Source organism: Streptomyces sp. NPDC053076 (assembly GCF_044546845.1).
In the GTDB taxonomy this organism is placed as follows: domain Bacteria; phylum Actinomycetota; class Actinomycetes; order Streptomycetales; family Streptomycetaceae; genus Streptomyces.
This window is the reverse complement of sequence record NZ_JBITZL010000001.1, coordinates 553,840-1,015,212: the sequence shown is the minus strand read 5'-3', so window position 1 is coordinate 1,015,212 and position 461,373 is coordinate 553,840. Positions and strand designations below refer to the sequence as shown.

Genomic DNA, 461,373 nt, shown 5'->3' with positions numbered 1-461,373 from the left:
CGGCAGGAGGCATGGGTGTCCTTGCTGTCCTCGGGAGGTCTGACGTCGGTCAGCCCTTGACCGCGCCCTCGCCGACCCCGCGGAAGAAGTACCGCTGGAGGCAGGCGAAGAGGGCGATGAGCGGGGCCACGGCGATCACGGTGCCCGCGGCGACGAGGCGTTCGTCGTTGGCGAAGGTGCCGTGCAGATAGTTGAGGCCGATGGTCAGGGTGAACTTGGACGGGTCGCTGAGCACGATCAGCGGCCACAGGAAGTCGTCCCAGGCCCCCATGAAGGCGAAGATCGCCACGACGGCGAGGGTGCCCTTGACCGAGGGCAGCGCGACGCGCAGGAAACGCTGCCAGGCGTCGGCGCCGTCGACGTAGGCCGCCTCCTCGATCTCGTAGGGCAGGTTGCGGAAGGCGTTGCGCATCAGCAGGACGTTCATCGCGCCGACCGCGCCGGGCAGGACCACACCGATCAGCGTGTTGTTCAGGCCGAGTTCGCGCATGGTGGTGAACTGGGCGATGACGATGCCCTCGACGGGGACGAGCATCGCGAGCACGAAGACGAGCGTGGTCACGTACCGGCCGCGGTAGCGCAGCCGGGCCAGGGCGTATCCGGCGAGGGCCGAGCCGACGCAGTTCGTCACGACGTTGGCGGTGGCGACCTTCAGGGAGTTCAGCGCGTAGTCCCAGACCGGGATGGTGTCGGCGACCCGTGTGTAGTTGTGCAGGGTGGGGTGGCCGGGCAGGAACCTGGGCGGTGAACCGTAGATGTCCTCGGTGGGTCCCTTGAGGGAGGTGGACAGCTGCCACAGGAACGGGCCGACGGTCAGGGCGAGGACGGCGAGCAGCAGCAGGTAGCGCCAGGCCAGTTCGCCGGCCCGGATGCGGCGGCCGTGCTCGTCGGTGACGCGCGGCTCCGGGACGACGGTGTCCGGCCGCTGGGGCCGTACCTTCTCCAGGAGGCTCACGCTTCCTCCTTCCGGTCGGCGCGCAGGACGAGCAGCATCAGGGCGACGGTGACGACGAAGACGACGACGGAGAGGGCGGAGGCGTAGCCGACCCGGCCGGTGAGGCCGGTGCCGGTGCGCTGAACGAGCATGACGAGGGTGGTGTCCTCGCCGGCCGGGCCGCCGGCCGGGCCCGCCATCAGGTACACCTCGGAGAACACCTTGAAGGCGGCGACCGAGGAGAGCGCGGTGACCAGGACCATCGTGGACCGTACGGCGGGCACGGTGACGCAGAGGAAGCGGCGCACCGGTCCGGCGCCGTCCACGGCCGCGGCCTCGTGCAGCTCGCGCGGGACGTTCGCGAGGGCGGCCAGGTAGATGATCATGTAGTAGCCGAGGCCCTTCCAGACCGTGACCGCCATGGCGCTCAGCAGGAGCAGCCACTGGTCGCTGAGGAATCCGATCCGGCCGATCCCCACGGCCTCCAGCAGCGAGTTGACCAGGCCGCGCTCGTCCAGCAGCCACACCCAGATCAGTCCGACGACGACGATCGAGGCGACGACCGGGGTGTAGAAGGCGGAGCGGAAGAAGGTGATCCCGGGGATGTTCTTGCGCACCAGCAGGGCGAGCAGCAGCGGCAGCACGACCAGCGCCGGGACGACGCCCAGGATGTACAGGGTGCTGTTGCGCAGGCCGGTCCAGAACATGTCGTCGTGGAGCAGCTCGCGGAAGTTGGCGAGTCCCACGAAGTGGCCGGGGACGAGGGTGCGGCGGTCGGTGAAGGAGTTCACCACGGTGGAGACGAAGGGGTAGAGCACGAAGGCGGCGGTGATCAGCAGTCCGGGCGCGGCGAACAGCCATGGGCTGGAAGGGAGTTGGCGCTTGATGCGCAGGGGCGCGGCCATGGGGGGTCAGCCCTGCTGGAGCAGCCGGTCGGCGGCCTTGACAGCGTTGTCGAGGGCTTCCTCGGGGCTCTCCTTGCCCTGGAGCGCCTTGGCGACCTCGTTGCGCAGCGCGGTCTTCATCTGGTCGCTGAACAGCACGGGTGTGTAGTTGACGGCGTTCTTCAGCGACTTGGCCGCGGCGATCCGCACCCGGGTCTCGTCGGTGCCGTCCTCCTTGGTGAAGTACGGGTCGTCGAGGGAGCCGGCGGTGCTCGGGAAGATGGCGACCTTCTTGGCGAAGGACATCTGGTTCCGCGCGTCGGTGACGAAGTGGGCGAAGGCGACGGCGGCCGGGGTGTGCTTCGTACGGGAGTTGACCATCACGCCCATCACGTACATGTTGACGTGCCCGGTGCTGGTGATCTGGTCGGTGATGCCGATGTTCTTGTACAGGCTCGGCGCGTTCTTCTTGAAGTTGCCCAGGTCCAGGGCGCTCCCGGGGTTCATGGCGACGGCACCGGTGAGGAACTTCTTCCCCGCTGACTCCCCGGTGGCGGTCAGCGCCTGCGGATCGAGGGCCTTGGCGTCGTACAACCGCTTGTACTCGGTGAGGAGTTCGACTCCCTTGGCGTCGTTGAAGGTGAAGCCGGTTCCCTGCTCGTTCATGAGCGGGACGCCGTAGCGGCCGAAGTCCTCGATGGTGGGCACGTTGGCGAGGGTGGCGACCTTGCCGTCGCTCTTCTGCGCCATCCGCAGGGCGTCGGCGAAGAGTTCGTCGTACGTCTTCGGCGGCTGGTCGGGGTCGAGTCCGGCCTTCTCGAACAGGGCCTTGTTGTAGAAGAGCGGGCCGGTGTTCAGATACCAGGGAAAGGCGTAGGTGCCGCTCATGCCCGGCACCTGGTGTCCGGCCCAGGCGCCCCGCAGGTACTCGGACTTGTACGTGGCGGCGGCCTTGTCGAGATCGAGGGCGAGGCCGGCCTCGGCGAGCGGGGCGACCAGGTCCGGGGAGACGTTGACGACGTCGGGCAGGGTGCCGCCGGCGGCGTCCGCGCCGAGCTTGTCGGCGTAGCCCTCGGCGGGCTGGTCGACCCACTTCACGTGCGTCCCGGGGTATTTCGTCTCGAAGTCGGTGATCAGTCCCTCGAAGTACGGCTTGAAATTGGCGCGCAGGTTCCACGTCTGGAAGGTGATGTCGCCCTCGATCTTTCCGGAGGCGTCGGTGGTACCGCCGTCGTCACCGCCCGAGCCGCAGGCGCTCAGCGGCAGGACGAGGGCGACAGCGGCGGCGGCGAGGGCTCTGCGGGACATGGGCACGGACACGGCTCCCTTGCTGTGTCGGGCGTCGGTGGCGCCAGAGACCTTGCCCGGGGCCTTCCGGGAAAGTCAATGCGTTCGTCCGAGCTAAAGAAACAGAATTTTCATCAGTGCAGGTGAGGGGGTTATGGCAGGGGAGTTGCCGTCTTTCACTAATGCGCTTTAGGGTCTTGACACTCAAGCGCATTAGCGAGCAGCCTCCCGGAAGGGGGAGAAGCGTGCCGACCAGACGGTCCCCCGCGCGCCGGCCCACGATGAAGGACATCGCCCGGCGAGCCGGAGTCTCCGAGAGCGCCGTGTCGTTCGCGCTCAACGACCGCCCCGGAGTCTCCGAGGCCACCCGTGCCCGGGTGCGCCGGGTCGCCGATCAGCTGGGCTGGCGGCCCAGCACGGCGGCCCGCGCCCTGTCCGGGGAGGGTGCGGCCACGGTCGGCTTCGTGCTGGCCCGCCCCGCGCACACACTGGGCGTGGACTCCTTCTTCCTCCAGCTCGTCTCCGGCATCCAGGAGGTGCTCGCCGAGCGGCACCTGGGCCTGCTCTTCCAGGTGGCGCGGGACGTGGCCGACGAGTGCGTGGTGTACCGGCGCTGGTGGGCCGAGCACCGGGTCGACGGCGTGCTGGTCGTCGACCCGCGCGCGGAGGACCCGCGTCCGGCACTGCTGGACGAACTCGGGCTGCCCGCCGTGGTGATCGGCGGGGCACCGGACGAGCGGCACCCCGGGCTGTCCACCGTCTGGGCGGACGACGCGGGCGCGATGGCCTCGGTCGTGGACGAACTGACCGCTCGCGGTCACCGCCGGATCGTCCACATCGCCGGCCTGCCCGACCTCGCGCACACCCAGCGCCGTATCCGGGCCCTGAGGGCCGAGGCCGAGCGGCGGGGCCTGGCCGAGGTCCGCTCGGTGACCACCGACTACTCGGACGCCGAGGGTGCCGCGGTCACCCGCCGCGTCCTGAGCGCCGCCGCTGCGCCGACCGCGCTGATCTACGACAACGACGTGATGGCGGTGGCCGGGGTCGCGGCGGCGGCAGAGCTGGGCCGCCGCGTGCCGCAGGACGTCTCCGTCGTCTCCTGGGAGGACTCGGCCCTGTGCCGCCTGGTCAAGCCCTGGCTGTCCGCGCTGTCCCGGGACAGCGCGGAGTTCGGCCGTACGGCGGCACGGGAGTTGACGACCCTGCTGGACGGCGGCTCGGCCCGAGCGGTACGCGTACCGACACCGCGCCTGACGGTGCGGGGCAGCACGGCCACCGCCGCCGCGCGAGATGACCGACCGTCCGTCTGAAGCCTGTCACCGGAAGCGGACCGGGCAACGGCAGCGCGGCGCGGAACACGGCGGCCGGGCCCGGGCCCACGTCGAGCGCACCGCCCCGACGATCCGCAAGCGGAACGCGACGCGACGCGCACACCGCGCCGACGGTCCGGGACCGGAAGCCGACGCGTCGAGCGGACGACCGGCGCGTCGGGGCGGGCACGGCTCTCGACGTACCCGGGCCGGCCGTGCACAGTTCTCTCTGCGCGCCTGATTCATACCGGCCAGTAGCCGGTGAGCCGGCGGGCGCGGAGCCGATGACTACCCGAGGAGCGCCCGTGAGCAGCTGGGCCGGCCGGAGTGCCGCCGAGATCGCCGCCGCCGTCCGCGAGAAGCGGGTCACGCCCCGGGAGGTGGTGGCCGAGCACCTCGCCCGGATCGAGCGGTTCGACGGCCGGATCGGGGCGTTCAGGAAGGTCCGGGCGGAGGCGGCGCTCGCCGAGGCCGACGAGGTGGGCTCCCGTGCCGGTCTGACCGGACTGCCGCTCGCGGGCGTACCGGTGGCGGTCAAGGACAACCTGGCGGTACGCGGCGAGTCGTGCCGCCACGGCTCCGCCGCCACCCCGGACGCCCCGGCCGCCGAGGACCATGTGACGGTGGCCCGCCTGCGCGCGGCCGGTGCGGTGGTCGTGGGCCTGACGAACGTGCCGGAGCTGTGCGTCTTCGCCACCACGGAGGGCCCGTACGGCACCCCCCGCAATCCGTGGGACCCGTCCCGCACGGCCGGCGGCTCCTCCGGTGGCAGCGCGGCGGCGGTGGCCGCGGGGCTGGTGCCGCTGGCGCTCGGCAACGACGGAATGGGCTCGCTGCGCATCCCGGCCGCGAACTGCGGACTGGTCACGCTGAAGCCGGGGCACGCGGTGGTGCCGGCGGGGATCGGCAATGGCGACTGGTTCGGCATGTCGGAGAACGGGCCGCTGGCCACGACGGTCGAGGACGCGCGCCTGATGCTGGCGGTCCTCGCCGACGCGGAGTTCGTGCGCCGGGCAGAGCGCCGCCCCCGGAAGATCGCCGTCGCTCTGCGCAGCCCGCTCGCCGGGGTGAGCGTGAGCAGGCCGTATACGACCGCGGTACGGCAGGCGGCCGGGGCACTGGCCCGGTCCGGGCACCAGGTGCGGCGGGCGGAGCCCCCGTACCCGCTCTCCCTCGGCGTGACCGCGCTCCAGCACTGGACGGCCGGGACGGCGAGGGACGCCGAGGGCCTGGACCGGGCGCGGCTGGCCCGCCGGACCCGGGTGCACGCGGCGCTGGGCCGCCGCTTCGAGGGCACGGTCCGCACCGGCGCCGCCCGGGACCGGCTGCGCGCCCGGCTGACGCCGTTCTTCACCGAGTACGACGTGCTGCTCACCCCGGCCCTGGCCCGCCGCTCCCCACAGGCCGGCCCATGGCACGAACGCGGCTGGCTGCGCAACGTCCTCGCCAATTCCGCCTATTCGCCCTTCACTCCGCCGTGGAACCTGACCGGCTGGCCGGCGATGTCCGTTCCGGCCGGCACGCTGCCCTCGGGCGCCCCCTGCGCCGTACAGCTCGTCGGCCGGCCGGGCACGGAGTCCGATCTGCTGGACCTGGCGGCGGAGCTGGAGGAGTCGATCCCCTGGCGGCGGACGGCTCCCTCGGCCACCTGGCGGTGAGGTGCGGGGTCAGTCCAGCGCCCGGTACATGATGTGCAGCCCGACCCTGCCGTGCCGGGGGTGCTCGAACACCTCCGGGACCGTGCCCACGACCGTGAAGCCGAGGGAGGTCCAGAGGCCGACGGCGGGGTTCGTCTCCACCACGGCGTTGAAGACCATCGCGCGGTAGCCGTGCGCCCTGGCCTCGGCCAGGATGTGTTCGGCGAGGGCGCGGCCGATGCCGCGTCCGGCGCGGTCGGGGTCCACCATGAAGCCGGCGTTGGCCACGCCGGCGGCGGGCCCGCCGTAGTTGGGGGTGAGGTAGGCCGAGCCGACCACGTTTCCGCTCTCGTCCTCGGCGACGTAGACCCGCTTGGCCGGGTTCAGCCACAGTTCGCGGGCCGCGTCCTCGGTGGTGTCGGGGTCCCACGCGTACGTCTCGGCGGCGGCGACGATCCGGTGCCAGAAAGGCCAGATCCGCGGCCAGTCCTCGGCCGCGGCTTCTCTGATCAGCATGGGCGTGAGTCTGCCACGCCCATGCGAGCGGCGATCGTGATCGGGTCCGGCCCGGGGGGTCAGTCCACGCTCGGCAGGATATGCGGCTCGGCCAGGTCGTCCTCGTAGCCGGCGAGGCGGATCGGGGCGGACCGGGCCCACACGTCGAGGCTGCCGAGTTCTCCGGGCCGCCGGCCCACGCGCTCCGTGTGTTCCGCGGAACGTTGTTCGCGCTTCGTCTTCTCCGGTGTCACCGCGCACTCCTTATGTGTCGGGTCACCCTCGGGGCGTACCGAACAGTCTGCGCTTCGGCGCTGGACGCCCGCTCGGGTCTGGATGGAAAGCCAGTTCGGACGCGGTGGCGCCGGTACCTCAGTCAGAGCAGGCCGTTGTCAACCGGCTCGCCCCAGGACGGACGGTGGGTGTGGGTGGGACCCCGTACTGTTGTCCGTCCGCTCCAGATTAACCAAATGAGCGGGCATCCGCTCGATAGGGAATGCAAACAACCTGTAAGCCCTGCGTTTCCAGCAGCTCCTCAATACCCCCCAATATGGGGCTTTTTGGAACAAGGCGCTCACGTGACGGACGCGCAGAATCACCCACTCGGCCTACCAGGGCGAACATTCTTTCGAGTCGATCGGCGGCCGTCCGCCGGACCCGGCGCCATTCAAGTGCCGTTGGCCGGGCGGCAAGCTCGCCATGGTCTGCTGACGCGGCAACGGCTGTCTCGCGGAAGGACTGACGCATGGAGCTGCGCAGCGTCGAGGAGCTGATGGATCTGCTGTGCACCGGCCGGCACCAGCACGCGCTGCGGACCGCGGCGCTGCTGCGCCGAAGCCGCCCCGCCGACAAGGAACTCCAGGTGGCGGCCCTGGTGCAGGGCATCGGGCCGGTGCTCTGCACGGGCGACGAGGCGGCCCGGGCGCGGACCGCGGCCGAGGCGGTGCGCTCCCTGCTGGGGGAACGGGTGTTCCGGCTGGTGCGCGGCGAGCCGGACCCCGCCGACGACGACGCACCGCTACTGCGCCAGGCCGCCGAGGAGGGCCGTGCGGCCGGCTTCGACGCGGGCGTGCTGGAGGACTGGCGCACGGTGCTGGAGCTGGTGGCGGCCCGCCACGCGCGGCTCGGGGCGATCGACTGAGGGCCGACCGCCGCCGTACCGGGGTGTCACCACTTGCCGGGCGCGTAGTCCTTCAGGAAGACGCCGTACAGGTCCTCGCCCGCCTCGCCGCGCACGATCGGGTCGTAGACGCGGGCGGCGCCGTCGACCAGGTCCAGAGGGGCGTGGAAACCGGCCTCCGCCAGGCGCAGCTTGTCGTAGTGGGGCCGCTCGTCGGTGATCCAGCCGGTGTCGACCGAGGTCATGAGAATGCCGTCGGCCTGGAACATCTCCTCGCCGCTGGTCCGGGTCACCATGTTCATCGCGGCCTTGGCGGCATTGGTGTTCGGGTGGCCCGCGCCCTTGTAGCCGCGGCTGAAGACGCCCTCCATGGCCGAGACGTTCACGATGTACGCCCGTCCGCTCGCCGCCTTCCGGGCGGCATCGGCCATGGCCGGGCGGAGCCTGCTGATCAGGATGAACGGCGCCGTGTAGTTGCACAGCTGGGTCTCCAGCAGCTCCACCGGCGAGATCTGCTCGATGGTCTGCACCCAGGTGTTGGTGTCGACGACGTCCGGCAGCAGGCCGCCCGCGTCGATGGCGGTGCCGTCGAGGTGCCGGGCGACGCTGGCGTTGCCCGCCACCAGCGCGAGGTCGGCGACCTGCTGCGCGTCGAGGTCACTGGTTCCGACGGGCAGCGCGGCCGGCCCGCCGAGATCACCGACCGCGCCTGAGTTGAAGGCGCCGATGACGTGGTGGGCGGGCAGCTCCCCGGCGGGCAGCGGGGCGCTCTCACCCTCGACGAGGGCGGCGTAGGCGGAGGGCAGACGGCGTACGGTCTGCGTGGCGTTGTTGATCAGGATGTCCAGCGGGCCCGCCTCGACGACCTGGTCGGCCAGCGCGACGACCTGGGCCGGGTCGCGCAGGTCGATGCCGACGACCTCCAGACGGTGCATCCAGTCCGCCGAGTCCTCCATCGCCTTGAAGCGGCGGATGGCGTCCTTGGGGAACCGCGTCGTGATGGTCGTGTGGGCGCCGTCGCGCAGCAGGCGCAGCGCGATGTACATGCCGATCTTGGCCCGGCCGCCGGTGAGCAGGGCGCGCTTGCCGGTGAGGTCGGCTCGGGCGTCGCGCTTGACGCGGTTCTCGGCGGCGCACTTCTGGCAGAGCTGGTGGTAGAAGTAGTCGACCTCGACGTAGCGCTGCTTGCAGACGTAGCAGGAGCGCGGGCGCTGGAGTATGCCGGCGATCCGGCCCGTGTCGACCTTGGAAGAGGGCAGGATGCCCTCGGTCTCGTCATCGATGCGCTCGGCGGAGCCGGTCGCGGTGGCCTCCGTGACGGAACGGTCGTGCGCGGTCTTGGCGGCCCGGCGCTCCTGGCGGCGGCGCTGCTTGACCGTGCGGTAGATGTGCGAGGTGGCCCGGCGCACCGCGATCGCGTCGGGGTGGTCGACCTCGATCCGGTCCAGTTCCTCCAGCACGCTCAGGCAGACGGCCAGCCGCTCGGGGTCGATGCCCGGCCCGTAGACCATTTCGTCCATGGACGCCGAGCCGTCCTCTGTCACCGTCATCGCGCTGCCGCTTCCCTGATCACCCGCGCAGCGCTCCGACTCGCGCCCGCCTTCGAAAAGCGGATTTTACGGAGCGCGGGGCCCGGGGACCAAACCGCTGCCCCGGGCCCCGCGCCCGCGAGGTGCCCGGCGGCCCCTCAGTGATCGCACACCGACCGCAACGTCTCCACCTCCGCCGAGACCGCGTACGCGAGCCGGTCCAGGTCCGGCACGGCCTGCGCGTCGGCCACGAGCCCGTAGTGCACACGCCCGCGATAGGTCGAGATCGCGACCGCCAGCGCCTGGCCGGGCGCGAGCGGGGCCAGCGGATACACCTCGGTCAGCTCGTGCCCGCCGAGCCGGAGTCCGATGCCGGGCAGCGGCACGCTGGTGACCAGGATGTCGAACCACAGCCGGGCCGCCTGGCCGACCAGCGGTCCGCCGAGCCGGTGGCCGAGGGCCGGGACGTGGTCGGCGAGCAGCGCCACCGCGCCGGCGCCCCGGTTGGGGCCCGCGTCCTTGTTGCGGACCATCGCGGTGCGCACGGCGTGCAGACGGTCGAGCGGGTCGCTCTCGTGCACCGGGAGCCGCATCAGATAGCCGGAGAGCCGGTTGCCCTGCGACTGGGCGGCGCCCGGACGGCGCCGGGAGACGGGGATCAGGGCGCGCGGCGCCACGCCCTTGCTGCCGTCGCCGCGCTCGTCCAGCCAGCGGCGCAGGGCACCGGCGACGACGGCGATGAGGACGTCGTTCACGGTGCCGCCGGCGCTCTTGCGCACCCGGTGCACGTCGTCGATGTCGATGACGACCCCGGCGGTGCGGCGGGTGCCGCTGGGCGCCGAGGTGAGCGCGGCGCACGGGCGCATGCCGAGGGTGGAGCGGGCCAGCGAGGCGCCGATGTCCAGGGCCCGGCCCGCGTCGGACAGGGCGCCCCTGACCAGCCCGGGGACCAGTGCGGGCAGTCGGCGCACGTCGGACAGCAGGCCGCGCGGTGGCTCGATGGCGCGGGGAGCGCGCTCGGGCAGGTCGATGGGGTCCAGGACCCCGGCGGCGAGCTTCAGCGCACGCAGCCCGTCGGCGAGGGCGTGGTGGAACTTGAAGAGCACCGCGAAGGAGACCCCGTCCTCGCCGGGCAGCACGTGCGCCTCCCACGGCGGCCGGCCGCGCTCCAGCGGGCGCCCCATCAGCCGGCCGGCGACGGCGTGGAAGTCGTCGGTCGGGGCGTGCAGCCGGACGTGGTTCAGGGGGTCGAAGTCCGGGTCGCTCTCCCGGGCGGCGCCGCCGAAGGCGAGCGGCTGCCAGAGGTCACGGATGCGCATGCGCAGGCCGGGTACGGCGGCGGCGCGGGCGGCGAGCAGGTCGGCGGCATGGGCCCCGGCGGTGGGCGAGTGCGCGGCGAAGACACCGAGCGCGCCGAGGTGCATGGGGTGCCGGTCGGACTCCATGTTCCAGAAGGCCAGGTCGAGGGGGGCGAGCAGGTCGGTAGTCAAGGATTTGCCTCACGCGTCGGCGACGGGTGCATCAGCAGTCAATCCCCGGCAGACGATTACGGTCAAGTACGATCAGGCTACGCACAGTTAATGTCGGGTTAAGTCCCGCCGCCGCTGAAAGCGGCGGGACGCAGCAGACAGCTAAGGTCATCTCAGAACGGGCGGCGCCGCTTCGGGTGACGTACCCCACTCCGACGGGCGCGGGCCGACCGTGAAGGCGAGGGAACGCAGCGAGCGCAGCGCACCGGTCGTCAGATAGGTCCGGCCATGCGGTGTCCCGTCCGCGCGCACGGTCTGGACGTAGCGGTCGGCGGCCGAGGTGCCGGGCGCGGTCACCGTCAGCCGGCCGCTCGGCCAGTAGCGGCGGTCCAGGGTCAGGTCGGCCCGGTCGAAGACCGGGGTGGTCAGGCCCCAGGTGTCGTACCCGGGCTGGACGGGGAAGAGCCCGATCGACGACAGGACGTTCCAGGCGGACATGGTGCCCAGGTCGTCGTTGCCGGTCATGCCGGTGGGCCCGTCGGTGAACAGGGTCAGGGCCGCGTGCACCACGTCCGTGGTCTTCCAGGGCTGGCCGGTGGAGAGGTAGGTGTAGGGCGCGATGAGGTCCGGCTCGTTCATCGGGTTGTACCGGGCAGCGTTGTAGTAGGCGTACGGGTCGCCGTGCACCCACACCTCGCGGGCGGTCCGCTCCGGGTCGGCGAGCAGCCGGTCGTAGGCGAAGAAGGTATCCAGCCGCTCGTTGGCCGCGCGCCGGCCGCCGATCAGCCCGACGACGCCCGGTACGTCCTGCGGGACGAGCCACTGGTACTGCCAGGCCGTGCCCTCGTGGAAGCCGGTGCCGCGGGCCGGGTCGGGCGAGCCGGTGAAGGCGCCGGAGGCGTCGCGGGCGCGGAAGAAGCCGGTGGCGGGGTCGAACACGTTGCGGTAGTTACGCGAGCGGGCGGCATAGCGGGCCGCGTCCTCGTGGTGCCCGAGGCCGCGGGCCATCTGGGCGAGCATCGCGTCGGCGAGCGCGTACTCCAGCGTGACGGAGGCGCCGTAGTGGTAGTCGGTGTCGCCCATCTTGGCGTACGGCCGGCCCTTCACGTAGGGCGCGAACCCGTCGGCGATGTACTCGGCGTTGGCCTCCCGGCCGACGCCCGGGTACGCGGCCGGCGGCACGCCGTCGGCGTTCTTGCGCAGCGCCCGGTAGGCCCGCTCCTCGAAGCCGGCCAGCAGCCCCATGCGATAAGCGGTGGTCAGGAACGGGGTGACCGGGTCGCCGCTCATGATGTTCGTCTCGACCGGCCCGTAGCCCCACTTGGGCAGCCACCCGCCGTCCTCGTCGACGGCTACCACCGACCGGGCCATGTCCCGGGCCTCGCGCGGCGCGAGCAGGGCGAGCAGCTGGGCCTGGGTGCGGTAGGTGTCCCACAGGGACCAGTTCTGGTAGTAGGTGAAGCCCTGGGCGCGGTGGGTGCGGCGGTCCCAGCCGAAGTAGCGGCCGTCGGCGTCGCTGCCGACGTTGGGCGCGAGGTACGACCGGTACAGCGAGGAGTAGAAGGTCCGGCGGAGCGCGGATGTGCCGCCCCGCACCCGGATCCCGGCGAGCCGGCGCTCCCACTCCTCGCGGGCCCGGTCGCGTACGGCGTCGAAGGACCGGCCGCCCTCGGCGCGCAGGTTGGTCGCGGCGCCGCGCGCGTCCACGTACGACAGCGCGGTGGTCGCCTCGACCGTGCGGTCCCCGGTGGTGGTGTCGAAGCGGAGGTAGGCGCCGCCGGGCCCGCTGCGGGCGCCGGGGGTGACCGTCCGGCCGTCCCAGGTGCCGTGGGCGGTGAAGGGCCGGCTGAAGCGCGTGATCGTGTAGACGGTGTAGGGGCCGGTGTCCCGGCAGAAGCCGTGGCCGGTGATCTCGGTGCGCACGGTGCGGTCGTCGAGGATCTCCACCGTGCTGCTCACCGCCTTGTGCAGCGACTGGGCCGCGTTCAGCAGGACGTTGGCCTTCTCGGTGGCCGGGAAGGTGTAGCGCTGCACTCCGGTGCGGGCGGTCGCGGTCAGTTCGGCGCGGACGCCGGAGGCGAGACCGACGCGGTAGTAGCCGGGGCTCGCCTCCTCGTCGTCGTGCGAGAAGGCCGCCGCGTACTGGGCGTAGTCCGTCTGGGTGACGTCGCCGGTGGTGGGCAGCATCGGCAGGTCGCCGCCGATGCGGCAGCCGACGCCCGAGAGATGGACCAGGGAGAAGCCGCGGATACGGTTCTGCGTGTAGTCGTAGCCGGTGCTGTGCCCGGTGTCCGGGGAAAGCTGCACCATGCCGAAGGGCACGGCCGCGCCGGGAAAGGTGTTGCCCTCGTTCTGGCTCCCGATGAACGGGTCGACCAGGCCGGTGAGGTGGCCGTCGGCCCGCTCGGCGGCCCGTACGGCGGGGGCGGTGAGCAGCGCCGACGCTGTCATCACCCCGGCCAGACACAGCCGCGTGCGCCGGGTCCCTCTCATGTCGGATGACCTCCGCAGGTTGGACATCGTTGCCTGCATCCTGAAGGCCGGACGCCATGAACCCGGGCATTCCGAGACATCGGCGCGTAACGCGTCGCGCCACGGGACCGCCGCCGCGGGCCCGTCGGGACACCCACGGCGCCTGAGTCGTCGCGCCGCGGACCGCCGACGGACGGCCCGTCAGGACACCCACGGCGCGTGACGCGTCGCGCCGCGGACCACTGACGGACGGCCCGTCAGGAGACCCGCCGGCCCTTCCCCAGCGCGATGACGCCGCCCTTGGAGACGGTGTACAGCTCGGCGTCCCGCTCCGGGTTGACGCCGATCGTGGCGCCCGGCGGGACCTCCACGTTCTTGTCCAGGACCGCGCCGCGGACCACCGCTCCGCGGCCGATGCGGACGTTGTCGTGCAGGACCGAGCCCTGGACGACCGCGCCGGGGTCGACGCGGACACCCGGGGAGAGCACCGACCGGCTGACCTGGCCGCGGATCAGGCAGCCCGCGCTGACGATGGACTCGCTCGCGATGCCGCCCGCGTTGAAGCGGGCCGGGGAGAGCTGGCCCGAGTGGGTGTAGATCGGCCACTGCCGGTTGTAGAGGTTGAACGCCGGGCGCTCGGCGATCAGGTCCATGTGCGCCTCGTAGTAGGCGTCCAGGGTGCCCACGTCCCGCCAGTAGCCCTGATCGCGGCTGGTCTCACCGGGCACGTGGTTGTCGCTGAAGTCGTACAGCTGGGCCTCGCCGCGCGCGGTCAGCTGGGGCAGGATCGAGCCGCCCATGTCGTGCGCGGACTGTCCGTCCTCGGCGTCCCGGTGCAGCGCCTCGACGAGGGCCTTCGTGGTGAAGACGTAGTTGCCCATCGAGGCGAACACGCACTCGGGGTCGTCCGGCAGACCCGGCGGGTGCGCGGGTTTCTCCAGGAAGCGCTGGACGGTGCGGCCGTCCGAACCCGGCGTGATCACCCCGAAGGACGAGGACTCCGCGCGCGGCACCCGGATGCCGGCCACGGTCACCCCCGCACCGCCCTCGATGTGCTGCGCGAGCATCTGCCGGGGATCCATGCGGTAGACGTGATCGGCGCCGAACACGGCCACGTACTCGGGCTGTTCGTCGTACACGAGGTTCAGGGACTGCAGGATCGCGTCGGCGCTGCCCAGGTACCAGCGCGGTCCGAGGCGCTGTTGCGCGGGCACCGGGGTGACGTAGTTGCCGAGCAGGCTGGACATCCGCCAGGTGGTGGTGATGTGCCGGTCCAGCGAGTGCGACTTGTACTGGGTCAGCACACAGATGCGCAGCACGTCGGCGTTGACGAGATTGGAGAGGACGAAGTCGACGAGCCGGTACGTCCCGCCGAAGGTGACCGCGGGTTTGGCGCGGTCCGCGGTGAGCGGCATCAGGCGCTTGCCCTCCCCGCCCGCCAGCACGATCCCGAGCACCGAAGGCCCTCCACGACGCATGGCCGCTCCCCTCACCCTGGTTCCCCCATGGATGCCCCGAGCGGGCCGGACTAAGCCTGCTTGAGGATCTCCTGGTACAGCACCGCCGTACGGCGGGCCACCGCGTCCCAGCCGAACTCCCCCACCGCGCGGGCCCGTCCGGCCTCCCCCATCCGCCTGGCCGCCTCCGGGTCGGCGAGGACGGTGTCCAGGGCACGGGCGAGACCCGCCTCGAAACCGTCGTCCGCATCGACCAGGAGGCCCGTACGGCCGTCCGCCACGACCTCGGGGATCCCGCCCACCCGGGAGGCCACCACGGGCGTTCCGCAGGCCATCGCCTCCAGGTTGACGATGCCGAGCGGCTCGTACACCGAGGGGCAGACGAACACGGCTGCCCGGGTGAGGAGTTGGACCACCTCGGGGCGCGGGAGCATCTGGGGGATCCAGAACACGCCCGCCCGGACCCGGCGCAGCTCCTCGAACAGTTCCTGGAACTCCCGGTCGATCTCCGGGGTGTCGGGCGCGCCCGCGCAGAGCACGACCTGAGCGCCGGGATCGATGTCCCGTACCGCGCGCAGCAGGTGGGGCACGCCCTTCTGCCGGGTGATCCGGCCGACGAACAGGACGTACGGACGCGTGGGGTCGATGCCGTGCCGGGTGAGGGCGTCGGTGCCGTGGACGGGGCGGTAGAGCCGGGTGTCGATGCCGTTGTGGACGACGTGGACGCGGGCCGGGTCCAGCGCCGGGTAGCAGGCGAGGACGTCCTCCCGCATGGCGCCCGAGACGGCGATCACCGCGTCGGCGGCCTCGATCGCGGTGCGCTCGGCCCAGCTCGACAGGGCGTAACCGCCGCCGAGCTGCTCGGCCTTCCAGGGGCGCAGCGGCTCCAGCGAGTGGGCGGTCACCACGTGCGGCACGCCGTACAGCAGCTTGGCGACGTGGCCGGCGAGATTGGCGTACCAGGTGTGGGAGTGGACGAGTTCACGGCCTTCGAGGGCGGCGGCGACGGCGAGGTCCACGGAGAAGGTGCGCAGCGCGTCGTTGGAGCCGTCCAGTGCGGACCAGGGGCGGTGGCGCACGACGCCGACCCCGCGCCCCTCGCCCCAGCAGTGCACCTCCAGGTCCACCAGGGAGGTCAGTTCGCGGGCGAGGAACTCCACATGGACGCCCGCGCCGCCGTACACGTCCGGGGGGTACTCCCGGGTCAGCAGTCCCACTCGCACCCGTCAACCCCTTGGTCTCGGCGGCAGGTTCCCCTCATGGTCACCCAGATGCGGCGCCCGGGGAAGAGCGCGGTGGGCGGCTGAGGCAGCAGTCGCCGCAGAGCCCGCCGCCGGGCACCCGGTAGTACAGGCAGCAGCTGCGGCGGCGGAAATCCGTGCCGGTGCGCACGCCGGTGGCGCTCAGCAGCGGGTGGGCGAAGAGTTCACCGGTGAGCGTGCGGGCGCGGGCGGCTACGTCGGTACGGCCGTGGGCGCGGGCCCAGCGGCTCAGTTCCCGGGCGGTCGCGGCGAGCGCGGAACCCGCGTTGCCCCACAGCAGGCCCGCCGCGACACCGTAACGGGCCCGCAGGGTCGCCGCCAGGGGCTCCAGATGGCCGTGCAGCACGGTGCCGGCGAGGGTGGCCGCGTCCCCGGGCAGCGGGCGCAGCTCCGTGAGCCACAGGTCGTCGGGGGCGGCGGCGAGGGCGTCCCAGCGCAGCAGGCGCGGGTCCAGGTCGGGCAGCCGGCCGTACAGGGCGGCACAGCCCAGGGCCGCCGACCACAGCCGTGCGGCGAGCCCCTGCTGGGCGACGGAGGCGGCGACCCGCGCCTCGGCGGTCCGCAGCCGGTCCCCCACGGTGGCGACCCGCAGCGTCACCGGGTCCCGGTGGCCATCGGATGTCACCCCGTCGTACACCTCCGCGAGCGTAGGCAGCCGCCGCGGACCGGCACCGCCGGGGGCCGCGGCCGGGCCGGACGCCGTGCGCAGGACGAAGAAGCCGCCGAGTGGGCGCAGTGCGGAGAGGCCGGGGTCGAGATCCATGACAGCACTGGTACCAGGCGCGCGGCCCGGGCGATGCGGCGGGTGTCCACCCGCAGTCACCCGTCCAGGGGATGATCGGCCGGCCGGTGTACTCCATCGGCAGTAGGACGCATTGCGTGCTCAGGTACGACGACGGAACGGCCTCCGACGGGCAGAGTGTTGACCATGGAAGCCGACCGTACGCCGCGCCGGGCCCAGGACGCCCGCCGCACGCAGAGGAGACACCGATGAGCGCCCTGGCGTTGTCCGTGCTCCTGTCGGTCGTCTCCGCCCTCGCCTACGCGGGCGGAGCGATCGCGCAGGAGCAGGTCGCGGTGTCCTCCCCCGACAGCGCGTATCTGCCGCTGCGCCGGCCGGGCTGGTGGGGCGCGCTGTCGCTCAACGGGCTCGGCGGCGTGCTGCACGTCGTGGCACTGGCCTGCGGGCCGCTCAGTCTGGTCCAGCCGCTCGGCGCGCTGACCATCGTCTTCGCGCTGCCCATGGCGGCGTTGTGCGTCGGCCGCCGGGCCGGCGCGACCGCCTGGCGCGGCGCACTCATGGCCACGGCGGGCCTCGCCGGTCTGCTGTCCCTGGTCGGCTCCTCCTCCGGGCACTCCCTCGCCCCGGCGCAGCGGGTGGCGGTGGCACTGGTCACCGGCGGGGCGGTGGTGGCGCTGATGCTCGCGGGGCTGGCCGTGCACCGGCATCCGGCGGTGCGCAGCGTGCTGCTGGCCACCGCCTCCGGCATCGCGTTCGGCATGTCGTCGGTGTTCACCAAGACGGTGGCCGTGGACTGGTCCCACGGTCTCGGTCTGGGCGAGCTGCCCTCCCTCGCGGTGATCGGCCTGTTCACGATCGCCGGCGTCCTGCTGTCGCAGGCCTCCTACCGCGGCGGCGGTCTCGCCGCCCCGCTCGCCACGGCGACGGTGGTCAATCCCATGCTGGCCGCCGCGGTCGGCATCCTGATGTTCGGCGAGACGTTCCGCTACGGCACCACCGGAACCGTGCTCGCCCTCGGGTGCGGCGTCGTGGCGGCGGGCGGACTGATCATGCTGACGACGGAGCGGCTGGAGCGCACGACGGCACCGGCCGCCGCCACACCGGCCTCGGCGGCTGCCACCCCCGCCTCGGCGGCTGTCTCGGCGGAGGTGGCGCCCGGCGTCGCGTCGGCGACCGTTCCGGCGCAGGCCGCCGCGGAGCACGCCGCTCCGGGCGGGGCTGTTCCGGCCGGGGCTGTTCTCGCCGGGGCAGTTCCCGCCGGGGCAGTTCCCGCCGGGGCTGTTCCGGCCGGGGCAGTTCCGGCCGGGGCAGTTCCGGCGGTCGGCGAGGCGTCTTCGGCCGCTTCCGCGCCGGCGGTCCTGTCGTCGGCCGTCAGTTCCTCGGCGCACGATGCGACGGCCACCACGGCCGCGTCGGCGCGTGCCGCCACCGAGCCGCGCCTCGCTGTGCCGCGCCAGCGTGGTGCCGGACCCGGCGAGGCGGAGCTGGGGCTCGTCGGACCCGGCGAGGCGGAGCCGGCCGGGTTCGTCGGGACCGGCGCCGGGTCGTACGAGCCGGCCCCGCACGGGGTGCTCGTGCCGGACCCTGCCGGGAACGGAGCGGACGCCGACACCGACACCGACACCGGCGCACGGTCGGCCGACCGTGCGCTCCCCGCGTCGTACGCGCTGCTGTCCGCGAGCATTTTCGCGCCGCTGCCGGTCCTCGACCGGCAGCGTACCCGCGTCAGATCCTGACGCCGCCGGCCCGGAGATAGGCGAGCGGGTCGATGTCCGAGCCGAAGCCGGGCCCCGTTCGCACCTCGAAGTGCAGATGCGGGCCCGTGACGTTTCCGGTGGAGCCGGAGCGGCCGATGCGCTGACCCGCCGTGACGCTCTGGCCGTTGCGCACGGAGATGGCGGACAGGTGGGCGTACTGGGTGTAGCGGCCGTCGGAGTGCCGGAGCACCACCTGGTAGCCGTACGATCCGCCCCAGCCCGCGGCCACCACCCGCCCGGCCGCCACCGACTGCACGGAGGTGCCGGTCCGCACGAGGAAGTCGACGCCGGTGTGGTAGCCCTTCGACCAGTGCGAGCCCGCCACGTGGTAGCCGGTGCCGATGGAGGCGGTCACCGGGGCGACGATCGTGTGCCGGGTCGGGGCCGGGGTGTGGTGCGGTGTGTGGTGCGGTGTGTGGTGCTCCGAAGGCGCCTTCTTCTTCGGGGACTTGGGGGGCGCGGCCGGGGTGTGGGTGCCGCTCATGCCGAGCCGCTGCCCCGGGACGATCAGATCGGGATCGGCGCCGATCGTGGCACGGTTGCCCGCGTACAGGGCGCGCCAGCCGCCCGGCACATGGTGTTCACCGGCGATGCCGGAGAGGGTGTCCCCGTGCACCACGGTGTACATCTCGGCCCGGCCGGCGCGGGACTGCGGCGTGGTCTGCGGCTGCACGTCCTTGACGGAAGTGGGCTTCCGGGTACCGGATTTCGCGGTGCCGGTGTGCGTCGGACGGGTGGCCGCGGAGTCGGTGTGCACGTCGGGGCCACCCCCGCCCCGGGTCAGTCCGGCCCGCACCGAGCACACGGGCCAGGCGCCCGGTCCCTGCCCGTCCAGGACCTTCTCGGCGACGGCGATCTGCTCGGCCCGGCCGGCCAGATCGGCGCGCGGCGCATAGCGGGAGCCGCCGTACGCCTCCCAGGTGGACTGGGTGAACTGCAGTCCGCCGTAGAAGCCGTTGCCGGTGTTGATGCTCCAGTTGCCGCTGGACTCGCAGGCGGCGACCTTGTTCCAGGTGGCCACGTCGGCGGCGTTCGCGGTGCCGGCGGCGACCAGCGGTATCGCGAGACCGGCGCCGCTCGCCGTGACGGTGAGTGAGGCGCGGTTGATCCTGTTCGGCTGGTACCGGCGGTGCCGGCCGCGTACGGCCATGTCCGAAATCCCCTCGGCATGCGTCAGGAGCGGCAAAAGTAAGCGCCACGAACAGGCCATGACAAGACAGCAACCGGCCTCTCGCTCCCGTCAAGTGGCCGTAAACGGCCCCTGCTTGAGCCGAGCGGCCGACGGCTGAGGCAGAAGGCGGCCGCGCTGCGTACACATGCGTGGCGGGTCGGATGTGCGCTCGCCGTAGCGGCACGTCAGGATGGGCAAGGACCCGTACTGACGGAGCCGTAGTCTCGAGGCAACCAGGGAGCAGGCGGTATGAGCACTTCAGCGCAGATCGGTGTCACGGGCCTCGCGGTCATGGGCCGCAATCTCGCCCGGAACTTCGCCCGCAACGGCTACACGGTCGCCGTGCACAACCGTACGGTCTCGCGGACGAAAGCCCTGGTGGAGGAGTTCGGGCAGGAGGGCGACTTCATCGCGGCCGAGACCGCCGAGGAGTTCGTGGCGGCGCTGGAGCGCCCGCGCCGCCTGGTCATCATGGTCAAGGCGGGCGAACCGACCGACGCGGTGATCCAGGAGTTCGCCCCGCTGCTGGAGCCCGGCGACATGATCATCGACGGTGGCAACGCGCACTTCGCGGACACCCGGCGCCGGGAGCGGGAGCTGCGCGAGCGGGGCGTCCACTTCGTCGGCACGGGCATCTCCGGCGGCGAGGAGGGCGCGCTGCACGGCCCGAGCATCATGCCCGGTGGTTCGAAGGAGTCGTACGAGTCGCTGGGCCCGATGCTGGAGAAGATCTCCGCGAAGGCGGCGGACGGCGCCCCCTGCGTCACGCACTGCGGTCCCGACGGCGCCGGGCACTTCGTGAAGATGGTCCACAACGGCATCGAGTACGCCGACATGCAGCTGATCGGCGAGGCGTACCAGCTGCTGCGCGACGTCGCCGGGTACACGCCGGCGCAGATCGCGGACATCTTCCGCACCTGGAACACCGGCCGGCTGGACTCCTACCTTATCGAGATCACCGCCGAGGTGCTGTCCCACGTGGACGCGGCCACCGGCAAGCCGTTCGTGGACGTGGTGGTGGACCAGGCCGAGCAGAAGGGCACCGGCCGCTGGACCGTCCAGATCGCGCTGGACCTGGGCGTCCCGGTGTCCGGCATCGCCGAGGCGGTCTTCGCCCGCTCCCTGTCCGGTCACGCGGCACTGCGCGAGGCGTCGCACGGGCTCGCCGGGCCGAAGCCGTCGCCGCTGAGCGAGTCGGAGGCGGCGGCCTTCGCGGACCGGGTGGAGCAGGCGCTGTACGCGTCCAAGATCGTGTCGTACACGCAGGGCTTCCACGAGCTCGCGGCGGGCAGCGAGGAGTACGGCTGGGACATCGACCTGGGGGCCGTCTCCGCGATCTGGCGCGGGGGCTGCATCATCCGGGCGGCCTTCCTCGACCGCATCCGCGCGGCGTACGACGCCCGGGCCGACCTGCCGAGCCTGTTGTCGGACGAGACGTTCGCGCGGGAGATCGCCGCCGCGCAGGACGACTGGCGGGAGGTCCTGGTGGCGGCGGTACGGCAGGGGGTGCCGACGCCCGGATTCGCGGCGGCGCTGGCGTACTACGACGCGCTGCGGGCGGAGCGGTTGCCGGCGGCGCTCACACAGGGGCAGCGGGACTTCTTCGGGGCGCACACGTACCGGCGGGTGGACCGGGACGGTTCGTTCCACACGCTGTGGGGTGGAGACCGCAGCGAGGTCTCGGCGTAGGGGCTTGGTGCAGAGGGGAGGTGCGGGAGCGTCGTGGCTGAGCGCGCCGTCCCCCGCGCCCCTTGCGGGGCGCCGGGGCCGGCCGGCGGTCACCGCGGAACCCTGATGCCGATCGCCCACCGATGCGACCGGTGCGGGTGTGCACGCGCGCGGGCGGGGCGTGGCTTGTCGCGCCGTCCCGACGCCCCTCTGAAGGGCGGGCGCTTCGCGTCCTGATCTTCAGCTGAGGGGTGGACCCGGCTCCGGATTCGGTACGGGTTCCGGGCCCGGGGGGATCGGGGACGGTGACGGTTCCGGTGGGCCCGGCGCCGGTGGGGCCGGAGGCGGGGTCGGATCGGGGCCCGGTGCGGGCGGGGTCGGCTGCGGGGCCGGCTCCGGAGAGGGGACCGGGCTGGGATAGGGGTCCGGCGGGGTCGGGCCCGGACCGGGCTGCGGGCCGGGCGGGACGGGGTCGGGGTACGGGTTCGTCATGATGTCCTCCGGGCTGTCACGGGGCGTCGCCTCTGGACTACTCCCCCGCCTACCCGACGGCCGCACGGCCACTCACCCGACGGCATCACCGAACGCATCCGGGCGGGTGCCCGGCCGCACACCCGCAGCCGACTCCTCAGCGCCGGGCCGGGCCGGGACACGCACGCTCCTGGTCCTGATGCCGGTCCGCCGGTCAGGCCCCTACGGCCTGCGGGCTGCGCTGCTGGTCCGAGCCGGGCACCGGCTCGGACGGGTCGGCGCCGAGGGACACAATCCTGTTGTCGGCGTCGACGTGCACGACCCGGGGCCGCAGCTCGCGCGCCTCCGCGTCGGCGACCTGGGCGTAGCTGATGATGATCACCAGATCGCCGGGATGGACGAGGTGGGCGGCCGCCCCGTTGATCCCCACGACTCCGGAGCCGCGTTCACCTTCGATGACGTACGTCTCCAGACGTGCGCCGTTCGTGATGTCGACGATGTGGACCAGCTCACCGGGCAGCAGGTCGGCGGCGTCGAGGAGGTCGGCGTCGATGGTCACCGAGCCCACATAGTGCAGGTCGGCCTGGGTGACCGTGGCGCGATGGATCTTGGACTTGAACATGGTACGCAACATCGGGGCACTCCCACAAGTAGGCTCCCTGCCTGCGTTTTTGCAGGTCAAGGGCTGTTTCGACACCCTACAACGAGTCGCATGTCCGGGCAGCTTTCCCTGGGTTTTTCAGGACTCATGCTGACCACTTGCTGACTTTTCTGACACACCGTCAGGTGACTGGACGAGGGTTGCGCGCGCTCCCCTGCCCCCCACCGCGACGACGGCACAAGCCTACGCAGCACCCTCTCAGGGGCATCCGTGATGACCGTCACTCGGGCGGCCTGGGGGGGAGTCAGAGGCGGCGGTGCTCGACCGGGACCCGGACCACGCGCCGCCCTAGGTCAGCCGGCCCGAGCGCCTCCATACCGCCTCGCGGTGCAGGCGGCCAAGGTCCGTCAAAGAGTTGGGTTAGGCGATCGCACGGCACCGCGGTCTATACAGACGTCCTACACAAACGTCTTGTACATGCGTATAGACGTCGGCTACGGTGAACTCATGAACACCGACAACGCCAAGCGTTCCGCGCTCACCATCGACGGCCGCACCCTGTCCTACGTGGACTTCGGCGGTCCCGGCCGCCCGCTGCTCGCCCTGCACGGGCACATGTCCGAGGGCATGTCGTACGCCGATCTCGCCGCCCGCCTCGCCCCGGACTGGCGGGTCATCGCGCCCGACCAACGCGGCCACGGCGACTCCGGCCGGGCGGCCGACTACAGTCGGGAGGGCTACCTCGCCGATCTGGAAGCCCTCATGGACCACCTGGGACTGGACCGCGCGGCCCTCCTCGGCCACTCGCTCGGCGCGATCAACGCCTACCAGTTCGCCGCCCGCCATCCCGAGCGCGTGACCGCGCTGGTCAACGGCGAGGGCTGTGCCGAGCTCGGCCTGGACGGCAGCAACCCGCTGGCGTTCGTGCTGAACCTTCCGGAGGGCACCCGCCCCAGCCGGCAGGCGTTCGTGGCGCAACTGGGCCCGTTCGCCCCCGTCCTCGAATCCGCCGTTCGCGAGCGGCCGGACGGAACGTGGGGCCTGCACTTCCACCCCAAGGACATCTACGAATCCGAGGACCAGGTCCACGGCGACCACTGGGCAGACTGGACCAGCTCCACCTGCCCGGCACTGCTGATACGCGGCGCCGAAGGCGGTGTGCTGTCGGCGGAGCAGGCAGCGCAGATGGCCGCTCGGCGGCCCGGCACCCGTCTCGTCGAACTGAGGACGGACCACTTCCTGTACGCCAACGACCCGGTCGGCTTCGCGGACGCGGTCCGGGACTTCCTGGCCTCGGCATAGCCATGGCCCGCGGCCTTTCCGGCCCCCGCCGATGGATCACGATGCGGCCTTCTTGAGGCGCCTCCAGCAGATGAGGCCGCAGGCCAGTGAGATGAAAGTGTCGTGGAGTTCAAGGCGCCTCTCCCAGCGCACAGCAAGGCGTTTGAACTGGTGAAGCAGGGCGCTCCCCGACGTAGCGCAGCTTGCCCAGGCCCTTGATGTTCGGGGCACCCTTGCGGGAGATCACCGGCAGGATCCGGCGATGTCGTAGCGCACCTCGTACCGCCTTCGAGTCGTAGGCCTTGTCGCCCAGGATGGCCTCAAGGCGTTTACGCGGATGGCCCCGGCCGGCCACCGACGGAATGCCGTCGACCAGGGCGAGGGTCCGGGTGACGTCGTTGACGTTCGCGTCGGTCGATCAGCGCCCACAAGTCGTCGTCCACGATCCACGGGCGAGTCGTCACACCCTGTCAAACCTTCGGATCGTCAACAGTCACGTCCGACCAGGGCACTTCAATCAAAATCCTGTTACGAGCTCAAAGGTCAGTCGAGAGTGAACCGCTCGATCAGGCTGCTTCCCACAGCCCGGCGTCCAGGATGCGGGCTGCCTTGGTGACGCTCCCCGGCAGTTGTCGCCGCCGGCGCAGGAGGCTCTCCGGTTGCGGGCGGTGACCGCGTTGGTGGCGGGCCGGACTCGCGAGGATGTCGCGGCGGTGTTCCAGGTGCCACTCAAGGCGGTGGGCAACTTGGTGGGCGAAGTGGCTGGTAGGCGGGCGCGAGGCGACGGTACGAAACTCGAATTCGGGACGGGTACCACGGCAGGCTGGCGGGTTGGCGAACGCGGTCGCGGTCCGCACCGCACCGCACCAACGCCGTGTAGAAGTCCTCGACGGGAACATGCGACACGACCTTGAGACGGTCGATCCGGCGACACGGGCCTCGGACTTCATGTGCGCGACGAGCAGCCGTCCAACACCCCGTCCTTCCGCCCGCCACACCTCTCACAGAAGCGGTTACACCGACTGCCGTACCGAGTTCACCCGATTGCACTGGGTGAACTGGCTCGGTGCCACGGACACGTGAAGCTGATAGCGGTACAGGCTGACGGAAGGCGAGAACAGAATGAGTGCGGTCCATGGCATACGACGCTACAGACGGCGTCTCCACGGTGCGGCAGCTGGATTCGCCGTCGCCGTCCTGTGCGCGGTTCCGGCGGCACCGGCTTCAGCGGATGGCGGGGCAGGCGACGTCAAGCCCACCATCGTGCTGGTACACGGTGCCTTCGCCGACGGGTCCAGCTGGAACGGGGTGATCACGCGCCTGCAGCAGGCGGGGTATCCGGTCATCGCTCCGGCGAACCCGCTGCGTGGACTGGCCAGCGACGCCGAGTACATCCACAGCGTGCTGAAGAGCGTGCACGGACCCATCGTGCTCGTCGGTCACTCCTACGGCGGCGCCGTGATCAGCGAAGCTGCTGTCGGTGACGCCCAGGTCAAGGCGTTGGTCTACGTCGCCGCCTTCGCCCCCGCGGAGGGGGAGAGTTCTCTGGAGCTGTCCAACAAGTTCTCTGGGAGCACTCTCGGCCCCACCCTCAGGAACGTGCCCTTCTCCCTTACCGGCGGGGGCACCGGCACCGACCAGTACATCAAGGCCGACAAGTTCCACGACCAGTTCGCCGCCGACGTGCCCAGGTCAGTCACCGACCTGATGGCCGCCACCCAGCGTCCCGTGGCCGCCTCGGCTTTGCAAGAGAAGGCCACCAAGGCCGCCTGGAAGACAATCCCCTCCTGGACTCTGATCACGACCCAGGACCGCAATATCCCGCCGACCTCGCAACGCTTTATGGCCCAGCGCGCCCATGCGCACACCGTCGAGGTCAAAGCGTCTCACGCCGTCGCGGTGTCCCAGCCGGGCGCGGTCACCCGCCTGATCGAGAAGGCATCCCAGACCGCTGGCACCACGACGACCGCGACCGATCCTTCCGGCACGACCCTCGCGAACACCGGCTCTGGGCGGCAGACCACGCACGCCATCACCCTCGGCAGCGTAGCCGCTGTGTCGGTGGCCGCAGGTTCGGTCTTCGTCCTTCTCGGTCGCCGGTGGCGACCGGAAGCGAACAGCGGTCGCTGAGGCTTGCCCCGCAACCGCAGTGCAGACATGCAGCTCGCCGCATCCGCCACCTCGAGAGCGGCATTTTTCGTCGGTTCCTCAGAGATCCTCCACTCTCACCGACCGAGACGATCGGCTGCAGTGGGGTGACGTGCTTGACGACGCCTCGCTCGCATGTCCGGGCTCTGAAAGGGGGCTCACACCGGACCTTCGCCGGTTGACTGCGGCCGCCGGGTACCAAGCACCATCTAATGGTGAGCTACGGGGCTGGTGAGATCCGAAGCACCACCGGGTTCGGAGCCCTTTGATGAGGCGGGGTCACCAGCCCCGCGTCAACAGCAGCGGTACGTATGCGATCGAGTCGAGGATGTTCGTGGTCTGAGCACCTCGCGAGGACACGCACTGGCGGGGAACCTCGGGCTGGTGCCTGTTCGGGCAGGTCTGGAATGCCGCGCTACGAGATGGTCACTGGTCGGCGGCCACCTCAGCGAGGAGCCGCCGCCGCTGCGCACACTGCGTTCGGACGCCTCAGTGGAGCTGGAGAGGTTCGTCAGCCCTCTTCGGACCCCGCACAGCGGTCGGCCGGTGGCGAGGTCTGGGACGCCCTCAAAGAGATCAACGACCATCATTCCGGTGAGCCGCAGCCCAGCTGGAGTTGCCCTGATACCCGGTCCGCTTGTGTTGCACACCTGAAGCCTGTGCTGCCGACGGCTGGACTCGCCGTCGGTTCAGGCGCGTGAAACCTCCCTATGATTGGTCAGCCTGTGCTCGGGCGATGAGCAGGGCGACGTCGTCCTCCCCGCCGGGCGGCCGCAGGATCTCCAGGATGCGGTTGCAGGTGTCATCCAGGTCGTGCCCACGGGTCGCGGTCAGGGTGTCGAGAAGGGTGTCCAGGCGGGCGTCGATGGGTTCGCTGCGGGTTTCGACCAGGCCGTCGGTGTAGAGGACCAGTTCGTCGCCGGGGCGGAAGGGGATGGTGGTGGCCTCGAAGGGGACCCCGCCCACGCCCAGCGGTGCGCCGGTGGGCAGGTCCAGCAGGTGCGCCGCGTGGCCGGCTGGCATGAGAGCGGGGGGCAGGTGGCCGGCGAGGCAGATCTGGCACGTGCCCTGGTGAGGGTCGTAGACGCAGTAGATGCAGGTGGTGATGGTCTGCTCGACGCCCTCGGTCAGGTGATCGAGGTGACGAAGGGCCTCTGCGGGGGCTAGGCCGAGTTCAGCGAAGGCGCGGGCGGTACTGCGGAGTTGGCCCATGGTGGCGGCGGCGTTGATGCCACTGCCCATGACGTCCCCGACGACCAGGGCGGTTTTGTCCCCCTGCAGAGGTATGGCGTCATACCAGTCACCGCCGATCTCGCTCGTGACCCCGGCGGGCTGGTAGCGGCAGGCAACGTCTAGGCCCGGCAAGTGCGATGGAGGCTCAGGGAGCAGGCTGCGCTGGAGGGTGAGGGCCGCGTGGCGCTGGGCCTGGTATCCGCGGGCGTTGTCGATGCAGACCGCGGCTCGGGCGGCCAACTCCGAGGCGAAGGCGGCGTCGTCGTCATCGAAAGGCGCGGAGTTCCGGGTGCGTTTGAGGTCGAGGGCGCCGAGGACTTCGCCCCGGGCCACGAGTGGTACGGCCAGGTAGGAGTGCACGCCGGCCGCCGCAAGGAGGGAGGCTGCCTCACCATGGCGGGCGATGTGATCCAGATCCCGACGAGTGGTGCGGGGCACCAGGACCGGTTGGCGGGTGCGTACGCATCGGGAGATGAGGCGGTCGTCGTCGTAGACAGCGAGTTCCCCGGGTGGATCGGCCGCACGGACCGCCTCGGTGCGATGGGCCGCGCGGACGGCAAGGGCACGGAACCGGGCAGGGCCCGTCTGTGGCGCCGTGCGGCCCTGAAGGGCGCTGTCGAGTACGTCCACGGCGGCCACGTCAGCCAGGAGGGGTACGACGAGGTCGGCGAGCTCGCGCGCTGTGGTCTCCAGGTCGAGGGTGCTACCCACGCAGGCAGAGGCTCTGGCGATCAGTGCCAGTCGTTGCCGGGCTTGTGCGGCCTCGATGGCGGCTCGGTGACGCTCGGTGACGTCGATGACGGAGTACGCCAGGCCCAGCACCCGTCCACTTGAATCCTCCAGCCGGTAGTACGAGACGGACCAGGCATGCTCATGGTCCGGGTCGGAGGGCGGACGGCAGACGATGTGCCGGTCCACGACCGACTCGCCCGTCTCCAGGACACGGCGCAGACGGGCCTCGGGATTCGTGTCCAGGTAGCTCAGGGCCTCGCCGACCGGCCGGCCGAGACGCTCGGCGGCGGACTGGCCGGTGATGCGTTCGAGAGCAGGGTTCACGGCCAGGTACCGCAGGTCCGGATCAAGAATGGCCAGCCCGACCGGGGACTGGGACACCAGCCGCATGGCCAGGGCGGCATCTCGCTCGACCCGCTCCACAGCGGCCTGATCCGCGGCAAGGCCCAGGGCGTAGACGTCACCGAGGTCGTCCAGCAGCCGCATGTTGCGGAACTCCACCAGACGGGTGCTGCCGTCCTTGTGCCGGATCGGGAAGGCCCCTGCCCAGTCGGTGCCGGATTCCATGACGTCGGCGAGCAGCTTGATCACCGCGTCCCGGTGCTCCTCGTGGACCGTCAACCCAGCCGCGTGCTGGCCCAACGCCTCCGCCGCGGTGTAGCCGAACAGTTCCTCGGCCTTCCGGCTCCAGAAGACCACCTGGCCCTGCGCATTCAGCACCACCGCGGCGACGCTGAGCAGATCGAGCAGGCCACTGGGTGGCGCAGCAGGACCCGTCAGTGACCGGCCGTCGTCCGCTCGGGAGGAGTCCGTCGTGCCCATGTCTCGTTTCCCTTCCCGCTCGGCGCCTTGGCTTGTGCCGTACCGGCGGGCGTTCTGCCTTCATCCATGGTCGGCCCAGACCGAGGAAGAACACACCCCGACTGAATGCGAGCCTGCTCGGGATCGGCGCCCAGCCCTTCACAGCAGCTGGCGCCATAGCCAGACCGTGCTACGCGATGAAGGCATGTCGCGGGCGAACAGCCTGGGTGATCGGGTGGATCCATGGGGCCTGCAAAGGGATAATTCAAGCGATAACCGTTCCGGTTTCGCTATGGCGCAGGGGCCGGTCCGCGAGGGGGCGGTTCTGCCAGCGGGGCACGGCATCCCAGTAATTCCGGCACGCAAGCCCTGCCTCCCGTCAGGACAACGTCAGCTGGATGAACTCCGATATCGATGCCCGCGACAACGCCTTCGACAGTAGGCGACGAGCAGCTGGACAGACCATGGACGGCACCGAGGCCAGCACGTCGCTCTCCCTTCGAGGCCACGGCCACCGGAGGGCCGAGTGGACCACGCCCGTGATCAGTCTGCGAGACGCCGCACTGGCCTACGGCGACCGTGCGCTGCGGAGCGGTCTGGACTTGGCGGTGCGCCCGGAGAGTTCCTCGCGGTTCTGGGCCCGAACGGATCCGGCAAAACCAGCTGCTGCGCGTGATCCTGGGCCGACAGCAGCTCACCGCGGGGTCCGTCACAGTCCTCGGCCGGGCGCCGCGGCACGGCACGGCACGGCACGGCACGGCACGGCAGCAGAAACATCGGCTACATCCCCCAGCCGGAGTCCCTTCCCGTCCACACCATGCTCCGCGCCCGCGACCTGGTACAGCTCGGGATCGACGGGCATCGCTGGGGGCCGTCGCTCACTCCGCGGGCGATCCGCCGCTGTGTCGATGAGGCCCTGGCCTCGGTCGGAGCGACGCACTTCGCGGACCTACCGATGGGCACGCTCTCCGGCGGTGAGCAACAGCGCATCCGCGTCGCTCAGGCGCTCGCCACGGACCCACGGATCCTGCTCTGCGACGAGCCGCTTCTCTCCTTGGATCTGCCGTACGGATCTGCAGTACCGGCGCACGGTCGTCGAGCTGGTGGACCGACGCCGTCGCACCGACGGCACGGCCGTCATCTTCGTGACACACGAGATCAATTCCGTGCTGGGGCCGGTGGACCGGGTTCTGTATCTGGCACCGGGCGGATTCCTGATCGGGGCACCGGACGAGGTGATGACCACGCCCGCCCTCTCCCGGCTGTAAGGGACGCAGATCGACGTCGTCCGCGTCTGGGGCCGCACATGATCGCGGAGGCCAGGACCTCGTCGGCCGAGGAGGCACCGCCGCCTTCCGCTGTCGGCGTCGAGGCACACGATCACGGACACGAGCACTGATCATGCCGAGGTGGTCGTACGGTCTGTGGCGACGGGCCGCGCTTCGTCTGACCGTTCCTTGGGTACGGGCACGTGCGGGCAGCGCCGGGCTGGTCGATGAGCGGCTGATGGGCATCCACGGATTCAGGGCACTGGGGATCTTCCCCCGCACCGGAAGCGTGGTCATCTGGACGGCACCCGATCTGATGGACGTCGACCGCCTGGATGGTGCCGCTGCAGCCCAAACCGGAGGGCAGCCCCGACAGGCTTCGCTGCGGCCTCAGGCCGCGTCCCACAGGCCGGCGTCCAGGATGCGGGCCGCCTTGGTGATGCTCCCCGGCATCAGATGCCGGTAGGTGGCGATACGTCTCCTCGATCGACTTGTGGCCCATCCATTCAGCCACGTCGGTGATCGGTATCCCGTTCCCGAGCGCGTTCGAGGCGAAGTAGTGCCGGAAGCCGTACATGCCGACACCGTCCTCTGCAGGCAGGTCCTTGAAGAGCTTCTGCACACGACGGCGTTCCATCGGCTCCGTGTAGTAGCCGCTCGGACCGCGCAGCAGATTCCGCGACCGAGACAAGGAATAATGTGCAGCACGTTGATGGAGCTGTCCACGTGCCATCCCGTCGAGTACTCCGTCATCTTGCGCTGACGAGGACGCCACTGCTTCGCGTATTCCACGATCGTCTGCTGACCGAGTTCGCGGCGAACCTCAGCGACTGGCGAAGGTCTTGCCGGGTTCGCCCCAGCCACCGCGGTGGCGCCGGACGGGCACGGCCATCGCAATCGCCTCCTTCTTCCTTCTCGTGATCTCATCGTCCGCCATTCGTCATGCGAGCCATGCGGACTCCTTGTGACGTATGCGTGGGGAGACGTCCGAGTGGCCCGCGACAGCGGACGTGCCCGTGGTGCCGGGTACGGCCGAGTGCCCCAGGTGCCGGTGCACGAAGTGGATGGCCATCGCGCCCTCACCGGCCGCGGAGGCCACCCGCTTCACCGAGCCGCTGCGGACGTCCCCTACCGCGAAGACCCCGGGCAGGCTGGTCTCCAGGGTCATGCACGAGCGCCCGCGGCCGTGCCACACCTCGGGGTGGGCGCAGGCTTCCTGGGCCTCCGGCCCGGTGAGGACGAAGCCGCGGGAGTCGAGGGCGACGATGCCGGCGAGCCACTCGGTGTGGGGGGCGGCGCCGGTGAAGACGAACAGGCTTCGTACCGCGAGTCGGCGGTGCCCGCCCGTGCGGTTGTCGACCACGTCGAGCTCCTCCAGCACTTCCTGGCCGATGACCTCGGTGACCTCGGTGTGCAGCATGACCTCCACCCGCGGATGGCGCTCGACCTGGTCGACCAGGTAGCGGGACATGTTGGCCTCAAGGCCGGCTCCTCGGACCAACAGGTGCACCTTCGGCGCGTACCCGGCGAGGAACAGCACTGCCTGCCCCGCCGAGTTGCCTCCGCCGACGACGGCGACCGGGTCGGTGCACGCTCGTTCCCTCCAGGCGTTCGATGCCGGGCACCTGGAGCCGGCGGTAGCGGGCACCCATGGCCAGGACGACGGCGCGGGCGGCGATCTCGGTGCCGTCGGCGAACGCCACCACGTAGTGGTCCTCGTCCTTGGGATGGAGACCGGCCGCCTCCAGCGGAAGGCTGATCCTGGCGCCGAACTTGTCGGCCTGGAGCACTGCGCGTTCGGTGAGTTCGGCGCCGGAGATGCCGGAGGGGAAGCCGAGCAGATTCTCAATGCGGGACGACGTGCCGGCCTGGCCACCCGTGGCCATCGCCTCCACCACCGTGGTGCTCAGGCCCTCGGAGGCGGCGTACACCGCGGCAGCGAGGCCGGCGGGTCCGGAGCCTACGATGAGGACGTCGCCGTGACGGTTTCCGGCAGGCAGTGACGGCAGGCCGATGAGCCGGGCCAGTTCCGCGTTGCTGGGGTTGCGCAACAGGGTGGTGTCCCGCCAGATGACGAGTGGTGTCTCCGCCGGGCCGACGCCGAAGCGGCGCAACAGCTCCTCCGCCTCCTCGTCGGTCTCCAGGTCGATCCAGCGGTGCGGCAGCCGGTTGCGGACGGCGAACTCGCGCAGCCGTCTGGTGTCGGGCGAGTAGCGCGAGCCGATGATGCGGAAGCCGGCGCCCTGTCCAACGAGCAGCGCGCGACGGCACAGACAGGCGCGCAGCACGACGTCCCCGATGGCGGAGTCCTGGGACACCAGGTGGCGCAACTGGTCCAAGGAGACGACGAGGGCCTCGCCCGGCTCCCTGGCGACAGCGGTGTAGAAGGCCACTTGTTCGTGCAGCAGGCCGAGTTCGCCGATGAAGCGACCGGGACCGTGCACGCGCAGCACGTGCTCCTCCGGAGTGCCGTAGTCCTCGACGACGGCGACGGTACCGCTGAGGACGACGAAGAACGTCTCGCAGCGCTCCCCCTCCCGGATCAGCACGTCGTTCGGAGCCATGTTCCGGCGTTGCCCGTGCTTCGCAAGACGTGCTGTCTGGTCCTCCGTAAGGCGCGGATACGCGCCGTGGATGTCCGGGGTCTCCCAGAGGGCGGCCTCGTCCGTTTTCTCCGGCACCGGTTCCTCGCCCGGCAGCGACTGGTCGCCGGACATCAGACGAACGCCTCGTGGACGTAGCACCAGCGCCATTCCTCGCCGGGCTGGAAGGACTGCACGATCGGATGGACGACGGCAGCCGCGTGCTTGCGCGCGTGCTTGTTCGGCGAGGAGTCGCAGCAGCCGACGTGCCCGCAGGTCAGGCAGAGCCTCAGGTGGACCCACGGGGAGCCGAGCAACAGACACTCCTGACACCCTTCTGGGGTCAGCGGCTGGACCGGCCGGACAAGCGCGAGGTGGGGGTCTGCGTGCAGGGTCATCCGGATCACCCTTTCCGGGCGGTGATCGACTGTTCCACCCACTGGCGCAGAGCGGGGGCGGGCGCCGCCCCTGCCTGCCGGGCGACCGTCTCGCCCTGGTGGAGGATCAGCAGGGTCGGTACGGCCTGAACCTCGAAACGTTGCGACAGCCGCGGGTTCTTGTCGACGTCGACCTTGACGAGTTTGATTCGGCCGGCGAGATCGGTGGCGACCTTCTCCAGTGCGGGGCTGACCATGCGGCACGGGCCGCACCAGGTGGCCCACAGGTCGACCACGACGGGGACGTCGGCCCGCTCGGCGACCTCGGAGAAGTCGGCGTCGCCCGCGTCCACCATCCACGGTAGGGGCTGCTTGCAGTGGCCGCACTTGGGGCGGCCCTCCGCGGCCACGGGCACCCGGTTGGTGCGCCCGCAGTTCGGACAATTGACGGTTGTCGCCTGCGTCGTGCTCATGCCGCCCGCGCTCCCTTCACGTCCGCGGGCTGGTCGTAGGTGACCACCAGCTCTCCATGTTCGGCGTCGACGCGGACCGTCGCGCCGTCCTGGACGTCGCCGCGCAGCAGGGCGCGTCCGACCAGTGTCTCGACCTCGTGGGAGATGTAGCGGCGCAGTGGCCGGGCCCCGTACACCGGGTCGTAGCCCTGGTGGGCGATCACTTCTCGGGCAGTGTCGGTGAGTTCGACGGTGATGCGGCGTTCGGCGAGCCGCTGGCGCAGTTCGTCGAACTGCAGCTCCACGATCCGCTCGATCTGCCGCTCGCCGAGCGGTTTGAACAGCACGATGTCGTCGACGCGGTTGAGAAACTCCGGGCGGAAGTGCCCGCGCAGCTCGCCCATCACCAGGGCCCGGGCGTCGGGCTTGATCTCACCTTCGGCGGTGGCGCCGTCGAGGAGGTGCTCGGAGCCGATGTTGGACGTCATGATGATCACGGTGTTGCGGAAGTCGACGGTGCGGCCCTGCGCATCGGTGATGCGGCCGTCGTCGAGGATCTGCAGCAGGGTGTTGAAGACATCGGTGTGCGCCTTCTCGATCTCGTCGAACAGCACGACCGAGTACGGCTTGCGGCGTACGGCCTCGGTGAGCTGGCCGCCTTCCTCGTAGCCGATGTATCCGGGCGGTGCGCCCATGAGCCGGCTGACGGTGTGCCGTTCCTGGTACTCACTCATGTCGAGGCGGACCATGTTCTCCTCGGAGTCGAACAGGGCCCGGGCGAGGGTCTTGGCCAGCTCGGTCTTCCCGACGCCGGTGGGGCCGAGGAAGATGAACGAGCCGATGGGGCGGCGAGGGTCGCGGATGCCCGAACGGGCGCGGATGATGGCGTCGGCGACGAGCTTGACGGCCTCGTCCTGGCCGATGACGCGCTCGCGCAGGATCTCGTCGAGGCGCAGCAGTTTCTCGCGCTCGCCCTCCTGGAGGCGGGCAACGGGGACGCCGGTCCAGGCGGCGACGATCTCGGCGATCTCCTCCTCGGTGACGACCTCGCGCAGCAGCCGGTTCTGCCCCTGTTTGGCGGCCAGTTGTTCCTCCTCGGCCTTCAGCCGGCGCTCCAGGTCCTGGAGGCGGCCGTAGCGGAGTTCGGCGGCGCGGCTGAGGTCGTAGGCGCGTTCGGCCTCCTCTGCCTCGTGACGGACCTGCTCCAGTTCCTGGCGCAGTTCCCGCACGCGGCGAATCGCCTGCCGTTCGGCCTCCCACTGGGCGCGTTTGGCGTCGGCCTCGCCGCGCAGGTCGGCCAACTCCCTGCGCAGCTCCTCCAGGCGGGCTCTGCTGGCGGGGTCGGTCTCCTTGGACAGGGCCGCCTCCTCGATCTCCAGGCGGGTGACGCGGCGGGTGATCTCGTCCAGTTCGGCGGGCATCGAGTCGATCTCCGTGCGCAGCCGGGCGCACGCCTCGTCGACGAGGTCGATGGCCTTGTCGGGCAGGAACCGGTCGGTGATGTAGCGGTGGCTGAGGGTGACCGCGGAGACCAGCGCGGTGTCCTGGATCTTCACACCGTGGAAGACCTCCAGGCGTTCACGCAGTCCGCGCAGGATGGAGATGGTGTCCTCCACGCTCGGCTCGTCGACCAGGACCTGCTGGAAGCGGCGTTCCAGGGCGGCGTCCTTCTCGATGTGCTTGCGGTACTCGTCGAGGGTGGTGGCGCCGATCATGTGCAGTTCGCCGCGGGCGAGCATCGGCTTGAGCATGTTGCCCGCGTCCATGGCCCCTTCGGCGGCGCCTGCTCCTACGACGGTGTGGAGTTCGTCGACGAAGAGCAGGATGCGCCCCTGGGCGGCCTTCACCTCGGACAGCACGGCCTTGAGGCGTTCCTCGAACTCGCCGCGGTACTTCGCGCCGGCGACCAGGGAGCCCATGTCGAGAGCGAACACCGTCTTGTCGCGCAGACCCTCGGGGACATCGCCGCGGACGATGCGCTGGGCCAGGCCCTCGACGATGGCGGTCTTGCCGACGCCGGGGTCGCCGATGAGGACGGGGTTGTTCTTGGTCTTGCGGCTGAGGATCTGGGTGACGCGGCGGATCTCCGCGTCACGGCCGATGACGGGGTCCAGCCGCCCGGACCGAGCCTCCAGGACCAGGTCGCGGCCGTACTTCTCCAGCGCCTCGTAGGCCACTTCGGGGTTGGCGGAGGTGACGCGCTGGTTGCCGCGGACCTGGGTGAGCGCGCTCAGGAACGAGTCCCTGGTGATGCCGGCCTGTTTGAGCAGTCGCCCGGCGGCGGTCGAAGAGCTCTCCTCGGCCAGGGCGAGCAGGAGGTGCTCCACGGACACGTACTCGTCCTTCAGGCGTTTGGCCTCCCGCTCGGCGGCGTCCAGCAGGCGGGACAGGCGCTGGGTGACGAAGACCTGGCCGGGTGCCGCGCCGGGGCCGGTGACCTTCGGGCGTCGGGAGAGTTCCTCGCGCACGGCCGCGCGCAGTTCCTTCGGATCGGTGCCGGCCTGTTGCAGCAGCCGCGGGATCAGACCGTCCTCCTGATCGAGAAGTGCGAGCAGCAGGTGTTCCCCGTCGACCTCGGTGTGTCCCATGCCGACGGCCGCGGTCTGGGCCTCCTGGAGGGCTTCCTGCGACCTCTGGGTGAGACGGTTCATGTCCATGGGGGTGTTTCACTCCTCGTGCCGCGGCCGCGCAGGGCGGCTTCGAGCAGGCTGATGCGGTCGAGCAGGTCGAGCACCAGGCCGATGGATGCGTAGTTGAGGCAGAGTCCGGTGCGGAGCCGCTGGATGCGGGCAAGGACTGCCGGAGCCGTGGGGTCGAACACCAGCCGCCCTGCGCCGTCGCGTTCGGCATCCACCAGGCCGAGGGCGACGAACCGGCGGATCAGATCGGGGTGGAGGCCCGAGCGACGGGCCACGGCGTCGAGGGAGAGCCTGGGGGCGGGCACGAGCGCGTACCGGACAGTCGTCGAGGCGGTGAGGTCGGCGCCCGTCCGCACCGGACGGGCGCCGACGCCGGCCCGGCCGATGCCTGCCGCTCCCGCGGGTCGGTCGTTCATCGCGTCCTCCTGGGGTCGAACGAGGAGGTGGCGGCCAGCTCCTCGAACAGTTCGCGCTCCCGGTCGCCGAGGACGGGAGGCACCATGATGCGGAGTTCGGCGTACAGGTCGCCGTTCGCGCCCCGCGGGTTCGGCATGCCCTCGCCCCGCAGCCGCAGCCGCCGGCCGCTGGACGAGCCCGCGGGCACCGTGACCTTGGCCGTGCCGCCACCGGGCGTGGGCACCGGCACGGTCGCGCCCAGGGCCGCCTCCCACGGGGCGACCGGGACCTGGACGTGCACGTCACGGCCGTCCAGCCGGAACCGAGGGTCGGGCCGGACACGCACCCGCAGGTACAGGTCGCCCGCGGCGGCGTCACCACTGCCCCGGCCGCCCTCACCCGCCAGCCGGATGCGCTGCCCGTCGGTGACGCCCGGCGGCACGTCGACCTCGTACCGCCGCGGCTGCCCGGTGGGACCGGCGAGCGTGACGGTACGGCGGCCGCCTCGGTACGCCTCCTCGACAGCGAGCGGCAGTTCGGCCTCCTGGTCCGCCCCGGGGACACCGCCTCGGGCGGCGCCGGCTCCGAACATGGAGCCGAGCAGGTCCTCGATGTCGATGCCCTCCGCGCCGAAGTCGTCGCCGAAGCCGGTGGCGTACCGGACACGAGGACCGCCCCCGCCCGCGGTCCTCCGACTGCGGAAGCCGCCGCCCGCTCCCGCCGCGACCCGTTCGTCGAAGTCTTCGGGGATCTTGCGGAAGTCCTCGCCGAAGCGGTCGTAGCGGTCCCGGGTCTTGGGATCGGACAGGACGCTGTGTGCCTCGTTGAGGTCCTTGAAACGCTCCTCCGCCCCGGGGTCCTTGTTGACGTCGGGGTGGTACCTGCGGGCGAGTTTGCGGTACGCCTGCTGGATCTCGTCCTGGCTCGCGGTCCGCGACACGCCCAGCACCTCGTAGTAGTCCCGTGCCATGACCGGTCACTCCCGCTTCGCGACGGTCACCGCGGCCGGCCTGAGCTGCCTCTCGCCGTCCCCGTAGCCGGGGCGCAGCACCTCAACGACCGTGCCCGGCGGGGCGTCGGCGTCATGGACGACGCCGACCACCTCGTGCCGGGCCGGGTCGAAGGCGACGCCGGTCTCCGCGTGGCGCGGGTAGCCGAGCAGTTCCAGGACGTTCACCGCCTGGTCGCGTACGGCGCGGACGCCCTCCACGATCGCGCCCGGATCGGCGCCGGCATGGGTCAGGGCGAGTTCGAGGTTGTCGAGGACGGGCAGGAAGGCGGCCGCCGTGCGGGACCGCTCGACCGCCCGTTCCCGCTCCAGTTCCCTGGCGTGACGCTTGCGAAGGTTGTCGAGGTCGGCGAGTGCGCGCCGCCAGCGGTCCTCCAGTTCCTGGATCGCGGTCGTGTACTCGTCCTCGGCACGCGCGGGGCCGGCGGCGTCGGGTCCCGGTTCGCCGTTGGCCGTTCCGGACCGGGGCGGGCCCGGTTGGGGCAGATCCCCGCGCGGAGGGCGTCCGGCGCCTTCCGGGACCGGTGCAACCGGATCCGACGCTGCCCGGTCGGGTTCCTGGGAGTGGGTGGGCATGGCGCGCCTCAGCCCTTGTCGAACTCGGCGTCGATGACATCGTCGTCACCGCCACCATCGCCGGCGGGACCACCGGTGGCGGCATCCTGGTGGGGACCGCCCGTGGCAGCGGCGCCCTGATGGGCCGCCAGCCCGGCGAGCACCTGCTGGAGTTCGGAGGTCAGGGGCCGCACACGCTCCACGCCCGCCTCTTCCTTGACCGTCGCCCGGGCGTCGGACACGAGCATCTCGGCACGTGCCTTCTCGTGCGCCGGCGCTGCGTCGCCCAGTTCGGCGAGGCGCTTCTCGACCTGGTACGCGATGGCGTCGAGTTCGTTTCGGGCGTCGACGGCCTCGCGGAGTGCCTGGTCCTGGCCCTGGTTGCGCTCGGCCTCCTGGACCATGCGTTCGACCTCACTGCGGTCCAGGTTGGAGCTCTCGCTGATGGTGATGCCCTGCTCCTTGCCGGTGTCCCGGTCGCGGGCCTTGACGTTGAGGATGCCGTTGGCGTCGATGTCGAAGGTGACCTCGATCTGTGGTTCGCCCCGCGGCGCCGGCCGGATGTCGGTGAGCTGGAACCGGCCCAGCACCCGGTTGTCGGCGGCCCGCTCGCGCTCGCCCTGGAGGACCACCACATCGACGGCCGGCTGGTTGTCCTCGGCGGTGGAGAAGGTCTCGCTGCGGCGCACCGGGATGGTGGTGTTCCGCTCGACGATCTTCGTCATCACTCCGCCGCGCGTCTCCACGCCCAGCGACAAGGGTGTGACGTCGAGCAGCAGGACGTCCTTGACCTCGCCCTTGAGCACCCCGGCCTGGATCGCGGCGCCCAGGGCCACGACCTCGTCGGGGTTGACGCTCATGTTGGGTTCCTTGCCGCCGGTCAGTCGGCGGACCAGGGACTGGACCGCCGGGATACGCGTGGAACCGCCCACGAGGATGACCTCGTCGATGTCGCTCTCGCCGACCTTGGCGTCGGCCATCGCCTGCTGGACCGGTCCCAGGCAGCGCTCCACCAGGTCGCCGGTGATCTGCTCGAACGTGGACCGCATGACCGAGTCGGTGAGGTGCTTGGGGCCCGAGGCGTCGGCGGTGATGAACGGCAGGCTGACCTGCGTCTGCGTCACCGAACTGAGCTCGGTCTTGGCCTTCTCCGCCGCCTCGAACAGTCGTTGCAGCGCCTGCGGATCCTTGCGCAGGTCGATGCCGTTCTCCTTCTGGAAGTCGTCCGCCAGGTAGTCCACCAGACGCCGGTCGAAGTCGTCGCCGCCCAGGTGGCTGTCACCGGCGGTGGAACGCACCTCCACCACGCCGTCGCCGACGTCGAGGATGCTCACGTCGAAGGTGCCGCCGCCCAGGTCGAAGACGAGGACGGTCTCGTGCTCCTTCTTGTCCATGCCGTACGCGAGGGCGGCCGCCGTCGGCTCGTTGATGATCCGCAGCACCTCCAGTCCCGCGATCCGTCCGGCGTCCTTGGTGGCGGTGCGCTGAGCGTCGTTGAAGTAGGCGGGCACCGTGATGACCGCCTCCGTGACCCGCTCCCCGAGCTGCTTGGAGGCGTCGTCGGCGAGTTTGCGCAGCACCTGTGCGCTGATCTCCTCAGGCGCGTACAGCTTGTCGCGCACCTTGAAGCGGGCCGCCCCGCCGTCGCCTTCGACGACGTCGTACGCGACCGCCCTGGCCTCGTCGGAGATTTCGTCGAAGTGCCGGCCGATGAACCGCTTGGCCGAGTAGATGGTGCCCTTGGGGTTGAGGATCGCCTGGCGCCGGGCCAGCTGGCCCACCAGACGTTCCCCGGTGTCGGTGAAGGCCACCACGGACGGTGTCGTGCGGTTGCCCTCGCTGTTGGGCACGACGGACGGCTCGCCGCCCTCCCATACGGCGATCACCGAGTTGGTGGTGCCCAGGTCGATGCCCACTGCCTTGGCCATGAGGAACTCCTCCCGGTGCAGCGCCTGCGTCGACTCTCCGGATCACGTTCGCTCAGGTGGAGGTGGGACTCCGCCGGTTTCCCACCAGTGCGCACGGAGGGTCTCGAGCACTCCCCAGGGTGACGAACCGGGTGGCTCCACGCCTGCGCCTGCCGAGTCAGGAGTGCACGGGTCCCCTCGCCCCGCGAGGACGAGAGAAAGACCCGCACGTCTCGGGTAGGCCGGCCCGGAGCGGGTAGGCGAAAGCCGCTTCCCTCCGAAAGACGAAGTGATCGCATGGTCGGCAGCCGGGCGTACAGCCCGTACCACCGCTACTCCGACAGGAAGGGCAGCCTTCCGCGGGGCAGCGCCAGGCGGCACCCCTGGGCCGCGCGCAGAGGGCCCCGCCTGCCCGCCCGCAGCCGAGCCGACCGTGCCCTCCACGAAGTGGTCGCGCTCTCCCGCGCCCTGTTCGACACCCCGGACGAAGGCGAGATCCTGCGGCTGGCCATGGACCACATAGCCGCCGCGGGGCCGTACCGCGCCGAGGCCGGATATCTCAAGGTGGGCGGCGACCTGGTCCCCAGCCCGATGAACGGGCAGATGCATGCCTCGGCCGTGGGCCGGAGGGTGCGGGAGCTGGCCGGGCAGGACGGCCCTGTGACCGTGCCCGGCAGGCCCTGGGGCCGGGCCCTGGGGCTACGCGGACTTGAGGGACTCCACGGCTACCTCGTGGTGACGTCCCGCTCCCGGCCCACCGAAGCCCAGCGATCCCTGCTCGCCACGCTCGTCCGGCACACCGCTGCTGCACTGTCAGTCGCCTTCGCACACCGCCTCCAACGCGAGGACGCACTGGAGCTGCACCGGCTGAGGGACGACCGCACAGCCCTCCAGCGGCAGCTGATCCGCGTCATGGCTGAGGTGGGGTACCAGCGGGCCATCCACGCGCTCATGGCCGACGTCGCTGCCTCGGCCGGCAGCGAGGAAGCCATCACCCGCGCACTGCACAGGTTCACTGGACTGCCCGCACTGATCGAGGACCGCTTCGGTCGGCTGAGGTCCTGGACCGGCCCCAGCCGCCCCGACCCCTATCCCGAACCGGACCCCGTGCGCCAGGACGAAATGCTGCACGTCGTCGCCCGGGAGGTCGGGCCGGTGCGGATAAAGGACCGGCTGATCACCCTGGTCCGCCCACACGGCGAGATCCTGGGCGTGCTGGCCCTGGTCGATGTCCGGGGCGAGGCGGACGAGCACACCGTTTTCGCGATGGAACACGCCGCCGCGTCGCTCGCCCTGGAGCTGGCGCACCTGCGCAATCTGGCGGAAGTGGAGCTCAGGCTGCACCGCGAGCTGGTCGACGACCTCCTGGCAGGAACGGAAGAGGCGAGTGCCTACGCCCGCTCCGAGGCGGTCGGACACGACCTGCACCGCAGCCACTACATCGTCGTGGTGCAGTGGTCGAACCGGACTGCGGACGATTCCTTCGCGCAGACCGTGGGCCGGGCGGCCTCTGCCGTGGGCATGCGCTCGCTGCTGACCCGACGTTCCGACCACGTGGTCCTGGTCGCTGACGACAGGCCGCACGCCCGCGCGTTGCACGAGGCGCTCGCCCGGGAGACCGGGACACGGTCCGGGACGATCGGGGTGAGCGCCCTTTGCGACTCCCTGGGCGACATCCCTCACCGCTACCAGGAGGCGCTGCGCGCCCTGGAAGTGCGCCGCCACTCCCGCGAGCGCTACGGCACGACGTTCTTCGACGAGCTCGGCCTCTACCGCATCCTGGGACCTGGCAACGATTACCGGGAACTGGAGACGTTCGTCCACGAGTGGCTCGGACAGCTGATCGACTACGACTCCCGGCACCACACGGCCATGGTGGAGACCCTGTCCCGGTACTTCGACTGCGGCGGCAACTACGACGAGACCGCGGAATCCCTCGCGATCCACCGCAGCACGCTGCGCTACCGGCTCCAGCGCATTCGCGACATCAGCGGCAACGACCTCGCGAACGTCGAGGACCGGCTGAACCTCCAGGTGGCGACCCGGGTGTGGAAGATCGTGCTGGGCGGACCCGGCTGATGCCTAGCGGTGTCAGTAGCAGTTGCGCAGGCTGCCCCACTACAGCGCTGCGGGGGGTGGGTGGCCCTTCCTCTTGTCGGCACCAGCCTCGAAAGGGCCGAGTAGGTGTCCCACGCCGCCTGTGGACCGCAGCAGCGCCAGCATCAGCGGATGCTCCGGCAGATGTCGCGGCCTGCGCGAGGCGAACGCAGCGGCAGGACACCACCGACGGGTGACGTCCTGGCCGCGGTCCGGGCGTCACAGGGCGATGACGTGGAGGTCGACCAGGTGCTGTACAACCTCTCCCGGCGCGGCATCGAGTGGGATCTGCTCCCCTGGTGCCGCGAGGCCGGGGTGAGGGTCATGGCCTACTCCCCGATCGAGCAGGGGCGGCTGCTGAAGGGCGACGCTTTGGGTGCCGTGGCCCGGGCCCTCGGAGCCACGCCGGCCCAGGTGGCACTCGCCTGGGTGCTGGAACAGGGGGTGGCCGCGATCCCGCGTTCCGGATCACCCGACCACGTTCGGGAGAACCGCGGCGCGCTGGACCTCCACCTTCCCACCGAGGCGCTCGACGCCCTCGACGAGGCGTTCCCGCCGCCCAACGGGCCCACGCCCCTGGAGATGCTCTGAAGAGGTTGCCAGGGTGGCGCCCCCGCGCGACGCCTCTCCAGCAGCGGGCGACAGCCGTTGCGGTGATTGACGCGTTCGTCGCTGACCCGCCCGTTTCGGCATTGCAGAGGGCCTCGGCCTCCGCGGACATGAGCGCGTGGCGCCCTGTGCGCCCCGGGTCCCGGGCGCACCAGGTCCGCACGCTCACGTCCGCAGGGCACCGCCAACCGTCCTTGAGCTTCGGAACCCGAGAGACCGTGCCATACCTTGCCCGCTCATGCGGATAGCGGTTCGCCCAGCTTCGCGCAGAGCGTTTGTCCGGTCGGCAATTCTCGTACGAGGCGTTGCAACGCCGTGCAGCCTCCTGCGGATGGACGGCCGTACGGCTGGCCGAGGGATGCCTGCGCACTTCATGCTGCTCTGCCAGGGGAAGAGGGGGCGCCCTTTTTCGGCCTGGAGTGCGGAGGCGCTCAGCAGGGAGGCTCTGCGAATCTCGACCGGGGAACAGCCGATAGCGGCGCGGGCGGGAGCGAACGGCGCCGTCCGTTCCCGGTGAGGAGGCGGGAGGCATGACCGTGATGGGTGTGTCGAAATTCGAGAGGTTCTTCCGCGCCGCCGCAAGCCTCGGCGTGGACAGGAACGACCTGAAGCGGTACGGCGATTTCGTCGACGCCAAGCTCTACGACCTCCTGGTCGTCGGCCAGGCGTCGGCCAAGGCAGGCGGCAGGGACACCGTCGAACCGCGGGGGATCTACCGATCACCAAGGGCCTCCAGGAGAGCATCCATCGGTTCCGGCGGCTCGACGAGGAGGTCGAACTGAAGCCGATCCTGGACCAGCTCGCCGCACACCCTCCCCTCGACAGGACACCCACCCAGGAGGCCGAAGAGCGCTACCCCGAGACCATCGGCGGTCTGAGCGTCGCTCTCGCCGAGACGTTCAAAATCATGTATCCGGATGTCAAGAACCCGCAGACCAGTCACTGGGAGGGCGTTACAGCGGTGTTCGACCGGCTGCTGTAGCAGTCGCGCCCCGGTGCATGGCGCCGACTCGTCTCAGGCCGGGAAGGTCGGGCCGCCCCGGATCTCGCACGAACTCGTACTCAACAAGGCAGCGGACGGATACACGGGCACCAGTATTTCGGCGCCCGCGACGACGGCTGGACGAAGGTCGTCCTCACTCGAACGGCAGCTTTTACCGACCGCGCGCAGCCATGCGCTCGGGGCACCTTCGGGCCTTGCAGTCCGGTCCGGAAAAAGGAATGCGGACAGGCCCCGCCGGGTGACCGCTCGCGTCCTAAGGAACCAGCGACTCGTGAAGGGAGCCGTACCATGACACAGGAACTCCGGGGGATGCGGGTGGGGATTCTGGCCACCGACGGCGTCGAGCGCGTGGAACTCGATCAGCCGCGCGGTGCGCTGCAGGGCGCAGGGGCGAAGACCGAGATCGTCTCGCTCCACCACGGCGAGATCCAGGCCCGCCAGTTCGACCTCAACGCGGCCGGAACTTTCCCCGTAGACCGCCTGGTCGCCGACGCCTCCGTCGACGACTACCACGCCCTGCTCCTGCCCGGCGGCACCATGAACCCTGACCAGCTACGCATGGACCGCGACGCGGTGCAGTTCGTCAAGGACTTCATGGCCAGCGGGAAACCGGTCGCATCGATCTGCCATGGCCCGTGGACCCTGGCGGAAGCCGACGCCGTGCGCGGCCGCCGCCTGACGTCCTGGCCCAGCATCCGCACCGACCTTCGCAACGCCGGCGCGGAGGTGGTCGCCGACCAGGAGGTGGTCGTCGACGGGCAGCTGGTCACCAGCCGCGGCCCGGCCGACCTGCCCGCTTTCTGCGCCGCCGTCGTGGAGCAGTTCGCGCGGGCGCATCACCCCATGCCCGGCTGACCCGGCGGCCTGGTCGCAGGCCGTGCGCGGTGGAGGTGGGCCCGCTCTTCACCCCACGGGCCGGTCAGCCCGGGCGGTCGCCTCCGTGCGGATGCCGTCCGCGCAGCCGTCGAATGCCGGCACGCCCAAGTGAAGATCAAGATGCGCCACGTAGCCGAACGCATCGTGGAACGGGCCCCGACGGAACACCTCGAGGGCAATATCCGCCACAAGCTGGAACGCAGCATGGCGACGCGCGCGACCCCGCGCCCCGAAGCCGGCTGACCGGTACTCAGCCCCTCACGCTGTCATCAGGAGCGCGCGAGCCGGGCCGCGAGATAGGGCGCGGTGGCGCTGCGGCGGCCCCTCGCCACCTTGGCCGGCGGGCCCGCCGCGACCACCCGCCCGCCCGCGTCGCCGCCGCCCGGGCCGAGGTCGACGACCCAGTCGGCGGTGGCGATCGTGTCCAGGTCGTGCTCGACGAGGACGACCGTGTTGCCGGCGTCGACGAGCCGGTGCAGCTGTCGCAGCAGCAGCGCGATGTCGGAGGGGTGCAGCCCCGCCGTCGGCTCGTCGAGCAGGTAGAGCGCGTGCCCGCGCCGGGCTCGCTGCAGTTCGGTGGCCAGTTTGATGCGCTGCGCCTCACCGCCGCTGAGTTCCGTCGCGGGCTGGCCCAGCCGCAGGTACCCGAGCCCCACCTCGCGCAACGTCTCCAGACTGCGGGAGGCGGCCGGGACGGAGGACAGGAACCTGGCGGCGGCGTCGACGGACAGCGCCAGTACTTCCGCGATGTTCTTGCCGCGGTAGGTGACTTCCAGCGTTTCGGCGTTGTACCGGGCGCCTTCGCAGGTCGGGCACGGCGCGTAGGTGCCGGGCAGGAACAGCAGTTCCACTGCGACGAATCCTTCGCCCTGGCAGGTCTCGCACCGCCCTTCGGGCACGTTGAAGGAGAACCGGCCGGCCGAGTAGCCGCGCGTCCTGGCCTCGTCCGTCGCCGCGTACAGCTTGCGCACCGCGTCGAACATCCCGGTGTACGTGGCCAGGTTGGACCGGGGAGTCCGGCCGATGGGCCGTTGGTCGACCCGGACCAGCCGGTCGAACGACTCGACCCCCGACGCGTCCTGGACGTCGACTTCCAGCTGTGCCTCGTCGGGCTCCTCGGGTACGAGTCCGAGGTGGCCGCGGACGACCTCGGCGAGCACCTGCGTCACCAGCGTCGACTTTCCGGAACCGGACACGCCCGTCACCGCCGTCAGTACGCAGAGCGGTATGTCGACGGACACGTCGTGCAGATTGTGGCGGGAGACGCCGCTCAGGTGCAGCCAGCCGTGCGGTGTGCGCGGGCGGTGATCGAGCGGCTGGGCGCGCCCGAACAGGTACTGGCTCGTGGCCGACTCCCCGACCCGCTCAAGACCGGCGACCGGGCCGCTGTACAGCACGCGTCCGCCGCCCTCGCCCGCACCGGGGCCGATGTCGACCACCCAGTCCGCCCGCCGTACGACGTCCATGTCGTGCTCCACGACGAACAGTGAGTTGCCCGCCGTCTTGAGGCGGTCCAGCACGTCCAGCAGCGGTTCCGCGTCAGCCGGGTGCAGGCCCGCGGAGGGTTCGTCGAGGACGTAGACGACGCCGAACAGCCCCGAGCGCAGCTGGGTGGCGACCCGCAGGCGCTGCGCCTCGCCGGGCGACAGGGTCGTCGAGCGGCGCCCGAGGCTGAGATATCCGAGGCCCAGGTCGAGCAGTACGTCGACCCGCGCCACCAGATCGCCGCAGATCCGGACCGCGACCTCGGTCGTCTCCCCGGATCGTGCGGTCGACGTGGTGGCGTCGGCCTCGGACCGCCCCGCGACGGGCCGCAGCAGCGCCACGACCCCGGTGAGCGGCATCGCGTTGATCTCGGCGATGGAACGTCCGGCGAAGGTCACGGCGAGCGCCTCGGGCCGCAGTCCGCTGCCGTGACACTGGGGGCAGGGCACACTCCTGACGAACCGGAGCGCCCGTTCGCGCATCTTCTCGCTCTTGGAGTCGGCGAGGACGTGCATGACGTGCTTGCGGGCGCTCCAGAACTTGCCCTGGTAGCCGTAATCGATGCGGTCCTCCTCCGGCTCGATGTACACGGAGGGCTGCTCGTCCGTGTACAGCAGCCAGTCCCGGTCCTTCTTCCTGAGCCTGCGCCACGGTCGGTCGATGTCGATCCCCAGGCCGCTCACGACACTGCGCAGGTTGGCGCCCTGCCAAGCGCCCGGCCAGGCGGCGATCGCCCCCTCGCGGATGCTCAGCGAGGGGTCCGGGACGAGCAGGTCCTCGGCGACGTCGTGCACGACACCCAGCCCGTGGCACTCCGGGCAGGCGCCGGCCGCGGTGTTGGGTGAGAACGACTCGGCTTCCAGCCGTGCGGCCCGGGGCGGATAGGTGCCGGCGCGGGAGTACAGCATGCGCAGCAGATTGGACAGCGTGGTGATGGTGCCGACCGTCGAGCGCGCGCTGGGCGACCCGCGTCGCTGCTGCAGGGCCACGGCCGGTGGCAGTCCGGTGATTTCCTGCACGTGCGGTGCGCCGACCTGTTGCAACAGTCTTCGGGCGTACGGTGCCACGGACTCGAAGTAGCGCCGCTGGGCCTCCGCGTAGAGCGTGCCGAACGCGAGCGAGGACTTGCCCGAACCGGAGACGCCGGTGAAGGCGACCATCGCGTCCCGCGGAACGTCGACATCGATGTTCCGCAGGTTGTTCTCACTGGCGCCCCGGACATGCACGAAGGGGTCGGTCGCGTCCTTGTCCACCGTTCCTGACTACCTGATCGCGCCGGGAACCGCGCGACAGGCGCCGTAACCCGGCCCCGCTCACACGAGCGTCCGGAGAATCCCGGCTTCGGCGACAACGGCCCCGGCGCCGCCCCTGCCGGCAGGGGCCAGCGTGTCACGCGGCGTCGGCGTTACCCCGGGGGCATCCTGTGGGCACATGCGATCCCGGGGGCAGCCGACGAGAAGGAGTCATGCGGGTGTCGTCTCAGGGCGTTACGGTCGTGGCTCTCCTGGCGGATCCGGACACGCCGACGGAGATCGCACAGCGCATGGCCCGGATACTTGCCGATCGGCTCGCCGACACGTCGGGCCAGGGCCGACGGTTCGACGTCGAGGTGGTGAGCGAGCCCTTCACCGCGGGGACCGAGGACCCGCCCACCTTGATGCACCGGATCATGGAACGCGGAAGTGCGGAGAATTGGGACATCGTCGTGGCCCTCACCGACCTTCCGCTGCACTCACATGGGCGCAAGCTCGTGGTGGATCTGAGTCACGAACACGGCTTGGCGCTGCTGTCTCTTCCCACGCTGGGGGGCTTCCGGCTGCAGACCAGGGCCCGGCAGGCCGTGGAAGAAGCCGTGCTCAGCTTGGCGGGCCCGCAGGCCACTGGGGCTGAGGGGCCTCCGGGGAGTCAGCCGCTGCGGGGGCCCTTCGCCGGTCGTCTCACGCCTATCCGTCCGGGCCAGGTCGGTGAGGAGGAGATCGCCGATCTGCGGTACATCGTCAGCGGGCCGCGCGGTTACCTGAGGGTGCTCCTCGGTATGGTCCGCGCCAACCGGCCGTGGCGCTTGGTGCCGGGCTTGTCGAAAGCCCTGGCGGCCGCACTCGCCACGGGAGCGGTCGCCACTGTGAACTCCACCATCTGGAGCCTGGCGGCGTCCCTGAGCACCCCGCGCCTCGTGATCGCCATGGTCGGGTCCGTCGCGCTCATGATCGGCTGGCTGATCGTGGACGCGAACCTGTGGCATCGAACGGATGAGGCATCGCCGGAGGCGAGGAAGAGAGCGGCTCTCTACAACGCCTCGACGGTCGTGACCGTGGGTATCGGGGTGCTCGTCTGCTACGTGGGTCTGATGGTCATCAACTTGGTGTGGGCGCTGTTCATCCTCAACGACCGGGTGTTCGCTTCCATGACACGAACCCCGCTGCACGGTACGGAGTACTGGACGTTGTCATGGTTCGTCGCTTCGGTCGCCACGGTGGGCGGCGCGCTCGGATCGGGCTTGGAGAGCGACGAGGCGATCCGGGCAGCCGCCTACTCCAAGCGCGAACAGGAACGTCGCAGCGCGCTGCAGGGCGACCGCGGTGACTAACTGGTGACCTCGGGGAAGTTGCGCCGTCGGTAGGTGGTCGTCCGGGTCCCGGGACTGCGCTGATCGGACGGTGCGTGGCTGTTTCGCCTCGGGGCCGACGGGGACCCGGACGGCACGTCGCCGGAGCGCCGAAGCTCCGCCTGGCAGGCCGGCGGCGGCACCACCGTTCCACCCGATCCGGGTGAACGGCCCGCAGAGGCGTGCCCGAGCCACGGACCCCGTCTTGGCGATTTTCGGGAGTCAGGCTCTCTGTGCCGTCTCCATCACCGTCGTGCCGCGGTCATGCCGGGACACTGAGGGAAGTCATCATGAAAGCAGCGGTATATGAAGGACCGCGAACGGTCACGGTGAAGGGCGTACCGGACGCGAAGATCGAGCACCCCTGCGACATCATCGTCAAGATCACCACCACCAACATCTGCGGTTCGGACCTGCACATGTACGAGGGCCGTACCTCGTTCGAGTCGGGCCGCACCCTGGGACACGAGAACATGGGCCAGGTGGTGGAGGTCGGCTCGGCCGTCCGCAAGGTCCAGGTGGGCGAGTACGTGGTCCTGCCCTTCAACATCGCCTGCGGCTTCTGCAAGCAGTGCGAGCAGGGTCTGACCAACTACTGCCTGACCATGCAGCCGGAACCGGCCCTCGCGGGGGCTGCCTACGGATTCGCCGACATGGGCCCCTACCAGGGTGGCCAGGCGGAGCTGCTGCGCGTGCCCTACGGCGACTTCAACGCGCTGCGTCTGGGTGAGGACGCCGCCGAGCGGCAGACCGACTACGTGATGCTCGCCGACATCTTCCCGACCGGCTATCACGCCACCGAGATGGCCCACGTCAAGCCGGGCGACCAGACCATCGTCTTCGGTGCCGGTCCCGTCGGGCTGATGGCGACCTACTCCGCCCTCCTCAAGGGTGCCGGCCGGGTCTGGACGGCCGACCACCAGCCCGACCGGCTGCGCAAGGCGGAGGAGATCGGGGCCATCCCGATCAACACGGCCGAGCAGAACCCGGCGGAGGTCGTCAAGGAGGCCACCCTCGGTCTGGGCGCCGACAACGGCTGCGAATGCGTCGGCTACCAGGCACACGACCCCCAGGGACACGAGGACGCCAGCCTCACGCTCAACGGCCTGATCGACTCGGTCAGGTTCACCGGCCACATCGGCGTGGTGGGCGTGTTCCTGCCCCAGGATCCCGGCGGCGCGGAGGCTCAGGGTGAGCTGGAGGCCCAGGGCAAGGTTCCGATCGACTTCGGGATGATGTGGTTCAAGGGCCAGCACATGGGGACCGGGCAGGCGCCGGTGAAGAAGTACAACCGGGCGCTGCGGGACCTGATCGTCGGCGGGAAGGCGAAGCCGAGCTTCGTGGTCTCCCACGAGCTCAGCCTGGACGAGGCCCCCACCGCCTACGAGCACTTCGACGCCCGTGACGAGGGCTGGACCAAGGTCGTCCTGAACCCCGACGGACACGGCAACGGCCACAAGCGGTAAGAGAGCCGGGTCGCCGTCCGCCTGTGTCCCCCTGGACCGGTCCGGGAGACGGATGGCCATCTGCTCGTTCCCCGGCCGGAGCTGGGCGCAATCGCCTGCGCTCCGGCCGGACCTGAACCAACAACGATTGCCCGGCCCGGAGGACGGACAGCGGACGCTCAGCAGTGTCGGCAGTGGCAGCACTCCAGCCGCTGCGGCCGCCGGCGTTCGCGGACCGCGTGGGAGGTCTCCTTGCCCTACGGCTGCCGCACCTCAACCAGGCCGACGCGACCCGGCAGGGCGTTCCGGCCAGGCGGACACCCGTGACGTGGCTGCGGGCCTTCGGGGAGGTCGTGCGATCCGGGCTCACGATCGAGGAGACGCGGCTGGAGCCCCTGCTGGCGCTGCGCACGGCCGCTGGGGTGGCGATCGTCATCGGGCCGACGCTGTGGCTTATCTCCCCTGCGTATGCCGCGTCCGCCGCCCTCGGCGCCTACTCCGCGGGTGGGGCCACCTTCCAGCGCAGTTGGCGTCCGCGCAAGGTGGTCGCGCTCGGCGCGGGCGCGGGTCTGGCGCTCAGCACCTTCGTGGGCTACCTGGCGGCGGGGCGACTCGTGACGTTCCTCCCGCTGCTGGCCGTATGGGCCCTTGCCGCGGGAATGGCGTGGGCCGTCGGATCGACCGCTGGGATCGTCGCGGCGACGACGGTCGGCAGCATGCTGGTGACCATCACCCTGCCCACGAGCGTCGGGCGAGCCCTGGAGCACGCCGGGGTCATCGCGCTCGGAGGCGTGGCGCAGGCCGTGCTGATCTTGCTGTTCCCGATCCGCCGTTGGGGGGCGCATCGTGACGCGCTCGCCGACGCCCTGGCCGCCGTGGCGGACTACGCCCGCCGACTGCGGGACGACCCGACCGCCCCGTTCGACCCGGAACCCTTGATGACGGCCCGGGACGCGGCCGCCGTGACGCCGTCACAGGCCCGCACCCGTCCCCCCGTCCTCCACGGCCCCCGGGGCCTCGCCGAGCGCATCCGGCCGGTCGTCATGGCGCTCGCCGACCCGGACGTCGGCGCCCCGGCGGAGGGACCCGGGCGGGACCGCGCGCGGGAGCTGCTCGACGCGGCCGCCGACGTCCTGGACGCGGCCGCCCGTTCGATCCGCCTCGGCACTCCCGCCGGCGTGCCGCCCGGGAGCGCGGACGTCCTGCGCGTCGACGAGGAGCACGAGGTGCTGGAGGGGCCCGCCCGGCAGGCCGCCGAGCGGCTCGTGGAACTGCTCGGCGAGGCGTTGGAGATCGCCGGGAGCGGCTGCGCGCGCGGGAGGACGCCCATCCCGCCCGGCCCCGCCGACGCCCAGTTCCTGGTGCGCCCGACCATGCTCCGGCTGGTCCCGGTCGTCGTCCGGGCGGTGCGCCGTGAGTTCCGCCGGGACTCGCCCGTGTTCCGGCACGCCGTGCGCCTGGCGGCGGTGGCCACGCTCGGCTATCTGATCGCCGCGCGGCTCCCCCTGGGCCACGGCTACTGGGCGCCCATCGCCTCGGTGATGGTGATGCGGCCGGACTTCCACCGGACGTACGCGCGTGTGGTGGCCCGTCTCGCCGGGACCCTGGCGGGTGTCGGGCTCGCCACCGGGATGGTGCGGGCCCTGGGCCCGGACGCCCATGTGTTCGGCGCGCTGGCGGTGGTCTCGGCGGGTCTGTCGTACACGCTGATCCGTACCGGCTACGCCTACTCCCAGTGCTTCACCGCCGCGTACGTCGTCTTCCTGCTCGGCATGGGAGGCCAGGCATGGGAGCAGACGGTCCCGGAGCGGGTGGTGCTCACCCTGCTCGGCGGGGGCCTGGCGATGCTGGCCTACCTGGTGTTCCCCGCGTGGGAGACGCCCCGGCTGCCGGGCCGGCTCGCGGACTGGCTCGCCGCCAACGGCCGCTACGCTGCCGCGGTGCTCCGCAGCTACGCCGAACCGTCCCGGGAGCATCGCGCCGCCATGCGCCGGGCCCTGCTGGCGAGCAGGGAGGCGCGTGCCGCCTGGCAGGATGCCTACGACCAGGCGAGGCAGGAACCGGTCCGCCCCAGGGGTCTGACGTCGCGCGAGGCGCAGGAGGCGCAGGAGGCCCTCAAGCGGTTCGGCCGGGCGGCGATGCTCATGGAGAGCGATGTCCCGCGGGCCGACAGCCGTTTCGTCCCCGAGGCGGAGCGGTTCGCCGAGGCCCTGGAGGCGGACACCGCGCAGGCGGCAGTCGCCGTGCGCGAGCACAGGGATCCGGACTGGGGGCACGTGGAGGAGGCGCTCCGCGCCTGGGAGGGCGCCGCCGGGGACCGGAGCCCGGTGGTGCGGCGCGGGGCGGAACTGCAGAAGCGGGCCTTGGAGGACCTCGCGACGGCCGTGAGCCGCACACCCCTGGAACGGGACGTCGGCTCTGCTCGCGAGGACCAGCGGGTGCGGGCGACCCTGGCTGCGGAAGGTGACGGATCAGGACCCGCGCACCGAGATGGGTGACGGCGCCGGCGACAGAGAGCGCGGCGCCTCCTGGAACGGGAAATAGTCAAAGGGACGGGCTCAGAACTGCTGGCCCTGGCGGGTCAGATCCTTGTGATGGCGACACCGGCGTACGTGTGGCGGCGCTCGGCGCGGCCGGTACCCGGTAGATGTCGTCCGCCACGACATTTTTGGCGTTCACCGCGCGGGCTTCCCCGTTTCGCAGGCCGCAGCCCACCATCATGACGATCTCAAGCGCGAGGATGTGATCCGCGACAGTCAGCGCCTTCTTCACATAGTCGAGGGACGGGATGACCACCTTCTCCCGAACGTACTCCGGTTCCTGGACCCCCTTCACAGGATCATCCGCCATGGCCCCCTTGCCATAGGCATCCCGCAGGATGGCCTTGCGGACACGGAATATGTTCACCTGGTCTACGCGCCCGACCCCGTCCGTCTGCAACTCATCCAGGAAGCGCTCCACCACGATCGGCGTGACGGAGTCCAGCTTTCGCGATCCGAGACGCGGGACGATGTGCACGTTGATGGAACTGTCCACGTGCCAGCCCGTGGAGTACTCCGTCATCCTGCGCTGCCGGGGCCGCCACTGCTTCGCGTATTCCGCGACCGTCTGCTGACCGAGTTCCCGGCGGGCCTCGGCAACGGACGGCGCCGTCTTCTTCTCCGCGTAGATCTGCGTCAGGCGCTCGATCGCGTCGTCCTGCGTTTCGTAGCCAGCCTCTTCACGCTGCTTGCCGAGAGCGTCCCGGAACCGAATCGTGTACGGGTGCGGGCAACGAGTCGGCCTGGAACAACCGCACTCCTTGAAGAACGACCCCATCCCACGGGCGAGCTGTCGAGCCACGCATCAAGCCTTCCGAGCAGGGCGATGGGCGGCGCAGGACGCCCCTGCCGCGGGTGCAGTTCAGCCGATGGCGAACCGCCCTCGCGCACCGTTAAGGAGAGCCGTTGAAGGCGACCGAGGAAGTGCTCCAGGACCTGCCCCGGCCCTCGAACGTTTCCGTCCACTCCGACGACGCGCTCGTCGGGAAGGTGAAGGCCGCAAGGTGAAGGCCGCCATGGCGCGGCTGCGCCGGGTGCGGGATCGGATCGACCGGGAGTACGCCAAGCCGCTGACTGTCGAACGGCTATTCGATCAGTGTCTTGATCCTGGCCAGGGTCCAGGTCTGATCCGGCCAGCCGTGCGTGTGACCGATCCTTTAGCCAGCTCCTGCTCCAGAACAGGGGATGGACGCGTGTGACCTCAGGCATTCTCGTCATGAATCCGCGCACCCAGATCCTCCGCCCACTCCAGCGCCCACGCCTTGAGTTCTTCGATCTGCTGGGAGGTGAGCCCGTACGCGGTGTAGTCCTCATCCTCGTACCAGTCCGCGCCGACGAGCCGGTCCCGGAGGTCTTCGAGGCTGAACTCGTCGTGGGCGCGACGGCGGCCCAGGGATTCGAGGTCGGCGGTGGAGCGGTGGCGGGAGGCAGCCTGGACGTCGATGAGGTCGCGGACGGTGCCGCGGTCGGCGAGGGCACGGACCTTGGTGCCGATCACGTCGTCGAGGGAAAGAACGGGGCCGTAGGGGGTCTGGGCGGGCGGAGCCCAGAACGCCTCCTTGAGGACGTCCACCTCGCACTCCTCGCCGGTGTCCGGATCGGTGACGAGGAACCGGCCGCTGAGCGGATCGGTCTGGACGTGCGTGGTCCGCCATCCGCGCGCGCTGAGACCTGCTGTGAGTGAGGCGACGATCTCCTGCATCGGAGCGGGGTTCTCAGTGGCGACGTCGAGGTCGCGGCTGACGCGTTCGACCAGGCCGTGGGCCTACACGGCGTATCCGCCGGTGAGGACCAGAGGGTAGGGGGAGCCGAGATCGAGGATGTCGGCGAGGAGACGCTCGTGGAGCGGAGTGAGCTTCACGCGGCGGTCGTGTCGGCCGGAGCGGTGCGGAGCAGCTCGGGGAAAGCGTCCTCCCATACCTCGCGGATGTAGGGACTGATCAAACGCCGCAGCACAGGCCACTGCTCGATGAGCAGCCGATGGTGAAGAAGGGCCACCAGGTCCTCACTCAGTCCTTCGGCCAGGACGGTCCGGTAGAGCGTCATGCGGGACTTCGGCCGCTCCAGGCTGTAGCTCGTCCGCCCGGACCAGACGATGTGGAGCGGCAGGTCCACATTGCCCTCGACGGGGCCGACCAGCTCCTGCAAGCGCTCGGGCAGTCGGCTGCGGTACCGGTGCCGCAGCACCTCGGCGCGGGGTGCGGTGATCGTCGTGTCCATGCATCCAGTATCGCCACTGGGAGGCGGCGGCATGACGGATACGGGGCGCCCTGGCGTACGTACGGGTCGGGCGCCGCCCGCCATTCCCTCGGACATCTCATTCAGTGGGCGCTTAGCGCATCATGGCCTATGCGTAGCCCCCATGTGACGCGGCAACCGGCTGCCCTGCCGACCGGGGACCGGCCCCGCTCGCGGGCGCGGGTGATCATGACGCAGCAGGTCACGCGGAGGCCGCCGCGGTGCGGCTTCGCTCTCGATGTCGCAAACAGCGACAGTGCCGAAGCCGAAGCCCATGGCGCCGGGGCAGTGGACGAGAAGGACACCGGGGCGGGCGAGGTCGCGGTAGCGGCCAGAGGGGGCAATCGGCATCCATAAGGCACGCCGCTTCGGTCCCGAACGCAGCCCACTCGCTCAGTGCCCCATGCCGCGAACGAGCTGTCGAGTCACGCAGCGAACCTCCCGAGCGGGAGCCAGGACACCTGTGTCCAGGTCCCCCGTCATGGCAGCCATCAGGTCAGCAAGCTGGGACGCTCCCGCGCCCGATCCTGACCGTTTGCTGACCCGAGCGGCACCATCATGCCTCTGACCTGCGGAAACACCCAAACGCTAGATCTGGGACTTGAACATGGTACGAAACATGGAGAAACTCCCGATTTGTCTGCTCCCTGCCTGCTTCTGCAGGTCAAGGGCGGTGCCCGGAGGCTACGTCGTTTCTCATGTCTGGTCAGCTGTCGCCGGGTGTCTAAGGACTCACACTGACCCGTTGCTGACCTTTCTGACGCTAGCGCTCGCCGAAGGGGGAAGCTGCTGTATGCCGCGCTTCTGATGCAGGGCGGGACGGCTCCCGTACACATGACTGACAAGAATCTGTCACACGGGGACCGGAATGCGGGTCCGGTGGGCGCCCGTTCTGACTGGCATGACTGTCGGCGTAGCACTCAACGCGTACAACACGCACAACCAGGTCGATGCCACCGTGCAGTTGGCTCAGGAGGCCGCAGCCGCCGGTTTGCGCTCGGCCTGGTTCGGCCAGACCTTCGGCGCGGACTCACCCCAGCTCGCCGCGATCGTCGGGCGTGCGGTACCCGGACTGCAGGTGGGGACCTCCGCGATCCCGGTCTTCGGCCGGCACCCGCTGCTCGTCTCCAGCCAGGCCCAGACCGCGCAGGCCGCGACGCACGGCCGCTACCACCTCGGTCTGGCCCTGGGCACCAGACTTCTGACGGAGACCGGCTTCGGCCTGCCCTTCGAGCGCCCCATCGCCCGTCTGCGTGAATTCCTCACCGTACTGCGGCAGTTGATACAGACCGGCACGGCCGACTTCCACGGTGAGCTGATGACCGCGACCACCCCCGTCCCGGCACGGGTACCGGGCGCCGAGAACGGCGTCCCCGTGCTGGTCGCCGCGATGGGGCCGCAGGCGCTGCGGGTCAGCGGTGAGCTGGCGGACGGCATCCTGCCGTACCTGGCGGGACCGCGCGCCCTGGCGGAACACATCGTCCCCGCCGTGACCGCCGCGGCCGAGGCCGCCGGCCGCCCCGCGCCCAGGATCGTGGCCCTGGTGCCCGGCGTGGTCACGGACGACGTGGATGCGGTGCGGGCGAAGGCCACCGAGAACCTCGCGTTCTACGAACAGATCCCGTCCTACGCGCGGGTCATCGAACTCTCCGGCGGCCGGCGGGCCGCCGACGTGGCCGTGATCGGCGACGAGAAGGCGGTCGAATCCGAGGTCCGCCGATACCGCGACGCCGGCGCCACCGAGGTCGTGTTCTCGGGCACCGAGATCGCGGGAGAGGCGGATCGCCGTCGCACCTGGGCGCTCCTCGGCGAACTGGCCGGATGAGTGCACCCATCGGGCGCCGGCCCGGCAGACGCCCTGCAACCCTGTGCGAGGCCGGGCCTCGCGTGACAAAGGAGAACTCATGACCACTGAGGTCACCACGACGGACCTCCAGGCTTTCACCGAGAACTGGCTGGACTGGTACCGCGCCCAGGAGGCCAGGCTCGCCGACCCGCACGGGTTCCTGGCCATCACCGGCCTGCACTGGCTCGACGACCGGCCGCAGCGTTTCCCCGACGCGCCCGGTGCGTGGCACAGCGGTCGTGACGGGGTCGTCGTCATCCTCGACGATGGAGAGGAACTGGTCGTCGACGGAAACTCGGTGCGGGGTGAACACCGCTTCGGTGTGCTTGCCGAGCGCAGTGGCGTCGACGCGGTCTGGGGAGACGCCGTCATCGAGGTCGCCAAGCGCGGCGGCCATGACATCGTGCGCCCCCGGCACCCGGACGCGCCGCTGCGCACCGCCTTCACCGGGACACCCGCCTACGCCCCCGACCCGCGCTGGGCCGTGACGGGCCGGTACGTCCCCTTCGAGAAGCCACGGCCGACCACCGTGGGCGCGGCCGTCGAGGGCCTTGAGCATGTGTACGACGCTCCGGGCACGATCGAGTTCGAGCTGCACGGGCGCCGGTTGTCCCTGACCGCGTTCCCCGGACAGGGTGCCGGCCGGCTGATGGTGCTGTTCACCGACGCGACCTCCGGGGTCACCACCTACGCCGCCAACCGGGTCCTGGCCGTCGAGCCGCCCGCCGCCGACGGCACGGTCGTCCTGGACTTCAACCGCGCCGCAAACCTGCCGTGCGCCTACACGGACCTGGCCACCTGCCCGCTGCCACCGGCCGAGAACCGGCTGCCGGTGGCGATCGAGGCGGGTCTGAGGATCCCCCGCGAGCGCGGCGGGTCCTGAACCGGGATGCCGGCCGAGATGACGGCGGCCGGCAGCCCGTGCCGGCCCACCTCAGTCCTGAGGAGCGTCTGCGGCGGATGATCCGGATGCCGGTGTGCGGCCGCGCCTCGGAGGACAGTTCAGCGGACCGCGGGTGCCTGTCCGCCGGCACCGGCCTGCGAAGTGGGAGCTGAAGGCTCCGGTGGGGGTCCCGTACGGCCGACGCCCCGTCGACAGGGCGGCCGTCGCTCACTGCCGCCGACCTGACGGATGCGGGCAAGATCTCATGTTCGTGTCCGTCGCTCGTTCAGGTCCATGCCGTTGACGGTTTTGCGGTGGCGGGTAGAGCACCTGATGTTGGCCCGTCTGGTCCGGGCCCGATCAGGAAGGCGTCGCGATGCTCGACTCCGAGGTGGAGTTCTACACCCAGCCGAACTACACGGGGACTGCTCACACCTATTCGTTAGGCACTGATGAGAACCTGTTTCCCGATGCGCTGACCGACAAGTTCGCCTCCGTGCGGATCGGGAACAGGGCGAAGGTCTTCTTCTGGAACTATGAAGGGGAATCCGGCGAGCGTTCGGAGCTGACGGCCGACAGCCCGGACATCACCGACATCGGCAGGCCGACCCGTTTCCTGGTCGCGGACTCCGCCACTGTCGGGATCCTGATCGGTTTTGCCGATGCCACCGGCGCCGCACCCGGGCGCCACAGCCTCAAGGCCGATTCCTTCCTGGTCGGCAGCGTCACCATCCCCTCCACACCCAGCGGATCACACCTCAGCCTCATCGGAAAGATGGACCCGTCCGGGCAGCCGGTGACCACCGCGCTGTTCGTCCGGGATGAGTCCACCGGAGCTTACGTGGCAGTCGGCTCGGTCCACTTCGTCCTGAACGACAGGTGGATCGAAGTCTCCGACTCCAACCTGCCCGACAACCTCACGTGCCAGCGCTGGGCCGACAGCGTCACCAACGTCTTCATCTTTACCCTTACCAGCACCGAGTAGCACCGGCTCGTACGGGGCTGCGGTGCCGGGCTACTGGAGCTGCTCGCCGGCATCAAGTCCACGGACTATCGAAGGCGGCCACCGGCGCCTCCCTGGGCCTGGTGCGCCTGTCGGTCGGCATCGAGAACCTCGCCGATCTCAAGGCCGACCTGGAGGCGGGGTTCCGCGTGGCGAAGGGCGCGTCCTGAACACCTTACTGACGCCCTCCGCGGTCCCCCTCCCGCCGGCCTCCGGAGCCTGGCGGGAGGGGGATCCGCCCGGGCATCGCCAGTGGTACGAGCGTGACGAGCCGCTCGCCTTGGAGGCGAGCGGCGAACTGCCGGGTGTGCGGCTCGCGTTCGAGACATGGGGGCGGCTCACACCCGACCGGTCCAACGCGGTGCTCGTGCTGCACGCGCTGACCGGCGACAGCCACGCCGCCGGTGCCGCCGAGCCCGGCCACCCGACTCCCGGCTGGTGGGACGGGCTCATCGGCGCAGGGCTCGCGCTCGACACGGACCGCTGGTACGTCGTGGCTCCGAACGTGCTGGGTGGTTGTCAGGGCAGCACCGGACCGTCGTCCGCACGCCGGACGGACGCCGCTGGGGTGGTCGCTTCCCCTTCCTGACGCAACGCGACCAGGTGGCGGTTGAGGCCGGCCTGGCCGACGCCCTGGGCATCGGCAGCCGGGCACTGGTCGTCGGCGGATCGATGGGCGGAATGCGGGCGCTGGAATGGGCCGTGTCGCATCCGGAACGGACGTGGGCGGCCTGGTACTTGACGACCCTGGCCGACACGATCGAGGACGCCCTCCGGCCCTGGGCCGACCGGCCGCTGGCGCTCTTCGGACACAGCATGGGCGCCTGCGTCGCCTACGAGCTGGCCCTGCGTCTGGAGGCCCGCGGTATCGTCCCCGAACACCTCCTGGTCTCCGCACACTCGGCCCCGCAGCGGGCCGAACGCACCGCACTGCACCGTGCCGACGACGAGATCCTGATCAACCGCGTCCGGCACCTCGGAGACCTGCACTCGGGGGCCTACGACATCCCGGAACTGCGTGACCTGTTGCTGCCCGCACTCCGCGCGGACTACCGGCTCATCGAGCGCTACCATCCCCCGCATCCGACTCCGGTCAAGACACCGATCACCGCGTACGCCGGCCAGGACGACCGGAGTTGCGTGCTCGAACAGGCCCTCGCCTGGTCCGATACCGCGGTCTGCTCCGGTGCGCCTCCGCCCGAATGAATGAAAGGCGTCGGCCTCCCCGGGCGTATCGGCCGAGGGCCGACTACGGTGATTTTGGTGGGGGTGAAATTCCGGCCCGGCGCCACCGGCCAGGCGGCAGTGGCACGTGCGGCGGCAGCCGTAACGTGCAGTCGAGAGAGGCTTCGCGCATGCCCCTGTAGCGCCTCCCTTCCTCGTTGGCCTGATCGCGGCCCCTCTGGTCAAGAAGGTGGCGAAACCGCTGGTGCGGGGCATCATCAAGACGTCGGTCGGTCTGACCCTCGAAGTCAGGCGCGCGGCCATCGAGGCGGGCGACGAGATCCAGGACCTCACCCGTGAAGTGGCTGCCGAGAAGCTGGCGAGTTCGGCTCGCACGCGTCGGGCGAAAGCCGACGGCGAGGCGACGACGCACGGGGTCACGGCCGGCTGAGAACTGGTGGTTCTCGAAAAGCCGGGTAAGCCGTACTCGAATCGGTTCCTCAGATCACGTGCTCCGGTCCCGCGCCCGGGTCAGCTGCTTCAGTTCGATGATGGTCGCGACGGCGCGCAGCCAGGCGGCCGCGGTGTCGTCGACGGCGATCCCGCCCACGAGTTCGGCGCCGGCCCGCAGCCACTCCCGTACGAGGACGGCCGCCTCCCGGCGGGGCAGGGGCTCGGGCAGTTCCACGGCGCGGGCGAGTCCGCCGGCGCGCACGGTGTCGGCGAGGAAGGCGACCGAGCGCGGCTCGGTGCCGAGGCGGTCGAGGATGACGGCCGCGGCCGCGGCGCCGTCGCCGAACAGGGCGGTGCGCCGGGTGCCGGGCTCGGCGGCGAGGCCGTAACGCAGCAGGACGGTGATGTCGAGCCGGGCCAGCTCGTCGTCCGTGCGGTCCGGCGGGTACGGGGCGTCGTCGTTCATGGCGGGGCCTCGGGTGTCTCGTCTCATCTGACTGGTCCGCCGCGGCTCAGTCGACGGTGACGGTGTAGGTGATGCGCTCGGGGGCCTGGGAAGGGGTGGCCGCCCCCGTGGTCGGGGTGGCGGAGGGTCCGGTCGTCTCGGGGGGCAGGGTGGAGGTGTTGCCCTGGCAGGTGGTGAAAGTGCAGTGCAGCAGCGTGAACCGGGTGGTCCCCTTGCCCTTGGCCTCGAAGGTGAAGGTGAGCCGGCCGCCGGCACCGTCCACCGGCTCGCCGCCGGAGTCCGACGCGTAGTCCTGGCCGCGGCTGACCAGCACCGAGCTGTCGGGCTCGGGGCCGACCAGGTACCAGTACTCGCGGGTGGAGGCGTTCTGGTCGACGGTGAGCGCGAACCGCTCGCCCGGCTCGGCAGTGATGCTGGTGTCCTTCACCGGGTGGCTCGTCGGGCGGCTCGCGGTGCCGGCGGGGTGGCTCGCGGTGCTCGTGGAGCCGCCGGCCGGTTCGTCGGTGCCCGAGCCGCAGCCCGTGGCGAGAGCGAGGAGCGCGGCCGCCGCGATCGCGGCACCGCCCCTGCTACCGCGGAAGATAGACGCTGTACGCGTTGGAGAGATCATTGTTGGAAGCCTTGCCCATGTGGCCGTTGATGAAGTCGTCCTCGCTGACCCAGGTGGTCGAGCCCCAGGGGTTGTACACCTGAAGCTTGTCACCCTCCTGGGCGATGATGGTCATCGCGTGAGCGCCCTTGCCCGAGACGTCGACCGGCACCGGCCGCCCCTGCGCCACCGACTTCTCGACTTCGGTGAGGACCGCCCTGCGGTCGGCGGCGCTGTTCAGGTCCTGGCGCTCGTAGTCACTGCCGGTGGCGCTGCCGACGGCGGTGTCGTTGATCCGTTCCTGCCCCTCGGGCCCCATGCCGCCCCAGTTCTTGCCGCCGTCGCCTTCGGTGTGCAGCCGGTGCTGTTCGGCCACCAGGCGCTGCTTGAAGGCGTCGGGGTCGTCCTGCTGCCCGTCGGGGCCGCCGGTGAGGCCGAGCGCGTACAGGGGGTCGACCATCGCGCGGGACGTGACGGTGGAGGAGGCCACGCAGGTGCCCTCGGAGCCGTCGCCGCCCTGGATCCACAGCTGGCCGTCGAAGGTGGCGTAGTCCTTGTTGTTGTTCGAGCCGTCCGGCGCCAGGCCCTCGTCGTTCATGCTGTCTTCGGCGGTGACCACCGGAGTGAGGTGCCGGCGCAGCCAGTCGGGGTCCTTGCCGTGGATCTTGCCCTGGAACTGGCCGATCTCGGCGACGCTGTGGCCGGCGGCCAGGGCCTTCATCAGATAGGCCCGCTCCTGCGGGGTGTCCGACGTGGCCAGCATCCGCTCCATGGCCATCTCGTCGTCGAGGCTCAGCAGGTCCATCCGCGCCGACGCGCGCGCCAGGTCGTCGGCCTTGAGGATCTCGTTCAGCTCGGTGTCGGCGCCCGCGACGCCGGTGTCGGCGAGCATCAGCTTGTCGACGGCGGTGAGTTCGCTGGTCTCCATCTTCCCGGCCCGTGCCTCGGCGGCCCACTTGTTCAGGTCCCGGGCCGCGACGCGGGTGGCCTCCTGCGCGTCGGAGACGGCGGCGTGCATCAGGTCGACCGCGTAGGAGCCGAAGTGGGCGGCGTTCTTGCGGTCCCACTCCTCCTCGTCGTTCTCGTGCAGGTCGTCGAAGAAACCGTCCCTGCCGCCGAGCGTCTTCTTCTGCTCCAGCAGCTGTCCGCGGCCCTGCTCGTCCTTGCGCTGCGCGGCGGCGATCGCGTCGGCCAGCGTCAGCAGCACCGTCGCGCAGCCCTGGAACGCCTCGCTCATCTGGGTCACGGACCGCCCGGCGGCGTTCACCACGTCCGAGGCGAGGACACTCGTGTCGCCGACCCATACCTCCGGAAGGCCCTTGCGGCCCACCCGGTCGACCTGGTCGAAGACACTGCCGACGTGGTCGACCTGGCCGCGGTAGAGCCTTGCCAGGCCCTCCAGCACGCCCTGGTCGCCGCCGGGTGCGGGCACCGAGAGGGCGTCGTCGATCAGGTCGAGGAGCTCGTTCTTGCTGCCGGCACCGAGCATCTTCTTGGACAGCCCGGCGAGCATCGAGAGGCGGACGGAAGGGGAGTCGAGAGGAGAGGAGAAGAACGACACCGGCCCGTTCCTCAGTAGCTCGACAGGGCCGAGGTGCGCCCGCCCTGCGTCGATGTGTCGGTGAGGCCGCTCGTGCCGCCGGCGGGGACGCTGTCCGCGTGCCGCTTCACCAGGCCGTCGGTGCCGTGGTAGGTCTTCTTGGCCAACTGCACCTTGCCGCCGAGCTCGTGCAACGCCGACGCCAGTGTCTTGGCCTCCGCCTCCCATGCCTTGACGAACGCGTTCAGCGCCGACGCGGCGTCTTCGCCGCCGGCGTCGCCGTACGAGTAACTCGTGCGGGACTTGACGGCCGAGCTGACGGTGTCCATGTCCGTGCCGGCGTCGTCGAGTTGCTGGGCCTGGCCGGTCATACCTGCCTTGACCTGGTAGCCATCCGAGCCCACCGTGCCTCCCCCGTATGCGTTTTGATCGTGACCGCGGGCAGGCTAACACGCACTGTCGTACGAACGATCACCCGTCGTCCGCCCCCGCACACCTCCCCCACATCACCCGCCCCACGGCACGCCTGGGCGCTCATCCCGGCCGAGGCGCAGCGCACGGCCTTCGGACCGGAGGAGGTCCGTCGTCCGGGTGGCGGCGGCCCTCCGGACCGGGCGAGGCCCGTCGTCCGGGTGGCGGCGGGCCTCAGGCCCTCCGGGGCGCTCAGCGGCCGTGGTCGGCCGGCACCGTCAGCGGATGGTGGCCGAAGGGTCCCAGCGGTCATGGGACGAGTTCGGACAGACAGGACGGGAGTTGGGTGCGGCGGCGGATGCCGAGTTTCCGGTAGGCGCGGGTGAGGTGTTGTTCGACGGTGCTGACCGTGATGAACAGTTTCCGGGCGATCTGCTCGTTCGTGGAGCCTCGGGCGGCCAGTTCCACCACTCGCCACTCCGCCGAGCTGAGTTGGGGGGCGGGCAGATCGGCCGCGCCGAGGTGCTCCGCCCCCGCCCTCTCCCTGGCCGCCGCTGCCGGCGGTTCCGGCACGGGTGCCGCGCCGCATCGGTCCGCCAGTGCCCTCGCCTTGTGGGTATGGCGGCGGGCCTGCCCGGAGTCGCCCAGTGACTCGTAGGCGTGCCCCAGGTCGGCGAGCGTGTGCGCCAGGTTCAGTGAGTCGCCGCAGCGGTCGAGGGTGTTCGCCGCCTTCAGCAGTACCGGCGGACGCTCCTCCAGGCGGAGGGTGGATGCCAGGGCGCGGTAGGTCAGGCCGCGGGTGCGCGGGTGACCCGAGGGGAGCAGTGACATGTGTTCCGTCAGGAGTTCCCTCGCCTGCGTCACGAGACCCTTGTGGAGATAGGCGCGGGCGGCGTTGACGCGCCAGGCCACCACGGACGGGCAGTCGGCCGCCCAGAGCTTCATGAGGTGTCCGGCCGCCAGGAAGTCCTGGAGAGCGGCGTCGTAGCGGCCGCGCGCGAGATGGAAGTGGCCCCGGGCGTCGAGGTAGATCACGCCGCCCAGGGTTCCGAAGGCGGCGCTGGGCACGGGCAGGTCGAGGTAACTTTCAGCCTCTCCCAGGTTCCCCATCGCCGTGGTGGTGAGGATGAGGAGCGAAAGCGGGACGACGATGGCCGCTCCCCAGCTCTCGCGCGGCATCAGCGCGAGCGCGGCGTTCGCCTGCCGCCTGGCGCTCCGCAGATCGCCGAGGCGGTAGTGGATCTCAGCGCGCGCCGAGGTGAACAGGGCGTTCCAGACGAGCCCGCACGTCTCCCCCAGGGAGGCCAGGAGGGCGTCGCACCACACCGCTGCCTTGTCGAGATGGTCGGTATAGATCAGGACCATGAGTGCGGCGAGCGATGACGCCGGGCTCGCCGCTCCGGCCAGGGCCTCCCGGAGGACGCGTTCCGCGGCGGGGACGGCACCCTCCTCGCCACCGCCCCGGAGGACCGCGCCGAGTGCCCCCGCGGCCCGGTGCTCGGGAGTGCCGGCGCCGTCGTCCAGCGGGGGCCCGTCCTCGAATCCCGAGGTGGGTGCGATTCCCGGGTAGGTGAGCGGCAGCCACAGGCGCAGCTGCTCGGCGTACCGGACGGCGTCCTCGCCGTCCTGCGCGCGCGAACCGTGGCGCAGGCGCGCCATCATGTGCGTCACCTGCTCCACCTGGCCGTTCCAGAGCAGGCTTCGCACCACGGGGACCAGCTGGCGGACGGAGAGCTCGCCACGCTCGGCGGCCGCGACCAGGTCGGGCAGGTAGCTCTTCACCGCGGCCGGGTTGTGCCGCCATACGACGTCGGCGAGTTTCGCGGCGATGTCGATCCTTTCCCGCCCCTGCGGGCACTCACGGTGCGCTCTTTCGAGGTAGCTGATGGCCCTGTCATGGTCTCCGCCGCCGAGAGCCTGGTCCGCGGCTTCGCACAGCACCTGCTGCGCCCAGGGGATCGCTTCGTCGATGCGCATCAGGTGTTCGGCCGTCACGAGGGCGGGGGCGCCCTCTTGGTGCAGCAGACGGGCAGCGCGGGACCGCATGGCGTGGCGCTCTTTCTGCGGGATGCTGCCGAGCACGGCCTCACGCACGCTCGGCTGCCCGAGCAGGTCGGGCTCCAGCAGTCCGCCGACACCGGGGGACGTGACGACCCGCCCGACGGATTCCGGGTCCATGCCGCACAGGCGCGCGACGGCGGCGGCCGACCGGAACTCCCCCAGTGTGGCCATCGCCTGCGCGATCTCGAGCACGACGGGCTCGGCCCGGTACAGGCAGCTCAGGACGGCGCGGCCGAAGGCCGGACCGGCCACGGGCCGCCGCTGTGCGGCCGACTCCAGCATCCTGCCGATGCAGTCCTCGGCCAGAGCATGCACGAGCAGCGGCCGGCCGCCGCAGAGTTGCCTGCTCTCGGACGCCATCCGGCCGGCCGTTTCCAGCTTGAAATACTCCTCGAGTACCGTCGCGACTCCCGTCTCCGAGAGCGGCTCGAGGTCCAGCTGGGTGCAGTCCGGCATCCGGAGGATCTCTGCCTGGAGGATGCGCCGCACGCTGTCCCGGCCCATGTCCGGGCAGTAGGTCAGGACGATCGACATCGGCGCGTGGCCCATCCGGCGCATGAGGGCGAGGAGGTACTGGAGCGACTCGACGTCCATGAAGTGCGCATCGTCGATGCATACGATCAGCGGCGGGCTGTTGGTCAGGTGCTGGAAGGCCCCTTGCAGCAGACCGAGAATCGGCGGGGAGATCTCGCTGTGCGCTCCCGCCTCGACACCGCTCTCCGCCAGCGCGCCGTCCTGGAGGCCCGCGCTGTGCAGGAAGAGCCGGTTCCCCCGGAGGAGCTGGTCTAAGATCCCCAGCGGCTGGTAGCGCTCGAACCTCGACGCGGTGGCCTTGATGACCGTGGCGCCCGCTGCCGTGGCGTCGCGTGCGAAGGAGTCCAGCAGGGCGGTCTTCCCGCTCGCGAGGGGGCCGCCGATGGCGACCATACGACATCGGCCTCGCGAACATTCGCTGTAGACCTGGGCCAGCGTCTTTTCTTCCACATCCCGTTCGACCAGCTTTTCCATCACTTCTCACCATCTCGCGACACAGGGACAGGACTGAATCAGCACCCGACGAATGCAGGCGATCGTGTGTGAGAGTTCAGGACTAGTCCCGCGATCCGGGGGCCGATGCGGGGTAGGGGTCGCTCAGCACCGGCACCACCTTGTACCTGCGGTCGATCGCGATGAGGAGCGGCCCGGTCATGGCGGTCGTGATCAAGGCCATGAGGACGAGGATCGTGAACAGCCGCTCGTCGATGATGCCCGCGCTCAACCCCACGTTGAGCGCGATGAGTTCGGTCAGACCCCGGGTGTTCACCAGCGCGCCGATCATGGCCGACTGCCGGGTGTCGAGACCGCCGAGCCGCGCCATCGCGTAACCCGCGAGGATCTTCCCGCCGGTGCCGAACAGGAGGATCACGGCGAGCAGGGCCACGTCGGCACCGTTCATCGCACCGATGTTGATCGTCAGCCCGGTGACGACGAAGAACAAGGGCAGCAGCAGCCCGCCGGCCTGTTCCATCGAGCGCAGCACGTCCGCGTCCGGTGCGCCCTCCGGTTTGGGCATGACGAGGCCGGCGACGAAGGCTCCGAAGATCGGGTGCAGACCGAGGGAAGCGGTGGCCCATGCTCCCGCCGCCGCGAGCACGAACGCGACCGGAACTTCGCTGGACAACACGGTGCCCGGGCGCTGGACCCACCAGTTCAGCACGGGCCGTACCACCAGGAGCATCAGAGCGACGAAGCCGGTGAGCAGCAGTACCGTCTCCAGCCAGGGCCTGCTCATGGGCGCATCGGTACCGATGAGGGCGGCCGCGAGGATGAGCCAGGCGGACACGTCCATGAGCCCGGCGGACGCCGTGGCGATGTTGCCCACCGGGGACCCGGCGAGTCCGCGTTCCCGGACGATGGCCGCGAGCACCGGCAGTGCCGTGATCGACGTCGCCACGCCGAAGAAGAGCACGAAGGAACGGCCGTCGGTGTGCCCGCCGTCGAAAGTGGCCAGGTGCTGCACCACCAGGGCGATGCCCGAGCCCAGCACCAGCGGGATGAGGATCGCGCCGGCGGAGATCAGTGAGACCGCCCTGCGGCGGCTGCGGACGGACCTGAGGTCGATCTCGTAGCCCACGCCGAACATGAAGATCACGACGGCGATCTGGGCGATGACGGAGATGAAGGGTACGGCCTCGTGCTTGAAGAGGTGATCCGTCGGATCGCCCGGGAGCCTGCCGAGCAGGCTCGGTCCGAGAATGATGCCCGCGGCGATCTGACCGACCACGGTCGGCTGCCCGAATCGGCGCGCAAGGGCGCCGAGCAGAATTGACGCCCCTAACACAAGGGCGATATCGCCGACAACGTCGGCCGTCACCACTTCCACGTTCATTACCATCCCCCAATTGGTCGATGAAACCGGCAGTGTTCAGAGCCAATGCGCGTCTCTGGCGATCCGCAGCGCGTCGATGCGATTGCGGGCACCGAGTTTCGACACCAGGGATGAGAGATAGTTGCGCACGGTCCCCTCGGACAGGTGCAGTCGTGTCGCGATCTCGACGATCGTGTCTCCGTAGGAGAGGCGTTCGAGCACCGAGAGCTGGCGCGCGGTCAGCGGGCAGCCGGCGTTGGCCAGGGCCGCGACCGTGAGGTCCGCGTCGAAGACGCGTTCGCCCTGATACACCCGGTGCAGGGCCTCGAAGAACCAGCTGGGCGACACGCTTCGCTGCAGCATGCCGTCGACCCCGCCCGAGAACGCCTGGCGGATGATCGATCGGGTGAAGCTCTCGGCCAGGACCAGACTCCGGCACTCCGGCAGGCTCGAGATCTTCTCGGCGACGCTGATCGCACTGCCGTCCGCGCCGTCGAAGCTGATTATCGCGATGTCGGGCCGATGAATTTCGGCGAACTCCAGCGCATCGGTGTCGCCGCCGACGGCCCCGACCACCCGGATCTCCTCACGCTTTTCGATCAATGCGGCGAGCGCGTTTCGGGACAGCAATAAATCGTCGGATACCATCACTCGGATGCCCATCGATTTCCCCCTGGAATGAGAAACAGCTCGCTGGTAGAGGAGAACACTTCCGCCCGGATGTCGCGTCGGTGGTTCAGTCAGGGATCGGCGCGTCCAGCACGGTGTCGGCCCCCTCGGCACTGCCCGGGTCGCGCCTGTCGCCGCCCACCGCCGTGAGGACCGCCTCGGCCGTCCGCGCCCCGGAGGGCAGGCGGGCGATCCACCACGGCGCCGTGGTCGCCAAAGCGGCGGCGGCGGTGGACTTCCGGCCATGGGCGAACATCGCAAACACCGGAGGCCGGCCCGCGGCCGCGCCGGACGTGCCCGGCCGGCGGCCCGCAACCGACGGAGGCCGTCCCAGGCCCGGCTGACGTGTGCACTCGGGAACCGGCGATTCGAGCGATCTGCCGGCACCGGCGCGGTGAAACCCCAGTGCCTTGGTGAACCGCGAGGTGCGGAAGTGGATCGACCGGCGGTGCGTCCGTTCCATTCGTACGGCTGGCAGAAACCCGCTGGAAGTCGGTCCGACCGCTTGCTGAAACGGCCTGGCCATGTGATAGCGGCTTAGCCTTGCCATACGCCGTAGGTCGGCGCTCGACAAGTCCACTGTGCTCAACCTCCCCCGTTTTGAGGCCGACAGCGGTCGAAGATAGTCAGTCAAGATGTTTCGGGTCAAGAGGTTTAGGCCAAAGGTTGTCTCAGCTGGGGCGTCCGCTGAAATGCCGGAATTCAGCCGGATTGGAGAACCGCACAGCTGGAATTACCGCGTCCGATTAGCGCACGCTTCTTGACTCACCGGCCGGTCGCCTCGGTGAGATCATCAGCATAAATGGATCATCGGCGGCGGATGGAATTCAGACCTGCCGCCCACCGGCGGCGAACGGAGTGCGGGACGTCGCTCGTCTCCGACTCGGCTCGCTCTTTGCATAGTCGAACCAGGTGAACTCGACCCCCCAGCGCGCCTCTCCCCGGGGGTCCGGACCGGACCTTGCACATGCGGAGGGACGCGGCAAGGTGGTCGGCGGAGCGGGGGCGCATCGACGGAGATCCGGAAATTCCCGCGCGCCGGGGCGACGGTATCAAAAGCGGACGCCGGCAGTCCTTTATGCGGAACCCCTTTTTCCGTGAAGATCGTCGCGACCGACGGTGCGCCCAAGGCGCAGCCATCGTCCTTGCGGCCGGGTGAACGTCAGGTGAAAGCAGTGCAGCTCACCTTCGGGCCGCCTGGCGGGCCGACACGGGGTCAGCCCGCAACTCTCTGACATTTGTCGCCGAATGTCAGCGAGTTGCGGGCTGAGCCGGTGCCCTGCGGCCGCCACAGAAGGCGAGACAACGAGCGCGGCGCATGCGGATCTTGAAGGTGGGAAAACTCCGATCCCCGCATGCGCCGCGCTTGCCTCGTATCCGGTATACACTCGCGCTCTGTTGCTACTTCAATTACCGGTTACGGGCCCGGTTCCGGCGTTTCCCGGCTCGCCGGCGGCCGGCTTGATCACAACAGAGCGGGCCGGGCACGTAATCGTGCCCAGCCCATTTCAAGCAGCGAATCAGCAAATAGCACGCTGGATCACGGCCGCGTGGTCGCCGCCTGGCCGTCGAACGGCTCAGCGGCTTTCTCCTTGGCCGCCGCCATCGTCGGCAGCGCGAGAGCGGCCAGCGCGGCGAGGAGCATGATCCCCCCGTTCACGAGGAACGCGACACGGTAGCCCTGGACGAGCGCGTCGAGGCGGCCCCTGTCGTGGCCGGCGTGAGAGGTCACGCTGGACGCGACGTTCACGAGCACGGCGAGACCGACGGCTCCGCCGATCTGACGGGACGTGTTGAGCAGCCCGGAGGCAGCTCCGGCGTTCTTGGGCTCCACACCGGCGGTGCCGCTGATGGTGACGGCGAGCAGCATGATGCTGACGCCGAACCCGCCGACCAGGTTGGGCAGGAGGATGTGCGTCACGTAGGCGGAGTGGGTGGGGATGGTGGCGACCCAGGCGATCCCCACGGCGGCGATGAGGCCGCCGGCCACCAGCATGGGCCGGGGTCCCACCACGGGGACGAGCTGACGGGAGGTGATGCCGCCGACGATGAAGATGACGGTGACGGGCAGCATGGCCATGCCGGTGCGCAACGCGCTGTAGCCCAGAACCTGCTGGCAGTACAGCGAGAGGAAGAAGAGCAGGGCGGTCAGTGTCACGCCCAGGCAGAACATGAGCAGGTTCGCGATCCGCAGCGTCCGGGGCCGGAGCAGTTCGAGCGGGATGAGTGGGCGGGAGCCCCTGGCTTCGGCCACCAGGAAGGCGGCGATGAGGACCGCGGCCGCGATCAGCGGCACCACGGTCTGCGGTGACCCCCAGCCCTCGTTGGATGCCTCCGAGAGCCCGTAGGTGAGCGCCCCGACCCCGAGGGTGACGCAGAGGGCACCGGGCAGGTCGAGCCGGGTACGCTCCGCGCCGGCGGAAGGAAGCAGGAACAGCGCGCCTGCGACGAACAGCGCGAGGCCGGGGGGAACGTTGACGAAGAGGACCCAGCGCCAGCTCAGTTCGGCGGTGAGGACCCCGCCGAGGACCACACCGGCCAGGCCCGCGATCCCGCCCATCATGCTCCACAGCGCCAGGGCCCGCTCGCGTTCGCGTTCGTCGGTGTGGCTGGCGGTGATGAGACTCAGACTGGCGGGGGTCAACGCCGAGGCGCCGGCGCCCTGGGCGATCCGGGCCACGATCAGCACGACGGAGTCGGACGCCAGGCCGCCGATCAGGCTGGCGACGGTGAACACGACCGCGCCGAACAGGAACACCCGTTTGTGTCCGAAGAGATCACCGACCCTGGCCGCCAGGAGCAGGAAGCCTCCTAAGGTGATCAAGTAGCCGCTGACCACCCACTGTTGCTGATCGGTCGACATGTCCAGCCCGGCTTGCATGTCCGGAAGAGCCACGGTGACGATGGTGGCGTCCAGCACGACCATGAACAGGGCGAGACAGGACATGGCCACGACGACGCCGAGTGGCAGATTCGGCCGAAGAACAGGGGGAGCTGACGCGACTCGGGTCTCGGACATGGAGTCTCCTCAGTGACTGACCACGAGTGAAGCAGGTTCATGTGAACAGCGTTCACGTGAACGCTGTTCACGTTACGATGTCGCCCGGAGGATGTCAATCAAGGGAGACGCAATGCCACTGCGCAAAGCCGACGTTGTCGAGGAAGCGCTGCGCTTCCTCGACGCGGAGGGCCTCGACCAGCTCACGATGCGCAAGCTCGGCGCAGCACTCAACGTGCAAGGTGGCGCTCTCTACCGGCACTTCCCCAACAAAGAGGCCCTGCTCGACGCCGTGGCCGACAAGATCGTCGAGGGCATCGGGGACCCCCTGCCCGACGTCACCTGGCCCGAGAAGATCCAGATCCTGGGCAACCGGCTCCGCGCCGCCCTGCTCAGCCATCGCGACGGCGCTCGCGTGGTGGCCGGCACGTTCGCGCCCGGAGCCAACACCATCATCGGCTCGGACATGGCCGTCCAGGTGCTCTGCGGGGCCGGCCTGCCACCGGCCCAGGCGGGCTGGATGAGCTTCGCCCTCTTCTACTACGTGCTCGGCCACACCATCGAGGAGCAGGCCCAGTTGCGGTTGCCGCCCGACCACGACTGGCGGATCCGCACCCAGCGGCTCAACGTCAAGGTGTCACCGCAGTACGCGGCGGCACTCGACTCACTGGCGGGCACGGACCCGGCGGTACGGTTCGACTACGGGCTGAACGTCTTCGTCGACGGGCTCTGCCGGCTCCAGGCGACCCTGCCGTCGCCGGAGGAAGCGGTGCGCCAGACCACTCCCTAGGAGTGCTCGGCGGCTCCCCTGGCCGTCGGTGGGGGCCGGCCGGGCGAGAGGCGGGAGGCCGGGCGAGAGGCGGGAGGCCGGGCGAGAGGCGGGAGGCCGGGCGAGAGGCGGGAGGCCGGCTGAGGTCCGGCCGGCCCTCTCCTCGACGTCCGCGCACGGCACACCTAGACGCTCCGTACGCCACCGGCCGGTTCATCGCATTCCGAGCGCAGCAGCGTGTCCAGTTCCCGGATGACCCGCTGGGCGCACTCGGCCGCCGCCGGCACGATGCTCTGCATCAGGAAGTAGCCGTGGACCAGCCCCTCCCCCGGTACATGACGTACGGCGACTCCCGCGGCGCGCATCCTCGCGGCCAGTTCCACGCCCTCGTCATGGAGCGGGTCGTACTCCGCGGTGGCGATGACCGTCGGAGGCAGGCCCCGGAAGTCCGCCTTCAGCAGGTCGACTGCGGGGTCGGAGCGCCGTAGCGGATCGGGGACGTACTGCTCGTAGTTCCAGGCCATGTCCTCGACGCTCAGGAGGTAGTCCTTGCCGCGCTCACTGACCGAGGCGATGACCAGACTCGGGTCCACCGGGGGGTAGATCAGCAGTTGCGCGGCGAAGCGGACGTCGCGCGCCTGGAGGACGACGCCCAGGGACAGATGGGCACCGGCACTGTCACCCGCGATCACGTGCGTCCGGCCGGGGAAGGACCGGGCCGTCCACCGGGCCGCGGCGACGGCGTCGCGCAGGGGCGTGGGATAGGGGAACTCCGGCGCCCGCCGGTAGTCGACCGAGACCACGACCGCGCCCAGCGACGCCGCCATGGCCCGGCAGACCCAGTCGTGGCTGTCGAGGTCTCCCAGCGCCCATCCACCACCGTGCAGAAAGGTGATGACCCGCCGCCCGGCCGACTCCGGGGTGTAGACCCTGACCCCGAGCGCCGCCCCGTCCGGACCGTCGATGAGCCGGTCGGTCGAGGTCACGGCCGGGCCGGAACCGTCCTGGTCCTCACGCCGGCGTACCGCGTTCACCCGATACCGCTCGCGGGCCTGCTGGATCGTCAACTCGCGGTCCGGGACCGGGGGGCCGTCGATGCTCTGCCAGGCGATCAGGTGCCGGAGTAGACGGTCCAAAGGCATCGCGATTCTCCCACGTACTCGGCCGACGGGACGGAAAACACGTTTCGCGAATCTATTTTGCGATCACGACAACGGGAAGAGCGCAGCGCCCGGGGCGTGCGGAATTCACGGCAGCCGGTGTGATTCTCATGTCGCGCCGGTACCGCGCCCGCCGATATCGTGGCCAGTCGTTTGAAAATCGAAAAAGGTGCGCATCATGGAAGACTCGACCCGCTCGCCGTCCGCGGGCCAGGAGCCCCGCGATCCGTCCGACCTCCTCGGTCTCGTACGTTCGGCGTGGCAGGAAATCCTCAACTTCGAACCGGACAGCGATGACCTCGGATTTTTCGACTGCGGAGGCGATTCGCATCTGCTGTTCGTTCTCGTCGAGCGCCTCTCGAAGATCGGCGGGCTGAAACTCAAGACGATCGACGTCATCGATGCCGACACCGTCCGCGGTCAGGCGGATCTGCTCGCCCGGATGAAGCGCGCGCAGCTCGAGGAGTCCCTCGATGGCCCCTGAGGATCTCCCGGGGCCGCCCGACGTGGCCGTCGTCGGCTTCGCCGAAGAGGGCGACCCGGAGACGGAGACTCTCGCCGAGGAGCGGATACGCCTCCTGGAGTCGTGGGCGGATCGGCTGACCGGGGTGCCGGAGGTCCTCGAGATTCCGTCCGACACGCCACGCCCCCACCGCCACGACACGTCCGTCGAACGGCTTCCCGTCGCACTCTCCGGTGAGACGACGACGGCCGTGCGGGAGCGGTCCCGGGCCTTGGGCGTGACTCCGACCGCCTTCCTCCTCGCCGCGTTCGGCCTGACCCTGGGGCGGCTGACCGGAGCCGACACGCTGCTGGTGGGCGTCCCCTCGCCCCTCGGCGATCTCCTCCCGGTCCGCATCGACATCGACGACGGCCGCACACCGGGCGCGTTCGTCCACGCCGTCCACGAGTCGCTGGCCTGGAGCCTGAACGCGGACGGCGTTCCGTTCCCACGGATCCTGGAACGGCTGGGCGTCGAGCGGTCCGGCCCGACGCATCCGCTGGTCCGAACGTCCTTCGGCACTCAGGGCCCGTCCGTCCCGGGGACGGCCGGGACCGGCACCGCGCGCGTCCCGGTCAAGGAGGTGGAGGGCGGCGGATCACGCTTCGACCTCAGCGTCCGGTTCGGCCAGGACGAGCCGTCCTACGCCGGCCACGCCGAGTACGCGACGAGCCTGTGGAGCGAGGACGAGGCGCGCAGCTTCGTCCTCGGCTACGTGGCCGCGGTGGAGCAGCTCGCCGAAGCGGTGGCCGATGACCACGTCAGGCTGGCGGACGTCCGGTGCATCTCCCCCGCCGGGTCGAAGATCCTCGCAAGGATCAACGAGACGGACGGTGTCTTCCCCGCCTCCTCCCTGGACGAGCTCTTCCGCGCCGAGGCGGTCCGCCGCCCCGCGGCGGTGGCCGTACGCGACGCGGAGGCGGCGCTGACCTACCGCGAACTCGCCGATGCCGCGGCCGAGCAGGCACGGCGCCTGCGTGCCGCCGGCGTCCGGCACGGCGATGCCGTGCTGATCGGGATCCAGCGGTCGGTGGCGGAGGCGGTGGCCGTCCTGGGCACGCTCTGGGCGGGCGGTACGTACGTCGGCGTCGATCTCGCCCAGCCTGCCGCGCACACCGCGAGGATCGTGGCCAAGGCGGCGCCGACCGCCGCCATCGTCGCCGACGACGACGCCGAGAGCATGGCCCGGCACGGGCTGCCCGTGGTCGGCCCCTGGCAGCCGGACCGGGTCCCCGGCGGGGAATACGTGCCACCCGCCCCGCCCGATCCCGATCGGCTGGCCTACATCGCCTTCACGTCGGGCTCGACCGGCGAGCCGAAGGGGGTGGCGATCCCGCATCGCGGAGTCATCCGGCTGGTCCACGGCCCCGACCACCTCATGCCCGGTCCGGGTGACCGCGTGCTCCGCCTGTCGTCACTGGCCTTCGACGCCTCGACGTTCGAGCTCTGGGGCGCGCTGCTGTCCGGGGCGACGCTCGAGGTGTGCCCGCCGGGGCTGCTGTCGCCGGGCGAGCTCGGCGCGTTCATCGCGGAGCGCGAGGTGACCGTGGCCTGGCTGACGGCCGGTCTCTTCCGGCTCGTCCAGGAGTTCGCGCCGGCCTCGCTGGGTACGCTGCGCCAGCTGTTGAGCGGTGGGGACGTGGTCCCCCACGAACACGTCGCACGGGTCCTCGCGGACAACCCGGGCCTGACCGTCACCAACGGCTACGGCCCGACCGAGAACACGACCTTCACGACGTTCTATTCGGTCCGGGAGCCGGGAGACGTCGACGGCCCGCTGCCGATCGGCGGCCCCCTTCCCGGGACCCGGGTGTACATCCTGGACCGGCGGGCGAGACTGCTGCCGCCCGGGGCGGTCGGCGAGCTGTACACGGGGGGCGAAGGGCTCGCGGTGGGCTACGTGGGCGACAAGGAGGAGACCGACCGCTGCTTCGGTTTCCTCTCCCCCGACGTCCCGGAGCGCATCTACCGTACGGGCGACCTGGTCCGTATCGACGCGGCCGGCCGCATCCGCTTCCTCGGGCGGGCCGACCACCAGGTCAAGGTCCGCGGCTACCGCATCGAGCTCACCGCGATCAGCGACGCGCTGAACGGCCTTGCGGAGGTCGAGGATTCCCTCGTGACCGTCACCGACGGCGCCACCTCCGACAAGCGGCTGCTCGCCGCCGTCCGGCTCGCCCTGGGGACGGCCGCCACACCGGTCGACCTCAGAGACCGCCTGGCCGAACGGTTCCCGTCGTTCATGGTGCCGTCGCTGTGGGCGGTCGTCGACCGGATGCCCGTCACGGCGAACGGGAAGGTCGACCGGCGTGCGCTCACCGCTGCGGCCGCACCCGCCCACGCGTTCGCCAAGAAGGGCGAGCCCCGCCGAGCGAGGTGACCGCACCCGCCGGCCCGGCCGGCGGACCGGCGGACCGGCACGCCGTGGTCACGGTCTTGACGCTCCGCTGCCACGACAGCGGAACCGACGACGTCAACACCGAGACCACGGCGATCGCGCGGTACATGTACGGGCAGGCCGCGCCAGAGCGTGCACGCCGTGGGCGTGCACGCCGTGGGCGCGGCTTGACCCTCCTACGCCACCGCATCCTCCCCGGACGGCGTCACCCTGCGCTCCCACCGATGTGCGACAGGGCCGTGGGCTGGGCGGTCCTGGCGGGACTTGCCGTGCGTGTCAGGTCGTTGAGCAGGTCATCCAGGACCTCCTGGAAGTGGTGCCGGATGTAGAAGTGGTCGCCCGGGTAGCGGTGCAGCGTGAAGGCTTCCGGGCCGGCTGTCCACTTCTGCCATCCCGCCATGTCCTTGGGGTCGGCGATGGCGTCGTCGTCGCCGGCGAAGGCGGCGACGGCGCACCGCAGCGGGACGGGCGGCTGGATCCCGAGCCCCGTGTACAGACGGGCGTCGGCGCGGATCAGGGAGATGAAGGAGTCGACGGTGGCCTGGTCCTGTTCGATCTGTCCGGGCAGAGCCTCACCGCCGAGCATCAGATAGGCGGTGACGGGATCGGTGAGCAGCGTCTCCGCGGTGCTGGTCCAGTACGTGTGGTCCGGCGCCGAGATCCCCGAGGGGCACAGCAGTGCGGGGCCACGGTTGGCGCGTTCCAGGGCCCGGCAGACCTCGAAGGCGTAGCGGCCGCCGCCCGAGTGCCCGAACAGTGCCGTCGGGCGGCGCTCGCAGATCCCCGCGATCGCGTTCGCGGTCTGCCTGACCAGGCGGGGCAGGTCGGTGATGGGCAGCTCGGCGGTGCGGGCCTCGCGTCCTGGTGGCTGGACGGCGAGGATCTCGACGCCGCTGACGCCGGCCCAGGGCGCGTAGAAGTTGGGACCGCCGCCGGGGTGTGGCAGGCCGATCACACATACTGGCGCGTCCGGGTCGGATGCGATGGGGACGATCCAGTCGTTCACGAGTGCTGCTCCTTGGCGTGGCTGACCCCCGCGGCGGCCATGGCGCGGTTGGCCAGATCGCGTATGCCTTGGCTGGCGAGGATTTCCAGGGTGGGGATGTCGAGGTCGAGTTGGCGTCGCAGGGTGACGCCGAGCTCCGTCGCCAGAATCGAGTCGAGTCCGAGGCGGTTCAGCGGTACCGAGGGTGAGAGGCGTTCTGGATCGGTCCGCAGGATGGCCGCGATGACCTCGGTGAGCGCCTGGGTGGCCAGTTTCTCCGCGTCGGCTGCCTCGCTCGCCTGCAGCTGCTCGCGCAGGCTCACGCCGGACCGGTCCTGCTGCCCGGATGCCGAGGTGATGAGATGGGAGAACCGTGCGGCGGCGCCGGCCGGGAACATGAGGCCGGCTCGCTCCCAGTCGACGCGTGCGATCACCGCGCTGTGCGGCGCGTCCGCGATCAGGAGCCGGCCCAGGGAGTCGAGGGCTTCGGCCGTGGAGATCGGCACCAGCCCGAGCCCGGTCATGGATTCGGAGAGGTTGTCGCGGACGACGACGCCGGTGCCGGCGATGGCTCCCCAGCCGACGGCGAGTGCTGCCTGGCCTCGGTCGCGGCGCTGGCGGGCCAGGGTCTCCAGGCCCAGGTTGGCTGCGGCATAGGACGCCTGGAGCCGGTTGCCGAGCAGGGCGGAGATGGAGGAGTAGAGGACGAAGTGGTCGAGGTCGCAGTCGCTGGTCAGCTCGTCGAGGAGGCGGGCGCCGGCGACCTTCGGGGCGAGCACGCCTTCATAGCGGTCGCGGGTCAGCTCCTCGACGGGCCCGTCGTCGTAGCGGGCCGCGCAGTGGAACACTCCGCGCAGTCCGCCCGGCGCGCAGGTCCGGGCGTGCTCGACGACCCGGGTCATGGCAGCCCTGTCGGTGACGTCGGCGGCCATGAAGGTGATGCCGGCGCGGTCCGGCCCCTGAGCGGGCTTGCGGCGTCCGGTGACGATGACCTGCCCGGCGCCGTGGTCGACGAGCCAGGATGCGGTGGCGGCGCCGAAGCCGGCGGTTCCGCCGGTGACGAGGTACACGCCCTCGGAGTCGAATGTCACGCGCTGGGCGGCGATGCCGGTGGTGTCGATGACGAGCTTGCCGATGTGCTCGGACCGCTTGAGCCGGTTGAACGCGTCATCGAAGCGGGCCGCTGGGTAGACGGTATGGGGCAGCGGTTCGATACGTCCCTGTCCGGCCAGCCGGGCGATGTCGTTCAGGACCTCCCCGGCCCGCTCGGGACGCCGGTCGATGAGCTGGGCCAGGTCGACGGCGAAGTAGGACAGGGTGTTCAGGAAGGGGCGCAGCCGCAGTCCGGCATCGCCGTACAGGTCCCGCTTGCCGAGCTCGACGAAGCGTCCGTCGGGGGCGAGCAGTTCCAGGCAGGCCACGGCGGCCGTTCCGGTCAGGGAGTTGAGGACGATGTCCACGCCCCGTCCGCCGGTGATTTCCCGGACCTGGTCGGGGAAGTCCCCGGAGCGTGAGTCGAGCGCGTGCTCGGCGCCGCGGTCCAGGAGGAGTTGGCGCTTCTCGGGTGTGCTGGCGAGGGCGATGACGCGCACGCCGGCCAGGCGTGCCAGGTTCAGGGCGGCCAGGCCGACGCCGCCGGCGCCGCCGGGCAGGAGCAGGGTCTCGCCGGCGGACATGCCGGCAAGCACGTTGAGGCTGTAGTGGGCAGTCGCGTAGACCAGCGGCATGGTGGCGGCGTGCTCGAAGTCCATGCCCTCGGGAATGGGGACGGTGACCGCCGCCTCGGCCATGACGTGGCTGGCCAGAGAGCCGCAGCCGACGGCCATGACGGCCTGGCCGACGCTCAGGCCGGTGACGCCGGGGCCGGTCTTGGCGACCACGCCGGCGCATTCCTGGCCGATCAGCGGACCGGCGTTGACGCCTGCGCGCCAGTCGGCCTGCATGGGCTCGATGGGCATCAGGCCGGTGGCCAGCATGACGTCCTTGTAGTTCAGGGCGGCCGCCTTGACCTCGATGACGACCTGGCCCGGGCCGGGTTCGGGCATCGGGATCGCGGCGGGTCCGAACTGCGGTGTCAGCGCGATCGTGCGCACCTGCAGGGCCGTCGCCTGGTTCACGGGCCGGGTGCGCGGCGGGGTGGCCTCGCCTGTGGACGCCGGCACGGGGGCGACGCGCGGCACGCGCACCTCGTCCGGGAGGACGGCGAACTCGTCCTCCTGGCCGGTGTCGGCGGTGAGGACCGCGGCGACGCGGTCGCTCAGCGCCGGGCTGAAGGAGGGTTCGACGGCGATCCGGCGGATGGTGATGCCGGGTACCTCGTTGGTGATGGTCCGTGCCGTGCCCCATGCCGAGGCCGCCGCCATGCTGCCGGCGCCGTCCGTTCCGGGGTGTGCCATGACGCCGCAGGGGCCGGTGATCAGCCAGAGCGCCAGCCGTGCGTCGGGGGTGTCGGTGAGGCGCTGCTGCCAGGCGAGCGACAGGTCGCGGAGGATCTGCCCGGCGTCCGTCGCGGCCGCGACGGGGTCGTCGCCGTCGTCGGCGAGCACCAGTGCCACCGCGGTCGCGGAGTCGGCGGCGTCCGGCTGGACCGCGTCCGTCCAGCGGGCGGTGTCGCCGGGGGCGACGGCCGTGGGGGCCGCGGCGTCGAGGGTGTCGGCGAGCTGCTGCGCGAACGGCAGGCCACCGTGGTCCGCCAGGACCGTCCAGGCCGTCGGGGCGCCGGCGCTGTCCGTGGCGAGCCGCGTGCCCGGCTCGTCCGTGAAGGCGGCCGCTTCCGAGGTGGCCGCCCATATGCCCAGCGGGGGCTGCGGACGGCCCTCGATCAGGCGGAGCCGCATGTCCTTGATGGTGATGGCGACGGTGCCGTCCGGGTCGGCCAGCGTCACGTCCCACACGGCTTCCCGTCCGGTTTCGGAGTGGGCGACGACGTGCACGACGCCTCGCGTGGGCGGCCGTGACCAAGCGGTGAGCGCACCGAACTCGACGGGCATGAACAGCATCGAGCCGTCGCGCAGGGAGGAGTTCAGCGGGCCGCCGGCGTGGAGCGCGACGTCGAGGAGTACGGGGTGGGCGATGTAACGGCTGGTGGGTCCGGTCATCTCGGCCGCGGGTGCGGCGGGCATGGTGTACTCGGCGAGAAGCTCGCCGGTCCCGCCCACCTCGCTGCGGAACCACGCTCCGGTCACGGCGCGGAAGCCGGGGCCGTAGACGGTGCCCGCCCGGTCGCTTATCGCGTAGAACTCCTCGTGGTTCAGGGTCATCGCGTCGTCGAGGCGGCCGCGGATGGCCGCGACGTCGAGCGCCTGGGGGCTGGATCCCGTGACGGCGCGCAGTCGGCCGCGGGCGTGCTGCTGCCACGGCTGGGCCGGGCCTCCGAGCCGGTCCCGCCGCGAGGAGATCGTGATCATGTCACCCGACACGGCGGTGCTGAGGTGTACCTGCGCGGGGTCGCCGGGGGCGGGCATGGTGAGGCCGGACGTCACCGCCAGGTCGGTCACCTGGATCGCGTGGTCGCGGATCGCGGCGGGTCCCGCGGTGAGGGCCATTTCGGCGAAAGCCGCGCCGGGCATGACGATCGATCCGGCCACCTGGTGCTCGCTCAGCCAGGGCACCCGCGCTACTTCGACCGTTCCTTCCCACTGCGGTTCCGCGACGCTCACGCGCTCGCCGAGCAGCGGGTGCACGAGCTTGCCGTCGCCGGGGCCGTGCCCCCACCAGGACGGTTCGCCGACCCACAGCCGTTCCCGCTGCCACGGGTAGGCGGGCAGGTCCGCGACGCGGCCGGGTGCGGCGAACCACGTCTCCATGTCGACGGCGCCGCCGGCCGCGAGTACCGCCGCGGCATAGGCGTCCAGGTCCGGCTTCTGATCGCGCCGGATCGTCTCGGTCGCGATGAAGGAGGGGCTGTCCGGCGCCTGGGAGATCCGGCGCAGGTAGGTGGCGAGTACGGGGTGCGGGCCGATCTCGACGAGCACGCCGGCCCCGGCGGTGGTCATCGCCTCGACGGCCTCGGCCATCTTGACCGGCTCCCGGATGTTGCGCCACCAATAGTCCGCGTCCATCGTCCGGCCGTCCGGCACGGCTGCGCCGGTCACCGTGGAGAACATGGGCAGCTTCGGGTCATCGGTCGCGAGGTCGGCGAGTTCCTCGAGGATCTGGGCCCGGATCGGGTCCATCTTGGCGCTGTGGAAGGCGTAGTCGAGCGGCAGCATGCGGAAGAACACGCCGCGGTCGGCGAGTATCTTGCCGATGTCCTCCAGCGCCTCGCGGTCACCGGAGAGTGTGACGTCGGTGGGCGAGTTGATGGCGCTGACCTCTACCTCGGCCCCGCTCGACGCGATCAGCTCGACCGCTTCCGCGAGGCTGACGGCGGCGGCGGCCATCATCCCGGTGCCGGCGGTGCGGCCCTGGGCGGCGCTGCGGATCGCCACCACCCGGCAGGCCGCCTCCATGCCGAGGATGCCTGCGGCGTAGGCGGCGGCGATCTCCCCGACGCTGTGCCCGGTGACCGTCGACGGGGTGACACCCCGCTCACGCAAGCTGGCCAGCAGCCCCACCTGGACGGCGAACAGCAGCGGTTGGGCGATCTCCGTGCGCGCCAGGTCGTACTGGCCCTCAGCGAGCGCGTCAGCCACCGACCAGCCGAGCAGCGGGGACAGGTACGTGTCCGCTTCCTGCACGGCGGCGGTGAAGGCGGCATCGGCCCCGGCACCTTCGCCCATCAGTGCCGATCCCATGCCGGCCCACTGGGAGCCGTTGCCGGCGAAAACGAACCCGATGGGAGTCCCTGCCGCCGCGGCCGCCTCGCAGCGGGCCGCGGCTTCGGGCAGCGTCCCGGCGGAGATGCTGTACAGGTCCTGGGCGGCGGCGGCCGCGTCATCGGCGATCACCACCGCGGTGTGCTCGTGGCGCTGTCGCCGGCGCACCGAGGTGAACGCGGCGTCGTAGAAACCGTCCGGGGTGTCCTCCAGGTACTCGGCCATCGCCCATGCGGCCTCGCCGAGCGCTTCCGGGGATCGCGCGGAGACCAGCACCGGCAGCCGCCGGCCGGCCGTCGGCGGCCGGGTGCCGGTGTGGTCCGTGGCCGGCTCGGTGAGGACGACGTGCGCGTTCGCGCCGCCGATGCCGAAGGAGTTGATCCCCACCGCCGCACGGCCCGGGCCCCGGTCGATCGGGATCTCCTGGTCCGTGGGGAGGAGTCCGAGCCCGTCGAAGTCGATGGCGGGGTTGTGCGGCCGGCCGTGCAGGGACCGGGGGATCCGGCCGCTACGCAGGACGACCAGGGTCTTGAGCAGTCCGGCCATTCCGGAGGCGCACTCGAGGTGGCCGACGTTGGTCTTCACCGACCCGATCGGGAGCGGGCGGTCCGCGGCCCGGTGCACGCCGAGCGCGGCGCCGAGCGCGGTGCATTCCACCGGGTCTCCGACCGGGGTGCCGGTCCCGTGGCATTCCAGGTAGACGAGCTCTTCGGGGCTGATGCCGGATTCCGTGTACACCTGCTCCAGGAGCGCCTGCTGGGTGATCGGGGACGGCTGGCTCATCACGTTCACCGACCGGCCGTCGGTGTTGGTGCCCGAGCCGGCGATGACCGCCAGGACCCGGTCCCCGTCCGCGAGCGCGTCGTCGAGCCGCTTGAGCAGGACGACGCCCCCGCCCTCGCCTCGTACGAACCCGTCGGCGAGTTCCGAGAACGCGTGGCAGCGTCCGGTCGGCGACAGTACGGATGCCTCGGCGAATCCGAGATAGTCGACGGGGTTCAGCAGCAGGCCGACACCGGCGGCTATCGCCGTCCGTACCTGTCCGCTCGTCACCGCCCGGGCCGCCTGGTGCAGGGCGACCAGCGCCGACGAGCACGCCGTGTCGATCGAGTACGACGGTCCCCGCCAGTCCAGGAGGAAGGACAGCCGGTTGGATGCGTTGCAGGTGAGGGTGCCTTGCAGCGAATGGGCGTCGACCGCCTCGGGGCGCGCGGATATCAGCTCCCAGTACCCGCGCGTGGAGGTCCCGACGTACACGCCGCCGTCCTGCCCCTTCACCGCTGCCGGGTCGATGCCGGCGTGGTCGAACGCCTCGACCGTCATTTCCAGCAACAGCCGCTGCTGCGGGTCCATCTGGGCCGCCTCGCGGCGCGAGATCCCGAAGAATTCCGGGTCGAAACCGGTGATGTCCTGGAGGAAACCCCCGGCGCTGGTGTAGCTCAGGCCCGGCCGGGGCTCGCCCGGGGCACACCACAGCGCCGGATCGAACCGGTCCGGCGGCACTTCCGTCACCAGGTCACGGCCGGCGAACAGGGCCGCCCCCAGCTGGTCCAGGCTGTTGATCCCGCCCGGTAGCCGACAGCCCACTCCCACGATTGCCGCGCAGTTCCCAAGATCGCCCACGAGTCTCTCCTCCCAGAACCCTGATACACGCTCACTCTGAATGAGCATCGATCCGCACGATTTCGTATGTCGCGTCAACACGCATGCAAGAGCCGGCCGTCGAGCGAACCGACAAGGAAATCGGGCACTTTCACGTACGGTTGTTGAATTTGTTCACCGCTGGATCGCAACGGCGAACGACATGTCTTCCTCGGAGCGGATCCACACCGGTACCGTCGCACCGCGGTAGGACGCGATCAACGCATCGTCCGAGCGACTGAGCTCGATCTTCCAGAACAGGAAATGGTCCTGTGTACCGATGCCGTACAGCGCCTTGAAAGCTGCCTCCTTGGCTGAGAAGAGTTCCCGTGGCGTGCATTCTCCGGCGGGTGGGAGCAGCGTGCGCCGCTCCCGTCCGCTCAGGACGAACCTGGCGACGCGAGGACTGATGGCCGCGCTTTCGATGTCGACGCCGACCGCCGCGGCACCGGGAACCACCACCGCGACGGCCAAGCGGTCGGTGTGGGAGATCGATCCGGCGAAGCCCGGCGGGAAGCACGGCCGGCCGTCGGGGTCACGGGGCACGGTCCGGTCGGCCGCGCCGGCCGCGGCCAGCGCCGCTGCGGCCGCCCGACGGCCGGCCGTGAACTGCTGACGGGGCCCGTACGGCCGCCGCACCGGACACCACGCGGTCCGCATTCCGGTGGCGGCGCGGGCGGGAACCGCCGACTGGACAACCATGTCGGGGCCTTCAACTACGCAGTGCCACGACGTGGTCGGCCAGCGACTCGATGGAGCGCAGCACCTCCGGCTGGACGTCGTCGTCCCATTCGAAGTCGAACGCGTCCTCCATCGCCACCAGCAGAGCGACCAGAGCGTTGGAGGACATCCCCGCCTGCCGAAGCGACTCGGTGTCCGACACCGTGCTCACGAACCGGTCACCACCGTGCTGCTCCCGCAGCAGTTCACGAATGCTCCGCCGCACCTCGAGTGCTTCGTCAGGCACGTGATTCCACTTCTTCGATGAACTTGCGGACGATCGACTGGAAACCCTCGGGATCGTCGATGAAGGGGATGTGGCCGGCCTTCGGAATGATCTCGCAGCTGCCGTCGGGGAAAAGGGCGGCCAGTTCCTTGGCGCCGGTCGGGCTGAGCAGGAAGTCGTCGTCGCCGACGACGACTAGCGTCGGCGCCTCGATCCGGGCCAGCATCTCGGGGTTGCTCTTGTCCTGCATGGCGCGCTTCAGACCGTTGGTCATCTCCTCGACGGTGGCGAGCGCGCTGAAGCTCTCACGGAAGCCCAGGAAGCCGGGCGCACCGATCGCTTCGTTCATCTCCGCGCTGAACACCTCGGGATACAGGTGCTCGTACAGGCCCTCGAGGCCGTGGCTCTCCAGCGTCCGCAGCCACGCCCGCTGGATCTGCCGTTGCCGCCGCATGCCGCGCGGGCCGAAGGCCGGGCCGGTCAGCACCAGACCCTTGACGCGCTCGGGGTACCGCAGCGCCACGTCCCTGGCGAACACGGTGGAGGTCGACAGGCCGACCAGATAGGTCGACTCGATCTCCAGGGCGTCGAGCAGGGCGATCAGGTCGGCCGCGTGCTCCTCCCAGGTCGGCTCCTCGGCGACCTTCGAGGAGTGGCCATGATTGCAGAGGTCGAAGCTCAGAACGCGGTAATGCTGGTCGAGTTCCTCGGTGTACACCCGCCACGCCGGGACGGGCAGGAAGAAGGTGTTGAGCACCGTGACGGCAGTGCCTTCACCACGGGACTCGTAGTAGAGCTCGACGCCCTCTCGGGTGCGAATGCGCGGAGCGTCCTCGTGATACGTCATATCCAGCCGGGACAGCTCTTCATAGCTTGCCATGAGATTCCTCCACATCCTCTGAGCCAACAGCGCCGGCGCCCGGCAGAACATGAGCGAATCCGGCGACGACATCAGCCGCCGGGACTTCGCCGGAAATGGCGCCGCAGGACAGTCCGCAGTACATCGCCATTTCCTCGATACGGCCGCTGGTCGTGACGGTCGGTACCGCGGCGCTGAACCGCGGAACCACGAACGGCTTCCCCTCGACCACCGTGCGGCCGATGAAGTTCTTGGGCTGGTCCGGGTTGCGGGTGACGTCCGTCGCGAGGACGCGGTGCCGCCTGCCCGGCCAACCGATCTCGTACACCCCGGTGATCACCGTGTCGGCCTCGCCTGACGTGCAGACCGCGGTCTTGAAGTGCGGGTGGGCCATCGACTCGCGGGCGACCACGAAGGCGGTCCCGAGGAGTACGCCGTCGGCGCCCGCGGCGATCGCGCGCGCCGCCTCGGCCGGCGAGCCGATGCCGCCCGCCGCGACGAGACAGGCGGTGGGCAGCAGAGCACGCAGCTCGGCGACCAGGTCGTCCCGGTGCGAGGTACCGAGGAGATGGCCGCCCGCCTCGATGCCCTGCGCCACCACGATCGCGCCCCGCTCGGCGGCGCGTACACCGTCCTGGACGGTCCCGATCTGGACGACGAGCTGCCGTCCCGCGCCGGTGATCCGGTCGAGCACGGCGTCGTCGGCCATGCCGAACAGGGAGAGGTACACGTGCGGTGGTGTCTCGTCGAGCACCTGCGCGAGCTGCCGGTCGAGTTCGTCCGGTCCGACGACCTCCGGGATCAGGTTCACGCCGACGGGGCGGTCGGTTCCCGCGATCAGCCGCTTGAGCATGGCCGACAGCGCGTCTCCCGCCAGCTTGTAGCCGCCGGCGCAACCCGCCGCGCCGGCCTCGGACACCGCGCATGCCAGGTCCGGGCCCGCGACGCCGCCCATTCCCGACTGGAGCAGGCTCACCCGGATCCCGAGCACCTCCGCCAACGTGGCGCGCATCAGCTCAGGTTCTCCAGCGCGGACACCGCGGTGGCGGTGTCGCCGAAGCGCTGGGTCAGGGTGTGCACCCACCGCTCCAGGCCGAAGGCCAGGCAGCTGGTGTGCGCCGTGTCGTCGCCGGCCTGGATGGAGCACCGCTCGCCGAAGAAGTTGCGGTGGTAGTTGACGGAGCCGATCGCCAGGCCGTTGACGACGAACTCCTCCTTCACCGGGAACAGCCGCTGCATCTTGGCCTTGCTGCTGTTCTTGTCGAAGAAGGGATCGGTCGCGACCTCGACCTGGACGTCCAGCCCCAGCTCGGCGCAGAGCGTCAGCACGGTGTCCTTGGCGCTGAGGAGATGCTGCTTGGCCCCCTCCTCCGGTCCGATGAAGACGATCTCCCGCATGGAGAAGCCCAGCAGGCGCTGCAGGCCGTCGTAGTGGTTCTCGTTGCGGAAGCAGGTGGCGACCGTGGTCCGCATGACCCCGGTGTCGGGCAGCGTCGTACCGGCCAGGTCGAGGTAGATGGCGTAGCAGGCAGCCGACGGCAGCGCGAAGGCGGTCGGTTCCATGATCTCGGGCGGAACGCGGTCCAGCGGTCGCTCCGCCTCGGTCAGCAGCTTGCCCAGGCGGTGCGGGTCGAGCCTGGTCGCGGCCAGACCCAGGTGCGGGAAGTTGTCGAAGTAGTCGAAGGTGTCCAGGTCCTGACAGCGGATCAGGAACGGGAACCGGAACTCCGGGGCCTGCCAGCCTTCGGCGAAGCGCCGAAACACCGAGTCGAGCGCCCGCAGCAGACGCAGCTGGCCGCCGTCGAGAACGCTCAGGCCGTTGTCGGTTGCTGTGGTCATCATGCTGCCTTCTGCTTGAAGAATCGCGCTTCGATCGCGTTGAGGGTGCGGAAGTCGTCCAGATCGACGTCTTCGGGGTCGATCGGCTCGCCGGTCAACTCCTCCAGCAGGAAGATGAACTCGACGAAGGCCAGCGAGTTGATGGCCCGGCTGTCGATCAGATCCAGCTCGTCGGGCAGCTGGCCGAGACGGGGGTTGCGCCCCAGGATGAAATCCCGGACCTCCTGAATGGGCTCGGTCATTTGACGATCTCCCTGCCGACGCCGGCCTTGGACAGAAACTTCCTCGTCCGCTTCAGCACCTGATCGTGTGCCTCCACCCGGGCGGGATGTGTCAGCGCGCGCCGCCGCAGCGCCAGCGCGTCCGGGATGCCCGCGTCGCGGTAGGCGGCCGGGTTGTAGAGGGTGGCGATGCTGTACTGCAGGTAGTCCTCGAGATACTCGGCGAGCACGGGCACCTCGTCCGGGTCGCGCTTGGCCACCTGCTCCAGGAGGTTGGTGAAGACCATCCGGCCGAACGCGACGTGCCGGCTCTCGTCCTGGTGGTGCACCCGGTTGATCTCGCGGGCGATGTGCGGCAGCGACTGGTCGGTCGCCATGTGGGCGTTGTAGTAGTCGACGATCTCCTCGAAGATCAGGATGCGCGCGAACACGACCAGTTCGCGGGCCACCGGCGAGAGGTGCGTCACCGAGTCGGCCTTCAGCGTCGGCTGCGCCGGATACAGCTTGCCGCCGTAGCGCAGACAGAACTGCGCGAAGAACCACATGTGCTCGTTTTCCTCACCGATGAAGTGGTGCAGGAACTCCGAGACGTCTGCGTAGGTCCGCTCGTGGATGCGCATCACCACATCGCTCAGCAGCTCACGTATGCCGTGGATGTTGAGGCTGAAGAAGTTGATCGCCTCGTACTTGGTCAGCGCGAGCTGCTGTTCGCGGGTCAGCTCGTCCCACATCTCCGTGCCGCCCAGCGTGGTGAGACTCTCGCTCATCCACGGCTTGTCGGCCTCGATGGAGTCGGGCCAGTCGAAAATCGTGTACGGGTTGTAGTACCCGGACTCGGCCATCTGCTCCAGCCGGTCCAGGTCCAGCACGACCGGCTCGATTTCGCGTACAGCCATGTGCAGTCGTCTCCTCAACGCACCGATCGGATGTCCGCGCGCACGTGGACCGGCGTCCGTGAGCCGCACTCGTGGTGGGCCAGGGCGGCGTTGCCGGAAGCGGTGGACGGAATGACTTTGTTGTAGATCGATCCAAGGCACAGTTCCTGGAAGTCGCCGGTGCCGGCCGAGAGCCGCGCGGCCAGTTGGGCCTTGGCGATGTCGATGGTCTTGACCGTGCCGTCGTCGTCCTCGACCTCGACGCAGGCGTGCGGCAGGTCGAGGGCGCCGCCGAGGACGCCGCAGAACCAGCCACGCTTCGCCTCGGCCCGGTACCCCGCGTTCCGGAAGCGCTCGGCCAGCAGCAGGCTGGCCGCGATGCAGCTCGTCGCGCCCAGCTCGTGCACCAGCGCGTAGTCGGCCTGCATGGGCACGGGGATCATCTGCCAGCGATAGCCGGCGGCCAGGTACTCGCCGGTCAGCTGCCGCAGCACCGGGGAGAGCACCGGAGTGCGCGCACCGGTCGTGGTGACCGTGGCCGCGTACGTGGCCGACCCCGAGCCCGGTGCCGGCGCCGTCACGTCGGTGACGCTTCCGCCGAACCGGACGATGTCCGGTTCCTCCAGCCGCCACGGAGCCTCCCCCGCGCAGTCGGCGCACTCCAGCTGGACCCGGAAGTCCCAGGTCTTCGTGCGCAGCAGGTCGTCCACCGGCCGGCTCGCGAACCGGAAGAGCATGCGGAACGCGAGTTCCGGCTGCGTCTTCGAGGTGTTCGAGTACATGCCGAGGTTGTAGAGATCGTTCGAGTCGAAGTGACGAACGCCGGATCGGTCCTCGTAGGGCAGTCCGGCAGCGACGAGCCGATCGATCTCCGCGGACCCGCAACGCAGCATCTCCTGCGCCACCGATTCCGGCTGATTCTTGTTGGAATATTGGGCGGGAATGAATTCGATGGAGTGCGCCACCCTTTCCCAGGGCGTATCCACCGCTACAGGTTGGCCCGACACAGTCCATCTCCCGAGGCAGGATCAAAATGACGATCGTCAGCGAACTCTGTCGACGCTATCAGCGGGATGGCTCACCAGGGCAGATTAATGCCACACATTTCCCCGTGCATTCTTCACCGAAGCCGTGGACATGCCTGATCACCCCGCCGGGCCGGGCCGCCGCGGGGAATCGATCCGTGGAATTTCAGCTCACCGATCGCCGGACGATCGTGCAGGAGAAGGTGAATCCGCCGCCGCCCTGGATGAGCATGCCGACCTCACCGGGTTCGAGCGCCGCCGCCATCTCCGCCAGGTCGGCCAGGTACTCGCCCGGGCCCAGGCAGCCGGTGCTGGTCTCCAGGTACTCCGGCCGCCTTTCCAGGAGCAGATCGACCCCCGGCTTGAACACCTTGTCGCGCGTGTGCCGGGTGAGCCGCGGAATCGTGACCAGGCGGACGTCCTTCGGCGCGACGCCGGCCCTGGCCAGGCTTCGCTGCGTGGCGGCGTACAGCTTCTCGATGCCGCTCCTGCCGAGTTGCGCCGCCTGGGCCGTGGCCTGGAAGACCTTGTTGGGGCGGTTGATGTCGATCGGGGTGCTGTGCCAGAGCGGGGCGGGAGCGAACGCGTCGTCTCCGCGCATCTGGGTCTCGAACGCCGGGTCCGCCGCCATCTCGAGCGCCAGCAGGTCGAGCAGGTCGTTGCCGTCGCCGCGCCGGCCGAGCACGACCGCGGCGCCCGAGTCCCCGTACACGGCCTCGTCATTGCTCGCCCACCGGTCGAAGCCGGGCCCGCAGAACCGGTCCGCGGCCGTGACGAGAGCCGCGCCGGCGTCGGGCGTGGCGGTCATCCACATGGCCGCGAGGTGGAGAGCCAGGGCGGCGCCGTTGCAGGTCTGCTGCACGTTGATCGGCAGACTGGCGACGGCTCCGGACTCCTGCGCGATGTAGTGCGCCGGCGACCAGATGTCGAATCCCTGGTGGTACAGGTGCGTGTGCAGGAGGCAGCCGATGGCGCCCGGCGCCACACCGCTCGCCTCGAGCGCGTCCCGCGCGGCCAGCACGGCCATTTCCGGTGCCGCCAGCTCGTGCGCGACGGTCAGTTCCGGCACGCCGATGCGCTCGGCGTCCTCCGGGCTGAGCGCACCGGTGGGCGGAATCTCCTTGTCCGGCGGGAACCAGGCCGCCGCCGCCTTGATGCTCAGCCCATTGCCTTGTTCCGCCATCGGCTTCTCGGTTCCTTCTCACTTGAACGTCCGGGTGAAGACACGGCTGCGACCTCGGCCGCCGGACCACCGACGGAAATAGCCGGAAGGAATATCTGCAATGCACCACCAGGAGTGCGTGCACAGCGGGCCCGACCGGCACATCGCGTCACGATCCTTGTGGTACCCGACGCCCGATGCCCCATCAACCCCTATCGCACCCTTAGTCGATGCGATTAGGGGTCCGCATAGGGGTGGAGGCGGGGTGTGAGGGGGCTGACCCGCACAGTAAGGTCGACCGGGAAATAAACTGGAGCAGATATTGCCTTTCCCGAGCGAACGAATTGCTTGATAATTACAGGGAGCCGTGCGGCCAATGGCTGATGAAGAAAAGCTGCGTCAGTACCTGAAGAAGGCCACCGGTGAACTGCGGCGCACTGCCCAAAGGCTGCACGAGGCGGAACTCAGAGATGCCGAGCCCATCGCGATCGTCGGTATGGGCTGCCGGTTTCCGCCCGACCTGCGCTCCCCGGCGGATCTGTGGCGGTTCGTCGCGGGCGAGGGCGACGGCATCTCGCCGTTTCCCGACGACCGGGGATGGGGGGCCGTCCGTGTGCCCGGCGGCACCGGTGCGACGCCCGGACCAGCGGCGGGCCAGGGAGGCTTCGTAGCCGGAGCCGACCGCTTCGACGCCGAGTTCTTCGGGATCGGCGAACACGAGGCGCTGGCGATGGATCCCCAGCAGCGGCTGCTCCTGGAGACCGCCTGGGAAGCGGTCGAACACGCCGGCCTGGATCCGGCCGGCCTGCGCGGGACCCGGACGGGCGTCTACGCCGGTGTCTCCTACTGTCACTACGGCGCAGGACCCCGGACGCCGCGTCCGGCGGCCGTCGAGGACCAGTTGATCGTCGGCGGCGCCCCGAGCACGGCGTCGGGCCGAGTCTCCTATGCCATGGGCCTGCACGGACCTGCCATCAGCATCGACACGGCCTGCTCGTCCTCGCTGGTGGCCATCCACCTGGCATGTCAGGGACTGCGGCGCGGCGACTGCGAGTTCGCGCTGGCCGGCGGCGTCACGATCATGGCCACGCCGGACGTCGTCATCGAGTTCGGCCGCCGTGGCGCTCTCGCCGGGGACGGCAGGTGCAAGCCCTTCGCGGCCGCCGCGGACGGTATGGGGTTCGGCGAGGGTGCCGGGCTGCTGGTGCTGGAACGCCTGTCCGTGGCCCTGCGCAACGGCCACGAGGTGCTCGCGGTGATCCGCGGGTCGGCGGTCAACCAGGACGGCGCGACGAACGGGCTGACCTCGCCGAGCCGCACGGCGCAGGAGGCGGTCATCCGGCAGGCGCTGGCGAACGCCGGGCTCACCCCCGACCAGGTGGACGCGGTGGAAGGGCACGGGACCGGCACGCCGCTGGGTGACTCGATCGAGGCCGAGGCCGTCATCGCCACCTACGGCGAGACCAGGGCGGCCGACCGGCCCCTGCGGCTGGGCTCGGTCAAATCGAACATCGGCCATACCCAGACGGCGTCCGGGGTGGCGAGCGTGATCAAGATGGTCATGTCCATCCGCTCGGGGACCCATGCCCGCACGCTGCACATCGACCAGCCGTCCACCTATGTCGACTGGTCCGGCGGGACGGTCGTACTGACCACCGAGTCGGTTCCGTGGCCGGCCGACGGCCGGCCGCGGCGGGCCGGTGTGTCCTCCTTCGGCATCAGCGGCACCAACGCGCATCTGATCCTCGAGGAGCATGCCCCGGCGGACGGCGGATCCGCCCCTGCGGCGGGCGGCGCCGACGGTGCCGCCACGCCCTGGGTGCTGTCGGCGAAGACCGAGCCGGCGCTGCGGGCCATGGCCGCGGAGCTCGGCGATCTCCTCACCGCTCAGCCGGCCCCCACCGCGGGGGTCGGACTCACACTCGCCCGCACCCGGGCGGGGTTCAAGCACCGCGCGGTCAGCGTGGGTGCCACCGCCGGTGAGCACCTCGCCGCGCTCGCGGCTCTGGCCCGGGGCGCGGACGCACCCGGTCTGACCACCGGTGTGGTCACCGCCGCCGTAACGGCCGTGCTGTTCACCGGTAGCGAGCCGGGAGCCGGTGACTCGGCCCGGAGGCTGGCGGAACGCTTCCCCGCCTTCGCCGAGGCGTACGACGATGTCCGCACGCGGCTGGAGGCCCGTCTCGACCGGCCGCTGCCGGCGTACCGGCACGCCGCCGTGTTCGCCCTTCAGGTGGCGCTGTACCGCTTGTTCCGTTCGTGCGGAGTGATGCCCGACCTTGTCGCGGGCTCAGGCATCGGCGAGATCACCGCGGCGCATGCCGCCGGCGTCCTGTCTCTGGGCGATGCCGCGGCGCTCGCGGCCGCCACGGCGCGGGCGTTCGACACCGAGGGGCCGTACGACACCGAGGGGGCATGCGACACCGAGGGGCCGTACGACACCGAGGGGGCGTGCGACGCGGAGGGCCGTGGGGCCGCGGAGGGGCTGCGGGCCGCCGCCGAGCGGATCGACTACGCCGCACCGCGTATCACGCTGGTCTCCCCCGGCGAACCCGGCCACCCGGACCACTGGGCGGCGGGCGAGTTCCTGCGGACCGGCGCGCGGGAGATCCTTTCCGGTGTGCGGGCGCGGGGGGCCACCGTCTGCCTGGAGCTGGATCCGGGAGCCGTCGTCACCGAGGACGCGGTGCTGGCACGCCTCGCGACGGCGTACACCGCAGGAACGGCGGTGTCGTGGGAGGCCGTCCTCACCGGGACCGGCGCCGCCCAGGTCCGCCTGCCCGGCTACCCCTTCCAGCGCAAGCGGTACTGGCTCGACGCGCCGGTCAGCCGGGGCCGAGACGGGAACGAGGTCGTCCGGCAGCCCGTGCACCCGCTGCTCGGGGGCCTGATCGACCTCGCCGACTCCGCCGAACGGCGGTTCACCCGGACCCTGACGGCGCGGGAGCCCTGGTACGTCGACCAGTACCGGTTGCGCGGCACGCCCGCCCTGCCGCCCGGCGCCGTCGCCGAATGGGCACTGGCGGCTGCGCGCCACGGAGCCCACGACGGCGGCGGTGCCCGCACGATCGAGGATCTCACCTTCGGTGAGCCGGCCACTGTGCCCGGCACGTGTCCGCCGGCCCTTCAGGCCGCGGCCGAAACCCACGGCGCGGTCCGCCGGATCAGGGGGTTCAGCGCGGATCCCGAGGACGCCGGCCGCGGCTGGACCCTCCGGTTCACCGCCTCGGCCACTGAGGAGATCCCGTCGGTCCCCTCTCCCACGGACCTGGAGCGGCTGCGCTCCCGGATGACCGAGCAGGATCCCGAAGCGCTGTTCGCACGGCTCGGCGACGCCGGCATCGCCTGCGGCCCGGCCTTCCGGCAGGTGATCCGCGGCTGGTGGCGGGCCGACGACGAGGCGCTGGCCGTCCTCGAGACCGACGTGGCCGCGGCCGACGCCGACGCGTACGTCCTGCACCCCGTGGTGCTCGAGACCTGCTTGCTGACCGCCCTGCCGCTCGTCGGCGGCGCCGGTCTGTGGCTGCCGTCGGGCCTGTCCCGTCTCACCCGCCACCGCGACCTGCCCCGGCGGCTGTGGTGCCATGTCCGGCGTACCCCGGGCGGAGCGGTCGACCTGGAGCTGTCCTCCGCCACCGGCGAACCGCTCGTCACCATCGTGGGACTCACCCACGCCGCGTCCGGCCTGGCCGAGCGGGCGGCGGCCCCCGTGGAGCCGGACGTCGCCGTGCCGTGGGACGCCGACGAGCTGACGCGACTCGCCGTCGAGGAACCGCAGGCGGCACGGCGAGCGCTCACGGACGTCCTGTTCGCCCGGGTGACCGCCCTGGCCGAGGGGCTCGCGGAAGACCGGGAGGGCCTGCGCACACGGTTCGCCGGCAGCCGGCTGGGGGATCTCGGCCTGGACTCGCTGCGCGCGATGCGGCTCAGGGAGCAGTTCCGCACCGGGCTTCTCGTGGACGTCCCGCCCCAGCGTCTTCTCGGCGACACCACCGTGGCGGACATCGTCGACCTGGTCTGCGGGTCCCTCGCCGCCCGGAGCCTCGTCGTGACCGGCGACGAGGAGCCGGAGGCCACCGGACTGATCGAAGAACTCATCCTGTAACCCGCCAGGAAGGCAGGCACGATGACCACGGATCTCTTCGCCGAGTTGTACCGTCGCGGGGTCAGAATGCGGCTGGTCGACGGCCGGCTCCACGTGACGGCCCCGCCCGATGTGCTGACCTCCGAACTGCGCGAGGAGATGAGGCTCCGCCGGGACGAGCTCATCGAGATCATTTCCCGCTCCGAGCGCGCGGACGAGCCGGCGAGCCTGGCGCCACGGCCGGAGGAGCGGCATGACCCGTTCCCGCTGACGGACATCCAGCAGGCGTACTGGGTGGGCCGGACACCGGTGGTGGAGCTCGGCGGGAACTCGACCCACTGTTACCTCGAGTTCGATGCCGCGGATCTCGACGTGCCGAGGCTGAGCCGGAGCCTGGACAAGGTCGTCCAGCGCCACGACATGCTCCGGGCGATCATCCAGCCCGACGGCAGTCAGCGTGTCCTGCCCGAGGTTCCGTCGTACGACATCCAGGTCACGGACCTGTCCGGCCTCGGCCCCGAGGCGCAGGAGGCCGGGATCGCGCGGATCCGGGAAGAGCTGGCCCACCAGGTCCTGCCCGCCGACCGCTGGCCGCTGTTCGAGGTCCGCACGACCCGGCTGGACGACCGACGCTGGCGCCTGCACCTCAGCCTGGACATGCTGGTCATGGACGGGTTCAGCTTCGGGATATTCCAGCGCGACTGGTTCCGCTTCTACAGCCGGCCGGACTCCCCGCCCGAGCCCATCGAGGTCACCTTCCGCGATTATGTGCTCGCCGAGCAACGGCAGCAGGGCGAGCGGCGGTTCGAAGCCGACAAGCGGTACTGGCTGGACCGGCTCGACCAACTGCCGCCCGCTCCCGAACTGCCCCTGGCCGTCCAGCCCGGGCAGCTCTCTCGCCCGAAGTTCGCCCGGCACCATGCCCGGCTGTCCCGCGACCGGTGGTCCGCCATCAAGGACACCGCCCGCCGCCGGGGTCTGACTCCGTCCGCCGTACTCATCGGCGCCTACGCCGATGTGCTGCGGCGCTGGTCGAAACGGCCCGAACTCACGCTCAACCTGACGCTGTTCAACCGGCCGCCGCTCCACCCGCAGATCGGCGAGGTGATCGGCGACTTCACCTCCTTGGTCCTCCTGGAGACCCGGCCCGAGCCGGAGGACTCCTTCGCCGCACGGGTGAAGCGCCTGCACCACCAGCTCATGGACGATCTCGGGCACTCCAGCTACTCGGGGGTCCGCGTCCTGCGGGAGCGCGCCCGGCGCCTGGGCGGCCGGCTGGGGGCCGCGATGCCGGTGGTGTTCACGAGCATGATCGGCTTCGACTCCGCGTCCAACCCCACCCAGACGGCCCAGGTGTTCGGCGATGTCGTGTACGGCGTCAGTCAGACGCCCCAGGTCTGGCTGGACTACCAGGTGCTCGAGGACCGGGGCGAGCTGCTGGTCAACTGGGACTTCGTCGACGGCCTCTTCCCCGCCGGCATGATGGAGGAGATGTTCCTCGCCCACCGCGCCTGCCTGGAACGCCTCGGCGAGGGTGAGGCCGCGTGGGACGAGCGGGAACTCGTCACGCTGCCGCGGACGCAGGCCGACGAGCGCGGCCGGGCCAACGCGACCGAAACCCCCATCCCCGAGCGGACGCTCTGCGAACTGGTGGAGGACCAGGCCGGACGGACCCCGGACGCGATCGCCGTGATCTCGGCCGACGGTGAGCACACCTACCGCGAACTCGTCGAGGACGCCCACCGGCTGGCCCACGTCCTGCAGTCGATCGACGCGACCCGGGACACTCTGATCGGCATCGTCGCCGAGAAGGGGTACGAGCAGGTGGCGGCGGCCCTCGGCGTCACCCGGTCCGGAGCCGCGTACCTGCCGGTCCAGGCGCGCTGGCCGGCCGCCCGGCGCGAGCAGCTCCTCCGGCAGGGCCGGGTCGGCGTGGTGGTCACCACACCGCAGCTGCGTGACGAGCTGACCTGGCCCGACGGCATCCGGCTGGTGACCCTCGCCGACGCCGAGGTGCGGTCCGCGCCGCCCACCCCGCCGCCCACCGGTCCCTCCCCCGAGGACCTGGCGTACGTGATCTTCACTTCCGGGTCGACCGGCACGCCGAAGGGCGTCATGATCGACCATCGGGCCGCGGCCAACACCGTCCAGGACCTCAACGAGCGCTACCGTGTCACCCCGGACGACCGGGTGCTCGCGCTGTCCGCCCTCAGCTTCGACCTCTCGGTGTACGACATCTTCGGCCTCCTGGCGGCGGGCGGCGGTGTCGTCGTACCGGAGCCGAGCAGGTCGCAGGAGCCACGGCACTGGAGCGAACTGGTGGACCGGCACCGGGTGACGATATGGAACACCGTGCCGGCTCTCATGCAGGCGTGGATCGACGCGCACGATCCGGCCGCCGCGCCGCCCGGACGCGGGCTGCGGCTGGTCATGATGAGCGGTGACTGGATCCCCGTGGCGTTGCCGGACCGGATCCGTGCGTCCTACCCCGCGGCCGAGGTGATGAGCCTGGGCGGCGCCACCGAGGCGTCCATCTGGTCGATCCACTACCCGATCGGCGAGGTGCCCCCGGAGTGGTCACGGATCCCCTACGGCAAGGCGCTCGCCAACCAGACCATGCACGTGTACGACCAGTGGCTCGAGCCGAGCCCGGTCTGGGCGACGGGTGAGATCTACATCGGCGGGAGCGGCGTGGCCCGGGGCTACTGGGCCGATCCCGAGCGGACGGCGGAGCGGTTCGTCGTGCACCCCCGGACCAAGGCCCGCCTCTACCGGACCGGTGACCTCGGCCGCTATCTGCCCGGCGGGGACATCGAGTTCCTGGGACGGGAGGATTCACAGGTCAAGCTCAACGGCTACCGCATCGAGCTCGGTGAGATCGCGGCGGTGCTGCGGCGGCACCCGAGCGTCCGTGAGGCGCTGGTCAGCGTGGACACCAATCCCCGTACGGGCCGCCGCCAGTTGGTCGCCTACCTGGTGCCCACGGAAGGAGAGGCCACCGCGGGGCGGACGCATCCCGACGCCGGCGCGCTGCGCACCGCGCTCGAAGAGGCCCTTCCCGAGTACATGGTGCCGCGCCACTACCTCGTCATCCCGAAGGTGCCGCTGAGCGGGAACGGGAAGGTCGACGTGTCGGCGCTGCCCGCCCCGAGGGACCAGCAGGCCCCCGGCACGACGTCCGCCCCGAGGGACGATCTGGAGCGGACGCTGCTGCGGTTCTGGCAGGAAGTGCTGGAGCGCGACGACTTCGGGACGGAGGAGAACTTCTTCGAGCTCGGCGGGGACTCCCTGCACGCGATCGGCGTCCTGGAACGGATGAGCAAGGAGTTCGGTTCGTCGGAGAGGCAGGACGACGGTCTGCGCAAACTCTTCGAGAACCCCACGGTCGCCCGGCTGGCCGCCGTCATGCGGGCCGAGGGCCGGGGACGCTGACCCGTGCGCCCTCTTCCGGCGGGGGCCCGGACCGACCGAGGCGCGACGGGCGAGCCGCGGCCCCCGGTTCCGGTCGGGGGCGCGTCACGGAGGAGGGCCGTCCGGGCACCGGTGCGGCCGTCGCCGTCCACGCCGGGCGTGCCGGAAGGCCCTCGTCCCCTCAGGCCGACAAGGCGTCACCGGGCGAGCGTGTGCGGCGCGGCCTCCTCGTGATCGCTCGTCGTCTCCTCGCGGCTCAGGGCACTCGGCCACCACATCCGGCGACCGATGTCGTACGTCAGGGCGGTGACGAGGACAGAGCGCACCACGAAGGTGTCCAGGAGTACGCCGAACGCGACCGCGAAGCCGATTTCCGCCGCGAAGACCAGTGGCAGCGTCGCGAGCGCGGCGAACGTTCCGGCGAGCACGATGCCCGCGGAGGTGATCACGCCGCCGGTGGCGTTCAGGCCGCGCAGCGCTCCGCGCCGGGTGCCGTGCGTCCTGGCTTCCTCGTGCACCCGCGTCATCAAGAAGATGTTGTAGTCGACTCCCAGGGCGATGAGGAAGACGAAGATCCACAAGGGGATCGCCGGGTCGGCTCCGGCGAATCCGAAGACGTGGCGGAAGGTCAGGGCGCTCACACCGAGTGCCGCCGCGAACGACAGCACGACGGTGCCGAGCAGGACGAGCGGCGCGACGACGGCACGTAGCAGCACGCCGATGATGAGGCCCACGACGACCAGGACGAGCGGGACCAGCAGGGTCCGGTCGTGTTCGGCGGCCCTCCGGTAGTCGAGGTTGACCGCGTTGCCGCCGCCGACCTTGGCCTCCGCGCCCGGGACGGCGTGCACGGCGTCGCGCAGCCGGTCGACGGTCGCGAACGCCGCCTTGCTGTTCGAGGTGGCCGTCAGTGTGCCTTCCAGGTAGACGTGACCGTTCTTCACCACCGGCGGGGTGACGTCCGCGATCCCCGCGGTGGCGGCCACGGCGGACCGTAGTGGTTCGGCCGCGCCGGCGGAGCCGATGATCTGGACGGGATCGCCGCCGCCCGCCGGGAAGTGCAGGGCCATCGCCCGCTCACCGGTGACGGCTTCGGGCGTGCTGGTGAAGGAGTCCTTCAGCTGCATGTTGTCCGCCGTGAACCCGATCAGGCCGAGCGCCAGCACACCGAGCGCGAGCGAGGTACCGATCCAGGTGGCGCGCGGCCGGCGGGACACCACACGTCCGATCCGTTTCCACGGGCCGCGCTGCGCGGGTTCCGGGGAGCCGAACGTGGGCCGGACCGGCCAGAACACCCACCGCCCGAGGATGACGAGAAGAGCCGGGAACAGGGTGACCATCGCGGCCAGGGCGCTCGCGACGCCGATGGCCAGCGCAGGCCCCACGCTCTTGGTCGAGTTGAGCTCGGCCACGAGGAAACACAGCAGGCTCAGGATGAGCGTCACGCCGCTGGCGAGGATGGCCGTACCGGCGTGCCGCAGGGCCGCCGCCATCGCCTCGTGCCGGTCCTCGTGTCGGCGCAGTTCTTCGCGGTAGCGGGCGATGAGCAGCAGGGCGTAGTCGGTGCCCGCGCCGAAGACCAGCACGGTGAGGATGAACTGGGTGTCCCCCTTGGCCGTCAGGCTCCCGTACCGGGCGAAGAGGTAGATCGTCGCCTGGGCGACGACCAGCGCCACGCCCACGCAGATCAGCGGGGCGATCCACAGCACCGGGCTGCGGTAGGTGAACAGCAGGATGACGATGACGATCGCGACCGTGAGCAGGAGCAGCGCCTTGTCGGCACCCGAGAACGCGTCGGCCTGGTCCGCGGCGTAACCCGCGGGCCCGGTGATGTGCGTGGTGAGGCCGGGATGGGAGCGCAGGATCGACCGCATCTGCTTGACGGCGGCCTCGATCTCGCTCGCGCCCGTCTCCCCGGTGCCCGCGGACGTGATGGGGACGACGAGTTCGATCGCCCGGCGGTCCTTCGCGGCCACCGGGCCGACGATGGGCGTGGTGACGTGTGCCAGCCGGGCGAAACGCCGGGCGTCAGCCGTGACCAGGGCCCGGTCGTCGGCGGTCACGGCGCCGTCGCCGCGCTCATAGACGACGACCGCCGAGCTGACGTCCGGCGTGAATTTCTTCGCCAGTTCGATGGCCTGTGTCGACTCGGCGTTCTTCGGCAGGAACGTGCCCACGTCGTTCTGCACGACGCTGTCGAACTTGCCGCTGAAGACGCCGGCTACCGCCAGCAGACCGATCCAGAACACGAGGACGGCCCATGTGGATCTCCGGCCGGACGGGATGGCTGATGCTCGCATGGAAACTCCGCTGAAGGGTTCGGACAAGGCGGGTGCCGACTGCCTGGGGGAGATGGACGTTCACGTGCCGCAGCGCGCCGACCCGTACCGCAGGGCCCGGCGTGGATCCCTCCATCCGCTGAGCAGCGGGGCCTGATTTCGGAGTGTGGCCACGATGCGAGGCCGGGATCCGGTTCGGCGCGTACCCGGGGCCCGCTTCGGTGCGAGCCCGGGGCCCGGTTCGCTGCGAGGCGCAGGAGCGATCCGCACGGAAGCGCGCATCTGCCGCTCTCTTCCGTCGCGCGCCTCACCCCCATCCCGCGGCGAGGGGTTCGACGAGCAAGCCGCCCGGTGAGGCGAACAGCGCGAGCCGCAGGCGTCGCGAGCCGACGGTGGCCGGGATCGGCGCGGCACGGGCCACCGCGCCGAGCGCCAGCGCCCTTTCGTAGTCGGCCTCGATCGCGGTGCTCACCACACCGATCGAGGGAAACCCGCTGTCGTTCATCCGGTGCTCCGCGAGAGGTGCCTCGTCCCTCGTGAGAATGAGCGGGCAGCTGGTCCGTCGCAGCGCCGACGGCACGGTGCCCCACGCGGCCTCGGCGGTGACCGAGTCCCAGTGGACCTCGGCGAGGCTCTCCCAGAAGGCCGCCTCCACGGCCACGTCGCGAACCCGGCACACGATCGCGCGCAGGCCCCCGGCTCCTCCCCCGGCGTCGAACCATGTCTCGGTGCCGTGCGGACTCAGCGCCAGGCACTGGGGCGCAAGCGCCGCACCGGACTTCGCGATGGCGTCCGCGACGGCCGGCCTGCTGACGGGATCGCCCACCCCCGCTGGGGGCGCGCAGCCGAACACACCCGTGAACGCCCCCTCGCCGCCCGCCCGCTCGGCATGGTGCACGATCTCCAACTGGATCCCTTCCCGCGCGGAGTAGAGCGCGAGCGGCAGAGGCGCCTTGTGGGGGGTGACTCGCTCGAAGTCGGCGGGGAGGTCCACCTCACCGGTGAAGTCGTGCCGGAATCCGACCCGGCCCGCGAACCTCGCGCCCTCCTCGAGCGAGATCTCCATGGTCAGATGCGAAATGCCCTCGATCATGTGTTGCGACTTCCCTTCATGACCATGTCTTTGCTCCGGCCGGGCGGTGGGTGGATCGCCGGTCAGCCCTGCTTGCTGTAGAGGCGGAGTGTGATCGGGCCGCACACCAGGGCGATGACGGCGGTCGCGATGAGCGACCAGGCGACCGCGCCACCGGCGCCTGCGGTGTCGTTCATCAGGTCCCGGGCCGCGGTCGCGACATGACTGAGCGGGTTGACGTCGACGAATGCCTGGAGCCAGCCGGGCATGGTGCTCGGCTGGACGAAGATGTTGCTGGCGAACGACAGCGGCATCAGCACGGCGTTGGCGATGCTGATGACGACGGCCGGGTCCCGGACGGCCAGGGCGACCGCGGCCCACACCAGGGACAGCGAGAGCCCGAAGGCGACGACCAGGGCGACCGCGGCGAGCACGCCCAGCGCACCGCCGTCGGGCCGGTAGCCCATGCTCATGCCGAGGACCACCACGATGGCGGAGGCGAACAGGTAGCGGGCGATGTCGCTGAGCAGGCCGCCGAGCACGAAGGCGCCGCGCCAGACCGGCAGGCCGCGGAAGCGGTCGAAAGCTCCGCTGCGCACGTCCTGGGCGAGACGGCCGCCGCCGTACATGGTGACGATGGCAATGCTCATGCTGAGCACGCCGGGCAGGAGGACCTTGAGGTATTCGCTCGTCGAACCGCTGATGGCACCGCCGAACAGGTAGGTGAACAGCACGGTGAACAGGATCGGGATGGCCGACGAGTCGACGAGCTGCTTGGGGTCGTGCTTGAGCTTGAGCATGGCGCGCCTGCCGAAGGTGGCCGAGGCGGTGAGTGCCCCGGTACGGCGGCGTTCGCGTCCCGCGGCGAGCAGTGCGTCGATCGGGTCCTCCGCGGCAGCGGGGCGCGTGGAGACGACAGGGGTACTCATGCGGTCAGTTCCTCCTGGTCGGTGGTGGCGGGACCGGCCCGATGGCCGGTCAGGGCGAGGAACGCCTCGTCCAGACTGGGCTGGCCCAGGGAGAGATCGGCGATGCCCACCCCGGCCTCGGCGAGCTGGGTCATGGCGCGCCCGACCAGTCGGCCCGTGTCCGTCGCTCCGGGCCGGGTGGCGAGCAGCATGGTCAGGGCGAGCGGGTCCGCGGCGGGCTGGATCGTGCCCTCCACGACGCCGGTCAGGATCTGCAGCGCTTGCGGACGCTGCTCGCCGTCGAGGAGCCGGACATGCAGGGTGCCGGAGCCGACTCGGGACTTGAGCTGGGCGCTGGTGCCTTCGGCCACGATCCGGCCGTTGTCGATGACCGCGATCTGCTCGGCGAGCTGGTCGGCCTCCTCGAGGTACTGGGTGGTGAGCAGCACCGTGGTACCGGCCGCGGCGACCCGGCGGACCAGGTCCCACACCTGGTTACGGCTGCGCGGGTCGAGACCGGTGGTCGGCTCGTCGAGGAAGAGCAGGTCGGGCGTCACGATCAGGCTGGCGCCGATGTCGAGCCGGCGGCGCATACCGCCCGAGTAGCCGCCCACCGGGCGGCCGGCCGCACCGGTCAGGTCGAACGCGGCGAGCAGGTCGTCGGCGCGCTGTTTGGCGGCGGTCCGGGACAGGCCCTGGAGCCGGCCGAGGACCGTCAGGTTCTCGTATCCCGTCAGGTCTTCGTCGAGAGAGGCGAACTGGCCGGTCAGCGCCACCCGGGCCCGGATCGCGTCCGCCTCGGTCAGCACGTCGTGACCGAGGACTCGGGCCGTGCCGCCGGTGGGCCGGGTCAGCGTGGCCAGGATGCGGATCGTGGTGGTCTTGCCCGCGCCGTTGGGGCCGAGGAACCCGAAGACCTGACCGCGCCGGATCGTCAGATCGATCCCGTCCAGCGCCCGTTTCTCCCCGAATGCCTTGACCAGACCGCACGCCTCGATCGCCGGATGGTCTTCACCCACGCTCATTTTTGACATGCTGTAAGAATTGGCTACCTCTTACAACTTGTCAAGGTTCCGGGCAGAGCCTAGGATTCCTGGCATGATCGACTCGCCCGAAGCCGCTCCGCCGCCGCGCCGCCGCCGGGCCGACGCCCGGCGCAGCATCGACGCAATCCTCAACGCGGCCCGAGTCGTGCTCGGTGAACGCCCCGACGCGAGCATGGAGGACATCGCCGCCACGGCCGGCGTCACTCGCCAGACCGTCTACGCGCACTTCCCCTCACGCGACGCCCTGGTCGTCGCCCTCATCGAGGCCGCGGCCGCGGAATACATCGCCGCGCTCGACGCCGCCGGCCTCGACACCGCCCCGCCCGCCGACGCGCTGGCCCGGTTCCTCGACGCCGGCTGGCAGTTCCTGCGCCGCCACCCCCTCCTGCTCAACCCCACGGCGCCCGGGGCTCCGCGACCCAACAGCAACGCTCTCTCCGACGTCGTGCCCCCGCGGCTCGAACGGCTCATCCGGCGGGGCCAGCGCACGGGCGACTTCGGTGCGTCCCTCCCCGCCGCCTGGCTCGCCGACGCCGTCATCGGACTCCAGCAGATCGCCGCGGCACAGGTCGCGGCCGGGCGGGTCACCACCCAGGAGGCAGAGGCGCTGTGCCTGGAAAGCACACTGCGCCTTTGCGGCGGACAGGCCCGTCGCTAGGGCCTGTCCGCCACGCGTCGTCTCCCCCGCGACGCCGTGCACGCACTCTCGCCGCACCGGCCTCGGAACCGGGTACGCCCTGTGCGAGGGCGTGAGGCCGAGTACGTCCTGTGCGAGGGCGTGAGGCCGAGTACGTCCCGTGCGAGGGCCTGGGGCGGTGCTCTCCCACCCTCCGGCCGGGGCACAGGGACGCGTCCGGCGGCCTGGGCGGCCCCTCGGGCGACGGCACGTACGGCCGGTCGGGCCCCGGTACCACGACCGGCAAGGTCCGCCCCGTGCCGGAGCGGCGAACGGGGGCAGACCTTGCCGGGAGGCGGTACCGGTCACAGGGCGTCGGGCAGTTCTCCGTCGATGAGCGCGAAGAGCTCGTCGTCAGTGGCGGAATCGAGGGCGGCCTCCACCGCGTCGGGGGACGCCGCCCCGCTCTCCGGGTGCGCGTCGTCCCATCGGCTCAGCAGGGTCCGCAGGCGCCTGGTGATCCTGCCCCGCAGGTCCTCCTCGGGCCGGCTGTTCAGGAGGGCCTTCTCCAGGCTCTCGATCTCGTCGAGCACCGGAGCGGATCGTGGCACCGCCTCGGAGGTGAGCCTGGTACGCAGGTAGCCGGCCAGTTCGGCCGGAGTGGGGTGGTCGAAGACCAGCGTCGCCGGGAAACGGCAACCGGTCGCGCCGGTCAGCCTGTTGCGGACGTCGACGGCGGTGAGGGAGTCGAACCCGAGATCACGGAACGGAGTGTCCGGGTCCAGTGCCTCCGCGTCGCCCGCGCCCAGCGCGACGGCGGCGTGCGACCGCACGAGGTTGAGCAGGAACTCCTTCTGCTCGGCCTCGCTCAGCGCGGCCAGCTGCCTCGTCAGGCCGTCGGCAGGATCGGCCGCCGCGACCCGGGGCTGGACCGGCGCGTTGATCAGTCCACGCCAGAGCGCCGGAAGCGAACCCTCACGGGCGAGGGACCGCAGCCGGCCCGCGCGGATGACGGACGCCAGCAGAACGGGTTCGGCGGACCCGCGCGCGGCGTCGAAGAGCGCCAGCGCCGTCTCCGTGGGCAGCGGGGTGAAGTACCCGGTGATCCGGGCCCGGTGGGAGCTGGTGATGCCGGCGGTCAACCCGCTGGTCTCCGCCCACAGGCCCCACGCTATCGACGTCGCCGGCAGACCCCTGGCCCTGCGGTGGCCGGCGAGCGCGTCGAGGACCACGTTCGCGGCCGCGTAGTTGCCCTGCCCCGGAGCGCCGGTCAGCCCGGCGCCGGAGGAGAACATCACGAACTCGGCGAGGTCGGCCTCCGCGGTGAGTTCGTGCAGGTGCAGTGCCGCGTCGGCCTTGGGCCGCATGACCGTGTCGATCTTGTCCGGGGTGAGCGAGGGCAGGATCCCGTCGTCGAGGACTCCGGCGGCGTGCACCACCGAGGTCAGCGGGTGATCGGCCGGCACCGCGGCCAGCACCCGGGCGAGGTCCGCTCGGTCGGCGACGTCACAGGCGACCATCTCCACCCGGGCGCCCAGCGCGGCCAGTTCGGCGTGGATCGTCCGCGCACCGGGTGCCTCGGGACCACGGCGGCTGACCAGCACGAGGTGCCTGGCTCCCCGCTCGGCGAGATGACGCGCGACCAGGCCGCCCAGCGTCCCGGTGCCGCCGGTGACGAGCACCGTCCCCTCGGGGTCCGGCGCCGGCGGAACGGTCAGCACGATCTTGCCGACGTGCCGGGCCTGGCTCATGTAGCGGAACGCCGGTATCGCGTGGCGGACGTCCCAGGCGGTCACCCGCGGCAACTCCAGCGCACCCGCGCGGAACAGGCCCATGATCTCGGACAGCATGTCCTTGATGCGGTCCCGTCCGGCCTCGTCCAGTTCGAACGCCCGGTAGCTGATCCCGGGGTGGCTGCCGGAGACGTCGTCGCCGTCGCGGACGTCGGTCTTCCCCATCTCGACGAAGCGTCCGCCGGGCCGCAGCAGCCGCAGTGAGGCGTCGACGAACTCCCCGGCCAGCGAGTTCAGCACGACGTCGACGCCCTGCCCGCCGGTCGCTTCGGCGAACTCCCGCTCGAAGTCGAGCGTGCGGCTCGACGCGATGTGCGCGTCGTCCAGCCCGGCGGCCTTCAGAACCGGCCACTTGCCCTGGCTCGCGGTCGCGAACACCCGGGCGCCGCGGTGCCTGGCCAGCTGGATCGCCGCGGATCCGACCCCGCCGGCCCCCGCGTGCACGAGCACGGACTCGCCGGGCCGCAGCCCGGCCAGGTCGGTAAGCGCGTAGTGCGCGGTGAGGAAGGCCACCGGCACCGAAGCGGCCTGCTCGTACGACCACTGCGCGGGGATCTTGGCGAGCAGCCGGTGATCGGTCACCGCGACCGGGCCGAACGCACCGGTCAGCAGACCCAGTACGCGGTCCCCGGGCGCCAGGTCGGTGACGTCGCTGCCGACGGCGGTCACCGTTCCGGCGCCCTCGCCGCCGAGGTCCGCCTCATCCGGGATCAGCCCCAGCGCGACGACCACGTCATGGAAGTTGAGCCCGGCCGCGCGCACGGCCACCCGTACCTCGCGCGGCCCGAGCGGGCCGGCCGGCGGCGGGCACTCCGCGAGCGTCAGTTCCTCCAGGGTCCGTGTGCCGCCGCATTCCAGGCGCCAGGCGGCCGCGCGGGAAGGCGGCGTCAGGCTCTCCCCGCCATCGGCCCGGGCCAGTCGCGGCACCAGCAACTCGCCGGAGCGGACGGCGAGCTGGGGTTCGCCGCAGGCCGCTGCCGCCGCCCAGAGGTCCCCCGACCCGGCGTCGTCCGGGCCGGTGCCGTCGTCGACCAGGACGAAGCGGCCCGGGTGTTCGGTCTGCGCGGTGCGCAGCAGCCCCCACACGGCGGCCGAGGCCAGGTCCGCGATGTCGTCCCCGGCGTGCGCCGCGACCGCGCCCTGTGTCCTGACCACCAGGCGGGCGGCGCCGAGGTCGTCGTCCGCCAGCCACGCCTGCACCACGCCCAGCGCCTCCGCGGTGACCGCCCGGACGCGAGCCGCCAGGTCCGCGGCGCCGGCGCCGGGAGACGGCTCGGCAGGCCCGGGGCCGCACCAGACCACGAGGTCGGGCGCGGGAGTCCCCCCGGTGATCGCCGCGCGGAGCCCGGCCAGGTCGCGGTACGTGCCGATGACCGCGCCGGACCGGCCGAGCCGCTCCCCGACCGCCGTCCCGTCCGCGCCCAGGACCGCCCAGCGCGGCCGGTCCGCACCCGGCCCGGACGCGGGCCGGGGGGCGGGTACCCAGTCGAGCCGGAACAGCGCGTCACGCAGCGCGCCGGTGTTCGTCGCGCGCAGTTGCCGGGCCGACACCGGCCGTACGACGATGGCGCCCACCGAGACGACGGGGCGCCCGTCGAGGTCGGCGGCGGTCAGCGCCACCCGGTCCGGGCCGATACGGCGCACCTTGACCCGCAGGTCTGCCGCGCCCGAGGTGACGAGGGCCACCTCGCTGAACACGAACGGCAGCCAGAGTCCCGTACCCGCCGGCGAGCCCTCCTGCGCCATGAGGACGCCGGCCGCCTGTGCCGCCGCGTCCAGCAGGGCGGGGTGCACTCCGTACCGCGCGGCTTCGCCGCGCTGCGCGGAGGCCAGGCCGACCTCGGCGAACACCTCGTCCCCGAGGCGCCAGGCCCGGCGGATCCCGCGGAAGGCCGATCCGTAGGCGTATCCGCGCTCCGCGTATCCCTCGTAGAGGCGGTCCGTGGGCAGCGGCTCCGCGCCGGCCGGCGGCCAGATCACGAGGTCACCGAAGTCCTCCGCGAGGGGCGAGCCGGTCAGCTCGCCGACGGCGTTCGAGGTCCATTCACCGTCGACGGACGTGTCCTCGGGCCGCGAGTACACGGTCACCTGGCGCTTGCCCGAGTCGTCCGGGGCCCCGGCGACCACCTGGACCTGGACCGCCCCCGCCGACGGGACCGCCATGGGCGCTTCCAGCGTCAGTTCCTCGACGCCGGAGCAGCCCGTCTCGGTCGCGGCGCGCAGCGCCAGCTCCACGAACGCCGTGCCGGGCAGCAGCACCTGGTCGTCGACCGCGTGATCGGCCAGCCATCCGTGGGTCTGCGGCGACAGCCGGCCGGACAGCACCACGGCGTCGCTGCCGGCGACATCTATCGCGGCGCCGAGCAGGGGATGCTCACCGGCGCGCAGTCCTGCCTTCCCGAGGGCGTCCCCGGACGGCGTGGAGGGGTCCTGCCAGTAGCGCTGCCGCTGGAACGCGTACGGCGGGAGGCCGACGGTGGCGTTGCCGCGGTGGCCGAGCACGCCCTCCCAGGCGACCGGCACGCCGCCGACGTACGCCTGCGCGACGGAGCCGAGGAAGTCGTCCGGGCCGCCGCGGTCGCGGTGCAGCGTGCCGAGGACGACACCCGCGGCGTCCGCGGCGGCGATCGTCTCCTCCAGCCCCAAGGTCAGCACCGGGTGCGGGCTCGCCTCCACGAACAGCTCGTACCCGCGCTCGATCAGGGTCCGGGTGACCTCGTCGAAACGCACCGGCTGCCGGAGGTTGCGGTACCAGTAGTCCGCGTCGAGCCCGGTGGTGTCCAACTGCCCACCGGTGACCGCGGAGTAGAAGGGGATCCGCGAGGGGCCCGGGGTGATGCCGCTCAGCTGCGCGAGCACGTCGTCCCGGATCCGCTCGACGTGCGGCGAGTGCGAGGCGTAGTCGACCGGGAGCCGCCGTATCCGGATCCCGGAGCCCCGGTGTTCGGCCACCAGCTCGGCTATCGCGGCGCTGTCGCCCGACACCACCACCGACCCGGGCCCGTTGACGACGCCGATCGCCAGCCGGCCGGCCCACCGGGACAACCGCGCCTCGGCCTCCTCCCGGCTCAGACCCAGCGACGCCATCGCCCCCTGCCCGGACAGCGCCACCAGGGCGCGGCTCCGCAGCGCCACGACCCGTGCCGCGTCCTCCAGGGACAGCGCGCCGGCCACGCAGGCGGCGGCGATCTCCCCCTGGGAGTGTCCGACGACGGCCGCGGGCACGATGCCCGCGTGCTCCCACAGGGCGGCCAGCGACACCATGACCGCGAACAGCACCGGCTGGACGACGTCCACCCGCTCCAGTTCCGGGGCGCCGGGCGCGCCGCGCAGCACGTCGCGCACCGACCAGCCGGTGAACGGGGCCAGCGCCCGATCGCACGCGGTGAGCCGGTCGCGGAACACCGGGGCCGCCTCCAGCAGCCCGAGCGCCATCCCCGGCCACTGGGACCCCTGCCCGGGGAACACCAGCACCGCCTCGCCGGACCGGCCGCGTGCCGTTCCCCGCACCAGCCCCGGCGCGGGCTGTCCCTCGGCCAGGGCGTGCAGCCCGGCGAGCAGTTCGGTCCGGGTGGTGCCGAGCACCACGGCCCGGTGGGACAGTGCCGCGCGCCGGGCCAGTGAGCCCGCGGTGTCGCGCGCGTCCAGATCCGGGTGGGCCTCGGCGAACTCCGCCAGCCGGGCGGCCTGCCCGCGCAGGCCCCGCTCACCCCGCCCCGACAGCACCCACGGCACCACCGGCAGGCCCTCCCCCGCCGGCGGGACGTCCCCCGCCGGGGACGGCCGTGCGGCCGGGGACGCGCCGTCGGGGGCGGGCGGCTGTTCGAGGATGAGGTGGGCGTTGGTGCCGCTGACCCCGAACGAGGACACTCCGGCGCGCCGCGGATGCCCGCCGTCGGGCCACGGCACCGCCTTCACCGCCAGCTCGACCTCGCCCGCCGACCAGTCCACATGACGGCTCGGCTCATCGACGTGCAGCGTCGCGGGCACCACCCCATGACGCATCGCCAGCACCATCTTCATCACACCGGCCGCGCCCGCGGTCGCCTGTGTGTGGCCGATGTTGGACTTCACCGACCCCAGCAGCAGCGGCTTGTCGGCGGGCCGGTCCTGCCCGTACGTCGCCAGCAGCGCCTGCGCCTCGATCGGGTCGCCCAGCGTCGTGCCCGTGCCGTGCGCCTCCACCACGTCCACATCGCGCAGGGCCAGACCCGCGTTCGCCACCGCCTGACGGATCACCCGTTCCTGCGACGGGCCGTTCGGCGCCGTCAGTCCGCTCGACGCACCGTCCTGGTTCACCGCCGAGCCCCGGATGACCGCCAGCACCTCGTGCCCTCGGCGCCGGGCCTGCGACAGCGGTTCGACCAGCAGCAGGCCGACGCCCTCGGCGAACCCGAATCCGTCGGCGGCATCGGCGAACGCCTTGCACCGCCCGTCCGCCGACAACGCGCGCTGCCGGCTGAACTCGACGATCACCCGCGGGCTCGACATCACGGTCACCCCGCCGGCCACCGCCATCGAGCACTCGCCCGCCCGCAGCGCCTGGCACGCCAGGTGCAGCGACACCAGGGACGACGAACAGGCCGTGTCGACGGTCACCGCCGGGCCCTCCAGCCCGAACACGTACGACACCCGCCCCGACAGGATGCTCGGGGTGGTCCCGGCCACCGCGTACCCCTCCACGCCGTGCGGGTAGTCCGTGGGGCCGGCACCGACGAACACCCCGGTCCGGCTGCCCTTCAGGCTCTGCGGATCCACTCCGGCGGCCTCGAACAGCTCCCAGCAGGTCTCCAGCAGCAACCGCTGCCGCGGATCCATGGCCAGCGCCTCGCGCGGGGAGATCCCGAAGAACTCCGCGTCGAATGCCGCCACCTCGTCCAGGAACCCGCCCTCGCGGACGTACGACGTCCCCAGGTGATCCGGATCCGGGTCGTACAGGCCGCCCAGGTCCCAGCCCCGGTCCGCCGGGAACGCGGACACCGCGTCCCGGCCCTCGGCCAGCAGCCGCCACAGCCCTTCCGGCGAGGTCACACCGCCCGGCAGGCGGCAGGCCATGCCCACGATCGCCACCGGCTCGCGGAGCGTCGCCTCGAGCTCGTCGTTGCGCGCCCGCAGCCGCCGGGTCTCCTTGACCGATTCCCGCAGCGCGCTGGTGATCTGTTCGATTGATGCACTCATCGGGACTTCACTCTCCGGAGTTCCGCTCGTGGTCTTCGGCACCGTGCGCGGCGCGGATCAGTTCGTCCACGTCCATGTCGTCGACCGTGCTGGTCTCGTCGTCGGCGCGCTGCCGGTGGCCGTCGTCGCCGCCGTCCGCCGCGCTCGGGGCGTCACTCACCGGAGTGAGCCGCTCATCGAGCCGGCGTGCGAGTTCCGTGGGCGTCGGGCAGTCGAAGATGACGGTCGCGGGCAGCCGCAGACCGGTGGTCGTGGCCAGCCGGTTGCGCAGTTCGACGGCGGTCAGCGAGTCGAATCCCATCTCGAGGAACCCGCGGTCGACGTCCACCGCGGTCACCGAGCCATGGCCCAGCACCGCGGCGGCCTGCTTCCTGACCAGCAGCGCGAGCGCCTGACGCCGCTCGGCCGCCGACATCCCGGCGTACTGACCGGCTTCGCCCGCGGCGGCGCCGCCGCCCGCGGTGCGGTCCGGCCGGCCGCGGCGCGGCACCAGCAGGCGCATGACGGGAGGGAGCGTCCCCTGGGTGTCCTGGGCACGCAGCGCTTCGCGGTCGATGTGCGCCGCCACGACCAGCGGCTGCCCGCCCTGGGCGGCTTGGTCGAACAGGGTGAGGCCGTCGGCGGCGGACATGGCCTGCGCGCCGGACCTGGAGAGCCGATCGCGGTCCAGGGCGTTCATCTGGCCCGTCAGTGCGCTGTCGGGTGCCCACAGACCCCAGGCGATCGACGTGGCGGCCTGTCCGCGCGAGCGCCTGACCGCGGCGAGCGTGTCGAGGAACACGTTGGCCGCGCCGTAGTTGGCCTGACCGGGATTGCCGAGCAAGCCGGCGGCGGACGAGTACATGACGAACATGCCGAGGTCGCAGCCGGTGGTGAGCTGGTCCAGGTGCACGGCGGCATCGACCTTGGGACGCAGCACGGGCGCCAGACGCTCGCCGGTGAGGGAGGTGAACACCGTGTCGTCCAGCACGCCCGCCGTGTGGACCACCGCGGTGAGCGGGTGCTGCGCCGGAATCCCGGCCAGCAGGTCCGCCAGGGCCTCGCGGTCGGCGATGTCGCAGGCGGCCAGCCGCACGTCGGCGCCCGACCCGGCCAGCTCGGCGCGTAGTTCCTCGGCGCCCCGCGCGTCGGCGCCCTGACGGCTCGCCAGCACGATGTGGCGCATCCCCCAGGGGCCGACCAGGTGCTTCGCCACCAGGGCGCCCAGCGTTCCGGTGCCGCCGGTGATCAGTACCGTGCCTTCGGGGTCGGGAGCGGGCGGGATGGTCAGTACCAGCTTGCCGACGTGCTTGGCCTGGGCCATGTGACGGAACGCCTCGGGTGCGTCACGAACGTCCCAGGTGCGGACGGGCAGTGGCCGCACGGCGCCGTCCCGCAGCAGCCGGACGACATCGGTCAGCATGGTCCGGACCGACTCCGGGCTCAGGTCGGGCACCAGGTCCACCGGCCGGTACACCACACCCGGCCATGCGTGGGCGACCTGCTGCGGGTCGCGGCGGTCGGTCTTTCCCAGCTCGATGAAATGACCGCCCTTGGGCAGCAGGCGCAGCGAGGCGTCGACGAGGTCACCGGTCAGCGAGTTGACGACCACGTCGACCCCGGCACCGCCGGTGGCGGCGAGCACCCGGTCGGCGAACGCGGAGTCCCGCGACGAGGAGATGTGGGCGTCGTCCAGGCCCATGAGCCGCAGCGTGTCGTGCTTGGCCGGGCCGGCCGTGGCGAACACCTCGGCGCCGAGGTGGCGGGCGATCTGGACCGCCGCCGTGCCGACTCCGCCGGCCGCCGCGTGGATGAGGACCCGCTGCCCGGGGCGCAGGCCCGCCGCGTCGTTCAGGGCGAAGTAGGCGGTCAGGAAGGCGGAGGGGACCGCGGCCGCCTGCTCGAACGACCAGTCCTCGGGGATCGGGACCAGCCAGCGGTGGTCGGTGACCGTCTCGGTGCCGAACGCGCGCGGCATCAGCCCCAGGACCCTGTCCCCGGGCCTCAGCCCGGTCACGCCGGAACCGACCGCCTGGACCACGCCGGCACCTTCACCGCCGATGAACAGGCCGTCGTCCGGGGGCAGTCCCAGAGCGACCAGGAGATCGTGGAAGCTGATCCCGGCCGCACGGACCCGTACCCGTACCTGTTCGGCCGCCAGGGGCTCGCCGGTCTCCGGACACGCCGCCACCGTCATGGCGTCCAGGACGCCGGCCGGGTCCGGTTCGAGCCGCCACCTGCCGCCGGGCGGCGGGGTCAGCCTGCCCTGCGGCGAACCCGTCGCCGCCAGCCTGGGGACGAGCAGCGCGCCCCGCCGGATCGCGATCTGCGGCTCGTCGCCGGCCAGCGCATGCGCGAGCGCGGCCGTGCTGTCGTGCTCGTCCAGGTCGACGAGGACGATCCGGCCCGGGTTCTCGGCCTGCGCCGAGCGGACCAGCCCCCACACCGGCGCCGCGGCGAGGTCGTGCACGTCGTCGGGCTCACCGACCGGGAGCGCCCGGCGGGTGACCACGACCAGCCGCGTGTCGACCGTCCGGTCGTCGGCCAGCCAGGACTGGACGTCGTGCAGCACCGTGCTGGTCAGGTCGAAGACCGAACCGGGCAGGCCGGCGCCGTCCCCCGTCGCGCAGGGGAGCACCGCGATGCCGGGGGACGGCGTGCCGTCGGCCAGCGCGCTGAGCAGGGCGGCCACATCGGGATGGGAGTGGAACGGGATCCCCGACGCCGGCAGCGAGTCGGCCAGGCCGAAGGTGTCCCGTCCGATCACGGCCCAGTCGCCGCCGACACGGGTCTTGGGCGTCGGCAGCGGGACCCAGTCCAGCTGGAACAGGGAACGGTCGGCCGGGCTCGCGGCCATGGAGAGCTGCTCGACCGGAACCGGCCGGGTCACCAGGCGTTCGATCGCCAGAACCGGGGCGCCGGTCTCGTCCGCCGCGGTCAGTGCCACCGCGCCCGGACCGGCCGGCGAGATGCGCACGCGCAGGGTGCGCGAACCGGGCGCGAACAGCGACACGCCCGCCAGGCTGAACGGCAGCCGCACGGTCCTGCCCTGGCCGTCGCCCTGTTCGGCGGACGGGGCGAGCACCATCGCGTGCAGCGCCGCGTCGAGCAGCGCGGGGTGCATGCCGTACCGGTCCGCCTCGTCCTGCACCTGGGCGGGCGGCGACACCTCGGCGTAGACGTCCTCGCCGCGCCGCCACGCGCGGGCCAGGCCCTGGAACGACGGCCCGTAGGTGTAGCCGGCCTCCGCTCCCGCCGCGTAGAAGGCGTCCGGGTCCATCGGCACCGGCTCGGCGCCGGGCGGCGGCCAGGCGGTCAGGGAGGCCGGGGCGGTGTCACCGGCGGGCGCCAGGACCGCCGACGCGTGCCGCGTCCAGTCACCGCCCTGGCTGTTCTCCCCGTCCGGCCGGGAGTAGACGGCCAGTGGCCGGTGCCCGGAACCGTCGGGCGGGCCCACCACCAGTTGCAGGCTCACCGGATCATCGCCGGACAGCAGCAACGGTGCTTCGAGGGTCAGTTCCTCGACCTGTGGGCAGCCTGCCTCGGTACCGGCTCGCAGGGCCAGCTCGGCGAATCCCGTCCCCGGCAGCAGCGCGACTCCGTTGACCGCGTGATCGGCCAGCCACGGCCGGGTGCCGGCCGACAGCCGCCCGGTGAGCACCAGTCCGCCGCTGTCCGCCAGTTCCACCGCGGCACCGAGCAGCGGGTGGTCCGGCGTCGTCACGCCGAGGGCTGCCGGGTCCACGGCGGCGCTCTCGTCGTCCATCCAGAACCGCTGCTGGTCGAAGGCGTAGGTAGGCAGCGGGACCCGCCTGCCGCCGGGGATCAGCGTGGCCCAGTCCAGGTCCGCGCCGTTCACCCATGCCTCGGCCAGCGAGGCGGCGAACCGGCCCATGCCGCCTTCGTCACGGCGCAGGGAGCCCACCGTGACCGGCTCGGCGGCGTCGTCCGCCGAGGTGGCCGTGTCCAGCACCGCGCCGGTCAGCACCGGGTGCGGGCTCGCCTCCACGAACATGGTGAAGCCGTTGTCCAGCAGCTTCCGGGTGGCGTGCGCGAACAGCACCGGTTCGCGCAGGTTGCGGTACCAGTACTCCGCGTCCAGTTCGGTGGTGTCGGCCGGCTCTCCGGTCACCGCGGAGTAGAACGGTATCCGCGCGCGCCGGGGGGTGATTCCGTCCAGCTTCGTCAGGAGGTCGTCGCGCATCGGCTCGACCTGCGGCGAGTGTGAGGCGTAGCTGACCTCGATCCGCCGGATCCGGATCCCGCGCCGTTCGCACTCGGCGGTCAGCTCGTCCAGTGCGTCGGTGTCACCGGCCACGACGACCTGCGAGGGGCTGTTGACGGTCGCGATCGACACCCGCCCCTGCCATGGGGCCAGGAGCGTCGCCGCCTGCTGCTCGTCGGCGTGCAGCGACGCCATTCCCGCGGAGCCGGTCAGCCGGGCCAGTGCCGCCGCCCGCACCGCCACCACCTTGGCGGCGTCCTCCAGTGACAGGGCGCCGGCCACGTAGGCGGCGGCGATCTCGCCCTGGGAGTGCCCGACCACCGCCGCGGGGCTCACGCCGTGGTGCTGCCACAGGCGGGCCAGCGAGACCATCACCGCGAACAGGGCGGGCTGCACCACGTCGACCCGTTCCAGGCCGGGCGCGCCGTCCGCCCGGCGGAGCACCTCGGTCAGCGACCAGTCGGTGTACGGAGCCAGCGCCTGCTCGCACTCGCGGATGCAGTCGGCGAACTCCGGTGAGGTGTCGAGCAGTTCGGCGGCCATCCCGGACCACTGGCTGCCCTGTCCGGGGAAGACGAAGACGACCCGTGGCTTGCGCCGTGCGGTGCCGCACACCAGCGCGGGGTCCGGCTCGCCGGCGGCCAGCAGGGTGAGCCGGCGAAGGTGGTCGTCCCGGCCGGCTCCGAGCACCACGGCGCGGTGCGGCAGCGCCGCCCGGGTGGCGGCCAGGCTCCAGCCGATGTCGCGCGGCCGCAGGCCGGTCCCGTCCGCGAGCAGCAGGCGCAGCCTGTCGGCCTGCTGCCGCAGCGAAGCCGGGGACGCCGCCGAGACGGGCCAGGGGACCGGCGGGGCCGCCGGACCGGGCTCGGTGTCGTCTTCCCGCTCCGGCGGCTGAGCCGGCCGTTCCTCGAGGACGAGGTGGACGTTGGTGCCGCTGACGCCGAACGCGGAGACCCCCGCGCGCCGCGGATGCCCGCCGTCGGGCCACGGCACCGCCTTCACCGCCAACTCGACCTCACCGGCCGACCAGTCCACGTTCCGGCTCGGCTCATCGACGTGCAACGTCGCGGGCACCACCCCATGGCGCATCGCCAGCACCATCTTCATCACGCCGACCGCGCCCGCCGCCGCCTGCGTATGGCCGATGTTCGACTTCACCGACCCCAGCAGGACCGGCCTGCCGTCGGGCCGGTCCTGCCCGTACGTCGCCAGCAACGCCTGGGCCTCGATCGGGTCCCCGAGCGTCGTCCCCGTCCCGTGCGCCTCCACCGCGTCCACGTCACGCAGCGACAGGCCGGCGTTCGCCACCGCCTGGCGGATCACCCGTTGCTGGGACGGCCCGTTCGGTGCCGTCAGCCCGTTCGACGCACCGTCCTGGTTCACCGCCGAGCCCCGGATCACCGCGAGCACCTCATGGCCGTGGCGCCGGGCCTGCGACAGCGGTTCGACCAGCAGCAGGCCGAGTCCTTCGGCGAACCCGGTTCCGTCCGCGGCGTCGGCGAACGCCTTGCACCGCCCGTCCGTCGACAGCGCGCGCTGCCGGCTGAACTCGACGAACACCTTCGGGCTCGATATCACCGAGATCCCGCCGGCCACCGCCATCGAGCACTCACCCGCCCGCAGCGCCTGGCACGCCATGTGCAGCGCCACCAGGGACGAGGAGCACGCCGTGTCGATCGTTATCGCCGGGCCCTCCAGCCCGAAGAAGTACGACACGCGCCCCGATATCACGGCCGGTGTGCTGCCGGTCACCGCGTATCCCTCGGCGCTGCGCGGCGCCAGCGGCGCCCCGGTCGCGTAGTCCGTCGGACCGGCGCCGACGAACACCCCGGTCCGGCTGCCCTTCAGGCTCAGCGGATCCAGTCCGGCGTTCTCGAACAGCTCCCAGGAGGTCTCCAGCAGCAGCCGCTGCCGGGGATCCATGGTCACCGCCTCGCGCGGGGAGATCCCGAAGAACTCCGCGTCGAACTCCGCCACCCGGTCCAGGAACCCGCTCTCGCGGACGTACGACGTCCCCAGGTGATCCGGGTCGGGATCGAACAGCCCGGCCAGGTCCCAGCCCCGGTCCGTCGGGAACCCGGAGACCGCGTCCCGGCCCTCGGCCAGCAGCTGCCAGAACTCCTCCGGCGAGGTCACACCCCCGGGCAGCCGACACGACATGCCCACGATCGCCATCGGCTCGTCGACGGCCGCGGTGTTCTCCGAGACCACGGCCGGTGCGGCCGATTCACCGGGGGTGAGCTCGAGCAGGTAGCCGGCGACGGCCGCGGCGGTGGGGTAGTCGAACGCGAGGGAAGCCGGCAGGCGCAGCCCCGTGGCCGCGTTCAGCCGGGTCCGGAACTCGACCGCTGTGACGGAGTCCGACCCCATCTCGCTGAAGGGCCTGTCCGGGTCCACGTCGTCCGCACGGCCGTACCCCAGCACGGCCGCGGCCTCGGTCCGGACCAGGTCCAGCACCGCCCACTCGCGCTCGGACTCGGCCGTCCGCGCCAGCAGCCGGACGAGAGCGCTCTCCCCCGCCTCCTGCTCGCCCTGCCCCGCCGCCCCGCCCGCGACGCCCTGGGCGTCCGGCAGTTCGTCGAGGAGCGGCCGGGGGCGGGCCGCCGTGTAGAGCGGGGCGAACCGCTCCCATTCCACATCGGCGACGGCCACGGACGTCTCGTCCCGGTCGAGCACGTGCCGCAGCGCCCGCAGCGCCTGCCCGGGATCCAGGAGCGGCAGGCCCTGCCGTTCCGACTGGCTGGTGAACATGTCCCGCACCGCCGGGTCGTCGGCGTCTTCTCCGAAGGCGTTCCAGAAGCTCCAGGCGACGGTGGTGCCCGCCTGGCCCCTGGCGCGGCGCTGGACGGCCAGTGCGTCCAGATACGCGTCGGCGGTCGCGAACACGCCGTTGTCGGCCGCACCCCAGACGCCCGCCACGGAGGAGAACAGGACGAAGGCGTCCACCGAGTCCTCGCTCAGCAGTTCGTCCAGGACTCGCGCACCCGTCACCTTGGCGCGCAGCGTGTCGGCGAGCCGCGCGGGTGTCGTCCCGGACAGCGGGCCGGGCTCGGGGACGACCGCCGCGTGCAGGACGGTGCGGACCGGCCGCCCCGCCGTCCGGGCCTCGCGCAGCAGGCTCTCCATCGCGGCGCGGTCGGCCACGTCGCAGGCCACCGTCGTCACCGAGGTGCCGGATCGCACGAGGTCCGCCTCGAGTTCGGCCACGCCCGGTGCGTTCCGGCCCCGCCGGCCGGCGAGGATGACGTGTTCCGCACCGCAGGCCGCCAGCCACCGGGCCAGACGCCGGCCGAGCCGGCCGGTACCCCCGGTGATCAGCACGCTGCCGCCCGGCTGCCAGGTCCGTGCCGCGGGCCGGTCGGCCACCGGGTCACGCACCAGCCGTCGCACGTGCACACCGCTGTCCCGTACGGCCACCTGGTCTTCCGCGCCCAGACCACCGCCCAGCACCGCGCACAGCCGCGCGAGCGTCTCCTCGCCGGGTGCGGCGGGCAGGTCGATCAGGCCGCCCCAGCGTTGCGGGGACTCCAGGCCGGCCACCCGCCCCATGCCCCAGACCTGGGCCTGCGTGGGCGAGTGCAGGTCACCGCCGTCCACGCAGACCGCGCCGCTGGTCACCAGCCACATCGGGATGTCCGCCTGCACGTCGCCCAGCGCCTGGACGAGGGCCAGGGTGGCGGACGTGCCCGCGGGGACGTCCGGGAACTCCCGGTGCGGGCGTTCGTCCATCGCCAGCAGCGACAGCACACCCGCCGCGGCCGCGGCGGCCTCGTCACGGAGCAGGCCGGCGATGTGCTCCCGGCCGTCGCGCGCCGGGTCGAGGGTGAGCTGTCGCACGTCCACGCCCCGTGCGGAGAGGGCCGCGCACACGGCCTGCGCGCACTCCCGTCCCGGGCCGGTGCCGGGAGCCAGGACCAGCCACTGTCCGCTCAGCGGCGGCTCCGCGGGATCGGCGGCGGCCCGCCAGTCGACGCGGTAGCGCCAGGCGTCGAGTTCGTGACCGGCGAGGTCGGGGATCGCGGCCGGTTCCGTGTCGTGCCCGGCGAAGACCGGCGGCCAGTCCACGTCGGCGCCCTGTGTGTACGCCTCGGCGAGGGAGGTCAGGAAGCGTCCGGTGCCGCCGTCGTTCCTGCGCAGCGTGCCCAGTGCCCGCGCGCCGCTCCCCGCGTGCTCGACCGTCTCCTCGATCGCCGGTGTGAGCACCGGGTGCGGGCTGGCCTCGATGAACAGGTTGTGGCCGTCCGCGAGCAGCGCCTGGACCGCCTCTTCGAAACGCACGCGCTCGCGGAGGCTGTGGTACCAGTACTCCGCGCCGAGTTCGGTGGTGTCCAGCAGGCCACCGGTGGCCGAGGAGTAGAACGGCACCTGCCCCGGACGGGGCGTGATCCCCTTGAGGACGTGCCCGAGCCGCTCGCGGATCTGCTCCACGTGCGGCGAGTGCGAGGCGTAGTCCACATCGACGCGCCGGAACCGGACGCCGTCGCGTTCGCAGACGTCCGCCAGTTCCTCCAGGGCGCCGACCTCGCCGGCCACCACGACGCTGCTCGGACCGTTGACCGCGGCGATCGACAGACGGCCCGCGAAACGGCCCAGCAGGGTGGTGACGGCCTCCGCGCCGAGGGCGACCGAGGCCATGCCGCCCTGGCCGGACAGCTGCGCCAGTTCGGCGCTGCGCAGCGCCACGACACGGGCCGCGTCCCGCAGCGACAGGGCGCCGGCGATGTACGCGGCGGCGATCTCGCCCTGCGAGTGACCGGCCACGGCCGCGGGCGTGACCCCGTAGGAGCGCCAGAGTCCGGCCAGCGAGACCATCACCGCGAAGAGCGTGGGCTGGACGACGTCGACCCGGTCGAGCGACGCCGCGCCGGGCTCGCCACCGATCACCGCGCCGAGCGACCAGTCGGTGAATTCGGCCAGCGCCTCCCCGCACGCGCGCATCTGCTCGGCGAAGGCCGGCTCGGCCGCCATGAGTTCCGCGGCCATCCCCGGCCACTGAGCGCCCTGGCCCGGGAACACCAGGGCGGTCCTCGGATCGTCGCCTACCGTGCCCTGGATCAGGTTCGCCGCGGTCCGGCCCTGGGCGAGCGCGGTCAGCCCGTCGCCGAAGCCCCCGGCATCGCCGGCCAGGACGACGGCACGGTGGGCGGCCGAGCGCGGCAGTGCGGCGAGGGAGGATCCCACTCCGAGGGGGCTGAGGTCCTGGCTGCGTGCCGTGAAGTCCCGTACCGCGGCGGCACGTGCCCGCAGGCCGGTGGCGCTGGCGGCGGACATCGTCCACGGGATCGTCGGCCGGTCGCCGGGGAGGCCGACGGCCTCGCGGTACCAGTAGCGGCGGCGCTGCCACGGATAGCCGGGCAGGCTGACCGGTCGGCGCGACGCCTTGGCCGGAGCGGGGGCGGCGCCGGTCACGAAGAGTTCCGCCGCGGTGCCGGCGAGCCGGTCCACCGGGTCGCCGGCAGCCGTCGTCACCCCGAACCGGCCGGCCAGCTCCTCGGGCAGGTCCTGCGGCAGGACGTCGACGAGCGCGTGCACGCCTCCGGCCGCGATGTCCTCGGCAAGGCCCTCCGGCCGGTCGGCGGGCACGCCGCGGCGGGCACGGCGCATCAGGTCGTCCGGGGTCATGGCGGGGCCTTCGCCGTCCGCCGACATCTCGGGTGTGCGGGCGGGCCGGAGTCCGACGCCGGCCGCCTGTCCGGCGGCGAGGCGCAGCGCGTCGTCCAGGTCCAGCCGTCCCGCCGCCCAGGCGGCACCCAACTGGCCCGCGCCCGCACCGATCACGGTCTGCGGCGCCAGCCCGACGGTGGCCCACATCCTGGCCGCCGCGACCTGGTGACACAGCAGGTAGGCCGCCGGCTGGTCGGTCGACGGCTCGGCGAACGGGTCGACGGTCGTCCCGGTCAGCGCGGTGAGGCGTTCGGCGCTGGAGCGCAGCGCCCCGGCGTACTCGGGCAGTTCGGCCAGCCGGTCGCGCAGGGCGGCCGACGGGGGTTCGGCTCCGAACCAGAACCCGACGGTGCGGTCCGCCCCCTCGGACACCTGTCCCTGCCGGGCGGCGGGCGTGCTGTCGCCTCGTGCCGCCGTCTCCAGGGCCGCGGCGAGGGCGGCGGCGTCCTGGCCGGTGACGGCGAGCCGGTGGCCCAGCCAGGTGCGGCGGTAGGCGGCGGTGAAGACGATGTCGTCCAGGTCTGCCGGAGTCCGGCGCAGGCGGCCCGCGAGGCGTGCCGCCGCCTGGCGCAGCGCCGGCTCGGCCGCCGCGGTGACCATCAGGACGTAGGGTGCCCGGCGCGGCGGAACCGCCGCCGGCTCCGGGGCCCGCGGTGGCTGTTCGACGACGACGTGCGCGTTGCTGCCGCTGAATCCGAACGAGCTCACGCCGGCCCGTCGCGGGTGGTCGCGGAGCGGCCACCGCCGGCGGTCGGTCACCACCGAGACCGGCAGCCTGTCCCAGTCGATGCGTGTCGAGGGCCGGTTCAGCGGGTGCGGGGGAAGCTCCCCGTGGTGGAGCGCGAGGACCACCTTGAGCAGCCCGGTGACGCCGGCCGCTGCCTCCAGATGTCCGATGCTGGCCTTGGCGGCGCCGATCAGCAGGGCCTCATCCGGCGCGCGGCCGGTTCCCAGGGCCTCGGCGAGGGCGCGGACCTCGATCGGGTCGCCGAGGGGCGTACCGGTGCCGTGGGCCTCGACGTAGTCGATGTCGCGCGGTGCCCAGCCCGCGGCCTCGACCGCCCGCTTGATCACGGCGACCTGCGCGGACGCGCTGGGAACGGTCATGCCGCCGCTGGCGCCGTCCTGGTTGACCGCGGTGCCGCGGATCACCGCGTAGACGCGGTCACCGTCCCGCTTCGCCGCGCCGAGCGGCTTGAGGATGAGCGCGGCCGCCCCTTCGCCGCGGCCGTAGCCGTCGGCCGCGTCGTCGAAGGTCTTGCACCGGCCGTCGGCGGCCAGGGCGCCGGCCCCCGCCATGGAGACCGACACCGTGGGGGCGACGATCACGTTCGCCCCGCCCACGACGGCGATCTCGCAGTCCCCCTGACGCAGGCCCTGACAGGCCAGGTGGACGGCGGTGAGGGAGGAGGAGCATGCGGTGTCGACGGCGATGCTGGGGCCGCTCAGCCCGAGGAAGTACGACAGACGTCCGACGGCCGCGGCGAACGTCGTGCCGGTCCCGTAGAAGTGGTCGACGTCGGCCATGTCGCGGGTGAGCAGCTGCTGGTAGTCGGCGGTGTTGAGGCCGAAATAGACACCCGCGGCCCGGCCGTCCAGCGTGGGCGCGGGCTGCCCGGCGTCCTCCAGTGCCTCCCAGGCGACCTCGAGAAGCAGGCGGTGCTGCGGATCGAGTGACTTCGCCTCGCGCGGCGAGACACGGAAGAACTCCGCGTCGAAGCCCTCCACCTCGTCGAGGAAGCCGCCGCGCAGCGGGACGCCCGGGCCGGTCTCCGCCCAGATCGGGTCTGTCCGGCGGCCGGCCGGCATGTCGCGGACGGCGTGACGGCCCTCGGCCAGCAGTGCCCAGAACTCCTCGGGGGAGTTCGCGCCGGGCAGCCGGCACGCCATGCCGATCACCGCGACGGCGTCGTCCGGCGTCCCGTCGTCGTCCGTCGCGCCGCCGGACGGGAGGGCCGGGGAGGTCGCCGGGTTCTGGCCGGGTGCCTGCGGGGCGGCGTCCGCCAGGAACTCGCTCAGGGCCTCGACGGTCGGCTTCTCGAAGACGATCGTGGTGGGCAGCTCCAGGCCGAACTCGGCGGCCAGGCGGTCCCGCAGCTCGACGGCGGTGAGCGAGTCCAGGCCCTGGTCGAACAGGCCGCGCCGCCGCGCCAACGGCTGGTCGGCCGAGAGGCCGAGCACCGCCGCGACATGTTCCTCGACGCGCCGCGACGAATCGCCGTCCACCTGCGGCTTCCCGGCAGGCGCGGGCGCGGGGGCCGATACCGCCTCCACGCGGGCCTCGGCGCTCGGTACGGCCGCCGTACCGCTGATGCCGGGGACGGCGTCGTCCACCGGGTGCGCGACCATCTCGCTGATCACCCGGCCGTCGCCGTCGAGCAGGCTCAGGCGTACCTGCGCCGGTGCCACGCCCGCCGACCCGCGCCCCTGCTCACCGGGCTCGACCCCCGGCAGCCAGTACCGGTCGCCGCCCCAGGAGGGCACCGGCAGCGTCCGGTACCGGCCCGGAGTCCCGGTGATCTTCGTCCAGTCCACGTCGACGCCGCCGACATGGAGCTGCGCGACCGTCTTGTGCAGGGCGAGCAGCCCGGATTCGCCGCGGCGCAGCGTGGCCACCGCCGGCCCCCGGCGCCGGCGGTGGCGGACGGCGTCCGCGAGCTGCCGGATCAGCGTGGGGTGCGGGCCGATCTCGACGAACGCCCGGTCGCCCTCGGCGAGCAGCCCGTCGATCGCGGGCCACAGGAGCACGGGGTCGGTGAGATTGCGTTCCCAGTAGCCGGCGTCGAAGCACACGTCCGGATCGTCCGGCAGCACGCTGGAGATCATCCGCAGCGAGGGCGTGGCGGCGGTGAGACCGGCCAGGGCCTCCCGCAGCCGCGGGCCGCACTCGGCCACCACCGGGCTGTGGAACGCGTAGCCGCCGGGCAGCCGCTTGCACCGCAGACCACGCGCCTCGGCCGCCGCGGCGGCCGAGCCGACAGCGTCGGCGGGGCCGCTGAGCACGACCGCGTCCGGCCCGTTGACCGCGGCGACCACCACCGGCAGGCCGGTGTCGGCCAGCAGCGCCAGGACCGTCTCCCGGTCCGCGCGGACCGCCAGCATGGCGCCCCGGCCCGCCGTCTCCTGCAGGATGCCGCCCCGCCGGACGGCCAGCCGCACGGCGTCGGCCCGGGAGATCACGCCCGCCGTGTGTGCGGCGGCGATCTCCCCGACGCTGTGTCCGACCACGGCCTGGGGCCGGACGCCGCAGGCGGCCAGCCAGCTCGTCACCGCCATCTGCACGGCGAGCAGGGCCGGTTGGGCGATGTCGGTCCGGTCGAGCCTGCTGTCCTGCTCGCCGCGCCGCAGCTCGTCGATCAGCGACCAGCGCGCGTCCCGCCGGATCAGCGCGTCGCACTCGTCGAGGGCGTCGCGGACCACGGGCGAGGCGTCGTACAGGTCCACCGCCATGCCCGCCCACTGCGCGCCCTGACCCGAGTACACGAACACCGGCTCGGGGATGCCCTCGGGGTCCACGGCGCCGACGTAGGCGCCGTCGGGTGCCTCCTCGATGTCGCCCAGCGCCGCCGCCAGTTCCTCCGGTCCCGCCGCGACGGCGGCGAACCGGTGCCGCTCGTGGGTCCGCCGGGTGGCGGCGGAGGCGATGAGGTCGCCGAGTCCGTCGGCTTCCGCGGTCACCCGCTCCCCCATCCGGGCCACCTGGTCGGCCAGGCCGGTCCGGTGGTGGGCCGAGGCGAGCAGCACGTAGGGGCCGGCCGGACGACCGGCCGCCGGCTCGGCTCCGGCGGGCTCGACGCCTTCCGCGATCACATGGACGTTCGTGCCGCTGAGCCCGGAGGAGCTCACCCCGACGCGGACCGGCCGGTCCGTCTCCGCGAGGCCGACCGTGCTGAGCGGCACCGCCAGCGTGCCGCGGTCCCAGGGGACCGCCGAGGTCAGCCGGCCGGGATCGGGCTGGGCGGGCACCTCCCGCGCGTTGATGACCCAGAGGCCCTTGAGCAGACCGGCGACTCCGGCCGCGCCGTCGGTGTGCCCGAACACCGCCTTGTTGGAGCCCACGTAGAGCGGCGGACGGCCCGGGTCCCGGTCCCTGCCGTAGACCTCGTTCAGCGCCATGAGCTCGACCTGGTCACCGAGCGGGGTCCCGGTGCCGTGGGCCTCCACGTAGTCGAGGTCCGACGGGCCGATCCCCGCGGTGCCGAGGGCGGTGCGCAGCAGTTCGGCCTGGGCGGCGCCGTTGGGTGCCGTGATGCCGAGGCTGCGGCCGTCGTGGTTGGCCACCGACGCGCGGAGGACCGCGTAGATCCGGTCCTGGTCGGCGAGGGCGTCGGGCAGCCGCTTCAGCACGAGGACGCCGCAGCCGTCACCGCGGAGGATGCCGTCGGCGTCGGCCGCGAACGGACGGCACCGCCCGGTCGGCGAGATCGCGCCGATCCTGCTCATGAAGACGCTCAGTTCGGGCGTGATCATCAGGCTGACGCCACCGGCCAGGGCCATGTCGGTCTCACCGGACCGCAGGCTCTGACTCGCCAGGTGCACCGCGAGCAGGGAGGAGGAGCAGGTGGTGGTGAGCGCGGCCATGGGCCCGTGCAGGTCGAAGGTGTAGGCCAGCCGTCCCGCCGCGAAGCTGAACTCGTTCCCGCTGGCATAGTGCGGCCCGATGCCCTGGATGCCGAGCGTCTTGGTGTGCAGCGTGGCGTAGTCGTGGGCGAACATCCCGAAGAACGCCCCGGTGCGTGTGCCGCGCCAGGCGTCCGCGGGCCGCCCGGAGTCGCTCATCGCCTCCCAGGCCACCTCCAGCATCAGCCGTTGCTGGGGATCCATCGCGCTCGCCTCGCGTGGCGAGATCCCGAAGTAGGAGGCGTCGAACCGGTCGATCTCCTCCAGGAAGCCTCCGACATGGCTGGCCGTGCCGGAACCGGAGCCGCCCGGGTCGGTGTCCGCGCGGTCCCAGCGGGTCGCGGGCACGTCCCGGAAGACGGTGGTCGCGGACCGGAGCGCCGCACCGAAGGAGTCGAGATCACGGGCGCCGCCGGGGAACCGGCAGCCGATGCCGACGACGGCGATCGGCGTGGCGTACGGGCTCGTCAGCGGTCGTTCTGCCATTGAAGATATTCCTTGCTCTACAATGATCTTCCGCAATTTCGGCATCGGGATCCCGTGGGATACCGGAGGGGGCGACCGATGGGTGAGCCGCACCTCGCGGGCTCCGGACACGTCGCCGTCTGGGTGGCGGTGGGCGCGGCGGCGCCCGGAGGCGAGCCGCTCAGCCTGGAACAGCGCGCCCGCCGCTATCGCCGGGCGCGGGCCACCGCACGTATGGTCGGCCGGCACCTGGTCGCGGAGCACACGTCATGTCCGCCGGACCGGCAGGTCTGGGAGCGCGACAGCCGGGGGCGCCCGCTGCTCGTCGACCCCGGCGGCCTCCATGTGAGCCTCAGTCACGCCGAGGCCGTGGTGGCGGCCGCCCTGTCGTGGGACGCTCCGGTCGGCGTCGACGTCGAGCGGCTGCGGCCGCCGGCCGACCGCGGCGCGCTGGCCCGGGCGGCCCTGTCCGAAGCCGAACAGCGGGCCGTGGACGAACTGCCGGAACCGCTCAGGGACGCGCAGCTGCTCCGCTTCTGGACCCGTAAGGAAGCCGTGGCGAAGGCCCTGGGCACCGGACTCGCCACGAACCTGCGCGGCATCGTCACGACGGCCCACGGCGCTGTGGTGTCCCTTCCGCGAGAGTGCGGTGACGTCTCCGCCTGGTCGCTGACCGATCTCGCCGTCCGGGACGACGTGATCGCCTGCGTCACGGTCCGCGCGCCGGGCGTCCGGGTGCTGACCCGGACGCTCGCACTCCCCTCGGACGAGGGCTGAACCGGCCCGAGGGGCCACGTCGGTCACGACCGGACGCCTTCTGTCACGTCCGCGGCGCTAGAAGGACGGAGCCATGACCGGGGCACGGAGCGTGCCCAGGTACGGGTGCCACAGGTGGGACGGGTCTTCCTCGACGGCCGTCACGGTCTCCCGCATGACGCGCAGCACCTCCGGCTCCTCGTCGTCGTAGAGGTCGCCCTGCAGCAGCCGGATGATGTCCAGCCGGTAGCGCGGGTCCGCCACGAACGTGGTGAACAGGATGTTCAGCCGGTAGTAGACCGAGATGAACTCGTACCAGTTGCGGGTACCGTTGCGGATCGCCTTCTCGTACGTGGTGAACCGGTCCCGGGAGAAGTCGTCGGCCTCGGCGGCCGCGACGATGTCCCGGCAGGCCAGCCGCGCGCTGTTGAGCGCGACGCTCACGCCGCTGGAGAAGATCGGGTCGACGAAGCGCGCGGCGTCACCGAGCAGCACGTACCGGTCGCCGCAGATCTGCCGCATGGCGTAGCTGTAGTCGCCCTCGACCTTGAAGTCGGTCACCTGCTCCGTCTTCTTGAGCGCCTCGTACAGGTCCGGCCGGCTCTCCACGAAGCTCCAGAAGAACTTCTCGCGGTCCATGTTGGCCTCGGCGAACCGGTGCTTCTGCGTCACCACCCCGACGCTGGTGACGGTGTCGGTGATGGGGATCTGCCAGACCCAGGTGTCGCTGATCGGCAGGAAGTGCACATAGATGTAGTCGACCTTCTCGGGGCTGTTGGCGACCGCGGTCCGGTCGAGCCCGTCGAACCAGGCGTGGATGGCGTACTGGTTGAAGACGGGGTCCGCCTCCTTCAGCCCGAGCTGCCGGCCCAGCATGGTCTGGCGGCCGGAGGCGTCGACGATCATCTTCGCGGTGATGTCCACCTCGCTGGAGCCCACCCGGCAGGTCAGGGTGACCTGGTCCGGGTCGTCGAAGTCGACGCGCAGCGCCCGTATCCCCTGGAACACCTTGGCGCCCAGGCTCTCGGCGTGCTTGAGCAGGATGAGGTCGAACTTGCTGCGGTCGACATGGAAGGTGTAGTTACGGTCGACCCCCGGCTGGTCGCGCTCGCTGAACAGGATGTCGGCCGCGCCGAGTTCGTGGGTGAGCTTGCCGGCCACGGCGGAGGTGACGTTGAGCGACTGGGACGACGTCCAGGCCGCGCCGTACTTGCGCGGGAAGCCGGCGGCCTCGATCTTGTCCATCACCCCGGTCTCCAGCAGCACCCGCGTGGTGGCCGGGACCAGCGACTCCCCGACGTGCGGCCGGGGGAAGTTGTCACCCTCGAACACGGCGACCTTCATACCGGCCTTGGCGAGGTAGGCGGCGGCGCTGGAACCGGCCGGGCCTCCACCGACGATCACGACGTCATAGTCGACACTCATACTTCTCAGGCACCTTCCGCAGGGACGGCCATGAGGCCGGTAACGAGCTTGCTGATGGAAGCGATGTCGCGGAAATTCGCGGCGTTGATCGACGCCAGCGGCACATCGACCCGCAGGTCCTCCCGCAGGAAGTTCAGCAGGAGCGCGCTGTTCATCGAGTTGAGGACCTCCCACTCGAGCAGCGGGGTCGACTCGGTGAGCTCGCCTTTCGGGTCACCGTCGAGAAAGCTCTCGGCTATGAAGGTCGTGATCCGCGGTGTGACCTCGTCGATGGTCATCCGTCGCCCCTTTCCGTCGGGAGGTGGTTGTCACGGCTGCGGTGCATGAACTGCTCCTTCGGCCCCGGCGCGCGCCTGCAGAGCCGGCCGGTCGATCTTGCCGTTGCCGTTCCTGGGCAGCGGGGAGAGGAGCCGTACCTCGTCCGCCACCAGGTAGCGCGGCAGGCGCTGGGTGAGGTACTGCCGCAGGGCCAGGACCCCGAGATCGCGGCCCGACCGCGGGGCCACGAACGCCACCAGACGGGTGTCGACCCCTTCGCCCACCGCCACCGCGGCGGCCTCCGCCACGTCGGCGTGGTTCTCGAGCACGGACTCGACCTCGCCGAGCTCGACCCGGTGCCCGCGGATCTTCACCATGTGGTCGCGGCGCCCGAGGTAGTCGAACGAGCCGTCGGGAAGGACCCGGACCAGGTCGCCGGTCCGGTACGGACCGCTCTGCGGCGGATGACCCCAGTAACCGGACATCACCGTGGGGCCGTCGACGACGAGCTCACCTTCCTCGCCCGCCACCGCGACCGCGCCGTCGTCCCGCACCGCCCAGACCCGGTCGCCGCCGGCCGCGACCCCGATCGGCACCGGCCGGTCGCGGTCCAGGTCCGCCTTCGTGACCTCGTGGAACGTGCACACGTTGGTCTCGGTCGGGCCGTAGAGGTTCATCATCCGCGCGCCGGTCCAGCCGGCCAGGTCGCGGAGTTGGGCGATGGGGAACGGCTCGCCCGCGAACAGCACCGTGTGCAGCGCCTGGGGCGCCGGACGGTCGAGGAGCCCGCCGTGCCGCATCATCACCGCCAGGGCGGACGGCACCGAGTACCAGACGCTGATCCGCTCCCGGTGGAGGAACTCGACGAGCTGCATCGGCGCGAAGGACAGCTCCGGGGGAATGAGGTGCACCGACGCGCCCGCCCGGAACGCCACGTACAGGTCGAGCACCGACAGGTCGAAGGCGAAGGGCGCGTGGTTGGCGAACCGGTCGTCCTCCCCCGGCGCCAGCAGGTCGTGCGCCCAGTCGACGAACGCCCGCGCGTTCTCATGGGTCAGGCAGACGCCCTTGGGCGTGCCGGTCGACCCCGACGTGTAGAGGATGTACGCCAGGTCGCCGGGGGCCGTGGCGGCGTTGACGGCCGGTGCGTGATCGTAGGGTCCGTCGAGCTCCTCGTAGCCGACTTCCTCGGCCAGCTCGGCAAAGATCCGTGGAATCCGGGCGTGGTTCGTCACGACGACGCGCGCCGCGCAGTCCCGGGCGATGGCCGCGACCCGGGCCACCGGGCTGCTGCCGTCGACGGGCACGTAGGCGGCGCCGAGCCGGAGGACCGCCTGCATCGCCGCCACCGTCGCCGGGCTCTTGCCGGCCCAGAGCACGACCCGGTCGCCGTGCCGGACGCCCTGGCGGACGAGCCTGGCCGCGATCGCGTCGGCGGCGACATCGAGCTCGCCGTAGGTGAGGGAACCGGACGGCCCGCTCACGGCCGGTGCGTCGGGCCGGCGTGCGGCGGCCTCGATGACGAGCTGGTGGAGCGTCACAGTCCCGCCTCCCTCGCGATGAGTTCCAGTTGGATCTCGGTCGTCCCGGAGAAGATGGTGGTGGGCAGGCAGTCGCGCAGCTGCTCCTCGATCCCGGCGCCGGCCAGGTAGCCGGCCGCACCGAACAGCTGCATGGCGTCGAGGCTGTTGGCGATCGCGGCCTCGGACACGGCGGTCTTCGCCATCGCGATCGCGCTGACGTCCGTGCGGCCCTGGTCGAGCTGCCAGCAGGCGCGGTACAGCAGCAGCCGCGCGCTCTCCAGCCGCTGCCGCATCCGGGCGATCCGGTGCGAGACGGCCTGAAACCCGGCGATCTTCCGCCCGAACTGGCGCCGGTCGGTGGTCCGGCCCACGCACTCGGCCAGCTGCCGCTCCATCAGCCCCAGGTACCCGGCGAACAGGCAGCCGCGTTCCCACGCCATGGAGTGCTGGAAGACGGCCCCGCCGCTGCCCTCGGCGCCGAGCCGGTACCGCGCCGGTACGACGCAGTCCTCGAAGCGCACCCGCGCCGCCAGGCAGCCGTTCAGTCCCATCTTCGGCAGCGGTGGACCGACGACGATGCCGTCGAGTTCCCGCGGCACGGCGAACGCCGAGATGCCCAGGAATCCGGCGGAGGGATCGGTGACCGCGTAGGTGACGAACACGTCCGCGATCGGTGCGTTGCTGACGAAGGACTTCTCCCCCTCGAGCACGTACTCCTCGCCCGAGCGCGTGGCGGTGGTCCGGATCCGTCCGACGTCCGAGCCGGCCTCGTCCTCGGTCATGGCGTTGCCGGCGACGACATCGCCCGCCGCCATGCCGGCCAGCAGCTCCCGGGCCTCGTCCGTCCCGAACTCCCAGACGGGTACGGCACACGACAGCAGGTGCGCCGCGACCCCGAAGACCAGGCCCATATCGGAGCAGGAGCGACCGAACGCCTCAAGGCCCAGCGCCGTGTCCAGTGCCCCCAGACCGGCCCCGCCGTGCTCCTCGGGGAGGCACAGTCCCGTCAGGCCGATGCTCGCCGCGTCCTTCCACGCCAGCCGCACCAGCTCCGGGTCGGTGCACGTCTCATGCTCGGCGAACCGCTCGGCGACAGCCGCGCTTATGCCGGCGTAGCGTTCACGTTGCAGCGGTGACAGCTCGAAGTCCATCAGTCGTTTTCCGGAGTGTATTCGACCGGTGCCAATTCAATCCCACCTCGAAGGCAGTTACTCGGAAAGTAACGGTGCTGCGACATTTGACTATTCTGGTTCGAACACTCGGCAACGGTAGGTTCCGGGCGGGCGGACCCCAACCCTTAGCGCACCCTTATGCGAAGAGGACGCGGCTAGGGGTACGGTAGGGGTGCCAGTCGGCGCACAATCGACGTACTCTTCGCACGAGAGGCCGTGCGGAAATGCCGGGAGGAATATGGATGCGCCGGCTCCGGTCTTTCGTGACGGCGCGCCGGTCCATCCGGCCGGCCATGTCGGCCGGTGCGGTCCGGGCAGCGCGGGACGACGGCCCACACGACAGCGCGGGCCGGGGCGACGCGAGTCGAGCGACGGTGTTGCGGCCGGCGGCGGTGTCCCTGCCCGCGTCGCCCGGCCCCGGCAGCGGGACTTCACCCCCGGGACGGGAGACGCCCCGCGTCCTGCCGTGCCCCGGAAAGCACGGACGAGATCACGTCGAGCACTCCGGCCCGACAGTCCTCCAGGTAGAAGTGGCCGCCCGGGAAGATCCGCAGATCGAACCGGCCGAGGGTGTGCTGCGACCAGGCCGCCACGTCGGCGACGGGGGCAGCCGGGTCGGTGTCGCCGACCATCGCGGTGACATCGCACGGCAGCGGTGGTGCGGAGTCGAAGCGGTAGGTCTCGATGGCCGTGTAGTCGGCGCGGATCGTCGGCAGGACGAGTGTGAGCAGCTCCTCGTCCGCCAGGACGCGCGGGTCCGTACCGCCCAGCGCGCACATGTGCGCGACGAGCGCGGCCGTGCTCGCCCGGTGCAGCTGCTCGTGTCCGGGACGGGAGGGAGCCCGCCGGCCGGAGACGAACAGATGCGCCGGCGCGACCCCCTCCTCCCGTGCGATCCGGCTCGCCACCTCGAAGGCGAGGATCGCTCCCATGCTGTGGCCGAAGAACGCGAACGGCTCCGCCAGCCGTGGCCGTATCGCCGCATGGATCCGGTCGGCCAGCTCGGGGACGGTGCGGACGCAGGGCTCGCCGGCCCGGTCCTGGCGGCCCGGGTACTGCACGGCCAGCACATCGATGTCCTCCGGCAGCGACCTCGACCACGAGTAGAAGTAACTGGCGGCGCCGCCCGCGTGGGGGAAACAGAACAGGCGTGTACCTCCCGGCGCCTGGCGGTAGACACGGAACCAACTGTCGCTGTCGGTATTTCCCACTGCCATCACCTTTCCGAGCGCAGCACACATATCCGATCCTGAGGCGCGTCCGACCCTATCCCCCGCCCCGGTGCGGCGAACCCCTAACAGGCCCCTATTGTCGGCGCTTGCGCATTGCCCGGCATTGACACCGTCCCTACGGTCGATTTCGACGGCGCGGCAGCGGATACGGTAGGCGGGACGGGCGAATGCTCAGCATGGACGAAATCACCGAACTGCTGACCCGACAGTGGCATTTCCCCGACCTGGCGGACGAGGCCGCCCTGACCCGGTTGTGGAGACTGGCCGCGACGCGGGGCTGGTTCGGCTGCGACAGTCTCACCGCCGCCGTCGCGCTGGTCCGGGCCACCGGGGCGGCCGCCTGTCCGCTGCCCGTCATGGACGGCTTCGTCGCCGCCGGTCTGCTGGCGAAGGCCCCGGAGATCGTGGCCGGCATCACGGCCGGAGACATCCGGATCCTGGTGGCGCCGGCGGACCCGGCGGCCGAGACGGTGCAGTTCACGGAAGGCGGGACGGCCGCCTCACACGTCCTGGTGCTGCCGCCCGCGGGCGGCAGCGCGTCGGTACGGCCCGTGGAGTTCGCCGTCCCCCAGCCCGGGCTGGCGTCACCCCCCTGGGCCCGGCTCCACCTGGGCGGACCGGAGGCCGTCGTCGACGTCGGCCCGGAGCGGGCCGGCCAGGCGCTGTCCCTGCTCAGACTGGGCCTGACGGTACGGGCGATGGCGGCCGCGCGGCGGACTCACGAACAGTCCATCGCCCATGCGAAGGTCCGCCGGCAGTTCGGCCGGACGATCGGCGGGTTCGGCGCGGTCCAGCAGCGCACCGCGGCCCGCGAGATCGAACTCGTCGCGGGCGAACTCCTCATCGAGGACGCCGTCCGCAGACACTCCGGCGCCGCACCGGACCGGTTCCTCGCCACGGAGCTGGCGGTGTCCCACGCGGCAGCCGTGGCACCGCGCATCCAGGTCAGCGCCCATCACACCCTGGGTGCCGGCGGGTACTTCGAGGGACACGACGCCCCGTGGCTCTTCCGCCGGGTCCATGCCGACATCGCGCTGCTGCCGTCCTGTCCGCCACCGTGCGGAACGGTGGCGGACATCCTGATCGGGACCGCAGCCGGCCTGCCCGCCGCCGACCCCACCGCTCGGGCGGCGGCCGTACGCGCGCAGGCCCGCTCCTTCTGCGCCGAACACCGCACCCGTGCCAGGGTGTTCGCCAAGGGCGACGACCCTGCCGTGGTGGCGGCGATGTCCGCGCGGGGCTGGTTCGGCATGGCCTGGCCCACCGCCGACGGCGGCCGCGACGCGACCCTCGTCGAGCAGCTCGCACTCCAGGACGAGACCGCCTATCACCAGCTGCCGGTCGCCAACGCGGTGGCCGCCGTCTCGGTGGTCGGCGCTCCCATCGTCAAGTACGGGACGGCCGAGCAGAAGGAGAGGTACCTGCCCCGGATCCGGGACGGACGGCTGACCTTCTGTCTGGGCTACAGCGAGCCGGAAGCGGGCTCCGATCTGGCGTCGCTGACCACGACCGCGATCCGTGACGGCGACGACTGGGTGATCAACGGGACGAAGTCCTGGATCAGCAACGCCCATACGGCGGAGTACATCTGGCTCGCCGTGCGCACGGACGTGGACGCGAAGCTGCCGCTGGCCGGGATCAGCATGTTCATGGTTCCCATGACGGCCGCGGGGATCAGGACAACGGCGCAGCACGCGCTGTCCGGGCAGGTCTGCTGCACGGTGAGCTTCGACGACGTCCGGGTGAGCGACTCCGCGCGCATCGGCCCGGTCAACCGCGGCTGGCAGGTCATCACGGACACGCTCACCGGCGAGCGGCTGATGCTGGCCTGCGAACTGGCCGGGATGTCCCGTCGGCAGTTCGACGAGCTGCTGGCAGCCGTCCGTGCCGATCCGGACGGTACGGCCGGCCCGTCCGGGTCGGCCGGGCGAGCCAGGCTGAGCGGCATGGCCGTGCAGGTCCAGGCGGTGAGCCTGCTGCTCACCGAGGCGGCCTCGAAAGCGCAGTCCGGTGCCGCGCACACCGCTCGCCTCACCTCGTCGATGGCCGGTGTGCTGGCCGCCGAGGCGGCGGAGCAGCTCAGCCGCGACGCCTTGGAGATCCTCGGTCCCCCGGCGGCCCTCGGCACCCCGGACGCTCCCGGCGCGGGCATCTTCGAGCAGGGCCTGCGCCTGTCCGTCCTCGCCTTCCTCGGCGGCGGAACCAACGACGTGCAACGCGGATTGATCGCCCGCGGCCTCGGCCTGAGCTGACCGGTCCGTTCAACCGTGCTCTCGCGGGAGGCACGGGACAGTAAGGCGAGCGGTAAGCGGCTCTGCCAGCTGCAATGCCCCCGCCGCCCGAGCCGGTATGCCGCGCGTAGAACGCTCGCTCGTTCGATTCCGGTGGGGAATTCCCCTACCCTCGTCGCGGCACCCCGGCGTACGGCGGCTAGCGGCCGCGCGGGCCGAGGTGGCGGTCCGGGTTCACGACCGTGGACAGGCCGTTGAGCAGGAGGCGGGTGCCGCCGAGCAGGTGAGCGACGTCATCGGTGCCGTCCCCCGTGGGCACGAGCCAGGTGTACTGCTCGGTCCAGGTCAGACGGGAGCCGGTGGCCTCGTCGGACAGTTCGACGGTGACCAGGGAGATCCAGCGGCGGCTGCCGTCGACCTCGGCCTCGTAGACGTAGACGATCCGGGTGTCCGGCACGATGTCCAGGAACCGGGAGCGGTAGGCGAGGCGCTCCTCGGTGTCCCCCGAGACGAAGACGTTGCGGGCGGTCTCGCCGCCGCCGGTCCGGAAGTCCAGTTCGTGCTCGGCGGTGGCGGAACCGCCGGGGAGGCGGAACCAGCGGCTGCGCAGGGACGGGTCGGCGAAGCCGCGGAAGACCTCGGCCCGCGTCACCGTGAAGTCCCTGTCGAGGGAGAACGAGCCGTGCCGGGCGGGAGATGCCGGGCCGGCGGTCGTGGCACTTCCCGGCTCCGCCTGCGAAGGGTGACCTGCGTCCATTGCCTCAACCTAACACGGGCGCGAAGGCCGCCGGCCGGACGAGCGTCCGCCAAGTCCCCTACCCTGCAATCGACTTGAGGTCGGATCCGGTGCCCCCTCCGGGCCGGTTCAGCGGGTCCGGCCCACCGCGCGGCCGGTCAGCAGATCCCGCACCTCCCGGGCGTTGCGCCGGCTCACGGCGAGGACCCGGTCGCCGATCCGGACGGTCAGGTTGCCGCCGTCCACCCGGAGTTCCTCGATCCGGCCGAGGGCGACGAGACGACTGCGGTGGATGCGGACGAAGCCGCGCGAGCGCCACTGCTCCTCCAGGGCGGACAGCGGTATCCGCACCAGATGACTGCCCTGGCCGGTGTGCAGCCGCGCGTAGTCGCCCTGGGCCTCGACATAGGTGATGTCGGCGAGGGGCACGAACCGGGTCACCCCGCCCAGCTCCACGGGCACCTGGTCGCCGACGGCCGGAGCGGCGGGCGTGAACGCGGCCGGGCGGGGCCCCTGTCCGGCCCGTACCAGCTCGGCGACCCGGCGTACCGCCTCGGCGAAGCGCTCCTTGCGGAGCGGCTTGAGCAGGTAGTCCACGGCCTTGAGATCGAAGGCGCGCACGGCGAAGTCCTCGTAGGCGGTGACGAAGACGATCAGCGGCGGTGCGGCGAACCCACCCAGCAGCCGGGCCAGTTCGAGTCCGCTCAGGCCGGGCATGTCGATGTCGAGGAAGACGACGTCGAAACCCTCCGTGCCGTCCGGGCTCTCCGCCACGGCCCGGCTGAGCCGGCGCAGCGCCTCGGTGGCCTCCAGGGCGGCCACGGCCGTGCCGACCCGCGGATCCTCCCCCAGCAGGTAGAGCAGTTCGTCCAGTGCGGGTTTCTCGTCGTCCACGGCCAGGACGCGCAAGGGCACGTCGGTCACCCTCATGTCCGGCAGCCCCCCTCGTCCTCGACCGTGCCCCCATGGTGGTCCCGCCGGTCATCGCCGTCGAGATCACGGACGCCGGTGTGTCCCGGCCGTGACCAGGTCGTGCTCCCCGGGTTGCCCTTCTCTACTTGAGACCGCTGAGCATGACCCCGCGGACGTAGTATTTCTGGAGCAGCAGGAAGAGGGTCAGGACCGGCAGGACACTCAGGACGAGGCCGGCCATGACGATGGGCATCGTGCGGGTCGGGTCCACGTAGTCCTGCAGGAGCTGGATGCCGACGGGCAGGGTCATCACGTCCGGGTCGGCGGTCGAGACGAGCAGCGCCCAGATGTACTCGTTCCAGGCGTCGACGAAGGTCAGCAGTCCGAGCGTCACCAGCACCGGCTTGGTCTGGGGGACGACGATCCGCCACCACACGGCGAACTCGCCGGCACCGTCGATGCGCGCGGCCTCCAGGACCTCGTCCGGGATGGAGAGCATGAACTGACGGGTCAGGAAGATCCCGAAGCCGTTGACGAGGAACGGCATGGCGAGCGCCACGATACTGACGGTCAGGCCCGCGCCGCCGCGCCCGAGCAGGTCGTTGCCGCCGGCCAGCGGCCAGTGCACCAGGATCAGGAAGTGCGGGACGAAGAAGAGGAACGGGGGGAACATCATCGTCGACAGGACGAGACGGAAGACGAAGTCCCGTCCGGGGAAGCGGAGTTTGGCGAGCGCGTAACCGGCGAGCGACGACGTGAGCAGCACCGAACCGGTGATCAGGGCGGTGGCGACGACGCTGTTGCGGAAGAGTACGGGCAGGTCGAGCTGGTCGATCGCCGCCCGGTAGTTGGACAGGTCGAACGCCTCGGGCAGGAACCGGTAGGGCAGCGTCCCGGCCTCGCCCGGCCCCTTGAAGGAGGTCATCACCATGTCGAGGAACGGCACCACGGTGAGCACCGCGCCGGTGACGACCAGCAGGTACGACAGCCATGGGAAGCGGCGGCGGTTCATGCGTCCTCCCCTTTGCGCCGGAAGACCCACAGTTGGGCCAGGGTGACCGCGAGGACGACCAGGAACAGCACGAAGGCGGCGGCGCTCGCGGTGCCCCAGTCGCCGTAGGCGAATGCCTGCCGGTACATCTCCAGGGCGGCCACGTCGGTCGCGTCGCCGGGGCCGCCCTTGGTCATCACGATGATCAGCGCGAACGACTGCAGGCCGGTGAGGAACTGCGTGACGCACACGAACAGCAGGGACGGCCGCAGCAGTGGCAGGGTGATCCTCCAGAAGACGGTGCCGGGCCCGGCACCGTCGAGCGCGGCGGCCTCGTAGTACGACTCGGGTACGGACTTCAGCCCGGCGGTCAGGATGAGGATCGCCGAGCCGACCGAGGCCCATGCCTGGACGACCACGACCGCGGGCAGCGCGGTGTCCGGGTCCTGGAGGAACGCCACCGAGCCGAGCCCGAGGGCGTTGAGGACGCCGTTGACCAGGCCGCCCGGTTCGTACATGTACTTCCACACGTTGCCGACGGCGACGACGGTCGTGACGATCGGCAGGAAGTACAGGGTGCGCCACAGTCCCTGGAACCGCAGCTTGTCGATGCAGGTGGCGACGAGCACGGAGCCGGCCAGCGCGAGGGCCACGGTGCCCAGGGCGAACAGCAGCGTGTTGGTGAGGATCGGCACCAGGAACGTCGACCCGTTTGCGAACAGGCCGGCGAAGTTGTCCAGGCCGACCGGGTCGATGTCGCCCAGGTCGAAACCGGTCCAGCGGGACATCGACAGCAGCAGCGCGAAGCCGAGCGGCAGGATCAGGAAGACGGCGAAGAACAGCAGCGTCGGTGCCAGGAAGAGGTAGGCGACGAGGGTCTGGCGGCGCCGGGCCCGGCCGCGGCCGCCGACGCCGGGAGCGGCGGTCCGCGGGCTGTGCGCGGCCGGCTCGGACACCTCCGGCGCCAGGGTGTTCACCATGAACGCGCCACCTCCTGGTCCACCTGGCGGCGGGTGGTGCGCAGGGCCTCGTCGACCGACTGCTGGCCGGTCCACAACGCCTCGATGTTCTTCCGCAGCAGCGACTTGGCCTGCTGCGCGCCCGGCACGTTCGGCTCCGGCACCGCGTACGCCAGCGCGTCCAGGAACGGGCGCAGGTTCGGATCGCGGCCCGTGCCGAGAAGTGTCCGCATGTCGTCGGCGCGGCCGGTCAGGGAGCCGACCGACACCTGCAGGGAGCTCATCCGGGTCGCCGTCACACCCTTCCCGGCGCCCCGCACGCCCGCCTTCCCGGTGTTGAGCCAGCGCAGGAACTCCCATGCCTCGTCCGGGTACTCGCTGGCCGCGTTGACCCCCAGCATGAAGCCGGTGCAGAGCGTGGCACGCGCGTCACCGGCCGCGCGGACCGGCACGGGCGCGACGCCCACCTCGCGGTAGTCCTTGCCCATCGTGGACTTCAGGCTCCCGGTCCACCACCCGGCGCCGATCACCATGGCCACCTGTCCGGACGGGAACGCCTTGTAGACGTTGACGCCGGGGGTGCTCGCGCCCCTGGCGACGAGGCGGTGCTCCAGGTCGAACACGGCCCGGCCGGCCGGCGAGTCGATGAGGGTGCTGCTGCCGTCCGCGGCGACGAACCGCCCGCCGGCGGCGTTGAGCAGGGCGAGCGTCTGGCCGACGGTGGTGGAGTCGTCGTAGGTCGACAGCCCGAACCCCTGGACCAGTGTGTTGCCGTACCGGTCGCGCCTGGCGGTGCGGTAGGCCGTCTCCTCCAGCTCCCGCCAGGTGCGCGGAGGGCCGCCGATGCCGGCCTCGCGCAGCAGCCGCTTGTTGTAGTAGAGGGCGTAGGTCTGCACCTCGGTCGGGTAGCCGTAGACCTTGCCGCCCACCGAGGCGGCGTCGACCACGGCCGCGCCGTAGCCGCGTCCGATCTCCTCGGCGTGCTCGGGCGGGGCGGGCCGCAGGACCCCGGCCCGGACGAGCTGGCCGTTCCACAGGCAGTAGGGGTGCAGGATGTCGGCGCTCTGGCCGGCGGCCTGCCGGACCATGAACGTGGTCAGCAGGTCCGTGAACTCGACGGCCTTCGTCCGCACCTTGATCCGGTCGTGGGTGGCGTTCCACTCGTCGACCGGCCCCTGGAGGGCCGCCTTGAGCTCCCCGCTGGCGTAGTGCGAGAGCAGGGTGAGGACGATCGGATCCCCGGGCCGCCCGGTGCCCCGGTGCGGTGCGGCGCATCCGGAGGCGAGCAGCGCCGTGGGGAGCGCCAGCGCGAAGCGACGGCGGCTCAGGCCCCGGGTGGCCGGGGGTGGCTGACGGCCGCTGGTGCGGCGGGCCGGCGTCATCCGGCGGCCTGTCGGCGCATCACCCGGAACCTCCGGGTCGTGCTGAACCCGGCCTTGCGGTACAGGTGTCCCGCCGGGGACTGCTCGCCGGTCCACAGGAACCACGCGGAGTGCGCGCGGCGCGCCCGCATCCGTTCCAGGACCAGGTGGAGGAGGACTTCCCCGAGTCCGGTGCCGCGTGTCTCCTCCCGTACTCCGATCGGGCCGAACCGCTCGTCCACGGATTCGAACGCGCCGTGCATCGCCCAGCCGACCATGCGGCCCGACGGGTCCCGGGCGGCGACGATCCGGTCGAGCGGCGTTCCCGCGGCCAGACTGTCCCGGATCGTGCACGCCCAGTCCGGGCCGAAGTGGTTCCCGGCGAGTGCGAGGAGATCCACCAGGTCGTCGTCGGCAGGGGTGGAGAACCGGTAGCCCTGCGCCGTCAGTCCGTCCAGCCGGCCCGTGACGTCCGCCGGGAGGCGATAGCCGACCAGGCCGCGGTCCATCGCCGCCGCCTCGTACAGGGTGCGGAAGCCCAAAGACTCCAGCAGGCCGGCCGCCTCCGGGTACGCCTCGGCGTCCAGGCCGGGAAAGACGTAGTGGGGGGTGTACGAGGAGAAGTCCACCCGGGTGCGGCCGTGGCGGTGCAGCCAGTCGAGGGCGTCGGTCAGCAGCCGGCGGCCGAGACCGCGCCCGCGGGCGGCTGGGTCGACGAAGAAGAACGGGATCCAGCCCTGCTCCGGCTCCAGGTCGGTGCCGGTCATCGGCCTCAGACGGCGCACGGCGTAGGCGGCGCCGATGACACGGTCGCCGTCGACGGCGACCCGGAGCCCCTCCGGATCGAAGTTGGCGTCGAGCAGCACCAGGGAGCGGAAGCGGTCGGGGGTGATGGGGTCGGCCGGCGCACTGCGGCGCCACGCCTCCACCAGCCGCGGTCCGTCGCCCGCGCGGAAGCCCCGCGTCTCGGCCCGGGTTGTCGTCGTGCGATCGGTCATCGACGGGGTTGTCCTTCCAGACGCGGGGCGCGGACGGCGTCAGCCGGGGCGGGTGGTCTCAGGGGTAGAGCAGCAGGTCGTGGCCGGCCCACCGGCCGGGCGGCGCCGGCAAAGCACACAGCGGCAGCGGGTCGTCGCCCGCGTCGACGGCGCGCCGCAACCGGTCGGACCCCCACAGCAGGTCGATGAAGTGACGGTGCCCGGTGTCCTCCGCACCGCCGCCGGCGGTGCGCCAGGCGAAGTCGTCCGGGTAGAGCCGTCGCAGCACGGCGAGCATCGCGACGGCGGTGCGCACGGGCGCGAACGCCGCGCGGTCGGTGACGTGGAGCTGCACCCCGCGCAGCGGCCGTCCTGCGTGTTTGTGGAAGGCGGGGACGAACCACAGGTCGCGGAAGTGCACCCCGGGCAGGCCGAGTTCGCCGAGCGAGGCCGCGAACCGGGCGTCGATGTAGGGAGCCCCGACGATCTCGAAGGGCTGCGTGGTGCCGCGGCCCTCCGAGAGGTTCGTGCCCTCGAACAGGCAGGTGCCGGGGTAGACGGCGGCCGTGGCGGGCGTCGGGATGTTGGGCGAGGGGGCGATCCATGGCAGGGCGGTGGCCTCCGCGTCCATGGCGCGCCGCCAGCCGACGGCCTCGATCACCGTCAGGTCGGCCGCGCCGCCCGCCGCTCGGGGCACGGCCGAGGCGTTGAGGTGCAGGGCGAGTTCGCCGCAGGTGAGGCCGTGCCGGACGGGTACGGCGGCGCGCCCGACGAAGCTGGCCCACGCCTCCTCGAGCAGCGGGCCCTCGCTGACGAGTCCGCCCAGCGGATTCGGCCGGTCGGTGACCACGAAACGTACGCCTGTGCGGGCTGCCGAGACCATCAGGTCGAACATGGTCCACACGTAGGTGTAGAACCGGGCGCCGATGTCCTGCAGGTCGTACACCAGCGCGTCGACGCCGCTGTCCAGCAGCAGTTTGTCGAGGCGTTCGCCGCTGTGCCGGTAGGTGTCGTGGACCGGCAGGCCGGTGGCGGGATCCGTGCGCGCGGCCTCGCTCTCGCCGGCCTGGCCGGTCCCGCGCAGCCCGTGCTCGGGACCGAACAGGGCGGTCAGCCGCGCGCCGGACTCCAGCAGCGCGGGCGCGGCCGGGCGCAGGTCGGGCAGGACGCCGGTGTGGTTGGTCACCAGTCCGAGCCGGCCGGGCCCGGCGCGTCCGGGCGACGCGTGCAGTCGCGTGATCCCGGGCGTCACCGCGACGCGGTCGTCCGTGCTCATCCTGTGGCCCCGTCTGCCGGTGACATCTCCAAGCGGTGGACGACATTTATGCGTATGTCTGGGAATTTTGCAATGATTCGCCACCTGTTCGCGTCACGCCGAACGCGTATACGACGTCAGGATCCAGCCGTGGAGCAGGCCGCTGAGGGTGGAGCCGTGGCATCCTGCGCCTGCACCTGTTCCACGTGCTGCAGACTCTCTCGCCGCACACCGCCGACCTGGACGTCGGCGTCCCCGCCCGCGGACTGCACGGCGAGGCGCAGGGACTCCCGCAGGCGTTCCTCCGCGGGCCGGTATCCGTCGTACTCCCAGCCGGGTCCGGCCACCGTCATCCCTCGGACAGCAGGCCGGTGAGGATCCGGTCCGGGGTGAGGGGGAGTTCGCGGAAACGGATGCCGGTGGCGTGGTGGACGGCGTTGCCGAGCGCGGCGGCGGTGCCGACGATGCCGATCTCCCCGATGCCCTTGCTGCCCATGGGGTTGAGGTGGCTGTCGTCCTCGTCGATCCAGTCGGCCTCGATGTCCGGGACGTCGGCGTGGACGGGCACGTGGTAGGAGGCCAGGTCGGCCTCGGGGAAGTCGCCGAACGCGGGGTCCAGGGTGCTGTGCTCGGTGAGGGCCATGCCGAGGCCCATGACCATGGCACCGGTGAACTGGGAGCGTGCGGTGCGGGCGTTGAGGATCCGTCCGGCGGCGAAGACACCGAGCAGCCGGCGGACCCGGATCTCGCCGGTGACCGTGTCGACGGCGACCTCGGCGAAGTGGGCGCCGAACGCGTGCCGCGCGTAGGGGCTGTCGGCGTCGGCCTTGCCGGTGGTGTCCGCGCGGACCGTCGGCCCCTCCTCGGGGTGGGCGGCGAGCCGGGCGCACGCCTCGTGCACGGCCCAGCCCCAGGACGCGGTGCCGGAGGAGCCCCCGGCCAGCGGGGCCGGCGGCAGGTCGCTGTGGCCGACCTCGGTGCGCACCCGGTCCAGGGGCACACCGAGGGCGTCCGCGGCGATCTGGGCGAGGACGGTACGGGCTCCGGTGCCGATGTCGGCCGCGTTGACCCGGACGACGTAGCTGCCGTCGGGGCGGGCCTCGGCGGTGGCGGTGGACGGGGCGACCTGTACGGGGTAGGTGGCGGCGGCCACGCCGGTGCCGATGAGCAGCGGGCCCTCGCGGCGCACGCCGTGGCGCGGGTCGCGGCCGGCCCAGCCGAAGCGGCGCGCGCCCTCGCGCAGGCACTCCACGACGTGCCGGCTGCTGAACGGTTTGCCGCTGACCGGCTCGCGCCGCGGTTCGTTGCGGACGCGCAGCTCCACCGGGTCGATGCCGAGCGCGTCGGCGAGTTCGTCCACGGCGGATTCCAGGGCGTACATGCCGGGTGCCTCGCCGGGTGCGCGCATCCAGGACGGGCTGGGCACGTCCAGCGGCACCACCCGGTGGGAGCTGAGCAGGTTCGGGGTGGCGTACATGACCCGGGAGACCGCGCCGGCGAACTCCACGAACTCCTGCACGTGGGAGGTCTGGGTGGTGACCTCGTGCAGCAGGGCGGTCAGCCGGCCGTCCCGCTGTGCGCCGAGCCGCAGCCGCTGCACGGTGGGGGCGCGGTGACCCACCACGGTGGGCAGGTACCGGCGGGGGTAGGCCAGGGTGACGGGCCGGCCCGTGTGCCGGGCGGCGAGCGCGGCGAGGACGACGTCGGGGCGCGGGGTGCCCTTGGAGCCGAAGCCGCCGCCGACGTGCTCGGCGACGACGGTGACCCGCTCCTCGGGCAGCCGGAACAGCTGGGCGAGCACGGACCGCACGGTCGTGCCGCCCTGGCTGGAGGTGTACACGGTGAGCCGGTCCCCTTCCCAGTGGGCCGTGCTCGTGTGCGGCTCCATGGGGTGGTTGTGCAGCGGCGGCACCCGGTAGGTGACGTCGAGACGGACCTCGGCCGTGGCGAAGACGGCCCCCGGGTCGCCGTACTCGGCCCGGCCCGGCTGGCCGTTCGCCTCCTCCGGCTCGTAGGCGTCCGAGTGGCCCTCGCTGAGGCGGGTGTCGTGGGCCTGCGCGTCGTAGCTGACCCGGACGGCCCGGGCGGCGGCGCGGGCGGTCTCCGGGGTCTCGGCGACGGCCAGGGCGACGCACCAGCCGCGGTGCGGCACAGCCGGGCTCCGGAGCACGGCGAGCATGCCGTCCTCGGGTTCGGCGAGGCCGGCGGCGGCTCCGGGGGTGAGGACGGCGAGGACGCCGGGCATCGCGAGCGCGGCCGAGGTGTCGACGCCGGTGACCCGGCCGCGCGCGACCGTGGCGGGCACCGGCCAGGCGTGGACGCGGCCGGGCAGGGCGTACTCGCCGGCGTAGCGGGCGACGCCGGTGACTTTCTGGCGGCCCTCCCGGCGCTCGGCGGGGGCGCCCAGGGCGGTTCCGGTCGTGCCGGTCATGGGGTCCTCCAGAGAGGGCTCAGGCCACTGCGGGGGCCGGGGCGAGGCGGTTCAGGACGTCCAGGGCGAGATTGCGGGCGAGGGGCACCTTGTAGGCGTTGTGCCGCAGCGGCTCGGCGTGCGCGAGTTCGAGCGCGACGGCCCCTTCGAAGGCGGCGGGGGTGGCGGGGGCGCCCAGCAGGGCCAGCTCGGTGTGCCGGGCCCGCCAGGGGCGGTGGGCGAGCCCGCCGAAGGCGACGCCCACCTGGTCGACGACCCCGTCCGCGACCCGCAGGACGACGGCGACGGAGGCGAGGGCGAAGGCGTACGAGGCCCGGTCCCGGGCCTTGCGGTAGGCGGAGGGGACGCCGGCCGTGGCGGCGGGGAGCAGCACGCCGGTGATCAGTTCGCCGGGGCGGATCCAGGTGTCCCGCTCGGGGTGCTCGCCGGGCAGCCGGTAGAAGTCGGCCACCGGAAGGCGCCGGGTGCCGTCGCTGCCGTACAACTCGACCTGGGCGTCCAGCGCGGCCAGGGCGACGGCCATGTCGGACGGGTGGGTGGCGATGCAGTGCGGGGAGTGGCCGAGGACGGCGTGGTCGCGGTGGACGCCGTCGCGGGCGGCGCAGCCACTGCCGGGCTCTCGTTTGTTGCAGGGTTTGTCCAGGTCCTGGAAGTAGGGGCAGCGAGTGCGCTGGAGCAGGTTGCCGCCGGTGGTGGCGGCGTTGCGCAGCTGGGCGGAGGCGCCCGCGAGGAGCGCCTGGGACAGGGCCGGGTAGCGGTCGCGGACGCGCGGGTCGGCGGCGAGGTCGCTGTTGCGGACGGTGGCGCCGACGCGCAGGGCACCGCCCGGCAGCTCCTGGATGGTGTCCAGTGGCAGCCGGCCGATGTCGATGAGGACGCCGGGCCGCTCCACGCCGAGTTTCAGCAGGTCGACCAGGTTGGTGCCGCCGGCGAGATAGCGGGCGCCGGGGTGGGCGGCGTACGCCTCGGCGGCCTCCTGGACGCTGTCGGGCCTGAGGTATCCGAAGCCGTTCACGCGATCACGTCCTCGATCGCCTCGACGATGCGGGGGTAGGCGCCGCAGCGGCACAGGTTGCCGCTCATCCGCTCGCGGATCTCGGTCCGGTCCAGCGGGGCGGGCCGGCCGGAGGGGGCCGCCGGGTCGGTGACGTGGGAGGGGTGGCCGGCCGCGGCCTCGGCGAGCATCCCCACGGCGGAGCAGAGCTGGCCGGGGGTGCAGTAGCCGCACTGGAAGGCGTCGCGGTCCAGGAAGGCCCGCTGGAGCGGGTGCGGCTCCTCGCCGTCGCCGCCCAGGCCCTCGACGGTGGTGACGTCGCTGCCGTCGAGGGCGACCGCGAGCAGCAGACAGCTGTTCAGGCGGCGCCCGTCGACCAGTACGGTGCAGGCACCGCACTGGCCGTGGTCGCAGCCCTTCTTGGACCCGGTGAGGTCCAGGTCCTCACGGAGCAGGTCGAGCAGGACGCGCCGGTGGTCGACGCGCAGGGTGTGGGGTTTGCCGTTGACCCGGAGGGTGACCTCGGAGTGGTGGCCGGGCTGGTGTGCGCTGGTCATGGCGGGGGATGACCTTCCGGACGGACGGTGCTGCCGTCCATTCCGCGTATCCAGGTCACCCCCTGCTCACACGTCCGCGGGCCCTCGCGGTCGGATCAGGGGTAGTTCTTCAGGTCGGCGACGTTGCTGCCGGCGTTGGACGGGCCTGCGGTGTTGTTGACGACGTGACTGATGGTGCCGGTGCCGCCGAGGGAGACGGTCACCATGCTGGTGAAGCGCACGTTCGCGTTGTTCGGCGCCTCGATGGCGCGGGCGGCCGTCACGCTCGGGTTGACGTTGAAGTAGCAGTAGCTGCCCAGACCGTACGCCTGGTGGCTGGTGACGGAGTCGGCGACCTTGTAGGCCGCGTAGCCCTGGGTGGAGCCGTTCATCCAGGCGGCCTGGTTCGGCGGGTCGTACGGCATCTCGTTCTGGAAGAAGTAGGTGCGGCCACCGTTGCCGTTCCAGACCGTCTGGTACTTCTGGAAGTGCTCGACGAACAGCCCGTACATGGTCACGTCGTCGCCGTTGACGACCAGGCCGGTGTCGGCGGTGTTGCTGGTCCAGCCGACGCCGCTGCCGTGGTCGGCGCGCCAGATCCACATGTGGTCGCCGATCACGTTGTCGCTGTTGACGACGAGGCTGGTGGCCGCCTTGCCGACGCCGGCGCCGCCGACGCGGAAGTACACGTCGTGCAGGGAGGTCGGGTCGGCCGCGTGGGAGGCGGCGGAGCCGGCCGGCCCGACCTCGACGAGGGTCTTCGAGCTGGTGGTGCCGGCGTCGAAGAGCAGGCCCGCGATCTTGACGCCGTCGACGTCGGCGACGGACATCGCGGTGATGCCGTTGTCCGGGACGAAGGTGGCGAGGCCGAGACCGAGCACGACCGTGTCCGGGCGGGTCACTTTCAGTGTCTGGTCGAGGTGGTAGACGCCGGGTGTGACCAGCAGGTTCTGTCCGGCGGCGAGCGCGGAGTTGATCTGTGCGGCGGTGGCGCCCGGCTTGACGACGTAGAACTGGCTCAGCGGCAGCGAGGAACCGGCCGGGCTGCCGTTCGCCCACGAGGTGCCGGTGGAGCCGGCGCGCGTGGACGGCACGAACACCTGGTACTTGCCGGAGCCGTCGACGTACAGGAACGGCTTCTCCCGGGTGACCGGGCTCTGCGCGACCGTGGTGTACGGAGGGTTGGGGAAGCCGGTCCCGGGGACACCCTGGCTGCCCACGAAGACCATGTTCCAGTTCGAGCCGGTCCAGCTGCCCAGCTGGGAGTTGCGGGTCAGCCACTGCTGCTGGCTGCCGGAGTTGACCTGCCCGTCGATCTTGCTGTCGGCGAGATAGCCGCCGGAGGACCAGCCGCCGTCGTCGAGGGCGAGGTTGCCGCGCAGATGCATCCGGCGGTACGCCGCCGCCTGCGAGACCGCCCAGCGGTCGCCGCCGTTCGCCGGGGTGACCGACAGGTTCTCGGCGCCGCGCCAGAAGTTCTGGGTGGCGTTGCCCTGGAACCAGTCGGCCTCGGCGTGCACCGCGCCGTTGACGTTGACGGCGTCCGGGGTGAGGCCGAGACCGAGGACCTGGGTGTAGAAGCCGACGTTGACGTCGGCGTTGTAGGTGCCGGGCTTGAACAGCACGGCGTAGCGCTGCGCGCCGAACTGGTTGGTCTCCTGCTGCTTGAAGATCGAGTCCAGCCTGCCCTGAATGGTGGCGGAGGACATCGAGGGGTCGAACAGGACGACGTTCGGGCCGAGGTCGGGGTTGTCGGAGTTCTGGGACACGGGGGTCACCTGGAAGCGCTGGGCGGCGGTGCCGTTGCAGGTGTACTGCGCGAACTGCACACTGTCGGCGGTCGAGGCACCGGGGTCGTCCAGGCATTTGCCGCTGTTGCGGTTGACGAAGTGGTAGACGCCGCCGCCGTCGTCCACGGGCAGCCACTGCTGGTTGGCGCCGCCGCCGTAGCTCCACAGGTGGACCGGCGCGTTGTCGGCGGTGGAGAGGTCGGCGACGTCCACGACCTGGTCGGTGCTGTTGCCGTTGCCGATCCGCACGTAGCCGTCGCTGGTGGCGGCGAGGCTCCACTGCTGGGCCGTGGTGCCGTTGCACGCGTACTGCTGCACCACGGTGCCGTTGGCGGTGCCGGCCGCCCGGGCGTCCAGGCACTTGCCGCTCGCGGCGTTGACGACCGTGGCGAAGCCCGTGGGCAGGGCGGCGGCAGCGGTGGTGGCCGCAGGCGCGGGCGCTGCCGTGAGCAGCGCGGCGGCAAGGGAGAGCGCGGCGAGCGAGCCCGCCGCCGGGAGAGGTCTGGCCATGAGCGCGGGTGGCCTTTCGAGTGGGGGGTGGTGCGGGACCAACGACCTGGGCACAAGCGGCCGTTGGCGACCCGTTAGGCTTTGTTTAAGGCGTGAAACTAAAGGTCCGGACCACTGGCGTCAAGAGGCGGGGCTGGAAACGGGAGGGGCCGGGGCGGTGGACCGGTGACACGGAGGGCTCCCGCTCAGCGCCGGCACCGCGCCCCGCGCCCCGCGCCCCGCGCCCCGCGCCCCGCGCCCCGCGCCCCGCGCCCCGCGCCCCGCGCCCCGCGAGCAACGTCACCCCGGCACCGCACCCGCGAACGGCCGCCACCCACCACCCACACCCCGCCCCGCGCCCACCTCGTCCCGCCCCGCACCCCGCCCCGCACCCAGCACCCGCCCCGCACCCCGCCCCGCGCCCAGCACCCGCCCCGCACCCCGCCCCGCGCCCAGCACCCGCCCCGCTCCCCGCTCCCCGCACGCCGTACCCGGCACCCGGCACCCGGCACCCGGCGGGCGGTCCTCCTGCCGGCGTCGTCGCGGGCGCGCGGACGGACGCCGTCACCCCGTCGCCGGTACCCCCGCGTCCGCCGACGCCGGCCCGTGGGCCGCGTCGTCCCGCTGGGCGAACTGCGTCCGGTACAGCTCCGCGTACCGGCCGGCCGCCGCCAGCAGTTCCTCGTGGGTGCCGCGCTCCACGATCCGGCCGGACTCCACGACCAGGATCTGGTCGGCGGCCCGGACCGTGGACAGCCGGTGGGCGATGACCACGGCGGTGCGGCCTTCCAGGGCCTCGGTGAGCGCCTCCTGGACGGCCGCCTCGGAGGTGTTGTCCAGGTGGGCGGTGGCCTCGTCCAGGATCACCACGCGCTGACGGGCCAGCAGGAGCCGGGCGATGGTCATGCGCTGGCGTTCGCCGCCGGAGAGCCGGTAGCCGCGCTCTCCGACGACCGTGTCCAGGCCGTCGGGCAGGGACCGTACGACGTCGGCGAGACGGGCGCGGCCGAGGACGTCCCACAGTTCGTCGTCGCCGGCGCCGGGACGGGCCAGCAGCAGGTTGGCACGGACGGTGTCGTGGAAGAGGTGACCGTCCTGGGTGACCATGCCCAGAGTGGCCCGCAGGGACGCGGCGGTCAGGTCCCGGACGTCGGTCCCGCCGATGCGGACCGCGCCCGCGTCGACGTCGTACAGGCGCGGCAGGAGCTGGGCGATGGTCGACTTGCCGGCGCCGGACGAGCCGACCAGGGCGACGGTCTCACCGGGCCGGGCCCGGAAGGAGATGCCGTGCAGCACCTCGGAGCCGCCGCGCGTGTCGAGGGCGGCGACCTCCTCCAGGGAGGCGAGGGAGACCTGGTCGGCGGCGGGGTAGGCGAAGCGGACGTTGTCGAACTCGACGGCCACCGGGCCGTCGGGGACCTCGCGGGCGTCCGGCTTCTCCACGATGAGCGGCATCAGGTCGAGCACCTCGAAGACCCGCTCGAAGCTGACGATGGCGCTCATCACCTCGACCCGGGCCCCCGCCAGCGAGGTCAGCGGGGCATACAGACGGGTCAGCAGCAGCGCGAGCGAGACCACCGCGCCGGGCTCCAGGCTGCCGCGCAGCGCGAACCAGCCGCCGAGGCCGTAGACGAGGGCCAGGGCGAGGGCGGAGACCAGGGTGAGGGAGGTGATGAAGACGGACTGGGCGGTCGCCGTACGCACCCCGATGTCCCGGACCTGGGCGGCGCGGGCCGCGAACTCCGCCGACTCCTCCTCCGGGCGGCCGAAGAGCTTGACCAGGGTGGCGCCGGGGGCGGAGAACCGCTCGGTCATCCGGGTGCCCATGGCCGCGTTCAGCGCCGCCGCCTCCCGCTGCATGCGGGCCATCCGGCTGCCCATCCGACGGGCGGGCAGCACGAACACCGGCAGCAGCACCAGCGCGAGCAGGGTGATCTGCCAGGACAGCGTGAGCATCACCGCGAGCGTGAGCAGCAGCGTGACCAGGTTGCTGACGACCCCGGAGAGGGTGTTGGCGAAGGCCCGCTGGGCGCCGATCACGTCGTTGTTGAGACGGCTGACCAGCGCGCCCGTACGGGTACGTGTGAAGAACGCGACCGGCATGCGCTGCACATGATCGAACACAGCCGTCCTGAGGTCGAGGATGAGCCCCTCCCCGAGCGTCGACGACAGGCGCCGCCCGAGGATGCCGAGGGCCGCCTCCGCGAGCGCCACGAGCGCGATCAGCAGGGAGAGCCGGATCACCGTGCCGGAGTCGTGCCCCGCCACGATCGCGTCGACGACGCGGCCGGCCAGTACGGGGGTCGCGACCGCGAGCAGTGCGGTCACCACCCCGAGCAGCACGAACCGGACGATGCCGGCACGGTGCGGGCGGGCGAAGGCGGCGATGCGGCGCAGCGTGGCGCGGGCGAACGGGCGACGCTCGGACTGCGCGTTCATCACGCTGTGCAGCTGCGTCCAGGCTGTGGTCTCCATGCTCATGAGGGAGAACGTAGAACCTCGAGCTTCATTGAGGTCAATGTCCGGGCGATTTCACCCGCTGCTTTTTCCTGCGCACCGGTGTCCCCCGGGCTCAAGGCCCCGATGACCCTGCCCTGTAAGCCGCCGTCCCCGGTTCCGCCACCCGCCGTTGGGACGGTCCGGAGAAGCTCTGGGGATGTGACTGCCGTCCCGCTGCCCCCGCCGCCCCCGATTCCCCGGGGACGCTTCCCCCGACGTCTCCCCCGTCGCGTTCCCGTCCGCCAGGTGCTGTGCCTGGTGCCGCTCGTGCTCGTCGCCGTCGCCGCCCTACGGCACCGCTCGATGCTCGCCGAGGGCTTCGGCCAGCTGCGCACCGCCTCCTGGCCGTGGCTGCTCGCCGCGGCCTGCGCCACCTGCCTGACCTGGGTGGCCGCGGCCGTCACCCGGCAGGGTGCGGTGGTCCAGCCGCTGCCGAAGGGCCGGCTGCTGGCCACCCAGTTCGCCGCGGCCTCGGCCAACCACCTGCTGCCCACCGGGCTGGGCGCGGGCGCGGTGAACCTGCGCTTCATGAGCGTGTGCGGGGTGCCGCCGGCCCGTTCCTCGGCGGCGCTCGCCCTGTACCTGCTGGCGGAGTGCGTGGGACGGCTGGGTCTGCTGGCCGCGCTGCTCATCGCCTTCCCGGACGCGCTGCGGCTCGGCTCCCTGCTGCCGGACGGCTCGGCGCTGCCGCTGCTGCTGGGCGTGGCCGGCCTGTCGGCCGTCGCGGGGGCCGTGCTGGTGCTCGTACGACCGCTGCGCACGCGCGTGTCCTCGTTCGTGCGGGACGCCCTGGGCGAGGCACGGTCGGTGCACACCCGGCCGGCCCGCGCCCTGGCGCTGTGGGGCGGGTCGCTGGCCTTCCCCGCGCTCCAGGCGGCCGGGCTCGCCGCCGTCGGCCAGGCCCTCCGCCTGCCGGTGCCGGCCGCCCACATGGCGCTCGCCTACCTCGCCGCGACGGTCGCGGTGGCCCTGGTGCCCACGCCGGGCGGACTCGGTTCGGTCGAGGCGGCGCTGATCGTGGCGCTGGTCGCGGTGGGCGGCCCGGCGGCGGTGGCCACGGCGGTGGTGCTGGCCTACCGCGTCATCACGGTGTGGGTGCCGCTGGTACCGGGCGCGCTGACGCTGGGTGCGCTGGTACGGCTGAAGGTCATCTGACACCCGTACCCGGTCCGTGGATGGCCGGCCCCAAGGTACGCACTGCCGCGGGCGCAGGCGGCCATGTCGTCCGTGCCGGCTGTGCCGGTCCCGCGGCCAGGGTGACCGGTGCGGCGAGGCGCTGCATGACAGCCCGAACCGGTGCGGCGAGGCGCTGCATGACAGCCCGCGCCATGGGCGACACGGGTCGCCACCGCCAGGATCATCCTCTCCGTCCTGTCCTGACCGGCCCCGGTACTGCGAAGCTACCGGCACGTCACGTCCCAGTGCGGGCACTGGGCCCGTAGAAGGAGGTTGCCGCATGCCGGTGCGGATCGAGCGGCAGCAGCACGTCACCACGGTCGTCCTCGCCCGGCCTCAGGCGCGCAACGCGGTGGACGGTCCCACGGCCGCCGAACTCGCCGCCGCGTTCCGGACGTTCGAGGCGGACGACGATGCCCGGGTGGCGGTCCTGTGGGGCGAGGGCGGCACCTTCTGCGCGGGCGCGGACCTGAAGGCGATCGGCACGGAGCGCGGCAACCGGGTGGCGGAGGACGGGGACGGTCCGATGGGGCCGACCCGGATGCGGCTGTCCAAGCCGGTGATCGCGGCGGTGGCCGGGTACGCGGTCGCGGGCGGCCTGGAACTGGCCCTGTGGTGCGATCTGCGGGTCGCGGAGGAGGACGCGGTGTTCGGGGTGTTCTGCCGCCGCTGGGGCGTGCCGCTGATCGACGGCGGCACGGTCCGGCTGCCCCGGCTGATCGGCACCGGCCGGGCCTTGGACATGATCCTCACCGGCCGCCCGGTGGCGGCCCGTGAGGCGCACGCGATGGGGCTCGCCGACCGGGTGGTGCCGACCGGCGCCGCACGGGCCGAGGCGGAGGCGCTCGCGGCGGCCATCGCCCGCTTCCCGCAGTCCTGCCTGCGCAGCGACCGGGCCTCGGTCCTCGACCAGGAGGGCGCGGACGAGGGAACGGCCCTGCGCGGCGAACTCCGGTACGGCATGGGGGTGCTGGCTCAGAGCAGGCAGGGCGCCGCCCGGTTCGCGTCCGGCGCCGGACGGCACGGGTCGTTCACCGACGCATGACCGCTGCTCGTCCGGCGGCCCGGCACAGAGCGCCGCACAGAGCCGTGCGACCCCGGGGGCCAGGGCGTCCATGACGTAGGCGTCCGGGGCGTCCCGGACATCCATGACGTCGAGGGCGGCCAGGGCGTTGACTGCCCGGGGGCGTCGGTCCCCGGGGGCTTGGGTGGGCGCCGGGTCGGCCCGGTCGACGGCGTCCGGCCCGGACGGCGAGGAGCCCTTCGACGTCCGGCCCGGACGGCGAGGAGCCCTACGGTGTCCAGACCCGACAGCGGGGAGCCCTTCAGCGTCCGGCTCCGACAGCGGGGAGCCCTACGGTGTCCAGTCCGGACGGTGGGGAGCCATTCAGCGTCCGGCCCCGACAGCCGGGAGCCCTACGGTGTCCGGCGCCGACAGCGGGGAGTCCTACGGTGTCCGGGCCGGACAGCGGGGAGCCCTACGGTGTCCAGCCCCGACAGCGGGGAGCCCTACGGTGTCCGGGCCGGACGGCGGGGCGTCCGTGTCGGTCGCGCGCCCCGCTGCCGCTGTCGCGCACCGCGCCGCCGGCCGGTCGCTCAGCCGGTGCTCACCCGAACCTCCCCGCCCTCGGGGTCGACGCGGTCGTGCCATCGGGCGGTGAGGGTCAGGGTGCGGTGCGGCAGGGCGGGGCCGATGCCGAGCCGCTCGCGGTGCAGGAGGCGGCCGTCCTGACGGACGTACAGGACGGGGTGGGGCAGTGGGGTGCCGGTGCGCAGGACGTAGCGGGCGGGGCGGACGGCCGGGGTGACGCGGTTCGGGGCGATCCAGCGCAGCGGCGCCGACACGAGGAGGGGCACTCCCGGGTCCGGCCAGGGGGCGCCCGCCAGGAAGTCGAGAACGGCGCGGCCCGCCCGGGTGCCCTCGCGGGCCGCGGTGCCGGCGGGCTCCACGGCGTGCAGGAGGTTGCCGGCGGCGAACACACCGGGGCGCGAGGTGTGCGCGGAGCCGCCGACGGCGGGCCCGCGGGTGCCGGGGTCCAGGACGAGGCCGCCGCGCCGGGCCAGTTCGTGGTCGGGGACGAAGTCACCGGTGAACACCACGGTGTCGCAGGGCAGGACGGCCGTACGACCGTCCCGGTGCCGGACGCGGACGCCGGACAGCCGCCCGTGGCCCAGGAGTTCGGTGACGGTGGTGCCGGTCAGCAGCGGGACACCGTGGCGCAGCCGGGCCGCCTGGGCACGGGTACGGCCGGTCTGGGCGCGCGGGTGTTCCGTGACCAGGGCGACCACCTCGGCGCCGGCCACGCGCAGGGTGTCGGCCGCCGCGTAGGAGACGTCCTCGGCGCCGGCCACGACCGCGCGGGTGCCGATCTGCTGCCCAAACAGGTGCACCGACTGCTGGAGTTCGCCGCTCGTCAGGACGCCGGCCGGACGGGTGCCGGGCACCAGGCGGGCGGTGCGGGGGCGTTCGCGGGCGCCGGTGGCGAGGACGACCGCCCGCGCCTCGATCGTCTCCGGCCCGCCGGGGCCGACGGCGGTGAGCACGGGGCCCGCCGTCGCCCAGTCCAGTGCCGTCACCCCGGTCCGGAGCGTGGCCCCGGCCCGTTCGCCGGCCTGTGTGAGCAGGCGGGCGTATCCGGGGCCGGTGAGGGGACGCGTCCAGGTGCCGAAGCCGCCGTGCGCGCAGTGCCGGGGCACTCCGCCGGGCTGTGTCTCCCGCTCCAGCACCTCCACCCGCCCGGCACCGGCGGCGGCCAGTCGCGCGGCGGCGGCGAGCCCGGCCGGACCGGCACCGACGACGAGGACGTCGACGCGGCGAGGAACCGTCATGCCCGGTCTCCCTCCTGCTCCCCCTCGGACAACGGCCGCTCGGACAGCCCTCCCTCGGCGGCACCCCGCTCGCACAGTCCCCGCTCGGACGGCCCGCCCTCGGCGGCACCCCCCTCAGCCGGCCCCCGCCCGACGGCACCTCCCTCGGGCAGCCCTCCCTCGGCGGCACCCCGCTCGCACAGTCCCCGCTCGGACACCCCGCCATCGGCGGCACCCCCCTCAGCCGGCCCCCGTTCGACGGCACCCCCCTCGGGCAACCCTTCTTCGGCAGAACCCCGCTCGCACAGTCCCCGCTCGGACAGCCCGCCATCGGCGGCACCCCCCTCGGGCAGCCCCCGTTCGGCGGTACCCCGCTCGCACAGCCCCTGTTCGAACAGCTGCCGTACCGCCGCCCCGCAGTAGAACCCCTGGCAGCGGCCGGCCTTGGCCCGGGTGCGGCGGCGCAGGCCCTCCAGGGTGCGGGGCGGGACCGTACTGGCCAGGGCGTCGCGGATCTCCCCGCGGGAGACCCGCTCGCAGTGACAGACCAGGGTGCCGTACTCGGGGTCGGCGGCGATGAGCTCCGGCCGCTGGTAGGGGCGTGGGAACGCCTCGCCGAGGTTGGGCATGGTGAGCGGCTCCGGCTCCCGTACCGGGCCGAGGTCGAGCCCGGTGCCGGCCAGCAGGCCGGTGACATGGGCGGCGATGGCCAGGGACGCGGTCAGGCCGGTGGAGCGGATGCCGCCGACGGTGACGTACGCCTGCTCGGGGTGCGCGGTGATGCGGTAGTTCTCGTGCTCGGTGGCCGCGCGCAGCCCGGCGTAGACGGCGGTGACCTCCTCGTCGAGCAGGGCGGGCAGGATGCGCCGGGCCTGGTCCCGCAGCGCGGCCAGCCCGTCGGCGGTGGAGCCGGTGGCCCGTTTGTCGTGCAGGTCCTCGGCGGTGGGGCCGAGCAGCACATTTCCGTAGACGGTCGGGGCGACCAGGACACCTTTGCCGAGGGCGGTCGGCACGGGCAGCAGGATGTGCCGGACGAGGGGGCGGGCGAGCCTGTCGTGGACCAGCAGCTGGCCGCGGCGCGGGGTGACGGTGAAGTCCTCGTGGCCGAGCGCGCGGTCGAGGGTGTCGGCGTGCAGTCCGGCCGCGTTGACCAGGTGGCGGGCGTGCAGGGTGCCCCGGCCGGTGGTCAGCCGGTGACCGTCCGCCGTCCGCTCCACCGCCCGCACGGCGGTGTTCAGGTGCAGGTCTGTTCCGGCGCGGACGGCCTGGGTGGCGTACGCCAGGGTCGTCGTCCAGGGGCAGATGACGCTCTCGCCGGGGACGTGCAGGGCGCCGAGCGCGCCGGGGCCGAGCCGCGGTTCACGGGCGTACAGTTCGCCGGGGTCCAGCCGGGCGGTGTCCCGGCAGCCGTTGCGTTCGGCCTTCTCCGCGAGCCGGGGCAGCGCGGCGAGCTGCTCCGCGTCCCAGGCGATCAGCAGGGCGCCGACCCGTTCGACGGGGATGCCGGTCTCGGCGGCGTAGGCGCCGAGCCGCTGGTAGCCCTCGCGGACCAGCCGGGCCTCCAGGGTGCCGGGCGTCGCGTCGAAACCGGTGTGCAGGATCGCGGTGTTGGCCTTGGAGGTGCCCTGGCCGACGTCGTCCTGGGCCTCGACGAGGGCGACGCGCAGCCGGGGGCGGCGGGCGAGTTCGCGGGCGATGGCGCAGCCGACCACCCCGGCGCCGACGATCGCCACGTCGTACGGCGCCGACGGCAGCGGGCCGTCCGCGGTGACGGTCACGAGCCGAGCAGGGCCGCGACGGCGGTGCGGAAACCGGCGCGGCGTTCGGCGGCCCGGTCGGCCGGGACGCGGGGCTCGTACACGGCGGCGGGTTTCCAGTCGGGCAGGGCGTGTCCGACATCGAGTGCGGGGTCCGCGCCGAGGCGGGCGAGGGCGGCGGCGCCGAGCGCGGTGGCGTCGGGCAGCGCGGACACCTCGACGGGGCGTTGCAGCAGGTCGGCCTGGGTCTGCATGAGGAGCGCCGAGCGGGTGAGGCCGCCGTCGACCCGGAGCGTGTCCAGGGGCGCGCCGAGGTCGCCGGCGGCGGCCTCGGCGAGTTCTGCCACCTGGGCCGCGATCCCCTCGCACAGGGCGCGCACCAGATGCCCCGGGGTGGTGTCGAGGCCGAGTCCGGTGAGGGAGCCACGCAGGTCGCCGCGCCACCAGGGGGCGGCGAGTCCGGCGAGGGCCGGGACGAAGGTGACGCCGCCGCTGTCGGGGACGGTACCGCCGACCGGGTCGAGGTCGGCGGCGGAGGAGATGACGCCGAGGTCGGTGAGCCAGCGGACGGCGGAGGCGGCCGTGTAGACCTGGCCGTCCAGGCAGTAGCTGGTGCGCCCGGCCAGCCGCCAGGCCACGCAGCTGACCAGGCCGGAGCCGCCGCGCCGGGGGCGGTCGCCGGTGTGGGCGAGCAGGAACGCGCCTGTGCCGTAGGTGCACTTGGCGGCGCCGGGTCCGGTGACGCGCTGGGCGAGCAGGGCGGCCTGCTGGTCGACGATCAGCCCGGTGAGCGGTATCTCGGGGCCGAACGCCGTGGTCGTCCCCACCGGCCCGGCCGCGTCGGTGACCTGGGGCAGCCGCTCGTCGGCCAGGCCGTACAGGTCCAGGGCGCGCGGGGACCACTCGGCGCGGTCCAGGTCCAGGAGCTGGGTACGGCCGGCGGTGGCGGCGTCGGTGACATAGGCGCCGGTGAGGCGGTGGACCAGCCAGGCGTCGGAGGTGGTGACGACACCCTCGCGGGTCAGGTGACGGCGGATCCAGGCCATCTTGGGCGCGGCGAAGTACGGATCGAGGGGCAGTCCGGTCAGCTGCCGCAACTCTTCGGCGCGGTCCGCGAGTTCGGCACAGACGGTCTCGGCCCGCCGGTCCTGCCACACCAGGGCGTCGGTCAGCGGGCGGCCGGTGGCCGGGTCCCAGGCGAGGACGGTCTCGCCCTGGTTGGCGAGGCCGAGCGCGACGACGTCCGCACCGGCCTCGGCGAGTGCCTGCCTGCCGGCGTCCACGACCGAGTCGTACAGCTGGGCCGGGTCCACCTCGGCCAGGCCGCCGGGCAGGTACCTGGGCCGGACCTCGGCGAATCCGGTGCCGAGGACACCGCGTTCCGGGCAGACCACGAGCGCCTTGGTGCCGGACGTGCCCTGGTCGACGGCGAGCACCGGCCCCGTCATCGCGCGTCCTCCGCTCCGGCCCTGAAGATCACCGCGTCAGCCTGCCGCCGTATCGGGCCCCGCGTCAAGGTGCGGATCTCGGCCAACTTGCCTGGCTAAATAGTTGACTTGGCAACAATGGTACGTCGCAACCTCCGCCTCTATAGTGACCGCCGACCACACGAAGACCATTTCCGTCACCGCCCAGGGGAGGGCTGTTGCAACGTCACCCCGCCACCTCGCCCGGGTGCCAGCGGCAGGGGGCCGGCGGCTGATGGCCAGAGACGGAGCCCGTCCCTCCTACGATCCCGCCGGCCCCGACCACCCGCTGCGCACCGCGCTGCAGGACCTGCGCACCGGCCGCTGGATGGCCATGCGCACCCTGCTCGCGGAGACCACGCAGTGGTGGCAGTGGACCCAGCGGACCCAGGTTCTGGCGGCAGCGGCGGCCGGCACCGACGTGGTCCGGGCCTGGCTCACCGAGGAGCCCGACAGTGTCCACGCGGCGGTCATGCACGCCCGGGTCGGCGTGGAGCGTGCGCTGCGGGCCCGGCGTGAACAGCACCGCCGGACCCATCAGTTGTGGATCGAGGCATGGGACACCGCCCAGTCGGCCACGGTGGCCGCGCCACAGGACCCCGTGCCCTGGGTGTGCCTGCTGGCGCTGGCCCAGCTCGATCCGGAGCAGCGCTGGGAGGAGCACCGGGCCGGCCCCCCGGAACCGATGCTGCCGCCGGGACCCTGGGGGCTGCTGGCCGAGGCCGGCAGGCGCGACCCGTTCAACCGTGAGGCCCACCACCGGATGCTGCAGTTCCTGTACGCGCGCGGCGGTTCGGGCCGGCTCGCGGAGGCCGCCGGGTACGCGCAGTGGGCCGCCGGTCAGGCCCCGCCCGGTTCCGCGCTGCACCTGCTGCCGCTGTACGTCCGCGTCGAGCGCTACCGCCGGGACAGCGGGCACGACGCGGCGCTGGACCTGCACTGGGTGGTGGAGGAAGCGGCCCGCGAGTCACGGCACGCGCTGCACGCCTGGTTCGAGCGGACCCGGCCCGCCGAACGCGCGCTGCCGGACCTCAACCACCTGGCCCACGCCCTGTGGGGGTCCCTGCAATTCCCCGAGGCCAACAGGGTGTTCGAGGCCATCGGCCCCTACTTCACGCCCCCGCCCTGGATGTACCGCACCCGGGACCGGGACCGTGCCGTGGAGGTCTTCGTCCAGGCCCGGGACCGCTGCCGGTCCACCGCGGACGGCTCCCGCCCCTGAACGTGCCGCACACCGAAGCGCGAACTCCCGCTCTCTCCGCTCCGCCCCCGAACGCTGTGCCGCTCCGCCCCGAACGTCCTGCCGCACCACCCTGAACCTCACTCCGCACCACCCGAAGGCCCTCCGCACCACCTTGAGTCTCACTCCGCATCACCCAGAAACGCTCCTCCGCACCACCCAGAAGGTCCCCGTTCGACAACTGTCCGATCCCGGAGGTCTCCGCGTGTCCCCCACCCCCGATCCGTCGCCCGCCCCCTCCCCCGGCCTGCCGCAGCAGGACGAGGAACAGCGCCTGCGTGAACTCGGCTACCGGCCGGTGCTGGCCCGCCGCATGGGCGGCTTCGGCAACTTCGCGATCAGCTTCTCGGTGATCTCGATCCTGTCCGGCTGCATGACCCTGTACCTCTACGGCATGAACACCGGCGGCCCCGCCGTGATGCTGTGGGGCTGGGCGGGCGTCGGCCTGTTCGTGCTGTGCGTGGGTCTCGCGCTCGCCGAGGTCACCAGCGCCTATCCGACCTCAGGCGCGCTGTACTACATGGCGGACCGGCTCGGCGGACGGCGCTGGGGCTGGTACACGGGCTGGCTGAACCTGCTGGGCCTGCTCGGCGCGATCGCCGGCATCGACTACGGCGCGGCCCTGTTCACCGGCGCGTTCGCCAACATCCAGTGGGGCTTCGAGCCGACGCCCGGCAAGACCATGCTGATCTTCTGCGCCATCCTGCTGCTGCACGCGACGCTGAACCTGTTCGGTGTGCACCTGGTCAGCCTGCTCAACTCCATCAGCGTGTGGTGGCACCTGGCGGGCGTCGCGCTGATCGTCGGCGCGCTGGCCATCGTCCCCGATCACCACCAGTCGCCGTCCTTCGTGTTCACCAAGTTCGTCAACGAGACCGGCTGGGACAACCCGCTGTACGTGGCCGCGATCGGCCTGCTGCTCGCGCAGTACACCTTCTCCGGCTACGACGCCTCCGCCCACCTGTCGGAGGAGACCTCGCACGCCTCGGTGGCCGCGTCGCGGGGCATAGTCCGCGCGATCTGGGTCTCCTGGCTCGCCGGTTTCGTGCTGCTGGCCGGTCTGACCTTCGCCATCCAGGACTACGACGCCACCCGCACCACCGACACCGGTGTGCCGCCCGCCCAGATCATGCTGGACGGTCTCGGCACCGGCGGCGCCAGCGCGCTGCTGCTCGTCGTGATCATCGCCCAGCTGTTCTGCGGGAACGCCGAGGTGGCCGCGGCCAGCCGGATGGTGTTCGCGTTCAGCCGGGACGGGGCGCTGCCCGGCTCGCACCTGTGGCGCAAGGTGAGCGGTCGTACCCAGACCCCGGTGGCCGCCGTCTGGCTGTCCGTCGTCGTGGCCGGCGTCCTCGCCCTGCCGTCGCTGTACTCGGCGACGGCGTACAACGCGGTGACCGCCATCAACGTCATCGGCATCACCCCGGCCTACGCCATTCCCGTGTTCCTGCGGCTGCGGGCGGGCGACCGCTTCCGGCCGGGGCCGTGGCATCTGGGCCGCTGGAGCAGGCCGATCGGCTGGATCGCGGTGGTGTGGGTGGCCTGCGTGACGGTTCTGTTCTGCCTGCCGCAGGCGTCGCCGGTCACGGTCGACACGATGAACTACGCGTCCGTCGCCCTCGCCGTGGTGCTGGTTCTCGCCAGCGTCTGGTGGTACGTCGCCCGCAGGTCGTACGGCACTCCCACCACCGCCGCCTACGGCAACGACCGTGACCAGGCGGAACTCGCGGAGGGCATCGTCTGAGCCGGCTGCCCGGAGTGCGCCGGTCCCGGTACGAACTGGTGCGCCGGATACGGCAGGATGAACGAGCGCGCCGGTCACCGGAGTTCCGGGGCCGGCGCGGTCGCACATCCCGGACATCGAGCAGGTGACAACGTGACGAGACTTCACAACCGGCCTCCCGCAGCGGCTTCGCGCCCCGGAGGTGACCGGTGAACCGCGCGCTGAGCCTGGACGACCTCGTCCTCGCCGGCATCGCCCTGGCGGCGGGCCTGGTGCTCGCCTTCATGTCGCGCACCCTGCTGCGCTGGCTGGCGGGGCACGCCAAGCGGACCCGCTGGAGCGGCGACGACGTCATCGTGGACGCGCTGCGCTCGGTCGTCCCCTGGGCCGCGATCGCGGGCGGGGCGGCGTCGGCAGCGGCCGTGCTGCCACTGACCCGGACCGTCCAGCACCACGTCAACCAGGTGCTCCAGGTCTGGCTGATCATCGTGGTGACGTTCTCCGCGGCCCGGGTGATCGCCGGCCTGGTCCGCTCGGTCACCCAGTCCCGCTCGGGTGTGGCGGGCTCGGCGACGATCTTCGTGAACATCACCCGCGTCCTGGTCCTGGCGATCGGCTTCCTGATCGTCCTGCAGACCCTCGGCATCTCCATAGCTCCCCTGCTCACCGCCCTGGGTGTGGGCGGTCTGGCCGTCGCCCTGGCCCTGCAGGACACGCTCGCCAACCTCTTCGCGGGCATCCACATCCTCGCCTCCAAGACCGTCCAGCCGGGCGACTACATCCGGCTCAGCAGCGGCGAGGAGGGCTATGTCGTGGACATCAACTGGCGCCAGACGACCGTCCGCCAGCTCTCCAACAACCTGGTGGTCATCCCCAACGGCCAGCTCGCCAAGGCCAACATGACCAACTACACGCAGCCCGAGCAGGAACTGACCGTCCTGGTGCAGGTGGGCGTGAGCTACGACTCCGACCTGGAGCATGTCGAGCGAGTGACCGCGGAGGTGGTCACGGAGGTCATGACGGACGTCACCGGCGCGGTCCGCGACCACGAGGCCGCCGTCCGCTTCCACACCTTCGGCGACTCCCGGATCGGCTTCACGGTGATCCTCGGCGTGGGCGAGTTCAGCGACCAGTACCGGATCAAGCACGAATTCATCAAGCGCCTGCACCGCCGCTACCGCGCGGAGGGCATCCGCATCCCGGCCCCCACCCGCACGGTCGCGCTCCAGCAGGGGTCGGTGGTGATTCCGCAGCAGCGGAGCGGGGAGGAGGGCGTCGTCATCGGCGACCCGTCGCTGGCCGACTAGGACACCGCGGTTCGCGAGGGACGCGGGGGCCGGCGAGCACGGTCCGCGAGGGAGCGGGTGCCGGCGAGCACGGTCCGCGAGGGACGCGGGGGGCCGGCGAGCACGGTCCGCCCGGGAGCGGGTGCGGCGAGGTTGCCCGTCCGCCGCCGGTGCCCGTCGGTACGAACCACGAGAGCGGTCGGCGATCTTGGGCATCCGTAGACGGAAGATCTTCGTCGTCACCGTCCCGGAGGTAGCCGGCATGACCATACCCGTGCGCCAGGATCGGCCCGTGGAGCGCGCCCGGCGCTTCGATCTGCGGACGACCGCGATGTTCTTCCTGCTGCTCGCGCTCATCCTGTGCCTCCTGGCGTTCCTGGGGCGCACGGCGGCGGGGATCGTCGAACGCCGCCCGCTCTGGGCCGGTGTCCTGGCGGTGCTCGGCCTGGCCGGCGCGCTGAGGTTCCGGTCGAGCCGGCGCCGGCGGTCCGCCGGGAGGTACGCGCGCCGGGCCGCCCGGGCACTGGAGGAGGCGGCGGAGAAGGCGTCGGCCAGCCTCGGCGCCGCGGCCACGGGAGAGGTGGTCGCTCCCGCCGCAGGCATCGGCACGCCGGCCCGGCCCCTCGGCGTCCCCGCCCCGGCGGCCCCGGACGGCGCCGAGGACCTTGCGGCGCCGGAGTCGACGTGGTCCGTCACCGTGCCGCTGGACCCGGAGGCGGCGCTGGACGCCGCTCGTCCCGGCAGCGGGACCTGCTTCGCCGAGCTCGACCCCGATGGTTTCGAGCAGGCGGTGGCGGAGCTGTGCGCCCGCGACGGCTGCCGGGAGGTGGAAGTGGTCGGAGGCGCGGGCGACTTGGGGGCAGACGTCGTCGCGATCGTCCCGGACGGCCGACGCGTGGTCATCCAGTGCAAGCAGTACGGTGACACCAACAAGGTCGGCTCCCAGGACATGCAGCGCTTCGGCGGTACCTGCTTCACCATCCACGAGGCCGACGTCGCGGCCGTGGTCACCACCAGCGACTTCACGGCACCCGCCCTCGAGTACGCCCTCCAGTGCGGAATCGTCTGCGTGAACGGCGACGAGCTGGGGGCCTGGCACCAGGGCACCGGGCCGAGCCCCTGGCACCGGACGGACCCCGTGTCCTGACCGGCGGCCGGCGCGCCGAGTGGGCCACGGCCGACGCTCGGCCACGCATTAGGCTCGAAGAGGTATGAATTCCTCCACCGTCCCCGGCCCACCCGAGCAGCCGTCCGGCGACCCCCGCTCCCCGGGCCCACCCGAGCAGCCGTCCGGCGACCCCCGCTTCCCGGGCCCACCCGAGCGGCCGTCCGGCGACCCCCGCTCCCCCGGGCGGGGCGCCCGCGACCCCCTCTCGATCGACCGGCGGCTCGAGGCCCTCGCCCGGCAGCCGTTCCGGGCGAAGTTCCACCTGCGCGGGCGGGACCGGGCGACCGCCCGGCTGAAAGGCCCGGCGACCCTCCGATGGCACGCGTACGACCTGATCGCCAAGCGGCTGGCGCCGGCCGAGCCGTACAAGGACGGCAGGCAGACGCCGTACCGCGGTCACCCGGTGTTCGTGGCCCAGCACGCGACCGCCACCTGCTGCCGGAGCTGTCTGCAGCGCTGGCACGGCATCCCCAAGGGACGCGAGCTGACCCGCTTCGAACACGTGTACGTGGTGGATGTGATCTGCCGCTGGATCGCGCGCGAGATGGCGGACGGCGCGATTTCCGGCCAGGACCCCTGTCGAGCCGACCCCGATCACGAGATATCTTGATGTCGAGCAATGTTGCAGACGTGGAGCGGAGCACCCGGTGACTGACTCGACCATCATCTACACCTACACAGACGAGGCCCCGGCCCTGGCGACGCATTCGTTCCTGCCGGTGATCCGGGCGTATGCCTCGCAGGCCGGTGTGCCCGTGGAGACGCGTGACATCTCGCTGGCCGGGCGCATCATCGCCGTCTTCCCGGAGTACCTGAACGAGGACCAGCGCATCCCGGACGCGCTGACCGAGCTGGGCGAGCTGGCCAAGACCCCGGCGGCCAACATCATCAAGCTGCCGAACATCTCGGCGTCCATCCCGCAGCTGAAGGCGGCCGTCGCCGAGCTTCAGGCCAAGGGCTACGCGCTGCCGGACTACCCGGACGACCCGAAGACCGACGAGGAGCGCGAGATCCGCGCCCGCTACGACAAGATCAAGGGCTCCGCCGTCAACCCCGTGCTGCGGGAGGGCAACTCCGACCGCCGCGCCCCGGCCTCGGTGAAGAACTACGCCAAGACCCACCCGCACCGCATGGGTGCCTGGACCTCCGAGTCCAAGACCGACGTGGCGACCATGGGCGAGAACGACTTCCGCTCCACCGAGAAGTCCGTGACCATCGCCGAGGACGGCGCGCTGCGCATCGAGCTGGTCGGCGACGACGGCTCCACCACCGTGCTGCGCGAGTCCGTACCGGTCCTGGCCGGCGAGGTCGTCGACGCCTCCGTGCTGCGCACGGCCGCCCTGCGCGAGTTCCTGACCGCGCAGATCGCCCGGGCCAAGGAGGAGGGCGTCCTGTTCTCCGTGCATTTGAAGGCCACGATGATGAAGGTCTCCGACCCGATCATCTTCGGTCACGTGGTGCGCGCCTTCTTCCCGAAGACGTTCGCGAAGTACGCCGAGACCTTCGCCTCGGCCGGCCTGACCCCGAACGACGGCCTCGGCGGCATCCTCAAGGGCCTGGAGAGCCTCCCCGAGGGCGCCGAGATCAAGGCATCCTTCGACGCGGAGATCGCCGAGGGCCCGGCCCTCGCCATGGTCGACTCCGACAAGGGCATCACCAACCTGCACGTGCCGTCGGACGTCATCATCGACGCCTCCATGCCGGCGATGATCCGCACCTCCGGCCACATGTGGGGCCCGGACGGCCAGGAGCACGACACCCTGGCCGTGATCCCGGACTCCTCCTACGCCGGTGTCTACCAGGCCGTCATCGAGGACTGCCGGGCCAACGGCGCCTACGACCCGTCCACCATGGGCTCGGTCCCGAACGTCGGCCTGATGGCGCAGAAGGCCGAGGAGTACGGCTCCCACGACAAGACCTTCGAGATCCCGGTCACCGGCACGGTCCGTCTGGTCGACGCGTCCGGCAACGCCGTGATCGAGCAGGCGGTCTCCGCGGGCGACATCTTCCGCGCCTGCCAGACCAAGGACGCCCCCATCCGGGACTGGGTCAAGCTGGCCGTCACGCGGGCCCGCGCCACCGGCGACCCGGCCGTGTTCTGGCTGGACGCGGGCCGCGCCCACGACGCGCAGCTGATCGCCAAGGTCGAGCAGTACCTGCCGGAGCACGACACCGAGGGCCTGGACATCAGGATCCTCTCCCCGGTCGAGGCCACCAAGCTGTCGGTGGAGCGCATCCGCCGCGGCGAGAACACCATCTCGGTGACCGGCAACGTGCTGCGTGACTACCTGACCGACCTGTTCCCGATCCTGGAGCTGGGCACCAGCGCCAAGATGCTGTCGGTCGTCCCGCTGATGGCGGGCGGCGGCCTGTTCGAGACGGGCGCCGGCGGCTCCGCGCCGAAGCACGTCCAGCAGCTGGTCAAGGAGGACTACCTGCGCTGGGACTCCCTCGGTGAGTTCTTCGCGCTCGTCCCGTCCTTCGAGCAGTACGCGACGGTCACCGGCAACACCCGCGCCAAGGTCCTCGCCGACACCCTGGACCGCGCCACGGCGACCTTCCTCAACGAGGACAAGTCCCCGACCCGTCGCGTCGGCGGCATCGACAACCGCGGCAGCCACTTCTACCTGTCCCTGTACTGGGCGCAGGAGCTGGCCCGGCAGACCGACGACGCCGACCTCGCGAAGGCGTTCGCGCCGCTCGCCGAGACGCTCGCCGCGAACGAGCAGAAGGTCGTGGAGGAGCTGATCGCCGTCCAGGGCAAGCCGGCCGACATCGGCGGCTACTACCAGGTCGACCCGGCCAAGGCGGACGCGGTCATGCGCCCGTCGGCCACCTGGAACGAGGCGCTGGCTTCCCTGAGCTGACGCTCACGGCCACAGGTCACCCGACTCGCCCCGGCCGGCACCGCCCGGCCGGGGCGAGTCGTGCTCCCGAGCTGCTCGCCCGTCCCACTCCGCCCGAGCTGCTCACCCCTCCACTCCGCCCGAGCTGCTCACCCGTCCGCTCGGCCCGAGCTGCTCGGCCGGTCCCGCTCCGCTCCGAACCGCTCGGCCGGGCTCCCCTCCCCGTTGTCAGTGCCGTGTGACACCTTGATCGTGTACGACGCCACCGACCCCAGCCCTGGAGCAGCCCGTGACCGAGCCCGCCCCCTCCTTCGAACTCCTGCCCGGCGCCGCCGAGTCGCCCGTGCTGCTGCACGTACCGCACTCGGCACGGGCGATACCCGAAGACGTGCGCGACGGCATCGTGCTGGGCGACGCCGCGCTGGAGCGGGAGCTGGACCACATCACGGACGCGCACACCGCCGAGATCGCCGGGCGGGCCGCGGAACTGGCCGGGCTCACGCCCTGGCGGTTCGTGAACCGGCTGTCGCGGCTGGTCGTGGACCCGGAGCGGTTCCCGGACGAGCGGGAGGAGATGACGGCCGTCGGCATGGGCGCCGTCTACACGCGCACCACGCACCGCGACGAGCTGCGGCCCGTCGGCACCGACCCGGAGCCGCTGCTCGCCCGCTACTTCCGGCCGTACGCCGAGGCCATGCGGGAGGCGGTGGCCGGACGGCTGGCCGCGACCGGGCGCGCCGTCGTCATCGACGTGCACTCGTATCCGTCCGAGCCGCTTCCCTACGAGCTGCACGGGACCGGGCCGCGCCCGCCGGTGTGCCTGGGCACGGACACCTTCCACACCCCGGCGGAGCTGACCGGGGCCGCCCGCGAGGCGTTCGCCGGCTGCGGGGAGACGGGGCTGGACAGCCCGTTCGCCGGGACGTACGTACCGCTGGAGTTCTACGGCAGAGACGCCCGGGTCGGCGCGCTGATGGTGGAGATCCGCCGGGACACCTACATGAGCGAGCCGGGCGGGCCGACGCATGCGGGTCTGGACCGGCTGGCCGGGGCGCTGGCCGCGCTCGTCGACGCCGTGCGGCCCCCCGCCTGAGCCCGCCCGGGGCCGCCTCAGGCCCGTAGCCACTCCGTGACGATCACCTCCGCACCGGTCCGCAGCCGCAGGGCGAACGGGCCGGCCGGTGGGGTGTCGCTGGTGAACCGGCCGAGGGTGTCGGCCGCGACCGGGCGGCCGGCCCCGGGGCCGTCGAGCACCTCGATCCGGGCGGACCGCGGCGGCAGCACCTGGCCGATCAGGCCGTCTCCGGTGACCTCCACGTCGACGGTCACCTCGCCCGCGCGGAACGTCAGCATGCGCGGCGCGTCCACGGCCCCCCTGACCGGCAGCGCGTCCACGAGCGAGTCGAAGGTCAGCTCGGCGAGCCGGGCGTCCAGGTCGTGCAACGCGAAGGCGTCCAGGGCCGTCTGCACCAGCGCGGCCGGGACCGGGTCCAGGACCGCGGCGACCTGGCGCAGTTCCTCCTCCAGCAGCGCGTCCGCCGACCCGCCCTCGTCCGGGCGCCCTTCCCCTGGCATCTCGTCGTCACCGTTCACATCGCACCCCGACCGTCCATCCGGGCCCGCAGCCGGCGCAGACAGCGCTGGCGCAGCGGACCGATGCTGCCGACCGCGATGCCGAGCGCGGCCGAGATCTCCCCGTAGCTGGGCGGCGGCGAGGCCATCAGCACACGCAGCAACTGCCGGCAGCGCTCGCCCAGTCCGTCCAGCTCCTGCCAGAGCCGGCGGATCCGCTCGGCCCGGCCCGCCGCCTCCTCCGCTTCGATCAGCGACTCCTCCGGCGTCCGGTCCTCACTGGCCCGGTCCAGCACCCGCGGATCGTCGGTCAGGGTCAGCCGGGCCAGGCCCCTGAGCACCTTCAGACACTCGTGGCGGGCCGTACTCGCCAGCCAGGCACCGGCCTTGTCGGGCTCCCGTATCCGGCCCAGGTGCTGGGCGAAGCGGAACCACACGGTCTGGAAGACCTCGTGCCCGTCGGCGTCCGACAGCCGGTGTGCTCGCACCACCGACCACACCAGCGGACTCATCCCTTCCACCAGCGCCTTCCAGGCCGCGGCGTCCCCGTCGACGGCGGACCGGACCAACGCGCCGACCTCTGTTCGGTCCACGACTCCACCCCTTGTGTACGGCACGTCATCGTACGCCGTGGAGGGGAGGGTTCCGGCCCTCATGCGGGCAGAGCCGCGACCGCGGCCGGGGTGGGCAGCCAGGTGGGCGGCCGGAGCGCCGGGACGTGTGCCCCGCGCACCTCGGCCCGGTCCGCGGTGGCCGCCAGCAGCGCGGCGGCGGCCGCGCGCGGGTCGCGCTCCCGGTACGCCGTCATCCGGGCGGCGACGAGACCCGCGGCCACCGGTGCGGCGAAGGAGGTGCCGCTCCACTGCGCGAGGCCGTCGAACATCACCTGGTCCGGCTTGGCGCCGGTGCTCTCCCGGCCCTCGCTCAACACACCGGTGTGGCGCGGGTACTGGCAGGTGCAGACGTAGTCGGCGCCGAAGCGGCAGGCGTCGTAGGTGGAGTGCTGGTAGACGTACGGCACGGGCGCGGTGAAACCGGTGAGGGCGCTGGTGAGGCGTTCGCCGAGGGCGTGGGCGCGCACCCAGGGACCGTGGTTGGTGAAGCAGGCCGCGCCCTCGCCGTCCGCGCGGAGGGCACCGACCGACAGCACGGTGTCGGCGAAGTCGGGCAGTCCGGCGTAGGCGGCGGGCCAGAACGGGGTGTCGCCGCCGTTGTTGCCTGCGGCGGCCACCAACAGGGTGCGGTGGTCGCGTAGTTCGCCCATGAACGCGTCGAGGCCGATCAGGCCGCCGGTGTCCCGGCTGGGGGTGCCCGCCGAGAGGCTGATGATGTCCGGCCAGCCGTCCCGGTCGACCGCTTCGAAGAGCAGGGCGCCGAACTCGGACTCGAGGACGGCCCCGGCGTCGTTGAGGGTGCCCCGGACGGTGATGTCGGTGTTGGGCGCGACGGCCGCGAGGAGCGCGGCGATGAACGTGCCGTGGCCGACGTACTGGCGCAGCACGCCGTCGCCGTCGGTCTCGGTCAGCTGGGTGTCGCCCGTGGTGTGGGCGAGCAGCGGGTAGGAGCGGTGGTCGTGCATCAGGCCGGTGTCGACCACGAGGACACCGACCGCGGTGGCGGGGTCGTGACTCCCCTCGGCGGCGGCCGGGTTGGCGGGCTCGGTACGCGGGACGGGCACCGGCTCGTCGCCGGGGCAGGCGTTGACCGCGATGTGCACCACGTGGTTGCGTCCCACCAGCCGGCGTCCCCGGCGGCCCTCGGCCTCCCGTACGGCGCGCAGGGCGTGCGGCACCGTGTCCTCGCCCTCCGCCGGGTCCCCGACCCGGATCCGGGTCACGCCGGTGCGGCCGGCCCGCGGGCCCACGCGCCGCACATGGTCGGGGACGAGGCCCGCGGTCTCGGTGAAGTGGGTGCGCACGGCGTCCTCCACGAACCGGGCCTCCTCGCCGTCCCGGACGAGGACGACACCCTTCTCGTAGAGGAGACCCGCGGTGTCGTCCGGCCCCATGGTCAGCGGGACGTCCGGCAGGGAGCGCTGGATGTGGTGGAACTGCTCATGGAATCGCTGTAGTGCCATGTGTGTCCTCCCCCTCAAGACGGTGCGACAGTGAGAGCCGCGGGACCGCCGTCTGATACAGCGGGCCACTACCATGCGAGACGTGACAGCGGGAAGCGAGCCGGTTCTCGAACTGCTGCCCATGGTGTTCGCCGATCCGCGCGAGGCCCGGGCACGCGCGGAACACCTTCTGCGTACCGGTCCGTCCCCCCTGCACGGCAGCGTGGCCCATCAGGTACTGGGCATCTGGCAGCGGGACTTCGGCGATCTGCGCATCGCGCTGCGGCATCTGCGGCGGGCCCGGGACCTGGCCGCGCGCGCCGAGTCGGCCGACCGGGAGGCCGATGTGCTCGCGACACTGGGGGTCGCACTGGTGCATGCGGGGCGCACACGGCAGGGGCTCGCATCCTTCGAGCGGGGGGTCGCCCGGGGCAGCGGGCACACCCGGGCCCGGGTGCTGTACCGGCGGGCCTATGTGTGGTGGGTGCTGGGCCGTCACCGGGAGGCACTGGAGGACGTACGACGGGCGCTGCCGGTGCTGCGGCAGGTCGCCGACGACATCTGGACCGCCCGGGCACTGACCCTGCGGGCCACCGTGCACCTGGCGCTCGGCGCGGTGGACCGGGCGGTCGCCGACTTCACGGCGGCGGAACGGCTGTGGGACACCACCGGCCAGGAACACGACAAGGCGGACGCGGTGGAGAGCCGGGGGCTGGCCGCGTTCCGGTCGGGGGACATCCCCGCGGCGCTGCGGCTGCTGGACGAGGCCGAGGAACGCTACGCCAAGCTCGACACCCCGACGTACAACCTGTCGATCCGGCGCTGCGAGGTGCTGATGGCGGCGGGGCTCGCCCCGGAGGCGCTGGCCGAGGCGGACGCGGCGAGCACGCTGCTGGACCGGATCGGCGGGCAGTCCACCCGCAAGGCCGAGCTGCTGCTCGCCGCCTCCTGGGCAGCCCGCGCGGCGGGGGACGCGCACACCGCCATCGCCCGCGCCGCCGTCGCCGTACGGCTGTTCGCGGCGCAGCGCCGGACGTGGTGGGAGACGCACGCCCGGCTGGTGCTGATCGAGGCACGGACGGCGACCGGGCGCCGGTCGGGGCGGATGGTCGCGGACGCGGCGGCGGTCGCCGAGCGGCTGGCCTCCTTCGGCTCACCCGCCGCGCCGGAGGCTTCGCTGCTCGCCGGGCGGATCGCCCTGGCGCTGGGATGGACGGCGGACGCGGAACGGCACTTGGCGGTGGCCGCCCGCAGCCGGCACTGCGGGCCCGCGCCGGCCCGGGTCACCGGCTGGGCGGCGCAGGCACTGCGGGCGCAGGCGGCCGGCTCCCGGCGGGGGGTGCTGGAGGCGTGCCGGCGCGGCCTGGACGTGCTGGACGACCACCGGATGACGCTGGGCGCCTCGGAACTGCGCGCCCACACCAGCACGCACGGCGCCGAACTGGCCGCACTGGCACAGGAGGTGAGTCTCGCCCAGGGCAGCCCGCGGCGGCTGCTGGGGTGGAGCGAGCGGTGGCGGGCGACCGTGCTGTCCGCGCCCCCGACCCGGCCGCCCGACGATCCGGCGCTGCTGAGCGGGCTGACCGCCTACCGGGAGATCGCGGCCCGGGCGGAGGCCGCCCGGATGGACGGCCGCCCGGTGCCGGCGCTGGAGCGCGAACGGCGGCGCCTGGAGCGGGAGATCCGTTCCCGCACCCGGCACATGGGTAGTGCCGCCGCCGACGCCGGGGACCGCTTCGACGTGGGCCGGCTCCTGGACCGGCTCGGTGACGTGCGGCTGGTCGAACTGGCCGTGGTCGACGGCCGGGTGCACGTCCTGCTGTGCGGGCAGGGCAAGGTACGGCGCTTCGCCGGCGGGTCGCTGGCGGAGGCGGTGGCCGAGGCCGAGCACGTGCAGGCCGGGCTGCGGCGGCTCGCGCACCCGGGGGCCGAGGCCCGGCTGCCGGTGGTGGAGGCGGCCGGCCGGCGGCTTCAGGAGCTGCTGCTGGCCGGGGCGGCGTCGCGGCTCGGCTCGGGCCCGGTGGTGATCGTGCCGCCGGGGGCGCTGCACCGGGTGCCGTGGGCGTTGCTGCCCGCGCTGCGGGAGCGGGTGCTCAGTGTGTCGCCGTCGGCGGGCAGTTGGCTGCGCGCCCGGGAGACGGTGCCGCCGCCGGACGGCCGCGCGGTGCTGGTGCGCGGACCGGGTCTCGCGTCCGGTGGCGCGGAGGTCCCCGAGCTGGCCCACCGGTACGGCACGGCGACGGTCCTGGAGGGCGACGACGCCCAGGTGCCCCGGGTGCTGGCGGAGCTCGACGGCGCGGGCCTCGCGCACCTCGCGGCGCACGGTACGTTCCGCGCGGACAGCCCCCTGTTCTCCGCCCTCCGGATGGCCGACGGCCCGCTGATCGTGCACGACTTCGAGCGCCTGGCCCGCAGCCCTCACCGGATCATCCTCTCCAGCTGCGACACCGCCCGGCTCGCCTCGGTCGGCGCCGACGAACTCCTCGGACTGGTCACGGCGTTGCTGCCACTGGGCACCGCCGGGGTGGTGGCGAGCAGCGCCCCGGTGAACGACGCGGCCGTGGTGCCGCTGATGCTCGCCCTCCACAAGGGCCTCGGCGCGGGCCTCTCCCTGGCCGAGGCCCTCCGCGACGCCCGCGCGGTCCTGCCCGGTGACCCGGCCCACCAGGCGACGGGCTGGGCATTCGCGGCGTTCGGGGCGGCGTGAGGACACAGGGCGCCCACCGACGGTGACCGGCCCGTACGCGGGGCTGCGCAAGGCTGCCTCGGCACCCGAGACGGCCGCCCCGGACACACGGGACGGCGCAAGGACGCCTCGGCGCCGATGACGGCCGACCGAGACAAGCGGGCCTGCGTGAGGACGCCTCGGCACCCAAGACGGCCGACCCGGACAAGCGGGGCTGCGCAAGGCTGCCTCGGCACCCGAGACGGCCGACCCGGACAAGCGGGGCCGGGTCGATGGACAGCCCCACCGGGACCGGCGCGAGCGGTCACGACGCGCCCGAACCCAAGCCCGCGCCCGAACCCAGCCCGTGCCCGCGCCCGAACCCAAGCCCGCGCCCGCGCCCGCGCCCGCACTCAGGCCGGCGCCGGGGCCCGCACTCACGCCCAGGCCCGTACTCACGTCCACGTCCCCGCCGCCCCCGCACTCACGCCGTGCCCGGGAGCGGGAGCGGGTCTGCGGGGGCTCTCCTACGCCGTCGCCCTCTCCGGCGCGTCCATCAGCGCCGGCAACGCCCCGCGGTCCCCCGTGCCGAGGCGCGTGTACGCGCTGTACAGGTGATTGCCGACCGTCCGCACCGACAGCGTCAGTCTCTCGGCGATCTCCCGATTGCTCAGCCCGGCGGCCGCCAGGGTGACGACCTGCTGCTGCCGGGCGGTGAGGTCACCGAGGACGAGGCCGGCCAGGGCCGGCGTACGGGCACCGGCACACCGCCGGGCGAGCGCCAGTGCCCGGGCACGAGAACGCCGCGCGGCCCGTGGATCACGATGCGCGCGCACGGCCTGCGCACGTGCCTCCGCCGCGTACAGCAGGAACCCCCGCTCGGCCAGCGCCTCCGCGGCCCGGTCCAGCGCGGCCCCGTCACCGCGGGCCAGCGCGTCCGCGTGCCGGGCGAGCACACTCCCGGCCGGCAACCGCCCCACCGCCCGCTCGGGCGCGCCGAGGCGTACGGCCGCGTAGACCGCGTGGACGTCGTCCGGATCACCGCCGTCCCCCGGCCGGCCTTCCGAAAGCCGCAGTTCCGCATGGCACCCGGTGTCCGACGGAGTCTCCCGCAGCCCCTCCCGGGCCCATGCCGCGGCCTCCCGCAGCTCACCGCGCAGACGGGCGAACCGGGCACGGATCCCGGCGTATCCGGCCGGCAGCGGGAGGCCCTCCGCCACCAGCCACTCCCCCACCGGCGTCGGCAGGGGCCGGACGTCCAGCTGCGCCATCCGCCGTAGCAGGGTGCGCTGTTCGGCGGCGAGCGCGGGGCCATGCGCGTCGGCGGCACGGGCCGGCCGACGGGTGCGCAGCCGGCCGGCGGTGGCCCGCAACGCGGCGCCGTGCAGGGGGTGGGCGAGGGTGACGCCGCCCTGGTCGCCGACGTGGATCAGTCGGTGCGCCTCCAGGCGTTCGAGGACGTCCGGTTCCAGTTCGTCCAGCGGCACCGGCAGGGGCTCGGCGAAGGCGAGGCGCTCGAGGGTGGCCCGTTCGCCGGGGCCGGACCGCTCCAGGGCGGGGGCGAGCCGTTCCCGGACGGCCGGGGTGACCGGCAGCGGGCCTCGCCAGGCCCGTTCGCCGGTGCCGGGGACGGGCGACAGCCGGCCTGATCCGGCGAGCGCGGCCACCAGGTCGCGCAGCAGCCGCAGATCGCCCCGGCACGCCTGGTGCAGCCGGCGCACGGTCAGCGGTTCCAGGCCGGCGCCGGCGAGCAGCCGGGCGGTGTCCTCACGGGGTAGCGGTTCGAGCGCGAGCCGGGGCAGCAGCTCCCCGGTCCACAGCCGGGACACGGCGGCGGGCGCGGGCCCGTCGTCCGTCGCGGTCACGATCAGGCGGGTGCGCCCGTGCACGGCCAGCTGGTGCACCAGGGCGGCGGAGGTCTCGTCCAGCAGCTGGGCGTCGTCCACGACGAGGACCCGCACGCCGGACAGCGTCCGGACCGCGCGGGGCAGCGACACGGTGTCGGGGAGCAGGTGCGCGAACGCCGCGAGGGGCAGGTCCCGGGCCTCGGGGGTACCGGTCACCCGGGCGTGGTCGCTGCCCCGGGCCGCCTCCGTGATCAGCCGGGTCTTGCCGTGGCCCGCCGGGCCGGTCACCGCGATGCCGGGCCGGCCCGCGGTCAGCGCACCGCGCACCAGCTCCAGTTCGTTCGTCCGGCCGGTGAACGGCCAGGGGAGTTCCGGGGCCGTCGCGTCCTGCTCGTCAGTCCTCACATCGTTCAGAGCGCGCGTACTCAGTTCTGATACAGGCTGACTTGAGTAGTCCTCGACTCAGGCGTCCGGCACGGCGGGCGGGCACCCTGGGGGACAAGGAGTTCGTGCTCCGCTGGTATCCGCCGGCGGCGCCCTCCGGTCCGGCCGGGCTGCCGCCCTTCCGCTCCGCGCCGCTCGGGCTCGGGCCGGTTGAGCAGGCGGACTTCGCCGTGGAACCGCCGGAGACCCGCGAGTACACCGTGGGTGCCTTCGGCGACGCGGACACCGTGCTGGTGGTCTTCGAGGAGCGCGACGGGGTGCCGCGTTTCCTCGCGGGCCACGACGACGGCGGCACGCCGGACAACGCCGCCGTGCGGGTCCGGCTCGTCAGGGGCCGGCGTTATGCCGTCCGGGTCCGCCTGTACTCCACGTGGGGGTCGGGAGAGACGGCGGTCATGTGCTGGTGACGGCACACGGACGGCAGGGAGCCACAGTCCTGCGCCGGGGGAACGGGCGCGGACGTCACCCACGGGGGAGGTGACGTCCGCGTCCACACCGGTGCTCCGGCGGCCGGCCCCCAGGGGGGACACGTCACGAGGCCGCCCGTGCGGCGGGGGTGCCGGCGTCGGGGTGGGCGAGACCCAGGTGGTCGCGCAGGGTCGTGCCCTCGTAGTCGGTGCGGAAGACGCCCTGTTCCTGGAGCAGCGGGACCACCTTGTCGGCGAACGGGTCGAGCCCGCCGGGGGTGATGTGCGGGACGAGGATGAAGCCGTCGGCGGCGTCGGCCTGCACGAAGTCGTTGAGGGCCCGCGCGACGGTGGCCGGGGAGCCGATGAAGGACTGCCGGTTGCCGGTGTTGATGACCAGGTCGCGGATGGACCACTTGTTGGCCTCGGCGAGCTGCCGCCACTCACGGGCGACGGCGACCGGGTCGCGGTACATCCGCACCTGGGCGCGGCCCCGGGACATGTGCTCCTCGCCGACCACCGGGTCGACGTCGGGCAGCGGGCCCTCCGGGTCGTACGCCGACAGGTCCCGGTTCCACACGAATTCCAGGTGCTTGACGGCGGTGGCGCCGCTGACCTGGCGGCGGCGGATCTCGTGGGCGAGTTCGGCGGCCTCCTGGTCGGTGTCGCCGAGGACGAACGTCGCGGAGGGCAGGATGAGCAGCTGGTCGGGGCGGCGGCCGTACTTGGCGAGGCGGGACTTGACGTCCGTGTAGAAGGCCCGGCCCTCCTTCAGGGTGGAGTACCGGCTGAAGATGGCGTCGGCGTCGGCGGCGGCGAACTCGCGGCCCTCGTCGGAGTCGCCCGCCTGGAAGATGACGGGGCGGCCCTGCGGGGAGCGGGGGACGTCGAACCGGCCGTGGATGTCGAAGTGGTGCCCTTGGTGGACGAAGGCGCCGGCCTTGGCGTCCCGGAGGAAGGTGCCGGTGGCCTGGTCGGCGAGTATCTCGTCGCCGCGCCAGGAGTCGAACAGTTCGTGCGCGGTGGTGAGGAACTCCTTGGCGCGGGAGTAGCGCTCGTCCTGTGGCAGGAAGCCGCCGCGCCGGAAGTTCTCGCCGGTGAAGGCGTCCCAGGAGGTGACGACGTTCCACGCGGACCGGCCGCCGGAGAGGTGGTCGAGGCTGGCGAACTGGCGGGCCACCTCGTACGGCTCGTTGAACGTGGAGTTGATGGTTCCGGTCAGGCCGAGCCGGTCGGTGACGGCGGCCAGCGCGGCCAGCACGGTGAAGGTGTCGGGGCGGCCGACCACGTCCAGGTCGTAGATGGCGCCGCCCTGTTCGCGCAGCCGGAGCCCCTCGGCGAGGAACAGGAAGTCGAACTTGGCGCGTTCGGCGGTCCGGGCGAAGTGTGCGAAGGAGCTGAACTCGATGTGGCTGCCGGCGGCCGGGTCGCTCCAGACGGTGGTGTTGTTGACGCCGGGGAAGTGGGCGGCCAGGTGGATCTGCTTCAGCGGCTTGCTCATGGTGGTGCGGTCCTCCTGGCTCAGACGGCGGCGGTGTAGCGGTTGGCGGGGCGGGTGAGGCCGAGGAGGCCGCGCAGGGTGCCGGACTCGTAGGTGTCCCGGAAGCGGCGGCGCCGCCGCAGCTCGGGCACCAGGTCCCGGGTGATCCGGGGCAGGTCGTGGCCGGCGACGGCGGGCCGCAGCCGGAAGCCGGTCAGCCCGCCGGCCGCCAGTTCCTCCAGCAGGTCGGCGAGTTGGGCGGCCGTACCGGCGAAGATCCGGGCGTCGCTGGTGTACGGCGCGCCGGCGAGCGTGTCGAGCCGGCCGCGGCGGGCCTCCGCCTCGTCATGGCTGTCGTCGAGGAGGACGACGAGGTCACCGAAGACGTGGAGGGTCTCGTCGGCGCGGCCCGCCGCCTCCTGCTCGGCGCGGATCTCGGCGACGATCGCGCGGGCCTGTGCCGCGTCGTGCGGGGTGACGTAGCCGACGTCGGCCTGGCGGGCCACGAGCCGGTAGGGGACGGTCCGGTGCGCGAGGGCGGTGACCAGGGGCTGGCCCTGGGGCGGCCGGGGGGTGATGGAGGGGCCCTTGACGCTGAAGAAGCGTCCTTCGAAGTCGATGTAGTGCAGCTTGTGCCGGTCGATGAAGCGGCCGGTGGCCGCGTCCCGGATCTCGGCGTCGTCCTCCCAGCTGTCCCAGAGCCGGCGTACGACTTCCACGTGGTCGGCGGCCTCGTCGAACAGCTCGGCGAGCAGTTCCCGCGCGGCCGGGCCGTCGAAGGAGTCGATCGGTCGGATGGTGCGGCGGCCGAAGTGCGCGGCCTCGTCGGTGCGGGCGGAGATCCGGACGCGTACGCCCGCGCGGCCGGCGCTGATGTGGTCGAGGGTGGCGATCGCCTTGGAGATGTGGAACGGCTCGGTGTGCGTGGTCACCACGGTCGGGATCAGACCTATGTGCCGGGTGAGCGGGGCGACGCGGGAGGCGATGAGGACCGCGTCGAGCCGGCCGCGGACCTGGTCGGTGCGCTCGTCGGGTGCCAGGGGCAGGGAGGACTGGGGGCCGAGGCCGTCCTCGAGGGTGACGAAGTCGAGCAGGCCGCGTTCGGCCTCGGTGATCAGGTCGGCCCAGTAGCCGGCGGTGAACAGGTCCCGGGGGCGGGCGACCGGTTCGCGCCAGGACGCGGGGTGCCAGCCGGTGCCGTCCAGGGCGACGGCGAGATGCAGGTGTGCGGAGGGGGTCGGTGACACGTCGGTGCCTTCCTTGAGGTCCGTACGAGGAGTACGAGGAACACCGGCTCGCGGGAGCGGGCGACCGCCGGGTCAGGCGGCGTCGGCCGGCGGCGGGCGCGGCAGGAGGTGACCTGGGCCGGGGCGGGGCCGGGCAGGACGCAGAGTGAACCCGGCCGGCTCGGACAGCAGGTCAGGAGTTGTCCAGTGGCAGACCGGGCGGGTTGATCTTCGATGTGGCCACGGCCTCGTCGGAGAGGTTGTAGGCGGCGAGCCACTTGGCGTACTGCCCGTGCCCGATCAGGTAGTTGACGGCGTCCGCGAGGGGTCCGGCGAGCCCGCTGTCCTTCTTGGCGGTGGCGGCGATCAGGCCCTGGAGCGTCGCGCCGGCGCCGGAGAAGCTGCCCGCGCTGCGGGTGGGGGCAGGCGTGTGCGCGGTCTGCCGGGCACGGTAGGCGACCCCGGGGTTGGGGCCGAAGAAGGCGTCGATCTTTCCGCTGTTCAGCGCCAGGTTGATGGCGTTCTGGTCCGGGAAGTACTTGACGGTGAGTTTCTTGCCCTCCTTGGCCAGCTTGGCTTTCCACACCAGCAGGATCTTCTCCTGGTTGGTGCCGGAGCCCACGGAGACCGTCCGGCCGGCGAGGTTCTCGTAGTCGCCGTCGAAGTTCCAGGTGCTCTTCTTCAGCACCTCGAAGGCCAGATTGTCCTTGCGGTAGGAGGCGAAATCGTACTTCTTCTTGCGTTCCTCGGTGTCGGTGACGTTGGAGAAGGCGACGTCGACCTTGCCGCTGTCGAGGCCGACGAAGAGGTTCTCCCAGGTGGAGTTCCGGATCTCGGGTTCGAGGCCGAGGACCGCGGCCACCAGGCGGCCGAGGTCGGGCTCGGAGCCGGTGAGGGTGTGCTGGTCGCTGCCGACGAAGTTCAGCGGCGCGGATCCCGAGGGCAGGGCACCGACGCCGATGACGAGCTTGCCGCTCCTGCGGACGGAGGCGGGCAGTCGGGCGCTGATGGACTTGACTTCGGAGACCTTCAGCTCGGTCTCCCGCGCGGCCCCGTTGGACTGCCGTCCCACGGTCACCGTGCCGGCCGGACCGGTGGTGGTGGCGGCGTCGCTGTCTCCTCCGCAGGCGGCGAGCCCGCCGGCGAGGGAGAGGGTCACGGTCGCCGCGGTGAGGCCGCGTATCAGGCTGCGCCGGGAGAACTGGCTGGGCATGGCTGTCCTTGTCGTTCGGGGAGTTTCACTGTGGACGGGGCAACGGGCGGACGGTCGCATCACTTCGCCGGGTGCGGGGCCGGGCACCGGGGCCGGCTCGTGGTCATACGGCGGCTTCCCTGCGCAGCCGGGCCCGCAGCTCGGTCAGCCCGGCCCGGGCCTTCTGCAGCGGGGTCGGCGGCAGGGCGCGGGTGGCACCCCGGGCGTAGTACCGCTCGACGTAGAACTGGACGACGGACACGGCGCTGGTGAGGATCAGGTACCAGACGGTGGCGACCAGCAGCAGGGGCACGATGTCACCGGGGTAGGTGTTGCCCATCGACTGGACCGTGCCGAACAGGTCGAGCAGGGACACGTAGAACACCAGGGACGTGCTCTTGATCAGGCCGATCAGCTGGTTGACGTAGTTGGGCGTGATGGACCTCAGGGCCTGCGGGAGGACGATCCTGCGGAACTGGCGGGCTCGGGGCAGGCCGAGGGCGGCTGCCGCCTCGTGCTGCCCCTGGTCGACGGAGAGTATGCCGCCGCGGACCACCTCGGCCGCGTACGCCGCCTCGTTGAGGCTGAGGCCGACGACGGCGATCGCCGTGTCGGTGGCCAGCTTGGACTCGTCGAAACTGACGAAGGCCGGTCCGAACGGCACGCCGAGGCTCAACGTCCGGTAGAGGGCGCTGAAGTTGTAGAGGAAGATCAGCACCACGATCAGCGGGACGGAGCGGAACAGCCAGGTGTAGGTCCAGCTGACCGCGCGCAGTACCGGGCTCCTGGAGAGCCGGCCGAGTGCCAGCAGGACGCCGCCGACGAGCCCGAGGACGGCGCTGAGCGCGGTGACCTCGAGGGTGACGAGGAGGCCGTCGAGAACGGCCGGGCGCAGGAACCAGTAGCCGAAGCGGCCCCACTGGTAGAAGGGGTTCGTGACCAGTCCGTGCAGGATCTGCGCGACGAGCACGAGGACGACGGCGGTGGTGATCCACCGACCGGGTCGACGCACCGGCCGCACTCGGGCAGCGGACTCTGATTTTGCCACTGTGCCGGTCGGTGGGGGCGCGTCGGCGAGGGAGACGGCGGCGCCTGCGGGTTCACTCATGAGGGGCTCCGGCGGAGTCGGACACCCCGGGGCCGCGAACGAGCGGACGTGGGCCAGGACGGCGCTGTGAGGCGGCGCACGGACCGGCGCGGAACCGGGGGCTGGGCGGACAACGGCACACCGGGCGGAGGGTGCGCGGCGGGAACGCGGGGCTGAGCGGAGAGGTCAGCCCTGGCGGCGGGCAGAGCCCGGCGCGGTACACAGTGCGCTGTTCACGCGGAGCAGATCGACGGCGCGGTCGGTGACGAGCCGACCGGCGTGCGACGGTACGCGGCCCTGGGGGCGGCTCGCGGCCGTCCTGGGAGCTGCGTCCATGGCGTCACCTGTCACTGTCCGGCCCCCTGGGGGGCTCGCGCTTACCGAGAACGTCGTCCGGTCCGGTCGTCACCTGGGGCACCCCACCGCGATGCGAGGGTTGCCGGTCAGCGAGCCAGGGCCTGTCGCTGACACTCATGACCGTTCTTGAGCCGTAAGTAAGGCAGTTGACCGTTCGAATGTCAACGGCCGTCCGCCCAGCGGACTTCGAAGGACCGCTCTCACCTGCGGGAAGTGTCCGAGGCGTCCGCGGCATGGCGCGCCCAGTCCAGGATCTGGACAGCGGCTCCGGCGGCCTCCAGCCCCTGGCAGCGACCGTGGTGGCGGCGGTTGATGCCGTCGAGGTCGAGATGGCGGCCGAAGGCGGGGTGCCCGGCCAGCCGGCGGGCGTAGGCCCACAGCGCGCGGTGGCCGGCGATGCGGTGGACGGCGGCGGCGTCGAGATGGCAGCGGTGGACGGTGTCGAGCTGCACCAGGGACACCCACAGCTCGATGTCGGCGGCCGTGAGCCGGTCGTCGGCCAGGTACTCCTCCCCGCTCAGCCGCCGCTCCAGCCGGCCCAGGGTGTCCAGCAGCACATCGAGCGCGGCGGCCCGCTCGGCCGGGTCGGCACCGGCCCGGCCGGCGCGCTGGGCGGCCTCCTCGATGCCCTCGGCGCACATCCGCCGGACCGCCTCGATCACGGACTGGAGGCCGCCGGGATACAGGCGGGCGTGGCCGCCGTGCCGGAACTGGTCCAGGTCGCACAGGATGTCGGGGGCATGGGTGCTGACGATGCGTCCGGACCAGTCGTCGCTGAGGACGGGCGCGAGCGCCGGGCCGGTGTAGTGGTGGGCGCTCGCCTCGTACAGCGGGCGCAGCGCCGCGTGGCCACCGCCGGGACAGTCCGGTGTGGCGGGCAGGAGGACGACCGGACAGTGGCCGTCCAGGCCGAGCAGGCTGTGGCCGACGGCGAGGCGCAGTCCGTCGGGGCACGCGGTCGACAGGTGGAGCCGGTAGCGGTGCGGCACCGCGTAGTGGCCGCTGCGCGCGTCCCGGCCGATCCGGCCCCGGAAGACGGGGACGGGACGGCGGGCGGACGGGACGGCGGCGAGCGGAGTGCTGGACATGCGTCTCCCCGGGGTGTGGGCGTGCGGACGGGTGATCCGGCGCGGTCGTGGCCGGTCGAAGGAGGGCGCGGGGCCCGCTTCAGCGGCTGCGGCTGATCGCGCTGCAGACGCGCTGGAGGTCGATGTGGCGGCGGGAGGTGAGCAGGGGTGCGCGCAACGGCGTCCGGCGCGTGGGGCCGGTGCCCGTTCCGAGGCGCGTCATGATTCCCTACCTGTTCACTAGGATTCCCTTCCCTGGAGTGTCGATCCGGCTCCGTACGACGTCAAGGGGGCGTCCACGCCTGGGACTCCGGGCCGGCCGCAGGGACGGTGCAACCAGGCGCGCGACGGGTCCTCCCGGAACCGCGCGGGGTCTCCTCAGCGAGAGAAACATGTGACATAGTACTGCCCGTGGCGAAGCGACTGACCTGCGATGTCGTGGTCGTCGGAGCCGGGATGGTGGGTGCGGCCTGTGCGCTGTACGCCGCCCGGACCGGCCTCGACGTGAGGGTGGTGGACCGGGGCCCGGTGGCGGGCGGCACCACCGGGGCGGGCGAGGGCAACCTGCTCGTCTCCGACAAGGAACCCGGACCGGAGCTGGAACTCGCCTTGTTGTCGGCCCGGTTGTGGGCCGGTCTGGCCGATGAGCTGGGCACCGCGATCGAGTACGAGCCCAAGGGCGGTCTCGTGGTCGCCTCCACCCCCGCCACCCTGGCCGCGCTGCGGGACTTCGCCGCGGGCCAGCGCGGGGCCGGCGTCCTGGCCGTACCGGTCGACGCGGACCGGCTGCCCTGCCTGGAACCGCACTTGGCACCGGGCATGGCGGGCGGAGTGCACTATCCGCAGGACGCCCAGGTCATGCCCGCGCTCGCCGCCGCCCGGCTGCTTTGCGCCTCCGGGGCCCCGCTGCACATGGGCCACACCGTGACGGGCGTACTGCGTGCGGCGGACGGCACGGTGTACGGCGTACGCACCGACCGGGGCGACATCCACGCGCCGGCGGTGGTGAACGCGGCCGGCACCTGGGGCGGTGACCTGGCGGCACTCGCCGGCGTCCGGCTGCCGGTACTCCCCCGGCGCGGCTTCGTCCTGGTCACCGAGCCGTTGCCGCGGATGGTCCGGCACAAGGTGTACGCCGCGGACTATGTGGCCGACGTGGCCAGCGACTCGGCCGCTTTGCGCACCTCGCCGGTCGTGGAGGGCACGGCCGCGGGACCGGTGCTGGTCGGCGCCACCCGGGAGCGGGTGGGCTTCGACCGCTCGCTCTCGCTGCCCGCCGTACGGGCGCTCGCCGCCGGGGCGATCGGGCTGTTCCCGTTCCTGGAGCGGGTCCGCGCGCTGCGCGCGTACGCGGGCTTCCGGCCGTATCTGCCCGACCACCTGCCGGCGATCGGCGCCGACCCGCGGGCGCCCGGCCTGTTCCACGCCTGCGGGCACGAGGGGGCGGGCATCGGACTCGCCCCCGGCACCGGGCAGTTGATCGCGCAGGCGCTCACCGGGAAGACACCGGAGCTGGACCCCACGCCGTTCCGGCCGGAGCGGTTCGACACCGATGGAGGCGACGAACGGTGAATCCGATGGAGTTGACCCGGGCCCGGCCGGGCGCGGCCCGCACCGTCACCTTCGACGGCCGTCCCCTCGAGGTGCTGCCGGGCCAGACGGTGGCGGCGGCGCTCTGGGCGGCGGGCGTGACGGCATGGCGCAGCACCCGGGGCGCCGGCCGGCCCCGCGGGGTGTTCTGCGGCATCGGGGTGTGCTTCGACTGCCTGGTGACCGTCAACGGCGCCCCGAACCAACGGGCTTGCCTGGTGCCGGTGCGCCCCGGTGACGTGATCCGCACGCAGGAGGGGACGGGCCGGGACGATGACTGAGCGACCGCGCCTCGCCGTCGTCGGCGCGGGCCCGGCCGGCCTCGCCGCGGCCCTGGCGGCAGCCGCACGAGGCGTCCAGGTCACCCTCGTCGACGCCGCCGACCAGGCGGGCGGCCAGTTCTACCGGCAGCCTGCCGCCGCCCTCGGCGCGCTGCGGCCCCAGGCACTGCACCACCAGTGGCGCACCTGGGAACGGCTGCGGACCGGCCTCGACCGGCATCGCGCGGCCGGCCGCCTCACCCACCTGACCGCTCATCATGTCTGGTGCGTGACCCGGGACCCGGGCTCCGGAACGTTCGGCGTGCACGCCCTGCGCGGGCCCGCCCAGGAGGAGAGCGCCACCGTCCGGGCAGACGCCGTGCTGCTCGCCACCGGCGGGTACGAACGGGTGCTGCCCTTCCCGGGCTGGACCCTGCCGGGGGTCGTCACGGCGGGCGGCGCGCAGGCCATGCTCAAGGGCGGCCTGGTGCTGCCCGGGCGGACGGCCGTGGTCGCCGGGAGCGGGCCGCTGCTGCTGCCGGTGGCGACGGGGCTCGCCGCGGCCGGTGCACAGGTCGCCGCCCTGGTCGAGTCCGCCGACCCCGCCACGCTGCTGCGCCGGGCGCCCGCGCTGGCGCTCCAGCCGGGCAAACTCGCCGAAGGCGCCGGATACGCGGCCCGGTTGCTGCGACACGGTGTGCGCACCCTGACCCGGCACACCGTCGTGGCGGCGCACGGCACCGACCGGCTGGAGGCGGTCACGGTGGCCGCGCTCGACCGGGAGGGACGCCTGCGACCGGGCGGCGGCCGCCGGATCCGCTGCGACACCCTCGCCGTGGGCCACGGCATGCTGCCGCACACCGACCTCGCCGAGAGCCTCGGCTGCACCCTGTCCGGCACCGCCGTACGGGTCGACGACGAGCAGCGCACCGACGTGTCCGGCGTCTGGGCCGCCGGGGAGGCCACCGGCGTCGGCGGTGCGGCGCTCGCGCTCGCCGAGGGGCACATCGCCGGGCGCTCGGCCGCCGCCCGGCTGCACGGCAGCGCACCCGACCCACGCCACTGGGCCACCGCCGCCCGGGCCAGGACCCGGCTGCGGGAGTTCGCCGCGGTTCTCGACGCGGTGTACGAGCCGCCGGCGGGCTGGGCGGGCCGGGTGCCGGACGACACCGTGGTGTGCCGCTGCGAGGAGGTCACCGCCGGCGAGGTGCGCGGTGCCGTGGACCCGCTCGGCGCCGGGGACCTGCGCACCGTGAAACTCCTGTCCCGGGCCGGGATGGGCTGGTGCCAGGGCCGGATGTGCGCGCCCGCGGTGGCGGGCCTGACCGGTTGCCCGCTCACCGCCGGCCGGAGGCCGTTCGCCCGGCCGGTACCGCTCGGCGTCCTGGCCGGCCTGCCGGACACGGACGCCGGCCTGCCCGAGACGGACGCCGGTCCCCCGGGCACGGACGCCGGCCCGGCCGAATCGGACGTCGGCCCCCATGAAGCGAACGTCGGCCTGCCCGAAGCGCACGTCGACCTGCCGGAAGCCGACTGAACCCGGGAGTGGATCCCCGGGGTCGCGTCCCACCTCCAGCTCACCGGCCGTCAGTAATATGTCACACTCTACCCGTGAGGGATCGCCCATGACGCACCTCGAGAACCGTCCCTGGCGTGGCCTCCTCGTCGCCACCGCCCTCCCGCTCCGTGACGACCTCTCGGTCGACCACGACCGCTACGCCGAGCACTGCGCCTGGCTCGTCGCGAACGGCTGCGACGGCGTCGTACCGAACGGCTCGCTCGGTGAGTACCAGGTACTCACCCCCGAGGAGCGCGCCCGGGTGGTGGAGACCGCCGTGGCCGCTGTCGGCGGGCAGCGCGTGATGCCGGGTGTCGCCGCGTACGGCGCCGCGGAGGCCCGCCGCTGGGCGGAGCAGGCGGGCGAGGCGGGCTGCGCGTCGGTGATGCTGCTGCCGCCCAACGCCTACCGCGCCGACGAGCGGTCCGTCCTCGCCCACTACGCCGAGGTCGCGAAGTCGGGCCTGCCGGTGGTCGCGTACAACAACCCGATCGACACCAAGGTGGACCTGGTGCCCGAACTCCTCGCCCATCTGCACGGCGAGGGGCTCGTGCACGCCGTCAAGGAGTTCTCCGGTGATGTCCGCCGCGCCTACCGGATTGCCGAACTCGCTCCGGAACTCGATCTGTTGGTCGGCGCCGATGACGTACTGCTGGAACTGGCGGTGGCCGGTGCCAAGGGCTGGGTGGCCGGATACCCCAACGCGCTGCCCCGTGCCTCGGCGGAGCTGTACCGCGCCGCGACGGCCGGTGACCTCGGCACCGCGCTCCCCCTGTACCGGCGACTGCACCCGCTGCTGCGCTGGGACTCGCGGGTGGAGTTCGTCCAGGCGATCAAGCTCTCCATGGACGTCGTCGGGCGGTACGGCGGACCGGTGCGCCCGCCCCGCGTACCGTTGTCGGCCGAGCAGGAGGCCGCGGTCCGCGCGGCCACCGAGAAGGCCGTCGCCGCGGGCCTCGGGTGAAGGAGCCGGACATGCGCAGCAAGCTCGTCCTGCACGCCGTCGACTCGCACACCGAGGGCATGCCGACCCGCGTGATCACCGGCGGGATCGGCACCCTCCCCGGCGCGACGATGAACGAACGGCGGCTGTACTTCCGGGAACACCTCGACCACGTCAAGCGGCTGCTGATGAACGAGCCGCGCGGCCACTCGGCGATGAGCGGCGCCGTCCTCCAGCCGCCGACCCGTCCCGACTGCGACTGGGGCGTCGTCTACATCGAGGTCTCCGGCTATCTGCCGATGTGCGGGCACGGCACGATCGGGGTGGCCACCGTGCTGGTCGAGACCGGCATGGTGGAGGTCGTGGAGCCGGTGACCACCATCCGGCTCGACACCCCGGCGGGGCCGGTGGTCGCCGAGGTGGCGGTGGAGAACGGCGCCGCGCGGAACGTCACCCTGCGGAACGTCCCGTCGTTCGCCGCCGCCCTGGACCGCGAGATCACCCTGTCCGACGGCCGCACCGTCACCTACGACCTCGCCTACGGCGGCAACTTCTACGCCATCCTCCCGCTCGACGCCTTCGGGCTGCCCTTCGACCGCGCCCGCAAGGACGACATCCTGGCGGCGGCCCTGTCGCTGATGCGCGCGATCAACGAGCGGGAGGAGCCGGTGCATCCGGAGGATCCGTCGATCCGCGGCTGCCACCATGTGCACCTCTACGCTCCCGGCGCGACGGCCCGGCACTCGCGCCACGCGATGGCGATCCACCCGGGCTGGTTCGACCGCTCTCCGTGCGGCACCGGTACGAGCGCGCGCATGGCCCAACTGCACGCACGCGGTGAACTCCCTTTGCACACCGAGTTCGTGAACGAGTCCTTCATCGGTACCCGGTTCACCGGGCGGCTGCTGGGGACGACGGAGGTCGCCGGGGTGCCGGCCGTGCTGCCCAGCTTCACCGGCCGCGCCTGGATCACGGGTACCGCGCAGTATCTGCTGGACCCGGCCGATCCCTTCCCGGAGGGGTTCGTCCTCTAGACTCACCCGGTGATGCGTGACATGGCACAGAACACGCCGGGGGCACAGACGCCCGCGCTCCCCCGGCTCGGCGGCCGGCGGAGCAGCTACCGCGAGCGGGTGGCGGACGCCCTGCGCGCCGCGCTGATCGCGGGCGAGCTGCGACCGGGCGAGGTGTACTCGGCGCCCTCGCTGGCCACCCGGTTCGGTGTCTCGGCGACACCGGTGCGCGAGGCGATGCTCGACCTGGCCAAGGAGGGGCTGGTCGACACCGTGCCCAACAAGGGCTTCCGGGTCACCGCCGTCTCCGACAAGCAGCTGGACGAGTACACGCACATCCGGTCGCTCGTCGAGATCCCCACCGTGGTGGCCCTGGCCCGCACGGCCGACCGCGTCTCGCTGGAGGCTCTGCGCCCGGCGGCCCGGGAGATCGTCACCGCCGCGGTGGCGGGTGACCTGATCGGCTACGTCGAGGCCGACACCCGCTTCCACCTGGGTCTGCTCGCCCTGGCAGGCAACGCCCACCTGGTCGAGGTCGTCGCCGACCTGCGCAAACGCTCCCGCCTTTACGGTCTGACCGCGCTGGTGGAGGCGGGCCGGCTGCTCGCCTCCGCCGAGGAGCACCTGGAACTGCTGGACGCCCTGCTGGAGCGCGACGAGAAGGCCGTGCACGCGATCATGACCCGGCATCTGGGGCATGTACGCAGTCTGTGGGCGGCGGCGGACTGACCGCGCCCGGTACCCGGCCGCCCCTGGCACCGGTGGCGGACATCTCGCGGTGCGGAGGCCGTCCCGCGACGCTTTTTGCGTGATCGGGCGGCCCGCACGAAACAACGATCGGCCATTTTGCGTCAGATCGACGCATCCCCGACCATGGACCCGTCCCGGTGATCCCGGGAACGTCAGTTCCATGAGAGGCGCACCACCCATGCACAGCACCGGAACCGTCCCACAGTCGGCTCCGGCCCCCGCGGAGACTGCCGCGGAGACCCCCACGGTTCCCGTCGAGGACCCGCACGGCGACACCGGCAGGCACGCCCGCCGGTTCGGCCTGCCCGTCGCCACCGCGCTGGTCATGGGCAACATCATCGGCGGCGGCATCTTCCTGCTGCCCGCCTCCATCGCTCCCTTCGGCACGGTCAGCCTGGTCGCCTTCGTGGTGCTGACCGTCGGTGCCATCGCGCTCGCCCTGGTCTTCGGCCGGCTCGCCGCCCGCGACCCCCGTACCGGCGGCCCCTACGTCTACGCCCGCGAGGCGTTCGGTGACTTCGCGGGCTTCCTCGCGGCCTGGTCGTACTGGATCACCACCTGGGTGTCGAACGCCGCGCTCGCCGTCGCCGCCGTCGGCTACCTGGACGTGCTGATCCCGGTCGACGGCCACCGCTGGACCGCCTGTCTGGCCGCACTGACCCTGCAGTGGCTGCCCGCCCTCGCCAACTTCGCCGGCACCCGCTACGTGGGGGCCGTCCAGCTGGTCTCTACGGTGCTGAAGTTCGTACCGCTGCTGCTCGTCGCGGTCGGCGGCCTGTTCTTCTTCGACCCGGACCGGCTCGGGCCGTTCAACGCCGGCGGGCACAGCGCCGTCGGCGCGGTGTCCGCATCCGCCGCCCTGCTGCTCTTCTCCTACCTCGGGGTGGAGTCCGCCGCCGTCAGCGCGGGAGAGGTCAAGGACGCCCGGCGCAACGTGGGACGGGCCACCGTCATCGGCACCTCGGCCGCCGCGCTGGTGTACCTGCTGGGCACGCTGTCCGTGTTCGGCACGGTCGCGCACGACCGTCTGGTGACCTCCACGGCGCCGTTCTCGGACGCCGTGAACACGATGTTCGGCGGCAGCTGGGGTGGTACGGCGGTGGCGCTCGCCGCCCTCGTCTCGATGACGGGCTGCCTCAACGGCTGGACGCTGCTGAGCGCCCAGACACCGTACGCGGCGGCGCGCGACGGTCTGTTCCCCAGTGCCTTCACGCGCCGCCGGCGGGGGGTGCCCACGGTCGGGGTCGGCGTGACGGTCGTCCTCGCCTCGCTGCTCACGACGTACAACTACCTGTCGGGCTCGGGCAAGGTCTTCGAGATCCTGGTCCTCGTCACCACGTTCACGGCGACCGTGCCGTATCTGCTGGCCGCCGCCGCGCAGATCTTCCATCTGGTGCGGGGCGAGGAGGTCGACCGGACGCGGCTGGTGCGCGACTCCGTGGTCACCGCGGTGGCCGCCGCCTTCTCGGTCTGGCTGATGGCGGGCGCCGGCTACGCGGCGGTGTACCAGGGCGTGCTGTTCCTGTTCGCCGGGATCCTGGTCTACGCGGTGATGGCGGCGCGGCGGCAGCGGACGCGGTCGTCAGCGGTCGTGGCGCCGTAGTCCGCCGGCACCCGGCGCCGCGGTGCGCGGGGGCTCGCTGTGCACTCCGGCCCGGTACTTGGGGACACGGATGGTGACCTTCATCCCGGCGCCGACGCCGGTCTCGATCACCAGCCCGTGATCGTCCCCGTAGACCTGCCGCAGCCGCTCGTCCACATTGCGCAGCCCGATGCCCGCCGCGGAGCCGCCCTCTCCGCGCAGGATGCGGCGGAGCCGGTCCGGCTCCATGCCGACGCCGTTGTCCTCGATGACGATGCGGGCCGTCGCTCCCTCGTCCTGAGCGGCGATGGTGATCCGGGCGCGCTCGACGCTCTCCTCCAGCCCGTGCTTGACGGCGTTCTCCACCAGGGGCTGGAGGCACAGGAAGGGCACCGCCACCGGCAGCACCTCGGGGGCTATCTGAAGGGTCACCTCCAGCCGGGGTCCGAACCGGGCGCGGACCAGTTCCAGGAACTGCTCGATGGCGCGCAACTCTTCGGCCAGGGTGGTGTACTCGCCGTGACGGCGGAACGAGTAGCGGGCGAAGTCGGCGAACTCCAGGAGGAGTTCGCGGGCCCGCTCGGGGTCGGTGCGGACGAACGAGGCGATCGCCGCGAGGGAGTTGTAGACGAAGTGCGGGGAGATCTGTGCGCGCAGTGCCCGGATCTCCGCCTCGATCAGTCCCGTGCGGGTCCGGTCGAGATCGGCGAGTTCGAGCTGGACGGAGACCCAGCGCGCCACCTCCTCGGTGGCCCGGACCGCGGGCGCCGACTCCCCCGCGCCGAGCACGACGAGGGCACCGAGCACGCGCTGGTCGACGGTGAGCGGGGCGGCGGCGCCCCAGCGCACGGGGCACTGCGGGTCCCGGCAGCCGACGGTGAAGACGTGCGTGCGGCCGGTGTCCAGTACCTGACGGACCCGGTCCAGGGCCGCGTCCTCGTGGTGCCGGCCCGGCCCGTCCCAGGCCAGCAGCCGGTCCTCGGCGGTGAGCCCGAGCGCGGCCGTGCCGAACAGCGGCCGGAGCCGTCGTACCGCCTTGCGGGAGGCGTCCACGGTGAGTCCGGCGCGCAGCGGGGGCGCGGCCAGGGACGCGGTGTGCAGGGTGCGGAAGGTGGCGCGTGCCACGGGGGTGCCGAGGTCCGTGCCATCCCGGGCGGACCGGCGGGCCGGCAGCCGTCCCACGGCGAGTCCGGCCGCGAACAGCAGGGGACCTCCGGCGGCGAGGAGGGCGAGCCCGTTCATGTGCGGGCCCGCTGGGCCGCGGGCCTCAGCTTCGTCATGGGGTCCTCACTCCTCGGCGGGTGGTGGGCGTGGGCGTGCCCCGGTCCACCGGGCGTTCGGGCAGGTGGAGGCGGCCCATGGCCGCCTCGGTGCCGGGCGGGATCCGGTCCCGGGTGGCCAGGGACACCAGGATCATGGTCAGGAAGCCGAGCGGTACCGACCACACGGCCGGCCAGGCGAGCAGCGTGTGCACCCAGCCGTCGGCCAGGGGCCCGGCGATGGTCAGGGCGACCGCGGTGAGGGCGCCGCCGCCGCCGGTGAGGAGCCCCGCGATCGCGCCGGGCGCGGTGAGTCCGCGCCACCAGATGCCGAGCACCAGCAGCGGGCAGAAGGACGAGGCGGCCACCGCGAAGGCGAGTCCCACGGCGTTGGCGACGGGGAGTTCGCTGGCGGCCACGCTCACCGTGGCGGGTACGGCGACCGCCGCCGGTGTGGCCAGCCGGAAGTTGCGGACGCCGAGCGAGGGCAGCACGTCCTGGCCGAGCACGCCCGCGACGGAGAGGGTGAGCCCGGAGGCGGTGGACAGGAAGGCGGCGCAGGCGCCGGCGGCGATCAGCGCGCCGAGGAGGTCGCCGCCGACGCCTCCGACGAGACGTTCCGGCAGCACGAGGACGGCGGCGTCGGTGTTGCCGGTGAGCAGCAGGTCGGGGGCGTAGAGCCGGCCGAGGAGACCGTAGAGGGGCGGCAGCAGGTAGAAGCCGCCGACCAGGGCGAGCACGATCACCGTGGTGCGCCGGGCGGCACGGCCGTCGGGATTGGTGTAGAAGCGGACGAGGACATGGGGCAGCCCCATGGTGCCGAGGAAGGTGGCGCATATCAGCCCGTACGTCGTGTACAGCGGGTGCTCGTCCCCAGCGCCGGACGACGGCGCCGCCCACCCGGCGCCGCTGCGCCGGCCGTCGTCGCTCTCGCGCTCGGGCACCGGGGCCGTGGGCGGGAACCGGAGTGTCGTCCCGGCCCGGACCTCGTGCACACCGGGGTCCAGCACCAGCCGGCCCTCCGCGTAGCCCTTGCCGTCCACGGCACCGGTCACCACGGCCCGCAGGGGGGCGTCGATCCTGATGCGTACGGTGCTGTCGACGGTGACCTGGGTGTGCCGGCGGAAGGTCGGCGGCTCGTCCACGGACCGGGCGGGATGCGGGTCGCCGTGCCAGGCGATGACCAGGAAGATCGCGGGCACGAGGAGCGCGGTCAGCTTCAGGCAGTACTGGAACGCCTGGACGAAGGTGATGCTGCGCATGCCGCCGGCGGCCACGGCCAGGGTGACGACGACGGCGACGAGCAGACCGCCGAGCCAGCGCGGCGCGCCGGTGACCAGGCCGAGGGTGAGGCCCGCGCCCTGGAGCTGGGGCAGCAGGTAGAGCCAGCCGACACCGACGACGAGCACACCGGCGACGCGCCGGGCGGCCTTCGACTCCAGCCGGGAGTCGGCGAAGTCGGGCAGGGTGTAGGCCCCGGAGCGGCGCAGCGGGGCGGCGACGAACGCGAGCAGGACGAGATAGCCGGCGGCGTAGCCGACGGGGAACCAGAGCATCTCGACGCCCTGGGCGGCGACGAGTCCGGCGATGCCGAGGAAGGAGGCCGCCGAGAGGTACTCGCCGCTGACGGCCATGGCGTTGAGGTACGGCGGCACGGTACGGGAGGCGACGTAGAAGTCGGACGTGGTGCGGGAGATACGCAGCCCCGCCGAGCCGATCACCAAGGTCGCGGCGAGGGCCGCCGACACGGCCACGATGCCGTACGTCTGGTTCACCCGGCGGCCCCTGGCGCGCGTCCGGAGCCAGGCGGCTGAACGACGGTCGCCATCAGGGCCTTTCGGGTTCCACGGCGTCCCGTTCATTGCGTTCGGCGCGTACGACGTACCACCGGCCGAGGACGACGAGTGCGGGGTAGACGGCGACACCGAGAACGGCCCAGACGACCAGGGCACTGCCCGGGCGGACATCCGGGTCCGGAAGGGCGGTGAAGGCGAGGGGGAGCAGCCCGAGCAGGCCGACGAGAATCCCGAACGCCGTCATCCCGAGCCGGAATTGACGGCGTATCAAGTTCTGGAGGCCGCGGGCGTCGACGGCGGGGTCCGCCACCAGGTGCGTCCGGGCGGGGCGGGCGGCCCCACGCGGCGCACGGGGAGCCCCCGTGACCACCTCACGTAGGGGAGCCCCCGTGACCACTTCACGTCGGGGAGTCCCGGGTGCACCCATGCCGCGTCCTCCGGCCCGCGAAGATCACACTTCGCAGTGGAGTGTACGCACCGGGAAACAAAAGGGACAGCGTCCGGTCGGCGGCCGTTGGGGCCACCGCTGCGGCGGCCCGCTCGACGCAGGATTCGTGGGGCGGACCGGGCGGACCGGGCGGACCCGACGGTCGACCGCTCGCGCCGGCATGACGAGAAGCCGTGCCGGATCACTCCGGCACGGCTTCCGACCTGCTTGTTCGCAAGTCGGGACGACAGGATTTGAACCTGCGACCCCTTGACCCCCAGTCAAGTGCGCTACCAAGCTGCGCCACGTCCCGCCGCGGTCCCACACGGAGCGCTCCGCGTGATCACGCAGGTCAACACTACCGCACCTGTGCGGGTGCCCGTGTCGACCCCGGCACGGGCCGCGGCTCGGCCAGGTGGCCGGAGCGGTGGACCGGGACGAGGAGGGCCGCGCCGGCCGCGGCCAGGCAGAGCAGGGCGAGCAGGGCCCAGCCGTGGGTGTAGCCGGAGGCGTACGGCAGACCGGAGGGCTGGAGCCGGCCGGTGACCAGGACGCTGGTGAGCGCGGCGCCGATGGAACCGCCGATGGTGCGGATGTTGGCGTTCATGCCGGTCGCGGCACCGGTCTGCTCCACCGGCACACTGCCCACGATGAGGTTGGCCATCGAGGCGAAGGCCAGTCCGATACCGAGGCCGAAGAGACCCGCGACGACGGCGATCTGCCACTGCTCGTCGTGCCAGAGGGTGAGGAAGCCGCAGGCCAGCGCGCCGAGCGCGGCCCCGGTCGTGAGCAGCGCCTTGGCGCCGACGCGGGGCTCCAGGCGGCCCGAGAGGACGCCGGAGAGGAACATCGCGAGGAGCATCGGCAGCATGAGCAGGCCGGAGGCGGTCACACTGGCGCCGAAGCCGTAGCCGGCCGCGGCGGGGGTCTGGACGAAGCCGGGCAGGAACGACCAGATGGAATACATGCCGGCGCCGAACAGCAGGGCGGCGGCGTTGGTCGTCCACACCGCGGGCAGCCTGAGCACCCGCAGGTCGATGAGCGGGCTGCGCGAGCGGGCCTCGGTCACCAGCCACACCGTGAACAGCGCAACGGCGAGGGCGAACAGGCCGAGCACCTTCGCCGAAGCCCAGCCCCACTGCCCGGCCTGGCTCAGCGGCAGCAGCAGGGCCACCAGCCAGCCGGAGAGCAGCACGGCACCGCCCCAACTGACCTTGCCTTCGGCGCGCTTGGGTGACTCGGGGACGTAGCGCAGGGCGATCAGGACCGTCGCGGCGACGATCCCCACGGGGAGCCAGAACAGCCAGCGGTAGTCGAGCGCGGACACGATGGGCCCGGCGGCCACCATGCCGACCCCGCCGCCGGCGGCGATCACGGCGGAGAGGTTGCTGATGCTGCCGCTGACCTCGGCCGGGGCGAACTCGTCCCGGATGATGCCGAAGGAGAGCGGGAACAGGGCGCCACCGACCCCCTGGACGACCCGGGCGACGATGAGCACAGCGATGTTCGGCGCCAGCGCGGCGACGAGACAGCCGGCGAGGACGGCCAGCAGGACGGCGACGAGGGTCCGTTTCTTGCCGACGAGGTCGCCGACCCGGCCGAGGATCGGGGTGAAGACCGAGGCGGACAGCAGATAGGCCGTCATCACCCAGGTCGCGGTGGACTGGGAGGTGTGCAGGGCGTGCTGGACGGTCGGCAGGGCCGGCGCGATCAGCGACTGGAGCATGGAGAACACGCCGGCACCGGTCGCGAGGACCGCGAAGGTGAGGCGGGCTGTCGGGCGGGGCATGAAGAAGCCTCTCCGGAAAGCGGGGACACGGAGGGTCGAGTGCTGAGGGGCACGGTCGTACGGGCCGTGCGACAGGTGCGGGGCGGTCGCGTGGGCCGCGTCCGGCCATGGCGGAGCCACCCCGCACTGGTAAAGTGGAGGTACTCCTCCACTGTAGCGGAGGCGCACCTCCGGTTCAATCGATTCCCCTCCCGGGAGGCCCCAGTGACGGCCACGCCGTTCCCCGTCAGCGAGATCGTGGCGACCCGCCGGCCGCACCGCAAGGACGCCGCCCGCAACTACGACGCCCTGCTCGACGCCGCCCGCGAGGCGTTCGCCGACCACGGGGCCGACGCCTCGCTGGAGGACATCGCGCGCCGTGCGGGCGTGGGCATCGGCACGCTGTACCGGAACTTCCCCACCCGCCGCGATCTGTTCGAGACGGTCTACGCGGACGAGGTCAACGCCCTGTGCCGGGCCGCCGTCGAACTGACGGACCGGGAGCCGTGGGAGGCGCTGACGGCCTGGCTGGACCGGTTCGCCGGGTACATGGTCACCAAGCGTGCGGTGCGCGAGGCTCTCGACGGCGAGTCGGACATCTTCCAGGCCTGCCGCGAGTCCATGTACGCGGCCGGCGGCCCGCTGCTGGAACGTGCGCAGCGGGCCGGTGCCGCCCGGGCGGACATGGACTTCGGGGACCTGCTGCGGATGGTCGCCGGGATCACGGCGACGGCCTTCGAGGACGCCGCCCAGCGGGACCGGGTCCTCGCCATCGCCCTGGACGGGGTCCGCGCCGGCCACTGACACCGTCCGGCGCCCGGCCCGTACGCCAAGCCCGAGCACCAGGCCCGCACGCCAAGCCCCGACACAAGGCCCGAGCACCAGGCCCGAGCGCCAAACCCGTACGCCAAGCCGGAGCACCAGGCCCGTACACGCGGCCCAGGCGCCTGGGCCGAGCGCCCTGGACCGGGCGCCCTGGACCGGGCGCCCTGGACCGGGCGCCCTGGACCGGGCGTCCTGGGCCGGACGCCTGGTCCGGTGGCCGTCGAGGCGCTCTGCCGCGGCCCCGGGACCCCGGCGGTTACTTGATCAACGCGTTCGCCCCCACCACGATCAGCCCGAGCAGCGCGTCCCCCAGTCCCATGAGGACGGCGACCGGCCAGCGCCGCGCCGACCAGCGGGCCGTGAGCAGACCGAGCACGAACAGGATCATCATGTTGAGGACGAACGCCGCGTACTCGACGCCCTTCGCCGGCCACCACCCCACCCGCGCGCCCGCGAGCAGGAAGACCGTGGGCAGCACGGCCGTCACGAGCGGCCACTCGTCGCGCACGGCGATCAGGACGTCCCAGCGGCGGTGCGGGGCCCGCTCGGCGATGTAGTGGGCGTAGCCGTGGGCGAGGGCGGAGGCGCACGCGGTCACCAGCACCCACGCCGCGTCGTAGCCCCGGACGTCGGCGGACGTGTGCCCGTACCGGGTGAGCGCCGCGACCATCGAGCTGGCGAGGACGGCGCCGTACACCCCGCCGAACAGGACGAGCTCGCGCGCGTCGTGCTGCCGGTGCGGTGCCGTGCCGGCCACCGTGGAGTCAGCCATCTCCCCACGATCACCCGGTCCCGGCGGCCCCGCCAGTCCACGCCCCGGCCCGTCCGTGCCCCGACGAAGTGTCCTGCGACCAGGCCGGATGTCCCACACACTGTCCACGGCCCCACGGTTCGCGGGCCGACTAGGGTCGGCCGTATGACGCACAGCTTCGCGCTCCACATCCCCGACGCCGGCCTCGAACCCGAGCCCCTGGACCCCGAGCAGATCGTCTCGGGCGACCCGGAGGTCACCGGGAAGGTCGTCTGGGAGTCGCCGGACGGGCGGCAGATCCGGGGCGTCTGGCAGATCACCCCGGGCGTGGTCACGGACACGGAGGCGGACGAGCTGTTCGTGGTGATCAGCGGGTCGGCGACGATCGAGGTGGCGGACGGGCCGACGCTGCGGGTGGGGCCCGGCGACATGGCGGTGCTGCGCGCGGGCGACCGTACGACGTGGACCGTGCACGAGACGCTGCGCAAGGCGTACGCGATCAACCTCTGACGAACCGGGCACTCGGCCCGGTCACGCCGTCGGGACGCCGGCAGCGGTCGCGGAGTGCGGCGGCCCCGTCGTTCCCCGTACCTGAAGTGTCGGCGGGGCCAGATGGACGGCGCCCTCCGCGTCATGACCGGCAAGGCGGTCCAGGAGGCACCGGGCGGCCCGCCGGCCGGCCTCGTACGGCGCGGTGTCCACGGTGGTCAGCCACAGGTGCCGCAACCGGGCGATGCTGGTGTTGTCGTAGCCCGTCACCGACAGGTCGCGGGGCACCCGCAGCCCCAGTTCCCCGGCCGCCGAGAGCGCGCCGACCGCCGCCATGTCGTTGACGGCGAGGAGCGCCGTGGGCCGCTCCGGGCGGCTGAGCAGCCGTACGGTTCCGCGGTAGCCGCTCTCCTCGGTCAGGTCGCCCGGTTCGACGAGCGGCTCGGCGCCGTGCGCTCGCATCGCCGTCTCGAAGCCGCGCCGGCGCAGTTCCCCGACGGCGCCCTGGCCCGCGAGGTGCGCGATCCGGCGGTGCCCGAGCCCGAGCAGGTGCTCGGTGACGAGCCGGGCGCCCTGCTCGTCGTCCCCCGCGACGACGTCCACACCCGGCGGCTGCGCCTCGCGGGCCCCCGCCACGACCACCGGCATCCGCCGCGACAGTGCGCCGAGCGCGCCGGCGTCCGGGACCGTGCCGACCACCACGAGTCCGTCGACGCCCAGGTCGAGGAAGGGTTCGGCGAGGTCGTGGCCCATGCGCCGGTTGAGGCGGGCATCGGCGAGGAGCATGTGCAGACCGGCCGCGTGCAGCAGGGAGTTGAGTCCGTCGAGCAGTTCCACGAACCAGGGGTTGCGCAGGTCGTCCAGGAGGACCCCGACGGTGCGGCTGCGCTGTTCGCTGAGGCTGCGGGCCGCCGCGTTCGGGCGGTAGCCCAGCTCCCGCACGGCCCGCAGCACCGCGTCCCGTTTCTCGGGCCGCACCGGGCCGGAGCCGCGCAGCACCAGGGAGACCAGCGACTTCGACACGCCGGCCCGTTCGGCCACGTCACGGATCGTCGGCGGTCTCATGGCATGGACCGTTCCATGGGGCGTGCCACGCTGTCAAAGGGTTGACACACAGGCCATGTCCGAACAAAGGTGAGCCGCACCGGGCATGGACCGGTCCAAGAACGCCGGGAAGGGCTGTCATGGTGGATGCGCTGGGTGTCGCCGTCGTCGGGTTCGGCTGGATGGGCCGGGTGCACGCCCAGGCGTACGCCCGGCTACCGCATCACTATCCGCGGCTCCCGCTGCGGCCCCGGCTGGTCACGGTCGCCGAGGAGGTGCCGGGGCGGGCCGAGGAGGCCGCCGAGCGGTTCGGGTTCGGCTCGGCGACCCGCGACTGGCGCGAGGTGGCCGCCGATCCGGACGTCCAGGCCGTCAGCGTCACCGCGCCGAACTTCCTGCACCGGGAGATCGGCGTGGCGATGGCCGAGGCCGGCAAGCACCTCTGGATCGAAAAGCCGGTGGGCCTGACCTCGGGGGACGCCCGCGCGGTCGCCGACGCGGTCGCCAAGGCCGGCGTACAGGGCACGGTCGGCTTCAACTACCGCAACGCGCCCGCCGTGGAGTCCGCCCGCGAGCTGATCACCTCCGGCGAGATCGGCATGGTCACCCACGTCCGCATCCGTCTCTTCAGCGATTACGCGGCCCATCCGGACGCGGCCCTGACCTGGCGGTACGAGCGGAAGCGGGGCGGCAGCGGGGTGCTCGGCGACCTGGCCTCGCACGGTGCCGACCTGGCCCGGTTCCTGCTCGGTGACATCGCCTCCCTCACCGCCGACACCGCGGTCTTCGTACCGGAACGCGCCCGCCCGGCCGGGGCGACGGCAGGCCACGCCCTGGCCTCGGGCGGCGAGCCGGGCCCGGTCGAGAACGAGGACTACGTCAACTGCCTCCTCCGCTTCGCCTCCGGTGCGCGTGGGGTCCTGGAGGCGTGCCGGGTCTCGGTCGGCGAGCAGAACAACTACGGCTTCGAGGTGCACGGCACCCGGGGCGCGGTGTTCTGGGACTTCCGCCGGATGAACGAACTGAGGGTGAGCCGTGGCACGACCTACCGGGACCAGCCGGTGAGCACGGTGTACGTCGGACCGGACGCCGGCGAGTTCGCGGCGTTCCAGCCGGGCGCGGCCAACGCGATGGGCTACGACGACCTGAAGGTGATCGAGGCCCACCGCTTCGTGCGCTCCATCGCCGAGGGCACGCCGTACGGCACCACCCTCGCGGACGCCGTGCACAGCGCCATGGTGCTCGACGCCATGGCGGAGTCCGCGGAGAGCGGCCGATGGGTCGGCCTGTAGCCGGCCCGGCGAGGACGCCACCCAGCGTGCCTTCCATGGCGCCGGCGCCGACTGGCAGGAGCAGGCCGCGGCCCGGCTGCCGAGGGGCGGGCCGGGTCGGCCGGACGAGATCGCGGACTTCGTCCTCCTGCCGCTGTCCGACCGGACCCGCCTGGTCACCGGCTCGGTGACCGACGACGCCCAGAACGTGCTCGACGGCCTCGACCAGCACCCGCACCCCACCCTAGGAGCAGCACCCATGCGCATCGGAATCCTCGGTCTCGGCCGCATCGGCGCCTTCCACGCCGAGACCCTCTCCCACCTCGACGCCGTCGAGTCGCTCGTCGTCACCGACCCGTTCACGGACGCCGCCAAGGCCGCCGCCGAGCGGTTCGGGGCCGAGGTCGCGGACTCGCCGGAGGCGCTGCTGGCGGCCGGGGTGGACGGCGTCGTCGTCGCGGCGGCCACGGACGCCCACCCGGCGCTCATCCGGGCCGGGGTGGCGGCCGGTGTGCCGGTCTTCTGCGAGAAGCCGGTGGCCCGCACCATGGCGGAGGGCGTCGAGGTCCTCGCGGCCGTCCGGGACAGCGACGTGCCGATCCAGATCGGCTACAACCGGCGCTTCGACGCGGGCTTCGCCGCCGCGCGGGCCGCCGTCCGGACCGGTGAGCTGGGCAAGCTGCACACGGTCCGCTCCACGACCCTGGATCCCGCGCCGCCGCCGGCCGCGTACGTCGCCGCGTCGGGCGGGATCTTCCGCGACTGCTCGGTGCACGACTTCGACGTCATCCGCTGGGTGACGGGCCGTGAGGTCACCGAGGTGTACGCGGTGGGCGGCAACCGGGGCGCCGACTACATCGAGGCGGCCGGTGACGCCGACACCACCGGCGCGATCCTGACCCTGGACGACGGCACGATCGCGGTGGTGTCCAACTCCCGGCACAACGCGCGGGGGTACGACGTGCGCATGGAACTCCACGGCTTCGCCGACTCGATCGCCGTCGGCCTGGACGACCAGCTTCCGCTCCGCTCGGTCGAGCCCGGTGCGACCTTCCCGTCCGGCGCCCCGCACGACTTCTTCATGGACCGCTTCGCCGCCGCCTACCGCGCCGAACTCAGCGCGTTCACCGAGGTCGTGGCCGGCACCCGGCCCTCGCCGTGCACCGTCGAGGACGCCCTGGAGGCCGGCTGGATCGCCGAGGCATGCACCCTGTCGCTGCACGAGCACCGGCCGGTGCCGCTCGCGGAGGTGCGGGGGGCCTGAGGACACGGTGACGGCGCCCGGGCACAGGCCCGGGCGCCGTCACCGTGTGCGGTCAGCCGCAGTAGCGGATCAGCCACTCGTCCGCGTTGTACGTGTCCCGCGCCGGGTCGGGCAGGGTCGCCGGCCTCGTCTCCACCATGTCCTGCGGGGGTATCCGCTCGGGCAGCTGACCGAAGCGCTCGTGACGCCGGGCGGTGGCCGCATCAGCGGCCTCCTGGGGCGTCTCATGGAGTTCCGTGCGGTGTGCCATGTCGTCCTCCCGTCCGCGCGGGCATTCCCCGTTGTCGGTGAGAACGCCCGCGGCCCCCCGTTGGTTCCCGGCCCCGCCGTGGCCGAATCCGTAGGGGTACCGAAGGAACCGGCGCGCCCGCCCTCCCCCTTCGGACCGTCAGGCGCCGCAGGACCGCAGGAAGCGCCGGGTGCGCTGGGCGATCGGCAGCGGCTTGTCCGGCTCGCAGGGGTACATGTCCTGCTCGACGATCGCGAACAGCTCCACACCCAGCTTCTGCGCCGCTTCCAGCACCGGTCCCAGTTCCGGGACGCCGGACGGCGGTTCGCACATCACCCCGCGCTGCACGGCCGGTCCGAACGGCACCCCGCCCGCGACCACCCCGGCGAGGATCTCCGGGTCGACCTGCTTCAGGTGCAGATACCCGATGCGCTCGCCGTAGGTCTCGATCAGCTCGACGCTGTCGCCGCCGCAGTAGGCGTAGTGCCCGGTGTCCAGGCAGAGGCCGACCAGCTCGGCGTCGGTGGAGTCCAGGAAGCGTTCGACGTGGTCGGCGGTGTCGATGTGGGTGTCGGCGTGCGGGTGGACGACGATGTCCAGACCGTAGGTCTCCTTGACCTCGTGGCCGAGCCGCTCCATGCCCTTCGTCAGGTGCGCCCACTGCTCGGTGGTCAGCTCGGGCGGCTCCAGGATCTCGGCGGTCTTGTCGTCCCGCCAGAAGGAGGGGATCACCACCAGGTGCCCCGCGCCCATCGCCTGGGTGAGCGCGGCCACCTGGCTGACGTGGGCCCAGGTGTCCTCCCAGACGGCGGGGCCGCGGTGCATGCCGGTGAAGACCGTGCCCGCCGAGACCTTCAGGCCCCGCCGGGCCACCTCGTCGGTCAGCCGCGCCGGGTCGGTGGGCAGGTAGCCGTACGGGCCCAGTTCGATCCAGTCGTACCCGGCCTCGGCGACCTCGTCGAGGAAGCGGTCCCAGGGCACCTGGCGCGGGTCGTCGGGGAACCAGACACCCCAGGAGTCGGGGGCCGAGCCGACCCGGATGCGGTCGAGCGAAGAGGGGTGCGCCATGTCAGGGTGTTCCTTCCTGGGAGGTCGCCGTGGGTGCGGTGAGGTCGCCCTCCTCGGGCAGTTCTTCCACGTCGACGCCGCGGACCTGGGCCAGTTCGTGCTTGAGGGCCGCGAGTTCGGTGCCGCCGGCCATGTGGTTCGTCAGCTCTTCCAGGCCGATCTCGCTGCGGTCGGCGGACAGTTCGAGGGTGCCCAGGCGCAGCACGCTGAAGTGGTCGCCGACCATGTAGGCGTGGTGGGGGTTGTGGGTGATGAAGATGACGCCCAGGCCGCGGTCGCGGGCGGCGGCGATGTATTTCAGCACCACGCCGGACTGTTTGACGCCGAGGGCGGCGGTCGGCTCGTCCAGGATGAGGACGCGGGCGCCGAAGTAGACGGCGCGGGCGATGGCCACGCACTGGCGCTGGCCGCCGGAGAGGGTGCCGATGGGCTGGTCCATGTCGTCCAGGACGATGCCCATGTTGCGCAGTTCCCGGTCCGCGGTGGCCTTCATCCGGGCGATGTCGAGGCGGCGGACGGGCCAGGGCCCCCGGGTCATCTCCGAGCCGAGGAAGAAGTTGCGCCACACCGGCATCAGCGGGACGGTGGCAAGGTCCTGGTAGACGGTGGCGATACCGCGGTCGAGGGCCTCGCGTGGTGTGGAGAAGCGTACCGGCTGTCCGTCGACGAGGAACTCGCCCTCGGTGTGCTGGTGCAGCCCCGAGATGATTTTGATGAGGGTGGACTTGCCGGCGCCGTTGTCGCCGAGCACGCAGGTGACCCGGCCGGCCTGGACCGTGAGATCGACGCCGTGCAGGGCGCGGATGTTGCCGTAGGACTTGCCGGCGCCGCGCAGTTCGACCAGGGTCCCGTCCTGGGCGGGTGTGTCCTTCAGGACGGCGCCGTGGGTTCCGGCTGTGTTGTCAGTCATGGGTCACCTCCGGGTCGCCGCGCGGCTGACCCACAGATTGATCAGGACGGCGCCGAGGAGCATCACGCCGAGGAATGCCTTGAACCAGTCGGGGTTCCAGCCGGCGTAGACGATGCCCTGCTGCACCATGCCGAACATGAACGCGCCGAAGACCGGGCCGATCGCCGAGCCGTAACCGCCGGTGAGCAGACAGCCGCCGATGACGGCCGCCGCGATGTAGATCAGCTCCTGTCCGACGCCCTCGCCGGACTGCACGGTGTTGAACGAGAACAGGTTGTGCATGCCGACGAACCAGGCGCCGAACCCGACCAGCATGAACAGCGAGATCTTGGTGAAGGTCACCGGGACGCCGACCGCGCGGGCGCTGTCCTTGTTGCCGCCGACGGCGAAGATCCAGTTGCCGTACTTGGTGCGCAGCAGCACCCAGGTGGCCAGGGCGGCGAAGACCAGCCACCAGACCACGGTGATCTTCACCTGGACCCCGCCCACGTCGAAGGAGGAGGCGAAGATCTTCTTGGCCTGGTCGAAGCCGTCCATGTCGCTGATGTCGTCGGTGGCGACGTTGCCGGTGACCAGTTTGGTCACGGCGAGGTTGGCGCCCTGGAGGATCAGGAAGGTGCCCAGGGTGACCAGGAAGCTGGGCAGCCCGGTCTTGACCACCATCCAGCCGTTGAACGCGCCGATCGCCAGGGACACGATCAGGGCGACGATCACCCCGGTCCACACGTTCAGGGTCAGCTGGTAGCTGAGCATGCTCGCGGTGAGCGCCGAGGAGATCACCGCGACGCCGGAGGACAGGTCGAACTCCCCGCCGATCATCAGCAGGGCCACCGGCAGTGCCATGATCCCGATCGTCGACGACTGGTACAGGATGTTCGCCATCGAGCTGCCGTCACGCACCGGCGGCGCCGTGATCAGGAAGAACACCAGGACGGCGACGGCACCGAGGAAGACGCCCACCTCGGGCCTCGCCAGCAGCCGCAGGGGCAGCGGGCGGCGGGCGGTGCGGCCGTCGGTCTGCTTCGGGCCGGACGCCGGCGGCCGGTCCACCGCCGGCTGAGCCTGCTGGGGCATGCTCATCACCGGGTGCCCTTCGCGGCGAACTCGGCGACCTTGTCGACGTTGGACTTGTCGACGAAGGCCGGTCCGGTGAGCACGGACTGCTCGCCGCCGCCGCTGTAGTTGCCGTTGTTCTTGTACAGCCACAGGGAGTCGACCGCCAGGTAACCCTGCAGATAGGGCTGCTGATCGACGGCGAACTCGATGGAGCCGTTCTGCACCGCCTTGACCAGTTCCTTGTTGAGGTCGAAGGTGGCCACCTTGGCCTTGCTGCCCGCGTCGTCCGCCGACTGGACCGCGGTCAGGGCGAAGGGCGCGCCGAGGGTGACGACGGTGTCGACGGACTGGTCCTGCTTCAGCTTCGCCGTGATCGTCGACCTCACCGACGGCATGTCGGTGCCGTTCACGTACAGGGTCTCGGTGGCGCCCTTGAAGGTCTTCTGCACGCCGTCGCAGCGCTGGGTGAGGCCCACGTTGCCCTGTTCCTGGACCACGCAGACGATCTTCTTCGCGCCGGTGGTGTTGAGCTTGTCGCCGAACGCCTCGCCCGCCACGCTCTCGTCCTGCCCGAAGAACTCCAGCAGGCCGAGCTTCTTCCAGTCGCTCACCCCCGAGTTGAGACCGACCACCGGTATGCCGGCCTTCTCCGCCTTCGCCAGGACGCCCTTCATCGCGTCGGGCTTGGCCAGGGTGAGCGCGATGCCGTCCACCTTCTGGTCGACCGCGTTCTGCACGAGGTTGGCCTGGTTGCCCGCGTTCGGGTCGGCGGAGTAGACGAGCTTGACGTTGTCCTTGGCCGCCGCGGCCTCCGCGCCCTTGCGGACGGTGTCCCAGAAGGTGTCGCCGGGCGCCTGGTGGGTGACCAGCGCGACGGTCATGCGGGGCGTGTCGGCCTTGCCCGCGGCGGCGTTCGCCGCTTCCTCCTCTGCCTTCTTGCCGCCGTGACTGCTGGAGCAGCCGGCCAGGGTGAGGGCTGCCGCAGCGGCCACGGCCACGAGGGGGGCCATTCTGCGGGAGCGGGGGCGAGAAGAGCGGTCCATCTTTCCTGCACCTCACTGTGCGTGCGACGGGGCAAGGGACGCGGATGCGTTGGGACGGGATACAAGCCTCTGTCGGGCCCGCTGTCAATACTTTGTTAAGACATCATTTCACAAGGTGGTCCGAATGTAAGTACAAATCATTGACACCTCACCTCCCCGGCCCTACACCTGAGAGGCATGAGCCCAGTACACCGCACCCCGCAGCGAACGGCACCGGGCGATCACCCCCCTCGACGCCGTGGCCTTCACCCTGGACCGCAGGAGCCCGGTGCCGCTGTACCACCAGCTCGCCCGGCAGCTTGAGGCCGCCATCGAGCGGGGGGCGCTGATCCCCGGGGACCTCCTCGGCAACGAGGTCGACCTGTCCGCCCGGCTCCGCCTGTCCCGGCCGACCGTCCGCCAGGCGATCCGGTCCCTCGTCGACAAGGGACTGCTGGTGCGCCGGCGCGGGGTCGGCACGCAGGTCGCGCACAGCCAGGTCAGGCGCCCACTGGAACTCAGCAGCCTCTACGACGACCTGGAGTCGGCCGGACAGGGCCCCACCACCCGGGTGCTGCGCAACGAGCGGATACCGGCGCCCGCCGACGTCGCCGCCGCGCTCGGCCTTCCGGAGGGCGCCGAGGTCACCGTGCTGGAGCGGCTGCGCCGCACACACGGCCTGCCGGTGGCGTTCCTGCGCAACCACCTGCCCGCCTCCCTGCTCGAACCCGACACCGAGCGGCTGGAGTCGACGGGCCTGTACCGGATGCTGCGCTCCGCCGGGATCACCCTGCACAGCGCCCGGCAGTCCATCGGCGCGCGCGGCGCCGGCGCCGAGGAGGCCGCCCTGCTGGACGAGCGGGAGGGCGCGGCCCTGCTCACGATGCGGCGCACCGCGTACGACCACGCCGGCCGGCCGGTGGAGTACGGCAGCCATGTGTACCGGGCGTCCCGCTATGCCTTCGCGTTCCAGCTGCTGGTCAGAACCTGAAACGGAACCACCTGTTTCGCACAGCCCCCGCCGCCCGTCAGGGCAGCGGGGGCTGCTGCGTGCGCCCGCCTCAACAGCGCAGGTGACGATGACGATTACGTTTCGGGCAAGAGACCCCCGAGTGCGACCGGAGCTATTGACTCATGAGCGGACATGGGGCTGTTATTACGCCCACGATGTTCGGTCGAGTTGGTTTCTGAGCGGTTTCGAAGACCTTTCGCTGATCAACTCATCCCCTTGGCCGAACCCTGTATTCCTCAGGAGCCGCCATGCGCCTGTCCCCCTCCGGCCTGTCCGTCCCGGGTCCCAGCCGGCGTTCCCTGCTGAGTGGAGCGGGCGGTGCCGCTCTGCTCGCCGGGGCCGGCATACCCCTGCTGTCCGCCTGCGGAGGCAGCGGTTCCGGCTCCGACCCGAAGACCGTCACCGTCGGCTCCAACGCCTCGGACGCGGTGCCGAAGAAGGCGTTCGAGAGCGTCTACGCGGACTTCAAGAAACGGTCCGGCCTCACCGTCGACGTGAACACGAAGGACCACAACACCTTCCAGGAGCAGATCAACTCGTATCTCCAGGGCACTCCGGACGACGTGTTCCACTGGTTCGCCGGTTACCGCATGCAGTTCTTCGCGGCGAAGAAGCTGGCCACGCCGATCGACGACGTCTGGGCGAAGATCGGGGACCACTTCCCCGAGGCGATGAAAAAGCTCAGCAAGGGCGAGGACGGCAAGTACTACTTCGTGCCGCTGACGACGTATCCCTGGGCGGTCTTCTACCGCAAGAGCGTCTTCCAGCAGCACGGTTACGAGACTCCCGCCACCTGGGACGACTTCGTCGCCCTGCTGAAGCGGATGAAGAGGGACGGCCTGGTTCCGCTGGCCTTCGGCGACAAGGACGCCTGGCCCGCGATGGGCACGTTCGACCAGATCAACTTCCGCCTCAACGGCTACGACTTCCACGTGGAGCTGATGGCGGGCAAGGCGTCCTGGACCGACGCCAAGGTGAAGGACGTCTTCGACCACTGGGCCGAGATCCTCCCCTACCACCAGGACGGCTTCATGGGCCGTACCTGGCAGGACGCCGCGCAGACCCTGGTGTCGAAGAAGGCCGGCATGTACCTCCTGGGCTCCTTCGTGGCTCAGCAGTTCACCGACAAGGCCGACCTGGACGACCTCGACTTCTTCGCCTTCCCGGAGATGAACTCCGCGTACGGCCAGGACACGGTCGAGGCGCCGACCGACGGATTCATGGTCAGCAGGTCCCCCAAGAACCACGCGGGCGTCGTCAAGCTCCTGGAATACCTGGGCGGTCCGGCGGCCGAGGAGCTGTACCTCAAGAGCGATCCGAGTGTGGTGGCCGCCTCCGACAAGGCCGCCACCACCTCGTACTCAACGCTGCAGAAGAAGGCGTTCGAGATGATCGGCGGCGCCAAGAGCCTCACCCAGTTCATGGACCGGGACAGCCGCCCCGACTTCACCGCCACGGTGATGCAGCCCGGCCTGCAGAAGTTCCTCCAGAACCCCAAGGGCGTGGACAGCCTGTTGTCGTCCATCGAGCGCCAGAAGAAGACGATCTTCGCGTCCTCGTGAGCGACCCGATGACCACCGACACGACGACGAAGTCCCCGGCGGCGGCTGCCGTGCCGACGCCGGGGACCGCGCCCGGGAAGAAGCGGGACACGCACGGCCACCGGCGCCTGCTGACCCGCCGTGACCGGTTCACGCTCGCCGCGATGGCGGGCGTGCCCACGGTCCTGCATGTGATCCTGGTCTGGGTCACCGCCATCGCCTCGATCTTCCTCGCCTTCACCACCTGGGACGGCATCGGGTTCGACTCGATCAGATGGGTCGGCCTGGACAACTTCGAGCAACTCTTCAACGACAACCCGCAGTTCTGGCCGGCCGTCCAGCACAACGTCATCTGGTTCCTGGCGCTGATCGTGATCCCGACGCCGTTCGGCCTGTTCCTCGCCGTCCAGCTGGACAAGCGGATCCGGTTCACGCGGGTCTACCAGACCGCGTTCTTCCTGCCCGTCGTCATCTCGATGGCGTGCATCGGCTTCGTCTGGCAGCTGGTCTACAACCCCGACACGGGCTTGATCAACAGCATCATCGGCGCCAACGAACCCGGTCACTACATCGACTGGATCGGCGACCCCGACCTCAACCTGTGGGCCGTCCTCGTCGCCGCGTCCTGGCGACACGCCGGCTACATGATGATCCTGTACCTGGCCGGTCTGAAGAGCGTCGACCCCTCGCTCAGGGAGGCGTCCGCGCTGGACGGCGCGAACGAGTGGCAGACGTTCCGGCACGTCATCTTCCCGACCCTGCGCCCGACCAACACGGTCGTCCTCGTCGTCACCATCATCGAGGCACTGCGCGCCTTCGACCTGGTCTTCGTCTTCAACAAGGGAGCCCAGGGCACCGAGTTGCTGTCGATCCTGGTCACCAACAACATCATCGGCGAGTCCAGCCGCATCGGGTACGGCTCCGCCATCGCCGTCGTCCTGCTGGTGATCTCCCTCGCGGTGATCATCCCCTATCTGATCGCCACCTTCCGGAAGGAGCGGCGCGCATGAGCGGCCCCACTCTCGCACTCAAGCGGCGCGCCCCGGTCCGCCCCGCCCGGGTCCTGCTGCACGTCTTCCTCGCGGGCACCGCCCTGGCCTGGCTGGCGCCGCTGCTCTGGGCGGTCTTCTCGGCCCTGCGCCCGTACAGCGAGACCAGCGACAAGGGCTACGTCTCCTGGCCGGACACGCTGAACTTCGACAACTTCAAGAACGCGTTCCAGCAGTCGGACATGCTGCACTACTTCGGCAACACGCTGGTGATCGCGATCCCGGCCGTGCTGCTGACGCTGTTCCTGTCCTCCTGTGTCGCCTTCTACGTCAGCCGGTTCGACTTCCGTCTCAACCTCGCGCTGCTGCTGGTGTTCACGGCCGGCAACCTGCTCCCCCAGCAGGTCATCATCACCCCGCTGTACCGGCTGTACCTGCTCACCGACCTGCCGGGCATCACCGCGAGCGGCAAGCTCTACGACTCCGCGCTGGGCCTCGTCCTCATCCATGTGGCGTTCCAGTCCGGCTTCTGCGCGTTCGTGCTGAGCAACTACATGCGCTCGCTGCCGCACGAGCTGACCGAGGCCGCGCTGGTCGACGGCGCCTCGGTCTGGCGGTTGTACTGGCAGATCACCCTGCCGCTGTGCAAGCCGGCGATGGCGGCCCTGGCGACCCTGCTGTCCATCTGGATCTACAACGACTTCTTCTGGGCGCTGGTGCTGATCTCGACCGGCGAGAACATGCCGATCACCTCAGCCCTGAACAACCTCTCCGGCCAGTACTTCACCGACCCCAACCTGGTCGCCGCGGGCTCCCTGCTGACCGCGATCCCGACCCTGGTCGTCTACTTCGCGCTCCAGCGCCAGTTCGTCAGCGGCCTGACGCTGGGCTCCAACAAGGGCTGAGGGCCGTGCGCGGACCACTGGTTCCTCATCGACCACCCAGGTCAGTGGGCCGCGTCCAGCCGGGCTCGCTGCTCCTCGGTGAGTTCCAGGTCGACGGCGGCGAGATTCTCGTCGAGCTGGGCCACTGAGGAGGCACCGGCGAGCGGTATCACGGGCAGCCCGCTGCCCAGTTGCCAGGCGAGCACGACCTGGTTGGCGGTCGCCCCCGTCTCCCGGACCACCTCGCGCAGCACCGCGAGCCGGGCGGGGGTGCCGGCGTGGTCGTAGTCCGGCGGCAGCGGCTTGTCGGCGCGGGTGTAGGCGCCGGCCAGCAGCGGTGAGTAGGCGACCAGGGTCAGCTCCGGTTCCGCGCGCAGATAGCTGCGGAGCTGGGCGTCGGTGCCACCGAGGCTGCCGTCCGGGAACAGCTCGCTGGGCACGTCGGTGCGCGGGCGCAGGTAGCTGTGCTGGTACTGGAGCACGTCGTAACCGGGCAGGCCGGCGGCCGCCGCGAGGGCGCGTGCCCGTTCCACCCGCCACACGGCGTGGTTGCTGACGCCGAGCAGGCCCACGGTGCCCTCGGCGACGAGCGCGGCGAAGCCCTCCACCGTCTCCTGGAGCGGGACGGCGGGATCCTCGATGTGCGCGTACAGCAGATCCAGCCGGTCCACGCCGAGCCGTTCCCGGCTGCGGTCGGCCGCCTCCCGGACCACCTTCGCGGACAGGCCCTCGGCGTTGTCGGTGTAGCCGGTCCCGGGAGCGAGCGGGCGGGCGCCGAGCTTGGTGGCGATGACGACCTCGTCGCCGACGCCTCGGCTGCGCCGCCACCGGCCCAGCAGTTCCTCGCTCTGGCCGCCCTGACTCCCGTCCTCCCAGAAGGCGTAGTTGTCGGAGGTGTCGACGAAGTTCCCGCCGGCCTCGACGTAGCGGTCGAGGACGGCGAAGGAGGTCTTCTCGTCCGTACGCGACCCGAACAGCATCGCGCCGAGTGCGAGCACGCTCACCTGCCGACGGGTGGCGGGGTCCGTGCCGATCGTGCGGTACTTCATTGGTCCTCCCGTACATGGCTGATGGCACGGGAGTCTTCATGCTGAAGTGCACGCGAAGTCAAGGCCCTTGAGAAGTCGTGCGGCTGCTGATGGGATGCGCGGCACCAGAACACCGCCGGCCCGGAGGTTCCCTGTGCTGCGAGCGATTCTCACGGCGGGCGCGGCACTCGCCGCGCTGCTTGCCCCCGCCACCGCCCACGCCGAGGAGACCGGGCAGGACCTGCCCCGGCTCACCGACCGGCACGGGCGGGTCCTCACCCTGCACGGCTGGAACATCGAGGACAAGACACACCGCGGCGAGGAAGCCCTCACCGGCATCACCGAGCGCCACCTGCGCGACCTGCGGGCCAAGGGCTTCGACTTCGCCCGGCTGCTGGTCTTCTGGGACGACCTGGAACCGAAGCCCGGTCAGTACAGCCGCAGTTACCTGCGAAAGATCGAGCGCATCCTGGACTGGGCCGAGCGCTACGACGTGCAGGTGGTGATCGACGCCCACCAGGACGTCTTCGGACCCGCCTTCGGCCACCGCGGTATACCCGAGTGGGCGACCAGGACCGACGGACTCCCCTTCACCGCGCATCCCGACGACTGGTTCGCCGAGTACTTCGAGCCCGCCGTGCAGCGCGCCTTCACCCACCTGTACGAGGACGCGGACCTCCGCCGCGCCCAGGCGGGGATGTGGCGCACGCTCGCCACCCGCTTCGCCCACCACCCGGCCGTGCTCGGCTACGACCTCGTCAACGAGCCCATGGGCGAGACGCGTCCCGGGGAGGATCTGGCGACGGCCGCGCGCAGGATCGAACGCGAGCAGCTCACCCCGATGTACAACCGCCTGGCCGACGCGGTCCGTCCGGCCGACCGGGACGCCTGGGTGTTCGTCGAACCGACCCCGATCGTGGGCGAGGGCGTACCGACCGGCCTCGGCCGCGTCGACGATCCCCGGGTCGTGTACGCGCCGCACTTCTACAACACCGCCATGGAGGCGGGCGGCGACTACGATCCCGGGGCCGGCTGGATCGAGGCGTACGAGCGGGCCGTCACCGCGTACCCGAAGCGGTACCGGGTGCCGGTCGTGGTCGGCGAGTGGGGTCCGCTGAACAACGCGCTGCCCTACATGAACCGCTTCTACCGGGACGCGATGGCCTCCCTGGGCCGCTACACCTCCGGCTGGGCGGGCTATGTGTGGTGCTATGGCGGCGGCTACTGCGCGGTCGACGACACCGGCGCCTTGCGCACCAACAAGGAGCTGACCGTCGAGCCGTACGCGCAGAGCGTGGCGGGCACGGTCCGCTCCGCGTCGTACGACGCCGGGTCCGGCGTGTACCGGCTGACCTACCGCGCGGCACCCCACGGCTCCCGGGTCACCATCCTGTCCCTGCCACCGGGCACCTGGCGGATCACGGCCGCCGACACCGCCCACGTCCTGCGCCACTCCCCCGGCCGAGCGTGGGTCCTGGCCACCCCGGGCAGCGAGGTGAGCGTCAGCGTCGAACGGGGCTGACCACACGGGCCCGGACATGAGCGAAGGGCCGCACCGGAAACCTCCGGTACGGCCCTCGACCTGCGTTCTCGCAAGTCGGGACGACAGGATTTGAACCTGCGACCCCTTGACCCCCAGTCAAGTGCGCTACCAAGCTGCGCCACGTCCCGTTGCGCTCACCCGCGGTGGTCCGCGTGATCGTGCGGACAGAACTTTACCCCACGCCGGGGGGGTGTGCCGAAGGAGGCCCGGACGGGGCGAGGGACAATCGGCGGTATGACGAACGCGGGCGCATCGGATGCCAGGGACCGGGACGAGGCCGGGCGGGCCCGCAACGCGCGGCCCCGGGACGGGCTGGGGCGCCCGCTGCCGTACGGCACCGAGGGCGTCCCCCGGCAGCCGGAGGGGGTGCTGCGCGCGCCACGGGAGACGGTCGCGGAGGCGCAGGCGCTGCTGGTGGCGGGACGGCCGTTCCACGCGCACGAGGTGTTCGAGGACGCCTGGAAATCGGGGCCGCGGGACGAGCGGGCGCTGTGGCGGGGGCTGGCGCAGCTCGCGGTGGGGCTCACCCACGCGGCCCGCGGGAACACCGCCGGCGGGGCGCGGCTGCTGCGGCGGGGCGCGGGCGCGGTCGAGGAGTGGCAGAGCGAGCGGGGCGAGGACCGGCCGTACGGCCTGGATCTGCCCGGCCTCACCCGGTGGGCACGGGAGCTGGCGGGACGCGTGGAACACGACCCGGCCCCGGTGGACGCCCGGACCGAGGCCCCCCGGCTGGGCCCCTGACCGGGTGCGCCTTCCCCGGGCGGCCGGCGGGCACGGCCGGGCGCCGTCGCCGGACCGTGACCGGGCACCGTCACCGGACCGTGCGCGGGACCGAGACCGGGCACCGTCGTGGGCCGTTTGCGGGAGGGTGGCCGGGTGTCATTGTGAGTCCTGTGCGGGAGGGTGGCCGGGTGTCGTCGCTGGGTGTGTGGAGGCGGTGGAGACGCTGTCAGTGGCGTACGGCAGACTCGGGGCGTGCGAAAGATTCATGTCATCGGTATCGGCGCGGGCGACCCCGACCAGCTCACCCTGCAGGCGGTCAAGGCGCTGCGGGGCACGGACGTGTTCTTCCTGCTCGGCAAGGGCGAGGTGAAGAGCGACCTCACCCAGCTCCGCCGGGACATCCTGGACGCACATCTGCCCCAGGGGTCGTACCGGGTGGTGGAGGCGCGGGACCCGGAGCGGGACCGGAAGGCGGGCGGGACTGCCTACTCGCCGGCCGTCGGCGACTGGCGCAGCGCCCGCGCCGCGATCTATGAGCGGCTGATCGCGGAGGAGCTGGACGAGGACGGCACCGGCGCCTTCCTGGTATGGGGGGACCCCGCGCTGTACGACAGCACGCTGGGCGTCCTGGAGGAAGTGCTGGAGCGGGGCACGGTGTCGTTCACCTACGACGTGGTGCCCGGCATCAGCAGTGTCTCCGCGCTGGTCGCCCGGCACCGCACGGGTCTGAACCGGGTGGCGCGTCCGGTGCAGATCACCACCGGGCGGCGACTGGCCGAGGGTTTCCCGGAGGGGGTGGACGACGTGGTCGTGATGCTGGACGCCCACCAGTCCTTCCGGCGGTACGCCGAGGAGGACATGGACATCTACTGGGGCGCCTACATAGGCACGCCGGACGAGATCCTCGTCTCCGGGCCGATCGCGGAGGCCGGTCCGCGCATCGAGCGACTGCGGGCCGAGGCACGGGAGCGCAAGGGCTGGATCATGGACACGTATCTGCTGCGCAGGAATCCCGGGGACGCCTGACGGGCCGCTGCGGGGAGACCCCTCTGGAAGCCCGGGGTCCGCTGCGCAAAGACCTCCGAAGCCCGGGGTCCGCTGCGCAAAGACCTCCTTGGAACCCCGGCGGCCCGCTGCACCGAACACCCCTCGTTGGAAGTCCGACGGGCCGCTGCGCGGGAAGCCGGGGACGGCTGCGGTCTGCTGCTATGTCCGCGCCGGCCTGGGTCAAGAGCGCGAAGAACCGGGACGAGGTGCTGCGCACCGTCGACCGGCTCCGGGAGTCGGTCCGCGCGCCGGGCTGAGGGTCAGCCAACGCGGTACGCCTGCTACACGGGGCTGAGGGGCCCAGTCATCGCGGTACGCCCGCTGCACCGGGCCGAGGCCGGCCATCGCGGTACGGCTGCTACGCCGGGCTGAGGCCCAGCCATCGCAGTACGCCCGCTACGTCTGGCACCGCCGCCGCGTCCGGCGGCAGCGGAGGGCGGCGTACGACGACGACGGGCAGGTGGAGATTCCGCGCGGCGGTCAGTTTCGCGGCCGTGGCCTCGCCTCCGCTGTCCTTGGTCACCAGCACGCCGACGCGGTGGGCGCGCAGCAGCTGCGTCTCGTCGGCGACCGTGAACGGACCGCGCGCGAGGACCAGTTCGGTCTGCGGCGGCATGGGCGGCTCGGGCGGGTCGACCGACCGTACGACGAAGTGCAGGTCCGCCAGGTGGGCGAACGCGGCGAGGCCCAGACGTCCGGTGCTGAGGAACACGCGGCGGCCGAGGCCGGGCAGTGCCTCGGCCGCCGCGGCCAGGGAGGGGACGTCGTACCAGCGGTCGCCGGGGCCCGGCTGCCAGCCGGGGCGGCGCAGCACCACCGTCGGCACTCCGCCGGCCGCCGCCGCGAGGACCGCGTTGGCCGTGATGTCCTCGGCGAAGGGGTGGGTGGCGTCGACCAGGGCGTCCACGTGGTGCGTGCGCAGCCAGTCGGCCAGGCCCTGGGCGCCGCCGAAGCCGCCGATCCGTACCTCGCCCGCGACCGCTCCCGGCCGCGCGACCCGGCCGGCCAGGGAGGTGGTGACCCGGATCCCGGGCCGGGCGGCGAGGTCGGCGGCGAGGCGGCGGGCCTCGGTGGTACCGCCGAGGATCAGTACGTGCGCGGGCATAGGGGTGAGGGTACGAGGTCGTGCGGGCCGGTCCGGTGTCCGGGTCGCTACGGTCGGGCCATGCAGTCCATGGCGTCCGTGCGTGCCGTCCTGATCGACATCGACGGGGTCCTCACCGTGCCCTGGAAGCCGCTGCCCGGTGCGGTGGCGGCGCTGCGCGCCCTCCGTGCGGCCGGGCTGGGCGTGGCCCTGGTGACCAACACGACCTCCCGGACCCGGGCGTCGATCGCCGAGACGCTGTCCGGGGCCGGTTTCGAGGTGGGCCCGCAGGACGTGCTGACCGCGCCCGTCGTCACCGCCGCCCATCTCGCCGAGCGCTTCCCGGGTGCCCGCTGCGCGCTGCTCAACAGCGGGGACGTCGCGGCGGATCTGGGCGACCTCACCCTGGTCGAGGAGGGTGCCGACGTGGTCGTGGTCGGCGGGGCCGGGCCCGAATTCGACTACGCGGCGCTCAACCGGGTCTTCGGTGAGCTGCAGCGGGGTGCGCGGCTGGTCGCCATGCACCGCAACCTGTACTGGCGGACCGGCGAGGGGCTGCAACTGGACTCCGGAGCCTTCCTCGTGGGGCTGGAGCGGGCCGCGCGGGTGGAGGCCGAAGTCACGGGCAAACCGTCCCGGGCGTTCTTCGAGGCCGCGCTGGCCCGGCTGGGAGTGGGCGCGGAGCACGCGCTGATGGTCGGCGACGACATCGAGTCCGACGTGCTGGCGGCGCAGCGGGCCGGGGTCACGGGGGTGCTGGTGAAGACGGGCAAGTACCAGCCGCAGACCCACGAGGACGCCAGCGGCACCCCGGACCACGTCGTGGAATCCTTCGCGGACGTCCCGGCACTGCTGGGGCTGACGCGATAGCAGCCGCATCCCGCTAACGCAGGAGCAGCTGTACGCCGCCCACGATCGTGGCGGCGATGACGAGTTGCTCGAAGAGTCGTTGGTTGATCCTGTTCACAGCCCACTTGCCGAACAACGCACCGGGCACGACGAACACCGCGAGCGCGGCGTCAAGGAGCAGCGAGTGTCCGTCGATCAGGCCCAGGCCGACGCTGAACGGCACCTTCGAGACGTTCACGATGAGGAAGAAGAACGCGGAGGTGCCGAGGAAGCCGAGTTTCCGGAAGCCCGCGGACAGCAGATACAGGGACATCACCGGCCCGCCCGCGTTGGCGACCATCGTCGTGAACCCGCCGAGCACGCCGTACGAGCGGGCCTTCATCCGGCCCGGCCGGGTCGTCACCGCGTCCGGCGTCTCGCGGGCCTCGGACGCCTTGGACGCCTCGCGGACCTCGGTCGTCTCAGCGACCTCACCGGCCCCGGAAGCCTCACCGGACGCCTCACAGGCCCCGGATGCCTCACAGGCCCTTGATGCCTCAGACGCCTCGCCCGCCTCAGAGGCGGATGCCTCGCGGGCCTCGGTCGTCCGTCGGCGCCACACCGTCACCCCGGCCATCAGCAGCAGGATCGCGCCGATCGAGGTGCGGACGATCCCGTCGTCGGCCCACATCAGGAACAGGGTGCCGGCCACCACGCCCACCGCCACCGCCGGGAACAGCCGCCACAACGTGGGCCAGTGCGCGTGCCGCCGGTAGGTGAGGACGGCGAGCACGTCGCCGGCGATCAGGACGGGCAGCAGGACGCCGGTGGAGGCGCGGGCGGGCAGCACCGCCGCGAAGATCGCGAGGCTGACCGTGTTGGCCCCGCTGACCGCGGTCTTGGAGAAGCCCACGAGCAGGGCCGCGAAGGCGAGCGCGGCGAACTCCCAGTCGGACAGGTGCCAGAGTGTCATCGTGTTCATGCGGGAACCGATGTTATGTCGGACAAGCCCCGGGGTAAGGACCGTCTCGCCCAGTGATCTCCGCCCTCGCCAGGCGATCCCGTCCTCGACGGGTGATCCCGGCCCTCGCCGGGCCATCCCCGCCCTCGCCAGGTGATTCCCACCGGCCGTTACGACCGGTCCGCGTACCGCGCCCGGAGTTCCCGCTTCAGCACCTTCATGCTGGGGCCCAGCGGCATCGCGTCGGTGAACTCCACGCGCCGGGGGTACTTGTGCCGGCCGAGGTGTTCCTTGGACCACTCGGTGATGGCGGCGGCGTCAGGGGCGCTGCCCGGCGCCGGGACCACGACGGCGCACACCTCCTCGCCGTGCAGCTCGTCGGGCAGGCCGATGACGGCGACCTGGGCGATCGCGGGGTGGCGCATCAGGATCTCCTCGACCTCCCGCGGGTAGACGTTGTAGCCGCCGCGGATGATGACGTCCTTCTTGCGGTCGACGATCCGCAGGAACCCCTCGTCGTCCTTGGTGCCGAGGTCGCCGGTGCGGAACCAGCCGTCCACCAGGGCCTCGGCGGTGGCCTCGGGGCGGCCGAGGTAGCCGGAGAAGACGTTGTGGCCCCGGACGACGACCTCGCCCAGCTCGCCGGGTGGCAGCAGCTCGATCCGGCCCTCCAGTTCGGCGCGGGCGATCTCCACGTCGATGCCCCACAGCGGGTGGCCGATCGTGCCGGCCTTCGTGCCGAAGACCGGCTGGTTGACGGCCGCGGTCGGCGAGGTCTCCGACAGCCCGTACCCCTCGTAGATCTTCGCCCCGAACGCGGCCTCGAACCGCTCCAGTACGGCGACCGGGAGCGAGGCCCCGCCGGAGATGCACACGCGCAACGCGGGGAGCCGGCCGGCGTCGGCGGCCGCCGCGGCGAGGGCGACGAACATGGTCGGCACGCCGTGGAAGGTGTTCACGCCCTCCCGCACCATGAGTTCGATGGCGCGGGCCGCGTCGAAGCGGGGCAGCAGCACGAGCGTGGCGCCGGCCCGCCAGGTGGAGTGGAGCGACACCGTCTGGCCGAAGGCGTGGAACAGCGGCAGCGCGCCGAGGGCGACGTCGTCGGCGCGGATGTCGTTGGCGTCGAAGGCGTTGACGGTGGCGTTCATCACCAGGTTGAAGTGGCTGAGGACGGCGCCCTTGGGGACGCCGGTCGTACCGCTGGTGTAGAAGATCACCGCCGGGTCGTCGGCGGCCCGGGTGACGTACGAGGACGGGGGCACGGCGTCCGCCGCGAGGGTGCCGAACTCCTCGCCCAGGGTGACGGCGGGGACGCCCAGCGCGTCGGCGGCGGCCCGTCCGGTCTCCGCCTGCGCCGGGTGGACGAGCAGCAGGACCGCTCCGCTGTCCTTGAGCACGTGCTCGACCTCGCCGGCCGACAGCAGCAGGTGCACGGGGACGACCACTCCGCCCGCCGCGGTGATCGCGAAGTAGGCGAGGGGGAACTCGGCCGTGTTGGGGGCCATGAGGGCGATCCGGTCTCCGGGCCGTACGCCGAGGGCGGTGAGCGCGCCCGCCCGGGCCAGCGCGCGCTGCCACACCTCGGCGAAGGTGAGCCGCAGGTCGCCTTCGACGAGGGCGGTCTTGCCGGGGCGGCGCCGGGCGTTCTCGGCGAGGATGGCGGCGACGGACAGGGTTGCCATGGAGTGCTGCTCCGTTTCCTTGCTGCGGCTCGTGGTACCTGATCCCCTCGTGGGGAGCCCCCGTCGAAGAAGCCTCAATGGCGCTCGACCAGCACCGCCGTCCCCTGGCCCACCCCCACGCACATGGTCGCGAGCCCGCGCTCCGCGCCCGTGCGCCGCATCCGGTGCAGCAGGGTGGTGAGGATGCGGGCGCCCGAGCAGCCGAGGGGGTGACCGAGGGCGATGGCGCCGCCGGTGGGGTTGACCAGGTCCGGGTCGATGCCGAGCTGGTCGACGCACGCGAGCGCCTGCGCGGCGAACGCCTCGTTGAACTCGGCCTCCCGCAGGTCGCCCGTCTCCCAGCCGGCCCGGGCCAGCGCCTTGCGGGTGGCGGGGACCGGGCCGAGCCCCATCACATCGGGATGGACGCCGGCGGAGGCGCCCGCGACGTACCGGCCGAGGGACTCCAGGCCCAGCTCGTTCAGGGCCTCTTCGCTGACCAGGAGCAGGCCGGCGGCGCCGTCGTTCATGGGCGAGGCGTTGCCCGCGGTGACCGTGCCGCCCGGGCGGAAGACCGGCTTCAGCCTGGAGAGCTTCTCCAGTGAGGTGTCCTCGCGGACGCACTCGTCCTGCTCGACCGTGCTGCCGTCCGGGCGGGTCACGGGCAGCAGTTCATCGTCGAAGTGGCCGTTCTTGCGTGCGGCGGCGGCCAGTTGGTGGCTGCGCAGCGCGAACTCGTCCTGCCGCTCGCGGGAGACGTCGTACCGCTCGGCGACCTCCTCGGCGGTCTCGCCCATGGCGAGCAGCCCGTGCAGCTCCTTCATCGCGGGATTGACCAGCCGCCAGCCGAGCCGGGTGTCGTAGGTCTCGATGCGCTGCGGGAGGGCCTCGTCGGGGCGGGGCAGGACGAAGGGCGCACGGCTCATCGACTCGGAACCGCCGGCGATCACGATGTCGGCCTCGCCCGCGGCGATGGTCCGGGCGGCGGCGGTGACCGCTTCGAGGCCGGAGGCGCACAGCCGGTTGACGGTGGCGCCGGGTACGGAGTCGGGCAGCCCGGCGAGCAGGGCGGCCATGCGGGCGACGTTGCGGTTGTCCTCACCGGCCTGGTTGGCGGCACCCCAGTAGACGTCGTCGATCCGGGCCGGGTCGAGCGCGGGGACGTCGGCCACCAGGTGGCGGATCACGGTCGCGGCCAGATCGTCGGGGCGGACGGCCGACAGGGATCCGCGCAGCTTCCCGATGGGGGTGCGGCGGGCGGTCGCGAAATGGACGGGACGCACGGCTGGGACTCCTGACCTACGACGCTGTGGATCAGCACGGTACCGGGACAGCACCTCTTAATTAGCACTGCTAGTTTTGGACTATAGACCTCGCACCGGCCCACTGGGAAGATCCTCCAGGACCTTCCCGAGGCAGTTGGAGGAGACATGCACCACGTCCGCGAGCACGTCCTCGACGGCACGCGCGGAGCCCTCGCGGTACACGAGTGGCCGCACCCGTCGCCCCGCCGGCTGGCGCTCCTGGTGCACGGGTACGGCGAGCACGCCGGCCGGTACCAGGAGCTGGCCGCCCTGCTCAACCGGCACGGGGCCGCCGTGTACGGGCCCGACCACGTCGGCCACGGCCGGTCGGCCGGCGAGCGGGTCGTGATCGAGGACTTCGAGGACGTGGTCACGGACGTGCACGCGGCGGCGGATCTGGCCCGGGCCACGCATCCCGGCCTGCCGCTGGTCCTGATCGGCCACTCCATGGGCGGCCTGATCGCGGCCCGCTACGCCCAGCGGTACGGCCCCGAGCTGAGCGCGCTGATCCTGTCCGGTCCGGTGATCGGCGCCTGGGAACTGCCGGGACGGCTGCTGGCCCTGGAGGAGATCCCGGACACCCCGATCAGCCCGGGCGCGCTCTCCCGGGACCCCGCCGTGGGCGCCGCGTACGTCGCCGATCCGCTGGTCTGGCACGGGCCCATGAAGCGGCCGACGCTCCAGGCGTTCGTCCGGACCCTCGAGACCGTCGCGGAAGGCGGCGACGTGGGCCGGCTGCCGTTGCTGTGGCTGCACGGCGACGACGACCGGCTGGTGCCGCTGCCCGGGAGCCGGATCGGGGTGGAGCGGCTGAGCGGCGGCCGACTGACCGAGCGGATCCTCCCGGGGGCGCGGCACGAGGTGTTCCACGAGACGGACAGGGCGGTGGCCCACGCGGAGGTCATCCGTTTCCTGGATGCGGTACTGCCTCGCTGATCAGCCGGTTTGCTCCCGGGTACCAGGGGCACCCGCCCTTTCGGACATGACCGCAGACATCTGTACGAAAGGGGACCTGCGCATCATGACCGTGGTCAAGAGCACGCTGCCCGAGAAGGCGCTCGGCGTCACCGGGACCGCCCTTCAGGAGACCCTGGTCGACCTGCTCGGGCTGTCGCTGATCGGCAAGCAGGCGCACTGGAACATCGTGGGCCCGCGGTTCCGGTCGATCCATCTCCAGCTGGACGAGGTGGTCGCCACGGCGCGCGGCCACTCCGACACGGTGGCCGAGCGCGCCTCCGCGCTGGGTGTGCCGCCCGACGGCCGTCCGGAGACCATCGCCGCGACCCTCGCGCTGCCCGGCACCAAGGACGGCTGGCTGCGCGACACCGAGGTGGTGGAACTGATGGTGTCGACCCTGGGGGCGGCCATCGGCCGGCTGCGCGAGCGCATCGACGCGACCGAGAAGGCCGACCCGGTCACCCAGGACCTGCTGATCACCATCACGGCCGACCTGGAGAAGCAGCGCTGGATGTTCGAGGCCGAGAACCATCCGCGCGACGACGCCGCCAGCTAGCACGCCCACCCAGCACGGAAGGGGACACCCATGGCCGACGCCCTGGAACTCGACGCGCTGTGGCAGGACTTCCACCGCGTGGTGAACATGACCTCCGCGGAACTCGAGGCATGGCTGAAGGTCCGGGACGCCGACGAGGAGACGGAACCGCTGCCGGAACAGGCGGGCACGCCCACCGGACAGCACGTCCTCGCGATCCTGCGCAAGCGCCGTACCGACCTCACCGACGCCGACGTCCGGGTCATGTACCAGGTCGTCGACACGGTCGGTGACCTGGTCGACATGGAGAACGAGCCCGAGCCCGAGAGCACGCCGGAGGACACCCGCCGCCGGCACCGGCTGATGACTCTGGGCCACGACCCGCTCAAGCCCTGAGGCCATGAACCGCGACGAACGGGTCGTGCACGAGCTGGTGTCCGAGTACGGGCGGACGTACGCCGAGGAGGCGGGCATCCGCCTGACGGACACCCCGCAGCCGCTGTACCGGCTCCTGGTGCTGTCCTTGCTGCTCAGCGCCCGGATCCGGGCATCGGTCGCGGTGGCCGCCGCGAAGGCCCTGCACGAGGACCGCCTGGACAGCCCCCGCCGGATGGCGGAGGCCGACTGGCAGCTGCGAGTGGACGCGCTCGGCCGGGGCGGCTACCGCCGTTACGACGAACGGACCGCCACCCAGCTCGGCGACGGCGCCCAGCTGCTCACCGAGCGCTGGGGCGGTGACCTGCGCCGGCTGCACCGGGAGGCGGAGGGCGACGTCGGCGAACTCAGCCGCCTGCTCCAGGAAGAGCCGGGCATCGGGCCGGCCGGCGCCGACATCTTCCTGCGCGAGGCACAACGGGTGTGGCCTGACGTCGCGCCCTACCTCGACGCCAAGGCGCTGGCCGGCGCCGGGCGGCTCGGCCTGCCGCAGGACCCGGAAAAGCTGGCCGCGCTGGCCGGGAACACCCAACCGGCCGCACTGGCCGCCGCGTTGGTGCGGGCGGCACTCGACAAACAGGTGGCCGAAGACTGTCTGCGCCGCGCCGCGTGATCGTGTCAGACTGCTCCCCGTACGTCCCGGAGCTACCACCGGGACCGAACTTCGCGGGGAGCAGCAGGTGGCGGGGACCGGGCCGGACATCCAGGACATCGACACCAGCCGGCCGCATCCGGCCCGGGTGTACGACTGGTTCCTCGGCGGCAAGGACAACTATCCGGTCGACGAGCAACTGGGCCGGCAGATCGCGGCGATCGACGGGGGCGCTCCGAAAGCCGCCCGCGCCAACCGGGCGTTCATGCGCCGGGCCACCCGGGCGCTGGCGGCCGAGACGGGGATCCGTCAGTTCCTGGACATCGGCACCGGCATACCGACCGAGCCGAACCTGCACCAGATCGCCCAGTCCGTGGTCCCGGACGCCCGCGTGGTCTACGTCGACAACGACCCCATCGTGCTGGCCCACGCGAGCGCGCTGCTGCGCGGCACCCCCGAGGGCGTGACGGAGTACGTGCAGGCCGACGCCCGCGATCCGCACGCCATCCTCGAACAGGCCGCCCGCGTGCTGGACCTCGACCGCCCGGTGGCCCTCTCCCTCATCGCCCTGCTGCACTTCGTCGCCGACGAGGACGGGGCCCACGGCCTGGTCAGCACGCTGGTCGAGGCGCTGGCGCCGGGCAGCGCCCTGGTGCTGTCGACCATGACCGCCGACTTCGAGCCGGAGAACGTGCGGCGGGGCATCGCCGCCTACGCGGCGGGCGGGGTGACCCTGGTGGCCCGCTCGCACGCGGAAGTGAGCACGTTCTTCCGGGGCCTGGATCTGCTGGAGCCGGGCATCGTCCCGGTGGCGGACTGGCGCCCCGACGAGGCGCCCGCCGACGGCCCCATCTCGCTGTACGGCGGGGTGGCGCGCAAGCCCTGACCAGCCGGCCCGGGACGCCGTCGCCGCGCCCCGCGCGGCCGGCCGGCGGTCACCCCTCCACCGCCTTCCGGGCAGCGCGACGACGAAGTCCGGCACGATCCGGGCGAGGGCCACGATGCTGAGGGGGGTGTCCGTCCCGGAACGGCCTCCCACTGGGCACGATCCCCCTCAGTGTGTCCGCGTCCCGCGGCATGGTCCGTCCGGTCGGCGCCGTGCGCGGCCCGTCGGTCACGTCCCGGGGGTCGCTCACACGCCCAGGATCCGAGCGACGGTCCGCAACACGCCGTTGTCGTTGTTGGACGGGGCGATGTGACGGGCCCGGCGGAGCACCTCCGGGTGGGCGTTGGACATGGCGAACGACCACTCGGCCGCGTCGAGCATCTCCAGGTCGTTGAGGTAGTCGCCGAACACCATGGTCTGCGCGGGCGTGATGCCCAGTTCGCGCTGGAGGCCGCGCAGGGCGGCACCCTTATCGGCGGTGCGGTTCATGACGTCGACCCAGTGCTCGCCGGAGACGACGACCCGATGGGTGGCCGTGAACGCCTCCAGGGCCGGGGCGGTGGTGTGCTCGGCGGAGCCGAAGTCGAACAGCGCCACCTTGATCACGTCGTCCTCGACGGCGGTCACGTCCTCGACGACCCGGTGCTCGACGTAGTACTTGCGCACCTCCGCCAGGAACGCCTCGTCGGTCCGCTCGACGTACGCCGACCTCTTGCCGCAGACCACGGCGCCCACGTCGGCACCGCCCGCGACCAGCCGCCGTACCGTCCGGGCGAGGTCCCCGGCGACGGTCCGGTCCAGCGGGTCGGAGCTCAGCTCCACGCCGTCACGGACGACGTACGTGCCGTTCTCCGCGATGAACACCATGCCCTCGGCGACCTCGGCGAACTGCCGGGCCAGTGTGGCGTACTGGCGGCCGCTCGCCGGGCTGAACAGCACCCCGCGGCGGCGCAGTTTCGCGAGCATCGGCCACAGGCCGTCGGGTATCCGCTTGGCGTCGTCCAGCAGGGTGCCGTCCATGTCGGTGACGATCAGCCGGATGTCGGCGGAGCCGGCGGGCGGGCAGGGTGTGTCGAGGAGGGAGGCGGGCGTGGCGGGCATGACTGCTTCCGGTCGGGGACGGCGGTACCGGTCCAGTGTTCCTCATGCGGCGGGGCCCGCCGGAGGGTGGCCCGGCCGTCACCCTCCGCAGTTCCCGGGACAGGCCGATCAACGGGCGGCACAATGACGGCGGAGAGCCGCACGTCGGAAGGGCGGATACGTGGAACACCGGCCCCGCCTCGCCCGTCACCGCCCGCAGCCGCGCCGATGGCAGCGCGTCCCCCGACGGTCCGCGGCCGGCCGGGCCCGCGCCGGTGCCCTGCTCACGGTGGCACGCCGAACCGGACGGGTGCGTGGCGGCGCGGTACGGCGCGGTGGCCGTGAAACCCTGACCACGACCCGTCTCCTGGCTCCGGCCGGGGCCGAGCCCGTCGAGGAGGACGCATGACCACTCTTGCCGACCCCGAGCCCGGCGGACGCCCCGGCGACCTGAGGCGGGTCGCCGCGCTCACCGCCGACCTGGCCTCCCAGGGCGTGCACGGCATCGTCCTGGCCTACGTGGACACGGCGGGCATCGGCCGGGTCAAGACGATCCCGACGGCACGGCTGGAGGCGGCGGTGGCCTGGGGGGTCGGCATGTCACCGGTGTTCGACACCTTCCTCGCCGACGACTCCGTCGTCACCACCGACGTCCTCGGCTCCCCCGACGGCGACCTCAGGCTCTACCCGGACCTCGACCACCTCGTCCCGCTGGCCGGCCAGCCCGGCTGGGCGTGGGCGCCGGTGGACCGGATCACGCAGGAGGGCGAACGGCACCCCGGCTGCGCCCGGACCTTCCTGCGCCGGACCGTGGCGGACGCGGCCGCCCGGCACGGCATCGACTTCAAGGCGGCGGTCGAGATCGAGTGGGCCGTCGGGCTCGGCTCGGCGCCCGCCGGGGAGTTCGTCCCGGCGGCCTCCGGGCCGGCGTACGGCGCGGCCCGGCAGGTCGAGCTGAGCGACTACACCGCCGATCTGCTGGCCGCTTTCGCGGCCCAGGGCGTGGACGTCGACCAGATCCATCCCGAGTACGCGCCGGGGCAGTTCGAGGTCTCGGTGGGCGCGCTGGACCCGGTGGCGGCGGCCGACCGCAGCGTGCTGGTGCGGCAGACCATCCGGGCGGTGGCCCAGCGGCACGGGCTGCGGGTCTCCTTCGCGCCCGCCTACCTCCCCGAGGGGGTCGGCAACGGCGGCCACCTGCACCTGTCCTGCTGGCGCGACGGCGTGAACCTGCACTCCGGCGGCGAGGGCCGGTACGGCATGACGGCCGAGGCGGAGTCGTTCGTGGCCGGGGTCCTCGCCCACCTGCCGGGGCTGACGGCGGTGACCGCGCCCAGCCCGGCCAGCTACCTGCGGCTCCAGCCATCCCAGTGGGCCGGGGTGTTCACCGCCTGGGGAAGGGAGACCCGTGAGGCCGCCGTGCGGATCGTCACCGGCACGTCGGGACGCCAGGACAGGGACGCCAACATGGAGGTCAAACCCGTCGACCTGGCCGCCAACCCGTATCTGGCCCTGGGCTGCGTGATCGCCGCCGGACTCGACGGCATCACGTCGGCTCGCACCCTGCCCGACGAGATCACCGGCGACCCGGTCCGGTACGGCCCGGACGAGGCGGCGGCCCTGGGCGTCCGGCGGCTGCCGCGGTCACTGCCGCGGGCCGTCGAGGAGTTCCGCGCGGACCGGGTGCTGCGGGCCGCGCTGGGACCGGTCCTCGCGGACGCGGTGACCGCCGTACGGCTCGGCGAGGCGGCGGCCGTCGAGGGGCTCGGCCCCGTCCAGGTGGTGGCGGCCTACCGCTGGGCGTACTGACCATGACCGCACCCGGACCGGTCCACGAGGCCCTCGCCGCGCTGCCGCTGGTGGACCATCACTGCCACGGCGCGGTGACGGCCGACCTGGGCGCCGGTGAGTTCGAGTCCCTGATCACCGAGGGCGCGGCCTGGCCCGGCGTGTCGCCCTTCGACAGCCCCGTCGGCGTGGCCGTGCGCCGGCACTGCGCGCCCCTGCTGGACCTCCCCCGCCACGCCCCGCCCGCCGACTACCTGGCGCGGCGCTCGGCACTCGGCTGGCGGGAGGTCAACCGCCGCTTCCTGGAGGCGGCGGGAGCCGAGACGTTCTGCGTGGACACCGGCTTCGCCCCGCATCCGCTCACCACCCCCGCCGAGCTGGCGGCGGCCGCCGGCGCCGCCGCCTGCGAGGTCGTACGGCTGGAGCAGGTGGCGGAGGCGGTGGCCGCGCGGGGCGTGGAGCCGGGCGAGTACCCGGCAGTCCTGCACGCCGCCGCCGAGGAGGCCGTACGCCGGCCGGGCGTGGTGGCGGTGAAGTCGATCGCGGCCTACCGCACGGGCTTCGCGCTGGATCCGGAGCGTCCCGCGCACGCCGAGGTGACGGAGGCGGCCCGGAACTGGCTGGAGCGCGGCGGACGGCTGACCGAGCCGGCGCTGGTGCGGCACCTGCTGTGGACCGCCGTCGACCTGGGCCTGCCGCTGCAACTGCACACCGGCTTCGGCGACGCGGACGTGACGCTGCACCGGGCCGACCCCGCACTGCTCACCGGCTGGCTGCACCGGACCGCCGGCACGATCCCGGTGCTGCTGCTGCACTGCTGGCCGTACCACCGCCAGGCCGCCTACCTGGCCACGGTGTTCGAGCAGGTGTACCTGGACGTCGGTCTCGCCCTGCACTACACCGGTCCGGCCCGCTGCCGGGCGGTGCTGGAGGAGGCCCTGGAGATCACCCCGTTCCGCAAACTGCTGTACAGCTCCGATGCCTACGGTGTGGCCGAGTTCCACCACCTGGGCGCCCTGTGCTTCCGGCAGGGGCTCGCCGATCTCCTGCAACACCGCGTGGACGCCGACGAGTTGAGTCTGGCCGACGCCCTGCGGATCGCGGCCTGGACGGGCCGCGACAACGCCCGCCGACTGTACGGGCCGCCCGTATCCGACCCGGCCCGCGATTCCAGCGGGCGCCCCACCCGGAAAGTATGATCAAGCAATGTCTGACATGACCGAAACCACGCCCGGCTGGCTGACCTCGGACGAACTGGAGATGGCCAGGGCCCGGATGCCGATCCTGTACGTCGAGGCCGTGCCCGTTCGGGTGGACGACAGCGGTGAAGTCACCAGCATCGGAGTGCTGCTGCGCATCGGCCCGGACGGGACGGTCAGCCGGACCCTGGTCTCCGGCCGCGTCCTGCACCACGAGCGCGTCCGCGACGCGCTGCTGCGCCACCTGGAGAAGGACCTGGGTCCCGTCGCGCTGCCCCGGGTCCCCGCCTCCCTCCAGCCGTTCGCGGTCGCGGAGTACTTCCCGACGGCGGGCATCACTCCGTACCACGACCCGCGCCAGCACGCGGTGTCCCTGGCCTACATCGTGCCGGTGACCGGTGACTGCCGGCCCCGCCAGGACGCGCTGGACCTCGTCTGGTTCAGCCCCCAGGAGGCGGCCTCCCCGGCCGTGCAGGGCGAGATGCCCGGTGGGCACGGGGCGCTGCTGAAGCAGGCCTTGGCGCACGTGGGTGTCGTGCACTGACCGTCCCCGCGTTCCTTCCGCGGGGACGGCGCCAGGGAGGGTGTGTGATGCGTACGCACGCCTGCTGGAACACGCCGTCCGGCTCAGGCACGCCTGTCCGGCCCGGTCGCGCCGGTGAAGCCCGCTCCCGCCGGTCAGGCCCGGTCGCGCCGGTCAGGCCCGGTCGCGCCGGTCAGGCCCGGTAAGGCCCGTGAGGGGCGCTCCGCCTCGGCGGTGCGCCCCTCACGACTGTTGTCCGGTCTGTGCCCTTGAGCGGTTACGCGGCGGGCCGCCGTGCCGTCACGATCAGGTAGCCCACCTCGGGCATCTCCAGGTTCTCCCCCTCGGCGGGCTTCAGCTTGGCGAAGACCTCGGGGTCGACCTTGGCGGCCAACTGCTCCATGTTCTTGGCGAGCGCCTCGCCGAGCCGCTTCACCGACTGCCGCGTGGTGTTCTCGCTGACGTCGATGAGCTCCGCACAGCGCAGGCCCGCCTCGCGCAGCATCACCGGGTACGCCTCGAAGGACGCCGGCGACTGGGTGAGGTACCGCTTGAGAATGCCCTCGATCACCGGGCGCCGTTCCTCCGAGATGGTCTCCCGCTCGTAGTTGTCCGTGAGCGCGAGCCGGCCGCCCGGCCGCAGCACCCGGGCCGCCTCGGTGAGCGCGGCCGTACGGTCGGGCATCTGCATGACGGACTCCAGCATCCACACGGCGCTGAACGAGGCGTCGTCGAACGGCAGGTTCATCGCGTCGCCGTGCTGGAAGCTGACCTTGCCGCTCATACCGGCCGCCTCGGCCAGCTCGTTGGCCCTGTCCACCTGCTTGCGGCTGACGCTGATGCCCACGACCTCGGCACCTGTCTTCTGCGCGAGCCGGATCGCCGGCCCGCCGAGGCCACAGCCGATGTCCAGCACCCGGTCGCCGGGGCCGACCTGGAGGCGCTCGATCATCATGTCCGTGAGCCGGTCGGCGGCGTCCTCCAGCCCGGTGGTGTCCTCCTGGTCGTTCCAGAAGCCCACGTGGATGTTGGGACCGTACAGCGAGGCGTCGAACGCACCCATCAGCTGGTCGTAGAACTGGCCGACCTGCTCACCGACGGGGGTGAGGTTCGAAGACGTCACTTGCTTCTCCTGATTGTTGATATCCGCAGTCCACGGGCCCGGAAGGGAGCCTGCACGGCTCGAAGGACGTGTGCGCGCCCTTCCGGGTTCCGTCTTTCTCTCGCGACGAGTGATCCAGTGCACGGCGAGCCGCCGTGCACTCACATCACGCGTTCTCCGCAAGCCAGTCGAGGACGGCTCCGGCGGTGGCGCCGGCATGATCCTCCATCATGGTGAAGTGGTCGCCGGGCACTTCGATCCGGGTGACCTGGGGCCCCCACGCCGCCTCCTCGTCGGTGGTCTGCTCCGAGCCCGTGAAGGTCTCTTCGGCCTTCACCGCCAGGATCGGCGCACCGATCGGTTCCGGTCCCCAGTTCGAGAAGAGGCGCAGGTACCCGCCCATCGCCGTGAGCCGGCCCTCGTCCACCACGCCGAACATCTTCTCGCGGTCGAACATCTTCCCGGACAGGTTGGTCTGGATCCATGGCAGGGCCTCACTGCGAGGCAGGTACGTGTCCAGCATCACGACCGCCGCCGGGGTGATCCCCCGCTGCTCCAGCAGCCCCGCGACCGCCTGGGCGATCCAACCGCCCGACGACCGGCCGACGAGCACGAACGGATCGTCACCGACGGTCCGCAGTACCGCCTCCGCCTGCATCTCCACCACGGCGTCGACGTCGGCCGGCAGCAACTCGTCCTTGCCGAAGCCGGGTTCGGGCAGCACGGTGACGTCGCGGCGGCCCCGGAAGCCCGCCGCGAAACGGGCGTACTCGCGGGCCCCCGAGATCGCCACGAGCGACGGGAAGCACACCAGGCCGGGCGCGGTGCTGCCCTTGGACAGCCGGACCAGCTTGGGCGGGCTCGTCAGCTCGGCGGCCGTACGGAACGACGGGCGCAACCGGGCCGCCGCCATCAGCAGTTGGGTGCCCGCGACGTACTCGCCGTCGGCGCACGCCTGCCGGTAGAGCGACTCGATGGTCGAGCCGCCCCCGGCCGCGGGGGCCGTGGGTTGCCCGGCGCCACCGGTCCCGGTGCCACCGGCCCCGGCGGCGGGCGCCTCCGGCTCGGGCGCGGCGCCCGGCACCACCTGGGTGCGCAGGTAGCCGGCCAGCGCGGCGGGGGTGGTGTGGTCGAACAGCAGCGTCGCCGGCAGCGTCAGACCGGTGACGTGGTTGAGCCGGTTGCGGATCTCCACGGCGGTGAGCGAGGTGATGCCCAGCTCCAGGAAGGCGTGGTCCTCCTCGACCGGGTCCACGGAGTCGTGGCCCAGCACCGTCGCCGTGTGTGTCCGCACCAGCTCGGTCAGCGTCCGCAGCTGCTCCGCGGCCGACAGCCCGGCCAGCCGCTGCCCGAGCGGCGCCTGCCCCGGCTCGTCCGCGCCACGGGCGGAGGTGCTGTCGGCGACCCGGCGCGGCGTCACCGGGACCAGCCCCCGCAGCAGGGCGGGCGTGCCGACCGAGGCCGCCTGCGCCCGCAGGGCGGCGACGTCGAGCCGCATCGGCACCAGCAGCGGGTCCACTGCCGATCCGTCCGCCTCGGTGGCCGACGACAACTCCACCGCGCGGTCGAAGAGGGCCAGCCCCTCCTCGGAGGTGAGTGCGGCCACCCCCGAGCGGTTCAGCCGCTGTACGTCGCCCTCGTCCATGTGCCCTGTCATGGCGCTGCGTTCGGCCCACAGACCCCAGGCGAGCGAGGCCGCCGGGAGTCCCGCCGCCCGGCGGTGGTGCGCCAGAGCGTCCAGGAACGCGTTGGCCGCCGCGTAGTTGGCCTGCCCGGCCGCACCGAACACACCCGCCGCCGAGGAGAACAGCACGAAGGCCGTGAGCGGCAGATCCCGGGTCAGCTCATGGAGGTTGACCGCCGCGTCGCTCTTGGGACGCAGGACGGTGTCCACACGCTCCGGCGTCAGCGAGCCGAGGACACCGTCGTCGAGCGCACCGGCCGCGTGCACCACACCGGTCAGCGGATGCCGGGCGGGCACGCTCGCCAGCAGCTCCGCCAGCGCCACACGGTCGGCGACGTCACAGGCGGCCAGCCGCACCGACGCCCCGAGGGCGGTCAGCTGGTCCGCCAGCTCGGCGGCACCGGCGGCGGCCCGGCCACTGCGGCTGGTCAGCAGCAGATGCCGGACACCGTGCTCGGCCACCAGGTGCCGGGCCACCAGGGACCCCAGCACGCCGGTTGCCCCGGTGATCAGCACCGTGCCTTCCGGAGACCACACCGGAGCGGCCGACGTGCCCTCGTCCATGGTGTCCGGGACCGCACCGTCGGTGGCGCGCTCCGCACGCACCCGGGCCAGCCGCGGCGCGAACGGCCGCCCGGCCCGCACCGCCAACTGCGGCTCCGCACCTTCCAGGACCTGCGGCAGCACCGCGAACGAGGTCTCCTGGTCGTCCATGTCCAGCAGCACGAACCGGTCGGGATTCTCCGACTGGGCCGCCCGCACCAGACCCCACACCGCCGCGCAGGCCGGGTCCGGCACCCGCTCCCCGGGCCGGGCGGCGACCGCCCCACGGGTCACGAACACCAGGCGTGAGCCCGCGAAGCGCTCCTCACCCTGCCACGCCTGGGTCAGCCGCAGCGCCCGGTGCGCCACGGCACGCACCCGGTCCGCGGACAGCTCGTCCGGCGTACCGCTTTCGAGCCACGCGGCGAACGGGGCGAACACCAGGTCCGGTACGTTCCCGCCCGCCGCCACGGACTCCGTCAGCGTGGGCAGGTCCGCGTACCGCTCGGCCTGCGCCCCGGCCGCACCCGCCGACTTCAGAGCCGTCGGCAGCGACGTGCCGTCGTCGCCCAGCACCGCCCACCTGCCCGGCGCGCGGGACACGGCCGGCGACGCCACCGCGGTCCAGTCGAGCCGGAACAGCGACTCGTGGAAGGTGCCGTGCGCCCGGCTGAGCTGCTCCCGGGAGATCGCCCGGGTCACCAGCGAGTCCACCGTCAGCACCGACCGGCCCGACTCGTCCACGGCGGTCACCGCCACCGCGTCGGGTCCTGCCGGGGCCAGTCGCACCCGCAGCGCGGACGCGCCCTGGGCGTGCAGGGCCACACCGTTCCAGGCGAAGGGCAGCCGGACCCGTCCGGTGTCCCCGTCCGGAGTGACGGAGCCGGGCAGCCGGACGAACCCGCCGAACGCCATCGCGTGCAGCGCCGCGTCCAGCAACGCCGGGTGAACGCCCAGGTTCCGTGCCTCGGACCACTGATCCTCGTGCAGCCGGACCTCCGCGAACACCTCGTCACCGCGCCGCCAGACGGCCCGCAGCCCCTGGAAGGTCGGTCCGTAACCGAATCCGTTGCGCGCGAACCTCTCGTACAGGCCCTCCACGTCGACGGCCTCCGCGTCGGCCGGCGGCCACGCCGCACCGGCGTCCGCCCACACCGCCGTCGCGCCGCCGCTCGTGAGAGCACCCACGGCATGCCGCGTCCAGGGGCCGCCGTCCGCCTGCGAGTACACGTTCAGCGCACGTCGCCCGGACTCGTCGGGCCCGCCGACGGAGACCTGTACGGACACCGCACCGTCCTCCGGCAGCACCAGCGGCGCCTCCAGCGTCAGCTCCTCCACCCGGTCACAGGCGACCGCCTCTCCTGCCCGCAGCGCCAGCTCCACGAACGCCGTCCCCGGCAGCAGCGTCACGCCGGCCACCGCGTGTTCGGCCAGCCAGGGGTGCGTACGCAGCGAAAGGCGGCCCGTCAGCAGGGCCCCGTCGGACGCGGCCAGCGTGACGGCCGCGCCCAGCAGCGGGTGATCGGCGGAGGACAGACCCGCCGACGTGACATCGGCGGCGGTGGCAGGCTCCGACTCCAGCCAGTAGTGCTGGTGCTGGAAGGCGTACGTGGGCAGATCGACGCGCCGGGCGCCCGTGCCCTCGAACACCGCCGCCCAGTCGACGACCGCACCACCGACGAACGCCTCGGCGGCCGAGGTGAGGAAACGGAGCAGGCCACCCTCGTCACGGCGCAACGAACCCACCGCTGAGACCGACGCGTTGGTGTGTTCCTCGGCGGTCTGCTCGATGCCCATCGTCAGCACGGGGTGCGCGCTGGACTCGATGAACAGCCGGAAACCGTCATCGAGGAGGGCCCGTACCGTGTCCGCGAATCGGACCGTCTGACGCAGGTTGCGATACCAGTAGCCCGCGTCCAGAGCGGTGGTGTCCAGCAGCTCAGCCGTCACCGTGGAGTAGAACGGCACCGAAGCCGGACGGGGAGCGATGCCCGCCAGCTCACGCAGGAGTACGTCCTCGATCTCCTCCACGTGCGAGCAGTGCGAGGCGTAGTCGACAGCGACACGGCGAGCCCGCACGCCGTCGGCTTCGCAAGCCGCGAGGAGTTCGTCCAGGGCGTCCGCGTCACCGGAGACGACCACGACCGACGGGCCGTTGATTGCCGCGACCGCCAGACGGCCGCTCCACGCCGACAGCCGCTCCCGGACGGCCTCTACGTCGAGGGAGACCGACACCATCCCGCCACGCCCGGACAGCGCCCGGATCGCCTTGCTCCGCAGCGCCACCACCTTCGCCGCGTCCTGGAGCGACAGGGAACCAGCCACCACAGCAGCGGCGATCTCACCCTGCGAATGACCGATCACGGCCGCGGGCTCGACACCGTAGGACCGCCACACCTCGGCCAGCGAGACCATCACGGCCCACAACACCGGCTGCACGACATCGACCTGCTCCAGCCAGCCGTCACCGCCGTCACCGCGCAGGATGTCCGTCAGCGACCAGTCCACGAACGGCGCGAGAGCCGCCGCACACTCACCGACCCGCCCCGCGAACACCGGTGAGGAGTCGAGAAGTTCGGCGGCCATACCCCGCCACTGCGAACCCTGACCGGGGAAGACGAACACGGCACGGCCATCGGCACCGCTCGCGCTCCCCCGCACCACGCCCGCGGTCTCACGGCCCTCGGCCAGCGCCTCCAGCCCACCGACCAGATCACCCAGCACCACAGCCCGGTGATCGAACACCGAACGCGACACAGCCAGCGACAGACCGACATCCACCGGCGACACACCAGGCACAAAGGCGGCCAGCCGCTGCGCCTGCCCCCGCAGCGCGGCCTCGGACTTCGCCGACACCACCCACGGCACCACCACCGGCGGCTCGACACTCACAACCGGCTCCTCCTCCGGAGCCGTGTCGGGAGCCTCTTCGAGGATGATGTGCGCGTTGGTGCCGCTGAGCCCGAAGGAGGAGACACCCGCCCGGCGCGGCCGGCCGGTCTCGGGCCAGGGCGTGGACTCGGTGAGCAGTTCGACAGCTCCGGCCGACCAGTCGACGTGCGGCGACGGCTCGTCGACGTGCAGCGTCCGCGGCAGGAAGCCGTTCCGCATCGCGAGGACCATCTTGATGATCCCTGCGACGCCGGCCGCGGCCTGCGTGTGGCCGATGTTCGACTTGATCGAGCCCAGCCACAGTGGCCGGTTCTCCGGCCGGTCCTGGCCGTACGTCGCCAGCAGTGCCTGCGCCTCGATCGGGTCACCCAGGGTCGTGCCCGTACCGTGCGCCTCCACCACGTCCACCTCGGCCGCCGGGACCCGGGCGTTCGCCAACGCCGCTCGGATCACCCGCTGCTGGGACGGTCCGTTCGGCGCCGTGAGGCCGTTGCTCGCGCCATCCTGGTTGACGGCCGAACCACGCACCACGGCCAGCACCCGGTGACCGTTGCGGCGCGCGTCGGACAGCCGCTCGAGCAGCAGCATGCCCACGCCCTCGCCCCAGCCGGTGCCGTCCGCGCCCGCCGCGAACGGCTTGCAGCGGCCGTTCGTGGCGAGGCCACGCTGCCGGCTGAACTCCACGAAGGTCGCGGGGGTGGACATCACCGTCACACCACCGGCCAGTGCCAGTGAACACTCTCCCTGACGCAGGGACTGCGCCGCGAGATGCAGGGCCACCAGCGAGGAGGAGCAGGCGGTGTCGATGGTCACCGCGGGGCCTTCGAGGCCGAAGGTGTAGGCGATGCGTCCGGACGCGATGCTCCCGGAGCCGCCCGTCGCGAGGTAGCCCTCGGCGCCTTCGGGAATGCTTTGCAGCTGGGAGCCGTAGTCGTGGTACATGAGGCCGGCGAAGACGCCGGTCGCGCTGCCTTTGAGGAACGTCGGGTCGATACCGGCCCGTTCGAAGGTCTCCCAGGAGGTCTCCAGCAGCAGCCGCTGCTGCGGATCCATGGCCAGGGCCTCGCGTGGCGAGATGCCGAAGAACGCCGGGTCGAAGTCGCCGGCCGCGTGCAGGAAGCCGCCTTCGCGAACGTAGCTCTTTCCGTCCGAGTCGGCGTCGGCGTCGTACAGCGCCTCCGTGTCCCAGCCGCGTCCCTCGGGGAAGCCGGAAATGGCGTCGCCGCCCGCGGCGAGCAGGCTCCACAGCTCTTCGGGGGTGCGGACGCCGCCAGGAAAGCGGCAGCCCATGGAGATGATGACCACCGGGTCGTCCTCGCCGTCTCCGGCGGACGGGCCGGAGAAAAGGGCGGGTGCCGTGCCGGCCGCCGTGTCGTGGTTGCCGGTCAGTTCCTGCCGGAGGTGTTGGGCCAGGGCCAGGGGGGACGGGTAGTCGAACACCAGGGTCGCGGGCAGGTGCAGTCCGGTGGCCGTGGTGAGCCGGTTGCGCAGTTCCACGGCCGTCAGCGAGTCGAAGCCGAAGTCGCTGAAGGCTCGGCCCGGTTCCACTGCCTCCGTCTCCGCATGTCCGAGAACCGCGGCCACGTTCCGGCGTACGACGTTCAGCACCAGCCGTTCACCGTCCGCGACCGACACTCCGGCGAGTTGTTCGCGCAGCTGCGAGGAACCCGTGGAAGCGGGGGTGTCGGCGAAGCGACGGTTCGTGGGCCGCACCAGACCGCGCAGTACGTGGGCCACTTCGCCCCCTCGGCCGGCCTGGGCCGGGTCCAGCCGCAGCGGGACCACGACCGGCGTCTCCGCCGCGCAGGCGATGTCGAACAGGGTCAGGCCCTCCGCGGGGGCCAGCCCCAGCACGCCGGACTGTTCGATCCGGCGCAGATCGGCCCGGGCCAGTCCGCCCGCCATGCCGTCGGCCGTGTCCCACAGGCCCCAGGCGAGGGAGAGCCCGGACAGGCCCGCGGCGCGCCGGTGCCGTACCAGCGCGTCCAGGAACGCGTTGGCCGCGGCGTAGTTGGCCTGGCCCGCGGTGCCGAACGTGCCGGCCGCCGAGGAGAACAGCACGAATGCCGACAGGTCGAGATCGCGGGTCAGTTCGTGGAGGTTGGCCGCCGCGGTCACCTTCGGCCGCAGGACCGCGTCGACGCGCTCCGGGGTGAGCGCGTCGATGACGCCGTCGTCGAGCACTCCCGCGGTGTGCACCACCGCGCGCAGCGGACGATCCGCCGGAACACTTCGCAGTACGTCCGCAAGTGCCGCCCGGTCCGCCACGTCACAGGCCGCCCAGGTCACACAGGCGCCGCCTGCCGACAGCTCCGACTCCAGCTCACGGGCACCGTCGGCGTCCGCACCCCGCCGGCTCACCAGCAGCAGGCTCCGGACGCCGGCGTCGGTCACGAGATGGCGTGCGACCAGCCTGCCCAGCGTGCCGCTGGCGCCGGTCACCAGGACCGTACCGGCCGCGTCCCAGGTCGCCGAGGGCAGCGGAGCCGCATCCGTGGTGCGTACCCGGTCCAGACGCGCGGCCAGCAGTGCCCCACCCCGAACCGCCACCTGAGGCTCTCCGCCAGCAGCGGCGGCGGACAGGAACGGGACGTCGTCGACGGTCAGCGCGCACGGCTCGGCGGAGTCCGACCGCTCCTCGCCCGCATCCAGGTCCGGGTACGGGTCCAGGTCCACCAGGACGAAACGGCCGGGATGCTCGCTCTGCGCGCTCCGTACCAGCCCCCATACGGCGGCTGCGGCGAGGCCGGGGACGTCGTCGCCGTCCTCGACCGCCACCGCTCCGCGCGTGACGATCAGCAGGCGCGAGTCGGCGAACCGCTCCTCGGCCAGCCAGCCCTGGATCAGGGCCAGGCATTGCTGTACGGCATGTCGTACCGTGTCGGCGCCCACGCCCGGCAGGGACGGCAGGACGCAGGCGACCACCGGGGGCACGGCCACACCGGCGTCGACCGCGGCACGCAGCGCGTCGATGTCCTCGTGGTACGACGTCCGGTCCAGCACTCCTTCCGCCCACGCGTCCCGAGATACCAGTCCGGCACCGCCCAGCAGGACGGGAGCGGCTTCGGAGTGCCGCGCCTGTACCTCGACACCGGGCACGCGGCGCCATCCCAACCGGAACAGCGACTGGTGGAGCACGCCGCCCGCCGCGCTGATCTGCTCGGCGGAAACGGGACGCGTCACCATCGACCGCACGGTGGCCACGAGCCCGCCGGCCTGGTCCATCACCGCCATGGACAGCGCCGAGCCGTCGGCGTTGCCGGGACTCAGTCGTACACGGAGCGCCGAGGCGCCCGTCGAGTACACCGACACGCCGCTCCAGGCGAAGGGCAGCCGGATGCCGGTCGACGGATCCGCCGGTTCCGACTGCTCCGCCGGGGCCACCGGGCCCGCCGCGGCCCCCATCGCGTGCAGGGCCGCGTCCAGCAGGGCCGGATGCACACCGAAGCGACTCGACTCCGTCTCCGCTTCCTCCGGCAGCGCGACCTCGGCGAACACCTCGTCACCGCGCCGCCATACGGCCCGCAGGCCCTGAAAGACCGGCCCGTACCGCAGGCCCGTACCGGCGGCCCGGTCGTAGTACCCGTCCAGGGCCACGGCCTCGGCGTCGCGCGGCGGCCATACCCCTTCCCCGGACTCCGTGCGCACCTCCTCCGGCGCGACCCGGCCCGTCGCGTGCCGGGTCCACGGCTCGCCCTCGTCGTCCGGCCGCGAGTGCACGGTCAGTGCCCGGCGACTCGACTCATCGGCGTCGGCAACCGCCACCCGTATCTGTACGCCGCCCTGCTCGGGCAGCACGAGCGGCGCCTCCAGCGTCAACTCCTCCAGCCGGTCGCACCCGACCCAGCCACCGGCGTGCAGCGCGAGTTCGACGAACGCGGTTCCCGGCAGGAGCACCGCGCCCATGACCTGGTGGTCGTTCAGCCAACCGTGCGACGCCAGCGACAGTCGGCCGGTGAACAGGCAGCCGTCGGAGTCGGGCAGCGTCACGGCCGCACCGAGCAAGGGGTGTTCCGCCGCGCCCAGACCGACCGAGGTGACATCGCCGGCGGACGGTGCCGCCTCCAGCCAGTACCGCTCCCGCTGGAAGGCGTAAGTGGGCAGCTCCACCTGCCGGGGACCGTACGGCGCGAGGTAGGCGGCCCAGTCCACGTCCTGGCCCTGGACGTAGACCTGCGCCAACGCCTCCAACAGCGAGCCGACGTCGTCCCGGCCCTTACGCAGCACCGGTGCGAACGACACGTCGGCAGCAGTTTCCTGGCCCATGCCGGACAGGACACCATCCGGGCCCAGCTCCAGGCAGACGGACACGTTCTGGGTGGTCAGCTGGGTGACGCCGTCGGCGAAACGGACCGCCTCCCGCACATGCCGCACCCAGTACTCCGGGTCACACACCTCACCCGCACCGGCAAGCTCACCCGTCAGGTTCGACACCAACGCGATCCGCGGAGCGTTGTACGACAACCCGGCCGCCACCTGCCGGAACTCGGCCAGCATCGGCTCCATCAACGGCGAGTGGAACGCATGCGACACCCGCAGCTTCCGGGTCTTCACACCCTGCTGCTCCAACCGCGACACCACCACGGCCACCGCAGCCTCAGCACCCGAAATCACCACCGAGGACGGACCGTTGACCGCAGCCACGCCCAACTCGCCGTGACCGTCCAACAACGGCAGGACATCGGCCTCCGACGCCCGCACCGACACCATCACACCACCCGACGGCAGTGCCTGCATCAAACGGCCGCGCGCCGCCACCAACGCACACGCATCCTCAAGCGACCACACACCCGCCACGAACGCCGCAGCGACCTCACCGATCGAATGCCCACCCACCACATCAGGTGTCACACCCCACGAAGAGAGCAGACGGTAGAGCGCAACCTCCAACGCGAACAGACCACACTGCGTATAAACCGTCGCATCCAACGCCTCGCCGTCCCCGAAGACGACCTCACGCAACGAACGCTCCAACAACGCGTCGAACCGCCCGCACACCTCATCGAAAGCCTCGGCGAACACCGGGAACGCCTCATACAGCCCCCGGCCCATCCCCACACGCTGACTGCCCTGCCCGGAGAAAAGCACCGCCAGCTTCCCCGACGCCACCTGCCCCCGCACCACACCAGCAGCCGGCTCACCCGCCACCAACGAAGCCAAACCACCCTCAAAACCAGCCCGCTCACCCGCCAGCACCACAGCCCGATGCTCGAACACCGAACGTCCCGTCGCGAGCGAGAACGCCACGTCAACGGGCGCGAGTTCCGGACGCTCCCCGACGAACGACACCAGTCGCTCCGACTGAGCCCGCAGCGCACTCTCCGAACGGCCCGACACCACCCACGGCAGCACCGTCGGCGGCACGGCACCCGCAGCCGGGCCCTCTTCCGGGGCCGAAGCCGGATCCGCAACGGGGGCCTGCTCGAGGATCACGTGGGCGTTCGTGCCACTGATACCGAACGACGACACACCCGCACGCCTGGCCTGACCACTCTCCGGCCAAGCGACCGACTCGGTCAGCAGCTCGACGGCACCCGCCGACCAGTCCACATGCGGCGACGGCTCATCCACGTGCAGCGTCCGCGGCAGCACACCATGCCGCATCGCCAGCACCATCTTCATCACACCAGCCACACCAGCCGCCGCCTGCGTGTGGCCGATGTTCGACTTGATCGAGCCCAGCCACAGCGGACGGTCCTCCGGCCGGTCCTGGCCGTACGTCGCCAACAGTGCCTGCGCCTCGATCGGGTCACCCAGCTTCGTGCCCGTACCGTGCGCCTCCACCACATCCACCTGACCGGTGGACAGACCCGCACTCGCCAGCGCGGAACGGATCACCCGCTGCTGCGACGGCCCGTTCGGCGCCGTGAGACCGTTGCTCGCACCGTCCTGGTTGACGGCCGAACCACGCACCACCGCCAGCACCCGGTGACCGTTGCGGCGTGCGTCCGACAGCCGCTCCAGCAGCAGCATGCCCGCACCCTCGGAGAAACCGGTGCCGTCCGCGCCGCCCGCGAACGCCTTGCAGCGGCCGTCGGGGGCGAGACCACGCTGCCGGCTGAACTCCACGAACAGCGCCGGCGTCGCCATGACGGTCACACCGCCGGCCAGCGCCAACGAGCACTCACCCTGCCGCAGCGACTGCACCGCCAGGTGCAGCGCCACCAACGACGACGAGCAGGCCGTGTCCACCGTCACCGCGGGACCCTCGAACCCGAACGTGTACGAGATGCGACCCGAAGCGATGCTGCCGGGACTGGGGGAACCGGGGGTGCCGTCGGGACCCTGCAGAAGGCCGTAGTCGTGGTGCATGATCCCGGCGAAGACTCCGGTCTGGCTGCCGCGCACCGACGCCGGATCGATACCCGCCCGCTCCAACGCCTCCCACGACGTCTCCAGCAACAGCCGCTGCTGCGGGTCCATCGCCAACGCCTCACGCGGCGAGATACCGAAGAACCCCGGATCGAAATCACCCGCGTCGTAGAGGAAACCACCCTCGCGGGCATGGATCTTCCCCGGGGTCTCCGAACCGGGTTCGTAGAGTTTCTCGATGTCCCAGCCACGGTCGTCCGGGAAGGCCGCCATGGCATCCGTGCCGTGCTCCAGGAGCTGCCACAGCTCCTCGGGGGTGTCTACGCCGCCGGGGAACCGGCAGCTCATCGCGACGATCGCGATCGGCTCGTCCGCCGCCGTCGCCGTCCCGGCGGCCGGGAGCGCCGAGGGAGTGGCACCGGCACCGTCCGTGGCGTTCGCCGCCGTCAGCTCCGACAGCAGATGGCGGGCGAGCACGGCCGGCGAGGGATAGTCGAAGACGAGCGTCGCCGAAAGGCGCAGCCCGGTGGCTGTGTTCAGCCGGTTGCGCAGCTCCACCGCCGTCAGTGAATCGAAGCCCAGCTCCTTGAACGCGCGGTCGCTGTCGACCGCGGTCTCGTCTGCGTGACCCAGGACCGCGGCGACATGGGTGCACACCAACGTCCGTAGGGTCTCGTCCCGCTCGGCCTCGGGCAGGCGCGCCAGGCGCTGCCAGAGTGCGGAGGTGCCGGTACCGGCACCGGACGCCTCGACCGTACGGCGGGTGGGGATGCGCAGCAGGTGCTGCAGAAGCGCGGGTACGACGCCGGACGCGGCCTGGGCACGCAGGGCGGGCAGGTCGAGGCGTATGGGCAGCAGAACGGCATCCGCCGTGGCCGAGTCGGTCGCCGGTGTCGCCGGTGTCGCCGCGGCGTCGAACAGGGCGAGGCCCTCTTCCGACGTGAGCGGGGCGATGCCGGCGCGGCGCATGCGCCGTACGTCCGTGTGGGCCAGGTGGCCGGTCATGCCACTGCGTTCGGCCCAGAATCCCCAGCCCAGCGAGACCGCGGGCAGACCGTGGGCGCGTCGGTGGGCGGCCAGCGCATCGACGAAGGCGTTCGCCGCCGCGTAATTGCCCTGACCGGCGCCGCCGAACGTCCCGGCGGCGGAGGAGAAGAGCACGAAGGCGGCGAGGTCGAGGTCCCGGGTCAGCTCGTGGAGGTGGACGGCCGCGTCCACCTTCGGCCGCAGGACCGCTTCGACCTGATCCGGTGTCAGCGACTCGATCACGCCGTCGTCCAGGACGCCGGCCGCGTGCACGACCGCGGTCAGCGGGTGCTCGGCGGGCACGGTCCGCAGCAGCTCCGCGAGCTCCGTCCGGTCGGCGGCGTCGCAGGCAGCGACCGTCACCGTTGCTCCCAACTCGCCCAGTTGCTCGGCGAGTTCGACTGCACCGGGGGCGGTACGGCCGCGTCGGGAGACCAGCAGCAGCCGGCGTACGCCGTGCTCGGTGACCAGGTGCCGCGCGACGAGGGCGCCCAGTGTGCCGGTGGCGCCCGTCAGCAGCACGGTGCCGTCCGGGTTCCAGGCGGCGGCCGGCACGGAACCGGAGTCAGCACCGGTACCGGGTCCGGTCCGGGTCTCGGCGGTGGCGCGCGCCAGCCTCGGGGCGAGGGCTTCTCCCGACCGTACGGCGATCTGTGGCTCTCCGGTGGCGAGCACGGCGTCCACCAGCGGACCGGACAGCTCCTGCCCGTCCAGGTCGAGCAGGACGAACCGGTCCGGGTGCTCGGCCTGCGCCGACCGCACCAGACCCCACACCGCCGCAGCCGCCAGATCGGTCACGTCCTCACCCGGCACGGCAGACACCGCTCCCCGGGTCACCACGACCAACCGCGACCCGGCCAACCGCTCCTCCGCCAGCCACGCCTGCAACGACTCCAGCGCGCGAAGCGTCACCGCCCGCACAACCGCCGGATCACCGGCATCCGTACCGATGCTGTCGTCGTCGGCCGCGACGCTGTCGTCGTCGGCCGTCCGCGTCGTGAAGGAGGCCAGCACCACGTCCGGCACAGCCTCTGTTCCCGCCGCCACGGCGGTCCGCAGCTCCTCCAGGTCCGGACAGATCAGGGTCGTCGGGGACGACGCCGGGGTACGCAGCGCGATCTCGCGCCACGTGACGCGGAACAGCGCCTCGTCGGTGATGCGTGCCGCAGCCCCCAGCCGCTCGGGCGACACGGTACGCGTCACCAGGGACGTCACAGCCGCGACCGGCGCCCCCGTGGTGTCGGCGACGAACACGGACACCGCGTCCGCTCCCGCCGGGGCGAGCCGGACGCGCAGCGCGTCCGCGCCCGTGGCGAACAGGGACACCCCGCTCCAGACGAACGGAAGCCCGGCACGCCGTTCACCCTCGCTCCGCTGCGGGTCGTCCGGTCCCGACGCCATGGCGTGCAGGGCGGAGTCCAGCAGCGCGGGGTGCAGGCCGAAGCGGCCCGCGTCGGCGCGCTGCTCCTCGGCGAGGGCGACTTCGGCGAACACCTCGTCGCCGCGTCGCCAAGCCGCCCGTACGCCCTGGAAGGCGGCGCCGTACTGCAACCCCATGGCCGCGAGGCCCTCGTACAGGCCGTCCACCGCGACCGGCTCCGCGCCGGCCGGCGGCCAGACGCCCAGTTCGGCGGCGACCGTGGTCTCCTCCGCACCGCCTCCGGCTTGGCTGTCGGTCAGCGCGCCTGTGGCGTGTCGCGTCCAGGATCCTTCGGGTGCGTCCTCGGGTCGTGAGTACACCGCCACCGGCCGCCGTCCGGCCACGTCCGGTCCGCCGACCGTCAACTGCACCTGCACGGCGCCGCTGTCGGGCAGCACCAGTGGCGCTTCCAGCGTGAGTTCCTCCAGCCGGTCACAACCGACCGCGTCTCCCGCACGCAGCGCCAGCTCCACGAACGCCGTCCCCGGCAGCAGCGTCGTCTCGGCCACCGCGTGATCGGCCAGCCACGGGTGCGTACGCACGGACAGCCGACCCGTCAGCAGGAACCCCTCCGCGTCGGCCAGCGCGACGACCGCTCCCAGGAGGGGGTGGTCTGCGGACCCGAGCCCCAGACCGGCAGCGGCGTTCTGGCTCACCACCGCGCCGGTGGTCTCCAGCCAGTAGCGGTCGCGCTGGAAGGCGTAGGTGGGCAGGTCGACGCGCTGGGCACCCGTGCCCTCGAACACCGCCGACCAGTCGACGACCGCACCGCCGACGAACGCCTCGGCGGCCGAGGTGAGGAAACGGAGCAGACCACCCTCGTCACGCCGCAGCGAACCCACGGCCGTGACGAGGGAGTTGGTGTGTTCCTCGGCCGTCTGCTCGATGCCCATCGTCAGCACCGGATGCGCACTGGACTCGATGAACAGCCGGAAACCGTCGTCCAGCAGAGCACGTACCGTGTCCGCGAAACGGACCGTCTGACGCAGATTGCGGTACCAGTAGCCCGCGTCCAGAGCGGTGGTGTCCAACACCTCAGCCGTCACCGTGGAGTAGAACGGCACCGAAGCGGCCTGCGGGGCGATCCCCGCCAGCTCACGCAGGAGAACGTCCTCTATCTCCTCCACATGCGAGCAGTGCGAGGCGTAGTCCACCGCGATACGACGAGCCCGCACACCCTCCGCCTCACAACCCGCGAGGAGTTCGTCCAGGGCGTCCGCGTCACCGGAAACGACCACGACGGACGGGCCGTTGACCGCCGCGACCGCCAGACGACCCTCCCACGCCGACAACCGCTCCTCGACGGCCTCCAGACCCAGGGAGACGGACACCATGCCACCGCGCCCGGACAGCGCCCGGATCGCCTTGCTCCGCAGAGCCACGACCTTCGCCGCGTCCTGAAGCGACAGGGCACCAGCAACCACGGCAGCGGCGATCTCACCCTGCGAATGACCGATCACCGCGGCCGGCTCCACACCGTAGGACCGCCACACCTCGGCCAACGACACCATCACAGCCCACAACACCGGCTGAACGACATCGACCTGCTCCAGCCAGCCGTCACCACCGTCACCGCGCAGGACGTCCGTCAGCGACCAGTCCACGAACGGCGCGAGCGCAGCCGCACACTCACCGACCCGCTGCTCGAACACCGGTGAGGAATCAAGAAGTTCGGCGGCCATGCCCAGCCACTGTGAACCCTGACCCGGGAAGACGAACACCGCACGGCCATCGGCACCGCTCGCGCTCCCCCGCACCACACCCGCGACCTCACGGCCCTCGGCCAGTGCCTCCAGCCCACCGACCAGATCACCCAGCACCACAGCCCGATGCTCGAACACCGAACGCGACACAGCCAACGAGAAGCCGACATCCACCGGCGACAGCCCGGAAACAGAAGCGACCAGCCGCTCCGCCTGTGCCCGCAGCGCACCCTCTGACTTGCCCGACATCACCCACGGCACCACCACCGGCGCCACCACGGCCTCAGCCGGCTCCTCATCCGAAGCCTCGGCGGGGGCCTCTTCGAGAATGATGTGTGCGTTGGTTCCGCTGATACCGAAGGAGGAGACACCCGCCCGGCGGGGTTCCTCGGTGTCCGGCCAGGGGGTGGCCTCGGTCAGCAGTTCGACAGCGCCCGCCGACCAGTCGACGTGCTGCGACGGCTCGTCCACGTGCAGCGTCCGCGGCAGCAGCCCGTGGCGCATCGCCTGCACCATCTTGATGATTCCGGCGACGCCGGCCGCGGCCTGCGTGTGGCCGATGTTGGACTTGATCGAGCCCAGCAGCAGCGGACGGTCCTCCGGCCGGTCCTGGCCGTACGTCGCGAGGAGCGCCTGCGCCTCGATGGGGTCGCCCAGGGTCGTGCCGGTGCCGTGTGCCTCCACCACCTCGATCTGCTTGGCGGAGAGCCGGGCGTCCGCGAGGGCCGCTCGGATCACGCGCTGCTGGGAGGGGCCGTTCGGCGCCGTGAGACCGTTGCTCGCGCCGTCCTGGTTCAGGGCCGAGCCCCTGACCACGGCAAGGACGGGGTGGCCGTTGCGCTGCGCGTCGGACAGCCGCTCCAGCAGCAGCATGCCCACGCCCTCGCCCCAGCCGGTGCCGTCCGCGCCCGCCGCGAACGGCTTGCAGCGGCCGTCGGGGGCAAGGCCCCGCTGCCGGCTGAACTCCACGAAGGTCCCGGGAGTGGACATCACCGTCACGCCACCGGCCAGCGCGAGCGTGCATTCACGCCGGCGGAGGGCCTGGGCGGCCCAGTGCAGGGCCACCAGGGACGACGAGCAGGCCGTGTCGATGGTGACGGCCGGGCCTTCGAGTCCGAGCGTGTAGGACACCCGGCCGGAGGCGACGCTGCCGGCGGTGCCGTTGCCGAGGTAGCCCTCGAGCCCGGCGGGTACGGCGTCGAGGCCGGTGCCGTAGTCGTGGTACATGACGCCGGTGAAGACACCGGTGCGGGTGCCGCGTACCGAGGCCGGGTCGATACCCGCGCGTTCGAACGCCTCCCAGCTGGTCTCCAGCAGCAGCCGCTGCTGCGGATCCATGGCCAGGGCCTCGCGTGGCGAGATGCCGAAGAACGCCGGGTCGAAGTCGCCGGCCGCGTGCAGGAAGCCGCCTTCGCGCGCATAGCTCTTGCCCACGGCGCTCGGGTCCGGGTCGTACAGCCCTTCCACATCCCAGCCGCGGTCCTCGGGAAAGCCCGAGACGGCGTCGGCGCCGGCGGACACCAGCTGCCACAGTTCCTCCGGGGAGCTTACGCCGCCCGGGTAGCGGCAACTCATCGCCACGATGGCGATCGGCTCGTGGTCCGCGGTCTCCGCATCCTGCAGGCGTTGCCGCGTCTGGTGCAGTTCGGCAATGACTCGCTTGAGGTAATCCCGGAGCTTGTCTTCGTTACTCATCGTGCTTTCCCATCAAAAAAGCAGTCGGCCGCAAGGCGGTCGGCGGAAAGGGCGGGACGTTCTCGACCGAGGGCGGTCGCTCGTACGTCAGGACGTCCGGTTCAGCTGAGTCCGAGATCGTCCACCATCCTGAAGAGGTCGCCGTCCGTCGCCGATTCGAGTTGCTCGGCGAGATCGGCGCTTTCCGTTCCTTCCTGGGTGTCGCCGTACTTCGCGAGGAGGGTGCGCAGCCGCTCGATCACGTCGGTGCGGCCGATCTCCTCCAAGGTCATGGCCGACAGCCCGGCTTCGAGCCGGTCGAGGCCCACCGACACGGGCACGTCGCCGGCGTCGCCGCCGAGCGCGCCCTGAGGGGCCAGCTCCTGGTACAGGAAGCCGGCCAGGGCCGTCGGTGTCGGATAGTCGAACACGAGGGTGGCGGGCAGGCGTCGTCCGGTGATCGCGTTGAGCCGGTTGCGCAGTTCCACCGCTGTCAGGGAGTCGAATCCGAAGTCCTTGAAGGCGCGCGCCGGTTCCACGGTCTCCATGCCGCCGTGGCCGAGTACAGCCGCGACATTGCGGCGTACGGCGTCCAGCACGATGCGTTCGCCTTCCGTCGCCGGCACACCGGCCAGCCGTTCCCGCAGACCTGCCGCTGCTGTTCCGGCGGCCTCCCCGGCCTGCCGCTGCCCGGGCAGCACCCGGACCAACTCTCGCAGCACGTGGGGAACTTCACCGCCACTGTCCCGGACCGACGCTCGTACGGCCGCCACATCGAGCCGCATCGGGGCGACCACCGGGGCGTCGCCCGCGCAGCAGGCGTCGAACAGCGCGAGTCCGTCGGCCGTCGGCAGTCCACCGAGTCCGATGCCTGCCATGCGTCGCTGGTCCGCCTCGCCCAAGCCGCCGGTCAGCGCGCTGCGCTGCTCCCACAGCCCCCAGGCCAGCGACAGAGCGGGCAGGCCCTGGGCGCGGCGCCTGGTGACGAGTGCGTCGAGGAACGCGTTCGCGGCGGCGTAGTTGCCCTGCCCGGCGGCTCCCAGCGTGCCCGCCACGGAGGAGAACAGCACGAACGCGGTGACGTCCGCGTCGGCCGTCAGCTCGTCGAGGACGGCAGCCGCCTCCGCCTTCGGGCGCAGCACCGCGGCGATGCGCTGGGAGGTCAGCGAGGTGACGACGCCGTCGTCCAGCACGGCCGCCGCGTGCACCACACCCTTCAGCGGGTGTTCGGCGGGGACGGCCGCGAGCACCGCGCCGAGGGCGTCGCGGTCCGCCGCGTCACAGGCGGCCCAGGTCACCGAGGCCCCCGCGGCGACGAGTTGGGTTGTCAGTTCCGCCGCGCCGTCCGCCTCGGCGCCCCTGCGGCTGAGCAGCAGCAGGTGCCGTATCCCGTGCTCCGCCACGAGGTGCCGGGCCACGAGACCGGCCAGCGTGCCACTGGCGCCGGTGATCAGCACGGTGCCTCGCGGGTCCCAGGTCGCGGCCGGTCCGGCAACCATGGACGAGCCGGTCTTCGCAGTCGGCCCGCTCTCCGTGGTCGGTCCGGTCTTCGCGGTCGGTCCGCTCTCCGTGGTCGGTCCGGTCTCCGTGGCGCGGATGAGCCTGGGCACCAGCACGCGTCCGGCGCGAGCGGCCAACTGCGGCTCGCCCGCGGCGAGGGCGGCGGCCACGGGCGCCGACGCGGCCTCGGCCGGATCGTCGGTGTCGAGGAGGAACAACCGGTCGGGGTGCTCTGCCTGCGCCGAGCGCACCAGGCCCCAGACGGCGGCTCCGACCGCGTCACGCACGACCTGCTCGGCAGGGTCCGCGGCGAGTGGCGAGGTGTTCACCGCCCCTTGGGTGACGATCACCAGGCGCGCATCGGCGAAGCGGTCGTCCGCCAGCCAGTCCTGCACCCACGCCAGCGTCCCCGCCACCGCCGACCGCAGCCGCTCGCCCTCGCCCGTGCCGGTGCCGAGAGCACCCGGCGCGGGGAGGAACACCCACTCCGGGAGGGAGTCACCGTTGCCCTGCGCGTGCGAGCCGGTATGGGCCTCGCCCAGGCTCTTCAGGTCCGCGTGCGTGGCCACCTCCCAGCCGCCCGACCGCAGGCACGCGGCCAGACCGGCCTCGTCGGGTTCGCCGACCACGGCACAACGAAGGGCCGAGGGCGCGTCGGTCTTCGGGAGTGGCATGGCCTGCCAGTCCAACCGGAAGAGGGACTCGCGCAGGGCAGCACCCCGGGCGGTGTCGATCTGCTCGGCCGTGACGGGGCGCGTCACCAGTTCGCCCACAGAGGCCACCAGCCGGCCGGACTCGTCCGCCACGACCGCGGACACACCGTCGGCGCCGGCGGACGAGAGCCGTACCCGGAGCGTGCTCGCGCCGGTGGCGTACAGGCAGACGCCGTTCCAGACGAACGGCAGCCGGATCTGGTCCCGATCCTCGCCACCCGGCTCGGTCAGGCCCCCCGGACCGGCCACGTGCATGGCCGCGTCCAACAGCGCCGGGTGGAGTCCGAAGCGCACGGCCTCCGCCGTGTGCTCCTGCGGCAGCGCGACCTCGGCGAACACTTCGGCACCGCGTCGCCAGGCCGCCCGTACCCCCTGGAACACCGGCCCGTACGCCAGCCCGCCCAGCGCGAACCGCTCGTACATGCCCTCGATGTCCAGCGCCTCGGCCCCGGCCGGCGGCCACACTCCCGGCTCGTCCGACACCGACTCCGCCACCTCGGCGGCACCCTTGGTCACGACAGCGCCGACGTGCCGCGTCCACGGCTGGTCCGGGTCGCCGGACTCCTGTCGCGCGTACACGCTGACCGGGCGTCCGCCCTTGTCGTCCGGTCCGCCGACGACGACCTGGAGCTGGACCCCGCCGGTCTCGGGCAGGACCAGCGGGGCCTCCAGCACCAGGTCGTCGACCCGCGTGCAACCGAACCGGGCACCGGCGTGCAGAGCCAGGTCCACGAAGGCGGTCCCCGGGACCAGCACGGCGCCCAGCACCGCGTGATCCGCCAGCCACGGCTGCGTACGCGCGGACAGTCGGCCGGTGAACAGGCAACCGTCGGAGTCGGGCAGCGTCACGGCCGCACCGAGCAAGGGGTGTTCCGCCGCGCCCAGACCGACCGAGGCGACATCGCCGGCGGACGGTGCCGCCTCCAGCCAGTACCGGTCTCGTTGGAAGGCGTAGGTGGGCAGCTCCACCTGCCGGGGACCGTACGGCGCGAGGTAGGCGGCCCAGTCCACGTCCTGGCCCTGGACATAGACCCGCGCCAACGCCTCCAACAGCGAGCCGACGTCGTCCCGGTCCTTACGCAGCACCGGCACGAACGACACGTCGGCAGCAGTTTCCTGCCCCATACCGGACAGCACACCGTCCGGACCCAGCTCCAGGCACACGGACACGTTCTGGGTGGTCAGCTGGGTGACACCGTCGGCGAAACGGACCGCCTCCCGCACATGCCGCACCCAATACTCCGGATCACACACCTCACCCGCACCGGCAAGCCCACCCGTCAGATTCGACACCAACGCAATCCGCGGAGCGCTGTAGGTCAGCCGCTCGGCCACCTGCCGGAACTCGGCCAGCATCGGCTCCATCAACGGCGAGTGGAACGCATGCGACACCCGCAGCCGGCGCACTCGCCGCCCCTCGGCCCGCCACACCTGCTCCAGCTCCGCGACAACCGCTTCAGCCCCGGAAACCACCACAGCCGACGGACCGTTGACCGCGGCCACGTCCACCTCGGCACGCCCCGCCAACACAGCCCGGACAGACGCCTCGTCCGCCTCCACCGCGAGCATCGCCCCACCCGACGGCAGTGCCTGCATCAAACGGCCGCGCGCCGCCACCAACACACACGCATCCTCCAGCGACCACACCCCCGCCACGAACGCCGCAGCGACCTCACCGATCGAATGCCCACCCACCACATCAGGCGTCACACCCCACGACGAGAGCAGACGGTAAAGCGCAACCTCCAACGCGAACAGACCACACTGCGTATAAGCCGTCGCATCCAACGCCTCGCCGTCCCCGAAGACGACCTCACGCAACGGACGCTCCAACAACGCGTCGAACCGCCCGCACACCTCATCAAAGGCCTCGGCGAACACCGGGAACGCCTCATACAGCCCCCGGCCCATCCCCACACGCTGACTGCCCTGACCGGAGAAAAGCACCGCCAGCTTCCCCGACGCCACCTGCCCCCGCACCACACCAGCAGCCGGCTCACCCGCCACCAACGCAGCCAAACCAGCCTCAAAACCAGCCCGCTCACCCGCCAGCACCACAGCCCGGTACTCGAACACCGACCGAGCCGCAACGAGCGAGAACCCGACATCCACCGGCGACACGTCGCCCGTCGCGGACGCAGCCAACCGCTCCGCCTGCCCCCGCAGCGCGGCCTCGGACTTCGCCGACACCACCCACGGCACCAACGGCGGTTCAGCTTCGGCGCGCTCGTCGGCAACCGTGTCCGGTGCGGGCGTGTGCTCCAGGACGACGTGCGCGTTCGTTCCGCTGGCGCCGAACGAGGACACACCGGCTCGGCGAGGGCGGCCCGTCTCCGGCCACGGCGTCGTCTCGGTCACCAGCTCTACGGAACCCAGCGTCCAGTCGACGTGCGGTGACGGCTCGTCCACGTGCAGCGTCCGCGGCACCAGCCCGTGCCTCATGGCGAGAACCATCTTCATCACACCAGCCACACCGGCCGCGGCCTGCGTGTGGCCGATGTTCGACTTGATCGAGCCCAGCCACAGCGGACGGTCCTCCGGCCGGTCCTGGCCGTACGTCGCCAACAGTGCCTGCGCCTCGATCGGGTCACCCAGCTTCGTGCCCGTACCGTGCGCCTCCACCACATCCACCTGGTCAGTGGAGAGACCCGCACTCGCCAGCGCGGAACGGATCACCCGCTGCTGCGAGGGACCGTTCGGCGCCGTGAGACCGTTGCTCGCGCCATCCTGGTTGACGGCCGAACCACGCACCACCGCCAGCACCCGGTGACCGTTGCGGCGTGCGTCCGACAGCCGCTCCAGCAGCAGCATGCCCGCACCCTCGGAGAAACCGGTGCCGTCCGCGCCGCCCGCGAACGCCTTGCAGCGGCCGTCGGGGGCGAGACCACGCTGCCGGCTGAACTCCACGAACAGCGCCGGCGTCGCCATGACGGTCACACCGCCGGCCAGCGCCAGCGAGCACTCACCCTGCCGCAGCGACTGCACCGCCAGGTGCAGCGCGACCAGCGAGGACGAGCAGGCCGTGTCCACCGTCACCGCGGGACCCTCGAACCCGAACGTGTACGAGATGCGACCTGAAGCGATGCTGCCGGCGGTGCCGTTGCCGATGTAGCCCTCGACGCCCTCCGGGACGGACAAGGAGCCGTAGTCGTGGTGCATGATCCCGGCGAAGACTCCGGTCTGGCTGCCGCGCACCGACGCCGGATCGATACCCGCCCGCTCCAACGCCTCCCACGACGTCTCCAGCAACAGCCTCTGCTGCGGGTCCATCGCCAACGCCTCACGCGGCGAGATACCGAAGAACCCCGGATCGAAATCAGCCGCGTCGTAGAGGAAACCACCCTCACGGGCGTACGCCGTGCCCTTGTGCTCGGGATCCGGGTGGTACAGCGCCTCCAGGTCCCAGCCACGGTCGTCCGGGAACGCGGCCATGGCGTCGCCGCCCCTGGTGAGCAGGGACCAGAGGTCCTCGGGGGTGCGTATGCCGCCGGGGTAACGGCAGCTCATCGCCACGATCGCGATCGGCTCGTCCACCGCCGTCCCCCGTCGGGTGGCCGGGAGCGCCGCGCGCACGGTGCCGCCATCCGCGCCACCGGCCGCCGTCAGCTCCGTCAGCAGGTGGCGGGCGAGCCCGGCGGCTGTCGGGTAGTCGAACACGAGCGTGGCCGGCAGCCGCAGGCCGGTCGCCGCGTTGAGCCGGTTGCGCAGTTCCACCGCCGTCAACGAGTCGAATCCGAGTTCGCGGAAGGCGCGGTCGGCCGCGACCTCGTCGCCCGGTCCATAGCCCAGGACGGCGCCCACGTGGGTGCGTACCAGGTCCAGTACGACCTGCTCCCGCTCGGCCTCCGGCAGTCCGGCCAGATCGCCTGCGAGGCCGTCAGCCGCACCGGCCGCGGTCGTGGACGCTGCCGCCGTGCGCCGCGCGGTCGTACGCACGAGTCGGCGCAGCAGCGGCGGTACGGGGCCGTTCCCGCCCCGCAGCACCGTGCCGGCGAGCCGTACGGGCACCAGCAGTGCCTCGCCCGCGGCGATCGCCGCGTCGAAGAGGGCCAGTCCTTCTTGCGACGACAGCGGTACGACGCCCCCGCGGGCCATCCTTGCGAGGTCGGTGTCGGCCAGGTGGCCGGTCATCTCGCTGCGTTCGGCCCAGAAGCCCCAGGCCAGCGAGACCGCCGGCAGGCCCTGGGCGTGGCGGTGCGCCGCCAGGGCGTCCAGGAAGGCGTTGGCCGCCGCGTAGTTGGCCTGTCCGGCCGCGCCGAACGTCGCCGCGGCGGAGGAGAAGAGCACGAATGCCGACAGGTCGAGGTCCCGGGTGAGTTCGTGCAGGAGCAGGGCCGCGTCCACCTTCGGGCGCAGTACGGAGTCCACGCGCTCGGGCGTGAGGGCGTCCACCACGCCGTCGTCCAGCGCACCCGCCGCGTGCACCACCCCGCGCAGGGGCATGTCCTGGGGGATGCGTGCCAGCACGCCGGCCAGTGCTTCGCGGTCCGTCACGTCGCAGACCTCGAACACGCCCTCCGCGCCCAACGCGGCCAGGTCCGCAGCCAGTTCCGGTGCCCCCGGGGCGGCTTCGCCCCGGCGCGACAGCAGCACGAGGCGCCGTACACCGTGTTCGGCGGCCAAGTGGCGGGCGACCAGGCCGCCCAGTACGCCGCTCGCTCCGGTGATCAGTACCGTCCCGTCGGTGTTCCACGGGTCGGTCGGTCCGGCCGTCGTCGACGCGGACGCCGTCCTGACCAGCCGGGGAGCGCGGAACTCGCCCGCACGTACGGCGATCTGGGGCTCGTCGGCGGTGAGGGCCGCGAGGGCCGCGCCGGCGGCACCGCTCCAGATGTCGGGGCCGGTGCCGAGGTCGGGCACGGCGTCGAGGTCGACCAAGTGGAACCGGTCCGGGTGTTCCGTCTGCGCGGATCGGACCAGGCCCCACACGGCAGCCGCCGCCGGGTCCGGCACATCCTCGCCGGGTGCGGTGGCCACCGCACCCCGGGTGAGGAAGACCAGCCTCGAGGAGTCGGCTGCCGCGCTGCCGAGCCAGTCCTGTACGGCGCGCAGGGCCCGGTGCGTCAGCTCGCGCGTGGCGGCGGCCAGGTCCTTCGCCTCTTCCCCCTCCACACCGACCGGGGCGAAGCACGGCAGGAGCACGATCCGGGGGACGTCCTCCGCCGCGTTCGAGGGCAGCCGGTCGAGCGACGGCACCGGCGACCCGGCCGATTCGTGTGCGGCCCTGGTGCCCGAGGGGTTCGTACCGAGCACCGCCCAGTCATCCGCGGCCGCCGTCTCGGGCACGGCCTGGAGCGCCTCCCAGCGGACCGCGAACAGCGAATCCGGTGTCGACCGCGTCGCGGCGCTGTCGAGCAGCTCCGGCGAGACAGGGCGACCCACCAGCGAGCCGACGGACGCCACCGGTGCCCCGGTCACGTCGGCCGCCAGCACCGACACGCCATCCGGTCCCGTCCTGGACAGGCGTACCCGGAGCGTGCTCGCGCCCGTGGCGTGCAGGGAGACCCCGCTCCACGCGAACGGCAGCCGTGCCGCGCCCGGCTCCTCGGCGTCGCCGGCATCACGCGCGTCCTGACCGGTCAGATGGGAGACGCCGGTCACATGCAATGCGGCGTCCAGCAAGGCCGGGTGAATTCCGTAGCGTTCCCCCTCCGCCCACTGCTCCTCCGGGAGGGCGACTTCGGCGAACACGTCGTCGTCGCGCCGCCAGGCCGCCCGCACGCCGCGGAAGACCGGCCCGTACTCAAGTCCGAGCGCGGCCAGCTGTTCGTACAGGCCGTCCACCGTGAGCGCGGCGGATCCGGCCGGCGGCCAGACGGCCAACTCGTCCGCCTCGGCCAGCACTTCGGCGTCGGCCGTGCTCAGTACACCTCGGGCGTGGCAGGTCCAGGCTTCCTCGTCGTCACCCTCGACGCGGGAGTACACGCCCACCTCACGGCGGTCCGGATCGTCCGTACCCCCTACGACGACCTGTACCTGTATCGCGCCGTCCTCCGGCAACACCAACGGTGCCTGGAGCGTCAGCTCCTCCAGACTCCGGCACCCTGCCGCGTCCGCAGCCCGCAGCGCCAGCTCCACGAACGCGGTCCCCGGTACGACGACCCTCCCCAGCACGAGGTGGTCAGCCAGCCAGGGCTGAGCCGCCAGCGCCAACCGGCCGGTCAGCACCAGTCCATTCGCGTCCGCCAGGGAGACCACCGCGCCCAGCAAGGGGTGATCCGCCGACCCGAGACCGACGGCGGTCACATCACCGACGCGGGAGGCGGGTGACTTGAGCCAGTAGTGCTGGTGCTGGAAGGCGTAGGTGGGCAGGTCGACGCGCCGGGCGCCGGTGCCCTCGAACACCGCCGCCCAGTCGACGACCGCACCACCGACGAACGCCTCGGCGGCCGAGGTGAGGAAACGGAGCAGGCCACCCTCGTCACGGCGCAGCGAACCCACGGTCGTAACGAGGGAGTTGGTGTGGGACTCGGCGGTCTGCTCGATGCCCATCGTCAGCACCGGATGCGCGCTGGACTCGATGAACAGACGGAAACCGTCGTCCAGCAGAGCACGTACGGTCTCCGCGAAACGCACGGTGTGGCGCAGGTTGCGATACCAGTAGCCCGCGTCCAGAGCGGTGGTGTCCAACACCTCAGCCGTCACCGTGGAGTAGAACGGCACCGAAGCGGCCTGCGGGGCGATCCCCGCCAGCTCACGCAGGAGAACGTCCTCTATCTCCTCCACATGCGAGCAGTGCGAGGCGTAGTCCACCGCGACCCGGCGAGCCCGCACACCCTCCGCCTCACAACCCGCGAGGAGTTCGTCCAGGGCGTCCGCGTCACCGGAAACGACCACGACGGACGGGCCGTTGACCGCCGCGACCGCCAGACGACCGCTCCACGCCGACAGCCGCTCCTCGACGGCCTCCAGACCCAGGGAGACGGACACCATGCCACCGCGCCCGGACAGCGCCCGGATGGCCTTGCTCCGCAGAGCCACGACCTTCGCCGCGTCCTGGAGCGACAGGGCACCAGCAACCACGGCAGCGGCGATCTCACCCTGCGAATGACCGATCACGGCCGCGGGCTCGACACCGTAGGACCGCCACACCTCGGCCAGCGAGACCATCACAGCCCACAACACCGGCTGCACGACATCGACCTGCTCCAGCCAGCCGTCACCACCGTCACCGCGCAGGACGTCGCTCAGCGACCAGTCCACGAACGGCGCGAGAGCCGCCGCACACTCACCGATCCGCTGCGCGAACACCGGTGAGGAATCAAGAAGTTCGGCGGCCATGCCCAGCCACTGCGAACCCTGACCGGGGAAGACGAACACGGCACGGCCATCGGCACCGCTCGCGCTCCCCCGCACCACACCCGCGACCTCACGGCCCTCGGCCAGTGCCTCCAGCCCACCGACCAGATCACCCAGCACCACAGCCCGATGCTCGAACACCGAACGACCGCTCACCAGCGACAGACCGACATCGACCGGAGACAGCCCACCCACGGACGCCGCCAGCCGCTGCGCCTGACCCCGCAGCGCGGCCTCGGACTTCGCCGACACCACCCACGGCACCACCACCGGCGCCACCACAGCCTCAGCCGGCTCCTCCTCCGGAACGGAAACAGGAGCCTGCTCCAGGATCACGTGCGCGTTGGTACCGCTCACGCCGAACGCCGACACACCCGCCCGGCGCGGTTCCTCGGTCTCCGGCCACGACGTGGCCTCGGTCAGCAGCCGCAGGTTACCGGCCGACCAGTCCACATGCGGTGACGGCTCGTCCACGTGCAGCGTCCGCGGCAGCACACCGTGCCGCATCGCCAGCACCATCTTCATCACACCAGCCACACCGGCCGCCGCCTGCGTGTGACCGATGTTCGACTTCACCGAGCCCAGCAGCAGCGGACGGTCCTCCGGCCGGTCCTGGCCGTACGTCGCCAACAGCGCCGTCGCCTCGATGGGGTCACCCAGGGTCGTGCCCGTACCGTGCGCCTCGACGGCGTCGATCTCGGCCGAGGACAGGTGGGCGTTCGCCAGTGCCTGGAGGATCACCCGCTGTTGGGAGATGCCGTTGGGCACTGTCAGGCCGCTGCTGGTGCCGTCCTGGTTGACGGCGGAGCCGCGGACCACAGCGAGGACGGGGTGTCCGTTGCGCTGCGCGTCGGAGAGCCGCTCCAGCAGCAGCATGCCCACGCCCTCGCCCCAGCCGGTGCCATCCGCACCGGCCGCGAACGCCTTGCAGCGGCCGTCAGGGGCAAGGCCCCGCTGCCGGCTGAACTCCACGAAGAGTCCGGGTGTCGTCATCACCGTCACGCCGCCGGCGAAGGCCACCGAGCACTCGCCCTGGCGGAGGGACTGCACGGCCAGGTGCAGGGCGACCAGCGAAGACGAGCAGGCGGTGTCCACCGTCACGGCGGGGCCCTCGAAGCCGAAGGTGTACGAGAGCCTGCCGGACATCACGCTGGCCGCGCTGCTGGTGGCCAGGTAGCCCTCGACTCCCTTCGGAGCCTGGCGCAGGGCCTCGATGTAGTCCTGGCCATTGGTGCCGATGAAGACGCCCGCCTTGCTGCCGCGCACCGAGGCGGGTGCGATGCCGGCTCGTTCCATCGCCTCCCAGCTGGTCTCCAGCAGCAGCCGCTGCTGCGGGTCCATCGCCAGCGCCTCGCGTGGCGACACGCCGAAGAACGCCGGGTCGAAGGCGCCCGCGTCGGACAGGAAGGCGCCTTCCTTGACGTACGAGGTGCCGGCCCGGTCCGGGTCCGGGTCGTACAGGGCGGCGAGGTCCCAGCCCCGGTCGTCCGGGAACTGGGCCACGGCGTCGCCGCCGTCGGCAAGCAGCTTCCACAGCTCTTCGGGCGAGCTCACACCGCCGGGGAAGCGGCAGCTCATCCCGACGATCGCGATCGGCTCCTGGGCCTTGTCCTCGACATCACGAAGGCGGCGCTGTGTCTGACGCAGATCGGCCATGACCCGCTTCAGATACTCGACAAGCTTCTCTTCGTTCGACACTTAGTCCCGCCCCCTCGTGGACACCATACTGTTCATGATCATTCTCAGGCATCCCCGAGTTCTCGGTCGATGACGTCGAAGAGTTCGTCGACCGACACGCCGTCGAGGTCGTCGTCCAGGGCGTCGTCGTCCACGGCCGCCTGGCCACCGGACGTGGCACCGGCCTGGCTCAGCTTCGCCAGCATGGACTGGAGTCGGACCACGGCCCTGGCACGCGCCATGTCGTCCTCCGGGAGTGCGGAGAGCACGGACTCGAGGTGGTCGATCTCCGCGGGCAGCGCGTTCTCCGGCGCGCTCTCGTCCGGCGCCAGCTCTGCCAGGAGGTGGCGCGCGAGCGCGGCGGGGGAGGCGTAGTCGAACAGGGCGGTGGACGGCAGCCGTAGACCGCTCGCCGTGTTCAGGCGGTTGCGCAGTTCCACTGCCGTGAGTGAGTCCAGGCCCATCTCGAAGAAGCCGCGCTCGGTATCGATGCCGGTCTGGGCACCGTATCCGAGCACCGTGGCCGTGTGCTTCCGGATCAGGTCGAGCAGCGCCGACTCCCGTTCGGCCACCGGAAGAGCGGCCAAGGTCTCGGCGAGTGCCGCCGCCGGCTCGGCGGGACCGTCCGCGGAAGGGTGCTCTACGGTCCGGTACAGCTCCCGCACTTCGGCGATCTCGCCGAAGAGCGCGCTGTTCCGGGAGCCGCTCAGCTCCTTACCGAACCGCGACCAGTCGACGTCCGTGATCACCGGGCAGGTATCGGAGGCACCGATTGCCTGCTCCAACGCCTTGACGGCCAGCCCGGGCTCCATGGGCGGCAGACCGAACCGCTCCATACGACCGCTGACGAGGTCGTTGTCAGCCGCCATGCCGTTTTCGGCCCAGGGGCCCCACGCGATCGAGGTCGCCGGCAACCCCTCAGCCCGCCGCACCTCCGCCAACGCATCCAAGTACGCGTTCGCTGCCGCGTAGTTACCCTGACCCGCACCACCCACGGTCGCCGAGAACGACGAGAACAACACGAACGCCGACAGACCCGCGTCCCGCGTCAACTCATGCAGATGCCGGGCACCCTCCGCCTTCGCCCACAACACCCGCTCGAACCGCTCCACCGACAACCCGTCCAGCACACCGTCGTCCAGCACACCCGCCGCATGCACCACCGCCGTCAACGGCACCTCGGCCGGCACACCAGCCAACAACGCGGCCACCGCACCACGATCACCGATGTCACAAGCCACCACCGACAACCGCGACCCCAACCCCGCAATCTCGGACTGAAGTTCCTCCACACCATCAGCCGCAGGACCACGCCGCGACGCCAGCACCACATGCTCGGCACCCGCCTGAGCCAGCCACCGCGCCACATGCCGGCCCACACCACCGGTACCACCGGTCACCAGCACCGTCCCCGACACCCGCCAAGAACCACCAGCGGACCCCGCAGCACGCACCACACGCCGGCCGAACACACCAGCAACCCGAACCGCGACCTCACCCTCACCCCCACCCGAGGCGAGCACACCCACCAGACGCCCCACCAACCGGGCATCCAGCACCTCAGGCAGATCGATCAGGCCACCCCAACGCTCAGTTCCCTCCGTACTGGCGACCCGCCCGAGACCCCACACCGGGACCTGGTCGAGGTCGGTCACACGCTCGGAGTCGGTGACCGCGACAGCGCCTCGGGTCACGCACCACAAGGGAGCCTCGACACCCACATCACCCAGCGCCTGAACCAGGCCGAGCGTGGCCGCCAACCCCACAGGCACAGACGGGAATGCCGCGTCCCGACCCGATGCCAGTGCGAGCAGCGACATCACGCCCGCGAGTTCGGTTTCACCCGCGAGCACCTCACGCAACCGCTCCGCCACCCGCTCGCGACCGAACTCCTCCACACCCAGTTCCAGCACCACCGGCCGGGCACCACCACGAGTCAGACCCGACAGGCACTCACCGACCCAGGCATCACCAGCAGACCCAGCCGGCACCACCACCAGCCACGCCCCCGACAACACACCGGAGGCACCGGACAACGGCGACCACGTCACGCGATAACGCCAGCCATCGACCGCCGACCTCTCACGGTCCCGACGACGCCAAGCCGACAACGCGGGCAGCACCGCCGTCAGCGACTCGTCCCCCGGCAGCGCCAGCAGATCCGCCAGCTCGGAGGCATCCCCGCGCTCCACCGCCTCCCAGAATCCGGAATCAGCGGCCTCCGGCACGTCGAAGGAGGTTCCCGACTCGGACTGTTCCAGCTGGACCCAGTACCGGTCTCGTTGGAAGGCGTAGGTGGGCAGCTCCACCTGCCGGGGACCGTACGGCGCGAGGTAGGCGGCCCAGTCCACGTCCTGGCCCTGGACGTAGACCCGCGCCAACGCCTCCAACAGCGAGCCGACGTCGTCCCGGTCCTTACGCAGCACCGGTGCGAACGACACGTCGGCAGCAGTTTCCTGCCCCATGCCGGACAGGACACCGTCCGGACCCAGCTCCAGGCACACGGACACGTTCTGGGTGGTCAGCTGGGTGACGCCGTCGGCGAAACGGACCGCCTCCCGCACATGCCGCACCCAGTACTCCGGGTCACACACCTCACCGGCACCGGCAAGCTCACCCGTCAGGTTCGACACCAACGCGATCCGTGGAGCGCTGTAGGTCAGCCGCTCGGCCACCTGCCGGAACTCGGCCAGCATCGGCTCCATCAACGGCGAGTGGAACGCGTGTGACACCCGCAGCCGGCGTACTCGCCGCCCCTCGGGCCGCCACACCTGCTCCAGCTCCGCGACAACCGCTTCAGCCCCGGAAACCACCACAGCCGACGGACCGTTGACCGCAGCCACGTCCACCTCGGCACGCCCCGCCAACACAGCCCGGACAGACGCCTCGTCCGCCTCCACCGCGAGCATCGCCCCACCCGACGGCAGTGCCTGCATCAAACGGCCGCGCGCCGCCACCAACACACACGCATCCTCCAGCGACCACACCCCCGCCACGAACGCCGCAGCGACCTCACCGATCGAATGCCCACCCACCACATCAGGCGTCACACCCCACGACGAGAGCAGACGGTAAAGCGCAACCTCCAACGCGAACAGACCACACTGCGTATAAGCCGTCGCATCCAACGCCTCGCCGTCCCCGAAGACGACCTCACGCAACGGACGCTCCAACAACGCGTCGAACCGCCCGCACACCTCATCAAAGGCCTCGGCGAACACCGGGAACGCCTCATACAGCCCCCGGCCCATACCCACACGCTGACTGCCCTGCCCGGAGAAAAGCACCGCCAGCTTCCCCGACGCCACCTGCCCCCGCACCACACCAGCAGCCGGCTCACCCGCCACCAACGCAGCCAAACCAGCCTCAAAACCAGCCCGCTCACCCGCCAGCACCACAGCCCGATGCTCAAACGCCGAACGTCCCGTCGCCAGGGAGTATCCGACATCCACCGGCGACAACTCGGCGACAGAAGCAGCCAGCTGTGCGGCCTGCCCCCGCAGCGCGGCCTCGGACTTCGCCGACACCACCCACGGCACCAACGACGGCGCCACGACACTCCCGGCCGGCTCCTGATCCGCATCCGAAACCGGAGCCGGGGCCGACGCCGGAGCGGAAGCCGAGTCCGGAGCCTGCTCGAGGATCACGTGGGCGTTCGTGCCACTGATACCGAACGACGACACACCCGCACGCCTGGCCTGACCACTCTCCGGCCACGCCACGGATTCCGTCAGCAGCTCGACGGCACCCGCCGACCAGTCCACATGCGGCGACGGCTCATCCACGTGCAGCGTCCGCGGCAGCACACCATGCCGCATCGCCAGCACCATCTTCATCACACCAGCCACACCGGCCGCCGCCTGCGTGTGACCGATGTTCGACTTGATCGAACCCAGCCACAGCGGACGGTCCTCCGGCCGGTCCTGGCCGTACGTCGCCAACAGCGCCTGCGCCTCGATCGGGTCACCCAGCTTCGTACCCGTACCGTGCGCCTCCACCACATCCACCTGGTCGGTGGAGAGACCCGCACTCGCCAGCGCGGAACGGATCACCCGCTGCTGTGCCGGACCGTTCGGCGCGGACAGGCCGTTGCTCGCACCGTCCTGGTTCAGGGCCGAGCCCCGGACCACGGCGAGCACGGGGTGTCCGTTGCGACGCGCGTCGGACAGGCGCTCCAGCAGCAGCATGCCCACGCCCTCGGCCCAGCCGGTGCCGTCCGCGCCGGCCGCGAACGCCTTGCAGCGACCGTCGGGCGCGAGACCGCGCTGCCGGCTGAACTCCACGAAGGCGACGGGGCTGGCCATGACGGTCGCCCCGCCGGCGAGAGCGAGCGTGCACTCGCCCTGCCGCAGCGCCTGCGCCGCCCAGTGCAGGGCGACCAGCGACGACGAACACGCCGTGTCCACCGTCACCGCGGGACCCTCGAACCCGAACGTGTAGGAGATGCGGCCCGAGGCGACGCTGCCGGCATTGCCGGTCATCAGGTAACCCTCGGACGCCTCACCCGCTTGATGGACCAGGTCACCGTAGTCGTGGTAGGTCAGGCCGCAGAAGACGCCGGTCTGGCTGCCGCGCACCGACGCCGGGTCAATGCCCGCCCGCTCCAACGCCTCCCACGACGTCTCCAGCAGCAGCCGCTGCTGCGGGTCCATCGCCAACGCCTCACGCGGCGAGATACCGAAGAACCCCGGATCGAAATCACCCGCGTCGTAGAGGAAACCACCCTCACGGGCGTACGCCGTGCCCTTGTGCTCGGGATCCGGGTGGTACAGCGCCTCCAGGTCCCAGCCACGGTCGGTGGGCAGGCCGGACACCGCGTCACCGTCGTTGACGAGCAGCTGCCACAGCTCCTCGGGGGTGCGGACCCCGCCCGGGAAGCGGCAGCCCATGCCCACGATCGCGATGGGTTCGTCGTCGGGGAGGCGCCGTGCCGTCGCCGTAGCCGGGTTCGGCACGGCGGCCTGCTGCTCACCGTCCGCGGAGTCCGGGCCCAACAGCTCGCCGACGATGTGCCGGGCGGCCGCGGCCGGGGTCGGGTAGTCGAACACGAGCGTGGCCGAGAGCCGCAGGCCGGTCGCCGCGTTGAGCCGGTTGCGCAGCTCCACCGCCGTCAGGGAGTCGAAACCGAGGTCCTTGAAGGCACGCTCGACCGCGACCGCGTCCGTGTGGCCCAGGACGGCCGCCACGCTGTCGGCCACCAGCTCCAGCAACAGCGCTTCACGCTCGTCCGGTGTGAGACCCGCAAGGCGTCGCACGAGAGCGGGAGTTCCGTCGTCGCTGCCGGCCGACTCGATGACCCGGCGGGCCGGGGCTCCGATGAGGTGCCGCAGGATCGTGGGTACGGTGCCGGGCCGTGCGTTGGCGCGCAGTACGGCGACGTCCATGCGCGTCGGTACGAGGAGGGCCTCGTCCGTCGTGTGCGCCACGTCGAACAGTGCCAGTCCCTCGTCCCCGGACAGGGGCGTCATGCCGAAGCGAGCCATGCGAGCCATGTCGATCTCGCTCAGGTGGCCGGTCATCTCACTGCGTTCGGCCCAGAAGCCCCACGCCAGCGAGACCGCCGGCAGGCCGTGCGCCCGTCGGTGCGCTGCAAGGGCGTCCATGAACATGTTGGCGGCGGCGTAGTTGCCCTGGCCGGCCGCGCCGAACGTCGCCGCAGCGGAGGAGAACAGGACGAAGGCGGTCAGCCCCAGGTCCTGGGTGAGCTCGTGCAGATGCGCGGCGGCGTCGACCTTGGGCCGCAGTACGGCGTCCAGTCGTTCCGGCGTCAGCGACTCTATGAGGCCGTCGTCCAGGACACCCGCGGCGTGCACCACTCCACGCAGCGGGCGGTCCGCGGGAACCCGTGCCAGCAGGCCGGACAGCGCGACACGGTCCGTCACGTCGCACGCCTCGAACACCACCTCGGCACCCAACGCGCTGAGCTCGGCCGTGAGTTCGGCCGCGCCGGACATCTCGGGCCCGCGTCGCGAGGCAAGGATCACGCGCCTTACCCCGTGTTCGGCGACCAGGTGTCGCGCCACCAGGCGGCCCAGCACGCCGCTGGCGCCGGTGATCAGCACGGACCCGTCGGCGTCCCACACGGCCGGCGACACAGTGGGGGTGGCAGGAACCATCGCCCTGGCCAGGCGCGGGATGTACACCCGCCCCTCCCGCACGGCGATCTGCGACTCCCCGCCGGCGAGCACCGCCTCACGCATGGTGTCGGACACCTGCTGCCCGTCCAGGTCGAGCAGGACGAACCGGTCCGGGTGCTCGGCCTGCGCCGACCGCACCAGACCCCACACCGCCGCAGCCGCCAGATCGGTCACGTCCTCACCCGGCACGGCAGACACCGCTCCCCGGGTCACCACGACCAACCGCGACCCGGCCAACCGCTCCTCCGCCAGCCACGCCTGCAACGACTCCAGCGCGCGAAGCGTCACCGCCCGCACAACCGCCGGATCACCGATGCCGCCGACGGCCGGGGAGCCGGAGAGGAAGGGCAGCAACACGCTCGCGGGCGCGGCCCCGTCGGACATCGCGGCGTCGCGGATGCCGGCGTACACGTCCCTGTCCGCGTCGGCGATCCCGAGCAGACCACACAGCTGGGCGGCGTCGGGACCGACGACCGCGTGGCGGGCGCCGAGGTCCTCCACCGCGGCCATGGAGGCCGCCGGGACATCCACCCACTGCACCCGGAACAGCGACTCGTACGGCACCCGTCCCTGCCCGGCCATGTCGTCCGGTGTGACGCTTCGGGTCGTCACCGTCTCCGCGGTGGCCACCACCTGGCCGGTCTCGTCGGCCAGCAGCGCCGCGACACCGCCGCTCGTCTCCGGCGAGAGACGCACACGCAGCGTGGTCGCGCCGGTGGCGTACAAGGACACGCCGCTCCATGCGTGCGTGAGCGCGACCGCGCCTTCGGCCAGGTCGGCCGGGTTGCCGGGCGCAGGGTGGAGAGCGGCGTCCAGCAGCGCCGGATGCAGGCCGTAGCGTGCGGCGTCCGCGCACTGCTCCTCCGGCAGCGTCACCTCGGCGAAGATCTCCTCGCCCCGGCGCCATGCCTGCCGCAGCCCCTGGAAGGCGGGGCCACGGACGAGACCTACGCCCTCCTCGCCGTCCTCGTACAGTCCTGCCGCGTCAATCGGAACGGCTTCGGCCGGCGGCCACTCGACCAGCGCACGACTCGTCTCCGAAGCCGCTGGAGCACCCGTCGTCAGCACACCACGGGCGTGCAGGGTCCACGGGAAATCCGAGGCCCCTTCTTCGTGGCGTGAGTAGACGCTGACCGTACGGCGGCCGGAATCGTCCGGTCCGCTCACCGCGACCTGGAGCTGGACCGCGCCGCTGTCGGGCAGCGCGAGCGGCGCCTCCAGCGTCAGCTCGTCCAGCCGGTCACAGCCGACCTCGTCGCCCGCCCGCAATGCCAACTCCACGAAGACGGAGGAGGGGAGTATCACCGTGCCGTGGAGGGCGTGGTCCATCAGCCAGGGGTGCGACTGCGCCGAGAGCCGGCCGGTGAAGAGGTGCCCGCCGGTCTCCGGCAGGGTGACGGCCGCACCGAGCAGCGGGTGATCGGCGGACGAGAGGCCGGCCGATGAGACGTCACCCTGGCGGCCGAGGGTGGGTTCGATCCAGTACCGCTGGTGCTGGAAGGCGTAGGTGGGCAGGTCGACGCGCCGGGCGCCGGTGCCCTCGAACACCGCCGCCCAGTCGACGACCGCACCGCCGACGAACGCCTCCGCCACCGACGTGGCGAACCGCTCCGGACCACCCTCATCCCGACGCAGCGAACCGACAGCGGATATGGACGTGTCGAGGTGCTCCTCGGCGGTCTGCTCGATGCCCATCGTCAGCACCGGGTGCGCGCTGGACTCGATGAACAGCCGGAAACCGTCGTCCAGAAGGGCCCGTACCGTGTCGGCGAATCGGACCGTCTGACGCAGGTTGCTGTACCAGTAGCCCGCGTCCAGGCCGGTGGTGTCCAGCAGCTCAGCCGTCACCGTGGAGTAGAACGGCACCGAAGCGGCCTGCGGGTCGATCCCCGCCAGCTCACGCAGGAGTACGTCCTCTATCTCCTCGACATGCGCGCAGTGCGAGGCGTAGTCCACCGCGACCCGGCGAGCCCGCACACCCTCCGCCTCACAACCCGCGAGGAGTTCGTCCAGGGCGTCCGCGTCACCGGAAACGACCACCACCGACGGGCCGTTGACCGCCGCGACCGCCAGACGACCCTCCCACGCCGACAACCGCTCCTCGACGGCCTCCAGACCCAGGGAGACCGACACCATGCCACCGCGCCCGGACAGCGCCCGGATCGCCTTACTCCGCAGCGCCACCACCTTCGCCGCGTCCTGAAGCGACAGGGCACCGGCCACCACGGCAGCGGCGATCTCGCCCTGCGAATGACCGATCACGGCCGCGGGCTCGACACCGTAGGACCGCCACATCTCGGCCAGCGAGACCATCACAGCCCACAACACCGGCTGCACGACGTCGACCTGCTCCAGCCAGCCGTCACCACCGTCACCGCGCAGGATGTCCGTCAGCGACCAGTCCACGAACGGCGCGAGCGCAGCCGCGCACTCGCCGATCCGCCCCGCGAACACCGGCGAAGACTCCAGCAGGTCAGCGGCCATGCCCAGCCACTGCGAACCCTGACCCGGGAAGACGAACACGGCACGGCCGTCCGCACCGCTCGCGCTCCCCCGCACCACGCCCGCGGTCTCACGGCCCTCGGCCAGTGCCTCCAGCCCACCGACCAGATCACCCAGCACCACGGCCCGATGCTCGAACACCGAACGACCGCTCACCAGCGACAGACCGACATCGACCGGAGACAGCCCACCCACGGACGCCGCCAGCCGCTGCGCCTGACCCCGCAGCGCGGCCTCGGATTTCGCCGACACCACCCACGGCACCACCACCGGCGCCACGACAGCCTCAGTCGGCTCCTCCTCCGGAACGGAAACAGGAGCCTGCTCCAGGATCACGTGCGCGTTGGTACCGCTCACGCCGAACGCCGACACACCCGCCCGGCGCGGTTCCTCGGTCTCCGGCCACGACGTGGCCTCGGTCAGCAGCCGCAGGTTACCGGCCGACCAGTCCACGTGCGGTGACGGCTCGTCGACGTGCAGCGTCCGCGGCAGGAAGCCGTTCCGCATCGCGAGGACCATCTTGATGATCCCTGCGACGCCGGCCGCCGCCTGCGTGTGGCCGATGTTGGACTTGATCGAGCCCAGCAGCAGCGGACGGTCCTCCGGCCGGTCCTGGCCGTACGTCGCGAGCAGCGCCTGCGCCTCGATCGGGTCACCCAGCTTCGTACCCGTACCGTGCGCCTCCACCACATCCACCTGACCGGTGGTAAGACCCGCACTCGCCAGCGCGGAACGAATCACCCGCTGCTGCGACGGCCCGTTAGGCGCCGTGAGACCGTTGCTCGCGCCATCCTGGTTGACGGCCGAACCACGCACCACCGCCAGCACCCGGTGACCGTTGCGCTCGGCGTCCGACAACCGCTCCAGCAGCAGCAGGCCAACACCCTCACCCCAGCCGGTGCCGTCCGCACCGGCCGCGAACGCCTTGCAACGGCCATCCGGAGCAAGACCCCGCTGCCGACTGAACTCCACGAAACCGCGCGGCGAGACCATCAGCGAGACACCGCCGACGATCGCGCGGGAGCACTCGCCCTGACGTAGGGACTGCGCGGCCAGGTGCAGAGCGACCAGCGACGACGAGCACGCCGTGTCCACGCTGACCGCGGGCCCTTCGAGACCGAAGGTGTAGGAGATACGGCCTGAGACCACACTGGCCGCGTTGCCCGTGGCGACATAGCCCTCGGTCACGTCCGGTCCCTGGTCGACGAGGGAGACGTACTCCTGGCCGTTCGTGCCGATGAAGACACCCGTCCGGCTGCCGCGCACGGCCTCGGGGTCGATGCCGGCCCGCTCCCACAGCTCCCAGGCGGTCTCCAGCAGCAGTCGCTGCTGCGGGTCCATCGCCAGCGCCTCACGCGGCGAGATGCCGAAGAAGTCGGCGTCGAACCCGCTCACTTCCGACAGGAAGGCGCCTTCGCGGACGTAGCTCTTGCCGAGCGCGTCCGGGTCGGCGTCGTACAGACCGTCGAGGTCCCAGCCGCGGTCGGTCGGGAAGTCCGAGATCGCGTCCTTGCCGGCGGCGAGCAGGTCCCACAGTTCTTCCGCGGTCTCCACGCCTCCTGGGAAGCGGCAGCTCATGGCGACGATCGCCAGGGGTTCCTCGGCGGCGGCCACCACGGCGGAGGGCGCCGGGGCGACTTCCTCGTCCGGCGAGCCGAGCAGTTCGGTGAGCAGGTGGTCGGCCAGGGCTGCCGGGGTGGGGTAGTCGAAGACCAGCGTGGCCGACAGCTGCATGTCGGTGGCTTCCGTGAGCCGGTTGCGCAGGTTGACGGCCGTGAGGGAGTCGAAGCCGATCTCCGTGAATGCGCGGCCGGGCGCGATCGCGTCGGCTCCGGCGTACCCGAGTACGGCGGCCACGTGCGCTCGTACGAGTTCCAGCACCACCCTGCGCTGCTCGGCCTCGGGCAGTCCGGTCAGTTTCCGTACGAGAGCGGACGTCTCCTCGGCGTCGGGGGTGTCCGCCGCAGCGGCTCCGGCCGCCTCGGTCACCCGGGCGAATTCCGGGATCTCGCTGAGCGTGCGGGACAGCTGCCGGGCTTCAAAGGTGCCGGCGAAGTGCTTCCAGTCGGCGTCCACGAGGGCGACGGCGGTGTCCCCCAGGACGAGGGCTCGTTCCAGGGCCTTCACGGCAAGGTCCGGGCTCATCGGGAGCATGCCGGTACGCCGGAGGGTACGGCTGACCTCGGCACTGCTGACAGCCATGCCGTTTTCGGCCCAGGGGCCCCACGCGATCGAGGTCGCCGGCAACCCCTCAGCCCGCCGCACCTCCGCCAACGCATCCAAGTACGCGTTCGCCGCCGCGTAGTTACCCTGACCCGCACCACCCACGGTCGCCGAGAACGACGAGAACAACACGAACGCCGACAGACCCGCATCCCGCGTCAACTCATGCAGATGCCGGGCACCCTCCGCCTTCGCCCACAACACCCGCTCGAACCGCTCCACCGACAACCCGTCCAGCACACCGTCGTCCAGCACACCCGCCGCATGCACCACCGCCGTCAACGGCACCTCGGCCGGCACACCAGCCAACAACGCGGCCACCGCACCACGATCACCGATGTCACAAGCCACCACCGACAACCGCGACCCCAACCCCGCAACCTCGGACTGAAGCTCCTCCACACCATCAGCCGCAGGACCACGCCGCGACGCCAGCACCACATGCTCGGCACCCGCCTGAGCCAGCCACCGCGCCACATGCCGGCCCACACCACCGGTACCACCGGTCACCAGCACCGTCCCCGACACCCGCCAAGAACCATCACCGGACCCCGCAGCACGAACCACACGCCGGCCGAACACACCAGCAACCCGAACAGCGACCTCACCCTCACCCCCACCCGAGGCGAGCACACCCACCAGACGCCCCACCAACCGGGCATCCACCACCTCAGGCAGATCGATCAGGCCACCCCAACGACCAGCCAACTCCAGACCAGCCACCCGCCCCAGACCCCACACCGGGGCCTGGTCCAGGTCGGCCACACGCTCGGAACCGGAGACAGCGACCGCACCCCGCGTCACACACCACAACGGAGCCTCGACACCCACATCACCCAGCGCCTGAACCAGACCGAGCGTCAGAGCGACTCCCACAGGCACCGACGCGAACGACGCGTCCCGACCCGACGCCAACGCGAGCAGCGAGACCACACCCGCAAACCCGACCCCGCCGTCCAACACACCACGCAGCCGCTCGGCAATCAGCTCGCGACCAGACCCATCCGACTCCAGCTCCAGCACCACCGGCCGGGCACCACCACGAGCCAGACCCGCAACACACTCACCGACCCAGGCATCACCAGCAAACCCAGCCGGCACCACCACCAGCCACGCACCCGACAACACACCAGAAACATCAGCCAACGGCGACCAGGCAACGCGATAACGCCAGCCATCGACCGCCGACCTCTCACGGTCCCGACGACGCCAAGCCGACAACGCGGGCAGCACCGCCGTCAGCGACTCGTCCCCCGGCAGCGCCAGCAGATCCGCCAGCTCGGAGGCATCCCCACGCTCCACCGCCTCCCAGAAACCGGAATCAACCGCCTCGGGGATGTCATCGCCGGCCTCCGGGACCGACGCCATCCAGTATCGGTCTCGTTGGAAGGCGTAGGTGGGCAGCTCCACCTGCCGGGGACCGTACGGCGCGAGGTAGGCGGCCCAGTCCACGTCCTGGCCCTGGACATAGACCCGCGCCAACGCCTCCAACAGCGAGCCGACGTCGTCCCGGTCCTTACGCAGCACCGGCGCGAACGACACGTCGGCAGCAGTTTCCTGCCCCATGCCGGACAGGACACCGTCCGGGCCCAGCTCCAGGCACACGGACACGTTCTGGGTGGTCAGCTGGGTGACGCCGTCGGCGAAACGGACCGCCTCCCGCACATGCCGCACCCAGTACTCCGGATCACACACCTCACCCGCACCGGCAAGCTCACCCGTCAGGTTCGATACCACCGCAATCCGCGGAGCGTTGTACGACAACCCGGCCGCGACCTGCCGGAACTCGGCCAGCATCGGCTCCATCAACGGCGAGTGGAACGCATGCGACACCCGCAGCTTCCGGGTCTTCACACCCTGCTGCTCCAACCGCGACACCACCACGGCCACCGCAGCCTCAGCACCCGAAATCACCACCGAGGACGGACCGTTGACCGCAGCCACGCCCACCTCACCGTGACCGTCCAACAACGGCAGGACATCGGCCTCCGACGCCCGCACCGACACCATCACACCACCCGACGGCAGCGCCTGCATCAAACGGCCGCGCGCCGCCACCAACGCACACGCATCCTCAAGCGACCACACACCCGCCACGAACGCCGCAGCGACCTCACCGATCGAATGCCCACCCACCACATCAGGCGTCACACCCCACGACGAGAGCAGACGGTAAAGCGCAACCTCCAACGCGAACAGACCACACTGCGTATAAACCGTCGCATCCAACGCCTCGCCGTCCCCGAAGACGACCTCACGCAACGAACGCTCCAACAACGCGTCGAACCGCCCGCACACCTCATCAAAGGCATCGGCGAACACCGGGAACGCCTCATACAGCCCCCGGCCCATACCCACACGCTGACTGCCCTGCCCGGAGAAAAGCACCGCCAGCTTCCCCGACGCCACCTGCCCCCGCACCACACCAGCAGCCGGCTCACCCGCCACCAACGCAGCCAAACCAGCCTCAAAACCAGCCCGCTCACCCGCCAGCACCACAGCCCGATGCTCGAACACCGAACGTCCCGCCGCGAGCGAGAACGCCACGTCAACGGGCGCGAGTTCCGGACGCTCCCCGACGAACGACACCAGTCGCTCCGACTGAGCCCGCAGCGCACTCTCCGAACGGCCCGACACCACCCACGGCAGCACCAACGGCTGTTCGGCGTCCCGGGCCGGCTCCTCCTCCGAAGCCGGAGCCGAAACCGAATCCGAAACCGGAGCCGGAGCCGACGCCGGAGCGGAAGCCGAGTCCGGAGCCTGCTCGAGGATCACGTGGGCGTTCGTGCCACTGATACCGAACGACGACACACCCGCACGCCTGGCCTGACCACTCTCCGGCCACGCGACCGACTCGGTCAGCAGCTCGACGGCACCCGCCGACCAGTCCACATGCGGCGACGGCTCATCCACGTGCAGCGTCCGCGGCAGCACACCATGCCGCATCGCCAGCACCATCTTCATCACACCGGCGACACCCGAAGCCGCTTGCGTGTGACCGATGTTGGACTTCACCGAGCCCAGCAGCAGCGGACGGTCCTCCGGCCGGTCCTGGCCATACGTCGCCAACAGCGCCTGCGCCTCGATCGGGTCACCCAGCTTCGTACCCGTACCGTGCGCCTCCACCACATCCACCTGACCGGTGGACAGACCCGCACTCGCCAGCGCGGAACGGATCACCCGCTGCTGCGAGGGACCGTTAGGCGCCGTGAGACCGTTGCTCGCGCCATCCTGGTTGACGGCCGAACCACGCACCACCGCCAGCACCCGGTGACCGTTGCGCTTGGCGTCCGACAGCCGCTCCAGCAGCAGCACACCGATGCCCTCGGCGAGTCCCATGCCGTCGGCTCCCGCCGCGAACGCCTTGCAGCGGCCGTCGGCGGCGAGCCCGCGCTGCCGGCTGAAGGCGATGAACGCGCTGGGGTTGGGCATGACCGCGACACCGCCGGCGAGGGCGAGCGTGCACTCGCCCTGCCGCAGCGACTGCACCGCCAGGTGCAGCGCCACCAGCGACGACGAACACGCCGTGTCCACCGTCACCGCGGGACCCTCGAACCCGAAGGAGTAGGCGACGCGACCCGTCACGACGCTGGCGGCGTTGCCCGTCATCAGATGGCCTTCGGAGCCGGCCGGTGCCTCGTGCACGCGCGGCCCGTACTCCTGGTAGTTGTTGCCGATGAAGACGCCGGTGCGGCTGCCGCGCAGGGACAGCGCGGGCACGCCGAGGCGTTCGAATGCCTCCCAGGAGGTTTCCAGCAGCAGCCGCTGCTGGGGGTCCATCGCGGCCGCCTCACGCGGCGAGATCCCGAAGAACGCGGGATCGAACTGGGCGGCGTCGTAGAGGAAGCCGCCCTCGCGCACGTACGTCTTGCCCGGGGCGTCGGGGTCGGGGTCGTAGATGCCTTCGATGTCCCAGCCCCGGTCGGTGGGCAGTCCGCCGATCGCGTCCCCGTCGGACATGATCAGCTGCCACAGCTCCTCCGGGGATGTCACCCCACCGGGGTAGCGGCAGCTCATCGCGACGATCGCGACGGGATCGTCGTCGGTCGCGGGCGACCCGGCCGCGATGGTGCCGGCCGACGACACGGCGTCCGCGCCGTCGGCCGTCGCCGCCTCGCCGCGGAAGAGCTGCTGCTGGATGTGGTCGCCGAGTACGGCGCTGTTGGGGTAGTCGAAGATCAGGGTGGCGGGCAGCCGCAGCCCGGTGGCCGTGTTCAGCCGGTTGCGCAGCTCCACCGCCGTCAGGGAGTCGAATCCGAGCTCCTTGAAGGCACGTTCGGAGTCGAGGGTGTCCGGGGTGGCGTGTCCCAGGACGGCCGCGACCTGCTCGTGGACGAGGTCGAGGACGGCGTGTGCGCGTTCACCGGGTGTCAGGGCGGCCAGCCGCTGCTGGAGCGGCGAGGCCCCTTCGGTCTCGGAGCCGGCACTGTTCCGGGGACCGGCGGCGCTCTCCTGCTGGATGCGTCGCGCCTCGGGAAGCTCTGCCAGCAAGGGGCTGGGGCGGGCCGAGGTGAAGACCGGGATGAAGTTCTCCCAGTCGATGTCGGCGATCGCCAGGTGCGTCTGGTCGTGGTCGAGTGTCTGCTGGAGCGCGGCGATGCCGAGGTCGACGTCCATGAAGCGCAGTCCGCGGCGGCGCAGTTGGTCCAGGTCGAGAGCCTCGGGCGCGTTGTCGCCGACCGCGTCCCACACGCCCCAGGCCACCGACGTGGCCGTCAGACCGTTCGCCCGGCGGCGTTCGGCGAGCGCGTCGAGGTAGGCGTTGGCCGCCGCGTAGGCGCCGTGGTCGCCGACGCCCCATACGGAGGAGACGGAGGAGAACAGGACGAACGCGTCGAGCGGGGTGTCGCCCAGCAGCGCGTCGAGGTGTGCGGCGCCGGCGGCCTTGGCGTTCATGACGTCGGCGAACTCGGCCGCCGTCGTCTCGGCCAGCGAGGCCAGCTCGATGTAGGCGGCGCCGTGGATGACGGCGGTGAGGGGGCAGTCCTCCGGTACGGACGCGAGGACGCCCGCCACCGCGTCGCGGTCCGCGACGTCGCAGGCGGTGATGGTGACCCGGGTGCCGAGCGCGGCGAGTTCGGCGACCAGGGCGTCCGCCCCGGGCGCGGCGGGCCCACGGCGGCTCGTGAGGATGAGGTGCTCGGCCCCGTTACGGGCCAGCCACCGCGCGAGGTGAGTGCCGAGGGCGCCGGTGCCGCCGGTGACGAGGACCGTGCCCCGTGGCTTCCAGGTACGGCCGGGACGGGTGTCGCCCAGCGGTGCGGGCTCCAGTCGGCGCCGCATGACCCCGGAAGCCCGGACGGCCACCTGGTCCTCGGAGTCGGCGCCCGCGAGGACGCCCGCGAGCCGTGTGCGGGCCCGCCCGTCCAGTGTCGCGGGCAGGTCGACGAGACCGCCCCAGCTGTCCGGGTACTCCACGGCGGCCACGCGGCCCATGCCCCACACCGTGGCCTGTGCCGGGCTGGCCAGCGGGTCGGCGCTGCCGGTGGACACCGCGCCCCGCGTGGCACACCACAGACGCGCCCCGGTGCCGAGGTCGCCCAGGGCCTGGATCAGGCTCAGGGTGAGGACCAGGCCGGTGCTGGTGACGGGGTGCGCGGGGTACGGCGTCTCGTCCAGCGCCAGCAGCGACAGCACGCCGGCCGGGGCGTGGCCCTCGGTGGCCTCGCGCAGCCGCTGCGCCAGCACGGCGCGGTCGGCGTCGGCGCCGTCCAGGGCGAGGGTGACGACGTCGGTGCCGTGCTCCTCCAGCGCCCGGCGGACGTCGGTCACGAGCGGGTCGGTGCCGCACGCGTCCGGAGTGACCAGGAGCCATGTGCCCGCGAGCGAGGGCACCGCCGTGCCGGGGGTACGGCGCCACACCGCGCGGTAACGCCACGCGTCCACGGTCGACTCGGAGCGCCGCTGTCGCCGCCACTGCGCGAGGGCGGGCAGGACGGCGTCGAGGGACTCCTGCTGTTCGAGGGAGTCGACGCGCAGCGTGGCCGCGAGCGCCTCGCCGTCCTCCCGCTCGACCGCGTCCCAGAAGATCGCGTCCGTACGGTCACCGGCCGCCATGCCGTGCCCGAGCGGACCTGTCCTCGTGGCCTCCAGCCAGTAACGCTGGTGCTGGAAGGCGTACGTCGGCAGCTCGACACGTCGAGCACCCGTGCCCTCGAACACCGCCGCCCAGTCGACGACCGCACCGCCGACGAACGCCTCCGCCAGCGACGCGACGAACCGCTCCGGACCACCCTCGTCACGACGCAGCGAACCCACCGTCGTGACGGGCGTGTTGAGGTGCTCCTCGGCGGTCTGCTCGATGCCCATCGTCAGCACCGGGTGCGCGCTGGACTCGATGAACAGCCGGAAACCGTCATCGAGGAGGGCACGCACCGTGTCGGCGAAACGGACCGTCTGACGGAGGTTGCGATACCAGTAGCCCGCGTCCAGGCCGGTGGTGTCCAGCACCTCAGCCGTCACCGTGGAGTAGAACGGCACCGAAGCGGCCTGCGGGTCGATCCCCGCCAGCTCACGCAGGAGTACGTCCTCGATCTCCTCGACATGCGCGCAGTGCGAGGCGTAGTCCACCGCGACCCGGCGAGCCCGCACACCCTCCGCCTCACAACCCGCGAGGAGTTCGTCCAGGGCGTCCGCGTCACCGGAAACGACCACCACAGAGGGGCCGTTGACCGCCGCGACCGCCAGACGACCCTCCCACGCCGACAACCGCTCCTCGACGGCCTCCAGACCCAGGGAGACGGACACCATGCCACCGCGTCCCGACAGCGCCCGGATCGCCTTGCTCCGCAGAGCCACGACCTTCGCCGCGTCCTCAAGCGACAGGGCACCAGCAACCACGGCAGCGGCGATCTCACCCTGCGAATGACCGATCACCGCGGCCGGCTCCACACCGTAGGACCGCCACACCTCGGCCAACGACACCATCACAGCCCACAACACCGGCTGCACGACATCGACCTGCTCCAGCCAGCCCTCACCACCGTCACCGCGCAGGACGTCGCTCAGCGACCAGTCCACGAACGGCGCGAGCGCAGCCGCACACTCACCGACCCGCTGCGCGAACACCGGCGAAGACTCCAGCAGCTCGGCCGCCATGCCCAGCCACTGCGAACCCTGACCGGGGAACACGAAGGCGACCCCGGTGCCGCGTCGGACGGTGCCCTCGACGAGGGCGGTGGTGGTCCGGCCGGTGACGTACGACTGGAGTTCCCGTATCGCCGCGGTGCGGTCGGGGGCCAGGACGACGGCGCGGTGGTCGAAGGCGGTCCGGGTGGTGGCGAGGGAGAGGGCGGTGTCGGCGCCGGTCGCCTCGGGGTGGGCCTCGGCGTGCTCCAGGAGGTGCGCGGCCTGGGCACGCAGTGCGGTGGCGGACTTGGCCGACAGGACCCAAGGGACGGTCGGCAGCGCGGTCGGTGCCGGGGTTTCCCGGGCGTCCGGGGTGTCCGGGGTGTCCTCGCCGGTGTCGGCCTGCGGGGCGGGGGGCTCTTCGATGATGGCGTGGGCGTTGGTTCCGCTGATGCCGAAGGAGGACACGCCGAACCGGCGCGGTTCCTCCGCCTCGGGCCACGGGGTGGTCTCGGTCAGCAGCTCGACGGCTCCGGCCGACCAGTCCACGTGCGGTGAGGGCTCGTCCACGTGCAGGGTGCGTGGGAGCACACCGTGCCGCATGGCCAGCACCATCTTCATCAGCCCGGCTACACCGGCCGCGGCCTGCGTGTGCCCGATGTTGGACTTGACGGAGCCGAGCAACAGGGGCTTGTCCGCGGGGCGTTCACGGCCGTAGGTGGCCAGGAGGGCCTGCGCCTCGATGGGGTCGCCGAGCTTCGTGCCGGTGCCGTGCGCCTCGACGGCGGCGATCTGGGCGGGGGAGAGTCCGGCGTCCGCCAGGGCGGCACGGATCACGCGCTGCTGGGAGGGACCGTTGGGGGCGGACAGTCCGCTGCTGGCGCCGTCCTGGTTGATGGCCGTACCGCGTACGACGGCCAGCACCGGGTGTCCGTTGCGGCGGGCGTCGGAGAGGCGCTCCAGGAGGAGCATGCCTGCGCCCTCGGCCGGGGCGAAGCCGTCGGCCGCGGCGGCGAACGGCTTGCAACGTCCGTCGGGGGCGAGCCCGCGCTGGCGGCTGAAGCCGATGAAGGTGCCGGGGGTGGCCATCACCGTGACACCGCCGGCGAGAGCGAGGGTGCACTCGCCGCGGCGCAGCGCCTGCACGGCGAGGTGCAGGGCGACCAGGGAGGAGGAGCACGCGGTGTCCACCGTGACGGCGGGGCCCTCCAGGCCGAGGGTGTAGGCGACGCGGCCGGACACCACGCTGATGGCGCTGCCGGTCACGAGGTGGCCCTCGACGCCGTCGGCGGCCTCGTGGACGCGCGGGCCGTAGTCGGGTGCGACGGCGCCGGCGAAGACACCGGCCTGGCTTCCCTTGAGCGAGGCCGGGTCGATACCGGCGCGCTCGATGGCCTCCCAGGCGGTCTCCAGCAGCAGGCGCTGCTGCGGGTCCATCGCCGTCGCCTCACGCGGCGAGATGCCGAAGAAGTCGGCGTCGAAGTCACCGGCCTCGGCGAGGAAGCCGCCCTCGCGGGCGTATGTGGTGCCCGGCCGGTCGGGGTCGGGGTCGTAGACGGCGTCGGTGTCCCAGCCGCGGTCGGTGGGGAACGGCGTGATCGCGTCCTCCTCGCCGTACACCAGGCGCCACAGGTCCTCGGGGGCGCGGACGCCGCCGGGGAAGCGGCAGCCCATCCCGACGATCGCGATCGGCTCGTGGGCCGCCGCCTCCACTTCCTGCAGGCGGTTGCGGGTCTGATGCAGATCGGCCGTGACCCGACGGAGGTAACCGAGGAGCTTTTCTTGTTCCGACATCAGGACCTCACGTGCTTGGGAAGCTGGGCGTACAGCGGGAAGGACAGGGCGGAGCGCGGGGCGGCGCCGGTGGGCGCGGGAGTGGTCAAGCGGATCAGGACTCCTCCGCGGAGCCGAACTCCTGGTCGATGAAGGCGAAGAGTTCGTCCGCGTCCGCGGTCTCCAGGTGGTCGGCGACGGCGGCCGGGGCGTCGGTCTCGGTGGCATCGGGCTCGGTGGCGCCGGAGGCCGGTGCGGCCTCCTCCAGGCTTCCGTCGCTCCAGCCGGAGACGGTGGACAGCAGTTCCCGGAGCCGGCCGGCCACCAGCTCGCGCGCGCCGGTGGCGCTGCCGGTGACCGCCTCGCGCAACGCGGCTTCCAACCGGTCGAGTTCGGCGGTGAGGGCGGTGTCCGGCACCTCGGCCGCCGGGGCGGGGGCGAACTCCTCGTCGAGGAGTGCGGCGAGTGCCTCGGGCGTCGGGTAGTCGAAGATCAGTGTGGCGGGCAGCCGCAGCCCGGTGGCCGCGTTGAGCCGGTTGCGCAGTTCGACGGCGGTGAGGGAGTCGAAGCCGAGTTCGAGGAAACCCCGGTCGGCGACGACGGACACCGCCGAGCCGTGGCCGAGCACGGTGGCGCCGTGCTCCTGGACCAGCCGCAGCAGCGTCCGGCGCCGCTCCGGCGCCGCGAGCCCGGCCAGCCGCTGCGCCAGCGACGGCGCGTCGGAGCGTTGCGGTTCCTGGACGCGGGACCTTTGGGCCGGTACGGGGCGTCGTACGACACCGCGCAGCACGGCGGGCGGCGGGGTGCCGCCCTGGGCGGCCTGCTCGGCCAGCACTCCCGTGTCCAGCCGGGCGGGTACGACGAGGGCCTCCGCCAGGCCGGCCGCCGCGTCGAGGAGTGCCAGGCCCTCTTCGGAGGAGAAGGGCAGCAGACCGCCGCGGCTCATGCGGGACATGTCCGCCTGGTTGAGGTGGCCGGTCATTCCGGTGCGCTCGGCCCACAGGCCCCAGGCCAGCGACGTCGCGGGAAGCCCCTGCGCGTGGCGGTGCTGGGCGAGGGCGTCCAGGAAGGTGTTGGCCGCCGCGTAGTTCGCCTGGCCCGCGGAGCCGAAGACACCGGCCGTCGAGGAGAACAGGGCGAACAGGGTGAGGTCGAAGCGGCGTGTGAGCTGGTGCAGGTGCCAGGCCGCCTCGGCCTTGGCGCGCAGTACGGTGCCGAGGCGCTCCGGCGTCAGGGACGCCACCGTGGCATCGTCCAGGACGCCCGCGGCGTGCACCACACCGGCCAGGCCGTGTCCGTCCGGCAGGCCGGAGAGCAGGGCCGACAGCGCGTCGCGGTCGGCGACGTCACAGGCGGCGATCCGTACCGTGGCGCCCAGCGCGGTCAGCTCCTCCCGGAGTTCCGGCATGCCTTCGGCGGCCGGGCCGCGCCGGCTGACCAGCAGCAGGCTGCGTACGCCGTGCCGCTCGACCAGGTGCCGGGCGACGAGCCGGCCGAGTGTGCCCGCGGCGCCCGTGACCAGGACGGTGCCGTCGGGCTGCGGGGCGGCGGGAACGCTGAGCACCAGCTTGCCGACGTGGCGTGCCTGGCTCATGAACCGGAACGCCTCCGGGGCCCGGCGTACGTCCCACACGCGGGTGGGCAGCAGCCGCAGCCGGCCTTGTTCGAAGAGGTCGAGGATCTCGGCCAGCATCTCGCCGATCCGCTCGGGGCCGGCCTCGCCCAGATCGAAGGCCCGGTAGCCGACCCCCGGGTGGGCCGCCGCCACGGCGTCGGCCTCGCGAACGTCCGTCTTGCCCATCTCCACGAACCGCCCGCCGGCTCGGAGGAGGTCCAGAGAGGCGTCCACGAACTCCCCGGCCAGGGAGTTGAGGACGACGTCCACCCCGCCTTCGCCGCCACCGAACCGGCTCGCGAACTCCAGTGAGCGCGAGGACGCCAGGTGTGTGTCGTCCACGCCCAGTGTCCGCAGCACGTCCCACTTGGCCGGGCTCGCGGTGGCGAACACCTCGACGTCCCAGGCCCGGGCGAGCTGTACCGCCGCCATGCCGACCCCGCCCGCGGCGGAGTGCACCAGCAGCGACTCGCCGGAGCGTACGGCGGCCAGCTCGCGCAGGGCGTACAGCGCGGTCACGTACACGATGGGGACCGACGCGGCCTCGGTGAACGACCAGCGGTCCGGCACGCGGGCCAGCGTCCGCTGGTCCGCCACGACCAGTGGGCCGAAACCGCCGGACCAGATGCCCATCACCCGGTCGCCGACGGCGAACGAGGTCACTCCGGGGCCGGTGGCCACCACCACGCCGGCTCCCTCGCCGCCCATCAGGGCCGCGTCGGGGTACATCCCCAGGGCGAGCAGCACATCGCGGAAGTTCAGTCCGGCGGCCCGTACGGCGATCCGTACCTCGTGCCGGCCCAGTTCCCGGGTCGCGTCCGGCGCCTCCCGCAACCGCAGCCCTTCCAGCGTCCCGTCCTCGGACGCCGTCAGCCTCCAGGCCCGTGTGCCGTCCGCTGTGCCGTCCTCGGGTACCAGCACCCCGTCGGCGATCCCGCCGGCCAGCCGCGGCACCCGGACCCGGCCGTCCCGCAGGGCCAGCTGGGGTTCCTCGGTCAGCGCAGCCTCGTGCAGGGCGGCGAGCGAGGCGTCGGTGTCGTCCACGTCCAGCAGGAGGAACCGGTCGGGGTGCTCGGCCTGTGCCGAGCGCACCAGTCCCCACACGGCGGCGGCCGGCACGTCGCGCACGTCCTCACCGGGTGTGGTCGACACCGCTCCCCGGGTCACCAGGACCAGCCGCGTCCGGTCGAGACCATCGGTGGTCAGCCATGCCTGCAGCAGCTCCAGCGTCCGGTGCGTCACCTCGCGCGTCGCCGCGACGACGTCGTCCTCGACGCCCGACGCGACACCGGCGAAGACCAGCTCCGGCGCCGGAGAGCCGGAGTCCAGCTGCTCGGCGAGATCGGCCAGGTCCGTGTACTCCTGCGGGGTGCGGCCGGCCGTCTTGAGCGCGCCGGCCAGTTCCGAGGAGTCCGGCCCGACGACAGCGCAGCCGACGCCCGGGCCCACCGTGGCGGCGTCGGTGCCGGACATCTCGGTCCAGTCCACCCGGTACAGCGCCTCGCTCACCCCGCCCGGCGCGGCAGCCGCTATCTGCTCGCCCGTGACCGGGCGGGTCACCAGGGCGTCCGCGCTCGCGACCGGCGTGCCCGCCGCGTCGGCGACGAGCACCGACATCCCGTCGGCCCCGGCGGGCGCCAGCCGCACGCGCAAGGTCGAGGCGCCGGTCGCGTACAGCGACACCCCACGCCACACGAACGGCAGCCGGATCGCGCCAGAGTCCCGCTCCGCGTCCGTCAGCCAGGCGTGCAGCGCCGCGTCCAGCAGCGCCGGGTGCAGTCCGTACCGGCTCGCGTCGGCGCGCTGCTCCTCGGCGAGCGCGACCTCGGCGAACACCTCGTCGCCGCGTCGCCAGGCCGCGCCCAACCCACGGAACGCCGGACCGTAGACCAGGCCCGTGGCGGTCAACTGCTCGTACAGTCCGTCCACTTCGACCCTCCGCGCACCCGCGGGCGGCCACACGCTCAGGTCAGCTTCCGGTACGGAGTGTTCGGCCTCGGAGCCGAGCACACCGGAAGCATGCCGCGTCCAGGCAGCGCCGGACGCGCCGTCCCGACGCGAGTACACGCACAGTTCCCGACGCCCACCGTCACCCGGGCCGTCCAGTACCACCTGCACCTGTACGCCACCCTCCTGGGGCAGCACCAGCGGCGCTTCCAGGGTGAGCTCTTCGAGCCGGCCGCAGCCGACCGTGTCCCCGGCACGCAGCGCCAGCTCCACGAACGCCGTCCCGGGAAGCAGGGCCGCGCCCTGCACCGCGTGGTCGGCCAGCCAGGGGTGCGTACGCAGGGACAGCCGGCCCGTCAGCAGCGCCCCGTCGGACGCGGGCAGCGTGACGGCCGCGCCCAGCAGCGGGTGATCGGCGGAGGACAGACCCGCCGACGTGACATCGACGGCGGTGGCAGGCTCCGACTCCAGCCAGTAGTGCTGGTGCTGGAAGGCGTACGTGGGCAGATCGACGCGCCGGGCGCCCGTGCCCTCGAACACCGCCGCCCAGTCGACGACCGCACCACCGACGAACGCCTCGGCGGCCGAGGTGAGGAAACGGAGCAGACCACCCTCGTCACGGCGCAACGAACCCACCGCTGAGACCGACGCGTTGGTGTGTTCCTCGGCCGTCTGCTCGATGCCCATCGTCAGCACGGGGTGCGCACTGGACTCGATGAACAGCCGGAAACCGTCGTCCAGCAGAGCACGTACCGTGTCGGCGAAACGGACCGTCTGACGGAGGTTGCGATACCAGTAGCCCGCGTCCAGAGCGGTGGTGTCCAACGCCTCAGCCGTCACCGTGGAGTAGAACGGCACCGAAGCAGCCTGCGGGGTGATCCCTGCCAGGTCGCGCAGGAGTACGTCCTCTATCTCCTCGACATGCGCGCAGTGCGAGGCGTAGTCCACCGCGATACGACGAGCCCGCACACCATCGGCTTCGCAACCCGCGAGGAGTTCGTCCAGGGCGTCCGCGTCACCGGAAACGACCACCACAGAAGGGCCGTTGACCGCCGCGACCGCCAGACGACCCTCCCACGCCGACAACCGCGCCTCGACGGCCTCTACGTCGAGGGAGACGGACACCATGCCACCGCGCCCGGACAGCGCCCGGATCGCCTTGCTCCTGAGCGCCACGACCTTCGCCGCGTCCTGGAGCGAGAGCGCACCGGCCACAGCCGCCGCAGCGATCTCACCCTGCGAATGACCGATCACCGCGGCCGGCTCCACACCGTAGGACCGCCACACCTCGGCCAGCGAGACCATCACAGCCCACAACACCGGCTGCACGACGTCCACCTGCTCCAGCCAGCCGTCACCACCGTCACCGCGCAGGATGTCCGTCAGCGACCAGTCCACGAACGGCGCGAGAGCCGCCGCACACTCACCGATCCGCTGAGCGAACACCGGCGAAGACTCCAGCAGGTCGGCCGCCATGCCCAGCCACTGCGAACCCTGACCCGGGAAGACGAACACCGTCTGACCGCGTGAACCGGCGATGCCCCGCACCACGCCGGGCAGGACGTGTCCCTCGGCCAGTGCGTTCAGGCCGTCCATGAGTCCGTTCTGGTCTCCCGCGAGCACCACGGCGCGGTGCTCGAACACCGACCGAGTGGTCGCCAGCGACAAGCCGACGTCCAGGGGCGACAGCCCGGCCCCGTCTCCTACGAACGCGGCCAGTCGCTCGGCCTGGGCCGCCAGCGCACTGTCCGAGCGGCCCGACACCACCCACGGCACCACCGCGGGCGGTGCGCCCTCCGGGGAGGGTTCCACCTCCGGAGCCGGGTCCGGCGCCTGTTCGAGTACGGCGTGGGCGTTGGTCCCGCTCATGCCGAAGGAGGAGACGGCCGCGCGTCGGGGCCGACCGGTCTCGGGCCAGGCCACGTCCTCCGTCAGCAGGCGTACCGCTCCCGCGGACCAGTCGACGTGTGGTGTGGGTTCGTCCAGGTGGAGCGTGCGCGGCAGCACGCCGTGCTGCATGCCGAGGACCATTTTGATGATCCCTGTGACGCCGGCCGCCGCCTGCGTGTGACCGATGTTGGACTTGATCGAGCCCAGCCACAGCGGCTGGTCCTCCGGCCGGTCCTGGCCGTAGGTCGCCAGCAGCGCCTGTGCCTCGATGGGGTCGCCGAGCTTGGTGCCCGTACCGTGTGCTTCCACCACGTCCACCTCGGCCGCCGGGACCTGGGCGTTCGCCAGCGCGGCCCGGATCACCCGCTGCTGGGACGGTCCGTTCGGTGCCGTGAGACCGTTGCTAGCACCGTCCTGGTTGATGGCGGTGCCCCGGACGACGGCCAGGACCCGGTGCCCGTTGCGGCGCGCGTCGGAGAGGCGCTCCAGGAGGAGGACGCCGACGCCCTCGGCCGGGCCGAATCCGTCGGCCGCGGCGGAGAACGGCTTGCAGCGGCCGTCGGACGCGAGCCCGCGCTGCCGGCTGAAGCCGACGAAGGTCCACGGTGTGGACATGATCGCCGAACCGCCGGCCAGAGCCAGCGGGCACTCGCCCTGCCGCAGCGACTGCACCGCCAGGTGCAGCGCCACCAGCGACGAGGAGCAGGCCGTATCGACGGCGACCGCGGGTCCTTCGAAGCCGAAGGCGTACGCGAGACGGCCGGAGGTGACGCTGAGAGCGTTACCGGTGACGAGGTAGCCCTCGACTCCACTCGACGGGTCGTGGCTGCCCGTGCCGTAGCCGTGTGAGCCCGCACCCACGAAGATGCCGGTCTGGCTGCCCCGCAGGGCCGCCGGGTCGATGCCCGCGCGTTCGAACGCCTCCCAGCCCGTCTCCAGCAGCAGCCGCTGCTGCGGATCCATCGCCGTCGCCTCACGCGGCGAGATGCCGAAGAACGCCGGGTCGAAGCCGCCCGCGTCGGAGACGAAGCCGCCGTGGCGCGAGTACGTCTTTCCGGGGGCGTCGGGGTCCGGGTCGTACAGCCCCTCCGTGTCCCAGCCACGGTCCTCGGGGAACCCGGAGATCGCGTCTCGGCCCTCGGTCAGCAGCTCCCACAGCTCTTCGGGTGACCCGACACCGCCGGGCAAGCGGCAGCTCATCCCGACGATGGCGATGGGTTCCTGGTAGGTCGTGGCCCGAACGGCGGGCACCGCGGGGGTGGTGGTGTCGTCCTGACGGCCGAGCAGCTCGGTGTACAGGTACTCCGCGAGGGCGACCGGAGTCGGATGGTCGAAGACGACGGTGGCCGGCAGTCGGTGCCCGGTGGCGGTGTTGAGGTGGTTGCGCAGGCGGACCGCGGTGAGGGAGTCGAATCCATGGTCCTTGAAGGTGAGTTCCGGCTCGACGCCGTCCGGGCTGGCGTGTCCGAGGACAGTGGCGGCCTGCTCCTGCACCAGCCGCAGCAGCAGGCGCTGCCGCTCCGCCTCACCCGCGCGCAGCAGGCTCCGCCGGAGGGACGACTCCTCGGTGTCCGCGGCGGCCTGCGCCAGCGGGCGCCGGGTCACGGTCCGCCGGTCCGGCTCGTCGGCCGCCGGGCGGGTGGCGAGGTCGGCCACCGCGGAGAGCTGCTCCTGCGACACCGGGCGGGTCACCAGGGCGTCCGCGCTCGCGACCGGTGTACCCACCGCGTCGGTGACGAGCACCGACATCCCGTCGGCCCCGACGGGCGCCAGCCGCACGCGCAGTGTCGAGGCGCCGGTCGCGTACAGCGACACCCCACGCCACACGAACGGCAGCCGCGTACCCTCCAGCACACCACGGTCGGTGTCCACGGGGCCCAGGCCCGCCTGCAACGCGGTGTCCAGCAGGACGGGGTGGAGCCCGTACCGGGCCACGTCCGCTCGCTCCGACTCCGGCAGCGTCACCTCGGCGAACACCTCGTCACCGCGTCGCCAGGCCGCGTCCAGCCCACGGAATGCCGGCCCGTACGTGACCCCGGTCCGCGCCAGCCGCTCGTAGAAGCCGACGAGTTCGACGGCCTGAGCGCCCGTCGGCGGCCACGTACTCAAGTCATGGCCGGCCGCCGGCGTTTCGGCTCCAGCGGTCAGGACACCGGCGGCATATCGGGTCCAGGGTCCGTCCGCGGCGTCCTCGTCACGGGCGTACACCTCGATGGAGCGCGCACCGTTCACGTCGGGTCCGCCGACAGTCACCTGAACCTGTACGGCACCCCGCTCCGACAGCGCGAGCGGCGCCTCCAACGTCAGCTCATCCACCCGGTCGCACCCGACGGTCTCACCGGCCCGCAGCGCCAACTCGACGAAGGCGGACGCCGCGAGCAACGGCGTTCCCTGAACCGCGTGTTCGGCCAGCCAGGGGTGCGTACGCAGGGACAGCCGACCCGTCAGCAGCGCCCCGTCGGACGCGGGCAGTGTGACGGCCGCGCCCAGCAATGGGTGATCGGCGGAGGAGAGACCGGCCGACGTGACGTCAACCTGACGGGTGGTCGCGGCTTCGATCCAGTAGTGCTGGTGCTGGAAGGCGTAGGTGGGCAGGTCGACGCGCCGGGCGCCGGTGCCCTCGAACACCGCCGCCCAGTCGACGACCGCACCACCGACGAACGCCTCGGCGGCCGAGGTGAGGAAACGGAGCAGTCCGCCCTCGTCACGGCGCAGCGAACCGAGCGCGGAGATAGGCGTGTTGGTGTGTTCCTCGGCCGTCTGTTCCACGCCCAACGTCAGCACCGGGTGCGCGCTGGACTCGATGAACAGACGGAAACCGTCATCGAGGAGGGCCCGTACCGTGTCGGCGAATCGGACCGTCTGACGGAGGTTGCGGTACCAGTAGCCCGCGTCCAGAGCGGTGGTGTCCAGCAGCTCAGCCGTCACCGTGGAGTAGAACGGCACCGAAGCGGCCTGCGGGTTGATCCCCGCCAGCTCACGCAGGAGTACGTCCTCTATCTCCTCGACATGCGAGCAGTGCGAGGCGTAGTCCACCGCGATACGGCGAGCCCGCACACCGTCGGCTTCGCAACCCGCGAGGAGTTCGTCCAGGGCGTCCGCGTCACCGGAGACGACCACGACGGACGGGCCGTTGACCGCCGCGACCGCCAGACGACCCTCCCACGCCGACAACCGCTCCTCGACGGCCTCCAGACCCAGGGAGACGGACACCATGCCACCGCGCCCGGACAGCGCCCGGATCGCCTTGCTCCGCAGAGCCACGACCTTCGCCGCGTCCTGAAGCGACAGGGCACCGGCCACGACGGCAGCGGCGATCTCGCCCTGCGAATGACCGATCACAGCCGCGGGCTCGACACCGTAGGACCGCCACATCTCGGCCAGCGAGACCATCACTGCCCACAACACCGGCTGCACGACGTCGACCTGCTCCAGCCAGCCGTCACCACCGTCACCGCGCAGGATGTCCGTCAGCGACCAGTCCACGAACGGCGCGAGCGCGGCCGCGCACTCGCCGATCCGCTCCGCGAACACCGGCGAGGAGTCGAGAAGTTCGGCGGCCATGCCCAGCCACTGCGACCCCTGACCCGGGAAGACGAACACGGCACGGCCGTCCGCGCCACTCGCGCTCCCCCGCACCACACCCGCGGTCTCACGGCCCTCGGCCAGTGCCTCCAGCCCACCGACCAGATCACCCAGCACCACAGCCCGGTGATCGAACACCGAACGCGACACAGCCAACGAGAACCCGACATCCACCGGCGACAACCCACCCACGGACGCCGCCAGCCGCTGCGCCTGACCCCGCAGCGCGGCCTCGGACTTCGCCGACACCACCCACGGCACCACCACCGGCGCCACCACGGCCTCAGCCGGCTCCTCATCCGGAACGGAAACAGGAGCCTGCTCCAGGATCACGTGCGCGTTGGTACCGCTGACACCGAACGACGACACACCCGCCCGGCGCGGTCGCCCGGTCTCGGGCCAGGAGGTGGACTCGGTGAGCAGTTCGACAGCGCCCGCCGACCAGTCGACGTGCGGCGACGGCTCGTCCACGTGCAGCGTCCGCGGCAGCGCACCATGCTGCATCGCGAGAACCATCTTGATGACGCCTGCGACGCCGGCCGCCGCCTGTGTGTGACCGATGTTGGACTTGATCGAGCCGAGCAGCAGCGGCCGGTCCTCCGGCCGGTCCTGGCCGTACGTCGCCAACAGCGCCTGCGCCTCGATCGGGTCACCCAGCTTCGTACCCGTACCGTGCGCCTCCACCACATCCACCTGACCGGTGGACAGACCCGCACTCGCCAGCGCGGAACGGATCACCCGCTGCTGCGACGGCCCGTTAGGCGCCGTGAGACCGTTGCTCGCGCCATCCTGGTTGACGGCCGAACCACGCACCACCGCCAGCACCCGGTGACCGTTGCGCTCGGCGTCCGACAACCGCTCCAGCAGCAGCAGGCCAACACCCTCACCCCAGCCGGTGCCGTCCGCACCAGCCGCGAACGCCTTGCAACGGCCATCCGGAGCAAGACCCCGCTGCCGACTGAACTCCACGAAGAGTTCCGGGGTGGACATCACTGTGACACCGCCGGCCAGAGCGAGCGTGCACTCTCCCTGTCGCAGCGACTGCACGGCGAGGTGCAGGGCGACCAGCGACGACGAGCACGCGGTGTCCACGGTGACCGCGGGCCCTTCGAGACCGAAGGTGTAGGAGATGCGCCCCGAGACGACACTGGCGGCGCTGCTCGTCACGAGGTGACCCTCGACGTTCTCGGACGGCGCTTCGCGCAGGCTCCTGCCGTAATCCTGTCCGTTGCTGCCGATGAAGACTCCGGTCGGCGTCCCCTGCAACAGCGTGCCGTCGATACCGGCACGCTCGAAAGCCTCCCAGGAGGTTTCCAGGAGCAGTCGCTGCTGGGGGTCCATCGCCGTCGCCTCACGCGGCGAGATACCGAAGAACTTCGGGTCGAAGGCCCCGGCATCGTCGAGGAAGGCTCCTTCTCGGACATAGCTCTTGCCCGGCTCGTCAGGATCGGGAGCGAACAGGGTGTCGAGATCCCAGCCGCGTCCCGCCGGGAACTCGGTCAGCACCTCGCGTCCGTCGACCAGCAGGTTCCAGAGTTCTTCAGGCGTCCGTACGGCGCCGGGGAATCGGCAGCTCATCGCCACGATCGCGACCGGCTCGTCGTCCGTCGTCACCGTGGTGGACAGCGCCGGACCCTCGTCGCCGCGCAGCCCCAGCGCTTCCGTGCGGAGCACCCGTGCCAGCGCCGTCACGGTGGGGTGGTCGAAGAGAAGGGTGCTGGAGAGTTTCAGGCCCGTGGCCGCGTTGAGGCGGTTGCGCAGGGTGACGGCCGCCAGAGAGTCGAAGCCCAGTTCCTTGAAGGCCCGGTCGGTGTCGACGGTGTCGGGCCGACGGTGACCGAGTACGGCGGCGACATGCGAACGTACGAACTCGACTACAGCCCGCTCCTGTTCGGCGGCTCCCAGTCCGGTGAGCCGCCGGCGCAGTGATCCGTCGGCCGGAGCGGCACCGTCGTCAGCAGCGTTCCCCGGCGCGTGTCGAGTCAGTTCGGTCAGCAGCTTCGGGGCGCCGACGCCGGCCCTGACCTGTGCCAGGGTGTCCCAGTCGACGTCGGCGACAAGCAGTGAGGCCGCCATCGGATCGTTGACAGACAGTTCCAACTCGGCGATCGCCGAGTCGGGAGACATCGCGGGCAGACCGTGCTGTTCCCAACGGTCCGCCACGGCACGTGCCATGCCGTTTTCGGCCCAGGGGCCCCACGCGATCGAGGTCGCCGGCAACCCCTCAGCCCGCCGCACCTCCGCCAACGCATCCAAGTACGCGTTCGCCGCCGCGTAATTACCCTGACCCGCACCACCCACGGTCGCCGAGAACGACGAGAACAACACGAACGCCGACAGACCCGCATCACGCGTCAACTCATGCAGATGCCGGGCACCCTCCGCCTTCGCCCACAACACCCGCTCGAACCGCTCCACCGACAACCCGTCCAGCACACCGTCGTCCAGCACACCCGCCGCATGCACCACCGCCGTCAACGGCACCTCGGCCGGCACACCAGCCAACAACGCGGCCACCGCACCACGATCACCGATGTCACAAGCCACCACCGACAACCGCGACCCCAACCCCGCAACCTCGGACTGAAGCTCCTCCACACCATCAGCCGCAGGACCACGCCGCGACGCCAGCACCACATGCTCGGCACCCGCCTGAGCCAGCCACCGCGCCACATGCCGGCCCACACCACCCGTACCACCGGTCACCAGCACCGTCCCCGACACCCGCCAAGAACCACCACCGGACCCCGCAGCACGAACCACACGCCGGCCGAACACACCAGCAACCCGAACCGCGACCTCACCCTCACCCCCACCCGAGGCGAGCACACCCACCAGACGCCCCACCAACCGGGCATCCACCACCTCAGGCAGATCGATCAGGCCACCCCAACGACCAGCCAACTCCAGACCAGCCACCCGCCCCAGACCCCACACCGGGGCCTGGTCCAGGTCGGCCACACGCTCGGAACCGGAGACAGCGACCGCACCCCGCGTCACACACCACAACGGAGCCTCGACACCCACATCACCCAGCGCCTGAACCAGACCGAGCGTCAGAGCGACTCCCACAGGCACCGACGCGAACGCCGCGTCCCGACCCGACGCCAACGCGAGCAGCGAGACCACACCCGCAAACCCGACCCCGCCGTCCAACACACCACGCAGCCGCTCGGCAATCAGCTCGCGACCAGACCCATCCGACTCCAGCTCCACCACCACCGGCCGGGCACCACCACGAGCCAGACCCGCAACACACTCACCGACCCAGGCATCACCAGCAGACCCAGCCGGCACCACCACCAGCCACGCACCCGACAACACACCAGAAACATCAGCCAACGGCGACCAGGCAACGCGATAACGCCAGCCTTGAGCAGCATCAGCAGCCACGGCTTCCCGCAGCGCAGGCCGGTGCGTCTCCAGCCAGTAGCGCTCCCGTTGGAAGGCGTAGGTGGGCAGCTCCACCTGCCGGGGACCGTACGGCGCGAGGTAGGCGGCCCAGTCCACGTCCTGGCCCTGGACGTAGACCTGCGCCAACGCCTCGAACAGCGAGCCGATTTCGTCCCGGTCCTTACGCAGCACCGGTGCGAACGACACGTCGGCAGCACTGTCCTGCCCCATCCCGGACAGCACACCGTCCGGGCCCAGCTCCAGGCACACGGACACGTTCTGGGTGGTCAGCTGGGTGACGCCGTCGGCGAAACGGACCGCCTCCCGCACATGCCGCACCCAATACTCCGGATCACACACCTCACCGGCACCGGCAAGCTCACCCGTCAGGTTCGACACCAACGCGATCCGCGGAGCGCTGTAGGTCAGCCGCTCGGCCACCTGCCGGAACTCGGCCAGCATCGGCTCCATCAACGGCGAGTGGAACGCATGCGACACCCGCAGCCGACGCACCCGCCGCCCCTCGGCCCGCCACACCTGCTCCAGCTCCGCGACAACCGCTTCAGCCCCGGAAACCACCACAGCCGACGGACCGTTGACCGCGGCCACGTCCACCTCGGCACGCCCCGCCAACACAGCCCGGACAGACGCCTCGTCCGCCTCCACCGCGAGCATCGCCCCACCCGACGGCAGTGCCTGCATCAAACGGCCGCGCGCCGCCACCAACGCACACGCATCCTCAAGCGACCACACACCCGCCACGAACGCCGCAGCGACCTCACCGATCGAATGCCCACCCACCACATCAGGCGTCACACCCCACGACGAGAGCAGACGGTAAAGCGCAACCTCCAACGCGAACAGACCACACTGCGTATAAACCGTCGCATCCAACGCCTCGCCGTCCCCGAAGACGACCTCACGCAACGGACGCTCCAACAACGCGTCGAACCGCCCGCACACCTCATCGAAAGCCTCGGCGAACACCGGGAACGCCTCATACAGCCCCCGGCCCATCCCCACACGCTGACTGCCCTGACCGGAGAAAAGCACCGCCAGCTTCCCCGACGCCACCTGCCCCCGCACCACACCAGCAGCCGGCTCACCCGCCACCAACGCAGCCAAACCAGCCTCAAAACCAGCCCGCTCACCCGCCAGCACCACAGCCCGGTACTCAAACGCCGAACGTCCCGTCGCCAGCGAGTATCCGACATCCACCGGCGACAACTCGGCGACAGAAGCAGCCAGCTGTGCGGCCTGCCCCCGCAGCGCCGCCTCGGACTTCGCTGACACCACCCACGGCACCACCACCGGAGGCTCGGCGGCTTCGGCCGACTCCACCTCGGGAGCCTCGGCGGGAGCCTCTTCGAGGATCACGTGGGCGTTCGTGCCACTGATACCGAACGACGACACACCCGCACGCCTGGCCTGACCACTCTCTGGCCACGCCACGGATTCCGTCAGCAGCTCGACGGCACCCGCCGACCAGTCCACATGCGGCGACGGCTCATCCACGTGCAGCGTCCGCGGCAGCGCACCATGCTGCATCGCGAGAACCATCTTGATGACGCCTGCGACGCCGGCCGCGGCCTGCGTGTGGCCGATGTTCGACTTGATCGAGCCCAGCAGCAGCGGACGGTCCTCCGGCCGGTCCTGGCCGTACGTCGCCAACAGCGCCTGCGCCTCGATCGGGTCACCCAGCTTCGTACCCGTACCGTGCGCCTCCACCACATCCACCTGACCGGTGGACAGACCCGCACTCGCCAGCGCGGAACGGATCACCCGCTGCTGCGAGGGACCGTTAGGCGCCGTGAGACCGTTGCTCGCACCGTCCTGATTGACGGCCGAACCACGCACCACCGCCAGCACCCGGTGACCGTTGCGGCGTGCGTCCGACAGCCGCTCCAGCAGCAGCATGCCCGCACCCTCGGCCCAGCCGGTGCCGTCCGCGCCCGCCGCGAACGCCTTGCAGCGACCGTCCGCCGCGACGCCCTGCTGTCGGCTGAACTCCACGAAGAGGCCGGGCGTCGCCATCACCGTGACACCGCCGGCCAGCGCCAGCGAGCACTCACCCTGCCGCAGCGACTGCACCGCCAGGTGCAGCGCCACCAGCGACGACGAACACGCCGTGTCCACCGTCACCGCGGGACCCTCGAACCCGAACGTGTACGAGATGCGGCCCGAGGCAGCGCTCACGCTGCTCCCGGTGAGGAGGTATCCCTGAAGGCCGTCCGACGCGTCGTGCATGCGGGGGCCGTAGTCCTGGGCCATCGCGCCGACGAAGACGCCCGTCCCGTCCCGCCACTGACCGTCGGGAGTGATACCGGCCCGCTCGAAAGCCTCCCACGACGTCTCCAGCAACAGCCGCTGCTGCGGGTCCATCGCCAACGCCTCACGCGGCGAGACACCGAAGAACGTGGGATCGAAGTCACCGGCGTCGTAGAGGAACCCGCCCTCGCGTGCGTACGTGGTGCCCGGCTTGCCCCGCTGCGGCGAGTACAGGGTGGAGAGATCCCAGCCGCGGTCCGCCGGGAACCCGCCGATCGCGTCACCCTCGGAGGCGATCAACTGCCAGAGTTCTTCGGGCGATCGAACGCCACCGGGGAACCGGCAGCCCATGCCCACGATCGCGATGGGCTCATCGAGGGACACGACAGACCGTACCGGGGGGCTGTCCGACCGGTCCGCACCGACGAGCGCAGTCCTCAGATGACGCGCGAGGACGGTCGGGGTCGGGTAGTCGAACAGCAAAGTGGTCTGTAGCCGCAGTCCGGTCGTGGTGTTCAAACGGTTACGGAACTCGACAGCACCCAACGAGTCGAAGCCGAGTTCCTTGAACGTCCGGCCGGCGTCGACGGCGTCCGGGCCGTCATAGCCAAGCGTCGTGGCGACCTGGCTGCGGACCAGGTCAAGGAGCAGCTCCGTCTGCTCGTCGTCGCGCAACGCCGCCAGGCGTCCCCTGAGCAGCGAAGCGGCATCCGCCACCGGCTCGGCCGTCCGGCCGGCCTGAGGGTCGGCCACCGTGTCGAGCCAGTAACGCTGACGCTGGAAGGCGTACGTCGGCAGCTCGACACGTCGAGCACCCGTGCCCTCGAACACAGCCGCCCAGTCGACGACCGCACCACCGACGAACGCCTCCGCCAGCGACGCGACGAACCGCTCCGGACCACCCTCGTCACGACGCAGCGAACCTACCGTCGTGACGGGCGCGTTGAGGTGCTCCTCGGCCGTCTGCTCCACACCCAACGTCAGCACCGGATGCGCACTGGACTCGACGAACAGCCGGAAACCGTCGTCCAGCAGAGCACGCACGGTCTCCGCGAAACGCACGGTGTGGCGCAGGTTGCGGTACCAGTAGCCCGCGTCCAGGCCGGTGGTGTCCAGCAGCTCAGCCGTCACCGTGGAGTAGAACGGCACCGAAGCCGGACGGGGAGCGATGCCCGCCAGCTCACGCAGGAGCACGTCCTCGATCTCCTCCACGTGCGCGCAGTGCGAGGCGTAGTCCACCGCGACACGGCGAGCCCGCACGCCGTCGGCCTCACAACCCGCGAGGAGTTCGTCCAGGGCGTCCGCGTCACCGGAAACGACCACGACGGACGGGCCGTTGACCGCCGCGACCGCCAGACGACCCTCCCACGCCGACAACCGCTCCTCGACGGCCCCCAGGCCCAGGGAGACGGACACCATGCCACCGCGTCCCGACAGCGCCCGGATCGCCTTGCTCCGCAGAGCCACGACCTTCGCCGCGTCCTCAAGCGACAGGGCACCAGCAACCACGGCAGCGGCGATCTCACCCTGCGAATGACCGATCACGGCCGCGGGCTCGACACCGTAGGACCGCCACACCTCGGCCAGCGAGACCATCACAGCCCACAACACCGGCTGCACGACATCGACCTGCTCCAGCCAGCCGTCACCGCCGTCACCGCGCAGGATGTCCGTCAGCGACCAGTCCACGAACGGCGCGAGCGCAGCCGCACACTCACCGACCCGCTGCTCGAACACCGGCGAAGACTCCAGCAGCTCGGCCGCCATGCCCAGCCACTGCGAACCCTGACCCGGGAAGACGAACACCGCACGGCCATCGGCACCGCTCGCGCTCCCCCGCACCACACCCGCGACCTCACGGCCCTCGGCCAGCGCCTCCAGCCCACCGACCAGATCACCCAGCACCACAGCCCGATGCTCGAACACCGAACGCGACACAGCCAACGAGAAGCCGACATCCACCGGCGACAGCCCGGACACAGAAGCGGCCAGCCGCTCCGCCTGACCCCGCAACGCGGCCTCGGACTTCGCCGACACCACCCACGGCACCACCACCGGCGCCACCACGGCCCCAGCCGACTCCTCACCCGAAGCCGAAGCCGAAGCCGAAGCAGGAGCAGGAGGCGCCTGCTCCAGCACGACATGACAGTTCGTGCCGCCGACGCCGATGGCGCTGACGCCGGCGGTGAGGGGGGCCTCCGTGTCCGGGTCGGGGGTCCAGGGCTGTGTCTCGGTCTGGACGCGAAGGTTGAGTTCGTCCAGCGGGATGTCGGGGTTGGGGGTGCGGTAGTTGAGGCTGGGGAAGAGTTCCCTGTGCTTCAGGCCGAGCGCCGTTTTGATGAATCCGACGATGCCGGCGGCACCCTCCAGGTGGCCGACGTTCGTCTTGGCGGAGCCGACCAGGAGGGGTGTGCCGGCCTGGCGTCGCGCGCTGCCCAGGACGGCGCCGAGGGCCGCGGCCTCGATCGGGTCACCGGTCTTGGTCCCGGTGCCGTGGAGTTCGACGTACTGGACGTGGGCGGGGTCCACGCCGGCCTGCTGATAGGCGCGGCGCAGGACGTCTTCCTGTGCGGTCTGGTGGGGGGTGGTGAGGTGGGTGCCGCCGCCGTCGTTGTTGACGGCGCTGCCGCGGATGACGCAGTAGACGGTGTCGCCGTCGGCGAGGGCGGCGGGGAGGGGCTTGAGGATGACGGCGCCGCCGCCCTCGCCGCGGACGTAGCCGTTGGCGCGGGCGTCGAAGGTGTAGCTGATGCCGTCGGGTGACAGGCCGCCGAACTTGGCGACGCTGACGCTGCTCTCCGGGGTGAGGATGAGGTTGACGCCGCCGGCGACGGCGATCGTGCTCTCGCCGCGCCGCAGGCTTTCGCAGGCCAGGTGGATGGCGACGAGGGAGGACGCCTGGCCGGCGTCGAGGGTGAGGCTGGGGCCGCGCAGGCCGAGGTGGTACGAGACGCGGTTGGCGATGATGCTGCGGTGCAGTCCGGTGAAGCTGTGCCGGTCGATGGCCGCGAGACCGCGCTGTCGTTGCAGGGTGGCGTAGTCGTCGGCGATGACGCCGATGTAGACGCCGGTGTCGGTGGCGCGGAGCCGGTCGGGGGCGATGCCCGCGTCTTCGAGGGCCTCCCAAGTCAGTTCCAGGACGAGGCGCTGCTGGGGGTCCATCGCGGCGGCTTCGCGGGGTGAGATGCCGAAGAAGGCCGCGTCGAAGTGGTCGATGTGGTCCTGGGGCAGGAAGCCGCCGCGGCGGGTATTGACCGTGCCCGGGCGGGTGGTGTCCTCGTCGTACAGGTCGTCGGCGTTCCAGCGCTCCCGGGGCACATCGGTGATGGCGTCGCTACCGGTGCGCAGCAGGTCCCGGAAGGCGGCCGGGTCGTGGGCGCCGGGGAGGCGGCAGGAGAGTCCTACGACGGCGATCGGAGTTTCCGCCGCGTCCGCCGTGTGTGCGAAGGCGGCCTCGGAACGCTTCATGAGGATGACTCCCTGGGACCAGGACATGGGGGCCGGGCGCACGCGAGGTGTTCCCGGCTCCAGTGGGTGTGACGTTGATCGGATGGCGTGGGGGGGGAGGCGTCTCGCGCGCCGGGCCCGCCGGGTTCGCCGAGGCCGTCGGAGCCGCCGGTCCGCGGACACGTGGCTCTGGTGCCGGGCGTGCCGGGGCACGCCGTTGTGTCCCGGGTGGCCGAGGGCCGGTGGGTGGTGGGGTGTCACGGCGGCGGGCGCTCGCCCCGCCCTGTCCCGGGCCGCGGTGCGTCCCGGGACAGGGCGGGGCGAGCCCTGTGCGGGCCGGCCCCGGGCGGCTAGTAGATGCCCTCCGGTGCCGACCGGACGACCTGCAGGGGTCGTACGTTGGCGACGCCGTCGCACGGCCAGGCGTCGCCGGTGTCGTAGCGGACGGCGAGGTCGCGTTCCAGGATGTTCGGCAGGAAGAGGTCGTCGTGCAGGACGGTCAGGCGGACCTGGCCCTGTTCGCCGTACGGGACGACGCTGGACCAGTCGTCCTTGTCGACCACCGCCATGGTGACCTGCGGGTAGTTCGGCAGGTAGGGCATCAGCGCACCGTCGTTCTCCACGGGCAGGGCGACCGTGTTGCCGAAGGTGTTGGCGTAGGTGACGACGACGAGGTCGCCGCCGAGGGCCCGGTGGAAGGAGCGGCGCATCGCCGCGGTGGCGTGGGTGCCGCTGAGCCGTACGCCGCTCAGTCGCGCCACCAGTTCCGGCCGGGCCTTGATGAACGCCTGGAGGAGTGCGGGGGTGGTGACGAGGTAGTCGACGGGCTGGCTCTCCAGTACGGAGGCCATCTGGTCGACGATGTGCGAGGTGTAGTCCTGGGCGTCCTTCAGTCTGCCGTCGCGCAGCAGCCGCTTGACCCAGCGGGGGTCGAAGTCGATGCCGTAGACGCGGCCGTCGTACATGTCCGCGAGGTCGACGGCGCCGTGGCCGATGAGGTGGGGGCCCGTGGGAGTGGCCTGGAGCCAGCCTCGGCCGGGCTGGAAGCCTTCGCGTTCGATGACCCAGCGGCGCCAGGCGGCGCGCTGCAGGAGCATCGGCTCGGTGTAGAAGACGCGACAGGGGCTGCCCGTGGTACCGCCGGAGTCCCAGATGCGGCCGGCCAGGGGCCGGGGTACGGCCAGGGGTACCAGGTCGGCTGGGTCGAGCGTGCGCAGTTCGCCGAGCGGCATCGGGCCGAAGGCGGCGAGGTCGTCGTACCGGGTGATGTCGCGTGGGTCGACGGCGAGTTCGGCGGCCCGCTTGAGCCAGTACGGGCTGCCGGTGTCGGGGTCGAAGTGGCGGCGGACCACGCGGCGGGTCCAGGCGTCGATGTCCTGGGCGAGCCATTCGTCGATGAGGGGGGTGACGTCCTTCACCGTCTTCACCTCGCCACTGCTTCGCTGGCGGTGGCGACGGGTTCCACCGGGGGCAGGTCGATACCGAAGTCGTACACGGCTGTCATGGCCTCGAAGACGTGGTCCGGGGATTCGACGTGGACTACCGGGAAGTCGGCGTTCTGGAAGGTGCCGAAGGCGGCGGGGCCGAGGACCAGGCCCAGTTCGGTGCCGGCGTCCTCGAGGCCGCCGATCATGTGCGGCACGCTGACCGGGTCGGTCGGGTTGCGGCGGAACAGGTCGCGGATCTCCTCGCCCGTGGTGAGCGTCTTGCGCTCCATGCACGAGTGGACGGGGACGCGAGGGTTCTTGAAGGTGATGGCGTCCAGCGTGGGCGCCAGGAAGTCCGTGATGTGCCGCTGCAGCGGTGAGTGGAAGGCGCTGCCGTGTTCCTCGGCGATGTGCAGGGCGCCGGGCGGCAGGGTGGCACCGAAGGCTTCCAGGGCGGTGCGGTAGCCGCCGAGCAGCACCATGCGTTCGTTGCCGGTGCCCACGGGGCCGAGGTCGGCGGAGAGATGGACGTCGGGGACGTCGGCGACGAATGCGCCGGGGTCGGTGTCGAGAGGCACGCGGAGCATGGCGACGGCCTGTCGCGGGGAATCCGGTGAAGGACCCGGTACTTCTCGCAAACGCATCAGGAAGGTGAAGAGTTCCTGTCGTTCCACCGATCCGGCGAGGCTTGCGGCGACGAGCGCACCGAAACTGAGCCCGCATACCGCAGTGGGCGTGATTCCGTATTCTTCGGCGAGTACGTCGGCGATTCCGAGAACGGCGGCGGCCTGGCGAATGGCACCGACTCCTTGGCGATGCTCCTGTCCGGGCTCTCTTTGTTCGTTGAAAATGCGCTGAACGTCGAGGCCGGTCCAGTCGGCTATTTGGGCATAGGTCCGCTGCACGCTGGGAAAAAGTTCGTACAGCTCGGTACCGGCTCCTGGCTGATCATTCATGCCGCCGTCGAGAACATACGCAAGTGTCACTCAGAACCCCCGTTCCAGCCCGCCCGGTGAGGGGTGGGCAAACACCGCTTAGCGGCGATCGTCGACGAGGGCCCATGTGGCCTCCGTCACTTCTTGCAGGTCACAACTACCTGCGAGTCGCATGGCTGTTCGGCAATTTCATCCAACCCCCGTCAGCGATCTCGTGTCAAGCGAAGACTTCCTGTGAGGACGCTGACGGGAGGTCAGCACCGCGCCGTGCCGGGGGAGTTTATACGATCAAGATCATTTGGTTGCGCCGAGGGGCAGGCGGTCGGCGCCGAGCTGCTCCCAGACCTGGTCCAGGGCGTCAACGAATCCGCGCACCTCGTCCGCGGTGTGCACGGCACCGGGCGCGACCCGCAGGATCTCCTCGCCGACCCGTACGCTCGGGGCGTTGATCGCCTGCACGTAGATGCCGTGCCGGTCGAGCAGCAGGGCGGACATCCGCTTGCACAGGGCCTCGTCCCGCACCAGGACGGACACGATGTGCGTCTGGTCCGAAATGAAGGGAATGCGCCGCTCGTTCAGCAGCCGGTGCATCAATTGTGCGTTTGACCACAGCTGCTCGCGTTCGGCGTCGGAGGACCGAAGGTGCCGCACGGCGGCCAGGGCGGCGGCGGCCACGGCGGGCGGCAGGGCGGTGGTGAAGATGAAGGAGCGGGAGAACATGCGCACCGCCTCGATCACGTCGCCGGGGCCGGCGATGTAGCCGCCGGTGGTGCCGAAGCCCTTGGCGAGGGTGCCCATGATCACGGTGAAGTCGTCGGCGATGCCCTGCCGGGCGGCGATGCCGGCGCCCTCAGGGCCGTACATGCCCACCGCGTGCACCTCGTCGAGGTAGGTCATCGCCCCGTGGCGCTTGGCGATGTCGGCGATCTCCGGCAGTGGGGCGATGTCACCGTTCATCGAGTACACGGACTCGGCGACGATGAGCTTGGGCACGTCCGGGTCGGCAGCCGCGAGCAGCTCTTCCAGGTGTGCGGTGTCGTTGTGACGGAAGATCCGCTTCTCGGCGCGGCTGTGGCGCAGGCCGTCGATGATGGAGGCGTGGTTGAGCGCGTCGGAGAAGACGACGCAACCCTCCAGGCGGCCGGCGATGACCGAGAGCGCGCCGTCGTTGGCGGTGTAGCCTGAGGTGAACAGGAGGGCGTCGTCCTTGCCGTGGAGCGCGGCGAGCTCCTTCTCCAGCTGCACGTGATAGTGGTTGGTGCCGCCGATGTTGCGCGAACCTCCGGCGCCCGCACCGTACTTGTCGACCGCTTCCTTCATGGCGTCGAGCACGGCGGGGTGTTGGCCCATGCCCAGGTAGTCGTTGCTGCACCAGACGCTGATGCTGTCCGTGCCCTCGATGTCGCGCAGGCTGGCCGCGGGGAACCTCCCGGCGAGTCGGCCGATCTCCAGGAACTCCCTCTTTCCTCCGTCAGAGCCTTCGATGAGGCGGGAAAAGAGGTCCAGATATTGGGTCGTCACGTTTACTCGCTTCGCTTTCGGGCTGACTGAGGCCACGTGCACGTACAGGCGACTGAGATCTGAGGTGAGACCGGCGGCTAAGGCCGACTTGCGGCCGCCCCGGTTGGAAGCGTCGCCCCTGGAATCGTGCGGGGCCAGCGGCTCGCCGTCCTCGATTTCGAGGAGGCAGGGGGAAGTAAGGTCTGTATACCATCCCTTTGCCTATGGCGTCCAACCTTCCTTGCGGGGACGCTTATTCGGCACAGACAAGCGGCAACCGGGACCGACCGTACGGAAACTGACAACAAGTCAGTCACCTGTTGCCTCGTGCACGTGATCATGCAATCCTGCTCCGACCAAAATGTGCTGCGAAGTGGAGTTTCGGTGACTTCGAACGAGAATTACGCCCGCCGGGTTCTGGAGGCGTTGACGTCCGATCCCGACCGGATCGCCCTGTGGCGGGACGGCGAGGAGTACACCGCGGGCGAGTTCTCCCGGACAGTTCTCGCGGCGGCGGAGGTCCTGCGCCGGCACTTCAAGGAAGATGAAACTCCGATTGTGGCGGTACTGACCGTCACCAATAGTCCGGCCACCGTAATCCTGCGTTATGCGGCCAACCTCGCCGGGGCCACGGTGGTGCACCTGCACTCCACGAACGCGGTGGACCCCACCGACCAGCTGGCCGCCGCAGCCCGCCACGAGATCCTCGCCACGACCCGGCCGACGTTCCTCGCCGTGGACAAGGCGAACGCGGACGCGGCCCGCGAGCTGTGCGCGCGGCTTCCCGAGCCGCCCCGGCTCACCGCGCTCGACGCGCTCGGCCCCGACGTCCTGGACCTGTCGGCGGGCGACCCGGACTCCTTCGACCTCGGCGCCGTCGAGGCCGACCCCGAACAGCCGGCCGTGGTCCTCTTCACCAGCGGGACCAGCGGCAAGCCCAAGGGTGTCACCCTGCCCTACCGCGTCCGGAGCCTGTACCTCCAGGCAGGACTGCAGTCTCCGGAACCCGTCGTGTACCTGTCGACGCTGCCGGTGAGCCACTCCAACGGCTCCGGCGTCGACCTCGCCCTCGCCTCCGGCGGAACGGTCGTCCTGCATGACGGGTTCGAGCCGGGTGAGGTGCTGCGCGCGGTGGAACGGCACCGCGTCTCCGCGCTCACCGTCACCCCGCCGCAGCTGTACATGCTGGTCGACCACCCGGACCTCGCCGCCACGGACCGGTCCAGCATCAGGATCATCTCCTACGGCGGCTGCCCCGTCGCCCCGGCCCGGCTGGCGGAGGCCGTCGAGGCGTTCGGGCCGGTGCTCCTGCAGTTCTACGGCACCACCGAGACCAGCGGCATCAGCGTGCTGATCCCGCCGGACCACTTCGACCCCGAACTGCGGGCCACCGTCGGACGCCTGACCGCCGAGGTGCGCATCCGCGACGTGGACGACCACCGAGACCTCACCCCCGGGGAGGTCGGCGAGGTGTGCGTGCGCACCCCCTTCACCATGCTCGGCTACTGGGGTGAGCCGGAGCTGACCGCCGCGACCGTCCGCGACGGCTGGGTGCACACCGGCGACCTCGGTTCCCTCGACGAGAAGGGGTACCTGCGCCTGCACGGCCGGCTGGGCGAGGTGATGAAGACCAACGGCATCCGGGTCCATCCGACGGATGTCGAGAACGCGCTGCTGACCCATCCGGAGGTCGCCCAGGCCGCCGTGTACTGCGTGGTGGACGACGACCGCGTGGAACACATCCACGCCGCCGTCGTGCGCCGCCCGGGCACGAGCGCCGACGCCGGCACGCTGATCGGCCATGTCGCCGCCGAGCTGTCCCCCCAGCACGCGCCCGCCGTGGTCACCTTCCACGACGCTCTGCCCCTGACGGGCGCGGGCAAGCCGGACAAGCAGGCACTGGCGGCGCTCCACACGGGCGTCGCCTGATGCTGACGGCCGCCTCCGTCCTCGCCGAGTCCGCCGGGCGACGCCCCGACCACCCGGCGCTCGTGTTCGGCCCGGAACGCTTCACCTACTCGGAGCTGTGGCAGGCCACCCGCCGGTACGCGACGGTACTGCGGGAGCACGGTGTGCGCCCCGGCGACCGGATCGCCCTGCTGCTGCCCAACACCCCGCATTTCCCGATGGTGTACTACGGCGTGCTGGCACTCGGCGCGGTGGCGGTCCCGGTGCACGGGCTGCTGCGCGCCGAGGAGATCGTCCACGTTCTGCGCGACTCAGGGGCGAAGGCCCTGGTGTGCGCGGGGCCGATGCTGGCACAGGGCGCGAAGGCGGCGGAGGTGGCCGGGGTCCCGCTGCTCACCGTCATGGCACCGGACGGCGCCGACACGGTCGCGGGCGTCGGCGGTCCGCCGCGCCTGGACGTCCTCGCGGAGCGGGCGGAGCCCCTGGACCGGCTGGTACCGCGCGCGCCCGACGACCTGGCACTGGTGCTGTACACCTCGGGCACCACCGGCCGGCCCAAGGGCGCGATGATCACCCAGCTCAACCTGGTGATGAACATCAGCACCACGATGCGCTCGCCGTTCGACCTGGGCCCCGACGACGTGCTGCTCGGCTGCCTGCCGTTGTTCCACACCTTCGGTCAGACCTGCGGGATGAGCGCCTGTTTCCTGGCCGGCGGCACCCTGGTCCTCATGAGCCGCTTCGACGGCCCCGCCGCGCTCGACCTCATGGTCACCGAGGGCTGCACCGTGTTCATGGGCGTTCCGACCATGTACCTCGCTCTTCTGGACGCCGCCGCCGCCGACGCCCGGCGCCCCGCCCTCGACCGCGCCTTCTCCGGTGGGTCGGCCCTGCCGGTCAAGGTGCTGGAGGAATTCGAGGAGGTCTACGGCTGCCCGATCTACGAGGGGTACGGCCTCACGGAGACGTCGCCGGTGGTGGCGTACAACCAGAAGGCGTGGCCGCGCCGGCCCGGCACCGTGGGGCGTCCCATCTGGGGCGTGGAGGCGGAGATCGCCGCAGCCGACGTCGAGGGCCGCGTCGACCTGCTGCCGCCCGGCGAGATCGGGGAGATCGTCGTACGGGGCCACAACGTCATGGCCGGCTACCTGGGCCGGCCGGAGGCCACCGCGGCCGTGCTGGTCGACGGCTGGTTCCGTTCGGGCGACCTGGGGGTGAAGGACGCCGACGGATACCTGACCATCGTCGACCGCAAGAAGGACATGGTGTTGCGCGGCGGCTACAACGTCTACCCGCGGGAGGTCGAGGACGCGCTCATGCGCCACCCGGCCATCGCCCAGGTCGCCGTCATCGGCGTCCCCGACGACAGGTACGGCGAGGAGGTGTGCGCCGTGGTGCGGGCCCGGCCGGACGCGGTGCCGGACGCGGACCTGGCGGCGGACATCGTGTCCTGGAGCAGGGAGCGGGTCGCCGGGCACAAGTACCCGCGGCTGGTGGAGTTCGTCGAGGACTTCCCGCTCGGGCCGAGCGGGAAGGTGCTGAAACGGGAACTCGTGGCCCGCTTCGCCGGCCGTCGCTGACGGCGTGGCCCGCGCCGGCTGTCCCGGCCGGCGCGGGCACGTGAGGCCGCCGGGTCAGCGGCCGGCAGCGGTGCCGGCCCGCTCCTGAAAGGCCGTCAGGTCCTCATACAGGGCCGCGATCACCTGCTCGCCGCGCTCGGCGAGATAGAAGTGGCCGCCGCTGAAGGTGCGGACCCGGAAGTCGGCACGCGTGTGCTCGGCCCAGGCCCGCGCCTCGTCCGCACGCACCTGCGGGTCGGTGTCACCGGTGTAGACGCGCAGCGGGCAGCTCAGCGCGGGCCCCGGCCGGTAGGCGTAACGCTCCACCGCCGTGTAGTCGGCGCGCAGCGCGGGGATGATCATGCGCACCACGTCCTCGTCGTCCAGCAGCGCCGAGGCGGTCCCCTCCAGTTTGCGTATCTGTGCGATGAGCCCGGCGTCGTCCCGCAGGTGCACGGTGTCCTCGCGCGTGCTGCCGGGCGACCGGCGCCCGGAGACGACCAGCCCGAGCAGCCGCCCGTCCAGTTCCGCCTCCATACGGCGCGCGGTCTCGAAGGCGAGGGTGCCGCCCATGCTGTGCCCGAAGAACACCAGGGGCCGGTCGGCCTGCTCGCGCAGCGCGTCGACGATGCCGTCCACCAGCGCGTCGACGCTGGTGAGCGCGGGTTCCGAGCGGCGGTCCTGGCGCCCCGGGTACTGCACTGCCAGCACCTCGGCGCGGGGGGTCAGGCGAGCGGACAGCGGCTGGAAATAGCTGGCCGATCCGCCCGCGTGCGGAAAGCAGACCACCGTGACGTCACTGTCCGGCGCGGAGTGGAACCGCCTGATCCAGCGTTGCCTCAGTTCCTGCGCATCAGCCATGTGCTCTCCCCGTTTCGTCGCGCTGACGGGCTCGTCCGAGCGAGGACGCCCCGAGGCCCCACCTTTCCCGACGCGCGCTGAATGATCAAGTCTGGTCCGCAGCCGGTACGACTCCCCCACACACACGGAAGGCCGCTCTCTCCTTCACGAGAGAACGGCCTCCGACCTGCGAAACGCAGAGTCGGGACGACAGGATTTGAACCTGCGACCCCTTGACCCCCAGTCAAGTGCGCTACCAAGCTGCGCCACGTCCCGGTGCCGTTTGACCTGGGGTTTCCCCGGTCGAAACGCGCAGAGAAACCATACCGCACTCGGGTCGGTGATCGCGCATCCCTTTGCCCATTGACCTCAGGTTTGGTTGAGGTTGCACGATCGTCGACATGACGATCACAGCGGACGAGAGCCGTACGTACGGCTACGACGACCTGCCCCGGCTGATGGGGCTCATGACCGGCGACGAGAAGCACGGTCCGGCGGCCACCTCCACGCTGGACGTGCTGTGGGTGCTCTACGACCGGGTCCTCCGGGTCGCGCCTGAGCGGCGGGACGACCCGGCCCGGGACCGCTTCCTGCTCAGCAAGGGGCACGGACCCATGGCGTACTACGCCGTGCTCGCCGCCAAGGGGTTCGTGCCCGTCGACTGGCTGCCGGCCTTCGGGTCGTACGACTCCCCGCTCGGGCACCACCCGGACCGCGTGCTGGTGCCGGGGGCGGAGATCGGCAGCGGGTCCCTCGGGCACGGGCTGCCGATCGCCGTCGGCACCGCGCTGGGCCTGCGGGCACAGGGCCGGCCGGACCCCGCCGTATGGGTGCTGATCGGGGACGCCGAGCTGGACGAGGGCAGCAACCACGAGGCGATCGCCTTCGCCGGGCCGGCCGGACTGGACCGGCTGCACACCGTCGTGATCGACAACTCCTCCGCCAGCCATGGCCTGCCCGGCGGGATCGCCGCCCGGTTCGAGGCCGCGGGCTGGTCCGCGGTGACCGTCGACGGGCGCGACCACCAGGCGCTGCACGCCGCGTTCACGGCGCCGCATCCGGGCCGGCCGCACGTGGTCGTGGCCCGCGTCGAACCGAAGAACGCCTGACCCCCACCCACTCTCGGAAAGGGCACACCTCCATGGACACCATGCGCGACCGTTTCGCCCCCGTCGTCTCCCGGCTGCTGGACGAGGACCCGCGGGTCGCGGTCGTCCTCGCCGAGATCGGCCGGGACGGGTTCCGCGAGGCCGAGCGCCGGCATCCCGACCGGGTGATCAACGTCGGTATCCGGGAACAGCTGCTGATCGGGGCGGCGGCCGGGCTGGCGCTCACCGGGCTGCGGCCCGTCGTGCACACCTTCGCCAGCTTCCTCGTGGAGCGGCCGTTCGAGCAGGTCAAGCTGGATCTGGGACACCAGGACGCGGGCGCGGTGCTGGTGAGCGCCGCGGCGTCCTTCGACTGGCCGGCCGGCGGCCTCACCCACATGGCTCCGGGCGACGTGGCCCTCCTGGACACGCTGGACGGCTGGACCGTCCATGTCCCGGGACATCCGGACGAGGCCGAGACACTGCTGCACCACGCGGTCGCCGCGGGCGACGACAAGGTGTACGTCCGGCTGTCCGTGCAGTCCAACCGGCAGGGCCGGGTGATCGACGGGCAGCACTTCGTCACGGTCCGCGAGGGCCGCTCGGGTGTCGTCGTCGCCGTCGGCCCGGTGCTGGACGCGGTCCTCGCCGCCACGGAGGGCCTGGACGTGACCGTGCTGTACGCGACGACCGTGCGCCCCTTCGACGCGGCCGGACTGCGCCGGGCGACCGAGGCGGCCGGTACGGACGTCGTGCTGGTCGAGCCGTACCTGGCGGGTACGTCGACGGCCGCGGTGAGCGAGGCGCTGTCCGACGTGCCGCACCGGGTGCTCGGCCTCGGCGTCGGCCGCCGTGAGCTGCGCCGCTACGGCACCATCGAGGAGCATGTGGCCGCCCACGGCCTGGACGCGGCGACCCTGCGGGAGCGGATCGGCCGCTTCGTCGGCGCCGGGCGGGTGCGGGTGGGCGGGTGAACCCCCGGAGCCAGTGGACGTGGTGCCGGACGACCTCGGTCGCCACGAGGGGGACGGTCGGGCCCCAGACGGCGATCATGTAGAGGCACCAGACGGCGATCACACCCCACAGCCAGGTACGGGAGCGGAACTCCCGCCAGCCGTCGACGAGATCGTCGCGGAAGGCGCGCAGCGCGGAGCCGGTGGCGGCCCGGGTGCCGGGGGTCATCCCGACTGCTGCCCTCCCCGCCGTCCGGCCGCCGCCCGGCGGAGCCTCCCCGCGCCGGCCGCCGCGTACCGCTTCCGCCGCGCGGGATCATGCCATCCCCCGGCCGCGTCCGCCGGGCTTTTCAGTCCGCGGACGGAAGCCCCAACTCGGGGTGTGTGTCCAGGAGTCGGGGCGGGGCGGCCTGGCGCCAGGAGTCGGCCAGGATGTCCCGCAGCTCGTCCTCGTCCTCCAGTGCGGCGAGTCTCGCTCTCACCCAGGCGAACTGGGCCTCGTGGTCGGCGATCCAGAACTTCGCCGGCTCGGCCAGCACGAGTTCCTCCCGCTCTTCCTTGGGACAGCGCACGGCGATGGACGTCTCGTCCTCGGGAAGGGTCGCGAACATCTTCCCGGCCACCCGGAACGTGGGCATGCTCCAGGCCACCTTCTCCGTGGTGTCCGGCAGGGACAGGGCGATTCGGCGTACGTCTTCTGCATCCGGCATGCGACGCACCGTAGCTGCTGCCACTGACAGTCATCGGCGAGGAGTGTCCGACCGCCGGCGGCAGGAGGCTTCCAGCCGCTTGCAGGAGAGGTCGGGGGCAACTCGCCCATGGGCTCGCCGCGTAGTCGCGGAGGGTGCCGGCCGCGGCCCGGCCGGCCGAGCGGTACAGGTGCTCGGTGGGGCTGCCGGTCTCGGTGTCGAGGGGGAGCAGGGTGCGGCCGTCGGTGGTGTTACGGAAGCCTCACGTCCGGGCCGCCTGGCCGAGTGCCTCCAGCACCGGGTGGATCAGCGGATGCCCCTCGGCTCCCCGGCGGACGGCGGCGAAGACCCGGCGGGTCGGCGCGACGCCGTCGACGGGACGTACGACCACGCCGGCGAGGTCCATGCCGCGCAGCGCGGAGCGCGGTACGAGGGCCACGCCCGCGTCGGCCGAGGCGAGGGCGACGACGGCCCGGAAGTCGTCGGAGGAGTGTTCGAGACGGGGCTGGAAGCCGGCGCTCTCGCAGGCGAGGACCACCACGTCGTGGCAGGGGTTGCCGGGGTACGGGCCGATCCAGGCGTCCTTGGCCAGTTCGGCGAGCGGGACCTCCGGCGCGTCTGCCAGACGGTGTTGGAGGGGTACGACCGCGTCGAACGGCTCCGCGTAGAGCGGGACGTGTGTCAGGCGGGGGTCGTCGGCCGACGGGGCGCCCCGGTATTCGACGGCGACCGCGACATCGACCTGCCGGTCCAGGACCATGGGCAGGCTGGCGTCCCCCTCCGCGTCCTGGACTCGGATCCGTATGCCGGGCGCCGCGGCGGCGAGCCGGGCCACGGCCGGGGCCACCACCTGGGCGATGCCGGTCGCGAAGGCCGCCACGGTGACCGTGCCCGCCTCGCCCGAACCGTAAGCGGCCAGCTCGGCCTCGGCGCGTTCCAGCTGGGCGAGGACCACGTTGGTGTGGCTGAGCAGGATCTCGCCGGCCGGGGTGAGCCGGACCCCCTTGGCGCTGCGCTCGACCAGGCGGTGGCCGGTCTCCTGCTCCAGCGCCGTGAGCTGCTGCGAGACGGCGGAGGGGGTGAGGTAGAGCGCGGCGGCTGCCGCGGTGACCGTGCGGTGGTCGGCCACCGCACGGAGGATGTGCAGCCGCCGCGCTTCGATCATGCCTCCATTATCCCAGGGCGTCCGCCCTGGTCAGCCCTCCAGTTCGGCGCGCGCCGCGATGAACGCGTCGACCGCGCGATCGACGTCGTCCGTGGAGTGCGCGGCGGACAGCTGGACGCGGATGCGGGCCTGGCCCTGCGGGACGACCGGGTAGGAGAAGCCGATGACGTAGACCCCGCGCTCCAGCAGCAGTTCGGCCATTCGGGCCGCCTTCGCCGCGTCACCGATCATGACGGGCGCGATGGCGTGGTCGCCAGGAAGGACGTCGAAGCCCGCGTCGGTCATCCGGCGGCGGAACAGCGCGGTGTTCTCGGCGAGCCGGACGCGCAGGTCGTCGGCGGACTCCAGCAGGTCGAGGACCTTCAGGGAGGCGGCGGCGATCACCGGGGCGAGGGTGTTGGAGAACAGGTACGGGCGGGAGCGCTGGCGCAGCAGGGCGACGATCTCGGCGCGGGCGGCGACATAGCCGCCGGAGGCGCCGCCGAGGGCCTTGCCGAGGGTGCCGGTGATGATGTCGACGCGGTCCATGACGCCGTGCAGTTCCGGGGTGCCGCGGCCGGAGGGTCCGACGAAGCCGACGGCGTGCGAGTCGTCGACCATGACCATCGCGTCGTAGCGGTCGGCGAGGTCGCAGATCTCGGCGAGCGGCGCGACGTAGCCGTCCATGGAGAAGACGCCGTCGGTGACGATCAGGCGGCGCCGGGCGTCGGACGCCTCCTTCAGCTTGGCCTCCAGGTCCGCGAGGTCACGGTTGGCATAGCGGAAGCGGCGGGCCTTGGACAGGCGGATGCCGTCGATGATGGAGGCGTGGTTGAGGGCGTCGGAGATCACCGCGTCCTCCTCGCCGAGCAGGGTCTCGAAGACACCGCCGTTGGCGTCGAAGCAGGAGGAGTACAGGATCGTGTCCTCCTGGCCGAGGAACGCCGACAGCCGGGCCTCCAGCTCCTTGTGCACCTCCTGGGTGCCGCAGATGAAGCGGACGGAGGCCATGCCGTAGCCCCAGCGGTCCAGGGCCTGGTGGGCGGCGGCGATCACCTCGGGGTGGTCGGCCAGGCCGAGGTAGTTGTTGGCGCAGAAGTTGAGGACCTCGCCGGGGCGGCCACCCGCGCTGACGTTCACGGTCGCGGACTGCGGGGTGTCGATGACCCGCTCGGGCTTGTGCAGGCCGGCGGCGCGGATCTCGTCGAGGGTGACGCGCAGGTCGTCGCGGACGGTCTTGAACATGGGGACTCCTGAAAGTACTGACGGGGCAAGGGAGTTCACGGACTACGGCTGGGACGGCGGTGACACGCCCACACGGCTTGCGCGCTGCCACGGCTCACGCGCTGCCGTGGCCTGCGCGCTGCCGTGGCTCACGCGCTGCCGTGGCTCACACGGTCCAGTCGAGGATGACCTTGCCGCCCCTTCCGCTCGCGGCGTCGGCGAAGGCGGCCTCGAAGTCGCGGTAGTCGTACCGGCCGGTGATCACCGGAGCGAGGTCGAGGCCGCCCTCCAGCAGCACCGACATCGCGTACCAGGTCTCGAACATCTCACGGCCGTAGATGCCCTTGATGGTGATCATCGAGGTGACGATCCGGGCCCAGTCGACCGGGAACTCCTGGGCGGGCAGACCCAGCATGGCGATCCGGCCGCCGTGCGTCATGTTGGCGATCATGTCGCGCATGGCCTCGGGGCGGCCGGACATCTCCAGGCCGATGTCGAAGCCCTCGCGCAGGCCCAGTTCGCGCTGTCCGTCGGCGATGGCGGACTCGGCGACGTTCAGGGCGAGGCTCACCCCTATCTTGCGGGCGATCTCCAGGCGCTCCTCGCTGACGTCGGTGATGACGACGTTGCGGGCGCCCGCGTGCCGGGCCACGGCAGCGGCCATCAGGCCGATCGGACCGGCGCCGGTGATCAGCACGTCCTCGCCGACCAGCGGGAAGGACAGCGCGGTGTGGACGGCGTTGCCGAACGGGTCGAAGATCGCGGCGACGTCGAGGTCGACGGGGATCCGGTGCACCCAGACGTTGGAGGCGGGCAGGGCGACGTACTCGGCGAACGCGCCGTCGCGGCCGACGCCGAGGCCGACCGTGGCCCGGCACAGGTGGCGGCGGCCGGCCAGGCAGTTGCGGCACTTGCCGCACACCAGGTGACCCTCGCCGCTGACCCGGTCTCCTATGCGGATGTCGGTCACGTCCCGCCCGACCTCGACCACCTGCCCGACGAACTCGTGACCGACCACGAGCGGCGTCCGGATCGCCTGCTGGGCCCAGCCGTCCCAGGCCCGGATGTGCAGATCCGTGCCGCAGATACCGGTCCGCATGACCTTGATCAGTACGTCACCGGGGCCGATGGCGGGCTCCGGGACGTCCGTCAGCGAGAGTCCCGGCTCCGCCTTCTGCTTGACCAGCGCCTTCAACGCTACGGCTCCTGTGAGTGAGGTCCCGGCCCGCCGGCATGCCGAGGCAGCCCGCACCGGGGCAGAGGGGTGGAATCACCCTGCAATCTGCCGTATACGCGAGCCGCGGTCCATCGAGCTTTTCTTAACCGGCGCCTCAGCTTTCCTTCATGCCCTCGCGATGTCCCCCCGAAATGCCTTCAATCACGCCCCTCACCCCTCTCTTCTCGCGTCACAGAGGCAGACCGTCGCCGGTACTCCGTTCGAGGCGTACGACGAGGTCGGCGGCGAGCGCCTTGATGGTCTCCAGGCCCGGCCTGCCCCAGGCGCGGGGCGCCGTGTCGGCGGCACACACGGTGCCGAGCGCCATACCGGAGCTGTCGATGAGCGGGGCGCCGAGGTAGGAGCGGATGCCGAGCTCGTCGACGACCGGGTTGCCCGCGAACCGCGGGTAGTCGCGGACGTCCTCCAGCACCAGTGCCTTGCGGCGCACCACCACATGGGGGCAGAACCCATGGTCGCGGGGCAGCACCCGGCCGATCTCGATCCTGCTGCCGTCCTCGCGCACGATCGGCGCGGTGGCGGGGGCGCTCAGGCCCGCGAAGAACTGGTGGTCCTCGCCGATGAAGTTGACCATGGCGTAGAGCGCGCCGGTGAGCTGGGTCAGGTGGCCGGCGAAGGCGTCGAGCACAGGGTCGGACCGGTCCGCCAGGCCGAGGTGGCGCAACCGGTGGACGCGGGCGGGGGCCTCCTTGTCCTCGGGTGTGAGCAGCAGACCCCGGACGGGTCGGGGCGGCTCGTAGCTCATGGCCGGGCTCCGTCGCTGTGGGCGTACCTCATATAGGGGCTCCGTGGGCGGTAGGTCGGGATCACATGTGGGCGCCATGGCTGGGCGTGGGCGCCGGGGCGTGGGCGAGGAGATGGCGTACGAGGGTGAGCAGGGTCTGCACGCCGGAGCTGGAGATCCGGGCGTCGCAGCGCACCACCGGGACCGCCGGGTCGAGATCGATGGCGGACCGCACCTCCTCGGCGTCGTAGCGGTGGGAGCCGTCGAACTCGTTGATCGCGACGATGAAGGCGAGGCCGCGTTCCTCGAAGAAGTCCACGGCGGCGAAGCAGTCCTGCAGCCGGCGGGTGTCGGCGAGGATCACCGCGCCGAGCGCGCCCTCGGACAGCTCGTCCCACATGAACCAGAACCGCTCCTGCCCCGGTGTGCCGAACAGGTACAGCACGTGTTCCGGATCGAGGGTGATCCGGCCGAAGTCCATGGCGACCGTGGTCTCCATCTTGTTCTCGACGCCGTCGAGACTGTCCGTGCCGACGCTGACCGTGGTGAGCAGCTCCTCCGTGCTGAGCGGCGCGATCTCGCTCACCGCGCCCACGAAGGTCGTCTTGCCGACGCCGAACCCGCCCGCGACCAGGATCTTGAGCGCGGTGGGGAACGGGTCAGAGCTGTCGTCGTAGTCCATCGAGCACTGCCTCCAGCAGAGACCGGTCAGTGGGTGTGTGTTGGTAGGCGGGCGGCTTGGTGGTCAGCGCACCGCAGTCGACCAGGTCCGAGAGCAGCACCTTGGTGACCACTGCGGGCAGTTTCAGCTGCGCGGCCACCTCCGCGACCGAGACGGGCGCGCGGCACAGTTCGAGTGCCTGCGCGTGTTCCGGGCCCAGGTAGCCCAGCGGGGTGACGCCGGTGGCCATCACCTGCGACATCAGGTCGAGGGCGATGCTGGGCTTGGTGCGGCCGTTGCTGACCGTGAACGGGCGCACCAGCCGCCCGGCCGCGTCGTCCAGCCAGGGCCCGTCGCCGACTGCGGCCACGCTCAAGTCCTCGTCGCCGCGGAGTCGACGGCATGCTGCCGGGGGGCGGTCACGAGATAGGGGCGCACGCTCTTGACCAGCATCGCCATCTCGTAGCCGAGCACCGCCGCGTCGGCCTCGCGGCCGGCCAGCACGGCGAGACAGGTGCCGGAGCCGGCGGTGGTGACGAAGAGAAGGGTCGCGTCGAGTTCGACGACGACCTGGCGGACCTCCCCGCCGTCACCGAACCGGACGCCCGCGCTGCGGCCGAGGGAGTACAGGCCGGAGGCCAGGGCCGCCATGTGGTCGGCGCTGTCGACGTCCAGGCCGTGCACGGACTTCACCAGTCCGTCGCAGGACAGGAGCACCGCGCTGGTGGTGTGGGGTACGCGCTGCACTAGGCCGCTCAGCAGCCAGTCGAGGTCGGATGCGTGGACGGTCGGCGCATCGCTCGCCATGGTGGATCGACTCCTTGGGGTACGAAGATCTGCGGGAGCGCTGGGGGTGGGGGTACGACGTGCGGGTGCGGAGGTGGTCATCCGGCCGGGGCGCTCCCCTCGGTGCGGCCGGTACCGCGACTGCCGTCGGTCGCGGGCGCGTGGGCATGCGCCTGGCGTATGGGGGCCGGGTCCATGGGTTCGGGGACCGTGTGGTCCGAGCCCGTGTGGTCCGGGACCGTGTGGTGAGAGGCCGGGTGGTCCGGGCCCATGTGGTCCGGGCTCATGTGGGGGGAGGCCGTGTGGTGTGAGCCCATGGTGCGAGAGCCCGTGTCGGGGGTGCCCATGGGGTGGTAGCCCTCGGAATCCAAGCCCATGTGACCGTACGCCGATGTCCTGAGCACGGAGGCGTCAGCCGCGGGCGTGCCATGCACGGGGGTGTCATGCACAGGGGTGCCATGCATGGGCGTGCCATGCGCAGGCGTGCCATGCGCAGGCGTGCCATGCGCAGGCGTGCCATGCGCAGGGGTGCCATGCACGGGGGTGCCATGCATGGGCGTGCCATGCGCAGGCGTGCCGTATTCCGGCTCCGCGTAGTCCGATTCGAGGTTCTGCTGGGCCTCGGCGAGTCCGATCCCGCGTTGGAAGGCGGCCATCAGACCGGGGTCGTGGCCTACGACGGTGCCGGCGTCCTGGCGGGGCGCCGGGCCGCCGCGCAGCTGGGGCACGATGTGCTCCTGGGCGCGCCGGCGGGGCAGCCGGGGCTTGTCCATGGTGCCGCGGACGGGACCTAGACGAGGAGTGGGCAGGACCCCCCCATGCGCCTCCACCACCGCCCGGTCCTCAGCGCTGACGCCGGGTACGGCCTCGGCGGGGGTGGGCCGCCTCTCGTCGGCGCCGCGTACCGGAAGCGGGGGCGGGGCACCTCCGTGCCGTCCACGCGTGGCGCTCTCCGTTCCGCGCCGCCCGGATCCGCGCTGCGCGTGCCGGCGCCGCCCGGTGGCCGGAGCGTCCGCGAGGCCCGCCCCGGCGCCGGTACCGCTCCCGGTCGCGGAGCCGGTCTCGGTCGAAGGGCCGTTCCCCGTAGCGCTCTTGACGTCGGCCCCGCTGTGGGAGGAGAGACCGGCTCCCGGCCGGGCCCCCGGTTCCTGCGTGGGCGCCGGCACGGACGCCCGTACCCGCTGGGCCTCCCCGGTGTCCGCCGGAAGCGGGACCTGCGGCTGGGACTGCGGCTGCCGCTGCGGCTGGGGCTGGGACTGCGGCTGCCGCTGCGGCTGGGGCTGGGACTGCGGCTGCCGCTGCGGCTGCGGCTGCGGCTGGGGTACGGCGGCATCGGCACCCGCCCCCGGCACGATCGGCGCGTTGCCCAACAATGCCTGCGGGACGACGAGTACGGCCTGCACACCGCCGTAGATGTTGCTCTGCAGCCGTACATGGATGCCGTGCCGACGGGCGAGCTGGGAGACGACGTAGAGACCGATGCGGCCGTCGGCCAGCAGGCTGGCGACGTTGACCTGGTCGGGATCGGTGAGCAGGGCGTTCATCCGGTCCTGCTCACCGACGGGCATGCCCAGTCCGCGGTCCTCGACCTCCACGGCGAGCCCGGAGGTGACGAGGTTGGCGCGCAGCAGCACCTGGGTGTGCGGCGCGGAGAACACCGTGGCGTTCTCGATGAGTTCGGCGAGCAGGTGGATGACGTCGGCGACGGCGTGACCGCGCAGTTCGCCGTCGATGGGCGGCACCAGTTTGACCCGGGAGTACTGCTCGACCTCGGCGATGGCGGAGCGCAGCACCTCGGTCATGCTGACCGGGTTGCTCCACTGCCGGCGGGAGACGGCGCCGCCGAGCACGGCGAGGTTCTCGGCGTGCCGCCGGATCCGGGTGGCCAGGTGGTCCACGTGGAACAGGCCCTTGAGCAGGTCCGGGTCCTCGATCTCGTTCTCCAGGTCATCGAGGATCGAGATCTCCCGGTGCACGAGGGACTGAAGCCGGCGTGCGAGGTTGACGAACACCTCCAGCTTCTGTTCGCTGCCCGTCTGGCTGGAGAGCTGGGCGGCCCGCACGACGGCGGTGACGGCGCCGTCGTGCGCGCGGGAAAGGTCGGCGGCGAGCAACTCGAAGTCGTCGGCGTCCGCGGGGGGTCGGCGGCGCGGGCCGCGCCGCGGCGGGACCTCGCCCTGCCGCAGCGCGTCGACCAGGGTGTGCAGGTCGGCCTCGCCGCGTGCGGCGGTGCGGCGGAGTGCGTCGACGCGGTCGGAGACCGTCCGCGCGGCGCGGTCGGCGGCCACGGCGGCGATCAGGATGCCGGCGACGGCCACGGCGACCGCTCCGGAGAGCACGGCCCACAGGACGGGACCGGTGCGTGCGCCGGTGGAGCGGATGCTGAACAGGACCGCGGCGCTGGCGCTGAGCGCGACCGCGAGGGGGGGCAGGACGGCGAGCCTCATGAGCTGGGGCCGTATGTGCGTCTCGGACAGTGCGGGAGCGGGACGGGCCATCGGACGCCCGTGTCGGCCGCCCTCGCGACGGTCGTCGCGGGCGGCCGGTGCTCGGAGGTGAGACATCTGCGTCCTCGTACTGGTCCGTCGGGCCTGGTCCTCACGCGGTGCGCGAGGCGGGCATGGGTCATCGCGGTGTCGGTCGGCGGAACCGGCGAACCCCGCCTCCCGCCGCGACGGACACTCACAGTAGTTGCCTGCGCCTCACGTGCGGTGGGCAGTTGACAAAAGCATCCGAGGCGCGTCCCGCTCTGGTATGAAGCGTCGTACGACAGACCGATAACCGGGCCGGGTCGCGCTGACCGAGCCGAAAGGCAACGAAAAGACCTGATCAAAAGCGATCACGAGAGGAAGGCGGCCCGGGGAACGGCGTCCGGCCGGGCCGACCGCTCGCCCTGCCGCGACGCCCGGTCTGCGACTCGACCGGCGACCTCCACCCCGCCCATCCCCCGGGCGCCGCTCGCCCGTGATCGTCACGGAGAGTGTCGACTTTGGCCTTGCATTGGTGGCATGCGAGGCCGGGCGCTACCGCGGCCAGAACGGCGCACGACAGCACGAAGGGGGAGCCTGTCCGGCTCCCCCTGAGGTGGCGGCTGTCGGGCGGAAGGGTCGTCAGCCCCGCGCCGGCGGCTCCGCGACGAACGCCCCGACCGAGCGCCAGGTGCGCCGCATGTCTCCCGACACGCCTCGCCACCACGCCTCCGCCGGCAGCTTGCCGGCGGGTTCGAAGGGCTCGCCGGGGCGGGGCAGGGCCACCGCCTGGCCGGCCTCCTCGGCGACCTCCTTGGTCCACTCCCCGGGCTCGGCCCAGGGGTGCGGGGCGAGGTTGAAGGTGCCCCAGTGGATCGGCAGCAGCGCGCCGTGCGGCGCTCCGCCCTGAAGGTCGAGGTGGGCGCGCAGCCCCTCCTCGGGGGTCATGTGGATGTCGGGCCAGAACTCGCTGTACGCCCCGATCTGGATCATCGTGGCGTCGAACGGACCGTGCGCGGCGCCGATGTCCTTGAAGCCGTCGAAGTAGCCGGTGTCGCCGCTGTGGTAGATCCGGTGCTCCTCGCCGGAGACGGTCCAGGACGCCCAGAGGGTGTGCTGGGTGTTGCGCAGGCCCCGGCCGCAGAAGTGGCGGGCCGGGGTGGCGGTGAGGGTGAGTCCGCCGACCCGGGTGGACTCGTGCCAGTCCAGCTCACGCAGCCGGTCCGGGGAGACGCCCCAGTGTTCGAGGTGGGCGCCGACGCCGAGCGGCACGGCGAACAGGGTGTCCGTGCCGGCCAGCGCCTTGATGCTGGGCAGGTCCAGGTGGTCGTAGTGGTCGTGGGAGATGACGACCACGTCGACCGGGCCGAGAGCGGCCAGCGGCAGCGGCACCGGATGCAGCCGCTTCGGCCCGGCGAAGGGGAACGGGGAGCAGCGCTCGCCCCAGACCGGGTCGAACAGGACCCGGTGACCGTCGATCTCGGCGAGCACGCTCGAGTGGCCCAGCCATGTCAGCCGCAGTCCGGTGGCGGGCGGCTTGGCCAGGTCGGCGAAGGTGGTGGGGTGCACCGGGACGGTGCCCTTGGGGGCCCGCAGCGGCCGGGTGTCCTTGTCGAGGAACACCTTGGCGAGGTCGAGAGTGGAGCCGGAGGGCCGGGTGCGTGCGGGGCCGCCGGGGTTCTGGAAGACACCGTCCTTGAAGTGCGGCGAGCGGCGGATGCGTGCCAGGCGCTCACCGCCCGGGTCCGCGCCGAAAGCGGCGGGCCGCAGCGCGCGCAGCCCGGAGCTCGAAGAACGCAAACCGGTCACGGTACCTCCCGGTGGAGTGGGTGAGGCCCTCCATTATGGTCGGCCCCTCCGACGGTCCGGGCACGGCAGGGTGCGCTCCGCGGATACTGAAGATCCGTTCAGCGCGTTGACAGGGGTCCGACCGCCTCCGGACACTGACTCACCGTTCAGTAGCGTCGGCCGTCGTCCCCGTCGGTGCCGCCTTCGTTCCCTCGGCATCCGCCATGATTCCCCTCGCAACCCGCCCCCGCTCCTGCGCCACCCGGCCCCGCTCCTCCGCCGTCCGTCCCCGCTCCTTCGACGTCAGCCCCGCTCCCTTCGGTATCCGCTCCCGCCCCCATCGGAGACCCCATGACCACCCCCCTGATCTCGCTCGTCTGGACCGATCACGTCACCGGCCGCCAGGGCTTCCTGGTCGTGGACCGGCTGGTGCGGGGGGTGGCCAGCGGCGGACTGCGGATGCGGCCGGGCTGCACGCTGGAGGAGGTGGCGGGTCTGGCCCGCGGCATGACGATGAAGGAGGCCCTGCACTACGACCCCGAGGGCCGCTACATCCCCCTCGGCGGCGCGAAGGGCGGCATCGACTGCGATCCGCGGGACCCACGCGCGTACGGGCTCCTCGTCCGCTACCTGCGCGCCATGGCGCCGTACATCGAGAGCTGCTGGACCACCGGCGAGGACCTGGGCCTCAGCCAGGACCTGGTGGACCGCGCGGCGGCCGAGGCGGGCCTGGTCTCCTCCATCCAGGCGGTGTATCCGCTGCTGGACGACGAGTCGGCGGCCCGGCAAAGACTCGCGGCCGCCTTCGCGGTGGAGGTGGACGGCATCGGCCTGGACGAGCTGGCCGGCGGCTGCGGGGTCGCCGAGTCGGTGCTGGCGGCCCTGGACCGGGCGGCGGTGCCGTACGCGGGCACGCGGGTCGCCGTGCAGGGACTGGGCACCATGGGCGGGGCCACCGCGCGCTTCCTCGCGCGCGCGGGTCTGACGGTGGTGGCCGTCGCCGACCTCAAGGGCACGATCGCCAATCCGGCGGGGCTCGACGTGGAGGCGCTGCTGGCGGCGCGGGACGGCTACGGCGCTGTCGACCGCGGCGCGCTGCGCCCGGACGACCGGGAACTGCCGGGCGACGCATGGCTGTCCACGGAGGCGGAGGTGCTGGTACCGGCCGCCGTGTCGTACGCGGTCGACAGCGCGAACCAGGAGCGCGTCCGGGCTCGCTGGATCGTGGAGGCCGCCAACATGCCGGTCGTGCCCGAGGCGGAGGCGCCGCTGGCCGCGCGCGGGGTGACGGTGCTGCCGGACGTGGTGGTCAACTCCGGGACGAACGCCTGGTGGTGGTGGACCCTGTTCGGCGACATCGGCGCGGACGCCGACGAGGCGTTCGCGTACATCCGCCGCTCGATGCGCGCCCTGGTCGGCCTGATGCTCGACCGCGCCGAGACCGACGGGACGACCCCGCGGGCGGCGGCCCACGCCCTGGTGACCGAACGGCTGCCGGTGATCGCGGAACGGTTCGGCTGGTACCGCTGAGGGATCCGACGGCTTCGGCGGCACCGGGTGAACGACTAGTGTGACCGCGTGGCAAGAGTGCGGTTGAGCGTGGCGGAGCGGCAGGAGGAACTGCTGCGGGCCGCCATCGAGCAGATCGAGGCGCGGGGCGTGGCGGCGGTCAGGATCGCCGACGTGGCCGCGAGCCTCGGGGTGAGCAACGCGCTGGTGCTGTACCACTTCTCCACGAAGGAGAAGCTGGTCGCCGCCGCGTTCACCTACGCGGCCGAGGGCGACCTCGCGCACCTGCGCAAGCTGCTCGGCCGGCGGACCACCGCGCTGCGCCGACTGCGGGCGGCGGTGCGCTGGTACGCGCCGACCGGCCAGGCGAAGGGGTGGCGGTTGTGGATCGAGGGCTGGGCGGTGGCCCTGCGCGAGCCGGCCCTGCGGGAGGTCACCCGGGACCTGGACAGGCAGTGGAAGGCCGCGCTCACGGAGGTCCTCGCCGAGGGCGTGGCGGCCGGCGAGTTCGTGTGCGCGGATCCTGTCGGTGCGGCGCTTCGGCTGACCGCGCTGCTGGACGGGCTGGCTGTGCAGCTGACGTCGTACCCGGGCGCGGTCGCGCGGTCCCGGGCGCAGGAGTGGGTGGACGACGCCCTCGCCCGGGAACTGGGCCTGGACCTGGCGGCGTTGACCGAACGGGAGCGGTGAACGCGCGCACGAGCCGCCCGGAACCGCTTCCGCGAGCCACCCCGGACCGCGTGCGTGAGCCACCCCGCACCGCTTGAGCTACCCCGACCGCTCGTGTGCGCCACTTCGAACCGCTGGTACGAGGCCCAGGCGATCCGCAGCCGCTTGAACGAGCCGGTCGCAACCGGCCAGTGCGAGCCGCCCGGAACAGCTTGTGCGCGCCACCCCGGACCGCGTGCGCAGGCGGTCCGGGGTGTGGTCGGCGGTGTCAGGCCACGGAGGCGATCCACGTCTTGATGTCGTCCGGCGACAGCGCGCCCTTGGCGGTCACATGGTCGCCGGAGGACTCTCCGCGCAGCCGGCGCCCGATCCAGGGGACGAGGTACTCGCGCGCCCACTGGACGTCGTCACGGCGGATGTCCAGGGTGCCCCGGGGCGGCAGCGGCGGCCACGGCTGTTCCGGGTCGGCCGGGATCTCCAGACCGAGGGCCTGTCCGGCCCGCAGCGCCACGCGCGTGTGCCCCTCGGGCGAGAGGTGCAGCCGGTCGCTGTCCCAAGCCCTGCGGTCCTGCACGGACTTCAGGGACCACAGGTCCAGGACGGGACAGCCGTACCGGTCGGCGATGGCCCGGACATGCCCGTTGTAGGTGGCGATCTTGCCCCGCAGATGCTTGAGCAAGGGGACGCCGCGGGTGTCGAACCCGGTCGTCACCAGCACGGTGCCGGCGGCCTCGGCCAGTTGGGCCACGGCGCGTTCGAAGCGCTCGGCCACCTCGTCCGGATCGGTGCCCGGGCGGATGATGTCGTTGCCGCCCGCGCAGAAGGAGACCAGGTCCGGGGCCATGTCCACGGCCTGCGGGAGCTGGTCGGCCACGATCTGGTCCAGCAACTTCCCGCGCACGGCGAGGTTGGTGTACCGGAAGTCGCCCTCGGGGCGCCGGTCGGCCAGCAACACCGCGAACCGGTCGGCCCAGCCCACGAACGCCCCGTCGGGCCCGGGGTCGCCGACGCCCTCGGTGAAGCTGTCCCCCACCGCCACGTACGACCCGATCACTGATCTGTTGTCACTCTTCGAATCGTCTGCCACGTCGGACCATGATTCACCTTCGGATGTGACTTACGCGACCGTAGGCCGAGGTTGACGAACGGTGAGATGGGCCACTCGTAAAGAGTTTGCGATATCAGGAATACCGTCGCTCGCGGGGCTGTTGGAGACGGGCACACCGAAGGCCGGACCCGGGGATCGCGGGTCCGGCCTTCGGCAGCGTGTCAGGCAGGTGGTGCGCAGGGCGCCGGTCGTCAGCCGACGGCGACGCCGTGCTCGCGGAGATAGCCGACGGGGTCGAGGTCGGAGCCGTAGTCCGGCGTGGTGCGGATCTCGAAGTGCAGGTGCGGACCCGTCACGTTGCCGGTGGCACCGGACAGGCCGATCTGCAGGCCCGCGGTGACGGCCTGGCCGGCCGAGACGGAGAGCTGCGACAGGTGGGCGTACTGGGCGTAGTGGCCGTCGTTCAGCTTGATGACGACCTGGTTGCCGTACGCGCCGCCCCAGCCGGCGGAGACGACCGTGCCCGCGGCGACGGCCTTGACGGGGGTGCCGGTGGGCACGACGAAGTCGACGCCCGTGTGGTAGCCGCTGGACCACATGCTGCCGGCCACGTGGTAGCCGGTGCCGATGGTGGCACCGGTCACCGGGAGGGTGTAGCCGGTGGAGGTGGACTGCGCGGGACCGGACCCGGTTCCCGGGGACGCCGGGGACGTCCGGGCGGCCCGGGAGGTGGCCGGCCGGGAGGGCTTCGGGGCGGCCGAGGAGTGCTGCGGGGCGGCGGAGGTGTGCCGCGGGGCGGCGGACTCGGTGCGGGCCGGCGCGGCCTTCTTGCCGAGGGTGAGCTTCAGACCCGGGTGGATGAGCGACGGGTCGGCGCCGACGGCCTGGCGGTTGTCGTCGTAGAGCCGCTGCCAGCCGCCGCTGACGTGCTGCTCCTCGGCGATCGTCGCGAGGCAGTCGCCGCTGCGTACGGTGTAGCCGCGCACTCCCGACTCGGGCTGCGCGGCGGTCTTCTTCGCCGTTCCCGGAAGGGTCAGCACGGTCTTTCCGGAAAGCGACTGCGCGGGGGTGGCGGCGTGCGCTCCGGTGGCTCCGAGAAGCGGGAGGGCCAGGGCGGCGCCACCGGTTCCGGCGACGGCGATGGAGCGGGAAAAACGCGGGGTCTTGGGGCGGCGGTGCTTACCCTTGGCGGGCATGGCGCGATTCCTCTCCGGCGCCTGCGAGGTCAGCTGTCGGGTTCGGGCTGGAGCTGCCCGGCCGTGCGCGGCACGGCTGCACCCCTAGCCTGTCGCGGAGACCGGGACAGGCAGTCGTACCTGGTGGGTCCCCCGCTCCTGCCGACGCGGGTCAAGTGTGTGGGGACTCCGGGCGGCGGCAGGATTCGGCGTTCCGTCCGGATTGGTGGCGAACGTAAGCGAGCGAGACGCACGGGAACAAGCAGCTGGTTCCCGTCGTCGGGGTTCCGGGTGATCGGATACGGGAGCTGGCGGTCACCCAGAGTGAATTCCTGGGCCCGTCACCCTGCAATTCGCCTTTTCGGCAGCGTTATTACGTGTACATGACGAGCGACGCACGGTCACGGATATGACGCTCCTCACGCACCTCTCCCGCGGGACCCCCCATTCCATGGCGAGTTGCAATGAAGGATCCCATTTCGGACGGAGAGATCAGATGCGATGCAGTCTGACAATCGTCGCATCCAGGTCACCCTTGAGTTCCATGCGCAAGCCGTGGTGCAGCAACACTGCACCTCGGTGCACTTCGCCCGTTTCGCGGCATTCGTACGATGCTGTCGGGTCGAGTCCGCGCAGCCGCACCGCCGGTACCGGCTCGCCGTAGCTCTGCGCCTGGAGCCAGGCGAGGACGACCGCCTCCTCCCCCAGGACGTACTGGACGGCGCTCAGACCGCCCGTCGGGGGTCGCAGCCGGTACAGGTCGCCGCGCTGGACGACCGGGCGGATCTCCTTGTACAGCTCCACCCATCGGCGCGCCTCGGCCAGCTCCTCCGCGCTCCACACCGTCAGGTCGCCGCCGACCCCGAGCACGCCCGCCATGGCGCTGACGAACCGGAAGCGCAGCGAGCTGACCCGCCCGTTGAGCTGGGTGTTGGGGCTGTCGGTGACCCAGGCGGCCATCACGCGCGCGGGATGGATCTGGGTGAAGCCGTGCTGGACGGCGAGCCGGTCCAGCGGGTCGGTGTTGTCGGAGGTCCACACCTGGTCGGTGCGGCCGAGCACGCCGAGGTCGATCCGGCCGCCGCCACCCGAGCACGACTCGAAGGCGACCCCTGGGTGCGCCGCCCGCAGCCGGTCCAGCAGGGCGTACAGGGCGTGGACGTGGTCCACCCACAGGCGCTGCGGGTACGCCTCCCCGGGCCAGCCGGCGTCGGTGAAGCAGCGGTTGAAGTCCCACTTCACGTAGTCGATCGGGGCGCCGGCCAGCAGCGTGTCCAGCCGCTCCCACAGGTACTCCTGGACGTCCTCGCGCGCGAGGTTGAGCACGAGCTGATTGCGCAGTTCCGTCCGCTTCCGCCCCGGTTGGTACTGCACCCAGTCGGGGTGGGCCCGGTACAGGTCGCTGTCCGGGTTGACCATCTCGGGCTCGACCCAGATGCCGAATCCCATGCCCAGGCCGTGCACCCGGTCGGCGAGGGACGTGAGGCCGCGCGGGAAGCGGTCGGGGTTGGGCGTCCAGTCGCCGAGTCCGGCGCGGTCGCTGGTGCGCGCGCCGAACCAGCCGTCGTCCACCACGAACAGCTCGACGCCGATCTCCGCGGCCCGCCGGGCGAGGGCGGCCTGCTGCTCCTCGGAGATGTCGAAGTTCGTGGCCTCCCAGGAGTTGAACAGCACGGGCCGGTCCTGCCCGGCGTCCGGGATGACGTGAGCGCGCTGGTAGGCGTGCCAGGTGCGGCTCGCGCCACCGAAGCCGTCGTCGCTCCACAGGCCCGCGAAGACCGGAGTGGTGTACGACTCCCCGGGATCGAGGCACAGCAGGCCCGAGTCGTCGTATCCGGCGCCGCCGGTGATCTGCACGCGCGCGTCCGGGAGTTGGGCCACCGCGATGCGCCAGGAGCCGGACCAGCCGAGCGCGCAGCCGTAGACCTCGCCGCGCTCCTCGGTGGCGTCGGTGTCGAGGGCGACCCAGGGCAGATGCTGGTGGCCCGTGTGCCCGCGGCGGCTGCCGATGATCTTCTCGCCGTAGGTGAGGGGGGCGGTGGTGAGTCTGGACTCGGCGGCCCAGCGGCCGTGCAGCTGGGACAGCCGCCAGCCCTCGCGGTCGGGCAGGGTCCAGGTGGCCGCGTCGGCCCGCAGCAGCTCCACGCGCGCGTGCCCGCCGTTCTCGACGGTCACCCAGCGCTCGACGACGTCACCGCGCATCTGGTGGTGCAGGACGATCGCCAGGCCGTCGTCGGTGAAGCGCAGCCGCAGTTCCTCGTCCTCCGTCTCGTACGACACGAAGCGCCACTCGGTGCCGCGCCGCTCCTCGGTGCGTACGGACAGGGCGGGGCGGACGAAGCGGGGGCCGCCCTCGACGGGGTACTCCTCGCGGCCGTCCAGCGGGGACTCGAACGGCCAGTAGCCGGGCAGCGGGCGCACCGCGAGCGCCTCGGCGTCGGCGAGGGCGAGGCGCGGCCCCCAGTGCAGGTGGAGCAGCTCGTCCGTGTCGGTGAGATGCAGGGCGTAGCTGCTGCGGGGACCCGACAGGAGCCAGGTACGACCGTCTTCGGCGATGTCCACCATCGAGACCTCACAGGTGCCAACAGATGCGCTCAAGTGTCAACATCATCAAGGCCACGGGCCTGCCTGACAATGCCTGTGGACAACTCATTGCCCGAGGAAATCGATGTCGTATGGTCGACGGAGTGCCCGCCGACGAGCCGCGCCGGCGGGGCCGACCGGGAGGAGCCCCCGTGACGCAGCAGGTCCCGTCGACCGAGCCGGAGCTGGCCGGAGTCCGCAATTTCCGTGACGTGGGCGGCCTGCCCACCGTGGACGGGCGGCGGGTGCGCCACGGAGTGCTGTTCCGCAGTGGCCATCTCGCGCACGCGACCGAGGAGGACGCGGCCTTCCTCGCGTCCCTGGGCCTGCACACGGTCTTCGACTTCCGCAACGCTGCCGACCAGAAGCTGGAAGGCCCCGATGTCGAGCTGCCCGGTGTGCGGAATGTGAACCTGCCGCTGAGCGACCCGGCCGACGGCGCCGAGTTCTGGAAGATGGTCCGTGACGGCGACCTCGACCAGCTGCGCGCGATCCTGGAGGACGGCAAGGGGGCGGCCCGGATGACCGCGTCCTACCGGAAGATCGTCAAGGAGCGCACCGCCGAGCACTCCCGGGTGCTGCGGGCGCTCGCCGACGACAGCGTCCCCGCGCTCATGCACTGCGCGGCCGGCAAGGACCGTGCGGGCATCTCCATCGCCGTCACCCTCCTCGCGCTGGGTGTCGAGCGCGAGGCGATCGTCGCCGACTACCTGGAGTCCAACGCCAAGCACCGCCGCTACAAGGTCCGCCGCAGCGGCAGCGCGGACACCGCGTACACCGCCGAGGTGATGGACCTGATCAGCCCGCTCTTCGACGCCCGCGCCGAGTACCTCGAGGCGGCCTTCGCGAGCATCGAGGAGACCTGGGGCGACGTCGAGACCTATCTGGCACAGGGCCTCGGCCTCACCCCCGAGTCCCGGGAACGGCTGCGCGAACGCCTGCTGGACTGACGGCGGACGGCACCTCGGCACCGGGTGGCGACCGGTACCGGTGGCCGGGCGGCTCGGCGGGCCCGGGCCGCGTCCGGCGACGGCGGCATCCGCGCATGGCCGTCCCGCCCCGCTGCCTCAGCCCTTGGCGCCCACCGCGAAGAGCAGGTAGAGGAACGCGGCCAGGACGTGCCCGAGGGCGATGTAGATGATCAGCCGGACCCACAGGGCACGGGGGAACTTGGTCTCCAGGTCGGTCATGGCAGCTCTCCGGTCAACGGGCCCAGGCACAGCGTGGCCGTGGGACTCTGCAACAGGGTGTGGACGAACAGCAGCTCCACGCCGTCGTGGTCCTCGGCGGCGAGGCGGTGCGGGGTGAGTGAGTCGAAGTGCGCACTGTCACCGGGCCCGAGCAGATGCGCGGTGTCCCCCAGCCGCAGCCGCAGGTGCCCTGTGAGGACATAGAGCCACTCCTCGCCGGGGTGGACGCGCACGATGTCGCCCTGCGAGCCGTACGGCACCCGCACCCGCAGGGCCTGCATGCCGCGGCCCGGCGCCCCGGCCTGGAGGTATGTCCAGCCGCCCGCCCGGGTCGGCTCCATGTCGGCGGCGCGCACGATGGCGTCCCGGCCGGCGACCGTCTCGCCGAGCAGTTCGGAGACGGTCGTACCGTAGATACGGGCGAGTGCGAGGAGCATCGGCAGCGACGGCTGGCGGTGCCCGGTCTCCAGGCGGGAGAGGTGGGCCGCGGAGAGGCCGGCGGCGCGGGCCGCGGCCTCCAGCGTGAGACCGGCGCGCCTGCGCAGCGCGCGCAGCTGCGGGGCGACGGCGGGCAGGCCGTCCTCCGGGGCCGCCGCCGACGCGGGGTCTGAGGCGTTCATGCCTCCATTGAGCCCGATTCTTACCTCACCGGCAAATTTTTTGCCTCATGGGCAAATCGCCGGCGGGCAGGCTTCGTCCCGTGGGCGTCCACCCCGCCCGCCGTGGCGTCGGCCGGCGGCTGGACGGCCGTGACCGGACCGCCCTGGGCACGATCGGACCGGCCCCTGCCTTCGTCCTCGTCCCGGCCTCTCCTTGCGGGCCGCCCGCGGTCAGCGGTTCGCCACCGCCTGCTTGATCAGGGTCTTGCCGAAGTCCCACATCAGGCCGCCGCCGCTGTGGGCGTCGTCCATCACCGCGGTGAAGGCGTCCATGAACCGCTCCACGTCGGCCTCGTCCACGACCAGCGGCGGAATGAGCTTGATCACCTCCAGGTGGTCGCCGGAGACCTGGGTGAGGATGCGGTGCTTCTGCAACAGCGGTACGACGACCATCTGCGCGAACAGGCCCTTGCGGGCCGCCTGGAGCATGGCCCAGCGGCTGCGCAGCTTCAGCGAGGAGGGCTTGCCGAACTCGATGCCGATCATCAGCCCCCGGCCGCGGACGTCGGCGAGCAGCTCGTACGTGCCGATCAGCGCGGTGAGCCGTGACTTGAGCAGGTCGCCCGTCCTGCGTACGCCGGCGACGATCTGCTCGTTCTCCATGACCGACAGCACGGCGAGGCCGCACGCCATCGCCTGGGCGTTGGCGCCGAAGCTCGCCGAGTGCACCAGCACACGGTCCATGGACGAGTAGACCTTCTTGAAGATCCACTCCTTGCCGAGGGTGGCGCCGACCGGCACGTAGCCACCGGACAGCGCCTTGGCCACGCACACCAGGTCCGGTTCGACGCCGTCCTCGTGCTGGTAGGCGTAGAAGTCACCGGTGCGGCCGAGGCCGGTCTGCACCTCGTCGGCGATGAGCAGGGCCTTGTGCTGGTGCAGCAGCTCCTGCGCGGCCCGCAGATACCCGGGCGGTGCCTCGTGGACGCCCTTTCCCTGGATCGGCTCCACGATCAGGGCGGCCACGTCCCCCTTGCGCAGCTCCCGGGAAAGCGCCTCCAGATCGCCGAGGGGGACGGCGGTGTCGGGCAGCAGCGGGGCGAACCCGTCGCGGAAACCGCTCTCGCCGTTGACCGACAGGGAGCCGGTGGTCAGTCCGTGGAAGGCGTGGTCGCAGTAGAGGACGCGGGGCTTGCCGGTGGCGTACCGGGCGAACTTCAGGGCCGTCTCGACCGCTTCGGTGCCGCTGTTGCCGAAGAAGACCCGGTCCAGGTGCGGGCTGTGCGTGAGGAGCCGTTCGGCGAGCAGGCCGGGCAGCGGCTGACAGTCGAACCGGGTGAGGTCGGCGAGGTCCAGGTCCAGGACGTCGTGCAGCGCCTTGCGGACGACCGGGTGATGCCGGCCCAGGCCCATCACCCCGAACCCGGCGAGCATGTCCAGGTGGTCGTTGCCGTCCGCGTCGAAGAAGTGCGCTCCCTCGGCGCGCTCGTAGACCTTGTCGAAGCCGATGGTGTGCAGCATGCGCGGCAGCTGCGGGTTGAGGTGCTTGGCGTGCAGCTCGTAGCGTTCGGCTCCGCGCTCGGCGAGCAGGGCGCCGAGGTCGAACTCCGTGCTCATTCACCCTCCTTGTCCAGGCGCCGGAGGGGCGCGGGGAACTGCGCGACCGGCCCGGACGGCGCCGCGGACGCGATACGGCCATTGTCGGCACGTGCCGCCGCGCTCCCGGCGTCCCGCGCCGCGAGGCTCGCACTGATCCGCCCGGCGATCTCGACGGGCGTGAGGCCGATGTCGGCCAGCACCTCGCTGCGCTTGGCGTGCGCCAGGAACTGTTCGGGGATGCCGAACCGGCGTACGGTCACGTCCACGTCGGCGTCGCCGAGGGCCAGCGCCACGGCCGAACCGACGCCCGCGGCACGGCTGTTGTCCTCGACCACGGCCACCAGCCGGTGCCCGGCGGCAAGTCCGGGCAGCGCGGGGTCGACGGGCTTGACCCAGCGCGGGTCCACCACCGTGCAGCCGACGCCGCGGGCCTCCAGCAGCTCGGCGGCCTGGAGGCACACCGGCGCCATCACACCGACGGCCACCAGCAGCACCTCGGGGCGTTCGGCGCGGTGCAGGACGTCCATGCCGCCGACGTGGCCGACCGCGGGGAGGCGCGGCCCCACGGACTCCTTCGGGAAGCGCACCAGGGTGGGGGCGTCGTCGACGGCGACCGCCTCGCGCAGCTGGGCCCGCAACTGGTCGGCGTCGCGCGGCGCGGCGATCCTGAGGCCGGGGACGACCTGGAGTACGGACATGTCCCACATGCCGTTGTGGGAGGCGCCGTCGGTGCCGGTGACACCGGCCCGGTCCAGCACGAAGGTCACCCCGCAGCGGTGCAGGGCGACATCCATCAGCAGCTGGTCGAAGGCGCGGTTGAGGAAGGTGGCGTAGACGGCGACGACCGGGTGCAGCCCGCCGGTCGCGAGGCCGGCCGCGGAGACGGCCGCGTGCTGCTCGGCGATGCCCACGTCCCAGATCCGGTCCGGGAAGCGCTCGGCGAACTCGCCCAGTCCGACGGGGCGCAGCATCGCGGCCGTGATGGCGACGACGTCGTCCCGCTCCTCGCCGATCCGGACCATCTCGTCGCCGAACACCGAGGTCCAGGAGGGCCCCGCGGACGGCGTCAGCGGCGCGCAGGTCAGCGGGTCCATCACGCCCACGGCGTGGAAGTGGTCCTCCTCGTGCGCGAGGGCGGGCTCGTAGCCGCGGCCCTTGACGGTGAGGCAGTGGACCAGGACGGGACCGTGGAAGCGTTTCGCGCGGCGCAGTGCCGACTCGACGGCCTTGATGTCGTGGCCGTCGATCGGGCCGAGGTACTTGAGGCCCAGGTCCTCGAACATGCCCTGCGGTGCGAAGGCGTCCTTGAAGCCCTTCTTCGCGCCGTGCAGGGACTCGTAGAGCGTGCCGCCGACGACCGGGGCGCGCTGGAGCACCTCCTTGCCCCAGGCGAGGAAGCGCTCGTAGCCGTCGGTGGTGCGCAGGGTGGCCAGATGGTTGGCGAGGCCGCCGATGGTGGGGGCGTAGGAGCGTTCGTTGTCGTTGACGACGATGATCAGCGGCCGGTCCTTGGCCGCGGCGATGTTGTTCAGCGCCTCCCAGGCCATGCCGCCGGTCAGCGCGCCGTCGCCGATGACCGCGACCACATGGCCCTTCTCCCCCCGCACCTGGTTGGCCTTGGCGAGGCCGTCGGCCCAGCCGAGCGCGGTGGAGGCATGGCTGTTCTCGATGACGTCGTGCTCGGACTCCTCGCGTGCGGGATAGCCGGACAGGCCGCCCTTGCCACGCAGCTTCGAGAAGTCCTGACGGCCAGTCAGCAGCTTGTGGACGTAGCTCTGGTGGCCGGTGTCCCACAGGATGCGGTCGACCGGTGAGTCGAAGACCCGGTGGAGCGCGATGGAGAGTTCCACCACGCCCAGGTTGGGCCCGAGGTGCCCGCCGGTTCTCGTCACCGCTTGCACCAGGAACTCACGTATGTCCTCGGACAGTTCGCCGAGTTCCGCCTCGGACAGCGCCTTCAGGTCGCGTGGTCCCCGGATGGTCTCCAGAATGGTCACGCTCGGGCCCCCTCTCGGTCCGTGCTGCCTTGCCTCAACCCAACTGTTCTGCGGGGCTCGTCCCCTCGGCGAGCTTCATGGCCTCCTCGATGAGGGTCTCCACGATCTTCGACTCGGGCACGGTCTTGATGACCTCGCCCTTCACGAAGATCTGCCCCTTTCCATTGCCCGAGGCAACTCCGAGGTCGGCCTCCCGGGCCTCGCCCGGACCGTTGACCACGCACCCCATCACCGCGACCCTGAGCGGCACCTCCATGCCGTCCAGGCCCGCCGTGACCTCCTCGGCGAGTTTGTACACGTCCACCTGGGCGCGACCGCAGGACGGACAGGAGACGATCTCCAGGCGTCGCTGCCGCAGCCCCAGCGACTCCAGGATCTGGATGCCGACCTTGACCTCCTCGGCGGGCGGCGCGCTCAGCGACACACGGATCGTGTCCCCGATGCCCCGTGACAGCAACGCCCCGAAGGCCACCGCCGACTTGATCGTGCCCTGGAACGCCGGACCGGCCTCCGTGACCCCCAGGTGGAGGGGGTAGTCGCACTGCTCGGCGAGTTGCCGGTACGCCTCGATCATCACGACCGGGTCGTTGTGCTTCACCGAGATCTTGATGTCCCGGAAGTCGTGCTCCTCGAAGAGCGACGCCTCCCACAGCGCCGACTCCACCAGCGCCTCAGGGGTCGCCTTGCCGTACTTCTGGAGCAGGCGCCGGTCCAGGGAGCCGGCGTTGACACCGATCCGGATCGGCGTGCCGTGGTCCTTGGCGGCGCCCGCGATCTCCTTCACCTGGTCGTCGAACTTCTTGATGTTGCCCGGGTTCACGCGGACCGCCGCGCAGCCGGCCTCGATCGCCGCGAAGACGTACTTCGGCTGGAAGTGGATGTCCGCGATCACCGGGATCCGGGACTTGCGGGCGACGGTCGCGAGGGCGTCCGCGTCGTCCTGCGTGGGGCAGGCGACGCGGACGATCTGGCAGCCCGCCGTGGTGAGTTCCGCGATCTGCTGCAAGGTGGCGCCCACGTCCGAGGTGCGGGTCGTCGTCATCGACTGCACCGACACCGGGGCACCGCCCCCGACCGCCACCGGCCCGACGTGGATCTGCCGCGCCTCGCGGCGCGGCGCCACCGCACGGGCCGGTACCTCGGGAACGCCCAAGGAAACGGCGGTCATCGCCTCACTCCCGGTTCCCGGAGACGGTCTCGCGCATCGCCCGCAGCGACTCCTTCAGGGAGCCCATGGTGGCGAGGACGGCGGTCGGCTCGTAGCCGCAGTGCGCCATGCAGTTGGCGCAGCGCGGGTCCTTGCCGCGGCCGTACTTGTCCCAGTCGGTCTCCTCGATGAGTTCGCGGTACGTCGGCACGTACCCGTCGCTCATCAGGTAGCAGGGACGCTGCCAGCCGAAGAGCGAGTAGTTGGGGATCGCCCACGCGGTGCACGGGAAATCGACCTTGCCCTCCAGGAAGTCCAGGAAGAGCGGGGAGTGGTTGAGCCGCCACTTGCGGCGGTTGCCGCCCGCGAACGCCTTCTTGAACAGCTCGCGGGTCTGCTCGACGCCGAGGAAGTGCTCCTGGTCGGGCGCCTTCTCGTAGGCGTAGGCGGGCGAGATCATCATCTCGTCGACCTTGAGGTCGTCGTTGAGGAAGTTGAGCACCTCGACGATGGTCTGCGGGGTGTCGGTGTTGAAGAAGGTGGAGTTGGTGGTCACCCGGAAGCCGCGCCGCTTGGCCTCCTTGATGGCCTCCACCGCCTCGTCGAACACGCCCTCCTTCGCGACGGACTCGTCGTGCCGCTCCCGCAGGCCGTCGATGTGCACGGCGAAGGCGAAGTAGGGAGAGGGCTTGAACTTGTCCATCTTCTTGCGCAACAGCATCGCGTTGGTGCACAGGAAGACGTATTTCCGCTTCGCCACCAACTGCCGCACGATCTCGTCGATCTGCGGGTGCATCAGGGGCTCGCCGCCCGCGATGGACACCATCGGCGCACCGGACTCCAGCACCGCGCCCACCGCCTGGGCCACCGGCATGCGCTGCTTGAGCACACCGGCCGGGTGCTGGATCTTGCCGCAGCCCTCGCACTTCAGGTTGCAGGCGAAGAGCGGTTCGAGCTCGACGATGAGCGGAAACTTGTCCCGCTTGCGGAGCTTCTGTTCAGCCAGGTATGTAGCGACCTTGATGGACTGACGCAACGGCATGGCCATCTGGCTCACCTCCGGGGGAGCGGCAAAGAACGGTGCCATTCGAAAAAAGCAGGAAGGATGGATCGGAGAACGCGAAAAGCTGATATTCCACCGCGCACCGTGCCGATCCGGACGAGTTCGTGTTCCGGAGCGTCCACGACCACCCGCACGGCCGCCACGGGACGTTCACCCGTGCGGACGGCGGCCAGCAGCGTGGCCGCCGACTCCATGTCCACCGCAATCGCGCCGGTGGCGAGCAGATCGGACCGCTCGGGGCCCCGGACCACATGGTCGGAGCCGGTGAGCGGGCCGGTGTGGACCGTGCGTCCGGGCAGCAGGCGCACGAGTTCCTTGACGAGCAGTTCGGTGCCCACGCACGGGACGGTGCCGCGCGGGTCCCGGGTCTCCTCGGCGACGACCAGGTCGCCGGGGTGCATACCCGGGGCCAGCCCGGCGCAGAAGCCGGTGGCCAGCACCGCCGTGTCGGCCGGTGCCGGGCCGGCGAGGAGCCGGGCGACGGAGCGTTCCGCCGCACGCGGCCCCATGCCCGTGCGGAGGAAGGTCACCGGCCCGTCCGCCCCGCTCCTGTCGCCGGTGCGCAGGGCGAGGTGCTCGATGCCGAGCGCGCAGGCGATCAGCAGCGGGGCCGGGGCGGGCTGGCCGCTCAATTCAGTCTCCCCCGACCCGTGCTGACGCCTTGTCGGCCCGGGCGAGCAGCTTGCGCTCGAAAGGGTCCCCGTGCAGGTACCGGCCGAGCGCGGTGAGCGGGAACACCTGCCGGTACAGGTGGTAGTTGATGGAGAAGTCCCAGGGGAAGCCGGTGCCGGTGAAGTACGGCTCGTCCCAGGTGCCGTCGGCCCGCTGGGTCTCGGCCAGCCACCTGATGCCGCGCTCGACGGCCTTGGAGTCCTTCTCCCCCGCCGCGAGCAGCGCCATCAGCGCCCACGCGGTCTGTGAGGCGGTGGAGGCGCCCCGGCCGCTCCACTCCTTGACGTACTTGTAGGAGCGCAGGTCCTCGCCCCAGCCGCCGTCGTCGTTCTGGACGCTCTCCAGCCAGGCCACGGCCCGCCGGATCGCCGGGTGTGAGCCGGGCAGCCCGGCCGCGGTGAGCGCGGGGACGACCGACCCGGTGCCGTAGATGAAGTTGACGCCCCAGCGGCCGAACCACGAACCGTCCGCCTCCTGTTCGGCGAGCAGCCAGTCGATGCCGCGACGGGTACGCGGGTCGTGGGCCAGGCCCTCGGCGGCGAGCATCTCCACGACGTGCGCGGTGACATCGGCGGACGGCGGGTCGATGACCTCGCCGAAGTCGCAGAACGGCAGCCGGTTGGGGAACGGGCTGGTGTTGTCGACGTCGAAGGCCCCCCAGGCGCCGTTCTTCGACTGCATGCCCAGGTTCCAGCGCACGGCCCGCCCGATCGCCCGGTCCACGCGCTCGGGGTCGTGGTGCCGGATCCGGCGCAGCGCGAGGGCGACCTCGGCGGTGTCGTCGATGTCGGGGTAGTTGTCGTTGTGGAACTCGAAGGCCCAGCCGCCCGGGGGAAGTTGGGGCCGGCGTACGGCCCAGTCGCCGGGCCGGACGATCTCCTCGCCGAGCATCCAGTCGGCCGCCTTGACCAGTTGCGGATGGTCCACCGGCAGCCCGGCGTCCACAAGGGCGATGGCGGCCAGGCAGGTGTCCCACACCGGGGACTGGCATGCCTCGATCATCCGGGCGCCGTCCTCGCGCCAGACGGCGAAACGGTCCAGCGAGGCGAGGCCCTCGCGCAGCACCGGGTGCTCCAGGTCATAGCCGAGCAGGTGCAGGGCGATGACCGAGTACACCGCCGGTGGCTGGATGCCGCCCCAGCAGCCGTCGTTCTCCTGCCGTTCGATGATCCAGCGGGCCGCCGAGTTCATCGCGGCCTTGCGGAGCCGGCGCACGGCGACCTTGCGGTAGCCGCGGACAACCTTGTCGAGCCGCTGGAAGAGTCCGTCCCAGCTCGCCACCGGGGCGAGCGGCTGCGGCGGATTCGGGTTCGCCGGGTCGGTGTGCAGTTCGTCCAGCGGGAAGGGCGCCGGGCGCACGGGGCGCTTGGCGGAGACGATGGTGAGCGGCACGATGGTCTGCCGCGCCCAGCATCCGAAGTTGTAGATGTTGAGCGGGAACCAGGAGGGGAAGAACATCAGTTCCGGCGGGAGTTCGGGCAGGTCCTCCCACTTCCACCAGCCGAACAGGGCGAGCCAGATGCGGGTGAAGACCCGGGCGGCGGCGATGCCGCCGCGCTCGCGGACCCAGGCGGCGGCCCGCGCCATGTGCGGGGCGTCGGGCGCGTCGCCGGCCAGGCGCAGGGCGACGTACGCCTCGATGGTGGCGGACAGATCGCCGGGGCCGCCGTAGAAGGTGGCCCAGGCGCCGTCCTCGCGCTGCTCACCGCGGACGAACTTCGCGGCGGCCTGCGCCGTGTGGTCGTCCAGAATGCCCAGGAACTGACGGAGCAGCAGGTCTTCGGCGTCCATGGTGACGTTGGTCTCCAGGTCGCCCTTCCACCAGCCCTCGGTGTCCTGCGCGGCGAGCAGGAAGTCGATGGCGCGCTGTGCGGCGCGGGAGGCGACTTCTTGTACCCCGGTCGCCTCGGGGGTGCTGAGGGTGGTGGTGTCGCTGGCCGCGGCAGCTCGGGACGGCAAGGTCGCCCCGGTGCTTCCGTCGGTCGTCGCTGTCATGGCTTCCCCTTCGTGCAGTCGTGCGAGTCGTGCTGCTGTGGGTCCGCCGTCGGCCGGTGCCCGCATCTCCTGCGGCACCGGCCGGCGACTACGCGAGGCGTGTTGGGCCGATAGTGATCATCTCTTCCGTACGACGACGAAGTCGGCGAGCGCCGTGAAGGAGTCCCGTACCCGGTCGGGCATGTCGACGGCGTCGAGGGCTTCGATGGCGATGGTGTGCTGACGGCGCGCCTCCTCGGCCGTCCAGTCCCGGCCGCCGGCCTCCTCGATGAGGGCGGCGCGAGCCGCGAACTCCTCCTCGGAGAAGTTCTCGAAGTCGCTGCTCTTGGCGTCGGCGGCGAGGATCTCGCCGAGCTGCTCGGAGGCGGGGCCGCCGGCCGCGAGGGCGGCGACGACCGGCAGGGACTTCTTGCGCTGGCGCAGGTCGCTCCAGGTCTGCTTGCCGGTGGCCTCCGGGTCGCCCCAGATGCCGAGCAGATCGTCCACGGCCTGGAAGGCGAGGCCGAGATGGTAGCCGTACCGTTCCAGCGCGTCGGCGGTGGCGTCGTCCGCGCCGCCGAGGACAGCGCCGATGGAGCAGGCGCAGGCGAGCAGGGCACCGGTCTTGTTGCCCTCCATCTCCAGGCACTCCTCGACGCTGACGCGGTCGCGGTGCTCGTAGGAGATGTCCTGGGCCTGACCGTCGATCAGGGCGCGGGTGGCGGTGGTCAGACGGCGGGTGGCGCGGCCGGCCTCGACCGTGCCGAGTTCCAGCAGGACCTCGTTGGCGAGGGCGAACAGGGCGTCGCCGACCAGGATGGCCTGGGCGGGGCCGTGCACCTTCCAGACGGTGTCGCGGTGCCGGCGCTGCTCGTCACCGTCCATCAGGTCGTCGTGCAGCAGCGAGAAGTTGTGCACGAGTTCGACGGCGACCGCGCCCGGGACGCCCGTCTCGGGTGCGGCGCCGGTGACCTCGGCGGAGAGCACGGCGAGTGCGGGGCGCACGGCCTTGCCGCCGTCGCCGTCGGCGGGGTTGCCGGCTGCGTCGATCCAGCCGAAGTGGTAGGCGGCGACGGTGTCCATGGGCGGCGCCAGGCGGTCGACGGCCGTGCGCAGCACCGGTGTGGCCAGGGTCCGGCCGCGCTCCAGGAGCGCGGACACGTCCACCGCGGGCCTCCGAGCGGGCGTCGCGGCCGGGGGCACAGTGGGCACAGTCTCTCCTCTTGTTGCGGTACCGGGGGTGCGGGCGCCTGCCGCCTGCCGGTCGGGCATCAGGCCGCCTCCTCGAACTCGAAGAGGTGGCGGGGGCGGGGGCGGCCCAGGGCGCTGAGGGCGGCGTCGGCCGCACTCACTCCGCTGCGGACCGCACTCTCCATGGTCGCGGGCCACCCGGTGGCGGTCCACGCTCCGGCCAGGTACAGGCCGGGGGCCTTGGTGCGGGCGCCGGGCCGCAGCCGCCCGACGCCGGGGGTGGGGGCGAACGTGGCCGTGCGCTCCCGGGTCACGAAGAAGTCCTGCACCACGGCGGCGCGCGTACCGGGGATCAGCCGCTCCAGCTCGGGCAGGTAGCGCTCGCGGAGCTCGGCGACCGGCGTGTCGATCTCGTTCTCGGCGGCCGACTGGGACAGTGCGAGGTACTGGCCCGCCCGTCGCCCGCCATCGCCCTTGGACGGAGGCGCCTCGGGGCCGCTGCGCGACAGCCCGGAGGCGTGGGTGCGGTCGAACACCCACTGCACGGGGGTGCCCAGGGCCGCGAAGAAGGGCCGCGCGAGCACCTTGCGGTCGTAGACGACATGGACGTTGAGGATCGGCGCGGTACCGATCTCCAGCAGTCGTCCGGGGGCGTCGAGGGCACCGGGCGGCAGCAGTTCGTGGGCCTCGCGCTGGGGTACGGCGAGGACGACGGCGTCCGCGACAAGCGTCTCCCCGGGAACCTGAACGTTCCAGGCGCCGTTCTCGTTGATAGAGACGGAGGTGACGCGTGTACGGACCTCGGTACGCACGCCCGCGGAGTCGAGCGCCTTGCGGGCCAGCCGGTCGTGCAGTTCGCCCAGCGGGACGCGGGCCCAGCCGATGTCGGCCGCGCCCGGGTCGGACAGCAGACCGGTTTTGAACACCATCGCGGCGAGCCCCAGCGAGGCGTCGCCCGCGACCGCGTTGAGGGTGGCGACGCCGACCAGGTCCCACAGGGCCTCGACGGCACGCGCGGACTGGCCGTGCGCGGCCAGCCAGCTGCCGAAGTCCTGGTCGTCCAGGGCCGGATCGGCGAGGTCGAGCCCTTTCAGCGCGAGCGCGGCACGCCCGACGGCCGCGCGCTCGGCGAGCGAGAGGTGCGGGTAGGCGGCCAGGCTGCGCCCCAGGTGCAGGGGGACGGGCAGCGGGTCGCGCCGCAGTCTGCCGAGCCGCCGTCCCTCGGGCTTGGTGACGTCGACGACGGGCACGTCCAGGCGGTCCTGCAGCGGTGCCAGCGCCGCGCCCTCGATGCGGTCGAGGAACCAGCGGTACGCGGTGCAACAGCGCAGGTACACGTGCTGGCCGTTGTCGACGGTCAGTTCGCCGCGCTGGAAGGAGAAGGCGAGGCCGCCCAGCCTGGGTCTGCCTTCGAGCAGGGTGACCCGGACGCCGGCGTCGGCGAGGGCGAGCGCCGCGGTGATCCCGGCGAGGCCGCCGCCGACCACGACCGCGCTGCGGCCTGCCGTCCGCGGGCTCCCGGCCTGGGCCGGAGCCGGGGGTGAGCCGTCGCTCATCGTGCGTCCTTCCGTGCGTGCCGAGCGTGCTGGTTGAACGGTGCACGCCCGGCCGTCGCAGTCAGGGACGCCACGCCGCAGCGGAGGGTTGCCTCCCGCGTGCCGTCTGGTCCGGTGAGGTCCATCAGGCGCGCCTCCTGACGGAGCGCCGGGAGACATGGCGGGTCACGTTCCGGGTGTCGAGCCCGGACAGGCCGCGCACGGCGACGTATGCCTTCTCGTGTCCGGGGAGCGAGACCCGGCCGCGCAGCACGGCCTCCGGGTCGCGCTCGATGCGGTCCAGCAGCCGGCGGTAGATGCCGGCCATCGCGGCCACACAGGCGCCGCTGCGCCGGTCGAGCATGGGCAGCAGCCGGTAGCCCTCGGCGAACAGGGCCCGGGCGCGCCGTACTTCGAAGTGGACCAGGCCGGCGAAGTCGGATCCCTCCGGCGGGGTCGGCGCGTGGAAGCCGGCCGAGCAGCCGAACTTGGCGAGGTCGTCGGCGGGCAGATAGGTACGGCCGCCCGTCGCGTCCTCACGGACGTCACGGAGGATGTTGGTGAGCTGGAGCGCGAGGCCCAGCGTGTCGGCGTACTCGGCGGCGCGCTCGGCGCCGCGCGCACCCGGTTCGGTGCCGAACACGCCGAGCGAGAGGCGGCCGATGGCACCGGCGACACACCGGCAGTAGACCTTGAGCTCGTCCCAGGTCTCGTAGGTCTCCCCGCGTACGTCCATCTGCACGCCGTCGATCAGCTCGTCGAGGCCGCCGAGCGGGATCGGGAAGGCCCGCGCGGCGTGGCTGAGGGCGACGGCCACCGGGTCGGTGTCGTCCTCCTCGACCGCGTCCTCGCGGACCCGCGTGAGCAGCGTCCGGGTGTCCTCCAGCCGCGCCAGCTTGACGTCGGCGGCGAGGTCGCCGTCGCCGATGTCGTCCACGCGCCGGGAGAACGCGTACAGCGCCGACATGGCGCGGCGCTTGGCCGTCGGCAGCAGCCGGATGCCGTACGCGAAGTTACGGGCCTGCTGCCCGGTCACGGCCTCGCAGTAGCTGTAGGCGGCGAGTACCGGTGCGGACACGTGCGGCGCAGAATCCACGGCCCGGATCACCCCTCTCCTCGCAGGATCACGCCCGCCTCACGCAGCAACTGGACCTTGCCGGGTCTGGGCGGGCCGGGAAGTACGTCGTATTCGGCGGCGGCGATCGCCCTGATCGCCGCCCTTCCCCCCGCCACGAACCCCGCGAGCAGCAGCTTCAGCCTGCCGTGGACGCTACCCACCAGGGGGGCGCCTTCATTCAGCAGACCGCGGGCGCGTTGCGCCTCGTATGCAACCAGGGCGCGCACCGATGCGCCCGCGGTTTTCGCCGCGAGGTCGGTTTCCTGGACGTGGAAACGTTTCATGTCCTCGGCGGGGAGATAGATCCGGTCGCGGCCGAGGTCCTCGGCGACGTCCTGGAGGTGCTCCACGATCTGGAGCGCGGTGCAGATGGCGTCGGACAGCCGGACCCGTTCGGGGGTGGAGGTGCCGGTGACGGCGAGGACGAGGCGGCCGACGGGGTTGGCGGACAGTTCGCAGTAGGCGAGGAGGTCGTCGTAGGTCTCGTACCGGGTGACGAGCTGGTCCTGGCGGTTGGCGGCGATCAGCCCGAGGAACGGCTCGGGGGTGAGGGCGCGGCGGTGGACGGTGCCCTGGAGCCGGCGCAGCAGCGGATGGCGTGGCGTGCCGTCGAAGACGCGGCGCAGATCGGCCTCGAAGGCGTCGAGCAGGACCAGCCGGTCGGCCGCCTCGGCGGGCGACACGCCGAGCGTCCGGGCGTCGGCTCCGCCGGGGGCGAGGTCGCCGTCGCCGATGTCGTCCACGAGGCGGGCGAAACCGTAGACGGCCACGAGGTCCTCGCGCCAGGCCCTGGGCAGGAAAAAGGGGGCCACGGGGAAGTTCTCGCTCGCGGCCTTGTCCAGCGTGGCGCGTTCCAGGTCGGGCGCCGTGGCGGCGCCCGTCATCGGGCGCTGCCCGGCGCGGGGACGGCACATGCTGCGCTGAGCTGGGGAGTTTCCGTCGCCATTGCCGTCACATCTCCCGTTCTACACTGCCGACCCAATACACACTATTTCGGACACGCCGCCCCGCAATGCACAGCGGCACCCTCACGGAGGGCGGCGTGCATTATCGCCCCACTTGCCGGTTTCCGGCGCCGGTACAGCTTACGTTGTACAACGCAGCGCGGACCGTCGGGGTGTCCTGCACATCACAACAACACACCGATTGGCTCCAAGATTCCTTGCGGCAGCGCGAGTTGACGTTTCCTTTGCAGACGAAGGCCCCGCCGGTCAATTCCGGCGGGGCCTTGGCCGAAACGGGTCACCTGCTCGTGAACTTCTCGTACTCCTTCAGGACCTCGTCGGTGGGTCCGTCCATACGCAGTTCACCGCGCTCCAGCCACAGCACACGGTTACAGGTGTCGCGGATCGACTTGTTGTTGTGACTGACCAGAAAGACCGTTCCGGCCTCTTTGCGTAGTTCCCGGATCCGCTCCTCGGAACGCTTCTGGAACTTGCGGTCACCGGTGGCGAGCGCCTCGTCGATCATGAGGACGTCATGGTCCTTGGCGGCGGCGATGGAGAACCGCAGCCGGGCCGCCATGCCGGAGGAGTACGTCCGCATCGGAAGGGTGATGAAATCCCCCTTTTCGTTGATGCCGGAGAAGTCGACGATGTTCTCGTAACGCTCCTTGATCTGCTCCCGGGACATGCCCATCGCGAGGCCGCCCAGAATGACGTTCCGCTCCCCCGTCAGATCGTTCATCAGGGCCGCGTTCACGCCCAGCAGGGACGGCTGGCCGTCGGTGTAGACCTTGCCCTTCTCCGCGGGGAGCAGGCCGGCGATGGCGCGCAGCAGGGTGGACTTGCCGGAGCCGTTGGAGCCGATCAGGCCGATGGCCTCGCCGCGGTAGGCGACGAAGGAGACCCCGCGCACGGCGTGCACCTTGCGCACGCCCCGCGCCGAGTCGTCGGAGCCTCGCTTGAGTATCCGGCTCAGGGCCGCCGTCGCGCTGCCCTTGCCGGTCCTGGCGCCATTGACCCGGTAGACGATGTGCAGCTCGTCCGCGATGACCGTCGGGCGCGGGTCCTGGATGTTCTGCTCAGCCACGGCCGTACCGCTCCTCCGCCTTCCAGAAGTACACGAAGCCGCCGGCGAAGACGACCACCGCCCAGAACAGGGCGATGGCCCACACGTGCGGCGGCAGGTTCGACGCACCGTAGCCGTCGATCAGGGCGAACCGCATCAGGTCCATGTAGACCGCGGCCGGGTTGGCCTGGAGGATCCGGACGATCCACTCGGAATGTCCCTCCAGCATGTGGTTGATGGAGAACATCACGCCGGAGGTGTACATCCAGGTCCGCAGGATGAACGGCATCAGCTGCGCGAGGTCGGGCGTCTTGGCGCCCATGCGGGCCACGACCAGCGCGAGCCCCGTGTTGAAGAGGAACTGCAGCACCAGCGCCGGCACGATCAGCAGCCAGGACGGGCCCGGGTAGCTGCCGAAGCCGACCGCCACGATGAACATCACGATCATCGAGAAGAGCAGCTGCTGGAGCTGCTGGAGCGAGAACGAGATCGGCAGGGAGGCGCGCGGGAAGTGCAGCGCGCGCACCAGGCCGAGGTTGCCGGAGATCGCGCGGACGCCCGACATCACCGAGTTCTGGGTGAAGGTGAACACGAAGACGCCGGTGACCAGGAACGGGATGTAGACGTCCCGGGACATGCCACGGCTGGCGTGCAGGATCAGCCCGAAGATGAAGAAGTACACGGCCGCGTTCAGCAGGGGCGTGGCCACCTGCCACAGCTGGCCGAGCTTCGCCTGGCTGTACTGGGCGGTCAGCTTCGCCTGCGAGAAGGCGAGGATGAAGTGGCGGCGCCCCCACAGCTGCCGGATGTACTCCACGAGCGAGGGCCGGGCGCCGCTCACGGCGAGCCCGTACTTCGCGGCCAGCTCGGCCGCCGTCAGTCCCGCATCGGGCGACGGGGCCGCGGTCACCGCGGCCGTGGCGTCGTGCGTGGTCTCACTCACAGGTGGAAACTTTCGTCTTCGGGTTCGTCTGCCGCGCGCCGCCTCGTCGGCGGTCACGTGTTCCTGAGCTGTCCGGCGGCGCGACCTCTCGGGTCGAGCTTGTCAGATCACCGGGGGACGGCCCAGCCGGGTGAGTCGCCACACCGTACGCCACCGCATGGGACGGCGGGGGCCGCACGGCGTGGTCCAACCCTCCCGGAAGCCGCCGAACCAGGCCCGCAGGGCCGGCCGCGAGGGGCGGCGGAGCAGGGTGAGCAGCAGCCAGACCCCGAGGTAGACCGGGACCAGGGGGGCGGGGAGATTGCGGCGGGCGAGCCAGACGCGGTTGCGGGCGACCATGCGGTGGTAGACCGCGTGCCGCGAGGGCGCGGTCGTCGGGTGGTACAGCACCATGTCGGACCGGTAGTCGATCATCCAGCCCGCGTCGAGGGCCCGCCATGCCAGGTCGGTTTCCTCGTGCGCGTAGAAGAATGCGTCCGGCAGCCCGCCGACTTCCGCGAAGACCCGGGTGCGGACCGCGTTGGCGCCACCGAGGAAGGTGGTGACCCGGGAGGAGCGCATCGGGTCGGAGGCGCGCAGCCGGGGCACGTGCCGGCGCTGGGTCTCGCCGGTGTCGGGGTCGGCGATGCGGAAGCTGATGATGCCGAGCTCGGGGTCCGCGGCGAAGGCCGCGCGGCACAGCTCGGCGGTGTCGTGGCGGGCGAGCAGGCCGTCGTCGTCGAGGAAGAGCAATATGTCGACATCGCGGCCGCTGGGTCCGAACGCCTCTATGCCGACGTTGCGCCCGCCGGGGATGCCCAGGTTCTCGGGCAGCTCCATGGTCCGCACGCCGTCGGGCAGATCCGGGACGGGCGAGCCGTTGCCGACGACGACGACCTCGACCGGGTCGCCGTCCTGCTTCGCCACCGAATCGAGCAGGGCGCGCAGCTCGGCCGGCCGGTTGCCCATGGTGATGACGACGACGCCCACCTTCATGGCCGCGCTCACCGGAGCCTGCTGGAGGCGAGGATGGACACCAGGTGCAGCAGCGTCTGGAGCAGGGCGATGCCCGCGAGGACGGCCGTGCCGAGGCGCGTGAAGAACAGGTCACCGCGGGCCTGGTCCACGATCGCGAGGACGAGGATGAGCAGCGACGCCTCGATGCCGAGGATCAGCCGGTGGAACTTCAGCGCCGCGGCGGCCCGGCGGGCCAGGGCCATCTTGCGGGAGCGCGGCTCGGCGACGCCGGCGGCGTCCTGCACCGGCGGCATCCCGGCCTGGTGCCGGGCGACGCCGACCAGGTCGGTCTCGGCCTTGATCAGAATGGCGCCGAGCGCGGCGAGGGTGCCGAGGAAGGCCCACAGCCAGTCGATACGGCCGCTGCCCCACAGGTCGGCGGCGCGCAGGCCCAGGCCGACCAGCACGGCCGCGTCGGTGAGGTAGGCGCCGACGCGGTCCAGGTAGACCCCGCCGAGCGAGTACTGCTTCTTCCAGCGGGCGATCTCGCCGTCGACGCAGTCCAGCAGCAGGTACAGCTGGGTGGCGACGATCCCGAGGACGGCGCCCGCGATCCCCGGCACCAGCAGGGCCGGGGCCGCGAGCACGCCGCAGACGGTCATCAGGTACGTGAGCTGGTTGGGCGTGACCCCGGTGTTCACCAGGTAGCGGTCGACGCGCAGGGACACCTCGCGCATGTAGAGGCGTCCCGCCCAGTGCTCACCGCTGCGCCGGTCCTTCACCCCCGCGGGGTGGACGACCGGACGGAGTTCAGCTACCGATGGCCTTGACATAGTCGGCGTAGGTGTCCTTGATCTGGTTCGTCTTGAGGTCGAGGTGTTCGAGGATCGTGTAGCGGCCGGGCCGGGTCTGCGGAGCGAACTCCACCGCGCGGACGAACTCGTCCAAGGTGAAGCCGATCTCCTCCGGCAGCACCGGGAGCCCGTGCCGGCGCAGCACCTCGGCCATGTAGGCCGACTCGTCGTGGGCGCCGCGCAGGTACATCGCGAAGGCGGCGCCGAGACCGCACTGCTCGCCGTGGGCGGCGGCACGCTTGGGGTAGAGCAGGTCGAAGGCGTGGTTGATCTCGTGGCAGGCACCGGAGGACGGGCGGGAGTCGCCCGACACGGACATGGCGATGCCGGTGAGGACCAGCGACTCGGCCAGGACCTGGAGGAAGCCGTCGTCGCCGACTCCGCCCGGGTGCCGGAGCACCGCCTCGCCGGCCTGCCGGGCCATGGCGGCGGCCAGGCCGTCGATCTTCTCGCCGTTGACCCGGTTGGCCAGCTCCCAGTCCGCGACCGCGGAGATGTTGGAGATGGCGTCACCGATGCCGGAGCGTACGAACCGGACGGGTGCCTCGCGGATCACGTTGAGGTCGATGACCACCGCGATCGGGTTCGGCACGCCGTACGAGCCGCGGCCGGCGTCGTTGTCGAGGGTGGCGACCGGCGAGCACAGGCCGTCGTGCGCGAGGTTGGTGGCGACGGCGACCAGCGGCAGGCCGACCCGGGCCGCCGCGAACTTGGCGCAGTCGATGATCTTCCCGCCGCCGAGGCCGACGACCGCGTCGTAGCGGCCGGCCTTTATGTCGCTCGCCAGCCGGACCGCGTCGTCGATGGTGCCGCCGCCGACCTCGAACCAGGTGGCGCCGGGCAATGTGGGAGCGAGCCGCTCACGCAGCCGGGCGCCCGAGCCGCCGCTGACGGCGACGGCGAGCTTGCCCGACTGCGAGATGCGCTCGTCGGCGAGCACGCACGCCAGGTCGTCCAGGGCACCCGGGCGGATGTCCACGACGACCGGCGAGGGGATCAGCCGGGTCAGTACTGGCACGCGATCTCCCGTCCCCGGGCGAGATCGTCGTGGTTGTCGATCTCGACCCACTTGACGTCACCGATCGGCGCCACGTCGATCCGGAAGCCACGGTTCACCAGCTCCTGGTAGCCGTGCTCGTAGAACTGCTGCGGGTCGGTCTCCCAGACCGTCTTCAGCGCGTCGGCCAGCTCCGGCGCGGCGTCGCCCTCGATCAGGGTGACGCCGATGTACTCGCCGGTGGCCTCGGCCGGGTCCATCAGCTTGGTGATCTTCGTCATGCCCTTCTCGGGGTCGACGACGACCTTCATCTCCTCGTCCGCCAGGTTCTTCACCGTGTCCAGGGCGAGGATGATCCTCCTGCCCTCGCCGCGGGCGGCGAGCAGGGTCTTCTCGACGGAGACCGGGTGGACGGTGTCGCCGTTGGCGAGGATCACGCCGTCCTTGAGGGCGTCACGGCCGCACCACAGGGAGTAGGCGTTGTTCCACTCCTCGGCCTTGTCGTTGTCGATCAGGGTGAGCTTGAGGCCGTACTTCTGCTCCAGGGCCGCCTTGCGCTCGTACACGGCCTCCTTGCGGTAGCCGACGATGATCCCGACCTCGGTCAGCCCGATCTCGGCGAAGTTGCCGAGGGTGAGGTCGAGCACCGTGATCGAATCCTCTATGCCCGCGGGCCCCACCGGCACCAGCGCCTTGGGCAGGCTGTCGGTGTAGGGGCGCAGACGCCGTCCGGCGCCGGCCGCCAGCACGAGGCCGATCATGCGGTTTCTCCTTCGTCGTGTACGGCGGGCGCCCCAGCGGACACCCAGAAGCGGATGCTCTCGACGAGCACCAGCAGGGCCACGGCCACGGCCAGGACCGTGAGCGCGATCTTGAACTGCGAGGCGGTGAGCACCGCGGCCAGCACGGTGACGAGCAGCGTCCGCCCGTCATGCCCCCCGATGACCCGCACCAGCCAGGCCGGGGGCGCTCCGGCGTCACCGCGGATGCGGTACACCGTGTCGTAGTGATGGTAGGCGACGGCGGCCACCAGGCCGAAAGCCGCAGGGAGGGCCCCGTTCACCCCCGCTTCACCGGCCAGGGCGAGCACGGTGCCGTACTCGGCGGCCCGGAAGAAGGGGGGGACCAGCCAGTCGAGGGCGCCCTTGAGCGGGCGGGCCACGGCGAGGCCCGAGGTGAGGACGTAGACGAGGGCGCCGACGACCGGGAGCACGCCGCCGAAACCGGTCAGCGCCGCACAGGCGACGACCGCGACGCCGCCGAGCAGGGCGACGGCGGGCACGGCGAGACCGGGCAGGCCGCGCCCGGCCACGCGCCCGACCACCGCCGCGAGCGGACCCGAGTCGGCGAGGTCGGCGAGCGCCTGCGCGGCCCGGTCGGTGCGCCGGGCCCGACGGGTCACCGAGCGCAGCACGCGGCCCGCCGTGGTGTAGGTCGCGGCGAAGGCGCAGCCGATGAGCAGGACGTAGAAGGTGATCCGCGGGGTGGTGGCCGCGGTGAGGACCGCGATCAACGCCCAGCGCTCGCCGATCGGCAGGACGATCATGCGGCGCAGCCAGACCGTCCAGCCGACGCTGTCGAGCTTGTCGGAGAGGGCGGCGGTGGGGCTGGTGTTGGCGGTGGCGTCGTGGTTGGCCTCGTTGAAGGAGAAGTCGACCACGTGCCGGCAGGTCTGGAGGATCATCGCGCCGAGGGCGAGGGCCCACACGTCGTCGCCGCCGCGGGCCGCACCGAGGGCGAGGCCGGCGTAGTAGGCGTACTCCTTGGCCCGGTCGAAGGTGGCGTCGAGCCAGGCGCCGAGCGTGGAGTACTTCAGGGCGTAGCGGGCCAGCTGGCCGTCGGTGCAGTCCAGCACGAAGGAGGCGATCAGCAGCACGCCGGCCGCGACGAAGCCGCCGCGGGTGCCGGTGGCCGCGCAGCCGGCCGCGATGAGCGCGGTGAGCAGCGAGGCCGTGGTGACCTGGTTCGGGGTCAGGCCGCGGCGGGCACACCAGCGGGCGAGGTAGCGCGAGTAGGGGCTGATGAAGAAGGTGGTGAAGAAGCCGTCCCGGGACTTCACGGCCGACTTGAGGCGTACGGCCTCGTCGTCGACGGCGGCGACGGCCTGCCGGACCTCGTTACGGGCCTGCGGGTCGGCCGGTACGGCGGCGACCAGGCTGCCCAGCTCGGGCCGGTGCACCGCGGCGCCGTCGGCGTCGAGGGCGGTGGCGACGCGATCGGCGAGGCTGTCCCCGGCGAGCGCGGGGGCGCCGTCCGCCACGAGCGGGGCCGGGCGCTCAGTGGTCGTGGCCGCCGAGGTCTCCCCCGCCGTGGCCTCGCCCGCCGACGTCTCCTCCGCCGTGGCCTCGCCCGCCGTGGTCTCGCGGGCCATGGCCCGGGTGAGCTGCTGCCGGGCGGCCGGCTGGGCGGTGACGGCTCCCGGGACGGCGGCGAGTGGGAAGCGCGGGTCGGTCAGCCCGAGGCGCAGCGCGTGCGGGTGGCCGACGAAGCGGGCGTCGACCAGGGCCACGCGCCGGTCGGCCGGCACGGCCGCCAGCTGGGCCTCCGCCTCGGCGGCGTCGGCGGCCACACGCACATCGAAGCCGAGGGACCGCAGATCGCCCTCCAGTGACGATCCGGGGACCGGCTGACCGGTGACGATGGCGGTCGGCAACCGAACTCACTCCCTGGGTGCCGGCGCGCTGGGCGCCGGTCTTCTGCGTGGTGGGGCACCCCTGCCTGCGGCACCCGGGCGGCATGTCGGCAGAGGCTATCCGATGGGCCACAGCCCGTGTTCACCGGCCGTTCACGGCCCGGCCGACGGGGGCTGACCCGGCCTTTGCCGCGATCATCATCGGGGATCCGGGGCCCGGCCCACAAACCCATGGGGCAGACCCGGGCAACCGGGACACGGGGCTGCTCGGCATAGGGTGGGCGACCATGACGTGGCTGATCACCGGCGGAGCCGGATACATCGGGGCTCATGTGGCACGGGCCATGGCGGGCGCCGGGGAGCGTGTCGTGGCGCTGGACGACCTGTCGGCCGCCGTACCGGCGCGGCTCCCGGCGGACGTTCCGCTGGTGCGGGGCTCGACGCTGGACGGGCCGCTGCTCCAGCGCGTCCTCGCGGAGTACGGCGTCACGGGCGTGGTCCATCTCGCGGCGCGCAAGCAGGTCGCGGAGTCGGTGGCCCGGCCCACCCGCTACTACCGGGAGAACGTGGGCGGACTGGCCACGCTGCTGGACGCGGTCGCGGAGGCGGGCGTCGGACGGCTGCTGTTCTCCTCGTCGGCGGCGGTGTACGGCAACCCGGACGTGGACCTGATCACCGAGGACACCCCGTGCGCCCCGGTGAACCCGTACGGCGAGACCAAGCTGGCCGGGGAGTGGCTGGTGCGGGCGGCCGGGCGGGCGCACGGGATCTCCACGGTCTGCCTGCGCTATTTCAACGTGGCGGGCGCGGCGGCGCCGGAGCTGGCGGACACCGGTGTGTTCAACATCGTGCCGATGGTCTTCGACCGGCTCACCCGCGACGAGGCCCCGCGGATCTTCGGCGACGACCATCCGACGCCGGACGGCACCTGCGTCCGGGACTACATCCACGTCGCCGATCTCGCGGAGGCCCATGTGGCGGCGGCGCGACGGCTGGCCGCCGGGGATCTCGCCGGCGATCTGACGCTCAACATCGGCCGGGGCGAGGGGGTCTCGGTGCGCGAGCTGATCACCGTCATCGGCGAGGTCACCGGGGACCGCCGGGCACCCCTGGTGGAGGGCCGCCGCCCGGGGGACGCGCCGCGCGCGGTGGCCTCGGCGGAGCGGGCCGCCGCGACCCTGGACTGGCGGGCCCGCCGCGGGGTGCGGGAGATGATCGAGTCGGCGTGGGCGGGCTGGCAGCTGCACCACGGCGGATGAACCGGCACGGCGGGCGAACCGGCGTGGGCGGGCGAACCGGCGTGGGCGGGCCGACAGCTGCACCACGGCGGGCGATCCGGCCCGCGCCCCCCGGCACACCGCCCCGCGCCGCCCGGTCGGCAAGCCCGCACCGTCCTGACCTGCAGAACGTTTCCGCAGGTCAGGGCACATGACAACGGTGTTCAGTGCCGCGTTGCCTGATACCCCCCGCCCGTAGTTGACTGGGCGTCCGGGCAGGCACACGGAAGGCGGACGGTCATGGGGGCAGGGCACGACCACGGGCACTCCCACGCGCCGACTCCGGGGACGGCCACGGCCGCGTACCGGGGCCGGCTGCGCATCGCGCTCGGCATCACCCTCATGATCATGGTGGTCGAGATCATCGGCGGTCTGATCGCGGACTCGCTCGCGCTGATCGCGGACGCGGCACACATGGCGACCGACGCGGTGGGCCTGGGCATGGCGCTGCTCGCTATCCACTTCGCCAACCGCCCGCCGAGCACCAACCGCACCTTCGGTTACGCCCGTGCGGAGATCCTCGCTGCCCTGGCCAACTGTCTGCTGCTGCTCGGGGTCGGCGGATACGTCCTGTACGAGGCGGTGCAGCGGTTCGTCGAGCCCGCCGGGACCCGGGGCGGCCTGATGGTCGTGTTCGGTCTGGTCGGCCTGGTCGCGAACTCCGTCTCGCTGGTCCTGCTGATGCACGGGCAGAAGGAGAGCCTGAACGTGCGCGGCGCCTTCCTGGAGGTGGTCGCGGACGCGCTGGGCTCGGTGGCCGTGCTGATCTCGGCGACGGTGATCCTGACCACCGGCTGGCAGGCGGCCGACCCCGTCGCCTCGCTGGTCATCGGGCTGATGATCGTGCCGCGGACGGTGAAGCTGCTGCGCGAGACGCTGGACGTGCTGCTGGAAGCGGCCCCCAAGGGAGTCGACATGGCGGAGGTCCGGACGCACATCCTGGCGCTGGACGGCGTGGAGGACGTGCACGATCTGCACGCCTGGACGATCACCTCGGGCATGCCGGTGCTGTCCGCGCACGTGGTCGTCAGCTCCGAGGTGCTGAGCGCCATCGGGCACGAGAAGATGCTGCACGAGTTGCAGGGCTGCCTGGGCCACCACTTCGACGTGGAGCACTGCACCTTCCAGCTGGAACCGGGCGGCCACGCGGAGCACGAGGCACGGCTGTGCCACTGACCGTACGGACAGCCGTTCGGCGCACCCCCGGACGGTTCCCGGCGGCGGACCCCGGGCACGATGATCTACCGGACCCGACTCCCGGTGCCGCGCCGCGCGCGGACAGGCGGACGTGCCGGGAGTGCCGGATTCGTACGGCAGACTTGGGGCGCTAGGACCGAAGCGAAGGATGGCTATGCCGATCACACCTGCCACCGCGACGCACAACTCGTCGAACGGCACCGCAGAGGCGATTTTGCTGGAACTGGTCGACGAGAAGGGCGTGACGATCGGCACCGCGGAGAAGCTCGCCGCGCACCAGCCGCCGGGGCAGTTGCACCGGGCGTTCTCGGTGTTCCTCTTCGACGAGCAGGGCCGGCTGCTGCTCCAGCAGCGGGCGCTCGGCAAGTACCACTCCCCCGGCGTGTGGTCCAACACCTGTTGTGGTCACCCCTACCCGGGCGAGGCGCCGTTCGCGGCGGCGGCCCGGCGCACCTACGAGGAGCTGGGCGTCTCGCCGTCGCTGCTCGCGGAGGCCGGCACGGTCCGTTACAACCACCCTGACCCCGCCTCCGGTCTGGTGGAGCAGGAGTTCAACCACCTGTTCGTCGGCCTGGTGCAGGCGCCGCTCGGGCCGGACCCGGAGGAGGTCGCCCAGGCCGCCTTCGTGACGGCGGCCGAGCTGGCCGAGCGGCACGCCCAGGACCCGTTCTCGGCCTGGTTCATGACCGTGCTGGACGCGGCCCGCCCGGCGATCAGGGAGCTGACGGGCCCGTCCGCGGGCTGGTGACCCTGCCGGGACCCGCTAGGTAAGCGCCACGGGCTTGAGCGGCAGGGCGGCCCAGATCACCTTGCCGCCGCTCGCGGTGTGCTCCACGTCGACCACCCCGCCCGCCTCCCGGGCCACCTCGCGGACCAGGAGCAGCCCCCGGCCGCCGGTCCGACCGTGGTCGGCCTCCAGGGCGGTCGGCCGGTAGGGGTGGTTGTCCTCGACGGACACCCGTACCCACTCGGCTCCCACGGCCACCTCCACGGCCAGCACCGGCGACAGCAGCGCCGCGTGCCGGACCGCGTTGGTGACCAGCTCGGAGACGATCAGCAGCAGCCCGTGCACCAGGTCGTCGGAGACCGGCACGCCCTGGCGCTGCAGCAGGTCCCGTACCGCGTGCCGGGCCTGCGGGACCGAGGCGTCCACCGCCGCTGCGGTGAACCGCCAGACGCCTTCGTACGGCAGTGGATCCGGCGGGCGTTCGCCGCCTCCCGCAGGGCGCGGGCCGTCCCCGCGCCCGTGGTTGTCCATCGTCCGGTCGCCACCCTCGCGCTCGATTGTCACCACACGTCGAGTGTTGGTAACGACGCGCTCCCGCCCGGATACCTGAACACAAGTCAGCGGGTATCGAACGGTTTCTGACCGACTGCGCATGAGCGGGCCCCGGGTGGGACTGTTTCCTGTTCCTCGGACGCCGATTCGCGAACTAGTCGGGTTGTACGGGTTCGGTCTGCCGCCGTGAACAGCCCTCGGCTACGATCCGCCGCATGGAGCCCCAGCTGTCCCACCAGGTCACCGACTCCGTGGCCACCGTGGTGATCCGTCATCCCGCCAAGCGCAACGCCATGACGACAGCGATGTGGCGTGCCCTGCCCCCGCTGCTGGACGGACTGGCACGCGATCCGGACGTGCGGGCGCTGGTGCTGACCGGCGCGGGCGGCACCTTCTGCGCGGGCGCCGACATCTCCACGCTCCGGGGCTCACCGGAGGAGGCGCAGTCCCTGGCGGCGGCGGCCGAGGAGGCGCTGGCCGCCTTCCCCGGGCCGACCGTCGCCGCGGTGCGCGGACACTGCGTGGGCGGTGGGGCGCAGCTCGCGGCGGCCTGCGATCTGCGCCTGGCGGAGGAGGGGGCGCTGTTCGGTGTGACACCGGCGAGGCTCGGCGTCGTCTATCCGGCCTCCGCCACCCGCCGGCTGGTGTCCCTGGTCGGCCCGTCCACGGCCAAGTACCTTCTGTTCACGGCTGAGTTGATCGACGCGGGGCGGGCGCTGGGCACCGGACTGGTGGACGAGGTGCTGCCCGAGGGAGAACTGGACAAGCGGGTCGTGGAGCTGACCCGGGTCCTGGTGACCCGCTCGCGTCTCACCCAGGCCGCCGCCAAGGAGTTCGCCGACGGCCGCACCGACCGGGACGCCTACTGGACCGCGCAGGCACGCGACAGCGGCGACACCGCGGAGGGAGTGGCCGCGTTCCTGGAGCGCAGGCAGCCGCGCTTCACCTGGAGCGTGCCTACGACAGGCTGAAGCGGCTCGCGTCGCGGAACTCCGCGACGAGGTGGGCGGGCGCCTTCTCGGGCGACCCGGCGTCGTACGGAGGCTGCGGGTCGTACTCGGTCAGCAGCTGGACGGCCTGGGCGTGTTCGTCGCCGGCGATGGTGCCCAGGAGCGTGAGGCCCATGTCGATGCCGGACGACACGCCCGCGGCGGTGACGTACTTGCCGTCCACGACCACCCGCTGCCCCGTGGGCTCGGCCCCGAAGTCGCGCAGCTGCTCCAGCGCCAGCCAGTGCGAGGTGGCACGGCGGCCCTGGAGCAGCCCCGCGGCGGCCAGCAGCAGCGAGCCGGTGCACACCGAGGTGGTCCAGGCGCTGGTGGCGTCGGCCGTGCGCAGCCAGTCCAGCAGGACGGGGTTGTCCATCTGCGGCGTCTGGCCGGGCCCGCCCGGCACGACCACGATGTCCGGGGACGGTACGTCGGCCAGGCTCCGGTCGGCGGTGAGCGCCAGGTTCCCGGTCTCGTTACGGACCGGACCGGTGCGCTCGGCGATGAACACGGTCTCGGAGTCCGGCAGCCGGCCGAGGGTCTCGTAGGGCCCGACGGCGTCCAGGGCGGTGAAGCGGTCGTAGAGGACGATGGCGATCTGCATGGTGTTCCCTTTCGCGAGGTCGGTACGGCGGGTCAGGTCGTGGGGGCGGGGCGGAAACGGCGGCGGTACTCGGCCGGAGCGGTGCCGAGGGTGCGCAGGAAGGCGCGGCGCATGGCCTCCGGCGTGCCGTAACCGCTGGCCCGGGCCACCTGCTCGATGCCGTCGGCGGTGTCCTCCAGCAGGCGGCGCGCGTGCTCGAGGCGGACCCGGTCGACGTACCGGCCGGGTGTCATGCCCGTCTCGGCCTGGAAGGCGCGGGCGAAGTGGCGTGGGGAGAGGGCGGCGCGGGCGGCCAGCGCCTCGACACCGAGATCGCCGTCCGGGTGCTCGGTGATCCACTGCTGGACGTCCCGCAGGGGTTCCCGGCGGGCCGTCTGGGCGGCCAGCTGGGCGCTGAACTGGGCCTGATTGCCCGGCCGGCGCAGGAACACCACGAGGTGGCGGGCGACGGCCAGCGCCGCTTCCCGGCCCAGGTCCTCCTCCACCAGCGCCAGGGCGAGGTCGATGCCCGCGGTGACCCCGGCGGAGGTGGCCACATGCCCGTCCCGGACGAAGATCGGGTCGGGGTCGACGTGCACGGCGGGGTGGTCCCGGGCGAGCTTCTCGCAGTACGCCCAGTGGGTGGTGACGCGCCGGCCGTCCAGGAGCCCGGCCCGGGCCAGCGGGACGGCGCCGGTGCAGACCGATACCAGACGCGTGGCCCGCGGGCCACGCACGCGCAGCCACTCCACCAGCCGCGGGTCCGGGTCACGGGTGCCCTCGCCGCCGGGGACCAGCAGGGTGTGCGGATCCGCCGCCTCCGCCAGGGATCCGTCCGGTACGAGGGTCAGCCCGCTGGAGGTGCGCACGGGCCCGCCGTCCACGGACGCCGTGCGGATCCGGTACGAGCCCGGGATCACCAGCTCGGCACCGGCGAAGACTTCCATGGGTCCGGTGACATCGAGGCTCTGGAGACCGTCGAAGACGGTGAGGAGGACGGTTCGCTGCGCCATGACCTCGATTGTTCGCGGGTCCGGCGATGGCCGCAATGACGCCTTTCCCAACTTTTCGGCCATGCGGGGGTTCCGTGGCGCCGCGCGGAGGTACCCGGTCCACGCACCCGGTCACCCGGACCGGGCGGACAGGAGAGGTGTCGTGTTCCGTGCCCTCGCAGACGTACTGCGGCAGATCGGCGGGGCCGTCGCCACGGTGGTCACGCTCCCGTTCCGGGCGGTCGCCCGGCCGTTCGGCGGAGCGTCGTCCTCCGCGTGGGAGCCGGGCCTGACATCGGGCCCGGCGCCCCGCCGGGGACCGCCCTGATCCCCGGTGGCCGGTGCCACCTGCCACAATTGCCGCGCAACCTCAGTGGATAAGGCGGTACGGCATCGTGACGACACCCGGGTCCCTCGGAGCAGGGTCCATCGAAGGCAGGATCGCCGAGGAGCTCGGCGTCCGGGAGCGGCAGGTGAAGGCCGCGGTGGAGCTGCTCGACAGCGGTTCGACGGTGCCCTTCATCGCTCGCTACCGCAAAGAAGCGACCGAGATGCTCGACGACGCGCAGCTGCGCACGCTCGAGGAGCGGCTGCGCTATCTGCGGGAGCTGGAAGAGCGGCGGACCGCGATCCTGGAGTCGGTGCGGGAGCAGGGCAAGCTCACCGAGGAGCTGGAGGCGCGGATCCGCGGCGCCGAGACCAAGGCGCGCCTGGAGGACATCTACCTCCCCTACAAGCCCAAGCGGCGCACCAAGGCGCAGATCGCGCGCGAGGCGGGCCTGGAGCCGCTCGCGGAGGGACTGCTGGGCGACCCGACGACCGAACCGACGGCGGCAGCAGCCGCGTTCGTCGACGCGGACAAGGGCGTGGCCGATGCCCAGGCCGCGCTGGACGGCGCGCGGGCGATCCTCACCGAGCGGTTCGCCGAGGACGCCGACCTGATCGGCGAACTGCGCGAGCGCATGTGGGTGCGCGGACGGCTCGCCGCGAAGGTGCGGGAGGGCAAGGAGGAGGCCGGTGCCAAGTTCGCCGACTACTTCGACTTCGCCGAGCCGTTCACCGAGCTGCCCTCGCACCGGATCCTGGCGATGCTGCGCGGCGAGAAGGAGGAGGTCCTGGACCTCGTCCTGGAGCCGGAGGAGGCCACCGAGGGCCCCTCGTCCTACGAGGGCATCGTCGCCTCGCGGTTCGGTGTCGCCGACCGGGGCCGCCCGGCCGACAAATGGCTGACGGACACGGTCCGCTGGGCCTGGCGCACCCGCATCCTGGTCCACCTCGGCATCGACCTGCGCCTGCGGCTGCGCACGGCCGCCGAGGACGAGGCGGTGAACGTGTTCGCGGCGAACCTGCGGGACCTGCTGCTCGCCGCCCCGGCCGGCACCCGCTCGACGCTCGGCCTGGACCCCGGTTTCCGTACGGGTGTGAAGGTCGCGGTGGTCGACGCCACCGGCAAGGTGGTCGCCACGGACGTGATCTACCCGCACGTGCCGGCCAACAGGTGGGACGAGGCGCTCGCCAAGCTGGCGCGGCTGGCCGAGGAGCACGCGGTCGAGCTGGTCGCGATCGGCAACGGCACGGCGTCCCGCGAGACCGACAAGCTCGCCGGTGAACTGATCGAAAAGCACCCCGAGTTGAAGCTCACCAAGGTGATGGTGTCCGAGGCGGGCGCGTCGGTGTACTCGGCGTCGCAGTACGCCTCGCGGGAGCTGCCGGACATGGACGTGTCGCTGCGGGGCGCGGTCTCCATCGCGCGCCGTCTGCAGGACCCGCTGGCCGAGCTGGTGAAGATCGACCCGAAGTCGATCGGCGTCGGCCAGTACCAGCACGACCTGTCCGAGGTGAAGCTGTCGCGCTCGCTGGACGCGGTCGTCGAGGACTGCGTGAACGGCGTCGGTGTGGACGTCAACACCGCGTCCGTGCCGCTGCTGTCCCGGGTGTCCGGCGTCTCGTCGGGGCTCGCCGAGAACATCGTGGCGCACCGGGACGCGAACGGGCCGTTCACCTCGCGCGCCGAGCTGAAGAAGGTGGCGCGGCTCGGCCCGAAGGCGTACGAGCAGTGCGCGGGCTTCCTGCGGATCCGCGGCGGCGACCCGCTGGACGCCTCCAGCGTGCACCCCGAGGCGTACCCGGTGGTGCGCCGCATGGTGAAGACCGCGGGCCAGGAGGTGGCGTCCCTCATCGGCAACACGGGCGTACTGCGCTCTCTGCGGCCGGCCGACTTCGTGGACGACACCTTCGGTCTGCCGACCGTCACCGACATTCTCAAGGAACTGGAGAAGCCGGGGCGCGACCCGCGGCCCGCCTTCCGGACGGCCACCTTCAAGGAGGGCGTGGAGAAGATCTCCGACCTGTCCTCGGGGATGGTCCTGGAGGGCGTGGTCACCAACGTGGCCGCCTTCGGCGCGTTCGTGGACGTCGGTGTCCACCAGGACGGCCTGGTGCACGTGTCGGCGATGTCGAAGACGTTCGTCAAGGACCCGCGCGATGTCGTCAAGCCCGGTGACATCGTCAAGGTGAAGGTCCTGGACGTGGACATCCCGCGCAAGCGCATCGCCCTGACCCTGCGTCTGGACGACGAGGCCGCGCCGCAGGGGCAGGGCGGCGGACGGCAGCAGCGCGGCGGCGGTGCCCGTCCGCCCCAGCAGCGGCAGGGCGGCGGCCAACGACAGGGTGGCGGCCAGCGACAGGGCGGTGGCGGCCAGGCCGGCGGCGGCCAGCGACAGGGCGGCGGCGGTCAGGCCGGTGGCGGCCAGCGACAGGGCCGTGGCGGCGACCGGGGCGGACGGCCGGCCCCGGCGCCTGCCAACAGCGCGATGGCGGACGCGCTGCGCCGCGCGGGGCTGCTGGACCCGAAGAAGCGCTGACGACAGGGGGCCGGCCCCCTGCCACGGCAGGGGGCCGGACCCGCCCGGCGGCAATCTCCGTGGACAGGGCCCGGCGCACCGTCGAGTGTTGTCCGCGTGACTGTGACCGATCCCAAGACAGACCTTCAGGTGTATCTCCAGGACGCCCGTGACGTCCTGCTGTGGAAGCTGGAGGGCCTGTCGGAGTACGACGTCCGCCGGCCGTTGACGCCGACGGGCACCAACCTGCTGGGGCTGGTGAAGCACCTGACCGGCGCCGAGGCCCTGTACTTCGGGGCGGCCTTCGACCGGCCCTTCGCCGGGACGCCCTTGTGGTTCACCGGGGACGCGGACCCGGACGCGGATCTGTGGGCGCGGGCCGCCGAGTCGCGCGAGGACCTCGTCGGCGGGTACCGGGACGCCTGGGCACACGCCGACGCCACCATCGCCGAGCTGCCGCTGGACGCGGTCGGCCGGATACCCGGCGACGGCCCGGGGACCGGAATCACCCTGCACCGGGTCCTCACGCACATGATCGCCGAGACCCAGCGGCACGCCGGACACGCCGACATCGTCCGGGAGTTGATCGACGGATCCGTGGGTCAGCGGCCGGCCGGACTCAACGTCGCACCCCACGACCCCGAACACGTCGGGCGCGTCGAGCGGGCGGCACGGGAGGCCGCCGCCCGCTGGACCGGACCCACACCGTCCGAGCCCACATCACCCGAGCGCCCTGCCTAAGCCGTGCCGGAGCCCTCGCTCCGGAACCTCGCCGGGACGCGGTGCCGGGCCCGTCGGCGCTCCTCGCCCCCGCGAAATCGAACCCGCCGGCACCCTCTCCCCCGACCGTCCGCGGGATCGGCCCGCCGACGCTCACTCCCCAGCCCTCCAGGGCCTCCACGGGGATCGGCCCGCCGACGCTCGCTTCCCCAGCCCTCGGCGGGATCGGCCGCTGGTGCTGTGGCCGGAAAGGTTTGCCGGAAGGCTCGCGGCGTCCGGTGCGGTGCATCGCAAGGCGGAGCATCACCCGCGTACTGGATGTACTCGGGTGATGCGACAACGCGGCGAGGTGCCGTGCCGGGCGCCGCGAGCCGGTGAACCTTTCCGGTCACAGCACTAGCGCTCCGTCACCTTGCCGTCCGCCACCTCCAGGCGCCGGGTCACCCGGACCGCGTCCAGCATGCGCCGGTCGTGGGTGACCAGCAGCAGGGTGCCCTCGTAGGCGTCGAGGGCCGATTCCAGCTGCTCGATGGCCGGCAGGTCCAGGTGGTTCGTCGGCTCGTCCAGGACGAGGAGGTTGACGCCGCGGCCCTGGAGCAGGGCCAGCGCCGCGCGGGTGCGTTCACCCGGGGAGAGGGAGTCGGCGGGGCGCAGTACGTGGTCCGACTTCAGGCCGAACTTGGCCAGCAGGGTACGGACCTCCGCCGGTTCGGTGTCCGGGACGGCCGTGCAGAAGGCGTCGAGCAGGGTCTCGGGGCCGTGGAACAGCTTGCGGGCCTGGTCGACCTCGCCGACCAGGACACCGGAACCCAGGGCCGCGTGACCGGAGTCGAGCGGGATCCGGCCCAGCAGAGCGCCGAGCAGGGTGGACTTCCCGGCGCCGTTGGCTCCCGTCACCGCGATCCGGTCGGCCCAGTCGACCTGCAACGACACCGGGCCGAAGGAGAAGTCGCCACGCCGGACCTCGGCATCCCGCAGCGTCGCCACGACCGCGCCCGAACGCGGCGCGGACGCGATCTCCATGCGCAGCTCCCACTCCTTGCGCGGCTCGTCGACGACATCGAGGCGCTCGATCATGCGCTGGGTCTGCCGGGCCTTGGCCGCCTGCTTCTCGCTGGCCTCGCTGCGGAACTTGCGGCCGATCTTGTCGTTGTCGCTGCCCGCCTTCCGCCGGGCGTTCTTCACGCCCTTGTCCATCCAGGCCCGCTGCGTCTGCGCGCGCTCCTGGAGAGCGCCCTTCTTGTCGGCGTACTCCTCGTACTCCTCGCGGGCGTGCCGGCGGGCCACCTCCCGCTCCTCCAGGTAGGCCGCGTAGCCGCCGCCGTAGAGGTTGATCTGCCGCTGGGCGAGGTCCAGTTCGAGAACCCGGGTGACCGTGCGGGTGAGGAACTCGCGGTCGTGACTGACGACGACCGTGCCCGCGCGCAGTCCGGTGACGAAGCGTTCCAGACGCTCCAGGCCGTCCAGATCGAGGTCGTTGGTGGGCTCGTCCAGGAGGAAGACGTCGTAGCGGGACAGCAGCAGGGAGGCGAGGCCCGCGCGGGCCGCCTGACCGCCGGAGAGGGCGGTCATCGGCTGGTCCAGGTCCACCGCCAGGCCGAGGGAGTCGGCGACCTCGTCCGCGCGCTCCTCCAGGTCGGCGCCGCCGAGTCCCAGCCAGCGCTCCAGGGCGGTCGCATAGGCGTCGTCGGCGCCGGGCGCGCCGTCCACCAGCGCCTGGGTGGCCTCGTCCATGACCCGCTGGGCCTCGGCGACGCCGGTGCGGCGGGCCAGGAATCCCCGGACGGTCTCCCCCGGCCGGCGCTCCGGCTCCTGCGGCAGGTGACCGACGGTCGCGGCCGGCGGGGACAGCCGGAGTTCGCCCTGCTCGGGCTGTGTGAGACCGGCGAGCATCCGCAGCAGGGTCGACTTGCCCGCGCCGTTGGCGCCGACCAGGCCGATCACATCGCCGGGCGCGACGACCAGGTCCAGTCCGGAGAACAGGGAGCGGTCGCCGTGGCCGGCGGCGAGGTTCTTGGCAACGAGGGTGGCAGTCATCAGGAGGCCGATTTTAGTGGCGGCCCGAGCCCGTCTCCGCCACGTTCCGCGCCGCTCGCCGGTTGCGGGTGCGGGGTGCCTCCCCGGCCTGACGAGGTGGGCCGCGCAGGGCCTATCGTCCTGGCGTGGACAGTGAGCCGAATGACGAAGTGATCGTGGTCGGAGGCGGGGTCGCCGGGCTCACGACGGCCGTGCTGCTGGCCGAGTCCGGGCGGCGGGTGCGGGTGTGGACGCGGGAGCCGGCCGAGCGCACGACCTCCGCGGTCGCCGGCGGCCTGTGGTGGCCGTACCGCATCGAACCGGAGCCGCTGGCCGGCGCGTGGGCGCTTGCGTCCCTCGGCGTGTACGAGGCGCTGGCGGCCCGGCCGCAGGAGACGGGGGTGCGTCTGGTCGAGGGCGTCCACCACGGGACCCGGCTGGAGGAGCTGGGCACCTGGGCGGCCCGGGTGCCGGGGCTGCGGGCGGTCGCCGAGGGGCTGGCGGCGCGGTTGCCGGTGATCGACATGCCGGTGCATCTGGCGTGGCTGCGGCGGCGGCTGGTGCGGGCCGGGGGCACGGTGGAGGTGCGGGAGGTGACCGACGTGGCCGCCGTCCCCGCCGCAGTGGTGGTCAACTGCACGGGGCTGGGGGCCCGTTCGCTGGTGCCGGACCCGGCGGTGCGTCCCGTGCGCGGGCAGCTGGTCGTGGTGGAGAACCCGGGCGTCACCAGCTGGTTCGTGTCCGCCGACCACTCCTCGGCCGCCTCCACGTATGTCATCCCGCAGCCGGACCGGTTGCTCCTGGGCGGCACGGCGGAGGAGGACGACTGGTCCCTGGAGCCGGACCCGGTCACCGCCGCGGCGATCGTCGCCCGGTGCGCGGCCGTCCGGCCGGAGATCGCCGGTGCCCGGGTACTCGCGCACCGGGTGGGACTACGGCCCGCCCGGGAGGCGGTACGACTGGAGCGTCAGCCCCTCCCGGACGGACGTGCGCTGGTGCACAACTACGGCCACGGCGGCGCCGGCGTCACGGTCGCGTGGGGCTGCGCCCGGGAGGCGGCCGACCTGGCGTTCCCGGCGGCCTGAACAACCGACCACCACAGCTCCCCCAGGGGCGCGGGGAACCGCGCGACCGGCCCACGACCTCCCGCAGCCACACACCGCGCCCCACCACCCCGAACCCACACCCGCCCGAACCACACACCACCGCAGCCCCCCAGGGGCGCGGGGAACCGCGCGACCGGCCCACGGCGGGCCGCGGTCGGGCACCGCGACCCGCCGCCCCGGACCGGCGCCGCCTCGGCGGTCGGCCCGCGGTGTCAGCTCGCCGGGATGTGACGGCCGGCGCTGGGTGCGCGGACGCCGTCCAGGACCGTCGGCGCGGGGATGCCGGCCCGGCCGTCGGTGGCGTGGGCGTCGGTGGCCTGGGCGAACGCCGCCGCACCGCCCACCAGCGGCACCTTCGCCGCCGTCCGGGACAGGTCGACGGTGAGCGTCGGCCTGGTGGCCGGAGGGTCGATGAGGTCCTTGTCCGTGCCGGCGACGATCAGCGCCAGGCGGTGCCCGGCGGGGACGACGTTGTCGGTGGCCGCGAGGCGGAGGGTCATCGTGTAGGCCCTGCCCGGCGTGAGCGGGACGCCCTTGGTCGCCGAGGCGTAGTGGCCGAGGTCGGCCCAGCCGCGGCTGACCACGGTGTAGTCGACGGCGGCCGTCTTCGCCCTGGTCTCCTTGAAGCAGGCGCTGTCCCCGGCCGTGCTCTCGCCCCAGCAGGTGCGGTCGGTGAGGGTGGTGATGCCCTCGGCGCTGTCGGCGTAGTCGCGGATGGTGGCCGGGCCGACATCGACCAGCACGGCGGACAGGTGGGCGGAGGCGGTGGTCGGGGTCGCGGTGACCGTCACTTCGGCGGAGCCGGCCAGGCGCAGGTCGCGGCTGAGGGGCGCGGTGAGGAAGCCCGCCTTCTCGGGCGTGGACGCGGTGAGGTGCGCGGCCCAGTCGGTCTCGCTCAGCCCTGGGTCGTCCGTGAAGGTCTCGGTGCCGGCGGCCCGGCGCAGACCGAGGGTGCCGACGCCGGCCTGGCCGCCGGCGGCCGGGCGCAGGACGGTGGCTCGGGTGCCGCGCGGCGGCCAGGCGGCGGAGGTGACCCACCGGTCGGGGTGGCGTTCGATGTCGGCCATCGGCTCGCGGTCGATGCCGTTGTCGTAGCCGAGGAGTTCATGGTCGAACCAGCGGTGCAGGGTGTCGACCCAGGCGCCCCGCCGGTAGTCGAAGGGGTCCACGTGACCGGTCTGCGACAGCCAGATCTTGCGCTCGACCCCCTGCCGGGCGAGGGCGTCCCACCACTGGCCGAAGTGCTTGGTGCGGACGTTGAGGTCCTGCATGCCGTGCACCAGGAACACGCTGGCGCGTACCTTCGCCGCGTCCTTGACGTAGTCGCGCTCGGTCCACAGCCGGGTCCAGTCGCCGCTGCGCGGGCTGCCCTCGGCGAGCCTGCGCTGTACGGCCGCGCAGTGGGCCTGGGCACCGTCGCTCTGGACATAGCCGGCGAGTTCGTCGGGGCCGCCGTCGTAGAGCGGGGCGCCCTGCGCGAAGTAGTAGTCGTACCAGGAGGAGATGGCACTGATCGGGACGATGGTCTTCAGGCCCTTGACGCCCGTGGCGGCGACGCCGTTGGCGATGGTGCCGTCCCAGCTCTTGCCGATCATGCCGGTTCTGCCGTTGGTCCATCCGGCCTTCACCGGCGTGCCGCCCGCGCGGCTGCTGTACGCCCTGGCGCGGCCGTTCAGCCAGTCGATCACGGCCTTCGCGGAGCGGATGTCGGAGCGGCCGCCCACGTCGACGCAGCCGTCGGAGCGGTTGGTGCCGGTGAGGTCGACGCCGACGAAGGCGTAGCCGCGGGGGACGAAGTAGTTGTCGTAGAACAGCGGCATCTGGACGACGTGGCCGTGCGCGTCGTACGTCTTGAGCTGGCTCTCGTTGCCGCGTCCGCAGCAGGAGTAGTACGGGCTGGCGTCCATGATGACCGGTACCTTGCGGCCCTGCCGGGCTGGTTCGGCGGGCCGGACGATGTCGGCGGCGACACGGTCGTTCCTGCCGTCACCGTCCTCGTCGAGCCCGGTGTCCACCCACACGGATTCGCGGATGGCATGGGCGTAGGAGTAGACGGGTCGGCTCTCCCGGGGCGCGGCCCGGGCGGTGGCCGGGGCGAGGAACACCGCCGTCAGGATGGCGACGACCAAAGTCGCCGGCGTTCGCCAGGTCGTCATGCGTGTGCGTTTCGGCATGCGCGGACGGTACTCCGGGCAACTCTCGCGCAGAAGGGGGCTTTCGGGTGCTCGTGACGGCTGAATGGCGATCGTGTGACAGGGGGTGCCATGGACAGGCCGGAGGCCACCGGGACTGAATAGGCTCTTCAAACAGAATTCTGGCGAACGGACTTGCAGTCCTGACGACTTGGAGCTGACGTGCACCGCAGAATCATCGCCCCGGGCGCACTGGCGGCGGCCTCCCTCCTGCTGGCGATCCCGGCATCGGCCGCGAGCCACTCCCCCGGCGCACCGGGCATCGGCGATCCCTATTACCCGTACTACGGCAACGGCGGCTACGACGTCTCCCACTACGACCTGAGGCTGCAGTACCAGCCGAAGACGGACGAGTTGCAGGGCACGGCGACGATCCTGGCGAAGACCACGCAGGATCTGTCCAGCTTCGACCTGGACTTCCTGCTGGACGTGAGCGAGGTACGGGTCAACGGCGCCAAGGCGTCCTACGCGACGTCCGGCCAGCACGAACTGGTCGTCACCCCGAGGACTCCCCTGGCCGAGGGCACGCCGGTCACGGTCGTGGTCCGCTACAGCGGGATCCCGTCGACGAAGAGCGCCTACGGCTTCTCCACCTGGCACCGCACCGTGGACGGCGCGGTGGCCGCCGACGAGCCCGAGGCGGCCTGGTGGTGGTTCCCGAGCAACGATCATCCGAGTGACAAGGCGACCTACGACGTGTCGGTGGCCGTGCCGGACGGCACCCAGGCCATCTCCAACGGCACGCTGCAGTCGACCAGTTCGAAGCTGGGCTGGACCCGCTACAGCTGGCGGCAGGACAAGCCGCAGGCCACCTATCTGTCCACGCTCGCGCTGGGCAAGTTCGACATCACCACCGGCACCTCCGACGGCGGGGTGCCCGTGATCAACGCCTACAGCAAGGACCTCGGCGACAACGACGGGGCCGCGCGGGCCAGCGTGGAGCGCACCGGGGAGCTGGTGGACTGGCTGAGCGGCTACTTCGGGCCGTATCCGTTCAGTTCCGCGGGCGGCTACGTCCCGAACACCACCACCGGTTACGCGCTGGAGACGCAGACCCGGGTCTACTACAGCCCGAAGCAGTTCGCGAACGGCTCCAACACGTCCGTGGTCGTGCACGAGCTGGCCCATCAGTGGTACGGCGACGACGTGTCGCTGAAGCGCTGGAGGGACATCTGGATCAACGAGGGCTTCGCCCGGTACGCGCAGTGGCTGTGGTCCGAGCACGAGGGCGAGGGCACCGCGCAGGAACTCGCCGACTACGTGTACGCCTCGCATCCGGCCGACGACGCGTTCTGGTCGGTGGCGCCCGGTGACCCGGGCGCGGACAACCAGTTCGACACCGCCGTCTACGACCGTGGCGCCCTGGCCATCCAGGCGCTGCGCAACGCGATCGGTGACGACGCGTTCTTCAGGATCCTCAAGGGCTGGCCGAAGAAGCACGCCTACGGCAACGCCTCGGTGGCCGACTTCCAGAAGTACGCCGAGCAGGTGTCGGGCAAGCCGCTGGCCGAGCTGTTCGACACCTGGCTGTTCCAGCCGTCGAAGCCGGCGGCATCGTCGGCCCGGGCGCTGGTGAAGTCCGGTACGGCGGTGGCGCGGCCGAAGTCGTGGAAGAAGATCGAGGCGACGAACGGCGTGCACGGGCACTGACGCCCCTCGGCGCGTCCACCCGGGGGTCGCCCGGGAAGGTGCGGTGGCCGTCCGCGGGGCGCCCGCGGCCGGGCGCACAGTCCCCCGCGCCCCCGCACGGCGCACCCCCGAGCGCTCGTCGACGAGTGCTCGGGGGTGCCCATGTGATCTTTCGGCGTGACACCACCGTGGGCGACGCCGCGGACATGGCTCCTGCCGTTACCTCGTGAGGTCGGACAGCTCCCGGTCGGTGTTCTGGGCCACGCGGCGGCGGACGCCGAACCAGCCGGCGACCAGCATGACGGCGATCAGCGGGATGAGGAACAGGGTCTTGCGGCCGACCTCGGTGTCGTTCCACATCATGCCGAGGCAGACCATGAGGAACGCGATCGTGGCGATCTCGGTGACCGGGCTGAACTTCAGCTTGAAGTGCGGCCGGGTCACCACGCCCTCGCGGGCGCGGCGGACGAAGATCATGTGGCAGAGCATGATGATCACCCAGGTGCTGATGATGCCGAGGGAGGCGACGTTCAGCACGATCTCGAACGCCTGGCTGGGCAGGCGGTAGTTCAGGAAGACGCCGAGGACGCAGACCGCGCAGGTCAGCAGGATGCCGCCGTAGGGGACCTGGCTGCGGTTCATGCGGGCGGTGAACTTCGGCGCGGAACCGGCCATGGCCATGGACCGCAGGATGCGGCCGGTGGAGTACAGGCCGGAGTTCAGCGAGGACATCGCGGCGGTCAGCACGACCAGGTTCATCACGTCACCGGCCGCCGGAACGCCGATCTTGGACAGCACGGTCACGAACGGGCTCTGGTCGGCGGAGTAGACCGAACCGGGCAGGAGCACCGCCAGCAGCACGACCGAGCCGACGTAGAACAGGCCCACGCGCCACATGATCGAGTTCACCGCGCGCGGGACGACCTTCTCCGGCTCGGCGGTCTCACCGGCGGCCACGCCGACCAGCTCCAGGGCCGCGTAGGCGAAGATCACGCCCTGCATGACCAGGACGACCGGCATCACGCCGTGCGGGAAGACTCCGCCGTGGTCGGTGATGACGCTGAGGCCGGGGGTGTGGCCGCCGACCTTGTGCTGGGTGGCGAGCAGGAAAATGCTGATCAGCATGAAGCCGACGATGGTCGCGACCTTGATGATCGCGAACCAGAACTCCATCTCGCCGAAGATCTTCACCGAGATCAGGTTCACGGCGAGGACCACCGCGAGGGCGATCAGCGCCAGCACCCACTGCGGTATGGAGGTGAAGAAGCTCCAGTAGTGCGTGTAGAGCGCGATCGCGGTGATGTCGGCGATGCCGGTCGTCGACCAGTTCAGGAAGTACATCCAGCCGGCGACGTAGGCGCCCTTCTCGCCGAGGAACTCCCGGGCGTAGGACACGAAGGATCCGGAGGACGGGCGGTACAGGACGAGCTCGCCGAGGGCCCGGACGACGAAGAAGGCGAAGACGCCGCATACCAGGTACGCCAGGGCGAGTGCGGGGCCCGCGTTGTGCAGACGTCCGCCGGCGCCCAGGAGGAGCCCGGTTCCGATGGCGCCGCCGATGGCGATCATGTTGACGTGGCGGGCCTTGAGGTCCTTGCTGTAACCGGCGTCGCCCGCGTCCGCGGGCGTCCGGGCCACCTCGGGGTGGGTGGTGGCCTGTGCCGTTTCCACGGCTTCCTTGCTCACGGGTGGTTCCATTCCTGGTGCGCCCGGATCTCTTGGACCCGGGGTTCGTGCAGGTCTTGGCCCGCACCACCCTCGTGTCGCGGTACAGACCAAGACAGCAGCTTTCCAGAGAGTTCCACCGATACGCGGTGGTCCATGTCACAGAGCGTCGCTTCTCACACGATCCACTCAGGGGCCGCACGATGTTCACCGGAGGTTTCACACTTTTGGTGAGACAGCAATACTGTTCCGTATGACGACCGAGGCCGGGGACGAGGCGCCCCTCACCATCGACGAGCTGGCCGCCCGGGCGGGCGTCACGGTCCGCACCGTCCGCTTCTACGGTGGCAAGGGGCTCCTGCCACCGCCGGTGATCGGTCCGCGCCGGGTGGGGCACTACGGACCCGGCCATCTGGCACGGCTGGCCCTCATCGAGGAACTGCAGCAGCAGGGCATGACCCTGTCGGCGATCGAGCGGTACCTGAAACAGCTCCCCGACGACCTCACCCCGCACGACCTGGCCATTCACCGGGCAGTGGTCGCTTCCTGGGCTCCGGACGCGGTGGACACGGTGTCGCGGGGGGAGCTGGAGCGGCGGGCGGGACGGCCGCTCGCCGCCGAGGACGTGGAACGGCTGGCGGCGATGAACGTCATCGTCGAGGCGGACGGTGACACTTTCCGTGTCGACTCCGGGCTGCTCCGCCTCGGTGTGCGGCTCCTCGACGTGCCGTTGTCGCACGAGGTGATCCTCGCGGCGCGCAAGGTGCTCACCGAGCACTCGCGCGCCGCGGCTCACGAACTCTCCCAGCTCTTCCGCGGCGAGGTGGCGGAGCGTGCCGCCCAGGACGTGAAATCCCTGTCCGCGCACATGCACCCGTTGGTGGTGCAGGCGCTGCTGACGACGTTCCAGCGCTCGCTGCGGGAAGAGCTGAGCGAGTGGGTCACCGGTTCAGGAGCGGACTGAGTCGCTGAACGGCTCCCCCTTCTCCGCCTTCCGCACGAGCAGCGCGGGCGGGGTGAACCGCTCGCCGTAGCGCTCGGCCAGCTCACGCGCGCGGGCCACGAATCCGGGCAGCCCTCCCTCATAGCCGTTGATGTACTGGAGGACACCGCCCGTCCAGCCCGGGAAGCCGATGCCGAAGATCGAGCCGATGTTGGCGTCGGCGACCGAGGTCAGGACGCCCTCCTCCACGAGGCGTACGGTGTCGAGCGCCTCGGCGAAGAGCATGCGCTCCTGCATGTCCCGGAACGGGATCTCGTGGCCCGGCTTCGTGAAGTGCTCGCGCAGGCCCGGCCAGAGACCGGCCCGCTTGCCGTCCTCGGAGTAGTCGTAGAAACCGCCGCCGCCGCTGCGGCCGGGGCGGTCGAACTCGTCGACCATGCGGTCGATGACCGCCTCCGCCGGGTGCCCCGTCCAGGTGCCGCCCGCCTCCTCCACGGCTCGCTTCGTCTCGTTGCGGATCTTGCGCGGCAGGGTGAGGGTCAGCTCGTCCATGAGGGACAGCACCTTGGCCGGGTAGCCCGCCTGGGCGGCGGCCTGCTCCACGGACGCGGGCTCGACGCCTTCGCCGACCATGGCGACGCCCTCGTTGATGAAGTGGCCGATCACCCGGGAGGTGAAGAAGCCGCGCGAGTCGTTGACGACGATCGGCGTCTTGTTGATCTGCCGGACCAGGTCGAACGCGCGCGCGAGCGCCTCGTCGCCGGTGCGCTCGCCCTTGATGATCTCGACCAGCGGCATCTTGTCGACCGGTGAGAAGAAGTGCAGCCCGATGAAGTCGGTCTGCCGCTCCACGCCCTCGGCGAGCGTGCTGATCGGCAGCGTGGAGGTGTTCGAGCACAGCAGCGCGTCGGGGGCGACGACCGACTCGATCTCCTGGAACACCTTGTGCTTGAGGGCGGTGTCCTCGAACACGGCCTCGATGACCGCGTCACATCCCGCGAGGTCGGCGACGTCGGCGGTGGGGGTGATCCGGGCCAGCAGCGCGTCCGCCTTCTCCTGGCTGGTGCGGCCCCTGGCCACGGCCTTGGCGCACAGCTTCTCCGAATAGCCCTTGCCCTTCACGGCCGACTCCAGGGAGACGTCCTTCAGGACGACCTCGATGCCCGCGCGGGCGCAGGCGTAGGCGATGCCGGCGCCCATCATGCCGGCGCCGAGGACGGCGGCCCTGCGGACCTGGCGGGGCTCGATGCCCTTGGGCCGGTTGGCGCCCGAGTTGACCGCCTGGAGGTCGAAGAAGAACGCCTGGATCATGTTCTTCGAGGTCTGCCCGGCGGCGAGTTCCACGAAGTAGCGGGCCTCGATCACCTGGGCGGTCTCGAAGTCGACCTGGGAGCCCTCGACGGCCGCGGCGAGGATGCTGCGCGGGGCGGGGTAGGGGGCGCCGCCGGTCTGCTTGCGCAGGTTGGCGGGGAAGGCCGGCAGGTTGGCGGCGAACTTGGGGTTGGCCGGAGTGCCGCCCGGGATCCTGTAGCCGGGCGTGTCCCAGGGCTGCTGTGACTCGGGGTGGGCGTCGATGAAGGCGCGGGCCTTGGCGAGGAGCTCCTCCGGGGTCTCGGCCACCTCGTGGACCAGGCCGTTCTCCTGGGCGCGGCGCGCGTTGTACTGCGTGCCCTGGAGGAGCACCTTCAGCAGGGCGTCCGCGATGCCCAGCAGCCGGACGGTGCGGACGACTCCGCCGCCTCCGGGGAGCAGGCCGAGGGTGACCTCGGGGCAGCCGATCTTCGTGCCGGGGGTGTCGAGGGCGACCCGGTGGTGGCACGCGAGGGCCAGTTCGTACCCGCCGCCGAGGGCCGCTCCGTTGATCGCCGCGACGACCGGCTTGCCGAGGGTCTCGATGCGGCGCAGGTCGCGCTTGACAGCGAGCCCGCCGTCGAACAGCTCCTGCGCGGTCCCGGGCGTGACCCGGATGAGGTCGCGCAGGTCACCGCCGGCGAAGAAGGTCTTCTTGGCCGAGGTGAAGATGATGCCGCGGATGGAGTCCTTCTCGGTCTCCAGCCGGTCGGTGATCGCGGCCAGGGAGTCGCGGAACGCCTGGTTCATGGTGTTCGCGGACTGGTCGGGATCGTCCAGGACGAGGGTGACGACACCGGTGTCGTCCTGCTCCCAGCGGATGGTGGTGCTCTCGGTCATGACAGTCGTCTCCGTTGAAGTCGCTTGGTTCCGCAGGGAGTTCAGATGCGCTCGACGATGGTGGCGATGCCCATGCCGCCGCCGACGCACAGCGTGGCGAGGCCGTAGCGCTTGTCCTGGCGCTCCAGTTCGTCGACGAGCGAGCCGAGGATCATGGCGCCGGTCGCGCCGAGCGGGTGGCCGAGGGCGATCGCGCCGCCGTTGACGTTGACCTTGTCCAGGGACAGGCCCATGTCCTTCACGAAGCGCAGCACGACCGCGGCGAACGCCTCGTTGATCTCGACCAGGTCGATGTCGTCGATGGTGAGGCCGGCCTTGGCCAGGGCCTTGCGGGTGGCCGGGGCGGGGCCCGTGAGCATGATGGTCGGCTCGGAGCCGGAGACGGCCGCGGAGACGATCCGGGCGCGCGGGGTGAGGCCGTGGCGCTCGCCGACCTCCTGGGAGCCGATCGCGACGAGCGAGGCGCCGTCCACGATGCCGGAGGAGTTGCCCGCGTGGTGGACGTGGTCGATCTTCTCCACCCAGTGGTACTTCTCCAGCGCGACCGCGTCGAAGCCGCCCAGGTCGCCGATGTCCGCGAACGACGGCTTGAGCTTGCCGAGGGAGTCCGCGGTGGTGCCGGGGCGCATGTGCTCGTCGTGGTCGAGGACGACGAGGCCGCTGCGGTCCTTGACGGGGACCACCGAGCGGTCGAAGCGGCCTTCCTTCCAGGCGGTGGCGGCGCGCTCCTGGGACAGGGCCGCGTACTCGTCCACGTCCCGGCGGGAGAAGCCCTCGATGGTGGCGATCAGGTCGGCTCCGATGCCCTGGGGGACGAAGTTGACGGTGAGGTTGGTCATCGGGTCGTTGAACCAGGCGCCGCCGTCCGAGGCCATCGGGACCCGGGACATGGACTCGACACCGCCGGCGAGGACCAGGTCCTCCCAGCCCGCACGGACCTTGGCCGCGGCCAGGTTGACGGCCTCCAGGCCGGAGGCACAGAAGCGGTTCTCCTGCACGCCCGCGACCGTGTCCGGCAGCCCGGCGGCGATCGCGGCGATGCGGGCGATGTCGGAGCCCTGGTCGCCGACGGGGCCGACGACACCGAGCACGATGTCGTCGATCGCGGCCGGGTCCAGGCCGGGGAAGCGGTCTCGGATCTCGTGGATGAGGCCGACGACCAGGTCGATGGGCTTCGTGCCGTGCAGGGCGCCGTTCGCCTTGCCGCGGCCGCGCGGGGTGCGGATCGCGTCGTACACGTACGCTTCGGTGCTCACTGATGTGCCTTTCGGGAGGTGGGCCGAGCGGGTGGCGGGTCAGCCGCCGTCGGTGACCAGGTCGTCGGGGTCGTCGGCGGGGTGGGCCGGTATGCCCCAGTCCCGGACGACCGCCGCCGTGTCCGCGCCGGGCCGCGCGGGGCCGGTGCGGATGGTGGCGGGGGTCGCGGAGAAGCGCGGGGCGGGGGCGGGCTGGGTGATGCCGCCGTGGTCGGTGAAGGTGCCGCGGGCGGCGAGATGCGGGTGGGCCGGGGCCTCACGCAGGCTCAGGACGGGGGCGACGCAGGCGTCGGAGCCGGCGAAGACGTCGGTCCACGCGTCCCGGGTACGCGACCTGAAGGCGGCGGTGATCCGTTCGCGCAGCTCGCCCCAGCGGGTCCAGTCCTTGCGTGCGGACGCCAGGTCGTCGAGGCCGAGCAGGCGCAGGAACTCCTCGTAGAACTTGGCTTCCAGGGCGCCGACCGCCATGTACCCGCCGTCGGCGGTCTCGTAGGTGCCGTAGTAGGGGCAGCCGCCGTCCAGGAGGTTGGCGGCGCGCCGGTCCTGCCAGCCGCCGGCGGCGAGCATGCCGTGGATCATCGCGGACAGGTGGGCCGTGCCGTCGACGATGGCCGCGTCGACCACCTGGCCGGTGCCGGTCGCACGCGCGTGGTGCAGGGCGGCGAGGACGCCGACGACCAGGTAGAGGGAGCCGCCCGCGTAGTCCCCGAGGAGGTTGGCGGGCACGGCGGGGGGCTCGTCCGGCCGGCCGATCATGCCCAGCGTGCCGGTGAGCGCGATGTAGGCGACGTCGTGCCCGGCGCGGTCGGCCAGGGGACCGTCCTGGCCCCAGCCGGTCATGCGGCCGTAGACCAGGCGGGGGTTGCGGGCGTGGCAGTCCCCGGGACCGACTCCGAGCCGCTCGGCGACGCCCGGCCGGTAGCCCTCGACGAGGATGTCGGCCCGCTCGGCCAGGTCCAGGACCCGCGCGGGGCCGTCCGGCGCCTTCAGGTCGACCACGATCGAGCGCTTGTTGCGGTTGGTGACGTCGTAGGCCGGGTCGATGGCGAGGCCCACGCCGTCCGGACGGTCCACCCGGACCACGTCCGCACCCAGGTCGGCGAGCAGCATGGCGGCGAACGGGCCCGGCCCGATGCCGGCCAGCTCCACCACGCGCACGCCGGAGAGCGGACCGGTACCCGGCGCCGGTGGCTTCCCTGCCGTTGTCATGCGTACAGCCCCCAAGGGTGTGTGACACAACTGATGTAACACCGGTGATGCTAAGAACGTGTTCCACCGGACACAAGACCTCAACGAGCAAGCGCTTAGCCAAGTGCCCGACGCCGGGGCCTTCGCCCGGGAGAGTGAACGGTCCCCGCATGGCCCTCGCCATGAGCATGCGGCCCGCCGGGGGGAGGTGCACCCTCCGGTTCACCTAGGTCGCGGTCTCGCCCCACGGGAGCCCACCGGCCGCCCCGGCGGGAACGCGGGTGCTTTCTCCCGCTTCTTCAGGGCATTCCTGGCTACGGCCACCGCTGCCTCCGGGCTGGTCTTCGAACTGCGCACCTCTCACGCTAGCCTCGGCCACCGACAGCGGCGCGTGCTGCGCGGCGGGCCGCGAGACAAGGGGTGTCATGAGCAGGATGAGCAGGACGGACCGTCCCTACGACCTCGTGCTCTTCGGGGCCACCGGCTTCGTGGGCGCGCTCACGGCCCGGCATCTCGCCGCGCACGCGCCGCGGGACCTGCGCTGGGCGGTCACCGGCCGTGACGAGCGGAAGCTGGAGCGGCTGCGTGAGAGCCTGCCGGGCGGCGCGGACGTGGGTGTGCTGCGAGCCGACGTGGGTGAACCGGCCACGCTGCGCGCCCTCGCCGAGCACGCGCGCGTGGTCGCCACGACCGTGGGGCCGTACGTGCTGTACGGCGAGGCACTCGTCGCCGCCTGCGCCGACACCGGTGCCGACTACCTGGACCTCACCGGCGAGCCGGAGTTCGTGGACCTGATGTACGTCCGGCACGACGCACGCGCGCGTGAGACGGGCGCGCGCCTGGTGCACGCCTGCGGCTTCGACTCGGTACCGCACGATCTGGGCGCGTACTTCACCGTCCGTCAGCTGCCCGAGGGCGTGCCGCTGACCGTGGACGGCTATGTGACCGTGGACGCGGCCTTCTCCGGCGGCACTCTCGCCTCGGCGCTGAACCAGCTGGCCCGCGGACGCCGGATGCTGGCGGCCGCGCGCGAGCGGGCCCGGCACGAGCCGCGGCTGCCGGGCCGCCGGGTGACGGCGCCGACGGGCGCGCCGAGGTTCGCCGCGGAGGTCGGCGCGTGGGCCCTGCCGCTGCCCACCATCGACCCGCAGGTCGTGCGCCGTTCGGCGCGGGCGCTGGAGCGGTACGGCCCGGACTTCCGCTATCGGCACTACGCCGCCGTGCGGCGCCTGCCGGTCGCCCTCGGCGGGGTCGCGGCCATCGGCGCGGTGACGGCCGCGGCCCAGCTGCCGCCCGCGCGGCGCTGGCTGTCGGACCGGCTCGAGCCGGGTGACGGACCGAGCGCCGAGAAGCGGGCGAAGAGCTGGTTCACGGTGCGCTTCGTCGGCGAGGGCGGCGGACGGCGCGTGTTCACCGAGGTCGCGGGCGGCGACCCCGGATACGACGAGACGGCCAAGATGTTCGCCGAGGCCGCCCTGTGCCTGGCCTTCGACGACCTCCCGCCCACGGCCGGGCAGGTCACCACGGCCGAGGCGATGGGCGACGCCCTGACGGAGAGGCTGCGCGCGGCCGGGATCACCTTCCGGGTGGCGGCGGAACGCTAGTCGGCCGTGCCGGAAACCGACCCGGTACGTGGGAGACCGACTCGGTGTGCGGGAGAGCGCTGAACCGGTCTGCCGGGAGGTCGGCGCGGGCTGTCAGGCGGTCGGCGTCCGGCGGGTCGTCGAGTCCTGGACCGGGCCGCCGGCCCGGTCCGCTGTCGCCTGCCGCAGGGCCTGCCGGCACAGTGCGTCCGCCCGTCGGGTGGTCTCCGGGAGCCGGAACCGCGGGGTCAGCGCCAGGGTGTGCGCCAGGGCGCCGGGCAGGCTCACCCGGTGGCCGACGGAGACGAAGACGGGTTTGACGCCGTCCCGGGTACGCAGGGCTCTGCCGACCTCCTCCGCCCCGGCGAGCAGCGGTGCGGAACTGCCCCGCGCCGGCTCCGGCTCGTCGTACGTGAAAGTGAAGGGGTTCTTGGCGACACCGATGGTCGGCAGGTCCGTGAGCACGCCCAGGTGGCTCGCCAGGCCGAAGCGGCGCGGGTGGGCCAGGCCGTAGCCGTCGCACACCACCAGGCCGGGCGGGCACGGCAGCCGGTCCAGGGCGGCGCGGACGGTCGGGATCTCACGGAAGGCGAGGAGACCGGGCACGTAGGGGAAAGAGACCCGGCCGACGGCCGTCGCCTCCGCGACGACCTCCAGGGTGGCCGCGTCCAGCACGACGGCCGCCGCCGCGACCAGGTCGAGTTCGTCGTCGTAGGCGACGTCGACCCCCGTGACGCGGCCCGTCCCGGGCGGCGGTCCGGGCGCGTCGAGCACCACGCGTCCGCGCAACTCCTCCTGTACGGCGCGGGCCTCTTCCTCGGTCGCGGGCCAGCCCGCGGGTACGCCAACGATCGTCATGCCGGGTGACTGTACGGGGCCGCCGCGCACCGGCGGCCCGGCGGGGGTGGGCCGACGATCATGTCCATCATCAAGCCCGCCGCACCGAGCGGAGGGTGGGGCGAACCCGCGTCGCGGCACGGCACAGGGGCCGGCTCCCGTACGGCGGTCGAACCCGGCGTCGCCGCGCGGCACGGGGACGGCCGGCTCCCGTACGGCGGTCGCACCGCGTGCGGGAGCCGGGGCGGAAGCCCGCACCTCTCTTCCGTGAGAGGTCTTCGTGAACCGCCTCGCACCCGGCGGATCAGCCCTTCTTACGGTTCAGCGCGCGCTGCAGCTCGTCCTTGTTCATGTGCGAACGGCCTTCGATGCCGCGCTGCTTGGCCTCGTTGTACAGCTGGTCGCGGGTCGGGCCCTGCGGGCCCGTCCGGTTGCCCGACCGCTGACCGCCGCGCTTGCTGGACGACATGTCCTGGGTCGAGCTGCGGCTGGCGGTCTTGGACTCGCCGGAGCGGGCGCGTTCCTTGTTCACCGTGCGCGCGGCGATCTCCTTGGCGCGTCCGGCGCTCTCGCCCCGGTCCTGGGCGCTCTCCTTGATGTGCTCGTACTGACGCTCGCGCTTGGGGCTGGAACCGGCTGGCATGATCGCTCCTTTCCTTTGCGGCAGGAAACGAGTACCCGCGTTCCACGGCAGTTACCTCATCGTTCCGCCGCGGCGTCATCATTCCACCGCCATCGCACGATTACAGCCGTTCTCAACACCTCCATGCGATGAGATCCCTTTTCAGCGGATCTGCCCGGCCAGAGCCGCTTTCACCACAGCCGCAGGGTCCAGCCGCCGTCTCATCGCTCCAGCCGCGCCACCCGCCCTTGTTCGCCGGCCGCCCAGCAACTCAGGTCGGGCGTGCAGGTCACGGTGTCGTACGAGCCGGTGTCGATCGTCCGCCAGCTGCGGCCGCCGTCGGTGGTCAGGTCGGTGCCGGTCGGGCCGACGGCCAGCGCGACGGCGCGGCTGTGCGGAAGCCAGGCGGCACCGGAACGGTACGCGGGCGGAGCGGTGACGGCGGGCCGCCAGGTACGGCCACCGTCGGCCGTGACCGCGGCGGCTCCGGGCGAGGGCCGGCCAGGGCGGTAGTCGCCGCCGACAGCGACGCCGTGGGTGCGGTCCCGGAACGCGAGCGCGAAGACTCCCTTGGCCGGATCGGCCGCGGGGACCGGTGTGTCGGCGGCCGTCCAGCTCAGTCCCCGGTCGGCGGAGTGCAGTACGCGCGCGTGGGCGCCGCCTCCGGTGGCCAGCCAGGCGTCCTTGGGGCCGGAGGTGACCAGACACTGGCCGCTCGCGGCGAACCCCGCCTCGCCGTCCAGCGCGGGCGGCATGCCCGCCGCGGGCAGTACGCGCCAGGAGCGTCCGCCGTCGGCGGTGGACAGGATGCGGAACCTTCCGTCCACGGGGTCGCCCAGGGCGAGACCGTGGCGGCGGTCGAAGAAGGCGAGGCAGTCGTAGAAGGCCCTCGGATCGGTGTTGCGGAACGACTCCGTCCAGGTCGTGCCGCCGTCGTCGGTGCGGTAGACGCGGGACGCCTCGCCCTCGCCGATGGCCAGCACCACCGCGCGCCGCGCGTCGAACGCCGTCACGTCCCGGAACTCCAGGCCGGCCGCCCCGGGCGGAGAGACGTTCCGCCAGCTCGCGCCGCCGTCGGTGGTACGCAGCACCGTGCCGCCCGTGCCGGCCAGCCAGGCGGTGCGCCGGTCGACGGCCGCGAGGCCGCGGAATCGGATCTGCGGAGCGCCGGTGTCCTTCACCACCCAGTGCGCGGCTCCCCGGCCGTGCCCCGTCCGCTCCGCGCTCGGCCGGCTCGCGTCCATCCGCTCCACGCCCGCCCGGCTCGCGTCCACCTGCCCCACGCCCGGCCGGCCCCCGTTCGCCTGGCCGGCCTCTTGCTGTCCGAGCGGCCGGGCCTCGGCCCCCGGGACCGTCAGGACGGCCAGCGCCGCCGCGCCCGCCACCCCCGCCGCCACCAGCCGGTTCGCCCGTCTCCCGCGTCGCGTGCTCCCCAAGCGCCTCATGGCCGGCGAAGCTAGTCCAGTCCCCCGGCCCCGTCCAGAGGGCCGGTCGCGCAGGCGCCCCGCGAGGAACGCGTGGGAACAGCCGTGTGTCGCCTGTGCATGAAGGCGGTGACCGAGGTCACTCGTTGCGCGTGTGCACGCATCGGCCGTTTCCGTCGTCTCTTTCAGTACCGGGTGGCGCACATCCGGCCGCAGTCCAGCCGTCACGAGGGAGCAAGGCGTTGTCCACCGTCATCGAGCAGCCCGTAGAGGCACGTCTCGTCGCCGCCGCCCCGCGCATGCCGAGCATTCCCGCCATGCTGCGCTACGACCGGCGCGACCCGTTCGCGGTCCGCATGACGTTCCCGGCGCCGGCCACCCTGGAGGGTGTCGAGGTGTGCTGGACCTTCTCGCGTGAGCTGCTGGCGGCGGGGCTGCGGGAGGCCGAGGGCCAGGGTGACGTCCGCGTGCGGCCGTACGGGTACGACCGCACGGTGCTGGAGTTCCACGCCCCGGAGGGCACCGCGGTCGTACACGTGCGCTCGGGCGAGATACGGCGGTTCCTGGAGGCGGCCGACGAGCTGGTCCCCGTCGGCCTGGAGCACCTTCAGCTCGACCTGGACCACGACCTCGCCGAACTGATGCGGGACGCCTGCTGAGCACCACGCGCGCGTGAGGGACGCGTTCGGCTCGCCGTGTCCCGTTTAACGCTTTGACAGCCCTCCCCACCCCTCGTACGGTGTAGAGCGGTTCTGTTGCCGTCGATTGGAGAAGGACGTTGCTCGTCTGAGGTCCTGAGGCACCGCGTCGCACCGGTGAGGTGTGCGCGGCGTACGACCTCGGCGTCCGAGCCGTCCCTTTGGCACAGGCCCTTTTTCGTGGCCTCGTCCGTGCCCAGGCCCTTCGGTTTCCGCCTCGCGGTGTCTCGATACGCGTCAACCCGACCGCATCTTCCTCGCGAGGCGCCTCATGTCTGCTTCCCTCACCTGTACGTCCCTGTCCTTCACCTGGGCCGACGGCACCGCCGTCTTCGACGGCCTGGACATCGCCTTCGGCCCCGGCAGGACCGGGCTCGTCGGCGTCAACGGATCGGGCAAATCCACCCTGCTCAAGCTGCTGGCCGGGGAACTCACCCCGGCCGACGGCAGCGTGAAGGCGGCCGGTGAGATCGGCTACCTCCCGCAGAACGTCACGCTCGACACCGCGCTCCGCGTCGACCAGGCCCTCGGCATCGCCGAGCGGCGGGCCGCCCTGCACGCCATCGAGGCGGGCGACGTCGCCGAGGAGCACTTCGAGATCGTCGGCGACGACTGGGACGTCGAGGAGCGCGCCCTGGTCACCCTCGGCGAACTCGGTCTCGGCCACATCGGCCTGGACCGGACCGTCGGCGAGGTGTCCGGCGGTGAGTCGGTGCTGCTGCGGCTCGCCGCGCTGCTGCTGCGCCGCCCCGACATCCTGCTGCTCGACGAACCCACCAACAACCTCGACCTGTACGCGCGCCGGCGGCTGTACCAGGCGGTCGCCACCTGGCCGGGCGTCCTGGTCGTGGTCAGCCACGACCGGGATCTGCTCGACCTGGTCGACCAGATCGCGGAGCTGCGCTCCGGGGAGGTCGCCTGGTACGGCGGCAACTTCTCGGCCTACGAGGAGGCCCTGGCCGTGGAGCAGGAGGCGGCCGAGCGGATGGTGCGCGTCGCCGAGGCCGATCTGCGCAAGCAGAAGCGCGAACTGGCCGACGCCCAGGTCAAACTGGCCCGCCGCAAGCGGTACGGGCAGAAGATGTACGACCAGAAGCGCGAGCCGAAGATCGTCATGGGGAACCGCAAACGCGCCGCCCAGGAGTCCGCCGGCAAGCACCGCATCATGCACGAGGAGCGGCTCGCCGGGGCCAGGGAGCGGCTGGACGAGGCGGCGGAGGCCGTACGGGACGACGACGAGATCCGTGTCGACCTGCCGCACACGGCCGTACCGCCCGGCCGGCAGGTGCTCACCCTGGAGAACCTGGACATGGCCTACCACGCGCGCGTGCAGGGTGTTTTCGATCTGCGCGGGCCGGAGCGGATCGCGCTGGTCGGCCGCAACGGCGCCGGCAAGACGACACTGCTGCGGACCGTCGCCGGGGAGCTGGCGCCGGTGAGCGGCACGGCGACGGCCCACGTCCCGCTGCGGTTCCTGCCCCAGCGGCTGGACGTGCTCGACGACGGTCTGTCGGTCGCCGAGAACGTCGCCCGGTTCGCGCCGGGCGCCATCAACAACCGGATCCGGGCGCGTCTCGCCCGCTTCCTGTTCCGGGGCGCGCGGGCCGACCAGAAGGCGGCGACCCTGTCGGGCGGTGAGCGTTTCCGGGCGGCCCTGGCCGCGCTGATGCTCGCCGAGCCCGCACCCCAGCTGCTGCTGCTCGACGAGCCGACCAACAACCTCGACATGGCCAGCGTCCGGCAGCTGACCACGGCTCTGGAGTCGTACGAGGGCGCGCTGGTCGTCGCCAGCCACGACCTGCCGTTCCTGGAGTCGATCGGGATCACGCGGTGGCTGCTGATGGAGGGGGGAGAGCTGACCGAGACGACACGGGAGGAGCTCGCGGATCCGGCCTGACCGCCCTGCGGTGATCTCAGGTCGGGCACAGCCTGACAACGACGGGTTTTGCCCTGACCGGAGCTCCCTGCATGATGTCGGACCGGCGCCTTGTGCAGGGCGCCGGACACCGCACCCTCGCACCCGACCGATTCGAAAGGCCCCTCGTGCCCAGCAAGAAGGCCCTCGTCCGCCGCCCCGGCCCCCGACTCGCCGACGGCCTGGTGACGCACATCGAGCGGGAGAAGGTCGATGCCGGGCTCGCCGCTGAGCAGTGGCAGACCTACGTCGAGGCCCTCGGCGCGCACGGCTGGGAGACGATCGAGGTCGAACCGGCCGACGACTGCCCGGACTCGGTGTTCGTCGAGGACACCGTGGTCATGTACAGGAACGTGGCGTTGATCACCCGGCCGGGTGCCGAGTCCCGGCGCGCGGAGACCGCCGGGGTGGAGGAGGCGGTGGCCCGCCTCGGGTGTTCGGTGAACTGGATCTGGGATCCGGGCACGCTGGACGGCGGCGACGTTTTGAAGGTCGGCGACACCGTGTACGTCGGGCGCGGCGGGCGGACGAACGCGGCCGGTGTGCAGCAGGTGCGGGCGGCGTTCGAGCCGCTGGGCGCCCGTGTGGTGGCCGTGCCCGTGAGCAAGGTGCTGCACCTGAAGTCGGCGGTGACCGCGCTGCCCGACGGCACGGTGATCGGGCACATACCCAAGGTGGACCGGCCGTCGCTGTTCCCGGGCTTCCTGTCGGTGCCGGAGGAGTCCGGCGCGCACGTGGTGCTGCTCGGCGGGGGCAAGCTGCTGATGGCGGCGAGCGCCCCGAAGACGGCGGAGCTGCTGACCGATCTCGGCCACGACGTGGTGACGGTCGACATCAGCGAGTTCGAGAAGCTGGAGGGTTGTGTGACCTGCCTCTCGGTGCGTCTGCGGGAGCTGTACACCTGACCGGGTGATTCCGTCACCCCGGCAGCCCGGGGACCTGCGGGTCCCGGGGCTGTACGACATGCCGGAAGGGCCGTCCGGGTGGGCTGATCAGCGGGTTCTTTACAGTCGTCTTAACCTACGGCTTCGTAACCTACGGGTTCGTAGCCTACGATCACGTAGGTTTCCGGTACCGCTCGCCGGACCGTCCACTCCCCTTCCCCCTGTTCCGCGTCCCCCTGGAGTTCCTATGACGATCACCTCCCCTCATCTCGGCAGCACGTCCGTCTGGACCGACGCGCGGCTGCTGTACGCCCTGGAGGAAGTGGTCGAGCAAGAGCTGAACCGGCATCTGCAGGTCGCCAAGGACTGGATGCCGCACGAGTACGTGCCGTGGAGCGACGCCCGCAACTTCCCCGGCCTCTTCGAGGACGGGGAGTCCTGGGACAAGGAGCAGTCGAAGGTGACGGAGGTCGGCCGGATCGCCCTCGTGGTCAACCTGCTGACCGAGGACAACCTCCCGAGCTACCACCACGAGATCGCCACTCTCTTCGGGCGCGAGGGCGCCTGGGGCACCTGGGTGCACCGCTGGACGGCCGAGGAGGGCCGGCACGGCATCGTGATGCGTGACTACCTGCTGGCCTCGCGCGCGGTGGATCCGGACAAGCTGGAACAGTTCCGCATGGCGCACATGAGCGAGGGCTTCGAGTCCGACAACCGGCACTCGATGCTGCACTCGGTGGCCTACGTCGCCTTCCAGGAGCTGGCCACCCGGATCTCGCACCGCAACACCGGCCACCAGTCCGGGGACCCGGTCTGCGACCGCATGCTGGCCCGCATCGCGACCGACGAGAACCTGCACATGGTCTTCTACCGCAACCTGCTCAAGGCCGCCTTCGAGCTCGCCCCCGACCTGACCATGCAGGCGGTCCGGGACGTCGTGGTGAACTTCCGCATGCCCGGCCACGGCATCCCCGGCTTCGAGCGGGCCGCCGCGCAGATGGCGATCGGCGAGGTCTACAACCTGCGCATCCACCACGACGACGTGATCCAGCCGGTGCTGCGCTTCCTGAAGGTCCTGGAGATCGACGGCCTCGGCCCCGAGGGACTCCAGGCGCAGGAGGAACTCGGCCTGTTCATGAACGGGCTGGACACGGAGGCCGCGAAGTTCGACGAGAAGCTGGCCGCGCGGAAGGCCCGGATGGCGGCGCGCGCCGGGGGCTGACGCCCCGCAGGCTGGGCGGACCGTCGTGCGGGGTGGCCGGCGTGGCGTCGGGAGCGGGGCCGGCGGCGTGGGCGGACCGGGTCGGCCGGGGCCGCCGTCACTGAGCGGTGCGCCGGAGGGCGAGCCGCTCCTTCTCCGACAGGCCGCCCCAGACGCCGAACCGCTCGTCGTTGGCCAGCGCGTAGTCCAGACAGGCCGGACGCAGCTCGCACATGGCGCAGATGCGCTTCGCGTCGCGCACCGAGCTGCCGGGCTCGGGGAAGAAGAAGTCCGGCCCGGTCTGCGCGCACAGGGCCTGCGCCCGCCAGGTGTCGTCGGCCGGGGTGATGGTTTCGAAGTGCATGGCCAGGAGCCTGCCTCAGGGTGAAAAACGTTCGATCAACACCGGCTCAACGGCGGGCTCGGGCCTCCGGCCGCCCCGATGATGCTCCCCCGGGCCCGGCGCGCGCACGGCGGCGCGCGGAGCGGTGGGAAAACCGGGCGGACGCGCGCCGTCACACGTGGTGAGACCGGCGCGTCGCGGTGGTCCGGGCGCCGATTGCCGGTGGGCGGTGCCAGACTCGGCAGTGCACAGGAGCGGACCCTTTCGAGGAGTGCCGAGATGCTCACGACCCGTTTCGTCAACGGCGCGCCCAACTGGATCGACGTCGGCAGCCCCGACCTCGACGGCGCCACCTCCTTCTACGGCGCGCTCTTCGGCTGGGAGTTCCGGTCCGCGGGGCCGGACGCCGGCGGTTACGGCTTCTTCCAGCTGGACGGGAGAACCGTGGCGGGCGGCATGCCGACCGGCCCCGGGCAGGGACCGCCGGCCTGGACGGTGTACTTCCGGAGCGAGGACGCCCGAGCCACCGCCGAAGCGGCCCGACAGGCCCACGGCAGTGTGCTGCTCCAGCCGATGGACGTGATGGGCCAGGGCCACATGGCGGTCCTCGGGGACCAGGCGGGCGCGCCGTTCGGGATCTGGCAGCCGGGGCGGACCAAGGGCGTGGACGTGGCGGGTGAGCCGGGCGCGCTGTGCTGGGTGGAGCTGTACACGCCGGACATCGCGGCAGCCGCCGCGTTCTACCGCAAGGTGCTGGGCCTGGAGACCTCCGGGGTGCCCTTCCCGGGTGGGACGTACACCTGTGTCAATCCCGAGGACGCCGGGGACGACGCGATGTTCGGCGGGATGGTGCCGCTGGCCGACGCGCCCGACGAGGCGGAGGGCGGTCCGCACTGGCTGCCGTACTTCGAGGTGACGGACACCGACGCCGTGGTCGAACAGGCACAGCGCCTCGGCGGAGCGGTGCGGATGCCCGCGACGACCGTGGAGGGCGTGGGCCGCATGGCCAAGCTCGCCGATCCGTACGGGGTGCGTTTCGCGGTGATCAGGAGCGAGTCACCGCAGGGCTGAGCCCGCCCCCGCGCGCGACCGGTTCCGGGCCGGTCCACCGGCGTCCGACGGGGGCCGGCGGCTCGGGCCGCGGTCACGCGGAGGCGCGGCGTATCAGGGTGGTCGGCAGGATCACGCCCCGCCCCGGTGTGTCCTGGGCGCCGGCGGCCGGGTGCTCCCGGTCCCGGCCCTCGGACGGGCCGTGCAGCAGCAGACGTGCCATCAGCCGGCCCATCTCCTCGATGTCCTGGCGGACCGTCGTCAGCGGTGGATCGGTCTGCTCGGCGACCGGCACCATGTCGTCGAAGCCGACCACGGCCACGTCCTCGGGCACGCGCCGGCCGCTCTCGCGCAGTACCCGCAGGGCGCCGAGCGCAGTGAGGTCGTTGGCGGCGAACACGGCGTCGACGTCCGGGCAGCGGTCGAGGAGTGCGCGCATGGCGCGTTCACCGCCGGCCGGGGTGAAGTCGCTCTCCACGACCAGCCGGGGGTCGCTCTCCCCCAGGACGTCGGCCATGACGTCCCGGTAGCCGTCGAGCCGGTCCACCGCCGACGTCTGGTCCAGCGCGCCGGTGATGTGCGCGACGCGACGCCGGCCGAGGTCCACGAGGTGCCGCACCGCCGCGTGCGCTCCGCCCCGGTTGTCGCAGTCGACGTAATCCACGTCCTTGTCCGTTCCCTCCCGCGCGCGTCCCGGGCCGGTGGCGAGGGCGTCCTGGCTCCAGTCAGGGCGCCCGCCGAACACGGTGGGCACGCCGGCGGCACGGATGAGACCGGGCAGCGGGTCGTCCAGGTGCAGGGAGAAGACGAGCGCGCCGTCGACATGGCCGCCGGCGAGATAACGCGCCACGCGCGCGTGATCGGCGCGACCCTCCGTGAGCAGCAGCACCAGTTGGTTGTCGTGCGCGGTCAGTTCCTTGCTGATGCCGCGCAGCTGGAGGGCGAAGAAGGGGTCGGCGAAGACCCGGCTCTCGGGCTCGGCGATGACGACCGCGACGGCGTCATGCCGCCGGGTGACGAGGCTGCGGGCCGCCTGGTTGGGGACGTAGCCCAGTTCTTCCACGGCCCGCCGGACCCGCTCGGCCAGGGGCTCGCGGACCCCGTCGCCGCCGTTGACCACCCGGGACACGGTGGCCCGGGACACGCCGGCCCGTGCGGCCACGGCCTCCAGGGTGGGACGCGACACTGCCTCGGGCACTTCGGGACTCCTCATCGGCGGCTGGCGATCAGGATAGCCGCGGGGTGCCGGTCCGTCCGGTGCCCGAACGGGCCGGATCGAGCGGCTCGGCCCGGCGGGGTGCGGGCCGCCCCGGTCCCGGCGCCTGCGTCAGGAGGGCGGCTCGCGGCGCGCGCGGCTCGGCTGGACGCGTTTCGGTTCGCCGGGCATCTTCGGGTACTCGGGCGGATACGGCAGGTCGCCCAGGCCGTGGTCGTGCTCGTCGCGGCGGGCCAGCTCCAGCAGCGCGTCCAGGCAGTAGGCGTGGTCGTCCATGTCGGCGTGCACGTCGCCGACTTCGGCGAACCGCCCCGGCATCGTGGCGAGGTCGAAGTCCTGGGGGTGGGCGACACCGACCTCCTCCCAGCGCAGCGGCGCCGATACGGGGGCGTGCGGGCGGGGGCGTACGGAGTAGGCGGAGGCGATGGTGCGGTCGCGGGCGGTCTGGTTGTAGTCCAGGAAGATGCGTTCGCCGCGCTCCTCCTTCCACCACTTGATGGTCACCAGCTCGGGCATCCGGCGTGCCATCTCCCGGCCGACCGCGATCGCCGCGCGCCGCACCTGGGTGAAGGTCCAGCGCGGCTCGATGGGCACGAAGACGTGCAGGCCCCGGCCGCCCGAGGTCTTCGGCCAGCCGCGCAGTCCGCCGAACTCGTCCAGGACGGCCCGCAGTTCACCGGCGGCGCGGACCGCGTCGTCGTAGTCGGTGCCGGGTTGCGGGTCGAGGTCGATACGGAGTTCGTCGGGGTGGTCGACATCGGTGGCCCGGACCGGCCAGGGATGGAAGGTGAGGGTGCCGTACTGGGCGGCCCACACCACGGCCGCCTCCTCGGTCGGGCACATCTCGTCGGCGCTGCGTCCGCTGGGGAAGGTGATGTGGGCGGTCGGGATCCAGTCGGGCATGCCCTTCGGGGCCCGCTTCTGGTAGAACCACTCGCCGCCGACGCCGTCCGGGTAGCGCTCCAGGGTGGTGGGGCGGTTGCGCAGGGCGCGCAGGATGCCGGGGGCGACGGAGGCGTAGTACCGGGCGATGTCCAGCTTGGTGAAGCCCCGCTCGGGGAAGAACACCTTGTCCGGGCTGGACAGCCGCACGGTCCGGCCGCCCACCTCCAGTTCCACCGCATCACCCATGCGGCCACGGTAGGCGTACCGCACACGGCTCGCACACCGGGCGAACCCGTATGCATGCGAGCAGAATCGGATGCATGGATCTCCCCGTCATGCCGCCCGTGAAGCCGATGCTCGCCAAGTCGGTGGCGAAGATCCCGCCGGGGATGCACTACGAGGCGAAGTGGGACGGCTTCCGGTCGATCGTGTTCCGGGACGGGGCCGAGGTCGAGCTGGGCAGCCGTACCGGAAAGCCGTTGACCAGATACTTCCCCGAGCTGGTCGAGGCGCTGAAGGAGCGGCTGCCCGAGCGGTGCGTGCTGGACGGGGAGATCGTGATCGCGCGGAGCGGACGGCTGGACTTCGACGCGCTGACCGAGCGGATCCACCCGGCGGCCTCGCGGGTGCGGACGCTGGCCGAGAGGACCCCGGCCTCCTTCGTCGCCTTCGACCTGCTGGCACTGGACGACCACGCCCTGCTCGACGTGGAGCTGACCGACCGCCGCGCCCTGCTGGACCGGGCCCTGGCCGGGGCGACCCCGCCGGTACATCTGGCTCCCGCCACGACCGACATCGAGGTGGCCCGGCGGTGGTTCGAACAGTTCGAGGGCGCCGGTCTGGACGGGGTCGTCGCCAAGCCCCTCACCCTGCGGTATCTGCAGGACGAGCGGGCCATGTTCAAGATCAAACACGAACGGACGGCGGACGTCGTCGTGGCCGGGTACCGCTTCCACAAGAGCGGCCCGGTGGTGGGTTCGCTGCTGCTGGGGCTGTACGACGAGCACGGCCGGCTCCAGCACGTGGGGGTGTCGGCGGCCTTCGCCATGAAGAGACGCGCCGAGCTGGTCGAAGAGCTGGAGCCGCTGCGCATGGAGGACGTGTCCGGGCACCCGTGGGCCGCCTGGACGGACGAGGCCGCACACGAGAAGGCCCGGCTGCCCGGCGCCCCGAGCCGCTGGTCCGGCAAGAAGGACCTGTCGTGGGTGCCGGTGCGGCCGGAGCGGGTGGCCGAGGTGGCGTACGACCACATGGAGAACGGGCAGCGGTTCCGGCACACGGCCCGCTTCCGCCGCTGGCGCCCGGACCGTGCACCGGAGAGCTGCACATACGCCCAGCTGGAGGAGCCGGTGCGCTACGACCTCGCGGAGGTCCTCGGCGAGAAGGACCGCGACTGAGCAGCTGCGGCCACGGACACCGCGCACGAGCACGGCTACCGCCATGACCAGCGCCACCGCCACCGCCACCGCGGCCGCCACGGCCGCAGCGGCTACGGCTGCATGAGGATCTTGACGGCGCCGTCCTGCTTGCGCTGGAACATCTCGTACGCGTGCGGTGCCTCCGCCAGCGGCAGCCGGTGGGTGGCGAAGTCCTCCACGCCGAGCGGATCCTCGTCCGTCAGGTAGGGCATGATCCGATCGGCCCAGCGGCGGACGTTGGCCTGGCCCATGCGCAGCTGGATCTGCTTGTCGAAGAGGGTGAGCATCGGCATCGGGTCGGACATGCCGCCGTAGACCCCGCTGAGCGAGATGGTGCCGCCGCGGCGGACCAGATCGATCGCCATGTAGAGGGCGCCCATCCGGTCGACGCTGAAGCGTTCGGCGAGCGGGCCGCTGAGCTTGCGCGGCATCAGCGCGGCGGTCTGCTGGATGAGCTTGGCGGCGTGGCTGCCGTGGGCCTCGGTGCCGACCGCGTCGATCACGGCGTCCGGGCCCCGGCCGCCGGTCTCGTCCTGGATCGCGTGGACCAGCGCCTTCTCGCTGTCGAAGGCCCTGAGGTCGTACGTCTCCACACCGCGCCGGTTCGCCCGGGCGAGCCGCTCCGGGACCAGGTCGACGCCGAAGACCCGTTCGGCGCCGCGGGCCTTGGCGATCCGGCAGGCCATGTCGCCGATGGGGCCGAGCCCCAGGACGGCGAGGGTGCCGCCGGGCGGGACGGCGGCGTACTCGACGGCCTGCCAGGCGGTGGGCAGCACGTCGGAGAGGTAGACGAACCGGTCGTCCGCCGGACCCTCGGGCACCTTGATCGGTCCGAACTGCGCCTGCGGAACGCGCAGATACTCGGCCTGGCCGCCGGGCACAGCACCGTACAGGCGGGTGTAGCCGAACAGGGCGGCCCCCATGCCCTCGCCGGTGACCTGCGTGGTCTCGCACTGGGTGGGCAGCCCGGTGTCGCACATGAAGCAGTGCCCGCAGGCGATCTGGAACGGAACCACGACACGGTCGCCGGGCCGCAGGTCGGTCACCTCGGAGCCGACCTCCTCCACGATCCCCATGGGTTCGTGGCCGAGGATGTCACCCGGGGTCATGAACGGGGTGAGTACCTCGTACAGATGCAGGTCGGAGCCGCACAGCCCGGTGGACGTGACGCGGATGACGGCGTCCGTGGGTTCCTCGATCCGTGGATCGGGCACGTCCTCCACCCGGACGTCCCGCTTGCCCTGCCAGGTGACTGCCTTCATGGATCGCGCTCCCTTGCTCACGTGCGACTGCGTCCCGTGTGCGGTGGCGTCCGGGTGCCCGTGCCCGCCGCGCGTCCGGTGGGTGGCCGCCGGGTACCCGTGCCCGCCACCGTCGAACCCCGGCCCCCGCCGGACCGGCGGCGACCGGGTGTGGCCGGCGACGAGCCCGGGGAGCGCACCCGTGCTCGTCGTACCGGCAAGGACGCGTACCGGCGCCAGGAAGCCGCCCCGGACGAAGCCCGCACTGCGAGAAGCCGGCGCCGGGAGGGAACCGGGTCATGTGGGGGCGGCGCCCGTACGGGTGCGATCAGCCCAGGGCGGCCGTCGGCTCGGCCGGGTTGCGCAGGTCCTCGGCCGCGTCCGCGACCCTGCGGATCAGATCGAGGAACAGGGCCTGTTCCTCGGCGGACAGCGTTCACCGCCCGCTTCCAGGACTTCGGGTGGTCCGGCCCGCGGGATCAGCCCGTGCGAGTCCGTCGCCGACGGGACGCCGGGGTGCCGTCTCCAGGCCCCGGGCGTCCGACGGGGGGTGGGCTACGACGGGACCCGGCATGTGCCGCCGGCCCCCGGGCCGACAACCGGCGCCCCGTGGCGGCGATGTGGCGACGACCGTGCGGCGGCGCCGGTTCGGCGGTCGTGCGCCGGGCGGCCGACGGCGGGTCAGTGCAGGCCCCGCCCCGTCTCCAGCACCTCCCGTGCCTGGGCCACCAGACCCTCCGCGCCGCAGGCGCGGGCGAGGTCGAGGCCCCGGTTGAGTTCCGCGATCGAGCGGGCGGCGATGCCGTACTCGACGCGGGCCGCCGCGTGTTCGAACTGGCAGGGCGATGCCTCCAGGTACGTCACGGCGCGGGCGGCGAGCTGTACCGCGCGCTGCCCCGTCTCCAGGGCGGCGGCGCAGCGCAATGCCTCGCCGATGGCGGTGTCCGTGCCGAACCGCTCGGCCTGCCGGCGGGCGTCGGCCGCGAGCTGGGCGGCACGGGCCGGGTCCTGCCCGGCGAGGGCCTTGGCCAGGTCGACGGACCAGGGTGCGAGGACCGGGTTGTGACCGCCGCGGGAGGCGGCGGTCTTCTCGGCGGCCTCCAGTTCGTTGACGCCCTCCTCGGTACGGCCGACGGCGAGCAGCAGCCGGCCGCGTACGGAGCGGATGTCGGGCAGCACGATGGTGGACGGGTACGGCGGCGCGAAACCGTACTGTTCGGCGACCGACCACGCCTCCGCGACCCGCCCGCGCGCCAGCAGGGTGTCGACCAGGCCGCAGGTGGACGACCAGTACAACGGCAGGCGGCGGCCGACCCGTTCGGCGAGGACCAGGCCCTCGCGCAGGGTGGACTCGGCGTCGCGCAACCGGCCCTGTCTGCGGTAGGCGAGCCCGAGGAAGGCGTTGGCCAGGGAGAGATGGCCGCCGCGCCAGCCGGCCGAGGTGTAGACGCGCCGGGCCTCGGCGAACAGGCTTTCCGCGCGGTCGAGCCGGTCGGCGTAGGCGTACGCGCTGCCGAGCATCATCAGCAGTTCCATGCCCCACTCGGGGTCGGTCCAGCCGAGGCCGGGCGCGAGGCGGCCGTTGACGAGGGCGCGGTCGCACAGTTCGATGACCACGTCGGCGCTCTCGCCGTGGGTCATGGCGTCGAAGCCGCGCAGGATGAGCAGGGCGCGTTCGGCGTTGTCGCGGCCGGTGCAGGTGCTCGCCAGCTCGGCCAGCCGCCGGGAGCGGGCCGGGGAGACGGTCTCGCCGTGGATGCCCTCCCACATGAACTGGAACGCCTGCAGCCGCATCCGGACGGAGCCCGCCTCGTGCCGGGCGGCTTCGGCCTCGACCGTGCGAACGGCCTCCTCCAGCTGGTCGTTGTGGAGCAGCGCCTGGGAGAGGCGGACGACGGCGTCGACCCGGTCGTCCCCGTCGAGGCCGGACATGCCGAGCGCGCTCTGCAACTAGTCTATGGTGCCCGCGGGGTTGGTCAGGAGGGTGGCGCAGCCCAGTTCGTACAGGACGTGCGCGTGCACCTCGGGCCGGGGCGGCTCCTCCAGCGCGCGTTCCAGGCAGCGGCGGGCCGCGTCCGGCGCGCCGACGGCGAGGTGTTCGCGGGCGGCTTCGCGCAGCTGCTCGACGAGTTCCTCGTCGTCGTCCGGGTGCACCTTCAGCAGGTGCCGCGCGGCCTCGGCGGCACCGCGGCCCAGCTCGGTGATGATCTGCGCGGCGACGCCGTGCATCGCGGTGCACACGCCGGGCGGGATGGAGTGGTAGACGGCGGTGGCGATGAGCGGGTGGACGAACTCCAGCTCTTCCGCGTCCCGTTCGGCGCCGGCGGACGGGTCGGGCGCGGTGAGGATGCGGCCGTCGCAGAGGAGTTCGGCGCAGTGCCGGGCCAGCTCGTCGTTCATGGTGGCGAGACGGGCGACCATGTCGACGGTGATGCCGGTGCCGAGGATGGCGGCGGCCCAGGCGAACCGGGTGGCCTCCAGACCGAGTCCCTTGAGCCGGTCGACCAGTCCGCCGCCGCGGGCCTCGCGGTTGAGCGCGCGCAGTTCCCCGGCCTGGGCCTCGACGGGCTGAAGCTCGCTGGACTGCACCTTGGCGAGGAGTTCGACGGTGTCGTAGGGATTGCCGCCGGTGACGGCCCAGACCTCGCGGCAGAACGCGTCGTCGGCGTGCCGGCCGAGGGTGGCGCGGGTGAGCCCGGCGGTGGCGTCCGGGGTGAGGGCGCTGAGGTTGTTGACGGGACGGCCCGCGGCCTCGGCCACCGCGTCGAGCAGGCGGGCGCTGTCCGCGCCGGCGTCTCCGGGACGGCGGGCGACCACGACGAGGACGGACACGTCGTCCAGGCGTTCGGCGAACGCGGCGAGCCAGCGCAGGGTTTCCTGGTCCGCCCAGTGCGCGTCGTCGAGGAGCAGCACCAGCGGCCATTCGCGGCGGGCGAGCCGGCGCACCGCCGCGACGAGTCCGTCGCAGACGTACTGCGGGTCGGCGCTGCCCTCCTGCGGGTCGGTTATGCCGAGGGCGGGGCCGGCGATCTCGTACCAGTCGCCGAGGTACTCGCGGGCCTCCTCGGGCAGTAAGGACAGCAGCGCCGGCTGGAGCAGCTGCCGTACGACGTGGAACGGGACGGATTTCAGTGTCTCGGCGCCGCGGGCGGACCAGACGGTGCAGCCACGGCGTTCGGCGATACGGCGGGTCTCGGCCAGGAGCGCGGTCTTGCCCAGCCCCGCCTCGCCGCGCAGGACCAGCACGCTGCCCGCGGACGTCTGGTCCGCGCACAGGGCGTCGAGTGCCTGTGCGACGACGGCGATCTCGGCGTCCCGCTCCCACAGGGGAGCCGAGCCGACCGTCGGGGGCCGTCCCTCCGTCATCCCGTTACCTCCCCAGGTCGCCCGAATGACGTACAGACACCGAGCGTAGCCGTCCGGCCGGTCCTGTGGTGGCCGGTCGCGGCAGCTGTTGCCCGGCCGGGTGAAGGAGGGTGCGGGCAGGCGACACCGCCCGCGGCCCGACCAGCGGACGGAGCGTCAACCGCGCCTGGGGTGAGGCCGCCGGGGGCGAGTGCGGGGGGAGCGCCGGAGGCACTTCGGAGAGGCTCGGAGAGGTCGAGGCGGCACAGGCCCGCACGGGGCACTTCGGAGAGGCCCGGAGACGTCGATGCGGCGCAGAGTCCGCACGGAACGGCCCAGATCCACCTCGGCCACGCCGAAGGCGACATGACGCCCGAGGCCCTCGGCGAGCTCAACCAGGCGCTGGATGCCGCGGGTGTCGGCCACACCTGCGAGATCTACCCCGGCACCGTCCACGGCTTCGCCATGTCCGACACCGACGCCTTCGACCCTGCAGCGCTGCAACGCCATGGGGACCGCCTGCTGCCCCTCCTCGGCCGCACCCTGGCCACCAGCTGAGGCTCCGGCCCGGAAACCGAACCCGGCATACATGGCTCCGGGGTCCGCGATCTCCCGGTGACAGTGGTGGGAGCCGACGCCGATCGATCAGTGCCTCGGGAGACGTGGACGGCGGCCGTGGACGGCGTACTCGGAGAAATCCCCGGTGAAATGTCCCGGTCCGCACGGTTGGCGGCGGATCCTCTCATCCCGCTTTCACCGTCGCCTCATACGGTGGGGGCATGACGCAGGTGACTCCCCCCGGGTGGTACCCCGACCCCGGGCAGACGAACGACGGTCCCCCCACCGAGCGCTGGTGGGACGGCAAGGCATGGACGGACCGGACCCGCCCCGCCGGCGCGGCCGCCCCGTGGGGTCCCCCGGCACAGACCGCTCCCCAGCCGGCTCAACCGGCCGGCCCGTACCCCGCGGCTGCCGCGGGGTACGGCGCGCAGCCCGGGTACGCCGGACATCCGGGGTATCCAGCCGAGCCCGCGGCCCGGCCCCGGCGCGGGCTGCGCACGGGCATAGCCGTCGCGGTGACGGCCGCGGTACTGGCGAGCATCGGGGTCGGCGTGTACGCCCTCTCCAAGGACGACGGCGGCAGCGGGGACCGCGCGGGCTCGCAGCAGGGTCGTGACGGCGGCGGGGGCGCGCCGTTCGGCGGGTCCGGCGGAGGCTCCGGCGGTTCAGGGGGCTCGGGCGGGTCCGGCGGCTCGGGCGGGGGCGCGCCGTCCCCGGGCCGGTCCGAGGCGCCGAAGGTCAAGGGCGGCGGCTCGGTACCGGACCCGGTCAACGGCATCAGCCTGCCGGTGCCGCAGGGCTGGACCGGGGAGCCGATCAGCGTCGGCGCGCAGGTGACGTCCGACACCTCCTACAAGTGCCCGGGCAACGCGGCCAAGACATGCACCGCGGGCGGCGCCTACACCGCTCCGGCGGTGGCACTGGGCATCAAGGACGACACGGCGGAGGCGGTCGCGAAGGCGGACATCGCCGCCAACGCCAAGCAGTCGTACGGCGGCACGACCTACGGCAGCATCACCTCGCACCAGGTGCTGGCCTCCGAGGCGGTGACGGTGGCCGGGCAGAAGGGCTACCTGGTGCGCTGGAAGGCGGTCACCAGCGAGGGCGCCGACGGCTATGTCGAGTCCGTCGCCTTTCCCTCACCCAACGATCCCGAGCAGTTCGTGGTGGTCCGCTTCGGCGTGGACGTCGGACAGAAGCTGTCCGTCGTCGACGAGATCCTCAAGGGCATCAAGGTCTCGTCCGGCGGCGGGAGCGGCCAGGACGTCTGAGACACGGTCGGGGGGGGGGGGGGGGCCCCCCCCCCCGGGGGGGCCCCCCCCCCCCGGGGGGGGGGGGCGCCCCCCCCCCCCCCCGGGGGGGGGCGGGGGGGGCCCCCCCCCCCCCCCCCCCCCCCCCCCCCCCCCCCCCCGGGGGGTGCGCGCCGCCCCCGTCCCCACGGTGCGGCGCGGGCAGGTCACCGTTCAGTCATCCCGTGAACGGCGGCCTGGGTCTCATCTCAGTCCGAGTGCGGGCAGTACGACGGCCTCCACGAAGCGGACGAGGTAGTCGGCGTCGGCGTACTGGCCGTTGAGCACCGGCCGCACCCGCAGGACGCCGAACATCATGGCGGGGATGTACTCCAGCGCGGGGTGCCCCGCGGGAACCTCGCCCCGGGCCACCCCTCGGTCGAGCATCTCCTCCAGCGCGGCGATCTCCGGGTGGACCAGCGCCTCGCGCAGCGCCTGGGCCAGTTCCTGGTCCGACGTCACCGCGTGCCCCAGCGCCTGGAGCAGCCGCGTGTCCTTGCCGGACCAGTCGCCCGCGGCCCGCGCCGCCTGGCGCAGGTCCTCGGCGAGCGACCCGGTGTCGATGCCGGCGAACCGCACCCGGCGGCTGGCGCGCAGCGCCGCGGCGACGAACTGCGGCTTGGTCTTCCACTGCCGGTAGAGCGTGGACTTGCTGCACCGGGTGCTGGCGGCGACGCCCTCCATGGTGACGGAGTCGTAGCCGCACTCGCGGATCTGTTCCAGCACGGCGTCGAAGAACTCCCGCTCACGCTCCGGCGTGATCTTGGAGCGGCGCGAGGCGACGACCGTGTCCGGTTCGTCCGCGGCCTGCGACGTCATGCGCTGCTTCCCCTCACTCGTGCCTGTGTCCAGTGTGGCGCACATCAATCGATACGCAAGTGTACCGGTACTCCATCGTATCGGTACACTGGCGTATCGGTACGGCAACGTATCGATGAGGCGCTGTTCCGTACCGGGGCTCGCTCGCACCACAGGACGCACCACCACACGCACCACCGTCAGCGAAGGGGCCGGGGGATGAATGCCCGAACCGAGCCTGCGGAGGCGGGAGCGCAACCGGAGATCCCGGCACGCCCGCCTCTGATACGTGAGTTCCTGCTGGTCGCCGGACTCTTCCTGGTCTACAAACTCGGCCGCCAGTTGGCCACCGGCCACACCGGGAACGCCTTCCACAACGCCCGCCGTGTGTGGCACCTGGAGCGGACCGTGCACCTCCCCCACGAGAACGCCGTGCAGTCCGCACTGCTGCACGGCGACACCCTCGTCCATCTGGCGAACACCTACTACGCGACCGTCCACTTCCCGGCCACGCTCGCCTTCCTGGTCTGGCTCTACCTGCGCCGGCCCGCGCACTACGTGTGGGCCCGCCGGGTGCTCGCGGTCGTCACCACGGCCGCCCTGGTCCTGCCGTTCACCTTCCCGCTGGCCCCGCCGCGGATGCTGACCGGGACGGGCCTGGTGGACACGGCGCGGATCTACGGCCCGTCCGTGTACGGGCCGCCGTCCAGCGACCACCTCTCCAACCAGTTCGCGGCGATGCCCTCGCTGCACTTCGGCTGGGCACTGATGGTGGCGATCGGCCTGATCGCCGCCGGCCGGTCGCGGTGGCGGTGGCTGTGGTCGCTGCACCCGCTGATCACCCTGGTGGTGATCGTGGGCACCGCGAACCACTACTGGCTCGACGCGATCGTGGCGACGGCCATGCTCGGTGTCGCCCTCGCGCTCATCCATCCGCCGCGGCGCACGGCCGGCACGGCGGGTCGAGCCGTCGGCCGGCCGGTCACGCGCGAGCCCGTCCTGGTGGGAGCGGGCCGATGAGCGCCGCCGTCCTGGCCGCCCTCGGCCTGTCCCTCGTGTCTGCCGTCGCCTACGCGCTGGCCGCCGTCGCCCAGGAACGCCTCGCCTCGCACAGCGCCGGCACCGGTCTGCTGCGGCTGCTGGGCACCGGCGCGTGGTGGTCGGCGGTCGGACTGAACGCCGCCGCCGCGCTGCTGCACGTCGTCGCCCTGAAGTACGGCTCGCTGACCGTCGTACAGCCGCTGGGCGCGCTCACGCTGGTCGCGGCGGTGCCGCTGGGCGCGCGGGCGGCCGGGCGGCGGGTCAGCGCCGTGGAGTGGCGCGGTACGGCGCTCACGCTGCTCGGGCTGGCCGCGCTGCTGGTCACCGCCTCCGGTCCGGCCCCCGCCCGGGTGCTGTCACTGACCGAGGCCCTGGCGGTCGCGGGTACGACGGCTGCCGCGATCGGCCTGCTGTCCCGGCCCGGCGCCCGGCCGGGCCTCCGGCACGCGACCGCGGCCGGCTTCGCCTCCGGGGTCGCCTCCGCGCTCACCCAGACGGTGACCGTGGCGGCCACGGACCGCTCCGGACCGGCGCTGAGCACCGAGGTGATCGTGGTCGCCCTGCTCGTCGCCGCGTTCGCCGTCGGCGGGCTGCTGCTGTCGCAGACGGCCTACCGCGGCGGCCTCGGCGCCCCGTTGGCGGTGGTCACCCTCGCCAACCCGGTGGCCGCCGCGGTGATCGGCCTCACCCTGCTGGGACAGGGCCTCCAGGGCGGTGCCGGCGGGGTGCTGCTGGCCCTGGCCGGTGCGGGGCTCGCCTCGTGGGGCGTGGTGCTGCTCAGCCGGACGGCCCCCGCATCAGGGCACGGGGAGCGAGGCGAGGAGCACGACCGGCACGAGCAGCACCCGGTGGCGGCGGTGCTGGCGCTGGAGCCCGGTACGGCGGCGGCCGAACCGGTGCTCGTGCCCCGGCAGCCGGAACAGCCCGGCCATCTGACGGCGCTGTGAGACCCCATGCGGCGGCGGCCGGTGCGCGGAGGACATCCGCGCACCGGCCGCCGTCGCCGTACCGGGGCGAAGGGGCCGTCGGTCAGCCCCAGCCGCGCGCGTCCTGCTTCAGCGCGGTGTCGACCGTCAGCGCCGTCGCCACCACGAGGCTCAGCAGCGGCTCGGGCAGCTGGTAGTGGATCTGCAGGACGTAGTTGTCCGCGGTCGTGAAGAGCGTCTTGGCGAGGCCCTCCCAGGTCTTGGTGATCCGGGCGACCTCGTTGTCCGCGTGGTCGACGATCGCGAAGTTCCAGGCCCGCCAGTTCTCCGCCTTGATCGCGCCGACCTGCTGGCCGTTCGCCGTCATCGCGAAGTTGATCTTGCCGATCATGTTCTTCTGGACGATCTCGCCGACCGGCGAGCCGTCCGGACGGGTCACGATCACCCGGGACTTGAAGATCTTCGCGGGACGGGTCAGCAGCAGCTGCGGCTGGCCGTAGGCGTCGCGGATCTCCAGCCTGTGGGTCATGAACTGGTCGAGGCTGGAGACGAAGCGCAGGATCTTCTTGAGCACACCCTGACCGACCTGGGTGACCGAGCCGATCTCCCGGCCGTTCTGATCCATGACCTTGTACTCGTTGGTCAGCTCGATCAGCTTGGCCTTCTGGTTCACGACCAGGACGGGCTCGGTGAAGAGGGTGCCGCCGCCGGGACCGCCGGCGGCGACACCGGCCTGCTGCTGCACCTGCCGCTGCACCTTGGCGTCGCCGGTCTGCTGCTGCGGGAAGGCGGCCTGCTGGGCCGGGGCCTGCTGCGGCGGAACCTGCCCGGCGGGCTGCTGGGCCGGGTTGGTGTGCTCGGTCCACTGCGAGCCGTCCCAGTAGCGGAGCGTCTGGGACGCCCCGTGCGGGTCCGGGTACCAGCCTGCAGGAGTGTTCGATTGCGTGGTCACCGGGGCACACTACCTTGATGTGACCAGTACCTGACCAGTCCGCACGGAGCGGTGTTCATCGCCCGTTCACCCCGTGACGATCGCCGGGTCGCTGACGCCGGCGAGACCGTTCTCCACGTGCCCGGCGAAGCCGCGCAGAAAGGCCGGGTCGGCGTCGGAGGTCACGGTCAGGTCGTACCAGCGCTTGCTCGCCGCGAGAGCGACGGTCTGCTGCACGGTCGCGCCGGGCCGTACGGTCACCGTGACCGTGCCGCCGCCGTAGCCGTTGACCAGCTTCAACTGGACGGTGTCGGAACCCTTGTTGGTGAAGGTGAGTGTGACGTCGTCGCCCGTGTGCCGGGCGGTGACCTCGGGGCCGGCGACCTTGTTGCGGCCCTTGAAGACGCGCAGGAAGCCGTTGGGGCCGTGCACGGCGAGGTCGTAGTTGCCGCCGGAGTAGACCGAGTTCCAGGTGTCCGAGAGGGTCTTCCCGGCCTCGGTGGTGTACGTCCAGGGGCCGTCGGTACGGCTGTTGGACGTGACGAGGAACGCCGCGCCCGCGTTCGCCCCCGAGGCGAACGTGAGCGTGAACTTGCCGGCCGCGGTGTCCGCCGAACCGTCCACCACCGGGGCGTACTTCAGCGGGCGGGTGGGCCGGCTGCCCGCCTCCTGCTTGGGCAGGGTCCCCTTGGCGGGCGGCTTGGGCACGTAGTCCGGGTGGCGGCTGTGGTCCGGCGGCGCGTAGCCGGCCGTGGAGGGCAGCGCGACGGGTGCGGTGTCCTGGCGGGAGAAGTCGAAGGCGCCGGTCAGGTCGCCGCATATGGCGCGCCGCCAGGGCGAGATGTTCGGCTCCTGGACACCGAAGCGACGCTCGATGAACCGGATGATCGAGGTGTGGTCGAGGGTCTCGGAGCAGACGTAGCCGCCCTTGCTCCACGGGGAGACCACGAGCATCGGCACCCGCTGGCCGAGTCCGTAGGGGCCGGCGGCATGGGCGCTGTCGCCCTTGAACAGGTCCAGCGCGGGGTCCACCGTCGACCTGCCCTGGGCGGCGGAGGCCGGCGGGTAGGGCGGGACGACGTGGTCGAAGAAGCCGTCGTTCTCGTCGTAGGTGATGAACAGGGCCGTCCTGCCCCACACGTCGGGGTTGGAGGTGAGCGCGTCCAGGACCTGGGAGACGTACCAGGCGCCGTAGTTGGCGGGCCAGTTGGGGTGCTCGGTGAACGCCTCGGGGGCGACGACCCAGGAGACCTGGGGCAGCTTGCCCGCCTGGACGTCCGCCTTCAGCTGGTCGAAGAAGCCCTCGCCCTTGCGGGCGTCGGTGCCGGTGCGCGCCTTGTCGTAGAGCGGGTCGCCGGGCTTCGCGCCCCGGTACTGGTTGAAGTAGAGGAGCGAGTTGTCGCCGTAGTTGCCGCGGTAGGCGTCAGAGATCCAGCCCCAGGAACCGTTCGCGTCCAGGCCGTCGCCGATGTCCTGGTAGATCTTCCAGGAGACCCCGGCCTGCTCCAGGCGCTCGGGGTACGTCGTCCAGCCGTAGCCCTTCTCGTCGTTGCCGAGAACCGGGCCGCCGCCCTTGCCGTCGTTGCCGACGTAGCCCGTCCACATGTAGTAGCGGTTGGGGTCGGTGGAGCCCATGAAGGAGCAGTGGTAGGCGTCGCAGATGGTGAAGGCGTCCGCCAGGGCGTAGTGGAAGGGGATGTCGTCCCGCGTCAGGTACGCCATCGTCGTCGAGCCCTTGGCGGGCACCCACTTGTCGTACTTGCCGTTGTTGAAGGCGGTGTGCGTGTCGCTCCAGCCGTGCGGGAGGTCCTGGATGAAGGCCAGACCCAGGTCGTCGGCGTCCGGGTGGAAGGGGAGGATGTCCTTCGTGCCGTCGGACTGCTTCCAGACGGACCTGCCGTTCTGCGTGACCGGACGGGGGTCTCCGAAGCCCCGGACTCCTCGGAGCGAACCGAAGTAGTGGTCGAAGGAACGGTTTTCCTGCATCAGGACGACGATGTGCTCGACATCGTCCACCGATCCGGTGCTGTAGTGGGCGGGCAGGGCCGCCGCGCGCTGGATGCTCCCGGCCAGCGCCGAGAACGCCGTCGTGGCACCCGCGAGCTGGAGGAAGCGCCGCCGGTTGACTTCGGTCATGAGTGAGGATCCTCTCGTCCTGACGTGACTGATGCCGTCAGTTGACGGAATCTGCGCGGAGCGAGTGTTCCAAGAGCAGCAAACGTCAGGGAAGGGTCCGGTGGCGCCCATGTGAAACTCGGCGGTCCGTGCGGTGCGGGGCACTCAGCGCTCGGCGGCGCGCTTCTCCTCCTCCTCGGCCTGGATGACTTCCTCGGCCGTCTGGACGAGATGGACGGGGTTCCCGGTGAGGACGCGGGTGAGGACGTGGACGCGGGGGTCCATGGCTATGCAACGGACCGAGCGTTCGATGACCTGGTCGGCACCGTCCCGGAGGATGACGATCTTGTTGATCCACTGGAAGTATCGAGCGTGAGGCAACGCGCGCACGAAACCGGCACGAAAGCCGGAACTTTCGCGAAAAACGTCCATCACCGCAGCAAAGCGACATCTACCCACAGCATTTCGGCCTACGGCTGCGTACGGCATCGGGCCCCGGACGGGTGGTCCGGGGCCCGGAAGGAGGCCGTCTCAGCTGGTCAGGTACGCCTCCACCTCGCTCAGCTGCCCTGCCGGCCAGCCCGTGTTGGCGCTGACGCTCAGTCGCAGATAGCGCAGAGCGGAGGTGCTCGGCAGCGACACCGTCGCGGTGTTGCCGGTGGCCGGGTCGAAGCGGTAGCCCTGGGCGCCGGCCACCGTGGAGTAGTTCGAGCCGTCGGTGCTGCCGAGCACGGTGACGGTCTGGGTGCGGGCTCCCCAGGCCGCGGACGGCGGCAGCTTCAGCACCAGGCGGCGCACGGCGTAGGACTGGCCGAGGTCGACCGTCAGGGACTGCGGGAAGGCGTTGTTGGCGGACTCCCAGTAGGAGTTGGCGTCGCCGTCGACCGCCTTGCCCGGCGTGTAGACGTCCTGGGAACCGGTCGCGGTGGCCGGGCGGCCCTTGGCGAGGTTGCGGCCGGGATCGGGGGCGGGGGTGCCCTGGCCCGGCTGCGGCCAACTGGAGCAGTCCGACCAGGTGCTGGACCAGCCGGAGTTGCCGCCGCCGTCGGTGAGGGTGAAGGAACCCGAGTTCGCGGGGTAGGGGCAGTTGTACACGCCGGATGCCCCGACCTGGGTGGCGGTGACGTTCTTGAAGGTGGCCGCGCCCTGCGCCTCGGCCTGGACCACGACCGTGCCCGTGTTCCGCACGGTCGCCCCGGTCACGTTCACGTTCCTGACGGCGTACCCGTGCCCGCCGCCGGAGACGAACTCGAAGGCGCTGTAGGGGCTGTCGGTGATCGTGGTGTTGGTGATGTCGACGGTCGCGTTGACGGCGCTGTCGTAGGAGTCCACGCGCAGGGCGCCCATGGCGTGCCCCCAGTTGGGGTTGATCGCGCCGGTGCGCACCAGTGTGTTGCCGTCGACCGTGATGGTGCCCGCCAGCGGCGAGAAGGGGTCGAGGAACTTCTGGTTGGAGATGGCGATACCGCTGCCGAGGGCGTTGGTGTCGGAGATCAGGTTGTTCCGCACGGCGATGTCGGTGCCGCCGTAGACGGCGATGCCGTTGGCCAGGTTGGGCTGCGAGATGGTGTTGTTCTCGAAGCTGGAGTCGGTGTCCGGGGCGTACAGCGACCACATGGCCAGGGAGTCGTCGCCCTGGTTGCGCAGGAAGTTGTTGCGGAGGCCTGGACGTTCTGCCCGAGCAACAGCCGGGCGTTGTCGTAGAAGTGGTGCGTCTTGGCGCCGGCGATCCAGCCGGTGTCGATGTAGGAGTACGTGGACGTCACCGGGAGCGTCCTGGCGAGCTTGGTGCCGTTGACGTACACGCTGAGCGAACCGGCCTGTCCGTCCGGGACGCTGTAGGCGACGTTCACGGCGTTGGACGCGCGCGGCACGGTGAACTCCACCCGCTGCCCGGACGTCAGCCGGACGGCCTGCCGGCCCGACGCCTCCGAGGCGAGGGTGCCCTGCGTCTGGTCGGGGCCGATCCTGGTCCCGTTGCTCGACGCCGACTCGGCCTCCACGGAGGTGAAGGGGAGCGTGGCCCCCGCCGCCGCGTGGGCGGCCGGGGCGAGGATGACGGGCATTCCGGCGGCGAGGGCGACGACCGCCCCGATGGCCGGCATGCGCCTGACGTGTCTGGCGGTGCTGCTGTGCATGTGCTGATCCCTTCGTGGTGGGGTGCGTGGGACAGCAAGGTGCGTGCGGGCGCGGCTCAGGCGCGCAGCCAGGCCGCGGTGTCCCGCGGCAGCCGGCCCGCGTCGTCCAGCGGGCCGCTGCTGAGCAGGAGCCGGGAGTGTGCGGGCAGGTCGGCGGGGGCGGCCGAGAGGTTGACCACGCAGAGCGCTCCGCCCGCGCGGGAGAAGGCGAGTACCCCGTCGGGGGCGGGCAGCCAGGTCAGCGGGCCGTCCCCGAACTCCGGGCGGCGGACGAGGGCCTCGCGGTAGAGGGTGAGCATGGAGTGGGGGTCCTGCTGCTGCCGGTCGACGGCGTACGAGGGCCAGTCGGCCGGCTGCGGCAGCCACGGCTCCTCCCGCGCGCCGAATCCCGCGTACGGCACACCGGCGGTCCACGGCAGCGGGACCCGGCAGCCGTCGCGGCCGGGGTCGGCCCCCTGCGAGCGGAAGTACATCGGGTCCTGGATGCGGTCGACCGGGATGTCGGCCTCCGGCAGGCCCAGCTCCTCCCCCTGGTAGAGGTACACCGCGCCGGGCAGGGCCAGCGACAGCAGGGCGGCGGCCCGCGCCCTGCGGGTGCCCAGCGCCAGGTCCGTCGGGGTGCCGAAGGTCTTGGTGGCGAAGTCGAAGGCGGTGTCCTCACGGCCGTACCGGGTGACCGTGCGGGTGACGTCGTGGTTGCACAGCACCCAGGTGGCCGGGGCGCCGACGGGGGCGTGCTCGGCGAGGGTGGTGTCGATCGAGGCGCGCAGCCGGCCGGCGTCCCAGGGGCAGGTCAGGAAGGAGAAGTTGAAGGCGGTGTGGAGTTCGTCGGGGCGCAGGTAGCGGGCGAAGCGCTCGGCGTCGGGGAGCCAGACCTCGCCGACGAAGACTCCGTCGTACTCGTCGGCCACGCGTCGCCAGGCGCGGTAGATGTCGTGGAGTTCGTCGCGGTCGACGAACGGGTGCGGCTCCGGGCGCGCGGCGAGGTCGGTCAGGTCTGGGTCCTTGACGAGCAGGGCCGCCGAGTCGATGCGGACGCCGGCGACACCCCGCTCGAACCAGAAGCGCAGGATGTCCTCGTGCTCCTGGCGGACCGCCGGGTGGGCCCAGTTGAGGTCGGGCTGTTCGGGGGTGAACAGGTGGAGGTACCAGTCGCCGTCGGGCAGCCGGGTCCACACCGGTTCGGTGGAGCCGGCGAACTGCGACGGCCAGTCGTTCGGCGGGAGTTCGCCGTTCGGGCCGCGTCCGGGCCGGAAGTGGAACAGCTCGCGCTCGGGGCTGCCCGGACCGGCGGCGAGTGCGGCCCGGAACCAGGAGTGCTGGTCGGAGACGTGGTTGGGCACGATGTCGACGATGGTGCGGATGCCCAGCTCACGAGCCTCGGCGATGAGTTTCTCCGCCTCCGCGAGGGTGCCGAAGGCGGGGTCGATGGCCCGGTAGTCGGCGACGTCGTAGCCACCGTCCTTCAGCGGGGACAGGTACCAGGGGGTGAACCACAGGGCGTCCACGCCGAGTTCGGCCAGATACGGCAGCTTGGCGCGGACGCCCGCGAGGTCGCCGGTGCCGTCGCCGTCACCGTCCGCGAAACTGCGGACGTACACCTGGTAGATGACGGCGGAGCGCCACCAATCGGCGTCTTTCCGGGCAGGGGTGGGCTGTCCCACGGAGCTTGCCTTTCTGTAGACGGGGCGTCGGCGTCAGCCCTTGGTGCTGCCCGCGGTGATTCCGGCGATGATGTGCCGCTGGAAGACGAGGAACAGCGCCACCATCGGGATGCTGGCGATCACCATCGCGGCGATGAGCACGGTGAGCTGGATGTTCTGCGAGAGCTGGACCAGGGCCACGCTGATCGGCTGTTCGTCGGTGTCGGAGAAGACCATCAGCGGCCACAGGAAGTCCTGCCAGACCGCGACCAGCGCGAAGATCGACACCACGCCGAGCACCGGCCGGGACATGGGCAGGACGACGGACCACAGGATCCGCAGCTTGCCGGCGCCGTCGATCTCGGCGGCCTCCAGCACATCGCGCGGCAGCTGGTCGAAGAACCGTTTGAGCAGGTAGAGGTTGAAGGCGTTGGCGACCGCCGGCAGCCAGATGGCGAGGGGGTCGTTGAGCAGGCTGGTGTGGATCAGCGGCAGGTCGGCGACGGTCAGGTACTTGGGTACGACCAGCGCCTGTGCCGGGACCATGAGGGTGGCCAGGATGCCGCCCAGGATCACCTTGCCGAAGGCGGGCTTCAGCTTGGACAGGGCGTAGGCCGCTGCCGTGCAGAAGACCAGCTGGAAGGCCCAGGCGCCGGCCGCCTGGACGACCGTGTTCATCAGGTGCCGCGGCAGCTCCATCAGGTCCCAGGCGTCGGTGTAGCCGCCCGGACTCCAGTGCTTCGGTATCACCGTCGGCGGCGTCCGGGCCACTTCGTCCGGGGACTTGAGCGCGCCCGTCACCATCCAGTACACCGGGAAGAGGAAGGCGAGCGCGAAGAGGACGACGACGGCCGCGAACACCGTCCAGTAGACGGCCTTGCCGCGCGGACGGGCGAGGGTGGCCGGGGAGATCAGGGTGCGGGTGCCGCTCATGCGTCCCCCTCGGAGCGGGTGAGCCGCAGGTAGACGGCGGAGAAGACGCCGAGCAGGAGCAGGAGCATCACGCTGAGGGCGCAGGCGCCCCCGAAGTCGTTGTAGAGGAACGCGTACTTGTAGATGAGGTAGAGAACGGTGACGGTGGCGTTCTCCGGGCCGCCGCCGGTGATGACGAACGGTTCGGTGAACACCTGCATGGTGGCGATGATCTGGAGGAGCATCAGCATCAGGATCACGAACCGGGTCTGCGGGACCGTGACGTGCCGGACGCGCTGGAGCAGGTTGGCGCCGTCCAGTTCGGCCGCCTCGTACAGCTCGCCGGGGATGGACTGGAGCGCGGCGAGGTAGATGAGGACGGCGCCGCCCATGTTGGCCCAGGTGGCGACGATCACCAGGGAGACCAGGGCGGTGTCGGTGCCGTTGGACCAGTTGGACGTGGGCAGGTGCAGGAAGCGCAGCGCCTCGTTGGCGAGGCCGGCCCCCGGGTCGTAGAACCACTTCCACAGCAGGGCGCTGACCACCGGCGGGATCATCACCGGCAGGTAGACCACCACCCGGAAGAACGCCTTGGCGTGCCGCAGCTCGTTCAGGACGAGGGCGAGCAGGAAGGGGATCGCGAAGCCGATGAGCAGCGCGAGCAGGGTGAAGGTGAGCGTGTTGCGCCAGGCGGCGGTGAACTCGGGATCGTGCAGGACCCGGGTGAAGTTGGCGGTGCCGACCCACTGCGGGTCCGAGCCCGGCGTGTACTTCTGGAAGGCGATGACGACCGCGCGGATCGCCGGGTACCAGGAGAACAGCGCGAAGCAGAGCAGGCCGCCGAGGAGGAAGCCGTAGGCGCGGGCCTGGTCGATCAGGCGGCGCCGCCTGAAGTCCCGTGGGGGCGGGGCAGGGACCGGATGGGCGGCGGCCTTCGTCACGGGCCGCCGCTCGGCCGTCTTCGTCATCGTGGTCAGCTCCGGGCCAGAATGCTGTCGATCTTTCCGGACGCGTCCTGCAGCAGCTGGTCGATGTCGGCGTCCTTCTTGGTCAGGACCGCGGAGACGACGGAGTCGAGGACCGAGTAGATCTGCTGTGCGTTCGGCGGCTCGATCTTCAGCTGAAGCCGCTGGTTGCCGTCGAGGAACGCCTGGTAGTTGGCCACCGGGACGTTGGCGTTGGCCTTCTTGACCTGCTGGTCCTTGGCGTCGGCGGCGCCGGTGAACAGGCGCGGCTCGGGCAGGCCGACGGGGGCGTCGTTCTTCTTGGCGCGGGCGTAGTCGCCGAGGAAGCCCTTGCCCGGGGTCAGGAACATGTGGTCGAGCCACTTCAGCCCGGCGCGGATCTGGGCCGGTGTGTCGTGCTTGTTGAACATGTAGCCGTCGCCGCCGATGAGGGTGCCCTTGCCGCCCGGCATGGGAGCCAGGGCGAGGTCCTTGTAGTTGCCGCCCTTCTCCTTGACCAGGATCGGGATGTTGTCGGGGGCGGAGAGGTACATGCCGAGCTTGCCCGAACCCATCAGCTGCTGCACGTCGTTGATGACGAGGAGCTGTTTGCTGCCCATCGCGTCGTCGGTCCACCGCATGTCGTGCAGGTTCTGCAGGACGGCGTGACCCTCGGGGGTGTCGACGGTGGCCTTCTTGCCGTCGGCGCTGACGACGTCGCCGCCCTGGGAGTACAGCTCGGCGGTGAAGTGCCAGCCGCCCTGGTTCTGCGCGCTGTAGTCGGCGTATCCGACCGTGCCGTCGCCGAGGGCGGCGATCTTCTTGGCGGCGGCCCGGACCTCGTCCCAGGTCGCCGGGGGCTTGTCGGGGTCCAGGCCGGCCTTCTCGAAGAGGCCGCGGTGGTAGATCAGCCCCATGGAGTATCCGGTGCGCGGGACGCCGTAGACCTTGCCGTCCACGGTGTAGATGTCCCGCAGCTGCTTCTGGATGGTGTCGTAGCTCTTCAGTTCCTTGAGGTACGGCGTCAGGTCGGCGGCCTGGCTGACGTCGACCACGTGCCTGGCGTCCGTGAAGTACGTGTAGAACACGTCCTCCATCTGGCCACCGGCGAGCTTGGCGTCGAAGGTCTTGGGGTCCTGGCAGGGGAAGGCGTCGTGCGCGACGACGTCGATGTCCGGGTTCTGCCGCTCGAAGGAGGCGATGTCCTCCTCGAAGAACCTGCGGTCCACCTTGGCGCTCTTGGGCGGCTCGCAGTTGACGGTGATACGCGTCTTGCCGCTCGCCCCGTCGTCACCGGACCCGCAGGCGGTGGCGGCGAGGGCGAGGGAGGAACAGACGCCTATCGCGACGACGGTACGGCGGAACCCGGTGTGTCTCATCGGTGGACCCCTCATGGCACTCATGGGCAGGAGCGGTGGGCGTCGCACACTCAAGCACCGCCGACATCGGACCGCAAGATGTCGCGCAGAGTCTGTAATTATTTGACAGCCAGCTGTATCCCGGGGGGTTCAGTCGCGCGGGGCTTGCGCGGTGGAGCCGCGCACCACCAGTTCCGGCTCGAACAGCAGCTCCTCGGCGGGTACGGCGGTGCCGCCGATCTGCGCGTTCAGCAGCTCCACGGCCGCGCGGCCCATGGCCTCGATCGGCTGCCGGACGGTGGTCAGCGGGGGTTCGGTGCAGTTCATGAACGCCGAGTCGTCGTAGCCGACGACGGAGATCCGGCCCGGGACGTCGCACCCCTTGCGGCGGGCCGCCCGGATCGCGCCGAGCGCCAGTGGGTCGGAGGCGCAGATGATGCCCGTGACACCCCGGTCGATGAGCCGGGAGGCGGCGGCGTGACCGCCCTCGATGGAGAACATGGCCCGCGCGACGAACTCCTCCGGCAGGTCACCGGCGACGGCCCGGGCGGCGACCAGCTTGCGGGCCGAGGGCACGTGGTCGCCGGGGCCGAGGACCAGGCCGATGCGCTCGTGGCCGAGGGAGGCCAGGTGCCGCCACGCCTGTTCGACGGCGACGGCGTCGTCGCAGGACACGCCCGGGAAGCCGAGGTGTTCGATGGCCGCGTTGACCAGCACGACCGGGATGTTGCGCTCGGCGAGCAGCCGGTAGTGGTCGTGCGGCGCGTCGGTCTGGGCGTACAGACCGCCGGCGAAGACGACACCGGAGACCTGTTGGTGGAGCAGCAGCTCGACGTAGTCCGCCTCCGACACCCCGCCCTTGGTCTGGGTGCACAGCACCGGGGTCAGTCCCAGCTGGGCCAGGGCGCCGCCGATGACCTCGGCGAACGCCGGGAAGATGGGGTTCTGCAGCTCGGGGAGGACGAGGCCGACGAGCCGGGCGCGTTCGCCGCGCAGCTGGGTGGGGCGCTCGTAGCCGAGGACGTCGAGAGCGGTCAGGACCGCCTGCCGGGTGGCATCGGAGACACCCGGCTTGCCGTTGAGCACCCGGCTGACCGTGGCCTCGCTGACCCCGACCTTCTTCGCCACTTCCGCAAGTCGTCGCGTCATGGCCGCAAGCGTAGCGCAATCAATGCAAACTGCTTGCGTAAGTGTGTGGCTCCGGCGGAGGAGGGCGGCGCAGGGCCCCCGGCGCCGTCGGCGACCTGAACGCCGACGGCGCCGGGTCAGCTCTCGGGCGCCGGGACGACCGTCAGATGCGAGGCCACGCCCCGCGACCGGCGCGGACGGCGCACCGCCGCGGCGGGCCGGCGGGGATCGCGCAGCACCATCGTCAGGTGCCGGTAGCCCAGCTCCCGCAGCGGCCGCGGCGCATCCTCGACGATGCGGCACTCGATGCGCCCGCGACGCGGGTCCGGGTGGTGCAGGAGGCGCACGGCACCGTCGAGGCGGGTCGCCGCCTCGCCCACGACCCGGATCCAGTGCGGCAGGCCCTGCCGGTAGGCGGCCTCCATGATCGGGTCCTGGGCGATGTCCCGGCGGACCGCCTGGAGTTCCTGGTCGTGCCCGTAGGACTCCAGCGCGGACCGGAGCTGGGCCAGCATCGGCAGGCACCAGCCGGGCTCGTGCTCACCGAGGACCTCCCCCGCGTCGGGGTGGAACAGCACGAACCGCAGGAAGTTCTCCCCCGGCATGGCCGTCGGATGGGGCCGCACCTGGCAGAAGAACGTCTCGAACGCGCGGTTCGCCATGACCACGTTCCACTGGCGGTCGACGACCAGGGACGGGCAGGACAGGTACTCCAGCAGCGCTCCGTAGTCCTGGAGGTACGCCTGGGTCTCGCAAGTGTCGGGGACGGGCCGCGGTGCCGGCCGCTGCCCTCCTGCCTGATGTGCCATCGGGAGGTCACCCCTCTTGCCTATGCGGCCTTTCACGCGGCGATGCGATCCTGCTGCCCCGGCAAGAGTCATGTCAACTATCGTGGCATTTCGTGCCGGTTGACGGCTGGAATTCGCCACAGTTGTGGCGACACCTGGATGTGGGTTCGAGACACCGGCTACTCTCCCGGGAGTTCACGGCGATCGCTCGTGAGAAGCACGGACGCATCTGAAGCCCCTCTCTAGACGTAGGAGTTCTGTCGGTGACGGATGGCTACGAGGATCCGGGCGCCTCGGCGACCGCCCAGCTGCCGGCCGTCGTCGCCCGCGTCACCGCGCTCGCCGACCGCATCGGCGTCCCGCATGCCGAGGTCTTCGACGTCGGGCGGCTCTCCATCGCCTGCGGTGTGCCGGAGCCGGTGGTCAGGGCCCTGCTCAGCGGTCGGCCCGCCGGCGAGCCGGACGTCCAGGCCCGCTTCCTGCAGCGCCTGGACCTGCTGCGCCGTACCCGGCTGAAGCCGGGCGGGCGCCGCTACACCCAGCAGGAGATCGCCGACGGCGCGGGCATGTCCCGGCAGCAGGCCGGTGCCCTCATCAACGGCGACCGGCGGCCGACCATGGAGCACTGCGACGCCCTTCAGCGCTTCTTCCGGGTGCACGCCGGCTTCCTCACCGCGGAGGACCCCGAGGCGCTGGCGGGCGCGTTGCAGCGCACCGAGCAGGAGTTGCTGCAAAAGCTCGCGGACCGGGAGCGGGCCGCCGTGGAGACCGCGGAGGATCCGCTGGAGCGGCTGCTCCAGGACCACGGAGTGCGCGGGATCGCCTGGCGGGCCGCGCAGTTGCCCACCGACCAGCACCGGGACAAGGTCGCGGAGTGGCTCGACATGCTCCTGGAGAGCGTCAAGCGGCCCGAGTCGTGAGCTTGCGGAGGACCGTGGGCATCGGCAGGGACATGCGCCGGCTGTGCAACGCGCTGGTGGGCGGCCTGACCCTGCCTGTGCCCGCGCCGCCGGACGAGCTGTGCCGGGCGCTGTGCGAGGCGATGAGCCGGCGGCGTGGCCGGCCGGTGCACTTGCGTACGGCCGCCTTCCCGCCCGGCACGGCCAGCGGGCTGTGGCTGGACCTGACCGACCGGGACATCGTCGTGGTGGAGGAACGGACCACCCCGGACCACCAGTTGGTGATTCTCGGTCACGAACTGTGGCACATGCACGCCGACCACTGCGGGCTCCACATGAACGGAGTCGGCGCCGCCACCCGGCTGCTGCCCGACGTCACCGACGAGGCGGCGCTGCGGGCGACGGTGCAGCGGGTCGCGGCGCGTACCGGCTTCGGCCTCGCCGAGGAGCGGGACGCCGAGGCGTTCGGGCTGCTTCTGGCCAGCAAGTGCCGAACCAGGCTCGCCTGTTCCTCGCGGCGGGTGGCGGTGCAGCGGGACGGCGTGGCCGGCCGTATCGAGGCGTCCCTGGGATACCCGGGCCCGCAGGGCTGAACCGGCCCGCCGGCCGGCACGGCGCCGCCGGCGCAGCGGGGCCTGTTCCCCCTATCTGACCCGGCCGGACCAGGGGCTTCGGACGCGCCGGTGTCTCGGCCAAGCGGGCGAACCGGGGCCGAGCCGGACGGCGTTGTCAGTGGTGGGCGGCAAGCTGGGGGTGTGCGCCGTGCGACGCGGTGCACGGCGCCGCAGGGCGCGTGACCGTGACGCCTACTCGGGGAGAGCCGACCGATGCCCACCGCCGTACTGACCGACCGTGAGCGCACCGCCGTACAGGCGTACCTGCGGCTGCTGCACACGGTGCGGGCCGCTTTCGACGGCCCACCGGACGACGGCCGGCCCGCCGTCGTCCCGCCCTGCGTGCTCGCCGAGGCGGAACGGGCGCTGGCCCGGGCGGGACTCGCCGGCAACGAGGAGGAGTTCTTCCGGCTGCTGCGCCACTGGTGCCCGCCCGCCTGAACGCCCGCTCCGCCGAAGGCGCGGCCGGGTGCGCGCCGCCGCCGTCGTCCGCACGGGACCACGACGGCGCCGGGCCGTAGGGGGCCGTCAGGCACGTCCCGCGGCGGCGGGCCGCCGTGACGCGGGGCGGCGACGGGCCGTCAGGCACCTCGCGCGGCGATGGGCCGGACCGTCAGGGACTCGGGGCGGCGGCGGAGGTGTGCGGTATGACGACGGATGTGGCCACCACTTCGTCGCTCACGGCCCACCGCCCCTCGAAGACCTGGAGCGGCCGGCCGCCGACCACGGGGCCGGGGACGAGGAGTTCGGCGCGCAGGGTGCCGCGTGAGGCGCGGTCGGTGTCCGGGAGCAGGGTGATGTCGGCCTCGGAGAAGTCCAGCCACTTGCGGGTGAGCGGGAACCACGCCTTGTAGACGGACTCCTTGGCGCTGAACAGGAGCCGGTCCCAGTGCACGGCGGGCCACCGTGCGGCCAGCCGGTCGAGCCGCGCGGACTCGGCGGGCAGGAAGACGGAGAGGCCGACGCCCTCCGGGAGCGGGCCGTGCGGCTCGGCGTCGACGCCGAGGGAGGCGAGGTCGGCGGCGCGGACCAGCGCGGCGGCGCAGTAGTCCGCGCAGTGGGTCATGCTGCCGACCAGCCCGGCCGGCCACTGCGGGGCGCCCCGCTCGCCGCTGACCACGGCCTGCGGGGGCACGCCGAGCTTCTCCATGGCGCTGCGGGCACAGCCGCGGACGGCGGCGAACTCCCGGCGTCGCTTGGTCACCGCGCGCTCGACGAGCGCTTCCTCCGCCGGAAAGAGCGGGGCGTCCCACAACGGGTCGTCACTGTGCGCCTCCACGGCCACGACCGACTCCGGGAACAGCTCCTCGATCACCTGCTTCGACCTCCATCGGCAGGATGCGGCGCAGCCTTCCGGGGGCATCCGGGCGCTTGCGCCACTCGCGCGGGTATCCCACGGAGACCTCCATGAAGCGGACTCCGTCGTGCAAGGTGGTACGGGGGATGTGCAGATGGCCGTAGACCATGGTGGCGACCCGGAACCGGCGGTGCCAGTCTGCGGTCAGCCCGGTACCGCACCACATGGCGAACTCGGGGTGCCACAGGATCTCGGTGGGGTGCCGGTCCAGCGGGTAGTGGCCGGCCAGCACGGTCGGGAGGTCCTCGGGCAGCTCGGCGAGCCTGCGCTCGGTCTCCGCGACCCGCGCCCGGCACCATGCCTCACGGGTCGGATAGGGGTCGGGGTGCAGCAGGAACTCGTCGTTGCAGACGATGCCCGTGCGCTCCGCGTAGGCCAGGCCCTCCGCCTTGGTCGCGCAGTCGGGCGGCAGGAACGAGTAGTCGTACAGGAGGAACAGGGGGGCGACGACGACCGGGCCGCCGGCGCCGCGCCAGATGGGGTAGGGGTCCTCGGGGGTGACGACGCCCAGCTGCCGGCACACCTCGACCAGGTGCTCGTAGCGGGCGACTCCGCGCAGGGTGACCGGGTCGCTCGGATGCGTCCACAGCTCGTGGTTGCCGGGTGCCCACAGCACCTTGCGGAAGCGGCTCGCGAGCGTGCCGAGGGCCCAGCGGACGTCGGCGACGGTCTCCGCGACGTCACCGGCCACGATCAGCCAGTCGTCGTCGCTCTCCGGACGCATGCCCTCGACCAGGGCGCGGTTCTCCGGGTAGCTGATGTGCAGATCGCTGATGGCCAGCAGCTGTCCGGCCCCGGCCGTCGACTCCACTGCGCACACCCCTTCCGATCATCCGATGCCACCACAAGAACACATCCGGCGGGCCCGGGACAAGAGCCGTCTGGCCGAGTGTCAGCTTCCGGCGGCAGCGGGGCCGTGGCCCCCGCCGCCCCGCGGAGGCGATGCCGGCTCAGCCCTGCCGTGCCGGTACCCGCGCGCCGCCGCGCGCACCGGCCGGAGAAGCGCCGAAGGGGCCCGGGCAGCGGTGCTCCAGGTCGTCGCCGGTGCGGGAAGAGCCGGTCTCACGGCCCGAGGATGGCCGGATCACGACGGTTCCAGCGCACCGAGATCAACGGCGGGCACACCCGGACAGCCACATGGAGCCGGGCTCCCCGTCCACGACCCGAGGGGCCGGTCCCCGGCCGGTGCCGCCCGGTGTCCGGAAATCCGTAACACTCGCGTTGCACGAGGCGGGTTCCGATAGCCGTATGATCGCCCCGACACCGGCGCCCCTACTCCCCTTTTCCCAGGGCCGTTTGGTGACCCTTCCTCCCTCCTGCCCGGGCACGGGCCGCTTCGCCCTGCCCGCACACCCCCCGAAAGGCGGCCTGCATGCTCTCTCGCGTACGCGTCTGGCTCAACCGCACGTACGCGGAGAACGTGTTCTTCATGGATCAGCTGCGGAGAAATCCCGGCGACCGCGCGGTGGAGATCCATGCCACGCATGCTGACCCCGACTCTCCCGTGCTGGCCGCCGCCGACACCGCCGAGCTGGAGCCGGAGGGCCTGTCCCCGGCGGCGTACGCCGAGTACGCCCTCGACCAGTGCGTCCGGCGGGGCATCGACGTGTTCGTGCCCCGGCTGCACCAGGCCGCGGTCGTGGCGCACCGGGCCGAGTTCGCGGCGGCCGGGACGGCGCTGCTGGCGCCGACGCCCCAGGCGATCGCCGTGTTCGAGGACAAGGCGACCGCGTACGAGGCAGTGCGCTCGGTGGGCGTCCCGGTACCGCCGTGGTGGCGGGTCCGCACGGCGGACGAACTGATCAGTGCCGTCGACGAGTTGGAGGCAGCCGGGCACCGGGCCTGTTTCAAGCCGGCCGCCGGCGCGGGCGGAGTGGGCTTCCGGATGATCACCCGGGCCCCCTTCTCGCTGCTGCACCTGACCGGCTTCCCGGGCCCGCACGTCCAGCTCGACCTGGTCGTCGAAGCGCTGCGGCGGGCCGAGGAGCCCGTGGACTGGCTGGTGATGCCGCGTCTGGAGCAGCCCGAGGTCTCCGTCGACTGCCTGACCGGGCCGGACAACCGGGTGCGGCTCGCGGTGGGCCGCACCAAGAACGGCCGCCGCCGGGGCTTCACCCTGGACGAGCGGTGGCTGGCACCGGCCCGGCTGATCGCGGAGGGCTTCGGACTGCACCATCTGTCCAACATCCAGTTCCGGATGCTCGGTGACCGTCCGGTGCTGCTGGACGTCAACACGAGGCCCGCCGGAGGTCTGCATCAGCTGTCGCTCTGCGGGGTGAACGTGCCCTGGGCAGCCGTGCAACTGGCGCTGGGCGAGGACCCGGGGATGATCGAGCCACCCTTCCTGGGCCAGGACTACACGGTGGTGTCCGGACCGCGCCCGCTGGCGCCCGCGGTGCTTCCGCGGCAGCGGGTGGAGTCGGCCGGGGTTCTGCTGCCGGCGGTGCCCGCGCCCGCGCAGGCGGTCACCGCGGCCGAGGTGCTGCCGCTCTAGGCGTGCCGGTCCGGGCCGTGGGTGAATCCGGGCCGTGGGTGAATCCGGGCCGTCGGTGAATCCGGGCCGTCGGTGAAGGCGCGTTCCGGGGGCGGGCTCCCTCGCCGCTCGTCGCCCCCACGCACTGAGGGTTCACCTCGGTCACGGCCGGTCACGGCGGCGGGCCGTTCGGCGCGGCGGCCCTCCGTTGTCACCTCAGGTAGGCCAGGCCCGGGTGGACCTCGGTGTAGCCCTCGACCAGTCTGCGGGCCACGGTGACCGAGTCGACCAGCGGGTGCAGCGCGAAGGCCGTCACGGCGGTCGCCCGGGAGCCGGACTCGGCGGCGGCGAGCACCTCGCGCTCCACGGCCTTGACCGCACACACCAGGCCGGTGGCATGGCCGGGCAGCGGATCGGCGGCGAGCGGGTGGGCACCGCTCGCGTCGACCAGGCACGGCACCTCGATGACCGCGTCGGCGTCGAGGGCGGTCAGGGTGGAGCGGTTGCGGACGTTGAGGATCAGGGTGGTGCGTTCGTCGCGGGCGATGGCCCGCATCAGGGCCAGGGCCACCTTCTCGTACCCGCCGGACAGGTCGTCGGCCTCGCGTTCGCCGGCGCCGGCGCTCTCCCGGTTCTCGGCCATGTAGGTGGCCTCGCGTTCCGCGCGGGCGCGGTCCCAGGCTTGCAGGGCGCGGACGTCGGGATCGCCGGCCTGCTCGTAGAACCGGGCCTGCTGGTCGCGCAGGAAGGCGCCGCGGGTCCGCTCGGCCTCCTGGTAGGCGCGGACGGTCTCCCGGTTGAAGTAGTAGTAGTGCAGGTACTCGTTGGGGATCGCGCCGAGCGACCGCAGCCAGTCGGCGCCGAACAGCCGGCCCTCCTCGAAGGAGCCGAGCAGCACCGGATCGCCCAGCAGGCGCGGCAGTTCGTCGCGTCCCGCCACGCGCAGGGCGCGCACCCAGCCGAGGTGGTTGAGGCCGACGTAGTCGACGAAGGCCGCCTTCGGGTCGGCGCCGAGGACGCGGGCGATACGGCGCCCGAGGCCGACCGGCGAGTCGCAGATGCCGATGACGCGGTCGCCGAGGTGGCGGGACATGGCCTCGGTGACCAGGCCGGCCGGGTTGGTGAAGTTGATGACCCAGGCGTCCGGGGCGAGACGGGCCACCCGCCGGGCGATGTCGTCCGCCACGGGGACCGTGCGCAGACCGTAGGCGATCCCGCCCGCGCCGACGGTCTCCTGGCCGAGTACGCCTTCAGCGAGGGCGACCCGCTCGTCGTTCGCCCGGCCTTCCAGTCCGCCGACGCGGATGGCGGAGAAGACGAAGTCGGCGCCGCGCAGGGCCGCGTCCAGGTCGGTGGTGGCGGACACCTCCGGTGCGTCGGGGACGCCGGCGGCCTGTTCGGCCAGCACCCGGGAGACCGCACGCAGCCGGCGGTCGTCCAGATCGTGCAGCACGACCTCGGTGACCCGCCCCTCGGCGCGGTCCGTCAGCAGCGCGCCGTACACCAGCGGCACCCGGAATCCGCCACCGCCCAGAATCGTCAGCCTCACACCGGCACCTTCCTTCCCTCCTGCACCCTTCTAGCAGACCGGCGCCGCGCTCGCGGACCACCGGGCGGCCGTCGAGTCCACGCCGGGTCTTCGGTGCGGCTTCATCCAGGAGTCCCGTTGCCAGGGGATCGTGCGGTGCGTGCGGGACGGGGAACCGGCCGGGGTCCGTGCCCGTCCCGCGGGACGCGCGGTGCGCCGGGCCGGGGCCCGGGCGGGGGCACAGCGGCTTCACCCGGTGAACTCACCTGCCCGGTAGGGACTTTCCTTGTTACAAGCCTTGACGACCACACGCGCGGAGAGCACATTGGCGGCACTTGAGAGCGCTCTCACCGGGCGGTGGGAGCGCTCTCACGAACCCCCGCACACCTCCCCGTACCGAGAGGCTCCCCATGAGCGCATCCTCCGGCACATCCAGACCCCGCCCGCTGCGGCGCGCGTTCGTCGCCGTCGCGGCCACGCTCGGCCTGGCCGCGGCCGTCGCCACGGCCGCCGGCACGCCCGCCGGCGCCGCCGCGCCCGCACCCCCCTCGGGCTGGACACAGGTCTTCGCGGACGACTTCGACGGCGCGGCCGGCTCCGGCGTCGACGCGACCGACTGGCAGTACGACACCGGGACCTCGTACCCCGGCGGAGCCGCCAACTGGGGCACCGGCGAGGTGGAGACGATGACGTCGAGCACCGCCAACGTCGCGCTGGACGGGAACGGCAACCTGCTCATCACCCCGCGCCGCGACGCGTCCGGCAACTGGACCTCGGGCCGGATCGAGACCAGGCGCACCGACTTCCAGCCCCCGGCCGGCGGGAAGCTGCGGGTGCAGGCCCGGATCCAGATGCCGAACGTCACCGGCGCCGCCGCGAAGGGCTACTGGCCCGCGTTCTGGATGCTCGGCGCCCCGTTCCGCGGCAACTACTGGAACTGGCCGGGCATCGGCGAGCTGGACGTCATGGAGAACGTCCAGGGTCTGAACACCGACTGGGCCACGATGCACTGCGGCACCAACCCGGGCGGCCCGTGCAACGAGACCTCCGGCATCGGCAACTCCACCTCGTGCACCGGCGCCACCTGCCAGGCCGGCTTCCACACGTACGCGATGGAGTGGGACCGCTCGACCGGTCCCGAGGAGATCCGCTTCTACCTCGACGGCGTCAACTTCCACACGGTGAGGGCCAACCAGGTCGACGCGACGACGTGGGCGAACGCGACGAACCACGGGTATTTCCTCATCCTCAACGTCGCGATGGGCGGCGGTTTCCCGGCCGCGTTCGGCGGCGGCCCGGACAGCGGGACCGAGCCGGGCCACCCGATGGTCGTGGACTACGTGCAGGTCCTGCAGTCCTCCGGTGGTGGCGGCACCACTCCCCCACCGTCCGGCAACCGGGACGCCTACAGCGCCATCCAGGCCGAGTCCTACGACAGCCAGTCCGGGATCAGCGCCGAGACCACCACGGACACGGGCGGCGGCCAGGACATCGGGTACATCGCGAACGGGGACTGGGCGCTGTACAAGGGGGTGAACTTCGGGTCCACGGCGGCGAGGCAGTTCTACGCCCGGGTCGCGAGCGGTGCGGCGGGCGGGGTCAGCGGAGTGGTGGAGGTGCGGCTGGACAACCGCGGCAACGCGCCCGTCGGCAGCTTCGCGGTCGGTGACACCGGGGGCTGGCAGTCCTGGCGGACGGTCCCCGCCAACATCGGCGCGGTGACCGGCACCCACGACGTCTACCTCACGTTCACCAGCGGCCAGCCGGCCGACTTCGTGAACGTGAACTGGTTCGACTTCGGGCACTGAGCCGGCCCGGGCGATCCGGCGGCGACGCGGGAGGGCAGACGGAGCTGCCCTGCACGCATACGTCAACCCTGGCGTCGCCGCCATGACGACGCCACCGACCGTAACCCGTAGGGGCTTTCAGGCCCGCCTCACCGCCGGCCGGCCGAGCCGGGGCCGGGGCGTCACGGCGCTTTGCCGTCGCGTCGCGGCCCAGTCGGCTTGAGCCGGGCCCGTTCTGCCTGGTCGGCGGCGCGTATTGGACCTTTCACCGAGACACCAGCGCGTCCCTGGTCGGGACAGCACATTGTGTACGGGGGAGGTCGGTGGATTGGATGGCCCTCACACGACCCGCCCGGCTTCCGGTCCGGAGACGCGTACAGAAGGAAGCGAATGGCATCCATGCTCGGTGGCTGCACGCCCTGGCCCGAGGAGTTCGTCGACCGCTACCGGGCGGCCGGTCACTGGCGCGGCGACACGCTGGACAGTCTGCTGCGCAGCTGGGCCCTGGCGTACGCGCCGCGGACCGCGCTCGTGGCCGGCGACACCCGCCTCACGTACGCGAACCTGAACCGGCGGGTGGACCGCATGGCCGCGGGGTTCCGGCTGCGCGGTCTGCGGCCCGGGCAACGGGTCGTCGTCCAGCTGCCGAACGTCGCGGAGTTCGTCATCACCGTGTTCGCGCTGATGCGCGTCGGCGCGGTCCCGGTGCTCTGTCCGCTCTCGTACCGCGTCTTCGAGGTGTCCCACGTCGTGCGGGTCACCGAGGCCGTCGGCTATGTCGGTCCCTCGGCGTACCGGGGGTTCGACCACACGGCGATGGCGGCGGACATCGCAACCCAAGGTCCTTTCCTGCGGCGGGTGTTCACCTTCGAGGCGCCGGGCGCCGAGTCACCGTACGGCGGCCTCACGACCGATGCCTCGGGCTGCCACTACTTCCCGCTGGGTTCCGTGGACTCCCCACCCGAGGCGGCGCATGCGCAGAGCGCCGGCCAGGTCGCGTTCTTCCTGCCCTCCGGCGGTGCCCCAGAGGCGCCGAAACTCATACCGCGCACCCACGACGACTACGTCTACCAGGCGCGGGCCGCCGCCGAGTCGGTGTCGCTCACCGAGAACGACGTGTATCTCGCCGCGCTGCCCGCCGAGTCCGACTTCACCTTCGGCTGTCCCGGCATCGTCGGCATCCTCTCCGTCGGCGGCACCGTCGTACTGGTCGAGGACCCCGAACCCGCCGCATGCCTCGCGGCCGTCGAACGGGAGCGGGTCACCATCACGTCGGTCGTGCCCGCCGTCGCCCGGCTCTGGCTCGACGTACTGCCCACCGCCGGGGCCGACTTGAGCAGTCTGCGTCTCGTGCAGGTCGGCGGCGTCCCGTTGCCCCGGGAGACCGCCGACCGGATGGGCCCCGCGTTGGGCTGTCGTCTGCAGCAGGTCTTCGGCAGGGCTGAGGGGCTGCTCATCGCCACCCGGCCCGCCGATCCGGACGAGGCGGTGCTCAGCACGCAGGGCCGTCCGCTCTCGCCCGACGACGAGATCCGCGTCGTGGACACCGGCGGCAAGGACGTGCCCGACGGGGAGAGCGGGGAACTCCTCGCCCGCGGTCCGTACACCGTGCGCGGCTACTACCGGGCGCCCGGCCACAGCGCACGCTCCTTCACCGGCGACGGCTACTTCCGCACCGGTGCCCTCGCGCGGCGCACCCCGAACGGCGACCTGGTGGTGACCGGCCACGTCGAGGACGCCCCGGGGACGGCTGCCCCCGGGCCGAGCTAGTCCGAGAGGGGCTTCGTGCGACAGGGGCCGGGGCGCCGGTCACCGAGTCACGGTCCTGGTCGCCGCCGAGAAGGCGCCCGGTGACGTCGTGGGCGGCGTGCGTCAGTGCCCTGTTCCCGGCAGAACGGCCTAGGCCGTGTTTTGAAGGAGGAAGGCGGTAGGCCACGTAAGGGGCTCCTGGCCGCATGACCCCTATACTGCATGCCATGGAGTGCATAAGGATCAGGCGGGCCACCGGGATGGATGCCGAGGGGCTCACAGCTCTGGTGCAGGAGTCCCAGGCGTACCGCGGCCAGTACGCCAGCGTCATCGCCGGCTACCAGGTGACCGCTGCGTACATCGAGCGGCATCAGGTCTTCGCCGCAGTCGATACCGCTGGTCAGCTGGTTGGTTTCTACTCCCTGATACTGGATCCCGCCGAGTTGGACTTGGCGTTCGTCTCCGACGAGGCGCAGGGGACGGGGGTGGGCAAGCTCTTGATGGAGCACATGCTCGACCAGGCGCAGAGTGCGGATTTGACTGATGTGCGAGTCGTGTCGAATCCGCCGGCGGAACGGTTCTACCTCCGCATGGGTGCCGAGCGGGTCGGCGTCGTGGCCCCCACGCCGCCGAAGGTCACGTGGGAACGTCCGGAGCTGCGGTTCGTTGTGAGCCGCCCGCGTCGATGACCAAGCAGGGATGTGTGGTTTCCTCCGCCGCGAACCACGCACCGCTGTCCGGTGCCCTGGGCTCACTCATCCGGAGGCCTGCGGGCCGCCAGGTCGCACAGGGCCGTCGGCCACGGGGCGCGCCCCCCTGGAACGAGCAGCCTTGGCCGTGTGTGAACTCGCTGCTCAAGGTGCGTTGCTCACTGAAACGGATGCATCATGAGCGCGCGTGTCATTCCAGGTTCTCCCAACTCCAAGGGGAGGCAGCGCTTCCATCGGGTTCACGCCCGAACCTGTATCCCTCGCGATGCTCGGTGAACAGATCGAACGCTTCTGCCGCGGGAAGGCGTTCGGTCAAGGCGATCAATTGAGGGCTCGCTCGGGCCTCTCGCAGCGCGTCCAGCACGGCGGCCACCGCTGATGGATTCTGGACGGTGACCCGGGCGGCCACTTGCTCGGCCAAGGCGATGTTCTGCGGATGGTGGGGTTCGGCGTGCCGCAGGCTGCGCAGAAGCCGGGCGACATGCCAGGCATTGTCGAGGGCGACCTGGGAAGCGGGGTCGCGGTCCAGCAGCGCAATGATCTGTGGGTGCGCTTCTGCTTCGCGCAGGCTGTCCAACAGGACGGACACAGCGCATGCGTCGTCCAGGGGGACTGCGGTGGCTGCCCGCTCGGCCAAGTCAGCCATCTGCCGGTGCGCCTCGGTCTTGCCTAGGCTGTCCAGCAGTTTGGCCACAGCATATGGGTCCTCGCAGTCGGCCTCGGCAGAGGGATCGCGGTCCAGCAGTGCGGTGACCTGCGCATACGCTTTGACGTACCACAGGGTGTCGAGCAGCTTGGCCACTGCTGCGGGATTCTCGAGGGCTACGTGTGACGCGGGGTTGCGGTCCAGCAGTGCCGTGATCTGCGGAAACGCGTCAACGCGCCGCATGGCGGACAGCAGTTCGGCCACAGCACCTGGGTCTTCGAGGTCGACCTGGTTTGCCGGATCGCGATCCAGCACGGCCGTGATCAGCCAGTACGAAGGTTCGTGGCCCGTCCAGGCCATCTCCCACAACAACTTGCCCACAACGCGCGGGTCGTTGACCGGACACCGGGCGGCGGCCCGCTCCATCAGGGCCTGGGCCTGCGTGGGGGCTTCAGCCCACCGCAAGGTGTTGAGCAGGCCGTCCACCGCGGCCGCGTCGTCGAGAGCGGCCTGGGCAACGGCATTGTGAGCCACGGCGGTGAACTGCCGGCGGGCGCCGATTCGCGTCAAGGCGCTCAGCAGGCTGGCTGCCATATACGGCTTGTGCAGGGGAACTGCGGCGGCGGCCCGCTCAGCCAGTGCAGCCATCTGCGGGTGCGCTCCGGCCTCCTGCAGGCTTTCCAACAGCCTGCCGACAGCCCAGCCATCATTGAAGTCGATGTCACCGGCGCTTAGCCGGTCCAGTAATGTGGCGATCTGGGAGTGCGCTTCGGCCTCCCGCAGACGCTCCAGTAGTAGGGCCACTGCCGCAGGGTCTTTGAGGGAAACCTGACCGGCGGGGTTGCGGTCCAGCAGGGCGGTCATCTGGGGGTGGGCTCCGGCCTTGCGGAAGTTGTGCAGCAGCTTGGCCACGGTGTCCGGGGCATCCAGAGGTGCCCGCGCGGCGACCCACTCACCCAGAGCCGTGCTCTGCGGATACGCTCGCTCCCAGCTCAAGGTGTCCATGAGTTCGACCGCCGCAGCCGGATCGTCCAGGGCGACCCGGTCGATGGCGCGCTCAGCCAAGACCTTGATCTGCGCGTACGCCTGGGACCACCTCATGCTGCTCATGAGTTCGACAACGGCGCTCGGTGTGGTGAGGGTAGCCTCGGCGGCGGCTCGCGCAGCGAGATCCCTGGCGTACGCGTGCGTTTCCCTGTGGCTCAGGCTGCTCAGGAGCTTGGCCACTGCAGTCGGATCATCGAGGACGACTTCGTCGGCGGCCCGCTCAGCCAAGACGGTGATCTGCTGGCCGGTGTCTGCTCCCCCTGCGGTGTACTGGATGCTGAACAGGCTGCTCAGTAGGCCTGCCAATCCGGCTGGGTCGTCGAGGTCGACCGCAGCAGCGGGGTTGCGGTCCAGCAAGGCAACGATCTGTGGGTGCGCTTTGGCCTCCCGCAGGACGTCCAAGATCCCGGCCAGGCTGGCCGGGTTCGTGAGGACGGCTTCGGTGGCGACCCGTTCAGCCAAGGCGGTCATCTGCGAATACGCCTGGGCGTTTTGCAGGCTCTCCAGAAGTGTGCGGACCATGGCCGGGTCGTCGAGGGCAATCCGAGAGCTGATCCACTGAATGGGACGAAGATCCTCAGGCTCAACGTCGTGAAGGATGCGGAGGAGGGAGCATGCAGCATCCAGGCTGCCCTGCCGTGCTGCCTTCTTGTACAGCTGAGCGCCGTCCATGGCCAGACCGCGTTTCGACGCAGCGTCACCAAGGGCTGCCAGGTCAGCGTGGCAGGCATGGTGGGCCGCTGCAGTCCAGAAGTCGATCGGGGGGACCGTGTCCGCGCGGTCACGTCGGCCATGTTGTTCCAGATAGTCAGCGAGGACGAACAGCTTCTCCCGTCCTGACCTGTCAGGCGCCTCGGCGCTGGAGCGTGCCGGCTTTGAACGTCGGCGCTGATTGCGGGGGGCGTCGGGCTTGTCCAACGTGAGGATGCCGGGAATTCCTTTGCAAGGTTTCTCGACGTAACTGAAGGCTTGTTCCAACCAGTCCTTGCTGCTTCCCCGCCACTGGTCTGCCGTGAGGTAGCCGGGGGCGGCATCAGCCAGCCACGCCAGGGGGATGCGCGGTCCGGCGCCGAGGCGGCGAGCATCCATGGCGGCATGGATGAGCGCCTTGGTGGCGGGCGGGGCCGACTCGTAGCGATCCATCAGGGCCGGCACGCCGGCGAGATACTGGGTGATGTGACCATCACGGGCCTGCGCAGCAGCTTCCTCCAGGCGCGGGTCACGCTCAGTATGGGTGGCCAGAACGGCCAGGTCGGTTTCGGTGAATGCGTCCGGCACGTGGATCTTGTGCCCGTCGAGGAGTTCCCGAGCGTGGGGGTGCCGGTCAGGCGCAGCCCGGGTCACCAGGGTGTCCCAGTGATCGGGCCAGAGTGTGGCCAGCCCAAGGACCGGCCCACGTCCCGGATCCCGCAGCAGATCCCGCAAGGCCGCGGCGGCCTCCTCACTGTGCTCCAGGTACCGCTGAGCCTCGTTGAGCCAGATCACGGTGCGCGGGGCGATGTCGTCCCCTCCGGCCAAGAGAGCCTTCGGCGTCATGGGATGCCAGAGCCGCCAGGGTTCACTCTGCTCACGTAGCAGGTTCAGGGCTTCCCAGCAGGCTCGCGTCTTACCCGTCGAGGATCCGCCCACCAGTACCGCGATCCGGCTTTTGCCGGCGGCAGCCTCTGTCACCGCCTTCGCCAGCTGGCGGTCGTGCTCGCGTGAGACGTAGGCCGTAAGCCCCGGCAGGCCCGAAACAGGCGACTCGATGGCCTGGTGTACCTCCAGGGTGCGCGGTTCGTTCACCTCACTCAGCAAAGTCCCCGGGAGCATCCGTTCCAAGATCCTCCGGGCCCGGGCAGCCTGCCCAGCCTGCGTCGTTCCCTCGGTATGCCTTTGCACCTCCGCTGTGTGGGCGCGTCGCCACACCCGCTTGTCGAATAGCGCGGCAGCCTCCGCGCCGTCGCCCACCCCAGCGTCCTTGGCCTCTTCCCCGATGACCTGCACCATCATGAGCAGCCGATCAGCCTCTGCGGGAATGGTTCTTTGCCCTAACCAATTCGAGACGGTCTGGCGTCCCACCCCGGCAGCCTTGGCCAGTTCACGCAGTCCCACCCTGCCTTCCAGGTGCTCACTGTGGAAATCAGCCAGTGCGGCCATCAGCTCGGCGTATTGCGGGTCCCGCTGTACCGGACGTGTCATCGCACCATCCCCCTGCGATCCTGATACCCACACTCAGTGTCCAACCCACTCTCAAGCAGCCGTTGGACGCCCGCCGTCGACGCGCCAGTAGCGTAGCGTTGACCTGCGCCTCCTCTGTCTCTGCTGGTCATTTACCCAAGGCTCTCGTGGGACAACTCCCTGGACAGCCAATGTCGAACTCGTCCCGTACGGCCCGTCCTGGGCCGGCCAGAGACTCATGGGGAGTTCACGCGATGAGCCGACTTCAGATCCTGTCCCTGCTGCTCGCCCTGTCCACCGCTACGAACATCGGTTTTGCCGCAGGAGTCCTCACCCACCGCACTGGCACCGGGGTTCCGCAGGCGATCCTCGCCGGGGCGGCCGCGGCCGCAACCGCTCTGGCCATCTACTTCGCCGCGGTCGCCGCATACGCGTGACCGCAGCCGAACGGGCTCGCTCCTCGAGGTACGGGGAGCGCGGACGGCTGCTGCCGCGGCCCGAGAGATTCAGTTACCGGTTGACGACGCGGCGTACGACGCCCTCGTTGAGGAAGCCGAGCGGGCCGGCGTCACGGTGCCGGAACTGGCCGGACGGGTCCTCGGGCACGATGTCGCCCGGCGCCGGTTCGTATCGGCCGTGGGCGGCTTCGTCACCGCGTGGGCGCCCAGGTCGTGTACACCCGGCGGAACTCCCAGCTGCACTGGCCCGCGAGTACGTGGTCAGGCAGCTAGCGCAGCTCCGCCCGGAAGGCCACCGGGGTCTGGCCTGTGTGCAGGTGGAAGAACTTGGAGAAGTTCGCCGCGTCGGGAAAGCCGACGGCCGCCCCGACCCGGCCGATCGGCAGGTCCGTGTGGGCGAGCAGGCGTTTGGCTTCCAGGACGACGCGTTTGTCGATGAATCCCTTCGGCGTCTCGCCGGTGGCCGCGCGGACGGCGCGGACCAGGGTGCGGCGGGAGTATCCGAGGGCGTCGGCGTAGGCGCTGACACTGTGGTTGGTGGCGAAGCCCTGCTCGACGGCGTCCCGGAAGCGGGTGAAGGTGCTGTCGGTCTGCTGCCGGGAGGTCCGCGCCGAACTTGCGGCGAGATGGGCGAGGCGCAGCAGGAACGCGGTCAGCGTGTGCCGCAGGACGGCCGCGTGCAGGCTGAGCGGGAGCGTGACGGTGTCCTCGTACTCGCGGTGGAGCTGGTCGAGGGCGGTCCGCAGCGCGGTGAGCTGCGCCGGTTCGGGGTGCAGCAGGGGCGGCAGGTCGTAGCGGTACAGGCCGGTGGCCTCGACGGTGGAGCGGGGCAGGAAGCCGGGCTGCATGGTCAGGACGGTTCCGCGGTACACGCTATCCCGGGAGAAGCGGTGGACCTGTCCGGGGCGGATCCACAGCACGTCACCGGCTGTGGCCTCGTACTCGGCGAAGTCGATCATGTGCCGCACGGGGCCGTCGGTGAAGAGCATGACCACGTGGAAGTCGATGCGGTGGACGCGGTGGAGAGGGGCGTGGGCGTGCCAGGTTCGGTCGGTGCCCATCGGGCCCATCTGCATGCCCACACCGCCGACGGCCAGCTCGGCCGGGAAGGGGAAGGTTCTGATCCGGTCGCGGTCCGCGTTCCCGTCGCCGCCGGTGGCGCCGGAGCCGGTGTCCCTGGAGCCGGTGGCACCGAAGCCCGTGCCGCCGGAGCCGGTGTCCCTGGAATCCGTGCCGCCGGAGCCGGTGCCCCTGGAGTCCGTGCCGCCGGAGCCGGTGGCCTTGGAATCCGTGTCGCCGGAGCCGGTGTCGCCGCTGTCCTTGTCGGCGGCTCGCTGCGTTCTGTCGGTCATGTCCTCTTCGTGCCGCCTCGGTCGCGTGATCACTGTCCCAGATTCACCACAGGCTGACACACCCCGACCTTCCCTCGAAAAAGTCAGACTTTTAAGTTTGAACGCGTCAGGCCAGCTTTCCCGCACCGAACGAGGATTTCTTGAAGATGACCACGCAGACTTCCGACGACTTCGAGTGGACCGACCTCGACCGGCGTGCCGTGGACACCGCCCGACTTCTGGCGGCCGACGCGGTGCAGAAGGTGGGCAACGGGCACCCGGGCACCGCGATGAGCCTGGCACCTGCCGCGTACACGCTCTTTCAGAAGGTGATGCGACACGACCCCGCGGACCCCGAGTGGACCGGCCGTGACCGTTTCGTCCTCTCCCCCGGTCACACCTCGCTGACCCTCTACACCCAGCTCTTCCTCGCCGGGTACGAGCTGGAGCTGGACGACCTGAAGGCGTTCCGGACGCAGGGCTCGAAGACGCCGGGCCACCCCGAGTACGGGCACACCGCGGGTGTGGAGACCACCACCGGGCCGCTCGGCCAGGGGGTCGCCAACGCCGTCGGCATGGCGATGGCCGCCCGTTACGAGCGCGGCCTGTTCGACCCGGACGCCCCTGAGGGCACCTCCCCCTTCGACCACATGATCTGGGCGATCGTCTCCGACGGCGACCTGGAGGAGGGCGTCTCCGCCGAGGCGTCCTCGCTGGCCGGCCACCAGAAGCTGGGCAACCTGGTCTTCCTCTACGACGACAACCACATCTCCATCGAGGGCGACACCGCGACCGCCTTCTCCGAGGACGTGCTGAAGCGGTACGAGGCGTACGGCTGGCACACCCAGCGCATCGAGCCCACCGCCGACGGCGACGTCGACGTCCCCGCCCTGTACGCGGCGCTGAAGGCCGCGCGGGCCGAGACCGAGCGGCCCTCGATCGTCGCGATGCGCACGATCATCGCGTGGCCCGCCCCGAACGCGCGGAACACCGAGGCGTCCCACGGATCCGCGCTCGGCGAGGAGGAGATCGCCGCCACCAAGCGCGTCCTCGGCTTCGACCCCGAGCAGACCTTCGAGGTCGCCGACGAGGTCATCGAGCACACCCGCCGGGCCCTGGACCGGGGCGCCGAGGCCCACGCGGCCTGGGACAAGCGGATCGCCGAGTGGCGTACCGTCCGGCCGGAGCGGGCCGAACTGTTCGACCGCGTCAGCAAGGGCGAGCTGCCCGAGGGCTGGCAGGACGCGCTGCCGGTGTTCGAGGAGGGCAAGTCGGTCGCGACCCGCGCCGCCTCCGGCAAGGTGCTCCAGGCCCTCGGCCCGGTCGTCCCCGAGCTGTGGGGCGGCTCCGCCGACCTGGCCGGCTCCAACAACACCACCATCGACAAGGGCAGCTCCTTCCTGCCGAAGGGCAACCCGCTGCCCGAGGCAGACCCGTACGGCCGTACCGTGCACTTCGGAATCCGCGAGTTCTCCATGGCCGCGGAGATGAACGGCATCGCCCTGCACGGCAACACCCGGATCTACGGCGGCACCTTCCTCGTCTTCTCCGACTACATGCGCAACGCGGTCCGGATGTCGGCGCTGATGCAGCTGCCGGTGACGTACGTGTGGACGCACGACTCGATCGGCCTCGGCGAGGACGGCCCGACCCACCAGCCGGTCGAGCACCTGGCCTCGCTGCGCGCGATCCCGGGTCTGAACGTCGTCCGCCCGGCGGACGCCAACGAGACCGCGATCGCCTGGGCCGAGATCCTGAAGAGGCACGCCACGCAGCCCGCCCCCCACGGGCTCGCGCTCACCCGCCAGGGCGTGCCCGTGTACGCGCCGAACGAGGACGCGGCCAAGGGCGGCTACGTACTGCGCGAGTCCTCGACGGAGGTCCCGGAGGTGATCATCATCGCGACGGGCTCCGAGGTGCACCTGGCCGTGGCCGCGCGAGAGGCGCTGGAGGCCGAGGGCACCGGCACGCGCGTGGTGTCGATGCCGTCCGTGGAGTGGTTCGAGGAGCAGCCCCGGGACTACCGCGAGCGGGTCCTGCCGCCCGCCGTGAAGGCCCGGGTCGCCGTGGAGGCCGGCATCGGCCTGACCTGGTACCGGTTCGTGGGCGACGCCGGCCGCATCGTCTCCCTCGAACACTTCGGCGCCTCCGCCGACGCCAAGACCCTGTTCGCCGAGTTCGGTTTCACTCCCGAGAACATCGCCGCGGCGGCCCGCGAGTCGCTCGCCGCCGCGCGCGCCTGACACCGACGCACCACCGACGCACCACTGACGCACCACCGACGCACCTCCGACGCACGAATACCGACGCAAGAAGAAAGAATGATCACTGTGACCGAAGCAATCGCGCCCCCGGGAGCCCTCAAGCGCCTCGCCGACGAGGGCGTGTCGATCTGGCTCGACGACCTGTCGCGCAAGCGGATCACCTCGGGCAGCCTCGCCGAGCTGGTGGCGAGCGGAAGTGCCGTCGGCGTCACGACGAACCCGTCCATCTTCCAGGCCGCCATAGGCTCCGGAGAGGGCTACGAGGAGCAGCTCACCGACCTCGCCGTACGCGGTGTCACGGTCGACGAGGCCGTGCGGATGATGACGACCGCCGACGTGCGCGACGCGGCCGACGTCCTGCGCCCGGTGTACGACACCTCGGGCGGCCGTGACGGCCGGGTCTCCATCGAGGTCGATCCGCGCCTGGCCCACGCCACCGAGGCCACCGTGGCCGAGGCCAAGCAGCTGGCCTGGCTGGTCGACCGGCCCAACGTGATGATCAAGATTCCGGCGACCGAGGCGGGCCTCCCGGCGATCACCGAGGTCATCGGCCTCGGCATCAGCGTCAACGTGACCCTGATCTTCTCCCTGGAGCGCTACCGCGAGGTCATGGCCGCCTACCTGGCCGGCCTGGAGAAGGCCCGCGAGCGCGGCATCGACCTGTCCACCATTCACTCGGTGGCGTCCTTCTTCGTCTCCCGTGTGGACTCCGAGATCGACAAGCGGCTCACCGCCCTCGGCACCGACGAGGCCCTGGCCCTCAAGGGCCGCGCGGCCCTGGCCAACGCTCGCCTCGCCTACGAGGCGTACGAGGAGGTCCTCGCCGGCGAGCGGTGGCTCGCGCTGGCCGGTGACGGGCCGAACGAGCAGCGCCCGCTGTGGGCGTCCACCGGCGTGAAGGACCCCGCGTACAAGGACACCCTGTACGTGGACGAGCTGGTCGCGCCGGGCACCGTGAACACCATGCCGGAGGCCACCTTGAACGCCGTCGCCGACCACGGCGAGATCACCGGTGACACCGTGACCGGCGGCTACGAGCAGGCCCGTGCCGACCTGGCCGCCGTCGAGCGGCTCGGCATCTCCTACGACGAGGTCGTCCAGCAGCTGGAGGACGAGGGCGTCGCCAAGTTCGAGGCGGCCTGGCAGGAACTGCTGGACGCCGTCGCCATGTCCCTGAAGAGCAAGGGAGTTGACGCCTGATGACCGAGAACGCCCCCGCCCAGGCACCCGCACCCGAGGCGGTGCGGGTCCCGGTGGCCCCGGCCGCCGACTGGGTGAATCCGCTGCGGGACGCCCGCGACCGCCGGCTCCCCCGCATCGCCGGGCCCTCGGGTCTGGTCATCTTCGGGGTGACCGGTGACCTGTCCCGCAAGAAGCTGATGCCGGCCGTCTACGACCTGGCCAACCGTGGCCTGCTGCCGCCGGGTTTCTCCCTCGTCGGGTTCGCCCGCCGGGACTGGGAGGACCAGGACTTCGCGCAGGTCGTGCACGACGCGGTCCGTGAGCACTCGCGCACCCCGTTCCGCGAGGAGGTGTGGCAGCAGCTCGCGGAGGGCATGCGGTTCATCCCCGGTGACTTCGACGACGACACCGCCTTCAAGCAGCTGAAGGACGCCGTCGACGAGCTGGACTCCTCCCGCGGCACCGGCGGCAACTTCGCCTTCTACCTGTCGGTGCCGCCGAAGTTCTTCCCCAAGGTCGTGCAGCAGCTGAAGAAGGTCGGCCTGGCGAACCCGCCCCAGGGTTCCTGGCGGCGCGCGGTCATCGAGAAGCCGTTCGGCCGCGACCTGAAGTCGGCCCAGGACCTGAACCGGGTCGTGCACGACGTGTTCGATCCGGAGCAGGTGTTCCGGATCGACCACTACCTCGGCAAGGAGACGGTCCAGAACATCCTGGCGCTGCGCTTCGCCAACCAGATGTACGAGCCGGTCTGGAACCGGTCGTACGTCGACCATGTGCAGATCACCATGGCCGAGGACATCGGCATCGGCGGCCGGGCCGGCTACTACGACGGCATCGGGTCGGCCCGGGACGTCATCCAGAACCATCTGCTCCAGCTCATGGCGCTGACCGCCATGGAGGAGCCGATCGCGTTCGACGCGGAGGCGCTGCTCACCGAGAAGCTGAAGGTGCTGAAGTCGGTCCGGCTGCCGGAGGACCTCGGCGACCACACCGTGCGCGGGCAGTACGCGGCCGGCTGGCAGGGCGGCGAGAAGGTCGTCGGCTACCTCCAGGAGGACGGTATCGACCCCAAGTCGACGACGGACACCTTCGCCGCGATCAAGCTGGGCATCGACAACCGCCGCTGGGCGGGCGTCCCCTTCTACCTGCGTACCGGCAAACGGCTCGGCCGCCGGGTGACCGAGATCGCGGTGGTCTTCAAGCGGGCCCCGCACTCGCCGTTCGACTCCACCGCCACCGAGGAGCTGGGCCAGAACGCGATCGTCATCCGCGTCCAGCCGGACGAGGGCATGACCGTGCGGTTCGGGTCGAAGGTGCCGGGCACCTCGATGGAGATCCGGGACGTGTCCATGGACTTCGCCTACGGCGAGTCGTTCACCGAGTCGAGCCCGGAGGCGTACGAGCGGCTCATCCTGGACGTGCTGCTCGGCGACGCCAATTTGTTCCCCCGTCACCAGGAAGTGGAAGAGTCCTGGAAGATCCTCGACCCGATCGAGGAGTACTGGGCGGCGCACGGCAGGCCGGCGCAGTACGCGTCGGGCAGCTGGGGACCGACGGAAGCCGACGAGATGCTCGCACGAGACGGACGGAGCTGGCGCAGGCCATGAAGATCGACCTGACCGACACCACGGCAAGCAAGATCAATAAGGCGTTGGTGCGGGGCCGCCGCGCCATCGGCACGCCGGCCGTGGGCATGGTCCTGACGATGGTGATCGTCACGGACGAGGAGAACGCCTACGACTCGCTCAAGGCCGCCGAGGACGCCTCCCGCGAACACCCTTCGCGGACCCTGGTCGTCATCAAGCGGCACGCCCGCACCCTGCGCGACCGCACCTCGTCGCGGCTGGATGCCGAGGTGCGGGTCGGCTCGGAGGCCGGCACCGGCGAGACGGTCGTGCTGCGCACCTACGGCGAGGTGTCCGACCACGCCGACTCGGTGGTCCTGCCGCTGCTGCTGCCGGACGCCCCGGTGGTCGTGTGGTGGCCGGTGGAGGCCCCCGAGGCTCCCGCCAAGGACCCCCTGGGCGCGCTCGCCCAGCGCCGGATCACCGACCTGTACGCGGTCGAGCGGCCCCTGGAGGTCCTGGACGCCCGGGCCCGCACCTACGCGCCCGGCGACACCGACCTCGCCTGGACGCGGCTGACCCTGTGGCGGTCGATGCTGGCCGCCGCCCTGGACCAGGCCCGGGCCAAGGTGACGTCGGCGGCCGTCGAGGCCGAGGCCGACAACCCCAGCGCCGAGCTGCTCGCCCGCTGGCTGGAGGCACGCCTGAAGGTTCAGGTGGAGCGGGTGCACAGCGCCGGCCCGTTCGTGACGGCCGTGCGTCTCGGCACCGCGAACGGTGAGATCGTCGTCGACCGGCCCGAGGGCCCGCTCGCCACGCTGAGCCTGCCCGGCCAGCCGCCGCGCACCCTCGCCCTGAAGGTCCGCCCCACCTCCGAACTCATCGCCGAGGAGCTGCGCCGCCTCGACGCCGACGAGATGTACGCCATCGCCCTGCAGGGCGAGGCCAGCAAGGAGAACGCCTGACATGGCAGAGTTCCCGAAGCTCACCGACCGGCCCGAGTGGACGGCCCTCGCCGACCACCGCGCCAAGGGCCGGCCGCACCTGCGCGAGCTGTTCGCGACGGACCCCGGACGCGCCGGACGGTACGTCGTGCGGGTCGGCGACCTGCACATCGACTACAGCAAGCAGCTGATCACCGATGAGACCCTGTCCCTGCTCCAGGAACTCGCCGCCGCCACCGACGTGTTCGGGCTGCGGGACGCGATGTTCCGCGGCGAGAAGATCAACGTCACCGAGCGGCGTGCGGTCCTGCACACCGCGCTGCGCGCCGCACGGGACGCGGTCGTCGAGGTCGACGGCGAGAACGTCGTGCCGAAGGTGCACGCCGTGCTCGACAAGATGAGCGACTTCGCCCAGCGGGTCCGCTCCGGCGCCTGGACCGGCCACACCGGCAAGCGGATCCGCAACGTCGTCAACATCGGCATCGGCGGCTCCGACCTCGGCCCCGCGATGGCCTACGAGGCGCTGCGCCCGTACACCGCACGGGACATGACGTTCCGGTTCGTGTCGAACGTGGACGGCTCCGACCTGCACGAGGCGACCCGGGACCTGGACCCGGCGGAGACCCTGTTCATCGTGGCGTCCAAGACGTTCACCACGATCGAGACGATCACGAACGCGACGTCGGCGCGCACCTGGCTGCTGCGCGGCTTCGACGGTGACGACAAGGCGGTCGCCCGGCACTTCGTGGCGCTGTCCACGAACGCGGAGAAGGTCACCGAGTTCGGCATCGACCCGGACAACATGTTCGAGTTCTGGGACTGGGTCGGCGGCCGGTACTCGTACGACTCCGCCATCGGCCTGTCCCTGATGATCGCCATCGGCCCGGACCGCTTCCGCGAGATGCTGGACGGCTTCCGGACCGTCGACGACCACTTCCGCACCGCGCCCGCCGAGGCCAACGCGCCGTTGCTGCTGGGCCTGCTGGGCATCTGGTACAACAACTTCTTCGACGCCCAGACCCACGCGGTGCTGCCGTACTCGCACTACCTGTCGAAGTTCACGGCGTACCTCCAGCAGCTGGACATGGAGTCCAACGGCAAGTCGGTGCAGCGTGACGGCAAGCCGGTGGAGTGGCAGACCGGACCGGTCGTGTGGGGCACCCCCGGCACCAACGGCCAGCACGCCTACTACCAGTTGATCCACCAGGGCACCAAGGTCATCCCGGCCGACTTCATCGGCTTCGCCCGCCCGCTGCCCGAGCTGAGCGAGGAACTCCAAGGCCAGCACGACCTGCTGATGGCCAACTTCTTCGCCCAGACGCAGGCGCTCGCCTTCGGCAAGACCGCCGAGGAGGTCCGTGCGGAGGGCGTCCCCGAGGAGCAGGTGGCGCACCGCACCTTCCACGGCGACCACCCCACCACCACGATCCTCGCCCGCGAGCTGACCCCGTCCGTGCTCGGCCAGCTGGTCGCCCTCTACGAACACAAGGTGTTCGTGCAGGGCGCGGTGTGGAACATCGACTCCTTCGACCAGTGGGGCGTGGAGCTGGGCAAGGTCCTCGCCAAGCGGGTCGAACCCGCCCTCACCGAGGGTGCGGACGTACCCGGTCTGGACCCGTCCACCACAGCCCTCGTCGCCGCCTACCGCACTCTCAAGAACGCTCAGGAGAACTGATCATGCAGCTCGGTCTCATCGGTCTCGGCAAGATGGGCGGCAACATGCGCGAGCGGATCCGCCGCGCCGGCCACACCGTCATCGGCTACGACCGCAATCCGGAGGTCTCGGACGTCAAGTCCCTGGCGGAACTGGTCGAGAAGCTCGACGCGCCGCGCACGGTCTGGGTGATGGTCCCGGCCGGCACCGCCACCCAGGGGGTCATCGACGAACTCAAGGACCTGCTGTCCGAGGGCGACACGGTGGTCGACGGCGGCAACTCCCGCTGGACGGACGACGAGAAGCACGCCGCCGAACTCGGCGTCAAGGGCATCGGCTTCGTCGACGCGGGCGTCTCCGGCGGCGTGTGGGGTCTGCAGAACGGCTACGCGCTCATGGTCGGCGGCGACAAGGAGCACGTGCACCGGGTCAAGCCGATCTTCGACGCGCTCAAGCCGGAGGGCCCGTACGGCTACGTCCACGCGGGCCGGGTCGGCGCCGGGCACTTCTCGAAGATGGTCCACAACGGCATCGAGTACGCCATGATGCAGGCGTACGCCGAGGGCTGGGAACTGCTGGAGAAGGTCAAGTCGGTGGACAACGTCCGCGAGGTGTTCCGCTCCTGGCAGGAGGGCACCGTCATCCGCTCCTGGCTGCTCGACCTCGCGGTCAACGCCCTGGACGACGACGAGCACCTGGAGAAGCTGCGCGGCTACGCGGAGGACTCCGGCGAGGGCCGCTGGACCGTCGAGGCGGCCATCGACAACGCGGTGCCGCTCCCGGCGATCACCGCTTCCCTGTTCGCCCGGTTCGCCTCCCGGCAGGACGACTCGCCGCAGATGAAGATGGTCGCCGCGCTGCGCAACCAGTTCGGCGGCCACGCGGTCGAGAAGAAGGGCTGAGCCGCCGTGGGGGACCTCCTGCTGGTCCGCCACGGTGAGACGGAGTGGAGCCGGTCGGGACAGCACACCAGCTGGACCGACCTGCCCCTGACCGGGCACGGCGAGGAACAGGCCAAGTCCCTCGCCCCGCTCCTCACCGGCCGGACCTACGCCCGCGCGCTGGCCAGCCCGCTGAGCCGCGCGCTGCGCACCGCCGAACTGGCCGGCATACCCGCGGTCGTACCCGACCCCGACCTGCACGAGTGGGACTACGGCGGCTACGAGGGCATCACCACCGCCGAGATCCACCGCACCCGGCCCGACTGGGACCTGTGGACCGACGGCGTGCCCCCCGGCCCGGAGGGACACCCGGGCGAGTCCCCGGAGCAGGCCGGCGCCCGCGCCGACCGGGTCCTGGCCCGCGTCGACGCGGCCCTGGCCGAGGACACCGGTGACGTGGTCCTCGTCGCCCACGCCCACTTCCTGCGCGTCCTCACCGCCCGCCGCCTGGGCCTGCCGCCCGCCGAGGGCCGGCTGTTCCAGCTGGCCACGGCCACGGTCAGCCGGCTGTCGACGGAACACGGCCGCCCGGTGATCGCGGAGTGGAACGTCCGCCCCTAGCGCCGGCCGGGCGCCCGTCCCGGTGCCCCCGCACCGATGTGGTCAGCGGTGCGGGGGCACTGTGTCGTCGGCACCGGCGGCTGTTGCCGGGTACGTGCGCCCAGCGGCGCATTGACACCGCCTTCCGCCTCGGGTCAGAGTCCCGCTGGTGGAGATCAACGAGCTGACGGCGGCCGAGGAGCGGGTGTGGCGGGCGTTTCCGCGGGGGGAGGCCGTGGACTTCCGGGACGGGGCCGACGACGATCCCGCCGAGGGCCGGGACTGGGGAGTCGAACGCACCGTACGCGCCGAGGTGTTGCGGGCCTTGCTGCTCGACGGGCCGCGGCAGGACGGGGAGATAGCGTCGCTGAGTCTCACGGGAGCCCGGATCACGGGCCGGCTCGACCTGCAGTACGCGACGATCGACCACCCGGTGCGGCTGCGGCACTGCCACTTCGAGGAGGCCCCGCGGTACTACGCCGCCCGGCTGCGCGAACTCAACCTCAGCGAGTCCGTCCTGCCCGGCCTCGTCGGCCACGCCATGCACGTCGACGGCGTCGTGCGGCTGACCCGCGCGCGGTGCCACGGTGTCATGCGGCTGGGCGGGGCCCGGATCGGCGGCAGTCTGTACCTGGAGAGCGCGGAGCTGACCGCGCCCGGTGCCGACGAGCCGGTGCTCCAGCTCAACCAGGCCGCCGTCGGCGCGGACCTGTGGGCGCCCGGGCTGCGCACGCACGGGCAGATACGGCTCAACGGCGCCACCGTCGCCGGGTCGGTCAACCTCAACGAGGCACGGCTCAGCCGCCCCGAAGGCGCCGCGCTGGACGCGGAGACGTTCGCCGTCGAGGGCGACATGCTGGTCCGGTCCGCCGAGGTGCGCGGCTGGATGGGCCTGCGCGGCGCCCGCATCAACGGACGGCTCGACCTGTCGTACACCCGCCTGTCGAGTCCGGGCGGTTCGGCGCTGCGGGCCGCCAGCACGACCATCGGCGAGCTGTGGCTGCGCAAGGGGCCACCCATGGAGGGCGCCCTCAATCTGCGCCGCGCCCAGCTCGAAGTGCTCCTCCTGGAACCGGAGTCGGTGCCGGACGAGGTGCTGCTCGGCGAGCTGACGTACACCTCGCTCGTCCCGCACGAGCCGGCCGAGCGTCGCCTGCCCATGCTGGAGCGGGAGCGTGACGGCCATGTGCCGCACGCCTACGAGCAGTTGACAGCCGCCTACCGCCGTGTCGGCGACGACCACGCGGCCCGGCTCGTGCAGCTCGCCAAGCAGCGCCGGCACCGGCACACCCTGCCCTGGTACGGCCGGATGTGGGGCCTGGCCCAGGACGTCACCGTCGGCTACGGCTTCCGTCCGCTGCGCGCCGCCGGCTGGCTGCTGTCGCTGCTCGCGCTCGGTTCCGTCGCCTACGCGCTGCACCACCCGCAGCCGCTGAAGGCGGACGAGGCACCGCCGTTCAGCCCGGTGTTCTACACGCTCGACCTGCTGCTGCCGGTGATCTCCTTCGGTCAGGACTCCGCGTTCGCCCCGCAGGGCTGGTACCAGCTGCTCGCCTACGTCCTCGTCCTGACCGGCTGGATCCTCGCCTCCACGGTGATCGCCGGTGTCACCCGCACGGTCAGCCGCCAGTGAAGCCGAAGGGTCGGTCCCGGCTCCGGCCAGCCCGACCAGGTACGAGTCCTTGGTCATCCTCCCGGGAGCGCGAGCGCAAATGTACGAACTGGTTCGTCAGCTGTATCCCCCGACGCTTGCCGCCCGGAAGCCCCCGTCGGGCGCCGGGACCGTGCTTCTACAATCACCGGCACGCGAACGAGCGCGCCGCCCGGGCGCCTCACGGCCCCGAAGGACACCGATGACCAGCGTCGAAGAACCGGCACGACCCGGCGAGCGGGTGCGCGACGCCGCCCGCACCAAGGCCGAGATCCTCGACGTGGCCACGCAGGAGTTCGCCCGGGCCGGCTACGACGGCGCCCGCGTCGACGAGATCGCCGCCCGCACCCGCACCACGAAACGGATGATCTACTACTACTTCGGCGGCAAGCAGCAGCTGTTCACCGCGGTGCTGGAGCGGGCGTACGGGGTGATCCGGGAGGCCGAGCAGCAACTGGACGTCGAGCATCTGGACCCGGTGGCGGCGATCCGGCGGCTGGCCGAGCTGACCTTCGAGCACCACGAGCGGCACCCGGACTTCGTCCGCCTGGTCAGCATCGAGAACATCCACGGCGCCGTGCACATCTCCGCCTCCGAGAAGCTCGTCCGGATCGGCTCCCCGGCGCTGGACGTGATCCGCCGCATCCTCGCCGCCGGGCAGGAGTCCGGCCTGTTCACGGCCGGTGTCGACGCGGTGGACCTGCACGCGATGATCAGCTCGTTCTGCTTCTTCCGGGTCGCCAACCGGCATACGTTCAACGCCCTGTTCGGCCGGGACCTGGTGGAGCCCGCGCAGCGGGAGCACTACCGGACCATGCTCGGGGACATGGTGATCGCCTATCTGACGGCGGAGCGGACCGCGGACTGACGGCCCCGCGCACCAGCTCTTGACGGCGGAGAAACGCGGGCGCAGCATTCCACCCCCCATAACTAACTATCCAGTGAGTTATTTACCCGCCGCTATCCGCCGTCGCCCCGCCGCTCACTCCCCTCCCGCACGAAGGGGAGTTCCCCCGAAGGAGCACTGCCGTGTCCGTCCCCGCCCCCGCTGCTCAAGGAGCGCGCCGGGCGGGAGACGTCGCGGCGGGAGAAGGCGGCAGCCTGGCACCTCACCGGGCGGCGGGGAGCCCGGAACCCCTCGCGGCCCCGGGCGCCCCGCGCGTGTGTCAGCCGCTCACCAGCAGGTCCGTCCAGGCCGCCGCCACACGGTCCAGGGCGTAGGAGTCCCGTACCTGGGCGCGGGCCGCCTCCGCGGCGGACCGCCAGGTCTCCTGGCTCTCACCGAGTGCGGCGATCGCCTCGGCCATCGCCGGCGGCCCGTCGTGGATCCACCGCCGGTCGTAGATCTCGTCCGCGCCGGGCCACGGCAGCAGCGCCGGTACGGCGCCGGAGGCCATGCCCTCGGCCGGGGCGAGGTGGAAGCTCTCGTCGTCGCTGGTGGACAGGACGTGCCCGACACGGCGCAGCCAGCTCGCCACGTCCGCCCCGAAGTCGTCGAAGACGACCGCCCCTTCGAGCAGCGGAGAGGTCTGGACCCGGCGCAGGACCGCCTCGTAGTGCGCGCGCTCCTCCGGCTTGTTCCAGATCCACCAGTACTCCCACGGCGGCTTGGACTTGACCGACAGGTGCCAGCGCCGGTCCCGGGCGCGCAGGGCTTCGAGCACGTCCAGGCCGAGGTCGAGGCGTTTGCGGCTGGGCGCGATGCCGATCATGCCGAGCCGGTACCGGGCGCCGGGCGCCTTGGGCCGGTCGAGCTGCTCGGCGTCCACCCAGTTCGGGACGACCACGACCTTTTCCCGCGGCCAGCCGGTGTGCTCCAGGGTGCGTCGGGCGTAGTACGGGCTGACACAGATGACCCGGTCGACGGCGTCGATGTCGACCTGCCGCGGCCATGCGGCGTCCAGCTCGAACCGGTGCAGCCGGACCACGAGCCGGCTGCCGCGCCGCTTGTGCCTGCTGTACCAGACGGCGGCCGGGCCGCACCACTCGACGACCACCACGTCAGCCCAGTCGGCGAGTTCCCGGCTCGCTGCCGGGTTGTGCCGGGCCAGTGCGGACCAGGCGTCGACGCGTACCTCGAGCCCGGGCAGGGCGCGGAAGTGGTCGAGGAGCCGGGTGAGGAACTTCAGGTCGTGGCCCGCGACGCCGACCCGCAGCGGCCGGGCGCGGTGGGTGACGCCGGCGGGTGCGGGCGGGAAGACCTGGTCCAGGTGGGCGCGCCAGCGGGTGGCGGCGGCCTGGAGGGTGTACCGGCGGGCGGCGTCCCGGCAGCGGGCGGCGGCGAGCCGGCGGGCCTCGGGCTCGCGGGCGGCGTGCGCCACGGCCTCGGCGGCGTCCCCGGGTCCGGCCCGGCCGGGGACGTAGAGGGGGTAGTCGGCGCCCAGCAGCGCCTCGTGCGCGGGCGTGCGGTTGAGCACGACGGGCAGGCCGAGAGCGCCGAACTCCAGGACTTTGGTGGACAGTTCGAGGCTCGCGTCGAGCTGGGGGTCGCGCCAGCCGAGGCCGAGGTCGCAGTCGGCGGCGATACGCATGGCCTCTTCGCGGGGCTGTCCGCCGTGGTGGTGGACGCCGGGGGTGCCGCCGTGCAGGGCCCGGAACATCGCGTCCCGGAACTCCGGATGGGCGGGGTCGTCGTGGATCTTGTCGCCGACGGTGTGGAGCTCGACGGCAACGCCCCGCTCGGCCAGCAGCGACGGCAGCCGGGTCATGGGGAGGGTGTTCCACAGCGGCGCGAACTTGCCGGTGTAGACGAGCCGCAGCGGATCGTGCGGCCGCTCGTGGTCCGGCAGCGGGAAGCCGGGTTCGGGCACGGCGGGCGGGCAGAGTACGCTCCGGCCGCAGGCCGCGGGCACCCATGTCTCCAGGAAGCAGCGCAGCTCCTCCGTCTGGCACAGAAGTCGCCGGGAGGCGGCGGCGATGCGGGCGAGTTCCGTGCGGGCCCGCCCGGTCATCGCGGCGGCGGACTGCGGGATGTCGGTGAGGTAGGCCCAGATCCGCCCGTCGAAGTGACCGTCGGCGACGACCTGGGCGACGAGCCTGCGCCCGCGCAGGACGAGCAGGTCGCAGGGCTCGTCCCGGTCGAGCCGGGTGAGCAGCTGCGATGCCTGCACCGGGGACAGGGGACGGCCGCCCTGCCCCGGGACCAGCCGCTCCTCGGCGGGCCGCACCAGGGTCACCCCGGGCAGCCCGGCCAGCGGATCGGTCAACCGGCCGGTCTCCACCGGGGCCTTGAGCACCAGCCGGGTCTCGCATCCGGCCAGGGCCAGCGCCTGCACGGTCGACTGGGCCCAGACGGCGGAACCGTCGATGAGGTTGAGGTCCACGTCGCCGTAGACCAGTGCCCGTACCACGCGACTCATGACGGCTCCTTCCCGCGCACGGCGAACAGTCGGTGTCCCCGGCCGCACCAGCTCTCGGGCGGCGCGCCGGCGAGGTGCAGGGACCGGCGGACCAGCAGCGGCTGCCGCAGCACCGGTACGAACGTGTAGTCCTCGCCGGCCGCAGCGTGGCCCAGCGCGTCGGCGCCCGAGTACTCCTGGGCGCACATCAGGTCCAGCAGCAGGGTGTCCGGGCGGTCCTCGGTGAGGTCGGTCCAGTCGGCGACCCAGGCCGCGGTGGGCAGCCCGGTGCGGACGGCGACGCCCGCGGCGTCGAGTTCGTCCAGGCCCGCCGGATCGGGGACGATCACCTCGGCGGGGCGGTGTTGCTGGCCCAGCACCTGCGCCGCCAGCCGGGCCACGTCGTGCGGGCCGCGGGGGGCGGCCAGCACGGCGACCCGGCGTTCGTCCAGCGGGTCCGGGGCGCCGACCAGCCGGGCGAGTTCCGCGAGCCGCACCCGGGTGCTGTCCCACTGGAACGCCTCCCGCAGCCGCTCCGTGCCGTCGGCGGCCGGGTCGAACCGGGCCAGCCGTACGCCGGTGTCGGCGTCGAGGACGGCGTCCCAGGCCAGCCGGGCCAGGCCGGGTGCGGCGGACGCCGGGGCGTCCTGCCACAGGACCGCCGCCCGGCCCGACGCCCGGGCTTCGGTGAGGAGTTCGGCCAGCCTCCGGTCCAGGTCCGGGGCCAGACCGGTGCCGGCGAGCGACCAGGGACCGTCCCCGGTGCACGCGCTCAGCTGCACCACGACCGCGTCGGGGTCGGTGCGCCGCACGAGCAGCGCGCCGTCGTGCGGGAGCGGACGGTTCACGACGGCGTCCGCCGCGAAGTCCTCGGCGGTGCGGTCGGTGAGCACACCGGCGATCACGAGCCGGTCGCGGGGTGCGCAGGAGAACGCGCGGTGCACGAGGTGGAGGCGGTCGTCGCCGGCCACGGGCGCGGCCCCGGACGCGGCGGCCCGGGCGGCGCCGGGCGCGGACGTCTTCCCGGTACGGCCCCGCCACAGCCCGTACAGCTCCCGGGGCAGCCCGGCCATCTGGCGCCGCGGCGAGCGGGCCGCCGACACCAGTGCCTTGCCGACCCGGAGCGAGGTCGAGCCCTCCAGCATGGCCACCCGCGCCTGGAGCACCTCGACCCGGCCGCGGGCGCCGCGCAGGGCGGAGGCCAGCTGCTCCTTCTCCCGTACGGCGGCGGCCAGCCGGTCGGCGAGCCCGTCCTCGCGGACGGCGTCCCGGGCGCGTTCGGCCTCCTCGGCGCGGCGCTCCAGATCCAGGTGGCGGGCGCGCAGGGAGCGGGAGACCAGGTCGGCGAGGACGTACTCGTCTGCCATCCGCAGCGCGGTGACGAAGCCGTCCGAGGGCACGGGGCGCCCGAACCAGTCGTGCGGGGGCAGGAGTTCGTCCGCGGTGAGGCGGGTGAACACCGCGCCCGCGCGCAGGTGCACATAGTCGAGCGGGGTGGCGCGCAGCACCTGGCAGCGCTGGGCGACCAGGCCGTCCAGGAGCCGGTGGTAGGGCGGTTCGGGCCCGGAGTGGCCGAACAGGAGCAGACCGCGGCCACCGGGGCGGATGCGTTCCAGCACCGCGAGACAGTCGTCCTCGGTGCCGTGCAGGGCCGGGTCGGGGCCGTACGAGAGGAGCACCAGCTCACCCTCGCCGACCGGGCGTTCGCCGTCGTCGTCGAGCAGGCCGACACCGTCGGGGAGATGGAGGTAGGGGGCGAGGCGCAGGCCGCGGCCGGCCGCGTCCACGACCGTGGTGACGCCGTCCAGGTGCGGGTGGAGCAGATCGGTCAGACGCATCAGCGGATCCTCGTGAAGACGTGGAAGCCGACCTCGATCTCCCGGAAACCGTACGGCCGGAACTCGGTGTGCCGCAGGCCGAGGGGTTCGAGTACGGAGCGGTAGGCGGCCGTCGGCCGGTGCATGATGTAGTCGCCGCGTGCCCGCGGCACGGCCGTGTCCTCGTCGGTGACGATCAGGCGGCCGGTGAGGCGGACCAGGGAGGCCAGGTTGCGCAGGGCCGCCGTCCACTCCGTGTCGTCCAGGAGATGGAAGAGCACGTCGACGCAGAGCACGATGTCGTACGGCCACGGGCTGCGCCACTCGTCGAGCCGGGCCCGGGTGTAGCGGGGGCCGCCGCCGGCGGCGCGGGCCCGGTCGAGTGCCTCCTCGCTGGCGTCGAAGGCGTCCACTCGGTGGCCGCAGCGGGCCAGGGCGCGCGCGAAGTACCCTTTGCCGCAACCGGCGTCGAGCACGAACAGCGGGGCCGCCGAGCTGCTGAGATCGCCGACGACGCCGAGCAGGCCGCCGAGCCGGAGCGCGTAGAAGAGTTCGTTGCCGGCCCGGTCCAGGCCGATGTGGCCGCCGGACGCCAGCTCGTCCTGATCGCGGTGGCGAACGTCCCAGTAGTCGGGGGTGCCGTCGTCGGGAGCGTCGTCCCCGGCGAGGGCGGTGTCGTGGGCGAGGGTGCCGTCAGTCATGGTGCTCCAGCCACTGGGTGACCACGCGGGCGATCCGGATGCCCGCCCTGCCGTCCCACAGCGGCGGTCCCTCCGCGGGCGTGCCCGCCCCGCCGTCGAGTGCCTTGCGCAGGGCGGGGACCAGTTCGTTGTGGGTGACGAGGCGGTTGGTGCCGTGGGTGACGGTGATGGGGCGTTCGGTGGTGGTACGCAGCGTCAGACACGGCACGCCGAGCACGGTGGTCTCCTCCTGCACCCCGCCGGAGTCGGTGATCACGACGACGGCGCCGCGCACCAGGCTCATGAACTCGACGTATCCGAGCGGTTCGAGGAGGTGCACGCCGGGGGCGCCGTCCAGGCCGGCCGCGCGCAGCGCTTCCCGGCCGCGCGGGTGCAGCGGGACGGCGAGGTCCAGGTGGCGGGCCGCCTCGGTGAGCGCGCGGGCGGCGGCGCGGGCGGCCTCGGGGTCGTCGACGTTGGCGGGGCGGTGCAGGGTGACGACGCCGTAGGGGTCGGGCAGTCCGTACGCGGTGCGTGCGGCGGCCGGGTCGAAGAGGTCCAGGTGGGTGAGCAGGGTGTCGATCATCGGGTTGCCGACGAAGTGCACCCGCGCGCAGTCGGCGCCCTCGCGGGCGAGGTGGCCGACGGCTTCCGGGCTGGTGGCGAACAGCAGCGCGGCCAGCTGGTCGACCAGGCGCCGGTTGACCTCCTCCGGCATCGCCATGTCGAAGCTGCGCAGGCCGGCCTCCACGTGGGCGACCGGGATGCCCAGCTTGGCGGCGACCAGGGCCGCGGCGAGCGTGGAGTTGACGTCGCCGTAGACCACGACGAGGGCCGGGGCGCGGGCGGTCAGCTCGGCCTCCAGCGCCACCAGCAGGTCGGCGGTCTGCCGGGCGTGGCTGCCGGAGCCGACGCCGAGGTCGGTGTCCGGGCGGGGCAGTCCCAGCTGGCGGAAGAACACATCCGACATCCGGGCGTCGTAGTGCTGGCCGGTGTGGACCAGGGTCTGGTCGCAGCCGGCCACCCCGAGCGCGGCGACGACCGGTGCCGCCTTGACGAAGTTGGGCCGGGTGCCGACCACGTGGAGTACTCGGCCGTTCATGTCCTCGCCTTCCGTCGGCGGTCGAACAAGGGGCAGCGCACGGGGAGACGAGGGGGTGAGGTCGTTCCTTGTCGGCACCGGCTCCCGGCGACGGCCGAGGCGTTGTGTGCCGGCTCGGCCTACCGTGGCGGCATGTCCCGTCGTATTCCCCGCGCTGTCAGTCTGGCCGTATCCGTGGCCTGGGGCGAGTTGCGGCACGATCCCGCCCGGGCCGCGCTGCTCGCCGTACGGCTGCTGCCCGCGCCCGTGCGGCGCCGGGTGCGGCCGGTGGAGGGGTGGCTGTCCGACCGGGCCCGGGCGGCGGGGCCGGGCGCGACTCCGTCGGCCGTTCGGGTGACCGCGCCCGCCGGGCGGCCGGTGCGGCCGGTACCCGGACGGGTGCTCCATCTGGTGACCAACTCGCTGCCGTTCACCCACGCCGGCTACACCGTGCGCACTCAGAAACTCGCCGAGGCCCAGCGGGCCGCCGGGCTCGATCCGCATGTCGTGACCCGGATCGGGTTCCCGGTGGTGCGGGGGGTGCTGGACGCCGGCCCACTCCAGATCGTGGGCGGTGTGCCGCAGCACCGGCTGCTGCCCGCCCGGCTGCCGTACGGGCAGGGTCCGTTGCTGGCCCGCAATGCCGAGCTGGCGGGGCGGCTGGTGGAGCGGTTGCGGCCGGCCGTGCTGCACGCGGCCACCGACCACGGCAACGGGCGGGTGGCCCTCGCCCTGCGCGAGTCCTACGGACTGCCGGTCGTCTACGAGGTGCGGGGGTTTTTGGAGGAGACCTGGCTGAGCCAGGATCCGGCCCGCGGTCCGCTGGACCCCGTCTACCGGATGCGGCGTGAGCTGGAGACCCACTGCATGCGGGAGGCCGACCTGGTGCTGACGCTGGGTGCCGCGATGAAGGCCGAGATCGTGGCGCGCGGGGTGCCGCGGGAGCGGGTGCTGATCGTGCCGAACGCCGTGGACGAGGCGTTCCTTGCGCCGCCGCCGGACGGGGCGCCGGTGCGCGCCCGCCTGGGCATCGCCCCGTACGAGTACGTGGTGGGCACGGTCGGCAGCCTCACCCCGCACGAGGGGATCGGCACATTGCTCCATGCGGGTGTAGAACTGCGGCGGCGCGGAGTGCCGCTGCGGCTGTTGATCGTCGGGGACGGTCCGGAGCGCGCACGGCTTCAGCGGCTGGCCGCCCGGCTGGGCCTGGACGACGGCACCGCCTTGTTCACCGGTCGCGTCCCGCACACCCAAGTACGGGACTTCTACGCCGTGTTGGACGTGTTCGCGGTGCCGCGCACCGACGAGCGGGTCTGCCGTCTGGTGACCCCCCTCAAGCCGGTCGAAGCGATGGCGAGCGGCCTTCCCGTCACCGCCAGTGACCTCACCGCGATGAGAGAACTGGTCGAACCGGAGGTGAACGGGCGGCTAATTCCGCCCGAGTCACCTCTTGCTTGGGCAGATGAACTCGAAATGGTGCTTTACAGTCATAAGCGGCGACTCGAATGGGGAGCCGCCGCCCGCGCGATGGTCGTGCGGGAACGCACCTGGGACCGGGTCGCCGCGACGACGCACGAGGCGTATCGATCGCTCGGCTGCGTCTGAGACCCAGCGCAACCCCCACCAGTCCAGCCTTGAAGGCCGGGTGAATCCCTCATGCAGGTCGAACGGACCCAACCGCTCGGGGACAGGATTGAACCGCTCGGGGACACAGAAGGGCAGGGCCTGACCAGCGAGGTCGAACTCGCCGTGATCGGCCTCGGATACGTCGGGCTGCCACTGGCCCGGGAGGCGGCCTCGGTCGGCCTGCGCGTCGTGGGCCTGGACCTCGACCCGCACGTCGTCGCAGGTCTCAACTCCGGCCGCTCACACGTCGACGACGTCTCCGACGACGATGTGCGCAGGATGCGGGAGGCCGGTTTCACCGCGTACACCGACGACGCCTGCCTGGAACGCGCCCAGACCGTGGTGATCTGTGTGCCGACCCCGCTGAGCGACGACGGCGGACCCGATCTGGGCGCGGTGATCTCGGCCACCCGCGCGGTGGCCGGCCGGCTGCGGCGCGGCCAGCTCGTGGTGCTGGAGTCGACCACCTACCCGGGCACCACGGAGGAGGTCGTACGGCCCCTGCTGGAGGAGTCCGGGCTGCGGGTGGGCGAGGACGTCGCCCTCGCCTTCTCCCCCGAACGGATCGACCCCGGCAACACCCGGCACGGGCTGCGGGAGACCCCGAAGGTGGTCGGCGGCTGCACCCCGTCCTGCGCGGTGCGCGCGGTGACCTTCTACGGCAAGTTCGTGAACATGGTCGTCCAGGCGAAGGGCACCCGCGAGGCCGAGATGGCCAAGCTGCTGGAGAACACCTACCGGCATGTGAACATCGCGCTGGTCAACGAACTGGCCATCATCAGCCGTGAGTTGCACGTGGACGTGTGGGACGCGATCCGCTGCGCCGGCACGAAGCCCTTCGGCTTCCAAGCCTTCCGCCCGAGCCCCGGCGTGGGCGGGCACTGCATCCCCATCGACCCCAACTACCTTTCGTACAAGGTGCGTTCCTCACTCGGCTACGAGTTCCGGTTCGTCGAACTGGCCCAGGAGATCAACCGCCGGATGCCGGAGTACGTGGTGCGGCGCGCCCAGGACCTGCTCAACACCGCGGGCCGTCCGCTGCACGGCTCCCGGGTGCTGCTGCTCGGGGTCACCTACAAGCCGGACGTCGCGGATCTGCGCGAGACCCCGGCGGAGCCGGTGGCCAGGCTGCTGCGGGAGCGGCAGGCCGAGGTGGCCTTCCACGATCCGCACGTGGAGCGGTGGTCGGTCGACGGGGTGGCGGTCCCCCGCGTCGGTGACCTGACGGCCGCGCTGCGCGAGTACGACCTGACGATCCTGCTCCAGGACCACTCCGCCTACGACCTGCCGACCCTCGCGGACACCGCAGGGCTGCTGTTCGACACCCGCGGGCGGATCTTCAAGCCCGGCGTCGAGGTCCTGTAGGCCCCCTCGCTCCGGCAACAGTCGCTGTTCCGCGCGGAGTTGAAAGGCGCTGCCATGCGGATACTCGTCGTCACCGTCGTCCACCACCCCGAGGACGCCCGCATACTGCACCGGCAGATCGCCGCACTGCGGGAGCGCGGTCACCAGGTGGTGTATGCGGCCCCGTTCGCGGCCCAGAACGCCGCTCCCCGGCCGTACGTCGAGGGTGTGGACCTGCCCCGCGCGGTCGGCCGGGACCGGGGCGCGGCGCTGCGCGCGGCCCGGACGCTGCTGGCCGAGCGCGGCCCGACGGCGGACGTGGTCCTGCTGCACGACCCGGAACTGCTGCTGGCGCTGCCCGGCACGCTGCGCCGGCTGCGCCGGGCCGGCCCGGCGCCGGTGACCGTGTGGGACGTCCACGAGGACACGGCGGCGGCGCTGGTCATGAAGTCCTGGGTACCGCGGTTGCTGCGACCGCCGCTGCGCACGGCGGTGCGGGCGGCGGAACGGCTGGCCGAGCGCCGGCTGCGGCTGCTGCTCGCCGAGCACGCCTACCAGGACCGCTTCCGCCTGAACCACCCCGTCGTCCCCAACCTGGCCAGCCCGCCCGCCGATCCGCCCCCGCCGCCTGGTGACGACCGGGTCGTCTACCTGGGCCAGCTGTCCCGGGCGCGCGGCGCGCTCGACCTGATCGTCATGGCGCGGCTGCTGGCCCCCGCCGTCCGGGTGGAGGCGATCGGCGCGGCGGATCCCGACGTTCGGGACGCCCTCGTGACGGCCGACCGGGACGGGGTGCTGCGCTGGCACGGCTTCCTGCCCAACGACCGCGCGCTCGCCCGGCTCTCCGGCGCCCTGGCCGGTGTGTCCCTCCTCCACGATCAGCCCAACTACCGGCACTCGCGGCCCACCAAGGTGGTGGAGTACATGGCCCACGGCGTTCCCGTCGTCACCACGCCCACCCCGCTGGCCGCGAAGCTGGTCGAACGGTACGGATGCGGTCTCGTGGTGCCGTACGACGATCCGCCGGCGGCGGCGGACGCGGTACGGCGGCTGGCCGGCGACACCGAACTACGCCTGGACACCGCCCGGCTGGGACGGGAGGCGGCCATGTCGGAACTCAACTGGCGGCACTGGGCGGCCGACTTCGTGGACCAGCTGGAGGCGTGGGTCAAGGAGGAGACGGCCGGCGCCGCGGTCACGACCGGGGCCGCGATGACGTTCGGCACGGCAGGTCCGGGGTGATGCTGCCTCAAGGGCGTACGGCGGCGTCGAGCAGGGGGCCGAGTTCCCGCACGACCGTGCCGAGGGGCCGTACGTCCCGCTCGGCCCGGGCCATCAGGATCGCGCCCTCCAAGGTGCTGATCATCAGGGTGGCCAGCGACTCGGCCCGTGCGGCGGGCACTCCCATGCCCGTCAGGGCCTCGGCGAGCGGGGTCCGCCAGGTCGCGAAGGCGGCTGCCGCCGCCTGCCGGGTCGAGTCGCCGGAGGAGGCGCAGTCGACCGTGGCGGCGGCGACCGGGCACCCGGCGGCGAAGCCGTCGGCCGCGTACTCGTCGGTCCACTGCGCGGCCATGGCCGCGAACAGGCCGCTCGGCGTCGGTTTTTCGAGGCCCGCGAGGAAGCGGGCGATGCGCCGGCCCGCGTACCGGCCGGCCCACTCGACCGCCTCGTTGACCAGTTGCTCCTTGCCGCCCGGGAAGTAGTGCTGAAGGGAGCCGCGCGGCGCGTCCGCGTGCGCGGCGACCTCGCGCATGCCGGTCGCGGTGACTCCGTCCCGCCGGATGAGCTGGGCCGCGCTGAAGACCATCCGCTCCCTGGGTCCGCGCCGCGCCTGCGTCATCGTCGGCCTCCGTTCCTCGCCCCCACCCTATGACCACCGTCATAACCGGCGCTACTATGACCACTGTCATAGTCGGCTCGTGGGGCGAAGGGCGGCCCGCCGTGCACGTCGGATTCATCGGTCTCGGAGTGATGGGCCGGCCCATGGCCCTGCGCCTGGCGTCCGCGGGCACCCCCCTGCTGGTCTGGAACCGCACCCCGGAACGCGCGGAACCGCTGCGCGCGGCCGGGGCCGACGTGGCGGCGGACGCCGGCGAGGTGTTCGCGCGGGCGGAGGTCGTGCTGCTGATGCTCGCCGACGAGGCCGCCGTGGACGCGGTCCTCGGGCGGGGCACGCCGGAGCTGGCCGCGCGGGTCGCGGACCGGACGATCGTGCACATGGGCACGACCTCCCCGGAGTACTCCCGCGCCCTCCAGGCCGACATCCGGGCCGCCGGAGGCCGGTACGTCGAGGCGCCCGTCTCCGGGTCCCGGGTGCCGGCGGAGCAGGGCCGGCTGGTCGCCATGCTCGCCGGCGAGGAGGCCGCCGTGGCCACCGTACGGCCGCTGCTGGCGCCGATGTGCCGGGAGACGTTCCTGTGCGGGCCGGCGCCCGGGGCGCTGCTGATGAAGCTGTCGGTGAACCTCTTCCTGATCACCCAGGTGACCGGGCTGGCCGAGGCGTTCCACTTCGCCGAGCGGCAGGGCCTGGACCGGCGGCTGTTCCTGGACGTGCTGGACGCCGGCCCGATGGCCAGCGGGGTGTCCCGGATGAAGGCGCCCAAGCTGCGCGAGCGGGACTTCGCGGTGCAGGCCGCGGCGCTGGACGTACTGAAGAACAACCGGCTGATCGCCGAGGCCGCCCGCAAGGCCCGGCTCGCCTCACCGCTCCTCGACGTGTGTCACACCCTGTTCGAGGAGACGGTGGCGCAGGGGTACGGCGGTGAGGACATGGTCGCCGTACTGCGGGCGATCGAGACGCGGACCTCCGAGGCGCCGTAGGACAAATGCCGGACCGGGTCCCACCACGCCGTACGGGGGGGTGCCGGACCAAGTCCCACCACGCCGTACGGGGGGTGCCGGGCAGGATCCCACCACGCCGTACGGGGGGGGCGCCGGGCAGGATCCCACCTGGGCGCCGTACAGGGGATGCCGCCGAGGCGTCGGGGGCCCGGGGGCCGCCCGACGCGTCGTGGGCCGGAGGCCGTCGAGGTGTCGTGGACGGGGCCCGTCGGGGTGTCGTGGACGGGGGGCCCGCCGGTGGTCAGCTCTTCGGGACGCCGTAGGTCCGCTCGACGCGCAGCCGCAGCACCAGGCGGCGGTCGCGGACCATGGCGGCCCGGTAGTCGTCCCAGTCCGGGTGTTCACCGAGGACGTCGCGGTAGAGCCGGATCAGCTCCTCGACGGTCTCGTCGTGCGGATCGGCGGCGACCGGGGTCAGCTCGGCGGTGCCCTCGGCGACGGTGTACGCCCAGCGGTCGGCGCTCGTCACGTGATACGAGGCGCGCGGGTCCCGGCGGAGGTTGCGGGTCTTGGCGCGGTCGTCGGTGACCGAGATCCGGATGGTCCGCTCGTCGGGGTAGTAGGCGTGGCTGACGTTGGACAGCTGGGGGCGGCCGTCGCGCCGGAGGGTGACCAGTACGCCGCCGTGGCCTTCGGAGAGCAGAGCGAGCAGCGCGTCCTGCGTGGAGTCCTGAGTCATATCCCGGTCAACTCGCTCGGGCGCCCGGCGCATTCCCGCGCCGGCCACCGCCAGTAGACAGTGTCTACGGACGGGTGGTAGACACTGCCCATGAACGAGTCCGACACCAGCCTGCGCGACCGTCTCGTCGACGCCGGTGTGGAGCTGCTGGCCGCCGAGGGCCCCCAGGCGCTGACCCTGCGGGAGATCGCCCGGCGGACGGGCGTCTCGCACGGGGCGCCGCGCCGCCACTTCCCCACCCACCTGGAACTGCTGTCCGCCATCGCCCGGCGCGGGTTCGCCGATCTGGCCGGGCGGGCGCACTCCGCGCTGGAGCGGGAGACCGGCGGTCCCCGCGCCCAGGTGGCCGCGCTGGCACGGACGTACCTGGAGTTCGCGCTGGACCGGCCCGGCATGTACGAGCTGATGTTCCGTCATGACCTGCTGGAGAGCGGTCGGCTGGGGCTGCGGGACGCCAGCCTTCCGCTGTTCTCGCTGCTCGCGGGCCTGATCGGCGCCGCTGACCTGGGCGTCGACGCCCGGCGGGTGGCGGGTGCCCTGTGGGCCAACCTGCACGGCATGGCCCAGCTGTGGCACTGGCGGAGCCTCCAACTCGCCACCGGTGAAGCGGAGTTCACTGCGCTGCTCGACACGGTCCTGGCCGCGCACCTGGGCCCCGAGGGTGGCCGGTGAACCGGAACTGGACGGCGGCGAGCAGCGTGGCGGGCGCGGTCCACCCGGGCCTGGGAGGGCGGCCGGTGAACCGGGCCTGGACGCTGGCGAGCAGCGTGGCGGGCGCGGTCGTCGTCGCCCTGGACGGAACGGTCCTCACGGTCGCGCAGCCCAGCCTGCAAAGGGAGTTGCACGCTTCCTTCGCCGAGGTGCAGTGGACCAGTACCGCCTATCTCGTCGCTGTGGCGAGTCTGCTGGTGTTCGCGGGGCGACTCGGTGACCGGTACGGACAGCGGCGGGTGTTCGGGCTCGGCATGCTCGGCTTCGGCGCCGCCTCGGCGGGACTCGCCCTCGCACCCGGCGTCGGATGGGTGATCGGACTGCGCGCGGTGCAGGGCGTGTTCGGGGCGCTGCTCCAGCCGGCCACCCTGGGCATGCTGCGGGCCGCCTATCCGCCGGACCGGCTCGCGTCGCCCCTGGCCGTGCGCACCGGCGCGATCGGGCTGGCGGCGGCAGCGGGCCCGCTGCTGGGCGGGGCGCTGGTGGCCGGCCTGGGCTGGCGGGCGGTGTTCCTCGTCAACGTGCCGCCCGCGCTCGCCTTCGGCCTGCCGGCCCTGCTGCGGCCCGACCGGCGCCACGGGACCGACCGGAGCCCTGGGACCGACCGGAGCCCCGAGACCGCTCGGAGCCCCGGGACCGACCGGAGCCCGCTGGACCTGCCCGGGGCCGTGCTCCTCGCCGTCGCGTCGGCCTGTCTGGTGTACGCGCTGACGGCCCGGCCCGTCTCCGGCACGGGCCTCACCGTCGCCGTGCTCACGGCAGCCCTCCTCGTCCGGCACGAGCGGCGGACGGCGCACCCGCTGCTGCCGCCCGGGGTGGTCGCCTCCCCCGAGGTCGCGGCGGCGCTCGGCATCCTGGTCGCCGTCTCCGCCTCCCTGTTCGGCACCCTGTTCGTCGCCACCTACCTCCTCCAGGGCCACCTCGGTCTCGACCCGTTCGACAGCGCCCTGCGCAGCCTGCCGCTCGCGGTGCTGATGGTGCTGTCGGCGGCGCTGTGCCCCACGCTGCTGCGCCGGTGCGGTGCGCGCCGTACGACGGCGGGGGCGACGGCGGCGCTCACGCTCGGCGTGCTCCTGCTGTCGCGGACCACCTCCCTGCCCGGGCTCACCTGCGGGTTCGCGCTGCTCGGAGCCGGTTTCGGCACGGTGATGGTGGCGGCCACCCAGGTGATCGTGCGGCGGGCCGAGGTGACGGCGGCCGGGGTCGCCGGCGGCTTGCAGCAGACCGCGCTGAACATCGGGCCCGCGGTGGGCGTGGCCGGGGCGACCATGCTGCTCGGCGCGGGGACCGGGCCCGCGCTGCTCGCCCTGGCGGCCGTGGCCGCGCTCGCCCTGCCCGCGGCACGCGCTCTGCCCGGACCGGCCGCCGTCGCGTCGAGCGCGCACATCCCGGACGAGCCGGTCGCGGCCGGTGGACCTGAGCGACGATGAGAGGCGGACGCGGCCCGGCGGGAAGCCGGGAGGACCGCGGACGACGCGACCGGAGGAGAGCCATGGCACAGCTGCGACAGGACGTCGAGGCGGCGGAGGCGGGGCTGGACGTCGAGGCGCTGGGCCGGTTGGACCGGCACTTCGCCCGGCACGTCGACGAGGGGCGCCTGCCCGGCTGCCTGGTGGCGGTGGCCCGCGGCGGCCGGGTCGCCCATCTGACCACCTACGGGCTGCGGGACGTCGCGGCCGGACTGCCGGTCGAGCCGGACACGCTGTGGCGGATCTACTCGATGACCAAGCCGGTCACCGCGGTGGCGGTGCTGCTGCTGGTGCAGGAGGGCCGGCTGTCCCTGGACGACCCGCTCGACCTGCATCTGCCCGCGTTCGCGGGCCCGCGCGTGTACGAAGGCGGTTCGGGCGGCGACGTGCGCACCCGCCCGGCCGCCGGCCCGATCCTGGTCCGGCATCTGCTCACCCACACCGCGGGCCTGACCTTCGGCTTCTACCACCGCCACCCCGTGGACGCCCTCTACCGCGAGGCGGGCCTGGAGTACTCGGTGCCGCCGGGCAAGGACCTCGCCGAGACCGTGGACCTGTACGCACGGATGCCGCTCCAGTTCGACCCGGGCACCCAGTGGAACTACTCGGTCGCCTCCAACGTGCTCGGCCGGCTGATCGAGGTGGTCTCCGGACAGCCGCTGGACGCGTTCTTCGCCGAGCGGATCCTGGGCCCGCTCGGCATGACCGACACCGGCTTCCACCTCGCGCCCGGACAGGAAGGCAGGCTGGCCGAGCTGTACGGCGAGACGGACGAGGGCGGGATCGAGCCGGTGCCCGGGCTGCCGGTGCGGGGCCGGCCGCGGTTCCTGTCCGGCAGCGGCGGCCTGGTCTCCTCCGCCCATGACTTCCACCGCTTCATGGAACTGCTGCGCCGGGGCGGTGAGCTGGACGGCGTACGGCTGCTGACCCCCCGGACCCTCGCCCTGATGACCCGCAACCAGTTGCCCGGCGGTGCCACCATCCGGTCCTTCGGCGCGCCGGTCCACCAGGAACCGGCCATGGACGGCCTCGGTTTCGGCTTCAACGTCTCCGTCGTCACCGACCCCGCCCGCACCCTGGCACCGTCCCACGCCGGCACCTACGGCTGGACCGGCGTGGCCACCACGGCCTTCTGGGTCGACCCGGCCCACGATCTGACCGTGCAGTTCATGACCCAGGTACGCCCGAAGAGGCTGAAGGTCTTCCCCGAGCTGCGGCGGCTGGTGCACGCGGCCCTGACGGACTGACCCCCGAGCCCGCTGCTCACGGGCTGGTTCAGGAGCCGTGGGCGACGGCGTCCAGATGCGGCAGATGGTGGTCCATCCGCTCCCGCTTGGTCCGCAGATACGTGATGTTGCTCTCGCACGGCTCGATCAGCAGCGGCACCTGCTCGGCGACCTGGACGCCGTGCCGGACCAGGGCCTCCCGCTTGCGCGGGTTGTTGGACATCAGCCGCACCGAGCCCACCCCCAGGTCGCGCAGGATCTCGGCGGCGACGCGGTAGTCACGGGCGTCGACCGGCAGGCCCAGCGCGAGGTTCGCCTCGACCGTGTCCAGGCCCTCCGCCTGCAGGGCCATCGCGCGCAGCTTGGCGAGCAGTCCGATGCCGCGGCCCTCGTGTCCCCGCAAGTAGACGACGATGCCACTCCCTTGGGCCACCACCGCGCGCATGGCCGCCTCCAGCTGGTCGCCGCACTCGCAGTGCCGGGAGCCGAACGCGTCCCCGGTCAGGCACTCCGAGTGCAGTCGGACGAGCACGTTCTCGGTACCGATCTCGCCGTACACCAGGGCCACTTGCTCGTCACCGCGGTCGTGGTCCAGGTAACCGATGGCCCTGAAGTCCCCGTACACGGTGGGCAGCGGTGTATTCACGACGCGTTCCGCGCCCGAACGCCGCGAGGACTTCTTGCCGAGTACGCCGATGTTGACGCCGGTGTTTTCTGTCATGATCTGCTTCCTAAACAGAGACGAAAGGCCGTGAAAAAGATGAGTGGTTCGGGCGCGCGGGTGGCGGCACACGGAGTGGCGAACGGCGTGGTGCCGACGGACACCACAGAAGACGTACGGACGCGGGGGGCGGGCGTTTCAGCACAGGTCGCCGTCCTTCCCGTCGGCAGCTTCGAGCAGCACGGTCCGTTCCTTCCGCTGGCGACCGACACGCTGGTCGCCTGCGCCGTGGCACGGGAGATCGCCGCCGCGTACCCGGTGCACCTCCTTCCTCCGGTGACGCTCTCCTGCTCCCACGAGCACGCCGCCTGGCCGGGGACCGTCAGCATCTCCGCCGTGACCCTCCACGCGGTGGTCTCGGACATCGCGGCGTCGCTGCGTCGCTCGGGCGTCGACGCGCTGGTCGTGGTCAACGGGCACGGCGGCAACTACGTTCTGGGCAACGTCGTCCAGGAGGCGTCCGCGCGCGGCGAGCGGATGGCTCTGTTCCCGGCCGCTGAGGACTGGGAGACGGCGCGGGAGCGGGCCGGGGTGGTCACCTCGCTGCTCACCGACATGCACGCGGGAGAAATCGAGACCTCGATTCTGCTGCACGCTCACCCCGAATTCGTCCGCCCTGGTCACGAGTCCGCCGATTTCACCGCCGACGACCGCCGGCACCTGCTCACCGTGGGAATGTCCGCCTATACCGAATCGGGCGTCATCGGCCGTCCTTCCCTGGGTTCGGCGGAAAAGGGAAAGGAATTGCTGGCAAGCCTGGCGGAATCCTTCGAGCCGTATTTCGCGCTGCTCACCGCGGGGACGGACGGGGAGTGACCCGAAGTGCCCTGCCGGCCGGGGCCCGTGGGGGCGGCCCCGGCCGGCGGGCCGTCGCCGGGTGGGAGGTGGAACGGGGGCACGAGGTCGGCGGGCGCCGCGGAGGCGGGGGTCGACGCGGGGGCTGGAGTCCGCGTGGGGACGGGACTCGACGCGGGGGCCGGACTCGACGTGGACGCGGTACTCGCTGCGGAGGCGAGAGCCGACGTGGCGGCGGGAACGGGCGCGGTGACGGGGGGCTCGGTGCGGGATGTGGTGTGCAGGGCCTCGTACCAGCGCCAGATCAGGACGGCGGCGCCTGGCAGGCTCGCCACGAAGCTCAGCACGCCGTAGACGACGGCGACCGCGACACCGCTGTCCGCGCCGAGTCCCGCGGCGCCGAACGCCCAGGCGGTGACGCCTTCGCGGGGGCCGAAGCCGCCGACGTTCAGCGGCAGGCCCATGGCCACCAGGGCGAGCACCGCTAGCGGCAGCAGCACCGCCACGGGGGCGGCCGAGCCGGCGACCCGGGCCGCCACGACGAACGTGGCCAGATGCCCGGCCAGGACGATCGCCGAGGACAGCGCGACACCGGGCCCGCTCTGCCGGGACGCCAGGCCCTGGCGGGCCTCGCCGAGGGTCTGGCGCAGCGTGCCGCCCCGGCGGGCCGGGGCGCGGTTCATGCGGACGGCGAGTACGACGGCGAGCGTCCCCGCGACGGCCAGGGCGACCAGTGGCGCGAAGCCACGGACCTCGGAGCGCACCGGGGACGGCAGGGTGAGCAGCACCGCCGCGCCGGCCACGGTCAGCGCGATCTGCCCCGCCACCCGCTCCAGGACGACCGCCTTCACCCCGCGCCGTACGTCACCGGCGCTCTGCCCGTGCCGGACCGCCCGGTGCACATCGCCCAGGATCCCGCCGGGCAGGGCCGCGTTCAGGAAGAGCGCGCGGTAGTAGTCGGCGACGGCCGGGCCCAGCGGCAACCGCAGCCGCAGCCCGCGGGCCACCAACTGCCAGCGCCACGCGCTGAAGGCGGTGGTGACCACGCCGATCCCCAGCGCGGCCAGCACCGTCACCGTGTCGATCCGCCGCAGCCCGTCGAGCAGCACACCGGTACCGAGCCGCCACAGAAGGGCGGCGACGATGACGGCACCGGCGAGAGTACCCAGGTGGGTGCGCAGGGCACGGGAGTGCGAGCGCCGGGGGGTGGCGGGCCGCGCGGGACCGGCGGTGGGGTGGGTCCCGACGCTGGGCGGAGCGACGGGAGGCGCTTTGGTGGAGGGCACCCGCGTGGGAGCCGGTGCCGGTGCAGCAGCGGACGGCGCACCCGGCGCAGGAACAGCCGCTGCCGGCTGGATGCGTGACCGTTCCGCCGGTGTCCCGGGCGCGGGTGTGCCGGTGTCGGCCGCCGGGATCAGCCTTGTCGCGGCTGCCGCCGCCCTCGTGCTCACCGTGCCTCGCGCGTCGGCCGGGGCAGCGCCAGCAGGTCGGTGTGGTGGACGGTGACCCGCAGCGTGCCGGCGGCACAGGCGGCGAGCCGTGCGCTCAGGTACCGCTCGGCGGGGCCGCGCAGTTCCGGCCGCTGCTCGACGGCCGCGCCCACCCAGCCGCGCAGCCACTGCTCGGTCAGTGCGGCCTCGTCGGGGCCGAGCCGCCACGGGCTCGGGAGCAGCCGGACCGTCGCCCCGCGCTCGGAGAACGCCTCGCAGGCCACGGTGGCCGCATCCGGGCCGAGCAGCCCGTCGCGCCGCTGGTGGGCGTTGAACGCCTCGGTGATCTCGGTGTCCAGCGGGTCCTCGGGGGTGAGTTCGACGCGCCCCGCGACGGAGAGGGTGAGCAGCGCGGGGCAGCCGGCGCCCGCGCAGGCGTCCGCCAGGGACTCGATCTCCTCGCGGGTGAGGACGTCGAGCAGTGCGGACGCGGTCACCAGGGACGCCCCGGTCAGCACGTCCGAGGTGAGCCGGGAGACGTCACCGCGCCGGGTCTCGACCGTGACACGGCTGCCGTCGGCGGCGGAGCGCGGGGAGGCCACGGCGGCGAAGTGCAGCAGGTAGGGGTCGCGGTCGTGCAGGACCCAGTGCTGGGCGCCGTCCAGGCGGGGCGCGAGCCAGCGGCCCATCGAGCCCGTGCCGCAGCCCAGGTCGTGCACGACCGCTCCACGCGTCCGGTCCGGCAGGTCGGACAGCCGGATGCGCAACGGGTCGAGGAGTTCCCGCGCGCGGGCCGCGGCGTCGGCGCCCTCCCGCAGTTGCAGCCACTCGGGCGCGTACCGCGGCGGCTCCTCGGGTCCCCCGTCCCGCAGCCGTACGGTGGCCCGCTCGCCGGGACCGGCCACGGGCCCGGCACCGGGGATGACCGGCACGGCGGCACCGTCCCCGACAACCCCGGGAACGACCGGCACGGCGGCGCGCTCCCCGACAACACCGGGGATGACCGGCACGGCGGCGCCGTCCCCGACAACCCCGGGAACGACCGGCACGGCGGCGCGCTCCCCGACAACACCGGGGATGACCGGCACGGCGGCGCCGTCCGCGTCAGCGCCGGGGCCCGTCGCCGGCCGAGCGGGAGCGCTCCGCTCCTCCGCCCCCGAAGACCCTCCGGCACCGGGCTCCGCGCCCGGATCGCCCCTACCCACGCCCATGTCCACGACGTCCACGGCCGGTACCTCCTCGCTTCGCGCACTCGCGGCCATCCGCCCGGACTCCCCCTCTGGCGGCCCGGGCTGAACGGGGATCAACCCGTCGGACCGGACCGCGACCTCTGCGCCGCCGTCGCTCATGCCGCCCTCCCCGGGGGTTGCGGAAGACGCTGGAGGACCGTCGCCAGGCTGCGGGCCGTGGTCGCCCAGCCGTCGAGCGCGGCGCGCCGGCCCCGGGCCGCGGCCTTGAGGCGACGGCGTACGTCGGGTTCGCCGAACCAGCCGCGCAGTTCGGCGGCGAGCGCGGCGGGGTCCTCCGGCGGGACGAGAATGCCGGGCACCCCGCCGTCCGGGGCGCGGCCGACCGCCTCGGGCACGCCGCCGACGTCGGTCGCGAGGACCGGGATGCCGCGGGCGAGCGCTTCGGTGACCGCCATGCCGTACGTCTCGGCGTAGGAGGCGAGGACCATCAGGTCGGCCGTGGCGTAGGCGGCGTCGAGGTCGGCGCCGGAGCGCGGGCCGGTCAGGTGCAGCCGGTCGGTGAGGCCGTACCGGGCGATCAGTTCCCGCAAGTGGGCGACGTACCCGGGATCGTGGCCGAGGCCGCCGACGAACTCGCAGGTCCACGGCAGTTCCCGGACCGCCGCGAGCGCCTCCACCAGCCGGTGCTGGCCCTTGCGCGGGGTCACGGCGGCCACGCACAGCAGCCGGGAGACACCGTCGGTGCCGGGCGCGAGGGGCGCGATGTCGGCACCGGGGGCGGCCACGTGCACCCGGCCGGGGGCGAGCCCGTGGTGGGAGACGAGCCGGCGGACCGCCCAGTCACTGGTGGCGATCACCGCGGGCACCGCGCGCAGCACCGCCCGCTCGCGGGTGTCCAGGTCGGCGGCGAGGGCCGGGTCCAGGCCGGTCTCGTCGCCGAGCGGGAGGTGGACGAGGACCGCGAGGCGCAGGCGTCCGGCCTCGGGCAGGACGACCTCCGGGACGCCGCAGGCGACGAGGCCGTCCAGGAGGACGACCGTGTCGTCCGGCAGATCCCGCAGCGTGCGGGCGAGCCCGTCGCGGGCGGTGCCGTCCGGGCGCGGCCAGCCGCCGGGTACGGCGTGCCGGACGACCTGCCAGCCGAAGCCGGGCAGGTCCAGGCAGATCCGGCGGTCGTAGGCGTTGCCGCCGCTGGGCGCGGCCGGGTCGTCGACACCCCCCGGCATCACGAAGTGCACGGTACGCAGGGACATGGGGATGATTCCGGCGTTCTCGGCGGCGAGGGACTGCGCGGGCACGTACGCGAGGCGGGCCCGCTCCACGGTCAGGTCGGTCACAGGTCACGCTCGTAACTCGCCCAGGCGATGTGTGACTCGTGCAGGGTGACCGCGATGCCCGTCAGGCCCTTGGCGCCCTCGCCGAGGGCGCCCTTGTGGACGCGTTCGGCGAGCCGGTCGGCGATGACCTTGGCCAGGAACTCGGTGGAGGTGTTGACGCCGGCGAACTCGGGCTCGTCGTCGAGGTTGCGGTAGTTCAGCTCGGCGGTGATGGCACCCAGCTCCTGCGTGGCCAGGCCGATGTCGACCACGATGTTGTCCTGGTCCAGCTGCTGACGGCGGAACGTCGCGTCCACGAGGAACGTGGCGCCGTGCAGTCGCTGCGCGGGGCCGAACACTTCGCCGCGGAAGCTGTGGGCGATCATGATGTGATCGCGGACGGTGATGCTGAACAACGGACGACCCTCCAGGTGCGGCGCGTCTGGTCCCCCCGCCCTTGCCCGCCGGGGGATGCCGTGTAGTACGGCTCTTCGCTTCCCCTTGTTCAGCCGTCTCTCACTCTTTTCTCAGGTCAGGCCGGTCTCCGCGTACCGGACCCGGTGGCACAGGGCGGGGATCTCGCCGGATGCCAGTCGCGGCAGGACGTCGGGGAGTTCCTCGAAAGCGCTCTCCCCGGTGATGAGCGCGTCCAGCGCGGGGTCGGCGAGCAGGTCCAGGGCGAGCGCCATCCGGTCGGCGTAGCCGCGGCCGGGGCGGGCGGCCGGAGAGACGGTGCCGACCTGGCTGCTGCGTACGGTGAGCCGACGGGAGTGGAACGCCTCGCCGAGCGGCAGGGCCACGCTCCGGTCGCCGTACCAGCTCAGTTCCACGACCGTGCCCTCCGGGGCGAGGAGTTGCAGGGCCCGGGCGAGGCCGGCCTCGGTGGCGCTGGCGTGCACGACGAGGTCGCAGTCACCGGCGGCGTCGGCGGGCGCGGCGAAGTCGACGCCGAGTGCCTCGGCGGTCGTGGCACGGGCCGGGTCGGCGTCCACCAACTGGAGCCGGACACCGGGGAAACGGGCGAGCAGCGCGGCGACCGCACAGCCGACCATGCCGCCGCCGACCACCGCGATCCGGTCACCGATCAGCGGCGTCGCGTCCCACAGGGCGTTCACGGCGGTCTCGACGGTCCCGGCGAGCACGGCGCGCTCGGCGGGCACCCGCTCGGGGACCACGGTGACGGCGCTCACCGGAACGACGTAACGGCTCTGGTGCGGGTACAGGCAGAAGACCGTACGGCCGAGCAGCTCGGCCGGTCCCTCCTCCACCACGCCGACGCTGAGGTAGCCGTACTTCACCGGGGCCGGGAAGTCGCCCTCCTGGAACGGCGCCCGCATCACGGCGTGCTGGCTCTCCGGCACGCCGCCACGGAAGACGAGCGTCTCCGTTCCCCGGCTGACCGCGGAGTACAGGGCGCGCACCAGGACCTCGTCCTGGGCGGGCGCCGCGAGGGTGACGTCGCGCAGCTCTCCGTGGCCGGGCGAGCGGAGCCAGAACGCGCGGGCCGAGCGGTTCATCGGCATCCTCCTGAACGTTCGGGAAGTTGTTCACGTACCGAGTTGTGCACAGGCCGCGCACAGTACGCGGCCTTGATCGACTCTGTCACTCGGCCGGAGGATGTGCGGTGGCCCTGAACAACACGTATGAGGCGAGGCTCCAGCAGGAGACCGCGGTGGGAGCGGGCGTACAGATCCTGCTGCTGGCCCTGCTCGGCTCGGCGATCGGCATGGGGCCGGCCGGCTGGCTGACGGGGCTCGCCTTCGCGTTCGCCACCTGGGCGGTGCTCTCCCGCGCCCTGCACCGCTCCCCGCTCCGCTCCTTCGGCCCCGCGAACCGGGTGACGCTCGGCCGGGCCACGCTGGTCGGCGGGGTGACGGCGCTGGTCGCCGACTCCTTCGAGAGCGCGCCGCCGGTGACGCTGCTGGTCGCCCTGACCGCGGTGGCCCTGTTGCTGGACGGTGTGGACGGCAAGGTCGCCCGCCGCACCGGGACCTCGACCGCGCTCGGCGCCCGCTTCGACATGGAGGTCGACGCGTTCCTGATCCTGGTGCTCAGCGTGTACGTGTCGACGCTGCTCGGGCCGTGGGTGCTGCTGATCGGCGGCATGCGCTACGCGTTCGTCGCCGCCGCCCGCGTCGCGCCGTGGCTGACCGCCCCGCTGCCGCCGTCCTTCGCCCGCAAGACCGTCGCGGCGATCCAGGGCGTCTGCCTGCTCGTCGCGGGTGCGGAGCTGCTGCCCCGCCCGGCGAACCTGGCGATCGTGCTGCTGGCGCTGAGTTCGCTGGTGTGGTCCTTCGGCCGGGACGTGCTGTGGTTGTGGCGCACCTTCCGCACGCCGGCGGAAACACCCGCCGAGCCGAGGCTGCTGGAGCTGGCGGCACACTGAACGCCCCGCCCGTGCACGACCGCACCCAGCGAACGCCAGAACGGTTCGGCGCCGGGCGCGGTCGGATCGGTGTGCAGTGACACGGCACGGTAACCGCCGTCCTCGGCGGTGAAGTCCGTAGCCGTGCCACCGGTTCGCGCGCGTGTCCGGTGCCGAAGGCCCGGTAGACGGTGTCGAGCTCGACGGACCTGGCGCCGTCGAGGTCGCCGGGTGTCGCGGGCCGGATGCTGAAGTCACGCACCGGCACCTCATGGGCGGCAAGACCCCCGTCGCGGTCCTGGGCGGCCTTCCGCTCCTCGGCCGTCGTCGCCACGGGCGGCAGGGCGTGGCCCTCTGGGACGATGGAGCCGCGGTACGAGGAGGGGGACGCGCCCGTCGAGTTCCCCGCCGAGCGCTCCGGCTCCCCCGCCTCATGCCCGGCCCCGCCGTCCGACCAGGAACTGACGACCGCACATGGCTCTCACGTACTCCGCAGGTTCGCTGGTGAACGCCCGTGGGCGGGCCTGGGTGGTGCTCCCGGCTAGCGAGCCCGATCTGCTGGTGCTGCGCCCGCCGGACGGCTCCGACGACGACATCGCCGCCGTGTTCCCCGCTCTCGAGGAGGTCGGGGACGCCGACTCCGCGCCGCCGCACCGGCTGTCGCACGCGTCCCGGTGCGAGGTGGCCGAGGGCGGGGATGCGGCGTCGTGCCGGCTGGAGCCGTGGCGTACGGAGGCCGTCGGCGGCGGCACCCGGGCGCTGGAGCAGCTGCGCCGGAGCGTGCGGGACGCGGTCACCGTGCTGGGCACGGGCTTCCTGCGGCACCCGGAGAACGGCTCGCTGCGCGGGGGCGTCCGCCCCGGGGAGTTGCGGACGGCGCTGCTGCGGCTGGTGTACCGGCTGCTGTTCGTCTTCGTGGCCGAGGACCGGGACGCACTGCTCGCGCCCGACGCGGACCTGCTCGCCCGGGAGCGGTACGAGCGGTACTTCTCGTCGGCCCGGTTGCGGGCCCATGCCCGCGGGCGGCGCGGCACGGCGCACGGCGACCGCCATGAGGCGCTGCGCCTGGTCCTGGCGGCGCTCGGCCGGGAGCAGGGCCGCCCGGAGCTGGGCCTGCCGGGTCTGGGCGGCCTGTTCACCGAGACGGACGCCGATGCCCCGCTGCGCGGTCTGAAGCTGTCCAACGAGGCCCTGCTCGCCGCCGTACGCCATCTGTCCGAGGTGCGCGACGGCGGCTCCGGGCGTCGGTGGGCCGTGCACCACGGGCATCTCGGCGCCGAGGAACTGGGCTCGGTCTACGAGTCGTTGCTGGCGCTGGAGCCCGTGTACAGCGCGGCCGAGCTGCGGTTCAAGCTGATCGAGGCCGCCGGCAACAGTCGCAGAAGCACCGGAAGTTACTACACGCCGGCGTCACTGGTCGAGAGCCTGCTGGAGTCCGCGCTGGATCCGGTGATCGAGGACGCGGTGCGGCGCGGTGAGGAGGCGGCGGCCCGGTCGGGCGGGAGCGATCCGGCCGGGGCGGTCGTGCGCGAGCTGCTGTCCTTGAAGGTGTGCGACCCGGCGTGCGGCTCCGGCCGCTTCCTGGTGGCGGCGGCCCGCCGGATCGCCGAGCGGGTGGCGGCGGTCCGGGATCGCGACCCGGAGCCGCCGCTGGACGCGATCCGCCACGCCCTGCACGAGGTGGTAGCCCGGTGCGTCTACGGCGTGGACCTCAACCCGATGGCCGTGGAGCTGGCGAAGGTCTCGCTGTGGCTGGAGGCGCTGGAGCCGGGCAAACCGCTCGGCTTCCTCGACGCCCACCTCAAGCACGGCAACGGGCTGATCGGCGCCACCCCCAAGCTCCTCGCCGACGGCGTGCCCACCGACGCCTTCAAGCCGGTCGAGGGCGACGACAGGAAGACCGCGGTCGAGCTCCAGAGACGCAACCGGGCGGAGCGCGGCGACCGGGACGAGCGGCCGTCCGGCACCGCACCCGCCGCCGGCGACGGCCGCCACCACCTCCGGGATCTGGCCGACACATGGTGCGCGGCCTTCGTCTGGCCCGAGCGGCCGGGCGCGCCGCAGGCCCCCACGGAGCGGATGTTCCGGGCCCTGCGCGCAGGCGACCGGGCCGCCGTCCCCGACGCTACGCACGCCGAGACACTGCGCCTGCGCGAGGAGTACGGCTTCTTCCACTGGCACCTGGAGTTCCCCGAGGTCTTCCCGGTGCCCGCCTCCGGCGCGGGTGTCCGGCCGGAGACGGGCTGGGCGGGCGGCTTCGACGCGGTGCTGGGCAACCCGCCGTGGGAGCGGGTCAAGCTCCAGGAACAGGAGTTCTTCGCCGGGCGCAGCCCCGCGATCGCGCGGGCGAAGAACGCGGCGGCACGCAAGCGGGCCATCGCCGAACTGCGACGGGACCCGGAGGGGCGGCGGCTGCTGGAGGAGTTCGAGGCGGCCAAGCGCCGCTCCGAGGGCGAGAGCCACTTCCTGCGCACCAGCGGCCGGTACCCGCTGACCGGCCGGGGCGACATCAACACGTACGCCGTCTTCGCGGAGACCGACCGCACGCTGACCGGGCCGCGCGGGCGCACCGGGATCATCGTGCCGACCGGCATCGCGACGGACGCGACCACCCGGTTCTTCTTCAAGGACCTGCTCACGCACGGCCGGCTGGCCGCCCTGTACGACTTCGAGAACGAGGACCGGGTCTTCCCCGGCGTCCACAACCAGCTGCGGTTCTGTCTGCTCACGCTGCGCGGCACCGGGGACACGACCGAGCCGGCGCAGCTGGTGTTCAAGGTGCGCCAGGCCGCGCAGATCGCCGAGCGCCGCTACCGGCTGACGGCGGACGACATCCTGCGGATGCACCCCAACACCGGTACCTGCCCGGTGTTCAGCAGCCGCCGGGACGCCGAGATCACGCTGGGGATCTACCGCCGGGTGCCGGTGCTCGTGGACGAGTCGCGCGAGGACGGCAATCCGTGGGGGGTGTCGTTCCTGCGCATGTTCGACATGGCGAACGACTCCGCCGCCTTCCGGCCCGACGCGCAGGCCGGCGAGACCCTCGACAACCTCCTGGAGGAGGGCTGGAACCTGAAGGGCAACGTCCTGGTGCGGGGAGAGGAGCGGCTGCTGCCGCTGTACGAGGCCAAGATGCTGCACCACTACGACCACCGTTTCTCCACGTACGAGGGCGCCACCGAGAAGCAGCTCAACAAGGGCACGCTGCCCCGGCTCACCGCGGAGCGGCACGAGGACGCGGCGGCCTGCCCCATGCCGCGCTACTGGGTACCCGAACGGGACGTGTGCACAGGCGGGTTCAGCCGACGGGGCCGGGAGATCCGGGTGGCGGGAGTCCGCTCGCGGCTGGCCGCCCGGGGTTGGGAGCGGGACTGGGTGCTCGGCTGGCGGGACATCACCAACAAGAGCAACGAACGCACCATGATCTGCGCGCTCGCGCCCGCCCACGGCTTCGGCCACAAGTTCATGCTCGCGCTCGCGGACGAGGCCGCCCTGCTGGCGTGCGTGTGGTCCTCGTTCGTCCTGGACTACGCGGCCCGCCAGTCCATCGGCGGGACCTCCATGAGCTACTTCGTGGTCCGCCAGCTCCCGGTCCCCGCGCCGCGGACCCTGGCCCGGCACGCCGGCTTCCTCCTGCCTCGTCTGACCGAACTCACCTACACCGCGCATGATCTGGGCGCCCTGGCCCGCGAACTCGGTGACAAAGGCGCCCCGTTCCGCTGGGACCCGGACCGCAGGGCGGTACTGCGGGCGGAGCTGGACGCCTTCTTCTTCCACCTGTACGGCGTCTCCCGCGACGACACTGCGTACGTGCTGGACACCTTCAACGTCACCCGGGACAACGACGTGCGCCGGTACGGCCGTTATCGCACCAAGGATCTGGTCCTCGCCGAGTACGACCGCATGGCCGCCGCCGGTCTCGCCACCGGCACCCCTCTCGTGGACGGGCAGAACCACACGTCCGCGCTGGACCCGCCACCGGGCCGGGGCCCGCGGCACCCGGCCCCCTGAGCGAGCCACCGGCCGAGCGGGCGTGGACCGCGCGCCGGATCAGCCCTTCTGCTCGACCCGCACCCAGTCGATCTCGGCCCGCACTCCCCCGGACGCGATCCTGTCGACGCTGGGCTGCGGAAGGCCCCAGTAGGGAGTGGTGACCTTGTTCCAGCCGGCCGGGTAGGCGCCGCCGAGGGCGAGGTTCAGGATGACGTACTGGTTGTGGTCGAAGACCCACTGGCCGCGGGTGGACTCCAGCTTGTTGCGGGTCGTCTCCTGGACCAGGCGGTCGTCGACGGAGAAACGCAGCGCCGTGGGGGTCCACTCCACGGCGTAGGTGTGCCACTGGTCGGCCGTGCCGCCGTTCGGGTAGGTCTGGCGGGCGCCGATGTTGCCGTCGGCCGAGTAGCCGGGGCCGTGCAGCGCCGTGCTGGTCCAGTCCGGGTAACCGATGTTCTCCATGATGTCGGTCTCGCCGGAGGCCGGCCAGGAGACGGCGGGGTCGTCGACGTTGCTGCCGAGCAGCCAGAAGGCGGGCCAGAACCCGTCGCCGACCGGCAGTTTCATCCGGGCGCTGACCTTGCCGTACGTGAAGTCGAAGTGGGTGTTGGTGTCGATGCGGCCGGAGGTGAAGTCGTAGGTGCCGCCGCCCGCCCGGGTGCAGCCCTTGCAGTACTTCGCCTTCAACAGCAGGCTGCCGTTCTGGGTGCTGATGGTGTCGGTGGAGTCGACGTATGCCTGGGACTCGCCGTTGACCGGACCCATCTCGGTGCCGGTGCGCACCACGCGCCACTTGGAGCGGTCGAGGGCCGCGCCGGTGAAGTCGTCGAAGAAGGTGGTGCGGTAGGCGCCCGACGGGTCGGCGGGGAGGGCGGGGTAGGCGGCGGCGCTGCCGCCCGTGCCCCACACCTGGAACTCGTAGAGCGAGTAGCCGAACTGGGCGGTGGTGGGTGCCGGGTTGTAGAAGGATCGGCGTTCCTTGCCGAGCATGCGGACGTAGCGTCCGGTCGCGGGCGAGGCCAGCCTGACCGTGTCGTGCAGCCCGCCGCGTCGCCCGGCGCCCTGACGTCGGCGCGGCGGGCCGCGATGTCGGCGGCCGACGGCTCGTACACCGTGCGCCAGGTGCGGTTGTCGTCGGACACCTGGATGAGGTAGTCGACGGCGTAGGCCGACTCCCAGTACAGGTCCACGGTGTCGATCGTGGACGGTGCGCCGAGGTCCACCGACACCCACCGGTCCTTGTTCCAGTCGCTCGACCAGCGGCTGGAGTCGCCCCGGAGGTCGGCGGGCCAGCCCCCGTCGGTCAGGAAGGCCGGCGAATGCCCGGCGTCCTGGTAGTGGTCGGAGTAGGCGGGGTGGTTGAGGGCCAGGTTGGCGCGGGCCGTCGACGCCGCTGCCGGTTCGCCGCCGTAGACCTTGAGGTTCCACAGTGAGTAGCCGTAGGGCGTGGCGCGTTCCAGGCCGCGCAGGCGGACATAGCGGCCGGTGACCTCCTGTGGGTAGGTGTGCGCGGTGACCGAACCGCCGGTGCCCGCGGTCTCGGTGAAGAAGGGCGTCCAGTCGGTGCCGTTCCTGGACACCTCCAGGACGTAGCGCTTGCCGTAGGCGGCCTCCCAGTCGAGGACCACGCGGTCGACCCGGATCACGGAGCCGAGGTCGACGCGGATCCAGGCGTCGTCGGCGAAGTTACTGGACCAGCGGGTGGCGCCGTTGCCGTCGAGGGCGAGGCCGGGGCCGGTGCCGGCGTTCTCGCTGCCGGAGGCGGTGACGGCGGCCGGGTTCACCGCGTAGGCGGCGGCCGCCCGGTCGGTGTCCCAGGCGGCGGCGGTGGGGGCCGCGGACGCGGGGGCGGCCAGGAGC

Annotated in this window: 304 protein-coding genes, 3 tRNA genes, 20 pseudogenes and 2 riboswitches (2 of these 329 cut by a window edge); of the genes and pseudogenes, 127 read left to right on the top strand and 200 right to left on the bottom strand. The window is 72.0% G+C overall.

Going from position 1 to position 461,373, the window contains the following annotated elements:
* The 4 genes in view from ACIGYR_RS04030 to ACIGYR_RS04015 are tightly spaced (at most 36 nt apart) and all read right to left on the bottom strand, a layout consistent with a single transcriptional unit that may run on beyond the window.
* Positions 1–13, bottom strand: partial view of a glycosyl hydrolase gene (locus ACIGYR_RS04030; RefSeq protein WP_399602721.1) — the start only. Its footprint begins 1,244 nt before the window's first position; 13 of the gene's 1,257 nt are visible here — the first part of the coding sequence; its start codon is at positions 11–13; the stop codon falls past the left edge of the window.
* Positions 14–49: 36 nt separating this feature from the next.
* Positions 50–955, bottom strand: coding sequence for a carbohydrate ABC transporter permease (locus tag ACIGYR_RS04025; protein ID WP_399602718.1), 906 nt, complete (start codon positions 953–955; stop codon positions 50–52).
* Complete coding sequence (locus ACIGYR_RS04020) at positions 952–1,839, bottom strand: carbohydrate ABC transporter permease (protein ID WP_399602715.1); 888 nt, start codon at positions 1,837–1,839, stop codon at positions 952–954. The genes ACIGYR_RS04025 and ACIGYR_RS04020 overlap by 4 nt, the downstream gene beginning before the upstream one ends.
* Positions 1,840–1,845: 6 nt before the next feature.
* A complete protein-coding gene (locus ACIGYR_RS04015) occupies positions 1,846–3,132 on the bottom strand; it encodes an ABC transporter substrate-binding protein (RefSeq protein WP_399602713.1) in 1,287 nt (428 codons plus the stop codon).
* A gap of 254 nt (positions 3,133–3,386) precedes the next feature.
* Between ACIGYR_RS04015 and ACIGYR_RS04010 the strand changes: the two genes are divergently transcribed.
* Together ACIGYR_RS04010 and ACIGYR_RS04005 are read left to right on the top strand one after the other, a co-directional pair.
* Positions 3,387–4,415: a LacI family DNA-binding transcriptional regulator gene (locus ACIGYR_RS04010; protein WP_399603226.1), complete on the top strand. Its 1,029-nt coding sequence runs from the start codon at positions 3,387–3,389 to the stop codon at positions 4,413–4,415.
* Positions 4,416–4,720: 305 nt separating this feature from the next.
* A complete protein-coding gene (locus ACIGYR_RS04005) occupies positions 4,721–6,073 on the top strand; it encodes an amidase (protein WP_399602710.1) in 1,353 nt (450 codons plus the stop codon).
* 9 nt (positions 6,074–6,082) lie between these two features.
* On the opposite strand, the gene ACIGYR_RS04000 is transcribed toward ACIGYR_RS04005, so the two are convergent.
* Together ACIGYR_RS04000 and ACIGYR_RS03995 are read right to left on the bottom strand one after the other, a co-directional pair.
* Positions 6,083–6,568: a GNAT family N-acetyltransferase gene (locus ACIGYR_RS04000; RefSeq protein WP_399602708.1), complete on the bottom strand. Its 486-nt coding sequence runs from the start codon at positions 6,566–6,568 to the stop codon at positions 6,083–6,085.
* 59 nt (positions 6,569–6,627) lie between these two features.
* Positions 6,628–6,801 carry a hypothetical protein gene (locus ACIGYR_RS03995; RefSeq protein ID WP_391838010.1) on the bottom strand — a complete coding sequence of 58 codons (174 nt, stop codon included), beginning with the start codon at positions 6,799–6,801 and terminating at the stop codon, positions 6,628–6,630.
* A 491-nt stretch (positions 6,802–7,292) separates the two neighbouring features.
* On the opposite strand from ACIGYR_RS03995, the gene ACIGYR_RS03990 reads away from it, so the two are divergent.
* Entirely contained in the window at positions 7,293–7,688 is a 396-nt protein-coding gene (locus tag ACIGYR_RS03990; RefSeq protein ID WP_399602705.1) for a hypothetical protein, read from the top strand.
* Between the two features lie 26 nt (positions 7,689–7,714).
* Here the strand turns inward: ACIGYR_RS03990 and ACIGYR_RS03985 are convergent, their stop codons facing one another.
* The 6 genes from ACIGYR_RS03985 to ACIGYR_RS03960 all read right to left on the bottom strand — a co-directional run bounded on the left by ACIGYR_RS03985 (position 7,715) and on the right by ACIGYR_RS03960 (position 16,619).
* Positions 7,715–9,217: an SDR family NAD(P)-dependent oxidoreductase gene (locus ACIGYR_RS03985; RefSeq protein WP_391838013.1), complete on the bottom strand. Its 1,503-nt coding sequence runs from the start codon at positions 9,215–9,217 to the stop codon at positions 7,715–7,717.
* 137 nt (positions 9,218–9,354) lie between these two features.
* A complete protein-coding gene (locus ACIGYR_RS03980; protein WP_399602702.1) occupies positions 9,355–10,686 on the bottom strand; it encodes a wax ester/triacylglycerol synthase family O-acyltransferase in 1,332 nt (443 codons plus the stop codon).
* A 147-nt stretch (positions 10,687–10,833) separates the two neighbouring features.
* Positions 10,834–13,158, bottom strand: coding sequence for a GH92 family glycosyl hydrolase (locus tag ACIGYR_RS03975; protein ID WP_399602700.1), 2,325 nt, complete (start codon positions 13,156–13,158; stop codon positions 10,834–10,836).
* Positions 13,159–13,394: 236 nt separating this feature from the next.
* Complete coding sequence (gene glgC / locus ACIGYR_RS03970; RefSeq protein WP_391838019.1) at positions 13,395–14,615, bottom strand: glucose-1-phosphate adenylyltransferase; 1,221 nt, start codon at positions 14,613–14,615, stop codon at positions 13,395–13,397.
* A 50-nt stretch (positions 14,616–14,665) separates the two neighbouring features.
* A complete protein-coding gene (gene glgA, locus ACIGYR_RS03965; RefSeq protein ID WP_399603223.1) occupies positions 14,666–15,811 on the bottom strand; it encodes a glycogen synthase in 1,146 nt (381 codons plus the stop codon).
* Positions 15,812–15,857: 46 nt separating this feature from the next.
* On the bottom strand, positions 15,858–16,619 hold the full coding sequence (locus ACIGYR_RS03960; protein WP_399602697.1) for a (2Fe-2S)-binding protein: 762 nt from the start codon (positions 16,617–16,619) through the stop codon (positions 15,858–15,860).
* 227 nt (positions 16,620–16,846) lie between these two features.
* Between ACIGYR_RS03960 and ACIGYR_RS03955 the strand changes: the two genes are divergently transcribed.
* Positions 16,847–18,334 (top strand): DMT family transporter, encoded by a 1,488-nt coding sequence (locus tag ACIGYR_RS03955; protein ID WP_399602694.1) that lies wholly within the window; start codon positions 16,847–16,849, stop codon positions 18,332–18,334.
* On the opposite strand, the gene ACIGYR_RS03950 is transcribed toward ACIGYR_RS03955, so the two are convergent.
* Positions 18,324–19,505, bottom strand: coding sequence for a transglycosylase family protein (locus tag ACIGYR_RS03950; RefSeq protein ID WP_399602692.1), 1,182 nt, complete (start codon positions 19,503–19,505; stop codon positions 18,324–18,326). The genes ACIGYR_RS03955 and ACIGYR_RS03950 overlap by 11 nt on opposite strands.
* Positions 19,506–19,775: 270 nt before the next feature.
* Between ACIGYR_RS03950 and gndA the strand changes: the two genes are divergently transcribed.
* Positions 19,776–21,215, top strand: a complete 1,440-nt coding sequence (gene gndA, locus ACIGYR_RS03945) for an NADP-dependent phosphogluconate dehydrogenase (RefSeq protein WP_399602689.1) — start codon at positions 19,776–19,778, stop codon at positions 21,213–21,215.
* A gap of 664 nt (positions 21,216–21,879) precedes the next feature.
* Here the strand turns inward: gndA and panD are convergent.
* Complete coding sequence (gene panD, locus ACIGYR_RS03940) at positions 21,880–22,299, bottom strand: aspartate 1-decarboxylase (protein ID WP_399602687.1); 420 nt, start codon at positions 22,297–22,299, stop codon at positions 21,880–21,882.
* Between the two features lie 444 nt (positions 22,300–22,743).
* On the opposite strand from panD, the gene ACIGYR_RS03935 reads away from it, so the two are divergent.
* The gene (locus ACIGYR_RS03935; protein WP_399602684.1) at positions 22,744–23,568 is read left to right on the top strand and encodes an alpha/beta fold hydrolase; all 825 of its coding nucleotides are present in this window, start codon (positions 22,744–22,746) and stop codon (positions 23,566–23,568) included.
* A 109-nt stretch (positions 23,569–23,677) separates the two neighbouring features.
* Here ACIGYR_RS03935 and ACIGYR_RS03930 read toward each other — a convergent pair.
* Together ACIGYR_RS03930 and ACIGYR_RS03925 are read right to left on the bottom strand one after the other, a co-directional pair.
* Positions 23,678–23,950 (bottom strand): annotated as a pseudogene (locus ACIGYR_RS03930) (IS5/IS1182 family transposase); the annotation flags it as partial.
* Positions 23,951–24,335: 385 nt separating this feature from the next.
* Positions 24,336–24,536, bottom strand: a pseudogene (locus ACIGYR_RS03925) (GNAT family N-acetyltransferase); the annotation flags it as partial.
* A gap of 274 nt (positions 24,537–24,810) precedes the next feature.
* Between ACIGYR_RS03925 and ACIGYR_RS03920 the strand changes: the two are divergent.
* Entirely contained in the window at positions 24,811–25,677 is an 867-nt protein-coding gene (locus ACIGYR_RS03920; RefSeq protein WP_399602681.1) for an alpha/beta fold hydrolase, read from the top strand.
* Between the two features lie 726 nt (positions 25,678–26,403).
* Here the strand turns inward: ACIGYR_RS03920 and ACIGYR_RS03915 are convergent.
* Positions 26,404–28,482: a SpoIIE family protein phosphatase gene (locus ACIGYR_RS03915; protein WP_399602678.1), complete on the bottom strand. Its 2,079-nt coding sequence runs from the start codon at positions 28,480–28,482 to the stop codon at positions 26,404–26,406.
* A gap of 754 nt (positions 28,483–29,236) precedes the next feature.
* Between ACIGYR_RS03915 and ACIGYR_RS03910 the strand changes: the two are divergent.
* Together ACIGYR_RS03910 and ACIGYR_RS03905 are read left to right on the top strand one after the other, a co-directional pair.
* A pseudogene (locus ACIGYR_RS03910) lies at positions 29,237–29,449 on the top strand (ABC transporter ATP-binding protein); the annotation flags it as partial.
* 115 nt (positions 29,450–29,564) lie between these two features.
* Complete coding sequence (locus ACIGYR_RS03905) at positions 29,565–29,729, top strand: hypothetical protein (protein ID WP_399602676.1); 165 nt, start codon at positions 29,565–29,567, stop codon at positions 29,727–29,729.
* 112 nt (positions 29,730–29,841) lie between these two features.
* Here ACIGYR_RS03905 and ACIGYR_RS03900 read toward each other — a convergent pair whose 3' ends face one another.
* The 9 genes and pseudogenes from ACIGYR_RS03900 to dnaK all read right to left on the bottom strand — a co-directional run bounded on the left by ACIGYR_RS03900 (position 29,842) and on the right by dnaK (position 39,667).
* Complete coding sequence (locus ACIGYR_RS03900) at positions 29,842–30,366, bottom strand: tyrosine-type recombinase/integrase (protein WP_399602674.1); 525 nt, start codon at positions 30,364–30,366, stop codon at positions 29,842–29,844.
* Positions 30,367–30,669: 303 nt separating this feature from the next.
* A pseudogene (locus tag ACIGYR_RS03895) lies at positions 30,670–32,446 on the bottom strand (FAD-dependent oxidoreductase).
* Positions 32,446–32,709 carry a UBP-type zinc finger domain-containing protein gene (locus tag ACIGYR_RS03890; protein WP_399602671.1) on the bottom strand — a complete coding sequence of 88 codons (264 nt, stop codon included), beginning with the start codon at positions 32,707–32,709 and terminating at the stop codon, positions 32,446–32,448. Before ACIGYR_RS03890 ends, ACIGYR_RS03895 begins: the two are co-directional and overlap by 1 nt.
* A gap of 5 nt (positions 32,710–32,714) precedes the next feature.
* Positions 32,715–33,161: a thioredoxin gene (gene trxA / locus ACIGYR_RS03885; RefSeq protein ID WP_399602668.1), complete on the bottom strand. Its 447-nt coding sequence runs from the start codon at positions 33,159–33,161 to the stop codon at positions 32,715–32,717.
* The gene (gene clpB / locus ACIGYR_RS03880; protein ID WP_399602665.1) at positions 33,158–35,797 is read right to left on the bottom strand and encodes an ATP-dependent chaperone ClpB; all 2,640 of its coding nucleotides are present in this window, start codon (positions 35,795–35,797) and stop codon (positions 33,158–33,160) included. The genes trxA and clpB overlap by 4 nt, the downstream gene beginning before the upstream one ends.
* Positions 35,788–36,195, bottom strand: coding sequence for a chaperone modulator CbpM (locus ACIGYR_RS03875; RefSeq protein WP_399602662.1), 408 nt, complete (start codon positions 36,193–36,195; stop codon positions 35,788–35,790). The genes clpB and ACIGYR_RS03875 overlap by 10 nt, the downstream gene beginning before the upstream one ends.
* Entirely contained in the window at positions 36,192–37,145 is a 954-nt protein-coding gene (locus ACIGYR_RS03870; protein ID WP_399602659.1) for a DnaJ C-terminal domain-containing protein, read from the bottom strand. The genes ACIGYR_RS03875 and ACIGYR_RS03870 overlap by 4 nt, the downstream gene beginning before the upstream one ends.
* 6 nt (positions 37,146–37,151) lie before the next feature.
* A complete protein-coding gene (locus ACIGYR_RS03865) occupies positions 37,152–37,760 on the bottom strand; it encodes a nucleotide exchange factor GrpE (protein WP_399602656.1) in 609 nt (202 codons plus the stop codon).
* 8 nt (positions 37,761–37,768) lie between these two features.
* Complete coding sequence (gene dnaK, locus ACIGYR_RS03860; protein WP_399602653.1) at positions 37,769–39,667, bottom strand: molecular chaperone DnaK; 1,899 nt, start codon at positions 39,665–39,667, stop codon at positions 37,769–37,771.
* Between the two features lie 276 nt (positions 39,668–39,943).
* On the opposite strand from dnaK, the gene ACIGYR_RS03855 reads away from it, so the two are divergent.
* From ACIGYR_RS03855 to ACIGYR_RS03830, 6 genes and pseudogenes are all read left to right on the top strand, one after another.
* On the top strand, positions 39,944–41,725 hold the full coding sequence (locus tag ACIGYR_RS03855) for a PucR family transcriptional regulator (RefSeq protein WP_399602650.1): 1,782 nt from the start codon (positions 39,944–39,946) through the stop codon (positions 41,723–41,725).
* Positions 41,726–41,968: 243 nt separating this feature from the next.
* Positions 41,969–42,334, top strand: a pseudogene (locus ACIGYR_RS03850) (aldo/keto reductase); the annotation flags it as partial.
* A 548-nt stretch (positions 42,335–42,882) separates the two neighbouring features.
* A complete protein-coding gene (locus ACIGYR_RS03845) occupies positions 42,883–43,134 on the top strand; it encodes a DUF1931 family protein (protein WP_399602648.1) in 252 nt (83 codons plus the stop codon).
* Entirely contained in the window at positions 43,071–43,334 is a 264-nt protein-coding gene (locus tag ACIGYR_RS03840; RefSeq protein ID WP_399603221.1) for a DUF1931 family protein, read from the top strand. The genes ACIGYR_RS03845 and ACIGYR_RS03840 overlap by 64 nt, the downstream gene beginning before the upstream one ends.
* A gap of 309 nt (positions 43,335–43,643) precedes the next feature.
* On the top strand, positions 43,644–44,210 hold the full coding sequence (locus ACIGYR_RS03835; protein ID WP_388977534.1) for a type 1 glutamine amidotransferase domain-containing protein: 567 nt from the start codon (positions 43,644–43,646) through the stop codon (positions 44,208–44,210).
* Positions 44,211–44,339: 129 nt separating this feature from the next.
* Positions 44,340–44,474 carry a hypothetical protein gene (locus tag ACIGYR_RS03830; RefSeq protein WP_399602645.1) on the top strand — a complete coding sequence of 45 codons (135 nt, stop codon included), beginning with the start codon at positions 44,340–44,342 and terminating at the stop codon, positions 44,472–44,474.
* A 26-nt stretch (positions 44,475–44,500) separates the two neighbouring features.
* On the opposite strand, the gene uvrA is transcribed toward ACIGYR_RS03830, so the two are convergent.
* Entirely contained in the window at positions 44,501–46,969 is a 2,469-nt protein-coding gene (uvrA, locus tag ACIGYR_RS03825; protein ID WP_399602642.1) for an excinuclease ABC subunit UvrA, read from the bottom strand.
* 212 nt (positions 46,970–47,181) lie between these two features.
* On the opposite strand from uvrA, the gene ACIGYR_RS03820 reads away from it, so the two are divergent.
* The 3 genes from ACIGYR_RS03820 to ACIGYR_RS03810 all read left to right on the top strand — a co-directional run bounded on the left by ACIGYR_RS03820 (position 47,182) and on the right by ACIGYR_RS03810 (position 52,264).
* The gene (locus ACIGYR_RS03820; RefSeq protein WP_399602639.1) at positions 47,182–48,303 is read left to right on the top strand and encodes a hypothetical protein; all 1,122 of its coding nucleotides are present in this window, start codon (positions 47,182–47,184) and stop codon (positions 48,301–48,303) included.
* 308 nt (positions 48,304–48,611) lie between these two features.
* The gene (locus tag ACIGYR_RS03815) at positions 48,612–49,787 is read left to right on the top strand and encodes a glutathione-independent formaldehyde dehydrogenase (RefSeq protein ID WP_399602637.1); all 1,176 of its coding nucleotides are present in this window, start codon (positions 48,612–48,614) and stop codon (positions 49,785–49,787) included.
* A gap of 302 nt (positions 49,788–50,089) precedes the next feature.
* Positions 50,090–52,264: an FUSC family protein gene (locus ACIGYR_RS03810; protein WP_399603218.1), complete on the top strand. Its 2,175-nt coding sequence runs from the start codon at positions 50,090–50,092 to the stop codon at positions 52,262–52,264.
* Between the two features lie 46 nt (positions 52,265–52,310).
* Here the strand turns inward: ACIGYR_RS03810 and ACIGYR_RS03805 are convergent, their stop codons facing one another.
* Positions 52,311–53,108, bottom strand: coding sequence for a hypothetical protein (locus tag ACIGYR_RS03805; protein ID WP_399602635.1), 798 nt, complete (start codon positions 53,106–53,108; stop codon positions 52,311–52,313).
* Positions 53,109–53,322: 214 nt separating this feature from the next.
* Between ACIGYR_RS03805 and ACIGYR_RS03800 the strand changes: the two are divergent.
* Positions 53,323–53,394, top strand: a pseudogene (locus ACIGYR_RS03800) (AraC family transcriptional regulator); the annotation flags it as partial.
* Between the two features lie 3 nt (positions 53,395–53,397).
* Here the strand turns inward: ACIGYR_RS03800 and ACIGYR_RS03795 are convergent.
* From ACIGYR_RS03795 to ACIGYR_RS03785, 3 genes and pseudogenes are all read right to left on the bottom strand, one after another.
* Positions 53,398–53,486 (bottom strand): annotated as a pseudogene (locus ACIGYR_RS03795) (transposase); the annotation flags it as partial.
* Between the two features lie 21 nt (positions 53,487–53,507).
* Positions 53,508–54,167 (bottom strand): annotated as a pseudogene (locus ACIGYR_RS03790) (nucleotidyl transferase AbiEii/AbiGii toxin family protein).
* Positions 54,164–54,526 carry a hypothetical protein gene (locus ACIGYR_RS03785; RefSeq protein ID WP_399602632.1) on the bottom strand — a complete coding sequence of 121 codons (363 nt, stop codon included), beginning with the start codon at positions 54,524–54,526 and terminating at the stop codon, positions 54,164–54,166. The pseudogene ACIGYR_RS03790 and the gene ACIGYR_RS03785 overlap by 4 nt, the downstream one beginning before the upstream one ends.
* A gap of 919 nt (positions 54,527–55,445) precedes the next feature.
* Between ACIGYR_RS03785 and ACIGYR_RS03780 the strand changes: the two genes are divergently transcribed.
* The 6 genes and pseudogenes from ACIGYR_RS03780 to ACIGYR_RS03755 all read left to right on the top strand — a co-directional run bounded on the left by ACIGYR_RS03780 (position 55,446) and on the right by ACIGYR_RS03755 (position 59,891).
* Positions 55,446–56,369, top strand: a complete 924-nt coding sequence (locus ACIGYR_RS03780) for an LLM class F420-dependent oxidoreductase (RefSeq protein ID WP_399602630.1) — start codon at positions 55,446–55,448, stop codon at positions 56,367–56,369.
* A gap of 79 nt (positions 56,370–56,448) precedes the next feature.
* The gene (locus ACIGYR_RS03775) at positions 56,449–57,273 is read left to right on the top strand and encodes a DUF1684 domain-containing protein (protein ID WP_399602627.1); all 825 of its coding nucleotides are present in this window, start codon (positions 56,449–56,451) and stop codon (positions 57,271–57,273) included.
* Between the two features lie 376 nt (positions 57,274–57,649).
* Positions 57,650–58,258 (top strand): beta/gamma crystallin domain-containing protein, encoded by a 609-nt coding sequence (locus ACIGYR_RS03770; protein WP_399602624.1) that lies wholly within the window; start codon positions 57,650–57,652, stop codon positions 58,256–58,258.
* Between the two features lie 74 nt (positions 58,259–58,332).
* A pseudogene (locus tag ACIGYR_RS03765) lies at positions 58,333–58,446 on the top strand (PLP-dependent transferase); the annotation flags it as partial.
* Positions 58,443–59,482 (top strand): annotated as a pseudogene (locus tag ACIGYR_RS03760) (alpha/beta fold hydrolase). The pseudogenes ACIGYR_RS03765 and ACIGYR_RS03760, both read left to right, overlap by 4 nt.
* 208 nt (positions 59,483–59,690) lie before the next feature.
* A complete protein-coding gene (locus ACIGYR_RS03755) occupies positions 59,691–59,891 on the top strand; it encodes a DUF5132 domain-containing protein (protein WP_399602621.1) in 201 nt (66 codons plus the stop codon).
* 54 nt (positions 59,892–59,945) lie between these two features.
* On the opposite strand, the gene ACIGYR_RS03750 is transcribed toward ACIGYR_RS03755, so the two are convergent.
* The 9 genes from ACIGYR_RS03750 to ACIGYR_RS03710 all read right to left on the bottom strand — a co-directional run bounded on the left by ACIGYR_RS03750 (position 59,946) and on the right by ACIGYR_RS03710 (position 70,995).
* Positions 59,946–60,359, bottom strand: a complete 414-nt coding sequence (locus tag ACIGYR_RS03750) for a hypothetical protein (protein WP_391838038.1) — start codon at positions 60,357–60,359, stop codon at positions 59,946–59,948.
* A gap of 46 nt (positions 60,360–60,405) precedes the next feature.
* Positions 60,406–60,969, bottom strand: a complete 564-nt coding sequence (locus ACIGYR_RS03745; protein ID WP_391838040.1) for a protease inhibitor I42 family protein — start codon at positions 60,967–60,969, stop codon at positions 60,406–60,408.
* Positions 60,929–62,509 (bottom strand): peptidoglycan-binding protein, encoded by a 1,581-nt coding sequence (locus ACIGYR_RS03740; protein WP_399602616.1) that lies wholly within the window; start codon positions 62,507–62,509, stop codon positions 60,929–60,931. Before ACIGYR_RS03740 ends, ACIGYR_RS03745 begins: the two co-directional genes overlap by 41 nt.
* A gap of 11 nt (positions 62,510–62,520) precedes the next feature.
* Positions 62,521–62,892, bottom strand: a complete 372-nt coding sequence (locus ACIGYR_RS03735) for a hypothetical protein (RefSeq protein ID WP_391838044.1) — start codon at positions 62,890–62,892, stop codon at positions 62,521–62,523.
* Positions 62,893–63,208: 316 nt separating this feature from the next.
* The gene (locus ACIGYR_RS03730) at positions 63,209–65,968 is read right to left on the bottom strand and encodes an AAA family ATPase (protein ID WP_399602613.1); all 2,760 of its coding nucleotides are present in this window, start codon (positions 65,966–65,968) and stop codon (positions 63,209–63,211) included.
* An 82-nt stretch (positions 65,969–66,050) separates the two neighbouring features.
* Positions 66,051–67,328, bottom strand: coding sequence for a cation:proton antiporter (locus ACIGYR_RS03725; protein WP_399602612.1), 1,278 nt, complete (start codon positions 67,326–67,328; stop codon positions 66,051–66,053).
* Between the two features lie 36 nt (positions 67,329–67,364).
* A complete protein-coding gene (locus ACIGYR_RS03720) occupies positions 67,365–67,970 on the bottom strand; it encodes a response regulator transcription factor (RefSeq protein ID WP_391838049.1) in 606 nt (201 codons plus the stop codon).
* Positions 67,971–68,043: 73 nt separating this feature from the next.
* The gene (locus tag ACIGYR_RS03715; RefSeq protein WP_399602609.1) at positions 68,044–68,232 is read right to left on the bottom strand and encodes a hypothetical protein; all 189 of its coding nucleotides are present in this window, start codon (positions 68,230–68,232) and stop codon (positions 68,044–68,046) included.
* Between the two features lie 1,284 nt (positions 68,233–69,516).
* Positions 69,517–70,995 carry an MFS transporter gene (locus ACIGYR_RS03710; protein WP_399602607.1) on the bottom strand — a complete coding sequence of 493 codons (1,479 nt, stop codon included), beginning with the start codon at positions 70,993–70,995 and terminating at the stop codon, positions 69,517–69,519.
* A gap of 112 nt (positions 70,996–71,107) precedes the next feature.
* Here ACIGYR_RS03710 and ACIGYR_RS03705 point away from each other — a divergent pair, with 112 nt between their 5' ends.
* Positions 71,108–71,764 carry a TetR/AcrR family transcriptional regulator C-terminal domain-containing protein gene (locus ACIGYR_RS03705; RefSeq protein WP_391838054.1) on the top strand — a complete coding sequence of 219 codons (657 nt, stop codon included), beginning with the start codon at positions 71,108–71,110 and terminating at the stop codon, positions 71,762–71,764.
* Between the two features lie 164 nt (positions 71,765–71,928).
* Here ACIGYR_RS03705 and ACIGYR_RS03700 read toward each other — a convergent pair whose 3' ends face one another.
* Entirely contained in the window at positions 71,929–72,885 is a 957-nt protein-coding gene (locus ACIGYR_RS03700) for an alpha/beta hydrolase (RefSeq protein ID WP_391838056.1), read from the bottom strand.
* Between the two features lie 196 nt (positions 72,886–73,081).
* Here ACIGYR_RS03700 and ACIGYR_RS03695 point away from each other — a divergent pair, with 196 nt between their 5' ends.
* Together ACIGYR_RS03695 and ACIGYR_RS03690 are read left to right on the top strand one after the other, a co-directional pair.
* Positions 73,082–73,387, top strand: coding sequence for an acyl carrier protein (locus ACIGYR_RS03695; protein ID WP_391838058.1), 306 nt, complete (start codon positions 73,082–73,084; stop codon positions 73,385–73,387).
* The gene (locus ACIGYR_RS03690) at positions 73,377–75,785 is read left to right on the top strand and encodes an amino acid adenylation domain-containing protein (protein WP_399602601.1); all 2,409 of its coding nucleotides are present in this window, start codon (positions 73,377–73,379) and stop codon (positions 75,783–75,785) included. Before ACIGYR_RS03695 ends, ACIGYR_RS03690 begins: the two co-directional genes overlap by 11 nt.
* Positions 75,786–76,008: 223 nt before the next feature.
* On the opposite strand, the gene ACIGYR_RS03685 is transcribed toward ACIGYR_RS03690, so the two are convergent.
* The 11 genes from ACIGYR_RS03685 to ACIGYR_RS03635 form a co-directional block, all read right to left on the bottom strand.
* Entirely contained in the window at positions 76,009–76,809 is an 801-nt protein-coding gene (locus ACIGYR_RS03685; protein ID WP_391838062.1) for a thioesterase II family protein, read from the bottom strand.
* Complete coding sequence (locus ACIGYR_RS03680) at positions 76,806–83,168, bottom strand: type I polyketide synthase (RefSeq protein WP_399602599.1); 6,363 nt, start codon at positions 83,166–83,168, stop codon at positions 76,806–76,808. The genes ACIGYR_RS03685 and ACIGYR_RS03680 overlap by 4 nt, the downstream gene beginning before the upstream one ends.
* Before the next feature lie 153 nt (positions 83,169–83,321).
* Entirely contained in the window at positions 83,322–83,825 is a 504-nt protein-coding gene (locus ACIGYR_RS03675) for a 4'-phosphopantetheinyl transferase superfamily protein (protein ID WP_391838066.1), read from the bottom strand.
* Between the two features lie 73 nt (positions 83,826–83,898).
* A complete protein-coding gene (locus ACIGYR_RS03670) occupies positions 83,899–84,153 on the bottom strand; it encodes a phosphopantetheine-binding protein (RefSeq protein ID WP_391838068.1) in 255 nt (84 codons plus the stop codon).
* Positions 84,146–85,012, bottom strand: coding sequence for an alpha/beta fold hydrolase (locus tag ACIGYR_RS03665; RefSeq protein ID WP_391838070.1), 867 nt, complete (start codon positions 85,010–85,012; stop codon positions 84,146–84,148). The genes ACIGYR_RS03670 and ACIGYR_RS03665 overlap by 8 nt, the downstream gene beginning before the upstream one ends.
* Positions 84,999–86,003 (bottom strand): NAD(P)H-dependent flavin oxidoreductase, encoded by a 1,005-nt coding sequence (locus ACIGYR_RS03660; protein WP_399602595.1) that lies wholly within the window; start codon positions 86,001–86,003, stop codon positions 84,999–85,001. Before ACIGYR_RS03660 ends, ACIGYR_RS03665 begins: the two co-directional genes overlap by 14 nt.
* Positions 86,003–86,833: a hypothetical protein gene (locus tag ACIGYR_RS03655; protein WP_399602593.1), complete on the bottom strand. Its 831-nt coding sequence runs from the start codon at positions 86,831–86,833 to the stop codon at positions 86,003–86,005. The genes ACIGYR_RS03660 and ACIGYR_RS03655 overlap by 1 nt, the downstream gene beginning before the upstream one ends.
* Positions 86,830–87,072, bottom strand: coding sequence for an acyl carrier protein (locus tag ACIGYR_RS03650; protein WP_391838076.1), 243 nt, complete (start codon positions 87,070–87,072; stop codon positions 86,830–86,832). Before ACIGYR_RS03650 ends, ACIGYR_RS03655 begins: the two co-directional genes overlap by 4 nt.
* On the bottom strand, positions 87,069–87,947 hold the full coding sequence (locus ACIGYR_RS03645; protein ID WP_391838078.1) for a diiron oxygenase: 879 nt from the start codon (positions 87,945–87,947) through the stop codon (positions 87,069–87,071). Before ACIGYR_RS03645 ends, ACIGYR_RS03650 begins: the two co-directional genes overlap by 4 nt.
* Before the next feature lie 14 nt (positions 87,948–87,961).
* On the bottom strand, positions 87,962–88,912 hold the full coding sequence (locus ACIGYR_RS03640; RefSeq protein ID WP_399602590.1) for a hypothetical protein: 951 nt from the start codon (positions 88,910–88,912) through the stop codon (positions 87,962–87,964).
* A gap of 205 nt (positions 88,913–89,117) precedes the next feature.
* Positions 89,118–90,134: a ketoacyl-ACP synthase III family protein gene (locus tag ACIGYR_RS03635; protein WP_399602587.1), complete on the bottom strand. Its 1,017-nt coding sequence runs from the start codon at positions 90,132–90,134 to the stop codon at positions 89,118–89,120.
* 355 nt (positions 90,135–90,489) lie between these two features.
* Here ACIGYR_RS03635 and ACIGYR_RS03630 point away from each other — a divergent pair, with 355 nt between their 5' ends.
* Both ACIGYR_RS03630 and ACIGYR_RS03625 read left to right on the top strand, forming a co-directional pair.
* Positions 90,490–94,218, top strand: a complete 3,729-nt coding sequence (locus ACIGYR_RS03630; protein WP_399602585.1) for a type I polyketide synthase — start codon at positions 90,490–90,492, stop codon at positions 94,216–94,218.
* Positions 94,219–94,239: 21 nt separating this feature from the next.
* A complete protein-coding gene (locus tag ACIGYR_RS03625; RefSeq protein WP_399602582.1) occupies positions 94,240–97,629 on the top strand; it encodes an amino acid adenylation domain-containing protein in 3,390 nt (1,129 codons plus the stop codon).
* Positions 97,630–97,805: 176 nt separating this feature from the next.
* On the opposite strand, the gene ACIGYR_RS03620 is transcribed toward ACIGYR_RS03625, so the two are convergent.
* The gene (locus ACIGYR_RS03620; protein ID WP_399602579.1) at positions 97,806–99,908 is read right to left on the bottom strand and encodes an MMPL family transporter; all 2,103 of its coding nucleotides are present in this window, start codon (positions 99,906–99,908) and stop codon (positions 97,806–97,808) included.
* Here ACIGYR_RS03620 and ACIGYR_RS03615 point away from each other — a divergent pair.
* Entirely contained in the window at positions 99,907–100,044 is a 138-nt protein-coding gene (locus ACIGYR_RS03615; RefSeq protein ID WP_399602577.1) for a hypothetical protein, read from the top strand. The genes ACIGYR_RS03620 and ACIGYR_RS03615 overlap by 2 nt on opposite strands.
* A 150-nt stretch (positions 100,045–100,194) precedes the next feature.
* Here the strand turns inward: ACIGYR_RS03615 and ACIGYR_RS03610 are convergent, their stop codons facing one another.
* The 3 genes from ACIGYR_RS03610 to ACIGYR_RS03600 form a co-directional block, all read right to left on the bottom strand.
* Entirely contained in the window at positions 100,195–100,980 is a 786-nt protein-coding gene (locus ACIGYR_RS03610) for a hypothetical protein (RefSeq protein WP_399602575.1), read from the bottom strand.
* Between the two features lie 62 nt (positions 100,981–101,042).
* On the bottom strand, positions 101,043–101,888 hold the full coding sequence (locus ACIGYR_RS03605) for an ABC transporter permease (RefSeq protein WP_391838092.1): 846 nt from the start codon (positions 101,886–101,888) through the stop codon (positions 101,043–101,045).
* Positions 101,885–102,892: an ATP-binding cassette domain-containing protein gene (locus ACIGYR_RS03600; protein ID WP_391838094.1), complete on the bottom strand. Its 1,008-nt coding sequence runs from the start codon at positions 102,890–102,892 to the stop codon at positions 101,885–101,887. Before ACIGYR_RS03600 ends, ACIGYR_RS03605 begins: the two co-directional genes overlap by 4 nt.
* A gap of 73 nt (positions 102,893–102,965) precedes the next feature.
* Between ACIGYR_RS03600 and ACIGYR_RS03595 the strand changes: the two genes are divergently transcribed.
* A complete protein-coding gene (locus tag ACIGYR_RS03595; protein WP_399602571.1) occupies positions 102,966–103,571 on the top strand; it encodes a TetR/AcrR family transcriptional regulator in 606 nt (201 codons plus the stop codon).
* 323 nt (positions 103,572–103,894) lie between these two features.
* Here the strand turns inward: ACIGYR_RS03595 and ACIGYR_RS03590 are convergent, their stop codons facing one another.
* Entirely contained in the window at positions 103,895–110,500 is a 6,606-nt protein-coding gene (locus tag ACIGYR_RS03590) for an SDR family NAD(P)-dependent oxidoreductase (RefSeq protein ID WP_399602568.1), read from the bottom strand.
* A gap of 7 nt (positions 110,501–110,507) precedes the next feature.
* Positions 110,508–125,474 (bottom strand): SDR family NAD(P)-dependent oxidoreductase, encoded by a 14,967-nt coding sequence (locus tag ACIGYR_RS03585; RefSeq protein ID WP_399602565.1) that lies wholly within the window; start codon positions 125,472–125,474, stop codon positions 110,508–110,510.
* Positions 125,475–125,552: 78 nt separating this feature from the next.
* Between ACIGYR_RS03585 and ACIGYR_RS03580 the strand changes: the two genes are divergently transcribed.
* Complete coding sequence (locus ACIGYR_RS03580) at positions 125,553–126,230, top strand: 4'-phosphopantetheinyl transferase family protein (RefSeq protein ID WP_391838102.1); 678 nt, start codon at positions 125,553–125,555, stop codon at positions 126,228–126,230.
* Between the two features lie 57 nt (positions 126,231–126,287).
* On the opposite strand, the gene ACIGYR_RS03575 is transcribed toward ACIGYR_RS03580, so the two are convergent.
* The 5 genes from ACIGYR_RS03575 to ACIGYR_RS03555 all read right to left on the bottom strand — a co-directional run bounded on the left by ACIGYR_RS03575 (position 126,288) and on the right by ACIGYR_RS03555 (position 131,804).
* Positions 126,288–127,634 carry an NAD(P)/FAD-dependent oxidoreductase gene (locus tag ACIGYR_RS03575; RefSeq protein ID WP_399602562.1) on the bottom strand — a complete coding sequence of 449 codons (1,347 nt, stop codon included), beginning with the start codon at positions 127,632–127,634 and terminating at the stop codon, positions 126,288–126,290.
* Between the two features lie 5 nt (positions 127,635–127,639).
* Positions 127,640–127,912, bottom strand: coding sequence for an acyl carrier protein (locus tag ACIGYR_RS03570; RefSeq protein WP_391838106.1), 273 nt, complete (start codon positions 127,910–127,912; stop codon positions 127,640–127,642).
* A gap of 30 nt (positions 127,913–127,942) precedes the next feature.
* Entirely contained in the window at positions 127,943–129,433 is a 1,491-nt protein-coding gene (locus ACIGYR_RS03565) for an amino acid adenylation domain-containing protein (protein ID WP_399602559.1), read from the bottom strand.
* Positions 129,430–130,566, bottom strand: coding sequence for an acyl-CoA dehydrogenase family protein (locus ACIGYR_RS03560; RefSeq protein WP_399602557.1), 1,137 nt, complete (start codon positions 130,564–130,566; stop codon positions 129,430–129,432). Before ACIGYR_RS03560 ends, ACIGYR_RS03565 begins: the two co-directional genes overlap by 4 nt.
* 452 nt (positions 130,567–131,018) lie before the next feature.
* Positions 131,019–131,804 carry a thioesterase II family protein gene (locus tag ACIGYR_RS03555; protein ID WP_399602554.1) on the bottom strand — a complete coding sequence of 262 codons (786 nt, stop codon included), beginning with the start codon at positions 131,802–131,804 and terminating at the stop codon, positions 131,019–131,021.
* A gap of 191 nt (positions 131,805–131,995) precedes the next feature.
* On the opposite strand from ACIGYR_RS03555, the gene ACIGYR_RS03550 reads away from it, so the two are divergent.
* Positions 131,996–134,071, top strand: coding sequence for an acyl-CoA dehydrogenase family protein (locus tag ACIGYR_RS03550; protein ID WP_399602551.1), 2,076 nt, complete (start codon positions 131,996–131,998; stop codon positions 134,069–134,071).
* A 178-nt stretch (positions 134,072–134,249) separates the two neighbouring features.
* On the opposite strand, the gene ACIGYR_RS03545 is transcribed toward ACIGYR_RS03550, so the two are convergent.
* The 13 genes from ACIGYR_RS03545 to ACIGYR_RS03485 all read right to left on the bottom strand — a co-directional run bounded on the left by ACIGYR_RS03545 (position 134,250) and on the right by ACIGYR_RS03485 (position 149,956).
* Entirely contained in the window at positions 134,250–134,807 is a 558-nt protein-coding gene (locus ACIGYR_RS03545) for an SRPBCC domain-containing protein (protein WP_399602548.1), read from the bottom strand.
* A gap of 108 nt (positions 134,808–134,915) precedes the next feature.
* Complete coding sequence (locus ACIGYR_RS03540) at positions 134,916–135,716, bottom strand: LytR/AlgR family response regulator transcription factor (RefSeq protein WP_399602545.1); 801 nt, start codon at positions 135,714–135,716, stop codon at positions 134,916–134,918.
* Positions 135,717–135,840: 124 nt separating this feature from the next.
* Positions 135,841–136,710, bottom strand: a complete 870-nt coding sequence (locus tag ACIGYR_RS03535; protein WP_391838119.1) for a carbohydrate ABC transporter permease — start codon at positions 136,708–136,710, stop codon at positions 135,841–135,843.
* Positions 136,707–137,669 carry a carbohydrate ABC transporter permease gene (locus tag ACIGYR_RS03530; protein ID WP_399602541.1) on the bottom strand — a complete coding sequence of 321 codons (963 nt, stop codon included), beginning with the start codon at positions 137,667–137,669 and terminating at the stop codon, positions 136,707–136,709. The genes ACIGYR_RS03535 and ACIGYR_RS03530 overlap by 4 nt, the downstream gene beginning before the upstream one ends.
* On the bottom strand, positions 137,663–139,030 hold the full coding sequence (locus ACIGYR_RS03525) for an ABC transporter substrate-binding protein (protein ID WP_391838123.1): 1,368 nt from the start codon (positions 139,028–139,030) through the stop codon (positions 137,663–137,665). The genes ACIGYR_RS03530 and ACIGYR_RS03525 overlap by 7 nt, the downstream gene beginning before the upstream one ends.
* Complete coding sequence (locus ACIGYR_RS03520; RefSeq protein WP_391838125.1) at positions 139,027–140,007, bottom strand: GNAT family N-acetyltransferase; 981 nt, start codon at positions 140,005–140,007, stop codon at positions 139,027–139,029. Before ACIGYR_RS03520 ends, ACIGYR_RS03525 begins: the two co-directional genes overlap by 4 nt.
* Positions 140,008–140,065: 58 nt before the next feature.
* Complete coding sequence (locus ACIGYR_RS03515; protein ID WP_399602536.1) at positions 140,066–141,262, bottom strand: exo-beta-N-acetylmuramidase NamZ domain-containing protein; 1,197 nt, start codon at positions 141,260–141,262, stop codon at positions 140,066–140,068.
* A gap of 116 nt (positions 141,263–141,378) precedes the next feature.
* Complete coding sequence (locus tag ACIGYR_RS03510; RefSeq protein ID WP_399602535.1) at positions 141,379–141,594, bottom strand: hypothetical protein; 216 nt, start codon at positions 141,592–141,594, stop codon at positions 141,379–141,381.
* Positions 141,591–143,672 (bottom strand): xanthine dehydrogenase family protein molybdopterin-binding subunit, encoded by a 2,082-nt coding sequence (locus ACIGYR_RS03505; RefSeq protein ID WP_399602533.1) that lies wholly within the window; start codon positions 143,670–143,672, stop codon positions 141,591–141,593. Before ACIGYR_RS03505 ends, ACIGYR_RS03510 begins: the two co-directional genes overlap by 4 nt.
* Positions 143,673–143,691: 19 nt before the next feature.
* A complete protein-coding gene (locus ACIGYR_RS03500; protein WP_391838130.1) occupies positions 143,692–144,687 on the bottom strand; it encodes an FAD binding domain-containing protein in 996 nt (331 codons plus the stop codon).
* Positions 144,684–145,223 carry a 2Fe-2S iron-sulfur cluster-binding protein gene (locus ACIGYR_RS03495; RefSeq protein ID WP_391838132.1) on the bottom strand — a complete coding sequence of 180 codons (540 nt, stop codon included), beginning with the start codon at positions 145,221–145,223 and terminating at the stop codon, positions 144,684–144,686. Before ACIGYR_RS03495 ends, ACIGYR_RS03500 begins: the two co-directional genes overlap by 4 nt.
* Before the next feature lie 95 nt (positions 145,224–145,318).
* The gene (locus tag ACIGYR_RS03490; RefSeq protein ID WP_399602529.1) at positions 145,319–147,502 is read right to left on the bottom strand and encodes an RICIN domain-containing protein; all 2,184 of its coding nucleotides are present in this window, start codon (positions 147,500–147,502) and stop codon (positions 145,319–145,321) included.
* A gap of 543 nt (positions 147,503–148,045) precedes the next feature.
* On the bottom strand, positions 148,046–149,956 hold the full coding sequence (locus ACIGYR_RS03485) for an ABC transporter ATP-binding protein (protein WP_399603215.1): 1,911 nt from the start codon (positions 149,954–149,956) through the stop codon (positions 148,046–148,048).
* Positions 149,957–150,139: 183 nt separating this feature from the next.
* Between ACIGYR_RS03485 and ACIGYR_RS03480 the strand changes: the two genes are divergently transcribed.
* Both ACIGYR_RS03480 and ACIGYR_RS03475 read left to right on the top strand, forming a co-directional pair.
* Positions 150,140–151,135 carry a YbhN family protein gene (locus ACIGYR_RS03480; RefSeq protein ID WP_399602526.1) on the top strand — a complete coding sequence of 332 codons (996 nt, stop codon included), beginning with the start codon at positions 150,140–150,142 and terminating at the stop codon, positions 151,133–151,135.
* Positions 151,136–151,436: 301 nt separating this feature from the next.
* Positions 151,437–152,201 carry a crotonase/enoyl-CoA hydratase family protein gene (locus ACIGYR_RS03475; RefSeq protein WP_399602524.1) on the top strand — a complete coding sequence of 255 codons (765 nt, stop codon included), beginning with the start codon at positions 151,437–151,439 and terminating at the stop codon, positions 152,199–152,201.
* A 551-nt stretch (positions 152,202–152,752) separates the two neighbouring features.
* Here ACIGYR_RS03475 and ACIGYR_RS03470 read toward each other — a convergent pair.
* From ACIGYR_RS03470 to ACIGYR_RS03460, 3 genes and pseudogenes are all read right to left on the bottom strand, one after another.
* On the bottom strand, positions 152,753–153,985 hold the full coding sequence (locus tag ACIGYR_RS03470) for an NAD(P)/FAD-dependent oxidoreductase (RefSeq protein ID WP_399602523.1): 1,233 nt from the start codon (positions 153,983–153,985) through the stop codon (positions 152,753–152,755).
* A gap of 365 nt (positions 153,986–154,350) precedes the next feature.
* Positions 154,351–155,742 (bottom strand): annotated as a pseudogene (locus ACIGYR_RS03465) (NAD(P)/FAD-dependent oxidoreductase); the annotation flags it as partial.
* Complete coding sequence (locus ACIGYR_RS03460) at positions 155,739–157,169, bottom strand: FGGY family carbohydrate kinase (protein ID WP_399602520.1); 1,431 nt, start codon at positions 157,167–157,169, stop codon at positions 155,739–155,741. The pseudogene ACIGYR_RS03465 and the gene ACIGYR_RS03460, both read right to left, overlap by 4 nt.
* A gap of 253 nt (positions 157,170–157,422) precedes the next feature.
* On the opposite strand from ACIGYR_RS03460, the gene ACIGYR_RS03455 reads away from it, so the two are divergent.
* The 7 genes from ACIGYR_RS03455 to ACIGYR_RS03425 all read left to right on the top strand — a co-directional run bounded on the left by ACIGYR_RS03455 (position 157,423) and on the right by ACIGYR_RS03425 (position 166,543).
* Positions 157,423–158,409, top strand: coding sequence for a hypothetical protein (locus ACIGYR_RS03455; protein ID WP_399602517.1), 987 nt, complete (start codon positions 157,423–157,425; stop codon positions 158,407–158,409).
* A 223-nt stretch (positions 158,410–158,632) separates the two neighbouring features.
* A complete protein-coding gene (locus ACIGYR_RS03450) occupies positions 158,633–160,171 on the top strand; it encodes an amino acid permease (RefSeq protein ID WP_391838148.1) in 1,539 nt (512 codons plus the stop codon).
* Between the two features lie 188 nt (positions 160,172–160,359).
* Positions 160,360–161,457 carry a mechanosensitive ion channel family protein gene (locus ACIGYR_RS03445; protein ID WP_399602514.1) on the top strand — a complete coding sequence of 366 codons (1,098 nt, stop codon included), beginning with the start codon at positions 160,360–160,362 and terminating at the stop codon, positions 161,455–161,457.
* A 241-nt stretch (positions 161,458–161,698) separates the two neighbouring features.
* Positions 161,699–162,583 carry a restriction endonuclease gene (locus ACIGYR_RS03440; RefSeq protein ID WP_399602513.1) on the top strand — a complete coding sequence of 295 codons (885 nt, stop codon included), beginning with the start codon at positions 161,699–161,701 and terminating at the stop codon, positions 162,581–162,583.
* A gap of 64 nt (positions 162,584–162,647) precedes the next feature.
* On the top strand, positions 162,648–163,214 hold the full coding sequence (locus tag ACIGYR_RS03435) for a DUF4186 domain-containing protein (protein ID WP_399602511.1): 567 nt from the start codon (positions 162,648–162,650) through the stop codon (positions 163,212–163,214).
* A 37-nt stretch (positions 163,215–163,251) separates the two neighbouring features.
* Positions 163,252–165,471, top strand: coding sequence for an NADP-dependent isocitrate dehydrogenase (locus tag ACIGYR_RS03430; RefSeq protein WP_391838156.1), 2,220 nt, complete (start codon positions 163,252–163,254; stop codon positions 165,469–165,471).
* A gap of 268 nt (positions 165,472–165,739) precedes the next feature.
* Positions 165,740–166,543 (top strand): N-formylglutamate amidohydrolase, encoded by an 804-nt coding sequence (locus ACIGYR_RS03425; protein ID WP_399602508.1) that lies wholly within the window; start codon positions 165,740–165,742, stop codon positions 166,541–166,543.
* Positions 166,544–166,560: 17 nt separating this feature from the next.
* On the opposite strand, the gene ACIGYR_RS03420 is transcribed toward ACIGYR_RS03425, so the two are convergent.
* Genes ACIGYR_RS03420 through ACIGYR_RS03410 form a run of 3 tightly spaced genes read right to left on the bottom strand, consistent with a single transcriptional unit; the run spans position 166,561 to position 169,099 of the window.
* On the bottom strand, positions 166,561–167,025 hold the full coding sequence (locus ACIGYR_RS03420; protein WP_391838160.1) for a hypothetical protein: 465 nt from the start codon (positions 167,023–167,025) through the stop codon (positions 166,561–166,563).
* Between the two features lie 14 nt (positions 167,026–167,039).
* The gene (locus tag ACIGYR_RS03415; protein ID WP_391838162.1) at positions 167,040–167,678 is read right to left on the bottom strand and encodes an RNA polymerase sigma factor; all 639 of its coding nucleotides are present in this window, start codon (positions 167,676–167,678) and stop codon (positions 167,040–167,042) included.
* Positions 167,675–169,099: a S8/S53 family peptidase gene (locus tag ACIGYR_RS03410; protein ID WP_399602504.1), complete on the bottom strand. Its 1,425-nt coding sequence runs from the start codon at positions 169,097–169,099 to the stop codon at positions 167,675–167,677. The genes ACIGYR_RS03415 and ACIGYR_RS03410 overlap by 4 nt, the downstream gene beginning before the upstream one ends.
* Positions 169,100–169,172: 73 nt before the next feature.
* Here ACIGYR_RS03410 and ACIGYR_RS03405 point away from each other — a divergent pair, with 73 nt between their 5' ends.
* The gene (locus ACIGYR_RS03405) at positions 169,173–171,785 is read left to right on the top strand and encodes a CHAT domain-containing protein (protein WP_399602501.1); all 2,613 of its coding nucleotides are present in this window, start codon (positions 169,173–169,175) and stop codon (positions 171,783–171,785) included.
* A gap of 485 nt (positions 171,786–172,270) precedes the next feature.
* Here the strand turns inward: ACIGYR_RS03405 and ACIGYR_RS03400 are convergent, their stop codons facing one another.
* The gene (locus tag ACIGYR_RS03400; RefSeq protein ID WP_399602498.1) at positions 172,271–173,995 is read right to left on the bottom strand and encodes a LuxR C-terminal-related transcriptional regulator; all 1,725 of its coding nucleotides are present in this window, start codon (positions 173,993–173,995) and stop codon (positions 172,271–172,273) included.
* An 86-nt stretch (positions 173,996–174,081) separates the two neighbouring features.
* On the opposite strand from ACIGYR_RS03400, the pseudogene ACIGYR_RS03395 reads away from it, so the two are divergent.
* Positions 174,082–174,441 (top strand): annotated as a pseudogene (locus tag ACIGYR_RS03395) (hypothetical protein); the annotation flags it as partial.
* Positions 174,442–174,565: 124 nt separating this feature from the next.
* Here ACIGYR_RS03395 and ACIGYR_RS03390 read toward each other — a convergent pair.
* From ACIGYR_RS03390 to ACIGYR_RS03365, 6 genes are all read right to left on the bottom strand, one after another.
* Positions 174,566–175,942 (bottom strand): NtaA/DmoA family FMN-dependent monooxygenase, encoded by a 1,377-nt coding sequence (locus tag ACIGYR_RS03390; RefSeq protein WP_399602495.1) that lies wholly within the window; start codon positions 175,940–175,942, stop codon positions 174,566–174,568.
* Positions 175,943–175,962: 20 nt separating this feature from the next.
* The gene (locus tag ACIGYR_RS03385; RefSeq protein WP_399602493.1) at positions 175,963–177,168 is read right to left on the bottom strand and encodes an LLM class flavin-dependent oxidoreductase; all 1,206 of its coding nucleotides are present in this window, start codon (positions 177,166–177,168) and stop codon (positions 175,963–175,965) included.
* 172 nt (positions 177,169–177,340) lie between these two features.
* Positions 177,341–178,360 carry a transporter substrate-binding domain-containing protein gene (locus ACIGYR_RS03380; protein WP_399602491.1) on the bottom strand — a complete coding sequence of 340 codons (1,020 nt, stop codon included), beginning with the start codon at positions 178,358–178,360 and terminating at the stop codon, positions 177,341–177,343.
* Positions 178,361–178,463: 103 nt separating this feature from the next.
* Entirely contained in the window at positions 178,464–179,447 is a 984-nt protein-coding gene (locus ACIGYR_RS03375) for an amino acid ABC transporter permease (RefSeq protein WP_399602489.1), read from the bottom strand.
* Between the two features lie 347 nt (positions 179,448–179,794).
* A riboswitch (SAM riboswitch) is annotated at positions 179,795–179,905 on the bottom strand.
* Positions 179,906–179,983: 78 nt separating this feature from the next.
* Positions 179,984–180,871, bottom strand: coding sequence for a glutathione S-transferase C-terminal domain-containing protein (locus ACIGYR_RS03370; RefSeq protein ID WP_399602487.1), 888 nt, complete (start codon positions 180,869–180,871; stop codon positions 179,984–179,986).
* A gap of 79 nt (positions 180,872–180,950) precedes the next feature.
* Positions 180,951–181,073, bottom strand: a complete 123-nt coding sequence (locus tag ACIGYR_RS03365) for a putative leader peptide (protein WP_391838182.1) — start codon at positions 181,071–181,073, stop codon at positions 180,951–180,953.
* A 188-nt stretch (positions 181,074–181,261) separates the two neighbouring features.
* Here ACIGYR_RS03365 and ACIGYR_RS03360 point away from each other — a divergent pair, with 188 nt between their 5' ends.
* The 7 genes from ACIGYR_RS03360 to ACIGYR_RS03330 all read left to right on the top strand — a co-directional run bounded on the left by ACIGYR_RS03360 (position 181,262) and on the right by ACIGYR_RS03330 (position 188,567).
* Complete coding sequence (locus ACIGYR_RS03360) at positions 181,262–182,422, top strand: NAD(P)/FAD-dependent oxidoreductase (RefSeq protein WP_399602483.1); 1,161 nt, start codon at positions 181,262–181,264, stop codon at positions 182,420–182,422.
* Entirely contained in the window at positions 182,419–182,721 is a 303-nt protein-coding gene (locus tag ACIGYR_RS03355) for a (2Fe-2S)-binding protein (RefSeq protein WP_391838184.1), read from the top strand. Before ACIGYR_RS03360 ends, ACIGYR_RS03355 begins: the two co-directional genes overlap by 4 nt.
* Complete coding sequence (locus ACIGYR_RS03350) at positions 182,714–184,237, top strand: NAD(P)/FAD-dependent oxidoreductase (RefSeq protein ID WP_399602479.1); 1,524 nt, start codon at positions 182,714–182,716, stop codon at positions 184,235–184,237. The genes ACIGYR_RS03355 and ACIGYR_RS03350 overlap by 8 nt, the downstream gene beginning before the upstream one ends.
* Before the next feature lie 88 nt (positions 184,238–184,325).
* Positions 184,326–185,222, top strand: coding sequence for a dihydrodipicolinate synthase family protein (locus ACIGYR_RS03345; RefSeq protein WP_399602476.1), 897 nt, complete (start codon positions 184,326–184,328; stop codon positions 185,220–185,222).
* Positions 185,223–185,233: 11 nt separating this feature from the next.
* Positions 185,234–186,235, top strand: a complete 1,002-nt coding sequence (locus ACIGYR_RS03340) for a proline racemase family protein (RefSeq protein WP_391838190.1) — start codon at positions 185,234–185,236, stop codon at positions 186,233–186,235.
* A gap of 12 nt (positions 186,236–186,247) precedes the next feature.
* Complete coding sequence (locus ACIGYR_RS03335; RefSeq protein WP_391838192.1) at positions 186,248–186,943, top strand: GntR family transcriptional regulator; 696 nt, start codon at positions 186,248–186,250, stop codon at positions 186,941–186,943.
* Positions 186,944–187,142: 199 nt separating this feature from the next.
* On the top strand, positions 187,143–188,567 hold the full coding sequence (locus ACIGYR_RS03330) for an amino acid permease (RefSeq protein ID WP_399602472.1): 1,425 nt from the start codon (positions 187,143–187,145) through the stop codon (positions 188,565–188,567).
* Here the strand turns inward: ACIGYR_RS03330 and ACIGYR_RS03325 are convergent.
* The 5 genes from ACIGYR_RS03325 to ACIGYR_RS03305 form a co-directional block, all read right to left on the bottom strand.
* Positions 188,547–189,788 carry a sensor histidine kinase gene (locus ACIGYR_RS03325; RefSeq protein ID WP_399602469.1) on the bottom strand — a complete coding sequence of 414 codons (1,242 nt, stop codon included), beginning with the start codon at positions 189,786–189,788 and terminating at the stop codon, positions 188,547–188,549. The genes ACIGYR_RS03330 and ACIGYR_RS03325 overlap by 21 nt on opposite strands.
* A gap of 34 nt (positions 189,789–189,822) precedes the next feature.
* A complete protein-coding gene (locus ACIGYR_RS03320) occupies positions 189,823–191,580 on the bottom strand; it encodes a cation acetate symporter (protein WP_399602466.1) in 1,758 nt (585 codons plus the stop codon).
* Between the two features lie 52 nt (positions 191,581–191,632).
* Complete coding sequence (locus ACIGYR_RS03315; RefSeq protein ID WP_399602463.1) at positions 191,633–191,911, bottom strand: hypothetical protein; 279 nt, start codon at positions 191,909–191,911, stop codon at positions 191,633–191,635.
* Between the two features lie 356 nt (positions 191,912–192,267).
* Positions 192,268–192,341, bottom strand: a tRNA-Pro gene (locus ACIGYR_RS03310).
* 45 nt (positions 192,342–192,386) lie between these two features.
* Positions 192,387–193,817 (bottom strand): MFS transporter, encoded by a 1,431-nt coding sequence (locus ACIGYR_RS03305; protein WP_399602460.1) that lies wholly within the window; start codon positions 193,815–193,817, stop codon positions 192,387–192,389.
* A 204-nt stretch (positions 193,818–194,021) separates the two neighbouring features.
* On the opposite strand from ACIGYR_RS03305, the gene ACIGYR_RS03300 reads away from it, so the two are divergent.
* Positions 194,022–194,600 (top strand): TetR/AcrR family transcriptional regulator, encoded by a 579-nt coding sequence (locus ACIGYR_RS03300; protein WP_399602457.1) that lies wholly within the window; start codon positions 194,022–194,024, stop codon positions 194,598–194,600.
* Between the two features lie 277 nt (positions 194,601–194,877).
* Here ACIGYR_RS03300 and ACIGYR_RS03295 read toward each other — a convergent pair whose 3' ends face one another.
* Positions 194,878–195,393, bottom strand: a complete 516-nt coding sequence (locus ACIGYR_RS03295) for a hypothetical protein (protein WP_399602455.1) — start codon at positions 195,391–195,393, stop codon at positions 194,878–194,880.
* Positions 195,394–195,537: 144 nt separating this feature from the next.
* Here ACIGYR_RS03295 and ACIGYR_RS03290 point away from each other — a divergent pair, with 144 nt between their 5' ends.
* On the top strand, positions 195,538–195,882 hold the full coding sequence (locus tag ACIGYR_RS03290; RefSeq protein ID WP_399602452.1) for a cupin domain-containing protein: 345 nt from the start codon (positions 195,538–195,540) through the stop codon (positions 195,880–195,882).
* A gap of 21 nt (positions 195,883–195,903) precedes the next feature.
* Here the strand turns inward: ACIGYR_RS03290 and ACIGYR_RS03285 are convergent, their stop codons facing one another.
* Positions 195,904–196,926, bottom strand: a complete 1,023-nt coding sequence (locus tag ACIGYR_RS03285) for a LacI family DNA-binding transcriptional regulator (protein ID WP_399602449.1) — start codon at positions 196,924–196,926, stop codon at positions 195,904–195,906.
* A 119-nt stretch (positions 196,927–197,045) separates the two neighbouring features.
* Here ACIGYR_RS03285 and ACIGYR_RS03280 point away from each other — a divergent pair, with 119 nt between their 5' ends.
* Both ACIGYR_RS03280 and ACIGYR_RS03275 read left to right on the top strand, forming a co-directional pair.
* A complete protein-coding gene (locus ACIGYR_RS03280; RefSeq protein ID WP_399602445.1) occupies positions 197,046–198,197 on the top strand; it encodes a Gfo/Idh/MocA family protein in 1,152 nt (383 codons plus the stop codon).
* Positions 198,198–198,435: 238 nt separating this feature from the next.
* The gene (locus ACIGYR_RS03275; RefSeq protein ID WP_399602443.1) at positions 198,436–199,440 is read left to right on the top strand and encodes a Gfo/Idh/MocA family oxidoreductase; all 1,005 of its coding nucleotides are present in this window, start codon (positions 198,436–198,438) and stop codon (positions 199,438–199,440) included.
* Between the two features lie 52 nt (positions 199,441–199,492).
* Here ACIGYR_RS03275 and ACIGYR_RS03270 read toward each other — a convergent pair whose 3' ends face one another.
* The 5 genes from ACIGYR_RS03270 to ACIGYR_RS03250 form a co-directional block, all read right to left on the bottom strand.
* A complete protein-coding gene (locus tag ACIGYR_RS03270; protein WP_399602440.1) occupies positions 199,493–199,690 on the bottom strand; it encodes a hypothetical protein in 198 nt (65 codons plus the stop codon).
* 138 nt (positions 199,691–199,828) lie between these two features.
* Positions 199,829–200,737: a sugar phosphate isomerase/epimerase family protein gene (locus tag ACIGYR_RS03265; protein WP_399602438.1), complete on the bottom strand. Its 909-nt coding sequence runs from the start codon at positions 200,735–200,737 to the stop codon at positions 199,829–199,831.
* A gap of 1 nt (position 200,738) precedes the next feature.
* Positions 200,739–201,647 (bottom strand): ATP-binding cassette domain-containing protein, encoded by a 909-nt coding sequence (locus ACIGYR_RS03260; protein WP_399602435.1) that lies wholly within the window; start codon positions 201,645–201,647, stop codon positions 200,739–200,741.
* A 3-nt stretch (positions 201,648–201,650) separates the two neighbouring features.
* A complete protein-coding gene (locus ACIGYR_RS03255; protein ID WP_391848278.1) occupies positions 201,651–202,727 on the bottom strand; it encodes an ABC transporter permease in 1,077 nt (358 codons plus the stop codon).
* Positions 202,727–203,746, bottom strand: a complete 1,020-nt coding sequence (locus ACIGYR_RS03250) for a sugar ABC transporter substrate-binding protein (protein ID WP_399602432.1) — start codon at positions 203,744–203,746, stop codon at positions 202,727–202,729. Before ACIGYR_RS03250 ends, ACIGYR_RS03255 begins: the two co-directional genes overlap by 1 nt.
* 238 nt (positions 203,747–203,984) lie before the next feature.
* Here ACIGYR_RS03250 and ACIGYR_RS03245 point away from each other — a divergent pair, with 238 nt between their 5' ends.
* From ACIGYR_RS03245 to ACIGYR_RS03230, 4 genes are all read left to right on the top strand, one after another.
* Positions 203,985–204,716, top strand: coding sequence for a GntR family transcriptional regulator (locus tag ACIGYR_RS03245; protein ID WP_399602429.1), 732 nt, complete (start codon positions 203,985–203,987; stop codon positions 204,714–204,716).
* Between the two features lie 269 nt (positions 204,717–204,985).
* Entirely contained in the window at positions 204,986–206,299 is a 1,314-nt protein-coding gene (locus tag ACIGYR_RS03240; protein ID WP_399602426.1) for an ABC transporter substrate-binding protein, read from the top strand.
* Between the two features lie 8 nt (positions 206,300–206,307).
* The gene (locus ACIGYR_RS03235; protein WP_399602424.1) at positions 206,308–207,288 is read left to right on the top strand and encodes a carbohydrate ABC transporter permease; all 981 of its coding nucleotides are present in this window, start codon (positions 206,308–206,310) and stop codon (positions 207,286–207,288) included.
* Positions 207,285–208,172, top strand: coding sequence for a carbohydrate ABC transporter permease (locus tag ACIGYR_RS03230; RefSeq protein ID WP_399602421.1), 888 nt, complete (start codon positions 207,285–207,287; stop codon positions 208,170–208,172). The genes ACIGYR_RS03235 and ACIGYR_RS03230 overlap by 4 nt, the downstream gene beginning before the upstream one ends.
* A gap of 41 nt (positions 208,173–208,213) precedes the next feature.
* On the opposite strand, the gene ACIGYR_RS03225 is transcribed toward ACIGYR_RS03230, so the two are convergent.
* On the bottom strand, positions 208,214–209,200 hold the full coding sequence (locus ACIGYR_RS03225; RefSeq protein ID WP_391848284.1) for an aldo/keto reductase: 987 nt from the start codon (positions 209,198–209,200) through the stop codon (positions 208,214–208,216).
* Between the two features lie 94 nt (positions 209,201–209,294).
* Between ACIGYR_RS03225 and ACIGYR_RS03220 the strand changes: the two genes are divergently transcribed.
* The gene (locus tag ACIGYR_RS03220) at positions 209,295–210,701 is read left to right on the top strand and encodes a cellulase family glycosylhydrolase (protein ID WP_399602419.1); all 1,407 of its coding nucleotides are present in this window, start codon (positions 209,295–209,297) and stop codon (positions 210,699–210,701) included.
* A 75-nt stretch (positions 210,702–210,776) separates the two neighbouring features.
* On the opposite strand, the gene ACIGYR_RS03215 is transcribed toward ACIGYR_RS03220, so the two are convergent.
* A tRNA-Pro gene (locus ACIGYR_RS03215) sits at positions 210,777–210,850 on the bottom strand.
* Positions 210,851–210,956: 106 nt separating this feature from the next.
* Here ACIGYR_RS03215 and ACIGYR_RS03210 point away from each other — a divergent pair.
* Positions 210,957–211,463, top strand: a complete 507-nt coding sequence (locus ACIGYR_RS03210; protein ID WP_399602416.1) for a DUF309 domain-containing protein — start codon at positions 210,957–210,959, stop codon at positions 211,461–211,463.
* A 234-nt stretch (positions 211,464–211,697) separates the two neighbouring features.
* Complete coding sequence (gene cobF, locus ACIGYR_RS03205; RefSeq protein ID WP_391848287.1) at positions 211,698–212,471, top strand: precorrin-6A synthase (deacetylating); 774 nt, start codon at positions 211,698–211,700, stop codon at positions 212,469–212,471.
* A 379-nt stretch (positions 212,472–212,850) separates the two neighbouring features.
* Here the strand turns inward: cobF and ACIGYR_RS03200 are convergent, their stop codons facing one another.
* A complete protein-coding gene (locus tag ACIGYR_RS03200; RefSeq protein WP_399602412.1) occupies positions 212,851–213,597 on the bottom strand; it encodes a cobalt-precorrin-6A reductase in 747 nt (248 codons plus the stop codon).
* Positions 213,598–213,666: 69 nt separating this feature from the next.
* Between ACIGYR_RS03200 and ACIGYR_RS03195 the strand changes: the two genes are divergently transcribed.
* Positions 213,667–214,446, top strand: a complete 780-nt coding sequence (locus tag ACIGYR_RS03195; protein WP_399603211.1) for an HAD-IIA family hydrolase — start codon at positions 213,667–213,669, stop codon at positions 214,444–214,446.
* Between the two features lie 13 nt (positions 214,447–214,459).
* Here ACIGYR_RS03195 and ACIGYR_RS03190 read toward each other — a convergent pair whose 3' ends face one another.
* The 3 genes from ACIGYR_RS03190 to ACIGYR_RS03180 form a co-directional block, all read right to left on the bottom strand.
* A complete protein-coding gene (locus tag ACIGYR_RS03190; RefSeq protein ID WP_399602409.1) occupies positions 214,460–215,386 on the bottom strand; it encodes a sulfite exporter TauE/SafE family protein in 927 nt (308 codons plus the stop codon).
* A 149-nt stretch (positions 215,387–215,535) separates the two neighbouring features.
* Complete coding sequence (locus ACIGYR_RS03185) at positions 215,536–217,050, bottom strand: long-chain fatty acid--CoA ligase (protein WP_399602407.1); 1,515 nt, start codon at positions 217,048–217,050, stop codon at positions 215,536–215,538.
* Between the two features lie 74 nt (positions 217,051–217,124).
* Complete coding sequence (locus ACIGYR_RS03180) at positions 217,125–218,312, bottom strand: thiolase family protein (protein WP_391848303.1); 1,188 nt, start codon at positions 218,310–218,312, stop codon at positions 217,125–217,127.
* Positions 218,313–218,459: 147 nt separating this feature from the next.
* Between ACIGYR_RS03180 and ACIGYR_RS03175 the strand changes: the two genes are divergently transcribed.
* From ACIGYR_RS03175 to ACIGYR_RS03155, 5 genes are all read left to right on the top strand, one after another.
* Positions 218,460–219,269 (top strand): lysophospholipase, encoded by an 810-nt coding sequence (locus ACIGYR_RS03175; RefSeq protein WP_399602404.1) that lies wholly within the window; start codon positions 218,460–218,462, stop codon positions 219,267–219,269.
* A gap of 85 nt (positions 219,270–219,354) precedes the next feature.
* Complete coding sequence (locus ACIGYR_RS03170; protein ID WP_399603207.1) at positions 219,355–219,846, top strand: Dps family protein; 492 nt, start codon at positions 219,355–219,357, stop codon at positions 219,844–219,846.
* A 30-nt stretch (positions 219,847–219,876) separates the two neighbouring features.
* Complete coding sequence (locus ACIGYR_RS03165; RefSeq protein ID WP_399602401.1) at positions 219,877–220,221, top strand: DUF3140 domain-containing protein; 345 nt, start codon at positions 219,877–219,879, stop codon at positions 220,219–220,221.
* Positions 220,222–220,225: 4 nt separating this feature from the next.
* Entirely contained in the window at positions 220,226–220,873 is a 648-nt protein-coding gene (locus ACIGYR_RS03160) for an endonuclease (protein WP_399602399.1), read from the top strand.
* A gap of 67 nt (positions 220,874–220,940) precedes the next feature.
* The gene (locus ACIGYR_RS03155; RefSeq protein ID WP_399602397.1) at positions 220,941–221,738 is read left to right on the top strand and encodes an SAM-dependent methyltransferase; all 798 of its coding nucleotides are present in this window, start codon (positions 220,941–220,943) and stop codon (positions 221,736–221,738) included.
* A gap of 246 nt (positions 221,739–221,984) precedes the next feature.
* Here ACIGYR_RS03155 and ACIGYR_RS03150 read toward each other — a convergent pair whose 3' ends face one another.
* Positions 221,985–222,839 carry a Cof-type HAD-IIB family hydrolase gene (locus ACIGYR_RS03150; RefSeq protein WP_399602394.1) on the bottom strand — a complete coding sequence of 285 codons (855 nt, stop codon included), beginning with the start codon at positions 222,837–222,839 and terminating at the stop codon, positions 221,985–221,987.
* Positions 222,840–223,223: 384 nt separating this feature from the next.
* Between ACIGYR_RS03150 and ACIGYR_RS03145 the strand changes: the two genes are divergently transcribed.
* From ACIGYR_RS03145 to ACIGYR_RS03135, 3 genes are read left to right on the top strand one after another with little or no spacing between them, the layout of a single operon-like run.
* Positions 223,224–224,627, top strand: a complete 1,404-nt coding sequence (locus tag ACIGYR_RS03145; RefSeq protein ID WP_399602391.1) for a glutamine synthetase family protein — start codon at positions 223,224–223,226, stop codon at positions 224,625–224,627.
* 2 nt (positions 224,628–224,629) lie between these two features.
* Positions 224,630–225,805 carry an amidohydrolase family protein gene (locus tag ACIGYR_RS03140; protein WP_399602387.1) on the top strand — a complete coding sequence of 392 codons (1,176 nt, stop codon included), beginning with the start codon at positions 224,630–224,632 and terminating at the stop codon, positions 225,803–225,805.
* 16 nt (positions 225,806–225,821) lie between these two features.
* Positions 225,822–226,349 carry an NUDIX hydrolase family protein gene (locus tag ACIGYR_RS03135; protein WP_391848316.1) on the top strand — a complete coding sequence of 176 codons (528 nt, stop codon included), beginning with the start codon at positions 225,822–225,824 and terminating at the stop codon, positions 226,347–226,349.
* A gap of 256 nt (positions 226,350–226,605) precedes the next feature.
* On the opposite strand, the gene ACIGYR_RS03130 is transcribed toward ACIGYR_RS03135, so the two are convergent.
* The 8 genes from ACIGYR_RS03130 to hemA form a co-directional block, all read right to left on the bottom strand.
* Positions 226,606–227,451 (bottom strand): methyltransferase domain-containing protein, encoded by an 846-nt coding sequence (locus tag ACIGYR_RS03130; protein WP_399602384.1) that lies wholly within the window; start codon positions 227,449–227,451, stop codon positions 226,606–226,608.
* Positions 227,452–227,596: 145 nt separating this feature from the next.
* Entirely contained in the window at positions 227,597–244,663 is a 17,067-nt protein-coding gene (locus ACIGYR_RS03125; RefSeq protein WP_400014148.1) for a type I polyketide synthase, read from the bottom strand.
* A gap of 143 nt (positions 244,664–244,806) precedes the next feature.
* Positions 244,807–255,894, bottom strand: coding sequence for a type I polyketide synthase (locus ACIGYR_RS03120; protein ID WP_399605306.1), 11,088 nt, complete (start codon positions 255,892–255,894; stop codon positions 244,807–244,809).
* A 44-nt stretch (positions 255,895–255,938) separates the two neighbouring features.
* Entirely contained in the window at positions 255,939–275,597 is a 19,659-nt protein-coding gene (locus ACIGYR_RS03115) for a type I polyketide synthase (RefSeq protein WP_399605307.1), read from the bottom strand.
* 94 nt (positions 275,598–275,691) lie between these two features.
* Positions 275,692–293,742 (bottom strand): SDR family NAD(P)-dependent oxidoreductase, encoded by an 18,051-nt coding sequence (locus ACIGYR_RS03110; RefSeq protein WP_399605309.1) that lies wholly within the window; start codon positions 293,740–293,742, stop codon positions 275,692–275,694.
* Positions 293,743–294,071: 329 nt separating this feature from the next.
* Positions 294,072–295,148, bottom strand: coding sequence for an arylcarboxylate reductase (locus ACIGYR_RS03105; RefSeq protein WP_391842120.1), 1,077 nt, complete (start codon positions 295,146–295,148; stop codon positions 294,072–294,074).
* A complete protein-coding gene (locus tag ACIGYR_RS03100; protein ID WP_400014126.1) occupies positions 295,145–295,726 on the bottom strand; it encodes a hypothetical protein in 582 nt (193 codons plus the stop codon). The genes ACIGYR_RS03105 and ACIGYR_RS03100 overlap by 4 nt, the downstream gene beginning before the upstream one ends.
* Before the next feature lie 651 nt (positions 295,727–296,377).
* Positions 296,378–297,604 (bottom strand): 5-aminolevulinate synthase, encoded by a 1,227-nt coding sequence (hemA, locus tag ACIGYR_RS03095; RefSeq protein WP_399605313.1) that lies wholly within the window; start codon positions 297,602–297,604, stop codon positions 296,378–296,380.
* 363 nt (positions 297,605–297,967) lie between these two features.
* Between hemA and ACIGYR_RS03090 the strand changes: the two genes are divergently transcribed.
* On the top strand, positions 297,968–299,512 hold the full coding sequence (locus tag ACIGYR_RS03090; protein ID WP_399605316.1) for a class I adenylate-forming enzyme family protein: 1,545 nt from the start codon (positions 297,968–297,970) through the stop codon (positions 299,510–299,512).
* Entirely contained in the window at positions 299,509–301,071 is a 1,563-nt protein-coding gene (locus ACIGYR_RS03085) for a long-chain fatty acid--CoA ligase (RefSeq protein WP_399605723.1), read from the top strand. The genes ACIGYR_RS03090 and ACIGYR_RS03085 overlap by 4 nt, the downstream gene beginning before the upstream one ends.
* Before the next feature lie 54 nt (positions 301,072–301,125).
* On the opposite strand, the gene ACIGYR_RS03080 is transcribed toward ACIGYR_RS03085, so the two are convergent.
* Together ACIGYR_RS03080 and ACIGYR_RS03075 are read right to left on the bottom strand one after the other, a co-directional pair.
* Positions 301,126–301,911, bottom strand: coding sequence for a thioesterase II family protein (locus ACIGYR_RS03080; protein ID WP_399605318.1), 786 nt, complete (start codon positions 301,909–301,911; stop codon positions 301,126–301,128).
* A gap of 181 nt (positions 301,912–302,092) precedes the next feature.
* Positions 302,093–302,166 (bottom strand) — tRNA-Pro (locus ACIGYR_RS03075).
* A 125-nt stretch (positions 302,167–302,291) separates the two neighbouring features.
* Between ACIGYR_RS03075 and ACIGYR_RS03070 the strand changes: the two genes are divergently transcribed.
* Together ACIGYR_RS03070 and ACIGYR_RS03065 are read left to right on the top strand one after the other, a co-directional pair.
* Positions 302,292–302,999, top strand: coding sequence for a transketolase (locus ACIGYR_RS03070; protein ID WP_399605320.1), 708 nt, complete (start codon positions 302,292–302,294; stop codon positions 302,997–302,999).
* 32 nt (positions 303,000–303,031) lie between these two features.
* Positions 303,032–303,952 carry a transketolase family protein gene (locus ACIGYR_RS03065; RefSeq protein ID WP_399605322.1) on the top strand — a complete coding sequence of 307 codons (921 nt, stop codon included), beginning with the start codon at positions 303,032–303,034 and terminating at the stop codon, positions 303,950–303,952.
* A 19-nt stretch (positions 303,953–303,971) separates the two neighbouring features.
* Here the strand turns inward: ACIGYR_RS03065 and ACIGYR_RS03060 are convergent.
* From ACIGYR_RS03060 to ACIGYR_RS03005, 12 genes and pseudogenes are all read right to left on the bottom strand, one after another.
* Positions 303,972–304,151, bottom strand: a pseudogene (locus ACIGYR_RS03060) (MFS transporter); the annotation flags it as partial.
* A 130-nt stretch (positions 304,152–304,281) separates the two neighbouring features.
* Positions 304,282–304,641, bottom strand: coding sequence for an MmcQ/YjbR family DNA-binding protein (locus ACIGYR_RS03055; RefSeq protein ID WP_399605324.1), 360 nt, complete (start codon positions 304,639–304,641; stop codon positions 304,282–304,284).
* An 86-nt stretch (positions 304,642–304,727) separates the two neighbouring features.
* Positions 304,728–304,861 (bottom strand): annotated as a pseudogene (locus ACIGYR_RS03050) (GNAT family N-acetyltransferase); the annotation flags it as partial.
* 21 nt (positions 304,862–304,882) lie between these two features.
* Positions 304,883–305,785, bottom strand: coding sequence for a LysR family transcriptional regulator (locus ACIGYR_RS03045; RefSeq protein ID WP_391842103.1), 903 nt, complete (start codon positions 305,783–305,785; stop codon positions 304,883–304,885).
* Positions 305,786–305,815: 30 nt separating this feature from the next.
* Positions 305,816–307,009, bottom strand: coding sequence for a glycine C-acetyltransferase (locus ACIGYR_RS03040; RefSeq protein ID WP_391842101.1), 1,194 nt, complete (start codon positions 307,007–307,009; stop codon positions 305,816–305,818).
* Positions 307,010–307,154: 145 nt separating this feature from the next.
* Positions 307,155–308,183 (bottom strand): L-threonine 3-dehydrogenase, encoded by a 1,029-nt coding sequence (tdh, locus tag ACIGYR_RS03035; RefSeq protein WP_391842099.1) that lies wholly within the window; start codon positions 308,181–308,183, stop codon positions 307,155–307,157.
* Positions 308,184–308,394: 211 nt separating this feature from the next.
* Positions 308,395–308,970, bottom strand: coding sequence for a GAF domain-containing protein (locus ACIGYR_RS03030; protein WP_391842097.1), 576 nt, complete (start codon positions 308,968–308,970; stop codon positions 308,395–308,397).
* A 61-nt stretch (positions 308,971–309,031) separates the two neighbouring features.
* Complete coding sequence (locus ACIGYR_RS03025; RefSeq protein WP_391842095.1) at positions 309,032–309,631, bottom strand: ATP/GTP-binding protein; 600 nt, start codon at positions 309,629–309,631, stop codon at positions 309,032–309,034.
* Positions 309,609–309,980: a DUF742 domain-containing protein gene (locus tag ACIGYR_RS03020; RefSeq protein ID WP_391842093.1), complete on the bottom strand. Its 372-nt coding sequence runs from the start codon at positions 309,978–309,980 to the stop codon at positions 309,609–309,611. Before ACIGYR_RS03020 ends, ACIGYR_RS03025 begins: the two co-directional genes overlap by 23 nt.
* A 2-nt stretch (positions 309,981–309,982) precedes the next feature.
* Positions 309,983–310,417 (bottom strand): roadblock/LC7 domain-containing protein, encoded by a 435-nt coding sequence (locus tag ACIGYR_RS03015; protein WP_391842091.1) that lies wholly within the window; start codon positions 310,415–310,417, stop codon positions 309,983–309,985.
* Positions 310,418–310,494: 77 nt separating this feature from the next.
* The gene (locus ACIGYR_RS03010; RefSeq protein ID WP_399605328.1) at positions 310,495–312,960 is read right to left on the bottom strand and encodes a sensor histidine kinase; all 2,466 of its coding nucleotides are present in this window, start codon (positions 312,958–312,960) and stop codon (positions 310,495–310,497) included.
* Positions 312,961–313,506: 546 nt separating this feature from the next.
* Positions 313,507–314,673 carry an MBL fold metallo-hydrolase gene (locus ACIGYR_RS03005; RefSeq protein ID WP_399605330.1) on the bottom strand — a complete coding sequence of 389 codons (1,167 nt, stop codon included), beginning with the start codon at positions 314,671–314,673 and terminating at the stop codon, positions 313,507–313,509.
* A gap of 330 nt (positions 314,674–315,003) precedes the next feature.
* Here ACIGYR_RS03005 and ACIGYR_RS03000 point away from each other — a divergent pair, with 330 nt between their 5' ends.
* Positions 315,004–316,182, top strand: coding sequence for a Glu/Leu/Phe/Val dehydrogenase dimerization domain-containing protein (locus tag ACIGYR_RS03000; protein WP_399605332.1), 1,179 nt, complete (start codon positions 315,004–315,006; stop codon positions 316,180–316,182).
* Positions 316,183–316,230: 48 nt separating this feature from the next.
* A complete protein-coding gene (locus ACIGYR_RS02995; protein ID WP_399605334.1) occupies positions 316,231–316,851 on the top strand; it encodes a TetR/AcrR family transcriptional regulator in 621 nt (206 codons plus the stop codon).
* Between the two features lie 247 nt (positions 316,852–317,098).
* On the opposite strand, the gene ACIGYR_RS02990 is transcribed toward ACIGYR_RS02995, so the two are convergent.
* The 3 genes from ACIGYR_RS02990 to ACIGYR_RS02980 form a co-directional block, all read right to left on the bottom strand.
* On the bottom strand, positions 317,099–317,884 hold the full coding sequence (locus tag ACIGYR_RS02990) for an SGNH/GDSL hydrolase family protein (protein ID WP_399605726.1): 786 nt from the start codon (positions 317,882–317,884) through the stop codon (positions 317,099–317,101).
* A gap of 245 nt (positions 317,885–318,129) precedes the next feature.
* Positions 318,130–319,074 carry a peptidoglycan DD-metalloendopeptidase family protein gene (locus tag ACIGYR_RS02985; protein ID WP_399605336.1) on the bottom strand — a complete coding sequence of 315 codons (945 nt, stop codon included), beginning with the start codon at positions 319,072–319,074 and terminating at the stop codon, positions 318,130–318,132.
* Between the two features lie 5 nt (positions 319,075–319,079).
* A riboswitch (cyclic di-AMP (ydaO/yuaA leader) is annotated at positions 319,080–319,242 on the bottom strand.
* A gap of 303 nt (positions 319,243–319,545) precedes the next feature.
* On the bottom strand, positions 319,546–321,618 hold the full coding sequence (locus tag ACIGYR_RS02980) for an alpha-galactosidase (protein ID WP_399605729.1): 2,073 nt from the start codon (positions 321,616–321,618) through the stop codon (positions 319,546–319,548).
* A 170-nt stretch (positions 321,619–321,788) separates the two neighbouring features.
* Between ACIGYR_RS02980 and ACIGYR_RS02975 the strand changes: the two genes are divergently transcribed.
* Positions 321,789–322,586: a tyrosine-protein phosphatase gene (locus ACIGYR_RS02975; RefSeq protein ID WP_391842079.1), complete on the top strand. Its 798-nt coding sequence runs from the start codon at positions 321,789–321,791 to the stop codon at positions 322,584–322,586.
* Positions 322,587–322,703: 117 nt separating this feature from the next.
* Here ACIGYR_RS02975 and ACIGYR_RS02970 read toward each other — a convergent pair whose 3' ends face one another.
* The 20 genes from ACIGYR_RS02970 to ACIGYR_RS02875 all read right to left on the bottom strand — a co-directional run bounded on the left by ACIGYR_RS02970 (position 322,704) and on the right by ACIGYR_RS02875 (position 344,113).
* On the bottom strand, positions 322,704–322,826 hold the full coding sequence (locus tag ACIGYR_RS02970; RefSeq protein WP_345054869.1) for a DUF6126 family protein: 123 nt from the start codon (positions 322,824–322,826) through the stop codon (positions 322,704–322,706).
* Entirely contained in the window at positions 322,823–323,446 is a 624-nt protein-coding gene (locus ACIGYR_RS02965) for a helix-turn-helix domain-containing protein (protein WP_399605340.1), read from the bottom strand. The genes ACIGYR_RS02970 and ACIGYR_RS02965 overlap by 4 nt, the downstream gene beginning before the upstream one ends.
* Positions 323,447–323,656: 210 nt before the next feature.
* Positions 323,657–325,042, bottom strand: coding sequence for an aspartate aminotransferase family protein (locus tag ACIGYR_RS02960; protein ID WP_391842077.1), 1,386 nt, complete (start codon positions 325,040–325,042; stop codon positions 323,657–323,659).
* Positions 325,039–327,021 carry a 1-deoxy-D-xylulose-5-phosphate synthase gene (gene dxs / locus ACIGYR_RS02955; RefSeq protein ID WP_399605342.1) on the bottom strand — a complete coding sequence of 661 codons (1,983 nt, stop codon included), beginning with the start codon at positions 327,019–327,021 and terminating at the stop codon, positions 325,039–325,041. The genes ACIGYR_RS02960 and dxs overlap by 4 nt, the downstream gene beginning before the upstream one ends.
* 34 nt (positions 327,022–327,055) lie before the next feature.
* Positions 327,056–328,189 (bottom strand): flavodoxin-dependent (E)-4-hydroxy-3-methylbut-2-enyl-diphosphate synthase, encoded by a 1,134-nt coding sequence (gene ispG, locus ACIGYR_RS02950; RefSeq protein WP_399605344.1) that lies wholly within the window; start codon positions 328,187–328,189, stop codon positions 327,056–327,058.
* 4 nt (positions 328,190–328,193) lie between these two features.
* Complete coding sequence (gene hpnH / locus ACIGYR_RS02945; protein ID WP_391842072.1) at positions 328,194–329,216, bottom strand: adenosyl-hopene transferase HpnH; 1,023 nt, start codon at positions 329,214–329,216, stop codon at positions 328,194–328,196.
* Positions 329,217–329,221: 5 nt separating this feature from the next.
* The gene (locus tag ACIGYR_RS02940) at positions 329,222–329,863 is read right to left on the bottom strand and encodes a 1-hydroxy-2-methyl-2-butenyl 4-diphosphate reductase (protein WP_399605346.1); all 642 of its coding nucleotides are present in this window, start codon (positions 329,861–329,863) and stop codon (positions 329,222–329,224) included.
* A gap of 1 nt (position 329,864) precedes the next feature.
* Entirely contained in the window at positions 329,865–331,898 is a 2,034-nt protein-coding gene (gene shc / locus ACIGYR_RS02935; protein WP_399605348.1) for a squalene--hopene cyclase, read from the bottom strand.
* A 117-nt stretch (positions 331,899–332,015) separates the two neighbouring features.
* A complete protein-coding gene (locus ACIGYR_RS02930) occupies positions 332,016–333,149 on the bottom strand; it encodes a polyprenyl synthetase family protein (protein ID WP_399605350.1) in 1,134 nt (377 codons plus the stop codon).
* Positions 333,149–334,624, bottom strand: a complete 1,476-nt coding sequence (hpnE, locus tag ACIGYR_RS02925; protein ID WP_399605352.1) for a hydroxysqualene dehydroxylase HpnE — start codon at positions 334,622–334,624, stop codon at positions 333,149–333,151. Before hpnE ends, ACIGYR_RS02930 begins: the two co-directional genes overlap by 1 nt.
* Positions 334,621–334,749 carry a DUF6380 family protein gene (locus ACIGYR_RS02920; protein ID WP_391842062.1) on the bottom strand — a complete coding sequence of 43 codons (129 nt, stop codon included), beginning with the start codon at positions 334,747–334,749 and terminating at the stop codon, positions 334,621–334,623. Before ACIGYR_RS02920 ends, hpnE begins: the two co-directional genes overlap by 4 nt.
* Entirely contained in the window at positions 334,749–335,711 is a 963-nt protein-coding gene (gene hpnD, locus ACIGYR_RS02915) for a presqualene diphosphate synthase HpnD (RefSeq protein ID WP_399605354.1), read from the bottom strand. The genes ACIGYR_RS02920 and hpnD overlap by 1 nt, the downstream gene beginning before the upstream one ends.
* Positions 335,708–336,604: a squalene synthase HpnC gene (gene hpnC, locus ACIGYR_RS02910; protein ID WP_399605356.1), complete on the bottom strand. Its 897-nt coding sequence runs from the start codon at positions 336,602–336,604 to the stop codon at positions 335,708–335,710. The genes hpnD and hpnC overlap by 4 nt, the downstream gene beginning before the upstream one ends.
* Before the next feature lie 358 nt (positions 336,605–336,962).
* Entirely contained in the window at positions 336,963–337,751 is a 789-nt protein-coding gene (locus tag ACIGYR_RS02905) for an ABC transporter ATP-binding protein (protein ID WP_391842057.1), read from the bottom strand.
* Positions 337,744–338,673, bottom strand: coding sequence for an ABC transporter permease (locus tag ACIGYR_RS02900; protein ID WP_399605358.1), 930 nt, complete (start codon positions 338,671–338,673; stop codon positions 337,744–337,746). The genes ACIGYR_RS02905 and ACIGYR_RS02900 overlap by 8 nt, the downstream gene beginning before the upstream one ends.
* 102 nt (positions 338,674–338,775) lie before the next feature.
* On the bottom strand, positions 338,776–339,648 hold the full coding sequence (locus tag ACIGYR_RS02895) for a glycosyltransferase family 2 protein (protein WP_391842182.1): 873 nt from the start codon (positions 339,646–339,648) through the stop codon (positions 338,776–338,778).
* Positions 339,649–339,656: 8 nt separating this feature from the next.
* Positions 339,657–340,442: a CDP-alcohol phosphatidyltransferase family protein gene (locus ACIGYR_RS02890; protein WP_391842053.1), complete on the bottom strand. Its 786-nt coding sequence runs from the start codon at positions 340,440–340,442 to the stop codon at positions 339,657–339,659.
* A complete protein-coding gene (locus tag ACIGYR_RS02885; protein ID WP_399605361.1) occupies positions 340,420–341,481 on the bottom strand; it encodes an iron-containing alcohol dehydrogenase family protein in 1,062 nt (353 codons plus the stop codon). Before ACIGYR_RS02885 ends, ACIGYR_RS02890 begins: the two co-directional genes overlap by 23 nt.
* On the bottom strand, positions 341,469–342,221 hold the full coding sequence (locus ACIGYR_RS02880) for a sugar phosphate nucleotidyltransferase (RefSeq protein ID WP_399605363.1): 753 nt from the start codon (positions 342,219–342,221) through the stop codon (positions 341,469–341,471). The genes ACIGYR_RS02885 and ACIGYR_RS02880 overlap by 13 nt, the downstream gene beginning before the upstream one ends.
* Positions 342,218–344,113: a DUF5941 domain-containing protein gene (locus ACIGYR_RS02875; protein ID WP_399605365.1), complete on the bottom strand. Its 1,896-nt coding sequence runs from the start codon at positions 344,111–344,113 to the stop codon at positions 342,218–342,220. The genes ACIGYR_RS02880 and ACIGYR_RS02875 overlap by 4 nt, the downstream gene beginning before the upstream one ends.
* A gap of 266 nt (positions 344,114–344,379) precedes the next feature.
* Between ACIGYR_RS02875 and galE the strand changes: the two genes are divergently transcribed.
* From galE to idi, 3 genes are all read left to right on the top strand, one after another.
* Positions 344,380–345,351, top strand: a complete 972-nt coding sequence (gene galE, locus ACIGYR_RS02870; RefSeq protein ID WP_399605367.1) for a UDP-glucose 4-epimerase GalE — start codon at positions 344,380–344,382, stop codon at positions 345,349–345,351.
* Between the two features lie 258 nt (positions 345,352–345,609).
* The gene (locus tag ACIGYR_RS02865; RefSeq protein ID WP_399605369.1) at positions 345,610–346,545 is read left to right on the top strand and encodes a cation diffusion facilitator family transporter; all 936 of its coding nucleotides are present in this window, start codon (positions 345,610–345,612) and stop codon (positions 346,543–346,545) included.
* Positions 346,546–346,720: 175 nt separating this feature from the next.
* Positions 346,721–347,314, top strand: a complete 594-nt coding sequence (gene idi, locus ACIGYR_RS02860; protein WP_391842041.1) for an isopentenyl-diphosphate Delta-isomerase — start codon at positions 346,721–346,723, stop codon at positions 347,312–347,314.
* Positions 347,315–347,329: 15 nt separating this feature from the next.
* On the opposite strand, the gene ACIGYR_RS02855 is transcribed toward idi, so the two are convergent.
* The gene (locus ACIGYR_RS02855) at positions 347,330–347,824 is read right to left on the bottom strand and encodes an ATP-binding protein (RefSeq protein WP_399605731.1); all 495 of its coding nucleotides are present in this window, start codon (positions 347,822–347,824) and stop codon (positions 347,330–347,332) included.
* 236 nt (positions 347,825–348,060) lie between these two features.
* On the opposite strand from ACIGYR_RS02855, the gene ACIGYR_RS02850 reads away from it, so the two are divergent.
* Positions 348,061–348,816 (top strand): enoyl-CoA hydratase/isomerase family protein, encoded by a 756-nt coding sequence (locus ACIGYR_RS02850; protein ID WP_399605372.1) that lies wholly within the window; start codon positions 348,061–348,063, stop codon positions 348,814–348,816.
* Here the strand turns inward: ACIGYR_RS02850 and ACIGYR_RS02845 are convergent.
* Positions 348,803–349,438 carry a DJ-1/PfpI family protein gene (locus ACIGYR_RS02845; protein ID WP_391842038.1) on the bottom strand — a complete coding sequence of 212 codons (636 nt, stop codon included), beginning with the start codon at positions 349,436–349,438 and terminating at the stop codon, positions 348,803–348,805. The two genes, ACIGYR_RS02850 and ACIGYR_RS02845, sit on opposite strands and share 14 nt — an antisense overlap.
* Before the next feature lie 32 nt (positions 349,439–349,470).
* The gene (locus ACIGYR_RS02840) at positions 349,471–350,430 is read right to left on the bottom strand and encodes a GlxA family transcriptional regulator (protein WP_399605374.1); all 960 of its coding nucleotides are present in this window, start codon (positions 350,428–350,430) and stop codon (positions 349,471–349,473) included.
* Positions 350,431–350,572: 142 nt separating this feature from the next.
* Between ACIGYR_RS02840 and ACIGYR_RS02835 the strand changes: the two genes are divergently transcribed.
* From ACIGYR_RS02835 to ACIGYR_RS02825, 3 genes are all read left to right on the top strand, one after another.
* Entirely contained in the window at positions 350,573–350,737 is a 165-nt protein-coding gene (locus tag ACIGYR_RS02835; RefSeq protein ID WP_399605376.1) for an LPFR motif small protein, read from the top strand.
* Between the two features lie 67 nt (positions 350,738–350,804).
* A complete protein-coding gene (locus ACIGYR_RS02830; protein WP_399605378.1) occupies positions 350,805–353,273 on the top strand; it encodes a Tex family protein in 2,469 nt (822 codons plus the stop codon).
* 96 nt (positions 353,274–353,369) lie between these two features.
* Complete coding sequence (locus ACIGYR_RS02825; RefSeq protein WP_399605380.1) at positions 353,370–353,993, top strand: DinB family protein; 624 nt, start codon at positions 353,370–353,372, stop codon at positions 353,991–353,993.
* 375 nt (positions 353,994–354,368) lie between these two features.
* Here ACIGYR_RS02825 and ACIGYR_RS02820 read toward each other — a convergent pair whose 3' ends face one another.
* The gene (locus ACIGYR_RS02820) at positions 354,369–356,009 is read right to left on the bottom strand and encodes an ABC-F family ATP-binding cassette domain-containing protein (RefSeq protein ID WP_399605382.1); all 1,641 of its coding nucleotides are present in this window, start codon (positions 356,007–356,009) and stop codon (positions 354,369–354,371) included.
* A 149-nt stretch (positions 356,010–356,158) separates the two neighbouring features.
* On the opposite strand from ACIGYR_RS02820, the gene ACIGYR_RS02815 reads away from it, so the two are divergent.
* Positions 356,159–357,073, top strand: a complete 915-nt coding sequence (locus tag ACIGYR_RS02815; RefSeq protein WP_399605734.1) for an FAD-dependent oxidoreductase — start codon at positions 356,159–356,161, stop codon at positions 357,071–357,073.
* 233 nt (positions 357,074–357,306) lie between these two features.
* On the opposite strand, the gene ACIGYR_RS02810 is transcribed toward ACIGYR_RS02815, so the two are convergent.
* Positions 357,307–359,268: a Xaa-Pro dipeptidyl-peptidase gene (locus ACIGYR_RS02810; RefSeq protein ID WP_399605384.1), complete on the bottom strand. Its 1,962-nt coding sequence runs from the start codon at positions 359,266–359,268 to the stop codon at positions 357,307–357,309.
* A 180-nt stretch (positions 359,269–359,448) separates the two neighbouring features.
* Between ACIGYR_RS02810 and ACIGYR_RS02805 the strand changes: the two genes are divergently transcribed.
* Complete coding sequence (locus ACIGYR_RS02805) at positions 359,449–360,936, top strand: M1 family metallopeptidase (RefSeq protein WP_399605386.1); 1,488 nt, start codon at positions 359,449–359,451, stop codon at positions 360,934–360,936.
* Between the two features lie 198 nt (positions 360,937–361,134).
* Here the strand turns inward: ACIGYR_RS02805 and ACIGYR_RS02800 are convergent, their stop codons facing one another.
* A complete protein-coding gene (locus tag ACIGYR_RS02800; RefSeq protein WP_399605388.1) occupies positions 361,135–362,601 on the bottom strand; it encodes an amino acid permease in 1,467 nt (488 codons plus the stop codon).
* 232 nt (positions 362,602–362,833) lie between these two features.
* Here ACIGYR_RS02800 and ACIGYR_RS02795 point away from each other — a divergent pair, with 232 nt between their 5' ends.
* Positions 362,834–363,544 (top strand): MerR family transcriptional regulator, encoded by a 711-nt coding sequence (locus tag ACIGYR_RS02795; protein ID WP_399605390.1) that lies wholly within the window; start codon positions 362,834–362,836, stop codon positions 363,542–363,544.
* On the opposite strand, the gene ACIGYR_RS02790 is transcribed toward ACIGYR_RS02795, so the two are convergent.
* Genes ACIGYR_RS02790 through ACIGYR_RS02780 form a run of 3 tightly spaced genes read right to left on the bottom strand, consistent with a single transcriptional unit; the run spans position 363,530 to position 368,178 of the window.
* Positions 363,530–365,713: a 3-hydroxyacyl-CoA dehydrogenase NAD-binding domain-containing protein gene (locus ACIGYR_RS02790; protein ID WP_391842020.1), complete on the bottom strand. Its 2,184-nt coding sequence runs from the start codon at positions 365,711–365,713 to the stop codon at positions 363,530–363,532. The genes ACIGYR_RS02795 and ACIGYR_RS02790 overlap by 15 nt on opposite strands.
* 41 nt (positions 365,714–365,754) lie before the next feature.
* A complete protein-coding gene (locus ACIGYR_RS02785) occupies positions 365,755–366,969 on the bottom strand; it encodes an acetyl-CoA C-acetyltransferase (RefSeq protein ID WP_391842019.1) in 1,215 nt (404 codons plus the stop codon).
* Positions 366,970–367,008: 39 nt separating this feature from the next.
* Positions 367,009–368,178 (bottom strand): CaiB/BaiF CoA transferase family protein, encoded by a 1,170-nt coding sequence (locus tag ACIGYR_RS02780; RefSeq protein WP_399605392.1) that lies wholly within the window; start codon positions 368,176–368,178, stop codon positions 367,009–367,011.
* Positions 368,179–368,582: 404 nt separating this feature from the next.
* On the opposite strand from ACIGYR_RS02780, the gene ACIGYR_RS02775 reads away from it, so the two are divergent.
* Positions 368,583–369,761, top strand: coding sequence for a saccharopine dehydrogenase family protein (locus tag ACIGYR_RS02775; RefSeq protein ID WP_399605394.1), 1,179 nt, complete (start codon positions 368,583–368,585; stop codon positions 369,759–369,761).
* 93 nt (positions 369,762–369,854) lie between these two features.
* Here the strand turns inward: ACIGYR_RS02775 and ACIGYR_RS02770 are convergent, their stop codons facing one another.
* The 3 genes from ACIGYR_RS02770 to ACIGYR_RS02760 all read right to left on the bottom strand — a co-directional run bounded on the left by ACIGYR_RS02770 (position 369,855) and on the right by ACIGYR_RS02760 (position 372,443).
* Positions 369,855–370,598, bottom strand: a complete 744-nt coding sequence (locus ACIGYR_RS02770) for an endonuclease V (RefSeq protein ID WP_399605395.1) — start codon at positions 370,596–370,598, stop codon at positions 369,855–369,857.
* Between the two features lie 283 nt (positions 370,599–370,881).
* Positions 370,882–371,220, bottom strand: coding sequence for a plasmid stabilization protein (locus ACIGYR_RS02765; protein WP_391842011.1), 339 nt, complete (start codon positions 371,218–371,220; stop codon positions 370,882–370,884).
* A gap of 200 nt (positions 371,221–371,420) precedes the next feature.
* The gene (locus ACIGYR_RS02760; RefSeq protein WP_399605736.1) at positions 371,421–372,443 is read right to left on the bottom strand and encodes a WD40/YVTN/BNR-like repeat-containing protein; all 1,023 of its coding nucleotides are present in this window, start codon (positions 372,441–372,443) and stop codon (positions 371,421–371,423) included.
* Between the two features lie 422 nt (positions 372,444–372,865).
* On the opposite strand from ACIGYR_RS02760, the gene ACIGYR_RS02755 reads away from it, so the two are divergent.
* The 4 genes from ACIGYR_RS02755 (at position 372,866) to ACIGYR_RS02740 (ending at position 377,342) form a co-directional block, all read left to right on the top strand.
* A complete protein-coding gene (locus tag ACIGYR_RS02755; RefSeq protein WP_391842007.1) occupies positions 372,866–373,282 on the top strand; it encodes an SsgA family sporulation/cell division regulator in 417 nt (138 codons plus the stop codon).
* A 310-nt stretch (positions 373,283–373,592) separates the two neighbouring features.
* The gene (locus tag ACIGYR_RS02750; protein WP_399605398.1) at positions 373,593–375,218 is read left to right on the top strand and encodes an ABC-F family ATP-binding cassette domain-containing protein; all 1,626 of its coding nucleotides are present in this window, start codon (positions 373,593–373,595) and stop codon (positions 375,216–375,218) included.
* Between the two features lie 146 nt (positions 375,219–375,364).
* Complete coding sequence (gene ddaH, locus ACIGYR_RS02745) at positions 375,365–376,141, top strand: dimethylargininase (protein WP_391842003.1); 777 nt, start codon at positions 375,365–375,367, stop codon at positions 376,139–376,141.
* A 226-nt stretch (positions 376,142–376,367) separates the two neighbouring features.
* Complete coding sequence (locus ACIGYR_RS02740) at positions 376,368–377,342, top strand: acyl-ACP desaturase (RefSeq protein WP_399605400.1); 975 nt, start codon at positions 376,368–376,370, stop codon at positions 377,340–377,342.
* 97 nt (positions 377,343–377,439) lie between these two features.
* On the opposite strand, the gene ACIGYR_RS02735 is transcribed toward ACIGYR_RS02740, so the two are convergent.
* A complete protein-coding gene (locus ACIGYR_RS02735; protein ID WP_391841999.1) occupies positions 377,440–377,685 on the bottom strand; it encodes a WhiB family transcriptional regulator in 246 nt (81 codons plus the stop codon).
* A 258-nt stretch (positions 377,686–377,943) separates the two neighbouring features.
* Between ACIGYR_RS02735 and ACIGYR_RS02730 the strand changes: the two genes are divergently transcribed.
* On the top strand, positions 377,944–378,735 hold the full coding sequence (locus tag ACIGYR_RS02730; protein ID WP_391841998.1) for a VOC family protein: 792 nt from the start codon (positions 377,944–377,946) through the stop codon (positions 378,733–378,735).
* 73 nt (positions 378,736–378,808) lie between these two features.
* Here ACIGYR_RS02730 and ACIGYR_RS02725 read toward each other — a convergent pair whose 3' ends face one another.
* Together ACIGYR_RS02725 and ligD are read right to left on the bottom strand one after the other, a co-directional pair.
* Positions 378,809–379,927 carry a LacI family DNA-binding transcriptional regulator gene (locus ACIGYR_RS02725; RefSeq protein ID WP_399605403.1) on the bottom strand — a complete coding sequence of 373 codons (1,119 nt, stop codon included), beginning with the start codon at positions 379,925–379,927 and terminating at the stop codon, positions 378,809–378,811.
* 114 nt (positions 379,928–380,041) lie between these two features.
* On the bottom strand, positions 380,042–381,061 hold the full coding sequence (gene ligD, locus ACIGYR_RS02720) for a non-homologous end-joining DNA ligase (RefSeq protein ID WP_399605405.1): 1,020 nt from the start codon (positions 381,059–381,061) through the stop codon (positions 380,042–380,044).
* A gap of 74 nt (positions 381,062–381,135) precedes the next feature.
* Between ligD and ACIGYR_RS02715 the strand changes: the two genes are divergently transcribed.
* Complete coding sequence (locus ACIGYR_RS02715; protein ID WP_391841992.1) at positions 381,136–382,212, top strand: ATP-dependent DNA ligase; 1,077 nt, start codon at positions 381,136–381,138, stop codon at positions 382,210–382,212.
* Positions 382,213–382,304: 92 nt separating this feature from the next.
* On the opposite strand, the gene ACIGYR_RS02710 is transcribed toward ACIGYR_RS02715, so the two are convergent.
* The 3 genes and pseudogenes from ACIGYR_RS02710 to ACIGYR_RS02700 all read right to left on the bottom strand — a co-directional run bounded on the left by ACIGYR_RS02710 (position 382,305) and on the right by ACIGYR_RS02700 (position 386,840).
* Positions 382,305–383,495: a zinc-dependent alcohol dehydrogenase gene (locus ACIGYR_RS02710; RefSeq protein WP_391841990.1), complete on the bottom strand. Its 1,191-nt coding sequence runs from the start codon at positions 383,493–383,495 to the stop codon at positions 382,305–382,307.
* 307 nt (positions 383,496–383,802) lie between these two features.
* Positions 383,803–383,907 (bottom strand): annotated as a pseudogene (locus ACIGYR_RS02705) (MarR family transcriptional regulator); the annotation flags it as partial.
* 248 nt (positions 383,908–384,155) lie between these two features.
* Positions 384,156–386,840 (bottom strand): annotated as a pseudogene (locus ACIGYR_RS02700) (ATP-binding protein).
* A 255-nt stretch (positions 386,841–387,095) separates the two neighbouring features.
* Between ACIGYR_RS02700 and ACIGYR_RS02695 the strand changes: the two are divergent.
* Positions 387,096–387,377, top strand: a pseudogene (locus tag ACIGYR_RS02695) (dienelactone hydrolase family protein); the annotation flags it as partial.
* A gap of 221 nt (positions 387,378–387,598) precedes the next feature.
* Complete coding sequence (locus ACIGYR_RS02690) at positions 387,599–388,651, top strand: DUF2510 domain-containing protein (RefSeq protein WP_399605407.1); 1,053 nt, start codon at positions 387,599–387,601, stop codon at positions 388,649–388,651.
* 222 nt (positions 388,652–388,873) lie between these two features.
* On the opposite strand, the gene ACIGYR_RS02685 is transcribed toward ACIGYR_RS02690, so the two are convergent.
* The gene (locus tag ACIGYR_RS02685; protein WP_391841983.1) at positions 388,874–389,488 is read right to left on the bottom strand and encodes a TetR/AcrR family transcriptional regulator C-terminal ligand-binding domain-containing protein; all 615 of its coding nucleotides are present in this window, start codon (positions 389,486–389,488) and stop codon (positions 388,874–388,876) included.
* A gap of 198 nt (positions 389,489–389,686) precedes the next feature.
* On the opposite strand from ACIGYR_RS02685, the gene ACIGYR_RS02680 reads away from it, so the two are divergent.
* Entirely contained in the window at positions 389,687–390,487 is an 801-nt protein-coding gene (locus tag ACIGYR_RS02680) for a phosphatase PAP2 family protein (RefSeq protein ID WP_391841981.1), read from the top strand.
* Complete coding sequence (locus tag ACIGYR_RS02675; protein ID WP_399605410.1) at positions 390,484–391,455, top strand: hypothetical protein; 972 nt, start codon at positions 390,484–390,486, stop codon at positions 391,453–391,455. The genes ACIGYR_RS02680 and ACIGYR_RS02675 overlap by 4 nt, the downstream gene beginning before the upstream one ends.
* An 82-nt stretch (positions 391,456–391,537) precedes the next feature.
* Here the strand turns inward: ACIGYR_RS02675 and ACIGYR_RS02670 are convergent, their stop codons facing one another.
* The 10 genes and pseudogenes from ACIGYR_RS02670 to ACIGYR_RS02625 all read right to left on the bottom strand — a co-directional run bounded on the left by ACIGYR_RS02670 (position 391,538) and on the right by ACIGYR_RS02625 (position 403,412).
* Positions 391,538–392,386 carry a phospholipid scramblase-related protein gene (locus ACIGYR_RS02670; RefSeq protein ID WP_399604163.1) on the bottom strand — a complete coding sequence of 283 codons (849 nt, stop codon included), beginning with the start codon at positions 392,384–392,386 and terminating at the stop codon, positions 391,538–391,540.
* A 66-nt stretch (positions 392,387–392,452) separates the two neighbouring features.
* The gene (locus ACIGYR_RS02665; protein ID WP_399604167.1) at positions 392,453–394,501 is read right to left on the bottom strand and encodes a phosphocholine-specific phospholipase C; all 2,049 of its coding nucleotides are present in this window, start codon (positions 394,499–394,501) and stop codon (positions 392,453–392,455) included.
* A gap of 144 nt (positions 394,502–394,645) precedes the next feature.
* A complete protein-coding gene (locus tag ACIGYR_RS02660; RefSeq protein ID WP_399604170.1) occupies positions 394,646–394,861 on the bottom strand; it encodes a hypothetical protein in 216 nt (71 codons plus the stop codon).
* Positions 394,862–395,011: 150 nt separating this feature from the next.
* Positions 395,012–396,618: pseudogene (locus ACIGYR_RS02655) on the bottom strand (discoidin domain-containing protein).
* 56 nt (positions 396,619–396,674) lie between these two features.
* Positions 396,675–398,282 (bottom strand): glycoside hydrolase family 13 protein, encoded by a 1,608-nt coding sequence (locus tag ACIGYR_RS02650; protein WP_399604173.1) that lies wholly within the window; start codon positions 398,280–398,282, stop codon positions 396,675–396,677.
* Positions 398,283–398,315: 33 nt separating this feature from the next.
* Positions 398,316–399,194: a carbohydrate ABC transporter permease gene (locus tag ACIGYR_RS02645; RefSeq protein ID WP_399604176.1), complete on the bottom strand. Its 879-nt coding sequence runs from the start codon at positions 399,192–399,194 to the stop codon at positions 398,316–398,318.
* On the bottom strand, positions 399,191–400,141 hold the full coding sequence (locus tag ACIGYR_RS02640) for a carbohydrate ABC transporter permease (protein WP_399604178.1): 951 nt from the start codon (positions 400,139–400,141) through the stop codon (positions 399,191–399,193). The genes ACIGYR_RS02645 and ACIGYR_RS02640 overlap by 4 nt, the downstream gene beginning before the upstream one ends.
* Positions 400,142–400,146: 5 nt before the next feature.
* Positions 400,147–401,496, bottom strand: a complete 1,350-nt coding sequence (locus ACIGYR_RS02635; protein WP_399604181.1) for an ABC transporter substrate-binding protein — start codon at positions 401,494–401,496, stop codon at positions 400,147–400,149.
* A 129-nt stretch (positions 401,497–401,625) separates the two neighbouring features.
* Complete coding sequence (locus tag ACIGYR_RS02630) at positions 401,626–402,624, bottom strand: LacI family DNA-binding transcriptional regulator (protein WP_399604184.1); 999 nt, start codon at positions 402,622–402,624, stop codon at positions 401,626–401,628.
* Positions 402,625–402,740: 116 nt separating this feature from the next.
* Complete coding sequence (locus ACIGYR_RS02625; protein ID WP_391841960.1) at positions 402,741–403,412, bottom strand: hypothetical protein; 672 nt, start codon at positions 403,410–403,412, stop codon at positions 402,741–402,743.
* Between the two features lie 242 nt (positions 403,413–403,654).
* Here ACIGYR_RS02625 and ACIGYR_RS02620 point away from each other — a divergent pair, with 242 nt between their 5' ends.
* The 3 genes from ACIGYR_RS02620 (at position 403,655) to ACIGYR_RS02610 (ending at position 405,345) form a co-directional block, all read left to right on the top strand.
* Positions 403,655–404,311: a helix-turn-helix domain-containing protein gene (locus ACIGYR_RS02620; RefSeq protein ID WP_391841958.1), complete on the top strand. Its 657-nt coding sequence runs from the start codon at positions 403,655–403,657 to the stop codon at positions 404,309–404,311.
* A gap of 14 nt (positions 404,312–404,325) precedes the next feature.
* Positions 404,326–404,883, top strand: a complete 558-nt coding sequence (locus ACIGYR_RS02615) for a toxin-antitoxin system, toxin component (protein ID WP_391841956.1) — start codon at positions 404,326–404,328, stop codon at positions 404,881–404,883.
* Positions 404,884–405,117: 234 nt separating this feature from the next.
* Complete coding sequence (locus tag ACIGYR_RS02610; RefSeq protein ID WP_399604189.1) at positions 405,118–405,345, top strand: hypothetical protein; 228 nt, start codon at positions 405,118–405,120, stop codon at positions 405,343–405,345.
* A gap of 172 nt (positions 405,346–405,517) precedes the next feature.
* Here the strand turns inward: ACIGYR_RS02610 and ACIGYR_RS02605 are convergent, their stop codons facing one another.
* A complete protein-coding gene (locus tag ACIGYR_RS02605) occupies positions 405,518–406,219 on the bottom strand; it encodes a 4'-phosphopantetheinyl transferase (RefSeq protein ID WP_399604192.1) in 702 nt (233 codons plus the stop codon).
* The gene (locus tag ACIGYR_RS02600) at positions 406,167–407,072 is read right to left on the bottom strand and encodes a metallophosphoesterase family protein (protein WP_399604195.1); all 906 of its coding nucleotides are present in this window, start codon (positions 407,070–407,072) and stop codon (positions 406,167–406,169) included. The genes ACIGYR_RS02605 and ACIGYR_RS02600 overlap by 53 nt, the downstream gene beginning before the upstream one ends.
* A gap of 561 nt (positions 407,073–407,633) precedes the next feature.
* Between ACIGYR_RS02600 and ACIGYR_RS02595 the strand changes: the two genes are divergently transcribed.
* The gene (locus tag ACIGYR_RS02595) at positions 407,634–408,755 is read left to right on the top strand and encodes an ATP-grasp domain-containing protein (protein WP_399604198.1); all 1,122 of its coding nucleotides are present in this window, start codon (positions 407,634–407,636) and stop codon (positions 408,753–408,755) included.
* A gap of 190 nt (positions 408,756–408,945) precedes the next feature.
* On the opposite strand, the gene ACIGYR_RS02590 is transcribed toward ACIGYR_RS02595, so the two are convergent.
* The gene (locus ACIGYR_RS02590; RefSeq protein ID WP_399604202.1) at positions 408,946–410,283 is read right to left on the bottom strand and encodes a 6-phospho-beta-glucosidase; all 1,338 of its coding nucleotides are present in this window, start codon (positions 410,281–410,283) and stop codon (positions 408,946–408,948) included.
* Positions 410,284–410,672: 389 nt separating this feature from the next.
* Here ACIGYR_RS02590 and ACIGYR_RS02585 point away from each other — a divergent pair, with 389 nt between their 5' ends.
* The 3 genes from ACIGYR_RS02585 (at position 410,673) to ACIGYR_RS02575 (ending at position 414,487) form a co-directional block, all read left to right on the top strand.
* The gene (locus tag ACIGYR_RS02585; RefSeq protein ID WP_399604205.1) at positions 410,673–412,070 is read left to right on the top strand and encodes a glycoside hydrolase family 16 protein; all 1,398 of its coding nucleotides are present in this window, start codon (positions 410,673–410,675) and stop codon (positions 412,068–412,070) included.
* 369 nt (positions 412,071–412,439) lie between these two features.
* A complete protein-coding gene (locus tag ACIGYR_RS02580; protein WP_399604208.1) occupies positions 412,440–413,819 on the top strand; it encodes a (2,3-dihydroxybenzoyl)adenylate synthase in 1,380 nt (459 codons plus the stop codon).
* 185 nt (positions 413,820–414,004) lie between these two features.
* Positions 414,005–414,487: a GNAT family N-acetyltransferase gene (locus ACIGYR_RS02575; protein ID WP_399604212.1), complete on the top strand. Its 483-nt coding sequence runs from the start codon at positions 414,005–414,007 to the stop codon at positions 414,485–414,487.
* Positions 414,488–414,698: 211 nt separating this feature from the next.
* Here ACIGYR_RS02575 and ACIGYR_RS02570 read toward each other — a convergent pair whose 3' ends face one another.
* Positions 414,699–418,382, bottom strand: coding sequence for a hypothetical protein (locus tag ACIGYR_RS02570; protein ID WP_399604215.1), 3,684 nt, complete (start codon positions 418,380–418,382; stop codon positions 414,699–414,701).
* A gap of 233 nt (positions 418,383–418,615) precedes the next feature.
* Between ACIGYR_RS02570 and ACIGYR_RS02565 the strand changes: the two genes are divergently transcribed.
* Positions 418,616–418,798 (top strand): hypothetical protein, encoded by a 183-nt coding sequence (locus ACIGYR_RS02565; RefSeq protein WP_399604218.1) that lies wholly within the window; start codon positions 418,616–418,618, stop codon positions 418,796–418,798.
* Between the two features lie 290 nt (positions 418,799–419,088).
* On the opposite strand, the gene ACIGYR_RS02560 is transcribed toward ACIGYR_RS02565, so the two are convergent.
* Positions 419,089–420,171, bottom strand: a complete 1,083-nt coding sequence (locus ACIGYR_RS02560; protein WP_399604221.1) for a helix-turn-helix domain-containing protein — start codon at positions 420,169–420,171, stop codon at positions 419,089–419,091.
* A 146-nt stretch (positions 420,172–420,317) separates the two neighbouring features.
* Between ACIGYR_RS02560 and tkt the strand changes: the two genes are divergently transcribed.
* The 9 genes from tkt (at position 420,318) to ACIGYR_RS02515 (ending at position 431,759) form a co-directional block, all read left to right on the top strand.
* Positions 420,318–422,393 carry a transketolase gene (gene tkt, locus ACIGYR_RS02555; protein WP_399604224.1) on the top strand — a complete coding sequence of 692 codons (2,076 nt, stop codon included), beginning with the start codon at positions 420,318–420,320 and terminating at the stop codon, positions 422,391–422,393.
* Between the two features lie 78 nt (positions 422,394–422,471).
* A complete protein-coding gene (tal, locus tag ACIGYR_RS02550) occupies positions 422,472–423,614 on the top strand; it encodes a transaldolase (protein WP_399604227.1) in 1,143 nt (380 codons plus the stop codon).
* Positions 423,614–425,203 carry a glucose-6-phosphate dehydrogenase gene (zwf, locus tag ACIGYR_RS02545; protein ID WP_391841926.1) on the top strand — a complete coding sequence of 530 codons (1,590 nt, stop codon included), beginning with the start codon at positions 423,614–423,616 and terminating at the stop codon, positions 425,201–425,203. The genes tal and zwf overlap by 1 nt, the downstream gene beginning before the upstream one ends.
* Positions 425,200–426,126: a glucose-6-phosphate dehydrogenase assembly protein OpcA gene (gene opcA / locus ACIGYR_RS02540; protein WP_399604230.1), complete on the top strand. Its 927-nt coding sequence runs from the start codon at positions 425,200–425,202 to the stop codon at positions 426,124–426,126. Before zwf ends, opcA begins: the two co-directional genes overlap by 4 nt.
* Position 426,127: 1 nt before the next feature.
* The gene (gene pgi / locus ACIGYR_RS02535; RefSeq protein WP_399604233.1) at positions 426,128–427,780 is read left to right on the top strand and encodes a glucose-6-phosphate isomerase; all 1,653 of its coding nucleotides are present in this window, start codon (positions 426,128–426,130) and stop codon (positions 427,778–427,780) included.
* A 2-nt stretch (positions 427,781–427,782) separates the two neighbouring features.
* The gene (gene gnd / locus ACIGYR_RS02530) at positions 427,783–428,661 is read left to right on the top strand and encodes a phosphogluconate dehydrogenase (NAD(+)-dependent, decarboxylating) (protein ID WP_399604236.1); all 879 of its coding nucleotides are present in this window, start codon (positions 427,783–427,785) and stop codon (positions 428,659–428,661) included.
* A gap of 6 nt (positions 428,662–428,667) precedes the next feature.
* Complete coding sequence (locus tag ACIGYR_RS02525; RefSeq protein ID WP_399604239.1) at positions 428,668–429,261, top strand: histidine phosphatase family protein; 594 nt, start codon at positions 428,668–428,670, stop codon at positions 429,259–429,261.
* 148 nt (positions 429,262–429,409) lie between these two features.
* Positions 429,410–430,873 (top strand): membrane-associated oxidoreductase, encoded by a 1,464-nt coding sequence (locus ACIGYR_RS02520; RefSeq protein WP_399604241.1) that lies wholly within the window; start codon positions 429,410–429,412, stop codon positions 430,871–430,873.
* 220 nt (positions 430,874–431,093) lie between these two features.
* Entirely contained in the window at positions 431,094–431,759 is a 666-nt protein-coding gene (locus tag ACIGYR_RS02515) for a TetR family transcriptional regulator (RefSeq protein WP_399604244.1), read from the top strand.
* 298 nt (positions 431,760–432,057) lie between these two features.
* Here ACIGYR_RS02515 and ACIGYR_RS02510 read toward each other — a convergent pair whose 3' ends face one another.
* Genes ACIGYR_RS02510 through wecB form a run of 4 tightly spaced genes read right to left on the bottom strand, consistent with a single transcriptional unit; the run spans position 432,058 to position 437,828 of the window.
* Positions 432,058–434,250 carry a glycosyltransferase gene (locus tag ACIGYR_RS02510; protein WP_399604246.1) on the bottom strand — a complete coding sequence of 731 codons (2,193 nt, stop codon included), beginning with the start codon at positions 434,248–434,250 and terminating at the stop codon, positions 432,058–432,060.
* On the bottom strand, positions 434,247–436,067 hold the full coding sequence (locus tag ACIGYR_RS02505; protein ID WP_399604248.1) for a hypothetical protein: 1,821 nt from the start codon (positions 436,065–436,067) through the stop codon (positions 434,247–434,249). Before ACIGYR_RS02505 ends, ACIGYR_RS02510 begins: the two co-directional genes overlap by 4 nt.
* Positions 436,067–436,747 carry a class I SAM-dependent methyltransferase gene (locus ACIGYR_RS02500; protein WP_391841908.1) on the bottom strand — a complete coding sequence of 227 codons (681 nt, stop codon included), beginning with the start codon at positions 436,745–436,747 and terminating at the stop codon, positions 436,067–436,069. The genes ACIGYR_RS02505 and ACIGYR_RS02500 overlap by 1 nt, the downstream gene beginning before the upstream one ends.
* Positions 436,740–437,828 carry a non-hydrolyzing UDP-N-acetylglucosamine 2-epimerase gene (gene wecB, locus ACIGYR_RS02495; RefSeq protein WP_399604252.1) on the bottom strand — a complete coding sequence of 363 codons (1,089 nt, stop codon included), beginning with the start codon at positions 437,826–437,828 and terminating at the stop codon, positions 436,740–436,742. The genes ACIGYR_RS02500 and wecB overlap by 8 nt, the downstream gene beginning before the upstream one ends.
* 132 nt (positions 437,829–437,960) lie before the next feature.
* Between wecB and ACIGYR_RS02490 the strand changes: the two genes are divergently transcribed.
* From ACIGYR_RS02490 to ACIGYR_RS02480, 3 genes are read left to right on the top strand one after another with little or no spacing between them, the layout of a single operon-like run.
* Positions 437,961–439,412 (top strand): glycosyltransferase, encoded by a 1,452-nt coding sequence (locus ACIGYR_RS02490; RefSeq protein ID WP_399604254.1) that lies wholly within the window; start codon positions 437,961–437,963, stop codon positions 439,410–439,412.
* Between the two features lie 51 nt (positions 439,413–439,463).
* Positions 439,464–440,798, top strand: coding sequence for a nucleotide sugar dehydrogenase (locus ACIGYR_RS02485; RefSeq protein ID WP_399604256.1), 1,335 nt, complete (start codon positions 439,464–439,466; stop codon positions 440,796–440,798).
* Between the two features lie 54 nt (positions 440,799–440,852).
* Complete coding sequence (locus ACIGYR_RS02480) at positions 440,853–442,019, top strand: glycosyltransferase (protein WP_399604259.1); 1,167 nt, start codon at positions 440,853–440,855, stop codon at positions 442,017–442,019.
* 7 nt (positions 442,020–442,026) lie between these two features.
* Here ACIGYR_RS02480 and ACIGYR_RS02475 read toward each other — a convergent pair whose 3' ends face one another.
* Positions 442,027–442,617 (bottom strand): TetR/AcrR family transcriptional regulator, encoded by a 591-nt coding sequence (locus ACIGYR_RS02475; RefSeq protein WP_391841899.1) that lies wholly within the window; start codon positions 442,615–442,617, stop codon positions 442,027–442,029.
* 101 nt (positions 442,618–442,718) lie between these two features.
* On the opposite strand from ACIGYR_RS02475, the gene ACIGYR_RS02470 reads away from it, so the two are divergent.
* Positions 442,719–443,597, top strand: a complete 879-nt coding sequence (locus ACIGYR_RS02470; RefSeq protein ID WP_399604760.1) for an NAD(P)-dependent oxidoreductase — start codon at positions 442,719–442,721, stop codon at positions 443,595–443,597.
* A gap of 262 nt (positions 443,598–443,859) precedes the next feature.
* On the opposite strand, the gene ACIGYR_RS02465 is transcribed toward ACIGYR_RS02470, so the two are convergent.
* Complete coding sequence (locus ACIGYR_RS02465; RefSeq protein ID WP_399604262.1) at positions 443,860–444,297, bottom strand: PPOX class F420-dependent oxidoreductase; 438 nt, start codon at positions 444,295–444,297, stop codon at positions 443,860–443,862.
* Between the two features lie 90 nt (positions 444,298–444,387).
* Here ACIGYR_RS02465 and ACIGYR_RS02460 point away from each other — a divergent pair, with 90 nt between their 5' ends.
* The 3 genes from ACIGYR_RS02460 to ACIGYR_RS02450 all read left to right on the top strand — a co-directional run bounded on the left by ACIGYR_RS02460 (position 444,388) and on the right by ACIGYR_RS02450 (position 447,724).
* On the top strand, positions 444,388–444,969 hold the full coding sequence (locus ACIGYR_RS02460) for a TetR/AcrR family transcriptional regulator (protein ID WP_399604264.1): 582 nt from the start codon (positions 444,388–444,390) through the stop codon (positions 444,967–444,969).
* A gap of 65 nt (positions 444,970–445,034) precedes the next feature.
* Entirely contained in the window at positions 445,035–446,438 is a 1,404-nt protein-coding gene (locus ACIGYR_RS02455) for an MFS transporter (protein WP_399604762.1), read from the top strand.
* Positions 446,439–446,500: 62 nt separating this feature from the next.
* Complete coding sequence (locus tag ACIGYR_RS02450) at positions 446,501–447,724, top strand: serine hydrolase domain-containing protein (RefSeq protein ID WP_399604266.1); 1,224 nt, start codon at positions 446,501–446,503, stop codon at positions 447,722–447,724.
* Positions 447,725–447,752: 28 nt separating this feature from the next.
* Here the strand turns inward: ACIGYR_RS02450 and ribA are convergent, their stop codons facing one another.
* Positions 447,753–448,424: a GTP cyclohydrolase II gene (gene ribA / locus ACIGYR_RS02445; RefSeq protein ID WP_391841893.1), complete on the bottom strand. Its 672-nt coding sequence runs from the start codon at positions 448,422–448,424 to the stop codon at positions 447,753–447,755.
* Between the two features lie 39 nt (positions 448,425–448,463).
* On the opposite strand from ribA, the gene ACIGYR_RS02440 reads away from it, so the two are divergent.
* On the top strand, positions 448,464–449,240 hold the full coding sequence (locus ACIGYR_RS02440; RefSeq protein ID WP_399604271.1) for a creatininase family protein: 777 nt from the start codon (positions 448,464–448,466) through the stop codon (positions 449,238–449,240).
* 308 nt (positions 449,241–449,548) lie between these two features.
* Here ACIGYR_RS02440 and ACIGYR_RS02435 read toward each other — a convergent pair.
* The 5 genes and pseudogenes from ACIGYR_RS02435 to ACIGYR_RS02415 all read right to left on the bottom strand — a co-directional run.
* Positions 449,549–450,505 (bottom strand): annotated as a pseudogene (locus ACIGYR_RS02435) (lysylphosphatidylglycerol synthase transmembrane domain-containing protein); the annotation flags it as partial.
* Positions 450,506–450,666: 161 nt separating this feature from the next.
* On the bottom strand, positions 450,667–451,875 hold the full coding sequence (locus tag ACIGYR_RS02430; RefSeq protein ID WP_399604274.1) for a class I SAM-dependent methyltransferase: 1,209 nt from the start codon (positions 451,873–451,875) through the stop codon (positions 450,667–450,669).
* Positions 451,876–451,994: 119 nt separating this feature from the next.
* Complete coding sequence (locus ACIGYR_RS02425) at positions 451,995–453,176, bottom strand: glycosyltransferase family 4 protein (RefSeq protein ID WP_399604277.1); 1,182 nt, start codon at positions 453,174–453,176, stop codon at positions 451,995–451,997.
* The gene (locus tag ACIGYR_RS02420) at positions 453,173–453,571 is read right to left on the bottom strand and encodes a 6-pyruvoyl trahydropterin synthase family protein (protein ID WP_399604279.1); all 399 of its coding nucleotides are present in this window, start codon (positions 453,569–453,571) and stop codon (positions 453,173–453,175) included. Before ACIGYR_RS02420 ends, ACIGYR_RS02425 begins: the two co-directional genes overlap by 4 nt.
* 111 nt (positions 453,572–453,682) lie before the next feature.
* Positions 453,683–454,672 (bottom strand): zinc-binding alcohol dehydrogenase, encoded by a 990-nt coding sequence (locus ACIGYR_RS02415; RefSeq protein WP_391841887.1) that lies wholly within the window; start codon positions 454,670–454,672, stop codon positions 453,683–453,685.
* Positions 454,673–454,779: 107 nt separating this feature from the next.
* Here ACIGYR_RS02415 and ACIGYR_RS02410 point away from each other — a divergent pair, with 107 nt between their 5' ends.
* Entirely contained in the window at positions 454,780–455,541 is a 762-nt protein-coding gene (locus tag ACIGYR_RS02410; RefSeq protein ID WP_399604282.1) for a CDP-alcohol phosphatidyltransferase family protein, read from the top strand.
* Positions 455,542–455,994: 453 nt separating this feature from the next.
* Positions 455,995–459,531: an Eco57I restriction-modification methylase domain-containing protein gene (locus tag ACIGYR_RS02405; protein ID WP_399604285.1), complete on the top strand. Its 3,537-nt coding sequence runs from the start codon at positions 455,995–455,997 to the stop codon at positions 459,529–459,531.
* A gap of 39 nt (positions 459,532–459,570) precedes the next feature.
* Here ACIGYR_RS02405 and ACIGYR_RS02400 read toward each other — a convergent pair.
* Positions 459,571–461,373 (bottom strand): annotated as a pseudogene (locus tag ACIGYR_RS02400) (discoidin domain-containing protein) (it continues 68 nt past the right edge of the window).

Excerpts from the sequence above, each read along its gene's own strand:
- ACIGYR_RS04020 (WP_399602715.1), bottom strand. The coding sequence starts at position 1,839 with ATGGCCGCGCCCCTGCGCATCAAGCGCCAACTCCCTTCCAGCCCATGG.
- ACIGYR_RS04010 (WP_399603226.1), top strand. The coding sequence starts at position 3,387 with ATGAAGGACATCGCCCGGCGAGCCGGAGTCTCCGAGAGCGCCGTGTCG.
- ACIGYR_RS04000 (WP_399602708.1), bottom strand. The coding sequence starts at position 6,568 with ATGCTGATCAGAGAAGCCGCGGCCGAGGACTGGCCGCGGATCTGGCCT.
- ACIGYR_RS03990 (WP_399602705.1), top strand. The coding sequence starts at position 7,293 with ATGGAGCTGCGCAGCGTCGAGGAGCTGATGGATCTGCTGTGCACCGGC.
- ACIGYR_RS03985 (WP_391838013.1), bottom strand. The coding sequence starts at position 9,217 with ATGACGGTGACAGAGGACGGCTCGGCGTCCATGGACGAAATGGTCTAC.
- ACIGYR_RS03975 (WP_399602700.1), bottom strand. The coding sequence starts at position 13,158 with ATGAGAGGGACCCGGCGCACGCGGCTGTGTCTGGCCGGGGTGATGACA.
- glgC (WP_391838019.1), bottom strand. The coding sequence starts at position 14,615 with ATGCGTCGTGGAGGGCCTTCGGTGCTCGGGATCGTGCTGGCGGGCGGG.
- ACIGYR_RS03960 (WP_399602697.1), bottom strand. The coding sequence starts at position 16,619 with ATGGATCTCGACCCCGGCCTCTCCGCACTGCGCCCACTCGGCGGCTTC.
- ACIGYR_RS03955 (WP_399602694.1), top strand. The coding sequence starts at position 16,847 with ATGAGCGCCCTGGCGTTGTCCGTGCTCCTGTCGGTCGTCTCCGCCCTC.
- ACIGYR_RS03950 (WP_399602692.1), bottom strand. The coding sequence starts at position 19,505 with ATGGCCGTACGCGGCCGGCACCGCCGGTACCAGCCGAACAGGATCAAC.
- gndA (WP_399602689.1), top strand. The coding sequence starts at position 19,776 with ATGAGCACTTCAGCGCAGATCGGTGTCACGGGCCTCGCGGTCATGGGC.
- panD (WP_399602687.1), bottom strand. The coding sequence starts at position 22,299 with ATGTTGCGTACCATGTTCAAGTCCAAGATCCATCGCGCCACGGTCACC.
- ACIGYR_RS03935 (WP_399602684.1), top strand. The coding sequence starts at position 22,744 with ATGCGTATAGACGTCGGCTACGGTGAACTCATGAACACCGACAACGCC.
- ACIGYR_RS03915 (WP_399602678.1), bottom strand. The coding sequence starts at position 28,482 with ATGGGCACGACGGACTCCTCCCGAGCGGACGACGGCCGGTCACTGACG.
- ACIGYR_RS03900 (WP_399602674.1), bottom strand. The coding sequence starts at position 30,366 with ATGGAACGCCGTCGTGTGCAGAAGCTCTTCAAGGACCTGCCTGCAGAG.
- ACIGYR_RS03890 (WP_399602671.1), bottom strand. The coding sequence starts at position 32,709 with ATGACCCTGCACGCAGACCCCCACCTCGCGCTTGTCCGGCCGGTCCAG.
- trxA (WP_399602668.1), bottom strand. The coding sequence starts at position 33,161 with ATGAGCACGACGCAGGCGACAACCGTCAATTGTCCGAACTGCGGGCGC.
- clpB (WP_399602665.1), bottom strand. The coding sequence starts at position 35,797 with ATGGACATGAACCGTCTCACCCAGAGGTCGCAGGAAGCCCTCCAGGAG.
- ACIGYR_RS03875 (WP_399602662.1), bottom strand. The coding sequence starts at position 36,195 with ATGAACGACCGACCCGCGGGAGCGGCAGGCATCGGCCGGGCCGGCGTC.
- ACIGYR_RS03870 (WP_399602659.1), bottom strand. The coding sequence starts at position 37,145 with ATGGCACGGGACTACTACGAGGTGCTGGGCGTGTCGCGGACCGCGAGC.
- ACIGYR_RS03865 (WP_399602656.1), bottom strand. The coding sequence starts at position 37,760 with ATGCCCACCCACTCCCAGGAACCCGACCGGGCAGCGTCGGATCCGGTT.
- dnaK (WP_399602653.1), bottom strand. The coding sequence starts at position 39,667 with ATGGCCAAGGCAGTGGGCATCGACCTGGGCACCACCAACTCGGTGATC.
- ACIGYR_RS03855 (WP_399602650.1), top strand. The coding sequence starts at position 39,944 with ATGGTCGGCAGCCGGGCGTACAGCCCGTACCACCGCTACTCCGACAGG.
- ACIGYR_RS03845 (WP_399602648.1), top strand. The coding sequence starts at position 42,883 with ATGACCGTGATGGGTGTGTCGAAATTCGAGAGGTTCTTCCGCGCCGCC.
- ACIGYR_RS03835 (WP_388977534.1), top strand. The coding sequence starts at position 43,644 with ATGACACAGGAACTCCGGGGGATGCGGGTGGGGATTCTGGCCACCGAC.
- ACIGYR_RS03820 (WP_399602639.1), top strand. The coding sequence starts at position 47,182 with ATGCGGGTGTCGTCTCAGGGCGTTACGGTCGTGGCTCTCCTGGCGGAT.
- ACIGYR_RS03815 (WP_399602637.1), top strand. The coding sequence starts at position 48,612 with ATGAAAGCAGCGGTATATGAAGGACCGCGAACGGTCACGGTGAAGGGC.
- ACIGYR_RS03785 (WP_399602632.1), bottom strand. The coding sequence starts at position 54,526 with ATGGACACGACGATCACCGCACCCCGCGCCGAGGTGCTGCGGCACCGG.
- ACIGYR_RS03780 (WP_399602630.1), top strand. The coding sequence starts at position 55,446 with ATGACTGTCGGCGTAGCACTCAACGCGTACAACACGCACAACCAGGTC.
- ACIGYR_RS03775 (WP_399602627.1), top strand. The coding sequence starts at position 56,449 with ATGACCACTGAGGTCACCACGACGGACCTCCAGGCTTTCACCGAGAAC.
- ACIGYR_RS03770 (WP_399602624.1), top strand. The coding sequence starts at position 57,650 with ATGCTCGACTCCGAGGTGGAGTTCTACACCCAGCCGAACTACACGGGG.
- ACIGYR_RS03750 (WP_391838038.1), bottom strand. The coding sequence starts at position 60,359 with ATGAACGACGACGCCCCGTACCCGCCGGACCGCACGGACGACGAGCTG.
- ACIGYR_RS03745 (WP_391838040.1), bottom strand. The coding sequence starts at position 60,969 with ATGATCTCTCCAACGCGTACAGCGTCTATCTTCCGCGGTAGCAGGGGC.
- ACIGYR_RS03730 (WP_399602613.1), bottom strand. The coding sequence starts at position 65,968 with ATGGAAAAGCTGGTCGAACGGGATGTGGAAGAAAAGACGCTGGCCCAG.
- ACIGYR_RS03725 (WP_399602612.1), bottom strand. The coding sequence starts at position 67,328 with ATGAACGTGGAAGTGGTGACGGCCGACGTTGTCGGCGATATCGCCCTT.
- ACIGYR_RS03720 (WP_391838049.1), bottom strand. The coding sequence starts at position 67,970 with ATGGGCATCCGAGTGATGGTATCCGACGATTTATTGCTGTCCCGAAAC.
- ACIGYR_RS03715 (WP_399602609.1), bottom strand. The coding sequence starts at position 68,232 with ATGTTCGCCCATGGCCGGAAGTCCACCGCCGCCGCCGCTTTGGCGACC.
- ACIGYR_RS03710 (WP_399602607.1), bottom strand. The coding sequence starts at position 70,995 with ATGTCCGAGACCCGAGTCGCGTCAGCTCCCCCTGTTCTTCGGCCGAAT.
- ACIGYR_RS03705 (WP_391838054.1), top strand. The coding sequence starts at position 71,108 with ATGCCACTGCGCAAAGCCGACGTTGTCGAGGAAGCGCTGCGCTTCCTC.
- ACIGYR_RS03700 (WP_391838056.1), bottom strand. The coding sequence starts at position 72,885 with ATGCCTTTGGACCGTCTACTCCGGCACCTGATCGCCTGGCAGAGCATC.
- ACIGYR_RS03695 (WP_391838058.1), top strand. The coding sequence starts at position 73,082 with ATGGAAGACTCGACCCGCTCGCCGTCCGCGGGCCAGGAGCCCCGCGAT.
- ACIGYR_RS03690 (WP_399602601.1), top strand. The coding sequence starts at position 73,377 with ATGGCCCCTGAGGATCTCCCGGGGCCGCCCGACGTGGCCGTCGTCGGC.
- ACIGYR_RS03665 (WP_391838070.1), bottom strand. The coding sequence starts at position 85,012 with ATGGCAAGCTATGAAGAGCTGTCCCGGCTGGATATGACGTATCACGAG.
- ACIGYR_RS03660 (WP_399602595.1), bottom strand. The coding sequence starts at position 86,003 with ATGCGCGCCACGTTGGCGGAGGTGCTCGGGATCCGGGTGAGCCTGCTC.
- ACIGYR_RS03655 (WP_399602593.1), bottom strand. The coding sequence starts at position 86,833 with ATGATGACCACAGCAACCGACAACGGCCTGAGCGTTCTCGACGGCGGC.
- ACIGYR_RS03650 (WP_391838076.1), bottom strand. The coding sequence starts at position 87,072 with ATGACCGAGCCCATTCAGGAGGTCCGGGATTTCATCCTGGGGCGCAAC.
- ACIGYR_RS03645 (WP_391838078.1), bottom strand. The coding sequence starts at position 87,947 with ATGGCTGTACGCGAAATCGAGCCGGTCGTGCTGGACCTGGACCGGCTG.
- ACIGYR_RS03635 (WP_399602587.1), bottom strand. The coding sequence starts at position 90,134 with ATGGCGGAACAAGGCAATGGGCTGAGCATCAAGGCGGCGGCGGCCTGG.
- ACIGYR_RS03630 (WP_399602585.1), top strand. The coding sequence starts at position 90,490 with ATGGCTGATGAAGAAAAGCTGCGTCAGTACCTGAAGAAGGCCACCGGT.
- ACIGYR_RS03625 (WP_399602582.1), top strand. The coding sequence starts at position 94,240 with ATGACCACGGATCTCTTCGCCGAGTTGTACCGTCGCGGGGTCAGAATG.
- ACIGYR_RS03615 (WP_399602577.1), top strand. The coding sequence starts at position 99,907 with ATGGAAACTCCGCTGAAGGGTTCGGACAAGGCGGGTGCCGACTGCCTG.
- ACIGYR_RS03620 (WP_399602579.1), bottom strand. The coding sequence starts at position 99,908 with ATGCGAGCATCAGCCATCCCGTCCGGCCGGAGATCCACATGGGCCGTC.
- ACIGYR_RS03610 (WP_399602575.1), bottom strand. The coding sequence starts at position 100,980 with ATGATCGAGGGCATTTCGCATCTGACCATGGAGATCTCGCTCGAGGAG.
- ACIGYR_RS03605 (WP_391838092.1), bottom strand. The coding sequence starts at position 101,888 with ATGAGTACCCCTGTCGTCTCCACGCGCCCCGCTGCCGCGGAGGACCCG.
- ACIGYR_RS03600 (WP_391838094.1), bottom strand. The coding sequence starts at position 102,892 with ATGAGCGTGGGTGAAGACCATCCGGCGATCGAGGCGTGCGGTCTGGTC.
- ACIGYR_RS03595 (WP_399602571.1), top strand. The coding sequence starts at position 102,966 with ATGATCGACTCGCCCGAAGCCGCTCCGCCGCCGCGCCGCCGCCGGGCC.
- ACIGYR_RS03590 (WP_399602568.1), bottom strand. The coding sequence starts at position 110,500 with ATGAGTGCATCAATCGAACAGATCACCAGCGCGCTGCGGGAATCGGTC.
- ACIGYR_RS03585 (WP_399602565.1), bottom strand. The coding sequence starts at position 125,474 with ATGGCAGAACGACCGCTGACGAGCCCGTACGCCACGCCGATCGCCGTC.
- ACIGYR_RS03580 (WP_391838102.1), top strand. The coding sequence starts at position 125,553 with ATGGGTGAGCCGCACCTCGCGGGCTCCGGACACGTCGCCGTCTGGGTG.
- ACIGYR_RS03575 (WP_399602562.1), bottom strand. The coding sequence starts at position 127,634 with ATGAGTGTCGACTATGACGTCGTGATCGTCGGTGGAGGCCCGGCCGGT.
- ACIGYR_RS03570 (WP_391838106.1), bottom strand. The coding sequence starts at position 127,912 with ATGACCATCGACGAGGTCACACCGCGGATCACGACCTTCATAGCCGAG.
- ACIGYR_RS03560 (WP_399602557.1), bottom strand. The coding sequence starts at position 130,566 with ATGGACTTCGAGCTGTCACCGCTGCAACGTGAACGCTACGCCGGCATA.
- ACIGYR_RS03555 (WP_399602554.1), bottom strand. The coding sequence starts at position 131,804 with ATGGCAGTGGGAAATACCGACAGCGACAGTTGGTTCCGTGTCTACCGC.
- ACIGYR_RS03550 (WP_399602551.1), top strand. The coding sequence starts at position 131,996 with ATGGACGAAATCACCGAACTGCTGACCCGACAGTGGCATTTCCCCGAC.
- ACIGYR_RS03545 (WP_399602548.1), bottom strand. The coding sequence starts at position 134,807 with ATGGACGCAGGTCACCCTTCGCAGGCGGAGCCGGGAAGTGCCACGACC.
- ACIGYR_RS03540 (WP_399602545.1), bottom strand. The coding sequence starts at position 135,716 with ATGAGGGTGACCGACGTGCCCTTGCGCGTCCTGGCCGTGGACGACGAG.
- ACIGYR_RS03535 (WP_391838119.1), bottom strand. The coding sequence starts at position 136,710 with ATGAACCGCCGCCGCTTCCCATGGCTGTCGTACCTGCTGGTCGTCACC.
- ACIGYR_RS03530 (WP_399602541.1), bottom strand. The coding sequence starts at position 137,669 with ATGGTGAACACCCTGGCGCCGGAGGTGTCCGAGCCGGCCGCGCACAGC.
- ACIGYR_RS03525 (WP_391838123.1), bottom strand. The coding sequence starts at position 139,030 with ATGACGCCGGCCCGCCGCACCAGCGGCCGTCAGCCACCCCCGGCCACC.
- ACIGYR_RS03520 (WP_391838125.1), bottom strand. The coding sequence starts at position 140,007 with ATGACCGATCGCACGACGACAACCCGGGCCGAGACGCGGGGCTTCCGC.
- ACIGYR_RS03515 (WP_399602536.1), bottom strand. The coding sequence starts at position 141,262 with ATGAGCACGGACGACCGCGTCGCGGTGACGCCCGGGATCACGCGACTG.
- ACIGYR_RS03510 (WP_399602535.1), bottom strand. The coding sequence starts at position 141,594 with ATGACGGTGGCCGGACCCGGCTGGGAGTACGACGGATACCGGCCCGCG.
- ACIGYR_RS03505 (WP_399602533.1), bottom strand. The coding sequence starts at position 143,672 with ATGACCGGCACGACCGGAACCGCCCTGGGCGCCCCCGCCGAGCGCCGG.
- ACIGYR_RS03495 (WP_391838132.1), bottom strand. The coding sequence starts at position 145,223 with ATGACCAGCGCACACCAGCCCGGCCACCACTCCGAGGTCACCCTCCGG.
- ACIGYR_RS03490 (WP_399602529.1), bottom strand. The coding sequence starts at position 147,502 with ATGGCCAGACCTCTCCCGGCGGCGGGCTCGCTCGCCGCGCTCTCCCTT.
- ACIGYR_RS03485 (WP_399603215.1), bottom strand. The coding sequence starts at position 149,956 with ATGGAGACCACAGCCTGGACGCAGCTGCACAGCGTGATGAACGCGCAG.
- ACIGYR_RS03475 (WP_399602524.1), top strand. The coding sequence starts at position 151,437 with ATGCCGGTGCGGATCGAGCGGCAGCAGCACGTCACCACGGTCGTCCTC.
- ACIGYR_RS03470 (WP_399602523.1), bottom strand. The coding sequence starts at position 153,985 with ATGACGGTTCCTCGCCGCGTCGACGTCCTCGTCGTCGGTGCCGGTCCG.
- ACIGYR_RS03460 (WP_399602520.1), bottom strand. The coding sequence starts at position 157,169 with ATGACGGGGCCGGTGCTCGCCGTCGACCAGGGCACGTCCGGCACCAAG.
- ACIGYR_RS03455 (WP_399602517.1), top strand. The coding sequence starts at position 157,423 with ATGGCCAGAGACGGAGCCCGTCCCTCCTACGATCCCGCCGGCCCCGAC.
- ACIGYR_RS03440 (WP_399602513.1), top strand. The coding sequence starts at position 161,699 with ATGACCATACCCGTGCGCCAGGATCGGCCCGTGGAGCGCGCCCGGCGC.
- ACIGYR_RS03435 (WP_399602511.1), top strand. The coding sequence starts at position 162,648 with ATGAATTCCTCCACCGTCCCCGGCCCACCCGAGCAGCCGTCCGGCGAC.
- ACIGYR_RS03420 (WP_391838160.1), bottom strand. The coding sequence starts at position 167,025 with ATGCCAGGGGAAGGGCGCCCGGACGAGGGCGGGTCGGCGGACGCGCTG.
- ACIGYR_RS03415 (WP_391838162.1), bottom strand. The coding sequence starts at position 167,678 with ATGAGGGCCGGAACCCTCCCCTCCACGGCGTACGATGACGTGCCGTAC.
- ACIGYR_RS03410 (WP_399602504.1), bottom strand. The coding sequence starts at position 169,099 with ATGGCACTACAGCGATTCCATGAGCAGTTCCACCACATCCAGCGCTCC.
- ACIGYR_RS03405 (WP_399602501.1), top strand. The coding sequence starts at position 169,173 with ATGCGAGACGTGACAGCGGGAAGCGAGCCGGTTCTCGAACTGCTGCCC.
- ACIGYR_RS03390 (WP_399602495.1), bottom strand. The coding sequence starts at position 175,942 with ATGAGCAAGCCGCTGAAGCAGATCCACCTGGCCGCCCACTTCCCCGGC.
- ACIGYR_RS03380 (WP_399602491.1), bottom strand. The coding sequence starts at position 178,360 with ATGCCCAGCCAGTTCTCCCGGCGCAGCCTGATACGCGGCCTCACCGCG.
- ACIGYR_RS03375 (WP_399602489.1), bottom strand. The coding sequence starts at position 179,447 with ATGAGTGAACCCGCAGGCGCCGCCGTCTCCCTCGCCGACGCGCCCCCA.
- ACIGYR_RS03370 (WP_399602487.1), bottom strand. The coding sequence starts at position 180,871 with ATGTCCAGCACTCCGCTCGCCGCCGTCCCGTCCGCCCGCCGTCCCGTC.
- ACIGYR_RS03365 (WP_391838182.1), bottom strand. The coding sequence starts at position 181,073 with ATGACGCGCCTCGGAACGGGCACCGGCCCCACGCGCCGGACGCCGTTG.
- ACIGYR_RS03350 (WP_399602479.1), top strand. The coding sequence starts at position 182,714 with ATGACTGAGCGACCGCGCCTCGCCGTCGTCGGCGCGGGCCCGGCCGGC.
- ACIGYR_RS03345 (WP_399602476.1), top strand. The coding sequence starts at position 184,326 with ATGACGCACCTCGAGAACCGTCCCTGGCGTGGCCTCCTCGTCGCCACC.
- ACIGYR_RS03340 (WP_391838190.1), top strand. The coding sequence starts at position 185,234 with ATGCGCAGCAAGCTCGTCCTGCACGCCGTCGACTCGCACACCGAGGGC.
- ACIGYR_RS03335 (WP_391838192.1), top strand. The coding sequence starts at position 186,248 with ATGCGTGACATGGCACAGAACACGCCGGGGGCACAGACGCCCGCGCTC.
- ACIGYR_RS03330 (WP_399602472.1), top strand. The coding sequence starts at position 187,143 with ATGCACAGCACCGGAACCGTCCCACAGTCGGCTCCGGCCCCCGCGGAG.
- ACIGYR_RS03325 (WP_399602469.1), bottom strand. The coding sequence starts at position 189,788 with ATGAACGGGCTCGCCCTCCTCGCCGCCGGAGGTCCCCTGCTGTTCGCG.
- ACIGYR_RS03305 (WP_399602460.1), bottom strand. The coding sequence starts at position 193,817 with ATGCCCCGCCCGACAGCCCGCCTCACCTTCGCGGTCCTCGCGACCGGT.
- ACIGYR_RS03295 (WP_399602455.1), bottom strand. The coding sequence starts at position 195,393 with ATGGCTGACTCCACGGTGGCCGGCACGGCACCGCACCGGCAGCACGAC.
- ACIGYR_RS03290 (WP_399602452.1), top strand. The coding sequence starts at position 195,538 with ATGACGCACAGCTTCGCGCTCCACATCCCCGACGCCGGCCTCGAACCC.
- ACIGYR_RS03285 (WP_399602449.1), bottom strand. The coding sequence starts at position 196,926 with ATGAGACCGCCGACGATCCGTGACGTGGCCGAACGGGCCGGCGTGTCG.
- ACIGYR_RS03280 (WP_399602445.1), top strand. The coding sequence starts at position 197,046 with ATGGTGGATGCGCTGGGTGTCGCCGTCGTCGGGTTCGGCTGGATGGGC.
- ACIGYR_RS03275 (WP_399602443.1), top strand. The coding sequence starts at position 198,436 with ATGCGCATCGGAATCCTCGGTCTCGGCCGCATCGGCGCCTTCCACGCC.
- ACIGYR_RS03270 (WP_399602440.1), bottom strand. The coding sequence starts at position 199,690 with ATGGCACACCGCACGGAACTCCATGAGACGCCCCAGGAGGCCGCTGAT.
- ACIGYR_RS03265 (WP_399602438.1), bottom strand. The coding sequence starts at position 200,737 with ATGGCGCACCCCTCTTCGCTCGACCGCATCCGGGTCGGCTCGGCCCCC.
- ACIGYR_RS03260 (WP_399602435.1), bottom strand. The coding sequence starts at position 201,647 with ATGACTGACAACACAGCCGGAACCCACGGCGCCGTCCTGAAGGACACA.
- ACIGYR_RS03255 (WP_391848278.1), bottom strand. The coding sequence starts at position 202,727 with ATGAGCATGCCCCAGCAGGCTCAGCCGGCGGTGGACCGGCCGCCGGCG.
- ACIGYR_RS03250 (WP_399602432.1), bottom strand. The coding sequence starts at position 203,746 with ATGGACCGCTCTTCTCGCCCCCGCTCCCGCAGAATGGCCCCCCTCGTG.
- ACIGYR_RS03240 (WP_399602426.1), top strand. The coding sequence starts at position 204,986 with ATGCGCCTGTCCCCCTCCGGCCTGTCCGTCCCGGGTCCCAGCCGGCGT.
- ACIGYR_RS03235 (WP_399602424.1), top strand. The coding sequence starts at position 206,308 with ATGACCACCGACACGACGACGAAGTCCCCGGCGGCGGCTGCCGTGCCG.
- ACIGYR_RS03230 (WP_399602421.1), top strand. The coding sequence starts at position 207,285 with ATGAGCGGCCCCACTCTCGCACTCAAGCGGCGCGCCCCGGTCCGCCCC.
- ACIGYR_RS03225 (WP_391848284.1), bottom strand. The coding sequence starts at position 209,200 with ATGAAGTACCGCACGATCGGCACGGACCCCGCCACCCGTCGGCAGGTG.
- ACIGYR_RS03220 (WP_399602419.1), top strand. The coding sequence starts at position 209,295 with ATGCGCGGCACCAGAACACCGCCGGCCCGGAGGTTCCCTGTGCTGCGA.
- ACIGYR_RS03210 (WP_399602416.1), top strand. The coding sequence starts at position 210,957 with ATGACGAACGCGGGCGCATCGGATGCCAGGGACCGGGACGAGGCCGGG.
- ACIGYR_RS03200 (WP_399602412.1), bottom strand. The coding sequence starts at position 213,597 with ATGCCCGCGCACGTACTGATCCTCGGCGGTACCACCGAGGCCCGCCGC.
- ACIGYR_RS03195 (WP_399603211.1), top strand. The coding sequence starts at position 213,667 with ATGGCGTCCGTGCGTGCCGTCCTGATCGACATCGACGGGGTCCTCACC.
- ACIGYR_RS03190 (WP_399602409.1), bottom strand. The coding sequence starts at position 215,386 with ATGAACACGATGACACTCTGGCACCTGTCCGACTGGGAGTTCGCCGCG.
- ACIGYR_RS03185 (WP_399602407.1), bottom strand. The coding sequence starts at position 217,050 with ATGGCAACCCTGTCCGTCGCCGCCATCCTCGCCGAGAACGCCCGGCGC.
- ACIGYR_RS03175 (WP_399602404.1), top strand. The coding sequence starts at position 218,460 with ATGCACCACGTCCGCGAGCACGTCCTCGACGGCACGCGCGGAGCCCTC.
- ACIGYR_RS03170 (WP_399603207.1), top strand. The coding sequence starts at position 219,355 with ATGACCGTGGTCAAGAGCACGCTGCCCGAGAAGGCGCTCGGCGTCACC.
- ACIGYR_RS03165 (WP_399602401.1), top strand. The coding sequence starts at position 219,877 with ATGGCCGACGCCCTGGAACTCGACGCGCTGTGGCAGGACTTCCACCGC.
- ACIGYR_RS03160 (WP_399602399.1), top strand. The coding sequence starts at position 220,226 with ATGAACCGCGACGAACGGGTCGTGCACGAGCTGGTGTCCGAGTACGGG.
- ACIGYR_RS03150 (WP_399602394.1), bottom strand. The coding sequence starts at position 222,839 with ATGCCCGCCACGCCCGCCTCCCTCCTCGACACACCCTGCCCGCCCGCC.
- ACIGYR_RS03145 (WP_399602391.1), top strand. The coding sequence starts at position 223,224 with ATGACCACTCTTGCCGACCCCGAGCCCGGCGGACGCCCCGGCGACCTG.
- ACIGYR_RS03140 (WP_399602387.1), top strand. The coding sequence starts at position 224,630 with ATGACCGCACCCGGACCGGTCCACGAGGCCCTCGCCGCGCTGCCGCTG.
- ACIGYR_RS03135 (WP_391848316.1), top strand. The coding sequence starts at position 225,822 with ATGACCGAAACCACGCCCGGCTGGCTGACCTCGGACGAACTGGAGATG.
- ACIGYR_RS03115 (WP_399605307.1), bottom strand. The coding sequence starts at position 275,597 with ATGTCGGAACAAGAAAAGCTCCTCGGTTACCTCCGTCGGGTCACGGCC.
- ACIGYR_RS03110 (WP_399605309.1), bottom strand. The coding sequence starts at position 293,742 with ATGAAGCGTTCCGAGGCCGCCTTCGCACACACGGCGGACGCGGCGGAA.
- ACIGYR_RS03080 (WP_399605318.1), bottom strand. The coding sequence starts at position 301,911 with ATGGCTGATGCGCAGGAACTGAGGCAACGCTGGATCAGGCGGTTCCAC.
- ACIGYR_RS03070 (WP_399605320.1), top strand. The coding sequence starts at position 302,292 with ATGACGATCACAGCGGACGAGAGCCGTACGTACGGCTACGACGACCTG.
- ACIGYR_RS03065 (WP_399605322.1), top strand. The coding sequence starts at position 303,032 with ATGGACACCATGCGCGACCGTTTCGCCCCCGTCGTCTCCCGGCTGCTG.
- ACIGYR_RS03055 (WP_399605324.1), bottom strand. The coding sequence starts at position 304,641 with ATGCCGGATGCAGAAGACGTACGCCGAATCGCCCTGTCCCTGCCGGAC.
- ACIGYR_RS03045 (WP_391842103.1), bottom strand. The coding sequence starts at position 305,785 with ATGATCGAAGCGCGGCGGCTGCACATCCTCCGTGCGGTGGCCGACCAC.
- ACIGYR_RS03040 (WP_391842101.1), bottom strand. The coding sequence starts at position 307,009 with ATGTTCAAGACCGTCCGCGACGACCTGCGCGTCACCCTCGACGAGATC.
- ACIGYR_RS03030 (WP_391842097.1), bottom strand. The coding sequence starts at position 308,970 with ATGAGCTACGAGCCGCCCCGACCCGTCCGGGGTCTGCTGCTCACACCC.
- ACIGYR_RS03025 (WP_391842095.1), bottom strand. The coding sequence starts at position 309,631 with ATGGACTACGACGACAGCTCTGACCCGTTCCCCACCGCGCTCAAGATC.
- ACIGYR_RS03015 (WP_391842091.1), bottom strand. The coding sequence starts at position 310,417 with ATGGCGAGCGATGCGCCGACCGTCCACGCATCCGACCTCGACTGGCTG.
- ACIGYR_RS03010 (WP_399605328.1), bottom strand. The coding sequence starts at position 312,960 with ATGTCTCACCTCCGAGCACCGGCCGCCCGCGACGACCGTCGCGAGGGC.
- ACIGYR_RS03000 (WP_399605332.1), top strand. The coding sequence starts at position 315,004 with ATGACCACCCCCCTGATCTCGCTCGTCTGGACCGATCACGTCACCGGC.
- ACIGYR_RS02985 (WP_399605336.1), bottom strand. The coding sequence starts at position 319,074 with ATGCCCGCCAAGGGTAAGCACCGCCGCCCCAAGACCCCGCGTTTTTCC.
- ACIGYR_RS02980 (WP_399605729.1), bottom strand. The coding sequence starts at position 321,618 with ATGGTGGACATCGCCGAAGACGGTCGTACCTGGCTCCTGTCGGGTCCC.
- ACIGYR_RS02970 (WP_345054869.1), bottom strand. The coding sequence starts at position 322,826 with ATGACCGACCTGGAGACCAAGTTCCCCCGTGCCCTGTGGGTCCGGCTG.
- ACIGYR_RS02965 (WP_399605340.1), bottom strand. The coding sequence starts at position 323,446 with ATGAACGCCTCAGACCCCGCGTCGGCGGCGGCCCCGGAGGACGGCCTG.
- ACIGYR_RS02960 (WP_391842077.1), bottom strand. The coding sequence starts at position 325,042 with ATGAGCACGGAGTTCGACCTCGGCGCCCTGCTCGCCGAGCGCGGAGCC.
- ispG (WP_399605344.1), bottom strand. The coding sequence starts at position 328,189 with ATGACCGCCGTTTCCTTGGGCGTTCCCGAGGTACCGGCCCGTGCGGTG.
- hpnH (WP_391842072.1), bottom strand. The coding sequence starts at position 329,216 with ATGGCCATGCCGTTGCGTCAGTCCATCAAGGTCGCTACATACCTGGCT.
- shc (WP_399605348.1), bottom strand. The coding sequence starts at position 331,898 with ATGACAGCGACGACCGACGGAAGCACCGGGGCGACCTTGCCGTCCCGA.
- ACIGYR_RS02930 (WP_399605350.1), bottom strand. The coding sequence starts at position 333,149 with ATGCCCGACCGGCAGGCGGCAGGCGCCCGCACCCCCGGTACCGCAACA.
- hpnE (WP_399605352.1), bottom strand. The coding sequence starts at position 334,624 with ATGAGCGACGGCTCACCCCCGGCTCCGGCCCAGGCCGGGAGCCCGCGG.
- ACIGYR_RS02920 (WP_391842062.1), bottom strand. The coding sequence starts at position 334,749 with ATGGACCTCACCGGACCAGACGGCACGCGGGAGGCAACCCTCCGCTGC.
- hpnC (WP_399605356.1), bottom strand. The coding sequence starts at position 336,604 with ATGACGGGCGCCGCCACGGCGCCCGACCTGGAACGCGCCACGCTGGAC.
- ACIGYR_RS02895 (WP_391842182.1), bottom strand. The coding sequence starts at position 339,648 with ATGAAGGTGGGCGTCGTCGTCATCACCATGGGCAACCGGCCGGCCGAG.
- ACIGYR_RS02890 (WP_391842053.1), bottom strand. The coding sequence starts at position 340,442 with ATGTCAAGGCCATCGGTAGCTGAACTCCGTCCGGTCGTCCACCCCGCG.
- ACIGYR_RS02880 (WP_399605363.1), bottom strand. The coding sequence starts at position 342,221 with ATGATCGGCCTCGTGCTGGCGGCCGGCGCCGGACGGCGTCTGCGCCCC.
- galE (WP_399605367.1), top strand. The coding sequence starts at position 344,380 with ATGACGTGGCTGATCACCGGCGGAGCCGGATACATCGGGGCTCATGTG.
- ACIGYR_RS02865 (WP_399605369.1), top strand. The coding sequence starts at position 345,610 with ATGGGGGCAGGGCACGACCACGGGCACTCCCACGCGCCGACTCCGGGG.
- idi (WP_391842041.1), top strand. The coding sequence starts at position 346,721 with ATGCCGATCACACCTGCCACCGCGACGCACAACTCGTCGAACGGCACC.
- ACIGYR_RS02855 (WP_399605731.1), bottom strand. The coding sequence starts at position 347,824 with ATGGACAACCACGGGCGCGGGGACGGCCCGCGCCCTGCGGGAGGCGGC.
- ACIGYR_RS02850 (WP_399605372.1), top strand. The coding sequence starts at position 348,061 with ATGGAGCCCCAGCTGTCCCACCAGGTCACCGACTCCGTGGCCACCGTG.
- ACIGYR_RS02845 (WP_391842038.1), bottom strand. The coding sequence starts at position 349,438 with ATGCAGATCGCCATCGTCCTCTACGACCGCTTCACCGCCCTGGACGCC.
- ACIGYR_RS02840 (WP_399605374.1), bottom strand. The coding sequence starts at position 350,430 with ATGGCGCAGCGAACCGTCCTCCTCACCGTCTTCGACGGTCTCCAGAGC.
- ACIGYR_RS02820 (WP_399605382.1), bottom strand. The coding sequence starts at position 356,009 with ATGACTGCCACCCTCGTTGCCAAGAACCTCGCCGCCGGCCACGGCGAC.
- ACIGYR_RS02810 (WP_399605384.1), bottom strand. The coding sequence starts at position 359,268 with ATGCCGAAACGCACACGCATGACGACCTGGCGAACGCCGGCGACTTTG.
- ACIGYR_RS02795 (WP_399605390.1), top strand. The coding sequence starts at position 362,834 with ATGACGACCGAGGCCGGGGACGAGGCGCCCCTCACCATCGACGAGCTG.
- ACIGYR_RS02790 (WP_391842020.1), bottom strand. The coding sequence starts at position 365,713 with ATGACCGAGAGCACCACCATCCGCTGGGAGCAGGACGACACCGGTGTC.
- ACIGYR_RS02780 (WP_399605392.1), bottom strand. The coding sequence starts at position 368,178 with ATGACAACGGCAGGGAAGCCACCGGCGCCGGGTACCGGTCCGCTCTCC.
- ACIGYR_RS02775 (WP_399605394.1), top strand. The coding sequence starts at position 368,583 with ATGAGCAGGATGAGCAGGACGGACCGTCCCTACGACCTCGTGCTCTTC.
- ACIGYR_RS02770 (WP_399605395.1), bottom strand. The coding sequence starts at position 370,598 with ATGACGATCGTTGGCGTACCCGCGGGCTGGCCCGCGACCGAGGAAGAG.
- ACIGYR_RS02765 (WP_391842011.1), bottom strand. The coding sequence starts at position 371,220 with ATGCCAGCCGGTTCCAGCCCCAAGCGCGAGCGTCAGTACGAGCACATC.
- ACIGYR_RS02760 (WP_399605736.1), bottom strand. The coding sequence starts at position 372,443 with ATGGACGCGAGCCGGCCGAGCGCGGAGCGGACGGGGCACGGCCGGGGA.
- ACIGYR_RS02750 (WP_399605398.1), top strand. The coding sequence starts at position 373,593 with ATGTCTGCTTCCCTCACCTGTACGTCCCTGTCCTTCACCTGGGCCGAC.
- ACIGYR_RS02740 (WP_399605400.1), top strand. The coding sequence starts at position 376,368 with ATGACGATCACCTCCCCTCATCTCGGCAGCACGTCCGTCTGGACCGAC.
- ACIGYR_RS02735 (WP_391841999.1), bottom strand. The coding sequence starts at position 377,685 with ATGCACTTCGAAACCATCACCCCGGCCGACGACACCTGGCGGGCGCAG.
- ACIGYR_RS02730 (WP_391841998.1), top strand. The coding sequence starts at position 377,944 with ATGCTCACGACCCGTTTCGTCAACGGCGCGCCCAACTGGATCGACGTC.
- ACIGYR_RS02725 (WP_399605403.1), bottom strand. The coding sequence starts at position 379,927 with ATGAGGAGTCCCGAAGTGCCCGAGGCAGTGTCGCGTCCCACCCTGGAG.
- ligD (WP_399605405.1), bottom strand. The coding sequence starts at position 381,061 with ATGGGTGATGCGGTGGAACTGGAGGTGGGCGGCCGGACCGTGCGGCTG.
- ACIGYR_RS02715 (WP_391841992.1), top strand. The coding sequence starts at position 381,136 with ATGGATCTCCCCGTCATGCCGCCCGTGAAGCCGATGCTCGCCAAGTCG.
- ACIGYR_RS02710 (WP_391841990.1), bottom strand. The coding sequence starts at position 383,495 with ATGAAGGCAGTCACCTGGCAGGGCAAGCGGGACGTCCGGGTGGAGGAC.
- ACIGYR_RS02690 (WP_399605407.1), top strand. The coding sequence starts at position 387,599 with ATGACGCAGGTGACTCCCCCCGGGTGGTACCCCGACCCCGGGCAGACG.
- ACIGYR_RS02685 (WP_391841983.1), bottom strand. The coding sequence starts at position 389,488 with ATGACGTCGCAGGCCGCGGACGAACCGGACACGGTCGTCGCCTCGCGC.
- ACIGYR_RS02680 (WP_391841981.1), top strand. The coding sequence starts at position 389,687 with ATGAATGCCCGAACCGAGCCTGCGGAGGCGGGAGCGCAACCGGAGATC.
- ACIGYR_RS02675 (WP_399605410.1), top strand. The coding sequence starts at position 390,484 with ATGAGCGCCGCCGTCCTGGCCGCCCTCGGCCTGTCCCTCGTGTCTGCC.
- ACIGYR_RS02665 (WP_399604167.1), bottom strand. The coding sequence starts at position 394,501 with ATGACCGAAGTCAACCGGCGGCGCTTCCTCCAGCTCGCGGGTGCCACG.
- ACIGYR_RS02645 (WP_399604176.1), bottom strand. The coding sequence starts at position 399,194 with ATGAGCGGCACCCGCACCCTGATCTCCCCGGCCACCCTCGCCCGTCCG.
- ACIGYR_RS02640 (WP_399604178.1), bottom strand. The coding sequence starts at position 400,141 with ATGACGAAGACGGCCGAGCGGCGGCCCGTGACGAAGGCCGCCGCCCAT.
- ACIGYR_RS02635 (WP_399604181.1), bottom strand. The coding sequence starts at position 401,496 with ATGAGACACACCGGGTTCCGCCGTACCGTCGTCGCGATAGGCGTCTGT.
- ACIGYR_RS02630 (WP_399604184.1), bottom strand. The coding sequence starts at position 402,624 with ATGACGCGACGACTTGCGGAAGTGGCGAAGAAGGTCGGGGTCAGCGAG.
- ACIGYR_RS02625 (WP_391841960.1), bottom strand. The coding sequence starts at position 403,412 with ATGGCACATCAGGCAGGAGGGCAGCGGCCGGCACCGCGGCCCGTCCCC.
- ACIGYR_RS02610 (WP_399604189.1), top strand. The coding sequence starts at position 405,118 with ATGCCCACCGCCGTACTGACCGACCGTGAGCGCACCGCCGTACAGGCG.
- ACIGYR_RS02595 (WP_399604198.1), top strand. The coding sequence starts at position 407,634 with ATGCTCTCTCGCGTACGCGTCTGGCTCAACCGCACGTACGCGGAGAAC.
- ACIGYR_RS02585 (WP_399604205.1), top strand. The coding sequence starts at position 410,673 with ATGAGCGCATCCTCCGGCACATCCAGACCCCGCCCGCTGCGGCGCGCG.
- ACIGYR_RS02580 (WP_399604208.1), top strand. The coding sequence starts at position 412,440 with ATGGCATCCATGCTCGGTGGCTGCACGCCCTGGCCCGAGGAGTTCGTC.
- ACIGYR_RS02575 (WP_399604212.1), top strand. The coding sequence starts at position 414,005 with ATGACCCCTATACTGCATGCCATGGAGTGCATAAGGATCAGGCGGGCC.
- ACIGYR_RS02570 (WP_399604215.1), bottom strand. The coding sequence starts at position 418,382 with ATGACACGTCCGGTACAGCGGGACCCGCAATACGCCGAGCTGATGGCC.
- ACIGYR_RS02565 (WP_399604218.1), top strand. The coding sequence starts at position 418,616 with ATGAGCCGACTTCAGATCCTGTCCCTGCTGCTCGCCCTGTCCACCGCT.
- ACIGYR_RS02560 (WP_399604221.1), bottom strand. The coding sequence starts at position 420,171 with ATGACCGACAGAACGCAGCGAGCCGCCGACAAGGACAGCGGCGACACC.
- tkt (WP_399604224.1), top strand. The coding sequence starts at position 420,318 with ATGACCACGCAGACTTCCGACGACTTCGAGTGGACCGACCTCGACCGG.
- tal (WP_399604227.1), top strand. The coding sequence starts at position 422,472 with ATGATCACTGTGACCGAAGCAATCGCGCCCCCGGGAGCCCTCAAGCGC.
- zwf (WP_391841926.1), top strand. The coding sequence starts at position 423,614 with ATGACCGAGAACGCCCCCGCCCAGGCACCCGCACCCGAGGCGGTGCGG.
- opcA (WP_399604230.1), top strand. The coding sequence starts at position 425,200 with ATGAAGATCGACCTGACCGACACCACGGCAAGCAAGATCAATAAGGCG.
- pgi (WP_399604233.1), top strand. The coding sequence starts at position 426,128 with ATGGCAGAGTTCCCGAAGCTCACCGACCGGCCCGAGTGGACGGCCCTC.
- gnd (WP_399604236.1), top strand. The coding sequence starts at position 427,783 with ATGCAGCTCGGTCTCATCGGTCTCGGCAAGATGGGCGGCAACATGCGC.
- ACIGYR_RS02515 (WP_399604244.1), top strand. The coding sequence starts at position 431,094 with ATGACCAGCGTCGAAGAACCGGCACGACCCGGCGAGCGGGTGCGCGAC.
- ACIGYR_RS02510 (WP_399604246.1), bottom strand. The coding sequence starts at position 434,250 with ATGAGTCGCGTGGTACGGGCACTGGTCTACGGCGACGTGGACCTCAAC.
- ACIGYR_RS02505 (WP_399604248.1), bottom strand. The coding sequence starts at position 436,067 with ATGCGTCTGACCGATCTGCTCCACCCGCACCTGGACGGCGTCACCACG.
- ACIGYR_RS02500 (WP_391841908.1), bottom strand. The coding sequence starts at position 436,747 with ATGACTGACGGCACCCTCGCCCACGACACCGCCCTCGCCGGGGACGAC.
- wecB (WP_399604252.1), bottom strand. The coding sequence starts at position 437,828 with ATGAACGGCCGAGTACTCCACGTGGTCGGCACCCGGCCCAACTTCGTC.
- ACIGYR_RS02490 (WP_399604254.1), top strand. The coding sequence starts at position 437,961 with ATGTCCCGTCGTATTCCCCGCGCTGTCAGTCTGGCCGTATCCGTGGCC.
- ACIGYR_RS02485 (WP_399604256.1), top strand. The coding sequence starts at position 439,464 with ATGCAGGTCGAACGGACCCAACCGCTCGGGGACAGGATTGAACCGCTC.
- ACIGYR_RS02480 (WP_399604259.1), top strand. The coding sequence starts at position 440,853 with ATGCGGATACTCGTCGTCACCGTCGTCCACCACCCCGAGGACGCCCGC.
- ACIGYR_RS02475 (WP_391841899.1), bottom strand. The coding sequence starts at position 442,617 with ATGACGCAGGCGCGGCGCGGACCCAGGGAGCGGATGGTCTTCAGCGCG.
- ACIGYR_RS02465 (WP_399604262.1), bottom strand. The coding sequence starts at position 444,297 with ATGACTCAGGACTCCACGCAGGACGCGCTGCTCGCTCTGCTCTCCGAA.
- ACIGYR_RS02460 (WP_399604264.1), top strand. The coding sequence starts at position 444,388 with ATGAACGAGTCCGACACCAGCCTGCGCGACCGTCTCGTCGACGCCGGT.
- ACIGYR_RS02450 (WP_399604266.1), top strand. The coding sequence starts at position 446,501 with ATGGCACAGCTGCGACAGGACGTCGAGGCGGCGGAGGCGGGGCTGGAC.
- ribA (WP_391841893.1), bottom strand. The coding sequence starts at position 448,424 with ATGACAGAAAACACCGGCGTCAACATCGGCGTACTCGGCAAGAAGTCC.
- ACIGYR_RS02440 (WP_399604271.1), top strand. The coding sequence starts at position 448,464 with ATGAGTGGTTCGGGCGCGCGGGTGGCGGCACACGGAGTGGCGAACGGC.
- ACIGYR_RS02415 (WP_391841887.1), bottom strand. The coding sequence starts at position 454,672 with ATGAACCGCTCGGCCCGCGCGTTCTGGCTCCGCTCGCCCGGCCACGGA.
- ACIGYR_RS02405 (WP_399604285.1), top strand. The coding sequence starts at position 455,995 with ATGGCTCTCACGTACTCCGCAGGTTCGCTGGTGAACGCCCGTGGGCGG.